The following is a 339,187-nucleotide window of genomic DNA, read 5'->3' as shown; positions in this document are numbered from 1 at the left end:
CCGCGTAGTAGCCCGAACGGCTCGCCTCCAGCAGATCGCAGACCCGCTGCACCGAAGCCTTCTCCGTCAGGACCCTGATGCAGCGATGCATCACTTCAGTTCCCGGGCGAAGAAGGCCGAGGCCTTTTTTAGGATGGCCTTGTCCTCCCGCAGCCGACGGTTCTCTTCCTCCAGCTCCCGGATCCGCCGCTGCTCCGGCGTCAGGGGCCGGCCGTCGCCGGCTTCTCCAGCGCGATCCGCTTTGAGCTGCTCGACCCAGCGTCGAACGGCCGTCTCGCCGACCCCGGTGTCCCGCACCACTTGCGGCACACTCTGGCCCTCATCCACCACCATCCGGGCCACCCGAAGCTTGTACTCCGGATCAAAATTCCTGCGTCCCATATCGTCTCCTCGATCAGATCCCAATCATTCCACCGATCGAGGTGTCCACGAAAATTAGACCAGCACATACAGGGGCGGGGCGGCGCCATGTAGGTGGGTAGCGTTTTAGCCGATGGGGGTTATGTCCGGCGCCGCATCGCGCAGGGGGCTGCGCTCCTACAACGAGCCGACACCTCCTGTAGGAGGCCAGCCCCCTGGCCGATTTGGGCCTTTCCGGTAGCAGCGTGCGATCAATCGGCGGGCTCCAGGAGGAGGGCGGTCAGCGGCGGCAGGTGGAGGTAGAGTGTGGCGGGGTGGCCGTTGCGCTCGATGGGTTCGGCGTGGGCGTGGGCGGGGCCGCGGGAGTCGCCGCCGTAGGCCTGGGCGTCGGTGTTGAGGACGACGCGCCACGGGCCGGGGCGCGGGGCGGGCACCGGGTGGGCGCCGCGTTCGATGGGGGTGAGGTTGAGCACGACGACGCATTCCCGGCCGTGGTTGTCGCGGCGCAGGAAGCTGAGGGTGGAGTGCGAGGCGTCGTTGCAGTCCAGCCAGGAGAAGCCGTCGGGCTCGAATTCGCGGCCGTGCAGGGCGGCGTGGTCGCGGTAGACGCGGTTGAGGTCGCGCACGAGCTGCTGCAGGCCCTGGTGCAGCGGGTATTGCAGGACGTACCAGTCCAGTTCGCGGTCCTCGGACCACTCGGGGCCCTGGCCGAATTCCTGGCCCATGAACAGGAGCTTCTTGCCGGGGTAGAGCCACTGCCAGGCATAGAGCAGGCGCAGGTTGGCGTGCTGTTCCCATTCGTTGCCGGGCATGCGGCCGCGCAGGCTGCGTTTGCCGTGCACGACTTCGTCGTGGGAGAAGGGCAGGACGAAGTTCTCGCTGTAGGCGTAGATCTGGCCGAAGGTGAGCTGGTTGTGGTGGTAGTGGCGGTAGATCGGGTCCATGCCGAAGTAGGTCAGGGTGTCGTGCATCCAGCCCATGTTCCATTTCATGGTGAAGCCGAGCCCGCCCATGGACGGCGGGCGGCTGACGCCGGGCCAGGCGGTGGATTCCTCGGCGATCATCACCACGCCCGGGTGTGTGGTCTGCACGGTCTCGTTCAGGTGGCGCAGGAAGTCGATCGCCTCCAGGTTTTCGTTGCCGCCGTGGATGTTGGGCAGCCAGTCGTGCGGCTCGCGGTCGTAGTCGCGGTAGAGCATGGAGGCGACGGCGTCGACGCGCAGGCCGTCGATGTGGAAATCCTCGACCCAGCACAGCGCGCTGGAGAGCAGGAAGTTGCGCACCTCGGGGCGGGAGTAGTTGAAGATCAGCGTGCCCCAGCCGCGGTGTTCGCCGATGCGCGGGTCTTCGTGTTCGTACAGCGCGGTGCCGTCGAAGCGGGCGAGCGCGAACTCGTCGCGCGGGAAGTGGCCGGGTACCCAGTCGAGCAGCACGCCGAGGCCGGCCTGGTGGGCCTGGTCGACGAAGTAGCGAAAGTCGTCCGGGTCGCCAAAGCGCGAGGTGGGGGCGAAAAAGCCGGTGCTCTGATAGCCCCAGGAGCCGTCGAACGGGTGCTCGGTGATCGGCAGCAGCTCGAGATGGGTGAAGCCCATGTCGCGGGCATAGGGCACGAGGCGTTCGGCCAGCTCGCGGTAGTTCGGCCACTGCCCCTCGGGGCTGCGCTGCCAGGAGCCCAGGTGCACCTCGTAGATGCTCATCGGGCGGTGTTTCCAGCCCTCGGGGTCACGGTTGTGCAGCCAGTCCTCGTCGCCCCAGGTGTAGTCGCTTTGCGGCTGGATGCGGGCGGCTGTGTCCGGGCGCAGCTGGTAGGCGCGGGCGTAGGGGTCGGTGCGGACGTGGATGGTGCCGTGGTCGCGGTTGCGGATCTCGAATTTGTAGAGCGTGTCGTGGTCCAACCCGGGAATGAAAAGCTCCCAGATCCCGCTGCCCGGATGCACGGTCATCGGGTGGCAGCGGCCGTCCCAGCGGTTGAAGTCGCCGACGACGGAGGCGCGCTCGGCGTTCGGCGCCCAGACGGCGAAGCGCACACCGTCGATGCCATCGCGGGTCTGCGGGTGGGCGCCGAGTATCCGGTGGGCGTGCCAGTGGCGGCCTTCGGAAAACAGGTGGCGGTCGAACCCGGGGATGTCCGGGGCGAAGCTCCAGGGGTCGATGGTGCGTAACGTGTCCGTGCCGCCCTCGGGGGTCCAGTGGAGCTCCGGGTGTGCGGGGAGGGCATCGCCCTGGCCCTGCCAGGTGAAGAGTCCGGGGATTCTGGTACTCGCGACGAGCGGCAGGTTGGGGCCTTCTGAAAGTGTGATCCAGACCTCACTCGCATGCGGCAGCCAAGCACGGTAGCAGGCAGTCTCTTGATCCAGCGCATGGAGCCCCAGGACGCTGTGCGGATCATGGAGGCGGGCCTCCGGCAAACGCGCCAGGGTATCGGCGACGGGTGTGATGCATTTGCTGGATGCTGTTGTCATACTCGAATCACACTCTGTGTTGGGTTGGGCCCACGGCCCCGATTGGTCTTTAACGCAAGGATGGGTGCATGAATCCGCAACCGCAACGTTTTGTTAGCCGTCTGACTCGCGAGACTCTGGCCCTGATCCTTGCCGGTGGGCGGGGTTCGCGGCTGAAGCAGCTGACGCTCTGGCGGGCCAAGCCGGCCGTGCCGTTTGGCGGCAAATTCCGCATCATCGACTTCCCCTTGTCCAACTGTATCAACTCGGGCATCCGTCAGGTCGCGGTGCTGACGCAGTACAAGGCGCATTCGCTGATCCAGCATATCCAGCGCGGCTGGAGCTTCCTGCGCGGGGAGTTCGGCGAGTTTATCGAGCTGCTGCCGGCGCAGCAGCGCATCGAGACATCCTGGTACCAGGGGACGGCGGACGCGGTCTATCAGAACATCGACATCATCCGGCAGCACGAGCCGCGGTATGTGCTGATCCTGGCCGGCGACCATATCTACAAGATGGACTACGGCCAGATGATCGCCTTCCACGTGGAGAGCGGGGCGGACATGACGGTCGGTTGCCTGGAGGTGGAGCGCGACCGGGCGAAGGCGTTCGGGGTGATGGGGGTGGATGCCGCCGGCCGCATCACCTCGTTTGCGGAGAAGCCGGAGGACCCTCCGAGTATCCCGGGCAAGAGCACGCACTCGCTGGCCTCGATGGGGATCTATGTGGTCAACAGGGATTTCTTGTTCGAGCAGCTGATCAAGGATGCGGACGACACGTTCTCCACGCATGACTTCGGCAAGGACATCATCCCCGACATCATCGAGCGCTATCAGGTGATGGCCTATCCGTTCCGCGACGAACAGGGCGTGCGCCAGGGCTACTGGCGCGATGTGGGGACGATCGACTCCTACTGGCAGGCGAACCTCGAGCTGATCGGCGTGACGCCGGAGCTGAACCTGTACGACTCCGACTGGCCGATCTGGACCTACCAGGAGCAGCTGCCGCCGGCCAAGTTCGTGTTTGACGACGACGACCGGCGCGGCATGGCGATCGACTCCATGGTCTCGGGCGGATGCATCATCTCGGGCAGCACGATCCGCCACTCGCTGTTGTTCTCCAACGTGCAGGTGAATGCCGGATCGACGATGGAGGACTCGGTGATCCTGCCCAGCGTGACGGTGGGTGAGGACTGCGTGATCCAGAAGGCGGTGATCGACAAGGGCTGCAAGATACCGGACGGGACCCAGATCGGCGTGGATGACGAGGCAGACGCCCGTGACTATTACATCTCGCCCGAAGGCGTGCGGGTGATAACGCCCGAGATGCTCGGGCAGGCTACACACCATGTCCGCTAGAACCGCTCTGGTGCCTACCCCACCCAAGCTCGATGTGGTGCTGTGCTGGCACATGCACCAGCCGCAGTATTTCGAGAGCGGCGCGGGTGAATACGCCCTGCCCTGGACGTACCTCCATGCGCTGAAGGACTACACGGACATGGCCGCCCACCTGGAGGCCTGCCCGAAGGCGCGCGCGGTGGTCAACTTTGCACCGATCCTGCTGGAGCAGCTGGCGGACTATGGCGAGCGTCTCGATGCCTGCGTGCGCGAGCACCGGCCGGTGGGCGATCCGGTGCTGGATCTGCTGCACATGGATGTGGTGCCGACGGATCCGGCGCAGCGCCAGGAGATTCTGCGGGTGTGCCTGCGGGCGCATGCCCCGCGCATGATCGAGCCGTTTCCGCTGTTCCAGCGCCTCGCCGATATCGCCCGCAAGGCGCTGGAGGAACCGCTGCTTCTGGGGCATCTGGACGCGCGCTTCTTCCAGGATCTGGCGACCTGCTACCACCTGGCCTGGCTGGGCGAGACGATCCGGCGCGCCTACCCCGAGGTGCAGGGCTGGCTGAAGACCGACACGAACTTTGCGCGTGGCATGCGCCAGCGTCTTCTGACCCTCATCCGCGACGAGGTCAAGGGCATCCTGCCGCGCTATCGTGAGCTGGCGGACAGCGGCCGGGTGGAGCTCGCGTTCAGCCCTTATGCGCACCCGATCATGCCGCTGATGATCGACCTGGCCTCTGCCCGCGAGGCCATGCCGGAGATGGAGCTGCCCGCAGCCCCTGCCTATCCCGACGGCGAGGCCCGCGTGCGTTGGCATATCGAGCGCGGCCTGGAGGTGTTCGAGAAGCATTTCGGCTTTCGCCCGCGCGGGTGCTGGCCGTCCGAAGGGAGCCTGAGCGAGGCCACCATCCGCTTGCTGGATGAGTACAAGCTGTGCTGGACGGCCAGTGGCCAGACCGTGCTCGCCAACAGCCTGGCGGCCGCGGGCGAAACGGCCGAGTCCAATACGGGGTCGGCCGAGGAGGAGGGCTGGCTGCACCGGCCCTATCAGCTCAAAGGAAGCAAGATCGAGCTGTTCTTCCGCGATGACGGTCTCTCCGATGCCATCGGCTTCCAGTATGCGGAGTGGCATGCGGATGACGCGGTAGGCGATTTCATCCATCACCTGGAGAACATCGCCGCCGTATCGCCGAAGGGTGGGGTGGTTTCGGTGGTCCTGGATGGCGAGAACGCCTGGGAGTACTACCCGGAGAACGGCTACTATTTCCTGAGTGCGCTGTACGAGCGTCTCGCGAATCACACCGACCTGAATCTCTGCACCTTCTACGATATCTGCCGGCGCAGTGGAAAGGGGCGCGACCGGGGCGAGTTGCCAGAGCTGGTCGCCGGTAGTTGGGTATACGGCACGTTCTCGACCTGGATCGGCGATCCGGACAAGAACCGGGGGTGGGACAGTCTGATCGAGGCCCGCGAGGCCGTTGACCAGGCGGTGGACGAGGACCCCTCGCTGGACACGCCGGAATTGCGCGAGCAGCTGGCCATCTGCGAAGGCTCGGACTGGTGCTGGTGGTTCGGGGAGTACAATCCCGCCGGTTCGGTCAGTGACTTCGAGCAGCTTTATCGCCGGCACCTGGCGCGGCTTTATCAGCTTGCCAATCTCAACGTTCCCGAGTCCCTTGGAGAGGTGCTGTCCGTCGGCAGTGGCGATCCGGCTGCCGGTGGCACGATGCGCATGGGCCAGACGGGCTGATGGTTGGCGAGAAACACGCCAACCCCCTGATGCAGAGGCGACGAGCGGGGGTGCTGCTGCATCCTACCTCGTTGCCCGGCTCCGAGCCGGTCGGGACCCTGGGGGGCGAAGCCTACGCCTTCCTCGACTGGGCCCGTCGCGCAGGATTTGCTCTTTGGCAGATTCTGCCGCTGCACCCCCCGCATGAGGACGGTTCGCCCTACGCGAGCATCTCCGCCTTTGCCGGCGATACGCGCCTGATCGATCCCCGGTTGCTGGCCGAGCGTGTGGGACTCTCGGCGGACAGCGGCACCGGGGCGGCGATGCTGGCGCGGGCGCATGCCCGGTTGCATGACACGCCCGCGGTTTGGCGGGAGGCCTATCAGCGATTCTGTCAGGAGCAGGGCTCCGTCTGGCTGGATGACTATGCCCGCTTTGTGGTGATCCGGGCACGGGAGGAAGGACGGCCCTGGTGGGAGTGGTCGCCGGATCTGCGTGATCGCGACGCGGACGCACTGGAACGGCTCGATGCCGAGGCGCAGGACGAGCTGGAACGGGTGCGCTTTGCCCAGTTCGTGTTTTTCGACCAGTGGCACGACCTGCGCCGCCAGGCGAAGGATCTGGATATTCTGATCCTGGGTGACATGCCGATCTTCGTGGCGCACGACTCGGCCGATGTCTGGGCGCATCGCGACCTGTTCGACCTGGACGAGACCGGGCATCCGCTAACCGTCGCGGGCGTGCCCCCCGACTACTTCTCCGCGACCGGGCAGCGCTGGGGCAATCCCCAGTATCGCTGGGACCGGCTGGAGGCCACCGGTTACCGCTGGTGGATCGAGCGCATGCGCTGGGCGCTGGAGACGGCGGACGCAGTACGCATCGACCATTTCCGCGGGTTCGAGGCGAGCTGGGGGATCCCAGCCGAGGAGCCCGACGCGACCAACGGCCGCTGGGTGCCGGGCCCGGGCGAGCCGTTCTTCCGGCATCTGCAGGACGAGCTGGGCACGCTACCGCTGCTGGCCGAGGATCTCGGCGTGATCACGCCCGAAGTCACGGCGCTGCGCGACCATTTCGACCTGCCGGGCATGCGCATCCTGCAGTTCGCCTTCGAGGGCGGCGAGGACAACCCGTACCTTCCGGCCAACCATGACGATGCCAGTGCCGTCTACACCGGCACACATGACAACGACACCACCCTTGGCTGGTTTCACTCGCTCACGCCGGAGATGCAGGAGCATGTCGTCAATACGCTGAACGAGGGTGCGGCCGAGGAAATGCCGTGGCCGATGATCCGTGCCGCCTATCGCTCGGTGGCCCAGCTGGCGATCCTGCCCATGCAGGACGCACTGGCCCTGGACACGCGGGCCCGCATGAATCGCCCCGGCACCATGGAAGATGGGAACTGGCTCTGGCGCTTTTCCTGGCGGCAGGTGCCCGATGACCGGGCAGCAGAACTGCGACGGCTCGCCGAGGAGACCCAGCGTTTGTGAAGGACGGAATGGGCTGGCCCATTGTCAGCCTGCCCCGCATCCCGGAGAATGCCGGCCACCGGAGGGGTGGCAGAGTGGTTGAATGCACCGGTCTTGAAAACCGGCAGGGATTCACGTCCCTCGTGGGTTCAAATCCCACCCCCTCCGCCATTTCCCTGTTTCTTCACGCTTGAACGCGCTAGCGCGTCGGTGGATTGTGTGGGACGCGATTTGGCGGCCACCGCGACTCGTAGGGTGCGGCTGAGCCCCGCGAAACGCACCTTTGCCCAAGCCGAGCGAAACCCGATGTGATTCGCTTTGCTCATCACATCCTACGGCGCTGCGTCGGATTTACTCTCGTGGCAACCATTCTCGCTTGACGCCGAACACCGGTAGACGTAATCTTGCCGCCGTTCTGGGCGGTTAGCTCAGCGGTAGAGCACTGCCTTCACACGGCAGGGGTCACTAGTTCGAACCTAGTACCGCCCACCAGCATTATCAAAGGGTTAGGTCCATGCGGGCCTAACCCTTTTTTGTTGGGGGGTGCAACATCGTGGAGGTGATGGGTATCGCTTAGCGGGGAGGCACTGGGCCGCGAACGAACGCGCGCTTCAATCAGTAGCGTCGTAGATACCGTCTTGCCCTATGCGGTGCAAGGGTCCCGGCAGGTTGTGCCTCGCCCTGCAGGCCGCCTTCGCTTCGCTGCGGCGTTCCGGTGTCGCTACGCGCCACCGGTCGAACCATCGTGATGATGTCGTGGGTTCAAATCCTTGGGCACGGAGAGCGTCGTAGGATGTGATGAGCCAAGCGAATCACATCGGGGTTTCGCTCGGCTTGGGCGAAGGTGCGTTTCGCGGGGCTCAACCGCACCCTACTAGTGGCGGTGGCGGCCGATGCGTGAAAACCCTGGGAAATGGCGGAGAGGGAGGGATTACTCGGCACGATGTGCCTCGCCCTGCGGGTCGTCGCCTGAGGCGACGTTCTGGCATCGCTGCAGGCTGCCAGTCGAACCATCATTTTCTATCCCTCGGGTTCGAATCCCGACGCCTCAGGGGCCAGACGTGCGAAAGGGGCCACTTGGGCCCCCTTGCTTGAATCTGGCGGAGAGGGAGGGATTACGGCGACGTTGTCGCCGCCCTTCGGGCCGCCTTCGCTGCGCTGCGGCGTTCCGGTGTCGCGACGCGCCACCGGTCGACCCATCTTTTCTGATTCCTCGGGTTCGAATCCCGGAATGCTGGGGGCTAGAAATGCAAAAGGGGCCATATAGGCCCCCATGCTGAACTTGGCGGAGAGGGAGGGATTACTCGGCGCAGCGCGCCTCGCCCTGCGGGCCGTCACCAGCGGTGACGTTCTGGCATCGCTGCGCGCTGCCAGTCGAACCATCGTGTCTAATTCTTCGGGTTCGAATCCCCGTACCTCAGGGGTTATACATGCAAAAGGGGCCATACGAAGCCCCTTTGCGAAAATCTGGCGGAGAGGGAGGGATTCGAACCCTCGGTACTCGCGAGAGTACAACGGTTTTCGAGACCGCCCCGTTCGACCACTCCGGCACCTCTCCGAATTGCTGCACCGTGCGGGGTCGAGCCGCGACGGCGGAGCGAATCCTAGCAGATTCGGAGGCTTTAGCGGTAGCGGGTCAGGGCATCAGGCGGGTGATTTCCCAGCCATCGCTCCCCCGGTGGTACTGGAAGCGGTCGTGCAGGCGGCCGGCCCGGCCCTGCCAGAATTCGAACAGCTCGGGCTGCAGGCGGTAGCCGATCCAGGCGGGGTCGCGGGGAATCGCGCCTTCGGGGTATTGCTGTTCCAGGGCGTGGACGCGGCCTTCGAGGTCGGTGCGCGTGCCGATGGGCTGGCTCTGGATGGAGGCGGCAGCGGCCAGCTGACTGGCGCGCGGGCGCTGGGCAAAGTATTCGTCGGCCGCCTCGCCGGGGAGAGCGGTCACGCTGCCTTCCACGCGGATCTGGCGCTCGGTTTCGGGCCAGTAAAACAGGAGCGCGGCGCGCGGGTTCTCGGTGAGGTCCTGGCCTTTGCGGCTGCGGGAGTCGGTATACCAGCAGAGATCTTCGCCCTCGACGTGCTTCAGCAGCACGGTGCGTGCGGAGGGCTGGCCGTCGGCGTCGGCCGTGGCGAGGATCATTGCAGTGGGGTCCGGGTTGCCGGCGTCGCGCGCATCCTGCAGCCACTGGTCAAGCAGGGTCAGGGGGTTGTCGAGCAGGTCACGGCGATGGAGTTCGCTGTGCGTGTAGTCGCGGCGGGTGTGGCGGTGGTCGGAGGGGCTCATCGGGTCTCCCGGTGGCGTTTGTGCCCATGATAAAGGCTGCTGTCGCGAACGGCACGGGAAATTTCCGGCGGCACAATTGTCACAGGGGCATTGCACCGACCTCCAGGGAAACACTGATCAATGTACACACTCGCGTTGGTACCCCAAGTTTTCCGAGACCAGGCGCGCCGTGCAGCGGGTGGTGGTTCTACCCGCCAGTTTTTGATGAATTCGGGGCGCAACGCAGGATCGGGGAACCTGGGGTGCCAACCCCACAAGCTATTGAGAGCGGGGGCTCGGCCGCCCGTTGTTATCAAAAACGGGCGCGGGAACGGCGTTGCGGCTCCCTTGTGCAGAATGACTGCACGGCGGTCACCGCGCCTTGTTCGCACGCAAGAGCGACGAAGCAGCGAGCGTGTACATTGATCAGTGTTTCCCTAGTACCCCAAGAGCAAGGAGCGAATCATGGCAGGAGCGAAGATCGCGGCGGTGGAGCCCAAGGGCGTCGAGTTGAAGAAGGGGAAGGAGTATTACTTTTGCCGCTGCGGGCGATCCAAGGACCAGCCGTTTTGTGACGGCTCGCACGCGGGGACGGGGCTGGAGCCGATCGCCTTGACCCCGGAGGAAGATGGCGAGGCATTAATGTGCCAGTGCAAGCAGTCGGGCAATCTCCCGTACTGTGATGGCACCCACCAGCAGTTCGACGAGGACGATATCGGCACCGAGCCGGACGCGGATCAGGGGTCCGGTGAGGATGACGGCGACAACGCCCCGGACCCGCGCAATACCGAGACGGAGCCGCATGTCGAATTGATCCATCGCATGGCCCGTTCGGGGCTTGAGGAGGTTGGCCATTACGGGCCAACCGTGGCGATGGGCGTGCCGCGCAGTCGGCTCCCGACCTGGGACGACCTGCAGCTGCTGGCGGCGCAACTGGCCAGTCGGCCGCTGCCGGATGGGGCCCCGGTCGAGACGGGGCTGGTGATCGGGCCCGAGGCGAAGCGGCCGCTGCGGCTGGATATCCCGATGCTGGTATCGGACATGAGCTTTGGGGCGCTGTCGCGCGAGGCGAAGATCGCGCTGGCGCGCGGGGCCGCGCAGGCCGGGACGGGGATCTGTTCCGGCGAGGGCGGGATGCTGGATGCCGAACAGGCGGAGAACTCGCGCTATTTGTTCGAGCTGGGGCCGGCGCGGTTTGGCTATTCCGACGAGGTGCTGGCGAAGGTGCAGGCCTTGCATTTCAAGGCCGGCCAGGCGGCCAAGACCGGTGTGGGTGGCGTGCTGCCCGGGGCGAAGGTGAGTGACGAGATCGCCCGGGTGCGCGGGATCGACGTGGGGCAGGACGCCCTCTCGCCACCCAGCCTGGACGGGTTCGAGACGCCCGCGGACTACCGCCGTTTTGCCGACGAGGTACGGGAGAAGACCGGGGGCATTCCCGTCGGGTTCAAGCTGTCGGCCAATCACATCGAGGCGGATCTGGCCTTTGCCCTGGAGGCGGGGGCGGACTACGTGATCCTGGATGGTCGCGGTGGCGGTACCGGGGCTTCGCCCGCGCTGCTGCGCGACCACATCAGTGTGCCCACGATCCCGGCGCTGGGCCGAGCGCGGCGCTTCCTGGATGCCAATGGCGCCAGTGGCCGGGTCACGCTGCTGGTTACGGGCGGGCTGCGCACACCCGCGGACTTCGTGAAGGCCTTGGCGCTGGGGGCCGACGGTATTGCGCTGGGCAATGCCGCGATCCAGGCGGTCGGCTGCGTGGGTGCGCGGATCTGCCACACGAACCGCTGCCCGACGGGCGTGGCGACACAGGACCCGAAGCTGCGCGCGCGGCTGGATGCCCGGGAGGGCGGGGAGCGGCTGGGCCGGTTCCTGGGGGCCTCGCGGGAGCTGATGTGTGTACTGGCGCGTGCCTGCGGCCACAACCGTCTGGAGGATTTTGGCCCGAACGACCTGACGACGTTCGACCGCGGGCTGGCGGAACTGGCGGGCATTCAGTACGCCGGCGTGTATCCCAAGTCCTGACGAGAGGGATGCGAGTGCGGCACGGGCTGGGCCAGCCTGGGCGGTTGATCTGTCTCAATGCGCCCGTGCACCGCATTCTGCATCCTTGCAACTCCTTTACGGCAGGGACGACCATGGACTTCTCCGACGTACACCAGAGTTATGGACGATGCCGCCGCGCGGGCGACTTCGTGACGCGCTTTTACGAACACTTCCTGCAGGCCGACCCGAGGGTGAAGGCGGCGTTCGCCTCTACGGACTTCTCGCAGCAAAAGCGGGCCCTCGGGCAGGCGATCTCGACGGCGATCAGCTATGCGGAGGGGGAGAGCTTCGTGGCATCGACGATGGAGCGCATGGGGCAGGTCCATTCCCGCGAAGGACGTGTACCGGTGGAGCCGGATCTGTACCCGATCTGGCTGGACTGCATGGTGCGCACGGCCGCCGAGATCGACCCGCGCTGGGAGCCGCGCCTGGAAGAGCGCTGGCGGGGCGCGATGCAGCCGGCGATCGATCTGTTCGTAAGGCTTTACTGAGGCCGGTCGCGCCGAGCGAACGATCGGCCAGGGGGCTGGCCTCCTACAGGGGGGCGTTCAAGGGCTTTGGGGTTGGTTATCGTGTTCCTTGACCTCGGTCCGCCTGGGGGCATGGCTTGTATGAGGCCAGCCTCTGGCCGATGGGGTTTGTCCGGCATCCCTTTCGGCCCCGCAAGCGCCGGGGCCGTTTGATCTGGCGGCGTTTCCGGCGTGTAATGCGCGGGTTTGAATCCACCGGCCCCGCGCCGGGAGCCCGAGTCCATGTCCGCTGTCCCCGATTTCCCGCCTTCGCTGTTTGCGCGCAAGCCCTACTGGGCCAAGCGCTTCGGCACGGCCCCGTTCCTGCCGACCACCCGCGAGGAGATGGACGACCTCGGCTGGGACAGCTGCGACATCGTGCTGGTCACGGGGGATGCCTATGTCGATCACCCAAGCTTCGGTATGGCGATCATCGGGCGGCTGCTGGAGGCACAGGGCTTTCGCGTCGGCATCATCGCGCAGCCGGACTGGACCTCCGCCGAGCCGTTCCGCGCGCTGGGGCGCCCCAATCTGTTCTTCGGCGTCACCGCCGGCAACATGGACTCGATGGTCAACCACTACACGGCTGACCGGAAGATCCGCTCCAACGACGCCTATACCCCGGGGGATGTCCACGGCCACCGGCCGGACCGCGCGGTGATCGTCTACGCCCAGCGCGCCCGCGAGGCGTACAAGGACGTGCCGGTGGTCGCCGGCGGCATCGAGGCGAGCCTGCGCCGCATCGCCCACTACGACTACTGGCAGGACAAGGTGCGCCGCTCGGTGCTGCTGGATGCGCGTGCCGACATCCTGCTGTTCGGCAATGCCGAGCGCGCCCTGGTCGAGCTGGCCCATCGCGTGGCGGCCGGCGAGCACCCGCGGGAGATCACCGATCTGCGGGGTACGGCGTTCCTGCGCGATGCGGTGCCGGGCGGCTATGTGGAGCTGGACTCCAGCGAAGTGGATACCCCGGGGCCGGTAGACGCCAACCCGGACCCCTACGCGATGGTGTCGCCGTCGACCTGTGCCGACGCCGAAACGCAGCAGGAACCGAAAAGTGCCACCGAGGAGGGCGGCGCCCAGGTCGTTCGCTTCCACCGCGACATTCCGCGCGGGACCCCGCGAGACCAGACGGTCATCCGCATCCCGGCCTTTGAACAGGTCAAGGGCGACTCCGTGCTGTACGCCCATGCCTCCCGCGTGCTGCATCTGGAGACCAACCCGGGCAATGCCCGCGCCATCGTGCAGCGCCATGGCGACAAGGAGGTCTGGCTGAACCCGCCGCCGATCCCCCTGACCACTGCGGAGATGGATGCGGTGTTCGACCTCCCGTATGCCCGCGCGCCGCATCCCTCCTATGGCGATGCGCGCATCCCGGCCTGGGAGATGATCCGCTTCTCGGTGAACATCATGCGGGGCTGCTTCGGCGGCTGCACGTTCTGCTCGATCACCGAGCACGAGGGCCGCATCATCCAGAGCCGTTCCGAGGAGAGCGTGCTCAAGGAGATCGAGGAGATCCGCGACAAGGTCGACGGCTTTACCGGCGTGGTCTCCGATCTCGGGGGCCCCACGGCCAACATGTACCGTCTGGCCTGCAAGGACCCGGAGATCGAGCGCAACTGCCGCCGGCTGTCCTGTGTCTATCCCGGCATCTGCAAGAACCTCGATACCGACCACACGCCGCTGGTGAACCTCTACCGCAAGGCACGGGCGCTGCCCGGGATCAAGAAGATCCTGATCGCCTCGGGCCTGCGCTACGACCTGGCTGTGGAATCACCGGAGTATGTGAAGGAGCTGGTCACCCACCATGTGGGAGGCTACCTGAAGATTGCGCCGGAACATACGGAATCTGGACCGCTTTCCCGCATGATGAAGCCGGGCATGGGTGCCTACGACCGCTTCAAGGCGATGTTCGAGAAATACTCGAAACAGGCGGGCAAGGAGCAGTACCTGATCCCGTATTTCATTGCCGCGCACCCGGGGACGTCGGACGAGGACATGCTGAACCTCGCGCTGTGGCTCAAGCGGCACAACTTCCGCGCCGACCAGGTGCAGGCCTTTCTGCCGAGCCCGATGGCGCTGGCGACCGCGATGTGGCACTCCGGGCGTGATCCGCTGCGGGGCATCAAGCGCAAGGCGGGGGATCGGGTGCCGGTCGCGCGCGGTGCACGGGCGCGGCGTCTGCACAAGGCGTTCCTGCGCTATCACGATCCGAACAACTGGCCGCTGTTGCGCGATGCGCTCAAGCGCATGGGCCGCGCGGATCTGATCGGCAATGGCAAGCATCACCTGATCCCCACCTGGCAGCCCGCCGGCACCGGCCAGGGCACGGGCGGGGCGAGGGCCGCCACCGGCGGCCGCGTGACCCGCGGCGGCAAGGCCCTGAAACAGCGCGGCCAGACCTTCCAGACCCAGCACAAGGGCGTGGAGACCGCCGCCCGCCCGGCCGGGCCCGGCCAGAAGAAGGGCCCGCCCCGGGCCAAATCCCGCCCGGGTAAGCACCGGCCGCAGCGTCCGTAGACTCCACCTCCGCTTCCTGAATTTTGTAGGAGGCCAGCCCTCTGGCCGATGGGGCATGTCCGACACCCGATCGGCCAGGGGGCTGGCCTCCTACGGGGGGCGGAGGGCTGGTTCGGGGACTCCGGCTGTTGTGGGGTAACCTCGCCAGCCCGCTGCGATGACCGTCGGCCCCGGTCATCGCGTCGCTCTGCCTCTCCGGCATCGCGGATAGACGCTGCGGGATTATTGCTGCGTCGGAAGGGGTAATGTCTTGTAGGAGGCCAGCCCTCTGGCCGATTGGATACCAGACAAACCCCATCGGCCAGGGGGCTGGCCTCCTACAGGGGGCGGTGGTTAGCCCTCTTGGGGCTGGCGGTGCGGGCGGGGTGCCGGTTCGGGCACATGGCCCTCCAGCGACAGGTGCAGACCGGTGTGTTCCGGGTCGGTGGTGTCGAGGAGGTAGAGGTACGGGCCGACGACGTCTTCCGGGCGTGGCAGCTTCTCGGCGTTCTCGGCCGGGTAGTGGCCGGCGCGGAAGCGCGAGCGTACGGGGCCGGTGTCGATGCCGTTCACATGGATGAAGTGCTTCTCGTTGCGGTGCTCGCGCGCGAGGATGTCGATCATGGCGTCCTGCGCGGCCTTGGCCATGCCGAACGCACCCCAGAAGGCCTTGCGGCAGTCCTGGGTGGAGACGACCAGGCTGCCGTGCGGGCTGGCCTCCAGCAGCGGGAGCACGGCCTGGGCGAGGAAGAACGGGCCGTGCAGGTTGCTGTTGATGACCTTGAACCACAGCTCGGGGTCGTAGCCCTTCATCGGCGTCAGCGTCCCGGCCCAGCCGGCGTGCAGCACCAGCCCGTCCAGCCTCCCGAGGGAATCGCGGATGTTCTCGGCCAGGTCGCCGTAGTCCTTGACCGTCGCACCCTCCAGATTGAGCGGATAGATGGCCGGCTGCGGGTGGCCCTCCTGCTCGATCAGGTCGTAGGTCTTCTCCAGCCCCTTGATGTCCTTGTCCAGCAGCACGACGATCGCACCCGCCGCCGCGCAGGCCTGCGCGATCGCGCGCCCGATGCCCGCAGCCGCGCCGGTTACCAGGATCACGCGGTCGTTGAAGGCACCCGGCTCCGGGCGATAGTCCAGCAGGGCGGGGATGTCGATATCGGTCAAGGCAGGCTCTCCAGTAGCTTGTGGGCTGATTCTAATCCAGACCGCACGGCGGCTTCGAGGGTGGAAGGCAGGCCCGGCGTCACATAGTCGCCAGCCAGGAACAGTCCGGGCCAGGCGGTGCCGGCCACTGGGCGCAGTGCGTCCAGATCGACCCGGGCATCGATGGTGGCGCGTCTCTCGCACACCACATGACCGGTTTGGGGTATTCCCAGTTCGGGGAAGGTCCTTTCCAGTTCTGCCGCGACGCGACGCCAGCGCTCCTCCGCCGTCATCGCCGGCAGGTCGTCCGCTGTGGAGATCACGACGGCCAGCCAGTCCGGCTCGCCGGCCACCCGGCGGGGAATCAGCCATTGTCCGTGCTGGTCGATCAGCCCCTGTAGCAGCGGGCGTGCCGGGACGGGGTCGGGGTAGCGCAGGTAGACCGTACAGATGCTGCGCTCGCCCATGGCCATCAGCGCCCGATGGTGGGGCTGCAGCTCGGGGGCTGCGGGCAGGAGTCGAGCGGCTGCGCTGGGCGCGGTGGCGAGGATCACCGCGTTGGCATAGGTGACGCGATGGTTACGGTCGCGCAGCTGGTAGCGGGCCTCGGGACCCCCGGGTTCGATGGCCACAATGCGCCGACCGGTCTCGATCGTGGCACCGCGCTCGCGCAGTTCGCGCAGGGCGGGTTCCGGATACAGCGATCCCAGTGGCCGGGTCGGGATCAGGAGCCGGGCGTCGTCCGGCCCGTGGTTCAGGGCCAGACGCAGCACGTTCTGGAAGATCTGCGCCGAGGCGCTGCGGATCGGCGTGTTCATGACCGCGAGGCACAGCGGTTCCCAGAGCTGGCGGATCAGCGTGTCCGGCTGATGGCGCGTCTGCAGCCATTCGAGTACGTCGAGATCCTCGTCCAGTGGCCGATGCAGGATCGAGGCCGCCCCGAGCAGAGCCGGGAGGCGTCTGTGCAGCGGGGTGCCGGCGAGGCTTTTCCACAGGCCGCCGGCGAGGGCCGGCAGGCGCGGCGAGCGCGGTTCCAGGGCCAGGGCGGGGTGAGGGCGGCCCGGTGCATGCATTCGCAGACCGAACGGCAGGGCCGCGAAGGCGCGGTCCGGGTCGGTGCCAACCGAGCGCAGTTGTTCCAGGGTGGCGTGACAGGCGCCGACCAGCACGTGCTGGCCGTTGTCCAGTTCGGCGCCATCGCGGTTCAGGCTGCGGGCGCGCCCGCCCGCGGTGGCGGCGGCCTCGATCAGGTGGACCGCGATGCCGGCCCGGGCCAGGGTCAGCGCGGCGGTCAGGCCGGCCCAGCCGGCGCCGAGCACGACGACCGGATGCGAGGCAGGAACGGCGGCCATGGGGCGGGCGGGGTCAGCCCGCGCGGCGGTATTCGCGCTTCAGGCGGCGCGCGGTACGCCAGGCGATCCACAGCTTGCGGATCGGGGTCAGCCGCACGCGGTGCTCCAGCACGCGATAGCCGTCGTCCTCGATCTCGTCGAGCAGGGTGCGGTAGATCGCGGCCATGATCAGGCCCGGGCGCTGGGCGTAGCGGTCCTCGGCGGGCAGGTGCTCCTCCGCGCGCTGGTAGTAGCGGCGAGCTCGCTCCGCCTGCTCGGCGAACAGAGCACGATGGCGGTCGTCCGTGACATTGACCTGAAATTCCTCGGGCTTTACGCCGTGCTTTTTCAGCTCGTCCATCGGGATGTAGACCCGGCCGCGCATCGCGTCCTCGTGGACATCACGCAGGATGTTGGTCAGCTGCAGGGCCATCCCCAGGTCATGCGCGTATTTCAGCGTGCGCCGATCCGAGAAGCCGAAGATATGGGCGGACAGGATCCCGACCACGCTGGCCGCGCGGTAGCAGTACAGCGACAGCGTGGTGAAATCCGGGTAGCTGTCGTAGTCGAGGTCCATCTGCATGCCGTCGATGATCTCGTCGAAATACTCGCGGCTGAGATCGAACGGCGCCAGATGCGGCTGCAGGGCCTGGGTGATCGGGTGGCGCGGCTGATGATCGAACAGGCGCTCGATCTCCTCGCGCCACCACTGGAGCTTGGTGCGAGCCACGCTTTCCTCGCTGACCTCGTCGACGATGTCGTCCACCTCGCGGCAGAACGCGTACAGCGCGGTGATCGCTCGGCGCCGGTCGGGCTCCAGGAACCGGAATGCGTAGTAGAAGCTGGAGCCGCTCTTGGCGGCCTTCTCCTCGCAATATTCGTCGGGGGACATACGCGCTCGGGATCGGGGTGCCGTCTTGGGATGGCAAGGCTAGCACAGCGGGACCGGGATGCGGATGGCGGCGGTGATCGAAGCCACGTTTGACATACATCAACCGTACCCGGCCGGAGGGCGCGTAGGGTGAGGGTGTCAGGGTGGCGCAAGGGGCCCGCCCTCCCGATGCGGAGAGCCGTATGGAACAGCGTCTGGTATTCGATCCCGAGGTGTTGCGTCGCTATGACGTGAGCGGCCCTCGCTACACGTCCTACCCCACGGCGCCGCAGTTCCACGAGGGGTTCGACGCGCAGGCCTATGCGCGGGTGGCGCGGGCGACGAATGCCGAAGGGGCGGCGCGTCCGCTGTCGCTCTATGTTCACGTGCCCTTCTGCGACACGGTGTGTTTCTACTGTGCCTGCAACAAGGTGATTACCGGCAATTATCGGCGCGCGACGAGCTATCTCGACTCGCTGGAACAGGAGATCGCCCTGCAGGGTGAGCTGTTCGATCGGGAGCGACCGGTTCGCCAGCTGCACTTTGGTGGAGGGACGCCGACCTACCTGTCCGACGATGACCTGACCCGGGTCATGAAGGCCCTGGGCCGGCATTTCACGCTGGAGACCGGTCCGGAGCGCGAATTCTCCATCGAGATCGACCCGCGTGCCGTGCGGCCCGGCACCCTGCCGCTTCTGGCGTCGCTGGGCTTCAACCGCGTCAGTGTCGGGGTGCAGGATGTCGATCCCGCCGTGCAGAAGGCCGTCAACCGCATCCAGCCGTTCGAGGTCACCGCGCAGGTGGTACGCCAGGCGCGCGAGCATGGCTTTACGTCGACCAACCTGGATCTGATCTACGGGCTGCCCCTGCAGACGGTGGACACGTTCTCCGCGACACTGGACCGCGTGCTGGACCTGCGTCCGGAGCGGCTGGCCGTGTACAACTACGCGCACCTGCCGGAGCTGTTCAAGACGCAGCGCCAGATCCGCGATGGCGACCTTCCGCCGGCCACGGAGCGGCTCGCGATCCTCGAGATGACTATCCAGCGTCTGACCGACGCGGGGTATGTGTACATCGGCATGGATCACTTTGCGCTGCCCGATGACGAACTCGCGATCGCCCAGCGCGCGGGCACGCTGCAGCGAAACTTCCAGGGCTACTCGACGCGCGCGGAATACGATCTCGTCGCGCTGGGGCCGACCGCCATCGGCAAGATCGGAGACAGCTACAGCCAGAACCTGCGCGAGGTCGATGCCTATCAGGAACGGCTGGCGTCGGGTCAGCTGCCCGTGTTCCGCGGCCTCGAGCTGAATGAGGACGATCGCCTGCGGCGCGCCGTGATCAGCGAGTTGATGTGCCACTCGAGGGTCGACTTCGGCGGCATCGAGGCCGCATTCGGCATCGACTTCCGGGAGACCTTTGGCGATGCCCTGGACCGCCTGGCCGAGATGGAGGCCGACGGCCTGGTGACCATCGGCCGCGACTGCCTGGAGGTCCAGCCACGCGGCCGACTCCTGCTGCGCAACATCGCCATGGCCTTCGACGCCTATTTGCACCGTGAAGGACGGCGCTACTCGAAGGTGGTTTGACCGGTGGTTGACGTTTCGACAACGTTGGCGAAAGCTTGAGGTTCATGAACCGGCAACAGGGACGTTCCGGTGAAGACAACACGTTACTTCGAGACCGTACGTTTGCGGCCCGATCGCCGCATCATCAAGGACACATGGATCGAGGCCGCGATCGATCACCCCATCCGGGAACAAGTGCAAGGCGATGGTCGTATCCGCCGATGGGCCCGGATCGATGAAGCGGATGGCCGCTATCTTCGGGTAGTCCTGCTTCCTGACGGAGTGACGGTCCACAACGCCTTTTTTGATCTAGGGAAACACTGATTAATGTACACACTCGCGTTGGTACCCCAGGTTTTCCGAGACCAGGCGCGGTGCGCAGCCGGTAGTGGTTCTACCGGCAAGGACCGCAACGCAGGATCGGGGAACCTGGGGTGCCAACCCCGAAGGGGCTCGGCCGCTTTTGCGCGCGCACGGCGTTGCGGTTCCCTTGTGCAGAATGACTGCACGGCGGTCACCGCGCCTTGTTCGCACGCAAAAGCGACTCGAGCGCGAGCGTGTACATTGATCAGTGTTTCCCTAGGGTTCAAGCCATGAAGCTCCAGTACTTCGCGGATACCGACACGCTGTATATCGAGTTCCGGGGCGAGAACGTGGCCGAGACCCGTTCCCTGGACGAGAATACGACACTGGATGTGGACGCCCAGGGCGGGGTCTGCGCGATCACCTTCGAACATGCCAGTGAGCGTACCGACCTGCAGCACTTGACCGTTGAGGGTATAGCGGCCTGAACGGGGCGTTCAGGCCGCTTTCAGCGCTTGCGGCGGCGGGGGCGCAGGCTGTGGGCGAGGATGATCCAGGCGTCGCGGGCGCGCAGGCGCGGGCGGGCGAAGACGTCGTCCTGCTGGCGCAGGCGCCAGAGTACGCGGGCGCCGCCGTTGATGATCGCGCGGATCTCCAGGCCCATGCGTCCGCGCAGCATGCCGCCGAGCGGTGCCCCGGCGCGCAGCAGGCGATCGGCGCGGGCGTACTGGAACTGCATCAGGTTGCGTAGCGCGAAGGTCGTCTGGCCCGCCGCGATCATCTCCTCGCTGACGCCGTACTGCGCCATCTCGTCCTGCGGCAGGTAGATCCGGTTGTTCTCGGTGATGTCCTGGTGCAGGTCCTGATAGAAGTTGATCAGCTGCAGCGCGGAGCAGACCGCGTCGGAGTAGCCGATCATCTCCTCGGTCGGATTCCCGTCGAGGTACAGCATCAGCCGCCCGACCGGGTTGGCGGAGCGGCGGCAGTACTCCATGACCTCGCCAAACGTGGCGTAGCGGGTCTGTTCCAGGTCCTGGATGAAGGCGTCGACCAGATCGACAAACGGGGCGGCAGGCAGGCTGAAGCGCTGCCGCGCATCGGCCAGCGCGATCCACTCTGGCTCGGATTCCGCGGCCGGGTCTTCGAGGATCTGCACGCGTTCCTGCATGGCGATCAGGTCGGCACGCCGCTCGTCGATGGTGCGCTGGTCCTCGTCGGCGAGGTCGTCGGCATCGCGGGCGAAGCAGTAGACCGCGGCGACCGGCCCGCGCAGGCGCGCGGGCAGCAGCCAGGAGGCGACCGGGAAGTTCTCGTAGTGCGCGGCCGCGCGGCGCCGGCAGTGGCGGTACGCGGCGCGGATGTCGGGGCGGTCCGCCATGCGGCTCAGTCCCGCGAGCCCGTGTCCGGAGCGGTGTCGCCGTCCGGGTCGTCGTCCGGGAGGTTCGCGTCGACGGGCTGACGGGCGCGATTGTTCAGGGTATCCGGCGCCTCCGGGTTCTTGCGCGCGCGGATACCCAGCTCCTGGAACCGTCGGGCGCTCGGCATGACCTGGCGCTCCAGGCTGCCTACGGTCTTGTTGAAGGCGTCGGTACTCTGGTCCAGCGCCTTGCCGAGGCGCGCCAGGTGCTCGGTCAAGGTGCCCAGACGGTGGGAGAGCTCCGCGCCGAGGTCGCGAATCTCCAGCGCGTGCTCGGTGAGCTGCGCCTGTTGCCAGCCGTACTCGACGGTGCGCAGCAGGGCGATCAGCGTGCTCGGGGTGGCCAGCAGCACCTGGCGCTCCAGTGCGTATTCCAGGAGGCCGGGTTCGTGTTCCAGCGCGGCGGCCAGGAACGGGTCGCCGGGCAGGAACAGCACGGCGAACTCGGGGGACTGCTCGACGCTGGCCCAGTACTGCTTGCTGGAGAGCTCGGTGACGCGCGAGCGCAGGTGCTGGGCGTGACGCTTGAAGGCCGCCGCGCGCGGCTCGGGGTCGGCTGCGGCGACCGCGTCGAGGTAGGCATCCAGGGGTGTCTTGGCATCCACGACCAGGGCCCGGTTGCCGGGCATGTGCACGAGCAGGTCCGGGCGCTGGCGGGCGCCGTCGCCGTCCAGCGCCGGTTGTTCGGTGAAGTCGCAGTGCGCCGAGAGGCCCGCGAGCTCCACCGCGCGCTTGAGGGTGAGCTCGCCCCAGCGCCCGCGCACGCCGGGGCGCGACAGGGCCTGCACCAGGTTGTGCGCCTCGCGCTGGAGCGTGGCGTTGTCGGAGCTCAGGCGCTGGATCTGTTCATTCAGCGCGGCGAAGGCCTGCGCACGCGAGCGCTCCATCGCGTTGATCTCGGCCTCGGTCTTGCCCAGCGTCTCGCGGATGGGCTTGAGCATCGCCTCGACCTTGTTCTCGGAGCGCTCGATCTCGTTCTGGCCCTCGCTAAGCTTCTGCGACAGGATCGACTGGGCGAGGCGCAGGAACTGGTTGGAGTTGGCCTCCAGCGCCTCGCTGGCGAGCGCCGAGAAGGAGCGGTCGAGTTCCTGGCGCGCGGTCTCGAAGCTCTGGCGCAGGTCCTCGCGGCGCTGTTCGGCGGCTTCGAGTTCGGCCTCCAGGCGGGCATTGCGCGTCTGCAGATCGCCCACGCGGCGATTGAGGCGCAGACCGGCCAGGGCATAGCCGAGCACAAGGCCGACCAGGAGGGTCGCCCCGAGCGCAGTCCAGGCGGTGAGGGGAAGTGCGGTCAGCTCGCCAGCCATTGCGGGCCTGCCTTGGCCTGGTGCCAGCCCCAGAAGTCGTCCGGTCGATCGAGGGCACCATCGGCGCCCCAGCTGTCGGGATTCTGGCTGGCGTCGATGTAGCCCCAGCGTGCGACCAGTGTCGCCATGCCGGCGGCGCGACCGGCCGCGATATCGCGTTCGGCATCGCCCCAGTAGCAGTGCTGTTCGGGCGGGAGCCCCGTCTGGCGTGCGGCCAGCCACATGGGCTCGGGGGCCGGCTTGCGTTGCGGGAGGGTGTCGCCGCTGACGATCGCGGCCAGCCGAGGCGTCAGGCCCAGGGCATCCAGGAGCGGCTCGGTTAGCCAGGCGGGCTTGTTGGTCACCACACCAAGCGGCCAGCCGCGCTGCTCGCAGGCGTCCAGCACCTGGTCCAGCCCGGGGAAGAGGCTGGTGTCGATGCACAGGTCGCGGGCGTAGATCTCGAGGTAGCGCTGCTTGAGGGCCTCGCGGCGCGCACCCTCGACATCCGGAAAGCCCAGTTGCACGAGGGCCTGGGAGCCGTGCGAGACGTGATTGCGCACGGCCTCGAAGGGCAGTGGCGGGCGATCGTTTTCGGCCAGCAGCACGGTCAGCGCGGCGTGCATGTCCGGGGCCGTGTCGAGCAGGGTCCCGTCCAGGTCGAACAGGACCGAGCGGAGTTCGCGGCTCATGGGGTCTCGCTGTCGCTTTCCGGGCGGCGCGCGGCCATCAGGTAGTTGACGTCCGTGCGCGGGACCAGCCGATAGCGGCCGGACAGCGGCGAGTAGGTGAGCCCGGTCATGTCGATGACCTCGAGGCGGTGCCTGCGCAGGACCGCGCCCAGTTCGGAGGGGCGGATAAAGCGGCTGTACTCGTGTGTGCCGGTGGGCAGCAGGCGCAGGACGTATTCGGCACCGACGATCGCCTCGGCGAACGCGCGGGGGGTGCGGTTGATGGTCGAGAGGAACAGCCAGCCACCCGGCCGCACCAGCTGCACCAGGGCGTCGATGACCGCCTCGGGATCGGGCACGTGCTCCAGCATCTCCAGACAGGTGACCACGTCGTAGTCACCCGCATGATGCTCGGCATGGGCCTCGGCGGTGGTGTGCAGGTAGTGAATCTCCAGCCCGGAGTCGTGTGCGTGTTCGCGCGCGACCTCCAGATGCTCGGCCCCGGCATCCAGTGCGGTCACCTGTGCGCCGCGCACCGCCATCGCCTCGGACAGGATGCCCGCGCCACAGCCGACATCCAGCACCTTCTTGCCGGCCAGATCGGCGTGCTGGTCGATCCATTCCAGGCGCAGGGGGTTGATCGCATGGAGGGTGCCAAAGGCGCCGTTCGGGTCCCACCACTCGTGTGCCCGATGCGTGAACTTGTGCAGTTCGGCGTGATCGACGTTGTCGCCAGTGCTGCTTTGGGATTCGCGGGTCATGGTCATCTCGATTACGCGGCCAGTTCGCGCTGGATTTCCAGCACGCGCGCGCCCCATTCGCGGGCCTCGGCCTGGAGCTCGTCCAAGTCCAGCGTAAGCAGTTCCCGGTCCCTGAGCAATGGCCGTCCGGCGACATGGACGTCGGTTACCGCCTCGCGGGTGGCGGCGTAGACGATCTGGGCGGCGGGCTCGTGCATGGGTTGCAGCTCGATGGCGCGAAGATCGATGCTGACCACGTCGGCCTGCTTGCCCGGTTCCAGGCTGCCGATGCGGTCGGCCAGGCCCAGCGCTCGGGCGCTGCCCAGCGTGGCCATTTCCAGCGCGGCGGTGGCGGGCAGGGCCGAGGCATTGCCACTGATGCCCTTGGCCAGCAGGGCAGCGGTGCGCATCTCGCCAATCATGTCCAGGTCGTTGTTGGAGGCGGTGCCATCGGTGCCCAGTCCCACGGTCACGCCGGCGTCCAGCAGTTCGGCGACCGGACAGAAGCCCGAGGCGAGCTTGAGATTGGATTCCGGGCAGTGTGCGACCGACACCGGACGCCCTTGCAGCAAATCGCGGTCTTGTGCGCTGACCTGGGTCATATGCACGGCGATGAACGGCTGGTCCAGCAGGCCCAGGCGTGCCAGCCGGGCCAGCGGCCGCTCGCCGTGGTCGCGTTCGGCATCGGCGATCTCGCCGGCGGTCTCGTGCACATGCATGTGGATGGGGACGGCCAGCTCGCGGGCACGCTCCGCCACGCGCTGCAGGCTCTCGTCGCCGACGGTGTAGGGGGCGTGCGGCGCCACGGTGTAGTGGATGCGGTCGTGGTGCTGCCAGTTCTCCACGACCTCGGCGCCGCGCTGGAAGTACTCGTCCGCCGTCTGGGCCCAGGGTGTCGGGAAGTCGAACACGGTCAACCCCAGCGCGGCACGGATGCCGGTTTCGTCGACCACGCGCGCGGCATCGTCGACGAACAGGTACATGTCACTGAAGCAGGTAGTGCCGCCGCGCAGCATCTCGGCGACCGAGAGGCGCGTGCCCGCGCGCACGAACTCGGGCGACAGCAGGCGCCCTTCGGCCGGCCAGATGTAGCGCTTGAGCCAGTCCATCAGTGGGCGGTCGCTGCCCAGCCCGCGCAGCAGGCTCATGCCGGAGTGGGTATGCACGTTGACCAGGCCCGGGATCAGGGCATGGCCCTCGCGGTGCAGATGTTCGGCATCGGGGTACTGCGCGAGGGCTTCTTCGCGCGGCAGCAGGGTCTGGATGATGCCGTCGCGAATCACCAGTGCGTGATCAACGAGCACCGTGTCGCGCGGGATCACCGGCAGAATCTGCGAGGCACTGAGAACCAGGATTCGGGTTGTCGACATGGGAGGCCAGATCGAGGGAATTCGGCCGCGCATGGTACCGCAAAGGGGCGGCGAAGGCCGCCCCGTCAGGGAAATACTGCTCAGTGTCTCCCCGGGTGTCAGATCCGCTATTGGGCCTGGCGTCCCAGGACCTGGGCTCGAGTGACCTCGGCGACGTGCCGCCCCTGGGAGGCCGCCATCGCGAGTTCGTTCTCGCTCGGCTGGCGCGAGCCGTCGCCGTCCGCCAGGGTGGTGGCACCGTAGGGTGTGCCGCCGCTGATCGCGCTCATGTCGAGCAGGCGCTTCTCGCTGTAGGGCAGTCCCACGATGGTCATGCCGTAGTGCATCAGGTTGACGATGGTCGAGACCAGTGTGGTCTCCTGGCCGCCGTGCTGCGAGGCGGTAGATCCGAATACGGAGCCGATCTTGCCGACCAGCTTGTCCCCAAACCACAGCGCGCCGGTCTGGTCGAGGAAGTTGGCCATCTGCGCGCACATGCGGCCATAGCGGGTCGGAGTGCCGATGATGATCGCATCATAGTCCGCCAGTTCCTCTGGCCTGGCGATGGGAGCGGCCTGGTCCAGCTTGGCGCCGGCCTGTTTTGCCACGTCCTCGGGCATCAGTTCCGGGACGCGCTTGATCGTGACCTCGGTGCCGGTGACCTCGCGGGCGCCGCGGGCGACGGCCTCGGCCATCTGCTCGATGTGGCCCCAGGTGGAGTAGTAGAGGATCAGGACTTTGGTGCTCATGGGAAGGACCTCGCGGGTTCGAAGATACCCCCAGAGTAAGTCCCATCAAAGCGAACGAAAATGGCTTTATTGTCGCTTTATAGTTCGATTAATTCGAATTGTTGTGGGTCTGGTGGATGGTCTTCTGGTGTTCGGCAGACGCGGCGAGCACAGCCTGTTCGAGCCCCTTGAGGTCGCCGGGGTAGCCGTACAGATACCCCTGGAAGTGGCGACAGCCCAGGCCGAACAGGAAGGCCCGCTGCTCGGCGGTTTCGACCCCTTCGGCAATCACGTCGAGGTCCAGGGTATGGGCGAGATTGACCACCATTTGCGCAATTGCGGCGTCGTTCGGGTCATCCAGTACGTCGCGCACGAAGGACTGGTCGATCTTCAGCTGGGACAGCGGCAGCTGCTTGAGGTAGGCGAGGGAGGAATAGCCAGTACCAAAATCATCCAGCGCGAACTCGACACCCAGCGTCCGCAGCTCGTCGATGTGGGTGATTACCGTGTCCACGTCCTCGAGCAGCATGCTTTCGGTCAGCTCGAGCTTCAGCCGGTTGGGCGGAGCGCCGGTTTCGCGCAGCATCTCGCGCAAGTGGTGGACGAACTGCGTGTGGCGGAACTGTCGAGCGCTGACGTTGACCGAGAGGGTCAGCTCGCAAAATGGCGCAGTATCTCGCCAGGCGGCCAGTTGGCGACAGGCGGTGCGCAGGACCTTGCGCCCGATGGGTACGATCAGCCCGGTTTGTTCCGCGACGGGGATGAACTCGGCAGGGGCGATCTCGCCGCGTTGCGGATGGGGCCACCGCAGCAGCAGCTCGGCACCGATTACATGGCCATCGGCCTCGACCTGAGGCTGGTAGGCGATGGTGAACCGATCCTGGTCGAGCGCCTCGCGCAACTCGCTTTCGAGCTCGAAACGAGCCTCCACGGCGCGATGCAGTTCGGGGTCGTAGAAACGCACGGTATTGCGGCCGGCATTCTTCGCTCGATACATCGCCAGATCGGCCTGCTTCAGGACCTCCTCGACGCCGAGGCTGTGGCCACTGAACAGGGTGGCCCCGATGCTGGGTGTGATGTGCCGGTTCTGGCCGGCAAGCTCGAAGGGGTCGCGCAACAGGGTGATCAGCTTGCGTCCAACGGCCTCCGCTTCGGTAGCGGCCTGTGACGGATCCGGGTGGAGATCATTGAGAATGATCACGAACTCGTCGCCGCCCAGGCGCGCCAGCGTGTCGGCCTCGCGCACGGAATTGGACATGCGCTGGGCGACCTGGCGCAGCAGATCGTCCCCGACCGCGTGCCCCAGGGTATCGTTGATGTCCTTGAAGTTGTCCAGGTCAATGAACAGGACGGCGCCGTGGTGGCGGGTGCGTGCCGTATTGGCGAGTGCCTGGCCCAGCCGGTCATGCAGCAGCGTGCGATTGGGCAGCCCGGTCAGCTCGTCGAAGAAGGCGAGGCGACGAATCTCTTCTTCGGCCTTCTTGCGATCGGAGATGTCCATCATGGTGCCGAACGTCGCCATGACCTGGCCGTCGTCATCGAAACGCGCACTGGCATAGATGCTGACCCAGCGATATCCACCGTCGTGCGTGCGCAGGCGGATCTCCTCGGACTGGGCATGGGTGCCGCCTTCAAGCAGTGTGGAACAGAAGGACTCCGCATCGTCGCGGTCCAGAGGATCGACATAGGCACACATCGGCTGTCCCAGCGTCTGCTCTACCGGGAAGCCGGTCAGGGCCTCCCAGGCCGGGTTCAGCAGCGTCCAGCGGCCTTCGGCGTCGGTACGGAAGATGACCTCGGAGATGTGGTTGACCACGTCCTGGTAGCGGTTCTCGCTCTCCCGGAGGGCCGCCGTGGCGCGCCGGTGGGCGGTCACGTCCAGAGTCAGGCCGCGCAGGCTCCGCCGATTGTCCGAATCTTCGGCCCAGGAGAGGATGTCGCGCAGCCAGATCCACTGTCCGTCGCGATGGGCGAAGCGATAATCCACGACCTTCGGCTCCACGCCTGGTTCGCGTGTGGCTTCGCGGACGCGGGGCAGATCGTCCGGGTGGATGTGCCGGGCCCGGAGTTCGCCACGCCCCAGGTTGCGCGAGGGAAACCCCAGCAGTTTGCGCGTGTCGCCGGCGACAAACTCCCATTCGTGGGTGTCCGGATTCGCCTCCCACAGGATCGCGTTGGCCCCGCCCAGCATGGATTCCAGTCGGGCCACGGAGCGGTTCAACTGCTGGTTTTGCTGCTGCAGGGTCGATTGCGTTGTGCCCAGATGGGCCGCCATATCATTGAAGGTCCGGGCGAGATCGCCGAACTCGTCGCGGGAAGCGATCGGTACCCGGTGGTCCAGGCGCCCGGCTTCCAGCGCCTTGCCGCCCTGCAGGAGCAGGCGCAGCCGCCGGGTCGTCATCAGGGCGAACACGATGGCCGCGAGGATGGAAAGGCCCAGGACCCCCAGCGCCAGCAGGACATTGCGCTCCAGCAGGCTTGCCGACAGCTGGTCGATGGCTTCGGTCGAATAACCCACGACCACGGTCCCGAGGTGGTGGTCGTCCAGCTCGATGCTGCGCGCGATCTCGACCTGGCCGGCCTCGCTGCGCACGCGGGCCTCGGGCGTGGGGAGTTCATCCGGGGCGACGCCGACCGAGGCCACCGGACGACCATCGGCATCAAGGACGATGGAGTAGAGGACGCTGGAGTCGTCGCCTAGCCGGTCCAGGAGGCCCTGCAGCATGTCGGAGTCGCCATCGGCCAGGCCGTGCGTCAGGGCCGATTCCAGTAGCCGGCTCTGTTGCTCGGCCGTGCGTTCCAGGACCTCCTGCTGATTCTGCTGGACCTGAGTGATTCCACTCAAGAGCAGCACGGCGACCATCGCGACCTGAATCGCGACGGTCCCGATAATGATCTGCCACGCGACGTTCAGGCGCACGCAGGCCTCGCCAGCCCGCCGGAGCGGGCGCGAACCGGCATGACGCCGTGCAGCTTGAATACAGGCAGGAGTCGCACCATGGACCGTCCGGAGGTACCCGTATAGACCGGGTTTCAGCGCCTACAAGGTTGGCCATCCTACCTGAAGGGAGACTGATTTTCCTCAGACCTCGGGGGCGTGTCCGCGGGTGTCCCCCCAGCGTGCTCGGCCTACCTGACGACAACCTCGTGAGACTCCACACCTAGTAACGGTTGATGGCGAGACGGCCCGGACCGGTCAGGACAAGGGCGATAGCAGCGAACAGGAACATGGCCTGTAGTTCGATGGCCCATCCGCCGTGCTGCGTCAGCTGGACGACTTCGTCGGCATGGGCAAGCCCGATGGCGAACACCATATGCACCGCGATCAGTCCGGCGCCAATGCGGGCATACAGGCCAATGATCAACAGGACGGGCGCCAGCACCTCGCCGATGTAGGCGCCATAGGCCAGGATCCCGGGCAGCCCGGCGTCGGCCAGCATCCCCTCGATGTGGCCGACGCCTCCGGAGATCTTGTCGATCCCGTACAGCAGGATCATGCCGCCCAGAGCGAGTCGCAGGATCAGCTTTCCACTGTCGTCCAGCAGGTTGCCCATTGGTGTCTCCCCTTTTGGTGGCTCGCAGAGCGTGGCGGCTCGTGCGCGGTGGCATTGGGCGGGAGTCTAGATCATCCGGGGCGAGGCGTTCAGGGACCCGTCAGCGCTTGGGTGGCCCCGCTTGTCCGCCGGGCAAGGCGTTGTGCGTCAAGTAATTGGCGCATTGGCGGGTCTCAAGGGCGCTGCAGCTGACGGAATCTCGATATGGGCCGTCCGATCAGCCGGATTTCTTCACCGGCGAGCACGATGGCGTTGATTTTGCATGCGGGTGTTCCTGCATGCAGATCACCGCGCCGACGGGCGCGGCCGGAGGAATCGAGATGACCATTTTCGACCGGGTAGCCGAGGCGCTGCTCGCTACCCTGCAGGGGCTGACCCCGCTCACCGTTATCGGGGCCTTTTCACTGTTGCTGTTCGCGCTGTTCCTGGCGGCGCTGATGGCGCTGACGCTGCGGCGGGCGAACGCGTTTCAGGGCGCCGCGCCGGGGTTGCTGACCACGCTGGGCGTGCTGGGGACGTTCCTCGGGGTGGCGATCGGGCTGATCGACTTCGACGCGGCGCGGGTGGAGGCGAGTATCCCGGCCCTGCTGGAGGGCCTCAAGCTCGCATTCGTGACCAGCATCGTCGGGATCCTGCTGGCATCGGTATTGCGCGTGCTGCAGGTGATGATGCCGGCCCCGGTCGAGGCACCGGACGACGGGGCTGACCCCCAGGCCAGCGGTGACCCCGAGCGCGTGCTGGCCGAGCAGCGTGATGCGACGCGCGCCCTGCTGCAGGCGGTGCAGCAGATGGACCGCCGCCTGGACGAGCGTCTGCAGAGTCAGCACCACGAGCTGAAGCAGAGCCTGGAGGGGCTGGCGGATCGTATGAGCGAGCTCAGCAGCGGGCATCTGGTGGCCGCGCTGGAGCAGGTCATTCGCGACTTCAATGATCGCCTGGGCGAGCAGTTCGGCGAGAACTTTCGCCGGCTGGATGACTCGGTGGCGCGGCTCGTGGACTGGCAGGATCGCTACCGCGAGCAGATGGATACCCTGCACCGGGCGTTCGATCAGGCACGCGAGGGCGTCGAACAGAGCGGGGGTGCGCTGGAGCGTCTGACCGGGCAGGCATTGAAGATCACCCGGCATGTCGAGGAGCAGGATGCGACGCTGGCCAGTCTGCGCCGGGAGACGGTGGAGCTGGAGGCCCTGTTGAGTGCCATCGCGGCGCTGCGTGACCGGGCCACCGAGGCCTTCCCGGCGATGGATGCGCGGCTCGAGGCGATGCTGGAGAGCATCGAGAACGCCGTGCAGTCCGGGCGCGCGGCCGAGTCGCGCTGGCGCGGCGACGCGTTCGCGGTGGGTGTGGCGAACCCGACGGAGTCCGTGGGGGCGCGGTCGTGATCCTGCGCTGGTTGCTGCAGCGCCGTGCACGCGCCGGCGGCGCAACGCACGAGGCGGATCAGGGCTCGCACTGGCTGGCGGTGGCGGACCTGATGGCCGCGTTGATGATGATCTTCCTGTTCCTGGCGCTGTTGCACATGGTGCAGGTCGAGCGCTCCAGCGCGGCCCATGTCGAGGTGCGCAACGAGGCCGCCGCGTTGCGCGCAGCGATCTACTCGGTGCTGGAGGAGGAGTTTCGCGATGATCTGCCGCGCTGGAATGCGGAACTCGACCGCGACACCCTGACGCTGCGCTTTCGCGAGCCCGAGGTGCTGTTCGAGCGCAGTTCCGCGAGTATCCGCCCGCGTTTCGAGGCGATCCTCGACGATTTCATGCCGCGCTACGCCGCGCAGTTGCGCCCGTTTGCGGACGTGATCCGCGAGGTGCGCATCGAGGGCCATACCTCCAGCGAATGGGCGGGGAGCGACGATGCGCTCGATGCCTATTTCGGCAACATGGATCTGAGCCAGCGCCGTACCCGGGCGGTGCTCGAGCATGCCTACCGGCTCGAACCCCTGCAGGAGGATGACTGGTTCCGCTCGCGCGTCGCGGCGGTGGGCCTGTCCTCCTCGCGGCGGGTGCTGGACGAGGACGGACGGGAAGATCGCGAGGCCTCGCGGCGGGTGGAGTTCAGCGTGCTGACGGACTTCGAGGCGCGTCTGCTGGGCAACGCCGAGGCCCGCCCGTCGCCGGTGCCGCTGGAGGCGCGTTCGCCCTGACCGTTGTGCTGCGGACTCGTGACGCGGGTGTCCGTCAGATACGTTCCAGCAGGGCCGCGCGCAGGGACTCCTGCTGGTCCTCGGAGAGGGCCCCGCCGTTGTTGCATTCCAGCAGGAAGCTGTCCTCCACCTGCTCTCCGGCCGTGGCGATGCGGGCCGTGCGTACATCGATCGCGTGCTCGGCCAGGACGTGGCCGATGGTCGACAGCAGTCCGGGTCGGTCGAGCGCGCGCAGGCGCATGCGCGTGGCCTGCCCGCCAGAGGCGGGTTCGAATTCGATCCGCGTATCGACGTCGAAATGCTTCAGGCGGCGCGGCAGCTGGCGGCTCACTGGGGTCTTTTCAACATCGGTGCGGGCGAGTTCGTTCGCGAGGTACTGACGAATCTCGTCGCTGCGGTAGCCGGCATCCACCGTCTGGCCGCCGCCGCTCTCCAGCACCAGGAAGGTGTCCAGCGTGCGGCCCCCGGCCGTGGTGATGATGCGGGCGTCGACGATGTCGAGGCCCAGCTGGGTCAGTGCGCTGGTGATGCGGGCGAACAGGTAGGGGTGGTCCTCGGCGTAGACGAAGATCTCGGTGCTGCCGCGCGAGGTCTTGGGGCGCACCAGGATCAGCGGCAGTTCGTCGGCCTGTAGCGGCAGCAGCGCCTGTCCGTGCCAGGCGACTTCGTCCGCCGAGTGGCGCAGGAAGTACTCGTCGTCCAGTTCGTCCCACAGGGCCTCGGCCTCGCCCGTGCCGAAGCCGCGATCCTCGAGCAGTTGCAGGGCCTCGCCGCGGGTCTCGCGGATCTGCGCGTCCATGTTCGGGGCCGCGTCGAGCCCGCGTTCGAGCACGTTGCGCGTGGCGTGGTAGAGGGTCTGCAGCAGCGAGTCCTTCCAGCTGTTCCACAGCTCCGGGTTGGTGCCGCGGATGTCGGCGATGGTCAGCAGGTACAGGAAGTCGAGGCGGTCGCGGGTGCGCACCTCGCGGGCGAAGGCCAGCACGACATCGGGATCGGAGATGTCCTTGCGCTGGGCGGTGAGCGACATCAGCAGGTGGGAACGCACCAGCCAGGCCACCAGCCCCGCGTCTTCGTCCGACAGGCCGTGCTGCTGGCAGAAGTGCAGGGCATCGTGGGCCCCCAGCTCCGAGTGGTCGCCGCCGCGACCCTTGGCGATGTCATGGAACAGGGCCCCCAGCACCAGCCGTTCCGGGCGTTCCAGCTCGGTGTAGATGCGGTAGGCGAGCGGCTGTTCGTGGGCGAATTCGGGCAGGGCCAGTCGGCGCGCGTTGCGCACGACGTTGAGGGTGTGCTCGTCGACCGTGTAGGCATGGAACAGGTCGTACTGCATCCGCCCGATGATGCGTCCGAAGGCCGGCAGGTAGTTGCCCAGCACGCCGTAGCGGTTCATGCGGCGCAGCTGGCTGGTAATGCCGCGGGGGGCGCGCAGGATGTCCATGAACAGGGCGCGGCAGATCGGGTTGCGGCGGAAATGACCGTCGATCAGGTGTCGGTGGGCCCGCATCAGGCGGATGGTCGAGGCGCGGATGCCCTGGATCTCCGGGTGCTCCTGCAGCAGGCGAAAGACCTCCAGCAGGGCCGGCGGGTAGATCATGAAGACCTGGTCGTGTGCCGCCTCCAGATAGCCGCCGCGGACCTGGAAGCGTTGATGGATGCGGACCGGGTCCTGCAGGTCCCTGGGATCGTCGAGGATGGCTTCGTTGAAGTGCTGCAGCAGCAGTTCGTTGAGCCGCTCCAGATCACTGATGGTGCGGAAATAGCGCTGCATGAACTGCTCGACCGCACGGTTGTGGTTCTGGTCCACGAAGCCGAAGGTGTTGGCCAGCTGGCGCTGCAGGTCGAACAGCAACCGGTCCTCGCGGCGCCCGGCCAGCATGTGCAGCGCGAAGCGTACGCGCCAGAGGAAGCTCTGGCCCTCCAGCATCTCGTGGAGTTCGCCCTCGCGCAGGAAGCCCAGCGACACCAGTTCCTCGATACGTTCGGCACCGTAGTGGCGCTTGGTCACCCAGCCGATCATCTGGATGTCGCGCAGCCCGCCCGGGCCCTCCTTCACGTTGGGTTCCAGACGGTAGCCGGTCTCGCCGAAGCGGCGGTGCCGGGCCTGTTGTTCCGCGAGCTTGGCGGCGTAGAAGCTGCGCGAGTCCCAGATGCGATCGGAGTCGATAGCGGCACGAAAATCGTTGAACAGGCCGAGATCGCCGCTCAAGTAACGCGATTCGATCAGGTTGGTCGCGACCGTGATGTCGTCGCGGGCCTCGCGGGTGCAGTCCTCGATGGTGCGCACGCTGTGGCCGACCTCGATGCCGATATCCCAGAGGAAGGTGACGAAGGCGCTGATCCGGTCGAATACCGCGCGGTCCGTGGTGCCGTCGATCACGATCTGCAGGTCGATGTCGGAGGCGGGGTGCAGCTCGCCGCGGCCGTAACCGCCGACCGCGACCAGGCACAGGCGGTCGTCGTCGGCCAGGCCCTGCTGGGCCCAGATCAGCTTGAGCATCTCGTCGATGCGCCGGGCGTGGCCGAGGATCAGGTCCTCGATCGGCATGCCGTCGCGAAAACCCTGGTACTGCTGTTCGAGGATCGCCCGCCGACGATCGCGGAACAGGCCGATGTTCCCGGGGTTGCGGCTCAGGCGCTGGTAGTCCTCGCCCCAGTCGGGCGAGAACGCCGGGGTGTCGGCCTCGTTGGGGGTGCCGCCGGCGGGCAGGGTGCTCATGGGCTCAGGCCGCGAGTTCCTGGGGTGGTGTCTCGTCCTTGCGCAGGGTCAGGATTTCGTAGCCGTCTGCGGTCACCAGCAGGGTGTGCTCCCACTGCGCGGACGGGCTGTGGTCCTTCGTGACGGCGGTCCAGCCGTCGGCGAGGATCCGGGTATGCCGGCGCCCGGCATTGATCATCGGCTCGATGGTGAAGCACATGCCTTCTTCGAGCTTCAGCCCGGTACCCGGCTTGCCGTAGTGCAGTACCTGCGGATCCTCGTGGAAGCCGCGCCCGATACCGTGGCCGCAGAACTCGCGCACCACCGAGCAGCGCTGGCTTTCCGCGTAGGTCTGGATGGCGTGCCCGATATCGCCCAGCGTGGCGCCAGGACGCACCTGCTGGATGCCCAGATACATGCTGGTGCGGGCGACGTCGATCACGCGCTGCCCCTGGATGCTGGGCTTGCCGATTACGAACATGCGGCTGGTGTCGCCATGAAAGCCGTTCTTGATCACCGTGATGTCGATATTGAGGATGTCGCCGTTTTTCAGCTTGCGGTCACCCGGGATGCCGTGACACACCTGATGGTTGACCGAAGTGCAGATCGACTTGGGAAAGCCCCGGTAATTGAGCGGCGCCGGGATCGCGCCCTGGGTGTTGACGATGTAGTCGTGGCAGATGCGGTCCAGCTCGCCGGTGGTGACCCCGGCCTGCACATGCGGCTCGATCATCTCCAGCACCTCGGCGGCCAGGCGGCCTGCGACGCGCATGTGTTCAATCTCTTCGGGGGTCTTGATGGTTACGGACATGGGGGCTCCGGTCGAGACCTGTGAGGGGTGTCGCGCGGTGGCTTTCGGAGCCCGCGACACGGCGCCATACAGGGCCCGGATAGTTGGTTCGAGTCAGCGTCCTATGCTATAAAGCGCGCGCCTCGCTGGCAATTCGGCGGGGCCGGGAAGCGGTCGGCAGTCGGCGGCTTCGCGAACCTTTAATCCACACACGCATCGACACGGTCTGTCGGGTGCCCGCCAGGAGGCTTTGGTCTCGTGCTCGGGTTTCAGATCGGGATGCGTGGAGGCTCAACCCGTTACAGGAGAAACCTTATGTCCCTCGTGACCATGCGACAGATGCTGGAAGCCGGTGTGCACTTCGGCCACCAGACCCGCTACTGGCATCCCAAGATGGCCCCGTACATTTTCGGGGAACGCAACAAGATTCATATCATCAACCTCGAGAAGACCCTGCCGATGTTCAACGATGCGTTGAACTTCCTCGGCAAGATCGCCGCGGACGGTGGCAAGATCATGTTCGTCGGGACCAAGCGTTCGGCGCGTGAAGTGGTTGGTGAAGAGGCGCGCCGTTGCGGCATGCCGTACGTCTCCCACCGCTGGCTGGGCGGCATGCTGACCAACTTCAGCACGGTCAAGCAGTCGATCAAGCGCCTGAAGGACCTGGAGACCATGGACGCGGATGGCAGCTTCGAGGTGCTGAACAAGCGCGAAGCGCTGACCCGCCGCCGCGAGAAGGACAAGCTCGAACGCAGCCTGGGCGGCATCAAGGACATGAACCGCATGCCCGACGCGATGTTCGTGATCGACGTCGGCTACGAGAAGATCGCGGTGGCCGAGGCCAAGAAGCGCGGTATTCCGGTCGTTGCGGTGGTCGATTCCAATCACTCGCCGGAAGGCGTGGACTACGTGATTCCCGGCAACGATGACGCGATGCGCGCGATCCAGCTGTATGTGGCGGCCATCGCCGATACGATCATCGAGGCCAAGGGCGCGGTATCCACCGGAGGCGTGTCCGAGGACGAGTTCGCGGGTGCAGACACCGCGACCGATGGCGGTTCCGAATCGAGTGAAGCGGCCCCGGCCAACCCGGCCTGAGCCCGCTGCGGGCCCGGGGTGCGTGATCGCGACCGGGCCGTCTGAACCAGGGGCCGGCTGCGGATGGCTGCGCAGCCGGCCTGATTGACGAATTTTTCAGGAGTACATCCCGATGCAGATTACTGCTGCTCAAGTGAAAGAACTGCGCGAGCGCACCGGCGCCGGCATGATGGAATGCAAGAAGGCACTGACCGAGACCGGCGGTGACCTTGAGGCCGCCGTGGAGGCCATGCGCAAGTCCGGTATGGCGAAGGCGGACAAGAAGGCCGGCCGTGTCGCCGCCGAAGGTCGCGTCGAGATCGTCACCGAGGGCAACAAGGCCGTGCTGGTGGAGATCAACTGCGAGACCGACTTCGTCGGCAACGACGACAACTTCCGTGCCTTTGCTGCACAGTGCGCGCAGGTTGCGCTGAGCTCTGGCGCGGCCGATGTGGAAGGCCTGATGGCGGAATCCGTCGATGGTCAGACCCTCGAGGAACACCGGACCCAGCTGATCGCGAAGGTTGGCGAGAACGTCCAGGTGCGCCGTTTCGATCGTCTGGAGGCCGCGGATGCCCTGGGCTTTTACCAGCACGGCGCCCGGATTGGCGTGGTGGTCAGCCTGAAGGGGGGCGACGAGGCCCTGGCAAAGGACGTGGCCATGCATATCGCCGCCTCCAAGCCGGTGTGCGTGGATGAATCCGGCGTGCCGCAGGATCTGCTCGACAAGGAGCGGGCGATCTTCAAGGCGCAGGCCGAGGAGTCCGGCAAGCCGGAAAACATCATCGAGAAGATGATCGAAGGCCGCATTCGCAAGTATCTCGGCGAGATCACCCTGGTCGGCCAGCCGTTTGTGAAGGATCCCGACCAGACCGTTGGCCAGCTTCTGGAATCGAAGGGCGCCTCGGTGACCGGTTTCCTGCGCTACGAGGTGGGCGAAGGCATCGAGAAGAAAAAAGAGAACTTTGCCGAAGAAGTGATGGCGCAGGCCCGCGGGGCCTGATTCGCCGGATCGCTTTGGCGTAGACTCCCGGTGCGGGCGCGGGCCGCGCTCGTACCGGACCCCGGCCGGCATCCGGCTATACACATGGCAGGCGCAGGACCCGAGCCCGATAAAGGAGCCCAATGAGTCAGGACAGGCAACCCGCGTACAGGCGCATCCTTCTGAAGTTGAGCGGGGAGGCCCTGATGGGGCAGCAATCCTACGGGGTGGACCCGGATGTCCTGGCGCAGGTCGCCGAAGAGGTGTCGGAACTCTCGAGCATGGGTGTCGAGGTCGGCATCGTGATCGGAGGAGGCAATATCTTCCGTGGCGCCGGACTTGCCCAGGGGGGCATGGATCGGGTCACGGGCGACCACATGGGCATGCTGGCGACGGTGATCAATGCCCTGGCGATTCAGGATGCGATCGAGCGCGCGGGGCGGTTCTCCCGCGTGATGTCGGCCATCCGCATCAACCAGGTCTGCGAAGACTATATTCGGCGTCGGGCCGTGCGCCATCTGGAGAAGGGCCGGATCGTGGTGTTCGCCGCGGGGACCGGTAACCCGTTCTTCACTACGGATTCCGCCGCGGCGCTGCGCGCCATCGAGATCAACGCCGAGTTGATGATCAAGGCCACCAAGGTGGACGGGGTCTATGATTCGGACCCCATGACGCGCAAGGATGCACGGCGCTTTGAACGCCTGACGTTCGACGATGCGCTGGAGCGCCGGCTGGGCGTGATGGACACGACCGCGCTGGTCATGTGCCGCGATAATGGCCTGCCGATCCGCGTGATGAACATGTTTGCAAAAGGGGACCTCCGGCGGCTGGTGATGGGCGAGCCGGTGGGTACCCTGGTCGAGGGATCCCGAGATGACTGATGCGACCATCAAGGATGCACGCCAGCGGATGGACAAGAGTGTCGAGGCGCTGCGCAACGAGTTGGCCAAGATTCGGACGGGGCGTGCGCACCCCAGTCTGCTCGAGCATGTGCATGTCGAATACTACGGGATGGAAGTCCCGATCAATCAGGTCGCGAATATCAATGCCGAGGACTCGCGCACACTGGCGGTAGTGCCCTACGAGAAGGACATGGTGGCCAAGGTGGAAAAGGCGATCATGACCTCGGACCTGGGTCTGAATCCGGCCAGCATGGGTACGGTGATTCGGGTGCCGTTGCCGGCACTGACGGAAGAGCGGCGCCGTGACCTGGTGAAGGTGGTCCGGGCCGAGGCCGAGAATGCGCGTGTCGCGATACGCAATATTCGGCGCGACGCCAACAACACGTTCAAGCAGGCGGTGAAGGACAAGGAGATCTCGGAAGACGACGAGCACAAGGCACAGGAACAGGTGCAAAAGCTCACCGATGATCACATTGCGAAGATCGATGCACTGCTTGAGGACAAGGAAGCCGAGTTGATGGAAGTCTGACCGGCCACCTCCCCATGCCGGTTACCCCCACCACCGACCCCGTGCTCCCCGGTCACGTTGCGATCATCATGGATGGCAACGGGCGCTGGGCCCAGGCGCGTGGGCTGGATCGTTCCGCAGGGCATCGCGAAGGGCTGGAGGCCACGCGCCGGGCCGTGCGCTTCTATGCCGAGCACGGGATTCGCACGCTGACGCTGTTCGCATTCAGCAGCGAGAACTGGGGACGCCCTCGGACCGAAGTCGAGGCACTCTTCGAACTCTTCGTTTCGGCGATCGAGGCGGAGCTTCCCGAGCTGGTGGAACGTGGCATTCAGCTGCGTTTCATCGGTGATCGCGCGACTTTCCCCCCAACCTTGCAGGGTCGGATGACGGAGGCCGAGGAGGCCACGGCCGGCAACGATGGCATGTGTCTGGTGGTGGCCCTGGGGTATGGGGGTCGCTGGGACATCCTTCAGGCCGCCGAGCGATGGATGGCGAAAGGCGGGCCGGAGGCCGATGGCGATCCCGAGGTCGCCTTTGCGTCCGAGTTGAGCACCGCCGGGCTGACCGATGTGGACCTGTTGATTCGTACCGGAGGGGAACAGCGCATCAGCAACTTCCTGCTGTGGCAGGCGGCCTACGCGGAAGTCCTGTTTATCGAAACCTACTGGCCGGATGTGGGCGAGAGCGACTTCGACCGCAGTCTGGCCTGGTATGGCCGACGGCAGCGACGTTTTGGCCGTGTGCCCGCTGAGGACCGTGCGCCAAGCGAGGCCCCCGGTGCTTAAGACCCGAGTGGCGACAGCCGCGGCAGTCGGCCTGCCCGCACTGGCGCTGATCGCATTCGGCCCGAACTGGGCGGTGCTGGCCCTGATCGCTGCAGTCACAGGCCTGGCCGCCTGGGAATGGGGCGAGCTGACTGGTCTGCATGCGGCCTGGGAACGCGCGGTACTGACGCTGCTGGTTGTGGTGCCGCTGGCAGCACTGGGGGTGACGCTGGCGCAGCCGCTGCATCTTCTGGTCCTTGGGTTTGCGGTGTTGTGGTGGCTGCTGATTGTGTTGGCCTTGCCGTTTTACCGCCCGGGGAACGACGGGCGCGGTGCCCGGCCCAAACTGTTGACGGTCGCCGCGGTGCTGGCGCTGGTACCGGCCGGGATGTCCCTGGTCTGGCTGCACGCGCTGGCGCCCTGGCTGGTGGTCTACCTGATCGTACTGGTGGGCTTCGCTGATACCGGGGCCTACTTCGCCGGGAAGGCCTTTGGGCGCAGCCCCCTGGCACCCGAGATCAGCCCGGGAAAGACCCGCGAGGGCCTGCTCGGGGGGCTGGTCGCCGTCCTGGCCCTGTCCGTGGTGGTGGCCGGGATCTGGGGACTGGTGCCCATGGATGCGTTGGTATTCGTGCTGCTGTCGGTGCTGATTGCGCTGGTGTCAGTGGTGGGAGACCTGTTCGAGAGTATCCTCAAGCGCCAGGCGGGCGCCAAGGACAGCGGTTCCTTGCTACCCGGCCACGGGGGTATTCTGGATCGGGTCGACAGCCTGATTGCGGCGGCCCCGATCTTTCTCGCCGGACTACTGTGGCTGGCCTTGTTGCCCGTTCCTGGGCCCGCGGCATGAAAACTCGCAGGTGTAGCACGTTATGACCCCCATGCGGATCACCATCCTCGGTTCCACCGGCAGCATCGGCGTCAGTACGCTGGATGTGGTGTCACGCCAGCCCGACCGCTTCCAGGTCCATGCGCTGACCGCGCATCACAATGTCGAGCGCCTGAAGGCACAGTGCCTGGAGGTGCAGCCCCGGATCGCCGTGGTGGCGGAGGCGTCGGCCGCGGCCCAGCTCCAGCGCGAGCTGGAAGAGGCCGGTTGCACGACCGAGGTGCGGGCAGGGCCGGAGGCCCTGGCCGAGGTGGCGGCGGCGCCGGAGGTGGACGCGGTAATGGCGGCCATAGTCGGGGCGGCCGGACTCCTGCCGACCCTCGCCGCGGCCGAGGCAGGCAAGCGCGTACTCCTCGCCAACAAGGAGGCGCTGGTGATGTCCGGTGCGTTGCTGATCGAGGCTGTGCGTCGTTCCGGTGCCTGTCTGCTGCCAATCGACAGCGAACACAATGCCATTTTCCAGTGCCTGCCCACCGGTTACGTCTGTGCCGATGCGGTGACGCCGCATGGCGTCGAGCGGATCTGGCTGACCGCCTCCGGCGGCCCGTTCCGGGACCGTCCGCTCGACACCTTTGGCGGCATTACGCCGGATGAGGCCTGTGCCCATCCGAACTGGGAAATGGGACGCAAGATCTCGGTCGACTCCGCCACCATGATGAACAAGGGCCTGGAGGTGATCGAGGCGTGCTGGCTGTTTGCGGTGGAGCCATCAGCGATACAGGTGGTGCTGCACCCGCAAAGCATCGTGCATTCGATGGTGGCCTACAACGATGGTTCGGTCCTTGCGCAGATGGGCAACCCCGACATGCGCACACCGATCGCGCATGCGCTGGCCTGGCCCGATCGGGTGGGCTCCGGGGTCTCGGCACTGGATTTGCTGAGCGTAGGCCCGCTGGAGTTCCGCGAGCCGGAAAGCGAGCGGTTCCCCGCACTGGGGCTGGCCTACCGTGCCATGGAGCGGGGCGGTACGGCCACAGCGGTACTGAATGCGGCAAACGAGGTGGCGGTCGATGCCTTCCTCTCGGGTCGGCTGGCCTTCAGTGACATCGCGGTGGTGATCGAGCGCACGCTGGAGGGCCAGCCGACGCAGGCAGCCGATTCCCTCGAGCGCGTGCTGGCCGCTGATGCCGAGGCGCGCGCCCATGCCGGCCACGAGATCGGGCGTCTGCAGCGCCAGGCAGTGTCATGACGCTGTTGACCAGCCTGCTGGCGTTCGCTGTGGCCATCGGCGTGCTGGTCACCGTACACGAGTACGGGCATTACCTGGCGGCGCGCGCGATGGGGGTCAAGGTGCTGCGCTTCTCCGTCGGCTTCGGACGCCCCTTGCTCAGCCGCCGGTTCGGGCGGGATCGCACCGAGTTTGTCGTGGCGGCGCTGCCCCTTGGGGGGTATGTGAAGATGCTCGACGAGCGCGAGGGTGAAGTGGCGCCCGAGGAGCGCGACCGGGCCTTCAACAACAAGGGGCTCAAGGCGCGCACCTTCATTGTGTCCGCGGGGCCGCTGGCGAACTTCCTGTTTGCCATGGTCGCCTACGCTGCCATGTTCATGATTGGCGTGGGCGGTGTACGTGCGGTGGTTGGCGAGGTTACCCCGGAGAGCCCGGCGGCCGTGGCCGGGCTGGAGCGCGGCGAGGAGATTGTCGCGATCGATGGGCGCTCCGTGCAGGATTGGGAGCAGACCAATCTGCGCCTGCTTGACCATGCCGTTCGGGGTGATACGGTGCCGGTTCTCGTGCGCGACCGCGACGGCCGCGAGGTGGAGCGTGCGCTGGATCTGAGCGACCGTCAGGCAATCCTGGGACGGGGCCAGTTCCTGGAGCAGGTAGGGCTGGCGCCTTATCGCCCGGCATTGGAGCCGCGGATTGGCCAGGTGGAGTCCGGGAGCCCGGCAGCGGCAGCGGGGTTCGAGGCCGGTGACCGGATTGTCGCGGTGGACGGCGATGCGATCGACGACTGGAATGACTGGGTGCGTCGTATCCAGGCCAGCCCGGAGCGTGAACAAGTCGTTCGTGTGGAGCGCGATGGCCAGGCGGTCGAGTTGCGGGTGACCCCGGAGGCGGTCGCCATCAATGACGAGACCATTGGACGCATTGGCGCCGGGGTCGATCCGGATCAGCCGGCGATGCGCGAGATGGCGGTGCTGGTGCGCCAGGGTCCCGTGGAGGCACTGGGTTCGGGAGTGGTCCGTACCTGGGATGTCTCGATCCTGACGGTGGGTATCCTGTGGCGCATGGTGACCGGCGAGGCGTCGGTCAAAAACATCAGCGGACCGGTTACCATAGCCGAGTTTGCGGGCACCACGGCAGTGATCGGGATTTCGGCCTTTCTCGGATTCCTGGCGCTGGTAAGTGTGTCGCTGGGGATCATCAACCTGCTGCCGATCCCGCTGCTGGATGGTGGCCACCTGCTGTATTACGCAGTGGAGGCGGTAAAAGGGAGTCCGGTGTCCGAGCGCGCCCAGATCATCGGGCAGCAGTTCGGTATCCTCGCGATCGCCGCATTGATGTTGCTGGCCCTCTACAACGATTTGACACGTCTGTTCGGGTGAGCCCGAAACAGCCCTTTTGATTGGCGGAAAGCATGTCGCGAAACAGCTTGAGAGCAGTGGCCCTGGTTGGCCTCATGGGTCTGGCGGGTACGGCCTGGGGACAGACCTACCAGATCGAGGACATCGAGATCGAGGGGCTGGAGCGGATTACCGCGGGCACCGCACTGAGCTATCTGCCAGTCGAAGTAGGCGACACCTTCGATGAAAGCCAGAGCCCGGAGCTCATCCGCGAGATGTTCCAGACGGGGTTCTTCGATGACGTGGAGATCGCCCGGCGCGGTGATGTGCTGGTGGTGATTGTGTCCGAGCGCCCGGCGATCAACCAGATCAACTTTTCCGGGAACCGCGACATCCCGGACGACGGCCTGCGCGAGGCGCTGGAGTCGGCCGGGCTGCGCAGCGGCCGCGTATTCAACCGGACAATGCTGGACCGGATCGAGAGCGAACTGCGTCAGCAGTATTTCGCGCGCGGGCGCTACAACGTCGAGGTGGATGTCGAGATCATCGACCTGCCGCGCAATCGCGTGGATATCGAGATCGACATCGCCGAGGGCCCGGTGGCCCGCATCCAGCAGGTCAACGTGGTCGGCAACGAAAGCTTTACCGATCGCGACCTGACCCGCGGCTTCGAGTCGGGCGTGCCCCGCTGGTGGGCCTTCTTCAGCCGCCGGGATCATTATTCCCGCGAGAAGCTGTCGGGTGATCTCGAGCAGCTGCGTTCGCACTATCTGGACGAGGGTTTCCTCGAATTCGACATCGATTCGACCCAGGTCACGCTTACGCCCGACCGCCGGGACCTGTTCATCACCATTAACGTGGACGAGGGGGAGCGCTACACGGTCACCGGCTTCGACCTGGCTGGCGACTTCGTGGTGTCGCAGGAGGAGCTCGAGGAACTGGTCGATGTGGATGTCGGCGAGCCCTTCTCGCGCAGTCAGGTGACGGAGTCCGCCGAGCGCATCACGAACCGTCTGATGCAGGACGGCTACGCCTTTGCCAACGTGAACCCGGTACCGGATGTCGACGAGGACAGTCGCGAGGTCGAAATCACGTTCTTCATCGACCCGGGCCCGCGCGTCTATGTACGCCGCATTCAGATCACCGGGAACGAGAACACCGAGGAGCGCGTCTATCGCCGCGAACTGCGGCAGATGGAGAGCTCCTGGTACAACGGGGCCCTGATCGAGCGCTCCCGTGTGCGGCTGCAGCGCCTGCCGTTCGTGCAGAGCGTGAACGTGGAGACGCAGCGGGTGCCGGGAACCGATGACGAGGTCGACCTCAATATCACGGTCACCGAGCAGCAGTCGGGCGCTCTCACGCTTGGGGCGGGCTTCTCGCAGAACCAGGGACTGTTGCTGACCGCGGGGCTGCAGCAGGACAACTTCCTGGGGACCGGCAATCGCTTCAATGCGGAGGTCAGTACCAGCCGGGTGAACCAGATCTTCCGCATGAGCGTGACCAACCCGCACTACACCCCGGCGGGTGCGAGCCGTGGCTTTTCCGTGTTCTACCGGAAGATCGACGCCGAGGAGGCGAACATCTCCCGTTACTCCTCGAATCGCTACGGGTTTGATGTCAGCTACGGGATCCCGCTGTCGGAGTTCGACCGCATCCGGATCGTGCCCGGCTTCGAACATATCGATATCGACACGGTCGACCGTGATGGACGGCGGGGGAGCCCGGACGAGATCTTCGCCGAGGTCGACGAATTCGGCAGCTCCGCGAATTTCTACAAGATCGAGACCAGCTACATCCACGACACCCGGGACAGCACCACGTTCGCGACCCAGGGACGTCGCCATCGCGTTGGCCTGGAACTCGCGATCCCCGGCAGTGATCGAGAGTTCTACAAGCTGACCTATTCGGGCGAGGAGATCTTCCGGCTGTCGGATCGCTATTCGTTCAGTCTTTCGGGCGGGATCGCCTATGCGGATGGCTACGGCGGGTCCGAGCTGCCGTTCTATGAACGGTTGTTCGCCGGCGGAATCCGGTCGGTGCGTGGCTACGAGGACAATCGCCTCGGCGACCAGCGCGAGCTGCGCGAGTTCGATGGCGAGCTGAGAAACGCGACACGTGATTCCAACGACGACCCGTATGGCGGGCGCTTCCGCACCACGATATCCGGGGAACTGTTCTACCCGATGCCGTTCGCGGCCGACAACGATGCGGTGCGCATGAGTACCTTCGTCGATGCGGGTAATGTATTCAACGATCCCGGCGACTGGGATGCCGGTGAGCTGCGGGCCTCCGCAGGGTTTGCCATTACCTGGTTCTCGCCGGTGGGGCCGCTGAGCTTCAGCGTGGCGGAGCCGCTGAACGACCAGCCGGAAGACGATATTCAGCGCTTCCAGTTCCTGCTGGGGGCATCCTTCTGAGTGTGAGGAGCAAGGGCATGAGTCAGCGCAGTGGGACCATGAAGGGCGGCGTCTCCCTCGCGCTGTCCGCCGTGCTGTTGCTGGCTGGCTGGCTGGCGCTCCCGGCACAGGCGGGGGCCCAGAACGTCGCGTTCGTGACGATGAACCGTATCCTGGAGGATTCGCCGCAGGCCGAGCAGGCCATGCGCGAACTGGAACGGGAGTTCTCGCCGCGTGACGCGGAACTGGTGGCCGAGCGCGAAGAGCTGCAGCGCATGCGCGATCAGCTGGAGCGCGACGGGGACATGATGGACCCCTCCGACCGGGCCGATCTGGAGCGCGAGTTTTCCCAGCGTTCGCGGGAGTTCCGTCGCGCACAGGAGAGCTTCAGCGAGGATCTGAACGTGCGCCGCAACGAAGAGCTTTCCCGGCTGCAGCGGCGAATCAACGATGCCATCGTGGAACTGGCGCGCGAACGCGAAATCGACGTCATCCTGACCGAACGCAACGTGCTCTACGCCAGTGACCGGGTCGACATCACGGACGATATCCTTGCCGCAATGCAGCGCGACGACTGAGCGGGCGATCACCGCCGGGGAGCTGGCCGAGTATCTGGCCGGCGAGCTCGACGGTTCGGCCGATATCCCGCTGCGGGGTCTGGCGACACTCGCCCAAGCCGGGCCGGCGGATGTGGCCTTTGTCGCGGATCCACAACGCTACCGCGATGCGCTGGAAGCGACCGCAGCGGGCTGCGTCCTGGTGCCCAGGTCGGGCACCGGGGCCTTGAGGACGCCCGTGCGTGCGTGGATTGCCGTCGATGATCCTTATCGCGCCTACGGGCAGGCGTCACGCTGGTTTGGTGCCGGGCGCCGCGAGGTGTCCCCCGGTGTCGATCCGAGTGCGCGTGTGCATCCGGATGCCCGTATTGCCGCCGATGCGGAGGTGGGGCCCGGTGTGGTGATTGGCGCCCGTTGTCGGATCGGTGCGGGCGTGGTGATTGGCGCAAACAGTGTGCTGGGCGCGCGCGTCGAGCTGGGGGAAGGGAGCTATCTGCATCCCCGAGTCAGCCTGCTGGATGACGTGAAAGTGGGCAGGCGCGCAATCATCCACAGTGGGGCCGTGCTGGGTGCGGATGGCTTCGGGTTCGCGTCGACGCCCGATGCGACCTGGGAAAAGATCGAGCAGCTGGGCGATGTGCGTGTGGGCGACGATGTGGAGATCGGGGCGAATTCCACCATCGACCGAGGGGCGCTGGAGTCCACGCGGATCGGCAACGGGGTCAAGATCGACAACCTGGTTCATGTTGCCCATAACGTTCAGATTGGCGACCATACCGCCATTGCCGGATGCGTGGGCATTGCGGGCAGCGCTCGGATCGGTGCGCATTGTGCCATTGGCGGCGGGGTGGGGATTCTCGGCCATCTGGCCATTGCGGACCGGGTCACGCTGCACGCGATGACACTCGTCACGCGCTCGATAGATCGGCCTGGTGAATATGCATCCGGCGTCCCTCACCAGGAGGCCCGGTTGTGGAATCGGATGCTGGCGCGACTGCGTCGGCTCGCCCGAACACGGGGTGCATGATCCTGCCGGCGTTGTAGTCTCGGCTAATCAGAACCAACAACAAAGGAATGCCGCGTGGATGATTTCAACGTCCAGGAGATCATGCGTTATCTGCCGCATCGATATCCGTTTCTCATGGTCGACCGGGTGCTGGAATGGGAAGCCGGTTCGTACCTGGCCGGTATCAAGAACGTCAGCATCAACGAGCCCTATTTCCAGGGGCATTTTCCGGTCAAGCCGGTGATGCCGGGAGTACTGATCCTCGAGGCACTGGCTCAGGCCACGGGGCTGCTGGCGTTCAAGACCGAAGAGGCGCGCAACGAGAACCAGGACAAGCAGCAGCTTTATCTGTTTGTGGGGATCGACGAGGCACGTTTCCGGCGTCAGGTAGTGCCCGGCGACCAGCTGCACCTGCGCGTGGATCTCAAGCGCACGGTGCGCGGCATCTGGCGCTTCGATGCGGTTGCCCGGGTGGGCGACGACGTCTGTGCCAACGCCCAGCTGATGTGCTCGGGGCAGGAAATTCCCTCGTGATCGACCCGCGGGCCGAAGTACACCCGAGTGCGGAGCTCGACTCCTCGGTCGAGGTGGGGCCATTCAGCGTCATTGGCCCGAATGTCCGGATCGGGGGCGGTACCCGAGTCGGGCCGCATGTGGTGATCCGCGGTCCGACCGAGATTGGACGCGACAACCGCATCTTTCAGTTCTCCTCGATCGGGGAGGAGCCGCAGGATACTAGCTACAAGGGCGAGCCCACGCGGCTGGTGATCGGGGATCGCAACGTGATCCGCGAATCGGTCACGCTGCACCGGGGCACGGAGAAGGGACTGGGCGAGACCGTGATCGGGCATGACAATCTGATCATGGCCTATGTGCATATCGCGCACGACTGCACCATCGGCAACAAGATTATTTTCTCCAACGCGACCTCGCTGGCCGGTCATGTCGAGATCCAGGACAACGTGACGCTGGGTGGCTTTACCCTGGTGCATCAGTTCTGCCGTGTGGGAACCTTTGCCTTCACCAGTATGGGGGCGGCGCTGAACCGGGACCTCCCGCCCTACTGCCTGGCCAGCGGCAACTACGCACGGCTGATCGGGATCAACAAGATCGGGTTGCGCCGCAATGGCTTCTCCAACGAGGCGATTCAGGCGCTGCATCGCGTGTTCATCCTGGGCATGCGCGGTCGTGCCGGGCGTGAACGGCACCTGGAGACGATGTTCGACGAGACGGACGTCCCGGAGGTGCGCAACCTGATCGGCTTCGTGCGCGACAGCCAGCGCGGGATCCTGCGCGGAGGGCGGCCGCACTGACACCCGTTTTGTCAGTGTTCGACCAGGCGCCCCTGGTTGAGGAGCTCCCGCGCCATCTCGGCGATGCGGCGGTCGGCCCCGCCTTCTCCCAGACGTTCGCGGACCCTGGACAGCGATTCGCGCATTGCGCCCAGACGCTCCGGGTGCCGAAGCAGGGCTAACGCATCTGTCGCGAGACGCTCGGGGCTGGCCGCGCGCTGAAGGTACTCCGGGACCAGCCGCTCGCCCGCCACGATATTGACCAGGGCGATGTTCTCCAGCCGGACCAGCCGCGAAAAGACCGCGTGGCTGAGGCTGCCCATGCGGTAGAACACCATCATCGGCGCCTGGAGCAGGCCGGCCTCCAGCGTGGCCGTGCCCGATGCGATCAACAGGAGATCGGCATCCGCCATGAGTGCATGCGTGCCGTCCTCCCCGGAGACAAAGGCGACGGGCAGGTCTTCATGCCGGGCGAGTGTCTCGAGGCGTGGGGCGTCTACGCCCGGTGCCAGAGCCACCACGAAGCGCAGCGAGGGTTCTTCCCGGTGTATGCGCCGTGCGGTTTCGACGAGCAGGGGCCAGTGGCGCTTGAGCTCGCCGCCGCGGCTCCCCGGCAGGAGCCCGATCACGCGCTCACCGTCGGCTATGTTCAGGCGTTCACCGAGCCGCAGCGTGGGCGCGTGCACCCGGTCCACCAGCGGGTTGCCGACGTAGCGTACCGGGATGCCGGCGCGCTCGTAGATGTCGGTTTCGAAGGGGAACAGCACCGCCATCGCGTCCACGCACTGCTGAATACGGCGGATACGCCCGGATCGCCAGGCCCAGAGCTGGGGGCTGACATAGAACAGGACCGGGATACCCAGGCGCCGTGCGTGGGCGGCCAGGCGCAGGTTGAACTCGACGTAGTCCACCAGGACGAGCAGGTCCGGGCGGTTTTTCTCCAGGTGGGCACACATGCGCCGGAACAGGCGGCGCAGGCGCGGGTAGTTCACCAGTACGTCGACGAGGCCGACGACCGCGAGTTCCTCGACGTCGATGAGCGTCTCGACACCTGCGGCGCGCATCTGTGCGCCCCCCATGCCGGAGTAGTGCAGCCCGGGCTCGATGGCCGCCAGTTCGCGAACCAGTCCGGCACCCAGGGCATCGCCGGAGCTCTCTCCGGCGCAGATGACCACGTGGCGTTGCATGGGGCCGGGCCTTTCCCCCGACTAGGCGAGGGCGCGCCGGATCGTGGCGCAGATCGTCTCGATCTGTTCGTCTTCGAGCTCGGGGAAGACCGGCAGGGAGAGGCAGCGCGCCGCGACCGATTCCGTGACCGGGAGACTGGCCGGCAGGTTTGGCAGATCCACGAAGGCCTTTTGCTGGTGCAGCGGGACCGGGTAGTAGATTGCGTGCGCGATCTCGGCCGCCTTCAGGGCCTGCATGATCGCGTCGCGATGATCGGTCAGCAGCGTGTACTGGTGGTAGACATGCGTACCGATCCCGTCTTCGTGCGGGGTCTGGACCGGCAGGCCCTCCAGCCCCTTGCGGTAACTGGCGGCGACGCGTCGGCGCTGGGCGTTGTACTCGTCGATGTGCGGCAGTTTCACGCGCAGGATCGCCGCCTGCATCTCGTCCAGACGGCTGTTGTAGCCCACCTCGTCGTGGTAGTAGCGCTCGCTGGAGCCATGGTTGCGCAGCCGCTTCAGGGCTTCGGCCGAGGTCGGGCAGCTGGTGGTGACCAGGCCGCCGTCGCCGAAGGCCCCGAGGTTTTTCGAGGGGAAGAACGAGAAACAGCCAAAGGCATTGGCGGACCCGGTCTGCGCACCATCGATGGCGGCGCCGAAGGACTGGGCGCAATCCTCGATGATCAGCAGCTTGTGGCGTTCCGCGATGGTCTGCAGCCGCGGCAGGTCGGCCGGCTGTCCAAACAGATGCACCGGGATAATCGCCCTGGTCCGTTCTGTGACCGCGGCCTCGACCTGTTCCGGGTCGATGTTGAAGGTGTCGGGATCAATGTCCACGAACACCGGGTCGGCCCCGACATAGCGAATGGCCTCGGCGGTGGCAATGAAGGTGAACGGCGTCGTGATGACCTCGTCGCCCGGGCCAATGCCCGCGGCGGCCAGGGCCAGATGCAGCGCGTCGGTCCCCGAGGCGCAGGTGATCGCATGGTCCACCCCGAGATAGCGTGCCAGTTCGTCTTCCAGCGCCTGGACATTGGGACCCAGGATATAGCGGGCCCCGGCCAGGACCTCCTGCAGCGCGGCATCGATTTCGGGGCGCAGGCTCTGGTACTGGCGCTGCAGGTCGACCATCGGGATCACGGTTTGACTCCTGTGGGGGTGGTTTCGAGGTGGCTGTGGGGGCCGTCGGCCTGGCCCATTACGTTGAGGTTCTGGTAGACGAGCCTGGTGATCTGCTCGGCAGTGGCCAGGGCCCGCTGGCCGTCGCGACCGCTGACCACGACGGGCCCTTCGCCGCGCACCGCGGCCACGAAGGCGCGGATCTCGGCGAGCAGGGCATCGGCCTCGTCGAACACGCTCTCGTCCCGGTGGATCTCCGGGGCACCGGTCTCCGGATCGGGCGCGCCGATGTGGTTGAGCGACAGGATGCGGTTCTGAAAGTCCACCGAGGCATAGGCGTGCGACTGGAAGATGCGCATGCGCCGCTCGGACTTGTTGCTGACACGCGAAGAGGTCACGTTGGCCACGCAGCCGTTGGCGAACTCCAGCCGCGCGTTGGCGATATCGATGTCCTGGGTGAGTACGCGGGCGCCGGAGGCGCGGACCTCGGTCAGCGGCGAATCCGTCAGGGACAGGATGATGTCGATGTCGTGAATCATCAGATCCAGCACCACGGAGACGTCCGTGGCGCGGGGCTTGTAGGGCGCCAGGCGGTGCGATTCGATGAAGCGCGGATGCAGTGGATCGTCGGTCAGACGGCGCAGGGCCGCATTGAAGCGCTCCAGATGCCCGACCTGCAGTACGACCCCTTTGGCTTCGGCGAGCTGGTTCAGGGCCTCGGCCTGCTCCAGCGTCGCGGTGATCGGCTTTTCGACCAGCACATGGCATCCGGTGTCGAGGAAGTCCCGCGCGATGTCGTAGTGCAGGGTGGTCGGCGCAGCGATGGAGACCGCATCGACGCGGCCGAGCAGTTCGCGGTGATCGGTGACCGCGGCGCAGCCATGTTCGGCGGCGACACGCTCGGCAGTGGCGGCGTCGGCATCGGCCACGGCGACCAGCTCGGTCTCGGGCAGGGCGGCGTACTTGGCGGCATGCCATTTGCCAAGGTGACCGACGCCGATCGCGGCGCAGCGCAGGGGATTCTGGGACATGGGCGGGCTCGAGGTTCGTAGGGCGTGTGCTAGGATTTCCGGCGCTATTGTAACGGATCGCCCGGACGGCGCATGTCCGCGATCCATTCCCGCTATTGTCCAGGGAAACACGGGTTTCGGTGTTTCCCTAAACCCGGCCGGGGGTTCGATGTCCGCAAACAGGGTGGCAAACGCTTGGGTCGCGGGGGTCGACGAGGTGGGACGTGGCCCGCTGGCGGGGCCGGTGGTGGCCGCCGCAGTGATCCTGCCGGAGGGCTTCGCTGCCCCGGGGCTGACCGATTCCAAGAAGCTTTCGGCGCGGCGCCGCCAGGCGCTGGATCTCGAGATTCGCGAACGGGCCGTGGCTTGGGCACTGGGCCGGGCCGAGGCGGCCGAGATTGACGCATTGAACATCCATCGCGCGACCCTGCTGGCGATGCAGCGCGCGGTGGCCGCATTGTCGCAGGCGCCCGATCACCTGCTGGTTGACGGCCGCTTCACGCCCGAGGGCCCCTGGAGCGCCGAGGCCATTGTCGGCGGGGATGGCTCCGTGGCGGCGATCAGCGCGGCCTCGGTCATTGCCAAGGTGGCGCGCGACGCGGAGATGACGGCCCTGCACGAACGCTATCCCGACTACGGCTTTGATCGCCACGCAGGCTACCCGACCGCCTACCATCGCGACGCGCTGGTGCGCCTTGGGCCATGTGCAGAGCATCGTCGCAGCTTTGGGCCGGTGGCGCGGGCGCTGGCCGCTGTTGCGGGGGAAGAGGCATGAGCAGTGGATTGCACGACCCCGGCTTTGTGCACCTGCGGGTGCACTCCGAGTACTCGCTGATCGACGGGCTGGTGCGCCTGAAACCGCTGGTCGCGGCGGTCGCGGAGAAGGGCATGCCCGCCGTCGCGGTGACCGATCACTGCAACCTGTTCGGACTGGTGAAGTTCTATCGGGCGGCTATCGCCCAGGGCGTGCAGCCGATCATCGGGGCCGATCTGCTGGTGCGGGACGCCCGCGCGGACGGGAGCGTGGCACGCATGACCCTGCTCGCGCAGAACGATCCCGGCTACCGCAACCTCACTCGACTGATCTCGCGCGCCTGGCAGGAAGGCCAGGAAAGGGGCATCCCAAGGATCGACGCCGAATGGCTGGACAGCGCGGCCGAGGGGCTGATCGCGCTGTCCGGCGGCATCGATGGCCTGTTCGTGAGCGGCTCCGGGGTCGCGCGCGCATTGACCCCTGATGACCTCGAGCCCTGGCAGCGGCGCTTTCCCGGGCGCTTCTACCTGGAGCTGACGCGCACCGAGCGCCCGGGCGAGGAGGCCTGGATCGAGCAGGCCCTGACGGCGGCGGAGCAGTTTGACCTGCCTGTGGTGGCAACCAACGACGTGCGCTTTCTCAAGGCCGAGGACTTCGAGGCCCACGAGGCGCGCGTCTGCATCCATGACGGGACCACGCTGGATGACCCCTCGCGCCCGCGGCGCTACTCCGAGCACCAGTACCTCGCCAGCCCGGAGGAGATGGCGGAACGCTTCTCGGACATCCCCGAGGCCCTGGCGAACTCGGTGGCGATCGCGCGTCGCTGCAGCGTGAGTCTGACCCTCGGGGAGTCGGTGCTGCCGGATTTCCCGGTGCCGGAGGGATACACGGTCGAGGATCACCTGCGGGAGACCTCCGCGAAGGGGCTCGAGGCCCGGCTGGAGCGTTTCCAGTTTGCCGAGCGCTCCGATTACGACGCTCGCCTGAAGCGCGAGCTGGACGTGATCTGCCAGATGGGGTTCCCCGGCTACTTCCTGATCGTGGCCGACTTTATCCAGTGGGCCAAGGACAATGGCATCCCGGTGGGCCCGGGGCGTGGCTCGGGCGCGGGTTCACTGGTCGCCTATGTGCTGGGGATTACTGACCTGGATCCATTGCGTTACGAGCTTCTCTTCGAGCGTTTCCTTAATCCCGAGCGCGTCTCCATGCCCGACTTCGATGTCGATTTCTGCATGGAGAAGCGCGACGACGTGATCGACTACGTGGCCGAGCGCTACGGCCGCGACAAGGTCTCGCAGATCATCACCCACGGCACCATGGCCGCGAAGGCGGTCGTGCGCGACTGTGGCCGTGTACTGGGCTACGGCTATGGATTTGTCGACCGTATCGCCAAGCTGATCCCGTTCGAGCTGGGCATGACCCTGGACAAGGCCCTGGCCGAGAGCGAGGACCTGAAGGCGCAGTACGATCAGGACGAGGAGGTGCGCGGGATCATCGATCTTGCGCTCAAGCTCGAGGGGCTTACCCGCAATGCGGGCAAGCACGCCGGCGGCGTGGTGATCGCTCCCTCGGCGCTGACCGACTTCTCGCCGCTGTACTGCGAAGACGACGGCGGCTCGCTGGTGACCCATTTCGACAAGGACGACGTCGAGGCCGTGGGTCTGGTGAAGTTCGACTTCCTCGGGCTGCGCACGCTGACGATTATCGACTGGGCGGTCGAGAACGTGCGCAAGATGGACCCGCAGGCCCGTATCGACCTGGATGCGGTCCCGCTGGATGACCCCGACACCTTCAAGCTGCTGAAGGCCTACCAGACCACCGCGGTGTTCCAGCTGGAATCGGGCGGGATGAAGGACCTGATCCGGCGCCTGCAGCCGGACAGCTTCGAGGACATCATCGCGCTGGTGGCCCTGTACCGGCCGGGCCCGCTGCAGTCGGGGATGGTGGACGACTTCATCGACCGCAAGCACGGCCGCGCGCAGGTGGAATACCCGCATCCGGACCTGGAGCCGATCCTGCAGCCGACCTACGGGGTCATCCTGTACCAGGAGCAGGTGATGCAGATCGCCCAGGTGCTGGCCAATTACACCCTGGGCGGCGCCGACCTGCTGCGCCGCGCGATGGGCAAGAAAAAGCCCGAGGAGATGGCCAAGCAGCGCCAGATCTTCATGGAGGGTGCGCTGGGGCGCGGGGTCGAGGAGGGTACCGCGACCTACATCTTCGACCTGATGGAGAAGTTCGCCGGGTACGGCTTCAACAAGTCGCACTCGGCCGCCTACGCCCTGGTCGCCTATCAGACGGCCTGGCTGAAGGCGCATTACCCGGCGCCGTTCATGGCGGCGGTGCTGTCCGCGGATATGGACAACACCGACAAGGTCGTGGGCCTGATCGAGGAATGCCGGAATATGGAGCTGGAGGTCCTGCCGCCGGACGTCAACCAGTCGGACTACCGCTTTACCTGTCGCGATGCCGGGACGGTGGTCTATGGCCTTGGCGCGATCAAGGGCGTGGGCGAGTCCGCGATCGACACGCTGCTGAAGGCGCGTGCGGCGGACGGGCCCTTCCACGGGCTGATCGACCTGTGCCAACGCGTGGACCTGTCCAAGCTGAACAAGCGCGTGCTGGAGACGCTGGTACGTGCGGGTGCGCTGGATGCGATCGGCGCGAACCGTGCGACGCTGCTGAACGACATCCCCACCGCGGTGGCCGCGGCGGAACAGACCGAGCGCAACGCAAGCCTGGGCGTGGTGGATCTGTTTGGCGATCCGGCGGCGGCCGTGGTCCCCGAGAGCGAGACCCTCCCGGAGATGGAGGATGACGACCGCCTGCGAGGGGAGAAGGAGACGCTGGGTTTGTACCTGACCGGGCACCCGGTCGAACGTTATCGCGCCGAGCTCAAGCGGCTGACGGGCAGTACGTTCGCGGATCTGGAGGCGAAGCTGGAGCAGCGGCCCGATGACAGCGGCCAGCAGGGGCGGCGTGGGCGCCAGGAGACCGTGCGTATCGCGGGTCTGGTCGTGGGCGTGCGGGTACGCAACACGCAGAATGGCCGCATGGGTATCGCGACCCTGGACGACCGCAGTGGTCGTGCGGAGATCGTGCTGTTCAACGACGACTTCAATACCTACCGCGATCGGCTGGAGCCGGACACCCTCCTGGTGGCGGAAGGGACGGTGGCGCTGGATGACTATGCCGGCGGCATCCGCATGCGGGCCCGGGCGGTGTACACGCTGGACGAGGCGCGGGCGCAGTGGGCGCGGGCGCTGCACCTGTGCCTGGAGGGGGTGCGCGCCGAGCAGGTGCAGAACCTGCGCGGCCTGATGGAAGAGCATCGCAATGGCCAGTGCCGAGTCCACCTGTGCTACCGCCGGGATGGCCTGGAGGCCGAGCTGAGTCTGCCCGAGGGCTGGGCCATTCGTCCGGACGAGCGGCTGTTGCGCAACCTGCAGCAGACCCTGGGCCCTGGTTGCGAGGCCCAGGTCCTGTACGGCCGCTGAAGGCCCCCGATCGGGCGAAACCGGGTGCCCGAGACCGCTGCATCAGGCCACAGGTCTCGTCGGTCCGTGTCTCGGTCGGTCTCGAACCGGCAGCGAAGTGCGGGGCAATTGGTTACAATTCCGCGCTTACTCTATTGCCGACGCGAGACCCTGCATGAATCCGGATTTTCTCGACTTCGAACAGCCCATTGCCGAACTGGAAGCCAAGATTCGGGATCTGCGCTATGTGGGTGACGACGCCGAGGTCAACATCCAGGAAGAGATCCAACGCTTGGAGGAGAAATGCCGGTCACTGACCGAGAGCATCTTCGCCAAGCTCACCCCCTGGCAGGTGGCGCAGATGTCCCGTCATCCCAAGCGGCCCTATACCCTGGACTACATCCCGCAGCTGTTCGACGAGTTCGAGGAGCTGCACGGCGACCGGACCTATGCGGATGATCCGGCGATCGTCGGTGGCGTGGCCCGTCTCGACGGGCGCCCGGTGATGATCATCGGGCACCAGAAGGGGCGCCAGACCCGCGAGAAGGTCTATCGCAATTTCGGTATGCCGCGGCCGGAAGGCTACCGCAAGGCCCTGCGTCTGATGGAGACCGCCGAGCGCTTCCGGCTGCCGGTCCTGACGTTCATCGACACCCCGGGCGCCTATCCGGGCGTGGGCGCCGAAGAGCGCGGCCAGAGCGAGGCGATCGCCCGCAATCTGATGGTGATGGCGCGGCTGGATACCCCGATCATCGCGACCGTGATCGGCGAGGGCGGCTCCGGCGGCGCACTGGCGATCGGGGTCGGGGATGCCACGCTGATGCTGCAGTACTCGACCTACTCGGTCATCTCGCCGGAGGGCTGTGCCTCTATCCTCTGGAAGAGCGCGGACCGCGCGTCCGAGGCGGCGGAGGCGCTGGGTATCACCTCGCAGCGGCTGCACGATCTGGGTCTGGTCGATCGGATCATTCCCGAGCCGCTGGGCGGCGCCCATCGCGATCCGGAGACGATGTCGGCGCACCTGCGCTCGGCGCTGCTGGAAACCCTCGATGGCCTCGAGGCGCTGGACCCGGCCAAGCGGCTGGATCGGCGTTACCGCCGCCTGATGGACTACGGTGCCTTCCAGGAAGCCGCCTCCTGAGACACCGGGCCGGGTGCCGGGTCGCGCCCACCCGGTGACGGCCGCCGTTCGGGCCTTCCTGCAGGATCACTCCGGCTCTGGTGCCTTGCGCGTCGCCTTCAGCGGTGGCCGCGACTCCTCCGTATTGCTGCACGCGCTCGCGCAATTGCGCCCTCCAGGGCTTGAGGCCTGGCATGTGAATCACGGTCTGCGACCGGATGCCGATGCGCAGGCGGCGTTCTGTGTGCGCGTTGCCGCAACGCTGGATGTCCCGCTAACCGTACGCGAGGTGACCGTTGTCGATGACGCCGCCGAGGGACCGGAAGCCGCTGCCCGCCGTGCGCGCTATGCGGCGCTGCGCGAGGGCCTGGCAGAGCGGGACCTGATCCTGACCGCCCAGCATGCCGACGACCAGGCCGAGACCTTCCTGCTGGCCGCGTTGCGCGGGAGCGGTCCGGACGGCCTGCAGGGCATGCGGACCATGCGTCGTGAAGGGGATACCTGGCTCGGGCGGCCGCTGCTGGAGGTCCCGGGCGAGGCCATCGCGGACTACGCGCGGGTGGCAGGTCTCGACTGGTACGACGACCCGAGCAATAAAGACGCCCGTTTCGATCGTAACTTCCTGCGCCGCGAGATCCTCCCGCGTCTGGCGGAACGGTTCCCTGTCCATGCCTCCCTCGCGCGCTGTGCCCGCTGGCAGCAGGAGGCTGTCGACCGGCTGGCGGGCCTGGAGGAGCAGCTTCCCGATGATTCCCCGTTGCCCGTTGCTGCGCTGGCGGGTCTGGATGCGGCAGGGCGCCGGGCGCGGATGCGGGCGTGGTTGCGCGCACAGGGGCTGAGACCACCGGGGCATGCACGCCTGGAGGAATTCGGCCGGCAACTGGAAACCCATGGGCCGGACCGCAGTCCGGAGCTGCGCTGGGCGGATGGCTGGATGGGTGTCTACCGGGGAATGATTTACGCCGAATCCCCGGATGTGACACGCCCCGCGCCAGTCGACGTGATCCACTGGCCATCAGGACAGGCGCATCTGACGCTCCCGAACGGGCGCGTGCTGGAACGCAAGTCGCTGGAGGCGCTGGATGTAGGGCCGGAAGAGGAGCTGGAGGTCGGTTTTCGCCAGGGGGGCGAAACGGTGGTGACGCCAGCGGGCCGACGGCCCTTGAAAAAGCTGCTGCAGGAGCGGGGCGTGCCACCATGGGTGCGTGAACACCTGCCCCTGGTCAGACGGCGGCGGGATGGATACGTCGTGGCCATTCTCTGGCCCGATGGAGGCCTGGGCCTCTGACCGGTGCGCGTCTGTGAACCCGGCGCTCCCCGGAACCTGTGTTCACCTTGCAGTTGACGGGGCGATCGTAAAGGCCAATGCTTGAACTTTGTCACGCTTTTCAGGGGCCCCGAGTGTGAGATTTATCAGTCGGCGGGTCGTAGGCTGTGTCCAGGGTCTGGCGGTCGCGGTGCTGGCCGCGGCATCGGCGCAGGCCGGTACCCTCAACCTGACCACCGAAAGTTATCCGCCATTCAATTTCGAGACGCCGGATGGCGAGCTCGACGGGATCTCCGTGCGCGTGATGCATCAGCTGCTCGAGGAAACCGGGATCGAAGCGGAGATCCGGCTGCTGCCCTGGAGCCGCGCCTACGCCGAGGCGCGGTCGAATCCCGATACCTGCGTGTTTTCCACGACGCGCACCCCGGAACGCGAAGACCTGTTCGAGTGGGTAGGGCCCCTGGTCGACAATCAGTGGCATGCGTTTGCCCTGGGAAGTTCGGATGTCCAGGTGCAGTCGCTGGATGATCTGCATGACTACCGGGTGGGCGGTTACCGCGATGATGCCGTCGCGTTATATGTCGAGTCGCACGGGATCGAGGTGGATACCGCCCCCAACGACCGGCTGAACGCGCGCAAGCTCGCGGCCGACCGCATCGATGTCTGGGTCAGTGGCGAGCACCTCGCGCCCTGGTATGCCCGTCTGGAGGGTATCGGCGAGCTGCGCTCGTTGTTTGCCTTCAACGACACGGTGATGTCGCTGGCCTGCCACCCGGATACCGATCGCGACCGGCTTGACCGGCTCCAGGCCACACTGGACGCCATGCGCGAGGATGGCCGCTACGCGGCGATCGTCAGCGACGTACTCGACCAAAACGGAGACGCGGATGACTGAGTTGGCCACACAGCGCGAAACCGGCGGGAACGGGCTGATTGCCGAGGAGGTACTGGGCTTTCAGCGCAACATGACCCGGCGCGGCATCATCTTCTCGTTCACCGGGTATATCTCCGAAGGCATCCTGAAGGCGCTGGGTGACGCCCTGCGCCAGAAGATCCGGCTGGAGTCGACCGACAACAAGACCGTGAACCGGGTGTTTTCGGTGTTCGTCGAACAGGTGCAGAACATCATCCGCTACTCCGCCGAACGCATCGAGCACGATGCGGAACCGCCGGTGGAACTTAGCTCCGGCATGATCACGGTCGGGTCCGAGAAAGGCCGGTTTTTCGTGATCTGCGGCAATATCATTGCCCGCGAGGACGCCGATACTCTGGGTGGGCGGCTCAGCGAGCTGCAGGGCATGGACTCGGAGGCCCTGCGGCGCTTCTACAAGGAAAAGCTGCGCGAGCCGCCGGACGAGGGCAGCAAGGGGGGCAGCATCGGGCTGATCGAGATCGCGCGCCGTGCCAGCGAGCCGATCCAGTTCGATTTCGAGCACCTCTCCGACGAGTATTCCTATTTTGTACTGAAGGCCTACATCTGATGGCAGCCATGGAACCCATTCGACACGAGGCAACGGACCGCACGCCGGAGGTCCTGTTCGATTTCGCGGCGGGGCAGTACCGCATTGCCGGCGAGTCCTACCCGGAAGACGCCGCGAGCTTCTATGGTCCCCTGACCCAGGGGCTGCGACAGGCCGTCGAGGAGCGCGCTAGCGACTCGCTGGAGCTCAGCGTCGAGATGATCTACTTCAACAGCTCGACCGCGAAGGCCCTGATGAACCTCTTTCAGATCCTAGAAGAGGCCGCCGAGGCCGGCATGGGCGTGCGCATCAACTGGTGCTACCACGAGGACGACGAGACGATGGAAGAGTTCGGCGAGGACTTTTCCGAAGACTTTGCCCACGCCGACTACCGCATGTGTCCGACGTCATGAACGCCTCCCGCGATCCAGAACAACGCACGCCGGAACCACCCGCGAGCCAGGAAGGCGACGAGACGGAAGCTCTCGCCGATTTCTCGCTGTTCGAGCAGGAGAAGCAGATCATGCAGCGCTCCGAGCAGATGCTGGAGGCGCTGGATGATGTGGCCGAGGGCGTGCGCATGCTGGCCAAGGCCTATTCCGAGAGCTATCGCGTGCAGCGGCGCATGATGCGCATGAGCGACCGCATGCAGGCGGACCTGCAGGCCGCGAACCGTCAGTTGCGCGAGCAGGCCACGCACCTGGAACAGCTCAACTGCGCACTGTCCGACGAGGTGCGCGAGCGCGAACGCCTGACCGCGGAGCTCGAGCGCCTGGCGCTCGAGGATGCCCTGACCGGGCTGTTCTCGCGGCGCCGGGTGATGGACTGTGTCGAGGGGCTGGCCGCAACGGTGGGCGAGCGGTCGCGCTCCCTCGCGGTGATGATGCTGGATCTCGATGACTTCAAGGCCCTGAACGATACCCATGGTCACGCGGCCGGGGATTACGCCCTGCAGAGCTTCGCCGACATCCTGCGTGAGGAGCTGGGTGCCGATCAGTACGCCGGGCGCATGGGCGGGGAGGAATTTTTGGTGGTTGCCGCGGACCTGGATCTCGATGAAGCCATGAGTCTGGCGGAGCGCATCCGTACCAGTGTCGAGGCGACGATCCCGCGCTGGAAAGACCAGCCGCTGCACCTCGAGGTCTCGATTGGTCTGGTGGTCACGACCGAGCGCTGGCCGGATGCCGGTGCGCTGGTCGCCGCGGCGGATGATCTGCTCTACCGCGCGAAGAAGGAAGGTCGTAACCGAGTCGAGGTCCAGTTTCACGGCGAGCCTGCATGACGGAGGCCGGCCCGGTACGCAGCCGCAGTCTGGTCGCGAAGCTGGCGCTCGCGACCCTGCTGGCTGCGCTGGCACTGAGCCTGCTGGCAAGTGCCTACGTGATCGCAGCCGATTCGCGGGCCTTTCACGCCGACACCCTGGAACAGATCGACCGGCTGCAGCGGCTGGTGGCCCCACCGGCGGCCGAGGCGGCCTATCAGCTGAATGCCGATCAGGCGGAGTCGCTGGTGGCTGGCCTGCAGGCCTTTGACGAGATCCACCGTGCCGAGATCCTCGACGATTTCGGCCGTACCCTGGCCGAGGTGGAGCGCGAGGGTGGCGGTGCCTCCTGGCTGGGCGAGCGCCTGTTCGGGGATGATCGCCGGCACGAACGCGAGCTGATCCACCCGGATCTGCGCGAGGCCAATGGTGCCGTGGGAACGCTGCGCGTGGAGCTGGCCCCCGATGTGCTGGGCGCCGCCCTGGTCGAGCGTCTCCGGAACAGCGTGGTCACCAGCGTGGTGCAGGCGGTGATTGTCTCGCTGGTCGTCGTGTTGTTGTTCTACGGCCTGATGCTGCGGCCGATGCTGCGCATCTCCCGGGCCGTGGCGGGCACGGATCCTGACCGGCCAGCCCACTGGCCGCGCCCGGACATGGGGCATCACGCCAACGATGAGCTGGGGGCGCTGGACCGTTCCCTGGATCGGCTCCTGAACGCCTTCCAGCAGGGTCTGGATGCCCGGGATGGGGCGCGCAGCGAGCTGAAGGCGCTGAACGAGGACCTGGAGCGTCGCGTGGTCGAACGGACCCGCGAGCTGGAAGCCGAGAAGCAGGAAACGGAGCGGGCCCTGGCGCGGGTCGACGAGGCCAATCGCGAACTCGAACGCAGCAATCGTCTGGTGGTGGAGAGCATCCGTTATGCACGGCGCATTCAGACGGCCATGCTCCCGGACAAGCACGCCCTGGACGGCGATCTGGACGAGGTGCAGGTCTACTGGGAGCCGCTGCATCTGGTGGGCGGTGACTATTTCTGGCTGGAGGCCATCGACGGTCGCAGTGTGCTGGTGGTGGCGGACTGTACGGGACATGGAGTCCCCGGGGCCTTTATTACCCTGGTGCTGGCGTCCGCGCTGGACCGTATCCTGCACGAGCACCGGCTCCTGGAACCGGCCGCAATCCTGCGCGAGATGGACCGCCTGGTACGCTCGCGGCTGCGTCAGGATGGCCAGGACTCGGATTCCGACGATGGACTGGAGGCGGCGGTATGTGTCTACGACCCGGATGCCCGCACGCTGACCTTCGCCGGGGTGGGGCTGCCGCTGATCATCGATCGTGCGGGGCAGGTGGAAGAGATTCGCGGTGTGCGCGGGGGGCTGGGCTATCGCAGCCTCGCGCCCGCACAGCCGGTGGATCACGTAGTGTCGGTGGAGCCCGGTATGGAGTTCTTCCTGATTACCGACGGGGCCCACGACCATGTCGGGGGCGAGCCGCCGCGGCTGTTCGGGCGCCGGCGCCTGCGCCATGTGCTGGCGGATAAATCCGCGCGCGACCTGACCACCAAGATCGACTCCGTGGTCCGGGTGCTGGAGGACTACCGCGGTGGCGAACCGCGCCGTGATGACATGACCCTGGTCGCCTTTCGTCCGCTTGATCCCAATGCGGAAACTGCGGTTCGCAATGCCGCGGCCGATTGAGCCTGCAGGGGGTCTCTGGTAGCATTTCGGGCGATTTCAGCCGCCCGTTAGCCCTTTTGTGGCGGGGTCAGTGTTTCCCTAGCCAGGTTTCCCGCATGACGCGTTATGTATTCATTACCGGAGGCGTGGTTTCGTCTCTGGGCAAAGGCATTGCATCCGCCTCGCTGGGGGCCATCCTGGAGGCGCGCGGCCTCAAGGTGACGCTGCTCAAGCTCGACCCCTATATCAACGTCGATCCGGGTACCATGAGCCCGTTCCAGCACGGCGAGGTCTTCGTGACCGACGATGGCGCGGAGACGGACCTTGATCTGGGGCACTACGAGCGTTTCGTGCGCGTGCGGACATCGCGGCGCAACAACTTCACCACCGGCCAGATCTACGAGAACGTGATCCGCAAGGAGCGCCGTGGCGACTACCTGGGCGGCACGGTGCAGGTGATCCCGCATATCACCGACGAGATCAAGCGCTCCATTCGCGAGGGCGCGGGCGATGCCGACATCGCGCTGATCGAGATCGGCGGTACGGTGGGCGATATCGAGTCCCTGCCGTTTCTCGAGGCCATTCGCCAGATGGGCGTGGAGCTGGGGCACGACAACGCCCTGTTCATGCACCTGACCCTGGTGCCCTTTATTGCCGCGGCCGGCGAGATCAAGACCAAGCCCACCCAGCACTCGGTCAAGGAACTGCGCTCGATCGGGATCCAGCCGGACATCCTGATGTGTCGGGCTACCAATCCGATCCCGGAGGGGGAACGGCGCAAGATCGCGCTGTTTACCAACGTCGAGGAGAAGGCGGTCATCTCCGCGGTGGATGTGGACAACATCTACAAGATCCCGCTGTGGCTGCATTCGCAGAAGCTGGACGACATCGTCCTGCGCAAGCTGCATATCGAGGCCCCGCAGGCCGACCTGTCGGACTGGAAGCACGTGGTCAACGCCATGGAGTTCCCGGAATCCGAAGTCACCGTGGGCATGATTGGCAAGTACGTCGATCTGACCGAATCCTACAAGTCCGTGAACGAGGCCCTGACCCATGCCGGCGTGCAGGTCGGGACCCGAGTGCGCATTCGCTATCTCGATTCGGAGAAGCTGGAAGGGGCCGATGCCGAGATCCAGGGCGAGATGGAAGGCCTGGATGCGATCCTGGTGCCCGGCGGCTTCGGCGAGCGTGGCGTGGAGGGCAAGATTGCGGCCGTGCGCTATGCGCGCGAGCACGGCGTGCCCTACCTGGGTATCTGTCTCGGTATGCAGGTGGCGGTGATCGAATTCGCGCGTGCCCGGGCCGGTCTCGAAGGTGCGCACAGTACGGAGTTTGCCCCGGACACCCCGCACCCGGTGATCGCCCTCATTACCGAGTGGCAGGACCGAGAGGGCCGCATCGAGCGGCGCGATGCCGAGAGCGATCTCGGAGGCACGATGCGCCTGGGGGCACAGTCCGCGCGACTGGCCCAGGGTTCGCGGATTGCGGAGGCCTATGGCCGCGAAGAGGTCAGCGAGCGCCATCGCCACCGCTTCGAGTTCAACAATGCCTATCGCGAACGGCTGGAGGCGGCGGGGCTGCGCATCTCCGGCGTGTCCGAGTCCGGCGAGCTGGTCGAGGCGGTGGAACTGCCGGACCACCCGTGGTTTATCGGCTGCCAGTTCCACCCGGAGTTCACCTCGACCCCGCGCGACGGGCATCCGCTGTTTACCGGGTTTATCCGTGCCGCGCGCACCTATCAGGACGAGCGCGAGCCGGAGACCACGACGGCGCTGACGGAGTAGAGAGACGCGGAAAAGCGTCTCTCGGGCACGTCGTCACTATGACGCTTCGCGGCCGACCCCCGGGAGGGTACCGGCTGCCCTACAGGACAGAGCATGCAGCTTTGCGGTTTTGAAGTCGGCCTTGACCGGCCCTTTTTTCTGATTGCCGGCCCCTGCGTGATCGAATCCGAGGCGATGGCCCTGGACACCGCGGGCACGCTCAAGGCGATCACCGACGAGCTGGGTATCCCGTTTGTCTACAAGTCCTCGTTCGACAAGGCCAATCGCTCGTCGACAAAGAGTTTCCGGGGCCCGGGGATCGAAGAGGGCCTGCGCATCCTGGAGCAGGTGAAGCGGCAGTTGGGGGTTCCGGTGCTGACCGACGTCCACGAGGACACCCCGCTGGACGAGGTCGCGGCCGTGGTGGACGTGCTGCAAACGCCCGCGTTCCTGTGCCGGCAGACGAACTTCATCCAGAACGTCGCGCGTCAGGGGCGCCCGGTGAACATCAAGAAGGGCCAGTTCCTCGCGCCCTGGGATATGGGCAACGTCGTGGACAAGGCGCGCGAGGCGGGGAACGACCAGATCATGGTCTGCGAACGCGGCGTCTCCTTCGGCTACAACACGCTGATCTCGGACATGCGGGGTCTGGCCCAGATGCGCCAGACCGGTTGCCCGGTGGTGTTCGACGCCACGCATTCGGTCCAGCAGCCGGGCGGGCAGGGCGCGAGCTCCGGCGGGCAGCGCGAATACGTCCCTGTGCTGGCGCGGGCGGCCGTTGCCTCCGGGGTGTCGGGTCTGTTCATGGAGACCCATCCGGACCCGGAGCGCGCGCTCTCGGACGGGCCCAATGCATGGCCGCTGCCGCGCATGGCGGAGCTGCTGAGCACGCTCAAGGCGCTGGATGCCGCCACCAAGGCACAGCCGTTTGCCGAGGCCGAGTACGGGTTGGGCTGAGGCACGGTTACAGATCTAATAATTTCGTTTAACTTCCGCTTCCAACTGTCGAGGCGGATGGGTTTATTTTCAAGGAGAGAGCATGTCCCAGATTGCGGAGATTCACGCCCGCGAGATCATCGACTCGCGGGGCAACCCGACGGTCGAGGCCGACGTTGTCCTGGATTCCGGCGCCATGGGGCGCGCGGCGGTGCCATCGGGGGCCTCCACCGGGGCCCGCGAGGCACTCGAGCTGCGTGACGACGAGCCACGCTATGGCGGCAAGGGCGTGCAGAAGGCCGTGGGCCATGTGAATGGCGAAATCCGCGACGCCCTGCGCGGCATGGAGCTGGACCAGACGGCGGTCGACCGCCGCATGCTCGAGCTGGACGGCACCGAGAACAAGTCGCGCCTGGGCGCGAACGCGCTGCTGGCCGTGTCGATGGCGGCCGCGCACGCGCAGGCGGCGGATCGCGAACAGCCGCTGTTCGAGGCCATGGGTGGCGAGCAGGCGAATCTGCTGCCGGTGCCGATGATGAACATCATCAACGGCGGCGCCCATGCCGACAACAGCGTCGACATGCAGGAGTTCATGATCCTGCCGGTGGGTGCGGATTCCGTGCGCGAGGCCGTGCGCTACGGCGCCGAGGTGTTCCATGCCCTGAAGAAGGTGCTGGGTCAGCGCAACCTGGCGACGGGCGTGGGGGACGAGGGCGGCTTCGCCCCCGATCTGCCGTCCAATTCGGCCGCGATCGAGGTGATCCTCGAGGCCATCCACAAGGCGGGCTTCAAGGCCGGGCAGGACATCTGGCTGGGCCTCGACTGCGCCAGCTCCGAGTTCTATCGCGACGGCCGCTACCACCTCGACTCCGAGGGCAAGGCCTTCTCCGCCGACGAGTTCTGCGAGTACCTTGCCCACTGGGTCGACCAGTACCCGATTCTGACCATCGAGGACGGCATGGGCGAGGACGACTGGGATGGCTGGAAGGTCCTCACCGAGCGTCTCGGTGACCGCGTGCAGCTGGTCGGCGACGACCTGTTCGTGACCAATACGCAGATCCTGCAGGAAGGGATCGACAAGGGGGTGGCCAACTCGATCCTGATCAAGCTGAACCAGATCGGCACCGTAACCGAGACCCTGGAGGCCATCGAGCTGGCGCGCCAGGCGAAGTTCACGGCGGTGATCTCGCATCGCTCCGGCGAGACCGAGGACGTGACCATCGCCGATCTGGCGGTAGCCACCGGGGTTGGCCAGATCAAGACCGGTTCGCTCTCGCGCTCGGATCGCGTGGCCAAGTACAACCAGCTGATCCGGATCGAGGAACATCTGGGGTCCCGGGCGCGTTATCCCGGCATGGATGCCTTCAACATCCGGCGATAGGGCCGCGGTTGCCTCGTTTGCCACGGCCAAGGTGCGCAGCCTGCGGGGCGGTTCCTGTGCCCGGCCGCCAAGGGGACTTAGAATGCCGGGCATGGAAGCTCGACTCTCTCCCTGGCGGCTGGCCGTGGCGACCGGCCGCAGGAATCGCTGATGCGCTGGTTGCTGATCGGTCTGGCCGTGCTGCTACTGCTGTTGCAGTGGCCGCTGTGGCTGGGAGAGGGTAGTTGGCGCGATGTACGCGACCTGCGGGAGCAGGTAGAGGAGCAGCGTGCGGCCAATGCCGAGCTGGAACAGCGCAATCAGGCGCTGGAGGCCGAGGTACAGGACCTGCGTACCGGCACCGATGCAGTGGAAGAGCGCGCCCGCCGCGACCTGGGCATGATCCGCGAAGACGAAATCTTCTTCTTTGTGGTCGGCGAGGACGACGACCGGCGTCCAGTGCCGGAGCCGTTGCCAGACCCGGCGCGGGATGTGTCCCCGGGGCCCGCCGAGATCCCGGACCGCGAACGCGAGCCGGCAACCGATACGCTGCCACCCGAGGATCCGTTTGATGGCTGATCCCGACACCAACAACCCCTCCGCGGAACCCGCCTACTGGGCCCTGATCCCGGCGGCCGGCGTGGGCCGGCGCATGGGCTCCGATCGACCCAAGCAGTTCCTGACGCTGGGGCCGCGCACCATCCTGTCGCATACCCTGTCGATCTTCCTGGAGCACCCGCGCATTCGCGGCGTGGTGCTGGTGCTGGGGCCGGATGTGGACCCGGACGCGCTGGATCTCCCGTTGGCGGGGGGCCGCCTTTTTCGTGTCGCCGGCGGCGCCGAGCGGGCCGACTCGGTCCAGAACGGACTCGATTTTCTGCAGGAACGGGCCTCCCCCGACGACTGGGTACTGGTGCACGATGCGGCACGCCCCTGCCTGCCACGCGCGGACCTGGACCATTTGCTGCAATCGCTGCGGGATGACCCGGTCGGCGGTCTGCTGGCCACACCCAGCACCGACACGGTCAAGTGGAGCGACGAGTATGGGCGGGTCGAGCGCACGCTGGAACGCGAGCGCGTCTGGCGTGCGCTGACACCGCAGATGTTCCGTCTCGGCATGCTGCGGGAGGCCAACCGGGCCGCGCGCCAGGCCGGACACCCGGTTACCGATGAGGCCAGCGCGATCGAATGGCATGGCGCCCGTCCGCGTCTGATCGAGGGCTCGATGATGAACATCAAGATCACCCGGGCCGAGGATCTGGAGCTGGCCCAGCTGTACCTGATGCAGCAGGGGCGTCTGGACGGGGGGTTCCGGCCATGAGCCGCATGCGCGTGGGGCAGGGCTTCGACGTGCACGCCTTCGGGCCGGGCGATCATCTGATCCTGGGCGGTGTGCGTATCCCGTTCGATCACGGCTTTGTCGCGCATTCCGATGGCGACGTCCTGTTGCACGCGATCTGCGATGCCCTGTTCGGGGCCGCGGGCCTGGGGGATATCGGCCGCCACTTTCCCGATACCGACGAGCGCTTTCGCGGGGCGAACAGCCGCGACCTGCTGCGCGAGACCCTGCGCCGCGTCCAGGAGGCCGGGTGGCGTCCGGTGAACGTGGATGCGACCGTGATCGCACAGGCGCCGAAGATGGCCCCGCATGTCGCGGCGATGGAGGACCATATCGCCTCGGACCTGGGGCTTGCGGCCGATTGCGTGAACGTCAAGGCGACGACCACCGAGCACCTGGGCTTCACCGGGCGCGGAGAAGGCGTGGCGGCCCAGGCAGTGGTGCTGCTGGAGCCTTCCTCGGGGTTGATGCAGGTATGACGGCGGCTCGATCCCCCAGTGTGCTGGGCCTGGATCACGTCAGTGTCGTGATCGGCGATCTGGAGGCGTCCGCGCGGTTCTATGGCGAGCTCCTGGGGCTGCGCCCCGTGGAGCGTCCGGATCTCGGCTTTCCGGGGCTCTGGTATGACCTGGGTGGCGGGCAGACCCTGCACCTGCTGGGTGTGCCCAATCCGGACGCTACCGAACGCGACGTGCGCGGCGGTCGCGATCGCCACCTGGCCTTGCGCGTGCGTGGTCTGGACACCTTGCTGCAACGCCTGGAGAACGCCGGGCACCCGGCCGATCGCAGCCAGTCCGGGCGACCGGCCGCGTTCGTCCGCGACCCGGACGGCAACACCGTCGAACTGATCGAGGCGGGCTGACACCGCGCGGGTGCGCCGCGCCGAAACCCCCGCTGCACGAGGAGGGAACATGGACGGCGAGTACATCCTGGCCCTGGATCAGGGCACGACCAGCTGCCGGGCGATCCTGTTCGATCATGAGGCGTCGATCATCGGTGTCGCCCAGCGCGAGTTCACCCAGCATTACCCCCAGCCCGGCTGGGTCGAGCACGACGCGATGGAGATCTGGGGCACCCAGATCGGGGCGGCGCGCGAGGTGCTCGAGACCCGTGGCATCAAACCGTCCCAGCTGGCGGCCATCGGCATCACCAACCAGCGCGAGACCACCGTGGTCTGGGACCGCGAGACGGGCAAGCCGATCCACCCGGCGATCGTCTGGCAGGACCGGCGCACTGCGGGTTTCTGCGACGAGCTGAAGGCGCGCGGGCTGGAGGAGACCATCCGGGAACGCAGCGGGCTGGTGGTGGATGCCTACTTCTCCGGAACCAAGCTGCGCTGGCTGCTGGATCACGTGGACGGTGCGCGCGAGCGCGCGGAGCGCGGCGAGCTGCTGTTCGGCACCATGGATACCTGGCTGATCTGGAATCTCACCCGAGGCGAGCGGCATGTAACCGATGTCTCCAACGCCTCGCGCACGCAGCTGTTCAACATCCACGAGCTGGACTGGGATGACACGCTGCTGGACGAACTGGAGATCCCGCGGGCCATGCTCCCCGAGGTCCGGGGCTCCAGCGAGGTGCTCGGCCATACGGGCACCGAGATGTTTGGGGCCCACGAGATCCCCATCGCCGGCGTGGCCGGCGACCAGCATGCGGCGCTCTTCGGGCAGACCTGCTTCGATCGCGGCATGGCCAAGAACACCTATGGCACCGGCTGCTTTCTCCTGATGAACACCGGCACCGAGCCGGTCACTTCGCACTCGGGTCTGCTCACGACCGTCGCCTGGAGCGTCGATGGCCAGGTCGAGTATGCGCTGGAGGGCTCCATCTTCATTGCCGGTGCCGCGATCCAGTGGCTGCGGGACGAGCTCAAGCTGATCGATTCGGCCGAGGACTCGGAATACTACGCGAGCAAGGTGGAGGACTCCGACGGCGTCTATGTCGTCCCGGCATTCGCGGGGCTCGGGGCTCCGTACTGGGACATGTATGCCCGCGGGGCGATCTTCGGGCTGACGCGCGGCACGCGCAAGGAACACATCACCCGCGCCACGCTGGACTCGCTGGCCTACCAGACCAAGGACGTGATCGACGCGATGGAGCAGGACTCCGGCATCGCGCTGAAGGGCCTGCGCGTCGACGGCGGTGCGGTCGCCAACAACGTGATGATGCAGTTCCAGGCCGACATGCTCGGGGTGAATGTCGAGCGCCCGGTGGTCACGGAATCGACTGCCCTGGGGGCCGCCTATCTGGCCGGGCTGGCCGTGGGCTTCTGGACGCGCGACGAACTGGCGCAGAAGAGCCAGCTGGACCGGGTATTCGAGCCGCAGATGGATGCGGCCACCCGCGATCGCTATTACCGGGGCTGGAAGAAGGCCGTGAAACGCACGATGGGGTGGGCGCGCGAGGACGACCACGAGGCGACCGACTAGCGGGCGGGTGGTCGGGGGAGCTGGCTGGCGTGGGCAGGGGCTTCGCCGCCAAGGCGGCTCCCACAGGGGGCAGTGGGTAGAGCGATGACTTTTACCCGGCGCTACCCTGAAGTCTGTGGGAGCGGGCTTGCCCGCGAAAGCCCCTGCCAGAGCCAGACCCTGCCGGGTCAGCCGATGCTGGCCGGCTCGGCCGCGAGCCGGCCGGACTGGTAGTCGCTGATCGCCTGCTCGATCTCGTCCGAGGTGTTCATCACGAACGGGCCGTAGTGGGCGATCGGTTCGCCCAGCGGGCGGCCCTTGAAGAGCAGCACCCGCGCATCCTGCTGTGCGATCAGGTGGATCTGCGTCTGCCCGCTCCAGGTGCCCAGCTGGCCGGTCTTCAGCCCGGTGAGCTCGCCGTCGTAGACATAGGCAAGCACCCGGTCGTCCAGCTGGACGGCCAGCGACAGGCGGTAGCCGGCGGGCAGGCTCAGATCCGCCATGGCCGCGCCTTCGCCGATCTGTTCCAGCGGGCCTTCGGTATCCCCGGCGCTGGTCTGCCAGGAGCCGGCAATCGCCTTGAAGTGCAGCGGGCCGTCGTCTTCCGGCAGGTGGCGCATCGCGTCGGCGCGCACGTCGCGGTACCGCGGCGGGTCCATCTTGCGCCGCGCCGGCAGGTTCACCCAGAGCTGGAAGCCGTGCAGCCCGTCCGAATCCAGCAGGGGCATCTCGGAGTGGATGACCCCGCGCCCGGCACTCATCCACTGGGCCTCACCGGCCTCCACACGCCCCTGGTTGCCCATCGAATCCTCGTGGGTCAGGCCGCCGTGGACGAGGTAGGTCAGCGTCTCGAAGCCGCGATGCGGGTGGGAGGGGAAACCACCGATGTAGTCCTCCTTCGAACTGGCCTTAAGCTCGTCGAGCATCAGGAAGGGGTCCAGGCCGCCGCCAAAGTCATGGATGCGGCGAATCTTCACACCCGCGCCGTCCTGGGTCGGGTGGGCTGTGCGTACGCTGTCCGGCGGTGTGGGGGTCATGACTTCTCCTTGATGAACCCTGCAACCATACCGACCATAAAGGCAAAAGAAAATTGCATTCAGGGCCCGTCATGGGGCGGCTGCAGCGATGTCAGCTCCAGCCAGCTATCGGCAAAGAATTCAAGGCTCTCGACGAAATCCGGGTCGTGTTCCTGGCGGTTGATGGTCAGGTGCAGCATGACCGCCTCCGGGGTCGGCGGATGCCCGGTCGTCAGGGTCCAGGCGAGTGCGTTCGGGCAGCCCGGCAGGCTGAAGCGCACCCCGCCATTGATGCACTCGCGCCGGACACGAAACTCGCCCCACAGGCAGTAGACGACTCCGGCATCCGGCCCGGCATCCTCAACAAGCGTGTCGATAGCGGGGCAAAGCCGAGGCAGGGCCGGCACGGTCAGCTCGGCCTGCAGGGAATCGGTGCCAGCCCGCAGGGGCAGGGTGCGAAAGAATTCCACGGGGCGTCCTCGTTACGGGATGGTCGGCATGAAGACCGGCTGGCCGTCGATCTCGCCGGTGCTCAGCGGCTGGTTGTACAGCCGTTCCAGCGCGGACGGTACCAGCATCGTCCGTGTCGGACCCCAGCAGGCCTTGCCGTCGGGGAACATCAGCAGCAGGTGATCGCAGTAGCGTACCGCCAGGTTCACGTCGTGTAGCACCAGGATCGCGGTGCGGTCGTCCCGGGCAATGCCGCGTATATGGTCCAGCACCGCCACCTGGTGGTGCAGGTCGAGCTGGCTGGTGGGCTCGTCGAGCAGCAGGAGCCGCGGATTCTGGGTGAGTACGGTGGCGATGGCCAGGCGCTGGCGCTCGCCGCCGGACAGGGTGTCCACCAGGCGGTGCTCCAGCTCGGCCAGGTCCATCCGGACCAGGGCCGCACGGGCCTGGGCGTAGTCCTCGGCGGTCTCGATGTCCCAGGGCCGCAGGTAGGGGTGGCGGCCGATCAGGGCCGTCTCCAGTACCGTTGCCGGGAAGCCGTCGTGGTGCTTCTGGAACACCAGGCCCAGCTCGCGCGCAAGATGTGCACGCGAGTATTCGGGGAGCGGGCGGCCTTGCACATGGATCTCTCCGGCGCGGGCCGCGCGCAGCCCGCCCAGGGTGTGCAGCAGGGTGCTCTTGCCCGCGCCGTTCGGGCCGAGGATGCCCCAGCACTGTCCCGGGTTGATGGTCAGGTCCAGGGGCGCGCCGCTGGCGCGTTCCGGTATATCGATGACCAGATCGTGGGTCGCTAGAAGGGTGTCCGGCCCCGGCGCCTCGTGCACGCTCTCGGTGCCGGACGTGCGGGGATCGCCATGACGTTGGGGGTCGGCAGTGCGCGGCGACATCAGCGGCTCCGGTACAGCAGGAACAGGAATACGGGGACGCCCAGCATCGCGGTGATCACGCCGACGGGCAACTGCTCCGGGGCGATCATCGTCCGGGCGAGGGTGTCGGCCAGCGTCAGCAGGATGCCGCCGCCGAGTGCCGAGGCCGGCAGGATCACGCGCTGGTCGTTGCCGAAGATCAGCCGGAGCATGTGCGGCACGATCAGCCCGACAAAGCCGACCGCGCCGACCTGCATGACCGCCGTGGCGGTGATCAGTGCCGCCACGACATAGATCGTCCACTCCACCGGCCGTACGGCCACACCCAGTGCGGCCGCCTGCATCGGGCCCCGCGCCAGGACGTTCAGCGTCCGCCCCAGCGGCAGGGCCAGCAGTACGACCAGCACCAGCACGCCCCAGGCGGGGTAGGGGTTGCGGGCGTGGGAGACATCGCCCATCAGCCAGTACAGCATCCCGGGGAGCTCCGCGGTCGGGCTCACGGCGAGCAGGAAGCTGATCACCGCCCCCCAGCCGGCCGCCACGACCACACCGGTCAGCAGCAGGCGGGTCGGCGTCCAGCTGCCGGTGCCGTGCGCGAGGCCGAACACGATCACCGTGGACAGCAAGGCACCCGTGAAGGCGGCGACCGAGACCGAAAACATCGACAGGCCCGCGAGCATGGCCAGCAGGGCACCGACGGAGGCACCCCCGGAGAGGCCCAGCACATAGGGATCGGCCAGCGGATTGCGCAGCAACACCTGCATCAGGGCACCGGCGACGCCCAGCAGCCCGCCGGCGGCGAATGCGGCCAGGGCGCGTGGCAGGCGCAGTTCCAGTACCAGCGTATTGTGCAGGCGGCTCCCTTCGCCCTGTATCACGGCGAGCAAGTCCCCGGCGGGGATTGCCACGCTGCCATAGGCCAGCGCGACCAGGATCGCGAGCAGCGACACCGGGAGCAGGACCCCCGTGGCGAGGAGGAAGGAGCGCGTCACGGCTGGTCAGTCGTCCCGGCGTGAACGGGCCCGTTCCAGCTCTTCGCACATCAGCCGGGTCCCTTCGGCAATCCGCGGGGTGTGACGCTGGAGCAGCGACGGCGGGATGAAGAACAGGTTGTCGCGCTGCACCGCGGTCATGTCCTCCCATTGTTCCCAGGCAATCACCCAGTCCGGCCGGTCTTCGCCCATGCCGCCGCCGATGATCACCTCCGGGTCGGCCTCGATCACGGCCTCGCGGTCCATGCGCGGAACCAGACGGTCCAGGTGGCCGAACACATTCTTGCCCCCGCACAGGCGGATGGCCTCGCCGATCAGGTGATCGTCGTTGACCGTCATCAGGGGCTGTTCCCACACCTGGTAAAACAGCGGGACCGGGTCGCGGTCGGCATAGTCGAGCCGCAGCGTCTCGATTTCGTCGAGAAAGGCCTGGATCGCCGCTTCGCCGCGTTCGTCGGTACCCGCGAGCTGGGCCATGCGACGCATGCTGGAGGCGACGCCCTCGAAGCTGCGTGGTTCCGAGACATAGACGTTCAGCCCCAGGTCGCGCAGGCGCTCGATCTGCGAGCTGGAATTGCCGCTGCGCCAGGCGACCACCAGGTCCGGGTCCATTTCGACCACGCGTTCCAGGTCGATGCGGCTGTAGCCACCGACCCGCGGGATCTCCTCCGCGTCCGGCGGGAAGTCGCTGTGCTGTGTGACACCCACCAGCTTGTCTCCGGCACCGACGGCGAACAGGACTTCCGTGATGTGCGGGGCCAGGCTGACGATGCGTTCAGCGGGCCGGTCGAGCGTGACCTCGCGATCGTCATCGTCGGTCACTGTGATCGTTTCGGCCAGTGCCGGCGCCGCGGACAGGAGCATCGCGACAAGAACTATCAGCTGGCTTTTAGAGACCATTAAAAGCATTGAGTATCCGATGGTTGTCGATTGTTCGTAATGTAAAAAGTACGGTGATTCCGGTTCGGGACGCGGCCAGCGAAAGCGTCTCATCATAGCAGCAAGGCCAAGATGGTTTGGTGCCCAAATTGGTCGGGGGCGCCCTGAGCGCGTATCATGCTCCGCTTTCGTCAGGTGCCTGCAGTTGGCAGGTGAAACGGGAAGCCGGTGCAAGTCCGGCGCTGCCCCCGCAACGGTAAGCGAGCGGTAAATCGCTCGGCAGACTGGCCACTGGGTCCTGGGCCCGGGAAGGCGTCCGCCGATCGGCATTGTCCGACGCTCGCGAGCCCGGAGACCGGCCTGGCGGTGATTCATCCTGCGACCGTGCGGCGGGCAGCGGTCGAGGGCGCAGGCGTGCTTGCTTGATGCCTGTTCCTTCGTGTCTTCGCCGTGCCGTCGCCTCGACGGAAGCTCATGACGGCCCCAGACCCCAACCAGTCAGAAGAGAATCCCAACGCGTTCGCCTCGGCGGAGCGCGCGGCGGTCTATCGCGTGATCGGCGAGCGCCGGGACATGCGGCATTTCCGCCCGGACCCGGTGGACGCCGATACCCTGCGGCGCCTGCTGGAGGCCGCGCACCAGGCGCCCAGCGTGGGCTACATGCAGCCCTGGCGCTTTCTGCGGGTAACAGACGCGCGGCTGCGCGAATCGCTGCATGGCCATGTAGCGGCGGAACAGGCGCGCACGGCCGAGGCCTGCGGCGAGCGCGCGGCCGAGGTGCACCGGCTGAAACTGGAAGGCATCCGCGATGCCGGGGAGCTGCTGGTAGTCGCGCTGACCGACGGGCGCGAGCGCTACGTGCTGGGCCGGCGCACGATCCCGGAGATGGACCTGTGCTCGGCCGCCTGTGCGATCCAGAACCTGTGGCTGGCGGCGCGGGCCGAGGGCCTGGGCATGGGCTGGGTATCCCTGTTCGACCCGGACTGGCTGGCCGGGGAGCTGGGGATGCCGGAAGGGGCCTGGCCGATCGCGATTCTGTGCCTGGGTCATGTGGATGCGTTCTACGAGCGGCCGATGCTGGAAACCGAGGGCTGGGATCAGCGACGGCCGCTGGATGAACTGGTGTTCGAGAATCGCTGGGAACAACGGGATTCGAGTGCGGATGTGCCGCGCGCGGCTCGACGCCGCGCATGACCACCTTTGCACTGCTGGTCGCCGCGCTGGTGCTGGATCGGCTGCTGGGGGATCCGCGGCGTGGCCATCCGCTGGCCGGCTTCGGGACGCTGGCGGCCCAGGCGGAGTGGTTCGGCCATGCGGACTCGGTCTGGCGTGGCGGCTTCTGGGTGCTGGCGCTGGTCGTGCCCTTCGGACTCGCGGCCTGGTGGCTTAGCCGTCTTCCGGCTGGCTGGCTGGTCGAGCTGGCCGTGCTGTGGCTGGCGCTCGGCGGGCGCGGGCTGGAGGAGCACGCCCGTCGCGTGGCCGATGCCCTGCAGGCCGGGGACTTGCCCGGCGCCCGGGAGGCCGTTGGCATGCTGGTCAGCCGTGACACTTCGGAGCTGGACGCGTCGGGTGTTCGTGCGGCCACGGCGGAGTCGGTACTGGAGAATGGCAACGACGCGGTGTTCGCGACGGTATTCTGGTTCCTGGTCGCGGGTGCGGCGGGTGTCGTGGTCTACCGGCTGGTGAACACGCTGGATGCGATGTGGGGCTACCGCACGCCGCGCCATGCGCGCTTCGGGCGGGTCGCGGCGCGGCTGGACGATATCCTGAACTGGGTCCCGGCGCGCCTGACCAGCCTGGCCTATGCGCTGGCCGGGCAGACACGCACGGCGCTGCGCTGCTGGCGCGACCAGGGCAGACGCTGGAAGAGCCCGAACGCGGGGCCGGTGATGGCCGCCGGGGCCGGGGCGCTGGGGGTGACACTGGGCGGCCCGGCACGCTATGCCGGGGGTATCGAGGACCGGCCGGTTCTCGGTGCTGGCGCCGCCCCGGGTCCGGGCACCATCGACGCCGCGCTGCGGCTGGTGGATCGCGCGCTGGCGATTTGGCTAGTGGCCATCGCAACAGGAGTACTGATGCTTGTATTCGTCTAACGCCACAACCGAATCCGCGAGCGGGCCGCTGGAGCAGGTCCACGGGGGCGGTGTGCGTGCGGCGGCGGCGCATTACGGGATCCCCGCGGCGCATTGGCTGGACCTGTCCACGGGGATCAACCCGCACGGTTATCCCGTTGGATCGGTGCCCGCCGAGGTCTGGCAGCGCCTGCCGGAGGACGATGACGGGCTGGAGGCCGCGGCCCGGGCGTACTACGGCGCCGAATCGCTGCTGCCGGTCGCCGGTTCCCAGGCGGCGATCCAGGCGCTACCGCGGCTGCGCGGGAAGCGTGCGCGTGTCGGGGTGCTGGAGCCGAGCTACAACGAGCACGCCCGTGCCTGGCGGGCGGCCGGACACGAAGTGGTCGCGCTGAGCGAAGACGAGCTCGCCGGGGCAGCGGCCACGCTGGACGTACTGGTGCTGGTCAATCCGAACAACCCCACCGCCGCGTATCTCGACCCCGAGACGCTGCTCGACTGGCACCACACGCTCGCTGCGCGCGGCGGCTGGCTGGTGGTCGACGAGGCCTTTATGGACACCACGCCCGAGCAGAGCCTGGCCGGCTATACGCCGCGCGAGGGGCTGTTCGTGCTGCGCTCGCTGGGCAAGTTCTTTGGCCTGGCCGGGGCGCGGGTCGGCTTCGTGCTGGCCCGGGACGGCTGGCTGCGGCGTATCGCCGAGCTGCTGGGGCCGTGGAGCGTGCCGGGTCCCGCGCGGTGGGTGGCGCAGCAGGCGCTGGATGACCGGGCGTGGCAGACACAGACGCGCTGGCGGCTGCAGGAGGCCGGGCGCCGGCTCGAGACACTGCTGCGGGACGCCGGCTTGCCGCCGGCGGGGGGGACGGCGCTCTTCCAGTGGTGCAGGACCGAACGCGCGCAGGTGATCCAGGATGCGCTGGCGCGTCAGGGCATCCTCGTGCGTCGTTTCGACCGTCCCGCCAGCCTGCGCTTCGGCCTGCCGGGGAGCGACGCCGAGTGGCAGCGGCTGGAAGCGGGGCTACAACGGGCATGACCGGTACAACGCTCATGGTGCAGGGCACCACCTCGGATGCCGGCAAGAGCGTGCTGGTGGCCGGGCTGGCGCGGGTGTTGCACCGCCGCGGGCTGTCGGTGGTGCCGTTCAAGCCGCAGAACATGGCGCTGAACAGCGCGGTCACGTTGGACGGCGGCGAGATCGGGCGCGCCCAGGCCCTGCAGGCCGCCGCCTGCGGCCTGGAGCCGCATACCGACATGAATCCGGTGCTGCTCAAGCCCAGCTCCGATCAGGGGGCGCAGGTGATCATCCACGGCCGCCCGGCGGCCGAGCTGGATGCCCGTGCCTACCACGACTACAAGCCCGTCGCCCGCGAGGCCGTGCTGGCCTCGCATCGACGGCTGACTGCGCAGTATGCGCATGTACTGGTGGAAGGCGCGGGCTCGCCGGCGGAGATCAACCTGCGGGCAGGCGACATCGCCAACATGGGCTTTGCCGAGGCGGTGGACTGCCCGGTGATCCTGGTCGCGGATATCGACCGCGGCGGCGTGTTTGCGCATCTTGTGGGCACGCTGGCGCTGCTGAGCGAGACCGAACGCGCGCGGGTGCAGGGCTTCGTGATCAACCGCTTTCGCGGCGATATTTCGCTCCTGCAGCCGGGGCTGGACTGGCTGGAGCAGGAGACCGGCAAGCCGGTGCTGGGCGTGATCCCGTACCTGCACGGGCTGTACCTGGATGCCGAGGATGCCCTGCCGCGCGAGGCGGTGCCGGAGAAGCGTGCGGATGCCCTTAAGGTCGTCGTGCCGGCCCTGCCGCGCATCTCCAACCATACCGATTTCGATCCGCTGCGCCTGCACCCGGGTGTGGATCTTCGCTTCGCCGGCCCGGGCGAGTCGCTGCAGCCGGCGGACCTGGTCATCCTGCCGGGCTCCAAGTCCGTGCGCGACGACCTCGCCTGGCTGCGCGAGCAGGGCTGGGAAGGCGAGCTGCAGCGCCATGTGCGTTATGGCGGCAAGGTCCTCGGGGTCTGCGGCGGCTTCCAGATGCTGGGCCGCGCCGTACACGACCCCGACGGCGTCGAGGGGCGGGCCGGCTCCACGCCGGGGCTCGGCTGGCTGGACATCGAGACGCGCCTCGCACCCGAAAAGCACCTGGAGCGGGTTCACGGGGCTCGTATGCTGGGGCAGGAGGCCCGGGTGGAGGGCTACGAGATCCATGCGGGTGTGACGACCGGCCCCGGACTGGAGCGGCCGCTGCTGGAGCTACAGCATGGCCCGGACGGTGCGCGCAGCGAGGACGACGCAGTCGCGGGGAGCTATGTTCACGGGGTGTTCGACTCAAGTGCCGCGGCCGAGCTGCTGCTGCGCTGGGCCGGTATGAGCACGGGGACGGAGCACGGCGAAGACCTGACGACCGCACGCGAGCGTGGCCTGGAACGTCTGGCCGATACCCTGGAGGCGCATCTGGACCTGGAGCGCATCCTCGCGCTGCTGCGGGCAGGGAACACGGAGCCTGTGACATGAAGACGCTGGTGCTCGGCGGCGTGCGTTCCGGCAAGAGTCGGCTGGCGGAGCAGCTGGCCGATGCCAGCGGCCTGCACGTGACCTATGTCGCTACCGCGCGTGCCGACGACGCCGAGATGGCACGCCGCATCGAACGCCACCGCGCCGACCGGCCCGGTGACTGGGACCTGATCGAGGCCGATACCGGCCTGGCCGCTGCGCTGGAAGAGGCCGCAAGGCCAGATGAATGCCTGCTGGTGGATTGCCTGACGCTGTGGCTGACCCAGCTCCTGTGCACCGAGGACGAGGCCCTGATCGAACGCGAGCGGGAGGCCCTGATCGCCACCGTGCCGCGCCTGCCGGGCACCCTGGTGTTCGTCTCCAACGAGACGGGCATGGGCATTACCCCGATGGACGCGCTGTCCCGCCGCTTCGCCGACGAGGCGGGCTGGCTGCACCAGCGCCTGGCCCCGGCGATGGACCGCGTCGTCCTGACCGTTGCCGGCCTCCCGCATGTGCTTAAGGGTGACTCTCTGTGACCCGGGCGTGCCTTGCCGCGGCCAGGATGACGGGGATTCGCGGGCAAGCCCGCTCCCACAGGGCTGCCGCACATGCCCTTCTGGGGGAGGATTTGCTTGTGGGAGCGGGCTTGCCCGCGAAGCCTGATCGAAATAAGGAGAGCTCGTGACCGAAGACTGTGACTGGCTGCAGGTGCCGCCGGCCCCCCTGAGCGCCGAGGCGCGCCAGGCTGCGGCCGAGCGGCAGGCCCAGCTGACCAAGCCGCCGGGCTCGCTCGGGCGGCTGGAGGCGATCGCCGAGCGTCTGGCCGCCATGCAGGGCGTGGGTCAGCCCACGCTGGAGCGCGTCCATGTCGCGGTGTTCGCGGGCGATCACGGTGTGGTGGCCGAGGGCATTTCGCGTTTCCCGCAGGCCGTGACCGCGCAGATGGTCGCGAACTTCGCGAACGGCGGCGCCGCGATCTCGGTGCTGGCGCGGCACCTGGGCGCGTCCATCGAGGTGATCAACCTCGGTACCGTGGCCCAGCCTCCGGCCGTCAGCGGCGTGCAGCAACTGAACCTGGGCCCCGGCACCGCAAACCTGGCCCGCGAACCCGCGATGACGCCGGCGCAGCTGGAACGCGCGCTGAACGCCGGCCGCCAGTGTGCCGAGCGCGCGCGGCGGAGTGGCACACAACTGTTCATCGGCGGCGAGATGGGCATCGGCAACACGACGGCGGCCGCCGCACTCGCCTGTTCGATGCTGGGTCTGCCGCCGGTGGACCTGGCCGGGCCGGGCACGGGTCTGGATGCGAATGGCGTGCGCCACAAGGCCGAGGTGATCGAGCAGGCCCTGCGCACCCACGCCGCGGTGCGCGGCGAGGCACTTGGCAGCCTGCGTTGTCTTGGGGGGTTCGAGATCGCGGGGCTGGCCGGCGCCTATATCGCCGCGGCGCAGATCGGGCTGCCGGTGCTGGTGGATGGTTTCATCAGCACCTCGGCGGCGCTGGTGGCCGAGCGACTTTGTCCGGGTACGGCGGACTGGTTCTTCTATGCCCACAGCTCGGCGGAGCCGGGCCACCAGCGACTGCTGGGAGCACTGGCGGCCGAGCCGTTGCTCGATCTCGGCATGCGCCTGGGCGAGGGCAGCGGGGCGGCCACGGCCGTGCCCCTGCTGCGCCTGGCCTGCGAGCTGCACGCCGGCATGGCGACCTTCGCCGAGGCCGGCGTCTCGGGTGATACCCCATGACCGCTGCAGCCCGGATCGGCCTGTTGCGCCACGGCGAGACGATTGGCACCGGCTTTCGCGGGCGCGGCTGCGATGATCCGCTGACCCCGGAAGGCGAGCAGGCGATGGGTGCGGCCTTCGAGTCCTCCGGCGAGTGGGATCGTGTCGTGTGCTCGCCACTGCAGCGCTGCCGACTTCCGGCCGAAGGCTTCGCCCGCGCGGCCGGGCTCCCCGTGCAGTGCGATCCCCGCCTGCAGGAGCTACATTTTGGTGAGTGGGAGGGGCAAACGGCCGAGGCGCTCATGCGGACGGATGCCGATGCGCTGGGGCGATTCTGGGAAGACCCGTTCGGCCACCCGCCGCCCAACGGCGAGGACCTCGGCAGCTTCCGTGACCGCGTCCTGGCCGCCTGGGAACAGAGCGTGGTCGCGGCGGGCGATCGTGTACTCGTGGTGACGCACGGCGGCGTCATCCGCCTGCTGCGCGCCCACCTGGAGGGCTGGCCGTTGGAGAAACTATTGTCGATCGAGGTGCCCTTGGCGTCGCTGCACATTGTCACGCCGGGCCGGCGTGAAGGGGTCCCCTCGTGATCGCTCAGGAGACCTGTAGGAGGCCAGCCCTCTGGCCGATTGGAAATATGCCAACGCCCCATCGGCCAGGGGGCTGGCCTCCTACAGCAAGAATGGACGGAGGGGTGCAATGAACTCGGTATTAGCCCCCTTCTGGCTGGCACTGCAGTTCCTGACGCGGCTGCCGACGCCGGCACAGGAGCCGCAGCCCGAGGATCTCGGCCGTTCGGTCCTGGCCTATCCGCTGGTGGGATTGATCCTGGGTCTGGTTCTGGTGCTGGCGGGGATCGGGCTTGCCGCGATCCCCGGGGCGCCGGTGTTGCTGGTCGCGGCGCTGGTGCTGACGTTCTGGGTCGCGCTGACCGGCGCGCTGCACCTGGACGGGCTGGCGGACACGGTGGATGCCTGGGTCGGCGGTCAGCGACATCCGGAGCGGGCCCAGGCCATCATGAAGGACCCGGCCTGCGGGCCGATGGCGGTCGCGGCACTGGTCCTGATCCTGTTGCTGAAAGGTACGGCGCTGGTGGCGGTGGTCGAGACCGGTGCCTGGACCGCGCTGCTGCTCGCGGTGCTTCTGGGACGCGTGGTGCCGCCGGTGCTGTTTCTGACCATCCCCTACGTGAACCCCGTCGGATTGGGCGCGGACATGGCCAGGCACCTCCCGCGCCGCGCCGCCATCGGCGTTGTCGGCGGCTCGGCCGCGGTGGTGCTGGTGCTGGGCCTGCTCTCTGGCCTTTGGGGGGTGATACCGGCCCTGGTCGCCGCCGGGCTGACGCTGTGGGTTGCAACGCGCGTACTGAGACACTGGCTGGGAGGCTTCACCGGCGATACGGCCGGGGCCACGCTGGAGCTGGTGGAGACCCTGACCCTCGTGATTCTGGTGCTGACCCTTAGCCACTAATGTGGCGAGGGTCCTCCCATCGCCTTGTCCAGCAGCGCCAGCCCTTCCTGTTCCCGGCCTTGTCCGCGCAGGGCCCGAGCCCGGAAACGGGTTTCCGCGTCGTGTTCGGCAATCATCAGTGTGGCCATCTCGTCCACAAGGCGGTTCACGCTAGTGCCGCGTTCGCGTGCCAGCGCCTTCAGTCGCTCGTACTTTTCGTCAGGCAAACGTACGGTTAAAGCTGTCATTTGTGGATTACCTCCAGCAGTTCGGCGGGTTCGAGGATACGAATCTCCGGAAACTGCAGCTCCATCTGGACAAAATCGCGTTGGTTGCGCGTCACAATCATGTGGCAACCGGCTGCTACCGCGAGTTCAATCAGGTGGTTGTCGCCTTCGTCACGGAGGTTAGGTCGCCATCCAAAGTAGATTCGTGACCATAGGCACCGGGCCGCGAAAATATCCAGCAACCGTTCCCGCTCCGCGATATCCAGCAGGCTCCCTTCAAAAAGCTCCGAACGACCCAACACATCCTCGTATTCCCGGAACAAGGCGGTGCCCATAACGGGCGTCACGTGCCCTTCGATACATGCACGTATGGTTTGGTTCGCAGGGCCGATGCCCATGCAGGCGCCGACGAAGACGTTGGTATCGAACACCACCTTCATGAGCATATGGTAGCAAAACTGACACCATCAGGCAGGTGCCCGTTTGTCACGGAACGGTCATGTTTTTGCCACATACTCCAGGCATGACCCTGAGTGTTCGATTGAAGCCAATGCGCTTGACACTGCGCACTCTCATGAACCCGCGGTGCGCCGTGCGCGATGCGCAGGCGATCGAGCCACCGCCCTGGTGGCAGACCTTTCTGCGCCTGGCGTTCCCGGTGCTGGTGGTCAGCGTGATCGTCAGCCAGTGGCTGTACCAGATCATCCCGACCGGGCTGCCACCGGAGGCGATGCCGGGCGCATGGGGCTTCGGCGTCTACAGCGTGCTGGCGATGAGCATCGGCGTGCTGGGCCTGGCCTGGTCGGCGCACTATCTGACCGAACTGTTCCAGGGCTACTCCCATCCGGACCGGGCGATGCTGGCGGTGACCATCGGGCTGCTGCCCGCCTGGGTGGGCAAGGTCGCCGCCGCCTTTCCCTGGCCCTGGGGCAACACCATCGGGCTTTTGCTGATCCTCTACAGCCTGTGGCTGCTGTACTGGTCGCTGCGCGGCGTCCTCGGACTGCGCCGCGGCAACCGCATTGGCCTGTTCGTGGCTACCGTCTTCTGCGGCGCCTTCATCGCCCTCATCTTCGGCTGGCTGCTGATGGACCTGATCCCCGGCGCCACGCCCGACACCCGCATCGGCACCACCTGGCTGATCTAGAGGGGAAACCTCGCGAGGTGGCGTCGGGCAGGCAGGCGTTCTGACATGGTCCTGCGCGTTCAGGCGACCGTGCAGGCGATACGGGCTGTCGCCATAGACCCGATGGACTTGCAGATCACTACGTGTTTTTCTGCCCGCCGACTGCCCGAGGGGGTTCGCGCGGGCGCTGGTGGGGCCGGTGGGTTGGCAGTGAGTCCCGCGACGCGCGCACTCAAGTGACCCCTGTGCCGGGCGATAACCGATGCAAAGATGCGCAAGAGGAGCAGGATGGCCATGAAAGTTGGCAAGAAAGCCAGGAAAGCCACAAAAGGCGGTAAAGGCAGGAACGGCAAAGGTCAGCAGCCCCCTGCGGCGGGGTTACTGAAAAAGGCGACGAAGGCACTGGACGACGGCGACCATGACGAGGTCGAAGCACTTTGCGGCGAGGCGCTCAAACTAGAGTCGAACAGCCCCGAGGCGCTCCGTCTGCTGGTGCGGAGTACCGTCGATCAGGCCCGCTACAGCACGGCCACGCTGTATGCCTCCAAGCTGGTCCAGATGTACCCGGAGGATCCCGCCAGTTACAACCGGCTGGCCGGCATCCTGCTCATGCGCGGCCGGGTCCAGGCGGCCGGGGCAGCCTTGCGCGAGGCGCTGCGTCTCGACCCCAACATGCGTCTGGCCCTCGATAACTATGCGCGAGTATTGCAGGCCGATGGGCGATGGGATGAGGCGGCCGAGATTCTGGAGTCGCTGGTTGGCTCGGACCCCTCCAGACCCAACATCTGGTACTCGTATGCGCACTCCCGGCACTTCCCGGCTGGCTCGCCCGCGCGAGCAAAGCTTGAAAAGGTCATCAGGAACGGAAAGTTCGACTTGCGCGACCAGGGACAACTGCATTTCGCCCTCGCGAAGTTCCATCAGGATGCCGGGGATATCGATCAGGCGTTCGCGGCCTTCGAAAAAGGCAATGAATTGCGGGCCAGGGTGATCCACAAGCAGGTCGAGGGGGTACGCAATGGGGGACTTCTTCGCCTGGTTGCCGCCAGCGAGAAGATATTTTCCGCCGAATGGAAGAACGGCCTCGATGGCCCGGAGGTATCACCCCGTCCGCTGACGCTCGTCCTGGGGCCGCCCCGTTCCGGGAAATCGCTACTGGAAGGGGCGCTCTCGGAGCATTCTCGGATCTGCAATTACGGCGAACTGGGCGCATTGCAGGAGCTATTGGCCGAGCTCCCCAAGGATGTGCGCCAGCGATATCCGCTGTGGCTGCGGCGTATTGGCGGCGACGAACTGGGCAGACTCAGGGCCCGCATGGATGCGATCTGGGGCGACCCGAGAGACGACAGCATCCGAGCCTACCTCCTGACCAATCCCAGCAATGTCCTGCACGTGGGGACGTTGATGGCCCTGAACCCCGATACCCGTGTCATTTTCTGCGAACGGGACGCGGTGGACACCGCCATGGCGATTTACATGCGCTGTTTTGCCCGCGCGCTACCGTATGCATGGGCCCTGGATACGATTGCCGAATACATCCTGGTCTATCACCGGTTAGTGGACCATTGGGAGAATCTCTTCCCTGACCGTGTGCAACGCGTGCGGTATGGAGATTTTCTGGAGGCGCCGGATACCCATACGCGCAGGGTCCTTTCTGACCACGGTCTCGCCTGGGAAGACCCGTGTGCAGATGCATACGGCGAGACCGTGGATCCCGGACAGGTTGGCGTGGCCGGCAGTGGCAGGCGTCGTTCGCGCGTCAATCCGGCTTTTGCCCGGATCGGGGAGGAATACGCGGACTACCGGCCCGCGTTCGAGCGGGCCCTGGAGCAGGCCCGGTCGCGGGTGTTCGCGGGGGATCCGTAACCCCCTGGAAAAGACCCTGGATGTCCGACGGTTGCTGAACCCGTTGCTCGGGGGCGCGAGAGTCCGGACGGCGCGGCCAGGGATCGATTCGTGCTGGCAGGAACGGCCAGGGCAGGCGGTGTTCCCGCGGTGCGAGGGCCGCCGGCGGGTCGGGTCACGACCCGGTTGCGTCCTATGCGCGCCCGCCGTGTCCGCAAGGTGACAAAACTTTTTTGCTTTTTGGGGTTAAAGGTTGCCGGGGGCTGGTCGTTAGCGGGGGCGAGAGGCGATCTCGAACACAGCATTACCGCTCGAGCGGCAATGACTGCCAGCAAGCAGAGGAAGGAGAACGACATGTCCCAGGTGATCAATACGAACGTGATGTCGCTGAATGCGCAGCGCAATCTGAACGACTCGCAGGGTGCGCTTTCGCAGTCGCTGGAGCGCCTGTCGTCGGGCCTTCGCATCAACAGCGCGAAGGACGATGCGGCGGGTCTGGCGATTTCGGAGCGATTCACGACTCAAATCAATGGCCTCGACCAGGCCGTGCGCAACTCGAACGACGGTATCTCGCTGGCACAGACCGCCGAGGGGGCGCTGGATACGGTCAGCGACTCCCTGCAGCGGGCGCGCGAGCTGGCGGTACAGGCCGCCAACGATTCCAACTCGGCCTCCGACCGTCAGGCGCTGAACGACGAGGTCCAGCAGCTGATGGACGAGGTCGGGCGGATCGCCAACAACACCGAGTTCAACGGGCAGAACATCCTGGACGGGTCGGCCGAGGACCTGTTCTTCCAGGTGGGCGCGAATCAGGGCCAGATGACGTCGGTCGAGAACGTCGATGCCCGTACCACTCAACTGGGTTCGCAGGAAGTGGTGGGTGCGGGCATGTTCTCCGCCGAGGACCTGGAAGATTTTGATTTCGATGGCATGAGCGACATCGCAATAACGGTTCAGGATGACGAAGGCGCAGCACTGGCCGAAGTGACCGTCCAGTTCGGGTCAGACTCCGGGCAATATGACGTCAATTCCCTTGAGGATGTCGTCCGCGCGATCAATACCGAGATCGCGTCGGGCCCTGATGATAGTGAAGGGGGCACTGCGCCCGAGGCAGAAGAGATTGCAGCGCTCCAGGACGCGGGCCTGCAGGCTTCTGTCCGTGTGGACGATGAAGGCAATCAGGGGATCGCCATTACCGGTGACTTCAATAGCTCCTTCAGTGTGGATCAGGATGGATCTGTGGAAGGCGACGACCCGACCGCGTTCTTTGACGACAACGGCGGCAATGGGCAGTCCTCGGGTCCGATCGATCTCACCGATATCAGCGTGACCAGCCGGGATAACGCGACGCAGGCGATCGGTGCGCTGGATGGTGCGCTGAATCAGGTCAGCTCGCTGCGTTCCGAGCTGGGGGCGGTGCAGACCCGTTTCGAGAGCACCATCTCCAACCTGGAGATCGGCTCGGAGAACCTGTCGGATGCGCGTTCGCGCATCATGGATGCGGACTTTGCCTCGGAGACCGCGGACCTGACCCGGGCGCAGGTGCTGCAGCAGGCGGGCACCTCGGTGCTCTCGCAGGCCAATGCGGTGCCGCAGAACGTGCTGGGGCTGCTGCAGTAACGGGCGCGCACCTGCGGTCGTGACAGGGTGGCAGTAGCCTGCCGCCCCGTTGCCAGGCCCGCCCCGGAGTGTCCGGGGCGGGCCTTTTTGTGTGCGGGCGATGGCGGCGCGGGCTGGCGAATTCCAAGGCATTTGTCGAGGAGCGAAAAAATTTGCGCGCCGGGCTCAAGTCTGATGGGGCCCGGCCGTTACCGAGGGCAGGAGCGGAACACTATCCGCGCGGTTGGCCCCCGTTACGGGGCTGCATGGAACGAGGAGAAAGAACCATGTCTCAGGTCATCAATACCAACGTGATGTCGCTGAATGCCCAGCGCAATCTGAACAACTCCCAGAGCGCGCTGGCCCAGAGTCTGGAGCGCCTGTCGTCGGGGCTGCGCATCAACAGCGCGAAGGACGATGCGGCGGGGCTTGCGATCTCGGAGCGCTTTACCACTCAGATCAACGGTCTGAATCAGGCGGTGCGCAACTCGAATGATGGCATCTCGCTGGCGCAGACCGCGGAGGGTGCGCTCAACACCGTCAGCGACTCGCTGCAGCGGGCGCGCGAGCTGGCGGTGCAGGCCGCCAACGATTCCAACTCGGCCTCCGACCGTCAGGCGCTGAACGACGAGGTCCAGCAGCTGATGGACGAGGTCGGCCGGATCGCCAACAACACGGAGTTCAATGGCCAGAACATCCTGGACGGCTCGGCCGCGGACCTGTTCTTCCAGGTGGGGGCCAACCAGGGGCAGATGGTCTCGGTGAGCAATGTCGACGCGCGGACCACGCAGCTGGGGGCGCAAGAAGTTGCCGGGGATAATGCCGTGAAGGCCTCGGATGTCGAAGGGTTTGCTGGGCACATCCAGATCGAGATCGACAGCGTGGCGATCTCGACGTTTGCGTCGGATATCGACGGCATCGACGCGGCCGGAATCGACATCAGCGGGGCGGAGACCTTCGACGATGTGGTCCGGACCATCAATGCCGCCATCAGTCAGGTTGCGCGCCTCGACGACGACAATGCCGACAAGTTCCGCGATGCGGGTCTGGACGCCTCGATCCGCGTGAACGACCAGGGCGAAACGACGGTGTCGATTACTGCCGCGTTCGATACCGACGGGTTTGAGGTCTCCGGCGGTACGGTTACCGACGGTGACGGAAACCCAACCATGTTCGATTCCGCGGTTAAGGAGCACATCAGCCTCACCGACATCAGTGTGACCAGTCGCGAAAACGCGACCAAGGCGATCGGTGCGCTGGATGGCGCGCTGGCTCAGGTCAGCTCGCTGCGCTCCGAGCTGGGGGCGGTGCAGACCCGCTTCGAGAGCACCATCTCCAACCTGGAGATCGGGGCGGAGAACCTGTCGGATGCGCGCTCGCGCATCATGGACGCGGACTTTGCCGCGGAGACGGCGGATCTGACCCGGGCGCAGGTGCTGCAGCAGGCCGGCATCTCGGTGCTTTCCCAGGCGAACGCGGTCCCGCAGAACGTGCTGGGGCTGCTGCAGTAGACTGTTCTTGACGGCATGAGGCGCGCCCCGGGGCCTGTATTGGCACCGGGGTGGCCAGGGAGGCCCTTCCATGACTGACATGATCAACAACCATCTGTCCGGGTCGGCGAGTGTGCCGAAGCCGTCGCGATCCGGGGGATCCGCGGGAGAAGGCGCTGCATCCGGCATGGTGGATACGCGCGGCCGCGGCATGCCCGTGGAACGGCAAGAGAATGCCGCGCCCGTCGGCACCCCTTCCGGATCGGGACAGGACGCTTCCGGGTCAACCGGTCGCGAGGGTACCGCTCCGGTGGCGGCGGAGGACCTGGAGCCGGTGGTCGAGTCGATCAACGCCTATCTGCAGAACAGCCAGCGCTCGCTGGAGTTCAGTGTGGATGATTCCACGGGCCGCACCGTCATTACGGTGATGGACGCCGACCGTGAAGAGGTCATCCGCCAGATCCCGCCGGAGCAGATGCTGGCGCTTGCGGAGCATTTCGAGGACGAGCGGGATCTTGGCGGTACGGGATTTGTCGACAAGGCCTGAGGGTGTAGATTAAGCGGCACTGATCTTGCTTGCGTTCGAGGGGGCAAGGGTGCCGGATAGCGAAGCCGGCGCGATCGCGTGGTGCGGTCGCTCAAGTCAGCGGGCATCCGGCCGTTACTGGATTAGCAACAGCGTAAGTCCCGCAACGCGGGCAAGAAGGCGGCAGCTATGGCGATCAGTTCTCTTGGCGTAGGCTCGGGTCTGGATCTCAACCAGATCGTGGGTGATCTCGTGAATGCGCAACGCGCGCCGCGGGAAGAGCGCCTGAACCAGCGCGAGGAGCGTATCGAGGCCGAGATCTCGGCTTACGGTTCCCTGAGCAGCAGCATCGACGGTATCGGGTCGGCGCTGTCCGACCTGGCGTCCTTCGAGCCTGAGCAGTCGGCTTCCCTGAGCAACGAGGACGTCGCCTCGGTGGTCATTACCGGGGATGCGCCGAATGGCGAATTCAACCTGGATGTCCAGCAGCTGGCCCGCGCGCAGACGGTGGCGTCGGATTCGGGGCTGTTCGAGGCCACTGACGAGCCGGTCGGTGCCGGTACCTTCAGCTTCTCGGTGGGGGATGGCGAGACGGTGACGCTGGATGTGGAAGAGGGCGACACCCTGAACGACCTGCGTAACGCTATCAACGATGCGGACGCCGGGGTACGCGCCTCCATCGTGAACGACGGGAACGGTCCGCGGCTCACCATGACTTCGGAGCGGACCGGCGAGGCCAACACCATCAACGTCGAGGTGGACGGTGAGGCGGAGGGCCTGGGCCGACTGGCCAACCTTGGCGAGCCTGAAACCGAGACGGTGGCCGGCCGGGATGCGGAAGTGGTGATCGACGGTATGACCATCACCAGCGCCTCCAATACGCTGGAAGACACCATCGAGGGTATTGCGATCGATCTGGAAGGGGTCGGGCAGACCTCGGTCTCGATCAGCGAGGATCGCGACGACCTGCGGAGTGGGCTGGAGGCGTTTGTCGAGGCCTACAACACCATGGTGTCCGAGACCAATGAGCTGACCGCCTACAACGCCGACGAGGACAAGGCTTCGGTCCTGACCGGCGACAGTACGGTGCGTTCGGCCCGTAGCCGCATCACCAATGCGCTGATGGACCGTTCCCAGGTCGAGGGCATCAACAATCAGACCTTCGCGGATCTGGGCATTCTCACCAATCGCGATGGCACGCTGGATTTCAATACCCAGCGCTTTAACGAGGTGATGGAGCGTGAAGGCTTCGAGGACGTGTCGGCAGCGGTGCGGGATATCGCAGGCGGCATGGAAGAGACGCTGGGTGGGATCACGGGGCCGGGAGGCCTGATCCAGACCCGTCAGGATGGGCTTCAGAACGAACAGGATCGCGTCGATCGGGAGCGCGAACGGCTGGATGATCGGATCGAACGCCTGGAAAGCCGGCTGGTCCGCCAGTTTTCCAGCATGGACACCTCGGTCGCGCAGATGCAGCAGACCGGTGATTTCCTGCAGCAAAGGCTTAGCAGCATGAGCTGATGATTCTCCGAGGGGAGAGCAACGGAGGCGAGCGTGTACGGCATGAACATGAGAAAGAATGTGGACTCCTATCGCCAGGCAGGCATGCTGTCGGAGGTACAGGTGGCAGACCCGCACCGCCTGGTGCAGATGCTGTTCGAAGGGGCGCTCGAGCGCATTGCGGTCGCCAAGGGTGCGATGAAGAACGGGAACATCGCCTACAAGGGCGAGCGGATTGGCAAGGCGATCGACATCATCGACTCCTTGCGCTCCATGCTGGACGAGAAGCACAACCCGGAACTGGCCGAGCGCCTGGCCGCACTGTATTCCTACATGATGCGACGGCTGACCGAGGCGAATCTGCATAACGATCCGGAGCGCCTGGACGAGGTGGCCAAGCTCCTGCGCGAGATCAAGGCCGGCTGGGACGAGATTCCGAGGGAATACCGCAATCCCGCTCAGAACCGCGCCAGTTAGGCTGCGCGGGATGGACGGTTCACCCGCTGCTGCGCCCGCGCTGGAAGAGGAGCTGGAGGGGATTCTTCAGCAGCTTCGCACCGCGGTGAACGAGGAGGCATGGGAGGAGCTCCCCGAGCTGGATCGGCGTGCGCGGCGTCTGATCGAGCAGGCCTTTGGGTCCGATCCGCGCCTGGCGGATGCGTCCGGGGCCCGCTTGCGCGCGGTGCTGGAGGCGCTGTCTGCGTTCTACAGCGAGGCCGTGCCGGACCTGGAGCAGCGGCGCCGGGCCACGCTGGAGGAGATCAAGGCTCTCCAGGCCGGGCGCAAGGGCGTGAGTGCCTATCAGGCGGCAAGGCGCAGCGGTTAGGGACGGGAGGCCTTTAACCCTTTCCGCTACCTGCGTGGGGCGCCTGATCCCGGACCGTGTTCTGGAGGCGGCGCACCCCGTACACGTTATCCAGCGAATGAAGTCGATCGAACAGGGTGCTCAGCTCGCCCAGATCTGTGACTTCCGCCTCCAGCTCCATGCGCACGCTGCGATCCTCCGGATCGGTCCGGGTGTTGACCCGTAGCAGGTTGATCCCGCACTGCGCGAATACGCCCCCCACCTCGGCGAACAGGCCCGAGCGGTCCTGTGCTTCCAGCTCCAGGGAGACGATCTCGACTTCGGGTTCGTCGCCCCACTGCACCGGGATCAGGCGTGCCCGCTTCTCCTCCGGCATGCGCAGGATGTTGACGCAGTCGCTGCGGTGGACGGAGACGCCCGCCCCGCGGGTGATGAACCCAACGATCGGGTCGCCCGGTTGCGGGTTGCAGCAGCGCGCGCGGGAGGTCAGCAGGCCGCCGACGCCGCGGATGCGGATCTCGTCGTCCTGGATGCGTTCTTCCCGGCGCGGTTCGGTGGGTCGGGATGGAGCCGCCTCTTCGGCCCGGGCCTTTTCCGCCCGACGCTTTTCGCGCAACTGCTGGGAGATACGCCCCGCGATCTGGGCCGTGGTGATGTCACCGGCGCCCAGCGCGATCAGCAGCTCGTCGAAGGTCTGGAACTTCATGGCCTCGGCGAGGGCGGTGCGGTCCAGATTGGGGCCGCAGCCGAGGCGCTGGCATTCGCGGTCGAGCAGGTGCTTGCCGGTGGCCAGGTGTTCGTCCTGGTGCTGCTGGCGGAACCAGGTGCGCACCTTGGAGCGGGCGCGAGCGGTGTTCAGATAGCCGAGATTGGGGTTGAGCCAGTCGCGGCTGGGGGCGCCCTCGCGGGTGGTCAGCACCTCGACGCGTTCGCCGGACTTCAGCTTGTAGGTGAGCGGGACGATGTGCCCGTCCACCTTGGCACCCCGGCAGCGGTGGCCCACCTCGGTGTGCACGGCGTAGGCGAAGTCCAGCGGAGTGGCGCCCTGGTTCAGGTCGATCACCTCGCCCTGGGGCGTGAGCACGAACACGCGCTGGTGCAGCGGCTCGCTCTGGATCTCGTCGAGCAGGTTCTGGTCGTTGTTGTCCGCGGCCTCCAGCAGTTGCCGCAGGCTGCTGATCGCACGGTTGAGCGCCTGGTCCTCGCGTCCGCCTTCCTTGTAGCGCCAGTGTGCGGCGACCCCCAGTTCGGCGAAGTCGTCCATCTCGCGGGTGCGGATCTGCACCTCCACGACCTTGCCTTCCGGCCCGACCACGGCGGTGTGCAGGGACTGGTAGCCGTTGTCCTTGGGGTTGGCGATGTAGTCGTCGAACTCGCTGGGCAGGTGGCGCCAGTCGTTGTGCACGATGCCCAGCACGGTATAGCAGGTGGCGAGTTCGTCGACGATCACGCGGGTGGCGCGCAGGTCGTAGAGCTCGTCCAGCGAGGTCTGCTTGCGCTGCAGCTTTTTCCAGATGCTGTAGATGTGCTTGGGCCGACCGAACACGCGCGCATCGATGCCGTCGGCGGCGAGGCGCTCGCGGAGGCTCCGAGCGAAGTGTTCGACGTAGGCCTCGCGCTCGGTCCGGTTCTCCTCCAGGCCCTTGGCAATCTCCCGGTACGTCTGGGGTTCGAGGATGCGCAGGGACAGGTCCTCCATCTCCCACTTCAGTTGTCCCACACCCAGTCGGTTCGCCAGTGGCGCGATGACGTCGAGCGTCTCTTGCGCGAGCACGCGGGCGCTGTCGTCCGGTTCCTTGGCGGCCAGGCGCAGGTGCTGCACGCGGTAGCCGAGCTTGATCAGCACCGCGCGCACGTCATCGACCATCGCCATCAGCATGCGCCGCAGGCGCTCGGCCTGTTCCGGGCGCCCCACAGGGGCCTCGAAGCGACGGCTGACCAGTTCGGCGACGTTGGCGGTCAAGCGCGCGATGGAACTACCGAAGCGTTCCTGGAGCTCGCGTGCGTTGATCTGCCGAGCCAGAAAGGCGCTGACCAGGAGGGCGGCGGTGATGGTCTGCCGGTCCACATTGAGGTGGCGCAGGGTCTCGGCGACATCCAGGGGGTGCGCCTCGAGACCGGACTCATCCACCGAGGCGATGGCCAGGTCCAGCGCATCGGTCAGTTTGCGGGTCGATGCCGCATCGCCGTTGGGCTCGGCGAAATGCGCGACCAGCTGGTCGCGGTCCAGCCCCTGCAGGTCGGTGGTGGTGAGCAGTGAGTGACGCATGATGGCTGCGTATTGTACGCCAGGCTTTGGCGGGGCAAAGCGCAGGCGCGAGGGCAAGTTGTGTGACCGGTGTCCGGTTTGGCTTGCCAATGCCCGCGTGCCCGGTCACGATCGGGGCATGATGAACCTCTTGAAGTTGGTGCTGATCCTGCTGGTCGGATATGCCCTGGTGGTGGGTCTGATCTACTTGACGCAGGATCGGTTGATTTACATGCCGAGCAGCAATGTGGTCGGCAATCCGGCGAATGTTGGTCTGGACTACGAGGATGTAGCGCTGGACACCGAGGATGGCGTCCGGCTGCATGGATGGTACCTCCCGGGCCCCGAAGACGATGCACCGGTGTTGCTCTTCTTGCATGGCAACGCGGGGAATATCGGCCACCGCCTGGAGTCGCTGGAGCAGTTCCATCACCTGGGGCTGGCGGTACTGATCATCGACTACCGGGGCTACGGCAAGAGCCAGGGGCGCCCCGACGAGGAGGGGACTCATCAGGACGCCCGCGCGGCCTGGCACTGGCTGCGCGATCACCTGGAATACGAGCCGGACGAGATCGTGCTGTTCGGGCGATCGCTGGGGGCAGCCGTGGCGGCGCGCCTGGCGGAAGCGAAGAATCCCGCGGCGGTGATCCTGGAGGCGGCCTTTACCTCGGCGGCCGATCTCGGCGCGGAGGTGTACCCGTGGCTGCCCGTGCGGGCGCTGATCCGGCATGAATACGATGTGCTGGGCCGGGTCGGGGCGATCGAGGCGCCGCTGCTGTTCAGCCATGCGCGCGAGGACGAGATCGTGCCGTTTGCGCATGCCGAGCGTCTGCTGGAAGCGAGTGGCGAGGGGGCGCGGTTGATGGCGCTGGAAGGCGGCCATAACGACGCCTACCGCGCGACCGGCGAGCGGTACATGGAAGGTCTGCGCGAATTCCTGGAGGACGCCGGGCTGGAGCTGCGCCCGTCGGAGCGCCCGGAAGGGGACGAGGAGTAGGCGTGGTGCTAGAATCCTCGGCTTTTGTGCCCGTCTCCAACGGCATGGACGCGTGAATGCCTCAGCTTGAACTGGGCCCGCCAGGGCTCGCCATCAGTCGGCAGGAAGGCCCGGGTGCCTCGCCGGTGCTCGCGCTGCGCTTCGGTGGTGTCACCGGTGCCACCTTGCGCCCCGACGGGATCGATATCGCTCTGGGGCTCGAGCCGATGGAGATCCCGGAGGGGGCCGAGGTGGCCCCCGAGCTGTGGTATGCGGCGGGCGCGGTACGCACCGAGCAGGTGGACGAGCTGATGCTGGCGCAGGCCGGCGATCGGCTGGTCGGCTGCTGGTATCGTCCGCATGGCGCCGACGAGGACCCCGAGGCCATTACCGAGGAGGCTTATCGCGCCATTCTCGAGGCCTGCCGGGACCGGGGGTTCGGGCATCTTGTGCGCGCCTGGAACTACTTCCCCGCGATCAACCAGTCAGTTGACGGGCAAGAGCGCTATCGAAGTTTCTGCGCCGGGCGCGCTCGGGTGTTCGAGGCCCTGCCGGACTTCGAACGCGACCTGCCGGCGGCGACAGCCATCGGCACGCACGTCGACGGCATGCTGATCTACTTCATCGCGACGCGCGAGACCACGCTGCGCATCGAGAACCCGCGCCAGGTCAGCGCGTTTCGCTATCCGCGACAATACGGCCCGCGCAGTCCGTCGTTTGCGAGGGCGCGGATGAGCCAGGACGAGGGCGGGGCCGCGGAGCTGTTCATCTCCGGGACCGCCAGCATCGTGGGCCACGAGAGTCGGCATCCCGGCGACCTCGAGGCACAGATCGACGAGAGTCTGCGCAACATCGGGGTGTTGCTGGAGGCCGCCTCCGAGGAGGGTTCCGTGGCCCTGCGTGACCCGGGCGATCTCTCCATGCTGAAGGTCTATCTGCGCCATCGCGCCGACGGCGCGCGCGCGTGGGGCCACTTGCGGCAATGCCTGGGCGAGGACGTCGATATTCTGATGCTGCACGGCGATATCTGCCGAAGTGAGTTGCTGGTGGAGATCGAGGGGCTGTACCGCCAGGGGTAATTCGCAGGACCCGCCTCGCGCGGGCAGGGAAGAACAACAGGCGCGCGGCGCGCGCATTTGGGGGGTATATCGATGAGTGAGCCGGGCTACGAGCCGCATCCGGTACTGAAGGACTATTACGGCGACGAGTCGGAGAAACGGGCGTTTGTTGATGACCTGTTCGATCGTACCGCGCCGCATTACGATCGCATCCTGCGCTGGGGGTTTCTCGGTACCGGGCAGGCCTATCGCCGCTACGCACTGAAGCAATCAGGTCTGCAACCGGGCATGGATATCCTCGACGTGGCCACGGGGACGGGTCCGGTGGCGCGCGAGGTGCGCAAGGTGGTCGGGGACGAGAACATCACCTGCGTTGACCCGAGCCGCGGCATGATTGATGTGGCCCGACGGTCGATCAAGGCGCGCTTCATCGAGGGCCTGGGCGAGCAGCTGCCGCTGCCGGACAAGCAGTTCGACCGCGTGTACATGGGCTACGGCCTGCGCCACGTGCGCGACCTGCACGAGCTGTTCGGCGAGTACTTTCGAGTGCTCAAGCCGGGTGGGCGCTGCATGATTCTGGAGGTTTCGCGGCCGAGCACGGAGCGCCAGTTCAAGATGGCTCGATTCTACTTTCGGGACTTCATCCCCTTTCTCAGTCGCATGCTGACGCGTGATCCGGACGGGCATCTTCTGATGCGCTATTTCTGGGATACCATCAATGAGTGTGTCCCGCCGGAAAGGATTATGGGCGTGCTGGAGGACGTGGGCTTTATGGATGTCCAGCGCGAGGTGCAGCTGGGTGTGTTCAGCGCCTACCTGGCGACGCGCCCGGAGGATTAAGGCGGGTGGCGCGTCTGCGGGTCAAGGTTGCCCCGGGCAGCAAGCGCAACTCGATCGGCCCGTGGATGGGCGACACCCTCAAGCTGCAGGTCCAGGCCCCGCCCGAGAAGGGGCGAGCCAACCAGGCCGTTTGCGCCTTGCTGGCGAAGCAGCTGGGCTGTACCGCCCGGGACGTACGCGTGGTGGCGGGCGCCGCCGCGCGCGACAAGACCGTGGCGATCGAGGGTTACAGCGAGGCGGAACTGCGCCGCGCGTTACCATCCCATTCACCGTAACAAGCGCCCTCGCCGGTGGTTGGCAGCGGCGCCTCGAGACGAGTCCGACCCGATGAATCGACTGACGATTACCCGACCCGACGACTGGCACCTGCACCTGCGCGACGGCGATGTGCTCGCCAGTGTGCTGCCGGATACTGCCCGGCGGTTCCGCCGCGCGATCATCATGCCGAACCTCAAGCCGCCGGTGACGACGGTGGAGGCGGCTGCCGAGTATCGCGAGCGCATCCTCGCGGCCTTGCCCGAAGGGGCGGATTTCGAGCCGCTGATGACGCTTTATCTGACCGAGGCGACCACGCCCGGAATGATTGAGGCCGCCAAGGCCAGCGGGTTTATCCACGGTGTGAAGCTGTATCCGGCCGGGGCGACGACCAATGCGGCCAGTGGCGTGACCGACATCCAGCGTTGCTACCCGGTGTTCGAGGCGATGCAGCGGGTGGATCTGCCGCTGCTGGTGCATGGCGAGGTGACCGACCCGGAGGTGGACATCTTCGACCGCGAGGCCGCGTTCATCGACCGCCATCTGCAGCCGCTCACCCGCGAATTTCCGGAGCTGCGAGTGGTCCTGGAACACACCACGACCGAGGCCGGTGTGGCATTCGTGGAGTCGGGGCCGGCTAACATCGCGGCGACCATCACGCCACAGCACATGCTGTACAACCGCAATGCCCTGTTCGCCGGAGGGATCCGCCCGCACTACTACTGCCTGCCAATCCTGAAGCGCGAGCGCCATCGTCAGGCGCTGTTGCGCGCGGCTACCAGCGGGAATCCTCGTTTTTTCCTGGGTACGGATAGCGCCCCGCACCCTCGGCATGCGAAGGAATCGGCCTGCGGCTGCGCCGGTATCTACTCGGCGCATGCCGCGATCGAGTTCTATGCCGAGGCGTTCGCCTCGGTGGATGCGCTCGACCGGCTGGAGGGGTTTGCCAGTTTCCACGGACCGGATTTCTACGGGCTGCCCCGCAACACCGACACGATCACGCTGGAGCGGGTGGACTGGACCGTTCCGGAGGCTGTGCTGTTCGGCCATGACCCTGGCGTGCCGCTGCGTGCGGGCGAGTCGGTCGCCTGGCAGCTGGCACGGCACTGATTGCGCCACAGGGGTTCACCGGTGCGCATGGGTGCCGGGGCGAACCTCCAGGACTTGCTGTGGTCCCCCGTAGTACAGAAACCGATTGATGCCTGCCTCGCGCGGCGACTCCCAAGGAGGGTACATGACCGAGCCGGATGTACAACGCGGAACCCTGTGGTTCTGGCTGCTGATCAGTGTGGGTGTGGCCCTGCTGATCATTGCACTGGGTGTGAACCTGGAACCGCATGGTGCCGCGATCCTGCGCGCGCCGCTGGCGTCGCCGGCCGCAGGCGCACTGGGGTTTGGCATGGTGATGGTCTGGGCCGCCTACGGCTACGCACTGACCGCAGGGCGTGCCGCCGGGTCGCAGGAGCTGGGCGTGGTCTTCCTGAACCTGGCGTTGCCGGTGGCGCTGATCGTGCTGTGGAGCACCGAGGTCTTTGCGCTGGCGTTTTTCGTCGCGTTCGGCTGGGCCCTGACGCTTGTGGGGATGGCGTTCCGCCTGTTCCGGCGCGAGGCGCTTGCGGGGGTCATGATGCTTCCGATCATTGGTCTGAGCATGACGGCCATCCTGCTGTCGCTGACGCTCTGGATGGTGCCGGCATAGGGCAGCCATGATCTCGGTCGTACAGGGCGACATCACCACCCTGGAGGTGGATGCGATCGTCAACGCCGCCAACGAGAGCCTGCTGGGCGGTGGCGGGGTCGACGGGGCCATTCATCGCGCGGCCGGCCCCGAGCTGCTGGAGGCCACCCGGGCCATTGGCGGGTGCCCCACCGGCGAGGCGCGCATCACCCCCGGGTTCCGCCTTCCGGCGGAATACGTGATCCACACCGTCGGTCCGGTCTGGCAGGGCGGCCAGGCGGGCGAGGACCGCCTGCTCGCCTCCTGTTACCGCTCCAGCCTGGAACTGGCGATCGAATATGGTCTGCGCGAGGTGGCCTTTCCCCTGATCAGCACGGGCGTCTACCGGTTTCCCAAGGACCGCGCGGCCGATATCGCGCTGGAACAGCTGCGGGAGCGGGAGGGCCAGTTTCGTCGCCTGCTAGTCTGCGCGTTCAGTGCGGCCGATGCGGATGTCTACCGCGATCGGCTAGAGCGTTGACGGATGCTGCTCTCCGAGGCGCAAGTCGAGGCGAAGCTCGCCGAGGCGGCACGGCGGGGCGAGTTCGATGACCTGCCCGGGGCGGGGCGGCCACTGGAACTCGACGATGACCGCGATGTGCCGGAGGAGCTGCGCATGGCGTTCCGGGTGATGAAGAACGCGGGGTATGTGCCGGAGGCCGTGCGCCTGCGCGGCGAGATCGCCTCGGCCGAGGCCCTGCTGCAAGCGGCCGACGATGCCGCCGCGCGTGACCGGGCCGCCCGGCGGCTGCGCGTACTGCTGGATCGGCTGAACCAGTCGGGCGAGGGGCGCGGCCTGATCTCCGAGTCTGGCTACTTTCGCCAGCTCTGCGAGCGGCTTCGATGAATGAGCGCGATGGAGCGGTTCGTGGCCGCGGCGCGACGATCCAGCCCCTTGCGCGCTTCGAGACCACGCACCGTGAACCGTTCGACGATGGCTGGGTGGGCGATGACGAAGAGCCTCGGCCGCTGCGCACCGAGGTGACGCCGGAACACCCGCGCAAGGTGCTGTCCTGGAACCAGTCGCCGGATGTTCCGTTCGAGCTGTCCCTGAATCCCTACCGAGGCTGTGAGCACGGTTGCGCGTACTGTTTCGCGCGGCCGGCACATGCCTATGTCGGCCTGTCGCCGGGGTTCGACTTCGAGAGCCGGCTGTTTGCCAAGGTGGGCGCGGCCGACTGCCTGCGCCGCGAACTGGCACGGCCCGCACATCGCGTGACGCCCCTGGCGCTGGGCATCAACACGGATGCCTACCAGCCGGTGGAGCGCGAGTGGCGCATCACGCGGGAGGTCCTCGAGGTGCTGGCCGAGGCGCGACATCCGGTCTCCATCGTGACCAAGTCCGCGCTGGTGGAGCGCGACCTGGACCTGCTCGGACCCATGGCCGAGCGGGGCCTGGTGCAGGTGGCGATCTCCGTGACCACGCTGGATCGGGCGCTTTCGCGCCACCTGGAGCCACGCGCGGCCGCCCCCCAGCGACGCCTGGAGACCATGCGCAGACTGAGCGAGGCCGGGGTGCCGGTGGCGGTGCTGGTGGCACCCCTGATCCCGGTGCTGACCGACGGCGAGCTGGAGTCGTTGCTGGATGCGGCACGCGAGGCCGGGGCAACCAGCGCCGGCTACGTGCTGCTGCGCCTGCCGCGGGAGGTGGCGCCGCTGTTCGAGGACTGGCTGCGCACCCATCACCCGCTGAAGGCGGATCATGTGCTGCAGCGCCTGCGCGAAGCGCACGGCGGCAAGTTGTACGATTCGAGCTTTGGTCACCGGATGGTCGGGGCGGGCCCCTATGCAACGCTGTTGCGCCAACGCTTTCGCCTGGCCCGGCGCCGGGCCGGTCTCGCCGGCCGCCTGGCGGAACTGGATACCACGCACTTTCGCCCGCCAGCGGCACCGGAGGCCGACCGTGGTCCGCAGATGGATCTGTTTTAGGAGTGCGCTACAGTGGTCGCGGAGAACATCGGTAGCGGACACAGGACACCACCAGGGATGACCGACAAGGACCAGACAGGGAAGCGGCCGACCTGGTGGGGACGCTGGTCGTTGCCACAGGGGCGGATCGGGCGCTGGTCCGTCGGGCCGCTGGATATCTGGCTCGAGCATACCCCGGCGGAATGGCGGCTGGGGCTGGACCGGCCGCGCGACGCCGCCGATTCCACCCTGGACATTCAGGTGCCGACCGATGCCGAGTGGCCCGAGTCATTGTCCGAGCGGCTGCGCTTTGCCGGGGCCACCGGCGACACACAGCCGGAATTGCGGATCGCGCTGGCCGACCGCCCGATGGTCAGCCGGCCGGAAAACCCGTTCTACGTGCCGGCCCAGGGCCGGGTTACGCTGTTCCTCAGTTCGCCTGCCTGGGTCCAGTTCTACCTGGGCGATGCGCGGGCGCACGAATTCCCGGTCTATGTGCCTTCGGATACCTGGTTCGGCCCCAATACGGTCGAAGGGGAGTTGTGCTATGCCACGCGCACCCAGGCGCGGCTCGCACTGGAGGATGTCCCGGAGCGCCCGCACCGCGTGGTCACGCCGCTGACGATCCACAACAAGGCGCTGGATGCGCTGTTCCTGGAGCGGGTGAACCTGCCGGTGCCGCGTCTCCCGGTCTATGCCGATCGGCACAACCGCCTGTGGACCCCGGCGGTACGCATGGAGCGCGAGGAAGACCAGGACATGGCGGCGATGAAGATCGACGCCGGGCCGCCCGCCGAGGCCGAGGGGGCGGAGCGGATCGCCGAGCCGCGCGAGGTGGGCGGGCGGCATGTGATGGTGCGGGCGTTCAGCGCCCTGTTCCAGTAGGAGAGCAGGATGGACGGCTGGATGCAAGGCACCATGGACTTCCTGACCAGCGATGGCTTTCTCGCTGCGCTGCGGGCCTCGCTGTACATCATTGTTGGTTTGATCCTGGCGCGACTGGTCTCGCGCAGCCTGACGCGGGCCTTCGGCCGGCACATGGATGCCCAGCAGATCATGCTGATGCGCCGCATCAGCTTCTACGTGATCCTGGTCCTGGCGGTGGTCTCCGGGCTGCGCGAGCTGGGATTCGATCTCACCGTGCTGCTGGGGGCGGCCGGCATCCTGACGGTGGCCCTGGGCTTTGCCTCGCAGACCTCGGCGTCCAACCTGATCTCGGGGTTGTTCCTGATCGGGGAGCGGCCCTTCTCGGTCGGCGACTTCATCAAGGTGGGGGACGCAACGGGGGAGGTGCTGTCCATCGACCTGCTGTCGGTGAAGCTGCGTACCTTCGACAACCTGCTGGTGCGCGTACCCAACGAGAGCCTGGTGAAGTCGCAGATCACCAACCTGACGCGCTTCCCGATTCGTCGTCTGGACATGCAGATCGGGGTGGCCTACCGCACCGACCTCAAGGTACTGCGCGACATTCTGATGGATGTGGCGGACCGCAACCCGGTCTGCCTGGAGGAGCCCAAGCCGCTGTTCATCTTCCTCGAGTACGGGGATTCCGCGCTGAAGATTCAGCTGTCCGTATGGGCGCGGCGGGAGAATTTCCTGGATCTGCGCAACAGCATGCACATGCAGGTGAAGGCCGCACTGGACGAGGCAGGCATCGAGATCCCGTTCCCGCAGCGCACGCTGAGCCATATCGATGGCGGGCCGATCCCCGTGCGGGTGATCCGGGACAACCTGAGCGACGAGGAGACCGAGGCCGCCGAGAAGATGGACGAGAAGGCCGGCGAGGCGGAGACCGACGCGGGAGCGTCAGAGGCCGGGCGGCACTCGACGCGCGACTAGTCGACGCGCAGGTTCAGCCAGACCGGGTCGTGGTCCGAGGCGCGCCATGGCCCCTCCGCGGGCTGGCTCCCGTCGAAGCCGAGAAAGGCCGGTTCGTCGGCGTTGATCGCCCAGGAGCCGGCTTCACCGACGCGTTCGGCGATCCCCTTCGGGCCGAGGAGGTAGTCCAGTTGCCCGGACTGCCCGCGAAAGACATAGCTGTAGGCCCGGTCGGGCTCGGCATGTACCAGATCCCGTTTCCCCGCCTCGCGTAGTACACGGATCGGGTCTTCCTTGGCGTAGGCGTTCAGGTCGCCGGCGACGATCACGGGCAGCTCGTCGCGACGTTCCTGTTCGATCCACTGCGCCAGGCGTTGGGCCTGGGCCGTTCGCCGCTCGTTCCAGCAGCCCTGTCCACGATCCACGTCGCCGCTGGAAGGACATCCGGACTTGGCCTTGAAGTGCACCGCCACGACCCCGAACAGGGCTTCGCCTTCCGGTGTGCCGAACCACGCGAGCAGTGGCGGACGATGATGCACGCGGTCTTCATCGGCGACGGCATCCAGCAGTTCCAGTCGATCGGGACGGTAGGTAATGCCGACCTTGATCGCGTCCGTTCCCGGCGCGGGATGGCGGACGGCCTGGTAGGTGATATCGCCATGCTGGCTCAGGCGTTCGATCAGGCGTTCGCGCGCGGCGGGCCGGTTTTCCAGCTCGATGGCCGTGATCAGGTCGGCCTTCAGCGGGAGCAGGGCGGCATTCAGCTTGGCCTCCTGCCGCTGGCGCTCGGCGCGACTGGCCGCGCCGCGTTCGCCCAGCGTGACGAAGTCGTTCTCCATGTTGGCGGTGACGATGCGCAGTGCGCCGTCTGTCGCCGGATCGGGCGCTTCGGGACGGCTACCACCCTCCCACTGTGGCGTTTCGGTCGGGTGCAGGCGGTGGGCATCGAAGGCATGCGTCAGGATGCCGGTCAGGCCGGGGACCTGGCTGCCGACGCGGCGTGTGCCCCGGTCGTCGAGGTAGGGGACCGGCTCCGGGCGGGCGCGGTAGCTGCCATCGTCCAGCACGATGCGACGTTCGGCATGGTCGTGGTCGTCGAATGCGCCCGTCTGCCCCGGGTGCCACAGGCGTCCGCCGGCGGCGAGTTTCAGGCTGCCGTAGCGCTCAAGCTCATGGTGTCCCGTGACGGTCAGGGTCTGATCGAAACGCACGCGTACGTCTTCGAAGTCCTGCAGGCGCTGGGCGTCGCGCGGGAGTTCGAGCGCCACCGGCTCGGGCAGCCGCCCGCTGCCGCAGGTCTCGATGTCGTCGATGCGGGCGAGCTGGGGGCGGCCGTGGTGATGGCCAAAGCGGCCCTCGACACGCAGTCGATCGCCGGGTTTTACCGGCTCCTGGCGGGGGGCGTAGACGAACACCCCGGTCGGCGTGTCGGCCACGTCGTTCTGCAGGTAGAAGCCGCCCAGTTCATCGGCGCCCATGAAGACGCCAGTGACGATGCCCTCCAGCACGACGGATGTAGCGTCCGCCGGTGGTTCGGCCAGCAACTCGTTCGTCGTGAGGCTGGTGCGGTCGGGGGGACACGCGGGCGCCAGCGCATGCGCGGATGGCACGGCCAGTGCGAAAGCTACGACCAATACCCGCGGGACCACGCTGGCGAGTGTGCGGCGAATGGAGGTCACGTGCCGGTCCATGGCGGCGTCCTCAATATTGCGGGTCAGGCGCTAAAGCGTAGCAGGGACCGCAGGTGGTCGGGTGACTGGGTAACGTCCCGAATGCTGTATTGGTCGAGCACGGCGAGAAAGGCGTCCCGGGCGTCGTCCAGCACCCCGCGCAGCTGGCAGCCGGGCAGGATCGGGCACATCGGGTTCTCGCAGTCGACCACATTGAGGTTGGGTTCCATGTCGCGGACGACGGCCCCGATATTGATCGATTCGGGGTCGCGCGCAAGCGAGATGCCGCCTCCCTTGCCGCGGCGGGTAACCAGGTAGCCCTTCTGGCCGAGCTGATGGACGATCTTGACCAGGTGGTTGCGCGGGATGCCGAAGCGTTCGGAGATCTCGGTGACGGTGACGCGCTGGTCGCTGGGCTGGACCGTCAGGTACATCAGGACGCGCAGGGAAAAGTCGGTGAAGCGGGTTAGTTGCATGGGTGACTCGTTGGCGGTTTGCAGGCCTTGTCGGCGCTCGCCAGGTCCCGTGGGTTCTCGTGTGCAACACGGGTTCGGTTGGTCGGCTGCCAGATATACGGTTATGTGAACGGATAAAGGGACAATAAGGCCGGCGTAGTGCAAAAACAAGCAAGGCCCCGGTATGCAGTGGAGTGGCGCACCGCGAACCCGGTAACAACGTTTGGCAGGCCTTTTCCGTATACTGCGCCCGCCTTGGGGATGAAAGCGGAATTGGAATGACAGTCTGGGTCGCCGCCCTGCTCGGGGTCGTGCAGGGAATATTCATGTTCTTGCCGGTCAGTTCGACCGCGCACCTGGTGCTTACCCAGCACTGGCTGATCCTCAGTGGCGAGCCGCTGCCACCGCCGGAAAGCCCGGAGATGATCCTGTTCGATCTGGTCGTGCATGTCGGCACGCTGGTGTCGATCATCTATGTATTCCGCCAGAGTCTTTGGCGCCTGAGCGGCGGGATCGCCCGCGAGAGCTGGCAATGGGCCTCGGCGGGCGGCAGCGCGGGCCGCGAGATGCTGTTCCTGCGCCTGGCACTGCTTTGTGGCTTGTCGGTGTTCGCCACCGCCGTGATCGGCTTTACGCTGAAGGCGAGCTTCGAGCACGTGTTCGCCAATCCGACGCTGATCGCCGGTACCCTTACCTTGACCGGCATCCTGCTGTGGTGGACCGATCGGTTGAGCCGCCGCCCGCTGGGGCTGCGCAAGCTGGGGCCGAAGATCGCCACGATCATTGGTGTGGCCCAGGGCTTCGCGCTGGTACCGGGCCTCAGCCGCAGCGGCATGACCATCACCTTTGCGCTGTTCTCGGGCCTCAAGCGGCGCTGGGCTGCGGAATACAGCTTTTTCCTTGCCATCCCGACGATCCTGGCCGCGACTGCCGTTCAGTCGCTGGATGTGTGGAACAGCGGTAATGGACTGGGGGATCTGAGCTGGACCCCGCTGATCGTGGGTTTCGTGGTCTCCGCGGTGGTCGGCGTTATCTCCCTGAAGATGGTGCTGTTCTTCCTCTATCGCGCACGGCTGAAGGTGTTTTCCTTCTATGTCTGGGCGCTGGCGGCCCTGGTGCTGTTCGGCTTCCTCGATGTGGACATCATGTACGGCCACTGATGGATTGTGCGGGTCGGCGGGCGCATCACTCGGGGCCGCGCAGGACCCCGAGTGGCGCCTGGCGCAGTACGCTGCGTGTGCCCAGCCAGCCGGCCAGCGCGATGCCCAGGGTCCCCCCGACGATCCCGAAGACGAACGTCATGGGGTTGATGCGGTAGTCGAACTCGAACACCTGCCAGGCCAGCAGGGCCCCGACGGCGGTGGCGATGATGGCGGCCAGCAACCCGGCCAGAAAGCCCAGGCTGCCGAACTCGGCCAGCAACGCCCGGCGGATGTGGTGGCGTCGGGCCCCCAGTGCGCGTAACAGGGCGGTCTCGCGACGGCGGACGTCGCGGGTGGCCTGCACGGCCGCGAGCAGTACGGTCAGCCCCGCGAGCAGCGTGAACAGGAAGACATACTCGACCGCGCGTGTAGCCTGATCCATCACATCACGGACCTGCTCGATGATCGCGCTGACGTCGATCGCCGAGACGGCCGGGAATTCGCGCAGCCAGCGGTTCTGCTCCGCCCCCATGCCCTCCGGCACATGCAGCGCGGTGATGTAGGTGCGCGGCTGGTCGCCCAGCAGGGCGGGTGGCCCGATCACAAAGAAATTGACCCGGAAGCTGTCCCAGTCGACCTCGCGGACATTGGCGATGACCCCGCGCACGGGCTGCCCGCCCACCCGGAAGGTGAGGCTGTCGCCGATCTCCAGGCCAAAGCGCTCCATCAGTCCGGCCTCGACCGACCACACATCGTCGGCCGCCTCGCCGGTCGGGCCGTGATGGAACCAGTGGCCTTCGATCACGCGGTTGTGCGCCGGCGGCTCCTCCGCGTAGGAGAGGTTGAACTCGCGATCGACCAGGCGCCGGGTCTGGTCGTCGTCAAAGTCATCGGGCTGGACCGGCTGGTCGTTGATCGCGATCAGGCGCCCGCGAATCATCGGGTCCATTTGTGGACGTTCGAGCCCGGAGGCCTCGATCCGGTCGGCGAAAGCCTCTTCCTGTCCGGGCTGGATATTGACGAAGAACTGGTTCGGGGCGTCCTCGGGGATGCTCGCATCCCAGGCGGAGAGCAGATCCACGCGCACGATTGCCAGCAGCAGCAGCGCGAGGATGCCGATGCTGAAGGCCACGAGTTGCACGGCGCTCAGTCCGCCCCGCCGGGAGAGGTTGGCAAGCCCGAAACGCAGTGCCATGCCCCCGTGGTCGCGCAGCGGGCGCAGGGCCAGCACCATCAGCAGCCCCAGCGCCCCGAGTACGAGCAAGGCACCTGCGGTCCCGAGCAGGACCCAGGCGGCCAGCTGCGGGTCGGCCGCTTGCCAGTACAGCAGCGCGCCGAAGGTCAGCAGGGCGAGGAGTCCGGACAGCCAGACGGAAGCGGGCGGGAGCCCCAGGTCGCGGCGCAGTACCCGCAGGGGCGGCACGCGGCCAATGCGCAGCAGCGCGGGCAGGGCGAAGCCGATGGCGGTGATCAGACCGACACCGAAGCCAGCCGCGACCGGCCGCGCCCCCGGGGGTGGCAGGTCCCCCGCAAGCCATTCCCCAAGCAGTGCGGACAGGACAAATTGCGCCCCGAACCCGATGATCAGCCCTACGCTGCTCGCGACCAGGGCAATGAGCAGGACATGGCCGAAGTAGAGTCGGAGGATCCTTCGTCCGCTGGCCCCCAGCGCGCGCATGACAGCGGCGGGGTCGGCCCGGCGTTGGGCAAAATGGTGGGCCGCGACCGCGATCGCGGCCCCTGCCAGGAGGACGGCCATCAACGAGGCCAGGCCGAGGAAGCGTTCCGCCCGTTCGATCGCGACCTGCAACTCCGGGCTGGCGTCATCAAGGCCGCGCAGGCGCTGGCCCGGCTCCAGGCGTTCCTCGATCCAGTCACGGTAGCGCTCAAGCTGGGTTGCCGGCCCGGTCACAAAGAGTTCGTAGCGCACCCGGCTACCGGGCGCGATCAGCCCGCTGATCTCGAGATCGTCAAAGGCGAGCATCAGCCGAGGGGCAATATCCAGCAGGTAACTCCCGCGATCCGGCTCACGCACGATCTCGCCGGCTATCTCCAGTTCCAGTTCGCCAACCTCGACGGTATCGCCGACCTCAAGCTCCAGCGCCTGCAGGAGGGCACCTTCGAGCCATGCGGTGCCGGGTTCCGGCCCCCGCGTGTACGGCTCGGGATCCCGGTCTGCGGTGCTGCGTACGAGGGCCTCGCCCAGCAGGGGCCAGTCCCGATCCACCGCGCGCAGGGCGGACAGGCGGGAGTCATCATCGGGCGTGAACAGGACGCTGGGAAGCGCAGCGGTACGGGCGGTCTGAAGGCCTTGACGCTCGGCCTCGGCCAGCCATTCCTCGGGTATCGGGTCATTGCCGACCACGGCCATGTCACCCCCCAGCAGCAGGGTGGCCTGCTGCGCCATGCCCCGGTCCACGCGGTCGGTAAAGAAGCCGACCGCTGCCACGGCGGCCACGGCGACGACCAGGGCTGTCGCGAGCACACGCAGCTCGGCACTGCGCCATTCGCGCCAGACGCCACGAACCCATGTGCGCATTCCGCCTCGCCCGAACAGACCTGTCATGCGAGCATGCCGTCCTGGATGTGGAGGATACGATCGCATTGCTGCGCGAGATCGGCGTCATGCGTCACCAGGATCAGCGCCGTGCGCCGGTCCTCGTGGTCGGGGTCCCGCGCGAGGCTGAACAAGAGGTCGATAATGCGTCCACCGGTCTGGCCGTCGAGGTTGCCTGTGGGCTCGTCGGCAAACAGCACGGCGGGTCGGTCGACGATGGCGCGGGCGATGGCGACGCGCTGCTGTTCGCCTCCCGAGAGCTGGTGCGGGTAATGGGCTTCTCGCTCGCTCAGTCCCACGCGTTTCAGCGCATCCCGGGCCCACGCCGAGATCTCGACTTGCGAGCGCCCTTCGTGCTCGGGGTTCAACTCCAGCGGCAGGAGCACATTCTCGAAGGCGGTCAGCGCCGGGAGCAGCTGGAAGGACTGGAATACAAAGCCGACACGGCCGGCGCGCAAGGCCGCGCGGCCATCCTCGTCCAGTTCGCTGATCGTTTGCCCCAGCAGGCGAACTTCTCCGGCGCTTGGAGCGTCCAGACCTGCAAGAAGTCCGAGCAGCGTGGATTTGCCGGACCCGGATGCACCCAGGATCGCGACGGTCTCGCCGGCCTGAACCGACAGCGAGATCCCGCGCAGGATATCGAGTACACCGCTGGGCCCGGCGATCCGCTGTTGCAGGTCACGGGCTTCCAGAACTGAAGATGAGGATGCATCCATGTGGCGTTATTCCCTGGTCATTATTGCGTGGCTCGCGTTGCTATGGAGTCCGCTTGGCCTTGCGAATTCCATCAGTGCGGAAAATTCGGGGGAAGAACCCGCGAAGGTGCTGGTGTTCGGCGATTCCCTGAGCGCGGCCTACGGCATGAGTGACACCGAAAGCTGGGTGGGGCTCCTGGAGGAGCGTCTGAGCGAGCGCAACCATCCCTGGCGCGTCGCGAATGCCTCGATCAGTGGCGAGACGACGGCCGGGGGACGCGAACGCCTGCCGGAGGTCCTGGATCGGGAGAATCCCGATCTCGTGATTCTGGCGCTGGGGGGCAACGACGGCCTGCGCGGGCTCTCGCCACGGGCCATGCGCGACAACCTGGAGGCGATGCTGGAGGCGATCGACGCGGCGGGCGCCCAGACCCTGCTGCTCGGGATCCGCATCCCGCCCAATTACGGCCCGCAGTACACCCAGCGCTTCGAGGCCGTCTTCACCGATCTGGCTCGGGAACGCGGGCTGGTGTTCGAGCCGTTCTTCCTGCACGAAATCGCCTTGCGCGACGGGATGATTATGGATGACGGGATCCACCCGACGCCCGAGGCGCAGCCCTACATGCTGGAGGCCGTATGGCCCCATCTGGAGCCCATGATGCGCGGGATAGAGGCCTGTCTGGACGACGCGGTTTCAGTCTCCGAGCGCCCGGCGCAGATCCGTCAGGACGTCCTCGGGGAGGAGCTGACGCAGTACCGGATGAACATCGCGCTCGACCTCGGATAGCAGCGGCAGGGTGCGAACAAGCGAGTGCCGTGACAGCGGGTCGCCGTACTGGTTGGTCTGAATCGGGCGGTCCAGGCCGGTCTCCATCAGCGCAACACCGGGCTCGCCGCGGGGGCCTTCGTCGAGGACCTCGACCAGTTCCACCATGCGGCCGTCCACTTCCCCCTGCACCCCGATCAGCGGAGCCAGGAGATGGACCAGCTGCTCGGTCTGTTCCATGGTCAGTGTCGCCATTGGACTACCTTACGGCGGATTCCCTGCCGACACCAGCCCGCTCGGCCTGGCCACAGAGAGGCGTAGAGAGAAGGGTGGTGTCCCCGGCAGGATTCGAACCTGCGACCTGCCCCTTAGGAGGGGGCTGCTCTATCCAGCTGAGCTACGGAGACAGCCGCGCCGCGAGTATAAGCGCGCGGCGGGGTTCTCGCCAAAGGGCCGCGGCTGCCGCCAGGTCACCGGGAAGCTCACCCTCGAGCATCCAGGCGGTGGTGCGCCCAGGCGACAAAGTCCGTGACTGGGCAGTGGCCTTCCTCGGGCACGCCAGCACCGCTGATTACGCGATAGGTGATCAGGTCGCCGTCTCGCGCCAGGACCTTGCGGACGCTCCAGGCATGGTCCTGGGCGCCGTTGCTGTAGCACTGTCCGGGGCGAACGTCCGCGGGATCGATCGTGTCCGGATGCTCATGGTGTCGACGTGCCAGCAGGTACAGGCGGGCCAGATCGTCCTCGCTCATGTCGAGGTACAGATTGAGATCGCGCATCGCGTGCTCCAGGTCGGTCTGGGTCAGTCCCGAGCGTTCCAGTGCACCGGATGGGCCAGCGGGCGAGGGCTCGTCCAGGCGGGCCAGGGCGGCCGGGTAGCGGCGCCATGGAAACGGGTAGTTGATCACGAACGCGACCATCAGCATGACGGCCACACTGGAGAGCACCGGGTGCAGGATGAACAGCAGGCCGAGGTCCTCGACCGAGGCGCCGCCGACGACCGCGTACAACGCTGTGGCTCCCCCGGGGGGATGCAGGCAGCGCAGGTAGTACATCGCATAGACGGTGAGCCCGACCGCGAGCGCGGCCGCCACCAGCGGGTGGTCCACCGCGTGCCGAACGGCGACCCCGACAATGGCTGCAATCGCATGGCCGCCGAGGACGTTCCATGGCTGGGACAGGGCGGCCCGAGGGGCGGCGAAGAGCAGGACGGCGGTCGCCCCCAGAGAGGCGAGGATGAGCCCGTTGATGCCGCTTTCGGTGACCGAGGCCGCGACCTCCAGTGACAGATAAAGCCCGATCACGGCCCCGATCAGGGCGATCAGCTTGTCCTTGTGATTGGTGGTGTCGAGAAAGTCGCCGAGTAAGAGTCTGCGGCCAATGCGCATGTCTGCTCGTTCGCTCATAAGCTGGAGAAGCGGTGCATCTTTGGGGCCGCAGGCACGGCAGTCAAGTCGGGGTGGCAGTCCGCTGGCCTCCCGGGGCCGTAAAAGGAGCCCTTACGGATCCGCGGGCGTCGAGGACTCGAGGATCAGCGCGACACGGCGGTTTTCGGCGCGTCCGCGCTCGGTGTCGTTGCTGGCCACGGGCTGGGTGTCGGCGCGGCCCACAGCGCGCAGTCGCCCGGCGTCGAGCCCCTGGTCCAGCAGGTAGCGGACTACGCCGCTGGCGCGAGCGGAGGAGAGCTCCCAGTTGGATGGAAAGTGCTCCGTCGCGATCGGGATGTTGTCGGTGTGTCCCTCGACGGTGATCAGCCCTTCGTGCTCGTCCAGCAGGGGTTCCAGCTGCGTCAGCAGCGCCCGACCTTCCGGCTGCAGATCGGCCTGCCCGCTGGCGAACAGGATCTCGTCCTGGATGCGTAGCTCGGTACGGCCGGGGTGCTCCACGACCTCGACGCCCTGCGGCGCCTGTTCGCGCATCCTGGACGCGGTCGCGGCTGTGCCCTCCGGGTCGGGAGCGTCCGCCTCCGGCTGCGGTCCATACAGCCGCTCCTCGAGATCACCCAGGTCCCCCATCAGCGGCGCGATCAACGGGTCCTGGATGGCCTGACGGTCGGGGTGGGCGAGCTGGATGGGCTGCGCTGCGCTGGCCAGGGGGCGGTCGTCGCGCGGGTCCATGAAGGTCAGCATTATCACGAAGATGACGATGACCAGGGTGAGCACATCGAGGTAGGTGAGGATCCAGGCGTGTTCGTCATCGCGCTGGCGTTCGCCGGGGTATGAGCCCAGAAACGCCTGCTCCGGACGCGTGGCCGCCTGGGCATCCATCTCGGCCTGCATGGCCGCACGGTCGGAGGTGGAGTAACCAGGGCTGGGCATACTCAGGTGCGTTCCTGGCTTTCGGCTTCATCCGCCTCGGCTACGCCGTTCGGCTCGGTCTGGCGGATCTCGTCGCGGTGGTTCTCCATGAACGAGCGCAGGGTCTCGCGGATATACCCCGGGGTGCGGCCCTTGCGCATCAGCATGATGCCTTCGAGCACCATGGTCATCAGCACGACGCGGCCCTCGGTACGCCGTTCCAGCTTGATCGCGATCGGGCGGAACACGAGATTCGCCAACAGGATGCCGTAGAACGTGGTGATCAGGGCGATCCCCAGATTGACCGCGATGATGGTGAAGTCGTCGGTCTCGGTGGTCAGCAACAGGTTGATCAGGCCGATCAGCGTGCCCAGCATGCCGAAGGCTGGGGCATAGGTGGCCATGGTGCGAAACATCTGGGCATCGGCCTGTTCGCGGGCACGCAGGCGGGCCATGCGCCAGTTGAGCAGGTCCTGGATGTCGTCCATCGGGGTGTCGTCGATCACCAGCTGGATGCCGGTGCGCAGGAACGGATTCTGGATCTGCTCCAGGCGCTGCTGCACGCCGCGCAGGTTCTGCGAATACCAGTAGCGCGAGACCTGGACGATCTCTTCCAGGTCGCGGGCGATGTCGTAGCGTTCCTCGCGGATGGCATGCGCCCCCGCACGAAAGACCCGCAGGACCTCGTGAAAGGGGTAGCTCATCAGGGTCGCGGCGATTGTGCCGCCGAGCACGATCCCCAGCCCTGGCAGGTTCAGGAAGGCGTGCAGGTCCTGCGAGGAAAAGGCGATCACGCTGCCGAAGACCAGCAGGCTGCCGATGATGCCGAGAAGGGTCGAGAGGTTCATTCAGGAATCCGTTCCGTAACGCGTCTGGTTAATGGGGGTCAGGGTATAGCACGTCCGCGCCGGGTTCACGCAGGCCCCGGCGTTCGCCGGCGGCGTCGTTCCTGCGTACACTCGGGGCTTTGTTTGCTGAGGGAGAGGCCGGCATGGAATGGGTGCTGATCGCGATTGTGGTGCTGCTCGTGGTCTGGGGGGTCTGGACCTACAACCGCCTGGTGACGGCGCGCAACCGTTACAAGAACGCGTTTGCCCAGATCGACGTCCAGCTGACCCGGCGCTACGACCTGATCCCCAACCTGGTGAAGGTCGCGGAACGCTACATGAGCCATGAGCGCGATACGCTGGAGGCGGTGATCCAGGCGCGCAACCAGGCGATGGACCGGCTGAAGCAGGTCGGTGGGGACCCCACCAACACCGAGGCCGTGCGCCAGCTGTCCGGCGCCGAGCAGGGGCTGTCCGGCGCGCTGGGGCGGCTGTTCGCGCTGTCCGAGAACTATCCGGACCTGAAGGCCAACGAGAACATGATGCAGCTCTCCGAGGAGCTGACCAGCACGGAGAACCGGGTGGCCTTCGCCCGTCAGGGCTACAACGACGCGGTGATGCAGTACAACATCCTGCGCGAGATGTTCCCGAACACCCTGATCGCGAACAACTTTGGCTTCCGCCCGGCGCAGTTGCTGGAGATCGAGGATCCGCAGAAGCGCGAGCCGGTCGAGGTCAACTTTTCCTAGGAATCGCCGTGAACTTCTTCGAACATCAGGACCGTGCCCAGCGCCGCACGCGGATGCTGCTGGGCCTGTTCATGCTGGCCGTGCTGGCCATTGTGGTGGTGATGAACCTGATCGCGCTGGTGCTGTTCGGCCAGACGCAGGCAACCGCACCGGGGGAACCCTGGCTGACACGGGAGTTTCTGCGCGACAACCTGGACGTGGTCGGCTGGACCAGCGCGTTCACCGTGGGCCTGATCGGTCTGGGCAGTCTCTATCGCATGCTGAGCCTGCGCGATGGCGGTGGCGCGGTCGCGCGCGAGCTCGGGGGCACGCGAATCGAGGGCGATACCCGGGACCCGTTGCGTCGACGCCTGATGAACGTGGTGGAAGAGGTCGCGATCGCCTCGGGTGTGCCGGTGCCCGAGGTCTATGTGCTGGAGCAGGAGCCCGGGATCAATGCCTTTGCGGCCGGCTATTCGCCGTCCGATGCCGCGGTCGCGGTGACGCGCGGCGCGCTGGAACACCTGAATCGGGACGAGCTGCAGGGCGTGGTCGCCCACGAGTTCGGGCATATCCTCAATGGCGACATGCGCATGAACATCCGCCTGGTCGGGATGCTGTTCGGGATCCTGGTGATGGCCCTGATCGGGCAGCGCGTGCTGTTTGCGATGCGCTATTCCCGCAACAACCGTAACGCCGGCGGGGTCGTGGTCGCGGGCCTGGTGCTGATGATCGTCGGCTATATCGGCCTGTTCTTTGGCCGCTGGATCCGGGCCTCGGTGTCGCGCCAGCGCGAGTACCTGGCGGATGCCTCGGCGGTGCAGTTCACACGCCAGCCCGAGGGCATTGCCGGGGCACTGAAGAAGATCGGGGCAAGCTACTCCGGACTCAACGCGGACAGCGAAGAGGTTGGCCACATGCTGTTCGTCAACGGCGGCCTGGGCCGGATGTTTGCGACCCATCCGCCGCTGGAAGATCGTATCCGCAAGATCGAGCCGAGTTTTGATCCCTCGGAGCTGGAGACCGTACAACAACGCATGCAGGACGATGCGCGGCGCCGGCGCGAGGAGCAGGAGGCCGAGGCCGCCCGCGAACAGGCCGAGCCGAAGGCCGGGGGTGGGCTGGGGCTGCACCCCGAGGCCCTGATCGACGCGATCGGCGATCCCGGCCTTGCGCATATCCTCGGGGCCGGGTTCCTGGTCGCTGCGGTGCCGAATGCACTGGAACGTTCAGTGCACTCCGATCGCTGGGCCGCCGAGGCCGTGCTGTACCTGCTGATTTCACCAGATTCGGAGGTGCGGGATGCCCAGCTGATGCGCATCCTCGAGACGCGCGGCGAAGACAGCGAGAAGCGCGTACGCGAACTGCTGCAGGAAGTGCCCGAACTCAGCCGGGATCTGCGCATCCCGTTGCTGGAGATGGCCTTCCCCGTGCTGCGCCGGCACCCGCCACAGGAGCGTGAAGTCCTGTCGGGGCTGGTGGACGCACTGATTCAGGCCGATGGGCGGGTGTCCGCCTTCGAATATGCGCTCGGGCGGCTTGTGCGGCGTCAGCTGCGGGATATCGAAAGACCCTCTCAGGCGCGTTCGGGGGGCCGGCGTCGGCTGGCCGACAACAGCGGCCAGGCGCGCTACGTGCTGGCGGTCCTGGCCCACCATGGACACCCGGACGACCCGGAAGCGGCGGTTACCGCCTTCAATGCCGGCGTGGCGGCGCTCACGGGCATCATGCCGCTGGAGTCGGAGGCCCCGCCGGAGCTCGAGCAGGCTACCGCCGGTACTGCCTGGGCGTCCGTGCTGGACAAGGCCCTGGAGCGGCTCGACGAGTTGCGGGTCAAGGACAAGCGGACTCTGGTCGAGGCCATGCTGGCAACCGTTCAGCGCGGCGGTGGCGTTCAGGTGGCCGAGATCGAGCTGCTGCGCGCGATGGCCGCTGCACTGCACATCCCGCTCCCCATCGCCGAGATGGCGGTTGTCTCACAGGGGGACGGGCCGTCCGACTGAGACTCCACACCCGGCCGGCGTAGCCGGTATGATGCGAGACCCCGGGGGCGTGGCGGAACGGGTAGACGCAAGGCACTTAAAATGCCTCGGCCGCAAGGCTGTGCCGGTTCGAGTCCGGCCGCCCCCACCATATCCTTTCCCGACGTATGACGTTTCCGGCCTCAGCGCATGAGGTTTCTGGCGTGATCCCCCGGTTCCGCGGGATTTTTCTGTGCCTGGCGTGAGCAGTGATCTCATCGTTCCCAGCAGCAGCGATTAGGCGCATAGTGGGAGTCCGGCAGGTAGTGACAGGCCTGGGCATGGATGACAGCACACTCCCGCGTAGTCCCGAACCGAAACAGTCCCGCCTGCACGAGGAGCGGAACTGGCGGTCCAGGATGGGGCCATTGCTCGCCGCGTTGGTGGCAGCCGTCCTGTTCGTCGGGTTGTTTCTGCTGATCGATCGTGCCTGGAAGGTCCAGCTGACCGAACGCAAGAGTGCGGCCGTCACCAGCGAACTGGCCAGTCTGGGCGCTCAAGTAGAAAGCCAGATCAATGGACTGGTGCATTCGACCATTGGTCTTGCCGCCTATGCCTACGTGCACCCCGATCTCGGGGACACCGAGTTCGAGCGCGTTGCCGAGCGCTTACATCGTGGGCACGAAGGCCTGATGATCTCCCTGACGCTGGCACGGGGGTCGGTGATCGAGCTCGTCTATCCCCTTGAGGGCAACGAGGCCGTGGTAGGGCTCGACATCGGCGCGCACCCGGAACAGGCGGACTCGTATCACCGGGTCCTGCAGGAACGCGAACCCGTAGTGGCGGGCCCCTGGCCATTGGTGCAGGGCGGGCAGGGGATTTTGATTCGCGCGCCGGTATATACCGGACCGGACCTGGATAACCGCCCGGAGCAGACGGCCAGCGGTGCAGGCGAACATTTTACAATCACTAGCATCGCGCTGGATCTTGATGCGTTTTTGGAGCGTGTCGGGCTCCATGATCGCTCGGAGCATCTGCATCTTGCGCTGCGCGGCCAGGATGGTGCGGGCGAGGTCGGACCGTTCTTCCACAACCCCGACGCGCTTGATGCGACCGCCCCATACACCCATCGGATTCGCTTTCCCGGCGGCGAATGGCAACTCCTGGCCGATGTAGGTCCGACGCAACCGGGCACGGATCGGCCGGTGGCCTGGTGGGCCCTGGGAATCGTGGGCGCGCTCGCGGTCGGTGGGTATACCTATCGTGTAGGTACGGGTTTGCGGCAACGGCGCCGCGAACTCGATCGCTATCGCGGGCTGGTCAATCGGCTCGCGGACCCGACACTTGTGGTGTCAGGCCGGCGCATCCTTTGGGCCAATCCGGCGTTTACCCGAATGCTGGGTTATCAACGGTCGATCGATATGGATCTGGAGCACCTGAATATGGTGCACCCGGATGATCTGTATCAGCTTCCCCCGAATCTGGATTTTACGGAGATGAATCCGGATACGCTTGGCCGCGAGGTCCGTATTCGCCAGGCCGACGGGGACTATCGGTACTTTCTGTTGCGCTGGGTTCCGGTGGAGTGGGAGCAGGGCCACGCCTTGCTGGTCACATTCCTCGATGTACACGAGAACCGTCTGCTCTTCGAGGCCCTTGCCGCCGCCCGGGATCTTCAGGATGCCATGTTCGAGGCGGTCCCGGGCGACGCCCTGGTGATCGATTCGGAGGGCACGATTCGACGGGTATTTGGCGATACCTGCCGTCGCTTCGCGTCCTGCGAGCCCCTGATCGGGAAAAGGCTGGACCAGCTAATGCCGTCGAGCCTGGCGGCCGGTTTTCTCGCAGTGGTGCACCGCGCGATCGAGGAGGAAACGCTGCAGACGCATGACTACTACCTCGAGACTGACGTGCTGAAAAACTTTGGCGTCCCCGTTCACGATGGGCGCGCGCGGTGGTACGAAGGGCGGATTCGCCCGCTGGCGTGTTCGGTCAGTGGGCGCCCCGCAGTGGTCTGGCACGCCCTGGATGTTACCGAACGGCGCGAGCTGGAGCTGCGGCTCAAGACCATGGCCTGGGAGGACCCGCTGACCGGGATGGCGAACCGTGCGGCGCTGGACCGGGCGTTTCCGCGGCTGGCAGCCCGCGCCGACCGCCAGCGGGGGCGCCTCGCGCTTCTGTTCATCGACCTGGATCGTTTCAAGCCCGTGAACGATCGCTTTGGGCATGCGGTGGGCGATCAGCTCTTGCGGCAGATTGCAGGGCGGTTGAAGTCGCACCTGCGCCCCGATGATGTCCTGGTGCGTCTGGGTGGAGACGAGTTCATCGTCTTGACGGCGCCGCTGGACGAGCGCGACGAGGGTCAGCACCTCGCGGAGCGGTTGCGGCAGGACCTCGACAAGCCCTTCCACGTTCAGATCGGGGATACCGAGGTTGCGGAGTTGCAAATCAGCTCCAGCATTGGCGTCGCGTTTTACCCGGATGCGGGCCAGCAACTGCCGGAGGTCATGGTCGCCGCCGATCGCGCGATGTATCAAGTGAAGACCCGGGGGCGCAATGGCGTGGCTCTGGCGGACGAGGTGCCCCCTGCCGGCGCGAGGCCTGCAAACCACGGGTAAAAATCGGCTGGCACGGAGGGGCGGCGCGCCTCCCGCGTGCCGGTCCCCGGATCCCGGCGGACCCCCCCCGTGAGACGGGCTAGGCCAGGGGGCGTTGCGGGTCGAGGCGGGCTGCGGTGCTGTCCAGCAGCGGCTCCGGCAAGTCCAGCAGACGATCGGCGAGAAGTTCCGCCGCCACGGGTGCGTACAGCAGCCCGCGCGAGCCGTGGGCCACATTCAGCCAGACGCGGTTCCCGCCGTCCCGGCGACTGGGGCCGAGGAGCGGCAAGCGATCACGCACCACGGCCCGTATGCCGGTCCAGCGTTCCAGGATCTCGATCCGGCTCGGGTCATGCAGCCCCGGGACCCATGCAAGGTGTTCGAGGTTGAGCTGGTCGTCTTGCGTATGTGGCGTCGTGTCGGGGGGAGGGTTCGAGGATGGCGCCGGTTGTGTGTGCCGATATGTGGCCCCAATCCATGCCTCGCCAGGGCCCAGAGGGATGCAGTAACCCCGACCTGTGGCGACCTCTCCGCCCCAGTCCGGTAGCGGGGCGCGAATCCGGGTCATCTGGCCCACCACGGTGGAGACCTGTTCCAGTTCGGGGCACAGGGGGCGCCCACCAGGTGCCGCCGTTGCGAGGATCACGTGATCCCATACCCCGGGCGGCTCGGTTGGGCCCGCCTCCAGGTGCAGGCCCGCGTCGGTGGCACTCAGGCCGGTGACTCTGCTTGTCGCTATTGCAGGGAGCAGCTGAGCGATGCCCGAGCAAAACCGGGCCAGATTGAGGCCGCAGCCCTGGGGGTAGTAGAGGCGTGGTTCCGGACCCGAGTCAGGCCCTCCCCTGCGCTCGAACAAGAATCCGGTGTGTTCCGGGCCCGCGTGCTGAAGCCGCTGGACTCGCTTGCGGGCATGTGCGCTGACCCCATGAAAGGAGACCCCTTCCGCGAGCACAGGGTCGATCCGTGTTTGGCGGGTGACCTCGGCGAGCAGTGCACGAGTCGAGCGCGTGCCGGCCAGCGCCAGGTGGTTCAGTTCGGTATCGGTGGGGTGGGGGTTCGGCAACAGGACGGCCGCGGGGTTTCCCGATGCGCCGCCCCCGGCCCCGGCGGGGTCGAATACCCGCACATTGCAGCCTCGACGTTGCAGTGCGAATGCGGTGGCGAGGCCCGCGACACCTGCACCGACCACCGCAATGCGGGGGGCGTTGTCCGTGCGGGGCGATGTCCCGGCCAAATGCCCGATCAGGCGTTCCCGCTTGTGGCCATGCCCTGGGGCGCGCTCGACCTCGAAGCCAACAGCCTCCAGGTCGCGGCGCACCTGACCCGCGGCGGTGTAGGTGCCAAAGGTAGCGCCCGGGCGTGACAGCCGGGCGATTTGACGAAAGACCGCGGTGTTCCACAGCCCCGGGTTCGAGCGCGGGGCAAATCCGTCGAGGAACCAGGCATCGATGCCGCCGCGGATCTGCGCCAGCAGCGGGGCCGCGTCTCCGAGACCCAGCGTGAGGACTGCTTGTGCGCCGGGAAATATGATCCGGTGCAGACCGCTGACCGGCGGCGGGTACTGTGCCCGCAGGGCCCGGCTGTCGGCATCGTCCAGCCCCAGCCGTTGATGGACCTCGTGCAGGGCGTCTGGAGACAGGGGATGGGCTTCCAGGCTGAGTATTGAGAGAAAGGCGCCCTCGGGGGCATGCCGCCGCCACTGCTGCAGCGTCAGCAGTACATTCAAGCCCGTTCCGAAGCCCGTTTCCCCAATCGCGATCCGCCCCCCGGCCGCAAACCGCTGCGGGAGTCTGTTGGCGTCGATGAAGACCTCACGGGCTTCGGACCGGGGGTCATCCGAGCCGAAGTAGGCATCCTGGTATTGCGGTGCGTAGGGACGGCCGTCGCGCCAGACGAGTTCCGCCTGTGCAAGGGGCTCGCAGGGGATGGTGGGCGAATGGGCGGGATGGACCATCGAACTACGCCCCGTGGGACACGGGGCGCTGTTTTCCAGCTGGCGAACTACTGGCTCACCAGGTCATCGTAGGGGGTGAACGCGACCTGGGTGTTACGTTCGCTCTCGTCGAGTTGTGCCAGCAGGGTCTGGCTCACGCCCTTGAATTTCTCCAGTTCCTCGCCGGAGAGCGATTCGCTTTCCGGGAGTTCCACACGCATCGGATCGCGCGGCTGGTTGTTCACGTGGATCTCGTAGTGCAGGTGCGGCCCGGTCGAGCGTCCGGTGTTGCCGGACAGGGCAATGCGATCGCCGCGTTCCACCGTGTCGCCCACACTGACCAGCTGGCGGTGCAGGTGCAGGTAACGGGTGGAATAGCCCTGGCCGTGCTCGATTACGATGAAGCGGCCGGCATAGGGATGATTCTCGACCCGGGTAACGCGGCCATCGGCGGGCGCCTTCACCGGTGTGCCAATCGGCATTGCGAAGTCCGTTCCGGAGTGGGGTGCGACCCGGCCGGTAACCGGGTGACGGCGACGCGGATCGAAGCCGGAGCTGATGCGGTAATTGCCCGAGAACGGCCGGCGATCGAAGGGCGGCAGCAGGCTCTCGCCGTCCGGGGTGTAGAAGCGCCCGTTGGAGTTGCGGGCCGCGCGTACCGAGATGCGCTGGCCTTCGTAGTCAAAGGCGAGCAGGCGCAGGTTGTGCGGGGTGTCGTCACCGACGAGGGTTTCCATTTCGAGCAGCAGGGTGAACTCGTCGCCACTGCGTGCATGCGTGCGGACCGGAAGATAGCGATCCAGCAGCACCGCCAGGGCGTTGGCGGCGCGTGGCGACAGGTCGGTACGCTGTGCGAGCGCGGCGGAGATATTGCCGTCGATCTCGGCGCTGATCACCATATGACTGACTTCGCGCCCATTTTCGACCTCGGCCCGCTCGAAGTCCCAGCCCTCCTCCTCGCGGACCCATTCGTATCCGCTGGCGCGATCGGTCCACAGGCGCAGGTGGGTCAGATACCCTTCGTCGTCAACCTGCCATTCGATTTCCTGTCCTGGACGGATGCGGTTGAGGATCGATGCGTTATCGTCATCGTCCAGCAGGCGATAGAGGGTCGCCAGCGGCAGGTCCCAGTCGCGGTGCCACAGGCTGGTGAGGCGTTCACCCTGCTCCAGTGTATGGGTGTTCCAGTCGGAACGGTCCTCGTCGACTACCTGGTCCTCCCCTTCATCGAGGTCGAAGGTCTCGTACGAGGTCGGGTAGTCGGTCTCGTCGTCGAAACCGGAGTCATTGATCAGGTCGGTTGCGTAGGCGACCCGGGTGGCCTCGGCGTCGAAGTGCGAATCCGCGGCTTCGCCGGTGGCCGATCCGCCCGGTTGGGGGAGGCGCTCGGCCTGACCATTGTGTTCACCGGGGGAAAGGGTGGGTACCTGCGGCGTCATTTTGCCGTTGGCCCCGGCCTGCAGCGCCGCAATGTCGAGCGGCTGCGAGGTTTCTGCGGGTTGAGAAGCGAGAAGGAGACTGGCGCTGATTGCTACAGCGAGCCCGGCTGCGCCGAGAAGAAAGACGGGTGGAATCTTTCGTTTGACGCCCATATGGCCTCTACCCTGAAAAGTTTCCGCTTTATACCACGTTTTTTCGGGTAATAAACCCCCTCTTGCCCACTTTGCAGGTGCTTGCGGGCAGGAAAGCGTCATTACGATGCATCAGGACCGGATCCCGATACCCCGTTTCAACAATACCAGTGCTGCGGTGTACAGGACTGCGATGAAGAGCCCGATTACGGCAAAGGAAACGGCAATCGGGAAGTCGCTCGCACCAAGGCTTCCGTAGCGGAACCCGTCCACCATGTAGAGGATCGGGTTGAGCATCGACACGCCCTGCCAGAACTCCGGGAGCAGGCTGACCGAATAGAACACCCCCCCAAGATAGGTCAGGGGGGTCAGCACGAAGGTGGGCACGATCGCGATGTCGTCGAAGGTGCGCGCGAAGACGCCGTTGATCAGCCCGGCCAGTGCGAACAGGATCGAGGTGAGCAGGACGACGACCAGCATCACGCCCGCGTTGTGGATGCTCAGAGGGCTGAAGAACAGCGAAACCAGCAGGACCGCCACCCCGACGCTGAGCCCGCGGGCCACACCCCCGAACACAAAGCCCAGGATGATCACGCTGTTGGGGATCGGCGAGACCAGCATCTCCTCGATATGGCGCTGGAACTTGGAGCCAAAAAAGGACGAGACCACGTTCGAATAACTGTTGGTAATCACCGCGAGCATGATCAGCCCGGGGACGATGAAGTCCATGTAGCGAAAGCCGTCCATCTCCCCGATGCGCTCGCCGATCAGTCCCCCGAAGATGATGAAGTACAGGGCGGTGGTGATCACCGGCGGCAGGATGGTCTGGACCCAGATGCGCGCGAAGCGCAGGACCTCCTTGGTCACGATGGTGCGAAAGGCGACCCAGTAGTCGTGCAGGTGGCGCGCGCTCATTGCGGATTTTCCGGCTGCTCGGCTGCGCCTTCGGCGCCGGGGGTGAGATGACTCGGCTCCGGCTCGTTGCGTGTCATCCGCAGGAACAGCTCTTCCAGCCGATTGGCCTTGTTGCGCATGCTCTGAACCTTCAACCCCGCCTGGTCCAGGGTGCGGAAGAGGTCGTTCAGGTGCTGCCCCCGCTGGATGTCCGCCTCGAGGGTGAGTTCGTCGATCTGCCGGATCGGGATCTCGGTGTCCTGGGGCAGCTGCAATACCGGCTCGCTGAGATCCAGCACCATGGTCTCGGTCTCGAGCTTCGCGAGCAGCTGTTTCATCGTGGTGTTTTCGACGATCTGGCCATCATCGATGATCGCGATGTTGCGACAGAGGGACTCGGCCTCCTCCAGGTAGTGCGTGGTCAGGATGATGCTGCGGCCATCGGTATTGATGCGCCGCAGGAACTCCCACATCGAGCGGCGCAGCTCGATGTCCACCCCGGCGGTAGGCTCGTCCAGGATCAGCAGACGCGGCTCGTGCACCAGGGCGCGGGCGATCATCAGGCGCCGTTTCATCCCGCCGGACAGGGTGCGGGCCATGTCCTTGCGCTTCTCCCACAGGCCCAGCTCGCGCAGGTAGTGCTCGGCGCGGCGCCAGGCCTCGTGGCGCGTGATGCCGTAGTAGCCCGCCTGGTTCACCACGATCTCGCCGATAGGCTCGAAGTTATTGAAATTGAACTCCTGAGGCACCAGGCCGATCGAGCGCTTGACCGCCTGTTGATCGCGGTCGAGGTCGTGCCCGAAGACGCGCACCTCACCGGCCGTCTTGTTGATCAGCGAGGTGATGATGCCGATGGTCGTCGACTTGCCGGCCCCGTTGGGTCCGAGCAGGGCGAAGAAACTCCCGGGCGCCACCTCCAGGTCGATGCCCTTCAGGGCCTCGAATCCGTTCTTGTAGGTCTTGCGCAGGCCGCGAATTTCCAGCGCTGGTGTCATGCTCACATCCTGTGACGGTGGGTGTGCCGGCCGGGGCGGCCAACGGGCGTTATTATGGCCATTTTGACCGAACCGGGAGGAAAGCCGCGTGGATTCTGCCTTTGTTGAAGCCGCCGACGATGCCATCGATCTGGTGCCCGTCACCGCCGATACCCTGGAGGCCCGTCTCGAGGCCGCCCCGCCGACCTGGCGCGCCTGGGCCGAGGCGGGGCGTTTCGAGGGCAAGGACGGGCAGGTCCTGCGCGTGCCGGGCGATCATGGGCAGCTGGCGGCGGTCCTGGTGGGGTTCGATGCCGATACCCCCCTGTGGATGCTGGCGGCGGCCGCCGAGACCCTGGCCACGGGGCACTATCGCCTGGCCACGGATGGACTGGACCCGGCGACACAGGAGCAGGCCGCGATCGGCTGGGGCCTGGGCTGCTACCGCTTCGATCGCTACCGAGCGGTGGAGGATCGGCCGGCACCGCGGCTGGTCTGGCCCGAGGCGGTCGACCGCAAACGCGTGGCCGCCTACATCGAGTCGATCGCCATGACCCGGGACCTGATCAACACCCCGGCCGCCGACATGATGCCCGCGAATCTCGCCCTGACCGCACGCGAGCTGGCCGAGACCTTTGGCTGCAGCCTGCACGTGGTGAGCGACAGCGATGCGCTGGAGAAGTCGTACCCCTGCGTGTATGCGGTGGGCGAGGCGAGTGCGCATGGCGCGCGGGTGATCGAGCTCACCTGGGGCCCCGCGGATGCCCCATCCGTGGTGCTGGTAGGCAAGGGCGTCTGTTTCGATTCCGGTGGCCTGAACCTGAAGCCGGGCAACTCCATGCGCCAGATGAAAAAGGACATGGGCGGGGCGGCGATCGTGCTGGGGCTCGCCCGCCTGATCATGGCGACGGAACTGCCGGTTCGGCTGACGGTGCTGATCGGGGCGGTGGAGAACGCGGTGGGTTCGCGTGCATTCCGCCCCGGCGACGTGCTGACCGCGCGCAACGGCAAGACGATCGAGATCGACAACACGGATGCGGAAGGGCGGCTGGTACTGGCCGATCTGCTGGACCGGGCCGGCAGCTTCCACCCGGACCTGCTGGTGGACTTCGCCACCCTGACCGGCGCCGCCCGCGTCGCGGTGGGGACGGAGATCAGCGCCGTCTTTGCCAGCGATGCTGACTGGGCGAAGGCACTGGAAACCCCGGCCAGGGCCTGGGACGACCCGGTCTGCGCATTGCCGCTGCATGCCCCGTATCGCTACATGCTGGACAGCGATGTCGCCGACATCGTCAACAGCTCGACCGGTGGCTACGCCGGCGCGATCACGGCGGGACTGTTCCTGAAGGAGTTTGTGCCGGAAGACGTGCCCTGGCTGCACTTCGACATCATGGCGTTCAACGTGCGCGCGCGGCCGGGCCGGCCCAAGGGAGGCGAGGCGATGGGGCTGCGCGCGCTGTACGGGGCGCTGGAAGGGCGCTACGCCAGCCAGAGCGGGTAAGCGGGTCCCTCAGCGGGCCAGGCGGTCGATCGGGAAGGCGGCGGTGTCGGTGATCGCGCGCGCGAGGCCTTCGGCGTAGTGGTCGATCAGGGCCCGTCCCAGCTCGGGCGTGGCGCGGTCCGCGGCCCCCACGACGCCGTCTGGGTGGAGATCATCCGCCAGCCAGGCGAACGCGGTCTCGCCGGTGGGGCCCAGGCACTGGCTCGTAGCCTCGAGATCCTCGCCCAGCGAACGGGCGTCCTGTGCGCGATCCATCCGGACGAGCGTGGGTGCCAGCACGCGCATCATCGCCGTCTCGATCAGGCCGCCGTGCAGGCCGTGCCGACGCTCGCGCTCGGGGATCTCGATGGTGTTCGGCAGGGGTTGCAGGAAGTAGTGGTGCTTGGTGGCCAGCAGTCCATGCGCCCGGCGCAGATCCAGCGCGGCGAGCTCCATGATCGCAGTGTTGCCCCCGTGGCTGTTGGCCAGCACCAGGCGGCGAAAGCCGGCGCCGGCGACGGCTCCCCCGATCTCGCGCAGCACGGCCAGCGCCGTCTCCGGCGTCAGGCTCAGCGTCCCGGCGAAACGGGTATGTTCGGCGCTGGTGGCGATCGCCATCGGCGGCAGTACCAGCGGCTCGAGGTCACTCGGGAGGAGTGGCGCCGCCGCGTCCAGCAGGCCCAGGCCGATACGCAGGTCCGTATCCAGCGGCAGGTGGGGGCCATGCTGCTCGATCGCGGCCAGGGGCAACACCACCACCGCGTCGCGACGCGCATAGTCGGCGACGGCCTCGGTGGTCAGGTCCTGCCAGCGGGTCAGGGTACGGGTGTCCATTCAGGGAGCGTTGTCCGCGAGCGCGGCGCGGGTCAAGTCCCGCGCAGCCGGGCGTAGATGTCGCCGGAACCCACTCGCGCCACATGCTGGTCCAGCCAGGCGCGGACGGCCTCCGCTGTCTGCCAGGTGTGGAACTGGAATCGGCGCTGTTCACCCACGATCAGGTTGTACTCGTAGTTGCCCAGGGCGGCCAGTTGTGAAAGGCATTCCTCGGTGACCTCTTCGGCGCCGGCCACGAACTCGAACGACAGCGCGGGGACGGGCTGGCTGAGCCCGCGCAGGACCTCGGCCTCCAGACCCTCGACGTCGATCTTGCAGAAGGCCGGCAGGCCGTGTTCGGCAATCAGCTGGTCCAGGGTGACCATCGGGACCGCGACCTGATCGTCCCAGGTCACCTTGCGGAAGCTGCGATTGCGTTTCGCGATCTCGCGTGTGAAGCGTCGCGAGACCGAGGACACGGTCGGGGTGCTGCGACTGACCTCCAGTTGCGCGGTACCATTCTCCGGTCCCACGGCCTCGCGGCGAATACGCACGCCAGGGAGCCTGGAGGTCGCCTTGCGCAGCAGCCGCAGGATCTGGGGCTGCGGCTCGAGCGCGACGACGCGCGCCCCGAGCGCGGCGAAGGCGCGGGTGCGGTCCCCGATATGGGCACCGATGTCGAACACGAGATCACCGGGCCGCACGAATTCGGCGTAGAGGCGGCGCAGGCCGGCCTGGCGTCCGGGTCGCCAGTAGATCGCCATCGAGCGCAGGGCGCCCAGCCATCCCTGCAAACGCTGCGGGAATCGGTTGCGCGCGGCGGTGTCCCGGGGGGTGTCCATCCCGGCAGGCTACCGGACGCGGAACGTGGCGACCATCATGGGGTCCGAGAGTAGGTCTATCACCGGGGATGGAGCCCCAGACAGGAGAGTGGCATGCAGAGCAGAGGAATCCGGCGGCGTGGCATTGGCGTAATGCTGGCCGCCATGCTGGCCGCGCCGGTGTTGCCCGGTGTGGCCAGTGCAGCCTGTCCGGCCCCGGGGCAGTGGGCCACGCCGGCCGGTGATGAGCTGGACCGGGCGGAGCTGTTCGCCGAGCTGGCGCAGGCGGATGCCGTGCTGCTGGGCGAGCGCCACGATCGCATGGATCACCACCGCTGGCAGCTGGGGACGCTGGCGGCCCTGCACGGACAGCGCCCGGATATGGTGATCGGGCTCGAGATGCTGCCGCGCTCGGTGCAGCCGGTGCTGGACGAGTGGGTGGCCGGCGAGCTGGACGCGGATGCGTTCCTGCGCGACAGCGACTGGTATAGCCACTGGGGGTTCGATCCGGCGCTGTACTGGCCGATTCTGCATTTCGCCCGTGTACATGATGTCCCGCTGGTGGCGCTGAACGCCGAACGCACGCTGGTGCAGCGGCTCGGACAGGAAGGCTGGGAGGCGGTGCCGGAAGACGAGCGTTATGGCGTCAGCCAGCCGGCAGATCCGCCCGAGGGCTATCGCGAGTATCTGGTGGAGGTGATGGAACGCCATCCGGCGGGCATGGAACGCGACCCCGATCAGTTCATCGGGTCACAGCTGGTCTGGGACCGGATGATGGCCGCCGGCATCGCCGACGTCCTGGGGTCTTCGGACGAGCCGCCGCTGGTGGTCGGGATCATCGGTTCCGGTCACCTGCAGTACGGGCACGGCGTGCCGCATCAGCTGGCGGATCTGGGCTTTGACGATGCCCCGGTCCTGCTGCCCCGCGAGCACCGGGACGACTGCTCCGCGGCCGAACCGGACCTGGCCCGAGCGGTGTTCGGGATTACCGATGGTGACCGGTTTGACCTTGCAACGCCGCTACTCGGGGTACAGCTGAGGGGTGACGAGGGCCGCGGCGTGATTATCCAGGGTGTGCAGTCGGGCTCCGTGGGCGAAGCGGCGGGCCTGGAGGGGGGCGACCGTGTCCTCCGCGCTGGCGATCAGGCAGTGGAGCGCCCGTCGGATCTGCAACGGATCGTCCAGCGCGTGACACCGGGCACCTGGCTGCCACTGGAGATCGAACGCGACGGCGAGGCCGAAGAGCGCGTGGCCCGATTCCCGTACGGCGAGTAATCGAGGGAGCGATATGCGTACGGTGTGGTGGACCTCGATCGGCCTTCTGGCATCGCTGGGCGTCTCGGCCGCTTCGGCGGCGGGCAACGATTACGCCGAGCCCGACGCCGACTTCCCGCTCGGCTTGAGTGTGCAACTGCACCCGGGGGAATCGACCTTCGACGGGCGTCTGGCGCTGGATCTGGAGGCCCTGGACCGGGATCCGCCGGGCCGGTTGCGCCTCGATCCCGCCATGGGCGTCGATGCGGTCACGCTGGATGGCGACTCCATCGAATACGAGCTGACCGATTCGGGGTGGCTGGAGCTGGGCGATGCCCCGGCGGAGCGGGGTTCCGGTCTCCTGATCGTCGAGTATGGCGCGAGGTTGTCACGGCCTGACCAGGCGCGTCCGGGCTCGGGTTTCCTGGGCGAGGAGGCCGGGTTTCTGCCGGCCGGGGCGGGCTGGTATCCCGCGCTGGAGGACGAGCCCGTGCCCATGCGGATTCACCTGAAGGTGAAAGATGGCCAGAAGGCCGTCGTGTCGGGCTCGCTGGTGGACGAAGGCGATGAAGGGGATCGCTACTGGGCCCGTTACGAACACCCGGCCGCGCGCAGTCTGGCGCTTGCCTCCGGCATCTGGGAGTCGGGCGTGATCGAGGGTGACGGCTGGAAGGTGCGCACCCTGTTCCCGCGGTCGCTGCACGAGGCCTTCGGCGAGACCTACCGCGAGAAGACCGCCGAGTACATCGAGCGCTTCGAATCCGAGATCGGGCCCTATCCGTACAGCAGTCTCACCGTGGCGGCCTCGCCGCAGCCGGTCGGGCTGGCGTTCTCCGGTTTTACGCTGTTGGGCGAACAGGTGATCCCGCTTCCCTTTATCCCGCATACCTCGCTGGGCCACGAGGTCCTGCACATGTGGTGGGGAACGGGCGTCTATGTCGATCGATCCGGCGGTAACTGGTCGGAGGGGCTGACCACCTACATGGCGGACTACCAGTTCAAGCGCGAGGCGGGCGAGGGGCGCGAGGAGCGGGGCCAGTGGCTGCGCGACTACGCCGCGCTCCCGGCAGAAGAGGATCGCGCCCATGGCGAGTACCGGGGCGGCAACCAGGGCGCGCTGCGCATCGCCGGGTACCACCGGGGCGCGATGATCTGGCGGATGCTGGAGGACTGGATCGGGCGCGAGGCGTTTCTGGAGGGTGCCCGCACGCTCTACGACGAGTGGAAGGGACGCGAGGCCGACTGGGAAGCGCTGATTGTGGCCTTCGATTCCGCCACCGACGAGGATCTGGAGCCGTTCTTCCGCCAGTGGATCGAGCGCCGCGGGGCCCCGGCGCTCGAGCTGGCCGATCTCGCGGTCGAGCAGGAGGCGGATGGGTGGACGCTGTCGGGCACGTTGCGTCAGTCCGGCGATGACGAACCCTGGGATCTGCGTGTACCGCTTGTGGTCGAGACTGAACAGGGGGCGGAGACGTTCTGGCTAACGCTGTCCGAGAGCGACAAGTCGTTTGAAGTGGAGCTGGATGCCAAGCCGCTGCGCGCTGCCGCAGATCCGGACTGGCGGCTGTTTCGCCATCTGGCCGAAGACGAATCGCCGGCGATCCTGCGCCGCGCCGCACTGGACCCGGATACACAGGTGATCGCGCTGGGTTCGGCGCGGCCGGTCGAGGTGGCGCCCTGGCTGGGGCGCGCACCCGAGCAGACCCAGAACGTGGAGGGTACCCGCATCGTGCTGGGCGATCCGGACTCGGTGCGCAACTGGCTGCGCGCCCGCGACTGGCCGGAATCGCCGGTGGCGATCGACAGCGATCTGCCCGAGTCCCCGGACGCTGCCGCCTGGGCCCTGCCCGGCGAGGATGTGATCGTGATTGCGGGCCCGGACGCGCAGCAACGCCGCGCGCTGGCGGGCGAGCTGCGCCACCGGGCGCATTACAGCTATGTATTGCTGGAAGGGGACGAGCGCAGCACCGGGCACTGGGCCACGCCGGGCATCTGGCAGGAACTGCAATGAACGAAGCGTTCGAACTGGACGGGCGGCTGCGCGCGGATACCTGGTTCGTCGCGGACTGGCCCCTGTCGACGCTGCTGCTGATGGATCATGCGGCGATCCCGTGGTTCATCCTGGTGCCGCGTCGAGTCGGTCTGCGCGAGCTGCATGATCTTGGTGCCGACGATGCGGCGATGCTCGCCCGGGAGTCCACGGCCCTGGCGCGGGCGATGCAGGCGGCATTCGAGCCGCAGACGCTGAATGTGGCCAAGCTCGGCAATATCGTCGGGCAGCTGCACCTGCACCATGTCGCCCGCCAGCCGGGCGATCCGGCCTGGCCCGGCCCGGTCTGGGGCGTGCCCGCCGAGCGGGGCCTGGAAAAGCACGAGGCCGAGGTCCGCATACAGCGGGTCCTCGGCCTCGTGGAAGGGCTCGGTTAGGTCGGTTTAGAAGCGGTAGCCGACGTTCATCCCGAAGCTCCAGGGGTCGATCTCGACGGTGCCGATGCGGTCGCCGTCCAGACGCGCGGTGCTCTCGATGTCGATCCAGCGCACCTCGGTGTTCAGGAACCAGTTGTCGTCCAGTGCGATGTCGATCCCGGCCTGTACTGCAACACCCCAGGAATCGTCGAGTCGCAGACGGTGGTCGGAAAGGCCCCCGCGCGTGGTGGTGTCAAAGAAGTGGGTGTAGTTGACGCCGGCCCCCAGGTACGGGCGGAACGCCGATCCGGTGTTGAAGTGATACTGCAGGCTCAGGGTCGGCGGCAGGAGACGGGTGTATCCCACGCGGTCGCCCTCGAGCGAGATGTCGTGCTTGAACGGGATCCCGACCAGCAGCTCCATGCCAAGGTTGTCGGTAAACATGTAGGTTACGGAGCCGGTCGGGCGGGTGCTGGAACCGACATCCACGCTCAGATCGGCCGGGGTCAGTTCGCCATTGTCGGACTTCGGCGAGATGTAGGTCAGGCCGCCGCGCAGCAGCCAGTCGCCGGCGGAGACATCCGCGCTGGCAGCGGTCGCATGGGCCGGGATCAGGGCAGCCGGGGCCAGCAGGCCGGCCAGGGCAAGGGCACGAAAGGTCAGGGTACGGCGCATGTTCGGTTCCTCCGACAATGTGATGGTTCGGAGGTACTATTGCCCGCCTCGCATTAGCACTTGTTGATGCAGATCATGCGTGGCAACGGTTTTCAGAACGGCAGCCGCTGGCCCTCGAAGTCGTAGAAACTCCCGGAATCCGACGCGTCCAGACGATCCAGCACCTTCAGGAGTTCGCCGGTGGCGTACTCGGGCTCCAGCACTTCGGAGGCACGGGCCCGATAGGGCTCCGACAGACGGGTTGCACAGGTCCCGGGCTGCAGGGCGATCACTGCGGCCTGGCGATGGCTGAAGCGCAGCTCCAGCGCCATCGTGCGGACGATCTGGTTCAGCGCGGCCTTGGAGGCGCGGTAGCTCACCCAGCCGCCCAGCTGATTGTCCTCGATGGAGCCGACGCGGGCCGACAGCGTGGCGAGGATGCCCTTGCGCTGACGCGGCAACAAAGGCGCGAGGTGTTTGAACAGCAGGGCCGGGCCGATGGCGTTGATGGCAAATGAGCGCGCCATAATCGCCGGGTCCAGGTCGCGCAAGCGCTTCTCCGGCCCGTGGCCGTCGAGGGTCAGGATGCCGGTGGCGTCCAGGACCAGGTCCCACTCCTGGGCCTGCTCGCGGAGCCAGGCAGCTGCGCGTTCGATGCTGGCTTCGTCGAGGAGATCGACGGGTGGTTCGCTGTGGCGGCTCAGTCCCACTACGCGTTCGCAGTTCGGGTCGTTCTCCAGGTGTTCGACGAACGCGGCGCCGAGCCCGCCCGTGGCACCGACGACCACGGCGCGATAGGGTATCTGCAGGGATTCCATACTGCCTGCGACCGCGGCGCGGGGAATTGATTCCGGGGCCATGCCTCGGCAAGGGAGCGCATGAACTTTCTCCACACGCTGGGCCATGCGGCGCGCAATCTTGCGCCCATCGTGATCGTGGTCGCGGTGTTCCAGGCGCTGGTGCTGCGCACGGTGCCGGATGGCCTGCTGTCCATGGTGGTCGGGCTGACCATCGTGGTCTTTGGTGTTGCGCTGTTCCTTCAGGGCCTGGAGATGGGGATTTTCCCCATCGGCAAGAACCTGTCGAACGCGCTCGCTCGACGTGGCTCGCTGCTGTTGCTGATGGCGTTCGGCTTTACCCTCGGGTTTGCCACCGTGATCGCGGAACCGGCGCTGATCGCGGTGGCGGAACAGGCGGAGCTGATCAGCGAGGGACGCATCGAGGGTTTGGTCCTGCGGCTGATCGTCGCGCTGTCGGTGGGTGCCGTGGTCGCGCTGGGCATCCTGCGCACGATCATGGGCCATCCGCTGCACTGGTACATCCTGACGGGCTACGTGCTGGTGGTGCTGGTGACCTTCTTTGCCCCCGAGGAGATCGTCGGCCTGGCCTACGACTCGGGCGGGGTGACCACGAATATCGTGACCGTGCCGCTCGTGGCGGCGCTGGGCCTGGGCCTGGCGGCCTCGATCAGCGGGCGCAACCCGCTGCGCGACGGCTTTGGCCTGGTGGCGCTGGCCGTGATGGTCCCGATGATTACGGTGCAGCTGTACGGGATCATCGTGTTTGCCGGCGCCGAGGTCGATGCCCCGGGCAACGGCGAGACCGCGGCGATGGACGCGGACACGGACCTGCCGGGCGCGGGCGAGCGCCACTGGCTCTCCGCAATGGGGATGGATCTGTTGCTGATGCTGCGCGATGTCGCACCGATCATCGCGGTGATTGTGGTGTTCCAGTACTTCGTGCTGCGCAAGCGCATCCCGTACCTGCCGCGCGTGATCTTCGGCTTCGTGCTGGTGGTACTGGGCCTGTACGCCTTTGTGGTCGGACTCAAGATGGGGCTGTTCCCGATCGGCGAGAGCATGGCCGAGCAGCTGATCGCCAACGAGCTGTTCCTGTGGGTCTACCTGTTCGCCTTCTCCATCGGCTTCGCGACCACGATGGCCGAACCCGCCCTGATCGCGATCGGCCAGAAGGCCGAGGAGGCGGCGCGCGGTTCATTACGTGGCAATGTGATCCGCATCTTGGTCGCGCTGGGCGTGGCGATCGGCATCACCATCGGGGTGCACCGCATCCTGGCGGGAGACTCCATCCACCAGTACATCATGGCCGGTTACCTGCTGGTGATCGTGCTGACGATCCTCGCGCCCAAGCAGATCGTGGCACTGGCCTTTGACCTGGGCGGGGTGACGACCTCGGAGGTGACCGTGCCCCTGGTCACGGCCCTTGGCATCGGCCTGGCCACCCATCTGGAAGACCGCAATGTCCTGATCGACGGCTTTGGCCTGATCGCCTTTGCCTCGATCTTCCCCATCGTCACCGTGATGGTCTACGCCATCGTGGTGGATATCTACGAGCGTTGGACCGGCAGGGATCGCGCACAACAGGAGGACTCGACATGAGATTTTCGGCACTGATCGCCGTGCTCCCGGACGACATGGAACCGCGGGCCATCGAGACGGCCAAGGCGGCGGGCGCCGGGGGTGTCACCATCATGGATGCCCGTGGTATTGGCGCGGAGGCGCGCAAGACGTTTCTGGGCATGACCTACGAGGGCAGCCAGTCCGTGCTGATGTGGGTGCTGGAGAAGAAAGTGGCGCTTAACGTGCTCAAGGCCGTCAGCCAGGAGCTGGAACTCGAAGGAGATCCGCGCGGGGTGGCGTTTACGGTGGATATCGCGCATCTGGCCGGGATCGGGCGCAAGCAGATCGAGCAGTTCCAGGAACACGTGAAGGAAGAAATCTGAGGAGCACAAGACCATGCTGGTGAGCGAGATCCTGAAGTCCGACGTGATTACCGTGTCGCCGCTCGCGCCCTTGCGCGAGGCGATGCAGCTGATGCGGCAGCACAAGGTGAAGTCCCTGGTGGTGGACAAGCAGCACGAGCACGATGCCTACGGGATCATCACCTACACGACCATTCTCAAGACGATTGTGGCCGAAGAGGGCGATATCGACCTCTCCAATGTCTACGACGTCTGCGCCAAGCCGGTGATTACGGTGCCGGCGGAGATGGACGTCAAGTATGTGGCCCGGCTGATGGTGACCCAGGGCATCCGGCGGCTGGTGGTGCTGCGCGGCAATACCCTGGAGGGAATCGTCACCACCAGCGATATCGTGGGTTCGATCCTCGAGATGGCGGATATGGAATGAACCTCGGCACTGCCCGGTGTCGGGACGGGCAGGCGGTCGTCTCCCAATAAGTCAATCATTTACAAGAAACTCCGTGGCCACTTACGGAGACACAAAAAAGGCCGGCATTCGCCGGCCTTTTCCATGCGTGCGCTGAGGCGTCGGTAACGGCTTACCCGCGACGGCGCAGCACCCAGATTTCCAGCAGGGCCCATTCCTCGCCGGGATAGTTTTCCTGCTCCAGCGGCGACAGGCGACGGTGACGGGTCGCGGTACTGCCGACAAAGTCCAGACGACTCAGCAACAGGCGCTTGGTGGCGTCCGCTTTTTCCAGTGCGAAGGGGTTGAGAAAATTCACCAGCATGTAGCCTTCGCCCTTGCCCCGTGCGAAGGCATCCACCAGGCTCTCGATGGCCGGCGGGTCCAGATAGACCAGCGAAGCGGTGGAGATGACGATGTCCGCCTCTTCCATCGACTGCTCGATCGCGTTGCGGGTGTCGGCATCCGCCTGGTTCAGGTCGGCCTCGAAGGTCTGGTCGAACAGACCCGCGCTCTTGCCGTAGGCCAGGGCGTTGCCGGAGATGTCGATCCCGGTCGTCTTCATCGGCAGGCGGCGCGGGGCGGCGACCGTCTTGCAGGCCTGCTCGTCGGCCCAGTTGGCGCGGATCGCCTGGACATCCATGCCGTGCACGGCCGCCATGGTGGTGTTGCCAAAGCAGCAGCACAGGTCGACGTAGTTCAGGGTCTTGCCCGCATCGGCCTGTTGCTGCGCCCAGGGGAGGATCAGCCGGTCGAAGGTTTGCCGGTTGAAGTCGTCGGAGATGTAATCGAGCGCGTCGATGATGCGCTCCTTGAACGGCACCGGGGTCTCGGCGACGTAGATATCGTCGAAATGCTGTTTCTTCTCCTCGGTCTTCACTTGCGGCTCACTCATCGACTTCTCCTCGTTGGATAAACCCACCATGGTCGGGGTCATGAGGCGCTAGCGTCAAGTATGAACATTTTCATTGCTGTAACCGGCGTCGCGCCATGTCGCGGGTCTGCTATGTATCATGAAGAGAAAGGAGTGCGAGCTGCCGGCGGGCCGGCAGTCGGAGGGGGCCGGAAGGGAACTGCATGAAGATCGAGTGCTTCAAGGCGTATGACATTCGCGGCCGCGTGCCGGATCAACTCAACCCCGCGGTGGTGCACGCCATCGGACGCGCCTTTGCCGAAGAGGTCCGCCCCGGCCGAACGGTGGTGGGGCACGACATCCGCCTGTCCAGCCCGGAACTGGCCCAGGCCCTGATGGAAGGATTGACGGCCGGGGGCAGCGATGTCGCCGACATCGGCCTGTGCGGCACCGAAGAGGTCTATTTTGCAACCGCGCACTACGGGGCCGGCGGCGGGGTGATGGTCACCGCCAGCCACAATCCGCTGGACTACAACGGCTTGAAGCTCGTCCGTGGCGAGGCGCGCCCGATCAGCGGCGACTCCGGGTTGCAAGCGATCCGGGCATGCGCCGAGCGGGGCGACTTTCGCCCCATGCCCCAGGGCCAGATTCATCCGTTGGACCACCGGCGGGACTATATCGCCCGGGTGCTGGCTTCGGTCGACCGCGAGGCCTTGCCGAAGCTGCGCGTCGTCGTGAACCCGGGCAATGGCGGGGCGGGCCCCGTCCTCGAGGCGCTGGAGCCGCATCTGCCGTTTGAGCTGATCCGGGTGAACTTCGAACCGGACGGGCATTTCCCCAATGGCATCCCCAACCCGTTGCTGCCGCAGAACCGCGCGGCGACGGCCGATGCCGTGCGGCTGCATGGCGCGGATCTGGGCGTGGCCTGGGATGGCGACTTCGATCGTTGCTTCTTCTTCGATGCGGCGGGAGATTTCATCGAGGGCTACTACATCGTGGGGCTGTTGGCACAGGCCTGTCTGGAAGGGCATCCGGACGAACGGATCGTCCATGACCCGCGCCTGACCTGGAACACCATCGAGATGGTGCGGGCCGCCGGGGGCGAGCCCATCCAGTCAAAGACCGGACACGCGTTCATGAAGGAGCGCCTGCGCCACGAAGATGCCATCTACGGCGGCGAGATGAGCGCCCACCACTACTTCCGCGACTTTTACTACTGCGATAGCGGGATGCTGCCCTGGCTACGGGTCGCCGAGTTGATGGGGCGCCGTGGTCAGGCATTGGGCGAAATGGTCGCCGAGCGCGTCGCGCGTTACCCCTGTAGTGGCGAGCTCAACTTCGAGGTCGAGGATGTCGCAGCCGCTACCGATCGCGTGCTGAAGTACTTGGAGGGGCAGGGGGCTGTGGAAGATCGCACCGACGGGGTCAGCCTCGAGTTTCCGGACTGGCGCTTCAACCTGCGCAGCTCCAATACCGAGCCGCTGTTGCGGCTGAACGTCGAGACCCGCGCCGATCCGGCCTTGCTGGAGCGTCGCGTGGAAGAGCTTTCCCGCCTGATACGGGGATAACAACGATGGCGCTTGCCGATATCCAGAACCAGCTGCAACCGGTGATCCTGGCCGGCGGGACCGGCACGCGGCTGTGGCCGGTGTCGCGCAGCCACTATCCCAAGCAGTTCCTGCCCCTGACCGGCGACCAGACGCTGCTGCAGCAAACCGTCGCGCGCCTGGAGGGTCTGCATGCCAGCCCACCGCTGGTGCTGGCCAACGTGGACCACCGCTTTCTGGCCGCCGAGCAGCTGCGCGCGATCGGCATCGAGCAGGCGCGCATCCTGCTGGAGCCGCAGGGGCGCAACACGGCCCCGGCGATTGCCCTGGCGGCGCTGCAGGCCCGGGCCGAGGGGCGCGATCCGCTGCTGCTGGTCCTGGCCGCGGATCACCACATCGGGGATGCCGATGCCTTCAAGGCCGCGGTCGGCCGCGCGGTGGCGCTGGCGGAGGCCGGCTATCTGGTCACGTTCGGCATCGTGCCCGTGACGCCCGAAACCGGCTACGGCTACATCCAGCAGGGCGAGTCGCTGGGCGAGGCCGGTGCGCGGGTCGCCCGTTTTGTCGAAAAGCCCGATGCCGCCACCGCCCGCGAGTACCTGAGACACGGGGAGTATCTCTGGAACAGCGGCATGTTCGTGTTCCGTGCCTCGCAGTATCTGCAGGAGCTGGAGCGCTTCGAGCCCGAGATCGTCACGGCCTGTCAGGCGGCACTGGAGGGGGCGCGCGAGGACCTCGATTTCCTGCGCGTGGACCCGGAGGCCTTCGCCCGGGTGCCGAATATCTCGGTGGACTACGCCGTGATGGAACGCACCGACCGCGCGGCGGTCACGCCCCTGGCTGCCGGCTGGAGCGATATCGGCTCCTGGGCCGCGCTGGCCGGGGTGCGCGGCACCGACGAGCATGGCAACACCCTGCGCGGCGATTGTCTGCTGGAGGACAGCGAGGGCTGCGTGGTCGATGCCGATGGCCTGCTGGTCGCGGGGATCGGGTTGCGCAACCTGGCGGTAGTCGCCACCCGCGATGCGGTGCTGGTGGCGGACCGCGACCGCGTGCAGGACGTCAAGCGCATCGTCGAACGGCTGAAGTCGGACAACCGAAGCGAGCATGTGGACCACCCGGCGGTGTACCGCCCCTGGGGCTGCTACGAGTGCGTCGACGTCGGGCGGCGCTACCAGGTCAAGCGCATTACCGTAAAACCCGGGGCGAAGCTCTCGCTGCAGATGCATCACCATCGCGCGGAGCACTGGGTGGTCGTCAGCGGCACCGCGCGGGTGCGCAACGGCGAAGAGACCTATCTGGTGACGGAGAACCAGTCGACCTATGTGCCGATCGGGCAGATCCATTCGCTGGAGAACCCGGGTTCGATCCCGCTGGAGCTGATCGAGATCCAGTCCGGCAGCTATCTGGGCGAGGACGACATCGTGCGGCTGGAGGACCTCTACGGCCGCGTCTGAATGCCGCCCGAGGCGCAATCCCTATCCGAAGTCGCGGGAGCGGGTGGTCAGCTCGCCCAGCCAGGCGCTGCGGTCGATCAGGCGCTGCACGATCAGGTGCCCGACCCCCTCGCTGTACTGCCATTCCCCGTGGGCCTCCAGCAGGCGGCCGTGCAGGACCTCGGCGCGAAAGCGCTCCACCCGGTCCGGCCAGACGATCAGGTTCAGCGTGCCGCTCTCGTCCTCCAGGGTCAGGAACACCGTGCCGTTGGCCGACCCCGGCCGCTGGCGGGTGATCACGAGGCCGGCATAGCGGGCACCGGGATGCCTGGGGCACTCCAACAGCCGGGCGGCGGTGCGTAGCCGCTTGCGTTCCAGGAACGGGCGCATCAGCGCCAGCGGGTGCGGGCCCAGGCTCAGGCCCTGGGTGGCGTAGTCCTGCACCAGGTCATCCACCGCATCCGGGCGCGGCAGCAGCGGGGTCACGTCGGCCTCGCGCACCGTCTCGGCCGGGGCGTCGGCGAACAGGGGCAGGGGTTCCTCCACCGCCTCGGTCGCCCAGCGCGCCTGGTGGCGGTTGCCGGCCAGGCCCTTCAGGGCATCGGCGCGGGCCAGGCGGTTGGCCTGAGCGCGGGTCAGGGCGGCGCGGGCGACCAGATCCGGCACGTCCGCGAACGGGCGCTCGGCGCGCGCGGCGACGACGCGCTCGGCCACGGCCTGCGCGAGCCCGCTGACCCGGTTAAGGCCCAGGCGCAGGGCCAGTGCGTCGCTTCCGGCTACGGGCTCCACCGTGCAGTCCCAGTCACTGCAGCGCACATCCACCGGGCGCACCTCCACACCGTGGCGGCGCGCGTCGGCGACGATCTGTGCCGGGGCGTAGAAGCCCATCGGCTGGCTGTTCAGCAGGGCGCAGGCAAAGATCGCCGGTTCGTGGCACTTGAGCCAGGACGAGACATAGGTGATCAGCGCAAAGCTGGCCGAGTGCGACTCGGGGAAGCCGTACTCGCCAAAGCCGAGGATCTGCTTGTACAGCTGCTCGGCGAACTTCTCCGGATAGCCGCGCTGCCGCATGCCGTCCATCAGGCGCTCGCGGTAGCGCGCGAGCTGGCCGGTGCGGCGCCAGGCCCCGATCGCGCGGCGCAGCCCGTCCGCCTCGCCGGCAGAGAAGCCGGCCGCGACCATCGCCAGCTCGATCACCTGCTCCTGGAAGATCGGCACCCCCAGGGTGCGCCCCAGCACACGCTGGATCTCGGCATTCGGGTAGCGCACCCGCTCCGGGTGGGCGCGGCGCTTCAGATACGGGTGCACCATCTCGCCCTGGATCGGGCCGGGGCGCACGATGGCGATCTCGATCACCAGGTCGTAGAAGTTCGCCGGCTTCAGGCGCGGCAGCATGCTCATCTGCGCGCGCGACTCGATCTGGAACACGCCCAGGGTGTCGGCCTTCTGCAGCATGTGGTAGACCGCCGGATCCTCGGCGGGGATGTCGGCCAGCCCCCAGTCGCGGCCTCGGTGGCGGGCCATCAGCTCCAGCGCGCGGCGCACGCAGGAGAGCATGCCCAGCGCCAGCACGTCGATCTTCAACAGCCCCACCGCGTCGAGGTCGTCCTTGTCCCACTGAATCACCGAGCGCTCCGGCATCGCCGCGTTCTCGATCGGCACCAGCTCGTCCAGCCGGCCCTCGGCGATCACGAAGCCGCCGGTGTGCTGCGACAGGTGGCGGGGGAAGCCCAGCAGCTCGGCGGTCAGGGCCTGCCACTGCCGGGCCAGGGCGCCATCCGGGTCCAGCCCGACCTCGCGCAGGCGCTCGGCGGGGATGCCGTCGTCCCACCAGGCGAGGTTGGCGGTCAGCGCATCCAGCCGCGCGCGCGAGATGCCCAGGGCACGGCCGACGTCGCGCAGGGCGCTGCGCCGACGGTAGCGGATCACCGTGCAGGCCAGCGCCGCGCGCTCGCGCCCATAGCGCTGGTAGATGTACTGAATCACCTCCTCGCGGCGCTCGTGCTCGAAGTCGACATCGATATCCGGCGGCTCGCCACGCTCGGCGGAGATGAAGCGCTCGAACAGCATGCTGGAGCGCGAGGGATCCACTGCCGTGATGCCGAGGGCATAACAAACGGCGGAGTTCGCCGCCGAGCCGCGCCCCTGGCACAGGATCCCGCGGCCGCGGGCAAAGCGCACGATGTCGTAGACCGTCAGGAAGTAGGGCTCGTAGCCAAGCTGCGCGATGATCTCGAGCTCGCGCTCGATCTGTTTGGACACCTTCGCCGGGATCCCGTCGGGCCAGCGCCCACGCGCGCCCTTCAGGGTCTCCTCGCGCAGATAGGCGGCCGGGCTCGTGTCCTGCGGCAGGGGATCGGTCGGGTAGCGGTAGGTGACCGCGTCCAGCGAGAAGTCGCAGTCCCGCGCGATCCGCACACTGGCCGCGAGCCAGGCGGCGGGATACAGCGCGGCCAGGTCGTCGCGCGGGCGCAGGCAGCGCTCGCCGTTGGGGAAGCGCGACGGGGCCGCCTCGGCAACCGTGGTGCGCAGGCGCAGCGCGGTCAGCACGTCCTGCAGGGCACGCCGGCCGCGAGCATGCATGTGCACATCGCCGCAAGCGACGATCGGGAGTCCCACCGTGTCGGCGAGCTGCTGTGTGCGGGTTGCCAGCGCGGCATCCTCCGGCGTGCGCAGCTGGCTGACCGCCAGATGGGCCTGGCCCGGCGCGGCCCATCCCGCCAGCCAGCGGGCCGCCTCGGCGAGCGTCGGCTCCGGAGTCTCGGGCTCGATACGCAGCAGGACGTGCCAGCCGGCACGCGCCTCGGCGGGCAGGGCGTCGAGGTCCGCCTGTGTCAGGTGGTAGTGCCCCTTGTCCGCCGCCCCGCGCGCATGGGTGATCAGACGGCACAGCGCGGCATAGCCCGCCGCATTGCGTACCAGCAGGGTCAGGACGGGGCCGTGCGCCAGCTGGAAGGTCGCCCCCAGGATCAGGTGCAGGCCGCAGTCCTTCGCCGCTGCGTGGGCGCGGACCACGCCGGCCAGCGAGGCGATATCGGTCAGCGCCAGCGCGCGATAGCCCAGTGCCCGGGCCCGCTCCACTAGCTCCTCCGGGTGCGAGGCCCCGCGCAGGAACGAGAAGTTGCTGACGGTCGTCAGCTCGGCGTAGTCCGGCGGTTCGGGGGCGTTGGCATCCATATACTGTTTATATAAACAGTATATGGGGCTGGCAAGAAACCCCGGCTTCGAGCAGGTGCGCCGGCTCCGGTATGGTAGGCCCGCTACCGGCCGATCCCAACGACGAATCCCCTATGCGCAGCGCCATCTACAACTTCCTGATCCCACGCCTTACCTCGCAGTGGTATGCCGAGGTAATGCGGCGGCTGCCGGACCGGGCGGCCTTGCTGGACGTGGGCATTGGCACCGCCGGCGCGCTGCTTGCCAATGCCGCCACGGCGCGCGAGAAGGGGCTCGTCATCACGGGGGTCGATATCGACGCCGACTACATCCAGCACGCCCGGCAAGCCCTGCGCGAGTCGTCCCTGGCCGATCGTGCCGAGGTTTGTCTCGAATCCATCTACGACCACACGGGTGGCCCGTACGACGCGATCTATTTCTCCGCCAGCTTCATGCTCCTGCCAGACCCCGAGGCCGCTCTGCGCCACTGCCGCAGCCTGCTGAAGCCGGACGGGAAGGTCTTCTTCACCCAGACCTTCCAGACCCGCCCCTCCCGCTGGATGGAACGTCTCAAGCCCCTGCTCAAGCGCATCACCACCATCGATTTTGGCCGCGTGACCTACGAAGAAGCGTTTCGGGAACAGTTGGCCGGGGCGGGGTTCGTGATCGACGAGTTCACCACGCTCGGACGCCACGGCCCGCGCGCATCCGTCCTTGCCATCGCCCGACCCGCCAGCTCCGCCTGAAAGCACGCCGGTTCGCCGCCGAGGCTGGGGCCTACCCACCGTAGGAGGCGAGCCCTCTCCCCGATCGGGTGTGTCCAGCGCCCATCGCCCAGAGGGCTGGGCTCCTACCGGAGAAGGGGGCTTGTGCGGCATGCCTCATGCCGGTTCGCCGGCGAGGCTGGGGCTGCCACTGTAGGAGGCGAGCCCTCTCGCCGATCGGGTGTGTCCAGCGTCCCATCGCCCAGAGGGCTGGGCTCCTACAAGAGAAGGGGCTGTCGCGGTGCCTGGACACGAGGGGTGACCTCTTCCGATACCGCGCCGGCCGCATTTCGGGGCATCAAGAGCAAGAGCAACGTCGGACCCCGGAGTTCTTGCAAGGCCTACCCTCGAGGCCGCACTTGGTCATCCCGGAAACCGCGCAGCGGTTATCCGGGATCTCGGGCGTCGGGGTGGCCATGGCGGTGGAGATCCCGGCTCTCCGCTTCGCTCCGGCCGGGATGACGGTGTGGCGCCTGGAAGAAGATGGGTGTCCTCTTTCTCGCCGCGCTTGCTGGCACATTGACACGCGTCACGTGATGCGTGACATTGGTGCCATGATCAAGACGTTCGCGGATCGGCGTACGCAGGAGCTGTACGCGACAGGGAAGTCGAAGCGGATCCCGCCCGATGTTGCCAGAAGGGCCGTCCGCAAGTTGGACTATCTATCGGTAGCCGAGCAGCTTGATGACTTGCGGGTTCCACCCGGCAATCGGCTCCACGCGCTGGAAGGAGATCGCAAGGGGCAGTACGCAATCTCGGTCAATGACCAGTGGCGGCTCTGCTTTCGGTTTGAAGACGGCGACGCCTTCGATGTCGAAATCACGGATTATCACTAGGAGGCAGTAGTGATGAGCATCCCCAACACCACCGGCCTGAAGCGGCGGCCGACCCATCCGGGTGAAATGCTGCGCGAGGACTTTCTGCCGGATTTTGGCCTGAGCACCGCGGAGCTGGCGAAGGCGGCAGGCGTATCGCGCCAGTCCATCAACGAACTGCTGCGCGAGCGTCGAGCTCTCAGCCCGGAGATGGCACTGCGGCTCGCACGGCTGTTCGGCACTACCCCGGAGTACTGGATGAATGCCCAACGCGCCGTGGACCTCTGGGACGCCGCCCAGGCCATTCAGGACGACGTAAACCGGATCCACCCGCTCGACGCCGCCTGACCCCGACGCCACGCATTGTCTTCCCGGAAACCGGGCAGCGGTTATCCGGGATCTCGGGCGGTGGGGCAGGAGCGAACGTCGGAGATCCTGGCTCTCAGCCTCGCTCCGGCCGGGATGATGGCGTGGCGCAGGGAAGAAGGTGGTGTCCTGTTGTCTTCACTCGCGCATCCGTCCTTGCCATCGCCCGACCCGCCAGCTCCGACTGAAAGCACGCCGGTTCGTCGCCGAGGCTGGGGCCTACCCACTGTAGGAGGCGAGCCCTCTCGCCGATTTGGTGTGTCCAGCGCCCCATCGCCCAGAGGGCTGGGCTCCTACAGGAGAGGGGGCTGTGGCGGTATGTGAACAAGAGGGGTGACCTCTTCCGATAACGCGCCGGGCTGCTAGATCCGAGGGTAGGGCCCGGGCCCTCCTGCGACTGAAGGCACCGCCGCAGCGTGCGCTAGAACTCGATGTCGTAGCGCAGCTCCTCGTCCGGCTGGCGCAGGAAGTTGCCCTGCACCAGGTCGACCTGGGACTGCCACAGCAGGGCCAGGCCGTCCACGTCCTCGACATAAGCCGCCATGGTGCGTGCGCCGCTGGCACGGGCGATGTTCAGCAGCGGCTCCAGGCGTGTGAGCTTGTCGGCGGCATCGTGCAACCCGTGGGTCAGGGGGCGGGCCACCTTCACGTAGTCCGGTCGCAGGCTGCGCAGGAGTTGGGTCGGTTGCTCGCTGGAAAGCCCGAAGTGCTCGACGGCAATCCCGACCTGTATATCACGCAGGGCCTCGGTAATTCGTTCGGCCTGTTCCGGCTCCGCCACGATGTCCTCCTCCGCCAGTTGCAGTACCAGTGCCCGAGCCGGGAGGCCGGCATGCGCAAGGGTGCGACCAAGCCAGCCGGGCAGTTCCTGGTCGCGCAGCGACCCGCGCGAGAGTTTGACGAAGAACACCGAGTCCGGATGGGTGCGCAGTCGGGCGCCCAGGATGTCCACCGCGTTCGTCAGCACCCAGCGATCCAGCGCCCGGTCGAGGTCCAGGTGTCCGGCCATATTCACGAACGGGCCGGGCAGCTGGGTGTGGCCTTCCGGGTCGCGAATCCGAAGCAGGACTTCGTAGCGCTCGGCATTGTCGGAGCCGGCGATATTGGCGATGGGCTGATACACAAGGAACAGGCGTTGTTCGTGAATCGCCCGGGTAATCACCTGGCGCCAGTGCTGCTGCTGTGCAATACCGCGCTCCGGCGTGACCAGCGTCGGGTCCAGCTGGATGCGATTACCGCCTTCGTGGCGTGCCTGTGCGCAAAGCGCCAGTGACTGTTCCACCGCGTCCGGTGCCGGTGTCTCCGCAAGTGCGGTGATGCCGATGCTGAGACCAGGGGAGGGTGCGTGACTCGCGGCACCATGGGGGGCCGGAATTCGTGTGTACAGAGCGTCGCCCCAGTCCGACAGCGCGTCCGTATCGGGTCGATGCAGCAGGACCAGGATGGCGTTCTCGCTGAACCGGGTGGTGCGCTCTCCAGGAGCGAGACTCGCCGAGATCCGCCCCAGCAGGCGACGTTGAAGCACGGTGAAACCGGCCACCCCGTGGTCGCGAATCAGGCTGGAGGCCTCGTCCCATTCGATACAGGCCAGGGCGACGATACCGGGCTGGGTAGCCAGCTCCGCGCGCCAGTGATCCAGCAGAGGCGTCAGATCACGGGATCGCAGGGTGGCGGGGGCGCGGGCGGCGCGGCGCCGACGGCGACATAGACGAGCCTCGGCACTCACCTGTTCCGGTGCCGTTTCGGGTGCCACGTGAGAAGACCCCGGGGGCGGCTCGAGCGCGGCATCTTCGTGAGCTGCGAGCAGAACACGCGGGATGTCGAACAGCGTGGGATCCTGGGCAAGGGCCCGGGAGAGGGTTGCGGCCTCGTCGGCCGCAATGTCCGCATCGATCACAATGGCCTCGGGCAGGCTCTCCAGCGCGTGGCCAGGCACGTCGTCTTCCGGCGCGACGCGGTGGATGTCCAGGGCCGGAGACTCCTGCAGCGCGCGGGCGGGGGAGATCGACTGTCCCGTGGTGACCAGCATGACCCGCCACGGGTCCCATGGGCTGGAGTCCACCAGACCCTCCAGTGTTGCCGCCAACTCGGAAGGGATTGTGGGCATCGTCAGGACCGCGTCCCAGTCGTCGGCCGTTGTCAGATGTTCGCCATCCCGCGTGTCTTGCAGGACCAGGATATTGGGCCGCTTGATGGCGTCGTCGGGTATTGGCGGGCCTGGTGGATCCGCCAGGACTACGCGTGAGTGCGGTGTCACTGTGGGGTTGGAATGCGCGGCCTCCTGCAGGTTGGCGAAGGTGTCCACGTGGAAGCCGGAGGCGGCGAGCTGCAGCGCCAGCTCGTCGCGGGCGACCCCGGCGGGACCGAGCAGCTGGACGCGCAGGCGGTCGGGAACTGGAGTACGTGCACCACCCGCCTCAGGTGCGGGTATAACCCCGTCCGATGCGGCGAGGTCCTCCGGGAGACTCGCTTGCAGACGAAGGATCAGGGCACCGATGGTTTCCTGTTCATTGGACGTTGGAGGCAACGGACTCTGAAGGTGCTGGGCTACGCGTTCGTCAATGCGCCGCGCGATGTTCAGGGACTCCTTCAGCGGAGTTCCAGCCAGGCCACTGGCAATTACCCGGGTCAGGGGACGCATCTCCCCCAGGTCCACATGGCGGCAGCCCCGCTGCCGGATCATGTACCAGCGGTCGGCGAGCTGGGCCACCAGACGCGGCAGCCCATTCATGAAATCCTGACTGGAGGCACTGTCCGGGTGGTCCTGGACGGGCCCCGATTGCGGGATGCTGCCGGATAGGTCGGCCATGAGCTTCGAAGTCCTTTTTGACTATGCCGCGTCTACTATAGACAACCATTCAACTTATGTGTGAATCCTTCGGCTCTCGAAGCATGTGGGACGAGGTCAGCTGGTGGAGAGGCAGTCGGGCAGCGATTCCACCAGTGAATGCGGTGTGATGCCGAGGTCGTGGAACGTGCCGAGGGTGGCGCTGGCGACGTTGTCTCGTTGCATGAGGTAGAGCTGATCGCGGGTCAGGGGCGGGTTGGGTAGTAGCGAACCCAGGGTGGCCAGGGCGTGCCAGACCGTGAATGGCACAGGCAGCATTGGGCGTTTGCGGCCCAGGTGTGACAGGACCAGGGTCAGGATCTGGCGATAGGTGAGGATGTCCGGGCCGCCGAGTTCGAAGGTGTGTTGCGTGGGCGGCTCGTCTGCGCACAGTCTTGCGATGGCACGGGCGATGTCGGTGACGTGTACGGGTTGCAGGCGGGTGCTGCCGAAGCCGAACAGGGGAATCACCGGCAGGGGCGCGAGGCCGGCGAGGTTGCGCACAAAGGCGTCGCCTGGGCCGAAGAGGACGCTGGGGCGCACGATAACGGCGTTGGGGTATTCGCGAAGTACAGCGGCTTCGCCTTCGGCTCGGGCACGGATGTACGGCGAGGGCGAGCGGCTGTCGGCGCCGATGCCGGAGATCTGGATGACGCGCTCCAGCCCTGCCTTGTGGGCGGCGCGGGCCAGGCGCGCGGCGCCTTCGACGTGGATGGTGGTGAAGCGCAGGTCGCGTTGCTCCACGTACAGGCTGACGGCGTTGACGACGCCGCTGGCGCCTTCCACGGCGCGGGCGACGTCGGCATCGTCCCGGATGTCGGCGCGGCAGTGCTCCAGCCGGGCGTGGTGTTGCAGGGAGGCGGGCAGCCCCGGCCGGCGCGAGGCAATACGCACCGGGTGTCCGGCGTTGAGCAGTTCGTGCACGGTTGCGCGGCCGAGGAAGCCGGTGCCGCCGAATACCGTAATCAGGTTCGGGCGCATGATGAGCCCCCTCCGGGCAAATCCGATCGTTACCGCATGTGGATGGTTGTCGATCCGTCTGGCCGATGGCCTATAGGTAAGACTGGCGTGAAGGGAGAATGATCCCCGTGGGGTATGGAAGAAGAGGGGTGTCCTCTTTCCTTTCAAAGGTCTGACCCCGGAGCTCTCGCGATGCCCAATAGGTGAAAGATCATGTGCGGACGAATGACGCGGTACAGCGCGACCAGCGAGCTCGCCATGCGGTATTTCCAGGTGCCGGTCGACGAGACGTTTGACGCACCCAGATACAACGTCGCGCCTGGAACGGACCTCGAAGCGTTTCGTGCGGGACATGAAACACCTGCCGCCTTCCAGCCGATGTTCTGGGGCTTTCGGCCGAAGCGGGTGGAGGACGGTCCTCGGCCGATCAACGCCCGCGCCGAAAAGGTCGCCACGAGTCCGTACTTCCGCTCTGCATTCGCCCGCCGGCGCTGCATCGTGCTGGCTGATGGCTGGTACGAGTGGCGCAAGACCAATGACGGCAAGCAGCCGTACTACATCACCCTGGCCGAGGGCGCGTCGCAGGACATCCTGATGATGGCGGGTATCTGGGAGCCTACGGCCGATGGTGGCGCCTGCTGCGCGATCATCACCGAACCCGCATCAGAGCGGCTGGCGCACATTCACGACCGCAAGCCGCTGGTGCTGGATGCGGAGTGTCGCTGGGACTGGCTCGATCCCGATCGGACGGAGCGTGAGGCCATCCGAGCCGGGACCGTCCGTCTGAACCCTGATGCCTTGATTTATCACCCCGTGTCCACCCGCGTAAACCGTCCGTCTGAGGACGATCCCGGACTGATCGAGGCGATCACCTGAGGTGCCCCTGGCGGCCGAGTCGTTTCACCTTCAGGATCGCGCGCCCGAACCCGGAAACATGGAACCTAAAGCGGGATTCGGCTGGAGGAACCGCCGAAGAAGTTGGGTGTCCTCGTTCCTTAAGCAAGATGTGACCCCGGGCCCCGCGACCACCAAGCCCCGTAGGAGGCTGCTTGCAGGCGAAGCCCCTGCAAAAGCCGGACGCGGGCAGGGCTTCGCCTGCAAGCAGCCTCCTACAGGCCGTTCGCTGTTCCGAATAGGCGGTCATTCCAGAAACGCGCAGCGATCATCCGGGATCGCGATCGGCGGGGCAGGAGCAGACGTCAGGGATCCCGGCTCTTCACTTCGCTTCGGCCGGGATGACGGCGTGGCGCCTGGAAGAAGATGGGTGTCCTCTTTCTCTGTCCGACGCTTACGATTCTGAAGCAGGCGGCAAACCCCCTGGCCGGCGCAACGTCGTGCAAGACGGGGCGGGGCCGTAAGGGCGGATGGGCGGAGATCGTGACCGATTTGGCACCGTTGGCGCCTGCAGGGCAGTTTCCGCTCTTGTCTTCCCCGAACAAGGCGTTTGCTCGGCCTATACTTGTCCGTGGCCGTGCGCGAAAACGGCCATTCGGCCCGATTCCACACCGGAACCACGGAGTTACATCATGACAAGGCGATGGATTTTCCTGTTGCTGGCATCGGTATGGCTGCTGCCCTTCGCATTGCTCCCCGTGTCCGCCACGGCGGGGCAGACGCATCTCGGCAGCACCGCGAGCCCCGTGCCGATGGAGATTGTCGACGACGCGGTCCCGACACCGCAGGTGCTTCAGTCCGAACACCTGTTCGATCAGCAGGAGCTCGACGAACTGGCGGCTCTCGAAGCCGAGAATGCCGAACTACAGGAGCAGACGGCGGGCTTTTTCGGCCCCAGGGTCGGCACCGTCATCATCATTGCCGTTCTGCTGATCGTGCTGCTGTAGCGGCTGCGCCTGCCGTGTTGAGCGTGTTTCGCCGCGCTACCGGCCGGCAACGGCGTGGCGCGTGGCCACGGAGCCAGCAACAACCGTCGGGCAGAGACGCCCCGCTCGGTGTCGGGCTGCTGGTGCTCTGCGCGCTTGCGCTCTCGGCGTGCGGGACGACGGGCGGAATGGAACGCTACGCCCTGCAGGTCGAGGAAGGTGTCGCGCTTGAGGTCCCTTATGTGCGCCAGACCTCCCGGACCGACTGTGGCAGCGCCGCGCTCGCCAGTGTCATGGAGTACTACCGCGGCTCCGCCTATTCGCCACACGCGTTGTCTGATCAGTATCCACACGCCTCGCCGCGGGGCTACTCCCTGGGCGAGCTGCGCGAAATCGCCCGCGAGCATGGATTCGCGGCGTTCGTGGTGCCGGGTGACGAGTCGTTCCTGCGCAGCCACCTGGAGCGTGGCCGGCCCCTGATCGTGCCCTTGCAGGTCCGGCAGGGAGATGCCGACCTGCGCGGCACGCCCGGTGTGTTCGCTCGCCTGATCGAGCGGCGAGGCGACCAGGAGCAGGATTCCGGGTACGACCACTACGTTGTCGTGGTCGGTATGGACGACTCGCGCGGCAAGGTCCTGGCCATGGACCCCGCGCGCGGCCCGGTGGAAATCGACTTCGGGGACTTCGCCACCGCCTGGGAGCGAATGCACCACGCGGTGCTACTGTTGGGTCTCGACGATCAGGGTCGCCGGGCAGCACCACATTGAACCCGGGCCTGAGTCGGGGCGTCGAATGGCCCGGTCACCCATGGGGGTCAGACCTTGCCTTTTGCCTCTCCCTTGATGCGGGGGCAAAAGGCAAGGTCTGACCCCGGAAGCTCGGCGTGAAGGCCGCATTTCAGGGGTGAAATGCCTTGTTTAAGGGTCAGAAACGGGCCTTCCAGGCATGAAAGTGCCATTCCAACAGAGGGTTACCGTGGTCCGACCCCGTCATGCCTCGCAGATGGGTCGGAAGACGCAATTGAACCAAACCTGAAGGATGTCTATAGTTGTACGGCACTTCCGTACGTTTGAGGTCCTGCATGGAAACAGTCAGCGTGAACCGGTTTCGCGAGAACCTGAAGGCCTTCGTGGAAGAGGCCGTCACTACACACACGCCGCTCAAGGTCACGCGCCGAGCGGGTGAGGCCTTTGTGGTGATGAGTGCGGATGACTGGGAGCGGGAGCAGGAAACGCTCTACGTCCTGCAGAACTCCAGCCTGATGCAGCAGATCGCCGATTCGGCCGCTACCCATCGGAAGGGAGAAGGCTACCGTCCCACGGAAGGGGAGATGGATGAGATCACTGGTATTCGAGGGTAATACCTGGGCGGCGTACGAAACGCTCCGTGAGCGTGACCCAAGGCTGCATCGGGCTCTGCGACGGATCCTCAAGGAAATGCTCCGTAACGACCCGGCCACGGGAACGGGGAAACCGGAACCCCTTCGGCATTCGCTCTCGGGCTTCTGGTCCCGGCGTCTCTCCGCCCGGGATCGCCTGATCTACCGCTTCGACGATCAAGCCATCTACATCTTCGCGATCGGCGGCCATTACGACACGCTGTGACCCGGGCGGGCCTTTCCCTCCGCTCGGGGCTCATCGGCAACAGGCAAGGTATCGCCCCGGGGCCACTGGGAGTGCCCAGGGTGCCGCGAAGGCCCCATTTCGGGGGTGAAATGCCTTGTCTAAGGCTCAGAAACGGGCCTTCAAGGAATGAAAGTCTCATGCCAACAGAGAGTTACTGTGGTCCGACCCCGCCATTCCGCGTATTCACGCCCGCCATTCACCGTCTGCCCCCGAAGCCGCTTGGAAATGCGGAGATTGACTCGCATAATCTACGCATAGATTGCGGAGAATCTCGTGCAATACATCTGGGAACTGACCGGCTGGCCCCACTGGCAGTGGGACGCGGAACATATCGCGCCGATGCTGGCTGCGGCCGCGCGCGAGCAGGGTCGGCTGCTCGGAAGGATGCAGGGATTGGGATTCGCACTGCGCGAGGAAGCGTCGTTTCGCGTGCTGTCGGAGGATATCGTGGATTCCGGCGCGATCGAAGGCGAGCGACTGCCTCTGGATCAGGTGCGCTCCTCGCTTGCACGTCGCCTCGGTCTGGAGGCCGGTGGACTGACCGCTTCAGGGCGGGACGTCGACGGCATGGTCGAGCTGATGCTGGATGCCACGAAGGCCTTTGACCGTGAACTGACAGTCGATCGGCTGTTCGACTGGCATGCGGCCCTGTTTCCGACGGGACGTAGCGGGATGACGCGGATTCCGGTCGCGCGTTGGCGGGATGACGATGAAGGGCCGATGGAGGTGGTGTCGGGTCCCGTTGGTCGGGAGACGGTGCACTTCTCCGCGCCACCGGCCGAGCGAATCCCGGGGGAGGTCGACGCCTTCGTCGCGTGGTTCAAGGCGCCCGGCCCTCTGGATCCGCTAGTGGTGGCGGGGCTGGCCCATCTCTGGTTCGTGACCATTCACCCGTTCGCGGATGGAAATGGGCGTATCGCTCGGGCAATCGCCGATATCGCGCTGGCACGAGCGGATGGTTCGTCGGAACGTTTCTACAGCATGTCCGGGCAGATCCTTCAGGAACGCAGTGACTATTACGCCATCCTGGAGCGGACTCAGAAACAGGGGGACCTGGACATCACCCTGTGGCTGGAATGGTTCCTGGGCTGCCTGCAGCGTTCGCTGAGCAACGCCCAGGATGCACTCGAGCACGTGCTGTTCAAGTCCCAATTCTGGGAGCGCTTCGCCACGGAGCCGCTCAATGCCCGACAGATCAAGGTTCTCAATCGCCTGCTGGACGGATTCGAAGGTGGGATGACCTCTTCACGTTGGGCCCGGATGGCCAAGTGCTCGCAGGATACGGCGCAGCGCGACATTGCGGACTTGGTGGCTCGAGGCGCATTAAAGAAGAACCCGGGCGGTGGACGCAGCACGAGTTACGCCTTGTCGGACACGCTCGGATGACCCGTCTCGTCGCACCAGGTCGACAAGGAATGCGGTAGGGGGCAAGCACCGTGCATGCGCCGTGCGCTCAGGCATCCGCAGGAACCCGGCTGTTACCTTTATTCAGGGCACCTGAACCAAGTGCGCCACAACCTCGCGGGCTACGAACTGAGGAGTCATGGGGTCAGACCTTGCCTTTTGCCTCTCCCTTGATGCGGGGGCCAAAGGCAAGGTCTGACCCGAAGTCCGCGAGGTCTCCTGGACACCCATGCCTTGAGCCAAAAGGCAAGGCCTGACCGCAAACACGCTCGCCGGGTCCCTGCGGGAGACCATCTCAATCTTGAGCGAATGGCGCGTGTGCGCGCCCGAGGCGCCCAAAGACCCCATTTCGCCGGCAAAAAATCCTCGTTTAAGGCTCAGAAACCGGCCTTGAGAGGCTGGAAGTCGCCTTCCTACAGTGGGTTACCTTGGTCCGACCCCGTCTTTCTTGGCCCAGGAGCGGACGTCAGAGATCCCGGCTCTTCACTTCGCTCCGGCCGGGATGACGGTGTGGCGCCTGGAAGAAGATGGGTGTCCTCTTTCTCTGTCCGACGCGGCGTTCGCGCCGGGAGGAGGGGAAGGCCCGACCCTGGTAGCGCCTGCGCCTTCCGTTGAGCCTGCAGAACGGAACTCAGGGCGCCAACCTTGCTTCGGCATCCCCCCACAGGAAACCGTCTTCCCGAAACAGTGCCAGACAGGCATCCACGATATCGGGACCGAACTGAATCCCGCGTCCCTTCTCGATGACTTCCAGGGCTGCCTCGATGCCGAAGGCCGGTCGGTAGGGGCGGTGTGAACACACGGCCTCCACCACATCCGCCACGGCAAGGATCTGGCCCTCGAGAAGGATCTCGTCACCGCTCAGGCCGTCGGGGTAGCCGGAGCCATCCAATCGCTCGTGGTGTTGAAGGACGGCGTCCGCCACCGGCCACGGGAAGGCGATATCCCGGATGATGTCGTAGCCGGCCCGGGCATGGTCCTTGATGAGCTCGAACTCCTTGGGTGACAGCGTACCCGGGCGGCTCAGAATCTCGGCCGGGATGCTGATCTTGCCCAGGTCGTGGATCAGGCCGGCCAGGTAGAGGCCCTTGACCCGGTCCTCGGGCAATCCGAGCTTGCGGCCGATCGCCTGGCTCAGTTCGGCCACGCGCTTCTGGTGGCCGGCCGTGTAGGGGTCGCGCTTGTCCACGAGACGCGCGATCGCTTCGACCGTATCGACCAGGGCCTCCTGCAGAGCTGTCTGGCTCTCGTCGCGCTCCTTTTGTGTACGCAGGGCCTCGAGGCCGCGAGCGAGGTCCTTTGCCAGTCCTGCCAGCAGAGACTGCTCTTCATCGTCAAAGGCCTCGGGCTCGGTGGCATACACATTGAGGGCCCCAATGGCCTCGCCATCGATCTGCAGAGGCAGGGCGATGGAAGACGCGAATCCGCGTTCCCTGGCCGGCTCCCGCCAGGGGGTAAAGCTGGGGTCGGTGGCGATGTTGCGGGTCATTTGGGGCTTGCCCTCCCGGATGGCCCGGCCGGTGGGGCCCTGACCCGTTTGCTCGCGACTGCCCCAGGTCACCACGATGGTTTCCAGATAATCCGTGCGGGAGCCTGCGGACCCCACTACTTCCACCGGGTGGCCGGCCTCTTTCCGAGCCATCCCTACCCAGACCAGGGGGTACTCCCGGGCATCGGCCAGGGCCTGGCAGACATCCTGGAATAACTGGCCCTCTTCTGTGGCAGTCACTAGCGCGGAATGAGCCTGGATCAGGGCTCGCAGGTACTCGGTCGTTCGCGTAAGCCGGCGTTCGCGGGTCTTGCGTAGGGTAATATCCCGCAGGATCCCGAGGGCGTGCCAGCCGCCCTCGAACTGAACCGCCGAAACCGACAGTTCCACCAGGAAGACTGTTCCGTCCTTGTGCCGGGCCTCCAGTTCCAGGGTCTCCCCGACCACGGGTCCGTCCCCGGTTTCCGCAAAGCGGCCCAGGCCTGCCTCGTATTTCCCCTGGTAGTGCGGTGCGACAATGAGCGGATGCAGGGGCCTGCCCAGCACCTCCTCGGAGGAATATCCAAAAACCTGCACAGCTGCCCGGTTCCAGTACGCCACCTTGCCTTCCGGATCCATGACCACGACGGCGTCGCGGGCGGTCTCCGCCAGGGTGGTAAAGAACGCCTCCTGCTCCTGCCGTTGTTGTCGATGCCGCACCTCGTCGGTGATATCGCGGAAGAGGTTGAAACCGAAGCGCTGGTCGCCTTCAGGATCCCGGACGGCGTAGGCAAAGAGCTGGTAGGACTCCCCCGAGCCCAGGTGGAGTTCCCGGCTGCGGTAATCCGCCCCGTCGGCGATCGCCTGGCACTCCGGCAGGGGACCCGCCTGCTGCGGAAAGAAGTGCCAGTACGGTGCGCCAATCAACGCGTCATAAGAAGCGCCCGCCTTTTCGGCATAGGCCTGATTGACGCGCAGGATCCGCCCGTCGCTGTCGTGCAGCAGGATGGGATCCGGAATGGCGTCCAGCGCCTGGAGCCACTGCTGGTGGGCCTGTTCGATCCTGGGGCATTCGAAAAGCAGCCGAGTGAAATCCACGGTCCTTTCGAAATACGTGTTCGGCATGCTCGCGATCCTTGCCACAAATCCGGCTCTTCTTGAGCCGGCATCGTCAAGAAAAAGCCATCCTAGCAGTCTGTCGCGCCTGGAGCTGATCTGCTGTAACGACCAGCGTGCAACAACAAGAGGGCCAGACCTTGCCTTTTGGCCCCGGCCAGCAAGGTAGGCAACAAGCAATGTCCAACCCCTGCGCCCAGCCCCACACCGCAAGGCCCGACCCCGCCGCCACGCCTCGTCATCCCGGAAACCGCGCTTCGGTTATCCGGCATCTCGGGCGCCGGGGCAGGAGGGGACGCCAGAGATCCCGGCACTGCGCTTCGCTCTGGCCGGAATGACCGTGTGGTCCCAGGAAGAAGATGGGTGTCCTCTTTCTCGCCACTGGGAGGGGAATCGCCCCTTCAGATTCACAAAAAGCAATAAAGACAAACAGGTACGGAGGTCCGCCCCGGCCTGGTTACCGTGGTCCGAAACCATGCCTCCTAGGATTGACGTTCCAGCCGGGTGATCATCCGACGGAATCGTTGTTCGCTCACGACGCGCACCCCCAGGTCGCGCGCTTTTCGCGACTTGGTCGATCCGGTCTCACCAAATGGGACGACCAGATAATCTGTTTTCCTCGAAACGGATCCTGTGACACGTAAGCCGGCTGCTTGGGCGCGTGCCTTCCAGGCTGACCGTGGCATAGACATATCCCCGGTAAAGACGACGGCGTTGCTTTCCTGGAGCATGCAATCTTCGTTCGTCAGGTCGAGCTCGAGGGGGTGATCGCGAGCGTACTCGATGTCCTCAAGGTTGAGGTTGAGGAGTTCGCCCACGAGCTCGAGGTCGAACTTCTCATGGTTCGATAAAACACCGTCAGCCCACATGCTGCCCGCTAGGCCGCGAATGAAAGTCATGTGCACATTGCGGACCTGCTCGTCGCTGAGATTGAGGTCGGTTCGGAGATCAGCTAAGGCCTGCCTCTGCTCGGGAGAGATTTCGCGGTCTTCAAGAACCCGTTCGACAGCGGACAAATACTGCGATTCGACAGCGTCAGCATCTACGGAGAAGGTTTCGATCGCGGAAAGTGCGTCCTCGCTCTCTGTGGACTGTGTTTCTTCACCCATACTTTCTGGCGGGATGGGTCTAGCCATGGCACGTCCGCGAACGGGCGGAATGCGTCGTGTCACTGCAGTTTCGGTAACAACAGGCACGTTCGGCCAAGGTTCAAGACCGCGCGTGCAGTTCGTGATTTCACGCCGCATCGTCTCGCTGGAGAAGTCCACCAGTCGCTGGGCGAGTCGGGCTGTGGCGCGAGCGTCGGCGAGGGCGTGGTGCATGCCGTCGAGGTCGATGTCCAGCGCGTCACAGCAATCCTTGAGTCCATAGGGGCGAAATCCAAGCTGCCGAGCGAGGGTTGAGGTGCAGATCTGTGGCACCTCGGGGACATCTTGCTGGAGTCGCTTAAACTCGGCGGCAAGCATTCCGAGGTCAAAGCGGACGTTGTGGCCGACGAGTGCCCGTCCGGATAGCATTCGTGAGAGGTGGCCGGCCAAATCGGCAAACGTCGGGGCCTCGGCAACGTCTCGGGGGTAGATTTGATGAACCTGGACTGCCAGCCCGTTTCCGGTGCCCGCCTGTTCTGGGTTGATCAACGAGCACCATTCCCACTCGATGGCGCCCGTGTCATCCAGTCCGATCGCCGCAAACTCGATAATTCGGTCATGACGCGGACTAAGGCCGGTAGTCTCCGTGTCTATTACGACATACATGATGGCGCTCCGTTGCTGGTGACCTTGCGGGGCTGGCTTAACGTCTCCCCTCGGACACAATAAGACCCGGTGGTGGCCCAGTATTCAAGGCATTCGGATTGGGAGCACTGTGTGCCCCATGCCTAATCGTGCCAGATGGTCCGCATGCCAGAGGCCAGAGGGCCAGACCTTGCTTCCTGCCTCCATAGCTGACCAAGGGCAAATAGCGAGGTCTGCCCCGGAGCTCCTGACAAGCCGCAGCGCCTGACTCCGACGCCACACATGGTCATCCCGGACTCCACGCAGCGGTTATCCGCGATCTCGGCCGTTGGAGCAGGAGCGGACTTCAGAGATCCCGGCTCTCCACTTGCGCTCCGGCCGGGATGACGGCGTGGCGCCTGGAAGAAGGTGGGTGTCCTCTTTCTCGCTCTTTCTCGCTCTCAGTTAGGCTCGAAGCGGATTCGGACCCCATCGCGAACGGCATCCGCATCCGGCGGGCGTGGTAACGAGGACAAGCGGTCCATGGTTTTCCAGACCGATTCGCAGAAGGCTGAGCCGCCCGAACAGCTCTCGATCTCGAAATTGGTGATTTGCCCGGACTCATTCGCAAGTACGCGCACAACCGAACGGCTCGACGGGTCAAGCCCCGAAGGCTGTCGCCAGCGACGTAGAATGACGGCTTGTACCTGGGCAGCCCATGCGTTCATTTCCCGGTCTTGTTGCGCTTGGCGCTCGGCGGCATCGCGACGGGCTTGCGCCTTTTCCAAGCGTTCACGCTCGCGTGCCAGCGCCTCGCTCCGACGTTGCGTTTCCAGTCTGCGCTCCTGCTGAAGTTGTTCCCCTGCCTTGCGTTCCGCTCGTTCATGAGCGGGGGGCCGGTAATGTGGGTGAGGAGCCTCCCGCTCCAGTTCTGCATATAGCTCTAGCGCCGAGCGGTAGAATGGGTGCTGCGGTCCTGCTTCAGCAATTAACTCGCCCAAGGGGACGAAGGCCGAACCGGGATCGCCGGAATGTCGAGCCTTGGCAACGATTTCCTGCGCCCTCAGCTTGATTCCAGGCTCCCCATCCGCTCGGCGGTACAGTTCCAGGACGTGCATTACCTCTGCGTAATCACCGGCGTCCATGGCCTGGTCCGCCCGGAGCTCCAAGAGGTCAAGCCATGCCCCCTGCGGTAGCGCGGCCATAGCCGGTGCGCCAGCGGTTATCAGCAGCATAGTGAGAACGAAAAAGATCGACGACAAACGCTCGACACCCATGGAAATCCCCTTTCCTCTCCGCATGCCTTCACCTGGCAGGTCCTTCAGTCTATGTGCAGCCAGCCTATGCGTGCACTCTAGCCCCTGCAACGCACTGATCTGTGGGGGCAGGGGGCAGATCTGGACCCTTGCTCTGCGAGGACGCAAAGCCTGCCGGCTTCCGGGCCTCAAACAGCCATCGACGCCAGTTGGCACGGTCGCGCTAGAAGTTGAGCAGAAACTGCTGGCGGTGGCAGCGATATGCCAGACCAGGCCTGGCAGCACGTAGGGGTTAGCCCTTGTTCGCTTTTGTTCAGTGCTTTATGGGCCAAAGGCAAGGTCTGCCCCGGGTCCGCGAAGCTCGGCGTGACTAACCGGTGTGGAGGATGAACAAGGCAAGCAGCAAAATGATGTTCGTGGTGATCGAAACCCAAAGAATTATCGTCTTCCAATCCGGAGTGTCCGGGGTAGGGCTGGACGTCGTTGGGCGCGGTGTCTGAGACGCCCTGGCGTTGGAATCAAAGCCATGCTTAGGGCTGGTTCGATTGCTTCCGCCCTTCTTCTTCGGTGGCGTTCTTTTCTCGTACATGTAGTCGCGATCGTAAAGTCCCATCTCCGGCTCCTTGTCTTGTCCCTTGCAGTCCTACATGACCGCCTTCCCTCGAGCTACGCGGGCCAGAACAGGCGTGTCAGTGGTACCAGCGCGCGGGTCTCTGAATCGGCGTGGTCGTAGTGTTCCATCAGGGCGGTGACCAGGCCGTTGAGGTCCATCAACATTAGCGGGATCTTCGCCCGATCCGCCTCGTATCGGGCTTCTTTGGTGAAGCCGCCGGTACTCACGTAAAGGCCTTTGTCGTCGCCGTGTCGTCCGCCCAGGAAGCTGCGCACCTCCTGCGCGCCCATGGTCGTATGCGGACGGTGTTTCACCTCCACCACGATGCGCGGCGACTCGAACCCGAACCCATCGGGGGAGGCGATCACGTCCACGCCCCGATCCGGCCCCGGTGAAGACTCTCGCGTCTTGTAGCCCATCGCACGTAGCAGGCCGGCCACCAGGCTCTGCATTTCCCAGGCATCCAGGCGGCTCACTCGATCCTTGATGATCTCCACCGCCTCTTCGCGGTAGCGTTTCAGCAGGGCTTCCTCGTCCTCTCCGTCATCCTGTTCCTCCACGGCGACCGGCGCGGCCGCTTGCCCGCTCACCAGGGCTTCGATCTCCTCCCTGACCGCGTCCGAGATCCGGAAAAGCGTGAGGGTAGACCCGAGCGAATTCCGCGCAGCGAGCGACAGACGGTCCCGATCCAGCTCCGCCTGCCACTCTACGGGGCGCACGTTCTCGCACGGCGGCAGCACTGCCGTGTCGTGCCGGTACTCCCCCGTAATCGTGCCCACGTGATAGATCCGGCGACTGGAGTCGTAGGTGAGTACCCGGTCTCCCGCGGCCATCTCGTCCCGAAAACGGATCAGCTGGCTCGCCGCGCTCAGGCGTCGGCCGTCAGGCCAGTCCGGAAAGCGTGAGCGGTATTCTTGTACCAGCGATGCCTTGTCCGCGAAGGCGGAAAGATCGCCTATCTCTTCCCAACCAATCCCGACATGCGCCTTTTCTCGAAACTCATCGGCCTGCCGCCCTCCCTGGCCCGCACGCACCATCCACATATTCACTTCAGCCATCATGCCCCCTGTTCAACATCTTGATCCGGTTCACTATGGCAGCCTCTCCGTCGTCGCCTTACACGATCTCCGCCAGGCGCCCCCGGCGGCCGATTCCAGCGTCGAAATGGGCGCTTTAGGGCGTTGAACAAGCCTTCAGGGGACGTCAATCGTCTGCAATACAGCTGGTTACCGTGGTCCGACCCCGTTATCTCCTTGTTATGCTTTTTCGCGATTCTTCTTGAGCCGGCGAGCAGCCGCGCAAACATCATTCACAAGCTTTTTAGCGCTCATGCTAAGCAAGTATGCGGCCTTATCGACTTCTGCCATCGTTTTGGTACCATCGGCCATTGCGTGAGTAAGATCATTGCGGTCCTCTTTCCACTTGTGGATCCGATCCATGAGCGGATCATCAAAGTACGCGGCCAGCAGAGAGTCGTTTCGGTTACGCTGACGAAGCTCCTGCATCTTCTTGCCGAGCATCCGAATAGGACGATGGTTCGCGTACGTTGGTCCGCCGGACTGCTTCAATGCAGAAAGTAGACGATCTTCAAGAACGGTATATGCAAACCAGCAAGCTTCAAGATAGAACTGCTGGTCGTGAGCACTATTCATGCGACTCATGAGCTCTTTGTAATGATTATTCTTTACGTCCAAAGTTAACTACTCCTTTGATCATAACGTTGCCAACAGCTGCCGATCGAAGCGAGGTCCAGCGCCCGAAAGGCGGCGATGCTGCTTGGCTTTGTTATCCATACCTATCAACACCAAACTGATTTCTTTCTATAATACTGACGATGTTGTTCACCACCGTCAAAGCTTCTTCCTCTACAAAACTTTCGAAATCTGACATCGAAACAGAGCTACTAAGGCCGCAAAGAGTCATAATTGAAAACAATGAATCTCCCTTATCGCGCCCCAGCAGTCGAGAGGGCAGCCCATGATGTGTTGGAATTCGAATATCTCTGTAGATAGTTTTAGCCTGCTGCGAATCTTTGGCTAAAAACAGACCCACCCCAACCAAGTGGTCTAACAGTTTTCCGAAGCTTAGCTTCCGCATTGATTCCAGCTCTTGTTCTGCCTCCACTTTTCGGGACCATTTCTTCTGCGCTTCTTCTGAATATCTAACCACCAACCCTCTCACATAAACTTCAATTAAAGCCGAAGCTATAATCATGCTTCCTGCTAACGCCCCAGACCTTAAGCACATTGCCAGATCTAAAGCGTAATAACGTGAAGGACCTGTGGGATATTGTAGAGACTCTAATTTAGTCGACAGCTTATCTATTAGATCAGCGGCCTCGGGTTCAAATTGGTCTCGATATCCACGCATTATCTCTCGCCTTCTACTGCATAACGCTCAGCTTAACCGGCCGGCTTTGGAGCGGTAGCGGAAAAGCCGGTCCGCGTTGAAGCTGTGGTTAGGTTAACTGTTGTCGTCATAACGCCTAGGTTCCAGCTTAAATTCAGTCGGTGACAGAGCTACTTCGTAAACTGAGATACCCTTTTGCCGCGCAATGTCCAGAAGGGTGGCCTTGTCTTCTTTCTGAATTCGGGATCCCAGATATAGTGCACTTGGTTTAGGCATGGGGTAGTTCTGGTCCTGAAATGACTCTCCCATAGGGAGAACAAATCTCCACTCCTTTTCATATGCCCAGTCCGGCGACTTGTGTATGGCTGCCATTGCCCCATAAAGATTGTTAAAGTCACGTGATCTCATGGATTGCAATATATGTTTGGTCGCATCAAGAATATGGTCAGAGTAAATAACCGGATACAGCATCCTGCGCCTAACCTCTCCAGGCGGCCAAGATTCAATGTCATACTCCAAACAAAACCCTTGGTGATTGTTTGCGTAATGCCCCCACATTACAACCGAATCAACCCGCTCACTGAATGAGCATATTTTCATTCCCTGCTGTGCCCGCTGGTTAAAATGTTGATAATTTTCACTACTTACTTTGAACTGGGCGTCAATTAAGGCCTCAACTATCTGCTTGTGTTTCTCTTGTGGAACACTTCCATCCTTTTCTAGAAGAGCATGAGACAAGGACCGAACAGGATCGTCAGCATTTCTTATTTTCGAAATTTCATCTTGAGATAGCTGATACTTCAGGTTGTTTTGAGATAGCAGCTCATCAAAATGATGATTTTGAATCGCTCGATGCAAAACTTCGAAATTTAGCGTAGTACAACATTCATATGGATCGTTGTATTTGTCGGCTGAGCATAGCCATACTGTGTCGCTAGAAAGGTTGGTTATCGCGTACTCATTGACACTGCGAAATTTGTAAAGTTTTGGAGGAAGGTGCTCATCTTTCAGCGTCATTGCACGCTCGATATCCTCTAGAGATATCGTTGCTCCGGAGATTATCGAGACAAACTCGTCTTTCCACATGCTCTAAACCTAACAGTGATTGGATGGCGCGCACGGATATTGGATGAACGTGCGGGCGTGTCTAATTGGATATTGAACCGGGCGCGTGGCGTAAGAAAGCATCGTTAAATCAGTCGGATGGGTCGCCGGGGTGGTTTTTAGGACCGTGTTATCTCGCGCGGCTGTCGATGCGGTTTGGGACCATGGCCGACCGGTGAGCCAGTGATAGTTCGGATCGTTGGTCATGTCAGGCGCCAATGGTCGCTATGTGGCTCGTAGGCGGCCTGGCCTAGGATTTGTAGGGCGGCGAGGACCTGGGTGATCGACTTCGTTGGTTTGCGCTTGAAGTGGGTGGCCAGGGCTTCCGGGGTTTGGGGGCCGATGGCGAGGAGGCGGCGGACGGCTTCGACCTGGTCGGGCATTGATTTGGGCCAGGTGGGTTTTTTGGCCGGTTCGGTCGGGGTCTCGGCGGCGGCTTCGGGTTTAGTGTCCAGTGTGGCGGTGGTCTGGGTGGCTTCGGGGGCCTGGTAGTCGGGGCGCAGCCAGCGGATGCGGCCCTGGGCTTCTTCGGCGGCGCGTTCGGCGTTGAGCGCGACGAGGCGGCTGAGGAGTTCTTCTTCGGCCTCGGCCTGGTCGGCGGGTTTGTCCGGCAGCGGGGTGGTGGCGCCGGGGCGGCCGACGATGCGGTCGGCGAGGTCGTTCCAGCCGTAGGCGTCGAAGACGGCGCGGTCGAGGTCGTCGTGCAGTTCGCGCAGCAGGGAGACGAGGCCCTGTTCGTGGATGGTGCGTTCCTTGGCGGTCAGCGGTTCTTCGGCGCGCAGTTTTTCCAGCACGTTGTACATGCCGGTGAGAGTCAGGTCCGGGTGTTCGGCCTGGCGGGCCTTGCGGTGGGCGTCGATGCGTCCGGCGAGGTCGCCGATGGTGGCGGCCTGCCGGTCGTCGAGTTCCGGGAAGGGAAAGTTCAGGAAACAAGGACCATTCTGCCAGCGCGGCCGGTCTTCCAACGTACCCCCCTGGGCAAGTGCCCACCGGACGTGGAGCCGGCTGCTGAGCATGCCGAAGAAATGTGGCTCCTCAAGGGCGATGACTGCCAGCGAGCCGTCGGCAAGCGTAGTGGCACGGTCAAGGAGGACGAAATATCGGTGCTTGGAGACTTCGCTGGTGGCGATGTACCTGGACAACCCGCGCAGCGCGGCTCTCATTTCGCCGCGGCCACGCCCAAAGAGCCACCAGTTCTCTCTGAAAAATCGGTCCTTGTTGTGTTCGCGGTGTGGTCTTACTTCGTCGACGACTTTCTGGAAACCCGGCGGAAAGGCATCTTTTGCGTCGCCTTCGTCCAAGCCGAAAAAGTCGATGCAATAGCGTGGTTCACGTCGTTTGGTAAGGTCCGATCCGGCGATCAGTTGAGGTAACAAGGGGGCCCAGTCGGGGTTCTCGGCGACCCAGTGATGGCGCTGCTCCGGATTGACGAGGAAGCCGTTGCCAACCAGCTTGACCCCCTGAAATACCAGCCCGTCGTTCGAGGCAAGGGGCTGCGCATCCACCAGAGGCGCACCGGCCGTGAGGTCGGCAAACAAAATGCCCCGTCGCTCCTGAAACTCGATGGTCCGCGCTTCGTCGCCGGATTCCTCTTCGGTACGCACGCGCTGAAGGACGCCGGGGGCGGGCGCTTGTCCGCCTACCGTCATCGCGATACGTACGGCGGCGCCGTCGACGGAATCCACCCAGGGGTGGTCGGGGATGGCGAACAGCAGGGCGAGCGATTTGCGCAGATGGGGATCGACGACACCCCGGTTGCGGCTCTGCACGAGGCTGTTGGTGGTAATGAAGCCGAAGCGGCGAACCGCGCCTTTCGATACGAGTTCGGCCGCCTTGTGCCACCAGTACATGACGAAGTCGCAGGCGGGCAGTTCTTTATAGGTGGCGCGGACGGCTTCGGTGTAACCGTCGCCCAGCGCGTCTCGCATCCGTTTTTCGCCGATAAACGGCGGGTTGCCGACGATGTAGTCGGCTTCGGGCCATTCGGTGCGGCGCGGGTTGCTGTAGTGGTAGACGGGAGTGCGCGCGGTCTCGTCGGGGATGAGTTCGCCGGTGACGGGGCTTTTCTTGTAGCTGATGCCGTCCCAGATGGTCACGGGCTGGCCGTGGTCGTCGGTCATGGGTTCGCGGCTGTCATATTCGATCAGCGCGTCGCGGCATTCGATGTTGTGGAAGTCGCGCAGGATGGGTTCGGGCAGGCTGAGGCGGCCGTGCAGGCGGTAGTGCCATTGCAGGTAGCCGATCCACAGCACGATTTCGGCGATGGCGGCGGCGCGCGGGTTGATCTCCAGCCCGAGGAACTGGTGCGGGTCGACGGTGAGGCCTTCGGTGTCGAAGGTGGCCTGGCCGGCGCTCAGGTCGCGGATGAGGTTGAGCACTTCGCCTTCGAGGCGCTTGAGGTGTTCCAGCGCCACGTAGAGGAAGTTGCCGGAGCCGCAGGCGGGGTCGAGCACGCGGACTTCGCGCAGGCGCTGGTGGAAGCGGTGCAGTTCGTCCAGGGCCTTGTCGGGTTTGTTCTGCTGCAGCCAGGCCTCGGCGGCGACCTGCACGGTGTTCCATTCGGCGCGCAGGGGCTCGATGAGCGTGGGCATGACCAGGCGTTCCACGTAGGCGCGCGGGGTGTAGTGGGCGCCGAGCTTGTGGCGTTCGCGCGGGTCCAGCGCGCGTTCCAGCAGGGTGCCGAAGATGGCGGGTTCGACGAAGCGCCAGTCGGCCTTGCCGGCCTGGATGAGCAGGCCGATCTGGTCGGCGTTGAGGGGGATGGGGTCGATGTTCTGGAACAGGCCGCCGTTGAAGCGCTGCACCTTGTGCATCAGCTGGCCTTCGTAGCCGCCGGTGTTCATCGTCTCCCACAGCGAGCGCATGGCGTCGCGGAAGTGTTCGGGGTTCTGCTGCAGGCGTTCCAGCAGGGTGGTGAAGCTGCCCCTGGGCAGGAGTTCGACGTCCTCGCTGAACATGGTGAACAGGCAGCGCTTGAGGAAGTGGGCCACGCGCTCGACATCAAAGCCCTGCTGTTCCAGGGATTTGGCGAGTTCGGCCAGGCGCGCGCTGACCTCGCGGGTGACGCGGGCGGCGTGCTTGCTTGCGTCGAGCTGGTCGGGCGCCAGCCACAGGTGGCGCAGGCGTTGCTGGATCTCGGGGTCGCGCAGGTCTTCCAGGCGGATGCGGTGGCGGCTCGGGTCCGGGTACGGGACGTAAGTACCGCCGGAGCGGGAGAACTCGGCGTAGAGCTCGAGGCTGCGGCCGACATCGGTGACCACGATGAACGGCGGGCGGCCTTCGTCTTCCGGCAGGGCGCGCACGTACTGGTCGGCCTGGTTCTGCGCGGCGAGCATTGCCTTGTCCCAGCCCTGGGTGTGCAGGCCCTTGCCGGTCTGCTTGGCCTCCAGCACGAAGCAGCCGCGGCGGTAGAGGTCGATGTAGCCGCGGTTCTCGCTGCCGTCCGGGTTGCGGATGGTGACGCGACGTTCGAATACGTAGGCGTTGTCGGCGGTGTCGTCGCTGGCCGGGTCGGGCTGGGGCAGGTCCAGCAGCGCGCACAGTTCGGTGAGAAAGAGCTGGTAGTTGGCGCGCTCGCTGCCGCCGGTCTCAAGCCAGCGGTCGAGAAAGGCCTCGACCTGCTCCGGCGCGGCGATGGGGGCGGGGCCGGATTCTTCGGCGTGGGCCGGGCGGGCCGCGAGTCCATCCATGTGACGTACGTCCGTTTTCGTTCTGTGGAGACCTTACCGATTCCGGGCGCGGTTGTCCTGTCTGGGTTGGTTGTGGGGGTGGGTTGCGTTGGGGGATCCCGGCTCTCCGCTTCGCTGCGGCCGGGATGACGTGGAAGGGGGCTAAGGCCGGGATGACGAGGAGGGGGGTGTTGCTGCGGCCGGGATGATGTGGAGGGGGTTGCGGCCGGGACGACGAGGAGGGGGGTGCGGCCGGGATGACGAGGAGGGGCTGCGGCGGGAATGGCGAGGGGGCACGGGTGGTCAGGAAGGGGAGTTGCGTCAGGGATGACGAGGCCGTTGCCGTGAGGTGGTGACACGGGCCAGCAGTGTCATTTGCGACGAGTGGAGCGGGTGAGAGCGGTCTGGGGGCGTCGCGGTGCGATAGGCTTTGACAGGGGGCGGGGAGCGCGTAGAATACGCGGCTCGAAGACGACAGGCGCGTAGCTCAGTTGGTTAGAGCACCACCTTGACATGGTGGGGGTCGTTGGTTCGAGTCCAATCGCGCCTACCAGCATTTTGAGAAAGCGAGCCGGGTCTCCCGGCTCGCTTTTTTGTTTTGGGGATACGGACCATGGAAAGGTTCGCACGGGCGGTACATGCTGCCGGTATGGGTGCTTCGTTGGGGGCGGGTGTCGGACATCTGCGAATGAACGCGCGTACGTTGCTTCAGCCGCTGCTTGCGGCGTTGCTGCTGGCGTTTCTGGTGGCCTGTACCCCGATGCAGCCGGCACCGGACCGGGTGGACCGTGGCCCGCAGGCGCCGACGGCCGAAGGCGAACTGGCGACCTGGCTGGGCAGCCTTCCAGCGGTCGAGGACGACGGGCAGACGGGGTTCCGACTGCTGGATACCGGGGCGGAGGCCTTCCAGTGGCGGGTGCAGAGTGCGCGCAAGGCGCAGGAGCGCATCCATATCCAGTACTACATCTGGCGCGATGACGTGGCCGGTCGCACGCTGCTCGGGGAGCTGCTGGACGCGGCGGACCGGGGCGTGGCGGTGTCGCTGTTGCTGGACGACATGGATGTGCGCGGCAGTGATGACCTGCTGGCCGCGGTCAATCAGCATCCCAATATCGAGGTTCGTGTGTTCAACCCGTTTCGTACGCGCCGGGGGGCGGTGCGCGCGGGGGTGGAGTTTGTCTTTCGCGGCAGTGACCTGAACCACCGGATGCACAACAAGACGTGGGTGGTGGACGGGCATCTGGCGATTATCGGCGGGCGCAACATCGGGGACGAGTACTTCGAGGTCAGCCCGTATTACAACTTTACGGATCTGGATCTGGTCATGGTCGGCCCGCTGGCGACGGAGGTGGGTCATTCGTTCGTGGAGTACTGGAACAGCCGGGCGGCAATCGAACTGGAGCGCATGCGCCGGGTGGAACAGGACCCGGAGAAGCTCGCACGCCACCGGGACAAGCTCGATGCCTGGCGGGCCGAGCACCAGGAACATCCGTTGCTGACGCTGGAACCGCTGAATGGCGTGCCCCTCGCCCAGCCGATTGATGATGCCGGGGCCTACACCTGGACGGATCAGGCGAAGCTGGTCGTGGATGACGTGGGCAAGGCGAAGGGGCACGAGCACATTCGGGACGGGGTGGCCGAGGCGGTGGCGCGGCGACTGGACGAAGTGGAGCACGAGTTGTTGATGATCTCGCCGTACTTCGTGCCGCGGCGGGACGGCACGGCGCAGCTGGTCGCGATGCGCGAGCGGGGCGTGCGGGTGAGCGTGCTGACGAACTCCCTGGCGGCGAATGATGTGGCCTTTACCCACAGCGGCTACTCGCGCCGCCGGCCCGCGTTATTGCGGGCCGGGGTGGAGCTGCATGAGCTGCGCCCAACCGCATTGCCGCCGCGCGCGGCGGAGGATCGCGATATGGGGATCGGTTCGTCGCATGCGAGCCTGCATACCAAGGCGCTGATCATCGACCGCGAGGAAGGGTTTGTCGGCTCGTTCAACCTGGATCCGCGCTCGCGATACACCAACACCGAGCTGGGCGTGTTCCTGCGCGAGCCGGAGATCGTGCAGGAACTGCTGGAGCTGTACGAGCACAGCACGCGGCCGGAGCTGGCGTATCAGGTGCGGCTGGATGACGAGGGCTGGCCGGTCTGGACGGACGACGAGGGCACGCTCTACCGCACCGATCCGAAGGCCGGTATCTGGCGCCGCTTCCTGTCCGGAATCACGCGACTGGCACCGGTGGAGCCGCTCCTGTAAACAGGGGGCTCCCGGTGACCATTAATCTGGAGACCTCATGTCCGGAAAGCTGCTCTCGCTTCTCGCACTCCCGTTGGCTGCCCTGATCTCGAGTGCGGGGGCCGATGAAGGTGAAATCCAGCGCATCCTGGAGGCCAAGGAGGCGGCCTGGGAGGCCGGTGATGGCGAGGCCTGGGCGCGTGACTATCAGGAGGACGCGGGGCTCGTGAACCTGTTCGGGACGCGCTTTGGTGATCGCGCGACGAATGCCAGGCGACATACCGAGGTCCTGCAGGGCCCGTTTGCGGGTAGCTCGTTGAGCATGGATGTCCAGGATATTTCGATGCTGGGCGAAGACAGGGCGTTTGCCGAGGCTGTGCTGCGGGTATCGGATATCGCGTCCATGCCGGCCGGGCTGCCGGATCGCGGGGATGGCGTGCTGTACACGCGCATGAGCTTTCTGCTGGAGCGGGACGATCACCACGGCTGGCAGATCCGGTTCGGGCATAACACGGTCGTGCATCCGTAGAGCTGGCAGTGTCAGGGAAGAAAAGGGGTTTACATGGAATGTAAGGCATGTGGGCGGGAGAACCCGCCCGAGGCGCGCTACTGCAACGGTTGTGGAGCGAATCTGATCGAGACGGCCGCATCGCCGCAGGCGCACGCCGGGCCGCCGGAGGATCGCGCGGCCTTTGGCGGGTTCTGGCGGCGCGTGCTGGCCACCCTGGTCGACATGGTGGTGATCGGGGTGCCGCAGATCGTGGCGCAGATGGTGATCAGCCCGGAGACGATGGCGCCCAAGGGGCCGGAGCCCGAGCTGATGACGGCCGATATCGTCTGGATGCTGATCAATATCCTGGTGGCCTGGCTGTACTGGGCCGGGATGCACAGCTCCCGCTATCAGGCGACGGTGGGCAAGATGGCGGTGGGGCTGCGTGTGGTCGACTATCACGGCGAGCGCATTACCTTCATGCGCGCCACGGGCCGTTATCTTGCGGAGATCCTCTCCGGGCTGCTGTTCGGCATCGGCTATCTGATGGTGGCCTTTACCCGCCGCCGCCAGGCCCTGCACGACCTGATCGCGGAGACCTTCGTTGTACGCAAGGAGTGGCTGAACTGAAGAGTGGCCGAGATGGGCACCTCGCGTTTGTGAACTGCTCCCGGGCGTTGGGAGTCCGTATGGAAGAACCCCTGGCGGGGAACTAGTCTCCAACGGAAATCCATACGGGTATACCAGCCCCAAGGAGCAGAGATGAAAATCGACACACTGATCGAGACGGCCGAGGCGATGGTCGCCCCCGGGAAGGGCATTATTGCGATCGACGAATCCACCGGCACGATCGGCAAGCGATTTAATGCGGTGGGGGTTGAGAACACCGAGGAGAATCGCCGGACCTATCGCGAACTCCTGCTCACCACGCCCAAGCTGAACGAATACATCTCCGGCGCCATCCTCTATGACGAGACCCTTCGCCAGTCCACGCGGGACGGCAAGCCGTTCGTGGATGTGATGAATGAATCGGGCGTCCTGCCCGGCATCAAGGTGGATACGGGCGCGAAGGACCTGGCGGGATTCCCGGGCGAGAAGGTGACCGAAGGCCTGGACGGGCTGCGCGAGCGTCTCGAGGAATACGCCAGGAAGGGCGCGCGGTTCGCCAAGTGGCGCGCGGTCATCACCATTGGCGAAACCATGCCGACCGATACCTGTATCGAGGCCAATGCCCATGCGCTGGCGCGCTATGCGGCGCTTTGTCAGGAGCAGGGACTGGTGCCGATCGTGGAGCCGGAGGTCCTGATGGATGGCGATCACGACATCGAGACCTGCTACGGCGTCACCGAGGCGACCCAACGCGCCGTGTTCCGCGCCCTGTACGACCACCACGTGCTGCTGGAGGGCACGATCCTCAAGGCCAGCATGGTGATCCCCGGCAAGGACTGCCCGGAGCAGGTGAGTGCGGACGATGTGGCCCACGCGACCCTGCGCTGCCTTGCCTCCGCGGTGCCCGCGATCCTGCCCGGCATCGTGTTTCTCTCGGGTGGCCAGAGTGACGAGGATGCGACCGCGCACCTGGATGCGATGAACCGCATTGGTGGTACGCCCTGGCCGCTGTCGTTCTCCTACGGGCGTGGCATGCAGCAGGCCGCGCTGAAGCTCTGGGGTGAAGACATGCAGGCGAATTTCGAGAGCGCGCAGAAGACTGTGTACGAGCGTGCCCGCGACAATGGCCTGGCTGCGGAGGGCAAGTACGCGGCCTAAGTCGCCTGGATCGCGAGCAGCGGGCGCGATATAGAACCCGTGGCATAGTTGATCTGAATCAATCTCTGCCCGCTTTGAGCTTCATAGACTGAGACTGCCGGGTACGAGCCGATCGGCGGGGGCACAAGGATCAGCGCTGTCGGCGCTGTGCCCCCCCGCATCTGTTCTCCGGCGGTGTATGTCGCGTCTTGGCCTGTTACCCCCAGGGTGACAGGCCTTTTTTGTGACCTGTGTGGTGGCTCTGGCAGGCTCCCGGAGCATTTTTTTGTCCGCGCAGATCGGAATGAAACAGGGCCGATTCTCATTCTATCCCGCGCGTATGCGCAGCAATTCCGGTAGTCTGCGCACCCGTTTGCGGCCAGACCGATGGAACAAAATCGGCCGATGCACGTCCGGAATAACCGGGAAGAGGGCCGGAACAGGCCTAGCTGGTATTTGCGCTCAATCCAATTCAAACCACCAATAGGAGCCAGTCAATGAATCTGACTCGGAGAGAATTCCTCGAAGCCATGGTCGCGGCGAGTGCCGCCGGCTTCTCGATGAATGCCTGGGCCGGCGAGAAGGGGTCCTGGAAACCCCTGAGCAGCGAGATCTACGACATTCCGAAGTTCGGCAACGTCTCGTTCCTGCACTACACCGACTGCCACGCGCAGTTGAAGCCGATCTACTTCCGCGAGCCGAACGTGAACATTGGCGTGGGCGACATGCAGGGCAAGCCGCCGGTGCTGGTGGGCAAGGAGCTGCTCGAGTGGTTCGACATCAAGCCCGGTTCGCCGATGGCGCACGCCATCACCCATCTCGACTACGTCGACGCGGCGGAGAAATACGGCCGCATGGGGGGCTTTTCCCATCTGTCCACGCTGGTCAAGAAGCTGCGCGCCGACCGGCCGAATTCGCTGATGCTGGACGGCGGCGACACCTGGCACGGCACCGCGGTCTCGCTGTGGGAAGACGCCCAGGACATGGTCGATGCGCAGAAGCTGCTGGGCGTGGACATCATGGTGGGTCACTGGGAATTCACCTTCGGTGACGACCGCGTGATGGAGATCGTCGAGAACGACTTCAAGCCGAATGGCATCGACTTCCTCGCGCAGAACATCGAGGACCGCGACTGGGGCGACCCGGTGTTCGAGCCCTATACCATCCGCGAGATGAACGGCGTGCCGGTGGCGGTGATCGGCCAGGCCTTCCCGTACACCTCCGTGGCCAACCCGGGCTACATGTTCCCGGACTGGAGCTTCGGCATCCGCGACGAGAACATGCAGCGGATGATCAACGAATGCCGCGAGAAGGGTGCGAAGGTCGTCGCGATCCTGTCGCACAACGGCATGGTCACCGACATGGAGATGGCCCGTAATCTGGAAGGCGTGGACGTGATCATGGGTGGTCATACCCACGACGCCATTCCGGGCGCGATGGAGATCGAAAATGCCGGCGGCGAGATCACCCTGGTGACCAACGCCGGTTCCAACGGCAAGTTCCTGGGTCTGCTGGACCTGGACGTGGGCGACAACGGCGTGCGCGACTACAAGTTCCACATGCTGCCGGTGTTCTCCAACCTGCTGGATCCCGATCCGGAGATGGAAGAACACATTAAGAAGGTCCACGAACCGTACGAGGACAAGCTGAACGAAGAGCTCGCGGTGACCGAGGGTGTTCTGTACCGCCGTGGCAACTTCAACGGCACCTTCGACGAAGTGATCCTGGACGCGCTGCGCGACAAGCTCGACGCGGAGATCGCGCTTTCGCCGGGCTTCCGCTGGGGCGTGAGCGTGCTGCCGGGTCAGCCGATCACCTACGAAGAGCTGATGACCCAGACGGTGACCACCTACTCCGAGACCACGCGCAACGAGATGACCGGCGCGCAGCTGAAGAACACGCTGGAGGATGTGGCCAACTCGATCTTCAACCAGAACCCGTACCATCATCGCGGTGGCGACATGGTCCGCACCGGTGGCATCAAGTACACCATCAACCCGCACGAGTCGATGGGTTCGCGGATCAGCGATATGGAGATCAACGGCGAGCCGATCGACATGGACAAGAAGTACGTGGTCGCCGGCTGGGCGAGCGTGGCCGAACCCCTCGATTCCACGCCGGTCTGGGAGGTGGTCGAGGACTACCTGCGCGACAAGGGCACGGTCGAGGTCAGCAAGCCCTACGTGCCGAAGCTGAAGAACGTCGAAGGGGATCCGGGCCTGGATCTGTAATTCGACCGTTCCGTGGTGGCCCGGATGTCATGGTCCGGGTACCCTCGAAGCCGCCTCACCCGCTCGGGTGGGGCGGCTTTTTTCATGGAGGGGACATGGAGTCGATCGAGGCGACGGCGTCCGAACTGCTGTTCTACTGCCGCCCGGGATTCGAGCCGGACCTGATTGCCGAGCTGACGGAGCGGGCCGCGAACGCGGGGATGGCCGGCTACCCGCGTGCGAAGCCGGATACCAGTTACGTACGCTTTGTCCCGGCGGATGGTGATCTGGCCGGGCTGGCCGCAGCCCTGCCACTGGATGGGTTGATCTTTGCCCGCCAGCGCCTGCTGGCGCTGCACCCACTGGAACGGTTGAGCCGGGAGGATCGGGTGACCCCGATCCTGGACCAGCTCCAGTTGACGGGGCTTTGTTTTGATTCGGTCTGGCATGAGTGCCCGGATACCAACGAGGGGCAGTCGCTCGTGCGGCTGGCTCGGGCACTCGACCGCCCCTTGCAGGCCGTGCTGCGCAAGCGCGGGCTGCTGGTGCCGGACGCGGCCGGGTTGCGCGCGCACCTGTTCTGGTCCGCCGGCGATCGCGTCCAGATCGCGTTCTCCAGGCCCGGCGAGCGCAGCGAGTGGCCGGAAGGCAAGCTGCGCCTGCGGACTGCGCCCGACGCGCCCAGCCGCTCCGCACTGAAGCTGGAGGAGGCCTGGCATACCTTCATCCCGCGCGCGGAGTGGGACACGCGGCTGGCCGAGGGGATGCAGGCAGTGGACCTGGGGGCGGCCCCCGGCGGCTGGACCTGGCAGCTGGTGCGCCGCGGGATGTACGTGCATGCGGTGGACAACGGGCCGATGGACGCGGCGCTGATGGCCACCACCCAGGTCGAGCACCACCGGCAGGACGCCTTCACCTGGACACCGCCCAATCCGGTGTACTGGCTGGTTTGCGACATCGTCGACAAGCCGGCGCGGGTGGCCGCGCGCATGGCCGACTGGCTGGAGGCTGGCTGGTGCCGCGAGGCGGTATTCAACCTGAAGCTGCCGATGAAGCAGCGCTGGCAGGCGGCGCGGGACTGCCTGCAGCAGGTGCGCGGGCGGCTGGACGCCGCGGGGATCCCGCATGCGCTGCAGGCGCGCCAGCTCTACCACGACCGCGAGGAGATCACGGTGCACGTGCGTCGGCTCGACGCCTGAGTTCGCCCCGGGCCCGCGGACCCGCGCGGGACAGGCCCCGGTGTGGCGATGCCCGTTGCCGCGTCACTCGCCCTGGACGGTAATGGTAAGCATGCGTGTGTGCGCGGCGTAGCGGTGTTCCCAGAGGAACAGGCCCTGCCAGGTGCCGAGCACCAGGCGGCCGCGCCCCACTGGCACGGTCAGGTCGTTGTCGGTGAGCATGGCGCGGGCGTGTGCGGCCATGTCGTCGTCGCCTTCCATGTCGTGGCGGTAGGCGGGGTCTCCGTCCGGGGCCATGCGCGCGATCAGGGTCTCCAGGTCGCGGCGCACGTCGGGGTCGGCGTTCTCGGTCACCAGCAGCGAGGCGCTGGTGTGGTGCTGGAAGACGTGACAGGTCCCGGTGGTGATGCCGGAGGCGCGCACGACGTCCTCGACCTGGCGGGTGATCAGGGTGGTTCCGCGCCCGTCGGTGCGGATCTGGATGCTGTCCTGGTATACGGCCACGCGGTACTCCGTTGCGGCTGGGGGTTGGGGCGCAACAGATTGCGCGGGCACGGCACGGCATGCAAACCCGGAGGGCCAGGGCCGGCGTGGCGTGGGGGTGCGGCCTCAGCTATCGCTGCCGCGCGCGCAGGGGGCTGCGGCCTCGATGCGTTCGCGGCGCTCGCGGCGTTCGCGCTGGCGCCGGCGTTCCTCGGGGTCGACTGGTTGCGCCCAGGGCTTGACCAGCGGCATCGCGAAGTCCATACCGGGTCCGACGACGCGGATGTGGCCGCGGTAGGCGATGTGGATCGGCGGCGCCGGGAGCACCGCGCTGTGCACGCGTAGGGTCTCGTGGTCGGCCTCGACATCGAGGATGTGGCGGCGGTAGTACAGGCGCGCGCGCAGCCGGCGCACGCCGTCCGGGAGCACCGGGTCCAGGTGCAGTATGTCCTCGCGCGTCTCGATGCCGAGGAAGCAGCGCTGCACGATGTCGATGGACCCGGCCATGGCGCCGGTATGGATCCCCTCGGGGGTGGTCCCGCCCTGGAGGTCGTGGATGTCGCTGTCCAGCACCGTGCAGAACAGCCGCCATGCGTGTTCGCGATCGGAACGCGCCAGCACCCAGGCATGGCTGACGAAGCTCAGGGTGGAGCCGTGCGAGGTGCGCCGCAGGTAATAGTCGACGTTGCGCGGGATCAGGTCGGGGTCGAAGCGGTAGCCGAGCTTCTCGAAGATCAGCTGCAGCTCCTCGGCCGTGAACAGGTAGAACAGCATCAGCACGTCGGCCTGCTTGGAGGCCCGGTATCGGTTGGGGCTGTCGCCCGCGGCCTCGAGGATGCGGTCGAGGCGCATGTTGAGCCCGTATTTGCGCCCGTAGTGCTCCCAGTCCAGTTCCTCGAGCTCTCCGTAGCCCTCGAACTGGCTGATGACCGGCTGGCCATCGGGGTCCTCGTGAAACGGGATGCGCAGGCGGCGGCTGAGGGTCTCCCAGTGATCGCGGTCTTCCGGCCCGATGCCGAGGCGGTCGCACAGGGCCTCGCGCTCGCCGGCCGGCATCAGCTCCCAGACATCCACCGCGCGCGACATCAGCCAGGCGACCATCACGTTGGTGTAGGCGTTGTTGTCGAGGCCGCCTTCCTGCTCGGGATCCACGCCGGGGTAGGCGTCGTGGTATTCGTCGGGCCCCATCACCCCGCGGATGTCGTAACGGTCATCCTCCGGGTCGTGGGTGGCGACGGAGGCCCAGAAACGGGCGATCTCCAGCATCATCTCCGCACCCTCGGCGTGCAGGAAGCCGTGGTCCTGGGTCACCTCCCAGTAGTGCCAGATGTTGTAGGCGACGGCGGCGTTGATGTGCCACTGGCGGTGGGTGTTGTCCGGCAGCCAGCGGCCGGACTCCGGGTTCAGGTGCAGCCGCTGGCTTTCCTCGCGGCCGCTGGCACCCGACTGCCAGGGGAACAGTGCGCCGCTATGCCCGGCCTCGCGCGCGGCGCGGCGCGCCTCGGGCAGGCGGCGGTAGCGGTACAGCAGCAGCGCATGGGTCAGGGCCGGGCGGCGCAGGTTGAGAAACGGGAAGATGAACAGCTCGTCCCAGAAGATGTGCCCGCGATAGGCCTCGCCGTGCCAGCCGCGGGCGGGCACGCCGACGTCCATTTCGGTGGTGTGTTCGGAGACGGTCTGCAGCAGGTGGAAGGTGTGCAGGCGCAGCTTCATCTCCGCCTCGCTGTTGCCTTCGGGGGCGCCGCAGGTGTCGGTCTCGGCCTCCAGGCTGATGTCGAAGTCGTCCCACAACTGCTGCCAGGCGCGGCGGTGGACCTGCAGCAGGCTGTCGAACGGCGGGGCGTCTTCCAGCAGGCGGATGCCGGCTTCCAGCGGCTCGCTGATGGCGTAGTCGCGCGAGGAGTGCAGCGCGACCCGTTTTTCCACCGTGATCGGGGCCGCTTCCCGGGCCTCCACCTCGAGCAGCAGCACGGCCTCGACCTCGCTGTCGTCGCGGCTGACGGCGGCGGGGAGCGGTGCGCCGTCGGCAGCGTGGACGCGGGTGGAGGTCACCACTGCGACCTCCAGCCGGGACTGCAGGGTGCGCGCGCGCAGCGCGGCCAGGCAGGCGCCATCCCGGCTCTCCGGGGCCGGCAGGTGGGCAATCTCCAGCACCTCCAGGTGGCGGCCGGTCAGGTCGCGGTAGCGCTCGACGCCGTCGTTGATCACGCCGCCATCGATCGCCGAGCGGATTCGCAGCGGGCCGCTCCAGTCCACCGGGGTCAGGGTGACCTGCAGCGCGCCCAGGTGCGGGTGGTCCATGCTGACGAATCGGCGCTCCTCCCACAGCATGCTGTGCCCGGCCTCGTCGGTGAAGCGGAAGCGCCGCGACAGCACGCCCTCGCGCAGGTCCAGCTCCTGACGGTAGTCGCGCACCGTGACCGCGTCGATGCGGAACCACGGGCCGTCGGCGATGGCGATGGTGAGCGGCAGCCAGTCGGGGAGGTTCACCAGGTCCTCGTTCTCCACCTCGCGCCCGGCCACGGTGGCGGAGGTGCGGTTGTAGCCGCCGGCCAGATAGGTGCCGGGATAGTGCACCCCCGGGCGGGCGCAGCGGCCCTCGCGGGTGCCGCTGTCGGTGACCGCGCCGCGGGTGCAGAAATAGCCATTGCCCGTGGTGCACAGGGCCTCGCGCAGGCCCTGTTTGTCGGGTTCGTAGCCATCAAAGGAGAGGTGCCAGCGGGACATGGGGTCTCCGGTTGCTCAGTGGTTCCCTCGGGCGTTCAGCAGGCGTGCGAGGACTTCGAGGAAGCGGCGCACGCCTTCGGTGTCGTCCAGTGCCAGGTCGGCGGCGGTGGGGCGGTCTTCCTCGCCGCGTACCGCAATGCCGAGCCCGGTGCCGGCGAGGGCCTCGAAGGCGTCCTCGTCGGTGATGTCGTCGCCCAGGTAGATCGGCAGGACATCGTCCCGGTCCAGGTCCAGGCGCCGGAGCAGCCAGTGCACCGCACGCCCCTTGTGCCAGTTGGTTCGCGGCTGCGCCTGGAATACCTTCTTGCCGTGGCTCAGGGCGAGACCCGGGTGCCGGTCGAGGATCTCGCGCACCAGTTCCTCGGTGCGTTCGGCATCCTCGGCCGCGGCCCGGCGTACATGCACGGCGAGGGAGAAGGTCTTGCGCTCGAGCTGCACACCGGGCATGCCGGCATCCTCCAGCGCCTGCTGCAGGGCGGCCTCGGTATCGTCGAGTTCGTCGAGGTAGTGCTCGCCCTGACCCAGACGCTCGTGAAAGCCGTCCGGGCCGGCGACCTCGAAGCCGTGGCTGCCGGAGTAGTAGGCGTCCTCCAGGTCGACCCGGCGCCGCACGTCGTCCAGGTCGCGCCCGGAGATCACCGCCAGCGGGCAGCATCCGGCGAGCCGGGCGAGGACCTCGCGCATGGGCGCGGACAGCACCGCCGCGTCCGGGTCTTCCACGATCGGGCTCAGGGTGCCGTCGTAGTCGAGGAACAGGGCGGGCCGGCGCTCTTCCAGGTGTTCGCGCAGCAGGGCCTCGGCATCCTCGAGGGTGGGCAGGGCGTCGAGTGTTGCCACCGCGAGCCCGGTGTCGCCCAGCCGCAGCGCGGCGCAGTCGGAGATGACCACCTGCGCGCCGGCCTCGCGGTAGCGCTCGCCGTGGTCGCGGCTGCGGTCGATGCCGACGAGCAGGGCAAAGCCGCCGCGCTGCCCGGCCTCGATGCCCACCGGGGCGTCCTCCACCAGCGCGGCCTCGTCCGGCGCGACGCCCAGGGCCTCGGCGCAGGCCACCGGCAGATCGGGTGCCGGCTTGCCGGGCAGGTCGTCGTCGGCGGCATCCTCGCCGTCGATGATGGCGTCGAACAGGTCGGTGATCCCGGCACTCTCCAGCACCCGGCGGCCGTTGCGGCTGGAGGTGAACACGCCGCAGCGCACGCCGGCGGCGCGCAGTTCGCCCAGCAGGCGGCGGCTGCCGGGAAACACCGCCACCGGGTGCTCGTCCAGCCACTCGCGGAAGTAGCGGTTCTTCAGGTTGCCCAGGGCGTGCAGGGTCGAGGTGCCGGGGGCATCGCCGGGCTCGCCACGTGGCAGTTCGATGCCGCGCGCGGCGAGGAAGTCGGCCAGGCCCTCCAGCCGCGGCTTGCCGTCCACGTGTAGCCGGTATTCGCCGACCGCGTCAAACGGTTCCTGGTCGGGCGCGATGCGCGGCAGGGCCTCGTCGAACATGCGCTTCCACGCCGCCGCGTGGGCCTCGGCGGTGTCGGTGATCACCCCGTCCATGTCGAATACCACGCCCTTCACGCGCATCGGGGCAGGCACGGATTCCGTCCGGCTCATGCGGCGCCCTCCGGTGGCCGGCGCCGGGGTGCCCGGGTGCTGCCGGGTTCGGAGTCGTGTCGATGCGGGTCCTGGATATGCGCAGGCAACATGGCGTTCGGCTCAGACAAGGTCGATCCGGTCGGCGGCACGGTGGTGGAGGCCGACCATCAGGGTGAGGTAGTCGCGCAGCTGACGGGTCAGCAGGAAGTTCTCGCGTACCAGTTCGCGTGCGTTGTCGCCCATGTGCTGGATCTTTTCCGGGGCCTGCAGCAGATAGCGGATGCGCAGTGCGGCACCCTCGGGCGTGTTGACGAGGAACCCGGTGTGATAGTTGCTGACCTGCAGGCGGATGCCGCCGGTGTCGCCGCCGATCACCGGCTTGCCCTTCCACATGGCTTCGGTGACGGTGAGTCCGAAGCCCTCGCGGGTCGATTTCTGCAGAACGATGTGCGCCGCGCGCTGCAGGGCGTTGATGCCGCGGTGGGCGTCCGGGGGCAGGGTGAGGATGCGGATGTGCGGGTCGTTGTCGGAGGCCTCGCGCACTTCGGCCAGCACCGCGTCGCCCTCCGGGTCGTCGGTGGCGGTGCCGCCGGCAAGCACCAGCTGCAGGCGGGGCACGAAGCGCCGCGCCATCCGGAACGCCTCGACCACTCCGACCGGGTCCTTGAAGCGGTCGTAGCGGGAGATCTGGGCAATGATCGGGCTCTCCGGGTCCAGCTCGAAGCGGTGGTAGATGGCGTCGATCTCCTCCTGCGGCAGGTCGATGTTCTTGTCGCTCAGGGGATCGATGCTGGGCGCGATGATGTATTCCGGGTGCGGCAGGGCGCGGGTGAACTGCGGCAGCGAGAAGATGCTGGCGTCAAACGCGCGAACGTGGCGCTCCAGGAACCGCCAGACATGCCGCTGTGGCCGGCTGGCGTCGATGTGGCAGCGCCAGACCCATTGGCCACCGCGGTTCGGGCAGTGGCGCAGCAGGGCGGCTGGCTGCGGATCGTGGATCACCACGAAGTCGGCGTCCTCCAGCAGCGGGCGCAGTCTCGCCGCGTTTTGCGCGTTGACCTCCTCGTAATGCTGCAGCAGACGATCCGGGATCTGGATGCGGCTGCCCTGCAGGGCGTTGTGCATCTGCTTGGTGCATTCGTAGAAGTCGGCGTCCCCGCTGATCACTTCCCAGTGGGTGTCGATCCCCAGCTCGCGGCTGAGTGGTACCAGCTTGTGCAGGATCTCGGCCACGCCGCCCCCAAGGCGCGTCGAGTTGACGTGGACCACGCTGCGCCCCTGCAGCGGTGCGGACAGCTGGCGCAGGTGGCGGATGATGTCCTCGCCGGCGACCGCCGCATAGGCCTCCAGCAGCGAGCTCACGCCACGCCCTCGCCGAAGTGGCGCCGAAACAGCGCCCCCAGCTGGTCGCGCAGTTCCGACAGGGTGTTGAAGTAGGGATCGATGTCGGCGAGGGCATCGACCAGCTCCTGGTGCTCGCGGTCGAACCCCGCGAGCCAGGCGCTGAAGTCGTCGGTGCGATCCGGCGTGCGCCGGCGGGCATCGACGAAATGGTAGAACACGCTGCTCAGCGGCATGCGCGGGATGTGTCCTGCGAGGTCGCGATAGTCACCAGCCTCGAAGCCGGCGTCGAACACGACGATCTGCGCATGGATGAATTCGAACACCTGGGTGGCCGGGATCCACTCGAGGAACGGCGTGTCCTCCAGCCGCTGGTCGATGTATTCCAGGATCACCAGGCGCAGCTCCTCGACGTCGTCGTATTCGTCGGGATCGACCATCGCCAGCTGCTCCGCGAGCACGTCGTCACGCACGGCGTGGTGGACCCAGGCGGCGAAGTCGTTGTGGTATTCGCGCTCCTCGAAGCGTGGCTGCAGCAGCGCGCCCCAGAAGTGGTAATAGAGCGTGTCGCGCCCGGACTGCACCAGGTGGTCGCGGAGCTCCTTCAGGGAGCTGGCCCGGCGGCCGGAGGCGATCGGGATCAGTGCGCAGTCGCGGAAGCGGAAGGGTGCCGCCGGCGGTGCGTGCTCGAATCCGGGTCCGTTCATGGTGGCACGCCTTTCCTCTGCCCGTGTTCGCTACTTGCGCCGCGTGCGTTCGTGACGCTGCTCGCGGCCGATCAGGCGTACCAGGTCTTCCAGCTGTTCGGAGATCAACTCCAGCACGTCATCCACGCTGAGGATGCCGATCAGGGTCCCGCGGTTGTCCACCACCGGGACGCGGCGTACCCCCTTGTCGCGCATCACTTCGATGACCTCCATCAGTCCGGTCTTCTCCGGCACGGTGACCAGCTCGTAGCTCATCACGTCGCCGATGGTGACTTCGTCCAGATCGACGCCCTCCGCGAGGATCTCCAGCACCACGTCGCGATCGGTCAGGATGCCGCGCGGGATCGGATGCCGCCCTGCGTCGCGCGCCACGACCACCACCGTGCCCACATGATGCTCGCGCATCATGTTCACCGCCGTGCGCACGGATTCCTGTTCCTCCACCACGATCACGTCGCGGTTTGCGTATTCGCCTGCGGACATGGACGTACTCCCGCCATCAGCATGATTTGTTCAACCGGGACCGATCCGGCCTCGTGCGGTCCGGATCCTGCGGCTTCCGGAAAACGGCCCTGTGAGGCCTCGGGCAGTCCCGGAAAATCGCCGTTGTCGCTTTCATGGAAAATAGTCCATCAATCCGCAGCGCGCAGTCTCGGGCTCGCGGATTCGGCACTACGGGATACGGGCGAGGACCTCCCCGAAGGCATCAGGGACGCAGCGATGCGGGGTCCGTTATCGCCAGCAGTGGGAGGGCAGGTGGTCATCGACCAGGAGGCCACCGCGGAGGGGAGCCGCGAGCCCGGGTCGTCGCTGTACGGTTTCGGGATATGTCCATGGTGGACAGTTGAGTGGACAGAACCCGCGATCATGGCGGGTTCGGGCCCGACGCGTGGTCCGCGACAGCTGTACCGGACACAAAAAAGCCACCCGAAGGTGGCTGATTCAATGGTAAGAACTGGTGGAGGCGGCGGGAATCGAACCCGCGTCCGCAGGCCCTCCGCCCTCGGCTCTACATGCTTATCCCGTCTTTCAGTTTAACCAGCCGCTACCCGACAGGCAGGGAAAACAACTGGCGATCCCGGTTGAGTTTTAATGGATCCACGCCGGGCGCGCTTCACCACGAGCTTATGAGAGTCGACGCCCGATACTGGACGCATAAGCACGGCTCCAGTCGGACGGCATCTACCGGTTTTTAAGCGGCGAGTGCGTAGTTGTCGTCGTTGGCAACTATTTTTTTGCGGTGATTTTTACGAGGCTCACCACATCCTCGGCATGCACCTAAGGTTTCGCGACCCGCGTCGAATCCAAGTCGCCCCCTTGCAGTTACATTGACAGTGTAACCCATCGGAGGTTCCCGGACCATCGCAAACTCCCCGGCCGGACGGGCTGGGGAGAACCCACGCGGCAGCGGTAGCCCCTTCCACCGCCCTTGCCGCCGCATGGTCTCTGGCAGGGCCGGGGCGGCTTGGTTCGGCATTTGCGTCACGGAGGATCCGATCCGGGACCGGGTCCGGTACAATGCGCGGCTTTTGGCACGTCTGGTTTCGAGGAAGCGCAATGCGGTTTGTGGAAGGGGGTATCGCCGTCTCGTCGTTTCGGCTGCGGGCACTGGAGGCCGGCCTGCGGGCGAGCGTCCCCGACGCGGGCCCGCTCGCGGCACGGTTTGTCTACTTTATCGAGCCTCGGCGGCGTCTGACGACGGAGGAGGATGCGGTCCTGGATCACCTGCTGCGCGAGGGCGAGGCCTGGCAGGAGCCCGAGTTTGATGTTCAGCGTGAGCTGGTGGTGATCCCGCGCTTCGGCACGATCAGCCCGTGGTCGTCCAAGGCCACCGAAATCGCGCACCACGCCGGCCTGGAAGAGGCCATTGTGCGGATCGAGCGCGGCATTCACTGGCAGATCGGTGGGCAGGGAGCCAGGGGGGCGGCCCTGGAAGCCCTTGGGGACCTCCTGCACGACCGGATGACCGAGACGGTCATCGAGGATCCGGCGGAGGCGGCGCGGCTGTTCCAGTCCGAGACGCCGCGCTCGCTGGGTCGTGTGGAGCTGGGCGACGACCCGCGGCGGGCGCTGGAAGCTGCCAATGTCGATCTGGGGCTCGCGCTGTCGCCGGACGAGATCGAGTATCTGGCGGAGGGATACGCCGCGCTCGGGCGTGCGCCCACCGATGCCGAGCTGATGATGTTCGCCCAGGCGAACTCCGAACACTGCCGCCACAAGATCTTCAACGCCGCCTGGATCCTGGATGGCGAGGCGGACGAGCGCACGCTGTTCGGGATGATCCGCAGCACCCACCAGCAACACCCGGAGCGCGTGCTGTCCGCCTACAGCGACAACGCCTCGGTGATCGCCGGGCACGCAGGGCTCCGCCTGATGCCGGATGCGGTCACCGGCGAGTATCAGCGCGAATCGCTGGATCTGCCGATCCTGATGAAGGTGGAAACCCACAACCATCCGACTGCGATCTCACCGTTCCCGGGTGCCGCCACGGGCTCGGGCGGCGAAATCCGCGACGAGGGGGCCACCGGACAGGGTTCCAAACCCAAGGCGGGGTTGACGGGGTTTACCGTCTCCAATCTACAGATCCCCGATCTGCCGCAGCCGTGGGAGCGCGACTTCGGCCGGCCGCAGCGCATCGAGAGTGCGCGCCAGATCATGCTGGACGGCCCGATCGGCGCCGCCGCATTCAATAACGAGTTCGGTCGCCCCGCGCTGGCTGGATACTTCCGCACCTTCGAGATGGCGCTGCCGCGCCCGGACGGGAGCGAGGTCCTGTACGGCTACCACAAGCCCATCATGCTGGCCGGCGGGCTGGGGTCGATCCGCGGCGAGCACGTGCACAAGCAGGATGTGCCCCCGGGCACGCCGATCGTGGTCCTGGGCGGGCCGGCGATGCTGATCGGCCTGGGCGGCGGGGCGGCCTCGTCGATGGCCAGTGGCGCCAGTGCGGAACAGCTCGACTTCGCCTCGGTGCAGCGGGGCAATCCGGAGATGGAGCGGCGTTGCCAGGAGGTGATCGATCGCTGCACCGCGCTGGGGGCGCAGAACCCGATTCGTTCGATCCATGATGTGGGTGCGGGCGGCCTTTCCAATGCGATCCCCGAGATCCTCGACGATGCCGGTCGGGGCGGTGTGATCGAAATGCGGGAGGTCCCGACCGCCGAGCCGGGGCTGTCGCCGATGGAGCTGTGGTGCAACGAGGCGCAGGAACGCTATGTGCTGGCGGTGGACGCCGCCCGTCTGGAAACGTTCCGCATGCTGGCCGAGCGCGAGCGGGCGCCGTTCGCGGTGGTCGGACGCGCCACCGAGGAGGGTCACCTGAAGGTCGAGGACCGGCTGTTCCACGAGCCGCCCGTCGACATGCCCATGGGGATGCTGCTCGGCAAGACGCCGCGCATGACGCGCGAGGATCGCCGCACGGCACCGCCGGCCACCGACTTTGACGCGGGCGCCTGCCCGCTGGATGAGGCGGTACGGCGCGTGCTGCAGATGCCGGCGGTGGCGGCCAAGCACTTCCTGATCACGATCGGCGATCGCAGTGTGGGCGGCCTGGTTGCGCGCGACCAGATGGTCGGCCCGTGGCAGGTACCGGTGGCCGACTGCGCGGTGACGCTGACCGACTTCGAGGGCTATACCGGCGAGGCGATGGCCATGGGCGAGCGTACGCCCCTGGCGATCCTCTCCGGCCCGGCCTCCGGGCGCATGGCGATCGGCGAGGTCGTGACCAATATGGCTGCCGCCGATATCGACAGTACCGACAGGATCCGACTGTCCGCTAACTGGATGGCCGCCGCGGGCGTCCCCGGAGAGGACGCGAACCTGTTCGATACGGTACGCGCGGTGGCCGAGGACGTGTGCCCGGGGTTGGGGATCTCGATCCCGGTCGGCAAGGACTCGCTGTCGATGCGAACGGTCTGGGAGACCGGGAGTGGCGAGGCGCGCGACATGCATGCGCCGGTATCGCTGATCGTCTCGGGATTCGCACCGGTGGTCGATGTCCGCCGCAGCGTGACGCCCGAACTGAATCCGGATGCGGACCCGGCCCTGTGGCTCATCGACCTGGGCGAGGGGCATACGCGCATGGGCGGTTCGGCGCTGGCCCAGGCCTGGGGGCATATCGGGCGCGAGGCACCGGATCTGGTCGATGTGGCACGACTGCGGGGCTTCTTTGACGTGATCACGGGGCTGCGCCGCAAGGGGCTGCTGACCGCGTATCACGACCGCTCCGATGGTGGCCTGTTCACCACGCTCGTGGAAATGGCCTTTGCCGGTCGCTGTGGCCTGGATGTGACGGTCCCCGACGACCATCGGGCTCAGGAATGGCTGTTCAACGAGGAACTGGGTGCGGTGGTACAGCTGGCGCCGGGGGCGGAGGCCGCGCTTCGTGACGGGCTGAACGCCGTCGGGCTGGGCGCGCACCTGCATCGCGTTGCGACCCTGCGCGTGGACGACCATATCCTGGTGCGCCAGGGGCCGAAGGACCTGCTGGAGTCCACCCGCGCGCAGCTCCAGGGCGAGTGGCAGGCGACCTCGTCCGCGATGCAGCGCCTGCGTGACGATCCCGAGTGTGCCGACGAGGAGCTCTCGCGGGTCGAGGCGGACGGGGGACTGGTTGCGCGTGTCGGTTTCGATCCTTCGGAGGACCTTGCCGCTCCCCTGATCGCGACCGGTGTCCGTCCGCGCGTCGCGATTCTGCGCGAGCAGGGGGTGAATGGGCAGCTGGAGATGGCTGCGGCATTCGAGCGTGCCGGGTTTCAGCCGGTGGATGTACACATGACGGACCTGCTCTCCGGGCGGCGGGCGCTGGACGAGATGCAGGGTCTTGCCGTCTGCGGCGGGTTTTCCTACGGGGACGTGCTCGGCGCCGGGGGTGGCTGGGCCCAGACTATCCTGAACCATGCCGCGCTGCGCGATCAGTTTCAGGCCTTCTTCGACCGTACCGACAGCTTTACGCTCGGGGTCTGCAATGGCTGCCAGATGCTGTCCCATCTGGCCCCGCTGATCCCCGGGGCGGACCACTGGCCGCGCTTTGTGCGCAACCGTTCCGAGCAGTTCGAGGCGCGGCTGTCGCTGGTGCGGGTGGAGCCGGGCCCCTCGGTGCTGCTGGACGGCATGGGCGGGTCCCTTCTTCCGGTGGTGGTCTCGCACGGGGAGGGCCGCGTCGCGTATCGGGAAGAGGCCCCGGTGCACGACCAGGCGGCGCTGCGCTACGTCGAGGCGGACGACACGCCAGCTGCGCGCTATCCGGCCAACCCCAACGGCTCGCCCGGGGGGGCGACGGGTTTCACTTCGCAGGATGGGCGCGCGACGATCATGATGCCGCACCCGGAACGCGTATTCCGTACGGTACAGCACAGCTGGCACCCGCGGGACTGGGGCGAGGACGGTCCCTGGATGCGGCTGTTCCGCAACGCGCGCGTGTTTGTGGGCTGATCGTCTATAAGCGTCTGTACAAGCCGCGCAAGCGCGGCGGGAACCTGACCCGTCGGTAACCAGGAGGTCCGATGACGGCGAGCGAATGGAGCGAATACCTGGGGGATGATCTGCGAGTGACCAGCTCGCTCGCGATCGGCCCGTCCCAGCGAGCCTTTACCGACCCGGGGCTCGCGCAGCGTCTGATCGAGAGCCTGGACCTGTTCGACGACACGCATCCGCGTTCGGTCCCGCACGAAGACGAAGCGGCACCCGAGATCCAGCGCCTGGAGCACAAGCTTGATCTGTTGCTGCATCTGGTGGCCGAGTCGCTGCACCCGGAACGCCCGGCCCCCGTGGAGGCGACTTTGTCGCGCCACGGGCTTGTGTTGCCGGCAGGCACCGTTCCGGAGGATTGTGACAGGGTGGAGATCTACCTCAGCCGTCTCCTGCCGCAGCCTTGTGTGCTGGGTGTCGAGAGTCCGACTACTGCCGGAAACGTCCAGCTGATGCGCTGGACCGGCATGGAGGACAGCCTGCGCGAAGCGCTCGGGCGCTGGATCTTCCGGCTTCACCGACGCGAGATTGCCGACAAACGACAGAAAGTTGACGGCGGTCACAACTAGCCCGATACTGAGATGCTCATCACACATTTGTATGGGTTTGCCGAAGACCCTGCATGAGTTAACTCAGTCTGCTAGCGGTGGCCGGAATGACGGATCTGAACGGGCGCGACCAGGAACTACGGATAGCTCTCACCGGTGAACCCGGCGCAGCCCGCGATACGCAGGCGATCCTGACGTGTCTTGGCTGCGAAACCGAATCCCACCAAAGCCCCGAGGCGCTGCTCGACCGCGGTTCCGATGCCGCTGCGGTGTGGTGGTGCGGCCCGGGGGCGGAACTCGACTCGCGCTTGCTAGAGGGTCTCAACGACCAGACCACCGTGGTCGTTCAGCCAACCGATGGCGAAACGGTCAACGCGCCGGGCTCGGGTTGCGTGGTCGAACATCCGTTGTCGATCGCCCAGGTCAGTCAGGTCCTGCAGTGGCTGCGCTACGGGCGCGAGCCAGGACACGACGACATGCCCGGTCTGGTGGGGGTGCACCCCACCATGCTGGCGGTCAAGCGTCTCGTCGCGCAGGTGGCGCGTACCGATGCGACCGCGCTTATCCTCGGGGAGACGGGATCCGGCAAAGAGGTCATCGCACGCGCGATTCATGCGGCCTCCGATCGTGCCGACAAGCCCTTTGTCGCAGTCAACTGTGGGGCGATCCCGGCCGATCTGCTGGAAAGCGAGTTGTTCGGCCACGAAAAAGGGGCATTCACGGGTGCGTTTACCGCCCGCACGGGTCGCTTCGAACTGGCCGGCGACGGGACGCTGTTCCTGGACGAGATTGGCGACATGCCGCTGCCGATGCAGGTAAAGCTGCTGCGCGTGCTGCAGGAGCGGGTGTTCGAACGGGTTGGTTCGAACAAGTCGGTCTCCACCAACGCCCGGATCATCGCGGCCACCCATCGCAACCTGGATGACGCGGTGGCCGAAGGCAGCTTCCGCCAGGATCTGTTCTTCCGGCTGAATGTATTTCCCATCGAACTGCCCCCGCTGCGCGAGCGCGCCAGCGACATCCCGTCGCTGGTGGCTGCGCTGGAGGACCGGCTGCGGGAGCAGGGCATGACGCCGGCGCATCTGACGCCGGCCGTGATGGCGCACCTGAGCCAGCTGCCGTGGCAGGGCAACATACGCGAACTGGCGAATCTGCTGGAACAGCTGGCCATCATGTATCCCGACCTCCCGGTGGATCTCGGTCAGCTGCCCCCGCGTGTCCGTCCCGAGGGAATCGATGACCTGACCGTGCCGCCGCAGGCCGATGCCAACGGCCAGGTTGCCAATGTCCCGAATGGGGCGCTGGGAGTGGCGCGCGAGGGTCTCCCGCCCGAAGGTGTCGACCTGCGCGGCTATCTGAATGACCTGGAGCGCGAGATGATCGTCGCCGCGCTGAACGAAACGGGCCAGGTCGTGGCCCGGGCCGCCCGGCGCCTCGGCATGCGGCGTACGACGCTGGTCGAGCGCATGCGCAAGTTCGGACTGGGCAAGGGCTGACGGAACATTCGCCGGACTCTACATCGTCGGGAAGCCGTCATCTAATGATGGTCCTGCAGTCCTAAGACCCGACGATGAATTGACGGCGAGCATCCGGAATATACCCTAAGTCTCTGTAATACAACCTTAATTGCTGTTCTGGCTCGGTTCTTGCTGGTTGCCTCCCGAACTTCCGAGGAACCGGTTTATGTCCAGAGCGACCATTCTCCTAGTCGATGCGGAACCCGCGCTGCGCGAGGCAGTGGTGCGCGTGCTGGCGACGATCCCCAGGGTACGGCTGGAGTCCTGTCCGGGTGACGAACTTTCCGATGCGCTGGAGAGGCATCGCCCGCGCGCGGTACTGGTGGCGCATCGTGGCGTTCGGCGTGACTGGAGCGCCCTGAACGGGCAGGTGCCGGTCGCCGCCGTTGGACACGACGCGGCACACGACGACGAGATCCGGGCCCTGCGCGAGGGCCTGACTGCCCATTTCGCGCTCCCCGACATGGCCGAGCCCATGGCCGAGTGGCTGCGTTCGGTCGTCAAGCCGTCTCCCGGGATCGTGGTCCCCCGCATGGTGGCGCAGAGCGCCTCGATGCAACTGCTGGATGCCTTTGTATCGCGGATTGCCGCGAGCCCGGCCACGGTATTCGTGACCGGCGAATCGGGCGTGGGCAAGGAGGTGCTGGCGCGGCAGGTGCACGCGCGTTCGCCGCGTGCCAACGGGCCGTTCGAGGCCGTCAACTGCGCGGCGTTGCCGGAGACGATGCTGGAGGCCCTGTTGTTCGGGCATGCCAAGGGTGCGTTCACCGGGGCGCTGGAGGCGCGGCCGGGAAAGTTCGTCCAGGCGCATGGCGGGACGTTGTTGCTCGACGAGGTCACCGAGATCCCGGTCAACCTGCAGGCGAAGCTGCTGCGCGTGCTTCAGGAACGCGAAGTGGAGCCGCTCGGCGGGCGGCAAAGCCGACGTATCGACGTGCGAGTGATCGCCACCTCGAACCGCGACCTGCGCGAAGCCCTGGCCGAAGGCGTGCTGCGCGATGACCTGTACTACCGTCTGAATGTCTTCCCCGTCTGGATCCCGCCGCTGCGCGAGCGCCCGGAGGATATCGTTCCGCTGGCGCGCACCCTGCTGCGTCGGTTGAGCGGCAATGCATTGACTGATCTCGACACCTCGGCCCAGAGGCGCCTGGTCGAGCATGACTGGCCGGGCAATGTTCGCGAGCTGGCGAATGTGATGGAACGTGCAGTCACGCTGCACGACCCGGCACGCGGATCGACCATTGGTGTGGAGGCGATCTGGCTGGACCTGGATATGCTGATGCCCTGGGGCACACACGAGTGTCAGGCATCGGACACGGGTGAGTTCGATGACTGCCGGCCCGCCGACGAGAACTCGACGCCGATGCTGGAACAGACCCTGCAGACCCAGGAGAGCCGGGTCATCCTGAATGTATTGCGCGAGTCGGGCGGGCGTCGCAAGGAGGCGGCGGAGCGACTGGGAATCAGCCCCAGAACATTGCGTTACAAGATCGCCCGGCTGCGCGAGTCGGGATTCGCGGTGCCTTCTTCAGGGAACTAGGGCGATCACTGGCACGGGCCTTGCTTTCTGCTATGGCGAAGCTGCCGGGGCCCACAGGGCGATTGCCGGACGAGGCGGTCACGCGTAGGGCCAAACGTCTTTCGTGCCGCGCGTGGTGGTGAAAAGGGGAGTTGAATCATGAGCGAGATGCAGATTCAGAACGTACTGGCCCAGATGCGCCAGCTGACCCAGAACTCGGGCGTGGAGCAAACCAATCCCACGCAGCAGCCGGGTCAGGTTGGCGGTGCGGACTTCCAGAACGTGCTGCGTGACTCGCTACGCGGGGTGAATGAAGTGCAGCAGGATGCAAGCGATCTTCAGACCCGTTTCGAACTCGGCGACGAGAATGTCAGCCTGCCGCAGGTCATGGTCGCGATGAACAAGTCCAGCCTCGCATTCGAGGCGACGAACCAGGTACGCAATCGGCTTCTGAACGCGTATCAGGAAATCATGCGGATGCAGGTCTGACGCCGGGACCTTACGGAGAATAAGCACCCATGGCCGAGAACGCACAAACCCTGCCCGCCGTGATCACCGGCGGTTTTCGCGAGTTCAATGGCATGCCGGCCGGTCGCCAGCTTGCGCTGCTGGGCATGCTGGCCGGCGCGATCGTGGTGATCGTGGCCGTGCTGTACTGGGCCTTCCGGCCGACCTATGTGCCACTGTTCCCGCGCATGGAAAGCGAGGAGGCCGCGGAAGTCGTGCAGGCGCTCTCGCAGGCCGGTATCTCCTATGAGGTGGATTCCACCACCGGACAGGTGAAGGTGCCGCAGGGGGATGTGGCCGAGGCCCGCCTGCAGCTGGCATCGGAGGGCCTGCCGCGCTCCGGCGATGTGGGCTTCGAACTGTTGCAGGAAGATACGGGGCTGGGTACCAGCCGCATGATTGAGGGGGCCCGCTTCCATCGCGCGATGGAGGGAGAGCTTGCGCGCACCGTTGCCTCCCTGGACGCGGTCGAGCGTGCACGGGTGCATATTGCGCAGGCGGAAGAGTCAGTATTTGTACGCGATCGCCGCCCAGCGAGTGCCTCGGTGGTCGTTCACCTGCGGGGGAGTCGTTCCCTGTCGGATTCCCAAGTGTCGTCGATCGTGCACCTGGTGGCCTCGAGTACCTCGGAGTTGGAGCCGGAGAGTGTGACCGTGGTCGACCAGCGCGGACGGCTGCTGACGCAGGACGGAGGCGATCGCGGTGGCATGGGGAATAGTGACCGGCTCTCGTACTCGCGCGAGGTCGAGCAGCGCTATGCGGAACGCATCCATGACCTGCTCGCACCGATCGTGGGCTCGGACAAGGTGCGCGTTCAGGTCAACGCCGATATCGATTTCTCGCAGGTGGAACGCACCGAGGAACTCTACGATCCGGAGACCATTGCCCTGCGGTCGGAGCAGACGCGCGAGGACGAGCGCACCGGAATGGATGGCGGCCCGACCGGGGTCCCCGGGGCGCTGACGAATCAGCCGCCGGAAGGTGGCGCGGTGGAAGATCCAGAGGGCGAGGTGGCGCCGGCACCGTTGCCGAGCAATCGCAGCGCGAATGTCACCCGCAACTACGAGGTGGATCGGCGCATCAATCATATCCGCGAGGCACCGGGCGGTATTCGCCGAGTGTCCACCGCGGTGGTTGTGGACTTTCGCGAGCAGGTGGGCGAAGACGGCGCGACCGAGAGTGTGGCCCGCGACGCGGAGGAGCTCGAGCGTATCGAGGCCCTGGTACGCGAGGCGGTTGGATTCTCGGAGGCGCGTGGCGATACGCTGAACGTGGTGACCGCACCGTTCGAGGCACCGGTGGAGGAGATGGTCGAGGACGAGGTGCCGTTCTGGTCGCAGGCATGGTTCCTCGAGATGGTCAAGATCGGCGCAGGCCTGCTGCTGGCGCTGATCCTGCTGCTGACGGTGGTGCGCCCGGCACTGAAGCAGTTGACGGCTCGGCCGCCGCGCGATACGCGGGATGATCAGCAACGGGCGCTGACCGATCAGTCCGAGGACGATGGAGCCAGCGCGCCGGCCGGGTCGCCGTCGGCCGTGGCCGCCCTGACCGGGCCCAAGGGGCCGGATCAGCAGGAGATGGACCTCGAGGCGGTACGCGAGATGGTGCGCGAGGACCCGAAGCGCGTGGCACAGGTAATGAAGACCTGGTTGGGTGACGATGGCCGCTGACAAGCAAGCCAAGAAGATGGATGGCGCGGAACGCGCCGCGGTGTTCATGATGAGCCTCGGCGAGGATGCCGCCGCCGAGGTCATGCGCCACATGGGGCCGAAGGAGGTCCAGAAGATCGGGACCGCGATGGCCTCGATGGAGCGCATATCGCGCGCCGATGTGGACGCCGCGCTGCACGATTTTTCCACGCATGTTCAGGAACAGACGGCGCTCGGCGTGGGTGCTGACGAGTACGTGCGCAGCGTTCTGGAGAACGCGCTGGGCGAGAAGGCCTCGGGTGTGATCGACCGGATCCTGCTGGGGCGCAATTCCAAAGGGATCGATGCCCTGAAGTGGCTGGATCCGCGCGCGATTGCCGACATGCTGCGTAACGAACATCCGCAGATCGTCGCGATCGTCCTGTCGCACCTGGACTCCGACCAGGCATCGGACACACTGCAATATCTGCCTTCCCGGGTGCAGAGCGACATCGTAATGCGTATTGCCACCCTGGATGGCATCCAGCCGCAGGCGCTGCAGGAACTGGACGAGATCCTCGATCGCCAGCTCTCGGGAAATGCCGCCAGCAAGACCTCGATGCTGGGCGGGGTGCGCACAGCGGCCAACATCATGAACCTGATGGAGGGCTCTCGCGAGGCCGAGATCATGGAGACGATCAAGGAGTCCGATTCGGATCTGGGCGGCCGCATCGAAGAAGAGATGTTCGTGTTCGAGAACCTGGTCGACATCGACGATCGCGGTATTCAGACGCTGCTGCGCGAGATCTCCACGGACTCGCTGGTGCTGGCCATGAAAGGCGCCGAAGAGGAGCTCAAGGACAAGATCTTCCGCAATATGTCCAAGCGCGCGGCCGAGATGCTGCGTGAGGACCTGGAGGCCAAGGGCCCGGTCCGCGTCAGCGAGGTCGAAGGGGCGCAGAAGGAGATCCTGGCGGTGGCCCGTCGTCTGGCCGAGAACGGGGAGATCGTGCTCGGCGGACAGGGTAGCGAGGCGATGTTGTGACCTCGCGTCCGGTTGCCCAGGCGCAGCTCGAAGAGCCCGATGCATCGCTTTGGGAGCCGCCGGAGATTGGCGAGGAAGGGCTGCGTCCGCCACGCCGGCTGCCTACCGCTGCCGAGATCGAGGAGATCGAGGAGCAGGCGCGCCAGAACGGATTCGAAGTCGGTTACGCCGAGGGGCACGAGATCGGAAAGCAGGAGGCCGAGAAGGCCGCCCGCGCGAAGTCCGACAAGAAGCTGCGCGAGACAGTCGCTACCCTGGAGTCCCTTGCCGGTGGCCTGACCGACCCCCTCGCCGAGGCGACTGACCAGCTGGAGCCGGAACTGCTGGCCCTGACGGTCGCACTGGCCCGCAAGGTCCTGAATGCCGAACTCACCACCCGCCCCGAGCTGATCGAACGGGTACTGCACAAGGCCCTGGAGCAGCTCCCGGGGCGGCACCAGGAGGTGCGGGTGCATGTTCACCCGGAGGACCGCGCCCTGCTGGACGACTATGCGCAGTCGCTGGATGCGCGGGTGCACTGGATCGCCGACTCCAACTTGGCGCGGGGTGGCTGCCGCGTCGAAGCCGGCGCCGCGTCTGTGGATGCCTCGCTTGAACGTCGTCTGCAACAGGCGGTTGAGGCGGTCTGGGGCGAACTGGTAGATCCTGCCGATTCGATGCCGTCCGAGAATGGGTCGGGATCGGAGGAGGAGTCGTGAGTTCGCGTCTCGACTCCCTGCGCAAGCGCGGACAGGAGCAACTGACTACGGGGCTGCTGGATCGCCTGCAGCAGTCGCGTGGGCGGCTGGAACGCGTGCATCCGCCACAGTCCGAGGGTCGGCTGTCGCGGCTGACGGGCCTGACTTTCGAGGCCGAGGGCCTGCGTCTGCCGATGGGGGGGCGCGCACTGATCCACGGCGAGACCGGGATGGCCGTTCCGGCCGAGGTCGTCGGGTTCCAGAATGACCGGACGTTCCTGATGCCGGAAGAGCTGGCCTCGGGCCTGACGCCCGGTGCGCGCATCGAGCCGCTCGACGCCCAGCGCGAGATCCCGGTCGGGGACGCGCTGCTGGGGCGCGTGATCGATGCCAACGGCCAGCCGCTGGACGGCAAGGGGCCATTGCGCGCGCGTGATCACAGCCCACTTTCGGGGCGCCCGATCAACCCTCTGCAGCGGGCGCCGGTACGGGAGCCGCTGGATGTCGGCATTCGCTCGATCAACGGGCTGCTGTCGGTCGGACGGGGCCAGCGTCTGGGCCTGTTCGCCGGTTCCGGCGTCGGGAAGAGTGTCCTGCTCGGGATGATGACCCGCAATACCAATGCCGATGTGATCGTGGTCGGGCTGATCGGGGAGCGTGGGCGAGAGGTCAACGAGTTCATCCACGAGATCCTGGACGAGGAGTCTCGACAGCGCACCGTGGTGGTGGCGGTACCGGCGGACCAATCGCCGCTGCTGCGCCAGCATGGTGCCTGGGTGGCCACGACCGTGGCCGAGTCGTTTCGTGATCGAGGACTCAATGTACTGCTGTTGATGGATTCGTTGACGCGCTTTGCCCAGGGGGCGCGCGAGATCGCGATGGCGATCGGCGAGCCGCCGGCCTCGAAAGGCTATGCCGCGTCGGTCTTCGCGCGCCTGCCCCAGCTCGTGGAGCGGGCCGGCAACGGGGATGTGGGCGGTGGCTCGATCACGGCGTTCTACACGGTGCTGGCCGAGGGGGATGACCAGAACGATCCGATCGTGGACGCGGCACGTGCGATCCTCGACGGGCACGTGGTCCTGTCGCGCGAGATCGCGGAGACCGGGCGTTATCCCGCGATCGACGTGTCGGCGTCGGTCTCGCGAGTGATGAGCGCGCTGATCACGCCGGAGCACGAACGGGCAGCCCGACGCTTCCGCGACCTCGCGTCGACCTACATGCGCAACCGCGACCTGATCGCCGTGGGGGCCTACCGCAAGGGTGCGGATCCGCACCTGGACGAAGCGGTGGCCATGCATGACCGGATCGAGGCCTACCTTGGTCAGGGTCGCGACGAGGCCATCGGGTTTGATCAGGCGCGCGACGAACTGCTGGCGCTGACCGGAGGCGCCTGATATGGACTCTCGGCGGCTGGAGCGTCTGTTGCGTCTGCGACGCATCGAGGAAAGCGAGGCGACCCGCCAGCTGGGGACGCGACTGCAACAACTGGACGCGGTGGAGGCTCAACGGACTCAGCTCGAGGGCTATCAGCTGGAGTATCTGCGCGCGCCGCTACCCGACGATACGAATCGACTCAAGTGGCTTTCCGGGATGCGGGATCAACTGCGCCACGCGCTGGAACAGCAGGACCTGCGTGCCCAGGCCGCGGGGGCGCAAGCGGAGCAGGCGCGCCAGGAGTGGCTGCTCCGTCACCGGGCCGTGATGTCTCTGGAGAAGCTGCTCGAGCGGCGCGTTGCCGAACAACAACGGGAGGCCGACCGGAGGCGTCAGCACGAACAGGACCTTTGGGCGACACGGCAGGTGCATGCCCGCACGCAGGATCCGAGTGGCGACTGGCAAGGTTCTTGAATAGTAGAGACGGGTAATACCCAGCCCGGCCGTGTGAGCCGGGCAATGAATCAGAGGATCCATTGATGATCGCGACAAGCAATTCCGGTCAGGGGATGATGCCGCTACTGCAGTTGCTGGGGGGCGGCGGTGACCTCAAAGACCTGCAGGCCCTGGAGGGCCTGGAAGGTCTGAAGGAGCTGAAGACCGCTGACGGGCAGAGTTTCCTGGACATCCTTCAGCCACAGCTCGAGGCGTTGCTGGCCGATCTGGGCGTCGGCGAGGAGGAACTCGACGGGCTCGACCTGGAGGCGATGCTGGTCCGTCTCCAGACGTTGATGGACGAGGATGGGATTGCCGCCGAGATGGACACCGGCGGCAAGGAATTGCCGCTGGCCGCGCTGATGCCGGCAGTGGATGATCGCCCTGCTGCGCCGGTCGCGCGGACAAGCCAGAGCGAAGACGGTGGCGGCGCACGCGAGGTCAAGCCACTGCCCGCGGCGGTCATGCGGCTGTTCCTTGAATCCAGCCAGAACGCGACCGCACAGGGCAACGCAAACGGGCCAGGAGCGGCCGCGGATCTGCTTGGCCCGAACAGCCGGTTGTCGCGCGAGAACGTCCTCGAGCTGCTGGCGCAGTGGATGGCCCAGGGGAGTGATGCGCAGCGGGGGCAGGCCCGCGCCGAACCCCTCGCCGGGATCCTGCCGGCGCACGTACAGGCCGCGGAAGGCAGCGAGGCTTCGCGCAGCCCGGTTCGTCTGGACCTGACCCGCCTGCTGCAGCCCGGGGGGGAGCGCGAACTGAGCGACCAGATCCGCATGCTGGCGCGTGCCCAGGGCGGGCGCACCGAGATCAAGCTGCACCCCCCGCAGCTGGGGACGCTGGATGTGCGCCTGAATGTGGACGGTGATCGGGCGACCGTCCAGTTCATCAGCACCAATCCGGTCACCCGGGAGGTACTGGAGGCCGCGATGCCCCGCCTGCGCGAGAGCCTTGCCCAGAGCGGGCTCACTCTCGAGGATGCCACGGTGTCGGATCAGGCCGCCGAGGAGCGTGAGGGCCAGCAGGCCCGGGCCGACGGAGCCGTGGCAGCGGAAGACGCGGACGAGTCAGAGATCGACGACGAGCAGGGCGCGGACAGCACCCTGTCCATCCTGAACCGTCGCCTCGATCTGTTCGCCTGAGCGCTGCTTTTCTTCAGGGGCCGGGACCGGCCGCCCGCCGGTCCTGTAACGGTCCGCCCGCTCCATCATCCCGCCAAGATCCCGTCTTCTACCGGGGCTGGCGCGGCTGAATCTTGACGATTCCCTTCCCCGGTAACGCGCTGGATTCCCGTCAGTCCGTATCGACCGTCTTGTAAGTCACTGAACTCAAGCACAAAAATGATATTGGCACCGGCTTTGCAATGACATCACGCAATAGTCAGGGTGAGCCTGTGCCATCAGCATGGGCGGATGCGAGAACTTCGAGGGCGGGAAATGGCGGAAAAGGAAGTCGAACTGGAGGAAGAGGGCGCCGGCAAGAAGGGCAAGAAGGGGTTGATCCTGCTTGTCATCCTGCTGGTGCTGGTGTTCGCCGGCGCGGGGGGCGCCGCGGCGTGGTTCTTCCTGGCGAGTGGTGCGGACGAGGACGAGGCCAGTGAGGAAGGCCCGGCCGAGCGCCACTACCACGGGCTGGAGCCGATGACGGTGAATATCGACGGGCCCGGCCGCATCCGCTATCTGCGGGTCGAGCTGAGCGTCGTTACGACCGACCCCGAGGTGATCGAAGGGCTGGAGCGGCATATGCCGGCCGTGCGCAACGACGTGCTGGGGCTTCTTGGTGAGATGCACTACGACGACCTGAATACCCGCGAGGGCAAGGAGTCCCTGGCGGAGGATCTGCGCGATGCCATTGCACAGATTCTCGAGGAGCGGGACGCGCCACACGATGTGGAAGCGGTGCGTTTCAACGAATTGGTCATGCAGTAGGTCCCGCCATGGCGCAGACGGACATTCTCAGTCAGGACGAGATCGACGCCCTCCTGCATGGCGTCGATGACGGCGATATCGAGACGGAAGATCCGTTTCCGAATGACGGGCAGGCTCGGGAGTTCAACTTCGCCACGCAGGATCGCATCGTTCGTGGGCGGATGCCCACGCTGGAGATGATCAACGAGCGGTTTGCACGACATCTGCGGGTCCGTCTGTTCAACATGCTGCGTCGGTCGGCCGAGATCTCGGTGGTCGGGACTCGGGTCTCCAAATTCTCGGAGTACATGCACTCCCTGTTTGTCCCCACCAGCCTGAACCTTGTCCGGGCCCATCCGTTGCACGGGACGGGGCTTTTCGTGTTCGACCCGAAGCTCGTGTTCATCCTGGTCGACAACTTCTTCGGCGGCGACGGGCGCTTTTATACCCGCATCGAGGGGCGTGATTTCACCCCGATGGAGATGCGGGTGGTCCACGGCATCCTTGAGGGTGCCTTCGAGGACATGACCAAGGCCTGGAAGCCGGTGATGGATCTGCGTTTCGAGTTCCTGAACTCGGAGGTGAACCCTCAGTTCGCGAACATCGTGTCGCCCACCGAGATCGTGGTGATCAGCGAGTTCCATATCGAGCTTGATGGTGGTGGCGGCAATCTGCATTTCACGTTGCCGTACTCGATGATCGAGCCCATCCGTGAACAGCTCGATACCGGCCTGCAATCCGACCGATCGGACGTGGATCAGCGCTGGATGAAGGCACTGGAGGAAGAGATCCAGGATGCCGAGGTCGAGATCAGCTCGATCCTGACCGAGACCGAAGTGACCGTGCAGGAACTGCTCGACATTCAGCCGGGCGACATCATCCCGATCGATCTCCCCGAGATCGTGACCTTGAAAGTCGAAGACATCCCGCTGTTTCGCGGGAAGTTCGGCGTATCCGACGGCATGAATGCGATCCAGGTGACGGATCGCATCATCAAGCGATAGAGGGCTGCACCCATGGCAGACACCGACGACGACCAGAAGAAAGAAGATGAAACTCGGGCCTCCGAAGAGGAGGGCGATGTGACGACGGAAACAGCCGAAGGCGCCGAGGGCGATGCGCCCGAGGAAGACCAGGACGCCCTCGCGGACGAGTGGGCCGCAGCGTTGGCCGAGCAGAAGGAGACCGACGGCGAAGAGACGGCTGATCCCGACGAACTGCTGAACGAGGCGCAGGCGAACGCTGCTGGGGGCGAATCAATGGATGCGCTGACCGGGGCGGAAAAGCGGGAGCGCAAGCACAAGCCCGACCCGGACGCCGAGCCCCTGAAGCCGGAGGAGCTGGCGGCCTCGGCGGGTATGTCGGCCGAAGACATCAATCTGCAGATGGTGCTGGATGTACCGGTCACCATCTCGATGGAGATCGGGCGCAGCCGAATCCCGATCCGCAACCTTCTGCAGCTGAACCAGGGCTCGGTGGTGGAGCTCGACCGGCTCGCAGGGGAGCCGCTGGACGTGCTGGTCAACGGGACTCTCATCGCGCACGGCGAGGTGGTGGTGGTCAACGAAAAGTTCGGCATACGGCTGACCGACGTGATCAGCCCGAGTGAACGAATCCGCAAGCTCAAGTAACGGATGAAACTACGCTTTCTACGCTCGCTGGCAGTCCTCGGACTGGCCGGCACAGGGGGGCTCTGGCCCGCGATCGCCCTCGCCGAGGAGGCGAGTGGCGGGATCTCGGCCGCCGCTCATCTGACGCAGATGATCGGCGGTCTGGTGATCGTGATCGTGGCGATCGTGCTTCTGGGCTGGATTCTGCGGCGCACGCAGGGTGGCCTGAGCCGGGGATCGCAGGCCATCGAACTGGTCGCGGTGCGCTCGGTGGGTACCCGTGAACGCCTGATGCTGGTCCAGGTGGGAGGGGAGCAGGTCCTGATCGGGGTCGCGCCCTCCGGTATGCGAACCCTCCATACGCTGCGCGAGCCGGTGAATGTCGAGGAAACCGCGACACCTGATTTCTCGAGCGCCCTGCGCCGGGCGGTCTCCGGCCGTCGCGAGGCGGGAGGCGAACGGACGTGATGGTCGGGCGGCTCAGATACCTGCCGCGCACCTTTGTGGCGCTGGCGCTGTTGCTGCTTCCGGGGCTGGCCTGGGGCCAGTTCGGCGGCGAGGGCATCGAGGCACTGACGGTAACCACCGACGGGGACGGTGGCGAGACCTATTCCGTCACGCTGCAGATTCTTCTGCTGATGACAGTGCTGACGCTGCTGCCCGCAGCGCTGATCATGATGACGGCCTTCACGCGCATCCTGGTGGTCCTGGCGATCCTGCGCCAGGGGCTGGGGACGACGCAGACCCCCTCGAACCAGATCCTCATCGGCCTGGCGTTCTTCCTCACGCTGTTCGTGATGGCGCCGGTGTTCGAGGAGATCTACGAAACCGCGGTCGTGCCGTACATGAACGAGGAGATGGGGACCGAGGAGGTCCTGCAGGCGGGGGTGCAGCCACTTCGTGATTTCATGCTCGCGCATACCCGCGAGAGCGATATCCGCATGTTCGCCGAGATCAACGGCATCGACGGATTCGAGGATGCCGATGACATCCCGCTGAGCCTGCTAGTCCCGGCCTTCGTGACCAGCGAGCTGAAGACGGCCTTTCAGATCGGGTTCCTGATCCTGATCCCGTTTCTGATTATCGACCTGGTGGTGGCCTCGGTCCTGATGTCGATGGGGATGGTCATGCTGTCGCCGCTGATTATTTCGCTGCCTTTCAAGGTGATGCTGTTCGTCCTCGTCGATGGCTGGGCGCTGATGATGAACACGCTCGCCACCAGCTTCTTTGTTTAGGGGGATTCCGCGATGACGCCGGAGATGGTGGTTGATGTCGGGCGCGAGACGCTCACGGTCGTGGTCCTGCTGGCCGCGCCGCCGCTGCTGACGGCCCTGGCCGTGGGCCTGGCGATCGGGATGCTGCAGGCGGCGACGCAGATCCAGGAGATGACGCTTTCGTTCATCCCCAAGCTGCTGGCGATGTTTGCCGCCTTGCTGATCTCCGGGCACTGGATGCTGGCGCTGATCATCGATTTTACGGAGCGGCTCTATGACGCCGCGCCGGGTATGGTGGGGTAGCCGTCCGTGAACCTCGCCATGGATCAGATCCTTGTGTGGGTGGGGGCGGTCATGTGGCCGTTCGCCCGCATTGGGGCGATGCTCCTGGTGATGCCCGTGTTCGGGGGCGACCAGCTCACCGCGACGGTGCGCATCCTGTTTGCCCTGGTGCTCGCGGTCTTCGTGGCCATGCAGGGGCCGGCGCTGCCGGCGGTAGACCCGATCAGTATCGAGGGCGTGGTGGTGACCGTGCACCAGATCCTGATCGGCCTGGTGATGGGCTTCATCCTGCAGATGGTGTTCTCCGCGCTGACCCAGGCGGGCGAGGTGATTGCGCTGTCGATGGGGCTTGGTTTTGCCTCGATCGTCGATCCGGCGCAGGGCGTGCAGGTGCCGGTGGTCTCCACGATCTTCGTGATCATGGCCACGCTGATCTTCCTGGCGATGAACGGGCATCTGATCGCGCTGGAGCTGCTGCTGACCAGTTTCGAAACACTTCCGGTCGCCCCTTCGGGGCTGAATGCCGAGGCGCTGATGTCGCTGATCGCATTCGGCAGCGTGATGTTTCAGGGAGCGGTGCTGGTCGCCATTCCGGCGGTCGCCTCGCTGTTGCTGGTCAATCTCTCGATGGGCGTGATCACGCGCGCCTCGCCGCAGCTGAACATCTTTGCGGTGGGCTTCCCGATGATGATCCTGATGGGTTTCATCCTGCTGCTGCTGACGATGCCCGGCCTGCCGGAGCGTCTCGGCGATCTGTTGTTCGACGGCTTTGGCCTGATGCAAGCGATGCTGGGGTTCTAGGATGGCCGAGAACGAGAGCGGACAAGAGAAAACCGAACAGCCGACTCCGAAACGCCTGCGCGAGGCGAAGGAGAAGGGTCAGGTCCCGCGTTCCCGGGAGCTTTCGACGTTCCTGGTGCTGATGGCGGCCGGCGGTTTCATGACGTTCTTCGGCCCGACGATGGGCGGCCAGCTGGCCGAGCAGACGGCCGCTCGCTTCGACTTCGAACGCGAGCTGGCCTACGACAGCTCGTTGCTGCTGCCCTATCTCACGGAACAGATCTTCGCCACGTTGCGCACGCTGCTCCCGCTGTTTGGGGTACTGATGGTGGCGGCGGTTCTCGCGCCCATCGTGATTGGGGGGGCGAACTTCTCCTGGCAGGCGGCGAAACCCAAGGCCTCCAAGCTCAATCCGCTCAAGGGGCTCAAGCGCATCTTCTCCTGGCAGGGGCTGATGGAGTTCGGCAAGACCTTTGCCAAGTTTGTACTGATCGCAGGGGTCGCGGTATCGGTGCTGTGGATGTTCTCGGACCGGTTGCTGATGCTTGGCTACGAGCCCCTGGAACAGGCCATCGTGCATGCCGCACAGCTGGCACTCGGCACCTTCGTCGCGGTGTCGGCCGCGCTGATTCTGGTCGCCGCGATCGATGCGCCGTTCCAGATGTGGAATCACCAGAAGCAGCTGCGCATGACCCGTCAGGAGCTGAAGGACGAATACAAGGAGACGGACGGCAAGCCGGAGGTGAAGCAGAAGGTCCGCCAGCTGCAGCAGGAGATGGCACAGCGCCGGATGATGGAGGAGGTGCCCAAGGCCGATGTGGTCATCACCAACCCGACCCACTACGCCGTCGCGATCACCTACGAGGCCTCGCGCATGGCGGCCCCGAAGCTGGTGGCCAAGGGTGCGGACGAGGTCGCGGCCTCGATCCGCGCAGTGGCGGACGAACACAAGATCATTCGCGTCGAGGCGCCACGGGTGGCCCGCGCAATCTACTTCACCACGGACCTGAACCAGGAGATCCCGAACGGGCTGTTCGTCGCCGTCGCGCGCATCCTCGCCTATGTCTATCAGCTGAAGCGCTCGGATGCGGACGTCGCGATGCCGGATGACCTGCCGGTGCCGGACGACTATCTCGATCCGGAGCAGCAGCGCGGCCGCAGGAGGAACCGCTGATGGCCTTCTTCGACCGCCTGGGGACTGTCGGAAAGTGGGGGCTGGGGGCGCCGATCCTGCTGATCGCGATGCTCTCGATGATGGTGCTGCCGCTGCCGCCCATCGCCCTGGACGTCCTGTTTACCTTCAATATCGCGCTGTCGCTGGTCGTGATCATGGTCGCGGTGTATACGCCGCGCCCGCTGGAGTTCGCGGTCTTCCCGACGGTACTGCTGGTCGCCACGCTGCTGCGCCTGGCGCTGAACGTGGCCTCCACGCGCGTGATCCTGCTGGAGGGGCACACCGGCACCGACGCGGCGGGCCAGGTGATCCAGGCCTTCGGCGATTTCGTCGTGGGCGGGAACTACACCGTCGGGCTGGTGGTGTTCGCCATCCTGATCATCATCAACTTCGTGGTGGTAACCAAGGGCGCGGGGCGCGTCTCGGAGGTCAGCGCCCGATTTACCCTGGACTCCATGCCCGGCAAGCAGATGGCGATCGACGCCGACCTGAATGCGGGGCTGCTGACCCAGGAAGAGGCGCGCAAGCGCCGCGAGGAGATCGCCAGCGAGGCCGACTTCTACGGCTCGATGGATGGTGCCTCGAAATTCGTGCGCGGCGACGCGATCGCCGGGATCCTGATCCTGTTCGTGAACATCATCGGCGGGCTGACCATCGGGACGCTGCAGCACGGCATGTCGATGGGCGACGCCGCGACCAACTACGTGCTGCTGACCATTGGCGACGGACTGGTCGCGCAGATCCCGTCGCTGGTGCTGTCCTCGGCCACCGCCATCATCGTCACGCGGGTCAACAGCACGCAGGACATGGGCCAGCAGGTGTTCGGGCAGATGTTCTCCAACCCGCGCGTGCTGTACGTGGCCGGTGGCGTGATCGCGGTGCTGGGTATGGTTCCGGGGATGCCGAATGCCGTGTTCCTGGGGCTGGCCTCGCTGGCCATGGGCTCGGCCTACCTGATGCAGCGACGTGAGCGGGAGCAGGCCGTGGAGGTGGAGCGTGTTCCCGACGAGCCCGCGGACAGCAGCCCCGAGAGCCGCGACCTGACCTGGGACGATGTGCCGCCGGTGGATCTGGTCTCCCTGGAGGTCGGTTACCGTCTGATCCCGCTGGTGGATCGCACCCAGGATGGCCAGCTAATGGGGAGGATCAAGGGGGTGCGCCGCAAGCTCTCCCAGGAACTCGGCTTCCTGCTGCAGCCGGTGCATATCCGCGACAACCTGGAACTGGGTCCGAATGCCTATCGCATCTCGCTGTTGGGCGTCACCGTGGCGGAGGCCGAGGTCTTTCCCGATCGCGAGCTGGCGATCAACCCGGGCGAGGTGTTCGGCACCGTGCCGGGGACGCCGACCAAGGACCCGACCTTCAACCTCGACGCCCTGTGGATCGATCCGGCTGATCGCGATCAGGCGCAGGGGGCCGGCTACACCGTGGTCGACTGCTCCACCGTGATCGCCACGCATCTGTCGCAGGTGTTCCGCGAGAACGCGCATCGCCTGATTGGTCACGAAGAGGCGCAGCATCTGCTGGACCAGCTGGCACGGCACTCGCCGAAGCTGGTCGAGAACCTGGTGCCGAAGACGCTCTCGCTGTCGGTGATCCTGAAGGTGCTGCAGAACCTGCTCGCCGAGCAGGTCTCGATCCGCGATCTGCGCACGATCGCCGAAACCCTGGCAGAGGAGGGTGTGAAGAGTCAGGATCCCGGCGTTTTGACCGCGGCAGTCCGGGTGGCGCTGTCGCGCTCGATCGTGCAGGACCTTGTGGGGCCGGACGAGGAGCTGCCTTTGATCGCGCTGGACCCATCGTTGGAACAGCTCTTGCATAAGTCCCTGCAGGGCAGCAATGGCGAGACCGTGGGATTGGAGCCGGGCCTGGCTGAACGCCTGCAGCGTTCGGTGTCGGAGGCGGCGCAGCGTCAGGAGGCCAGCGGCCAGCCGGCCATCCTGGTGGTGGCCCCGGAGATCCGCTCCTGGATTGCCGGATGGCTGCGCGGGGCGGTGCGCAACCTGGCGGTGCTGGCCTTTACCGAGATCCCCGACAATCGGCGGATCCGTGTGGTAGCCACGGTGGGTCAGGAAGACTCGGCCCGCCAGGCAGCCCCCACGAGTGCCTGAGACGAACAGTAGCGATCGGATCCGCCAGGGCGGAACGGGAGAACAGCGATGAATGTGAGACGGTATCGGGCCCGCGACATGCGCGACGCGATGCGCCAGGTGCGCGAGCAGCAGGGCGAAGATGCGGTAATCCTGTCCAGCCGTCGGGTCGACGGCTGGCTGGAGGTGGTTGCCGCTCTCGAGGATGGCGATGCCGGGGTCTCCGAACGCGAACAGCAGGCCGCCGTGAACGCGGTCCAGGCACCACGCGAGGAGCCGGTGGCCGCGTCGCGCCCGAGCAGCGCCTCGGCCTGGCCCGCGGATCCGGAGCTGGCCGCGATGCGGCAGGAGCTGCGGGATCTGCGCAGCCTGCTTACCCGTCAGCACAGCGACAACGAGGCGGCGCAATGGGCGGCGCGTCATCCGCTGGCGGCGGAGTGCAAGGCGCGCTTGATGGACCGGGGTTTCAGCGAGGCACTGGCGCGCAGCCTGGCGGGCAGCATCCTCGATGACAGTACCGTAGAGCAGGCCTGGGAGCGCCTGCGTGCACGCCTGTCGGGCGCAATTGCCACGCGCCATCCCGATATCCTCGACGAAGGGGGCGTGCTGGCACTGGTGGGGCCTACGGGCGTGGGCAAGACCACCACGCTTGCGCGGATTGCGTTGCGCCAGATCCGCCGCATGGGGCCGGATTCGGTTACGCTGGTCACCCTGGATGCGCAGCGCATTGGTGCGACACGCCAGCTGCAGGCCTTCGCGCAGATGGCAGGGGTGTCACTGCGGGTGCTGCAGGGCGCGCGCGAGTTGCGGGAGATGACCGGGCGAGCCGAGGATGGGCACCTGATTCTGGTCGACACGGCGGGGCAGGCACCTGCGGCGGTGGGCGACGAGTCGCTGTTCGCCGGCTGGCCGGACCGTATCCGGTGCGAGAGCTGGCTGGTCGTCTCCGCGACCACCCAGGCGGCGGCACTGCAAAGGGTGCTGGAGGCGTTCCGGAAGACGGAGCCATCGGCCCTGGTGCTGACCAAACTCGACGAGGCCGAACAATTGGGGGAGACGTTGTCGGTACTGCTCGACCAGCACCTTGGGCTCACGTTTGTCAGCGATGGTCAACGCATCGCGGAAGATTTCCACCGGGTGGAGACGGGGGATCTGACGCGGCGTGCGCTCGGTGAAGAAGAGCGTCCTGCGCGTGGTGCCTCGCGCGATGAACGATGGACTGATCAGACGCTCGCGGAGCTCGCCGGCACGCGCAGCCACGTGGCGTCGGCGCGCGGGACGCCGGATGGCGGGGCCCTGGAAATGATTCATCCAGTGGGGAAGGGACGCTATGCCACGCACTAATCCACCGTTGAAGGTCATCGCCGTTGCTTCCGGAAAGGGCGGTGTCGGCAAGACCAATGTCTCGGTCAACTTGTCCGTCGCACTTGCCCGGCTGGGTCGCGAGGTGATGCTGTTCGATGCCGATCTTGGGCTGGCGAACGCCGATGTGCTGCTCGGGCTGAGACCGGAGCGCACGCTGCATGACCTGGTAACCGGACAGGCGGAAGGGCTGGAGGAGATCCTGGTGGAGGGTCCCGAAGGGATCAAGGTCGTCCCTTCGGCGTCGGGGATCGCCGCGATGGCCAACCTCTCGCAGGTGGAGCACAACGGGCTGATTCATGCATTCAGCGCGTATTCGAAACCGCTGGACGTACTCGTCGTGGACACCGCAGCGGGTTTGCAGGAGTCGGTGACGACCTTCTGCCGGGCCGTCCAGGAGACCCTGGTGGTGGTCTGTGACGAACCGGCGTCGATTACCGATGCGTATGCCCTGATCAAGGTCCTGCACCGGGACCATGGTTTGCGGCGTTTCCGCCTGGTGACGAACATGGTGCAGGACCGAGCCGGAGCCGAGCGCCTGCTGCAAAAGCTCGCGACGGTTTGTGGCAACTATCTGCCGGAGGTCATCCTGGACCTGGCGGGATACATCCCGATGGACCAGAATCTGCGCACGGCCGTCCAGAAGCGGGCGCCGGTGGTGCAGCAGTATCCGGGCAGCCCGGCGGCCAAGGCCTTTACCGAGCTTGCCCGCACGGTCGATCGCTGGCCGGTGGGTCGCGGCGCCGATGGTGGCGTCGGATTCTTTGTCGAACGGATGCTGCAGAGCGCATGATGTCGCCGCGTAATCGACTACCAGGCTACGAAAGCGTCGCCGCGGCCGGCCACGAGCAGCGTGTTGCGGAGCATATCGAGCTGGTGCACCGCATCGCGCACCATCTTATGGCTCGTCTGCCTGCCTCGGTCCAGGTCGATGACCTGATCCAGGCGGGCATGATCGGTCTGCTGGAGGCCGCGCGGCAGTTCGAGGGCGGGCAGGGCGCGACCTTCGCCACCTATGCGGGGATCCGTATCCGCGGCGCGATGATCGATGAGCTGCGGCGCAGCGACTGGACGCCGCGCTCGGTGCATCGCAACAGCCGCAAGATCGCCGAGGCGATCCAGACGGTCGAGGCCCGGGAAGGGCGCGCGGCACGCGGGGTCGAGGTGGCCGAGGAGCTCGGAGTCCCGATCGACGAGTACTACACGATGCTGCAGGACCATGCCGGCGCCCATCTGTTCGCGCTGGACGATCTGGGCGGCACCGACGGCGATGCCGACCGGGTGATCGAGGGGGCGGAGGCCTCGCCCTCGCGGACGATCGAGGCCGGGGAGTTTCGCGAAGAGCTGGCCGCCGCGCTGGGTGATCTGCCCGAGCGTGAACGCCTGGTACTCTCGCTTTATTACATCGAGGAACTCAATCTGCGCGAGATCGGCGCGGTGCTGGGCGTGACCGAGTCGCGCGTCAGCCAGATCCGCAGTCAGGCCGTGATCCGGCTGCGCGCACGTCTGGGTTCCTGGCTCGAAGATGGCGAGGCTTTGCAGTTATTCTGACGGCCACGCTCTAGTACCCACATGCATAATTAATCCCGGAGTGACCTGTGGACAAGGGAATGAAAATTCTCATCGTGGACGACTTCTCCACGATGCGGCGGATCATCAAGAACCTGCTGCGTGATCTCGGCTTCAACAACACGCATGAGGCCGATGACGGCAGCACGGCCCTGCCGATGCTCCAGAACGGCGACTTCGACTTCCTGATCACTGACTGGAATATGCCCAATATGCCGGGCATCGACCTGCTGCGGGCGGTGCGCGCCGACGAGAAGCTGAAGACGATGCCGGTACTGATGGTGACGGCGGAGGCGAAGCGTGATCAGATTGTCGAGGCGGCCGAGGCGGGCGTAAACGGGTACGTGGTAAAGCCTTTTACCGCTGAAACGCTCAAGGAAAAGATCGATAAAATCTTCGAACGCATTGAATCTCAGGGGTAATCGGGGTATGGCAGGCGGGATCCTCGGGCACGAGCAAAGCCTCGGCCAGGGGGGGCAGTCCCGGTCGGTACGTCCGGGATGAGGAGCGAGCAAGGGGCTTTGGATGACAGACCAGGAACAACCGGTGGGGGATCAGCAGCTCGCACGCGCGCGCGAGCTTGTTCAGGTGCTTGAAGCAGGGGATGACGTCACGGCGCGAGCGCTGATTCAGGACCTTGCGCGTCCGTATGATCGCGAACTGTTCGACGAGCTCGGCAAGCTGACGCGTGACCTTCATGAGGCCCTGCAGAGTTTCCGTGGTGATTCGCGACTGGTCGAACTGACCCAGGCGGAGATCCCGGATGCTCGCGAGCGCCTCAATTACGTGGTCACCATGACCGAGAAAGCGGCGCATGAAACCCTGACCGCCATCGAAACGAGCCTCCCGATCGCCGAGTCCTTCAGCCAGCAGGCCGGCGAACTGACCGCCAAATGGACCCGTTTTCGCAACCGCCAGCTGTCGGTGGATGAGTTCCGCGAATTCGCGCGCGATCTGGACGAGTTCTTTGCGCAAGCCAGCCACGACACCGATGAGCTCCGGCGCCTGCTGTCGGAAGTGCTGATGGCGCAGAGCTATCAGGATATAACCGGGCAGGTGATCCGGCGGGTGATACAGCTCGTAACGGATCTCGAGGAGAACCTGGTCTCGCTGATCCGGCTGTCCAGTGGGCGCATGGAAGCGATCGAGGCCGCGGAGAAAACACTGGACGACAACGCCGATCGGCGCGAGGGCGATCGACGCGGTCACGGTCCTGCGGTGCCGAAGACTCAAGATTCCGGCCAGGATGTCGTTGAAGGACAGGACGAGGTGGACGATCTGTTGTCCAGTCTGGGCTTCTAGACAACCGCCGATTCCTGAATCGGCGTCTCCCCTGGACCCACCCTACAACGGCAAGCCTCACCGGAACGGAGAGACCGAATGGCCATCGACCCCAATGACGAAATCCTTCAGGACTTCCTGATCGAGGCCGGGGAACTGCTCGAAGGGCTGAACGAGCAGCTGATCGACCTGGAGCAGAATCCCGATGACCGGGATCTGCTCAACGCGGTATTTCGCAGCTTTCACACCATCAAGGGCGGCGCGGGCTTCCTCAGCCTCGATGCGCTGGTGACGGTCTGCCATCACGCGGAAGACGTGTTCAACCTCCTGCGCAATGGGGAACGCCGCGTTGATGGCCACCTGATGGACACGATGCTCCGGGTGCTGGATACGCTGAACGTGATGTTCGGCGACCTGCGCTCCGGGGTCGATCCGACACCCGCGGAGGCGGACCTGGTCGAAGATCTGCGGAAGATGGCCAACAACGAGGACGTGGCCGACGATTCCGAATCAGAGGCTGCCCCGGCAGCGGACGAATCCCCCGAGCCGGAACCGGCACCCCCCGCCGAGGTGGAAGCCACGGCCATGGCAACGGGTGAAGACGGAGGCGAAGAGTCGGGTCTGGTAGGTGCAGATGACGAGATCACCGATGACGAGTTCGAGGCCCTGCTCGACACGCTGCACGGAGAGGGGGCCCCGCAGGCGGTAGAGGGTGCCGGTGCGGCGGATGTTCCTGGTGGCGAGTCAGGCGCTGACGCGGCGGAGGCCGCGGCCGGGGATGATGGCGACGATCTGATCACCGACGACGAGTTCGAGAACCTGCTGGACGAACTGCAGGCGCGGGGCGGCGGGCCTCCTGCGGTCGAGTCGGTGGCATCATCGGCCGAGACCAGCGAGCCGGCCACGCCCGAGGAGCCGAATGCGGGGCCCGAGCCGGAGCCGGTCGAGGAGGCCAAGCCGGCCGCGACCCCGGAGGCCGCGAAACAACAGTCAAAGCCGGCGCCGGCCGGGGGTGGCTCGCGTCAGGCGCCCCAGAGCGAGACATCGGTACGCGTGAACACCGAGCGCCTGGACGAGATCATGAATCTGGTCGGGGAACTGGTGCTGGTGCGCAATCGCCTCAGCATGTTGCGCAGCCAGCATGTGGATGACGAGCTGGGCAAGGCGATCAGTTCGCTGGCGCTGGTGACCTCCGATCTGCAGACGTCGGTGATGAAGACCCGCATGCAGCCGGTCAACAAGGTCTTTAACCGCTTCCCGCGCGTCATTCGGGACCTGTCGCGCAGCCTCGGCAAGGAGATCGATCTGGAGATCTTCGGCGAGGATACGGACCTCGACAAGAACCTGGTGGAGGCGCTGTCCGATCCGCTGGTGCACCTGGTGCGCAATGCCGTGGACCACGGCATCGAGACCCCCGACGTGCGCGAGAAGGCCGGCAAGCCCCGCAAGGGTACGGTCGTGCTGGGCGCCGCACAGGAGGGCGATCACATCGCGCTGATCATCAAGGACGATGGTGGCGGTATGGATCCCCAGGCCCTGCGGCGCAAGGCCGTCGAGAAGGGCCTGATGGAACCGGCCATGGCGGAAAGGATGACCGACCGCGAGGCCTTCAACGTCATCTTCATGGCGGGCTTCTCCACCAAGACCGAGATCTCGGACGTGTCGGGCCGCGGAGTGGGGATGGACGTCGTCAAGACGAAGATCTCGCAGCTCAATGGCACCATCGAGATTGATTCCGAGGTGGGTGTCGGGACGACACTGCGGGTCAAGCTGCCGCTGACACTGGCGATCCTCCCGGCGCTGATGGTGATCCTCGACGGTCGCCGCTTTGCGATCCCGCTCGCGTCGGTTTCGGAGATCCTCGATCTTGACCTGACACAGACCCACTATGTCGACGATCAGGAGGTCATTGTCGTCAGAAATCAAGCGCTTCCCATACATTACCTCAAGCGGTGGTTGAAGCCGGGGTTCATCCCCGAGGCGAAACCCGACTCGCATGTGGTCGTGGTGCACACCGCCGACCGGAAGGTCGGGCTCGTGGTCGACGATCTCGTGGGCCAGGAAGAGGTGGTGATCAAGCCGCTGGGGCAGAATCTGCAAGGCGTGAAGGGGCTGGCAGGGGCCACCATCACAGGCGATGGCGGGATCGCCCTGATCCTGGATGTCGGGGATCTGGTCGGTCTGCTGACCCACAAGATCCCGTCGGCGGGTCGTACCCGGCGACCCGCGCAAACGGTTGAGGGCTAGGGATGCCGGTAAAGGTACTGGTGGTGGACGACTCCGGGTTTTTCCGCCGCCGCATCAGCGAGATTCTGGATGCCGACGCAGGGATCGAGGTCGTCGGTAGCGCGGAAAACGGCGAGGAGGCGATTCGCAAGGTCAAGGAACTGGACCCGGATGTCGTGACCATGGACATCGAGATGCCCGTGATGGATGGCATCACGGCCGTTCGGCGGATTATGGCGGAGAGCCCGCGGCCGGTACTGATGTTCTCGAGCCTGACCACCGAGGGGGCTCAGGCGACGCTGGATGCACTGGAAGCCGGGGCGGTGGACTTTCTGCCGAAACGCTTCAGCGATATCGCGTCCGACGAGGACAGCGCGCGCATGCTGCTGCGTCGGCGGGTGCGCAGCCTTTCGCGCAGCCGTGCCCGCTCGGTGAGCCAGCCCGGGAGTGCGCGACCGGCGGTCGAGGCACGCCCGTCCGCGCGTCGCGAAGAGTCCGATCGCAAGGCGGCCGAGGTACAGCGACAGGCACCGCCGGTCAGTCGGCCGGCGGTGCCGCTGCGCCAGGTTCGAGCGGTCTTGATTGGGACGTCCACCGGGGGACCAGTGGCCTTGCAGGAGGTACTCAAGGCCCTGCCCGCCAACTTCCCGCAGCCCATCTTGCTGGTTCAGCACATGCCCGCGAGCTTTACGCCGGCCTTCGCGGAGCGTCTGGACGCGATGTGCCAGATCCGCGTCAAGCAGGCGCAGGATGGGGATGTGATGCGCCCGGGAGTGGCCCTGCTGGCTCCCGGTGGCATGCAGACGACCCTGGAGCGCGGCAGCCAGACGACCGTACGGGTTGCCGAGAGTCCGCTGGGCACGATCTACAAGCCCAGTGTGGATGCGGCGTTCAGTTCGGCGGTGGAGGCCCTGCGCGGGCAGGTACTGGCCGTGGTGCTGACCGGGATGGGTGCGGATGGGCGTGAAGGTGCGCGCGCACTGAAAGGCGCCGGTGCTCAGGTCTGGGCACAGGATGCCGCCACGTCGGTGGTCTACGGGATGCCGGCCGCGGTAGCGGAAGCCGGGCTGGTCGACCAGGTCTATCCATTGCCGGATGTGGGTCCGGCTCTGGTTAAGGGGTTTTGCTAGATGGATATCCTGAGCCTCATCGGGGTCACCCTGGGGCTCGTCGCGGTGCTCGGGGGAAGCATCGCGAAAGGCAGCGGTCTTGGGGCGCTGTGGAACGCGGCTGCGTTCGTGATCGTGGTCCTCGGAACGCTGGGGGCGACTCTGGTGCAGGCACGCATGGCGGTCTTTCTGCACGGCATGCGCATCCTGCCCTGGGCCTTCAAGCCACCCCGGATCGACAACGAGGCGATGCTCGGGCGCATCGTGGAGTGGTCCAATGTGGCACGCAAGGAAGGGCTCCTGGGGCTGGAGACACTGGCCGACGAGGAGAACGACGAGTTCGCGCGCAAGGGGTTGCAGCTCCTGGTCGATGGCTCCGAGCCGCAGACCATTCGCCAGATCCTCGAGGCCGACCTGGACAACCGCGAGCATTTCGATACCCAGGGTGCCAAGGTGTTCGAGAGCATGGGGGTCTACGCCCCGACGCTCGGCATCGTCGGCGCCGTGATGGGGCTGATGGCGGTCATGCAGAATCTCGCGGACCCCAGCAAGCTCGGGGCGGGGATTGCTGCGGCCTTTGTCGCCACGATCTACGGGATCGCGTCGGCGAACCTGCTGTTCCTGCCGGTCGCGAACAAACTGAAGTCGATTATCCAGAAGCGCTCGCAGCACCAGCTGATGCTGATGGAGGGCCTGATCGCCATCGCCGAGGGCGAAAACCCGCGCAACATCGAAAGCAAGCTTAGCGGCTTCATCCACGAGTGAGGTCGCGATGGCTCGGCGCAGACGCCAGGAAGAAGCGGAGAATCACGAGGCCTGGGCCATCCCGTATGGCGACCTGGTTACGCTGCTGCTGGCGTTCTTCGTGGTGATGTATGCGATCTCCTCGGTTGATGACGGCAAGTATCGCGTGCTGTCGGAGTCACTGGTCGATGCCTTCCGCGCGCCGGCCCAGACCGACCCCATTCAGGTCGGAGAGCCGACGTTGTCGCGCGAGCATTCCCTCGACGAGATGCGTGCGCTGGTGCCGATCGATGTGCAGCCGGGCCTGGTCGACGAGGGGGTGGCACCCATCGACATGGCCTTCTCGGGGCTGCTCGACGAAACCGAAACGGACGACGAACTGCAGGAATTCCTGGAGGCGCTGGCCGAAGTCGCGGACGAGCTGGAGATGGCGATGGCGCCGCTGATCGAGGATGGCGATCTTCGCGTAAGCCGCGAGGCCTACTGGCTGGAGATCGAGATCACCAGTCGTCTGCTGTTCGCGAGCGGTTCGGCCACGCTGAACCCCGAGGCGCGGACCCTGCTCGATGAAGTCGGGGAGATCCTGGCGCCGCGCGTGTCCAGGGTGCATGTCGAGGGGCATACCGACAATGTCCCGATACAGACCGCGGTCTATCCTTCCAACTGGGAGCTTTCTTCGGGGCGAGCGGCGGCGGTGGTCAGCGTGTTCGAGGAAGCGGGTATCGAACCCGAAAACCTGGTGGCCCTCGGGTACGGGGAGCATCGACCGGTGGCCAGCAACGAGACGGAACAAGGTCGGGCCGAGAACCGGCGGGTGGCGATTGTGGTCCTGCCGGGCGCACGTCCGCGCGAAGACGGGGCGCAGGAGCCCGAGCAGTTGCGTGAAGACCTGCCGCTGTCGCTGGAGGCGCCGAGGACGGACGGGAACGAGGGGGATGGCGAGTGAAGATCTGGGCAGTGGCCAACCAGAAGGGCGGGGTGGGCAAGACCACGACAACAGTAACCCTGAGTGGCCTGTTGTCCGGGCCGGAGCAGCGCGTCTTGATGGTGGATGTGGATCCACACGGTTCCCTGACCGCCTATTTTGGCCATGACCCGGAGACGGCCACACGCGGCGTGTACGAGCTCTTCAGCCAGTGCGCGGAGGGCAAGCGCCCGGACCCGCGAGGCCTGATCCGCGAGACACGCTTCCCCGGGCTGGATCTGCTGACGGCCAGCACGGCGCTGGCGACGCTGGATCGACAGCTCGGTACGCGCAGCGGGATGGGGCTGGTGCTGCGCCAGGCGCTGGAGCAGGTCGCCGACCAGTACGACTATGTGCTGATGGACTGCCCCCCCATGCTGGGCGTGTTGATGGTTAATGCGCTGGCTGCCTGTGACGAGCTGCTGGTCCCGGTCCAGACCGAATTCCTCGCGCTCAAGGGGCTCGAGCGCATGATCAACACCCTGAAAATGGTGCAGAAGTCGCGCAAGGCCGAGTTGCACTACCGGATCATCCCGACCCTGTTCGATCGGCGTACCCGCGCCGCGCACGAGGCACTTGCCGAGCTGCGCCGTCTCTATGGCGAAGAGGTATGGCCGGGTGTGATTCCGGTCGATACGAAGTTTCGCGATGCATCGAGCGCCGGCCAGCCACTGTGTTTCATGATTCCGGATGCACGAGGCGTACTCGCGTATTCGGACTTGCTGGAGGCGATTGGCGGACAGCTGTCTCAGCCGCATGCCCGGAGGCAGAAGGGATGAACGGTTCTCGCGATGACAACCTGGCACTGAAGGCCGAGCCCGAGGCCCTGCACGACTATTTTGGCAGTCTGCTGGACGAGCCCGAGCCGGCCGCGCCGGCCCACCTGCTGCGCGCGGATATCCTGGAGCCCCGGCCGGCGCCCCCCGAGTCGGAGCCGGTGGTCGAAAGGGAGCACCCCGCGGTGGCCGAAACCGTGGCACCTCCGGCCCCAGCGCGCACGGTCATCGAGAGTGACGAGTATCCACGCCCGACCGAACGGTTCTCCGCCCTGGTGCTGGAAGCCGGGAATCTGACCCTGCTGGCACCGCTTGCGTCCCTGGGGGGCGTTGCCCCGCTGGACGATCTGGAGGTGCGCCCAACGCCCAATCACTCGGTCTGGTATCTCGGCCTGGCCGATACCAAACAGGGGCGCGTACAGCTGATTGATCTCGCGGCCGTGGTGACCCCCGAGGATCGCGAATACGAACCGGAAACGGCGCGCCATGTGGTGTTTCTGGCCGGTTCCCGCTTCGCACTGGCCTGTCGCGCGATTCAGGGGACCCGCGTGATCGAACCGCAGGACCTGCGCTGGCGCAGCCACCGCAAGCGGCTGCCCTGGCTGGCCGGGGTCGAACGGGACCAGATGGCGACGTTGCTCGATCTGGATGCCCTCGATCGCACCCTGGACCAGGGCGACTGGGAGGTGGGCGGCGCTCCGGACTCAAGCCAGGGCGAGCGCGGCCGATAACGTATTCAGGAACCGAACACCGGGCCCGCGACGCGGGCCCGCGAGCGACGAGGAAGACATGAGCAGCGCACAAGACGTAGAAGCGATGGCCAAGGCCGACACCGCCCCGTATGTGACGTTCAGTCTCGCGGAGGAAACCTACGCGATTGACGTCCTGCAGGTGCAGGAGGTGCTGAAGGTCACCGAGATCGCGCCCGTGCCCGGTGTGCCGGACTATATCCTCGGGATTATCAACCTGCGGGGCAACGTCGTGACCGTAATCGACGCGCGCCGCCGCATGGGGTTGGAGGATCGCGAGCCGGACGAGGCCTCGCGCATCGTGATCATCGATGTGGACAACCAGAATGTCGGCATCCTGGTGGATTCCGTATCCGAGGTGGTGCGGATCTCGCTCGATTCGGTGGAGCCCGCACCGGAGGTCGGCAACGACGACAGTTCGCGGTTCATCCAGGGTGTGACCAGTACGGATCAGGGGCTGACGATCCTGGTGGATCTGAACAAGCTCCTTTCCGACGAGGAATGGGCCCAGTTGCGGGAGCTGTAGGAACCGGCGGCGATTCGGTAAACGGGAACCGGCTCGCATCGGTGAGGATCAAAAGAGCGGGTTCCCGAAAACGCGTCAGGTGGCGGGAGGTGGGATCATGGTGGATGAACTTCAGCCGGACCGCTCGGTTCGGCCCGTTAACCCCTCGACCACGAGCAATACCACTGTGCGTCCGGTCCACACCACGGTGCCCGGTCGCACGCTCAGCGATGACCATGATCGCGACCCTTTGCTGCGTCCGGCCGTGAAGCCCACGCAGCAGCGCGCCCCGCGTGATCGTGGCAAGCGACCCCGCAAGGGCTTGATCGACGATTACGCCTGACCACCCGTTCCACGGGGCCGCTGGATCGGGGCGGCTGGTGTATCCGGGCAATTCACGCGACAATCGCGGCTGGACCGTTTGGAGTATTGGGTCGATGGGGGAAGGCATTCTGGTTTGGATTGTCGCGGCAATCGCCCTGGTGGCGACCGTCGTGGCAGTGCTCGCCGTCTCCCTGGTGCTGACCCTGCGGCGCCAGCTCGCGACCCTGCGCCAGGACTATCAGCGTCAGGCCACCTCGGTGATGGCGCTGCAGGGCGCGATGAAGGTCATCTCCCAGGGCGTTGTCAACCACAGCCAGGCGCAATCTGCCGTGCAGCGCGCGCTGGAGCGCCTGAACGACCAGCAAAGCGAGTTGCGCGCCCGCGACGCCGATGACGGCGCCTATCAGCAGGCGATCGAACTCATCCGGGAGGGCCGCGAGCGGGAAGAGGTGCGCCGGATGTGCGGACTGACCACCACGGAACTCGATCTCCTGTACAGCCTGCACGCCCCCGGTTCCGCCAGCCGTCGCTGATTCCCGCTGCCGGTCTTCAGTTGCCGGCGCCGGAGTCGTTGCGGCGGTATCCCTGTTCGCGGTCGTCGGGCGTAATGCCGGCCAGCACGAACACAAACGCCAGCACCTCGGCCACCGCAACGTAGAGGCTTTCCGGGATTTCCTCGCCCAGGGGCACCTGCGCCAGTGCCTCGCTCAGACCAGGGTCCTGATGCAGCGGGATCCCGTGTTCTTCGGCGATGCGCAGGATCTCTTCCGCGGTTACGCCACTGCCACTGGCGGTGATGCGTGGTGCGCGCTGGCGATCCCATTCCAGTGCGACCGCACGCTGCTGCGCAGGGTCGCGTGGCGCAACTTGCGGTTCATCGGGGTCGTAGGGGCGTCGGCGCTGGCTCATCGCATCAGGCCCGCTCGTCCAGCAGCCCGTCGCGCAGGTTGACGCTCGCAGGATCCTGCGGCTCCACCCGGCCTTCGCGCACGGAGACGGAGCCAATGCTCAGATCACGGCCGATCAACCGCTGGCGCAGTTCCGGGGTGCCCGATTGCAGGCTTGCGGCGGTTTCCGGCCGCTCGGCGGTGAAATGCACCGATACCCGGTCATCGCGCAGCGCGATGGCGACACGGGTTGGCCCGAGGGCCTGCAGATCAAGGTCCAGCACCAGCGTCCAGCCTTCCGGCCTGTCCGGAGGGCGGCCTGCCTCGTGCTGTAGTTGGCCGGCCAGGGCGTGGATCCCTTGCGGGCTGCGAAAGGGGAGTTCGAAGAACCAGCGAGGTTGGCCCTCGTCGTCACCCTGAACGCTGGATGGCAGCGACTGCAGTTGCAGGGTGGTGATGCGCTTCAGCATCCCCTCGACGAGACCTGTCAGTGGCCCAAGGGGTGGCAGTGCCGCCGCACTGGCGGGGGCGGGTGGTGTCGAGGGGGTGGTTGTTGCGGGGGGCGGGGCACGGTTTTCTCCGGCCTGGCGAAGATGCTCGGCCACCCGCAGCAGTTGTGCCTTGAGGTCTTGTGCCGGTGCGGTGGATCCGTTTGCGCGTGCGCCCTGCGCCAGCATGGCCTCCAGCCACAGGCCGGACTGCTGCATGTGCCGATGGACACCCTCCGGCGTTACCAGGCGAACAGCGGGCGGCGCAAGATCGAGCAGGCGGTTCATGGCCGGCAGTAGCGGGCCTTCGTTCGCCCCGGGCTGCGGGGCCGCCGCCGTCGCCGAAGCCAGCGTGGCTTGCAGGGTTTGCATGCCGTTGGCCAGGCTCCGCGCACCGGGGATCTGGTGGCGCAGTTCGCGCAGCAACCATTGCGCGGGATCCTGCTGACCAGTCGCAGGCAGGCTGGTGCTCGCCTGGCCCGGGTTCGCCCCCGTGGCAGGGACGGAGGTCGAGGTGCCACCCGTGGGTCCGGATCCCGGCAGCGGCAGCAGTCGGACCTCAAGGCGCGGTTCGGTGCGAACGACCTCGGCGAGGGCCATGCGTGGCCCGGCCTGATTGCCCGGAAGCAGCGCGCTGGGAAGCGGCGTGGCCAGTTGTGCGTTGAAGCTGGGGGCGCGGGCCTCCGGGCTCTGGGCACCGGAGGGTGTTACCGGGCGCAACTGCACCCCGCGCTCGGCCAGTTGCCCGATGATCTGGACTTGAAGCCGGGTACCGGTTTCCAGTGTCGGCATCCCGCCCGGGCGCGAGCCCGTGCGATCAATGCCGATCGCGGGCAATCCGGTAGGGCGGGGGCCGGTAAAGTCAGGCATCGGGTCTCCGGGGCGCTGCTCGAAAACGTGCATGTGGCCAAACAGACACCATGCCAGCATCGCATACCCCGCCGGTGGCGCCTACAGGCGGGTGCCGGGGCCTCGCTTTGCTATGCTGTGCACTCACTTCGCGAACATGATGAAGGCATGCAAAAGATTCGAGTACTGATGGTTTGCCTGGGCAATATCTGCCGTTCGCCCATGGCTCACGGCGTCTTCGAGACGCGCGTACGGGCCCGGGGCCTGGAGTCCTGCATCGAGGTGGATTCGGCGGGGACGGCCGGCTATCACATCGGGGCGCGTCCGGATCCGCGGGCGCGGGAGGAGGCTCGGCGTCGCGGGTACGACCTCGACCACCTGCGCGCCAGGCAGCTCGAGGCAGAAGATTTCGAGCACTTTGACTATATCCTGACCATGGACGAGGCGAACTATCGCAATGCCCTGGAGATCCGGCCTGGAGGCGCGCGCGCACGGCTGCATCGGTTTCTCGAATTTGCCCAGGAACACCCCGAACGCGAGGTGCCCGATCCGTACTACGGGGGAGCGGATGGCTTCGTCCACGTCATGGACCTGGTCGAAGCTGCCAGTGACGGTCTTCTGGACCATATCTGCCGGGAGCACGCGCTGGAACGCGTGTCCTGAGGGGCCTTGCCCAATCAGAATGACCCCGGATGTGCCCGGGGGCCGATAACGGTCTGACGGTTATCGGCCCCGCGGAGCGATCAATCGCGGGTCTTGTCGTCCGAGCTGCCGGTGGGTTCGGATACCGACTCGGGTTTGCGGGCCGGTTGCTCGGCCTGCGGCTCCTGATTTGACCTGCCCTGGGAGCCCTCGTCGGTCTGGGCGGGCGCGGGCGTGTCCGTGCGCTTGTCGCCCTCGTCCTGGTCATTGATCTTCTTGCGTCGGGGCGCCTTGGGCGGGGTGGACGCATCGCCCGCGCTGGATTCACCCGCTGGACGCTTCTCTTCGGAGGAGGCGGAATCGCCCTTATTCCCGGAAGCGGCCGATTTCGACGGCTTTGCGCTACCCTTCGAGCGGCGCGGGGCTGCGGGCTCCTTTTGCGTGTCCTCGGAGGCGGCCGTGGGGGTTTCGGCCTCCTTTTGCGCGCTCTCGGGTGCGCGGGGCTGCTGCGTCCGGGAAGGGGCCTTCTCGGCCCCGGTGCCGGACTCGGAACCCGTGTCCGTGGCTGTTGTTCCGGAGGGTCCGGCATCGGTATCGGCACCACCGGATTTTGCCTTGGAGCCCGAATCGGCTTCGGTGCTGGCTGTTTGGCCACTGCCCTTACCGGAACCCTTTCTGGCGGGTTTGCCGGCTTTCTGCGGTTCCGGGCTTGAAGGGGCGGCGGACTGGTCGGACTCGTTGCTCGAGTCGTCGCCCTGGGTCCCGCCACTTGCGTTGCCCGTGCTGTCGTCGCTGCTGCCGTTGCGACCACGGCCTCCCCGGCGGCGACCGCCTCGGCGCGAACGGCGCGAACGGGTGCGGCCCTTGGAACCATCGTCGTCGCCGGTGGACGATCCGTCCCCTGAAGGGGCGGGTGTTTCCTTGTCCTTCGCGGCAGGCTCTTCCGGCTCCGCCTTCGGTTTTGTGGCCCTGCTTTCGGTGTCGCGGGTCTTGGTGGCCGCGTCGCTGCCGCCAGCGCCTCCGCCGCGCCGACGCGAGCGACCCTTGCCGCCCTCATCGCCACTGCTGCTGGCGTCCTGCCGGGAATCGCCCTTGCCGTTTGCGGAACCCTTGGCCGTCTCGCGGCTGTCGCCGGCTTCGCTACGCGCGCCGCGACGACGACCGGGCCCGCCTGCACGATTGTTGCCGCCACCACGACCGGTGCGTTGTGCGCCCTTACCGGCCTTGCCGCCCTTGCGTCCCTCTTCCTGTTGCTCGCCCTCGGCCTCCTGACTGCGGGCTGCGTTGGGGAACAACGACGACCAGATGCGGGTGAAGAAGCCGGGTTGCTGAACCGGTTCACTCGGTGCTTGCGGGGCAGGGGACTCGGCCATCGGGGCTGGTGCCTTGACCTTCACCCCCTGAACCAGCGGTTTCTCCACCTTGCCCCGGCGTTCGCCGTGGGGGTCGGTGTCTTCTTCGACCGTCTCCATCAGCTCGTGCGAGCCGCGACCGCTGACGACCTCTTCGCGCTCGTCGCCACGTACGCGCTGGACCTCGAATTTCGGGGTCAGGTACTGCGGGTTCGGGACGATGCTGATGTCCACCCGGTGACGGGCCTCGATGTCGTTGATCGATGCCCGTTTTTCGTTCAGCAGGAAGGTACCGACATCGACCGGTACCTGGGCCAGGACGAGGCCGGTCCGGTCCTTCATGGCCTCTTCCTCGATCAGGCGCAGGATCGACAGGGCCAGGGACTCGACGCTGCGCACCTGGCCATGCCCCTGGCAGCGGGGGCAGGTGATCTGGCTGGACTCGCCGAGCGACGAGCGCAGACGCTGGCGCGACATCTCGAGCAGCCCGAAGCGGCTGATGCGGCCGACCTGCACGCGCGCCCGGTCGAGTTCCAGCGCCTCGCGCAGGCGATTCTCCACCTCGCGCTGGTGCTTGTTGGCGTTCATGTCGATGAAATCGATCACGATCAGACCACCGAGGTCCCGCACGCGCAGCTGGCGCGCCACTTCTTCGGCCGCCTCCAGATTGGTGTGGAAGGCGGTCTCCTCGATGTCGCCGCCCTTGGTGGAGCGCGCGGAGTTCACGTCGATGGAGATCAGGGCCTCGGTGTGGTCGATGACCAGGGCGCCACCGGAGGGGAGCTGCACCTCGCGGTCGAAGGCGCTCTCGATTTGGCTCTCGATCTGGTAGCGATTGAACAGCGGAACCGGGTCGTCGTACTTCTTCAGCTTGCGCTGGCTGTTCGGCATCACCAGCCGGACAAAGTCCTCTGCCTGCTGGTAGACGGTTTCATCGTCGATGATGACCTCGCCCACGTCGTTGCGCATGTGATCGCGCAGGGCGCGGATGATCACGTTGCTTTCCTGGTGGATCAGCGCCGGGGCATTAGCCTTTTCCGCGGCCTCGGTGACCGCCGACCACAGGGCCGTCATGTAGTCGAGGTCCCACTGCAGCTCTTCGGTGCTGCGGCCCACGCCGGCGGTGCGGGCGATCACGCCCATGCCCTCGGGCATGTTGAGGCCGGACAGGGCCTCGCGCAGTTCCGCGCGGTCTTCGCCTTCGATGCGCCGCGATACGCCACCGGCCTTGGGATTGTTCGGCATCAGGACCAGGTAGCGCCCGGCCAGGCTGATATAGGTGGTCAGCGCCGCGCCCTTGTTGCCGCGCTCTTCCTTTTCCACCTGGACGAGAAGCTGAGTCCCTTCCTTTAGCAGCTCGCGGATGGGCTTGTCGCTGTCGGCCGGTGCGCCAACTGCGGAGGGGGCGATCTCCTTGAACGGGAGAAAGCCGTGGCGCTCGGCGCCGAAATTAACAAACGCGGCTTCGAGGCTTGGCTCGACGCGGGTGATCTTGGCCTTGTAGATGTTGGCCTTCTTGCGCTCGCGCGAAGGCAGTTCGATGTCGAGGTCGTACAGCCGCTGGCCGTCGACCATGGCCACGCGCAGCTCTTCGGGCTGCGTGGCATTGATCAGGATGCGTTTCATGCAATGGACTCGGTCGATCGTCCTGTACGTCGGTCACAAGCCCGGGGCCACGTGGTGCGGAACGAAGGCGGCACGTCGACGTTTCGAGACGCATGCCCGCCATGGCGGCGCGAAGAGGGATCCAACGCGCCAGCCAGGTGTTCACCAATAGCCACGGGACCAGCCGTCCGCGGGATGCGGGGCCGGAAAGACAGGACTGGGTTAGAAGAAATAGTGTCACAGGTTCGCTTTTCGGCGATGGCCGTCCGGTCGCGTGTAGTCGCACAGCGCAGGACCGGATCGGCGGGTAATTCGAGGCGCCCGGGCGCAATTCCTGCCAGCGGGTACCGTGCGCCAATGTAGGGCATAACCCCCCGTTTGGGCAAGTTTTTTCGTCGCGCCCATGCCAGGGTACATGGTTAGGATGGCGCGCCTGAGGTAGGATCCCGCCCGATGAAAGCACGCCCCCGTCAGCCGCAATCTCCCTCTGGGCCTCATACGCTCTCGGTCACCGAGCGCGGGGATGGCCAGCGCCTGGATAACTTCCTCCTGCGCGAACTCAAGGGAGTTCCCAAAAGTCTGATCTACCGCCTGGTGCGCAAGGGGGCGATCCGGGTCGACGGGCGCCGCGCCAAGGTGACCCAGCGGCTGAGCGTCGGCTCGGAGGTGCGTGTACCGGACCTGGATCGGCCCGAGGCCGTCGAGCGCGACATCCCGCCGGGGGTCCTGGATCGCCTGCGGCGCTCGATCCTGTTTGAAGACGACCAGGTCCTGGTCCTCGACAAGCCCTCCGGTCTCGCGGTGCATGGCGGCAGCGGTCTTGCCTTCGGGATCATCGAGGCGATGCGCCAGCTGCGTCCCGGTTCCGAGCTGGAGCTGGGGCATCGGCTGGATCGCGAGACCAGCGGCTGCTTGCTGCTGGCCAAGACCCGTTCGGGGTTGCAGGACTTTCACGCGGCGTTGCGCGAAGGAAGGGTGGAGAAGCGCTATCTGGCGCTGCTGGTGGGGGCGTTTCCCAACGATCAGGCCATTGTGTGTGACGAGCCGATTGCCTCGAGTCGGGGCCAGGACGGGAAACGCCGCATGCGCTCGGGGGAGGACGCCGACCTCGAGAGTGCGCGCTCGGCGATCAGCCAGTTCGTCCCGCTGGAACGATACGGGTCCTTCCAACTGGCTGAGGTTCGGATCGGTACCGGACGGACCCACCAGATCCGCGTGCATGGCCAGGCGATCGGCCATCCCGTTGGCGGCGATCACGACTACGGGTTGCCCGATGCGAACCGGGTACTGCGCCGGGCAGGCCTGAAGCGCCTGTTCCTGCACGCCCAGGCCCTGCAGTATGAGGATTCGACCGGCGAGTCGCATGTGTACTCCGCGCCGCTGCCGGACGAGCTGCAGTCGGTCCTCGATGCGCTCGCAAGCCCCGAAGCGTCCGGATGAACACACTGCTGCCACCGGAGGGGGATGCCCTGCGCCTGGTCGTATTCGACTGGGACGGGACGCTGATGGATTCGCCACGCCGGATTGTTCACTGTCTGCAGCGGGCCTGTGCGGCACTGGGGCGCGAGGCGCCCGCGGAAAGCGAGCTGCGCGATATTATTGGCCTGGGCGTGGAGGCTGCGGTGGAGAGACTGTTTCCGGGCGCCGACGCTGCGTTCGTGCGGGCGTTCGCCACCACCTATCGCCAGTGCTATCTGGGCGCCACCGATGCGCCGGAGACGCCCCTGTTCGCGCATGTCGAGCCCTTGCTCGACTGGCTTGACGAACGCGGCGTGCTGCTGGGCGTGGCGACCGGCAAGTCGCGGGCGGGCCTGGACCAGGCCCTGGAAGCCGCCGGCCTCATGGGGCGTTTTGTCGCGACGGCCTGCGGGGACGAGCATCCGTCGAAACCCAGCCCTGTGATGCTGGAGCATGTGATGGCGCGCTGCGGCGTGGAACGTTCCCGGGCGCGGATGGTCGGTGATAGCGTTTATGATCTGCAGATGGCTCGCGCCGCCGGCGTCCCGTCGCTGGCCGTGACACATGGGGTCCACGATCACCGCCGGTTGAGCGACGAGCGCCCGCTGGCCGTGGCCCGCGACCTGAAGGAACTGCTGGATCTCCTGCGGCAGTCGGAGCCGCTTCCCGAGGACTGAGGACAAGCGATGGGTTGGTCGAACGAGAACAAGCCGGGCTGGGAGCGCGAGACGCTGGAGCGCCTGGTCCAGGCCCAGGTGGTGGAACAGCGGCGTGCCCGGCGCTGGGGCATCTTCTTCAAGCTGCTGCTGTTCATCTATCTGTTCGCCCTGCTGGTCCTGGTGCGGGGCGGCGATATGGGCTTGACCGCCTGGTTCGAGGACGACCGCGAGCCGGAGGAGCACGTGGCAGTCGTCGAGATCGACGGGCTGATTGCGTCGAGTGCCAGGGCCAACGCCGAAGAGCTCAACAAGACACTCAAACGGGCGTTCGAGGCGGATGGCACTCGGGCCGTGATGCTGCGCATCAACAGCGGGGGCGGGAGTCCGGTGCAGGCCGCCGCGATTCATGACGAGATCCTGCGGCTGAAGGACGAGCACGAGGACATCCCGGTCTATGCGGTCGTCACCGATATCGGGGCCTCGGCCGCCTACTACATCGCCGTTGCGGCCGACGAGATCTACGCCAGCCAGGCCAGCATGGTCGGCTCGATCGGGGTGCGCCTGGACAGCTTTGGCGTGGTGGATTTGCTGGACAACATTGGGGTCGAACGGCGGCTGTTCACCTCCGGGGAGAACAAGGCCCTGCTGGATCCGTTTCTGCCGCTCGACGAGGGTCATGTGAGCCATATCCATGACCTGATGGACGGGCTGCACCAGCAGTTCGTCGATGTGGTCCGCCAGGGGCGGGGGGATCGTCTGGCCGAAAACGAGGAGCTGTTCGACGGCCTGATCTGGACCGGGCAACGCGCGGTGGATCTGGGCCTGATCGATGGTCTGGGGACGGATCAGTCGGTCGCACGCGATGTGATCGGGATCGAGAAGATGGTCACGTTCAAGCCGCGCCGAGGCGCGCTGCAGCTGCTGTTCGAGGACCTGGGCATGTCGGCCCTGCAAAGCTGGCTGGCGATGGAGACCAAGCCCAACTGGCGCTGAATGGGAAAGCCGGCGGGGTATTCTGCCCGTTCCCGTCCGCGCTAGCTGTCCAGCCGCGTCACGCGGGCGATGATCCCGACCACCGGGTGGTCGAGGTAGAACAGCTGGCTGCCGGAGTTCATGCGCTGGTGGCCGCGCACGGTCACCCCGAGCGGCTCGGAGCCGTCGCGGTCGATGTGATAGACGAGGTCGGTCTCCAGGTGAAGGAAACGCCCGACCCATACCCGTAGCCGGCCCTCCAGTTCGTAGCGGTCCTCGTCCGCCACAATCGGCTGGGCCGCGGTGGCCGAGTCGCCGAACACGGCCTGACGCGCCCCGAGGCGGCGGCCCTGCTGCACCTTCAGCCAGGGCGTGGCGGTATGGTCGCGCCCCAGCTGATCCCAGGCCAGACGTGCGATCACCCGCCCGGCGCCGGAGTCCTCGACCCGGCTTGCGGCCCGCTGCAGCTCGAACCCGCGCCGGGAATCCTGGTAGATGCGGCCCCCCAGCTCCGATCCCGCCAGGTTGGGTTCGCGTACGGACGCGATCTCCTGCTGCAGGCGGCGGCTTTCCGCGGTCGTGTGCTCGAAGATGACCAGCTCGATGCGGTAGCGGCGGCCGACCTGGGCGGTGGCCGTCGTTCCCAGTCCAAAAAGCGGCAGGAGGGCGAGGCCGCTGACAAGCCTGCGGCGGTTCGGGTCGGGGCGATCGGCTTTGGCGTGCATTCAGGCGGCCTGCTGTTTCGGGCTGATGGTGTGAATCAGACGCTGGACGGCCTGCGAGCGGGCCTCCAGGGTCTCCATATCGGCATAAAAGCGGAAAGCCTTCTGGCCGTCCAGTTTGTAGGCATTCGGATCGGATTGCACCAGTTCGATCAGGGCGGCGATATCGATTTCGGGATTCGGTCCAAATACGAAGCGGCCGCCGGCCGGGCCCAGCTCCAGCTTGCGGATCCCCAGCGGCGTCAGTTTGAGCCGCAGACGGGCGGCCTCGAACAGGGCCTTCGCCGGATCGGGCAGCAGGCCGAAGCGATCCACCAGTTCCACCTCCAGCTCGCGCAGTGCATCGCTGTTCTCGGCGCTGCTGACGCGCTTGTAGAGGATCAGGCGTGTGTGCACATCCGGCACGTAGGCATCCGGGAGCAGGGCGGGCAGCCCCAGCTCGACTTCCGTTCCGGGGCTCTCCGGGGTCTCCAGTTCGGGCATCTTGCCGGAGCGCAGGGCGTTGACCGCGCGGTTGAGCAGGTCGTTGTACATCGAGAAGCCGACTTCCTGGATCTGGCCGCTTTGCTCGTCACCCAGCAACTCGCCAGCGCCCCGGATCTCGAGGTCGTGGCTGGCGAGCGTGAAGCCCACGCCGAGATCCTCCAGCGAGGCGATTGCCTCCAGACGCTTGCGTGCGTCGGCCGACATGGCCTTCTCCGGCGGCGTGATCAGGTAGGCGTAGGCCCGGTGGTGGGAGCGCCCGACGCGGCCGCGCAGCTGGTGCATCTGGGCGAGGCCCAGCTTGTCCGCGCGATTCATCACGATCGTATTCGCGGTGGGTACATCGATGCCGGTCTCGATGATGGTGGAGCAGACCAGGATGTTGTAGCGCCGGTGGTAGAAGTCGAGCATCACCTGTTCGAGTTCGCGTTCGCGCATCTGCCCGTGGGCGATACCGATGCGGGCGCCCGGCAGCAGCGCACGGATCTGTTCCGCCATGCGTTCAATGGTGTTGACCTCGTTGTGCACGAAGTACACCTGGCCACCGCGGCGAATCTCGCGCAGGCAGGCCTCCTGGATGATCGCGTCGTTCCACTCGTTGACGAAGGTCTTGATCGCCAGGCGTTCGCGCGGTGGGGTCGTGATCACCGAGAGGTCGCGCAGCCCGGACAGGGCCATGTTCAGCGTGCGCGGGATCGGCGTCGCGGTCATGGTCAGCATGTCGACCTCGGCGCGCAGTCTCTTCAGCGCCTCCTTGTGACGCACGCCAAAGCGCTGTTCCTCGTCCACGATCACGAGCCCGAGGTTGGAGAAGTCCAGGTTCGACTGCAGGAGCTTGTGCGTGCCGATCACGATATCGACCTTGCCTTCCTTCAGCCCCTCGAGCACGGCGGCCTGCTGCTTGGTGCTGCGAAAACGCGACAGGGACTCGATACGCACCGGCCAGTCGGCGAAGCGGTCGCTGAAGTTCTGGTGGTGCTGTTGGGCCAGCAGGGTGGTCGGGACCAGCACGGCCACCTGGCGATTGTTCTGCACGGCGACGAATGCGGCGCGCATGGCGACCTCGGTCTTGCCGAAGCCGACATCGCCGCAGATGACACGGTCCATCGGCCGGGTGTCGGCCATGTCGGTCAGTACCGCGTCGATCGCCTGGAGCTGATCGGCGGTTTCCTCGAACGGGAAGGCGGCCGCAAAGGCGTGATACTCGGGGGTCTCGGTCGCAAACGCCGTCCCCTGTTTGGCGGCGCGCCGGGCATGGACCTCCAGCAGCTCGGCGGCGACGTCGCGCGCCTTTTCGGCGGCCTTGCGGCGGGCGCGGTTCCACTGCTCGCTGCCCAGGCGGTGGAGCGGGGCGTGTTCCGCGTCGGCGCCGGTATAGCGGCTGATCAGGTGCAGCGAGGAGACCGGGACATAGAGCTTGGCGCCATCGGCATACTCCAGCGTCAGGAACTCCGACGGCTGGCCGTTGAAATCCAGCGTCTGCAGGCCCAGGTAGCGACCCACGCCCTGTTCTTCGTGGACGACCGGTGCCCCGATCGTCAGGTCGCTGAGGTTCTGGATGACGGCATCGGCATCGCGAGTGGGACGGTTGCGCCGGCGTGATTGCCGCGCGCGTTCGCCGAGGATCGCGGACTCCGGCACGAGCACGATCCCGTCGGGCAGCCGGAATCCCTCGCTCAGCGCACCGACGGTCACGCTCAGGCCGGGCTCGCCTCTCAGGAAGTCCTCCCAGTCTTCGACCGCGTGGTGCGGAATATCCTGCTCGCGCAGCAGTGTGAGCAGGGCCTCGCGCCGGCCGGCGGACTCGGCGGTGAGCAGGACCCGTTCCTGTTCCCCGACAAAGCGCTTCAGGCGTTCGGCGGGGGCATCCTTGCCGTGTTCCATTCCCAGCTCGGGGAGGGGATCGCAGCTGAAGGGCACGGCCTTGCCGCGATCTGCCGGCAGCGGCTGCGGCGGCTCGCCGCCCAGGGCAATGCCGGCGCGGGCCCGCAGGGCCTCGTTCAGGGCCGACTCGTCGAGATAGAGGCGCTCCGGCGGCAGCAGGGGGCGTTCCACCTGGTGGCCCAGCTGCTCGAAGCGGTCGGCGATCTCGCGCGCATACTCCTGCGCGGCGCCGGCGATATTGCCGACCTGTACCACCCGCGCCCGGGGGGCGTAGTCGAACACGCTGTCCATGCCCTCGAAGAACAGGGGCAAGTAGGCCTCGATGCCCGGGGGCACCAGGCCCTCGCTGATGTCCCGGTAGATCGGGTGGCGGCTGGGGTCGCCGCTGAACTGCTCGCGGTAGCGGGTGCGGAACGCGCGGATGGAGTCCTCGTTCAGCGGGAACTCGTGGCTGGGGAGGATCTCGACGCTTTCGACCTTTTCCGTGGAGCGCTGGGTCTCCGGATCGAAATGGCGCAGCGAATCGATCTCGTCGTCGAGAAACTCGATGCGCACCGGCTCCTCGGCGCCCATCGGGAACAGATCCAGGATCTCCCCGCGTGCCGCAAACTCGCCGTGGCTGATGACCTGGTTGACCGCGCTGTAGCCGGCCTCCGTCAGCCGTTCCCGCAACTGCATGCGGTCCAGGCGCTGGGCATTGCGCAGGGAGAGGCCCTGGGTGGTCAGCCAGTCGCGCGGGGGCAGGCGCTGCATCAGCGTGGAGACCGGGATCAGGATGATCCCGCGCTCCAGCGAGGGGAGGTGATACAGCGTGCGCAGCCGCTCGGAGATGATGTCCTCGTGCGGCGAGAAGACATCGAACGGCAGGGTCTCCCAGTCGGGCAGACGCATGACCGGCAGGTCGAGCCCGGCACCAAAGAAGTCCCACTCCTCCTGCCAGCGGTCAGCGGCCTCGTTCGACTCGACGACGACCAGCAGCGGCCATTCGGCCGATGCGGCGGCGCGGGCGAGTGCCAGGGGAGCGGCCGAGGCATTGAGCCCCGACCAGATCTCGAAGCCGTCGCCGGGAAAGCGACCGGGTTGTAGCGGGTTGCGCGGCTGTTCGGACATGCAGTGTCGACGATCCGGGAAACGGGCCGGCATTATACGGATTCGATCCCGGTCGCGGCGGGAACCCCGTCGGGAAGATGCTGAATTGGTCAGTCCGCGCGGTCGATGTAGCGCTTGAGAATCGGGCTGTAGGCGTCGATGCGACGGTCGCGCAGGAAGGGCCACATGCGGCGAACCGCCTCGGTGCGGCCTAGGTCCAGGGTGGCGCGGAGGATCTCGGGCTGATCCTCGCCCGCCTGCGCCAGGAACTCGCCCTGCGGGCCCGCAATGAAGCTGGTGCCCCAGAACTGCGCCCCGGGGCTGCTTTCAGACGGATCAGCTTCGTGCCCGGTCCGGTTGCAGGCAAGGACCGGCAGGTTGTTCGCGACCGCATGGCCACGCTGGACGGTGATCCAGGCCTCGCGCTGGCGCGTCTGCTCTCCCGCCTCGTCGCGCGGGTCCCAGCCTATGGCGGTCGGGTAGATCAGGCACTGGGCCCCGGACAGGGCCATGATGCGCGCGGCCTCCGGATACCACTGGTCCCAGCAGACCAGCACGCCCAGCCGCCCTACCGAGGTGTCGATCGGGACGAAGCCGGTGTCACCGGGGGTGAAGTAGTACTTCTCGTAATAGCCGGGGTCGTCCGGGATATGCATCTTGCGGTACAGACCCGCCGGGCGGCCATCGGCCTCGAAGACGATTGCGGTGTTGTGGTAGACGCCGGCCGCCCGGCGCTCGAACAGCGAGGTCACGAGCACCACGGCGTTGTCACGGGCGATCTGTCCCAGGCGTTTGGTGGATGGGCCGGGGATGGCCTCGGCCCGGTCGAACACGCTCGGGTCCTCGGTCTGGCAGAAGTAGGGGCCGGTGTGCAGCTCGGCCAGCACGACCAGGCGGGCACCCCCTGCCGCGGCTTCGGCCACGGCCTGGGCGGTCGCGCCCAGGTTGGCCTCGGCGCTGCCGGCATCGCGGTGCTGGATCAGGGCCACGGGCAGGGTATCGGTCGTCATAGCGGATCAGTCTTCCGGCATGCCAAGGGCACCCCTGGGATATTGCATGGTCAGGCAATGGAGGCTGCCACCTTGCCGGATGAAGGCCCGGCAGTCGATTTCCACGATCTCGCGTCCCGGAAAGGCCTCGGTGAGACGATCGAGCGCGATGGCGTCGGCGGGATCGTCATAGGCCGGCATCAGGACCGCATCGTTGATGATCAGGAAGTTGGCGTAGGTTGCTGGCAGGCGCTGGCCGTCGGGACCGTAGTGCGGGCGAGGCCAGGGCAGAGGGATGAGCCGGTAGGGCTCGCCGGAGGCCTGGCGCAACGAACGCAGCTCCTCCTCCATGGCCGCCAGTTCGCCGTGATGCGGATCGTCGGGGTCGTCGCACTGGACATAGGCGATGGTGTCCGGGCTGCAGAAGCGGGCGAGGGTGTCGATATGGCTGTCGGTGTCGTCCCCCTCGAGGTGGCCATGCTCCAGCCACAGGATCCGTTGTGCTCCCAGGTGGTCATGCAGGCGGCGTTCGATCGCGGCCTTGTCCAGATCCGGGTTGCGTGTGGGCTGCAGCAGGCATTGAGTGGTCGTCAGCAGGGTGCCGTCGCCGTCGGACTCGATGCTGCCACCCTCCAGGACCATTGCGATAGGCTCCGGGACGTTTGGGCCGTAGACGCCCTGCTGGGCCAGTGTGGCGGTGATCGCGTTGTCGCGTGCGGCCGGAAACTTGTTGCCCCAGCCGTTGAACGCAAAGTCCAGCAGGCGAGGCCGAGGGCCTTCCACTACGGTGATCGGGCCATGGTCCCGGGCCCAGGTGTCGTCGGAGTCGGCCAGCGCGAACCACAGGCGGTCGTTACGGATGGCGGCCTCCACCAGGAAGCCGGAGATCTCTTCGATGTGCTCCGGGTCGCGCGCGACGATGACCACCGGCTCGAAGCGGCTGATCGCGGCCGCGAGCGTGGCAAAGACAGGATGGACCTGATCCAGTATCGGGGCCCAGTCGGTACCGTCATGCGGCCAGGTGAGCTGAACACCGGCCTGGGGTTCCCACTCTGCTGGTAGACGCCGGGTATTGGAGGGGGATGCGCCGTCCGTCACGGCCGACGCGGGGTCTGTTCGCCGTGCACGATGCTGTGCAGTACGTATTCGCCCTCGAACACCACGGAAAAGTCGTCGTAGTCCCAGCGCGTGATCGGGGGATCACCGACCGTCGGGTGGCGCTGGGCGGGTTCGCCGTGCTGCCCGCGGACGCTGGACTGGCTTTGTCCGCGCTCGGGAAGCCCCTCGCGGGTCTGCACCTGGAAGTCTCCGTCTGTGCCCCGCAAGATCTCGGCATGCGCCTCGCTTGGGACGAAGGTGGCGAGTGCCGTGGTCGCGAGCAGCATGGCCACGGCGGATGCGGCGGTCAGGCTGCGCGGACAGGTGAGCATTGGCTTTGCATGATTCCCTTGCATGAGACGAATCTCCGGTGGCTCGCGGTCGTTAACGTACATGGTAGCGACATCCTCGCGCACGTGCCTCCCGTGAGCGATCGCCGGGGCATTGGGGATAGGCGCGCACGCGTAACTCTGGCATGATTTCCCGATGTTCCGCCCGCTCCCGCTCGCCATCGGTCTGCGCTATACGCGCGCCAAGCGGCGTAATCACTTCATCTCCTTTATCTCGGTCGTCTCGATCCTGGGGCTGGTGCTGGGCGTGATGGCGCTGATCACCGTGCTCTCGGTGATGAATGGCTTCGAACGCGAACTGCGCGATCGCATCCTGGGAATGGCCTCGCACGCGACCATCCAGGATGTGAACGGCGGTCTGCGCAATTGGGAATCACTGAAGGACCAGGTCGAGACGATCGACGACCGGGTACTGGCGGCCGCGCCGTACGTCCAGGGTGAGGCCATGCTCAGTGCGACCGGGAACATCTCCGGCGCGCTGATTCGCGGGGTGGAGCCGGAATCCGAGGAGCGCGTGGCGCGGATCGGCGAACACATGACCCAGGGCCGTCTCGGGCAACTGGAGGCGGGGGCCTATCGGATCGTGCTGGGCCGTGAACTGGCGACGGAGCTGCGCGTGCGCGTGGGCGACTCTCTGATCCTGATGGCGCCACAGGCCTCGGTTTCTCCGGCCGGGGTGATGCCGCGGATGCGCCGCTTCGAGGTGGCCGGCATCTTCGAGGTGGGGATGTACGAATACGACCGCGGGACGGCGTTCATTCACCTCGAGGATGCCCAGGCCGTATTCCAGACCGGCGAGAACGTCACCGGATTGCGCCTGCGTCTGACGGACATGATGCGGGCCGGCGTGATCTCGCGCGAGGTGGCCAGCGAGCTGGACGGGCTGTTCCGGGTGTCCGACTGGACACGCCAGCATGCGAATCTGTTCCGCGCGATCCAGATCGAGAAGATGGTGATGTTCATCATCCTGTCCCTGATCGTCGCCGTGGCCGCCTTCAACATCGTTTCCACCCTGATCATGCTGGTGACCGACAAGCAGGGGGATATCGCGATTCTGCGAACCCTTGGATTGTCCCCCTCGGGGGTGATGGCGGTGTTCGTGGTCCAGGGGGTGGTGATCGGCGCGATCGGCATCCTGCTCGGCTCGATCGCCGGCGTCGCGCTGGCGCTCAATATCGACGTCGTGGTGCCGTTCATCGAGCGCGCGATGGGCATCGAATTTCTGGCAGCGGATGTCTATTATATCAGTGACTTGCCTTCTGAACTGAAAGCTTCGGATGTCTTCCGGGTCGGGGGGCTGGCCTTCCTGCTGACCGTCGTGGCCACGCTGTTCCCGGCCTGGCGCGCCGCCCGTACGCAACCGGCGGAGGCCCTGCGCCATGACTGAAGCCACCATGCCAGTACTGGAGGCCGAGGGGGTCGAGCGGCGCTTTCGTGACGGCAAGCTCGACGTGGCCGTGCTGCAGGGGGTCGATTTCCGGCTGGAGCCGGGCGACCAGACGGCGATTATCGGCGCCTCCGGCTCCGGCAAGAGTACGCTGCTGCATCTTCTTGGAGGGCTCGATCAGCCCACGGCGGGCAAGGTCCGTCTACTGGGCCAGGAGTGGTCCCGCATGAGCGAGGCGCGTCGGGGGCGCATGCGCAACCAGCATCTGGGATTCGTCTACCAGTTCCATCACCTGCTGCCCGAACTGACGGCCGTCGAGAACGTGGCACTGCCGCTGCTGATCCGAGGAGCCTCCAGCCGCCGGGCACGGCAGGAGGCGGAGCACTGGCTCGGCCAGGTGGACCTTGGGCACCGCGGTGCGCACAAGCCGGCGGAACTGTCGGGTGGCGAGCGCCAGCGCGTGGCGATCGCGCGTGCGCTGGTCACACGGCCGTCCGCCATCCTGGCTGACGAGCCGACCGGAAACCTGGATCAGGAGCGTGCCCAGCATGTGTTTGCGCTGCTGCGCGAGATGAACCGTTCTACCGGCACGGCCCTGGCGCTGGTGACGCATGACATCACCCTGGCGCGCGAGCTCGATCGGTCGGTACAGCTGGTCAAGGGGCATCTGGAACACGAGCACTTCCACGGCCAGCTCGCCGGCGAGTGACCCGCCCGCTCGGGAACACCGAGCAGCGGCATCCCAACCTTCCAGTCGGCGTTTGTGGCGCGCCGGCTACCAGCCCGAATCGTCGTTTTCCGCCTTGTCCTTCTGGCGCTCCTGTCGCAATCGTCGCAATGCGCGCCGGGTGCGCAGGCGCTGCACGACGTTGACCCGCCACAGCACGCGCACCAGCAGATACCCGGACAGACTGGCCAGGGTCGCGAACAGCAGGCTGCCGAGCAGCAGCGGCTGCCAGATGGTCAGCAGCTCGGTACTGAACCATTCCCAGCTCCAGTCGAGATGGACATCGCGGGGCGGTTCCCCCAGCAGCTTGCGGCCGACCGTATAGGCCATATACAACATGGGGGGCATGGTGATCGGGTTGGAGATCCAGACCAGGATCACCGAGATGGGCAGGTTGACGCGCACGATCAGCGCGACGATCGCGGCGACCAGCATCTGCATAGGGATGGGCAGAAAGGTCACGAACAGCCCGACGGCAAACGCACCAGCCACGGAGCGGCGGTTCAGATGCCACAGATCCGGAGACCGCAGGCGCGGCCCCAGCGGCGAGAGCGCGCGATGGCCGCGCACGCCCTCCATGCCGGGGAACAGCCTTCTGATGATGTGCTTCGCCATGTCTATGGGTGCCTGTGGGACTCTCGCGGGCCCAAGCCTGGGCGTGCATCCTACCTGCTAGGACTGACCCCTGGGGAGAGGATTCCTGCGCTTCGCGGATGGTACCGCGTGCCATGATGGCCGCGGTGCTGGGTTTGATGGCGGGGATATGGGGACTCCATCAGGTCCCTGTGCTGCCCGCCGTTCTCGCGGGCCCATTCACAGTACTCGTTCCCGTCGTTGCGGCGATGGCCGCCCTGGCCTGGTTCTGGACGGCGCGATGGGCGCCCTCGTTCGCCTGGCTGCCGGCGGCCTCGCTGGGTCTGCTGGCAGGGGCGTGGCTGGCGGCCCCGCATGCCACGGCCTGGTCGGACAAGGTCCTCGGCCCCGAATGGTCGGGCGAAGAAGTCTCGGTGCGGGCGCAGGTGATCGGTTTGCCGGAGCACGACGAGCGACGCAGTCGGTTCCGTGTGCGGGTGTCGGAAACCGTGCAGGGCGCCCCCGGACTGGATCTGGACGGACGCAGACTCCGGGTGAGTGCCTTCCCGGCACGACCGGCGATCCGGGTGGGGGATCACCTGCGGCTGGACTTGCGGTTGCGTGGTGTGGAAGGGCCCCGCAACCCGGGGGCATTCGATGCGGCCGCCTGGTTCTATCGCGAGGGGTTGCACGGAAGCGCCGTCGCCCGCTTGGTGACGCCAATGAAAGCCGCAGAAGGCCGAGCGAGTGCCCGCGTGGTCATGCACAGTCTTCGGGCTCGGATGCAGGATCGACTGGAACACGCTGCCCCGGATCTACGCCACCCGGGCCTCGTGCAGGCCCTTATCATCGGCAATCGCCAAGCCATGACCGAAAGCGAGTGGCAGGCGTTCCTCCGCACTGGCACCAATCACTTGATGGCAATCTCGGGGTTGCACGTGGCCCTGGTGGCCGGGTTTGCCGGAGGCATTGCCGGATGGCTGTGGTCCGTCGTCGCGCCGCTGCGACGGATTCGGCGCTGGCTGTTCGTGTGTGTGGTCGGGCTCGTGGCCGCCACGGGTTACGCTGTGCTCGCCGGTTTCAGCATCCCGACGCAGAGGGCCTTGCTGATGCTGGTCGCATTCACGCTCGCACTGCTGTCCCGTCGGGAGGGCGTGGCCTGGCGCGCACTGGCCCTGGCCGCCGCCTTGGTGCTGATCGTGCATCCGCCAAGCGTGCTGGCGCCGGGATTCTGGTTCTCGTTCGGCGCGGTCGCCGTGATCCTGTTGTTGTTGCAGGGGCGGATTGGGGCGACCGGATGGCGCGAGGGCATGCGTATCCAGGTCGTCCTGGCGCTGGCCATGCTGCCGCTCAGCCTGGCCTGGTTCCAGCTGGGGTCCTGGGTCGCACCCGTGGCGAACCTGGTCGCGGTGCCCACGGTGACGCTGCTGATCCTCCCGTTACTGCTGATTGGGGCCTTGCTCGCCTGGTGGTGGCCGGCCGCCGGCGGGCTGCCGCTTGGGGTGGCGGATGGCTTGCTGGCACTGCTGGTGATGACGCTCGAGGCCCTGGCCGGGATCCCCGTTCTGGTGGATCAGCGCCATGTGCCAGTGGCCGCGGCCTTGCTGGGGGCGGTGTCCGTGCTCCTGGTGCTGCAACCGCTGGCACGGCGAATGACGCCCTGGATCGCGATGGCCGCGATTGCGCTGGCGGCACCCTTGCGACCGGATCTGGCAGCCGGGCAGTGGCGCGTCCAGGCCCTGGACGTGGGAGCGGGGCAGGCCACCATCGTGCAGACCCGGCGCCACACCTTGTTGATCGATGCAGGTCCGGGACGGGAAGGCGGGTTCAGCGCCGGCGACCGGATCGTGGTGCCGGCTCTGCGCACGAGTGGAATCCAGTCGCTGGATGCCCTGATGGTGACACACGAGCACGGTGGCCACGCGGGGGGCGTGGCGGCAGTGCGCGAACAAATGCCCGTGGGGCGTGTGCTGCGCCTCAACCCTGCGAACCCCCGATCCGACGGGGTGTGCGAACAAGGGCAGCAGTGGACCTGGGACGGCGTGCGTTTCGAAGTGCTTCATCCGCCGCCCGGCTGGAATAGCGAGGCTTCCGCGTCCTGCGTGCTCAAGGTGGAGGGCAAGGATGCCACCCTGTTGATGATGGGCGGGCTGGATAGCCTGGGCGAGGCGGTGATGCGCCGAGAGAACCCGGGGTTTTCAGTCGACTTGCTGGTGGCGCCGAGGACCTCCAGTCCGCGCGCCTTGCACGACGATTGGCTGACACGTTTCCCGCCCAGTCAGGTCTGGGCTGCGACCACCGCAGACGGGGCGGGACTGCCCGACGAGGCACGGGAACGGCTCGAGAAGCGGGGCATACCGCTCTACGAGACCGGGCAGAGCGGGGCACTGGTCACGTCCAGCGCGCAACTCGATCAAATTCCGGCCACGGGGCGATCGCGTACTCGGTTCTGGCATTTATCGGCGTCCGATAACCGGGATGGCCTCGGTCCTCCATCGGTGCCCTGATAGAATGGGTCCATGACACAGTACAGCTCGGACACGATCCGCCCGATTCGGTTTGAAGACGGCAACCTCTATCTGCTGGACCAGCGCCTGCTCCCGGACGAGACCGTGCGCCAGTGCTATACCGATGCTGGTGAGGTCGCCGCGGCAATCCGCGACATGGTCGTGCGCGGCGCACCCGCGATCGGGATCACGGCCGCGTTCGGGGTCGTGCTGGCGTGTCGGAAGGCTCGCGGGCAGGCCGACTGGCGCGAACGGGTGGCCGCGGACATGGAGCGCCTGCGCGCCGCGCGGCCTACGGCGGTGAATCTCTTCTGGGCCCTGGACCGCATGGCGCGGGAGGTCGATGCCGCGACGGATCTGGAGGCCGCGATTGAGGCAACCACGGCCGCGGCCCGTCAGATGCTGGACGAGGACATCGCGGGCAATCGTCGCATGGGCTGCCATGGAGCCGGTCTGATCGAGCCGGGACGGGCCGTGCTGACCCACTGCAATACGGGTTCGCTGGCCACCGGGGGCTATGGTACCGCGCTGGGCGTGATCCGCGCGGCCTGGGACGACGGGCGGATTACCGAGGTCTTTGCCGACGAGACCCGCCCGTGGCTCCAGGGCAGTCGCCTGACCGCCTGGGAACTCGTGCATGACGGTATCCCGGTACAGCTGCTGTGCGAAGGGGCGGCCGCCAGCCTGCTGCGTTCCGGTCGCGTGGGCTGGGTGATTGTGGGATCCGACCGCATTGCGGCCAATGGCGATGTGGCGAACAAGGTCGGGACCTATGGACTGGCCCTGCTGGCGCGTGCCCACGGGGTCCGATTCATGGTCGCGGCGCCATTGTCGACCATCGACTTCGACATGCCCGACGGCGACGGCATCCCGATCGAACAGCGGGCCGAAGACGAGGTGCTGGCACTCGCCGGGACCCGCGTGGCTGCTGCCGGTGCACGCGCCTACAACCCGGCGTTCGACGTGACGCCGGCGCACCTGATCGATGCGATCGTGACGGAGCATGGCGTAGTCGAGGCGCCCGACCATGACAAATTGGCAGAGCTGCGGCAGCGAGCGGCGGCGGCTCAGGACGCCGTTCTCGAAGACTGACAAGGCAACATTAGCCCGTTTCACGCGCAGCTCTCGGCTGAGAGCCACAGAGGAGCGATTTCAGGGCCATTCGCTAGGCCCCAGTGGTTACCCCTGTGGTATGATCGCGAGCTTGTTCAGACGGACGGCGTAACCCTCGATGGCTGAATTTGCCAAGGAAATCTTCCCGGTCAATCTCGAAGACGAGATGCAGCAGTCCTACCTCGATTACGCGATGAGCGTAATCGTGGGCCGGGCCCTCCCCGATGTCCGTGACGGCCTCAAGCCGGTCCATCGCCGCGTGCTCTACGCGATGCGCGAGCTGGGCAACGATTACAACAAGCCGTACAAGAAGTCGGCGCGCGTGGTCGGTGACGTGATCGGTAAATACCACCCGCATGGCGATTCCGCCGTCTACGACGCCATCGTGCGCATGGCGCAGCCGTTCTCGATGCGCTACATGCTGGCCGACGGCCAGGGCAACTTCGGCTCCATTGACGGCGACTCCCCGGCGGCCATGCGTTACACCGAGGTGCGCATGGCGCGCATCGCGGCCGAACTGCTGGCCGACATCGACAAGGAAACGGTCGATTTCATCGACAACTACGACGGCTCCGAACAGGAGCCGGCGGTCCTCCCGAGCAAGTTTCCCAACCTGCTGGTCAACGGCTCCGCCGGGATCGCGGTGGGGATGGCGACCAACATCCCGCCGCACAACCTGCGCGAGGTGATCAACGCCTGTGTGGCGCTGATCGATGACCCGGACATCTCGATCGATGGGCTGATGGAACATGTGCCGGGCCCCGACTTCCCGACGGCGGGGATCATCAACGGCGTGGAAGGCGTGCGCGAGGCCTATCGCACGGGCCGCGGCCGGGTGCTGATCCGGGCGCGCTCGCATGTCGAGCCGCTGGAGGGCGGCCAGCGTGAGGCGATCGTCGTCACCGAACTCCCGTACCAGGTGAACAAGGCCCGCCTGACCGAGAAGATCGCCGAACTGGTCAAGGAAAAGCGCATCGACGGCATCTCGGAGCTGCGTGACGAGTCGGACAAGGACGGCATGCGTCTGGTCATCGAGCTCAAGCGCGGCGAGATGGCCGAGGTGGTGCTGAACCACCTGTACATGCATACGCAGATGCAGAACGTCTTCGGCATCAACATCGTCGCGCTGGTCGATGGCCAGCCGAAGGTGCTGGATCTGCGCCAGGTGCTGGAGGCCTTCCTGCGGCATCGCCGCGAGGTGGTCACCCGCCGCACCATCTTTGACCTGCGCAAGGCGCGCGAGCGGGCCCATATCCTGGAAGGCCTGGCGATCGCGCTGGCGAACATTGACCCGGTCATCGAGCTGATCCGGGCCGCCTCCAATCCGGCCGAGGCCAAGGCGGGGTTGCTGGCGCGCAGCTGGCCGCTGGGTGTGGTCAGCGACATGCTGGACCGGGGCGGCGCCAGCGCGTCGCGGCCGGAAGACCTGGCGCCGGAATACGGCGTGGGCGACGACGGCTATCGCCTGTCCGAGGCTCAGGCCCAGGCGATCCTGGACCTGCGTCTGCACCGCCTGACCGGGCTGGAGCAGGACAAGATCCTCGACGAATACCGCGAGCTGCTGGACCTGATCGACGACCTGCTCGATATCCTCGGCTCTGGCGAGCGGCTGCAGCAGGAGATTCGCAACGAGCTGCTGGCCGTGGCCGAACAGTTCGGAGACGAACGCCGCAGCGAGATCCGTGAACGCCAGGCGAACCTGACGCTGGAAGACCTGATCGGCGAGGAGGACGTCGTAGTGACGCTCTCCCATGCCGGCTACGTGAAGTACCAGCCGGTGGCCGATTACCGCGCGCAGCGCCGTGGTGGGCGGGGCAAGGCGGCCGCGAGCTTCAAGGAAGAGGATTTCGTCGACCGGCTGCTGGTCGCGAACACCCATGACACGGTGCTGTGCTTCTCCAGCCGCGGCCGCGTGTACTGGCTGAAGGTCTACGAGCTGCCACAGGGCTCGCGCGCCTCGCGCGGCAAGCCGATCGTCAACCTGCTGCCGCTGGAACCGGACGAACGCATCAATGCGATCCTGCCGGTGCGCGAGTACGACCCGGATCATTACGTGTTCATGGTCACGGCGCGCGGCACGGTCAAGAAGACGCCGCTGACGGACTTCTCGCGCCGGCGCTCCACCGGGATTATCGCGGTGGACCTGCGTGACGACGACTACCTGGTGGACGTCTCGCTGACCGACGGCCAGATGGACGTGATGCTGATCACCACGGCGGGCAAGGCGGTCCGCTTCTCGGAGGACGACGTGCGGCCGATGGGGCGTACCGCCTGCGGTGTACGCGGCGTGCGCATGGAGTCGGATCATCGCGTGATAGCGCTGCTGAACGTCGCCGAGGGGGCGGCCTTGCTGGCCACCGAGAACGGCTACGGCAAACGTACCCGCTTTGACGAATTCCCGGTCCACCGTCGCGGCGGACAGGGCGTGATCGCGATCCAGACCGAAGGGCGCAACGGGCCGCTGGTCGGCGCCGCGCGGGTGCTGGAAGACGACGAGGCGATGCTGATTACCACGGGAGGAACACTGGTCCGCACGCCGGTGGACCAGATCCCGCTGATCGGGCGCAACACCCAGGGCGTGCGGCTGATCCGTCTGGACGAGGGCGAGCGTCTGGTGGAACTGGCCCGGGTCGAGAAGCTGCAGGGCGAGGACGAGGACGACACGGGGGAAGAAGACACCCCGGAATCTACTCAGAACACGACGGACAACGGAGATCCGGAATGAGCCGAGTGCATAACTTCAGCGCGGGGCCGGCCGCCCTGCCGCAGGCCGTCCTGGAACGGGCGCGCGACGAGCTGATCGATTTCCATGGTGCGGGCATGTCCGTGATGGAGATGAGCCATCGCGGCAAGCCGTTCATGGAGGTCGCCGAGAAGGCCGAGCAGGATCTGCGCAAGCTGATGAACATCCCGGACAACTACAGCGTGCTGTTCCTGCAGGGCGGGGCGACCGGCCAGTTCGCGGCGATCCCGATGAACCTGCAGCCGGGCGGCAAGCCGATGGACTACATCGACACCGGGGCCTGGTCGGGCAAGGCGATCAAGGAGGCCCAGAAGTTCGGTCCGGTGAACATCGTTGCCAGCTCCCAGGCCAATGGCTACGCCTCCATCCCGCCGCGCGACAGCTGGAATCTCGACCCGAATGCGGCCTACGTGCATTACACCCCGAATGAAACGATCGGCGGCGTGGAGTTCCACGAGGTTCCGGATGTCGGTGGCGTGCCGCTGGTGGCGGACATGTCCTCCACCATCCTCTCGCGCCCGATCGACGTATCAAAGTTCGGCGTTATCTATGCCGGCGCGCAGAAGAATATCGGCCCCGCCGGGCTGACCGTTGTGATCGTTCGCAACGATCTGCTGGAGAAGGAATCGAATGCGAACCTGCCGGCGGTGGTCGACTGGGCGCTGCAGGCGAAAAACGACTCCATGTACAACACGCCGCCGACCTTCGGCTGGTACCTGGCGGGGCTGGTGTTCGAGTGGCTGCTGGAGCAGGGCGGGCTGGAGAAAATGGCCGAAATCAACCAGCGCAAGGCCGAGAAGCTCTATCATTTCGTGGACAACTCGGCGTTTTATCGCAACCCGGTCGAGCCGGATGCGCGCTCGTGGATGAACGTGCCTTTCATCCTCGCGGACGATTCCCTGGATGGAACGTTCCTGAACGAGGCCGATGCCGCCGGGCTGTCGTCGCTGAAGGGGCATCGCTCGGTGGGCGGCATGCGTGCCAGCATCTACAACGCCGTACCGGAAAGTGCAGTGGACGATCTGATCGAGTTCATGGCGGATTTCGAAAACCGCCACGCCTGATTGCGATACTCCCCCGAACCGATCACGGAGGGCACCGATGTACCGGATTCAGACCTACAACAACATCGCCATACGAGGACTCGATCGCTTTCCTCGTGACCGTTACGAGGTCGCCTCGGACATCAACCAGCCCGACGCATTGATGCTGCGCTCGTTCAACCTCCACGATATCGACATCCCGGACTCCGTGCTGGCCGTGGGGCGTGCCGGCAGCGGAGTGAATAACATCCCGGTCGCGGAGCTGTCCGATCGCGGGGTCGCGGTGTTCAATGCCCCCGGAGCGAATGCCAATGCGGTGAAGGAGCTGGTGATCGCCGGCCTGCTGCTGGGCGCTCGCAACCTGCTGCCGGCGGCCGGCTATGTGCAGGAGCTGGATCCGAGCAAGGACGACTTCATGGCCGCGGTCGAGCACGGCAAGAAGCGGTTCACCGGCTTCGAGCTGCCCGGACGCAAGCTCGCCGTACTGGGACTGGGTGCCATCGGGGTCGGAGTGGCCAATGCCGCCAAGGCCCTGGGTATGGAGGTGGTCGGTTTCGATCCCAAGGTCACGGTCGAGAACGCCTGGCGCCTCGATTCGGACATCGAGCGGGCGCGCTCGGTGGAGGCGGCACTGGAAGGTGCGGACGCGGTGACGGTCCATGTTCCTCTGACCGAGAACACTCGCCATATCGTCAATGCCAAGGGCCTGGAGGGTATGAACCCAGGCGCGATGGTCCTGAACCTGGCGCGCGAGGGCATCGTCGACGACGAGGCCGTGCGGGAAGGGCTCGATGCCGAGCGCCTGCACGCCTACATCACGGATTTCCCGGTACCGACTATGCTGGGCCACCCGCGGGTCATCACGCTGCCGCACCTGGGCGCCTCGACGACCGAGTCGGAAGAGAACTGTGCGGTGATGATTGCCGACCAGCTCCGGGACTATCTCGAAAACGGCAATGTGGTGAATTCCGTCAACCTGCCGACCCTGGTGCTGGACCGCAAGGGGGATACCCGGATCGCAGTGGTCAATCGCAACCTCCCGGATCGGGTGGCAAGGGTCTCGCATGTACTGGGCGAATCCAACCTGAACATCCTGCACCTGATGAATGATTCCCGTGGAGACCTGGCGTATACCCTGCTGGATGTGGACGGGACGCCCGACCCCTCCACGCTGGACGCATTGCGGCAGATTGATGGCGTACTGCGTGCGCGGGTGCTGTAGATCGTGACAGAGAAGGGGTCATCGCCGAGAGCCACCATGGGGGCGGAAGACCTCGGGTCTTTGCGCAATCGAATCGATGCGCTGGACGGGCAGTTGCTGGAGTTGCTCAGTGAGCGGGCCCGCTGTGCCGAGGCCGTGGCGCGAGTCAAACGCGATGTCGAGCCGAACCCGGTCTTCTACCGCCCGGAGCGCGAGGCCGAGATCCTGCGGCGCGTGCGCGACGAAAACCCCGGGCCGTTGTCCGGCGAGGCGGTCGTCCGGCTGTTCCGGGAGATCATGTCCGAGTGTCTGGCGCTCGAGCATCCGCTGACGGTCGCCTACCTGGGCCCCGAGGGGACGTTTACCCATCTCGCGGCGCGCAAACACTTTGGTCACGCGGTGGAGGCGACCCCGCTGACCTCGATCGATCAGGTATTTGGCGCAGTCGAAGCTGGGCGCGCCCATTTTGGTGTGGTGCCGATCGAGAACAGCTCCGAGGGGGTGGTCACCCACACCGTGGACTGCTTCATGGACTCCACGCTGCAGATCTGTGGCGAGGTGGTGACACCGATCCATCATCACCTGCTCGCGCAGGCGGAAGACCTGAGCCAGATTCGCCGCGTCCGCGCGCATGCCCAGGCGCTGGCCCAGTGCCGGCAGTGGCTGGATACGCACCTGCCGCATGCGGAGCGCGAGGCGGTGTCCTCCAACGCACGGGCGGCGGAGGTGGCGGCCAAAGACCCGGAAAGCGCGGCAATCGCCAGCCGCGTGGCCGCCGAGCACTATGGCGTTCCCCTGCGGGTGCAGCATGTCGAGGATCGCGCGGACAACACCACGCGTTTTCTGATTATCGGCACCGCGGCGACCGAGCCGAGTGGCGCGGATCGGACCTCGATCATGCTGAGTACGGCCAACCGCCCGGGCTCGCTGTATGCACTGCTCAAGCCGATCGCCGAGGCCGGCATCAGCCTGACTCGGATCGAGTCGCGCCCCTCGCGCTGCACTCAGTGGACCTATGTGTTCTTCCTCGATCTGGTGGGGCACCAGAAGGATCCGGCGATCCGCGATTGTCTGGAGCAGCTGCGCGAGACCGCCGATACCGTCAAGGTGCTGGGGAGCTATCCTCAGGCCGCTACCTGAGGGGAACACTGATTCATGCACACGTTCGCGTTGATACCCCAGGTTTTCCGAGACAAGGCGCGGTGCGCAGCCGGTAGTGGTTCTACCGGCAAGGACCGCAACGCAGGATCGGGGAACCTGGGGCACCAACCCCAAGGGGCTCGGCCGCCCGTTGTTATCAAAAACGGGCGTGGGAACTGCGTTGCGGCTCCCTTGTGCAGAATGACTGCACGGCGGTCACCGCGCCTTGTTCGCACGCAAAAGCGACTCGAGCGCGAGCGCGTGCATGAATCAGTGTTCCCCTAATCGAGGTACTCCATGGTTTCACGCAACCCCGTGTCCGATACGAACCCGGGTGGCTTTGATGCCGCCGCGCTCGCCGTGGATGGCGTTCGGGGCCTGACGCCCTATCAGCCGGGCAAGCCGGTCGCGGCGCTGGAGCGGGAGCTGGGCATCCGGCAGGCGATCAAGATGGCCTCCAACGAGAATCCGCTGGGGCCCTCGCCCCAGGCGGTGGAGGCCGCGCGCGCGGCGATGAGCGAGGCCCACATCTATCCCGATGGGGCAGGGTTCGAACTGAAGGCCGCGCTGGCCACCCGGCATGGTGTCGAACCGGACGCCATTACCCTTGGAAACGGGTCCAACGAGATCCTGGAGCTGATTGCGCGTGCGTGGCTGGCGCCCGGTCGGGTCTCGGTCTTTTCGGCTCATGCCTTTGCCGTCTACCCGCTGGTCACGCAGGCGGTGGGGGCGGAGGCGCGCGTGGTCGATGCCCTGCCGGCGACCGACCTGGAGCAGCCCTACGGGCATGATCTGGCGGGGATGCAGAAGGCCGTGGATGACACCGTGCGGGTGGTGTTCGTCGCCAATCCGAATAACCCGACCGGGACCTGGGTCGGGCGTTCGGCGCTGGAGGCGTTTGTGGCGGCGATGCCGGCCACCACGCTGGTGGTGATCGACGAGGCCTACGCGGAATACGTCGAGCAACACGACTATCCCGACACCACCCAATGGGTTTCGCGCTACCCCAATCTCATCGTGACCCGCACGTTCTCCAAGATTCAGGGCCTTGCCGGCCTGCGCCTGGGGTATTCCATCAGCTCGCCCGCGGTTGCGGAACTGCTCAATCGCGTGCGCCAGCCGTTCAATGTGAATGCGCTTGCCCAGGCTGCGGGATTGGCGGCGCTGGGGGACTCATCGCACATCGAGCGTTCGGTGCGCGTGAATCGCGAGGGCCTGGTGCAACTGGGCGAAGGCTTGCGCGAGCGGGGACTTCGTGTAATCCCTTCGGTGGGCAACTTCATCACCTTTGACACCGGACGTGATGCGGGGGCGGTGTTCGAGGCGCTGCAGCGCGAAGGCGTGATCACTCGACCGGTGGAGAACTACGGGCTGCCCGGACATCTGCGGGTGACGGTCTCCACGGCCGAGGACAACGAACGTTTCCTGCAGGCACTGGATCGGGCCCTGGCATGATCGAGCGGCTGGTCATCTTCGGGGTCGGCCTGATCGGTGGCTCGCTCGCGCTCGCCTTGCGCGAGGCGGGTGCTGTACGCGAGATCGTGGGCTGTTCGCGCAATGCAGACAACCTGCGCGAGGCGCAGCGCCTGGGCGTGATCGATCGCTGGACGACCTCTGTGGCAGAGGCCGCGGAAGGGGCGGACATCGGTGTACTGGCGGTGCCTCTGGGGGCGATGGGGCCGCTGGCGCGCGACCTGGCCGGCTGGTGGCCGGAGGACAGCCCGTTGACCGATGTCGGCTCGAGCAAGCAGGCCGTGATCGATGCCGTGACCGAGGGCTTCGGCACCACGCCACGCCAGTTCGTGCCCGGACACCCGATCGCCGGGACCGAGAAAAGCGGGGTAGCGGCCGCTTTTCCCCGCCTGTTTCGGGACCGGCTGGTGATCCTGACCCCGGCGGATGCGACGAATCCGCTGGCCAGTGATCGCATTGCACAGATGTGGCAGGCGACCGGGGCGCGGGTGGAGTTCATGACGCCCGCCCACCATGATCGGGTCCTCGCGGCCACGAGCCACCTGCCGCACGTGCTGGCCTACACGCTGGTGGCGTCGCTGTCGGACATGAGCGAACGCGACGAGATCTTTCATTATGCCGCGGGCGGGTTTCGCGACTTCACCCGCATTGCCTCGTCGGACCCGGTGGTCTGGCGCGATATCTGTCTGGCCAACCGCGCGGCGATCCTCGAGGTGATCGAGCGCTATCAGGGTGACCTGGAACAACTGCGTGGGATGATCGAGTCCGCCGACGGGCCCGCGATCGAAGCCCGCTTTCGGCATGCAAAGGAAACCCGGGACCGCTTTTGCGACCCGGCGGACGCACAACTGGATACCTGAGACATGAACACCTTTACCGTACAGCCGGGGGGCACGCTCTCCGGTGCGGCCCGCGTGCCGGGCGACAAGTCCATTTCCCATCGCTCGATCATGCTGGGTGCGCTGGCCGAGGGCGAAACCCGCGTCAGCGGCTTTCTCGAAGGGGCCGATTGCCTGGCGACGCTGGAGGCGTTTCGGGCGATGGGCGTGCCGATCGAGCGCAAGGGTCCCGGCGAGGTCGTGATCCAGGGGCGGGGCCTGCAGGGCCTTCGGGCGCCGGATCGTCCGCTGGACATGGGCAACTCCGGAACGGCCATGCGGCTGCTGTGCGGGGTGCTCGCCGGGCAGTCGTTCGATAGCGAACTGATTGGCGATGAATCCCTGACCCGTCGTCCGATGCGCCGTGTCACGGAGCCCCTGGCCCGCATGGGTGCGCAGATCGAGACCAGCGAGGCGGGTACGCCGCCCCTGCGTATCCGTGGCGGTGCGCCCCTGCGGGGTACCGATCATGTGCTGGAGGTCGCCAGCGCACAGGTCAAGTCCGCGATCCTGCTGGCGGGTCTCTGGGCAGAAGGACCGACCTGCGTCACGGAACCCGCGCCCACTCGGGATCACACTGAGCGCATGCTGAATGGCTTCGGCTGCGTCGTGACGCGGGATGGCCCGAAGGCCTGCGTCACCGGGGGCGGGCGCCTGCAGGCAAGTTCCGTGGATGTCCCGGCGGACATCTCCTCGGCCGCGTTTTTTCTGGTGGGAGCCAGCATCGCGACGGGCTCGCAGATGCGCCTGGAGCATGTGGGCATCAACCCGACCCGGACCGGCGTGATCGACATCCTGCGCCTGATGGGTGCGGACATCCGGGTGGAAAACGAGCGCGAAGCCGGCGGAGAACCGGTGGCTGACATCGAGGTGCACGCCACCCGCCTCAAGGGGATCCACATCCCGACCGAGCTGGTGCCGCTGGCGATCGACGAATTCCCGGCCATCTTCGTCGCGGCGGCCTGCGCCGAGGGCGAGACAGTGCTGACCGGCGCGGAAGAACTGCGGGTCAAGGAGAGTGACCGCATCCAGGTGATGGCCGACGGCCTTCAGGCCCTGGGTGTGCAGTGTACGGTGCAGCCTGACGGGATTCGCATCCAGGGTGGCGAGGGCTTTTCCGGCGGAGAGGTCGACAGCCATGGCGACCACCGGATCGCGATGTCGTTCGCGATGGCGGGGCTGCGGGCCAGTGCCCCGATACGTATCCGCGACTGCGCGAATGTAGCCACGTCCTTCCCGGGGTTCGTGGATCTGGCCCGCGCCGCCGGCCTGTCGCTGGAGGCGGCATGACGGCGGAAATCCCGGTGCTGACCATCGACGGCCCGGGTGGGGCCGGCAAGGGGACCGTATGCATGCGTGTCGCCGCGGCGATGGGCTGGCACCTGCTCGACAGCGGGGCCCTGTACCGACTGCTGGGCCTGGCCGCCCGCCAGCATGGGGTCGAGTTGACCGATATTGCCGGTCTGGAACACCTGGCCGCATCCCTGGATGTCAGCTTCGAAATCGACCGCGACGCCACGCGGGTGACGACCCTGCTCGAAGGTCAGCCGGTGGACGTTCTGCTGCGCACCGAACAGGCCGGTTCTGATGCCTCGCAAGTCGCCGCGCTACCTGCGGTACGCGAGGCGTTGCTGGATCGCCAGCGGGGTTTTGCACAGGCCCCGGGGCTGGTCGCGGACGGGCGTGACATGGGCACCGTGGTGTTCCCGGATGCGGACCTCAAGATCTTCCTCACGGCCTCCGCGGAGGAAAGGGCGCGTCGGCGTTACATGCAGTTGAAGGAACAAGGACTTAGTGCTAATCTTTCTGCCCTTCGGGACGAGATGGAGGCGCGCGACCGCCGTGACCGCGAGCGTAGCGTGGCCCCCCTCAAGCCCGCCGAAGATGCCTGGGTGCTGGATACCACGGAACTCGACATCGTCAGCGTGGTGGACATGATCCTGGAGCGCCTCCGGGACGTACTCCCGGAAAAAAGCCCCCGAATCGAGGGATAGCCTCGAAGCGGGTTCATTAACGTTCAAACCCTCTTGTAGGAAGTTTCTGCAGGAGTTTGTTTAATCACAGGTTTTTAAATCCATGAGTGAAAGTTTCGCGCAACTGCTCGAAGAGAGCATGGCCTACACCCAGATGCAGCCGGGTGCCATCCTCAGTGCCACCGTCATTGAGGTAACCCCGGATGTGGTCGTGGTGAACGCCGGCCTGAAGTCCGAGGGGGTCATCCCCACCGAGCAGTTCATGAACGACGAGGGTGAGCTCGAGGTCCAGGTCGGCGATGTCGTCGAAGTGGCCCTCGAGACCCCGGAAGACGGTTTCGGCGAGACGCGCATGTCGCGCGAGAAGGCCAAGCGGGCCAAGGCCTGGGACCGTCTTGAAGGTGCGATGGAAGAAGAGCAGTACGTCACCGGCAAGATCTCCGGCAAGGTCAAGGGCGGTTACACCGTCGAGCTGGGCGATATCCGGGCGTTCCTGCCGGGTTCACTCGTGGATGTCCGTCCGGTACGCGACACCGCGTATCTGGAAGGCAAGGAGCTGGAGTTCAAGCTGATCAAGCTGGACCGGCGCCGCAACAACGTGGTCGTCTCCCGCCGTGCGGTGGTCGAGCAGGAATACAGCGCCGAGCGCGAGGAACTGCTGAAGAACCTGCAGGAAGGCGCGGTCGTCAAGGGCATCGTGAAGAACCTCACCGACTACGGCGCGTTCCTCGACCTGGGCGGCATCGACGGCCTGCTGCACATCACCGACATGGCCTGGAAGCGCGTGAAGCATCCGTCCGATGTCGTTGAAATCGGTCAGGAAGTCGAGGTCAAGGTGCTCAAGTTCGACCGCGAGCGCATGCGTGTCTCGCTGGGCCTCAAGCAGCTGGGCGAGGACCCGTGGGAGAACATCACCCGCCGCTACCCGACCGGCACCCGCATCTTCGGCAAGGTCACCAACATCACCGACTACGGTTGCTTCGTCGAAATCGAAGACGGCGTGGAAGGCCTGGTGCACGTGTCCGAGATGGACTGGACCAACAAGAACGTCAATCCGGGGAAGGTCGTGGCCATCGGCGACGAGGTCGAGGTGATGATCCTGGACCTGGACGAAGAGCGCCGCCGCATCTCGCTGGGCATGAAGCAGTGCCAGTCCAACCCGTGGGACGACTTCGCCGCCAACCACAACCGTGGCGAGAAGGTCCGTGGCCAGATCAAGTCGATCACCGACTTCGGCGTGTTTGTTGGCCTGGACGGCGGTATCGACGGCCTGATCCACCTGTCCGACCTGTCCTGGCACGAGCCGGGTGAAGAGGCGATCCGCAACTTCAAGAAGGGCGACGAGGTCGAGGCCGTGGTCCTGTCCGTGGATCCGGAGCGCGAACGCATCTCGCTGGGCCTGAAGCAGCTGGACCGCGACCCGTTCGCCAACTTCGTGGCCGAGCACAGCAAGGGCAGCATCGTGAAGGGCACGGTCAAGGAAGTGGACGCCAAGGCCGCCGTGATCGAACTGGCCGACGGCATCGATGGCATCCTGCGTGCAGCCGACATCTCCCAGGATCGCGTGGAGGATGCGCGTACCGTCCTGAACGTAGGCGACGAAGTCGAGGCCAAGTTCATGGGTGTGGACAAGAAGACCCGCGCGATCAGCCTTTCCATCAAGGCGAAGGACCGCGCCGAAGAGGCGGAGATGATGTCGGACTATTCTGCCACCGGGAGCGCGACGACCTCCCTGGGCGATCTGCTGAAGGAACAGATGGGCAAGAACGACTAAGTCCGTCACAATAAAGTCCACGGTGTCCATGGGGATGCCGTGGACTGTTTTTTATCCGCGTACTGCGGAACCTTTTCTCCTGTCTGCGACGAGCGTCAGATGACCAAATCGGAATTGATCGAAAGCCTCGCCCAGAAATCGCCTCACTTGCCCGCACGGGATGTCGAGATGTGCGTGAAGGCGTTGCTGGAACGCATGAGTCAGGCCCTGGCGAATGGTCAGCGAGTGGAGATTCGCGGCTTTGGGAGCTTCTCGCTGCATTTCCGGCCGCCACGGCTAGGCCGCAACCCCAAGACGGGTGACGCGGTAGCGCTACCTGGCAAGCATGTCCCGCACTTCAAGCCCGGCAAGGAACTGCGTGAACGGGTAAATACACCCGCGGTTGCCGACGAGTAGCCGGGATGTCCGATCGACGGCGCCAGCAGGTACGCAACGTACTCGCGTTCGTCTTGCTGATCGTGATTTCCTCGGCGATCGGCATTCTTGTCGTGTTCAACGAAGGCCATGTCACCCTGAGCCTTCCGTGGACGGATGTACAGGCACCCCTGGTGTTCTTGCTCGGTATCTCGGCGCTGGTCGGTGTCGTGATTACGGCTTCCATCTTCTGGGTACGGATTCGCCGGCTGAATCAGAAGGTCGCGGACCTGCGAGCGGAGAACCGGGCCTTGAAGACCGAGGTCGAGCAGATGCGTACCGCCCCCATGCGGGATTTCTACTAGGGAAACCCTGATCAAATGCACAGGCCTGCACCCGAGTCGATTCTGTCCGCAGACGATGTGCGGTGAACGTCGTATAGTCGTGCGATACAAACCCCGCAAGCACGCTGCACAACGCAGATCGACCGTGCCACAGTATCCCCGCTCATGAACGAGCTCCTCACTCGACGCCGCGCCGGCCATGCACCTGCACAGGCAGCAATCGCCGTGCCCGGGGCAATCTCGTGATCAACGACTGGTTCTGGTTGTTGTTGCCGCTGGCTGCCGCCAGCGGATGGTGGGTTGCACGCCGTGTCCATACGGAAGACCAGCCGGATCAGGAACCCTCTCTTAATCGCTACCTGGAGGGGGTCCGGTACTTGCTGGACGACCGTACAGATGATGCGCTTCAGGCCTTCATCGAGATGGTGGAGGTGGATCACGAAACTTTCGAGACGCACGTGATCCTCGGTCGTCTGTTCCGGCGGCGGGGCGAGGTGGACCGCGCGATCCGGATTCACCAGAACCTGGTGGCCCGTCCTTCGCTGAAGGATGAACAGCGGGCACAAGCGCTGTGCGAGTTGGGCCAGGACTTCCTGCTGGCCGGGGTGCTCGACCGGGCCGAGGCGGTTTTTCGGGAACTCGCGGACTCGCCGCATCAGGCGGTCAGAGCCTTGAAGGGGCTCCAGCACGTATACGAGACGCAACGCGAGTGGGAGCGGGCGATCGAGGTTGGCACACGCCTGAAGTCGCATGGCGTGCCGAATGAGAATCTGCGGATCGCACATTATCACTGTGAGCTGGCTACCATCGCCCTGGATGCGGGTGATCGCGCTACAGCGGCCGAGCGTGCGACACAGGCCGAGGGCGAGGTGCCCGGGCTGTCACGCGCGTTGTTGATCCAGGCCGAGATTGCGGAACGCGAAGACCGGATCCCGGATGCCATTGCCCACGGTCGCGAAGCGGTGGCACGTACGCCGCAACTCGCGCCGCTGGTCGTGCCGCGGCTGGAACGACTCCATCAGGCGCTGCCCGGGGAGAATCGTCTGGGGCAGCTGGAGCAAACCCTGGAGGATCTCGCCAGCAGCCGAGGGATCACGGTCGCCCGCATCGCGCTGATGCGCCTCTACCGGCGTACGGGGCGGCTGGATGCGGCGCTCTCGGAGCTGGGGATGATCTTGTCGCAGAGGCCGGTGCCAACGTCGGGCTTGCTGGAGGCCGTTCGCTGGATGAAGATTCTACCGGCTGTCCAGGAATACAACACCGAATTTGCCGCATTCGAGAAAGCGCTGTCGGACCAGCTGGGTAGCCAGCATCTTTACCAGTGCGTGAATTGCGGCTACCAGGGACGAGCGCACGTCTGGCAATGCCCGAGCTGCAGACGCTGGGACACGTTGCGAGGCCTGGACTTCGAACTCGACGCGACCACCGAGGAAGCGGAGGATGCCCTCGTTCGTGAACGGACGCACTGAACAACACTAAACCGGGGAGAACCATGCGAACTGCCGTCGATTCACCAGCCCCCAGGCTGATAGTGGCGCTGGATTTTGCCGAGGCCGAGAGTGCCGTCGCACTTGCTCGCAGCCTGGACCCGTCCCATTGCGCGCTGAAAGTCGGGTTTGAGCTGTTTGTGGTGGCCGGGCCGGATCTGCTGGGAAGGCTTCATGACCTCGGATTTCGTGTCTTTCTGGATCTCAAGTTTCATGACATCCCGAATACGGTCGCTGCGGCTTGTCGTGCGGCGGCTCGCACCGGGGTATGGCTCGTGAATGTCCACGCCAGCGGCGGGCTGCAGATGATGCAGGCCGCGCACGAGGCAGTACGCGAGGTGAATGATCATACGGCCGTGCTGGGCGTGACTGTGCTGACTTCCAGCGACGCACAGACACTGCGCGAAACCGGAGTGCAGCGAGATCCCGAGGCACAGGTACGGCTGCTGGCCAACCTGGCCATCGCCCAGGCCGGTCTCGAGGGTCTTGTGTGTTCCGCGCAGGAGGCGCACCTGTTGCGCGAGGAGCTCGGTTCGGGCCCGATGCTGGTAACGCCCGGAATCCGCCTTCCGGATGCGGAAGGGGATGATCAGCGCAGGGTCATGACGCCGGAAAGCGCGATCCAGGCTGGCGCCAGTGCGATTGTCGTCGGACGTCCGATCACCCGTGCAGCGGATCCTGCCGCGGCTGCGAACGATTTTGCACTTCGTCTGGAGAGGGTTTTCCAGAACCACTGATCCCGTTAGGATGAGCATGGCGCAAGGGTTGCGCCAGTCATCATTCAACAAGGAGCAGTTACATGAAAAACGCCATCTACTGTGTGAAATGCTGGTTCTTCGCCGCCTTGTGCGTGTTGCCGCTGGCGCTGGTCACGGCGTCGGGCGGGCAGTCGCCGGTGAACGTCAACTCGGCAACAGCGGAAGAACTCGCGACGCTGGACAACATCGGACAGGTCAAGGCCGAGGCAATCGTCGAGCATCGCGACGCCCATGGTCCGTTTGCCTCGGTGCAGGCGCTGACGGACGTCTCCGGCATTGGCGAGCGCACGGTGGAGATGAACCTCGACCGCATCGAGGTCGAGTAGCCCGATCGAGGACGACGGGGCCGATCCCCGTCGTCCTTTCTCACCTGGAGCCAGGATGAACCCGAACACGCCACCGATTCGTACCGCCGTCTTTCCTGTCGCGGGCATGGGCACCCGCTTTCTGCCGGCCACCAAGGCCAACCCCAAAGAGATGCTTCCCATCGTGGACAAGCCGCTGATTCAGTACGCGGCCGAGGAGGCCGTGCGGGCGGGCATCGAGACCTTGGTGTTCGTGACTGGTCGCAACAAGCGTTCCATCCCCGATCACTTCGACAAGGCCTACGAGCTTGAAACGGAGCTTGAAGAACGCGGCAAGACCGAGATGCTGGAAAAAGTGCGCAACATCGTGCCGCCCAACGTGACCTGCGTGTACGTGCGTCAGGCCGAGGCGCTGGGTCTGGGGCATGCGGTGGCCTGTGCGCGCCCGGTGGTACGCAACGAGCCCTTCGCGGTGATCCTGGCGGACGATCTGATCGAGGAAGAGCAGGGTGGCGCCACCAGGCAGATGGTCGATGCCTATGCCGAACACGGTTGCAGCGTGCTGGGCGTGGAAGAGGTCCCGGCGGATCGTACCCATCAGTACGGCATCATCGACCCGGTGCAAACGGGCCCGCGGACCTGGGATGTGCGCGGGATTGTGGAAAAGCCGCAGCCAGCCGATGCACCCTCCAATGTCGCCGTGGTGGGCCGCTATATCCTGACCCCGCGCATCTTCGAGCTGCTGGCCGAACAGGAGCCAGGGACCGGGGGCGAGATCCAGCTGACGGACGCTATCGCGAAACTGCTTGAGGAAGAACGCGTAACGGCACTGAATTTCGAAGGTCGCCGTTTCGACTGCGGGAGCAAGCTGGGCTATCTGGAGGCAACCGTGGAATTCGCGCTGATGCACCCGGAGCTGAAGGAGGACTTTGGCGCCTACCTGAAATCCCGCGTCAGCACCTCCTGAGGCCTCACCACCAGAACCTTCTGTGGCGCGGGCGGACAGGGAGCTTCCCGCGCCAGTACTGGATGGCCAGGAATCCGAATGCCATGCCCCCCAGGTGCGCGAAATGCGCTATGCCCGCAAGGGTCCCGGAGATGCCCAGATAGAGCTCCAGCGCCCCGTACGCGATCACGAAATACTTCGCCTTGATGGGGATCGGAAGGAAGAGCAGGTACAGCCGCTGGTTGGGAAACATCATCCCGAACGCCAGCAATACCCCAAAGACTCCCCCGGACGCGCCCACTGTCGGGTAGACCATGCCGTTCTGGCCATAGGCCGTCACCACGAGTTGAACCAGCCCGGCGCCAATCACGCAGATCAGGAAATAAACCGCAAAGGTCCTGGATCCCCAGGCGTTTTCGATCTGTACTCCCAGCATCCATACGGCGAACATGTTCACCGACAGATGGATCAGCCCCCCGTGCAGGAAGCCGTAGGTCAGAAGCTGCCAGAGCTGGAAATCGGGGACGCGAAGCCATTGGCCATCCTGATGGATCATGGACGGCGTGCCGATAGGCCAGAGGGCGAAATGGGTCATCAGCCATTCGCCCAGCCAGGGCAGGGCGAGGAAAAGCGCCACATTGGAGATCAGCAAGAAGCCGATCACCGGCGGCATCATGCTGAAGTCGGGGTGGCGAGGGTCCGGGTGCGTCATGCGGACCGGGATCAGCCGAAATCGTCCGTGACCGCGCCGCGACTGGCGGATCCGACCTGGCGACTGTATTTGCCGAGGATACCCCGGTCGTATCGCGGGGCGGGTGCCTGCCAGGCACTGCGGCGACGAGCGAGTTCGTCCTCGGGAACTTCAAGCGCGAGTCGATTGCGGCTGGCATCGACTTCAATGACGTCGCCCTCGCGTACTAGCGCAATCGGGCCGCCCTGTGCCGCCTCGGGGGCCACATGTCCAACCACGAGCCCGTAGGTCCCGCCCGAGAATCGTCCATCGGTAATCAGCGCGACGGAGTCGCCCAGGCCCGCACCAATAATCGCGGCCGTGGGTGCAAGCATCTCGCGCATCCCCGGACCCCCGCGGGGCCCTTCGTGGCGCACCACGATGACGTCGCCGGCCCGGATCTCGCCGGCCAGAATCGCGTCCAGACACGCCTCTTCGGATTCGAACACGCGTGCCGGTCCCCGAATCGAGGTGGACTTGAGCCCGGTGATCTTGGCCACGCCTCCCTCCGGAGCCAGATTGCCCTTGAGAATGGCCAGGTGTCCTTGCGGGTACAGGGGCGCGTCCAGGGTACGGATGATGGTCTGATTCGGCGGTGGCGCATCGGGCGTGTCCGCAAGGACCTCGCTCAGGGTCTGGCCGGTAATGGTCAGACAGTCACCGTGGAGAAGCCCGCCATTCAAGAGAAGCTTCATGACCTGGGGTGTCCCGCCCACGGCGTGAAATTCCGTGGTCACGTAGCGCCCGGAGGGCTTGAGATCGCACAGAACCGGGGTCTGGCGACGGATGCGCTCGACGTCATCCAGGCTCAAGGGCACGTGCGCGCAATGAGCGATGGCGAGCAGATGGAGCACCGCGTTGGTCGAGCCGCCTACGGCCATCACCACCGCCAGGGCATTCTCGAAGGCCTCGCGCGTCAGGATGTCGCGTGGCTTCCGGTCGGCGTGGATCGCCTCCAGGAGGACCTCGGCGGAACGGGCAGCGGACTCGGCCTTTTCCGGATCCTCCGCCGCCTGCGTCGACGACCCGGGAAGGCTCATGCCCATAGCCTCGAAGGCGCTGGACATGGTGTTGGCCGTAAACATGCCGCCACAGGACCCAGCCCCGGGGCAGGCATTGCGCTCCACCCCGGCCAGGTCTTCATCGGACAGCTTCCCGGCTCCGTGCTGGCCGACCGCCTCGAATGCACTGACGATCGTCAGATCCTGTCCCTTGTAGTGTCCCGGCTTGATGGTGCCCCCGTAGACAAAGATCGCCGGAACGTTAAGCCGGGCGATCGCCATCATGGCCCCCGGCATGTTCTTGTCGCAGCCGCCGGTGGCCAGCAAGCCGTCAAGACTTTGTCCGTTGACCACGGTCTCGATCGCATCCGCAATGACCTCGCGCGACACCAACGAGTACTTCATGCCGGGCGTGCCCATTGAGATGCCGTCAGAGATCGTGATGGTGCCGAACGTCTGAGGCATTCCTCCAGCCTGGCGCACGGCCCGCTCGGCCCGTTCGGCCAGCGTGCCGATCCCGATGTTGCAGGGGGTAATGGTGCTGTGGGCATTTGCGATGCCGACGATGGGGCGCTGGAAGTCCTCGTCCCCGAAGCCCACCGCTCGCAGCATGGCGCGATTGGGGGTGCGCCTTGGGCCTTCGGTGACGACGCGGCTGCGTCGGTTGTCCTGGGTCATCGACTCGTCCTGTCCGTTGGTGACCCCCAAGAAGGGCCAGATTAGTGGGTGCGCGAATTGCTTCCCCGGCAGTAACGCCCGTTAAGGAAGTGATCGAAGAACTGACCCAGCGCCGGATGGTCAATCTGCTGGCCGGAGGTGTCCGGCTCCAGATGACGCTCGGCCACATAGGTGCTGTGGGAGTAGCCATCCACCAGCACGTGGTACCAGGGCTGGTCTTTGGGCGGGCGGCTCCTGGCCACCGTTTCATACCATTCGTCCGAGCCGGAGTAGACTGGATCGACGTCGACGATCACACCGCGGTAGCCGAACTTGGTATGGTGGACCAGTTCACCCACGGTGAAGCGTGTTCCCTGTGTCATCGCTGCCCCCTGGCGGCAGTTGGTGCATTATTCAGTGTCTCTCAGAAAAGACCATCACCCGGGTCTCGCGTTCCGGTGTGTGGTCATGGACCCGCAAAGCGACCGTATACCATGTCTCGTGACGCCAGCATCCGCCGCCCCGAATTCCACCGGGCCGTGCCCGACAATGATGACCGCGAACGCAAGATCTGCAGTCACTGTGGCTTCGTGGACTACGAGAACCCGCGGATTGTGGTGGGCGTCGTTGCTATATGGGACGAGCGGGTCCTGTTGTGCCGCCGGGCCATCGAACCGCGCAAGGGCCACTGGACACTGCCCGCAGGATACATGGAGCTTGGCGAGTCGACCGAGCAGGGCGCCGAGCGAGAGGCCTGGGAGGAGGCCCGCGCGAGGCTGCGGATCGATCGCCTGCTTGCGGTTTACAGCCTGCCGCATATCGGACAGGTGCAGATGATCTATCGTGCCGAGCTGCTGGGCGACGACGTCGCCCCCGGGCCGGAGTCCCAGGAGGTCGCGCTGTTCGAGTTCAATAACCTGCCCGGGGAGCTTGCATTTCCGTCGGTTTCCTGGGCTCTGGGGCACTATCAGCAAACCCGCCACCTGACCGAATTTGCCCCCCTGGGTGCCCCGGAGTCCGCGAGCCCGCTGGGCGGGTTGTAGCTCAGCTGTCTTGCGCGGGCCGGGACGGCCCGTAATCCCGGAATTTCTCCAGCACGCGCTCCATCTCCTCGTCGTTCAGCAGCTGCGGACCCCCGATCTGCAGGCTCAGCACGTACTGCTGCGCAAGCAGCTCGACTTCCTCGGTCAGCCACAGGGCCCGCGCGAGATCCGGCCCTGTCGCAAGCATGCCGTGGTTGGCCAGCAGACATGCGAGGCGATCCCGAAGCGCGTCCACCGCGTAGCGTGACAGTTGCTCCGTGCCAAACGTGGCATAGGGGGCACAACGGATCGAATTCCCCCCGGCAGCCGCCACCATGTAGTGCAGGGCGGGGATATCACGCCCCTGAATCGCCACGACGCTGGCGTAGGTCGAGTGGACATGCACCACGGCGTTCAGCTCCGGTCGCGCCTGGAGGATCGCTCGATGAAAATGCCACTCGCTGGAAGGCTTCTGGTGATCAGACCAGTGCCCCTGTGCATCGACCACGACCAGATCTTCGGGGCGCAGGGCTTCATAGGGCACACCGGACGGGGTAATCAGCATGCCATCCCCCAGGCGCGCGCTGACGTTCCCCGAGGTGCCCTGGTTCAGGCCCCGTCGGTTGGTCTCGAGCGCGGTGTCGATAATCGCCTGGCGTAGCGCGGATTCATCGGCGGCGGGGAAGTCCGTGTCAGTCATCGCAGTCCGGGGGCGGGACAAAGGGCGGATTGTATCGCGGATCACCTTCCGCATGACGCGGGGAAAATCCGCCATTTCGCAGGGTCAATTACCTGGGTCCAGCGTGAGCAAGGCGTTATGGAAGGTATGGCATGAACGCTCGCCGACGATCTATATTCAAGGCTGTATCTGACGGACCGCGCACGGCGCGCGGCGATCGCTTCGTTCCTTGAACAGGGAGGACACCCAATGAAAAGAACATTTCGTTTTTTGACCGCGGCTTCTGTGGCCGGCGCACTGGCACTGGGTCTGGGTGCTGTACATTCGGTGCACGCCTTTGACGAGCACGAGGCCACCATTGATTACCGCCAGGGCGTCATGCGGGCGATTGGCGGTAATGTCGGGGCCTTTGCCGCCGTCGTCGTCGACGGTGCGGATTTCCGCGACAACCTGAAAATACATACCAGCCAGCTGATGGAACTGACCGAGGATATCCCGGCGCTGTTCCCGGAGGGCAGTGACTTCCCCGATACCGATGCCAAGGAAGAAATCTGGGAGGACTGGGACCGTTTCGTCGAACTGGCCAACGATACGCGCGAGGCCGTGGAAGCCCTGCATGCCACGGTTGAGGCGGGCGACGAGGACGAATACCCGATTCGGTTCCGCAACCTGGGACAGTCCTGCCAGGCCTGCCACGACGACTTCCGCCGCGACTGACCGGTGGTAAGGGGTTGGGTTGAAAGAGGGCCGTCAGCCTGGCTGTCGGTCCTCTGTCTTGCGGGTGTGGCCGGGGCCCTGCCAGCCCAGGCCGAGATCTCGATCGGAGGGCTGGACCCCGAGGCGGGCGAGGAGGCGCGTATCGCCTACGGCGAATACGTGCTGCGGGCAGGGGGGTGTGTCACCTGTCATACCGCGGAGGACGGCGAGTTCCTGGCCGGAGGCCGTCCGATCGAGAGCCCCTTTGGCGTGTTCTATGGCCCGAACATCACACCGGACGATGAACACGGCATCGGGGGATGGTCGCAGGACGATTTCAAGCGGGCCCTTCGGGAAGGCCGGGCTCCGAACGGGCAGCATTACTATCCGGCGTTTCCGTTTACCTCGTATACCCAGATGAAGTCCGAGGATGTCGAGGCCCTGTGGGCCTTCCTGCAGTCCGAGGTCGAGCCGGTAGCAAAGGAAAACACGCCGCACGAGCTGGTCTGGTTCGCCCGCTTCCGCCCGTCGCTTATGGGCTGGAAGTGGCTGCATTTCGAGCCGGGCACGTTCGAGCCAGCCCCCGATGAATCCGACCAGTGGAACCGCGGGGCCTACCTGGTCCTGGCGCTTGGGCACTGTATGGAATGCCACACTCCGCGCACCCGCACGGGCGGCCTGGAGATGGAGCGTCTCGGTGCCGGGGCGCGTCTGCCGGATGGGGATGTGGCCGGGAATATCACCCCGGACCGCGAGACCGGGGTCGGACGCTGGGGCGAACGCCATATCGCCCGCTACCTGGAAATGGGCCTGACGCGCGACGGTGACTTCGCCGGCGGCGGCATGGCCGATGTCATCGATCACGGGACCTCCTACCTGAGCGAAGAAGATCGTCGCGCGATTGCCGTCTATCTGCGTTCGCTGGAGCCCATCGAGCACGAACCGGATTGAGCGAGACGACGGATGTACGAAAGAGGGCCAGGCTGCATCGCAGACCTGCCCTGCATCTTTGTCTGGCTCCCCGGGACGGGCTCGATCGAACCGCCGACCTCGGGGAGCACTCATAAATCTGCACGCTCGGGTCGCTTTCGCGCGCGAACAAGGCGCCGCACCGTGTGTGCGCTCGTTTTTGATCAACAACGGGCAGCCGAACAATGTTTTCCATGAGTTGCAGGGCCATCAGCCCAGGCCCCACGACTCTGCGTTGCGCCGCTGACGGGCTTTGGGGACGTGTAGTCCAGGCGGGGCTCGATCCGGGACGGACGGGAGCGCTGCTACACTCGAACTATCGTTCCGCGGTTTCGAGCCTCCGCCGGGAGGGCTTCCCGTATGCCTTCAACTGCCCGTTTTCCCTTGCGTTTCCTGCTGCTGGTGGCCGCGCTGGTGGTGGTGCTGGCCGGAATCGCTTCGTTGCTGCTCTGGCCCGCAGAGCGGCTCGAGGAGCGGGTGGCTGACGTAATCGAGGCGCAGCTGGGGGTGCCGGCAAGCATCGAGGGGGATGCCTCGCTGCGTCTGTTGCCGCGCCCGGCGGTGCAGGTGCGCGATGTGCGGCTCGGGCCGGAGACCGAGGGGGAGGCGGGGGAGCTCGAGGCAGCGTGGCTGTCGCTGCGCTGGCTGTCGCTGCTGCGCGGTCGCCTGGAGCCGGGGATGCTCGTGCTGGATGCGCCGGTACTGCGTCTGGAGCGGGATGCGCAGGGTGTGCTGAACCTTGGTCCGTGGACGGCGGAAGACAACGGACGCGGGTCGCCGGCCCTGGACCTGCGCATCCGCGACGGCGAGCTGCATTGGCGTGATCATGGAACACAGCGCACGGCGACGGTTCACGGCCTCGAGGTGGACGCACCGGCAACCCGATGGCAGGCGGCGGCGGACGATGCGCATCCCCTGGCAGGGCTGGCGCTGGCGGCCGAGGTGTCGATCGCGCGCGTGGAGGACGGGGCGCTGACCCTGACCGACGTCTCGTTCGGACTGACCGCACGCGATGGCGTCTTTCGCACCACGGACTGGGAGATGAATCTGTACGAGGGCCACGGCACTGGCGAGGGCGAGGCGGATTTCACCGAGCAGCCGCCGCACTGGGAGCTGGATGTCGCGTTTGATGACCTGGAGCTGGAGTCCTTCCCGGAGGAGTGGCTGCCCCCCGGGGCCGCCTCCGGGCGCGCGGCGCTGACCGCGACCCTGACCAGCCGAGGCGAGGATGTGCAGACCCTGCTGCACCACCTGGATGGCGAGGTGGTGCTGAGCGGGAATGATCTGGTCATCCGGGGCGTGGATCTGGACGAGGAACTGGCGGCCTACGAGCGCACCCAGCGCTTCACTTTGGTGGATGCGGCGGCGGTGGTGTTGGGCGGTCCGGTGTGGCTGGCTGCCACCCGCGGCACCGAGTTCGCGCGGTATGCGGGGCGCGACAACGGCGAAACCGAGATTGTGCAGCTGCTGTCGGCCTGGGAGATCGAGCAGGGCGTGGCGCACGCGCGCGACGTGGCGCTGGCGACCCCGCGCAACCGCCTGGCCGCACAGGCCTCGCTGGATCTGCCCGAGCGCCGGATCCGCGAGGCCGAGGTGGCGGTAGTCGATGCCGAGGGATGCGCGGTGATGCGCCAGGAGGTGCATGGGACCTTCGATGATCCGCAGATCGAGGAACCGCATCTGGTGGAGGCGCTGCTCGGCGCGCCGCTGGATCTGCTGCGCCGCGGGCTGGCCGCGCTGTCCCTCGATCCGGAGGACTGCGAGGTCTTCTACGACGGCGCCGTCGCCGCCCAGTAAGCGTCGCTCGCGGGCGGCAATACCTGGATGAACGGCGAGCATCTGCCGCAACAGATATAGGCGAGTACCGTCCTCGGAGGCCGCAAGAAAGCGGCATCTGGGAGCGCACGGTTGAATCGGTCGACGATCCTTCCAGTAAGAGCACATACGCCGCCAGGTGCTACAAATGCGCGTACACAAACGAAAAAGGCCAACCCGAAGGCTGGCCTGAGTCGTTTCTTATCTGGCTCCCCGGGACGGGCTCGAACCGCCGACCTAGTGATTAACAGTCACCCGCTCTACCGACTGAGCTACCGGGGAATTGGCCGCAGATCGTAATGGGGGGCGGCCACCCCGTCAAGCTTCCATTTTGATCAGCGGTGGGCCGCCGCGAACTGTCGCAGCCGCTCCAGTGCCTTGTCGAGCATGTCGACGCTGGTGGCGAACGAGACGCGTACATGGCCCGGGGCGCCGAATGCGCTGCCGGGCACCAGTGCGACTCCGACCTCGTCCAGCAATTGCTTGCTGAGGGCGACGTCGGTGTCGATGTCGGCCGCCTGCATCAGCCCGGTGACTCGCGGAAAGCAGTAGAACGTGCCGTCGGGCATCAGGCAGTCGATACCATCAATCGCATTCAGGCCGTCCACCACGTGCCGCGCCCGTTCGGCGAACGCGGAACACATGGCGATCACGCAGCCCTGGTCGCCATCCAGCGCGGCCTGCGCACCGGCCTGCGCAATGGAGGTGGGGTTGGAGGTGCTTTGCGACTGGATCTTTTTCATCGCCGCGATCAGGTTCTTCGGTCCGCCGGCATAGCCGATACGCCAGCCGGTCATCGCGTAGGCCTTGGACACGCCATTGAGCACGACGGTGCGTTCGAGCAGATCGGGTGCGACATTCACGATGTTCACAAACGGCGTGGAGCCGAACCGGATGTGTTCGTACATGTCGTCGGTCGCGATCACCACTCGGGGGTGTTCGCGCAGCACCTCGGCCAGCGCCTTCAGTTCGTCGGCTGAATAGGCGGCACCAGTCGGATTGGATGGGCTGTTGAGAAACACCAGGCGGGTATTCGGGGTGATCGCGGCGGCGAGTTGCTCGCCCGTGATACGGAATCCGGCTTCCTGCGTGGCGCTGACCACTACGGGCCGCGCACCGGCCAGCAGCGCGATGTCGGGGTAGGAGACCCAGTAGGGCGCCGGGATGACCACCTCGTCCCCCGGGTTCAACAGGGCCTGGCAGAGGTTGAAGATGCTCTGCTTGCCACCGGAGGACACCAGAATCTGGTCTCGCTCGAACGAAAGCCCGTTGTCACGTTCAAACTTGCGGATAATGGCGTCTTTCAGGCCCTGCGTACCATCCACCGGAGTGTACTTGGTTTCCCCGCGGGCAAGCGCGTCGATGGCCGCCTGCTTGATATGCTCCGGGGTATCGAAATCCGGCTCGCCGGCCCCCAGCCCGACGATATCGCGGCCCTCGGCCCGCAGCTGCGCGGCCAGCGCGCTGACGGCCAGGGTGGGGGAGGGCTGGATGCGCTGAACGCGATCGGAGAGCTCGATATCCAAGGCGGGCCTCATGCGGGTTGGGCGGTTTGGACGGCCGGGCGCGAATGCATAACCGGCCGCAAGGTGGCGAAATAATACTGAAATCAGGCGCGGAGGATAAGGCGTGCAGCCAGATGAGGCCGAACAATTCAAGGTGGTATCGCAGTATCAGCCCGCCGGCGATCAGCCAACCGCGATCCGCGCGCTGACCGATGGCATCGAGGCAGGGCTGGCCCACCAGGTCCTGCTGGGTGTGACGGGTTCGGGCAAGACGTTCACGATCGCCAACGTCATCGAGAACCTGCAACGCCCGACCATTATCCTGGCGCCGAACAAGACCCTGGCCGCGCAGCTGTACGGCGAGTTCAAGGAATTCTTCCCGAACAACGCGGTGGAGTACTTCGTCTCGTACTACGACTACTACCAGCCGGAGGCCTACGTCCCGTCCTCGGACACCTACATCGAGAAGGACGCCTCGATCAACGACCACATCGAGCAGATGCGCCTGTCCGCGACCCGCGCGCTGCTGGAGCGCCGTGACGCGATCATCGTGGCCTCGGTGTCCGCCATCTACGGCCTCGGGGACCCGCGCAAGTACCTGTCCATGGTCCTGCACCTCCAGCGCGGGGATCGCATCGACCAGCGTGACCTGCTGCGCCGTCTGGCGGAGCTGCAGTACACCCGCAATGACACCGAGTTGCGACGCGCCACCTACCGGGTACGAGGGGAGGTGATCGACATCCATCCCGCGGAATCCGAGATCGAGGCCGTGCGCATCGAGTTGTTCGATGACGAGATCGAGCGCCTGTCGTACTTCGACCCGCTGACTGGCGAGCAGCTGCGCACCGTCCCGCGCCTGACCATCTACCCGAAGACGCACTACGTGACCCCGCGCGAGACGCTGCTGGAGGCGGTGGACCAGATCCGTGACGAACTCAAGGAACGTCTGGATTTCCTGCGCAAGGAGGACCGGCTGGTCGAGGCGCAACGGCTGGAGCAGCGCACGCTGTTCGACCTCGAAATGATCCTGGAGATCGGCTACTGCAACGGCATCGAGAACTACTCGCGCTATCTCTCCGGCCGGGCCCCGGGCGAGCCGCCTCCGACCTTCTTCGACTACCTGCCGAAGGACGCGCTGCTGGTGATCGACGAATCCCATGTGTCGGTGCCGCAGGTGGGCGGGATGTACAAGGGCGACCGTTCGCGCAAGGAGACGCTGGTGGAATACGGCTTTCGCCTGCCGTCAGCGCTGGACAACCGCCCGCTGCGTTTCGAAGAATTCGAGGCCCTGCAGCCTCAGACCGTCTACGTGTCCGCCACGCCGGGGCCCTACGAACGCGAGCACGCCGGCGCCATTGTCGATCAGGTGGTCCGACCGACCGGCCTGCTGGACCCGATCCTCGAGGTGCGCCCGGCCGGCAGCCAGGTCGACGACTGCCTGTCCGAGGTACGCGAGCGGGTGGAACGCGACGAACGCGTACTGATTACGACGCTGACCAAGCGCATGGCCGAGGACCTGACCGACTACCTCTCGGAACACGGCGTGCGGGTGCGCTATCTGCATTCGGATATCGACACCGTTGAGCGTATGGAGATCATCCGCGACCTGCGCCTGGGCGAGTTCGACGTGCTGGTGGGGATCAACCTGCTGCGCGAGGGCCTCGACATGCCCGAGGTCTCGCTGGTCGCGATCCTCGACGCCGACAAGGAGGGCTTCCTGCGCTCCGACCGTTCGCTGATCCAGACCATCGGGCGTGCCGCGCGCAACGTGAACGGCAAGGCGATCCTGTACGCCGACAAGGTGACCGGATCGATGCAGCGGGCGATCGACGAGACCGAACGCCGGCGGGCGAAGCAGATCGCCCACAACGAGGCGCACGGCATTACGCCCCAGGGCATTCGCAAGAACGTCGCGGACATCCTCGAGGCGCGCAATGCGACTCCGGGCTCCGGGCGGCGTCGTGGCCAGAAGAAGGTCGCCGAAGACGCGCCGGACTACATCGACGCCCCGGAAAACGCGGCCAGGGAGATCGAGAAGCTGGAACAGGAGATGTTCCAGAAGGCGCGCGACCTGGAGTTCGAGGAGGCCGCGCGTATCCGCGACCGCATCGAGAAGCTCAAGGCACTCGCATTCCGCCCGGAAGCCTCGCTATCCTAAAAAGATTGCTCGGGTCACGAGCGCCAGTTGAGTACAGGTTCAATGGCTTCTCCCGTATCCCTGCCCCTGGGGCCGGTCATGCTCGATGTGACCGGCCTGGAACTCACCCCGGAAGATCGTGAACGCCTGCGCCACCCGGCGACGGGCGGCGTCATCCTCTTCGCCCGCAACGCCGGTACGCCGGAGCAGGTGAGGGCGCTCACCGATGCCATACGTGCGGAGCGACCCGGCATCCTGATTGCCGTCGATCAGGAGGGCGGGCGCGTGCAGCGCCTGCGGGACGGCTTCACCACGCTTCCACCCATGCGCGAGCTGGGGTACGTCGATGACTACGATCGCAACAAGGCCTGCGAACTGGCCCATGCGACCGGGGAATTGCTGGCGCTGGAGCTACGCGAGGCGGGCATCGATTTCAGTTTCACTCCGGTGCTGGATCGTGACGTCGACATCAGCGAGGTCATCGGGGACCGCGCGTTCCACCACGACCCCGATGTCATCGCGCGCCTGGCGGGCGAGCTCATCCGGGGGCTCGCGGCGGGCGGGATGGCGAGCGTGGGCAAGCACTTTCCAGGGCACGGCGCCGTCAAGGCGGACTCGCATGTCGCACTGCCCGTGGATGACCGTCCGCTGGCCGAGATCGAGGCCAACGATATTGAAGCCTTTCGTCCCGTCCTGGGCGACCTGGACGCCGTGATGCCGGCGCATGTCCTGTATCCCCAGGTGGATGATCAGCCGGCCGGTTTTTCGCGGATCTGGCTTCAGGACATCCTGCGCCGGGAGCTCCGGTTCCGCGGAGCGATTCTGAGCGATGACCTGGCCATGGCTGGAGCCGAAGCCATTGGCAGCCCCACCGAGCGCGCCGCGGCAGCACGGGCGGCCGGCTGCGACATGGTGCTGATCTGCAACCAGCCCGAGCAGGCAGACGCCATCCTCGAGGCGCAGCAGGGACAGCCCCTGGAAGCCCAGGCATCGAGGCGGGTCGAGGCCCTGCGCGCAAGGCCCATCCAGCAGGACTCCAGGCGCATCCAGGCACTGCGGGCGCAGCTGCACCACTGGCTCGCGGCCCGGCAGGCCGCCACCGCCTGAGGCAACGCCTGGCCCTGATCGGAACAGGTTATGGCGGCGCATTGGCGCACAGGCGCTGGCCCGCCTATAATGCGCCACCGGTTTGCGCTTGAGCAGCTGTTAATATTCACACTCACCACTGAAGTTGGAGATCAAAAATGGCCGACAAGCTCCTGATCGTCATGGTTAACACCGATCCGAGCAGCCCCTCCGAACTGGGCGCCCCGTTTTTCCAGGCTACCGTCGCCGCCGCGATGGAATATGACGTCGAGGTCGTCATGACCGGCCGTGCCGGCGAACTGGCCAAGAAGGGCGTTGCCGAAAACCTGTTTGTCCAGGAAGGCTCCAGCAAGAGCGTCTACGACTTCATCAAGGACGCCCACGAAGCCGGCGTGGTGATGAAGGTCTGCACCCCGACCCTGGATCTGTGGGGCAATGACCTGATTCCGGAAATCGAAGAAACCGTGGGCGGCGCCTACGTGATTTCCGAAGCCATGGACGACGACACCGTGACCTTTACCTACTAAGGGTCTAGCACGTCCGTAGCTTTGCCAACCGGCCGGCCCTTGCGCCGGCCGGTTGCGTTTCAGGGCCTCGCAAGGCCCGCGTATACCGAACCCAGGCCTTGCCGTCTGCCCGGCACTCGGCCAACATCCTTCCTCCAACGTTCACCTCAGGATCCTTGATGAGCCCGGAACAGGCCCGCGCAACGCTCCGTGATGCCGATTGCCTCTACAGCCGCGATGCCGTCGAGACCGCGATCGACCGCCTGGCGGAACGCTCGGCGCAGGTGCTCAAGGACCGCAACCCGCTGGTTCTGGGTGTGATGAATGGCGGGGTCGTGCTGATGGGCGGGCTGCTGACCCGCTGGTCGTTTCCGATGCAGGTCGATTATCTGCATGCCACGCGGTATCGCGGGGGTACGCGGGGAGGGGAGCAGCTGCACTGGCTGGCCCGCCCCCAGACGCCGATTCAGGGGCGGACGGTCGTGATCGTGGACGACATCCTTGACGGTGGCATCACCCTGGAGGGCATCCAGGCCTTCTGCGAAGAGCAGGGCGCCGAGAAGGTCTACTCCGTGGTGCTGGTCGAAAAGGCCAACCCGGAACGCGACCCCGCCATTACCGTGGATTTCGCCGCCCTGGAGGTGCCGGATCGCTATGTGTTCGGGTACGGCATGGATTACGAGGACTACCTCCGCAACGCACCCGGCATCTTTGCCGTCGCGAACCAATAGTAGGGATACCAGCGTTATGTCGACACCCCGTCTTGCCGTGATTGGCGGCACTGGCCTGACCCAGCTTAAATCGCTGGAGATCACCCGCAGGCAGGTCATGCATACCCCGTATGGCGAACCCTCGGGTCCGCTGGTCTTCGGGCGACTGAATGACACGGAGATCGTGTTTCTGCCGCGCCATGGCGCCCGTCACACCATTCCGCCGCATCAGGTGAACTACCGAGCCAACATCTGGGCCCTGAAACATGCCGGTGTAGACAACGTGATTGCCGTGGCGGCGGTGGGCGGGATCACCGAAGCCATGAAGCCGGGCATGATTGCCATCCCCGATCAGATCATCGATTACACCTGGTCGCGCGCAAACACCTTTTTCGAGGGCGGGGACCTGGAAGAGGTCACCCACATCGACATGACCTGGCCCTACAACCAGGGTGTGCGGGAAACCCTCCTGAACGCGATTGATGACCTGTGCATCGAGGCCGCGGACCGGGGCACGTACGGGGCGACACAGGGTCCCAGGCTCGAGACGGCCGCAGAGATCGACCGCATGGCCCGAGACGGCTGCGACCTGGTCGGGATGACCGGGATGCCCGAGACGGCCCTGGCTCGAGAACTGGGTCTGAACTACGCCTGCTGCGCCGTGATCGCCAACTGGGCGGCCGGGCGAACCGAGGGGGAAATCACCATGGACGAGATCGGCCGCAACCTCGATCAAGGGATGGCGCGGGTGAAGGATGTCCTGACGCACGTAATCGAGACGTTGTCCTGAGCCGGATCAGCGCGAACGACCGTCGGTTCATGCGAGGGTAGCGGGCTGGCTGGAACAAACGGTCCGCCCTCACTGATCCATGACTTAACATAATATGTATTATGCGCCATTCATGGCCATGCAGCTGAGCGTACTGACCCGGACTTCAGCGGATCCGGAGATTCATCGTGTTATTCAGGCCGTGGCTGCGCGAACGTGTCACATGACCGTTCTTGGTCAGCACCAGATCCAGGTATCCCGGCCCACTGAGCTGCACCACACGGCAGTCCACCCCGATCCCTTCGAATTCGACCTCCAGTGGTACCACGCCCTCGAATTCCACTTCCTCGACCTCGTGTGGCCTGGTAACCGTGCACGTGATGGAGTACGCGGTGCCCTCGGGCCCGGAGGCTTGTAGCGTAATTCGGGATTCGTTGAGCGACGTCGGCATCGCGTGCAGACCTCCGGCCAAGGGCGATCCCAGCGGGATTACCTTCAACGCTCCTCGCCACCTTGGCACCATGGGAGTTGCGCGATCGACAAGCTGTGTTCCAGTTTCGGACGGCGCCGATGTCGCCTGCCAGCCGCAAGGGCCTGTTGCGACCAGGGCGTATACCCAGGCCATTCCGGCCCGCCCAGCCATACTGCAGTATCGTGGCCGGGCGAGCAGCGGACATCGGAATAACGGGTGATTTTTCGGGAGAGGTTTGTCGGTCGTTGCTGCCCGCCAAGTATGAGGGGGCTGATGATCGACGCCGGTCAGCGCTGTACGGGTCGAAATCCCTTTCGACCGGCGTTAATTGACGAACAGACAGCAGGTATTAACGAGAACCGCCACGTTAGAGCATGGACACCGGATACCGCCTCAGGCCCGCTCACGTCCCTTCCAGGGCAGCCCGGCGACAACACACAAGGCTCTGACTACCCCAACAGCAAGCCGGGCGAGCGCCCGGCCTTTTCGGCCCCCTGCCCTAGATCGCGCGTGCTTCGGCGCGCCGCCGCCTCCACATCACCTGAGGGGGCGGCGCGCCCAGATGGTCTTTGGCCCAGTTGATGGCCTGCGTGCGGTTCTTGACCTCGATCTTGCGGAAGATGTTGTACAGGTGGGACTTGACCGTATGTTCACTTATGAACAGCTGTTTCGCGATATTCATGTTGGTTTCGCCCGATCCCAGCATCGCCAGGATCTCGAGCTCTCGCTGTGTCAACCCACACGCCGGCCGGTAGGTGTTCGTGCGCTGCTGCCGGTACAGCCGGACCAGCCGTGTCATCAGGTGTCGGGACATCCAGAAATCGCCGTTCAGCAGACACAGAATGCCCTTGCACAATAGATCCAGCTGATCCGTCTTATAAAAGATTCCTTGCAGGTAGAGCAGGTAGAGCAGGTCCAGCAGGCGCAGGGCTTCGTCTTCGCTCGGTATATTGAACCCGGAGAAGACGGTCTTTGCGCCATCCGCCACCGCCTGCTGTACATGTCCGATATCGCGCTCGTCTAGTGCGCTGGCATCAAAAAGTGCGAGATTGTAATCCCTGAGCGTCTGGGCAATTCGCGGCGACCCTGGCTCCAATCCCGTTACAGAACATCCGGTTTTTTCTGAAACGTACTCAATGAACAGGGCCGATTGCGGCGAGCCCGGCGTTACAATTAATACGTTCCCCAAGTCCTCATTAAAATCGTTCATGGCGACTCTCCCCTGAATGGATGGAAACACGATGGCTATGGAATACCAAGGCGCGCCTCGATCCAAGGGTTAGATTCGCCAGACTTGACCGTCCCGCGTTTCCGATAGGCCTGATGCGGCCCTTGGAGTGCGCAGCCCTAGTAAAGGGTATAGCCACCAATCCGTCGATCCGTCAAGCGGAGATGGAATAAAGTCATGCGACTGGTGCCGATAATTCGAACTGCCGCGGGTTTTGCGTAAACGGGTCATCCGCAATTGGTGGCCCGATCAATCCCCTCCTCCATAACCTGGACGAGGAAATCAATCTGTTCTGGCGTGATTATGTAAGGAGGCATCAGATAGGAGACATTGCCCAGGGGACGCAAAAGGGCACCCCGGGAAAGGCCATGACGATAGATCTCCAGCCCGCGGCGCTCCTGCCAGGGATACGGGGTCCGGGACGCCTTGTCCTGAATCAGCTCGACGGCGGCAATCATGCCATGCTGGCGCACATCGGCCACGTGAGGGTGATCGGATAATGGTGCAATGCGCTGGGTGATATGGGCAGCGAGCTCCCGATTTCGGTCAAGGACGGGGCTCGAGGCAAAAATATCAAGCGTGGCCAGTGCCGCACGACATGCTAAAGGATTACCCGTATACGAATGTGAGTGGAGAAACATATTGAGTTTCTCATAATCATCGTAAAAGGCGTTGTAGACCTCCTCGGATGTCAGTACGGCCGCCATAGGCAGGTATCCGCCGGTCAGCCCTTTGGAAAGGCACAAGAAATCCGGGACGACAGGCCCCTGTTCGCAGGCGAACATGGTTCCGGTGCGTCCAAAGCCGACGGCAATCTCGTCCGCGATCAGGTGTACGCCGTGCCGATCGCAGGCAGCGCGAAGCAGGCGCAGGTATTCCGGGTCGTACATGCGCATGTGCCCTGCGCACTGCACCAGCGGCTCGACGATGACGGCGCAGACCTCCTCTGCGTGGTTCGCGAGGGCCGCCTCCATATGGACAAACTGTCGCCGGGCGACATCGGCGCAGCTCTCGCCCGGCTCGCGCTCGTAGCAGTCCGGCGCGGGAACGGTGATGACATCCAGCATGAGGGGCTTGTAGGTGGCGCTGTAGAGCGGGACATCGCTTACTGAAAGGGCACCCAGAGTCTCGCCGTGGTAGCTGTTGGACAGGCGGATGAAACGGGTCTTTTCGCCGCGGCCACAGTTGAGCCAGTAGTGAAAGCTCATCTTGAGCGCCACCTCGACACCGGCGCTGCCATTATCGGCCAGGAACACCCGATCGAGACCCTCGGGTGTGAGGTCGATCAGGCGTTCGCACAGCTCCACGACAGGCTCGTGCGTGCAGCCCGCAAGGATGACGTGTTCGAGCTGGTCCAGCTGGTCGCGGACCGCGGCATTGATGCGAGGGTTCGCATGGCCAAAAAGGTTGACCCACCATGAGCTGATCGCATCCAGATACCGGTTGCCGTCGAAATCGTACAGCCATACGCCCTCCCCGCGCTGGATCGGCAGCAGGGGCAAGGTCCCCTCCTCTCCGTAATCCTTCATCTGGGTGCAGGGGTGCCAGAGGGCGCGCAGGTCCCGGCGTTTGAGCTGTTCGTTGTCCATGCGGTGGGCTCTCGGGGCAGTGGGTTAGCCCCCCGCAAGCGGCTTGCCGGGGGCCGTAATTCAGTGCGCGGAAAGTAGCAGCCCCCCCGGGGGCGAACAAGGCTCCTTCCCCGTCGGGATTCGGGATTTAGCGCGGGCGCGCTTATGAGGTACCCTTTCCTGCCGGCCAGGAGGATCCCATGCACCCCGAATTTCCGCAGCAGGACATCATCCATCTCAACCACGCGGCGGTGGGTGCCTGGCCCAGACGTACCGAAGAGGCGGTTTGCGAGTTCGCCCGCGAGAACGTGCGTCAGGGCTCGAAGGACTATGGCCAGTGGCTCAAGCGGGTGGATGCGACGCGCGAGCTGGCCCGCGCCCTGATCGGGGCCAGCGACGCGGCGGATATCGCCTTCGTCAAGAACACCTCGGAAGCGCTGTCGATGGTGGCGTTCGGCCTGCCCTGGTCGGAGGGGGACAACATTGTTCTCCCGACCGGAGAGTTCCCGTCCAATCGGGTCGTCTGGCACGCAGCGGGCGAACGATTCGGCATCGAGGTGCGCGAGGTCGAGGTGGGCGATGAACCCGAACGCGACCTGCTGGCCGCCTGCGACCGCCAGACGCGGCTGGTGGCGACCAGCGCGGTTCGCTACGACTCGGGCATCCGCGTGGATATCCAGGCACTCGGGGCAGAGCTGCGGGCCCGGGGGATCCTGTTCTGTGTCGACGCGATTCAGCATCTGGGGGCGCTGCCCTTCGATGCCCCGGGTTGCCACGCAGATTTTGTAATGGCGGACGGCCACAAGTGGATGCTGGCGCCAGAGGGGATCGGGATCTTCTACGTCAACCCGGAGATTCGCGAGCAACTCCGGCTACAGGAGTACGGGTGGAACATGCTGGCGCATGCCGGTGATTTCTCGAACCCGGGGCTGACCCCTGCCCCGTCGGCCCGCCGGTTCGAGCCGGGAAGCCACAACATGCTGGGGATCCATGCGCTGCACGCCAGCCTGTCGCTACTGCTGGAGGTGGGCATCGAGAACGTCGATCACGACATCTGCTTTCACTGGCATCACCTGGCTGAGGAGCTGGAAGCGATGGGTTGCGAGGTGCTCACGCCGCGCGGCCGACGGGCAGGGATCCTGACCTTCCGCCCCCCCTCGGCGGATCTCGACGCCGTCTACGCGCGCCTTCAGGCCGGCGGAGTCCTGTGCGCGGTGCGTGGCGGGGGGATCCGCTTCTCGCCCCACTACTACCTGACGGATCAGCAGATTGAGCGTGCCCTGGATCAGGTGCAGAAGGCACTTGGGATCGCGGCCTGACGACCGGTCCCGGGTTCAGATGCTCAGAATGTGTGGGTCTTGCGGTCCGAGTTGAGCATACCACCGAGGTGTTCCTCGATTCGACGATGCGTCACACCCTTGTCGGACTTGTTGAACTGCACGCCGATACCACGAAGGCGGTTGCCCTGCGCCCGGGCGGGCGTGATCCATACAACGGTGCATGGTGTCGGCAGGCGGTCGGAATCGTCCAGCAGGGACAACAGCAGGAACACCTGGTCCCCGAGCTTGTAGGACTTGTCCGTAGGGATGAACAGCCCGCCGTTGGTCACGAAGGGCATGTACGCGGCGTACAGTGCGGGTTTTTCCTTGATTGCCAAGGTCAGCATGCCCTGCCCGGCCATGTTCCCTCCCACCACGTTGTCTGGACCCGCGAGTATCCCCCATCCCGGCTGGCGTGCGCCACCCCCCGGGGCGACGCTGCCTGAAACCGGGGCGCGTTGACTGCCCTGTTTCACGCAGCGTTGCGGGTCCGTTTTGCAGCATGCCCGCACGGCAACAGCACCGCGAGCGCGAATGCGCAATCCGATCAGCGCCTGCCCAGCGCCAGTGCGATGGCCTCGCTGCGCAGCGCAGGATTCAGGTTGGCACCATTCTGGCGCTGCCATTCGAGTGACTGCTGCACCAGCCACGCGAGGCGACGTGCACCTCGCGTCCGTGCAAAGTTGAGTAACTGATCGCGCGGGAACTGCTCGCCAAAGGCATCCAGTTGCCCCACCAGCAAAAGGCGCTGCGCCGACAGCAGCAGGGCCTGGAGGCGCGGGATCAGGCGCTCGGGCACGCTGCGCTGCAGCACGGCGGCGGTGGAATGCAGATCGGTCGCATTCAGCACCGCGGTCAGGATCTGACGATCGGCTTCCCAGGCTTCCAGGGCCGCGGCATCCGTCAGGATCTCCCGCGCCAGAAGCGGACGCCCGAGGCTGGCGGCATAGGCCTCCGCGACCCGTTCAGGCTGATCGCTTTCCGAGGCGAGCCACTCGTGCACTTCGCCCAGGGTGGGGCTGGCAATATCCGTTTGCTGGCAGCGGCTGCGAATGGTAGCCGGCAGACTGGCCGGACGCGCGGACTCGAGGAACACCACGGCCCCGGCGGGTGGTTCCTCCAGGGTCTTGAGCAGCGCATTGGCCGCGTTCACGTTGAGCGCATCGGCCGGACGGATGATCAGCGCCCGCAGCGCCCCGCCCGAGCCACTGAGGGTCAGAAACTCCGTGGCGTCACGCACGGCATCGACCAGGATGTCCTTGCCGGGCTCGGCCGGCTCCAGCAGACGTACCTCCGGGTGCACACCGCCCTCCAGGCTGCGACAGGCATTGCACTCGCCACAGGCGGGCTCGTCGCCGTCCACACGCTGGCACAGCAGGCTCTGGACGACGCTCGTCGTCAGCAGGGCCTTGCCCACCCCGGGGCTTCCATTGACCAGAATCCCGCTGGGCAGCCTGCCGTCCCGCCCGCGCCGCACGAGGCGCTGCCGTATGGGGTCCAGCCAGGGTGGTTGCGTCGACATCAGCTTCCCCGAGCCATGGTATGGGTCTGCCATTCATCCAGTGCCCGACGGACCGAGTCGGCCACCTGCTCGGGAGTGGCATGTCCATCAATGACACGGTAGCGATCCGGGTGCGCGCGGGCACGCTCCAGGTAGGCCTCGCGCACCCGTGCAAAGAATTCCAGGGCCTCCCGCTCGATGCGGTCTCGGCGACCCCGCTGCACCGCCCGTTCCAGCCCGGTGGCCGGATCGATATCCAGCAATAGGACCAGGTCGGGGCGCAGATCGCCCTGCACCCAGTCTTCCAGTCGGGCCACGCGCTCCGTGCCCAGCCCTCGCCCCGCACCCTGATAGGCAAAGCTCGCATCGGTGAAGCGGTCACTGACGACCCAGCGGCCCGCCGCGAGTGCCGGCCGTATCACCGAGGCGAGGTGCTGTGCACGGGCGGCGAACATCAACAGCAGCTCCGCCTCGGGGCACATACCGGGAAGGTCGGGATCGAGCAATAGACCCCGTAGTCGCTCGCCCAGTGCCGTGCCACCCGGTTCGCGGGTGCATTCGGGCTCGACCCCCCTTGCCCGCAGGGTCTCCACCACAGTAGCGAGCTGTGTGGACTTTCCCGAGCCCTCGATGCCTTCCAGGACTACGAAGCGGGCGCCACTGGACACGTGTTCGGTGGATGCGTCGGCGGTCATCGGCGGTTCCGGATGCCGTAGCGGGACCCATCACCGCCGAGCTGATAGCGAATCACGGCCTGGCGATGCTCGCGATAGGTCTCCGAGAAGTGATGTGTGCCGTCGCCGCGGGAAACGAAGAACAGATCGTCTGTCTCGGCCGGCCGCGCAGCCGCCTCGATCGCTGCTCGTCCCGGCAGTGCGATCGGCGTGGGTGGCAGCCCGGTACGGGTATAGGTGTTATAGGGATGGTCGCGCTGCAGCTCCGCACGGGTCAGCCGCTGCACGCCAGGCTCCTGCACATAGAGCAGCGTGGGATCGGTCTGCAGCAGCATCCCTCGGCGCAGCCGATTGACGAACACGCCCGCGACCCGGTCACGCTCCTCGCCGCGCCCGGTCTCGCGCTCGATGATCGAGGCCAGGATCAGGAGTTCGTACGGTGACTCCACCGGGTGGTCCTCGGTGCGTGACTCCCAGGCGGAGTGCAGCGTGGCATCCATTGCGCGGTATGCGCGCCGCAGCACCTCCAGGGCATCGGTCCCGGACCCGAAGAAGTAGGTGTCCGGCAAGAACCAGCCCTCGGGATGCTCCAGTTCTTCGAGCCCCAGCGCCTCCAGCAGGTTCTCCACCCCGACGGATTCCGACGGCCCCTCGATCTCGGGGTGCTGGCGCAAGGCGCGCAGGGCCTGCGCGATGGTCCAGCCCTCCGGAACCGTCAGCCGGTGCTGCACGACCTCTCCGCGTGCCATGGCGTGCAGCAGGCTGCGCGGGGTCGCACCGGCATCCACCGCGTACTCGCCTGCCTGCAGTCGCGGTGCCAGGCCCTGGCGGCGCCCGTACAGTTCGACCATCCAGGCTTGCTCGACCCAGCCGCGGCGTTCGAATTCCTTGCTCACCTGACGCAGCCCCTGGCCCCGCTCGAGCTGGAACCGTTCCGTCTGATCCAGCGCCAGCGGCTGGTTGAGATCCTGGTGATAGCGATCCCCGAACCACCAGCCTCCCGCCAGCAGGCCGATCAGCAAGACCCCGGTTATCAGACCACTAATCCGCTTCATGCAGCGCCATACTCAGAACCCGAACCGGGTCATCCTGCCATGCCGTATCAGGCATGTCCGTTTCGATCAGGCGGCCTGGGTGTAATCCCAGGCGCGCATTGCTGACATAAAGGCCGTCGACCCGCTGCAAGGCCTCGGGGGTCGCGCGCTGCTCCTGGACGGTGAAACCGTGGGCCGTTGCATGGTCGAATATCCACGCCCTGCGCGTACCCGCGATCCCCGCCTCGTCCACTGGAGGCGTGAACAGGTCCGTCCCCTGGCGCCACCAGAGGTTGCCTTGCGTCGCGCTGACCAGACGCCCCTGGGTATCGCAGACAATGGCTTCGTCCCATCCGGCTTCCCAGCTTTGCCGGATCACGACCTGTTCGAGGCGACTCGTATGTTTCAGGCCCGCGAGCGCTGGCTGAATCGCCATCGACACCGGCGACCAGCCCATACGCAACGGCTTCGGTTCCACCCCCATGGACTGAGCCAGCGCGGGGCCACCGGCGACAATCCGGGTCATGGTGACGTGGTCGGGCGGCAAGTAACCACGGGGCCCCTGCCCTCGCGTCAGCGTAACGCGAGCCATGCAACGCCCCTCTGGCGCGACTCGCTGTAGTTCCTCACGCAGGCGCGAATCATCCACGGGCGGGAATCCGAGTCGTTCCAGCCCCCGTTCCAGCCGAGCGACATGATAAGGCCACAGCCGGGGGCGGCCGGAATCCATCATCACCGTCTCGAACAAGCCATCACCCAGCAAAACGCCGCGGTCGTCGCCCGGGACGTGGGCCTCGATGCCGTTGACCAGGATCACGCCCGGCCCCCAAGCGCATCCAGCAGCCCATGCGCCTTGTGGCGGGTCTCGGCCAGCTCGCGATCGGGATCCGAGTCCGCCACGATGCCCGCCCCCGCCCGAAAGCGCAGTTCGTTGCCGCGCACCACCAGGGTGCGGATGAGGATGTTCGTGTCCATGCGCCCATGCCGGCTCACGTAGCCGCAGGACCCAGTGTACGCCCCGCGGGGTGCGCCGGCCTCCAGCTCCTGGATGATCTGCATGCTGCGTATCTTCGGACACCCGGTGATCGTCCCGCCAGGGAACACGGCTCGCAGCACATCGCCCGCACGCGTCTCCGGCTTCAATCGCCCCACGATACTCGACACAATGTGATGGACGCGTCGGTAGCTCTCGACGGTCATCAGTTCGGCAACCCGCACGCTCCCGGCAGAGGCCACCCGGCCGACGTCGTTGCGCTCAAGGTCCACCAACATTACATGCTCGGAACGCTCCTTAAGGTTTCCCCGTAACTCGCTAAAAAGACTTGAATCTTTTTCCGCGTTATCATCGCGCCGGCGGGTACCCGCGATCGGCCGGGTCTCAACCTCACCCCCTTCCACCGACACCAGGCGCTCGGGCGACGAACTGATCACCTGCCCCTCGGGAAACTGCAGCCAGGCGGCAAAGGGCGCCGCATTCGCGTTCCTAAGGCGCGCATACAGCGCACCCCCGTCGAGTGCCTCCCGGCTGGACGCCCTCCATTCGCGCGACAGATTCACCTGAAAGGTATCGCCCGCGCGAATGTACTCCAGCCCTTGCCGCACCGCCGCGCGATAACGTTCCGGCTCTTCCTCGTCGATCGCGAGCGCCGGCAAGGCCCCTGCTCCCAGACTCTCCTCCCGGCACGCCTCGACGTCAGCGCGCATGGAGGCGATTGGGTCTGCGCCCTCCTCACTCACCAGGAAGGTCTGGTCGTCGTGATGATCCACAATGATCGCGGCGGGAAACCGGGTGACCCGGGCGGGGGGCAGCCAGGGGTCCGAGCGGCAGGCGCCCAGCGCGGGTTCCAGCTGCCAGGCCCATTCATAGCCCAGATAGAGAAACCAGCCCCCGAGAAACGGGAGGTGGTCATAACCGGGCTCGACTTCCGAGTCGGCCCTTGCATCGCTCAGGTCCTGGTCGAGCACGGACCACAGAGCGTCATCGCCTCGGGCATCCAGCGTGATGCCCGGAAAGGCAAACAGGATGGAATAACGAGCCGGCGCCTGACCGATCAGGGCCGACTCGAGCAGGTGTGGATAGCGCTCCGGAAAGCGCCGGGCCAGGGGCGCCAGATCGATCCCGCGCCCCAGCCGCTCGACTGCCATATGCTGGCGGACTAGAGGCTGCGGAACACCAGAGTCCCGTTGGTGCCCCCAAACCCGAAGGAGTTCGACAGACCCACCTTCGTATTCATCTCGCGCGCCTCGTTGGGCACGTAATCCAGATCACAACCCTCACCCGGCTGGTCGAGGTTGATCGTCGGGGGGGAAACCTGATCGCGTAGCGCCAGCGCCGTGAACACGCCCTCGATGCCACCGGCTGCACCCAGCAGATGTCCAGTCATGGACTTCGTGGAGTTCACCAGCAGCTTGTAGGCGTGATCGCCAAAGGCTTTCTTGAGCCCCTGTGTCTCGGCCACGTCGCCGGCCGGCGTCGAGGTGCCGTGGGCGTTGATGTATCCGACTTCCTCCGGATTAACGCCCGCGTCGTTCAGGGCACGAAGCATGCATCGAGCGGCTCCCGCCCCATCCTGCGAGGGCTGGGTCATGTGATGCGCATCGGCGTTCCAGGCAAAGCCGGCTACCTCGCAGTAGATGTTGGCGCCTCGGGCCTTCGCATGCTCGTACTCCTCGAGCATCATCACGCCGGCCCCGTCACTCAGCACAAAGCCGTCGCGATCCTGATCCCAGGGACGCGAGGCGCGTTCCGGGTCATCGTTACGGGTCGACAGTGCACGCGCGGCCGCAAACCCGCCGATGCCGAGCGGCGTCGTCGCCATCTCGGCCCCACCGGCCACCATCGCGTCGGCATCGCCGTAGGCAATCATGCGGGCGGCATCGCCGATGTTGTGCGTAGCCGTCGCACAGGCCGACACAATCGAGATATTCGGACCGCGCAGGTTGCGCATGATGGAGAGATTTCCCGCGACCATATTGATGATCGCGCTGGGGACAAAAAACGGCGAGATCTTGCGCGCGCCACCCTTGAGGTACGCGGCGTAAGAGCGTTCGATATACGGCAGGCCACCGATCCCGGAACCGATCGCGACACCAATACGGTCCGCATTCTCCTCGGTCACCTCGAGACCGGAATCGTCCAGGGCCTGAATCCCGGCCGCGAGCCCGTAGAGGACAAACGTGTCCATCTTTTTCTGGTCTTTGGGCGGGACATACTCATTGGCTTCGAAGTCCCGCACGGCCCCGGAAATCTTGACCGGCATCTCCGATGCATCGAACACGTCGATCGGTGAAATGCCGCTCTTGCCGGCCTTGATGTTGGACCAGGCCTTGTCGATGGTAGAGCCGACCGGGGACACAATGCCCAGCCCGGTAATCACGACACGTCGCTTAGCCAATGATGTTCTCCTTGGAAAGACTGAAATAAGCGCTCAACGAAACGACGAAGGGCCACTCTGCTCGCAGAGAGGCCCGTCCGTGTCCTGTTCGAGCGCCCAGGGGCGCCCAATCAGTCCTTCATGTGCTCGTTGATATAGTCGATCGCCTGCTGCACGGTGGTGATCTTTTCCGCCTGCTCGTCCGGGATTTCCGTCTCGAATTCCTCTTCGAGCGCCATCACCAGCTCCACGGTGTCGAGCGAGTCGGCACCCAGGTCGTCGACAAAGGCGGCACTGTTGGTGACGTCTTCTTCCTTGACACCCAGCTGCTCGACAACGATCTTCTTGACGCGTTCTTCAATGCTACTCATGGTTCAGAAATCCCCTTCCAATTGAGGCGGCTTCGTTTGAAGGTTCGCCATTCTAGAGAAAAGCCCGGCCGCGATCCAGGGAGACGCGAGCCTCTTGGGCTGCGCTGGACCCCAGGCCCCGCGGGTTGATCAGTGCATGAACATCCCGCCGTTCACATGCAGCGTTTCGCCGGTGATGTAGCCGGCCTCCTCGGATGCGAGGAAGCCCACCGCCGCCGCGATCTCCTCCGGGTCGCCCAGGCGCCCCAGCGGGATCTGGCCCAGCAGGTGTTCCTTGGTCTCGTCCCCGAGTTCGCGGGTCATGTCGGTATCAATGAAGCCCGGGGCGACGGTATTGACCGTGATGTTGCGGCTGCCCACCTCGCGCGCCAGCGAGCGCGCGAACCCCGCTAACCCCGCCTTGGCGGCCGCGTAGTTGGTCTGACCGGCATTGCCGGTGGACCCCACCACCGAGCCCACCAGTATGATGCGGCCGCGGCGCAGCTTCATCATGCCCTTCAGCAGGCGCTGTGTCAGGCGAGCGGCGGCGGACAGGTTCGTGTTGATGATGGCATCCCACTCCTCGTCCTTCATCCGCATGAACAGGTTGTCGCGCGTGATGCCGGCGTTGTTCACCAGCACCTCCACCGCCCCTTCCTGCTCCTGGACGCTGGCGAGGCCGGCCGCAACCGAATCCGCGTCGGTTACATCCATGGCGATACCCCGCCCGTTCCATTCGGACAGCGCCTCGCTGATGCGCTGGGCACCGGATTCGCTGGTCGCGGTCCCGACGACCTGCAGGCCCTGTTCCGCCAGACGGCGGGCAATGGCCGCGCCAATGCCGCGGCTGGCCCCGGTCACCAGGGCCACTCGTTTGTTATCGGACATCATTCGCCTTTTGTTTTTGGACGTGCTCGGAATCGAGTGTAGAGCGTCAACCAGCCTTCAGTCGGCCGACGGTGGCATCCAGGCTTTCACGGTCGGCCACGTCGAACAGCTCCAGGCCCCTGTCAATCCGTTTGGCCAGCCCCGTGAGCACGCGCCCGGGGCCACATTCCACCTGTACCTCGACACCCTGCGCGCGAAGCCCCTGGATGGTCTCCACCCAGCGTACCGGCCGATAGAGCTGCGCGGCCAGATTCGCCTTGATTGCCTCGGCCGTCTCGGCCGGCGCCGCAGTCACGTTCTGCCAAACGGGGATTTCCGGAGTCGCAAAGGTGGCTGCATCGAGTGCCGACTGCAGGCGCTCGGCAGCCGGACGCATCAGCGCACAGTGCGACGGAACGGACACGGGCAGCTTGAGCGCGCGCTTTGCCCCGGCGTCCTTGGCGGCACCAACCGCTCGATCGACCGCCGCGGCCGCACCCGCGATCACCACCTGCCCGGGTGCATTCAGGTTAACGGCCTCAAGGACCTGCCCCTCGGCGTTGTCCGCACAAAGCTGCTCGACTGCGGCGTCGTCGAGACCAAGGATCGCGGCCATTGCGCCCTCGCCCTCGGGTACTGCGGCCTGCATGGCACGGGCGCGCTCGGCCACCAGACGTACGGCATCCGGGAATCGCAGCGCCCCGGCCGCCACCAGCGCGCTGTACTCGCCAAGGCTGTGACCCGCGACCCCAGCGGGGCGTACATCGGTCTGCTGTGCCAACAAGCGCCACGTGGCCACCCCGGCAGCCAGCATGACCGGCTGTGTCCATTCGGTCTGGTTCAGTTGTTCGACTGGACCGTGCTGACACAGGCTCCACAGATCCGCACCCAGGCAATCCGACGCCTCCTGAAAGGTATCGCGTACGACCGCGTGGTCGTCGCCCAGATCGGTGAGCATGCCGGTGGACTGGGAACCCTGCCCCGGAAAGACTGCGGCCCATTTAGTGGTCATTCGCCAATCGTCTCGCGCGTAGAAAAGCGGGCGTAGTGTAGGCCCTAGACGCAACGTCGGCAAACAGCCTCTAATCCTCGGCGAACGTGGATCACTCGGCGATCCGCAACCGCCAACATCGCGCCGAAAACCCCGTGTTGACTTGTGTTCGCGCGTAGCATCCGGATAATGTCGCCACCGAATTCAATACGCGAGGACCTGCATGGCGAAGGAAGACGAAATCGAGCTGGAAGGAACGGTGGTGGAGACCCTGCCGAATACCACGTTCCGGGTAGAGCTCGAAAACGGGCACACCATCACCGCCCACATCTCCGGCAAGATGCGCAAGCACTACATCCGCATCCTGCGTGGCGACAAGGTGATCGTGCAGATGACCCCTTACGACCTGACCAAGGGCCGTATCGTCTACCGTAACAAGTAGTCCCGCCCCAGGGGTTGCGGGCCCACTCGAAAGAGCATGGCCTACCCCTAAATGACGAAGCCCCGGCCGGACCGGGGCTTCGTGGTTTCTGCAGGCCAGGATTCGGCCCAGTGGCTCCCTCAGGAGACGGCCGGCTCGCGTATATCGAGCTCCAGCCCGGACTCGGCCACCCGGACCACGACCTCTCCGCCCTGCGCCAGACGCCCGAAGAGCAACTCGTCGGCCAGCGGCTTCTTGATATGCTCCTGCAGCGTGCGTGCCATCGGGCGTGCGCCCATCTTGACGTCGTAGCCATGCTCGGCCAGCCAGGCACGGGCGTCCGGCTCCACCGTCAGGTGCACCTTCTTCTCGTCCAGCTGGGCCTGCAGCTGCGTCAGGAACTTGTCCACGACATTCAGGATAGTCGCCTCGTCCAGCGGACCGAACTGGATGGTGGCATCCAGGCGGTTGCGGAACTCCGGCGTGAAGGTCCGCTTGATCGCCTCCATCGAATCGCTTGAGTGATCCTGCTGGGTAAAGCCCACGGACGGGCGGCTGGCCTGCTCCGCCCCGGCGTTCGTCGTCATCACCAGGATCACGTTGCGGAAGTCCACCTCGCGGCCATTGGCGTCCGTCAGGGTGCCGTGGTCCATCACCTGCAGCAGCACATTGAAGACATCCGGGTGGGCCTTCTCGATCTCGTCCAGCAGCAGCACCGAGTGCGGATGCTTCAGGATCGCATCGGTCAGCAGCCCGCCCTCGTCGTAGCCGACATAGCCGGGCGGCGCGCCGATCAGGCGCGAGACCGTGTGGCGCTCCATGTACTCGGACATGTCGAAGCGCGCCAGATGAATCCCCAGCTGTTGTGCCAGCTGACGCGTAACCTCGGTCTTGCCGACCCCGGTCGGGCCGGCGAACAGGAACGAACCAATCGGCTTGTCCATGTCGCCCAGGCCGGAACGCGCCATCTTGATCGAGGTCGCGAGCGTCCCGATCGCCTCGTCCTGGCCGAAGACGGTCATCTTCAGGTTGCGTTCGAGGTTGCGCAGCGTCTCCTTGTCGGAGCTGGAGACCGATTTCGGCGGGATGCGCGCGATCTTGGCCACGATCGTCTCGATATCCTGCACGCCAATGGTCTTCTTGCGCTGACTCATCGGCAGCAGCTGCCGGCTGGCACCTGCTTCGTCGATCAGGTCAATCGCCTTGTCCGGCAGGAACCGGTCGGTGATGTAGCGATCCGCCAGTTCCGCTGCGGCGCGCAGCGCCGGGCGCGTGAAGCGGACATTGTGGTGTGCCTCGAAGCGCGATTTCAGCCCCCGCAGGATCTGCTCGGTCTCGTCCACGGTCGGCTCCGGCACCTCGATCTTCTGGAAGCGACGGGCCAGGGCGCGGTCCTTCTCGAAGATCCCGCGATATTCCTGATAGGTGGTCGAGCCGATGCACTTGAGCTCGCCCGAGGCGAGCATCGGCTTGATCAGGTTGGAAGCGTCCATTACCCCGCCGGAGGCGGCGCCCGCACCGATGATGGTGTGGATCTCGTCGATGAACAGCACCGCGCCGGGTTCCTTCTTCAGCTGCGCCAGCACACCCTTCAGGCGCTTCTCGAAATCCCCGCGGTACTTGGTGCCGGCCACCAGCGCGCCCAGATCGAGCGCGTAGACGGTCGCGGACTCGATTGCCTCGGGCACCTGCTCGTCGACGATACGCCGCGCCAGACCCTCGGCAATGGCGGTCTTGCCGACACCGGCCTCGCCCACCAGAAGCGGGTTGTTCTTGCGCCGACGACAGAGGATCTGGATGGTGCGTTCGATCTCGTGGTCGCGCCCAATTAGCGGGTCGATCTCGTCCTTGCTCGCCTTCGCGTTGAGATTGGTCGCGTACAGCTGCAGAGCGTTTGTCTTTTCCTCGCGCTCGCCCTCGACCGGCTCCGGCTGTGGTTCGTTCGGGTTCTGCTGCCCCCCCAGTTCATCTTCTCCGACCTTGGAGATGCCATGGGAGATGAAATTCACCACGTCCAGGCGGCTGATGTTCTGCTGGCCGAGTACGTAAAGGGCCTGGCTGTCCTGTTCGCCGAACAGCGCGACCAGCACGTTCGCCCCGGAGACCTCCTTGCGGCCGCTGGACTGCACGTGAAACACCGCCCTTTGCAGGACCCGCTGGAACCCCAGGGTCGGCTGCGTCTCGCGTGAATCGTTCGGAGGGATGCGCGGCGTGTTCTCGTCGATATAGGCCTCGAGCTCGTCGCGGATGCGGTCGAGATCACCGCCACAGGCGCGCAACACCGTCGCGGCGCTGGGGTTCTGCGCGAGCGCCATCAGGAGGTGCTCCACGGTCACGAACTCGTGGCGCTTCTCCCGCGCTTCCTTGAAGACCATGTTCAGGCTGAATTCGAGTTCCTTGTCGAGCATGGGAGTCAGACCTCCTCCATCGAGCAAAGCAGTGGATGCTGGTGGCTACGGGCGTAATCGTTCACCTGTGCCACCTTCGTCTCGGCCACATCCCGGGTATAGATGCCGCATACTCCCTTGCCGCGCGTGTGCACGTGCAGCATCACCTGGGTGGCCTTTTCGCGATCCATACTGAAGAAGGTCTCCAGCACCTCGACCACGAACTCCATGGGCGTGAAGTCGTCGTTGAGCAACACCACCTTGTACTGCCGCGGTGGCTTGAGCTCCGGCCTCGATTCTTCGACGGCGGTATTGCTGTCATGATCGGGGATCTGGGGCTTTTTCTCACTCATCGGTCGAACTCACGCTTTCAGCGGTTGGTCAAGCCAGTTCGGCCATCCAGGGAAACACTGATCCAATGTCTCCCTGTGTCCTTAGGCTATGTTCATGGTCGTTCGGTTCCGGGCCCGGGCCAAGTGCCCGCACCCTGAGTCACTACATGTGCTTGATCAGGGCCTCGCCAAAGGCCGAGCAGCTCACCGGCTCGACGTTGTCCATCAAGCGGGCGAAGTCATAGGTCACCTCGCCGGCACTGATCGCGCCGCCCATGCCCTTCACCACCAGATCGGCGGCCTCGGACCAGCCGAGGTGGCGCAGCATCATCTCGGCCGACAGGATCAGCGAGCCCGGGTTGACCTTGTCCTGACCGGCATATTTCGGGGCGGTCCCGTGGGTCGCCTCGAACATCGCCGTGGTATCCGACAGGTTGGCGCCGGGCGCGATCCCGATGCCCCCGACCTGGGCGGCCAGCGCATCGGAGATGTAGTCGCCGTTGAGATTCAGCGTGGCGATCACCGAGTAGTCCTCCGGGCGCAGCAGGATCTGCTGCAGGAAGGCATCCGCGATCACGTCCTTGATCACGATGTCGCGGCCGGTCTTCGGGTTCTTGAACGTCTGCCACGGGCCGCCGTCCAGGTCCTTCGCACCGAACTCCTCGCGCGCCAGCTCGTAGCCCCAGGCCTTGAAGGAGCCCTCGGTGAATTTCATGATGTTGCCCTTGTGCACCAGCGTCACGGAGGGGCGATCGTTGTCGATCGCGTACTCGATCGCCTTGCGCACCAGGCGCTTGGTGCCCTCGCTGGAGACCGGCTTCACGCCGATGCCGGCGGTATCCGGGAAGCGGATCTGGGTTACGCCCATTTCGTTCTGCAGGAAGTCGATGACCTTCTTCACCTCCGGCGTGCCGGATTCGAACTCGATGCCGGCGTAGATGTCCTCCGAGTTCTCGCGGAAGATCACCATGTCGGTCTTTTCCGGCTCCTTCAGCGGGCTCGGGGTGCCGTCGTAGTAGCGCACCGGGCGCAGGCAGACGAACAGGTCCAGCTTCTGGCGCAGCGCGACATTCAGGGAGCGAAAACCACCCCCCACCGGCGTGGTCAGCGGGCCCTTGATGGACACGCTGTAGTCCTTGACCGCCTGCAGGGTCTCATCCGGCAGCCCGGAGTCGTCGTCGTAGACCTGCGTGGCCTTCTCGCCCGCGTAGACCTCCATCCATTCGATCGCCTTCTGGCCACCGTAGGCCTTTTCCACGGCCGCATCGGTCACCCGGCGCATCACCGGCGTGATGTCCACACCGATCCCGTCTCCCTCGATAAAGGGGATGATCGGGCGTTCTGGCACCACCAGCTTGCCCTGCTCGTCGACGGTGATGCGTTCGCCCTTTTCCGGGACCTGAATGTGCTGGTAGGCCATGCAAACTCCTTGTGCGCAAGAATTGAAATCGTTCTCCCGGATTATACATACCCATCCGCCCCCGCCGAGGGGAACGTGGTCTCGAGAACGCCAGCAAGACGGGCCGCTGCGTTATCATTCGCGGCATGACCGAACGCCTGCCCTGCCATATCACCGTCGCCGCCGTCATCGAGCGGGACGGGCGCTTCCTGTTCGTCGAGGAGACCGATGACGGACGCCATGTACTGAACCAGCCGGCCGGCCATCTCGATGCCGAGGAGGACCTGGTGGAAGCGGTGATCCGCGAGGTCCGCGAGGAGACCTGTCTGGACTTCCAGCCGGAGGCCCTGCTTGGCTGCGACCTGCTCGCGCTCGCCAATGGCGCGGTGACGCTGCGCGTCGCATTCTGCGGCACGGCGAGCGAACCGAGCCACCCGCCGGCCCGCGATCCCGCCATCCATGCGCTCCACTGGCTGACACCGGACGAGGCGCGTCGCGGCTGGCCGCTGCGCAGCCCGCTGGTCCTGCGCACCATCCGCCGTTATCACGATGGCGTACGCCTTCCGCTCGCCGCGGCCGGCTCACTGGTTCATGCGGAGGGGCCGTGAGCGGTCCCGAGCGGGTGATCGTGGGCCTGTCGGGCGGGGTGGATTCGGCCGTGGCGGCCAGCCGCCTGCTGGAGGCCGGCTATCGCGTGGAAGGCCTGTTCATGAAGAACTGGGAGGATGACGACGACGCGGAATACTGCGCGGCCGAGGCCGACTACGAGATGGCCCGCGAGGTCGCGGACTGTCTCGAGATCCCCCTGCACAAGGCGAACTTCGCCGAGGACTATCGCCAGCGGGTGTTCCGCCACTTCCTGCACGAATACGAGGCCGGCCGGACGCCGAATCCGGACATCCTGTGCAACCGCGAGATCAAGTTCCGTTCATTCCTGGATCACGCCCGCCAACTGGGCGCGCAATGGATCGCGACCGGCCACTACGCCCGTGTGCGCCACCGCCCCGACCACAGCGAGCTGTGCATGGCCGCGGATGCCAACAAGGATCAGACCTATTTCCTGCACACCCTGACGCAGGAGCAGCTGCGCCCCGCGCTGTTCCCGCTCGGCGACATCCCCAAGGAAAGGGTGCGCGAGCGCGCCCGCGAGCTGGGGCTGCCCAACCATGCCCGCAAGGACTCCACCGGCATCTGCTTTATCGGTGAACGCCGCTTCCGCGACTTCCTGGCGCAGTACCTGCGCGCGCCGGAGGGCGAGATGTGCACGCCGGAAGGTCGGGTCGTGGGGCACCACCAGGGCCTGATGTTCTACACCCTGGGCCAGCGCCAGGGGCTCGGCATCGGCGGGATCGACGGGTTTCCCGAGGCCCCCTGGTATGTCGTGGACAAGGATCTGGGGGGCAATCGGCTTGTCGTCGCGCAGGACCCGCAGCATCCGCTGCTGATGAGTCCCGCGGTCGAGACGGAGACCGCGCACTGGATTCACCGGCCGCCTGAGCCGGGACAGCCGTTGATGCTGCGCCTGCGTCATCGCCAGCCCTTGCAAACCTGCCGGCTGGAATCCATGGATGGGGGTCGGCTACGTGTTCGCTTCGAGACCCCTCAGCGTGCGGCCACACCCGGCCAGTCGGCGGTTTTTTATGACGGTGACGTCTGTCTGGGCGGGGCCGTGATTGCCAGCCGCCGCACACTGGCCAGTGAGTCAGAAGCCTCGGTTCCGGTATAGTAGGCGCGTTTTACGCAGCCACCCACTCACGCCTGTTCCGGGAGCCCTCCGGCTTGGACCGTAACGACCACAACCGCACGTTGGCGCTGGCCGCCCTCTTCCAATGCGCCAGCCTGGTCAAGGACCTGGCCTGGCGCGGCAGCTGCGACGAATACGAATTCGAGATCCTGATCGGCAGCCTGTTCGCGTTCGACGCGGAGACGCCCGAGGATGTCTACCGCGGCGCCAGCAGCCTGCGCCCGGGCCTGGAGCGGGTGCACAGCCAGCTGCAAAATGGCGGCAAACCACCGGATATGGAGATCACCCGCTACGCGGTGGGCCTGATCTTTCTGGAACGCAAGCTGCAAAAACGCCCGGACATGCTGCAGAAACTGGGCGACGGGCTGCAGGGTGCCCAACGGCAGGTGGACTATTTCACCATCACGCACGAGAGCGTGATCGCGCGCCTGGCCGAGATCTACAAGGAGACCATCTCCGAGCTGGGTCCGCGTATCGTCGTCCAGGGCGAACAGAATCATCTTTCCAATCCCGAGATCGCCGCGCGCGTTCGCGCCCTGCTGCTGGCCGGCATCCGTGCCGCCGTGCTCTGGCGCCAGGCGGGTGGATCTCGCTGGAAACTCCTTCTGGGCCGCAAACGACTGATTCGCCAAGCGGACCACATCCTTCAACGACTGAACACCTGACAGCGGATAGCGCATCATGAGCCACGCAGAACCGAAAAAGACCGAAAACCTCTCTGCCGGCGGCCGCGAGTGCCGGTACGTTCCGATCACCGATGACCCGCGCGCCCGGGACCTGCCCTACGCGCTGAAGATCCTGCTCGAGAACCTGATGCGCTTCGAGGACGAGCGCACGGTCAGGCGCGCCGATATCGAGGCCCTGCTGGACTGGGATCCGAAGGCCGAGCCCACGCAGGAGATCGCCTTCCGCCCGGCCCGCGTACTGCTGCAGGACTTCACTGGCGTGCCCGCGGTCGTCGATCTGGCGGCGATGCGCGACGCGATGGAGGCCCTCGGCGGCGATCCCAAGAAGATCACGCCTCTGCAGCCGGCCGAGCTGGTGATCGACCACTCGGTGCAGGTCGACGAGTACGGCAATGCGAATGCGATGAACCTGAACGCAGAGCTGGAATACTCGCGCAACCGCGAGCGCTACAGCTTCCTGAAGTGGGGCCAGCAGGCGTTCGATACCTTCAAGGTGGTGCCGCCGGATACCGGGATCGTGCACCAGGTCAATCTGGAGCACCTGGCCCGCACCGTGTTTGTCGAGGACCGCGCCGATGGCAGCTGCCTCGCCTACCCCGACACCCTGGTGGGCACCGACTCCCACACCACGATGATCAATGGCCTGGGGGTGCTGGGCTGGGGCGTCGGCGGCATCGAGGCCGAGGCCGCGATGCTCGGCCAGCCGATCTCCATGCTGATCCCGCAGGTCGTGGGCTTCCGCCTGACCGGTCGTCTGGCCGAAGGCGCGACCGCGACCGACCTCGTGCTGGTGATCGTCGAGATGCTGCGCAAGAAGGGTGTGGTCGGGAAGTTCGTCGAGTTCTTTGGCGACGGCCTGGCGGATCTGCCGCTGGCCGACCGCGCGACCATCGCCAACATGGCGCCGGAATATGGCGCGACCTGCGGCATCTTCCCGATCGACGACGAGACCCTGGAGTACCTGCGCCTGACCGGCCGCGAGGCGGGCCATATCGAGTTCATCGAGGCCTACGCCAGGGCCCAGGGCCTGTGGCGCAACGACAATGCCCCGGTGGCGCGCTACACCGACATGCTGGAGCTCGACCTGTCCACCGTCGAACCCAGCCTGGCCGGGCCCAAGCGCCCGCAGGACCGCATCGCCCTGAGCCAGGCCGGAGCCGAGATCACCCGCCACCTGGACACCATGCTCAAGGAGCGCGACAGCGGCGCGGACGAACCCGAGGAGGCCGAGCGCTTCGCCGCGGAGGGTGGTCATACCGCGGTCGGTGTGGAGCACCAGGCGGAAGAGCCGCATCACACGGCCATCGAGATGAACGGCGAGAGCTTCACCCTCGACCACGGCGACATCGTGATCGCAGCCATCACCTCCTGCACCAACACCTCGAACCCGTCGGTCATGCTGGGGGCCGGCCTGGTCGCCCGCAAGGCCCGCGAACGCGGCCTGCAGGTCAAGCCCTGGGTGAAGACATCACTGGCCCCCGGCTCCAGAGTGGTGACCGACTATCTGCAAAAGGCCGGGCTGCTCGAGGATCTCGAGGCGCTCGGCTTCCACGTGGTCGGTTATGGCTGCACGACCTGCATCGGCAACTCCGGGCCCCTGCCCGAGCCGATCAGCGAGGCCATCATCAAGGATGACCTGATCGTCAGTTCCGTGCTCTCCGGCAACCGCAACTTCGAGGGGCGGATCCATTCCGAGGTGCAGATGAACTTCCTCGCCTCGCCACCGCTGGTGGTGGCCTATGCGCTGGCCGGGCGCAGCACGCTGGATCTGTACAACGACCCCATCGGCGAGGACGCCCAGGGCAGCCCCGTGTTCCTGAAGGACGTCTGGCCGACCACCGAAGAGGTCAACCAGGCCGTCCAGGCGCATGTCGATGCCCAGAGCTTTACCACCGCCTACGGCGACCTGTACACCGGCGAGGATCGCTGGCGCAATCTCGAGGCCCCCACTGGGGACCGCTTCGAGTGGCAGGACGACTCCACCTACGTGCGCAACCCGCCCTACTTCGTGGGGATGGGCATGACGCCCAAGCCGGTAACCGATATCGATGGTGCCCGGGTACTGGCGCTGCTGGGCGACTCGGTGACCACCGACCACATCTCGCCGGCCGGCTCCATCGCCAAGGACAGCCCGGCCGGACGCTACCTCGAGGAACAGGGCGTGAAGCCCGCGGACTTCAACTCCTATGGCTCGCGGAGGGGCAACCACGAGGTGATGATGCGCGGGACCTTTGCCAATGTGCGCCTGCGCAACCTGCTGGCCCCCGGCACCCAGGGCGGCGTCACGGTCCACCTGCCGGATGGCGAGCCGATGTCCATCTATGACGCGGCCATGCAGTACAAGGAGGAAAACACGCCCCTGATCGTGATCGCCGGACAGGAGTACGGCACCGGCTCTTCGCGCGACTGGGCGGCCAAGGGCACGCTGCTGCTGGGCGTGAAGGCCGTGATCGTGGAGAGCTTCGAGCGAATCCACCGCTCCAACCTGGTGGGCATGGGTGTGCTGCCGCTGCAGTTCCTGCCGGGCGACAACGCGGCCAGCCTGGGTCTGACCGGTCGCGAGACGTTCTCGATCACCGGCGTGAACAACGGCGAGGCCCGCGAGGCCACCGTCACCGCCGTGGCCGATGACGGCGAGCGCACGACCTTCAACGTCCGTGTGCGGCTGGACACCCCGCAGGAGATCGACTACTACCGCCACGGGGGCATCCTGCCCTATGTGTTGCGCCAACTAGCACAATGAGACTAAGGTCACAGCATGACGCGGCGGGTACCCATAGAGGACGTGAGGTCCGGCCATACGCTGGCGGCTGCGGTCCATGACCGCTCCGGCCGGCTTCTGATCCCCGCTGGCATGGTTCTCCAGGACAAGCAGATTCGAGTACTGCTGTCTTGGGGGATCACGGCCGTCGAGGTGCTCGAGGAGGGTGCCGACGACGCACCGATGTCGGCCCTGCAGGACAACGAAGACCCTCCTGCCGCCGAACCCACCCCCGAGATAGAGGCCCGCGCCGACGAGATCCTTGCCGAGCGCTTTCAGCACTGCACGGTGGACGAGCACCCCATGTCCGGCATCTACCGCCTGGCGCGGCAGGCCCTGCTGGACGAGCTGTGCCGCTACACACCGAGAAGGCGGAGCGAACAGGCATGACGGTCGACGATTTTCTCGCCGCGGACGATGCCCTGTGCAGCTTCTCCGGAAGCTACAACACCATCTTTACGCGCCTCAGCGACCCGACAGCCAATGTCGCGGCCATCACCGAGGCCGTGGAGCTGGACCCCACGATCGCCGCCAAGACACTCAAGGTGGCCAACTCCTCGCTCTATGGCTTCCCGGAGCCGATCGACACCCTGCACCGGGCGGTCTCCATCATCGGCCTGCAACAGATGCGGCAGATCGTGATGTCGACGGTCGTGATCGAACACTTTCGCGGTGTTCCGGTGATCGGCGTGGACATGGAGTCCTTCTGGCGTCACAGCCTCGCCGTCGGCGTGCTGAGCCGTTCAATCGCGCGGTTCCGGCGCGAGGCCAACATCGAACGGCTTTATCTCTACGGGATCATGCACGACCTCGGGCGCCTGCTGATGTTCCTGCATCTGTCCAGTCGCACCGAGGAGCTGATCAACATCCGCGAGCGGGAGCGCATCCTGCTGTTCGAGGCGGAGACGGAGTTTCTCGGCTTCGACCATGCGGCCATTGGCGCGGAGCTGATGGAGCAATGGGGCATGTCACCGGCACAGGTGGAGGCCACCCGTTTCCACCATGCGCCGACCGAAGCACAGGCCTTCCCGGTCGAGACCGCGATCGTCCATGTAGCCGACAGCATCGCCAACGCCTTTCGACTGGGGTCGTCAGGCGAACGCTTCGTCCCGCCCGTGGAGGCGGAGACCTTTGACCGCATCGGCCTTGAGATCGAGACCTACGAAGCCGTGATCGGCGATGCCCGGAAGCAGCTCGGACAGATGCAGGCGATCCTGCTGGACTGACGAGGGACGGATGAGCGCACGGACGCAGGTAAAGGACGACCCGGCATGAGCCCTTCCTACAAGACGCCTGACGAGGTCAATGCGCTGCACGAGCGCATCCGCTTCCTCGAGGAAGCGCTGGAGGCAAACGCCTACGCGATGGACGTGCTTGCCTCGACCACCGCGATTTTTGGCGACACCGACCGCAATCGCAGCCCGGACCTGATCATCCAGAGCAGTCTGGAATCCATCCGACGTCTGCTGCCGGCCCGCGACATGGCGGTCTACATCCTCGACGGCGAGTCTTCGTTTGATCTCGCCTATCAGCAGCACCCTCGGGAGGATGCATACGATCTCGCGGATGCGGTCGAGGACCTGATTCGGGAAGGAACCTTCTCCTGGGCGTTGCACCAGAATCATCCTGTCTGCCTGCCTTCAGACTTCGAGGGCGAGAGCGTGCTGCTCCATGTCATCTCGACCCGAACCCGTATTCGCGGCATGTTCGCCGCCCGTTTTCGCCAGAACGACCTCCAGCGCCACGAGATGACCCTCTCGACGCTGACCATGGTGCTGTTCAACACGGCCTATGCGCTGGAGAGCGCGGACCTGTTCCAGATGATGGAACGGCGGCAAAAGGCCTTGCAGCGGATTACCGAACACCAGTCGCGCGAACTGCTCCATCACCAGTCGCACGACTCCCTGACCAACCTGCCCAACCGGATGCTGTTCAGCGACCGGCTCTCACAGGCGATTGATCGCCATCGGGGCACCGATCATCACATTGCGTTGATCCTGCTGGACCTGGACAACTTCAAGCGCCTGAACGACTCGCTGGGGCATCGCGCCGGGGACGAGCTGATCCGCAAGGTCGCACAGGACCTGGGCAGACTGCTGGAACGTGGCCGTGACCGCGCGGGGCGCGCGTTGCGCGCAACCCTGTCGCGCCTGGGGGGCGACGAGTTCGGCATCCTGGTCGAGGATCTGCAGGGCCTGGAGGGCTGTGTCCGGCTGGTGACCGACATCGTGCGCACGACCGCGGTAGAACGCACGATCTTCGATCACCCTGTGGTGACCAGCGCGTCGTGCGGAATCGCCGTGTTTCCCTACGACGGGGAAGACTCCGATGTCCTGCTCAGCAACGCCGATGCCGCCATGTACGAGGCCAAGCAACGCGGCCGCAACGGCTTTCGCTTCTACACCCAGGACCTGAATTCCCGCACCTTCCGCCATTTCGAACTGGAAAAGGAACTGGGGACCGCCATCGAGCAAGACCAGCTGGTCCTGCACTACCAGCCGAAAGTCGACCTGCATACAGGTGACATCCTGGGCGCGGAGGCCCTGATCCGCTGGCAGCATCCGAAACTCGGTCTGTTGCCCCCCAGCCACTTCATCGAGTTGGCAGAGGACATGACGCTGATCGAGGCGATTGGGGAATGGGTGCTCCGCCAGGTCTGTCGGGATCTGAAGCGCCTGCCCTCTCCGGCCCGGAATCAGGCCTTCCGCATCGCGGTCAACGTCTCCGCGCGACAGCTGCGCCAGCCCGACCTCGCCGGCGACTTTCACGCCATCCTGCAGACCGCGAACGTTGCCCCCGAGTGCATCGAGCTGGAACTGACCGAAACCACCATCATGGATGACCCGAAGGGTGCCGCCCGCATGTTCGAGCGCCTGCGGGAGATCGGCATGCGGCTGGCCGTGGACGACTTCGGCACCGGCCATGCTTCGCTGATTCAGCTCAAGAAACTCCCGGCGGACACCCTCAAGATCGACCGTTCCTTCGTCCAGGATCTCGAGCGCAGCGACGGCGATGCGAAGATCGTCCAGGCCATCGTGCAGATGGCGCATACGCTGGGCCTGAACATCATCGCGGAAGGCGTTGAAACTGAACGCCAGGCCGAGATCCTGCGCGAGTTCGGCTGCAACGAGGCCCAGGGCTACTTCTTTGCCCACCCCATGGCATTCAACGAGTTCCACGCCCTGTTGCAGGACCGGGCGCGTCTCCCGCGGGCCGGATAAACCTATCCGCCGGCACCGCCCGGGCCCGTCAGCTTCGCCGGATCCAGCAGTGCTTGCAGCCGCTCGCGCGGGATATCCGTGTGCTCCGCCGCGACGTCCAGTATCGGTCGTCCGGTGGCATAGGCCTCCTTGGCGATGCGGGCGCCCGACTCGTAGCCGATCTCCGCGTTCAGGGCCGTCACCAGGATCGGATTGCGATCCAGCGCAGCACGCAGATTGTCCTCGTTCACCGTAAAGCCCGCGATCGCCCGGTCCGCCAGATGGTTGGAGGCACGCGCCAGCAGGCCGATCTGGGTCAGCAGGTTGTCGGCAATCAGCGGGAGGCCGACATTCAGCTGGAAATTACCCCCGGCGCCAGCGGCCGCGATCGCTGCATCCAGACCGATCACCTGTTGCGAGGCCATAATCACCGCCTCCGGGATCACCGGGTTGACCTTGCCCGGCATAATCGAACTGCCGGGTTGCAGGGCCGGAAGGGCAATCTCGCCCAACCCCGCCAGGGGGCCCGAGTTCATCCAGCGCAGATCGTTCGCGATCTTGGTGAGCCCGACGGCAACCGTGCGCAGCTGTCCGGAAACCTCCACCGCGCTGTCCTGACTGGCCAGCGCCGCGAAGCCATTGCCCTCATGCCCAAATGACAGGCCGGTTCGCTCGGCCAGACGCCCTGCCACACGCCCGCCGAAGCCGGCGGGTGCATTGATGCCGGTGCCCACGGCAGTGGCGCCAATGGCCAGACGCTGAATGCGCGCGCGGGTATGCTCCAGGCGATCCAGGTCCAGTTCCAGCTGCCTGCGCCAGCCGGAGAGTTCCTGCCCCAGCGTCACGGGCATCGCATCCATCAGGTGCGTGCGCCCGGTCTTGACCAGCGCCCCGACCTCGCCCTCGCGCCGGGCAATCGTGGCAATCAGGTGGCGCAGCGCAGGCACCAGTTCCTGCTCCAGCGCCAGCGCCGCAGACACATGTAACGCGGTAGGGATCACGTCGTTGGAGCTCTGCGAGCGGTTCACATGATCGTTCGGATGAACCGGCTCGCCGCCACCTGAAGCGATTCGCGCGAGCACCTCGTTCATGTTCATGTTGGTGCTGGTGCCCGAGCCGGTCTGATAGACGTCGACCGGGAAGGCGTCCGCATGCTCGCCCGCGGCGACCGCCTCTGCAGCGGCCACAATCGCGTTCGCCACGGCATCGGGGAGCTGGTCCAGTTCCTGGTTGGCCTCCGCGCAGGCGGCCTTGGTCAGCGCGAGGGCCCGAATGAACGCATGGGGCATGGGCCGGCCGGCGATCTGGAAGTTGTCGATGGCGCGCTGGGTCTGGGCACCCCAGAGGGCATCCCGGGGGACTTCCACCGGTCCGAGGCTGTCCTGCTCCTGGCGGGTCGGGGACTTCGACATGCACTCCTCCAAATGATCGGGCGTAGCTTTGTATTATACTGCGCCGCGTCAATCGACCGTCCGATGGGCGCATCCCCACGCACCTGACGGACCCATTTATTCCGACTCGAGTACACCATGTCCCTGAGCCCACTGTCCGCGATCAGTCCCGTCGATGGCCGCTATGCCCGGCACACCCGCGACCTGGCCCCCTATTTCTCCGAACAGGGCCTGATGCAGGCTCGGGTACGGGTGGAGATTGCCTGGCTCAAGGCCCTGGCCGCCGAGCCCGCTATCCCCGAGGTGCCGCCGCTAACCGCAGAGGCGGAGGCGTTCCTGGACGAGATCGCCCTGGAATTCGACGAGATCGCCGGTGCCCGGGTGAAGGAGATCGAGGCCACGACCAATCACGACGTCAAGGCCATCGAGTACTACATCAAGGAGCAGATGCGCGGCCGGTCCGATCTGCAGAGCCAGATCGAGTTCGTGCACTTTGCCTGCACCTCCGAGGACATCAACAACCTCGCCTACGGGGTGATGGTCCGCGAGGCTCGCAATCACGTGATGCTGCCGGCGCTCGATGCCGTGCTGGAGCCGCTGCGCGAGCTCGCCCGGCGCTTCGCCGATCAGCCCCTGCTGGCCCGGACCCACGGTCAGCCGGCCTCGCCCACGACCATGGGCAAGGAACTGGCCAACGTGGTCCATCGTCTGGAACGGCAGCGCGCCGCAATCGCCGCCAACGAGTGCCTGGGCAAGATCAACGGTGCGGTGGGCAACTTCAATGCCCACTACGCGGCCTACCCGGAGGTGGACTGGCCGTCGCTCTCGCGGCGCATGGTGGAGAGCCTGGGGCTGGTCCCCAATACCCACACCACGCAGATCGAGCCGCACGACTTCCTGGCCGAGCTGTTTCACGCCTTCATGCGCCTGAACACGATCCTGCTGGATGCCTCGCGCGACATCTGGGGCTACATCTCGCTGGGCTACTTCAAGCAGAAGGTCGTGGCCGGCGAGGTCGGATCGTCGACCATGCCCCACAAGGTCAATCCGATCGACTTCGAGAACGCCGAGGGCAACCTCGGGCTCGCCAATGCCGTATTCGATCACCTGGCGAGCAAGCTGCCCGTCTCGCGCTTCCAGCGTGACCTGACGGACTCCACCGTGCTGCGCAACATCGGCATGGGCTTCGCCTGGTCGCTGATTGCCTACAAGGCCTTCCAGCGCGGTCTGGGCAAGCTGGAGATCGAGCCCGGCCGGCTGGACGAGGATCTCGACCAGAACTGGGAGGTGCTGGGCGAGGCGGTGCAGACGGTGATGCGCCGCTACGGGATCGAATCTCCGTACGAAAAGCTGAAGGCCCTGACCCGTGGCCAGCGCATCACGCCACAGGCGCTGGCCGAGTTCATCGACGGCCTGGAGATTCCGGACGAGGTCAAACAGCGCCTGCGCGAGTTGACCCCCGGACGGTACACCGGGATCGCCAGCCAGCTGGCTCGCGACGAGTAAGGCGTGCCCGCCCACGACCCGAATCAGGGCCTGGAGCTGCTGGGCGGGCTCTCACCGGCGGAGTTTCTGCGCGACTACTGGCAACAAAAGCCGCTGCTCGTACGCGGCGCGGTATCGGGCTTCGCCAACCCCATCGAGCCCGACGATCTGGCCGGGCTCGCCTGTGACCCGGATGCCAGCGCCCGGCTCGTGCTCGGCGGGACCGACCAAGCCGACTGGGCGGTCGAATACGGCCCGTTCGAAGAAGATCGCTTCGCTTCCCTGCCCGATCGCGCCTGGACGCTGCTGGTCAGCGACGTCGAGCGGTTCTGGCCCGAAGGCCGGGACTTCCTCGCGCAGTTCGACTTTGTCCCGCGCTGGCGCCGCGACGACCTGATGATCTCCTACGCGGCACCCGGAGGCTCGGTCGGGCCCCATGTCGATGCCTACGATGTCTTTCTGTTCCAGGCGGCCGGGCGCCGGCGCTGGCAGATCCAGTCGCCACCCGGGCCGCTGGACTGCCACGACGACCTGCCTCTGGCGATCCTGCGCGAGTTCGATCCAAGCGAGAGCTGGGAGCTCGAACCGGGCGACCTGCTCTACCTGCCCCCCAACCTGCCTCACTACGGCCTGTCATTGGATGACCGGTGCATGACCTGGTCGGTCGGCTTTCGTGCCCCCACCTATCTCGACCTGCTGACCGGATTTCTGGAGGAGCGGGCCAACCGGGTCGGCGAAGAGCCCCGATACAGCGATCCCCAGCGCCCGGCGTCCGCATACGCAAGCGAACTCCCGGTACACGACCGTACCCGCCTGCGCGGTATCCTGCGCGATATGCTCGCCGCCGACGATACGGAACTGGATGCCTTCCTCGGGCGCTTCCTGAGCCGGCCGGCGGCGAACGTCGAACTGCAACCCGGTGATCCGGTCGCCGCAGCGAGGGCGTGCCGTATTCACCCGGGCGTTCGACGCCACTGGCTGGGGACACCGGCAGGGCCGGTCCTCTGCGTCGCCGGCCACAGCTATTCGGCGCACGAGCTTTCGCCGGAGGAACTGGAGCGGCTGTGCGCGACGGAGACCCTCGATCCGGAGCAGTGGGAGCGCCATTGGCCGGCGATTCACGAGATGCTTCGCGACGGACTGGAGGAAGGCTGGCTGGAGCCCGCTGAAGACCCAACCCAGACCTTAGTTCCCGACACTTAGGCCCCTGTAATCAGGCACAGGCGCGCAGGCAGGGCTCCGCCGCGCGCTCTATTAGCTCCGGGCCAGCATCCGACCGGTGTGCACCCTCAGTCAGGATGCGCCGCCACTGGCGCGCCCCCGGCTCGCCGTGAAACAGCCCCAGCACATGCCGGGTCAGCCGCGCCAGCGGGATCCGCTCGGCGTGCATGTCGCGCGCCATGTCGATCAGACCCTGCAGCACGGCCTCGCGCGTCACCTGGCCGGGCACGTCGAAGTACAGCCGGTCGACCTCGGACAGCACCCACGGCTGATGGTAGGCCAGCCGCCCGAACATCACCCCGTCCACCCGATCGAGATAGCTGCGCGCGGCGCGGACATCGTCCAGACCGCCATTCAGCACGATAGTCAGTTCCGGAAACTCCGCTTTCAGTCGGAACACGCGCTCGTAGTCCAGAGGCGGAACATCGCGGTTGTCCCTGGGGCTCAGGCCTTGCAGCCACGCCTTGCGCGCATGCACGATGAAATGCCGGCAGCCGCCCCGCGCAACGGTCTCGACAAACGCGCGCAGATCGGCCTCCGAATCCTGGTCATCGATCCCGATCCGATGCTTGACAGTCACCGGAACCGCGACGGCATCCTGCATCGCGCGCACCATCTCGGCCACCCGTTGCGGCTGCGCCATCAGGCAGGCGCCGAACGTGCCCGACTGCACGCGGTCGGAGGGACAGCCCACGTTCAGGTTGATCTCGTCAAAGCCGCGTTCTTCCGCGATGCGTGCAGCCTGAGCAAGAGTGGCGGGATCGGATCCGCCCAGCTGCAGCGCCAGCGGGTGTTCCGCCGGGACATGGCCCAGCAGCCGGTCGCGATCGCCATGGATCACCGCGTTGGCGTGTACCATTTCGGTGTATAACAGCGCGCGCCGAGTCAGAAGCCGATGGAAACGCCGACACCAGGAGTCGGTCCAGTCCATCATCGGCGCCACCGAAAAACGTGGATCGGGAATACGCAACGATTCAGTCACGGCGCCACCCGCCCGGCGGGTGGCGCCCGGAATGCCAAGGAATAAATGCCCATGTCGGAAAACGAAACGCCGGAAACCTTTCTGGACAGTGTCTCACACATGGTCGATCGCGCCATGCACTTCCTCGAACTGCCCGAAGGTGCGATGGAGGCGATCAAGGCCTGTGACTCGGTGATCCAGGTAAGTTTTCCGATCCGCTTTCGCGACCGCATCGAGGTGTTTACCGGCTGGCGTGCCGTGCACTCCGCCCACCGCCTGCCGGTCAAGGGCGGGCTGCGGTTCTCCCCCACCATGGACCAGGAACACGCCGAGGCCCTGGCCGCCCTGATGACCTACAAGTGCGCGATCGTGGACATCCCGTTCGGGGGTTCCAAGGGCGGGCTGCGCATCGACCCGCGCAAATATGACGAGTGGGAGATGGAGCGGATCACCCGCCGTTTCGCCCACGAACTGATCCAGCGCGACTACATCAGTCCCTCGCAGAACGTGCCAGCCCCGGACGTCGGAACCTCGCAGCGCGAGATGGCCTGGATCATGGAGACCTATCGCGACCGTCACCCGGAAGACGTCAACCATGGCGCAGCCGTGACCGGCAAGCCAATCGACCTGGGCGGCATGCGCGGTCGTCTGGAGGCCACCGGGCGCGGCGTGCAGTACGCCCTGCAGGCCTTCTTCCGCGAGGGCAACGCCGCGCGCGAGGCGGGGCTGGAAGGCGGCCTCGGCGACCAGCGCATCATCGTGCAGGGCTTCGGCAATGTCGGCTATCACGCCGCACACTTCCTGCAGAACGACGACCACGCGAAGATCGTCGGCGTGATCAAGAGTGATGGCGGGGTCTACAGCGAGGATGGCATCGATGTCGATGCCCTGAACGACTATGTACGCCGCTCCGGGACCATGGAGGGCTTCGCCGGAGCGGAATTCGAGCGCAACGGCAACCGGATCATGGAGCGCGAATGCGACATCCTGATCCCGGCCGCGCTCGAGGGCGCGATCCATCGCGAGAACGCCTCCAACATCCAGGCCCGCCTGATCGCGGAGGCCGCGAACGGCCCGGTGACCTTCGAGGCCGACCGGATCCTCCAGGAACGCGGCATTACCATCCTGCCCGATGTCTTCGTCAACGCCGGCGGGGTCGTGGTCTCGTACTTCGAATGGGTGCGCAATCTCGCACACATGCGCTTCGGCCGTCTCGAACGGCGCTACGACCAGTCCCAGGGACAGCATCTGGTCACCGCGATCGAGATGTCCACGGACCACCAGCTCCCTGACTGGATCCGCGAGTCCATCGTGCGTGGCGCGGAGGAGATCGACCTGGTGCGCTCCGGCCTCGACGACACCATGCGCGAGGCCTTCAGCGAGATGCACGAGACCCGCGAGGTGGAAAGCAATGGGGCGGTACTGGATTACCGCACGGCAGCCTATCTGATTGCCCTGCGCAAGATCGTGCGGGCGCGCAGCGACCTGAACCTGATCTGACGTATAGCGCTGGCTCCCCTCGCAGGCAGGAGCCCGAGTCAGCCCCGCTCCGCTTCCGAGGCCAGCAGTTCCTGCAGCCAGTGGCCGCCGCGATCCGCCTTGGTGCTGAGATAGCGCAGGTTGTGCGGATTGAGCGTCCCGTGTACGGGCTCGCGAGCGGCTACCTGAATACCCCCGGCGCGTAGCGCCTCGATCTTCGCGGGGTTGTTGGTGAGCACACGCACTGTATCGATGCCGAGGAACTCCAGCATCTCCACGGCCGCGTCGTAGCGCCGCCCATCGGCCTCGAAGCCCAGCTGGCAATCGGAGTCGATGGTATCCAGCCCGGCTGTTTGCATGGTGTAGGCGCGCAGCTTGTTGGCCAGGCCAATACCGCGCCCTTCCTGCGCCAGGTAAAGCAGTACTCCCCCGCCGCTTTCGTTGATGGCCTTCACGCCAAGCCGCAGCTGATCACCGCAATCGCAGCGCAGGCTGCCGAACAAGTCGCCTGTCAGGCAGGCCGAATGCAACCGTACTGGAACCGCTTCCGGCCACTCGCTGGGCTCGCCAATGACGACCGCCACATGCTCGAGAATCCCGTTCCCCTCCCGAAAGAGCATGAAGCGGGTTACCGGAGCATCGGCCAGGGGGACCGGGGCCTCGCTCACGTAGGCCAGTTCCAGCCGCGGGTGATGGGCGACCGCGCGTGCCTCGTGTTCGTCCACATCCAGGAACATCCCGTCTGCCAGTGCCGAACGGATGGCCTCGGGCGTCGGCTCGGGGACCCGGGCAGACACGACGGCCGGCAACAGGCGCCCGGCACGGGCCAGCTCCAGCGCCGCCACTTCCGACGGCTCAGCCGGAAGCACGTCTGCCTGATCCAGGGCATGGGTCGGGTGTTCCCCCTCGTTTGAGGCCTCCGGGGCACTGGCCAGGGTAAACAGGGCCTCCGGGTCGGTCCCGGGCGCAAATTCCAGCGCGACGCCTTCCCAACCCTCGGCCAGCGGTTGCGGCCAACCCATTGCGGACGCACGATGGGGCGTTAGAATCAGACGCGGGCGGCCGCCGGTCATGTGCGTCAGACGATCCAGCAACACCGGGGTCAGACCTTCAACGGCGGCTACCAGTACACTGGACTGTTCACCGCTCAGCAATACCGGATGGCCCCGGCGAAGGTCGAAAATCCCACGATCGGCGTTGTGCATCAGGTCCTTCCCAATGGAGTTTGTCTTATGACCAGCCCGCAGGACGCGAATTCCACCTTGTCCGGCCGCGACCAGTCGCCCCAGCTTCCCCCAAGCCTATCGCATGTGCGCCCTCAGGGTCGCGAAACCCGGAAATTCCCGGCGTGACGGCCTATCCAGTCACCGAGGAGCAGGCCTGGCGCTGGCTGCTGGCGCAGCGCGCCGATCCGGGCTGCTGCCCCCTGCCCGGCCCCCTCGCCCCGGCCGCACACGACCTGCTGGAACTGTACGGCCCGATTATCGAGTCGGAAAGTATCACCGTGGCGCAACTCGGCCAGAGCCTCGACGGCCGCATCGCCACCTACACCGGGCATTCCCAGTTCGTGACCGGCCCCGAGGACATCGAGCATCTCCATCGATTGCGCGCGCTGGTGGACGCCGTCGTGGTAGGTGCCGGCACCGTGGTCGCCGATGATCCCCGTCTGACCGTCCGCAAGGCCGAGGGCGCCCATCCGGTGCGTGTGATTCTCGACCCCGAAGGACGCATTGATCCGACTGCGCATGTATTCCGTCACGACGAGGTGAAAACGCTCGTTGTTCACGCAGAGGGGTTTGGTCCGTGTGACATGCCCGCCCATGTCGAATGCATGGAGATTCCAGCCGATGAGGACGGGCGCTTTGCCCCGCCGCAGATCCGCGACCGCCTGGCGGCGGAACACGGCCTGCATCGTTTGCTCGTCGAGGGCGGAGGCCGAACGGTCTCGCGTTTCCTCGCCAGTGACGCCCTGGACCGCCTGCATTTGACGATCGCACCGATGCTGATCGGGTCCGGGCGGCACGGTATCACCCTGCCCGAGATCGAGACGCTCGATCAAGCCCTGCGTCCCCCGTGTCGCATCTTCCGTCTGGGTGGTGACACCCTGTACGACCTGGATCTGCGCAGCAAGCCCTGACGCCCCCCTGTACATGCGACGGGGCGCGCCAGTGGCCCTGATTCAGCCCCTCAGGCGAGGTTGTCGCGAATCGCGCGGGAGACCGCTTCCAGTTCCGCCGGCACCTTGGTCGGCTGCACCACACTCTGCGCGATCGCGGTGTCCGGGTCTTTCAGGCCATTACCGGTCAGGGTGCACACCACGGTGGACCCTTCCGGAATCCTGCCCTCGCGGATGTCGCGCAGGGCGCCGGCCAGCGATGCCGCAGACGCCGGCTCGCAGAACACGCCCTCCTTCTCGGCCAGGAGCTTTTGCGCGGCCAGGATCTCGTCGTCCTGGCACTCGTCGAACCAGCCGCTGGACTCCTCGCGCACCTTCCAGGCCATGTCCCAGGACTGCGGATGCCCGATGCGGATCGCAGTAGCCACGGTGTCCGGGTTGTCGACCATCGCCCCGCGCATGAACGGCGCGGACCCGGCCGCCTGATAGCCGACCATGTGCGGCCGGTTCCCTACCATGCCGCCGCCGGCGTACTTGCAGTGGCCCTTGCAGTAGGAACAGGCCTCCGTCACGTCGTCGCTGCTCTTGGCCGCCATCTCGCTGTAGCCGATCCAGTGCGCGGTGATATTGCCTGCATTGCCCACCGGCAGACAGTGGTAGTCCGGCGCACGGCCGAGCTCCTCGACGATCTCGAACGCGGCGGTCTTCTGGCCCTGCAGCCGGTACGGATTGACCGAGTTCACCAGTGTCACCGGCGTGTTGGAGGCGACCTCCTTCACCAGGCGCATGCCATCGTCGAAGTTGCCTTCGATCTGGATGACCGTCGCCCCGTGCATCATCGCCTGGGCCAGCTTGCCCATCGCGATCTTGCCATCCGGGATCACGACGAATGCGGTGATCCCGGCCCGTGCCGCATAGGCGGCGGCCGCGGCCGAAGTGTTGCCGGTAGAGGCGCAGACAATCGCACGCGAACCCTCTTCCACAGCCTTGGTGACGGCCATGGTCATGCCGCGGTCCTTGAACGAACCGGTGGGGTTCAGGCCCTCGAACTTCACGTAGATCTCGACCTCGCGCGCCAGATCGCGCGGGATGTTGTTCAGTCGGATCAACGGCGTGTTGCCCTCGCCCAGCGAGATGATGCGGGTGTCGTCGTGGACCGGCAGGCGGTCACGGTAGCGCTCGATCAGTCCGGTATAGCGGTGTCCAAAGGCCATGGTGTTCTCTTTAGTCTTTGCGAAAGCAAGAGCGCAGGCTCAGCGGCCCAGCCCTTCCATGCGGATGCGAGTAATCGGGGTCAGCAGGTGGTCCAGTGCTTCGAGTGCGGCGATCGCCTCGTTCATCGCACCCTCGCGGACCCTGTGCGTCAGCATGATGATCGTGGCCTCGCCGCGCTCCGGGTCCGGCTCGCGCTGGAGAATCGCCTCGATGCTGATGCCGTGCTCGCCCAGGATACGGGTGATATCGGCCAGCACGCCCGGACGGTCCTGGGTGCGCAGGCGCAGGTAGAAGGACGTCTCCACCTCGGACAGGTCCAGCACCGGCTTGTCCGACAGGGCATCCGGCTGGAAGGCGAGATGCGGGACCCGGTTCTCGGGGTCCGTGGTCAGGGCGCGCACGACGTCGACCAGATCGGCCACCACCGCGGAGGCGGTCGCCTCGGCACCGGCACCCGCGCCGTAGTACAACGTGGGGCCGACCGCGTCGGCATTGACCAGCACCGCGTTCATCACGCCATCGACATTGGCAATCAATCGGCGCTCCGGGATCAGCGTCGGGTGAACGCGAAGCTCGTAGCCCTTGTCGGTGCGCCGCGCGATTCCCAGATGCTTGATGCGATAGCCCAGCTCGGCAGCAAATCCGACATCCTCGCGCGTGATATTGCTGATGCCTTCGACCGCCACACGGTCGAACTGCAGCGGGATGCCGAACGCGATGGACGCCAGGATTGCCAGCTTGTGTGCGGCATCGATACCCTCCACATCGAAGGTCGGGTCGGCCTCGGCATAGCCCAGTGCCTGCGCCTCGCCCAGGACGTCGTCGAAATCCCGACCCTTGTCGCGCATCTCCGTCAGGATGAAGTTGCCGGTGCCGTTGATGATCCCGGCCAGCCACTCGATCTGATTGCCGGCCAGGCCCTCGCGGATGGCCTTGATGATCGGGATGCCCCCGGCCACCGCGGCCTCGAACGCCACCATCACGCCCTTCTCCTGGGCACGCTGGAAAATCGTATTGCCATGCAATGCGATCAAGGCCTTGTTGGCGGTGACGACGTGCTTGCCGGCATCGATCGCGGCCAGGACCAGGTTCAGCGCCGGGTCGGTGCCGCCCATCAGTTCGACAACGACCTCGACTTCCGGGTCGTTGACGACCGCCGCCGGGTCCGTGGTCAGGCGGATCTGCGAGCAGTCGCATTCGCGCTCACGCTGGACATCGCGCGCGGCGGCGGCCACTACCTGGATGCCACGGCCTGCCCGTCGCGCGATCTCGATTCCGTTGCGGTCCAGCACATTGACTGTGCCGCAGCCAACCGTGCCCAGTCCCAGGATTCCAATCTTTACCGGCGTCATAAAAGCCTTGTCTTGTCTGCTCTGCGTGCGGGCGGTGCGCCCGGATGAATTCCTGATTGCTATTCGCCTCGAGCCGGCGCCGGCGGCTCGGTGGCCGCATCCGCCAGGATCGAGTCGGCACGGAACATGGCCTTGATGCCCCGTAGCGCCTGGCGCGTGCGCTGCTCGTTCTCGATCAGGCTGAAGCGCACGAAATCGTCCCCGTAGTTGCCGAAGCCGATCCCCGGCGAGACGGCCACCTTGGCGTCACGCAGCAGCTTCTTGGCGAATTCGAGCGATCCCATCTCGCGGTAGGCCTCCGGGATCGGTGCCCAGACAAACATGGTCGCCTTCGGCTTCTCCACGTGCCAGCCCAGCTTGTCGAGCCCTTCGCACAGCACGTCGCGCCGAGAACGATAAAGCTCGCGAATCTCCTCCACGCAGTCCTGCGGGCCTTCCAGCGCCGCGATCGCAGCGACCTGGATCGGTGTGAAGGTTCCGTAATCCAGATAGGACTTGATACGCGCAAGCGCGGCCACGAGCGTCGGATTGCCACACATGAAACCAACACGCCAGCCCGGCATGTTGTAGGTCTTCGACAGGGTGTAGAACTCGACCGCGATGTCCTTCGCCCCCGGCACTTCCAGAATCGACGGCGCCTTGTAGCCGTCGAAGCTGATCTCCGCATAGGCCAGGTCATGCACGATCCAGATCCCATGTTCCTTGCAGATCGCAACGACCTGCTCGAAAAACTCCCGATCGACGCACTGCGTGGTCGGATTGGCCGGGAAATTCAGGATCAGCATCTTCGGCTTCGGCCAGGAGTCCTGAATGGCCCGTTCCAGCTCGGCGAAGAAGTCGACCTCCGGCGTAAGGGGCACATGGCGCACATCCGCCCCGGCAATCACGCAGCCATAAGGATGGATCGGATAGGCGGGGTTCGGGACGAGCACGGCATCCCCCGGCCCCAGCGTCGCCAGCGCGAGGTGCGCCAGGCCTTCCTTGGAGCCGATGGTCACGATCGCTTCGGTCTCAGGGTCCAGCTCGACATCGAATTGAGTCTTGTACCACCGGGTGATCGCCCGGCGCAGGCGCGGGATGCCCTTCGACACAGAGTAGCGGTGAGTGTCGCCCCGTTGGGCGGCCTCGCACAGCTTGTCGACGATGTGACGCGGCGTCGGCTGGTCCGGGTTGCCCATGCCGAAGTCGATAATGTCCTCTCCGCGGGCACGCGCCTCGGCCTTCAACTGATTCACGATGTTGAAGACGTAGGGCGGTAGGCGTTCGATACGAGGAAAGGCGTCGGTCACGGGTCAGGTCCTGGTTGGGCCAAGCGAGCCGGCAGCAGATCGGGGGAACGCCGCGGAATCCCCTTGCACCGGAAAGCGCGCCAAAGTATAACCCGGGCCCGCCTCTGTCAACGAATCCGGCACTGGATCGGCCACGTTGCAAATGGCTGTTCTTGAGCCTGCCACGCGCCCGGAGTAGCGTGTAGCCCATGCTGTTCTCCGAAGTCACCAGCGAGGAAACCTACATCGTGACCGGCTACGAGTCCGGCGCGGTAGGGATCAATCAGGTCGGGTATACCCGAAGCCTGATCGTGCGCCCGAACTCACTGGAGCAGGAGTGGCCGGTTGATACCATCGATGCGCTGGCAGTCGAACACCTGAGTTCCGTGATCCACCACCCCCCCGAAGTGCTGCTAATCGGTACCGGCGAGGTACAGCAATTCCCGGACCGGAAGGTCTGGCGCTACTTGCGCAACGAGGGATTCGGGGTGGAGATCATGGATACCGCCGCCGCTTGTCGGACGTACAATCTCATCATGGCGGAGGGTCGCGAGGTCGCGGCCGCGCTAATCATCGACGGCGGCGAGTAAGGGCAGGCTCCCGACCCGGCCACGGGCCTACCCTAGACCCTAGGATTTCGGCAGGACTTCGTCGCCCTTCATGCCGCGCGATTCGAGCAGGCGGCGAAGACGCTTGAGCGCGTCCATCTGGATTTGCCGCACGCGCTCCCGCGTCACGCCGATCTCGGCCCCCACCTGCTCCAGGGTCGAGCGTTCAAACCCGTGAAGCCCGAACCGCCGCACCAGGACCTCGCGCTGCTTGTAGTCGAGTTCCCCCAACCACTCCTCCACCAGGTGCTGGATATCCTGGTCTTCCAGCAGAGACGACGGCTCCTGAGCGTTGACGTCGGCGAGGATATCCGTCAGGGATCGCTCGCCATCCGGTCCTGGCGGCAGATCCATGGAGGTCGAGGGCTCCGACATCGCCCTCAGTTTCTGGACCTCGGCCACCGGCTTGCCCAGACGTTGCGCCAGTTCCTCTTCCGTAGGGTCGCGCCCCAACTCCTGGGTCAGGTTGCGCGCGATACGTGCATGCATGCGAAGTTCCTTGCTGACATGCACGGGTATGCGAATGGTCCGGCCCTGGTTCATCAGGGCCCGCTCGATCGTCTGCCGGATCCACCACGTCGCGTAAGTCGAGAAACGAAAGCCCCGCTCGGGGTCGAACTTCTCGACCGCATGCATCAACCCGAGATTGCCCTCCTCGATCAGATCCAGTAGCGGGAGACCACGATTCAGATAGCGCCGTGCGATCTTCACCACCAGGCGGAGGTTGCATTCGATCATGCGCCGCCGACCCGCTTCATCGCCGTCCCGTGCCAGACGCGCGTACTTGCGCTCCTCCTCGGGGGTCAGCAGCGGCCGATACTCGATATCGCGCAGATAGATCTGGATCGCGTCGAGCTCGGCTGGACGCGCATCGCGCAGCGTGCGGGGGCGCACTGGCAAATCCTGTTCCGGGGAAAGCTCCTTCTCGTCATCCGGCGCAGGCAATACGCCGTCTTCCGGATTACCCTGATCCGTCGCCAGGGGATCACCGTTCGCACGTAGTAGATGGTCCGGATCTCCTCCACTCGACAGACCACTTTCCTCGCCCATCAAGTGGTCTGCGTCCGTCTCCGAGTCGACCGGTTTCCGGGATTTCGCCATGGATGAACTGTACTCCCTGTTAAGCCGGGCTAGTGAGCCACATGCTGGCGCATACGTTTACCCATGCCTCCCGCTGCGAACCCACCGCTGCAGCCAGCCGCGGCGCTCGACCGGCACAACCGATGTCCACGCACCTGGAGGCCCGACAACGCGGATCCAACCACCAAAGGCCCCCTCAAGCCGCTGACCGAGGGAGCGCGCCCCGCGGGCCTGAGACAAACGACCGCGATGTTAAGTACCCATCCATTGATCAGTGTTTCCCTAGCGGTCCGGCAGATACCGCGTCGGATCCACGGGCGTCCCGTCCACCCGTATCTCGAAATGCAGCATGGGCCTTTCCGCTCCGGATGACCCCAGGCGCGCGATGGTGTCACCGGCCTCGACCTGATCCCCTTCAGCCACCAGCAGCTCGTCATTGTGGCCATAGGCGCTCAGGAAGCGCGCATCATGTTTCAGGATTATTAGTCGACCATACCCCACGAGGCCGCCACCTGCATAGACCACCTCACCGCTCCGCGTTGCACGTACGTCGTCACCGCGTTCTCCGCCAATGGCCAGACCGCGCCGGGCCCCGCTGCTCGAGAAGTTGCGCAGCACGTCGCCGTCGGCTGGCCATTGCCAACCGCCCGGGTCATCCGGCGGTGGCTCAGAGCGCGTGGATTCCCCGGCGCTGCCATCGTCGGCGTCGCTCCGGGTCGCGGTCCGCGTTTCTTCCTGCTCCCGGCGGGGGGCTTCGGGGGGGGACGAGCGCGCGCCACCGCGCAGGCGCAATTCCTGGCCGGGATAGATAATGTACGGAGCGCTGATCGCATTGCGCTGGGCCAGTTCACGCCACTCCAGACCGTAGCGTTGCGCAATGCGGTACAGAGTCTCTTCGCGCTGAACAGTATGTGTCTCGGGGACCCGCTCGCCCGTGCGCGGCGAATCGGGTGCCGGGCTGGGCGCCCGCGCGGCACAGCCGCTGAACAGCGCGATCACCAGCCCGGCGATCGCCACCAGTGCAACTGCTTGTCCCAATGCCCGTGTCAAGGGACTATTCCATGAACCAGACGATCGCGATCGCACCCAGCAGCACCACCACGCCCGCCCAGCCAATTCGCTCCATATAGGGTCGCAGATGCCGTTCGGCGCGCGGACCCGCCCACGCCATGACCAGCGCCACCAGGAAGAACCGCAACCCCCGCCCGATCAGCGAAGCGATCACGAATGGAATCAGGGCCATGGACAAGGCCCCGGCCGTCACCGTAAACAGCTTGTAGGGTATCGGCGAGAACCCGGCGATCAGCACGACCCAGACCCCCCATACCGCAAACCATGCCTCCGCCTGCGCGAGCTCCGCGCCATATCCCCAGCGCTCCAGCCATGGCCCGATCCATTCGAACGCCGCCCACCCGATCAGAAAGCCCAGCAGCCCCCCCAGCACGGAGAAGATCGTGGTCAGAGCGGCCAGATACCATGCTGACCGCGGACGGGCAGCCGCCATGGGCGCCAGCATGACATCCGGCGGCACCGGAAAAAAGGAAGACTCGGCGAAGGAGAGCGTTGCCAGATAACGTGGCGCATGCCGGTGCCGGGACCACTGCATGACGCGGTCATAGAGCGGCTCAAACAGCTTCATGCGATATCCCGTCGGCTGGATCGGTCATGCTCGGCCATACCGGCACCTTACTGCTCCGCACCGGGCAACATCGGTACGAACATCACCGCGTCGAGGATATCGCGCACGTAGGCCTCTTCGGTGCGCGTGTAGCGCACCAACTGCTGACGCCCGTCCGGTCCCTCGACGGGGGCAACGAGACGACCATTGAGTGCGAGCTGGGTCAGCAGGGTTTCCGGGACGTTGTGTGGAGCGGCAGTCAGGAGGATCCCGTCGAAGGGCGCCCGCTCGGGCCACCCTTCCGCCCCGTCACCATGGCGCAGATTGACATTGTTGATCCCCAGTCGACTCAGCAACTCCCTCGCGTTCCGACTGAGCGCCTGGATACGCTCGACGGAGTACACCCGGTCCACCAACTGCGCCAGCACTGCCGCCTGATACCCCGAACCCGTACCGATCTCCAGCACCGTGCTCACCGGGCCGCCCTCAAGCAGCGCCTCGGTCATGCGCGCCACGATAAACGGCTGCGAGATCGTCTGCCGGTGGCCAATGGGCAGCGCGATGTTCTCGTAGGCACGGTGGCTCAGCGCCTCTTCCACGAACAAATGCCGGGGCACGGCACGGATGGCTTCCAGCACCCGGCGATCCTGAATGCCCTGTCCCTCCAGCAAACGAATCAGCCGCTCCCTCGCCCGACCCGACGTCAACCCGGCCCCACGCGCATCAGGAACCATGGTGGCTCCCGGGCGTTGCATCCTCCAGCCAGCGACCCACCGTATCGATGGCGTCGTAACGCGTTAGGTCCACCTGAATGGGAGTCACCGACACATATCCCTCTCGCACCGCATGAAAATCCGTACCTGGGCCTGCGTCCTGCTCCGAACCTGCCGGGCCCACCCAGTAGATCGGGCGCCCGCGTGGATCGGCGTCCGCGATCATCGGCTCGGCACGGTGCCGATTACCCAGGCGCGTCGCCTGCACTCCGCGAATCTCCTCGCGAGGCAGATCAGGGACATTGACGTTCAGGATCGTCGCTGCCGGCAGTGGTACACGATGAATCCGGTCCAGCAGGTTGAGGACGACCTGTCCGGCTGCCGCGTAATGTTTCAGGTCTGTACCGACCAGCGAGACCGCAATGGCCGGCAACCCCAGAAAACGGCCTTCCATCGCCGCCGCAACCGTACCCGAATAAAGCACGTCATCCCCCATGTTGGCGCCGGAGTTAATCCCCGAGATCACGACGTCCGGCTCCCAGTCCCCGAGCAGACCGGTCAGCGCGAGATGCACACAGTCAGTCGGCGTTCCGTCCACCTGGATCCCTTCCCCTGCCACCTCGCGGGCACGAACGGGCCGCACGAGCGTCAGACTGTTGGAGGCGCCGCTGCGATCTCGATCCGGCGCGACGACGCGCACCTCCGCGACTTCACGCAGACAACCCGCCAGGCACTGTATGCCGGGCGCATGGATACCATCATCGTTACTTACCAGAATGCGCATGCGGATTGGGGTCGCTGGGAAGATGCCTAATATACTGGAATCGGAACAGGGCGCGTGATCATGAACCTCGCACTCCCGAGGCCCGTCTCCGTCCACGCCACTGAAAACGCGAGTATCCTGCCATGAACTCCGGCGACGATCCCAACCAGATGTCCAACGACGCGGACGAATTCCTGCGCGCGATTGGCGATGTGCGACGCCTGCAGCATGACCAGGCCGATACGGGCAAACCCCGCCCGCCCGCACGGGCACGCCAGCGGGACCGTGACGAGGCCGCTGCCCATGCCGACTGGCTCAGCGACCCGATCGGTGCATCCGATCTGCAGCCGGGTGACGAGCTCCGCTACGCCCGCAACGGCATTAGCCAGCGTGTGTTCCGCAAGCTGCGAAACGGGCACTACCGCGTGGAAGACGAGCTCGACATGCACGGGATGTTCGCCGAAGAGGCCAGACAGGCCATCGCCCTGTTTCTCGATCAGGCGCGCGAACGCGGGAGGCTCTGCGTGCGCGTGGTCCACGGAAAGGGTATGCGCTCCCGCCAGAAAGGACCGGTACTGAAGGGCCTGACCGATCACTGGCTTCGCCAGCGCCAGGATGTGCTGGCGTTCTGCTCTGCGCCACCCACCGATGGTGGCACCGGGGCTGTGTATGTCCTCCTGAAACGGCACGCAGCAAAACCCCGTTAACGCAGCGTTAAGGCGCCCTCCAGCTATACTTCAGTCACATATTCCCATTTACTGATCGTTGACCTTAGACTGGTTCCAGGCTGGGAAGGCAAGGCGGGCCTGGTTCACATTTTTCCCGTCCCGATCCTTGCAAATCCCCAGAACTCGTACCATTATCCGTACAAGTATTGTATAGCCCCGTGGGGCGCAACGGACCGTGCATTGGGAGGCCCTATTCATGAACATCTGGAAACTAGCCCCGATCGCCCTTGGCCTGGCCGCATTCGTGGGCACAAGTGGCCACGCCCTTGCCGACGAGCAGAGCAAGGCGATGACCGACGAACAGCTGCAGGAGCGCATCGCCGAAACGCGCGCCGCCATCGAGCAGTTCGCCAGCACCCTTCAGGGTGAACTCGTCGCCGCAATGGAAGAAGGCGGCCCCACCCAGGCCATCGAGGTGTGTAACGAGCGGGCCCCCGAAATCGCGGATGACATCGCCGCCGACACGGGCTGGGAAGTGGGCCGCACCAGCCTGAAGATCCGCAACCCCGACAACAGTCCGGACGAGTGGGAACGAATCCAGCTGGAACACTTTGAGTCCCAGCATGCCGACGGCATCCCGGCCAATGAACTCGCCCCGCGCCACGAAGTGGTCGAGGACGAGGACGGCGCCCGCTTCCGCTTCATGTCGGCGATTCCAACCGGTGGTGCCTGCCTCGCCTGCCATGGCACGGACATCGACCGGGACGTGAAACACGCCCTGGAACGCCTGTACCCCGATGACCAGGCCACAGGCTACAGCGAAGGCGAGGTTCGCGGTGCCTTCACCATCACGCAAGAGATGTAAAGTACCCGACAGCAACACCCTTGAAAGGCCGCCTCCGGGCGGCCTTTCTCCTGTCCGACGCTAGAACCACCCCCGCATCGGGGAACATTCGTGATAACTTCGAAGCACCGGGTTAGCCAGGGCGGTCGCCCCTCAAGGACGCTCCCGCCGGGTCGCCCAGAAAACGAATGTGACCGAACCATGACACGAACGATTGATGCCGAGCTCCTGGCCCTCGCGGTCGACGCCTCCAACGACGGCGTCGTGATCGCCGAACGCGAAGGCGACGACCACATCCTGATCTACGTCAATCGCGCTTTCGAAGAACTGACCGGTTATCGCTCGGAGGAGATCCTCTACCGCGATTGCCGCTTCCTTCAGGGTGACGACACCGATCAGGAAGCGCGCGCCGAGATCCGCGCCTCGATACGGGAGAACCGGCCCTGCCGCGTCACGTTGCGCAACTACCGCAAGGATGGCTCGTTGTTCTGGAACGAGCTGTCGCTCACACCCGTGTTCAACGACGAAGATCACCTGACCTACTACATCGGCATCCAGAAAGACATTACGGCCCGGATCGAGGCCGAGCAGCGCGCCGAAAAAGCGGAACAAGAGCTCAGGCAAACCGGGGCCCGTTCCGTCTGACCGGCAGGCCACTACAGCGCGAGGGCTTCAGGTGCCTCGCTGATCAGTGCGTCAAGAATACTGGTCGCGTATTCGCCGGGGCCGAGCTCAAGCTCCAGCCTCAAGTCATCTCCCTGCCACTCCCAGCCGAGTGAACCGGGAAGCATCCTGAGGGCACGGCGTGCCGGCTTCACGCCCTGGACCTCAAGACCCGACGCCAGGGTCTCGAAACGTCGGGCGCACTCCGCCTCCCGAATGCGCACATCGCCTGTCGTTAATGCCTCTCCGCGACCCCATAGCGGGCCCGTCGGGTGAATCGCCCCTTCCACCAGGCGCTGCTCGATATCCGCGGTCACCTCGGGAACCGCGAACACACTGCCGGACCCCTGGAACGTCGCCACGTCGCCCGGCAGAAACCGTGCCCAGGTATCGTCAGCCACACGCTCGGCCAGCACAGCATTGAAGATCGCGGAACGCGCCGCTGACAGCAGCAGGCTGCGCTGGTTGCGCCCCCGGGGCGCCCTTCCGCCGCCCAGCCACTGCTCGGCCTGTTCCAGGTTGCGGCGGCCGAAGCGCTGCTGACCGAAATAGTTCGGCACCCCCTGCTCCCGGATACGCCGAAGGATCTGTTCCGCCATGTCGCGATCGCCCGCAACCTCGCGCAGCCAGACGACAAAGCGGTTCCCCGCGAGGTGTCCGGTGCGCAGCTTGCGCGAATGCCGTTCGGCACGCATCACCCGAACCTCGCCGTCCGCGTGTTCGCCCAACCGCTCCATCAAGCTCGCCGGAGATTGCCAGTCCGGTTCGGCCGCGGCCCTGCACTGCACGCTGAACCACTGCCGCGTGACGGCCTGCCGGTCCTTGCGCCCGGCATAGCTCACCTGGCCCCGCGGCACCCCGCACGCCCGCCCCAGCGCGACGGCAACATCCTCGGTGTTGAGCAAGCGCTTTTCGATCTCCAGCCACAGATGCTCGCCACTGCCCTCTGGCTCGGTCGCGGGGCGTTCGAACACGCAGAAATCTTCCGGAGCCGTTTTCATCCGCCCGGTAATCGGCGGCGACCACGGGTACAGCGGCCTTGTCGTCACGTTCCCGCCCCTCGCGGCCTCGACGGCTCGGCGACGTTGTCGCGCAGATAAACGGGCTGGGCCTGTTCGGGCGGGATGGCTTCGCCCCGTTCCCAGGCATCCACGGCCAGCACAGCGACCTCGCGCGCTCGCGGCAGCGCATCCGGACAGAGCCGTTCCTCGCTCAGGCCGCTGCGTTCGACCAGTTCGGGATAGGCGGCGAACCCGGCGCCAATGCCCCGATCCGGAGTGCCGCGCCAGGCGGGCAACACCTGACTGGGTGCCGTGACCTGCTCCGGCGCAGCCTGCGCACGCCCGTCGACCATCGCATGCAGGCTCCAGTACACCTCGCCCATGCGGGCGTCGAGGGCCGCAAGCACCTCGCCCGGCGGGGCATCGGGCCGTTCACTCACGATCTGCTGTGCGAGCGCCTGCAGGGTCGATATCGGGATGACCGGACAATCCAGGGCGAAGGCCATCCCCTGCGCAACGCCCAAGCCGAGGCGGACACCGGTGAACGCCCCGGGGCCACGCCCCACGGCGACGGCATCCAGGGACGTGCGAGCGATATCCGACCGAGCCAGCAGCTCCTCCACCTGCCGGAGAATCAGCTCGCCATGCTGGCGCGGGGCGCGGACCTCGACGCTTTCCAGGACGCCGTCCACCCACAAGGCGGCGGAGCACATCTCGGTACAGGTCTCGATGGCGATCAGTCGCATCCCACACGCTCCCGGGCGGTCGCGAGAAACTGCAGCGCCGCAATCGGATCCCGCGTCCGATAAAACGGTGGAAGGCTGGCCAGGAACCGGCGCCCATAGGACTTTCCAGTCAGGCGGGGATCACAGATCGCGAGGATGCCGGAGTCATTGGCATCGCGAATCAGGCGCCCGGCCCCCTGCTTCAGGGCCAGCACCGCCTGCGGCAGGCTGAACTCCATGAACGGCGAGCGACCTTCGGCCTCCAGCGCCTGCGCGCGGGCCTGCAACACCGGATCGTTCGGCGCCGCAAACGGCAGCCGGTCGATGATCACCACCGACAGGGCCTCGCCCCGGATGTCGACGCCCTCCCAGAAGCTGTGGGCCCCCAGCAACCAGGCGTTCCCGCTCTCGCGAAAGCGCGCGAGCAGGTCGTTCCGGGGCTGCTCGCCCTGCACCAGCAGTTCGCGGTCGGGCAGCTCGGCCCGCAGCAGTGTCGCCGCTTCCTGCAGGGCACGATGGCTGGTAAACAGAAAGAACCCGCCACCCGGGTTATCGCGCAGCAGCGGCCAGGCCCAGGCGACACAGGCCCGCGTAAAGTCGGGGCTGTTCGGGTTGGGCAGCGGCGGCTGCGGATGCACCAGACAAGCCTGGCGGCCGAAGTCGAACGGGCTTTCCAGGCGCTCCTGGGCGACATCCACAGGAAGGCCCAGCCGGCGCGCGGCGTGGCTGAAATCTTCCCCAACGGCCAGCGTCGCCGAGGTGAATACCCAGGCGGCGGGGCGTGCGGCCCGCCGTTGCGCCAGCGGTCGCGCGGCATCCAGCGGCGTCCTGTGCAGGATCAGGCTCTGGGCGAAGCGCTCCACCCAGGCCACGGTATCCGGCGTATCTTCGCGCCAGGCCTGCAGGCGTTCCCGCATCAGCAGTACACGCCCCTGCACCTGCTCGAGGCCGGGCCCCCGTTCGACGGCCGGCGCCAGGGCATCAACCAACGTGCAGAGGGCCTTGTCCAGTTCTTCGATCGACGGGTCCATCCGGCCCCTCTCGTTCACCGCATCCCAGGCGGCGCGGGCGTCCATGCCCTGTGTCGCATCGAGCAGCGTCTTCACCACGGTCTCGAGATCTACCGCGGCCTCGCGAATCGCCACCATCTCCGGGGCGGCCTGCTCTTGCTCCCGACGCACGTCCCGCGCCAGGTCGCGCAGCGCCCGGCTTCCCACAGCCACGCCAAAGAATGCCCCGGCGATCTCCGGCAGCTGATGCGCCTCGTCCACGATCACGGCATCCACTTCCGGCAGAAGTTCGCCAAAGCCCTCTTCCTTCAGCGCCATGTCGGCCAGCAGGAGGTGGTGATTCACGACCACGACATCGGCGTCCTGTGCGCGCTTGCGCGCCTGCACCACAAAGCAGTCGTTGTACTGCGGACACTCGCCGCCCAGGCAGTTGTCGACCGTGGAGGTCACCTGTGGCCACAGGGGCGAGTCTTCGGCCAGTATGCCGGCCTGTCCAAGATCGCCGGTGGGATGGGTGCGCGCGAACTGACGCAGCGCTTCGATCACGGGCATGCGCTCGCGCCGGGCGCCACGCTGCGTCTGCCCCCGGGCCTCGGCGGCAGCGAGTTCCAGGCGGTAATGGCACAGGTAGTTGGCGCGGCCCTTCAACAGTGCGGTGCGCGGACGGTAGCCCAGCGCCTCGCATACCGTTGGCAGGTCACGATCAAAGAGCTGGTCCTGCAGCGTCTTGGTGCCCGTCGACACCAGCGCCTTGCGCCGTGCCTGCAGGACCGGCACCAGATAGGCATAGGTCTTGCCAACCCCGGTGGCAGCCTCGACCAGCAATGCGGTCGGGGCCTGCCCCAGAGCCGACTCGACGGCCGCCGCCATGCGCTGCTGCGGCTCGCGCGGGCGAAACCCGTGCAGTGCCTCGGCCAAATCGCCCCCGGGACTCAGAGCGCGCACCGCTGCCGACCCGGATTCGACCGTCGCGGGTGATTCAGCGAACTCAGACAACGCCGGTTTCCAGCCTCTGAATGGCCTCCTGGGCCTCCCGAGCGCCTTCTTCGTCACCCATCGCCTCGCGCGCGGCCCAGATCACCCGCCAGTTTTCCAGAGCAAGGGAGCGATCCCGTTCGCCGCCCAGCTGCAGCGAGCGCCCGGCCAGACGGTCCGCCTGGGGGTAATTGCCCTGCTCCAGCCGGATGCGGGCCATCTGGTGCCACAACGCGGCATCGCGCGGGGCAATCCGCAGGGCACGTTCCAGCTGCTGGGTAGCGCGCTCGAGGTTGCCCTCGCTGCGCGAGCCTTCCGCCTGCTCGGCCAGGGCCAGCGCGGCCGACGGCGTGGCCTCCGGCTCCGCAGCAGGCTCGGGCTCCCGCGCATCCTCGTGCGGGATCGGCTCCGGCTCGGGTGCCTCGGCTGCCGGGGGCTGCTCCGGCGCCGGTGCCCGTGTTTCCGGCACCGCACAGGCAGCCAGAAACATCGCAGCCAGCAATGCAGCGAACGGCTGGGGCCGAAGCCACGGGCTCAGGCGCATGGTGGGCATAAAGGTCATCAACGGAACAGTCTCTCGAAAAAGCCTCGTTCGTCCGGGGCATAGCCCGTGTCGCAGTCGGCACGGCCCTCGGGAATGGAATTCTGCCAGAACGGGAGTGCTTTCACCGCCTCGCAGGCATGATCCTCCTCTTCCACACGGAGACCGGACTTCAGGTCAACCTCCTGGTAGGCAACCTCGGGATGATGATCGAGCCGTAGCGACTGGACACCCAGACCGGCCATCACGTCGGCCCAGATGGGTGCTGCAGCCGCCCCGCCAGTCAGGCCCGTCGCTTCATTGTCGTCCATGCCCAGCCAGACCACCGTGACGTAACGATCATCGAAGCCGGCAAACCAGCTGTCGCGGAAGTTGTTCGTGGTACCGGTCTTGCCGGCGACCACTTGTCCCGGGAGACGCTGGGCGATCTGCCGCCCGGTACCCTCCGTGGTCACATCATGGAGGGCGTGGGTCAGCAGGCTGACCGCGCCATCGGGTACGGCCCCTCGCAGTTCCAGACCATAGTGAGACAGGACCTCGTCCTCGAGATCGAGGACATCGCGGATCGCACGGGTGCCGGTCGCATAGCCCCCGTTGGCCAGCGCCTGATACAGCCCGGCCACCTGCAGCGGCGACAACTCGATCGCGCCGAGGGCCAGCGAGGGCAGCGGTGCCGGCGTGCGCTGCAGGCCAAGCGTCTGCAGCACATCAATCAGCTGCGAAATGCCGATCTCTTCGGCCAGCCGGACCGTGGCGACGTTGTAGGACTGTACCAGCGCCTCCCATGCCGTTACTTCGCCCCGGTGTTCGCGATCGAAATTGCGTGGCGTCCAGGGCTCGCCATGCGGCAGCTGGACGGTCATCGGGCTGTCATCGAGCACGGTCGCAAGCGTATAGCGCCCGGGCTGCGTGAGCGCCGCCAGATAGACGAATGGCTTGAGTACCGACCCCACCTGGCGCTGCGCCTCCACCGCCCGGTTGTAGCCCGGATACTGCGGATTCCGGTCCCCCACAACGGCCAGCACCTCACCCGCCTGCGGATCAGTCACGACCCCGGCGGCCTGCAGTCCATCCAGCCTGGAGCCGCGCTGTTCGATCACACGATCCACGCCCGCTTCCAGGCGTTCTTCCAGGGTCAGCTGCACGACCGGGTCCATCGTGGTGAAGATCCGGAGCCCCTCGCTGCGCAGATCCTCGTCCGCGTAGTCGGCGCGAAGCTCGCGACGCACCATGTCGAGAAACGCCGGGAAACGGCTCCGCCCCCGAGGCACAACGGGGGATACATCCAGTTCCGTATCCAGCGCGGCCTCGACCTGTTCGGCATCGGCCAGGCCGGTCTCCAGCATCGCCCGCAGCACCTGATCGCGGCGCGCCTTGGCACGCTGGGGGTGGCGGCGCGGATCGTAGTAACTCGCACCACGGGCGAGCCCCACCAGCAGCGCCAGCTGATCCAGGCGCAGCTCGTTCAGGGGGCGCTGGTAGTAGAACTGCGAGGCCTGACCGAAGCCGTGGATGGCGCGCTCGCCAGCCTGTCCCAGATACACCTCATTGAGATAGGCCTCGAGGATCTCCCGCTTGGAATAGCGGCGCTCCAGCAACAGGGCCATAACCGCCTCGTTGGCCTTGCGCGCCAGCGTCTGGTCCCTTGTGAGGTAGAAGTTCTTGACCAGCTGCTGTGTCAGCGTGCTGCCACCCTGGACCGTCCGGCCCGCCCGCAGGTTCGCCATGGCGGCCCGGGCAATCCCCGCCGGGTCCACCCCACGGTGCGACATGAAGCGCCGGTCCTCGATCGCAAGCAGCGCACCAATCAGTTCGCGCGGCACCTCGTCGATCGAGACCAGGATGCGATCCTGGCCATGGGTCGGATAGATGCTCCCAATCAGCAAGGGCTCGACGCGCATCAGGTCCACCCGCTCGTCGTTCCCTTGCTCGCGGATGGACTGGACCCGTCCATCGCCGAAGTCCACTCGGACCGAATGGGCGGGCTCCGGCCCGTCACCGAAGGTGAAGGGTCGGGTAGTGAACGAGACCCGGTTTCCGTCTACGCGGTATTCGCCAGGCCCACTGCCCTCGGCGCTACTACGGTAGTTCAACGCCTCGAGTTCGGTTTCCAGCGCCTGCGGCGTGAGCACCCGTCCGTCGTAGAGCTCCAGCGGGCGCGCATAGACTCGGGCTGGCAACGCCCAGCGTTGCCCCTCGAAACGCTCGCGGATCTCCTGGTCCAGCGAGACCACGTACACCGCCCCGACCCCGATACCGGCCAACAAGAGCCCGGCAAGCAGCCACGCCCCGGCACCGAAGAAACGGCGCAGGCCTCCAGATGGGGAACCTCGGCGGGAACGGGCAGTACGTTTTCGGGGCATCGGGTATGTGCTAACAGCGGCCAGGAACAGGAATGGCCCCAATGTTAACCTGACCCGGAACCGCGGACATGCCGCGAAGGCCGTGTTTCCGGGAACGAATCGGCACAAAAGCCGTCCACCCGATCGCGAGTTGCCAATCCCACGGAGGCGTGATGAGCGCGCTGGACGAACAACAACAACGACTGCAGGCCCTGATTGACACAGTCGGGTTTCCGGATTCGCCCCCTCAAGGCGATCAGATCCTGCGGATCGACACCCACATTTCGACGGTCATCCTCGCGGGCGACCGGGCCTACAAGTTCAAGAAGCCGCTGGCCCTGGGGTTTCTGGATTTCTCCACCCTGGAAGCGCGCGAGTACTACTGCCAGACCGAGCTGGAGGTGAATCGCCGCCTCGCGCCCCAGATCTATCTCGACGTCGTGACCCTGAACGGCGACCCCGCGGCTCCTCGCATCAACGGCGAAGGCCCGATACTGGATTACGCGGTATGCATGCGTCGTTTTGATCGCCGCAAGCAACTAGACAACCTGCTGGACAAGGATCAGCTTCCCACCTCGGCCATGGATGACCTCGGCCAGTACATCGCCGCCTTTCATGAGCGTACCGAGCGGGCAGGCGCCGACTCGCCGCATGGCACCCCCGAAGCGGCGACCCAGCCCATGCTGGACAACTTCCCGGCCCTTGGCGAAGCGATCCGTGGCGAGGCTGACCGGGCCCGGCTGAAGGCGCTGGAGAACTGGACCCGGCGCGAGATTGAACGACTCGGGCCTCTTCTCGAATCGCGTCACCGCGAGGGCTTTATCCGTCACGGACATGGCGACCTGCACCTGGGCAACATCGTCTACATCGACGACGAAAAAGGCGAAACCCTGGCGGCGTTCGATGCCATCGAGTTCGATCCCGAGTTGCGCTGGATCGACGTAATCTCCGAGATCGCGTTCACGACGATGGATCTCTTGTCACGTAAGACCCGGGCCCATGCCTGGCGCCTGCTGAATGCCTATCTGGACGGCCGCGACGACATCGCCGGCCTTACCCTGCTGCCCCTCTACCAGGTCTACCGGGCACTCATTCGCGCCAAGGTGCAGGGCATCCACGCCCAGGAGTCCCATCTCCCATCGGACGAACAGGCCGCTCACCGCGCCGAGATGGGACGCTACCTGGCACTGGCCGAACGCCTGACCGAGCCCGGCACCCCCCGGCTGGTACTGATGCACGGCGTGTCGGGCAGCGGCAAGACCGTGATCAGCACGCAGGTCATCGAGGCACTCGGGGCGTTGCGTCTGCGCTCCGACATCGAGCGCAAGCGCCTGGGGGACGACGTCTCCTACAGCGAGGAGGCCCGCGGCCAGATCTACGACCGTCTGCGCCAGCGCGCGGACGACCTGCTTTCACTCGGGCACACGGTCATCGTCGACGCCACCTTCCTCACGCGCGCCCAGCGGGCACCGTTCCAGAAGCTGGCCGCCCGCCACCAGGCGGGCTTCGCCGTTGTCGCCTGCCATGCCAGCGAAAGGGTCTTGCAGGAGCGCCTGGAGCAGCGCGCGGCCGCCGGTCAGGACGCATCCGACGCGGACTACCAGGTGATGCAACAGCAACGTCCGCAGCAGGAATGGCCGACCAGTGCCGAGGGCGTCGTGGAAGTCGCCCCGGAGCAGCCGCTGGACACCGACGCCCTGGCACACCAGCTCCTGCAGCCGGTTCCCGCCTGACCACCGGCTTCCATGCCACAATAGCGCCTGGCTCAACACCTGCGAATGCCCATGTCCCGTACGCTCGCCCTATTCCCGGCCGCCTGGCTCCTCTTGCTGGCAGCGGCCCTGCCTGCCCAGGCCGACGCCGTCCTGCATTACATCGACGATGAAGGCCTCGAGAGCCAGATCCTCGTACGCGATCACATGATCCGCATGGAGCTGAACGAGGCGATCAGCGGGACCACCGGGTACATGCTGTTCGACGCACGCAATGACCAGTTGACCGTGGTGGACGACGACGAGCAGACCTATCTGCCGCTCACGCGCGAGGTAATGGATCAGCAGATCCAGGCGATGACGGACATGGTCAGCGACCTTCGCCGCCAGATGGAGCAGCTCCCCCCCGACGTTCGCGAGCAGCTCAAGCAGCAACTGGGCATCGGCCCAGAGGGTTTCGAGGCCGAAATCCGCACGCGCGAGACCGGCGAAGAGCGCGAGATCGGAGAGTTTGTCTGCCGCGAGATCGACGTGCTGATCGACGACCAGCCCCAGAGCACCGTCTGCGTCGCCGACGCGCAGTCTCTGGGCCTTGAGGACTCCGACTTCCAGACCCTCGGGGCCCTGATGGACCGGCTCTACGAGCTGTCGCTCCGCGCGCTTGAGGCCGGGGGCCCCATGGCCTCCCAGATGGGGGCGTCGCTGCTCCCGCGCGTGGAGGGGGTTCCTCTTGAAGTCCGCGAGCACGACGGCGTCACGACCCGGCTCGCGGGCCTGTCGACCGATTCCCTGAGCGAGGCACTGTTCCAGGTACCGGAAAGCTATGAAGAAACCGAGATGTTCTAGCCCGGTAGCGGCCCGGATCGACTACGGGTTCGCCTGTATCGGGATGGTGCTCGCCCTCGTCGGCTGCGCGGCCGGCCCGGAGCCGCGCGGCCCGGCACCGGAACCCCTCAAGACCGAGCCGGAACCCCGGGTTGCCGAGGGCCCCATGAGCCTGGCGCCGGAAGCGGAGCTGAAGCGTTCGGAAGTCGTGCTGGCGGCACTTGGGCACCTCGATACGCCCTATCGCTACGGCGGCACCGACGCCAACGGTCTCGACTGTTCCGCACTGGTACAGCGCGCCTACCGCGAAGCCGGCAGCGACGTCCCCCGCACCACCTCCGAGCAGGCTCAGTCCGCCACACAGCGCAAGGGTGACCCGAGTCCGGGGGATGTCGTGTTCTTCGCAATCAACGGGAATCAAATCGACCACGTCGGGGTCTATGTCGGTGAAGGCCGATTCGTCCATGCGCCCAGCTCGCGCGGACAGGTTCGCATCGAGGACCTCGACAATCCGTACTGGGCCCCACGGATCCAATTCGCGGGCCATTTCTTCGACCCAGCAGACTAAACGGGGCCTGGCCCCCTGGAACCCATGACGAGGAAGGAACCATGAAGGCATTCTCCCAATTGACCCAACTGCTGCGCCGTTCGGCCATCGCACTCACCCTGAGCGCCGGACTGGCACTGGGCGCCACGGCCAGCGCCTATGAGACCGTGATGGAGACCGACGAGCGCGTCATATTCAAGATAGAGGGCGACTTCGATCACTACTTCGAAATGATTGAAGAGGCCATCAGCGCCGAGGGAATGGTCGTCAACAATGTCGGCCACATCGCCAGCATGCTCGATCGCACGGCGAATCAGGAACGGGGCGAAGGCATCTATCTGGAAGGCCGATCAGTGGAGTTCTGCAGTGCGACCTATTCGCGAGCCACCATGGAGGCGGACCCCCACAATATGGTGTTCTGCCCCTACGTGATCACCATCTACGAACTGACAGACGAGCCCGGCACCATCTACATGGGTTATTCGCCGGTCCCCGAAGTCGGTGAAAAGGACTCCAAAAAGAGCCTGCGCGACGTGAACGAACTGGTCGAGCGCATTATCAAGGAAGCGCTCGCGTTCTGATTGTCAGCGTGAGCCAAAAAAGCCCGGCAGCCAAAGGCTTGCCGGGCTTTTTTGTACCCGCCTTTTATGCGTTCGCCGCCTAGGGAAACACTGATCCATGTACAAACTCGCGTTGGCACCCCAGGTTCCGCGATCCTGCGTTGCACCGCTTGCGGGTAGAACCACTACCCGCTGCACGGCGCGCCTTGTCTCGGAAAACCTGGGGTGCCAACCCCACAAGCCATTGAAGCAGGGGCTCGGCTGCCCGTTGTTATCAAAAACAGGCGTGGGAACTGCGTTTCGGTTCCCTTGTGCAGAATGACTGCACGGCGGTCACCGCGCCTTGTTCGCACGCAAAAGCGACGAAGCAGCGAGCGTGTACATGGATCATGTATTCCCTAAGGCGTCTGATCTTCCTCCGCACCTTCCTTCTTCACCGGCAGGAGCACCTGGCGGTCAACGCCCAGCAACAAAGCCGCGGTGGCTGCAATGAAAATCGACGAGTAGGTCCCCACGATCACGCCGATGATCAGCGCGATCGAGAAGTTCTGCAATGCAGCCCCTCCAAGGAACACCAGAGAAAACAGCACCAGCAAGGTCGTCGTACTGGTGACGATCGTACGCGCCAGTGTCTTGTTCACTGCGATGTTCATGACCTCTTCGGTACCCTTCTTGCGCAATATGCGGAAGTTCTCCCGTATTCGGTCGTAGACCACGATAGTGTCATTCAATGAGTAACCAATGACCGCGAGCACGGCTGCAAGCACCCCGAGATCAAATTCGAGCTGCAGCAGGGAGAAGATCCCGAGCGTAATGACCACGTCATGCACCAGCGCGAGGACCGAGCCAATCGAGAACCGCCACTCAAACCGAACCGCCACGTAAATCAGGATCCCCGCCAGGGCATAGATCATCGCAAGCCCGCCCTGCTCGCGCAGCTCCTCGCCCACGGCAGGCCCCACGAACTCGACACGTCTCAGATCCGGATCGTCTGGCCCCCCGTCCTGCAAGGCGTTGAGCACCCGGTTGGAGAGCGTGGCCGGATCGTCGTCATCCTCGCTCGGGGGCAGACGGATCAGCACATCGCGCGAAGTGCCGAAGGTCTGCACCTGAGCACCGGCAAAGCCGCCTTCGGCGAGCGTGTCGCGGATCGGGTCCAGCTCGACCGCCTCGGGATACCCGACCTCCACCAGCGTGCCGCCGGTAAAGTCGATCCCGAAATTCAGCCCCCTTGTGGCCAGCAGAGCCACGGAGATGAGGATGAGGATCAGCGAGAACGTGATCGCGTATTTGCGTTTGCCGAGAAAATCGAGATTCGATTCGGCGAAATTCAGATGCGGAAGCATGCAGGTCTCCCGGCGCTCAGATGGCCAGGCGGTTCAGCCGACGCTGCCGCCCGTAGGTCAGGTTGACAATGGCGCGGGTCACGATGATCGCGGTGAACATCGAGGCGATGATCCCGATCGACAACGTGATCGCAAAACCCTTGATCGGTCCGGTCCCGAACAGGAACAGCACCAAAGCCGCAATCAGCGTAGTGACGTTGGCATCCGCGATCGTCGTGAACGCGCGGTCATACCCCGAGGCGATAGCGGCCTGCGGTGACAGCCCATTCCGAAGCTCTTCGCGTATCCGCTCGAAGATCAGAACGTTGGCATCCACCGCCATACCCACGGTCAGTACGATCCCCGCAATGCCCGGCAAGGTCAGGGTCGCCTGCAGCATGGACAGCACGGACACGATGAAGACCAGGTTCAGTGCCAGTGCCACGTTCGCGATGAGACCGAACACCCGGTAGTACAGCACCATGAAGAGCATCACTGCGATGAAGCCGATGACAACCGACTGCATGCCGCGGTCGATGTTCTCCTGCCCCAGGCTCGGGCCGACGGTGCGTTCCTCAACGATCGACATCGGGGCTGCCAGCGCACCCGCACGCAGCAGCAGCGCCAGGTTGCGGGCCTCGCGGCTGCTGTCCAGCCCGGAGATCTGGAAGCGCGCACCGAGCGGCTCGTTGATCCGCGCGACGTTGATCACTTCCTCGCTGCGCGAGGTGCGCATGACCTGCTCACCATCTTCCTCCACCGTCTCGGTAGTGGTTTCGATGAACACGGTCGCCATCAGGCGCCCGACATTGTCGCCGGTTACCCGCGAGAAGATGCGCGCGCCCTGGCCGTCCAGGTTGATGAACACTGCCGGGCCGCCCGTGTCCTGGGCAAACCCGGAAGAGGCATCGGTAATGTACTCACCGGTCAGCATCACCTGCCGCTGCAGAAGCACCGGTGTTCCATCCCGCTCGTGATACAGCCGCGTGCCCGAAGGTGCCCGGCCGGTCTCGTCCGCCTCCCGCGGATCGCCGCTCTCCGACACCAGACGGAATTCCAGTGTCGCGGTCGCCCCGAGGACCTCCTTCGCCCTCGCGGTATCCTGCACGCCCGGGAGCTGAACGACGATCCTGTTCTCGCCCTGTTGCGCGATGATCGGTTCCGCCACACCAAGCTCGTCGACCCGCGAACGCAGGGTCGAGATGTTCTGCTGCAACGCCTGGCGACGCAGCTCGGTCAGGTGGTCGTCATCCAGGGTGGCCACCAGCCGGCTCGTGTCACCCGAGCCACGCGACTCCCAGACCAGCTCGTCGCGATACTGACGCTGCAGCCAGCTCTCGGCTTCGTCGCGCTCGGCCTCGCTCTCGAACATTACCGTCAGATCGCGAGTATCGCGTTCCACGGTGTCGAACGACATGCGCTCCTCTCGCAGGCGCCCACGCAGTTCGTTCGAATAACGTTCCATCGCCGTGCCGATCACCGCATCCAGGTCCACCTCAAACAGGAAGTGCACGCCCCCGCGGAGATCGAGTCCCAATGCCATCGGCTGGCCATGGATGGCGCGCAGCCAGTTGGGCGTCGCCGGGGCCATGTTCAACGCGACGGTATGATTGTCATCCAGCGCATTGCGCAGGATCTCGGCCGCGGTCGACTGTTCGTCGGTGGTTGCGAACCGCAACAGAATCTGGCCGTCGTCCTGTTCCTCGAGCGTATGCGGTGTGACGCCCTGGGCACCGAGGATCGTCCCCATCAGCTCACGGATGTTCTGATCGATCTCGCCAGTGGTCGGATTCCCGACCTGGACGGACGGGTCCTCCGGGAACAGGTTGGGCGCGGCATAGAGCCCCGCGCCCACCACCACGACAACGATCAGGGCGTACAGCCACGCCGGAAAGGAATTGCGCATATTCGAAGACCCTTAAGGAAACACTGATCCATGTACACGCTCGCGCTCGAGTCGCTTTTGCGTGCGAACAAGGCGCGGCGACTGCCGTGCAGTCATTCTGCACAAGGGAGCCGCAACGCCGTGCGCGCGCAAAAGCGGCCGAGCCCCTGCATTGAGTGGCTTGTGGGGTTGGTACCCCAAGTTCCCCGATCCAGCGTTGCGCCGCTTGCGGGTAGAACCACTACCCGCTGCACGGCGCGCCTTGTCTCGAAGAACCTGGGGTACCAACGCGAGTGTGTACATGGATCAGTGTTTCCTATTGGGCTTTAGAGGTCCTTGAGGGTGCCCTTGGGCATGACCTGTTGAACCGACTGTTTCTGTACGGCCACATTCACGCCATTGGCGATATCCACCTTGATGAAGTTCTCGCCCACCTCGGTAATCGTGCCGGCGACGCCACCGTTGGTGACAACTTCGTCACCCCTGGACAGCGACTCCACCATCGACCGATGCTCTTTCGCGCGCTTGCTCTGCGGGCGAATGATCAGGAAGTACATGATCGCGAAGAAGATCAGGATCATGATCAGGAACTCGATCATGCCACCACCGGCGGCACCGCCTTCCTGGGCATGCGCTGCAGAAATCAGAAAATCCATCGAAACACTCCCGTGTATAACCAGTCAGTCAGGGGCCCGAGCCAAGCGCTCGTCCCCCGCGAGACCCGTGACCGGGCTCGCGAAAATTGCCGCGCGGATTATGGCACAGGCGGCACTTGCATGCCGCGTCGACCATAGAAATCGGAGACAAACTCCTGAAGGACCCCGGCTGCAATCGCTTCACGCAGCCCGCGCATCAGGTCCTGGTAGTAATGCAGGTTGTGGGTCGTCGCCAACCGCGAGCCCAGGATCTCGTTGCATTTGTCGAGATGCTTCAGGTAGGCCCTTGAATAATTTCGGCACGTATAACACCGGCACTCGGGATCGATCGGGCCCGTGTCGTCGCGAAAACGGGCATTGCGGATCCGCAAGACCCCCTCGCGCGTATACAGAAAGCCGTTACGTGCATTGCGGGTGGGCATCACACAGTCGAACATGTCGACACCGCGGCGCACGGCCTCGACGATGTCCTCGGGTCGCCCCACTCCCATCAGGTAGCGCGGCCGGTCCTCGGGCAACAATGGCAAGGTCACGTCCAGGGTTGCGAGGCGTTCGTCCTCCGGCTCCCCTACCGACAGCCCGCCAATCGCATAGCCGTCAAAGCCAATCGCGCATAGCTCCGCAGCGGATTCGCGGCGCAGGGCGGGATACATCCCGCCCTGCACAATCCCGAACAATGCAGCTGGATTGTCGCTATGCGCCTCACGGGATCGGACTGCCCAGCGCAGTGATAGTTCCATCGACGCACGTGCCTCACTCTCGGTTGCAGGATACGGCGTGCACTCGTCGAAAATCATCACGATGTCGGAGCCTAGTTCTCGCTGGATCTGCATCGAGGACTCTGGTGTCATCAACACGCGCGATCCATCCACCGGCGACTGGAAGCGCACGCCCTCCTCGCTGATCCTGCGCATCTCGGCCAGCGAGAAGACCTGAAACCCGCCTGAATCGGTCAGGATCGGCCCGTCCCAGTGCATGAAATCATGCAGGTCACCGTGTGCCCGAATCACCTCGGTACCCGGCCGGAGCATCAGGTGGAACGTATTGCCCAGGATGATTTGCGCCCCCAGCGCGCGCAGTTCCTCCGGCGTCATCGCCTTCACCGTCCCGTAGGTCCCCACGGGCATGAAGGCTGGCGTCTCGACCTCCCCGCGCGGGAAGCGCAATCGCCCTCTACGGGCCGCGCCATCCTGGCCCAGGTGTTCAAACTCCATTGCGTTCCTCCCGAACACTCGGCGGCAGATCCCCTGGATCGCCCGGTGCCAGCCACATGGCGTCGCCGTAGCTGAAAAAGCGATAGCGATTCGCCACCGCGTGGGCATAGGCATCCAGGATGCGCCGGTACCCCGCAAAGGCCGCCACCAGCATCAGGAGGGTGCTCTGCGGCAGGTGAAAGTTCGTCACCATCCGGTCCACCACGCGAAAGCGATATCCGGGCTGGATAAACAGCCGGGTTTCGCCCTGAAACGGTTGCAACTCACCCCCGACCGCGGCCGTCTCGAGCGATCGCACGCAGGTCGTTCCCACAGCCACCACACGCCCGCCGCGCGCCTTGCAGGCCGCCACGGCCGCGCAGGCCTCCGGGCCCACCTCCAGCCACTCGGCGTGCATCTCGTGACGGGCCGTATCGTCCACCTTGACCGGCTGAAACGTTCCCGCCCCGACGTGCAGCGTCACCGTGGCGGTCTCGACCCCGTGGGCACGCAGACGCTGTAACAGTGCGTCATCGAAATGGAGACCGGCCGTCGGTGCCGCCACCGCACCCTCCCTGCGCGCGAATACCGTCTGGTAACGCTCGGCATCGCTGCCTTCGTCCGCCCGCTCGATGTAGGGCGGCAGCGGGATGTGCCCGTGCTGTTTAAGCAACGCAAGCAGGTCGCACTCGCCCAGCAGCCGCAGCCGAAAAAACGGCCCTTGGCGATCCACCACCTCGACGGAAAAAGCGTCCGCCAGATGGAGACGCGTGCCGGGTTTGGGCGCCCGACTGGCACGGACCAGAGCCAACGCCTGTGACGCGGACTCGATACGCTCCACCAGCACCTCGACCTGACCACCGCTTTCCTTCTGCCCGAACACACGCGCCGGGATCACACGGGTGTCATTCAGCACCAGGAGGTCACCGGGTCGCAGCAGTGATTCGATCGCGCCAAACGCGGCATCTTCCGGCTGCTCCTCCTCCAGCACGAGCAGACGAGAACCGGCCCGCTCGGGCAGCGGATACTGGGCAATCAACTCCTGTGGGAGCTCGTAGTCGAAATCGGAAACACGCATGGCGCGCGATCCTACCACGCGCCGCCCCCGCGACTACGGATCGGCCGAAACGCGATCGCCCTTGCCACACCCCGCTCGTGCGCTACACTAGCGCCTCGAAAGCCGGGATGGTGGAATTGGTATACACGGCGCACTCAAAATGCGCTGGCTTCGGCCTTGTGGGTTCGAGTCCCACTCCCGGCACCACCTCTTTTTTCGGGCCTGGCGATGGGCCCGAAACCGCGCACCTGGCCGGTGTAGCTCAGCTGGTAGAGCATCTGATTTGTAATCAGAGGGTCGCAGGTTCGACTCCTGTCGCCGGCTCCATATTGTGTACACAGCAAAAGGGCCAGCCGACGTGGCTGGCCCTTTTCTTGTCTGCATTCCCGTGGAGCGATTAACGGAAGATGCTGTCGTGCCGTGCTTCAGTCATCTCCGGGGCATCTGCGGGGCACACCGCTTCCGGGTCGATCCGAGCGGCGTCATCCACTAGCCCGAGGTCCGCAGCCGTCGGCATGTCGCCACGCGAGATCTCGAGATACTCAAGCAGTCGACCCAGCCCATTCAGCGCCCGCGCCTTGGCGATCTCCATGTCGTGCTGGGCATTCACATAGGCCCGGCTCGCCTCGAAGTGCTCGTTTTCCGTGTCGAGCAGGTCCAGGAGGCTGCGCTGGCCAATCCCGAACTGCTGGCGATACGCGGTGCGCACCCGGTCGGACGAGTCGCGATGCTGGCGCAGGAAACGCAGCTGGCTATCCAGCGACCGAATGTCGTTGTAGGCCACCGAGACCGTCTGGCGCACGTTGCGGCAGACCGCTTCCTGCTCGTCGCGCGCCTGGTTGAACTCCTCGGTAAACTGGCGCACCCGCGCCTGGTCGGTGCCGCCGCGGAACAGATTCCAGGTCATTACCACCATCGCCGAGGTGTCATGGATCCGGATATCCTCGCGTTCCAGGACGTCGTTCTCGTAGGCATGACGCAGCTGCAGATCCACCCGGGGGTGGAAGGCCGAGCGCGCGACGTTACGCTGCTCCTGCGCCGCCTCCATGTTCCGCAGCGAGGCGAACATCGCCGGATTCTTGGTGATGGCTTCGGTCAAGGCCTCCTGAGCCGTCCCGGGAATCGGTTCGTCGGAGAACGTACCCACAAGGTCCACGCGATCGTCGCCGGGCATTTGCCCCACGACCCGGTAGTACCGCGCATTCACGTCGTGAAGATTCTGCCGCTCGGTCAGGAGATTGGACTCGGCCAGCGCCAGACGGCCGGAGGCCTGCTCAAGATCGACACCGCGGCCGACCCCGCGCTCGGTCTGGTCCACGATCTGGTCGTAGACCTCTTTGTGCGCATCGTAGTTTTCCTGCGCCAGGTCCACCAAAGCGCGCTGACGCTGCACGTCGGCGAAAGCCCGCACCGCTTCGAGTGCGATCTCCTCGGTGGCCTCGCGCAATTCGAAGTAGCGAACCCGCTCGATCTCGCCCAGGCGTTTTACCTCGCTCGCCGTCTCGAAACCGTCGTACAGCATCTGCGTCAGCGTAACGTCGACACCGCGCGGGTTACGCGAAAACGAATTGAAATCATCATCGCTGGAGCGCTGGCGCTGATAGCCGGCGCGAGCGTTCAGATCCACCTCGGGCAGGAAGCGCCCGCGCGCGCCCGACTGTTCCTCACCGGATGCGCGAAAGGCGTGCCAACGCGACTGGACCTCCGGGTTGGAGAGTACCGCTTCCATCGCTGCATCACGCAGCGGTTCCGGGGCCTCGGCCTGTGCCGATCCCCCCACCACCATCGCCACAGCCGCCGTCAGGGCGAGCAGAGCACTTCTCCCGCCCGCGGGCCTCATTCCGTTCATCATTGTTGTCCTCCCAAGAAACCTGGACGCTTGCGCCGCTACTCGTCGAATCCGCTTGTCGCCCGGACGAACCGCTTATGCGCGCCTCACACCTGAGAACGATAGGCCTAAGCCTATGCCTGCGCAATCAATATCAATTGTGTCACATAACGGACAGCAAACGCCTTGTAAAGCGAGAATCCGTACACAGGTCTACGCTAGCAATAAATGTATCTGGCATTCCAGACAGGCGTAGCCCATCATTCGGTGAGTAGCACATTTTTCAGCCACCGGAGGGCACGCCTTAGTGCTTGGCATCTGGCCCCGCAATCCCGCCCGATTTATTCGGCACGCGAGCCTTGTGCTCTTGCTGTGTGCCGGGGCGTGGATGCTGGGCTCCGGCCATGCCGGTCTCGACGACCTTGTCCAGCTCGAGCAGGTGGCCGCCGAACGCTACGGACCGGATACGGCGGAGCGCGTCCGGCGCTGGCGAGAACTCCTGGAGGACCTCGCCGATGAAGACGAACAGACCCAGATCACGCGGGTGAACGAGTTTTTTAATCGCAAGCTGCTCTACCAGGATGACCAGGTCACCTGGGGTAAGGAAGACTTCTGGGCCACGCCCCTGGAGGCCCTCGACAAGGGTGCGGGGGACTGCGAGGACTACTCCATCGCGAAGTACGTCAGCCTGCGCAAACTGGGCATCCCCGACGAACGCCTGCGGCTCTTCTACGTGCGCGCCCGTCTGGGCGGACCGGACAGCAACCTGAGCCAGGCCCATATGGTCCTGGGATATTTCACCGACCCGCGTGACGAACCGCAGGTGCTGGACAACCTGGTTACCCGAATCGAAACCGCCTCCCAGCGCGACGACCTGACGCCGATCTTCTCGTTCAACAGCGAGGGACTCTGGCCCGACGGACAGGAACAGTCGGCCGCCGACCCCACCGCCCGCCTGTCACGCTGGCGCCGCGTCCTGGAACAGCTGGACGAATACGGCCTTGATCTCGCCCGACCCATTAACTGACCCCGGAATGAGGGCCCAGCCATGACGCTGAGAAAACAACTCTGGATCGCCGTCGCCATCATCATGCTGCTGGCGCTGCTGGTCAGCATCGTGGTGAGCACCCTGTCGGCCCGCAACTACCTGGCGCAGCAGCTGCTGACCAAGAATATCGACAACGCCGCATCCCTGGCCCTGTCGCTCTCCCAGCTGCCCAAGGATGAGACCACGGTGGAGCTGCAGATCGCTTCGCAGTTCGACACGGGGCACTACCGGCACATTCGGCTGGTGGACCCCACCGGCGAGCTCATGATCGAACGGCGAAATCCCGAACCACCCCAGGGCGTACCCGACTGGTTTGTGAAGCGCCTCGCCTTCAACGTGCGCCCCGGCGTGGCGCACGTGTCCGATGGCTGGTCTTCATTCGGCACGCTGATCGTGGAGAGTCAGACGAACTACGCCTACGAGGCCCTGTGGGACGGCACACTCCGGCTCACCGCCATATTCGCCGGCGGCTTGCTGATCATCGGGCTGATTGGATCGTTCCTGCTCGGGCGGCTGATACGGCCGCTGAACCAGGTGGTGGAGCAAGCCGAGGCGGTCGGGGCACGCCGCTTCGTCACCACCCCTGAACCCCGCACCTGGGAGTTCCGGGCACTGGTCCGGGCCATGAATCGGCTCACCGAGCATGTCCGGATGATGCTGCAGGAAGAGTCAAGCCGACTGGAACGCCTCAAAAACCGGCTGCAACATGATGATGTAACGGGACTTCTTACCCGGGAGGCGTTCCTGAATCGCTTCCAGGCGACACTCGACAATCGTCATAGTGGATCCGCGGGAAGCTTTGTTCTCTTGCGTATCACTGACCTGCCCGAGCTCAATCAAGCACTCGGACATGCCAGCCTCGACGAACTACTGGCGCGTATTGCCGGGGTCATCGAGCAACAGGCCACGCTCACGGACTACGGAGCCGCCGGCCGGCTGAAGGGTTCGGATATCGCAGTCTTTGGTGACGGGATCACCGACAGCCGACGCTTTGCCGAGTCTCTGCTGACGGCCATTCGCGCAGAACTGGGCAGCCAGGCACCGCGAGCCATGGCCCTCCACCTGGCAGGGACGCCCTACCGCTCCGACGACACCACGGGAGAGGTGCTGAGCCGCGTGGACCAGGCCCTTGCGCGTGCGGAACTGGAGCCGGGGGACTCCATTGCCGAAGAACCTCACGCGGTCCTGCCCCACGCCAACCAGAACGAATGGCGCTCCGCAATCACTCTCGCCCTGGCCACCCACGGCGTGGAACTAGCGCGGTTCCCGGTGATGGATGCCGATCAAGAATTAATGCATCACGAAGCACCGATGCGTCTGATTCTCGATGGCGAATCGCGCCCGGCCGGCTACTTCATGCCCTGGGCCGTACGCCTGGACCTGATTCGCCAACTGGACGATGCCGTACTCGACAAAGCCCTGGAGCAGCTGCAGAGCCCCGGTGAGCGTCTTGCCATCAACCTCTCCGTCGACAGTCTGCGCGACACCGACTTTCGGCAACGGCTCGAATCACGTCTGGCTGGAAACCCCGAGGTGGCCGGCCGCCTGTGGCTGGAATTTCCGGCCCGAAGCGCACTGGCCCACCCGGCCGAGCTGCGTGACCTGTGTCGCGTCGCCCGTGTAACGGGTTTTGTGGTCGGCCTGGAACACGCAGGCCCCGAGGCCTTCCGCTCGCACGACCTCACCGCGTACGGACTCCATTACGTGAAGTTGCAGGCCTCGCTCATCCAGGGTGTCCACCGTTCCGCCGAGACTCAGGCGCTGATCCGTGGGCTGTGCACCCTCGCGCATTCCATCGGCATCCTGGTCATCGCGGAAGGCTGCGACAACTCCGACGACATCAAGTCCCTGATGGAACTCGGGATCGACGGCGTCACGGGCCGCGCCGTACAGTCCCTGAACGCCTGAGCACTCCCCACAAAAAAGGCCCCGCCTGCCAAGGCGGGGTCTCAAACAGCCAGCCTGGCCGGCGTTATTGATCGATGGTCAGATGGCCGTTTTCGATCAGGGTCTGGATGAAGTCCCAGGACGAGTCAAAGCCGTTCATGCTCACTCCCTCCAGCGTAATCGCATGGTCGGCTCCACCGTTGTCACTGCCCATCGTCCCCGACGAGCTCACATGCAGCACGGTGTGCTCACCCTGCGGCTCGGCCGACAGGAACTGATCCAGCGTCTCCTGGCTCGCTGCCGAAAGCAGATCCCCCAGGGTGATCCTGGCGCCGGAGGCATCCGTGTCCAGGCTGAACCCCTGAATCACAAAGCGGGCGGGATCATCCGCGGTGCCCTGGCCCCCTTCGGAGATCACGAAGATGTCCTGATCCGTATCCACCGTCAGGAAGTTGGCCCCGTAGTCATCCGCCTCGGCCATTTCCCCGATACCCGCAGTAGCGAGACCTTCCTCGCCACCCGTGGCGGGGTAGAACTCGGCATCTTCGCCTTCGCCCACCTGCACGGACAGTCCAACCGGTTTGACACTGAATTCACTGTCTACGCGGTCCTGCCCTGTCCCAACTCGGCCACCGAGAAAGGCCACATACGAAAAGGGCTCCCCCGTGATCTCCAGAAATCCTTCTGCATTGACATCATCCGCCAGAGAGCGGCTTTCACCCAACGGAGCACCATCTTCCCCATAGAGGATATAGGTGCCACCGCCCAGCGTTCCCTCGATCTGGAACGACGCAGAAGATGTGGACTCGGCAAAACCGAAAAGCAGTGCCTCGCGCGGATCGATCGCGTCCGGCTCGTTATTGCCCTGATGGTCAACCGCGAAAAAACCATCCCGATACGACACTGCAGCACTGTTGGAATCGGTTTCCTTCAGGTTATTGGCATTAGCCATCGTGCCTTGCTCTGAGCCAATCCCGACTGTGTGCGCCCACGCATACAAGTCCGGCTCCGGCGGCGGCTCGACAATCAGCTCCGGAACCGGTGCGAATGCACCGTCCGAAGCCACCAGGTCGTCCAGGCCCGTCAGCACAACCGTCCCTTCCACCGTGACGCTGAGCTGGTTGCCGTCGACCGTCCCGTTGCGGACAGCCTCCGCCCCCTGTTCCGTCAGCACCACCACCCAGTTGCCGGAACCGTCCTGTCCCAGCGCCAGGTAGCTGGTATCACCGCCCACGATGCTGTAGGTAATGGCACTCGCCAACGCCGGGTCCAGACCATCCAGCTCCAGCGCGTGCGACACGTCGAAAACCACGTCGCCAGCCGCAGCCTCGCTCGCCTCCTCATAGCCGTAATCCGCAGCGACCACCACCGTCACCGTCAGAGTCGGGTCCGCATCCGGCGGCGGCTCGACAATAAGCTCCGGAACAGGTGCGAATGCACCGTCCGTGGCCACCAGATCCTCCATGCCCGTCAGCACAACCGTCCCTTCCACCGTGACACTGAGCTGGTTGCCGTCGACCGTCCCGTTGCGGATAGCCTCCGCCCCCTGTTCCGTCAGCACCACCACCCAGTTGCCGGAACCGTCCTGTCCCAGCGCCAGGTAGCTGGTATCACCGCCCACGATGCTGTAGGTAATGGCGCTCGCCAACCCCGGGTCCAGACCATCCAGATCCAGTACGTGCGACACGTCGAAAACCACGTCGCCGGCCTGCGCTTCGCTGGCATCTTCATAGCCATACCCCGCTGCCAGGGACACCGAAACCGTTAGCGTCGGGTTCGCCGTCACCGGAGGGGTTGGCTCGGCGGTTTCGCCTCCTGGCACCGCCACGGTCTCGCCCATCGCATCTGGGCGATCAAAGACGTTTACCGGGAAGGTGTAGTTGATCGGTTCGACGGGCTCGCTGATTCGTGCCACGCGTACGAACCCGCCACCCTCGCTGTCGCCGCCTTCCAGACCCGCAGCCGGCGGGGCAATCAGCGCATCCAGCGACTCTCCTCGCTCCAGCGCCTCGATCACCTCTTCTGCGGTCGGGATGTCGGGGTTGTCGGCACGGCCGCTCTCGGCCAGCGCCTCGCCAACCAGGGCCTGCTGACCTTCCCCAAGCGACAGCGATCCACCATCCATGCCCTCAAGCTGCACAGTCGCGCCCTTTAACGGGATTACTTCCTCCCCTGCATATACCGGATCGCCTACCGCTAACACGCGCGAGTTACCTTCGGCATCGCGCGCAATCACCGTCCCGGTCAATGCCTGCACAGTCGCCACGACTACATTCACCGCCATCTAACTACCCTCCAGGAGCCGGCTCTACTCGCCCGGCCAAAATAGGCAATCGTTTGCCTACACGAATCACTCGTGCCGCTTACGGCCCTCACCGTGAAACCGCACGACCTCCCTCCTACTTCGCCATGATCGCATGCGACCCGTCAAAGTAGGCCCTCGTCATCCTCAACCAGATTAAGGCGCGTAGCCGATGCTCGGAGATCCTTGCGCCCCAACAACTTCTTCTGCGCCGCATCTGGCAGGTCCGTAAACCGAATGACGCCCTTGTCGGTGAGCACCTCGACCAGATCCTCCAGCACACGGATCAGCTCCAGATCGGACGCCTGCAGCGCCGCAGGGACTGGCTCTTCCTCATCCGCTCCGAGAAAAACCAGCAACTCTGGAGCATCGGCCGCGACAAACTCCGTGCACTCGGCACTCGCGTCGCGACTCACAAGGTCGATCCGGCCTTCTGCATCCCGTCTCACGTACATACGCGGCCCCCGGCCATCCAGTAATCCAGCTTCCAGCCTACACCCTCAGACACGAGAAAGCCCCGCCGATTCCGACCGGCGGGGCCCCTCATCCGACCACTTAATGATCAATCTTCAGTTGATCATTGCTCAGCAAGTGATCGATGACTTCTTGCGAATTGGAAGCATCCCCAAAGTCGCTGAACGACTTCCCTTCAAGGCGGACAGTCTGGTCTGCATTGCTACCATCACTTTCCAGGCCTCCCGAAGAGCTGATGTACAGCAGAGTATCGTCACCATCTTCTTTCGCAACGATGAAATCGGCAACGTTGCCCTCATCCGCGTCATCCAGCAGGTCGGCGACATCCAAGACATTCTCACCAATGCCAAAGTCGGTGACCACGTCCTCTGTAGGTGAGCCAGCGTCACCTTGATATCCGTCGACCCAGATAAACGTATCGTTGCCAGCGCCCCCGGTGAGGGTGTTGTTGCCGCCACCCCCAATCAACATGTCGTCTCCGGCGCCACCATCAAGCAGGTCGTCTCCAAAACCACCGATGAGGATATCATTGCCGTCAGTACCGACTAGATCGTTTTCCTCAGAATCCCCACTAGAAATCGTCTCGCCGTTTGAGTCTGCAACAACAATTTCCCCGCTGTTTTCAACCGACATAAACCACGCGGTCAGTGCACTTTCGACCGAATCACCATCCCCATCGGTACCCACGATCGGCAACTGAACACCGTTACCAACAGACTGATCCTGGCTACTGAAATCGATTTCTTTAAGCCTGAAGTTATCAGTCCCTGAACCACCTTGGACTGAAAAGGCCTGCATTGCCTCGCTGCTAGTTATCGAATAGCTCCAACCATCCTGCAATCCGTCAATGAAAGCCAAATCGCCGTCCACAGAAATGGAAACACCACTATCACCCCCAATCGTGACGGCCTGACCTTCTTCGTCGAAAACCTTAATATCGTCCGCACTCAGATCAACCGCCACACCTTCATCAAGTAGGCCACCGCTACCATCATCCTCTGTCACCTGAACGTCTTTGAAGGCTCGAATCTCAAGATTCACTTCGCTTCCATTTGTGCCGACCTTTTGGGAGAACGAATTTACCGATAGGCTATTACTCCAGTTCGCACCCGCATTTACGTCCAAGTTATCCACAAAATCGAATCGAGCGATCTCGCCCTCGCTAATGGACTGTCCTTGACTAATTCCGATTCCATTGGTGCTGGTGTTGACCGTATCGCCCTGGGATGTCGAAACTAAGATAGCCTCCGATGCCCCCTCGTCTATCGAGGACAGCGCGTACAAGGGTTCATTCCCCCCCGAAACACCGTCCAGGCCAACCCGATTTTCAACTAAAGTATAAACATCATTTACGTTCGATATCTCATATTCGTCAGTCTCTGGCATGAGCTTAAATTCAAACCCAACATAACCACTTTCGGTACGTGCCTCCAGAGATCGACCATCCTGCGTATCTGTATACAGCCGGAGCTCTTCACCTTCTACATACAGCTTATTGCCTTCCCTATCTCTGGCCAGATCACCGTCTTCAATAACACTCGAAAAAACGACGTCGCCAACACCATCTGCGCCAGCGGAACCCGCGAAATTGAGACTTCCGCCAAACCCATCTTCCAGTGACGCCATATCGGGGGTGAATTCAAGGGGGACATCATCCACGATCGTGACATTAATCTCGTCACTGTCCGACCGGTCAGCATTGTCCGTCACCTCAACCAGGATCGGATCCTTCTCCAGCGCGTCACGACCATCAAGATGCTCGCCCGTCGCATCACTATGATCAGCCGGCGAGGTCAGCTCGTAGGTATAATCCACCTCGTAGGTGCCGTTTTCATGGTCCGTGAAGTCCGTGATCGACAGCACGCCCTTGCTGGTGTCGACCGTCAGCGGGTCCGCTTCCGTTGCCCCATTAAGCGCATTCAGATCCTCCGAGTCCTCGAGATCCCAAGACACCCCGGCAATGGCAAGCGTCTTCATCCCCGCCGCCGCCGTAACCGTAAACGTACCCGACTTCGACACCGCCTCCGCATCGGGGCTCGTCCCTTCAGGCAGATTCGCCTCATCCACCGTAAAGGCACCCTCATCACCTTCTAGGCCCTCGATCGAGGGTCCAGGCAATTCAATCTCAATGCTGTCATCACCGGGACCACCCAGGTTGCCCGCGGCATCGGCGTAGCTCTCATTCGGCACCGCAACACTGCCCTGCTCCGCTTCATCCTCCGGCGTGAAGGTGGCCGTCCAGAC

The 339,187-nt window shown here is 65.7% G+C and carries 301 protein-coding genes, 9 tRNA genes, 3 other RNA genes, 2 pseudogenes and 1 riboswitch; of the genes and pseudogenes, 192 read left to right on the top strand and 123 right to left on the bottom strand.

Features of this window, described 5'->3' with window-relative positions; translation table 11 throughout:
- Window positions 1-90 precede the first annotated feature (90 nt).
- The gene (locus tag C995_RS0108510) at window positions 91-381 is read right to left on the bottom strand and encodes an IS3 family transposase (RefSeq protein ID WP_018864533.1); all 291 of its coding nucleotides are present in this window, start codon (window positions 379-381) and stop codon (window positions 91-93) included.
- Window positions 382-611: 230 nt separating this feature from the next.
- Window positions 612-2,822: a 1,4-alpha-glucan branching protein GlgB gene (glgB, locus tag C995_RS0108505; RefSeq protein ID WP_026279040.1), complete on the bottom strand. Its 2,211-nt coding sequence runs from the start codon at window positions 2,820-2,822 to the stop codon at window positions 612-614.
- A 68-nt stretch (window positions 2,823-2,890) separates the two neighbouring features.
- On the opposite strand from glgB, the gene glgC reads away from it, so the two are divergent.
- The 5 genes from glgC (at window position 2,891) to C995_RS0108480 (ending at window position 7,828) form a co-directional block, all read left to right on the top strand.
- Window positions 2,891-4,156 (top strand): glucose-1-phosphate adenylyltransferase, encoded by a 1,266-nt coding sequence (gene glgC, locus C995_RS0108500; RefSeq protein ID WP_018864531.1) that lies wholly within the window; start codon window positions 2,891-2,893, stop codon window positions 4,154-4,156.
- Window positions 4,157-4,208: 52 nt separating this feature from the next.
- Window positions 4,209-5,888 carry a glycoside hydrolase family 57 protein gene (locus C995_RS0108495; protein ID WP_156015502.1) on the top strand — a complete coding sequence of 560 codons (1,680 nt, stop codon included), beginning with the start codon at window positions 4,209-4,211 and terminating at the stop codon, window positions 5,886-5,888.
- Window positions 5,888-7,357, top strand: a complete 1,470-nt coding sequence (malQ, locus tag C995_RS0108490) for a 4-alpha-glucanotransferase (RefSeq protein WP_026279038.1) — start codon at window positions 5,888-5,890, stop codon at window positions 7,355-7,357. The genes C995_RS0108495 and malQ overlap by 1 nt, the downstream gene beginning before the upstream one ends.
- Window positions 7,358-7,417: 60 nt before the next feature.
- A tRNA-Ser gene (locus C995_RS0108485) sits at window positions 7,418-7,507 on the top strand.
- 246 nt (window positions 7,508-7,753) lie between these two features.
- A tRNA-Val gene (locus C995_RS0108480) sits at window positions 7,754-7,828 on the top strand.
- 422 nt (window positions 7,829-8,250) lie between these two features.
- On the opposite strand, the gene C995_RS13995 is transcribed toward C995_RS0108480, so the two are convergent.
- From C995_RS13995 to pdxH, 4 genes are all read right to left on the bottom strand, one after another.
- Window positions 8,251-8,381: non-coding RNA, RtT sRNA (locus tag C995_RS13995), on the bottom strand.
- Between the two features lie 238 nt (window positions 8,382-8,619).
- Window positions 8,620-8,750: non-coding RNA, RtT sRNA (locus C995_RS13990), on the bottom strand.
- A 54-nt stretch (window positions 8,751-8,804) separates the two neighbouring features.
- A tRNA-Ser gene (locus C995_RS0108475) sits at window positions 8,805-8,894 on the bottom strand.
- Window positions 8,895-8,972: 78 nt separating this feature from the next.
- On the bottom strand, window positions 8,973-9,617 hold the full coding sequence (gene pdxH, locus C995_RS0108470; protein WP_018864528.1) for a pyridoxamine 5'-phosphate oxidase: 645 nt from the start codon (window positions 9,615-9,617) through the stop codon (window positions 8,973-8,975).
- 444 nt (window positions 9,618-10,061) lie between these two features.
- On the opposite strand from pdxH, the gene C995_RS0108465 reads away from it, so the two are divergent.
- From C995_RS0108465 to C995_RS0108455, 3 genes are all read left to right on the top strand, one after another.
- Window positions 10,062-11,618, top strand: coding sequence for a glutamate synthase-related protein (locus C995_RS0108465; RefSeq protein ID WP_018864527.1), 1,557 nt, complete (start codon window positions 10,062-10,064; stop codon window positions 11,616-11,618).
- Window positions 11,619-11,731: 113 nt separating this feature from the next.
- Window positions 11,732-12,130, top strand: a complete 399-nt coding sequence (locus tag C995_RS0108460; protein WP_018864526.1) for a globin — start codon at window positions 11,732-11,734, stop codon at window positions 12,128-12,130.
- A gap of 261 nt (window positions 12,131-12,391) precedes the next feature.
- The gene (locus C995_RS0108455; RefSeq protein WP_018864525.1) at window positions 12,392-14,668 is read left to right on the top strand and encodes a YgiQ family radical SAM protein; all 2,277 of its coding nucleotides are present in this window, start codon (window positions 12,392-12,394) and stop codon (window positions 14,666-14,668) included.
- 333 nt (window positions 14,669-15,001) lie between these two features.
- On the opposite strand, the gene C995_RS0108450 is transcribed toward C995_RS0108455, so the two are convergent.
- Genes C995_RS0108450 through hpnD form a run of 3 tightly spaced genes read right to left on the bottom strand, consistent with a single transcriptional unit; the run spans window position 15,002 to window position 18,013 of the window.
- The gene (locus tag C995_RS0108450; RefSeq protein WP_018864524.1) at window positions 15,002-15,811 is read right to left on the bottom strand and encodes an SDR family NAD(P)-dependent oxidoreductase; all 810 of its coding nucleotides are present in this window, start codon (window positions 15,809-15,811) and stop codon (window positions 15,002-15,004) included.
- The gene (gene hpnE, locus C995_RS0108445) at window positions 15,808-17,142 is read right to left on the bottom strand and encodes a hydroxysqualene dehydroxylase HpnE (RefSeq protein WP_018864523.1); all 1,335 of its coding nucleotides are present in this window, start codon (window positions 17,140-17,142) and stop codon (window positions 15,808-15,810) included. The genes C995_RS0108450 and hpnE overlap by 4 nt, the downstream gene beginning before the upstream one ends.
- Before the next feature lie 13 nt (window positions 17,143-17,155).
- Entirely contained in the window at window positions 17,156-18,013 is an 858-nt protein-coding gene (gene hpnD / locus C995_RS0108440; protein ID WP_018864522.1) for a presqualene diphosphate synthase HpnD, read from the bottom strand.
- A gap of 182 nt (window positions 18,014-18,195) precedes the next feature.
- On the opposite strand from hpnD, the gene hemN reads away from it, so the two are divergent.
- The 3 genes from hemN (at window position 18,196) to C995_RS0108430 (ending at window position 20,351) form a co-directional block, all read left to right on the top strand.
- A complete protein-coding gene (gene hemN / locus C995_RS0108435; protein ID WP_018864521.1) occupies window positions 18,196-19,581 on the top strand; it encodes an oxygen-independent coproporphyrinogen III oxidase in 1,386 nt (461 codons plus the stop codon).
- A gap of 69 nt (window positions 19,582-19,650) precedes the next feature.
- Entirely contained in the window at window positions 19,651-19,884 is a 234-nt protein-coding gene (locus C995_RS13985) for a hypothetical protein (protein WP_081618883.1), read from the top strand.
- Window positions 19,885-20,153: 269 nt separating this feature from the next.
- Complete coding sequence (locus C995_RS0108430) at window positions 20,154-20,351, top strand: DUF2283 domain-containing protein (RefSeq protein ID WP_018864520.1); 198 nt, start codon at window positions 20,154-20,156, stop codon at window positions 20,349-20,351.
- Window positions 20,352-20,371: 20 nt separating this feature from the next.
- Here C995_RS0108430 and hpnC read toward each other — a convergent pair whose 3' ends face one another.
- From hpnC to C995_RS0108390, 8 genes are all read right to left on the bottom strand, one after another.
- The gene (gene hpnC / locus C995_RS0108425) at window positions 20,372-21,241 is read right to left on the bottom strand and encodes a squalene synthase HpnC (protein WP_018864519.1); all 870 of its coding nucleotides are present in this window, start codon (window positions 21,239-21,241) and stop codon (window positions 20,372-20,374) included.
- 5 nt (window positions 21,242-21,246) lie between these two features.
- On the bottom strand, window positions 21,247-22,584 hold the full coding sequence (gene rmuC, locus C995_RS0108420) for a DNA recombination protein RmuC (RefSeq protein ID WP_018864518.1): 1,338 nt from the start codon (window positions 22,582-22,584) through the stop codon (window positions 21,247-21,249).
- Window positions 22,569-23,255: a phosphoglycolate phosphatase gene (gene gph / locus C995_RS0108415; protein ID WP_018864517.1), complete on the bottom strand. Its 687-nt coding sequence runs from the start codon at window positions 23,253-23,255 to the stop codon at window positions 22,569-22,571. Before gph ends, rmuC begins: the two co-directional genes overlap by 16 nt.
- Entirely contained in the window at window positions 23,252-23,995 is a 744-nt protein-coding gene (ubiG, locus tag C995_RS0108410) for a bifunctional 2-polyprenyl-6-hydroxyphenol methylase/3-demethylubiquinol 3-O-methyltransferase UbiG (RefSeq protein WP_369771651.1), read from the bottom strand. Before ubiG ends, gph begins: the two co-directional genes overlap by 4 nt.
- A gap of 11 nt (window positions 23,996-24,006) precedes the next feature.
- Complete coding sequence (locus C995_RS0108405) at window positions 24,007-25,344, bottom strand: TRZ/ATZ family hydrolase (RefSeq protein WP_018864515.1); 1,338 nt, start codon at window positions 25,342-25,344, stop codon at window positions 24,007-24,009.
- A gap of 107 nt (window positions 25,345-25,451) precedes the next feature.
- A complete protein-coding gene (wrbA, locus tag C995_RS0108400) occupies window positions 25,452-26,072 on the bottom strand; it encodes an NAD(P)H:quinone oxidoreductase (protein ID WP_018864514.1) in 621 nt (206 codons plus the stop codon).
- A gap of 88 nt (window positions 26,073-26,160) precedes the next feature.
- A complete protein-coding gene (locus tag C995_RS0108395; RefSeq protein WP_018864513.1) occupies window positions 26,161-28,971 on the bottom strand; it encodes an EAL domain-containing protein in 2,811 nt (936 codons plus the stop codon).
- 241 nt (window positions 28,972-29,212) lie between these two features.
- Window positions 29,213-29,605 (bottom strand): DoxX family protein, encoded by a 393-nt coding sequence (locus tag C995_RS0108390; RefSeq protein WP_018864512.1) that lies wholly within the window; start codon window positions 29,603-29,605, stop codon window positions 29,213-29,215.
- A gap of 278 nt (window positions 29,606-29,883) precedes the next feature.
- Here C995_RS0108390 and C995_RS0108385 point away from each other — a divergent pair, with 278 nt between their 5' ends.
- Together C995_RS0108385 and C995_RS0108380 are read left to right on the top strand one after the other, a co-directional pair.
- Entirely contained in the window at window positions 29,884-30,987 is a 1,104-nt protein-coding gene (locus C995_RS0108385) for a hypothetical protein (RefSeq protein ID WP_018864511.1), read from the top strand.
- Window positions 30,984-31,745, top strand: a complete 762-nt coding sequence (locus C995_RS0108380; protein ID WP_018864510.1) for an OmpA family protein — start codon at window positions 30,984-30,986, stop codon at window positions 31,743-31,745. The genes C995_RS0108385 and C995_RS0108380 overlap by 4 nt, the downstream gene beginning before the upstream one ends.
- 34 nt (window positions 31,746-31,779) lie before the next feature.
- Here C995_RS0108380 and glnD read toward each other — a convergent pair whose 3' ends face one another.
- A complete protein-coding gene (gene glnD / locus C995_RS0108375; RefSeq protein WP_018864509.1) occupies window positions 31,780-34,461 on the bottom strand; it encodes a [protein-PII] uridylyltransferase in 2,682 nt (893 codons plus the stop codon).
- A 4-nt stretch (window positions 34,462-34,465) separates the two neighbouring features.
- On the bottom strand, window positions 34,466-35,251 hold the full coding sequence (gene map, locus C995_RS0108370; protein WP_018864508.1) for a type I methionyl aminopeptidase: 786 nt from the start codon (window positions 35,249-35,251) through the stop codon (window positions 34,466-34,468).
- A gap of 294 nt (window positions 35,252-35,545) precedes the next feature.
- On the opposite strand from map, the gene rpsB reads away from it, so the two are divergent.
- The 13 genes from rpsB (at window position 35,546) to lpxA (ending at window position 48,129) form a co-directional block, all read left to right on the top strand.
- Complete coding sequence (gene rpsB, locus C995_RS0108365) at window positions 35,546-36,328, top strand: 30S ribosomal protein S2 (protein ID WP_018864507.1); 783 nt, start codon at window positions 35,546-35,548, stop codon at window positions 36,326-36,328.
- 112 nt (window positions 36,329-36,440) lie between these two features.
- Window positions 36,441-37,310 (top strand): translation elongation factor Ts, encoded by an 870-nt coding sequence (tsf, locus tag C995_RS0108360; RefSeq protein ID WP_026279036.1) that lies wholly within the window; start codon window positions 36,441-36,443, stop codon window positions 37,308-37,310.
- 122 nt (window positions 37,311-37,432) lie between these two features.
- Window positions 37,433-38,170, top strand: a complete 738-nt coding sequence (gene pyrH, locus C995_RS0108355) for a UMP kinase (protein WP_019624389.1) — start codon at window positions 37,433-37,435, stop codon at window positions 38,168-38,170.
- Window positions 38,163-38,720 carry a ribosome recycling factor gene (gene frr, locus C995_RS0108350; RefSeq protein WP_018864504.1) on the top strand — a complete coding sequence of 186 codons (558 nt, stop codon included), beginning with the start codon at window positions 38,163-38,165 and terminating at the stop codon, window positions 38,718-38,720. The genes pyrH and frr overlap by 8 nt, the downstream gene beginning before the upstream one ends.
- A 14-nt stretch (window positions 38,721-38,734) precedes the next feature.
- The gene (gene uppS, locus C995_RS0108345) at window positions 38,735-39,487 is read left to right on the top strand and encodes a polyprenyl diphosphate synthase (RefSeq protein ID WP_018864503.1); all 753 of its coding nucleotides are present in this window, start codon (window positions 38,735-38,737) and stop codon (window positions 39,485-39,487) included.
- The gene (locus C995_RS0108340) at window positions 39,480-40,313 is read left to right on the top strand and encodes a phosphatidate cytidylyltransferase (protein WP_026279035.1); all 834 of its coding nucleotides are present in this window, start codon (window positions 39,480-39,482) and stop codon (window positions 40,311-40,313) included. Before uppS ends, C995_RS0108340 begins: the two co-directional genes overlap by 8 nt.
- Before the next feature lie 22 nt (window positions 40,314-40,335).
- Window positions 40,336-41,541 carry a 1-deoxy-D-xylulose-5-phosphate reductoisomerase gene (gene ispC / locus C995_RS0108335; RefSeq protein WP_019624385.1) on the top strand — a complete coding sequence of 402 codons (1,206 nt, stop codon included), beginning with the start codon at window positions 40,336-40,338 and terminating at the stop codon, window positions 41,539-41,541.
- Window positions 41,538-42,899: an RIP metalloprotease RseP gene (gene rseP / locus C995_RS0108330; protein WP_018864500.1), complete on the top strand. Its 1,362-nt coding sequence runs from the start codon at window positions 41,538-41,540 to the stop codon at window positions 42,897-42,899. The genes ispC and rseP overlap by 4 nt, the downstream gene beginning before the upstream one ends.
- Before the next feature lie 32 nt (window positions 42,900-42,931).
- Window positions 42,932-45,274, top strand: a complete 2,343-nt coding sequence (gene bamA, locus C995_RS0108325) for an outer membrane protein assembly factor BamA (protein WP_038080891.1) — start codon at window positions 42,932-42,934, stop codon at window positions 45,272-45,274.
- Window positions 45,275-45,291: 17 nt separating this feature from the next.
- Window positions 45,292-45,831: an OmpH family outer membrane protein gene (locus C995_RS0108320; protein WP_018864498.1), complete on the top strand. Its 540-nt coding sequence runs from the start codon at window positions 45,292-45,294 to the stop codon at window positions 45,829-45,831.
- Window positions 45,806-46,837, top strand: a complete 1,032-nt coding sequence (gene lpxD / locus C995_RS0108315; RefSeq protein WP_018864497.1) for a UDP-3-O-(3-hydroxymyristoyl)glucosamine N-acyltransferase — start codon at window positions 45,806-45,808, stop codon at window positions 46,835-46,837. The genes C995_RS0108320 and lpxD overlap by 26 nt, the downstream gene beginning before the upstream one ends.
- Before the next feature lie 54 nt (window positions 46,838-46,891).
- A complete protein-coding gene (gene fabZ / locus C995_RS0108310) occupies window positions 46,892-47,350 on the top strand; it encodes a 3-hydroxyacyl-ACP dehydratase FabZ (protein ID WP_018864496.1) in 459 nt (152 codons plus the stop codon).
- The gene (lpxA, locus tag C995_RS0108305) at window positions 47,347-48,129 is read left to right on the top strand and encodes an acyl-ACP--UDP-N-acetylglucosamine O-acyltransferase (protein WP_018864495.1); all 783 of its coding nucleotides are present in this window, start codon (window positions 47,347-47,349) and stop codon (window positions 48,127-48,129) included. The genes fabZ and lpxA overlap by 4 nt, the downstream gene beginning before the upstream one ends.
- An 11-nt stretch (window positions 48,130-48,140) precedes the next feature.
- Here the strand turns inward: lpxA and lpxB are convergent, their stop codons facing one another.
- From lpxB to C995_RS0108290, 3 genes are read right to left on the bottom strand one after another with little or no spacing between them, the layout of a single operon-like run.
- On the bottom strand, window positions 48,141-49,295 hold the full coding sequence (lpxB, locus tag C995_RS0108300; protein ID WP_018864494.1) for a lipid-A-disaccharide synthase: 1,155 nt from the start codon (window positions 49,293-49,295) through the stop codon (window positions 48,141-48,143).
- A gap of 21 nt (window positions 49,296-49,316) precedes the next feature.
- Window positions 49,317-50,414 (bottom strand): DegT/DnrJ/EryC1/StrS aminotransferase family protein, encoded by a 1,098-nt coding sequence (locus tag C995_RS0108295; RefSeq protein WP_018864493.1) that lies wholly within the window; start codon window positions 50,412-50,414, stop codon window positions 49,317-49,319.
- A complete protein-coding gene (locus C995_RS0108290) occupies window positions 50,411-51,424 on the bottom strand; it encodes a Gfo/Idh/MocA family protein (RefSeq protein WP_018864492.1) in 1,014 nt (337 codons plus the stop codon). Before C995_RS0108290 ends, C995_RS0108295 begins: the two co-directional genes overlap by 4 nt.
- Before the next feature lie 148 nt (window positions 51,425-51,572).
- On the opposite strand from C995_RS0108290, the gene rnhB reads away from it, so the two are divergent.
- The 17 genes from rnhB (at window position 51,573) to glpK (ending at window position 70,241) form a co-directional block, all read left to right on the top strand.
- A complete protein-coding gene (gene rnhB, locus C995_RS0108285) occupies window positions 51,573-52,178 on the top strand; it encodes a ribonuclease HII (RefSeq protein ID WP_018864491.1) in 606 nt (201 codons plus the stop codon).
- Window positions 52,175-55,654 (top strand): DNA polymerase III subunit alpha, encoded by a 3,480-nt coding sequence (gene dnaE, locus C995_RS0108280; RefSeq protein WP_018864490.1) that lies wholly within the window; start codon window positions 52,175-52,177, stop codon window positions 55,652-55,654. Before rnhB ends, dnaE begins: the two co-directional genes overlap by 4 nt.
- Window positions 55,655-55,808: 154 nt before the next feature.
- Window positions 55,809-56,774 (top strand): acetyl-CoA carboxylase carboxyltransferase subunit alpha, encoded by a 966-nt coding sequence (locus tag C995_RS0108275; RefSeq protein WP_018864489.1) that lies wholly within the window; start codon window positions 55,809-55,811, stop codon window positions 56,772-56,774.
- A 13-nt stretch (window positions 56,775-56,787) separates the two neighbouring features.
- On the top strand, window positions 56,788-58,041 hold the full coding sequence (gene tilS, locus C995_RS0108270; protein ID WP_018864488.1) for a tRNA lysidine(34) synthetase TilS: 1,254 nt from the start codon (window positions 56,788-56,790) through the stop codon (window positions 58,039-58,041).
- 169 nt (window positions 58,042-58,210) lie between these two features.
- A complete protein-coding gene (locus C995_RS0108265) occupies window positions 58,211-58,915 on the top strand; it encodes an ABC transporter substrate-binding protein (protein WP_018864487.1) in 705 nt (234 codons plus the stop codon).
- The gene (locus C995_RS0108260) at window positions 58,908-59,501 is read left to right on the top strand and encodes a SiaB family protein kinase (protein WP_018864486.1); all 594 of its coding nucleotides are present in this window, start codon (window positions 58,908-58,910) and stop codon (window positions 59,499-59,501) included. The genes C995_RS0108265 and C995_RS0108260 overlap by 8 nt, the downstream gene beginning before the upstream one ends.
- Entirely contained in the window at window positions 59,501-59,893 is a 393-nt protein-coding gene (locus C995_RS0108255) for a DUF1987 domain-containing protein (protein ID WP_018864485.1), read from the top strand. Before C995_RS0108260 ends, C995_RS0108255 begins: the two co-directional genes overlap by 1 nt.
- Window positions 59,890-60,762, top strand: coding sequence for a GGDEF domain-containing protein (locus C995_RS0108250; RefSeq protein WP_026279034.1), 873 nt, complete (start codon window positions 59,890-59,892; stop codon window positions 60,760-60,762). The genes C995_RS0108255 and C995_RS0108250 overlap by 4 nt, the downstream gene beginning before the upstream one ends.
- Window positions 60,759-62,435, top strand: coding sequence for a PP2C family protein-serine/threonine phosphatase (locus C995_RS0108245; protein ID WP_018864483.1), 1,677 nt, complete (start codon window positions 60,759-60,761; stop codon window positions 62,433-62,435). Before C995_RS0108250 ends, C995_RS0108245 begins: the two co-directional genes overlap by 4 nt.
- A gap of 95 nt (window positions 62,436-62,530) precedes the next feature.
- Complete coding sequence (locus C995_RS0108240) at window positions 62,531-64,198, top strand: CTP synthase (protein WP_018864482.1); 1,668 nt, start codon at window positions 62,531-62,533, stop codon at window positions 64,196-64,198.
- Between the two features lie 93 nt (window positions 64,199-64,291).
- Window positions 64,292-65,134, top strand: a complete 843-nt coding sequence (kdsA, locus tag C995_RS0108235; RefSeq protein WP_018864481.1) for a 3-deoxy-8-phosphooctulonate synthase — start codon at window positions 64,292-64,294, stop codon at window positions 65,132-65,134.
- Window positions 65,135-65,216: 82 nt separating this feature from the next.
- On the top strand, window positions 65,217-66,494 hold the full coding sequence (gene eno, locus C995_RS0108230) for a phosphopyruvate hydratase (protein ID WP_018864480.1): 1,278 nt from the start codon (window positions 65,217-65,219) through the stop codon (window positions 66,492-66,494).
- 150 nt (window positions 66,495-66,644) lie between these two features.
- Entirely contained in the window at window positions 66,645-67,052 is a 408-nt protein-coding gene (gene ftsB, locus C995_RS0108225) for a cell division protein FtsB (protein ID WP_018864479.1), read from the top strand.
- Entirely contained in the window at window positions 67,045-67,794 is a 750-nt protein-coding gene (ispD, locus tag C995_RS0108220) for a 2-C-methyl-D-erythritol 4-phosphate cytidylyltransferase (protein WP_018864478.1), read from the top strand. Before ftsB ends, ispD begins: the two co-directional genes overlap by 8 nt.
- Window positions 67,791-68,291 (top strand): 2-C-methyl-D-erythritol 2,4-cyclodiphosphate synthase, encoded by a 501-nt coding sequence (ispF, locus tag C995_RS0108215; RefSeq protein WP_026279033.1) that lies wholly within the window; start codon window positions 67,791-67,793, stop codon window positions 68,289-68,291. Before ispD ends, ispF begins: the two co-directional genes overlap by 4 nt.
- Entirely contained in the window at window positions 68,288-68,674 is a 387-nt protein-coding gene (locus tag C995_RS0108210; protein ID WP_026279032.1) for a VOC family protein, read from the top strand. Before ispF ends, C995_RS0108210 begins: the two co-directional genes overlap by 4 nt.
- A 49-nt stretch (window positions 68,675-68,723) precedes the next feature.
- Window positions 68,724-70,241, top strand: coding sequence for a glycerol kinase GlpK (gene glpK, locus C995_RS0108205; RefSeq protein ID WP_018864475.1), 1,518 nt, complete (start codon window positions 68,724-68,726; stop codon window positions 70,239-70,241).
- A 167-nt stretch (window positions 70,242-70,408) separates the two neighbouring features.
- Here the strand turns inward: glpK and C995_RS0108200 are convergent, their stop codons facing one another.
- Genes C995_RS0108200 through C995_RS0108180 form a run of 5 tightly spaced genes read right to left on the bottom strand, consistent with a single transcriptional unit; the run spans window position 70,409 to window position 74,444 of the window.
- Complete coding sequence (locus C995_RS0108200; protein ID WP_018864474.1) at window positions 70,409-71,257, bottom strand: pirin family protein; 849 nt, start codon at window positions 71,255-71,257, stop codon at window positions 70,409-70,411.
- Between the two features lie 59 nt (window positions 71,258-71,316).
- A complete protein-coding gene (locus C995_RS0108195) occupies window positions 71,317-71,706 on the bottom strand; it encodes a hypothetical protein (protein WP_018864473.1) in 390 nt (129 codons plus the stop codon).
- 12 nt (window positions 71,707-71,718) lie between these two features.
- Entirely contained in the window at window positions 71,719-72,573 is an 855-nt protein-coding gene (locus tag C995_RS0108190; protein WP_018864472.1) for an ABC transporter ATP-binding protein, read from the bottom strand.
- A complete protein-coding gene (locus C995_RS0108185; RefSeq protein WP_018864471.1) occupies window positions 72,573-73,544 on the bottom strand; it encodes an iron ABC transporter permease in 972 nt (323 codons plus the stop codon). The genes C995_RS0108190 and C995_RS0108185 overlap by 1 nt, the downstream gene beginning before the upstream one ends.
- Before the next feature lie 6 nt (window positions 73,545-73,550).
- Complete coding sequence (locus C995_RS0108180; RefSeq protein WP_369771650.1) at window positions 73,551-74,444, bottom strand: cobalamin-binding protein; 894 nt, start codon at window positions 74,442-74,444, stop codon at window positions 73,551-73,553.
- A 155-nt stretch (window positions 74,445-74,599) separates the two neighbouring features.
- Window positions 74,600-74,802: riboswitch (cobalamin riboswitch) on the top strand.
- Window positions 74,803-74,897: 95 nt separating this feature from the next.
- Between C995_RS0108180 and bluB the strand changes: the two genes are divergently transcribed.
- From bluB to cobS, 8 genes are all read left to right on the top strand, one after another.
- Entirely contained in the window at window positions 74,898-75,617 is a 720-nt protein-coding gene (gene bluB / locus C995_RS0108175) for a 5,6-dimethylbenzimidazole synthase (RefSeq protein ID WP_018864469.1), read from the top strand.
- A complete protein-coding gene (gene cbiB, locus C995_RS0108170) occupies window positions 75,614-76,516 on the top strand; it encodes an adenosylcobinamide-phosphate synthase CbiB (protein ID WP_018864468.1) in 903 nt (300 codons plus the stop codon). The genes bluB and cbiB overlap by 4 nt, the downstream gene beginning before the upstream one ends.
- A 52-nt stretch (window positions 76,517-76,568) precedes the next feature.
- The gene (gene cobD / locus C995_RS0108165) at window positions 76,569-77,528 is read left to right on the top strand and encodes a threonine-phosphate decarboxylase CobD (RefSeq protein WP_018864467.1); all 960 of its coding nucleotides are present in this window, start codon (window positions 76,569-76,571) and stop codon (window positions 77,526-77,528) included.
- A complete protein-coding gene (locus C995_RS0108160; RefSeq protein WP_026279029.1) occupies window positions 77,525-79,012 on the top strand; it encodes a cobyric acid synthase in 1,488 nt (495 codons plus the stop codon). Before cobD ends, C995_RS0108160 begins: the two co-directional genes overlap by 4 nt.
- Window positions 79,009-79,530 carry a bifunctional adenosylcobinamide kinase/adenosylcobinamide-phosphate guanylyltransferase gene (cobU, locus tag C995_RS0108155; RefSeq protein ID WP_018864465.1) on the top strand — a complete coding sequence of 174 codons (522 nt, stop codon included), beginning with the start codon at window positions 79,009-79,011 and terminating at the stop codon, window positions 79,528-79,530. The genes C995_RS0108160 and cobU overlap by 4 nt, the downstream gene beginning before the upstream one ends.
- A gap of 145 nt (window positions 79,531-79,675) precedes the next feature.
- Window positions 79,676-80,737 (top strand): nicotinate-nucleotide--dimethylbenzimidazole phosphoribosyltransferase, encoded by a 1,062-nt coding sequence (cobT, locus tag C995_RS0108150; protein WP_018864464.1) that lies wholly within the window; start codon window positions 79,676-79,678, stop codon window positions 80,735-80,737.
- Entirely contained in the window at window positions 80,734-81,306 is a 573-nt protein-coding gene (locus tag C995_RS0108145) for a histidine phosphatase family protein (RefSeq protein WP_018864463.1), read from the top strand. Before cobT ends, C995_RS0108145 begins: the two co-directional genes overlap by 4 nt.
- A gap of 109 nt (window positions 81,307-81,415) precedes the next feature.
- Complete coding sequence (gene cobS, locus C995_RS0108140) at window positions 81,416-82,186, top strand: adenosylcobinamide-GDP ribazoletransferase (protein WP_018864462.1); 771 nt, start codon at window positions 81,416-81,418, stop codon at window positions 82,184-82,186.
- Here cobS and C995_RS0108135 read toward each other — a convergent pair.
- Complete coding sequence (locus C995_RS0108135; protein WP_018864461.1) at window positions 82,183-82,392, bottom strand: hypothetical protein; 210 nt, start codon at window positions 82,390-82,392, stop codon at window positions 82,183-82,185. The two genes, cobS and C995_RS0108135, sit on opposite strands and share 4 nt — an antisense overlap.
- 17 nt (window positions 82,393-82,409) lie before the next feature.
- Window positions 82,410-82,832 (bottom strand): putative toxin-antitoxin system toxin component, PIN family, encoded by a 423-nt coding sequence (locus tag C995_RS0108130; RefSeq protein ID WP_026279028.1) that lies wholly within the window; start codon window positions 82,830-82,832, stop codon window positions 82,410-82,412.
- An 83-nt stretch (window positions 82,833-82,915) separates the two neighbouring features.
- On the opposite strand from C995_RS0108130, the gene C995_RS0108125 reads away from it, so the two are divergent.
- The 8 genes from C995_RS0108125 (at window position 82,916) to C995_RS0108085 (ending at window position 91,304) form a co-directional block, all read left to right on the top strand.
- Window positions 82,916-83,539 carry a YIP1 family protein gene (locus C995_RS0108125; RefSeq protein WP_026279027.1) on the top strand — a complete coding sequence of 208 codons (624 nt, stop codon included), beginning with the start codon at window positions 82,916-82,918 and terminating at the stop codon, window positions 83,537-83,539.
- A 273-nt stretch (window positions 83,540-83,812) separates the two neighbouring features.
- Window positions 83,813-85,384, top strand: a complete 1,572-nt coding sequence (locus C995_RS0108115; RefSeq protein ID WP_156015498.1) for a sulfotransferase — start codon at window positions 83,813-83,815, stop codon at window positions 85,382-85,384.
- 333 nt (window positions 85,385-85,717) lie between these two features.
- Window positions 85,718-86,983 carry a flagellin gene (locus tag C995_RS0108110; RefSeq protein ID WP_018864456.1) on the top strand — a complete coding sequence of 422 codons (1,266 nt, stop codon included), beginning with the start codon at window positions 85,718-85,720 and terminating at the stop codon, window positions 86,981-86,983.
- 266 nt (window positions 86,984-87,249) lie between these two features.
- The gene (locus C995_RS0108105) at window positions 87,250-88,473 is read left to right on the top strand and encodes a flagellin (RefSeq protein ID WP_018864455.1); all 1,224 of its coding nucleotides are present in this window, start codon (window positions 87,250-87,252) and stop codon (window positions 88,471-88,473) included.
- Window positions 88,474-88,543: 70 nt separating this feature from the next.
- Window positions 88,544-88,999, top strand: a complete 456-nt coding sequence (locus C995_RS0108100) for a flagellar protein FlaG (protein ID WP_231362422.1) — start codon at window positions 88,544-88,546, stop codon at window positions 88,997-88,999.
- A gap of 168 nt (window positions 89,000-89,167) precedes the next feature.
- Window positions 89,168-90,499, top strand: a complete 1,332-nt coding sequence (gene fliD, locus C995_RS0108095; RefSeq protein ID WP_018864453.1) for a flagellar filament capping protein FliD — start codon at window positions 89,168-89,170, stop codon at window positions 90,497-90,499.
- Window positions 90,500-90,532: 33 nt separating this feature from the next.
- Window positions 90,533-90,955, top strand: coding sequence for a flagellar export chaperone FliS (gene fliS, locus C995_RS0108090; protein ID WP_018864452.1), 423 nt, complete (start codon window positions 90,533-90,535; stop codon window positions 90,953-90,955).
- A 10-nt stretch (window positions 90,956-90,965) separates the two neighbouring features.
- Window positions 90,966-91,304 (top strand): flagellar protein FliT, encoded by a 339-nt coding sequence (locus tag C995_RS0108085; RefSeq protein ID WP_018864451.1) that lies wholly within the window; start codon window positions 90,966-90,968, stop codon window positions 91,302-91,304.
- Between the two features lie 13 nt (window positions 91,305-91,317).
- On the opposite strand, the gene C995_RS0108080 is transcribed toward C995_RS0108085, so the two are convergent.
- The gene (locus C995_RS0108080) at window positions 91,318-93,552 is read right to left on the bottom strand and encodes a bifunctional (p)ppGpp synthetase/guanosine-3',5'-bis(diphosphate) 3'-pyrophosphohydrolase (RefSeq protein ID WP_018864450.1); all 2,235 of its coding nucleotides are present in this window, start codon (window positions 93,550-93,552) and stop codon (window positions 91,318-91,320) included.
- 118 nt (window positions 93,553-93,670) lie between these two features.
- On the opposite strand from C995_RS0108080, the gene C995_RS0108075 reads away from it, so the two are divergent.
- From C995_RS0108075 to C995_RS0108025, 11 genes are all read left to right on the top strand, one after another.
- A complete protein-coding gene (locus tag C995_RS0108075) occupies window positions 93,671-94,528 on the top strand; it encodes an alpha/beta hydrolase (protein ID WP_018864449.1) in 858 nt (285 codons plus the stop codon).
- Window positions 94,529-94,692: 164 nt separating this feature from the next.
- A complete protein-coding gene (locus C995_RS0108070; protein ID WP_026279024.1) occupies window positions 94,693-95,586 on the top strand; it encodes a hypothetical protein in 894 nt (297 codons plus the stop codon).
- A 72-nt stretch (window positions 95,587-95,658) separates the two neighbouring features.
- Complete coding sequence (locus C995_RS0108065) at window positions 95,659-96,405, top strand: class I SAM-dependent methyltransferase (protein WP_018864447.1); 747 nt, start codon at window positions 95,659-95,661, stop codon at window positions 96,403-96,405.
- Window positions 96,406-96,410: 5 nt separating this feature from the next.
- Window positions 96,411-96,680 (top strand): DUF167 domain-containing protein, encoded by a 270-nt coding sequence (locus C995_RS0108060; protein WP_018864446.1) that lies wholly within the window; start codon window positions 96,411-96,413, stop codon window positions 96,678-96,680.
- Between the two features lie 52 nt (window positions 96,681-96,732).
- Window positions 96,733-97,770 carry a dihydroorotase gene (gene pyrC, locus C995_RS0108055; protein ID WP_018864445.1) on the top strand — a complete coding sequence of 346 codons (1,038 nt, stop codon included), beginning with the start codon at window positions 96,733-96,735 and terminating at the stop codon, window positions 97,768-97,770.
- 124 nt (window positions 97,771-97,894) lie between these two features.
- Window positions 97,895-98,359: a hypothetical protein gene (locus tag C995_RS0108050; protein WP_018864444.1), complete on the top strand. Its 465-nt coding sequence runs from the start codon at window positions 97,895-97,897 to the stop codon at window positions 98,357-98,359.
- A gap of 7 nt (window positions 98,360-98,366) precedes the next feature.
- Window positions 98,367-98,858: an O-acetyl-ADP-ribose deacetylase gene (locus tag C995_RS0108045; protein WP_018864443.1), complete on the top strand. Its 492-nt coding sequence runs from the start codon at window positions 98,367-98,369 to the stop codon at window positions 98,856-98,858.
- Between the two features lie 3 nt (window positions 98,859-98,861).
- Entirely contained in the window at window positions 98,862-99,224 is a 363-nt protein-coding gene (locus tag C995_RS0108040; RefSeq protein WP_018864442.1) for a DUF1992 domain-containing protein, read from the top strand.
- Window positions 99,221-100,306 carry a PA0069 family radical SAM protein gene (locus tag C995_RS0108035; protein WP_018864441.1) on the top strand — a complete coding sequence of 362 codons (1,086 nt, stop codon included), beginning with the start codon at window positions 99,221-99,223 and terminating at the stop codon, window positions 100,304-100,306. Before C995_RS0108040 ends, C995_RS0108035 begins: the two co-directional genes overlap by 4 nt.
- 57 nt (window positions 100,307-100,363) lie before the next feature.
- Window positions 100,364-101,170 (top strand): hypothetical protein, encoded by an 807-nt coding sequence (locus C995_RS0108030; protein WP_018864440.1) that lies wholly within the window; start codon window positions 100,364-100,366, stop codon window positions 101,168-101,170.
- A gap of 9 nt (window positions 101,171-101,179) precedes the next feature.
- Window positions 101,180-102,124 carry a mechanosensitive ion channel family protein gene (locus C995_RS0108025; protein WP_018864439.1) on the top strand — a complete coding sequence of 315 codons (945 nt, stop codon included), beginning with the start codon at window positions 101,180-101,182 and terminating at the stop codon, window positions 102,122-102,124.
- Here C995_RS0108025 and C995_RS0108020 read toward each other — a convergent pair.
- Together C995_RS0108020 and C995_RS0108015 are read right to left on the bottom strand one after the other, a co-directional pair.
- The gene (locus tag C995_RS0108020; protein ID WP_018864438.1) at window positions 102,121-103,794 is read right to left on the bottom strand and encodes an ExeM/NucH family extracellular endonuclease; all 1,674 of its coding nucleotides are present in this window, start codon (window positions 103,792-103,794) and stop codon (window positions 102,121-102,123) included. The genes C995_RS0108025 and C995_RS0108020 overlap by 4 nt on opposite strands.
- A 23-nt stretch (window positions 103,795-103,817) precedes the next feature.
- Window positions 103,818-104,249 (bottom strand): Rrf2 family transcriptional regulator, encoded by a 432-nt coding sequence (locus C995_RS0108015; protein ID WP_018864437.1) that lies wholly within the window; start codon window positions 104,247-104,249, stop codon window positions 103,818-103,820.
- Between the two features lie 257 nt (window positions 104,250-104,506).
- Here C995_RS0108015 and C995_RS0108010 point away from each other — a divergent pair, with 257 nt between their 5' ends.
- Window positions 104,507-105,388 carry an undecaprenyl-diphosphate phosphatase gene (locus C995_RS0108010; RefSeq protein ID WP_018864436.1) on the top strand — a complete coding sequence of 294 codons (882 nt, stop codon included), beginning with the start codon at window positions 104,507-104,509 and terminating at the stop codon, window positions 105,386-105,388.
- Between the two features lie 25 nt (window positions 105,389-105,413).
- On the opposite strand, the gene C995_RS0108005 is transcribed toward C995_RS0108010, so the two are convergent.
- Complete coding sequence (locus tag C995_RS0108005; protein WP_026279023.1) at window positions 105,414-107,936, bottom strand: ABC transporter permease; 2,523 nt, start codon at window positions 107,934-107,936, stop codon at window positions 105,414-105,416.
- A complete protein-coding gene (locus C995_RS0108000; protein WP_018864434.1) occupies window positions 107,933-108,643 on the bottom strand; it encodes an ABC transporter ATP-binding protein in 711 nt (236 codons plus the stop codon). The genes C995_RS0108005 and C995_RS0108000 overlap by 4 nt, the downstream gene beginning before the upstream one ends.
- On the opposite strand from C995_RS0108000, the gene C995_RS0107995 reads away from it, so the two are divergent.
- Complete coding sequence (locus C995_RS0107995; protein WP_018864433.1) at window positions 108,642-109,409, top strand: arylesterase; 768 nt, start codon at window positions 108,642-108,644, stop codon at window positions 109,407-109,409. The two genes, C995_RS0108000 and C995_RS0107995, sit on opposite strands and share 2 nt — an antisense overlap.
- Here C995_RS0107995 and C995_RS0107990 read toward each other — a convergent pair.
- The 5 genes from C995_RS0107990 to C995_RS0107970 all read right to left on the bottom strand — a co-directional run bounded on the left by C995_RS0107990 (window position 109,317) and on the right by C995_RS0107970 (window position 112,533).
- Window positions 109,317-109,643 (bottom strand): hypothetical protein, encoded by a 327-nt coding sequence (locus C995_RS0107990; protein WP_020008872.1) that lies wholly within the window; start codon window positions 109,641-109,643, stop codon window positions 109,317-109,319. The genes C995_RS0107995 and C995_RS0107990 overlap by 93 nt on opposite strands.
- 75 nt (window positions 109,644-109,718) lie before the next feature.
- Window positions 109,719-109,795, bottom strand: a tRNA-Arg gene (locus C995_RS0107985).
- Between the two features lie 75 nt (window positions 109,796-109,870).
- Window positions 109,871-110,776, bottom strand: coding sequence for an HPP family protein (locus C995_RS0107980; protein WP_018864432.1), 906 nt, complete (start codon window positions 110,774-110,776; stop codon window positions 109,871-109,873).
- A 111-nt stretch (window positions 110,777-110,887) separates the two neighbouring features.
- Entirely contained in the window at window positions 110,888-111,706 is an 819-nt protein-coding gene (locus C995_RS0107975; protein WP_018864431.1) for an OmpA family protein, read from the bottom strand.
- Between the two features lie 2 nt (window positions 111,707-111,708).
- Window positions 111,709-112,533 carry a motility protein A gene (locus tag C995_RS0107970; RefSeq protein ID WP_018864430.1) on the bottom strand — a complete coding sequence of 275 codons (825 nt, stop codon included), beginning with the start codon at window positions 112,531-112,533 and terminating at the stop codon, window positions 111,709-111,711.
- Between the two features lie 143 nt (window positions 112,534-112,676).
- Here C995_RS0107970 and C995_RS0107965 point away from each other — a divergent pair, with 143 nt between their 5' ends.
- From C995_RS0107965 to C995_RS0107950, 4 genes are all read left to right on the top strand, one after another.
- The gene (locus tag C995_RS0107965; protein WP_018864429.1) at window positions 112,677-113,261 is read left to right on the top strand and encodes a LemA family protein; all 585 of its coding nucleotides are present in this window, start codon (window positions 112,677-112,679) and stop codon (window positions 113,259-113,261) included.
- An 8-nt stretch (window positions 113,262-113,269) separates the two neighbouring features.
- Window positions 113,270-115,243: a M48 family metallopeptidase gene (locus C995_RS0107960; RefSeq protein WP_018864428.1), complete on the top strand. Its 1,974-nt coding sequence runs from the start codon at window positions 113,270-113,272 to the stop codon at window positions 115,241-115,243.
- A 43-nt stretch (window positions 115,244-115,286) separates the two neighbouring features.
- Window positions 115,287-115,373: transfer RNA gene (locus tag C995_RS0107955), tRNA-Leu, on the top strand.
- Between the two features lie 169 nt (window positions 115,374-115,542).
- A complete protein-coding gene (locus C995_RS0107950; protein WP_026279022.1) occupies window positions 115,543-117,819 on the top strand; it encodes a diguanylate cyclase in 2,277 nt (758 codons plus the stop codon).
- Window positions 117,820-117,898: 79 nt separating this feature from the next.
- On the opposite strand, the gene mnmD is transcribed toward C995_RS0107950, so the two are convergent.
- The 4 genes from mnmD to C995_RS0107930 all read right to left on the bottom strand — a co-directional run bounded on the left by mnmD (window position 117,899) and on the right by C995_RS0107930 (window position 123,191).
- On the bottom strand, window positions 117,899-119,752 hold the full coding sequence (mnmD, locus tag C995_RS0107945) for a tRNA (5-methylaminomethyl-2-thiouridine)(34)-methyltransferase MnmD (protein WP_018864426.1): 1,854 nt from the start codon (window positions 119,750-119,752) through the stop codon (window positions 117,899-117,901).
- A gap of 47 nt (window positions 119,753-119,799) precedes the next feature.
- Window positions 119,800-121,323: a peptidoglycan DD-metalloendopeptidase family protein gene (locus tag C995_RS0107940; protein ID WP_369771649.1), complete on the bottom strand. Its 1,524-nt coding sequence runs from the start codon at window positions 121,321-121,323 to the stop codon at window positions 119,800-119,802.
- 111 nt (window positions 121,324-121,434) lie between these two features.
- Window positions 121,435-122,217 carry an ABC transporter permease gene (locus tag C995_RS0107935; protein ID WP_018864424.1) on the bottom strand — a complete coding sequence of 261 codons (783 nt, stop codon included), beginning with the start codon at window positions 122,215-122,217 and terminating at the stop codon, window positions 121,435-121,437.
- A complete protein-coding gene (locus C995_RS0107930) occupies window positions 122,214-123,191 on the bottom strand; it encodes an ABC transporter ATP-binding protein (RefSeq protein WP_018864423.1) in 978 nt (325 codons plus the stop codon). Before C995_RS0107930 ends, C995_RS0107935 begins: the two co-directional genes overlap by 4 nt.
- Window positions 123,192-123,279: 88 nt before the next feature.
- Between C995_RS0107930 and C995_RS0107925 the strand changes: the two genes are divergently transcribed.
- On the top strand, window positions 123,280-124,671 hold the full coding sequence (locus C995_RS0107925) for a M17 family metallopeptidase (protein WP_018864422.1): 1,392 nt from the start codon (window positions 123,280-123,282) through the stop codon (window positions 124,669-124,671).
- Between the two features lie 9 nt (window positions 124,672-124,680).
- On the opposite strand, the gene C995_RS0107920 is transcribed toward C995_RS0107925, so the two are convergent.
- Window positions 124,681-125,484: a creatininase family protein gene (locus C995_RS0107920; protein ID WP_018864421.1), complete on the bottom strand. Its 804-nt coding sequence runs from the start codon at window positions 125,482-125,484 to the stop codon at window positions 124,681-124,683.
- 32 nt (window positions 125,485-125,516) lie between these two features.
- Window positions 125,517-126,305: an FkbM family methyltransferase gene (locus C995_RS0107915; protein ID WP_018864420.1), complete on the bottom strand. Its 789-nt coding sequence runs from the start codon at window positions 126,303-126,305 to the stop codon at window positions 125,517-125,519.
- Window positions 126,306-126,437: 132 nt separating this feature from the next.
- Between C995_RS0107915 and C995_RS0107910 the strand changes: the two genes are divergently transcribed.
- From C995_RS0107910 to C995_RS0107900, 3 genes are read left to right on the top strand one after another with little or no spacing between them, the layout of a single operon-like run.
- The gene (locus C995_RS0107910) at window positions 126,438-127,559 is read left to right on the top strand and encodes a ChaN family lipoprotein (RefSeq protein WP_018864419.1); all 1,122 of its coding nucleotides are present in this window, start codon (window positions 126,438-126,440) and stop codon (window positions 127,557-127,559) included.
- A gap of 13 nt (window positions 127,560-127,572) precedes the next feature.
- Window positions 127,573-129,549 (top strand): M1 family metallopeptidase, encoded by a 1,977-nt coding sequence (locus C995_RS0107905; RefSeq protein ID WP_018864418.1) that lies wholly within the window; start codon window positions 127,573-127,575, stop codon window positions 129,547-129,549.
- Window positions 129,546-129,965, top strand: coding sequence for an HIT domain-containing protein (locus C995_RS0107900; RefSeq protein ID WP_018864417.1), 420 nt, complete (start codon window positions 129,546-129,548; stop codon window positions 129,963-129,965). Before C995_RS0107905 ends, C995_RS0107900 begins: the two co-directional genes overlap by 4 nt.
- A 6-nt stretch (window positions 129,966-129,971) precedes the next feature.
- On the opposite strand, the gene C995_RS0107895 is transcribed toward C995_RS0107900, so the two are convergent.
- Together C995_RS0107895 and C995_RS0107890 are read right to left on the bottom strand one after the other, a co-directional pair.
- The gene (locus C995_RS0107895) at window positions 129,972-130,619 is read right to left on the bottom strand and encodes an OmpW family protein (RefSeq protein WP_018864416.1); all 648 of its coding nucleotides are present in this window, start codon (window positions 130,617-130,619) and stop codon (window positions 129,972-129,974) included.
- Window positions 130,620-130,711: 92 nt separating this feature from the next.
- A complete protein-coding gene (locus C995_RS0107890; protein ID WP_018864415.1) occupies window positions 130,712-131,416 on the bottom strand; it encodes an SDR family NAD(P)-dependent oxidoreductase in 705 nt (234 codons plus the stop codon).
- 60 nt (window positions 131,417-131,476) lie between these two features.
- Between C995_RS0107890 and C995_RS0107885 the strand changes: the two genes are divergently transcribed.
- The 3 genes from C995_RS0107885 to C995_RS0107875 are packed head-to-tail and all read left to right on the top strand — an operon-like array spanning window position 131,477 to window position 133,747.
- A complete protein-coding gene (locus tag C995_RS0107885) occupies window positions 131,477-132,997 on the top strand; it encodes a DUF1538 domain-containing protein (RefSeq protein ID WP_018864414.1) in 1,521 nt (506 codons plus the stop codon).
- Complete coding sequence (locus C995_RS0107880) at window positions 132,994-133,341, top strand: hypothetical protein (protein ID WP_018864413.1); 348 nt, start codon at window positions 132,994-132,996, stop codon at window positions 133,339-133,341. The genes C995_RS0107885 and C995_RS0107880 overlap by 4 nt, the downstream gene beginning before the upstream one ends.
- 13 nt (window positions 133,342-133,354) lie before the next feature.
- A complete protein-coding gene (locus C995_RS0107875; protein WP_018864412.1) occupies window positions 133,355-133,747 on the top strand; it encodes a CBS domain-containing protein in 393 nt (130 codons plus the stop codon).
- A 151-nt stretch (window positions 133,748-133,898) separates the two neighbouring features.
- Here C995_RS0107875 and C995_RS0107870 read toward each other — a convergent pair whose 3' ends face one another.
- Window positions 133,899-134,660 (bottom strand): class I SAM-dependent methyltransferase, encoded by a 762-nt coding sequence (locus tag C995_RS0107870; RefSeq protein WP_026279020.1) that lies wholly within the window; start codon window positions 134,658-134,660, stop codon window positions 133,899-133,901.
- A 182-nt stretch (window positions 134,661-134,842) separates the two neighbouring features.
- Here C995_RS0107870 and C995_RS0107865 point away from each other — a divergent pair, with 182 nt between their 5' ends.
- The gene (locus C995_RS0107865) at window positions 134,843-136,186 is read left to right on the top strand and encodes a phosphomannomutase/phosphoglucomutase (RefSeq protein ID WP_018864410.1); all 1,344 of its coding nucleotides are present in this window, start codon (window positions 134,843-134,845) and stop codon (window positions 136,184-136,186) included.
- A gap of 5 nt (window positions 136,187-136,191) precedes the next feature.
- Entirely contained in the window at window positions 136,192-137,622 is a 1,431-nt protein-coding gene (locus C995_RS0107860) for a mannose-1-phosphate guanylyltransferase/mannose-6-phosphate isomerase (protein ID WP_018864409.1), read from the top strand.
- A 21-nt stretch (window positions 137,623-137,643) separates the two neighbouring features.
- Here C995_RS0107860 and C995_RS0107855 read toward each other — a convergent pair whose 3' ends face one another.
- Window positions 137,644-140,778 carry an error-prone DNA polymerase gene (locus tag C995_RS0107855; protein ID WP_018864408.1) on the bottom strand — a complete coding sequence of 1,045 codons (3,135 nt, stop codon included), beginning with the start codon at window positions 140,776-140,778 and terminating at the stop codon, window positions 137,644-137,646.
- Between the two features lie 113 nt (window positions 140,779-140,891).
- Between C995_RS0107855 and C995_RS0107850 the strand changes: the two genes are divergently transcribed.
- The 3 genes from C995_RS0107850 to C995_RS0107840 all read left to right on the top strand — a co-directional run bounded on the left by C995_RS0107850 (window position 140,892) and on the right by C995_RS0107840 (window position 142,684).
- On the top strand, window positions 140,892-141,503 hold the full coding sequence (locus tag C995_RS0107850) for a bifunctional 2-polyprenyl-6-hydroxyphenol methylase/3-demethylubiquinol 3-O-methyltransferase UbiG (RefSeq protein ID WP_018864407.1): 612 nt from the start codon (window positions 140,892-140,894) through the stop codon (window positions 141,501-141,503).
- Between the two features lie 572 nt (window positions 141,504-142,075).
- Window positions 142,076-142,357, top strand: a complete 282-nt coding sequence (locus C995_RS0107845; protein WP_018861293.1) for a type II toxin-antitoxin system RelE/ParE family toxin — start codon at window positions 142,076-142,078, stop codon at window positions 142,355-142,357.
- 12 nt (window positions 142,358-142,369) lie between these two features.
- Window positions 142,370-142,684, top strand: coding sequence for a HigA family addiction module antitoxin (locus C995_RS0107840; protein ID WP_018864405.1), 315 nt, complete (start codon window positions 142,370-142,372; stop codon window positions 142,682-142,684).
- Window positions 142,685-143,123: 439 nt separating this feature from the next.
- On the opposite strand, the gene C995_RS0107835 is transcribed toward C995_RS0107840, so the two are convergent.
- Together C995_RS0107835 and C995_RS0107830 are read right to left on the bottom strand one after the other, a co-directional pair.
- Window positions 143,124-145,415, bottom strand: coding sequence for an EAL domain-containing protein (locus tag C995_RS0107835; protein ID WP_026279019.1), 2,292 nt, complete (start codon window positions 145,413-145,415; stop codon window positions 143,124-143,126).
- A gap of 192 nt (window positions 145,416-145,607) precedes the next feature.
- On the bottom strand, window positions 145,608-146,510 hold the full coding sequence (locus C995_RS0107830; RefSeq protein ID WP_018864403.1) for a complex I NDUFA9 subunit family protein: 903 nt from the start codon (window positions 146,508-146,510) through the stop codon (window positions 145,608-145,610).
- Between the two features lie 204 nt (window positions 146,511-146,714).
- Here C995_RS0107830 and C995_RS0107825 point away from each other — a divergent pair, with 204 nt between their 5' ends.
- The 6 genes from C995_RS0107825 to C995_RS0107800 all read left to right on the top strand — a co-directional run bounded on the left by C995_RS0107825 (window position 146,715) and on the right by C995_RS0107800 (window position 151,320).
- Window positions 146,715-147,365: an SOS response-associated peptidase gene (locus tag C995_RS0107825; protein ID WP_026279018.1), complete on the top strand. Its 651-nt coding sequence runs from the start codon at window positions 146,715-146,717 to the stop codon at window positions 147,363-147,365.
- 650 nt (window positions 147,366-148,015) lie between these two features.
- On the top strand, window positions 148,016-148,330 hold the full coding sequence (locus C995_RS0107820) for a hypothetical protein (RefSeq protein ID WP_018864400.1): 315 nt from the start codon (window positions 148,016-148,018) through the stop codon (window positions 148,328-148,330).
- Window positions 148,331-148,497: 167 nt separating this feature from the next.
- Window positions 148,498-149,076 carry a cysteine peptidase family C39 domain-containing protein gene (locus tag C995_RS0107815; protein ID WP_018864399.1) on the top strand — a complete coding sequence of 193 codons (579 nt, stop codon included), beginning with the start codon at window positions 148,498-148,500 and terminating at the stop codon, window positions 149,074-149,076.
- A gap of 314 nt (window positions 149,077-149,390) precedes the next feature.
- Complete coding sequence (locus C995_RS0107810) at window positions 149,391-149,669, top strand: type II toxin-antitoxin system Phd/YefM family antitoxin (RefSeq protein WP_018864398.1); 279 nt, start codon at window positions 149,391-149,393, stop codon at window positions 149,667-149,669.
- Entirely contained in the window at window positions 149,644-149,913 is a 270-nt protein-coding gene (locus tag C995_RS13975) for a Txe/YoeB family addiction module toxin (RefSeq protein WP_081618882.1), read from the top strand. The genes C995_RS0107810 and C995_RS13975 overlap by 26 nt, the downstream gene beginning before the upstream one ends.
- Before the next feature lie 294 nt (window positions 149,914-150,207).
- Window positions 150,208-151,320, top strand: coding sequence for a Fic family protein (locus C995_RS0107800; RefSeq protein ID WP_018864397.1), 1,113 nt, complete (start codon window positions 150,208-150,210; stop codon window positions 151,318-151,320).
- Window positions 151,321-151,969: 649 nt separating this feature from the next.
- Here C995_RS0107800 and C995_RS0107790 read toward each other — a convergent pair.
- The 9 genes from C995_RS0107790 to C995_RS0107755 form a co-directional block, all read right to left on the bottom strand.
- On the bottom strand, window positions 151,970-153,931 hold the full coding sequence (locus tag C995_RS0107790; RefSeq protein WP_018864395.1) for an HD domain-containing phosphohydrolase: 1,962 nt from the start codon (window positions 153,929-153,931) through the stop codon (window positions 151,970-151,972).
- Window positions 153,932-154,404: 473 nt separating this feature from the next.
- Entirely contained in the window at window positions 154,405-155,676 is a 1,272-nt protein-coding gene (locus C995_RS0107785) for a 3'-5' exonuclease (protein WP_018864394.1), read from the bottom strand.
- A gap of 419 nt (window positions 155,677-156,095) precedes the next feature.
- Entirely contained in the window at window positions 156,096-156,911 is an 816-nt protein-coding gene (locus C995_RS13590) for a TonB C-terminal domain-containing protein (protein WP_018864393.1), read from the bottom strand.
- Between the two features lie 349 nt (window positions 156,912-157,260).
- Entirely contained in the window at window positions 157,261-157,503 is a 243-nt protein-coding gene (locus C995_RS13970) for a hypothetical protein (RefSeq protein ID WP_026279016.1), read from the bottom strand.
- A 53-nt stretch (window positions 157,504-157,556) separates the two neighbouring features.
- A complete protein-coding gene (locus C995_RS0107765) occupies window positions 157,557-158,564 on the bottom strand; it encodes a restriction endonuclease (RefSeq protein ID WP_026279015.1) in 1,008 nt (335 codons plus the stop codon).
- 195 nt (window positions 158,565-158,759) lie between these two features.
- Complete coding sequence (locus tag C995_RS14235; RefSeq protein ID WP_156015496.1) at window positions 158,760-159,197, bottom strand: hypothetical protein; 438 nt, start codon at window positions 159,195-159,197, stop codon at window positions 158,760-158,762.
- A 91-nt stretch (window positions 159,198-159,288) separates the two neighbouring features.
- Complete coding sequence (locus tag C995_RS14230) at window positions 159,289-159,717, bottom strand: hypothetical protein (RefSeq protein ID WP_156015494.1); 429 nt, start codon at window positions 159,715-159,717, stop codon at window positions 159,289-159,291.
- A gap of 249 nt (window positions 159,718-159,966) precedes the next feature.
- Window positions 159,967-160,938, bottom strand: a complete 972-nt coding sequence (locus tag C995_RS13965) for a DUF2971 domain-containing protein (RefSeq protein ID WP_081618881.1) — start codon at window positions 160,936-160,938, stop codon at window positions 159,967-159,969.
- A 221-nt stretch (window positions 160,939-161,159) separates the two neighbouring features.
- Window positions 161,160-164,645 (bottom strand): DNA methyltransferase, encoded by a 3,486-nt coding sequence (locus C995_RS0107755; RefSeq protein ID WP_018864389.1) that lies wholly within the window; start codon window positions 164,643-164,645, stop codon window positions 161,160-161,162.
- A 455-nt stretch (window positions 164,646-165,100) separates the two neighbouring features.
- Between C995_RS0107755 and C995_RS0107750 the strand changes: the two genes are divergently transcribed.
- The 7 genes from C995_RS0107750 to rlmM all read left to right on the top strand — a co-directional run bounded on the left by C995_RS0107750 (window position 165,101) and on the right by rlmM (window position 172,502).
- Window positions 165,101-165,177: transfer RNA gene (locus tag C995_RS0107750), tRNA-Val, on the top strand.
- A 135-nt stretch (window positions 165,178-165,312) separates the two neighbouring features.
- Complete coding sequence (locus C995_RS0107745; protein ID WP_018864388.1) at window positions 165,313-166,878, top strand: phospholipase D family protein; 1,566 nt, start codon at window positions 165,313-165,315, stop codon at window positions 166,876-166,878.
- Window positions 166,879-166,915: 37 nt separating this feature from the next.
- A complete protein-coding gene (locus C995_RS0107740; RefSeq protein WP_018864387.1) occupies window positions 166,916-167,386 on the top strand; it encodes an SgcJ/EcaC family oxidoreductase in 471 nt (156 codons plus the stop codon).
- Between the two features lie 33 nt (window positions 167,387-167,419).
- Complete coding sequence (locus C995_RS0107735; RefSeq protein ID WP_018864386.1) at window positions 167,420-167,977, top strand: RDD family protein; 558 nt, start codon at window positions 167,420-167,422, stop codon at window positions 167,975-167,977.
- 132 nt (window positions 167,978-168,109) lie between these two features.
- On the top strand, window positions 168,110-169,114 hold the full coding sequence (locus C995_RS0107730; RefSeq protein WP_018864385.1) for a class I fructose-bisphosphate aldolase: 1,005 nt from the start codon (window positions 168,110-168,112) through the stop codon (window positions 169,112-169,114).
- 476 nt (window positions 169,115-169,590) lie between these two features.
- Window positions 169,591-171,324 (top strand): thiosulfohydrolase SoxB, encoded by a 1,734-nt coding sequence (gene soxB, locus C995_RS0107725; protein ID WP_026279014.1) that lies wholly within the window; start codon window positions 169,591-169,593, stop codon window positions 171,322-171,324.
- A 95-nt stretch (window positions 171,325-171,419) separates the two neighbouring features.
- Window positions 171,420-172,502, top strand: a complete 1,083-nt coding sequence (gene rlmM / locus C995_RS0107720; protein ID WP_018864383.1) for a 23S rRNA (cytidine(2498)-2'-O)-methyltransferase RlmM — start codon at window positions 171,420-171,422, stop codon at window positions 172,500-172,502.
- Window positions 172,503-172,565: 63 nt separating this feature from the next.
- Here rlmM and C995_RS0107715 read toward each other — a convergent pair whose 3' ends face one another.
- From C995_RS0107715 to ssrA, 7 genes are all read right to left on the bottom strand, one after another.
- Window positions 172,566-172,985: a secondary thiamine-phosphate synthase enzyme YjbQ gene (locus C995_RS0107715; RefSeq protein WP_018864382.1), complete on the bottom strand. Its 420-nt coding sequence runs from the start codon at window positions 172,983-172,985 to the stop codon at window positions 172,566-172,568.
- A gap of 105 nt (window positions 172,986-173,090) precedes the next feature.
- Window positions 173,091-175,691, bottom strand: a complete 2,601-nt coding sequence (locus C995_RS0107710; protein ID WP_018864381.1) for a glycoside hydrolase family 65 protein — start codon at window positions 175,689-175,691, stop codon at window positions 173,091-173,093.
- A 15-nt stretch (window positions 175,692-175,706) separates the two neighbouring features.
- The gene (otsB, locus tag C995_RS0107705; RefSeq protein ID WP_231362420.1) at window positions 175,707-177,287 is read right to left on the bottom strand and encodes a trehalose-phosphatase; all 1,581 of its coding nucleotides are present in this window, start codon (window positions 177,285-177,287) and stop codon (window positions 175,707-175,709) included.
- A 102-nt stretch (window positions 177,288-177,389) separates the two neighbouring features.
- Window positions 177,390-178,631 carry a glycosyltransferase gene (locus tag C995_RS0107700; RefSeq protein ID WP_018864379.1) on the bottom strand — a complete coding sequence of 414 codons (1,242 nt, stop codon included), beginning with the start codon at window positions 178,629-178,631 and terminating at the stop codon, window positions 177,390-177,392.
- Window positions 178,628-179,317, bottom strand: coding sequence for a DUF5752 family protein (locus C995_RS0107695; RefSeq protein ID WP_018864378.1), 690 nt, complete (start codon window positions 179,315-179,317; stop codon window positions 178,628-178,630). Before C995_RS0107695 ends, C995_RS0107700 begins: the two co-directional genes overlap by 4 nt.
- 30 nt (window positions 179,318-179,347) lie before the next feature.
- Window positions 179,348-179,800 (bottom strand): CBS domain-containing protein, encoded by a 453-nt coding sequence (locus C995_RS0107690; RefSeq protein WP_018864377.1) that lies wholly within the window; start codon window positions 179,798-179,800, stop codon window positions 179,348-179,350.
- A 473-nt stretch (window positions 179,801-180,273) separates the two neighbouring features.
- Window positions 180,274-180,634, bottom strand: a transfer-messenger RNA (tmRNA) gene (gene ssrA, locus C995_RS13960).
- A gap of 240 nt (window positions 180,635-180,874) precedes the next feature.
- Here ssrA and purL point away from each other — a divergent pair.
- From purL to C995_RS0107520, 34 genes and pseudogenes are all read left to right on the top strand, one after another.
- On the top strand, window positions 180,875-184,750 hold the full coding sequence (gene purL / locus C995_RS0107685; RefSeq protein ID WP_018864376.1) for a phosphoribosylformylglycinamidine synthase: 3,876 nt from the start codon (window positions 180,875-180,877) through the stop codon (window positions 184,748-184,750).
- Between the two features lie 71 nt (window positions 184,751-184,821).
- Entirely contained in the window at window positions 184,822-185,355 is a 534-nt protein-coding gene (locus C995_RS0107680) for a PilZ domain-containing protein (RefSeq protein ID WP_018864375.1), read from the top strand.
- Window positions 185,356-185,441: 86 nt separating this feature from the next.
- Window positions 185,442-186,830 (top strand): sigma-54-dependent Fis family transcriptional regulator, encoded by a 1,389-nt coding sequence (locus tag C995_RS0107675; protein WP_018864374.1) that lies wholly within the window; start codon window positions 185,442-185,444, stop codon window positions 186,828-186,830.
- Window positions 186,831-187,017: 187 nt separating this feature from the next.
- Window positions 187,018-188,391 (top strand): sigma-54 dependent transcriptional regulator, encoded by a 1,374-nt coding sequence (locus tag C995_RS0107670; RefSeq protein WP_018864373.1) that lies wholly within the window; start codon window positions 187,018-187,020, stop codon window positions 188,389-188,391.
- Window positions 188,392-188,529: 138 nt separating this feature from the next.
- Window positions 188,530-188,859, top strand: a complete 330-nt coding sequence (gene fliE, locus C995_RS0107665) for a flagellar hook-basal body complex protein FliE (protein WP_018864372.1) — start codon at window positions 188,530-188,532, stop codon at window positions 188,857-188,859.
- A 29-nt stretch (window positions 188,860-188,888) separates the two neighbouring features.
- Window positions 188,889-190,547 carry a flagellar basal-body MS-ring/collar protein FliF gene (fliF, locus tag C995_RS0107660; protein WP_018864371.1) on the top strand — a complete coding sequence of 553 codons (1,659 nt, stop codon included), beginning with the start codon at window positions 188,889-188,891 and terminating at the stop codon, window positions 190,545-190,547.
- A complete protein-coding gene (gene fliG, locus C995_RS0107655) occupies window positions 190,537-191,550 on the top strand; it encodes a flagellar motor switch protein FliG (protein ID WP_018864370.1) in 1,014 nt (337 codons plus the stop codon). Before fliF ends, fliG begins: the two co-directional genes overlap by 11 nt.
- Window positions 191,547-192,248, top strand: a complete 702-nt coding sequence (locus tag C995_RS0107650; protein WP_018864369.1) for a FliH/SctL family protein — start codon at window positions 191,547-191,549, stop codon at window positions 192,246-192,248. The genes fliG and C995_RS0107650 overlap by 4 nt, the downstream gene beginning before the upstream one ends.
- Window positions 192,245-193,621: a FliI/YscN family ATPase gene (locus tag C995_RS0107645; protein ID WP_018864368.1), complete on the top strand. Its 1,377-nt coding sequence runs from the start codon at window positions 192,245-192,247 to the stop codon at window positions 193,619-193,621. Before C995_RS0107650 ends, C995_RS0107645 begins: the two co-directional genes overlap by 4 nt.
- Before the next feature lies 1 nt (window position 193,622).
- The gene (locus C995_RS0107640) at window positions 193,623-194,075 is read left to right on the top strand and encodes a flagellar export protein FliJ (RefSeq protein ID WP_018864367.1); all 453 of its coding nucleotides are present in this window, start codon (window positions 193,623-193,625) and stop codon (window positions 194,073-194,075) included.
- A 65-nt stretch (window positions 194,076-194,140) separates the two neighbouring features.
- The gene (locus tag C995_RS0107635) at window positions 194,141-195,238 is read left to right on the top strand and encodes a flagellar hook-length control protein FliK (RefSeq protein WP_018864366.1); all 1,098 of its coding nucleotides are present in this window, start codon (window positions 194,141-194,143) and stop codon (window positions 195,236-195,238) included.
- 294 nt (window positions 195,239-195,532) lie between these two features.
- Window positions 195,533-196,024, top strand: a complete 492-nt coding sequence (fliL, locus tag C995_RS0107630; protein ID WP_018864365.1) for a flagellar basal body-associated protein FliL — start codon at window positions 195,533-195,535, stop codon at window positions 196,022-196,024.
- A gap of 8 nt (window positions 196,025-196,032) precedes the next feature.
- Window positions 196,033-197,007 carry a flagellar motor switch protein FliM gene (gene fliM, locus C995_RS0107625; protein ID WP_018864364.1) on the top strand — a complete coding sequence of 325 codons (975 nt, stop codon included), beginning with the start codon at window positions 196,033-196,035 and terminating at the stop codon, window positions 197,005-197,007.
- A gap of 12 nt (window positions 197,008-197,019) precedes the next feature.
- Window positions 197,020-197,634: a flagellar motor switch protein FliN gene (gene fliN, locus C995_RS0107620; protein WP_018864363.1), complete on the top strand. Its 615-nt coding sequence runs from the start codon at window positions 197,020-197,022 to the stop codon at window positions 197,632-197,634.
- Between the two features lie 3 nt (window positions 197,635-197,637).
- Window positions 197,638-198,081 (top strand): flagellar biosynthetic protein FliO, encoded by a 444-nt coding sequence (fliO, locus tag C995_RS0107615; RefSeq protein ID WP_018864362.1) that lies wholly within the window; start codon window positions 197,638-197,640, stop codon window positions 198,079-198,081.
- Complete coding sequence (fliP, locus tag C995_RS0107610; protein ID WP_018864361.1) at window positions 198,081-198,848, top strand: flagellar type III secretion system pore protein FliP; 768 nt, start codon at window positions 198,081-198,083, stop codon at window positions 198,846-198,848. Before fliO ends, fliP begins: the two co-directional genes overlap by 1 nt.
- 12 nt (window positions 198,849-198,860) lie before the next feature.
- Window positions 198,861-199,130, top strand: a complete 270-nt coding sequence (fliQ, locus tag C995_RS0107605) for a flagellar biosynthesis protein FliQ (RefSeq protein ID WP_018864360.1) — start codon at window positions 198,861-198,863, stop codon at window positions 199,128-199,130.
- Between the two features lie 18 nt (window positions 199,131-199,148).
- Entirely contained in the window at window positions 199,149-199,910 is a 762-nt protein-coding gene (fliR, locus tag C995_RS0107600; protein WP_018864359.1) for a flagellar biosynthetic protein FliR, read from the top strand.
- Window position 199,911: 1 nt separating this feature from the next.
- Complete coding sequence (gene flhB / locus C995_RS0107595; RefSeq protein ID WP_018864358.1) at window positions 199,912-201,063, top strand: flagellar biosynthesis protein FlhB; 1,152 nt, start codon at window positions 199,912-199,914, stop codon at window positions 201,061-201,063.
- Entirely contained in the window at window positions 201,063-203,174 is a 2,112-nt protein-coding gene (gene flhA, locus C995_RS0107590; protein ID WP_018864357.1) for a flagellar biosynthesis protein FlhA, read from the top strand. Before flhB ends, flhA begins: the two co-directional genes overlap by 1 nt.
- A gap of 78 nt (window positions 203,175-203,252) precedes the next feature.
- A pseudogene (gene flhF, locus C995_RS0107585) lies at window positions 203,253-204,324 on the top strand (flagellar biosynthesis protein FlhF); the annotation flags it as partial.
- Between the two features lie 159 nt (window positions 204,325-204,483).
- Window positions 204,484-205,308 (top strand): MinD/ParA family protein, encoded by an 825-nt coding sequence (locus C995_RS0107580; RefSeq protein WP_038070577.1) that lies wholly within the window; start codon window positions 204,484-204,486, stop codon window positions 205,306-205,308.
- On the top strand, window positions 205,305-206,066 hold the full coding sequence (locus tag C995_RS0107575) for an RNA polymerase sigma factor FliA (RefSeq protein WP_018864354.1): 762 nt from the start codon (window positions 205,305-205,307) through the stop codon (window positions 206,064-206,066). Before C995_RS0107580 ends, C995_RS0107575 begins: the two co-directional genes overlap by 4 nt.
- A 59-nt stretch (window positions 206,067-206,125) precedes the next feature.
- Window positions 206,126-206,506 (top strand): chemotaxis response regulator CheY, encoded by a 381-nt coding sequence (cheY, locus tag C995_RS0107570; RefSeq protein ID WP_019624264.1) that lies wholly within the window; start codon window positions 206,126-206,128, stop codon window positions 206,504-206,506.
- A gap of 103 nt (window positions 206,507-206,609) precedes the next feature.
- Window positions 206,610-207,386 carry a protein phosphatase CheZ gene (locus tag C995_RS0107565; RefSeq protein ID WP_018864352.1) on the top strand — a complete coding sequence of 259 codons (777 nt, stop codon included), beginning with the start codon at window positions 206,610-206,612 and terminating at the stop codon, window positions 207,384-207,386.
- 78 nt (window positions 207,387-207,464) lie between these two features.
- Window positions 207,465-209,612, top strand: coding sequence for a chemotaxis protein CheA (locus tag C995_RS0107560; RefSeq protein ID WP_018864351.1), 2,148 nt, complete (start codon window positions 207,465-207,467; stop codon window positions 209,610-209,612).
- Between the two features lie 2 nt (window positions 209,613-209,614).
- Window positions 209,615-210,721: a chemotaxis response regulator protein-glutamate methylesterase gene (locus C995_RS0107555; protein WP_018864350.1), complete on the top strand. Its 1,107-nt coding sequence runs from the start codon at window positions 209,615-209,617 to the stop codon at window positions 210,719-210,721.
- On the top strand, window positions 210,722-211,465 hold the full coding sequence (locus C995_RS0107550; protein ID WP_018864349.1) for a flagellar motor protein: 744 nt from the start codon (window positions 210,722-210,724) through the stop codon (window positions 211,463-211,465).
- A gap of 7 nt (window positions 211,466-211,472) precedes the next feature.
- On the top strand, window positions 211,473-212,390 hold the full coding sequence (gene motD, locus C995_RS0107545; protein ID WP_018864348.1) for a flagellar motor protein MotD: 918 nt from the start codon (window positions 211,473-211,475) through the stop codon (window positions 212,388-212,390).
- Window positions 212,387-213,187: a ParA family protein gene (locus C995_RS0107540; RefSeq protein ID WP_018864347.1), complete on the top strand. Its 801-nt coding sequence runs from the start codon at window positions 212,387-212,389 to the stop codon at window positions 213,185-213,187. The genes motD and C995_RS0107540 overlap by 4 nt, the downstream gene beginning before the upstream one ends.
- On the top strand, window positions 213,184-213,915 hold the full coding sequence (locus C995_RS0107535) for a chemotaxis protein CheW (RefSeq protein WP_018864346.1): 732 nt from the start codon (window positions 213,184-213,186) through the stop codon (window positions 213,913-213,915). Before C995_RS0107540 ends, C995_RS0107535 begins: the two co-directional genes overlap by 4 nt.
- An 85-nt stretch (window positions 213,916-214,000) precedes the next feature.
- Entirely contained in the window at window positions 214,001-214,459 is a 459-nt protein-coding gene (locus C995_RS0107530; protein ID WP_018864345.1) for a chemotaxis protein CheW, read from the top strand.
- 97 nt (window positions 214,460-214,556) lie between these two features.
- Window positions 214,557-214,781 (top strand): hypothetical protein, encoded by a 225-nt coding sequence (locus C995_RS0107525; protein WP_018864344.1) that lies wholly within the window; start codon window positions 214,557-214,559, stop codon window positions 214,779-214,781.
- Window positions 214,782-214,875: 94 nt separating this feature from the next.
- Window positions 214,876-215,295, top strand: a complete 420-nt coding sequence (locus tag C995_RS0107520; protein ID WP_018864343.1) for a DUF2802 domain-containing protein — start codon at window positions 214,876-214,878, stop codon at window positions 215,293-215,295.
- Window positions 215,296-215,311: 16 nt separating this feature from the next.
- Here the strand turns inward: C995_RS0107520 and C995_RS0107515 are convergent, their stop codons facing one another.
- Both C995_RS0107515 and C995_RS0107510 read right to left on the bottom strand, forming a co-directional pair.
- Window positions 215,312-215,671, bottom strand: coding sequence for an EscU/YscU/HrcU family type III secretion system export apparatus switch protein (locus tag C995_RS0107515; protein WP_018864342.1), 360 nt, complete (start codon window positions 215,669-215,671; stop codon window positions 215,312-215,314).
- A 4-nt stretch (window positions 215,672-215,675) separates the two neighbouring features.
- Window positions 215,676-216,929 carry a flagellar hook-length control protein FliK gene (locus C995_RS0107510; protein ID WP_026279011.1) on the bottom strand — a complete coding sequence of 418 codons (1,254 nt, stop codon included), beginning with the start codon at window positions 216,927-216,929 and terminating at the stop codon, window positions 215,676-215,678.
- Window positions 216,930-217,154: 225 nt separating this feature from the next.
- Here C995_RS0107510 and C995_RS0107505 point away from each other — a divergent pair, with 225 nt between their 5' ends.
- Window positions 217,155-217,649: a low molecular weight protein-tyrosine-phosphatase gene (locus C995_RS0107505; protein ID WP_018864340.1), complete on the top strand. Its 495-nt coding sequence runs from the start codon at window positions 217,155-217,157 to the stop codon at window positions 217,647-217,649.
- Window positions 217,650-217,729: 80 nt separating this feature from the next.
- On the opposite strand, the gene C995_RS0107500 is transcribed toward C995_RS0107505, so the two are convergent.
- On the bottom strand, window positions 217,730-220,606 hold the full coding sequence (locus C995_RS0107500) for an Rne/Rng family ribonuclease (protein WP_018864339.1): 2,877 nt from the start codon (window positions 220,604-220,606) through the stop codon (window positions 217,730-217,732).
- A 432-nt stretch (window positions 220,607-221,038) separates the two neighbouring features.
- Here C995_RS0107500 and C995_RS0107495 point away from each other — a divergent pair, with 432 nt between their 5' ends.
- From C995_RS0107495 to C995_RS0107485, 3 genes are read left to right on the top strand one after another with little or no spacing between them, the layout of a single operon-like run.
- Complete coding sequence (locus C995_RS0107495; RefSeq protein WP_018864338.1) at window positions 221,039-222,025, top strand: RluA family pseudouridine synthase; 987 nt, start codon at window positions 221,039-221,041, stop codon at window positions 222,023-222,025.
- On the top strand, window positions 222,022-222,720 hold the full coding sequence (locus C995_RS0107490) for an HAD family hydrolase (RefSeq protein WP_018864337.1): 699 nt from the start codon (window positions 222,022-222,024) through the stop codon (window positions 222,718-222,720). The genes C995_RS0107495 and C995_RS0107490 overlap by 4 nt, the downstream gene beginning before the upstream one ends.
- Window positions 222,721-222,729: 9 nt before the next feature.
- Window positions 222,730-223,695 (top strand): S49 family peptidase, encoded by a 966-nt coding sequence (locus C995_RS0107485; RefSeq protein ID WP_018864336.1) that lies wholly within the window; start codon window positions 222,730-222,732, stop codon window positions 223,693-223,695.
- 41 nt (window positions 223,696-223,736) lie between these two features.
- Here the strand turns inward: C995_RS0107485 and C995_RS0107480 are convergent, their stop codons facing one another.
- From C995_RS0107480 to C995_RS0107460, 5 genes are all read right to left on the bottom strand, one after another.
- Window positions 223,737-224,399: a CsiV family protein gene (locus tag C995_RS0107480; protein WP_018864335.1), complete on the bottom strand. Its 663-nt coding sequence runs from the start codon at window positions 224,397-224,399 to the stop codon at window positions 223,737-223,739.
- Window positions 224,400-227,873, bottom strand: a complete 3,474-nt coding sequence (mfd, locus tag C995_RS0107475) for a transcription-repair coupling factor (protein ID WP_018864334.1) — start codon at window positions 227,871-227,873, stop codon at window positions 224,400-224,402.
- A gap of 89 nt (window positions 227,874-227,962) precedes the next feature.
- Complete coding sequence (locus C995_RS0107470; RefSeq protein WP_018864333.1) at window positions 227,963-228,862, bottom strand: carbon-nitrogen hydrolase; 900 nt, start codon at window positions 228,860-228,862, stop codon at window positions 227,963-227,965.
- A 6-nt stretch (window positions 228,863-228,868) separates the two neighbouring features.
- Window positions 228,869-229,939: an agmatine/peptidylarginine deiminase gene (locus C995_RS0107465; RefSeq protein WP_018864332.1), complete on the bottom strand. Its 1,071-nt coding sequence runs from the start codon at window positions 229,937-229,939 to the stop codon at window positions 228,869-228,871.
- Window positions 229,936-230,271: a hypothetical protein gene (locus C995_RS0107460; RefSeq protein WP_018864331.1), complete on the bottom strand. Its 336-nt coding sequence runs from the start codon at window positions 230,269-230,271 to the stop codon at window positions 229,936-229,938. Before C995_RS0107460 ends, C995_RS0107465 begins: the two co-directional genes overlap by 4 nt.
- Window positions 230,272-230,425: 154 nt before the next feature.
- Between C995_RS0107460 and C995_RS0107455 the strand changes: the two genes are divergently transcribed.
- Both C995_RS0107455 and C995_RS0107450 read left to right on the top strand, forming a co-directional pair.
- Entirely contained in the window at window positions 230,426-231,676 is a 1,251-nt protein-coding gene (locus tag C995_RS0107455; protein WP_018864330.1) for a lipoprotein-releasing ABC transporter permease subunit, read from the top strand.
- Window positions 231,669-232,385: an ABC transporter ATP-binding protein gene (locus tag C995_RS0107450; RefSeq protein ID WP_026279009.1), complete on the top strand. Its 717-nt coding sequence runs from the start codon at window positions 231,669-231,671 to the stop codon at window positions 232,383-232,385. The genes C995_RS0107455 and C995_RS0107450 overlap by 8 nt, the downstream gene beginning before the upstream one ends.
- Before the next feature lie 66 nt (window positions 232,386-232,451).
- On the opposite strand, the gene C995_RS0107445 is transcribed toward C995_RS0107450, so the two are convergent.
- Window positions 232,452-233,018, bottom strand: a complete 567-nt coding sequence (locus C995_RS0107445) for a DUF2062 domain-containing protein (RefSeq protein ID WP_018864328.1) — start codon at window positions 233,016-233,018, stop codon at window positions 232,452-232,454.
- A gap of 113 nt (window positions 233,019-233,131) precedes the next feature.
- On the opposite strand from C995_RS0107445, the gene C995_RS0107440 reads away from it, so the two are divergent.
- The 17 genes from C995_RS0107440 (at window position 233,132) to galU (ending at window position 253,036) form a co-directional block, all read left to right on the top strand.
- Window positions 233,132-235,483 carry a DNA internalization-related competence protein ComEC/Rec2 gene (locus C995_RS0107440; RefSeq protein ID WP_081618885.1) on the top strand — a complete coding sequence of 784 codons (2,352 nt, stop codon included), beginning with the start codon at window positions 233,132-233,134 and terminating at the stop codon, window positions 235,481-235,483.
- 12 nt (window positions 235,484-235,495) lie between these two features.
- The gene (gene mtnA, locus C995_RS0107435; RefSeq protein WP_018864326.1) at window positions 235,496-236,575 is read left to right on the top strand and encodes an S-methyl-5-thioribose-1-phosphate isomerase; all 1,080 of its coding nucleotides are present in this window, start codon (window positions 235,496-235,498) and stop codon (window positions 236,573-236,575) included.
- A gap of 139 nt (window positions 236,576-236,714) precedes the next feature.
- Window positions 236,715-239,321 (top strand): DNA gyrase subunit A, encoded by a 2,607-nt coding sequence (gene gyrA / locus C995_RS0107430; RefSeq protein ID WP_018864325.1) that lies wholly within the window; start codon window positions 236,715-236,717, stop codon window positions 239,319-239,321.
- Window positions 239,318-240,403: a 3-phosphoserine/phosphohydroxythreonine transaminase gene (gene serC / locus C995_RS0107425; RefSeq protein ID WP_018864324.1), complete on the top strand. Its 1,086-nt coding sequence runs from the start codon at window positions 239,318-239,320 to the stop codon at window positions 240,401-240,403. The genes gyrA and serC overlap by 4 nt, the downstream gene beginning before the upstream one ends.
- Window positions 240,404-240,440: 37 nt before the next feature.
- Entirely contained in the window at window positions 240,441-241,604 is a 1,164-nt protein-coding gene (locus C995_RS0107420; RefSeq protein WP_018864323.1) for a 3-phosphoglycerate dehydrogenase family protein, read from the top strand.
- A gap of 36 nt (window positions 241,605-241,640) precedes the next feature.
- Entirely contained in the window at window positions 241,641-242,723 is a 1,083-nt protein-coding gene (gene pheA, locus C995_RS0107415; protein WP_018864322.1) for a prephenate dehydratase, read from the top strand.
- A gap of 297 nt (window positions 242,724-243,020) precedes the next feature.
- A complete protein-coding gene (gene hisC / locus C995_RS0107410; RefSeq protein ID WP_018864321.1) occupies window positions 243,021-244,178 on the top strand; it encodes a histidinol-phosphate transaminase in 1,158 nt (385 codons plus the stop codon).
- The gene (locus C995_RS0107405; protein ID WP_018864320.1) at window positions 244,175-245,056 is read left to right on the top strand and encodes a prephenate dehydrogenase/arogenate dehydrogenase family protein; all 882 of its coding nucleotides are present in this window, start codon (window positions 244,175-244,177) and stop codon (window positions 245,054-245,056) included. Before hisC ends, C995_RS0107405 begins: the two co-directional genes overlap by 4 nt.
- A gap of 3 nt (window positions 245,057-245,059) precedes the next feature.
- A complete protein-coding gene (gene aroA / locus C995_RS0107400) occupies window positions 245,060-246,364 on the top strand; it encodes a 3-phosphoshikimate 1-carboxyvinyltransferase (RefSeq protein WP_018864319.1) in 1,305 nt (434 codons plus the stop codon).
- The gene (gene cmk / locus C995_RS0107395) at window positions 246,361-247,068 is read left to right on the top strand and encodes a (d)CMP kinase (protein WP_018864318.1); all 708 of its coding nucleotides are present in this window, start codon (window positions 246,361-246,363) and stop codon (window positions 247,066-247,068) included. The genes aroA and cmk overlap by 4 nt, the downstream gene beginning before the upstream one ends.
- Before the next feature lie 82 nt (window positions 247,069-247,150).
- The gene (gene rpsA, locus C995_RS0107390) at window positions 247,151-248,821 is read left to right on the top strand and encodes a 30S ribosomal protein S1 (protein WP_018864317.1); all 1,671 of its coding nucleotides are present in this window, start codon (window positions 247,151-247,153) and stop codon (window positions 248,819-248,821) included.
- 99 nt (window positions 248,822-248,920) lie between these two features.
- Entirely contained in the window at window positions 248,921-249,217 is a 297-nt protein-coding gene (locus C995_RS0107385; protein WP_018864316.1) for an integration host factor subunit beta, read from the top strand.
- Window positions 249,218-249,222: 5 nt separating this feature from the next.
- Window positions 249,223-249,540 (top strand): lipopolysaccharide assembly LapA domain-containing protein, encoded by a 318-nt coding sequence (locus C995_RS0107380; protein WP_018864315.1) that lies wholly within the window; start codon window positions 249,223-249,225, stop codon window positions 249,538-249,540.
- 221 nt (window positions 249,541-249,761) lie between these two features.
- Window positions 249,762-250,988 carry a tetratricopeptide repeat protein gene (locus C995_RS0107375; RefSeq protein ID WP_018864314.1) on the top strand — a complete coding sequence of 409 codons (1,227 nt, stop codon included), beginning with the start codon at window positions 249,762-249,764 and terminating at the stop codon, window positions 250,986-250,988.
- Window positions 250,989-251,011: 23 nt separating this feature from the next.
- The gene (gene pyrF / locus C995_RS0107370) at window positions 251,012-251,743 is read left to right on the top strand and encodes an orotidine-5'-phosphate decarboxylase (protein ID WP_026279008.1); all 732 of its coding nucleotides are present in this window, start codon (window positions 251,012-251,014) and stop codon (window positions 251,741-251,743) included.
- 62 nt (window positions 251,744-251,805) lie between these two features.
- Window positions 251,806-252,090, top strand: coding sequence for a ComEA family DNA-binding protein (locus tag C995_RS0107365; protein WP_018864312.1), 285 nt, complete (start codon window positions 251,806-251,808; stop codon window positions 252,088-252,090).
- Between the two features lie 55 nt (window positions 252,091-252,145).
- On the top strand, window positions 252,146-253,036 hold the full coding sequence (gene galU / locus C995_RS0107360) for a UTP--glucose-1-phosphate uridylyltransferase GalU (protein ID WP_018864311.1): 891 nt from the start codon (window positions 252,146-252,148) through the stop codon (window positions 253,034-253,036).
- Between the two features lie 4 nt (window positions 253,037-253,040).
- On the opposite strand, the gene C995_RS0107355 is transcribed toward galU, so the two are convergent.
- The 3 genes from C995_RS0107355 to hspQ are packed head-to-tail and all read right to left on the bottom strand — an operon-like array spanning window position 253,041 to window position 255,786.
- Window positions 253,041-253,727: a rhomboid family intramembrane serine protease gene (locus C995_RS0107355; protein ID WP_018864310.1), complete on the bottom strand. Its 687-nt coding sequence runs from the start codon at window positions 253,725-253,727 to the stop codon at window positions 253,041-253,043.
- Between the two features lie 11 nt (window positions 253,728-253,738).
- Window positions 253,739-255,424, bottom strand: a complete 1,686-nt coding sequence (gene ilvD / locus C995_RS0107350) for a dihydroxy-acid dehydratase (protein ID WP_018864309.1) — start codon at window positions 255,422-255,424, stop codon at window positions 253,739-253,741.
- A gap of 41 nt (window positions 255,425-255,465) precedes the next feature.
- Window positions 255,466-255,786, bottom strand: coding sequence for a heat shock protein HspQ (gene hspQ / locus C995_RS0107345; protein ID WP_018864308.1), 321 nt, complete (start codon window positions 255,784-255,786; stop codon window positions 255,466-255,468).
- Window positions 255,787-255,897: 111 nt separating this feature from the next.
- On the opposite strand from hspQ, the gene C995_RS0107340 reads away from it, so the two are divergent.
- Entirely contained in the window at window positions 255,898-256,446 is a 549-nt protein-coding gene (locus tag C995_RS0107340) for an NUDIX domain-containing protein (RefSeq protein ID WP_018864307.1), read from the top strand.
- 1 nt (window position 256,447) lies between these two features.
- Here the strand turns inward: C995_RS0107340 and C995_RS0107335 are convergent, their stop codons facing one another.
- On the bottom strand, window positions 256,448-257,125 hold the full coding sequence (locus tag C995_RS0107335; RefSeq protein WP_018864306.1) for an L-fuculose-phosphate aldolase: 678 nt from the start codon (window positions 257,123-257,125) through the stop codon (window positions 256,448-256,450).
- 228 nt (window positions 257,126-257,353) lie between these two features.
- Between C995_RS0107335 and C995_RS0107330 the strand changes: the two genes are divergently transcribed.
- From C995_RS0107330 to C995_RS0107320, 3 genes are all read left to right on the top strand, one after another.
- A complete protein-coding gene (locus C995_RS0107330; RefSeq protein WP_026279007.1) occupies window positions 257,354-257,821 on the top strand; it encodes a cytochrome c in 468 nt (155 codons plus the stop codon).
- 3 nt (window positions 257,822-257,824) lie between these two features.
- Window positions 257,825-258,751, top strand: a complete 927-nt coding sequence (locus C995_RS0107325; protein WP_026279006.1) for a cytochrome c — start codon at window positions 257,825-257,827, stop codon at window positions 258,749-258,751.
- Window positions 258,752-259,129: 378 nt separating this feature from the next.
- Window positions 259,130-260,566 carry an AsmA family protein gene (locus C995_RS0107320; protein WP_231362419.1) on the top strand — a complete coding sequence of 479 codons (1,437 nt, stop codon included), beginning with the start codon at window positions 259,130-259,132 and terminating at the stop codon, window positions 260,564-260,566.
- A gap of 224 nt (window positions 260,567-260,790) precedes the next feature.
- Here C995_RS0107320 and C995_RS0107315 read toward each other — a convergent pair.
- Both C995_RS0107315 and C995_RS0107310 read right to left on the bottom strand, forming a co-directional pair.
- Window positions 260,791-260,866 (bottom strand) — tRNA-Asn (locus C995_RS0107315).
- A gap of 53 nt (window positions 260,867-260,919) precedes the next feature.
- The gene (locus tag C995_RS0107310; protein WP_018864302.1) at window positions 260,920-262,110 is read right to left on the bottom strand and encodes a pyridoxal phosphate-dependent aminotransferase; all 1,191 of its coding nucleotides are present in this window, start codon (window positions 262,108-262,110) and stop codon (window positions 260,920-260,922) included.
- A 103-nt stretch (window positions 262,111-262,213) separates the two neighbouring features.
- Between C995_RS0107310 and uvrB the strand changes: the two genes are divergently transcribed.
- From uvrB to C995_RS0107285, 5 genes are all read left to right on the top strand, one after another.
- Window positions 262,214-264,247 carry an excinuclease ABC subunit UvrB gene (uvrB, locus tag C995_RS0107305; protein WP_018864301.1) on the top strand — a complete coding sequence of 678 codons (2,034 nt, stop codon included), beginning with the start codon at window positions 262,214-262,216 and terminating at the stop codon, window positions 264,245-264,247.
- Between the two features lie 78 nt (window positions 264,248-264,325).
- Window positions 264,326-265,333, top strand: coding sequence for a beta-N-acetylhexosaminidase (gene nagZ, locus C995_RS0107300; protein WP_018864300.1), 1,008 nt, complete (start codon window positions 264,326-264,328; stop codon window positions 265,331-265,333).
- A gap of 137 nt (window positions 265,334-265,470) precedes the next feature.
- Window positions 265,471-265,839, top strand: a complete 369-nt coding sequence (locus C995_RS0107295) for a DsrE family protein (protein ID WP_018864299.1) — start codon at window positions 265,471-265,473, stop codon at window positions 265,837-265,839.
- Window positions 265,840-265,997: 158 nt separating this feature from the next.
- Entirely contained in the window at window positions 265,998-266,549 is a 552-nt protein-coding gene (locus tag C995_RS0107290; protein WP_018864298.1) for a hypoxanthine-guanine phosphoribosyltransferase, read from the top strand.
- A 16-nt stretch (window positions 266,550-266,565) separates the two neighbouring features.
- Window positions 266,566-267,318 (top strand): S-methyl-5'-thioinosine phosphorylase, encoded by a 753-nt coding sequence (locus C995_RS0107285; protein ID WP_018864297.1) that lies wholly within the window; start codon window positions 266,566-266,568, stop codon window positions 267,316-267,318.
- A 145-nt stretch (window positions 267,319-267,463) separates the two neighbouring features.
- On the opposite strand, the gene C995_RS0107280 is transcribed toward C995_RS0107285, so the two are convergent.
- The 3 genes from C995_RS0107280 to C995_RS0107270 all read right to left on the bottom strand — a co-directional run bounded on the left by C995_RS0107280 (window position 267,464) and on the right by C995_RS0107270 (window position 270,586).
- The gene (locus tag C995_RS0107280; RefSeq protein WP_026279005.1) at window positions 267,464-267,748 is read right to left on the bottom strand and encodes a hypothetical protein; all 285 of its coding nucleotides are present in this window, start codon (window positions 267,746-267,748) and stop codon (window positions 267,464-267,466) included.
- 520 nt (window positions 267,749-268,268) lie between these two features.
- Window positions 268,269-268,979: a LuxR C-terminal-related transcriptional regulator gene (locus C995_RS14420; RefSeq protein WP_038080859.1), complete on the bottom strand. Its 711-nt coding sequence runs from the start codon at window positions 268,977-268,979 to the stop codon at window positions 268,269-268,271.
- Between the two features lie 245 nt (window positions 268,980-269,224).
- Entirely contained in the window at window positions 269,225-270,586 is a 1,362-nt protein-coding gene (locus C995_RS0107270; protein WP_018864294.1) for an adenosylmethionine--8-amino-7-oxononanoate transaminase, read from the bottom strand.
- Window positions 270,587-270,765: 179 nt separating this feature from the next.
- Here C995_RS0107270 and C995_RS0107265 point away from each other — a divergent pair, with 179 nt between their 5' ends.
- Window positions 270,766-271,884 carry an aminotransferase class V-fold PLP-dependent enzyme gene (locus C995_RS0107265; protein WP_018864293.1) on the top strand — a complete coding sequence of 373 codons (1,119 nt, stop codon included), beginning with the start codon at window positions 270,766-270,768 and terminating at the stop codon, window positions 271,882-271,884.
- A 23-nt stretch (window positions 271,885-271,907) separates the two neighbouring features.
- Here C995_RS0107265 and C995_RS0107260 read toward each other — a convergent pair whose 3' ends face one another.
- The 10 genes from C995_RS0107260 to fabD form a co-directional block, all read right to left on the bottom strand.
- Complete coding sequence (locus C995_RS0107260; protein WP_018864292.1) at window positions 271,908-272,246, bottom strand: PilZ domain-containing protein; 339 nt, start codon at window positions 272,244-272,246, stop codon at window positions 271,908-271,910.
- Window positions 272,247-272,431: 185 nt separating this feature from the next.
- Window positions 272,432-273,406, bottom strand: a complete 975-nt coding sequence (locus tag C995_RS0107255) for a hypothetical protein (RefSeq protein WP_018864291.1) — start codon at window positions 273,404-273,406, stop codon at window positions 272,432-272,434.
- Window positions 273,406-274,080, bottom strand: a complete 675-nt coding sequence (gene tmk, locus C995_RS0107250) for a dTMP kinase (RefSeq protein ID WP_018864290.1) — start codon at window positions 274,078-274,080, stop codon at window positions 273,406-273,408. Before tmk ends, C995_RS0107255 begins: the two co-directional genes overlap by 1 nt.
- Window positions 274,077-275,114 carry an endolytic transglycosylase MltG gene (gene mltG, locus C995_RS0107245; protein ID WP_026279002.1) on the bottom strand — a complete coding sequence of 346 codons (1,038 nt, stop codon included), beginning with the start codon at window positions 275,112-275,114 and terminating at the stop codon, window positions 274,077-274,079. The genes tmk and mltG overlap by 4 nt, the downstream gene beginning before the upstream one ends.
- Window positions 275,101-275,910: an aminodeoxychorismate lyase gene (gene pabC, locus C995_RS0107240; protein ID WP_018864288.1), complete on the bottom strand. Its 810-nt coding sequence runs from the start codon at window positions 275,908-275,910 to the stop codon at window positions 275,101-275,103. The genes mltG and pabC overlap by 14 nt, the downstream gene beginning before the upstream one ends.
- Entirely contained in the window at window positions 275,907-277,238 is a 1,332-nt protein-coding gene (locus tag C995_RS0107235) for an aminodeoxychorismate synthase component I (RefSeq protein WP_018864287.1), read from the bottom strand. Before C995_RS0107235 ends, pabC begins: the two co-directional genes overlap by 4 nt.
- Before the next feature lie 11 nt (window positions 277,239-277,249).
- A complete protein-coding gene (gene fabF / locus C995_RS0107230; RefSeq protein ID WP_018864286.1) occupies window positions 277,250-278,470 on the bottom strand; it encodes a beta-ketoacyl-ACP synthase II in 1,221 nt (406 codons plus the stop codon).
- A 128-nt stretch (window positions 278,471-278,598) separates the two neighbouring features.
- Window positions 278,599-278,838, bottom strand: coding sequence for an acyl carrier protein (gene acpP / locus C995_RS0107225; RefSeq protein ID WP_012982657.1), 240 nt, complete (start codon window positions 278,836-278,838; stop codon window positions 278,599-278,601).
- 129 nt (window positions 278,839-278,967) lie between these two features.
- Window positions 278,968-279,705 carry a 3-oxoacyl-ACP reductase FabG gene (gene fabG, locus C995_RS0107220; RefSeq protein WP_026279001.1) on the bottom strand — a complete coding sequence of 246 codons (738 nt, stop codon included), beginning with the start codon at window positions 279,703-279,705 and terminating at the stop codon, window positions 278,968-278,970.
- A gap of 46 nt (window positions 279,706-279,751) precedes the next feature.
- Window positions 279,752-280,696: an ACP S-malonyltransferase gene (gene fabD / locus C995_RS0107215; protein ID WP_081618880.1), complete on the bottom strand. Its 945-nt coding sequence runs from the start codon at window positions 280,694-280,696 to the stop codon at window positions 279,752-279,754.
- A 202-nt stretch (window positions 280,697-280,898) separates the two neighbouring features.
- Here fabD and infA point away from each other — a divergent pair, with 202 nt between their 5' ends.
- Entirely contained in the window at window positions 280,899-281,117 is a 219-nt protein-coding gene (infA, locus tag C995_RS0107210; RefSeq protein ID WP_012982660.1) for a translation initiation factor IF-1, read from the top strand.
- Between the two features lie 119 nt (window positions 281,118-281,236).
- On the opposite strand, the gene clpA is transcribed toward infA, so the two are convergent.
- The 3 genes from clpA to icd form a co-directional block, all read right to left on the bottom strand.
- Complete coding sequence (clpA, locus tag C995_RS0107205) at window positions 281,237-283,504, bottom strand: ATP-dependent Clp protease ATP-binding subunit ClpA (protein WP_018864283.1); 2,268 nt, start codon at window positions 283,502-283,504, stop codon at window positions 281,237-281,239.
- Window positions 283,505-283,509: 5 nt separating this feature from the next.
- Window positions 283,510-283,836 carry an ATP-dependent Clp protease adapter ClpS gene (gene clpS / locus C995_RS0107200; protein ID WP_018139417.1) on the bottom strand — a complete coding sequence of 109 codons (327 nt, stop codon included), beginning with the start codon at window positions 283,834-283,836 and terminating at the stop codon, window positions 283,510-283,512.
- Between the two features lie 142 nt (window positions 283,837-283,978).
- On the bottom strand, window positions 283,979-285,235 hold the full coding sequence (icd, locus tag C995_RS0107195) for an NADP-dependent isocitrate dehydrogenase (protein ID WP_018864282.1): 1,257 nt from the start codon (window positions 285,233-285,235) through the stop codon (window positions 283,979-283,981).
- A gap of 125 nt (window positions 285,236-285,360) precedes the next feature.
- Here icd and C995_RS0107190 point away from each other — a divergent pair, with 125 nt between their 5' ends.
- Genes C995_RS0107190 through C995_RS0107160 form a run of 7 tightly spaced genes read left to right on the top strand, consistent with a single transcriptional unit; the run spans window position 285,361 to window position 293,626 of the window.
- Window positions 285,361-285,822: an NUDIX hydrolase gene (locus C995_RS0107190; protein ID WP_018864281.1), complete on the top strand. Its 462-nt coding sequence runs from the start codon at window positions 285,361-285,363 to the stop codon at window positions 285,820-285,822.
- Window positions 285,819-286,940 carry a tRNA 2-thiouridine(34) synthase MnmA gene (mnmA, locus tag C995_RS0107185; RefSeq protein WP_018864280.1) on the top strand — a complete coding sequence of 374 codons (1,122 nt, stop codon included), beginning with the start codon at window positions 285,819-285,821 and terminating at the stop codon, window positions 286,938-286,940. Before C995_RS0107190 ends, mnmA begins: the two co-directional genes overlap by 4 nt.
- Window positions 286,941-286,993: 53 nt before the next feature.
- On the top strand, window positions 286,994-287,623 hold the full coding sequence (hflD, locus tag C995_RS0107180) for a high frequency lysogenization protein HflD (RefSeq protein WP_018864279.1): 630 nt from the start codon (window positions 286,994-286,996) through the stop codon (window positions 287,621-287,623).
- Window positions 287,624-287,639: 16 nt separating this feature from the next.
- Entirely contained in the window at window positions 287,640-290,387 is a 2,748-nt protein-coding gene (gene acnA, locus C995_RS0107175; protein ID WP_018864278.1) for an aconitate hydratase AcnA, read from the top strand.
- Window positions 290,388-290,402: 15 nt separating this feature from the next.
- The gene (locus C995_RS0107170) at window positions 290,403-290,795 is read left to right on the top strand and encodes a hypothetical protein (RefSeq protein ID WP_018864277.1); all 393 of its coding nucleotides are present in this window, start codon (window positions 290,403-290,405) and stop codon (window positions 290,793-290,795) included.
- Window positions 290,792-291,631 (top strand): HDOD domain-containing protein, encoded by an 840-nt coding sequence (locus tag C995_RS0107165; RefSeq protein WP_018864276.1) that lies wholly within the window; start codon window positions 290,792-290,794, stop codon window positions 291,629-291,631. The genes C995_RS0107170 and C995_RS0107165 overlap by 4 nt, the downstream gene beginning before the upstream one ends.
- 45 nt (window positions 291,632-291,676) lie before the next feature.
- Window positions 291,677-293,626 (top strand): bifunctional diguanylate cyclase/phosphodiesterase, encoded by a 1,950-nt coding sequence (locus tag C995_RS0107160; RefSeq protein ID WP_018864275.1) that lies wholly within the window; start codon window positions 291,677-291,679, stop codon window positions 293,624-293,626.
- Window positions 293,627-293,628: 2 nt separating this feature from the next.
- Here C995_RS0107160 and C995_RS0107155 read toward each other — a convergent pair whose 3' ends face one another.
- Window positions 293,629-295,017 carry a lyase family protein gene (locus C995_RS0107155; protein WP_018864274.1) on the bottom strand — a complete coding sequence of 463 codons (1,389 nt, stop codon included), beginning with the start codon at window positions 295,015-295,017 and terminating at the stop codon, window positions 293,629-293,631.
- A 117-nt stretch (window positions 295,018-295,134) separates the two neighbouring features.
- Here C995_RS0107155 and purB point away from each other — a divergent pair, with 117 nt between their 5' ends.
- Together purB and C995_RS0107145 are read left to right on the top strand one after the other, a co-directional pair.
- A complete protein-coding gene (purB, locus tag C995_RS0107150) occupies window positions 295,135-296,502 on the top strand; it encodes an adenylosuccinate lyase (protein WP_018864273.1) in 1,368 nt (455 codons plus the stop codon).
- Window positions 296,503-296,505: 3 nt separating this feature from the next.
- The gene (locus C995_RS0107145) at window positions 296,506-297,684 is read left to right on the top strand and encodes a cupin domain-containing protein (RefSeq protein ID WP_018864272.1); all 1,179 of its coding nucleotides are present in this window, start codon (window positions 296,506-296,508) and stop codon (window positions 297,682-297,684) included.
- Between the two features lie 10 nt (window positions 297,685-297,694).
- Here the strand turns inward: C995_RS0107145 and dusA are convergent, their stop codons facing one another.
- Complete coding sequence (gene dusA, locus C995_RS0107140) at window positions 297,695-298,636, bottom strand: tRNA dihydrouridine(20/20a) synthase DusA (RefSeq protein ID WP_019624205.1); 942 nt, start codon at window positions 298,634-298,636, stop codon at window positions 297,695-297,697.
- Window positions 298,637-298,735: 99 nt separating this feature from the next.
- Between dusA and C995_RS0107135 the strand changes: the two genes are divergently transcribed.
- The gene (locus C995_RS0107135) at window positions 298,736-300,163 is read left to right on the top strand and encodes a Glu/Leu/Phe/Val dehydrogenase (RefSeq protein ID WP_018864270.1); all 1,428 of its coding nucleotides are present in this window, start codon (window positions 298,736-298,738) and stop codon (window positions 300,161-300,163) included.
- A gap of 38 nt (window positions 300,164-300,201) precedes the next feature.
- Here C995_RS0107135 and ribA read toward each other — a convergent pair whose 3' ends face one another.
- Window positions 300,202-301,347, bottom strand: coding sequence for a GTP cyclohydrolase II RibA (gene ribA / locus C995_RS0107130; RefSeq protein ID WP_018864269.1), 1,146 nt, complete (start codon window positions 301,345-301,347; stop codon window positions 300,202-300,204).
- Between the two features lie 143 nt (window positions 301,348-301,490).
- On the opposite strand from ribA, the gene C995_RS0107125 reads away from it, so the two are divergent.
- The gene (locus C995_RS0107125) at window positions 301,491-302,279 is read left to right on the top strand and encodes a RibD family protein (RefSeq protein ID WP_018864268.1); all 789 of its coding nucleotides are present in this window, start codon (window positions 301,491-301,493) and stop codon (window positions 302,277-302,279) included.
- Window positions 302,280-302,329: 50 nt separating this feature from the next.
- Here the strand turns inward: C995_RS0107125 and thrC are convergent, their stop codons facing one another.
- Genes thrC through alaC form a run of 3 tightly spaced genes read right to left on the bottom strand, consistent with a single transcriptional unit; the run spans window position 302,330 to window position 306,114 of the window.
- On the bottom strand, window positions 302,330-303,472 hold the full coding sequence (gene thrC / locus C995_RS0107120) for a threonine synthase (protein ID WP_018864267.1): 1,143 nt from the start codon (window positions 303,470-303,472) through the stop codon (window positions 302,330-302,332).
- Window positions 303,473-303,511: 39 nt separating this feature from the next.
- Window positions 303,512-304,825 (bottom strand): homoserine dehydrogenase, encoded by a 1,314-nt coding sequence (locus tag C995_RS0107115; RefSeq protein ID WP_018864266.1) that lies wholly within the window; start codon window positions 304,823-304,825, stop codon window positions 303,512-303,514.
- Window positions 304,826-304,884: 59 nt separating this feature from the next.
- Complete coding sequence (gene alaC / locus C995_RS0107110) at window positions 304,885-306,114, bottom strand: alanine transaminase (RefSeq protein ID WP_018864265.1); 1,230 nt, start codon at window positions 306,112-306,114, stop codon at window positions 304,885-304,887.
- A gap of 188 nt (window positions 306,115-306,302) precedes the next feature.
- On the opposite strand from alaC, the gene C995_RS0107105 reads away from it, so the two are divergent.
- The gene (locus C995_RS0107105; RefSeq protein ID WP_018864264.1) at window positions 306,303-306,683 is read left to right on the top strand and encodes an Mth938-like domain-containing protein; all 381 of its coding nucleotides are present in this window, start codon (window positions 306,303-306,305) and stop codon (window positions 306,681-306,683) included.
- Between the two features lie 39 nt (window positions 306,684-306,722).
- Here the strand turns inward: C995_RS0107105 and rpoS are convergent, their stop codons facing one another.
- From rpoS to surE, 5 genes are all read right to left on the bottom strand, one after another.
- Window positions 306,723-307,802: an RNA polymerase sigma factor RpoS gene (rpoS, locus tag C995_RS0107100; RefSeq protein ID WP_026278999.1), complete on the bottom strand. Its 1,080-nt coding sequence runs from the start codon at window positions 307,800-307,802 to the stop codon at window positions 306,723-306,725.
- Between the two features lie 261 nt (window positions 307,803-308,063).
- Window positions 308,064-308,798, bottom strand: coding sequence for a peptidoglycan DD-metalloendopeptidase family protein (locus C995_RS0107095; protein WP_018864262.1), 735 nt, complete (start codon window positions 308,796-308,798; stop codon window positions 308,064-308,066).
- Between the two features lie 37 nt (window positions 308,799-308,835).
- The gene (locus C995_RS0107090; RefSeq protein WP_018864261.1) at window positions 308,836-309,420 is read right to left on the bottom strand and encodes a YqaA family protein; all 585 of its coding nucleotides are present in this window, start codon (window positions 309,418-309,420) and stop codon (window positions 308,836-308,838) included.
- 47 nt (window positions 309,421-309,467) lie between these two features.
- Window positions 309,468-310,133 carry a protein-L-isoaspartate(D-aspartate) O-methyltransferase gene (locus tag C995_RS0107085; protein ID WP_026278998.1) on the bottom strand — a complete coding sequence of 222 codons (666 nt, stop codon included), beginning with the start codon at window positions 310,131-310,133 and terminating at the stop codon, window positions 309,468-309,470.
- Complete coding sequence (gene surE / locus C995_RS0107080; protein WP_018864259.1) at window positions 310,123-310,896, bottom strand: 5'/3'-nucleotidase SurE; 774 nt, start codon at window positions 310,894-310,896, stop codon at window positions 310,123-310,125. The genes C995_RS0107085 and surE overlap by 11 nt, the downstream gene beginning before the upstream one ends.
- A 122-nt stretch (window positions 310,897-311,018) precedes the next feature.
- On the opposite strand from surE, the gene C995_RS0107075 reads away from it, so the two are divergent.
- The 3 genes from C995_RS0107075 (at window position 311,019) to C995_RS0107065 (ending at window position 313,032) form a co-directional block, all read left to right on the top strand.
- Window positions 311,019-311,582, top strand: coding sequence for a Smr/MutS family protein (locus tag C995_RS0107075; protein ID WP_018864258.1), 564 nt, complete (start codon window positions 311,019-311,021; stop codon window positions 311,580-311,582).
- A gap of 217 nt (window positions 311,583-311,799) precedes the next feature.
- Complete coding sequence (locus C995_RS0107070; RefSeq protein ID WP_018864257.1) at window positions 311,800-312,408, top strand: DUF3365 domain-containing protein; 609 nt, start codon at window positions 311,800-311,802, stop codon at window positions 312,406-312,408.
- Between the two features lie 180 nt (window positions 312,409-312,588).
- Window positions 312,589-313,032, top strand: a complete 444-nt coding sequence (locus tag C995_RS0107065; protein ID WP_018864256.1) for a PAS sensor domain-containing protein — start codon at window positions 312,589-312,591, stop codon at window positions 313,030-313,032.
- Between the two features lie 11 nt (window positions 313,033-313,043).
- On the opposite strand, the gene truD is transcribed toward C995_RS0107065, so the two are convergent.
- From truD to mrcB, 5 genes are read right to left on the bottom strand one after another with little or no spacing between them, the layout of a single operon-like run.
- Window positions 313,044-314,084, bottom strand: a complete 1,041-nt coding sequence (gene truD / locus C995_RS0107060; protein WP_081618884.1) for a tRNA pseudouridine(13) synthase TruD — start codon at window positions 314,082-314,084, stop codon at window positions 313,044-313,046.
- An 11-nt stretch (window positions 314,085-314,095) separates the two neighbouring features.
- Entirely contained in the window at window positions 314,096-314,797 is a 702-nt protein-coding gene (tsaB, locus tag C995_RS0107055; RefSeq protein ID WP_018864254.1) for a tRNA (adenosine(37)-N6)-threonylcarbamoyltransferase complex dimerization subunit type 1 TsaB, read from the bottom strand.
- Complete coding sequence (locus C995_RS0107050) at window positions 314,788-316,731, bottom strand: ATP-dependent DNA helicase (RefSeq protein ID WP_026278997.1); 1,944 nt, start codon at window positions 316,729-316,731, stop codon at window positions 314,788-314,790. Before C995_RS0107050 ends, tsaB begins: the two co-directional genes overlap by 10 nt.
- A 43-nt stretch (window positions 316,732-316,774) precedes the next feature.
- A complete protein-coding gene (locus C995_RS0107045; protein WP_018864252.1) occupies window positions 316,775-317,323 on the bottom strand; it encodes a tetratricopeptide repeat protein in 549 nt (182 codons plus the stop codon).
- Entirely contained in the window at window positions 317,323-319,665 is a 2,343-nt protein-coding gene (gene mrcB, locus C995_RS0107040) for a penicillin-binding protein 1B (protein ID WP_038070561.1), read from the bottom strand. The genes C995_RS0107045 and mrcB overlap by 1 nt, the downstream gene beginning before the upstream one ends.
- A gap of 152 nt (window positions 319,666-319,817) precedes the next feature.
- On the opposite strand from mrcB, the gene C995_RS0107035 reads away from it, so the two are divergent.
- From C995_RS0107035 to C995_RS0107020, 4 genes are read left to right on the top strand one after another with little or no spacing between them, the layout of a single operon-like run.
- A complete protein-coding gene (locus C995_RS0107035; RefSeq protein WP_018864250.1) occupies window positions 319,818-321,377 on the top strand; it encodes a bifunctional aminoglycoside phosphotransferase/ATP-binding protein in 1,560 nt (519 codons plus the stop codon).
- A gap of 51 nt (window positions 321,378-321,428) precedes the next feature.
- Window positions 321,429-322,202, top strand: a complete 774-nt coding sequence (locus C995_RS0107030) for a hypothetical protein (protein ID WP_018864249.1) — start codon at window positions 321,429-321,431, stop codon at window positions 322,200-322,202.
- Window positions 322,203-322,245: 43 nt separating this feature from the next.
- Window positions 322,246-322,749 (top strand): C40 family peptidase, encoded by a 504-nt coding sequence (locus tag C995_RS0107025; RefSeq protein ID WP_018864248.1) that lies wholly within the window; start codon window positions 322,246-322,248, stop codon window positions 322,747-322,749.
- Window positions 322,750-322,790: 41 nt separating this feature from the next.
- Entirely contained in the window at window positions 322,791-323,309 is a 519-nt protein-coding gene (locus C995_RS0107020; RefSeq protein WP_018864247.1) for a DUF302 domain-containing protein, read from the top strand.
- 377 nt (window positions 323,310-323,686) lie between these two features.
- On the opposite strand, the gene secF is transcribed toward C995_RS0107020, so the two are convergent.
- The 5 genes from secF to queA form a co-directional block, all read right to left on the bottom strand.
- Window positions 323,687-324,634: a protein translocase subunit SecF gene (gene secF / locus C995_RS0107015; protein ID WP_018864246.1), complete on the bottom strand. Its 948-nt coding sequence runs from the start codon at window positions 324,632-324,634 to the stop codon at window positions 323,687-323,689.
- A 16-nt stretch (window positions 324,635-324,650) separates the two neighbouring features.
- Window positions 324,651-326,519 carry a protein translocase subunit SecD gene (secD, locus tag C995_RS0107010; RefSeq protein WP_018864245.1) on the bottom strand — a complete coding sequence of 623 codons (1,869 nt, stop codon included), beginning with the start codon at window positions 326,517-326,519 and terminating at the stop codon, window positions 324,651-324,653.
- A 305-nt stretch (window positions 326,520-326,824) separates the two neighbouring features.
- Window positions 326,825-327,154, bottom strand: a complete 330-nt coding sequence (gene yajC, locus C995_RS0107005; protein WP_018864244.1) for a preprotein translocase subunit YajC — start codon at window positions 327,152-327,154, stop codon at window positions 326,825-326,827.
- Window positions 327,155-327,252: 98 nt separating this feature from the next.
- Window positions 327,253-328,368, bottom strand: coding sequence for a tRNA guanosine(34) transglycosylase Tgt (gene tgt / locus C995_RS0107000; RefSeq protein ID WP_018864243.1), 1,116 nt, complete (start codon window positions 328,366-328,368; stop codon window positions 327,253-327,255).
- Complete coding sequence (gene queA / locus C995_RS0106995; RefSeq protein ID WP_018864242.1) at window positions 328,358-329,425, bottom strand: tRNA preQ1(34) S-adenosylmethionine ribosyltransferase-isomerase QueA; 1,068 nt, start codon at window positions 329,423-329,425, stop codon at window positions 328,358-328,360. Before queA ends, tgt begins: the two co-directional genes overlap by 11 nt.
- Before the next feature lie 101 nt (window positions 329,426-329,526).
- Between queA and C995_RS0106990 the strand changes: the two genes are divergently transcribed.
- Window positions 329,527-329,611, top strand: a tRNA-Leu gene (locus C995_RS0106990).
- A gap of 44 nt (window positions 329,612-329,655) precedes the next feature.
- A tRNA-Thr gene (locus C995_RS0106985) sits at window positions 329,656-329,731 on the top strand.
- 70 nt (window positions 329,732-329,801) lie between these two features.
- Here C995_RS0106985 and C995_RS0106980 read toward each other — a convergent pair.
- Complete coding sequence (locus tag C995_RS0106980) at window positions 329,802-331,190, bottom strand: TolC family outer membrane protein (protein ID WP_018864241.1); 1,389 nt, start codon at window positions 331,188-331,190, stop codon at window positions 329,802-329,804.
- 403 nt (window positions 331,191-331,593) lie between these two features.
- On the opposite strand from C995_RS0106980, the gene C995_RS0106975 reads away from it, so the two are divergent.
- Together C995_RS0106975 and C995_RS0106970 are read left to right on the top strand one after the other, a co-directional pair.
- Entirely contained in the window at window positions 331,594-332,259 is a 666-nt protein-coding gene (locus tag C995_RS0106975) for a transglutaminase-like cysteine peptidase (protein WP_026278995.1), read from the top strand.
- A 21-nt stretch (window positions 332,260-332,280) separates the two neighbouring features.
- A complete protein-coding gene (locus tag C995_RS0106970; RefSeq protein ID WP_018864239.1) occupies window positions 332,281-334,188 on the top strand; it encodes a LapD/MoxY N-terminal periplasmic domain-containing protein in 1,908 nt (635 codons plus the stop codon).
- A 64-nt stretch (window positions 334,189-334,252) separates the two neighbouring features.
- On the opposite strand, the gene C995_RS13580 is transcribed toward C995_RS0106970, so the two are convergent.
- The 3 genes and pseudogenes from C995_RS13580 to C995_RS14340 form a co-directional block, all read right to left on the bottom strand.
- A complete protein-coding gene (locus C995_RS13580; protein WP_156015492.1) occupies window positions 334,253-336,451 on the bottom strand; it encodes a retention module-containing protein in 2,199 nt (732 codons plus the stop codon).
- A gap of 143 nt (window positions 336,452-336,594) precedes the next feature.
- Window positions 336,595-336,924, bottom strand: a complete 330-nt coding sequence (locus C995_RS0106960) for a hypothetical protein (protein WP_018864237.1) — start codon at window positions 336,922-336,924, stop codon at window positions 336,595-336,597.
- Between the two features lie 100 nt (window positions 336,925-337,024).
- Window positions 337,025-339,187: pseudogene (locus C995_RS14340) on the bottom strand (hypothetical protein); the annotation flags it as partial.

The organism is Thioalkalivibrio sp. ARh3 (assembly GCF_000377265.1).
GTDB classification, from domain to species: Bacteria; Pseudomonadota; Gammaproteobacteria; order Ectothiorhodospirales; family Ectothiorhodospiraceae; genus Thioalkalivibrio; species Thioalkalivibrio thiocyanoxidans.
The sequence above is the reverse complement of the archived record's forward strand: the minus strand, read 5'-3'. Positions and strand labels throughout refer to the sequence as shown.

Coding starts and splice junctions, on each gene's coding strand:
- C995_RS0107880 (WP_018864413.1), top strand. CDS start 132,994: ATGAGATTTTCGGCACTGATCGCCGTGCTCCCGGACGACATGGAACCG.
- C995_RS0107710 (WP_018864381.1), bottom strand. CDS start 175,691: ATGTCCCGCTGGCACCTCTCCTTTGATGGCTACGAACCCGACAAACAG.
- fliN (WP_018864363.1), top strand. CDS start 197,020: ATGGCAGACACCGACGACGACCAGAAGAAAGAAGATGAAACTCGGGCC.
- C995_RS0107840 (WP_018864405.1), top strand. CDS start 142,370: ATGAGCATCCCCAACACCACCGGCCTGAAGCGGCGGCCGACCCATCCG.
- dusA (WP_019624205.1), bottom strand. CDS start 298,636: ATGATGGACTGGACCGACTCCTGGTGTCGGCGTTTCCATCGGCTTCTG.
- C995_RS0107870 (WP_026279020.1), bottom strand. CDS start 134,660: ATGAGTGAGCCGCAAGTGAAGACCGAGGAGAAGAAACAGCATTTCGAC.
- flhA (WP_018864357.1), top strand. CDS start 201,063: ATGGCCTTCTTCGACCGCCTGGGGACTGTCGGAAAGTGGGGGCTGGGG.
- C995_RS0107635 (WP_018864366.1), top strand. CDS start 194,141: ATGATCGCGACAAGCAATTCCGGTCAGGGGATGATGCCGCTACTGCAG.
- C995_RS0107915 (WP_018864420.1), bottom strand. CDS start 126,305: ATGGACACCCCCCGGGACACCGCCGCGCGCAACCGATTCCCGCAGCGT.
- C995_RS0108025 (WP_018864439.1), top strand. CDS start 101,180: ATGGACGGCTGGATGCAAGGCACCATGGACTTCCTGACCAGCGATGGC.
- fliQ (WP_018864360.1), top strand. CDS start 198,861: ATGACGCCGGAGATGGTGGTTGATGTCGGGCGCGAGACGCTCACGGTC.
- hspQ (WP_018864308.1), bottom strand. CDS start 255,786: ATGACACAGGGAACACGCTTCACCGTGGGTGAACTGGTCCACCATACC.
- C995_RS0108125 (WP_026279027.1), top strand. CDS start 82,916: ATGACCCTGAGTGTTCGATTGAAGCCAATGCGCTTGACACTGCGCACT.
- icd (WP_018864282.1), bottom strand. CDS start 285,235: ATGGCCTACCAGCACATTCAGGTCCCGGAAAAGGGCGAACGCATCACC.
- C995_RS0107520 (WP_018864343.1), top strand. CDS start 214,876: ATGGGGGAAGGCATTCTGGTTTGGATTGTCGCGGCAATCGCCCTGGTG.
- C995_RS0107530 (WP_018864345.1), top strand. CDS start 214,001: ATGGCCAAGGCCGACACCGCCCCGTATGTGACGTTCAGTCTCGCGGAG.
- C995_RS0108455 (WP_018864525.1), top strand. CDS start 12,392: ATGTCCGCTGTCCCCGATTTCCCGCCTTCGCTGTTTGCGCGCAAGCCC.
- C995_RS0107970 (WP_018864430.1), bottom strand. CDS start 112,533: ATGAACCTCTCGACCCTTCTCGGCATCATCGGCAGCCTGCTGGTCTTC.
- C995_RS0108465 (WP_018864527.1), top strand. CDS start 10,062: ATGGCAGGAGCGAAGATCGCGGCGGTGGAGCCCAAGGGCGTCGAGTTG.
- C995_RS0107890 (WP_018864415.1), bottom strand. CDS start 131,416: ATGGAATCCCTGCAGATACCCTATCGCGCCGTGGTCGTCGGTGCCACG.
- C995_RS0108115 (WP_156015498.1), top strand. CDS start 83,813: ATGAAAGTTGGCAAGAAAGCCAGGAAAGCCACAAAAGGCGGTAAAGGC.
- cheY (WP_019624264.1), top strand. CDS start 206,126: ATGAAAATTCTCATCGTGGACGACTTCTCCACGATGCGGCGGATCATC.
- fliE (WP_018864372.1), top strand. CDS start 188,530: ATGAGCGAGATGCAGATTCAGAACGTACTGGCCCAGATGCGCCAGCTG.
- secF (WP_018864246.1), bottom strand. CDS start 324,634: ATGCTTCCGCATCTGAATTTCGCCGAATCGAATCTCGATTTTCTCGGC.
- C995_RS0108050 (WP_018864444.1), top strand. CDS start 97,895: ATGACCGAGCCGGATGTACAACGCGGAACCCTGTGGTTCTGGCTGCTG.
- rpsA (WP_018864317.1), top strand. CDS start 247,151: ATGAGTGAAAGTTTCGCGCAACTGCTCGAAGAGAGCATGGCCTACACC.
- C995_RS0107320 (WP_231362419.1), top strand. CDS start 259,130: ATGCCTTCAACTGCCCGTTTTCCCTTGCGTTTCCTGCTGCTGGTGGCC.
- C995_RS0107105 (WP_018864264.1), top strand. CDS start 306,303: ATGCTGTTCTCCGAAGTCACCAGCGAGGAAACCTACATCGTGACCGGC.
- rpoS (WP_026278999.1), bottom strand. CDS start 307,802: ATGGCGAAATCCCGGAAACCGGTCGACTCGGAGACGGACGCAGACCAC.
- C995_RS0108000 (WP_018864434.1), bottom strand. CDS start 108,643: ATGGATGCATCCTCATCTTCAGTTCTGGAAGCCCGTGACCTGCAACAG.
- C995_RS0107450 (WP_026279009.1), top strand. CDS start 231,669: ATGACTGAAGCCACCATGCCAGTACTGGAGGCCGAGGGGGTCGAGCGG.
- C995_RS0107995 (WP_018864433.1), top strand. CDS start 108,642: ATGTGGCGTTATTCCCTGGTCATTATTGCGTGGCTCGCGTTGCTATGG.
- C995_RS13970 (WP_026279016.1), bottom strand. CDS start 157,503: ATGGGACTTTACGATCGCGACTACATGTACGAGAAAAGAACGCCACCG.
- C995_RS0108460 (WP_018864526.1), top strand. CDS start 11,732: ATGGACTTCTCCGACGTACACCAGAGTTATGGACGATGCCGCCGCGCG.
- hpnD (WP_018864522.1), bottom strand. CDS start 18,013: ATGTCCCCCGACGAATATTGCGAGGAGAAGGCCGCCAAGAGCGGCTCC.
- fliO (WP_018864362.1), top strand. CDS start 197,638: ATGAAACTACGCTTTCTACGCTCGCTGGCAGTCCTCGGACTGGCCGGC.
- C995_RS0107515 (WP_018864342.1), bottom strand. CDS start 215,671: ATGAGCCAGCGCCGACGCCCCTACGACCCCGATGAACCGCAAGTTGCG.
- C995_RS0107165 (WP_018864276.1), top strand. CDS start 290,792: ATGACGGTCGACGATTTTCTCGCCGCGGACGATGCCCTGTGCAGCTTC.
- motD (WP_018864348.1), top strand. CDS start 211,473: ATGGCTCGGCGCAGACGCCAGGAAGAAGCGGAGAATCACGAGGCCTGG.
- map (WP_018864508.1), bottom strand. CDS start 35,251: ATGTCCGTAACCATCAAGACCCCCGAAGAGATTGAACACATGCGCGTC.
- acpP (WP_012982657.1), bottom strand. CDS start 278,838: ATGAGTAGCATTGAAGAACGCGTCAAGAAGATCGTTGTCGAGCAGCTG.
- C995_RS0107510 (WP_026279011.1), bottom strand. CDS start 216,929: ATGCCGACACTGGAAACCGGTACCCGGCTTCAAGTCCAGATCATCGGG.
- fabG (WP_026279001.1), bottom strand. CDS start 279,705: ATGTCCGATAACAAACGAGTGGCCCTGGTGACCGGGGCCAGCCGCGGC.
- C995_RS0107255 (WP_018864291.1), bottom strand. CDS start 273,406: ATGTCGACGCAACCACCCTGGCTGGACCCCATACGGCAGCGCCTCGTG.
- C995_RS0107265 (WP_018864293.1), top strand. CDS start 270,766: ATGCACCCCGAATTTCCGCAGCAGGACATCATCCATCTCAACCACGCG.
- C995_RS0107640 (WP_018864367.1), top strand. CDS start 193,623: ATGGACTCTCGGCGGCTGGAGCGTCTGTTGCGTCTGCGACGCATCGAG.
- C995_RS0107365 (WP_018864312.1), top strand. CDS start 251,806: ATGAAAAACGCCATCTACTGTGTGAAATGCTGGTTCTTCGCCGCCTTG.
- C995_RS0107815 (WP_018864399.1), top strand. CDS start 148,498: ATGGAACGCTACGCCCTGCAGGTCGAGGAAGGTGTCGCGCTTGAGGTC.
- fliL (WP_018864365.1), top strand. CDS start 195,533: ATGGCGGAAAAGGAAGTCGAACTGGAGGAAGAGGGCGCCGGCAAGAAG.
- C995_RS0107930 (WP_018864423.1), bottom strand. CDS start 123,191: ATGACACCAGCGCTGGAAATTCGCGGCCTGCGCAAGACCTACAAGAAC.
- C995_RS0107980 (WP_018864432.1), bottom strand. CDS start 110,776: ATGCGCATTGGCCGCAGACTCTTACTCGGCGACTTTCTCGACACCACC.
- C995_RS0108160 (WP_026279029.1), top strand. CDS start 77,525: ATGACCGGTACAACGCTCATGGTGCAGGGCACCACCTCGGATGCCGGC.
- C995_RS0108110 (WP_018864456.1), top strand. CDS start 85,718: ATGTCCCAGGTGATCAATACGAACGTGATGTCGCTGAATGCGCAGCGC.
- C995_RS0108260 (WP_018864486.1), top strand. CDS start 58,908: ATGACTGAGTTGGCCACACAGCGCGAAACCGGCGGGAACGGGCTGATT.
- nagZ (WP_018864300.1), top strand. CDS start 264,326: ATGCTCGATGTGACCGGCCTGGAACTCACCCCGGAAGATCGTGAACGC.
- hisC (WP_018864321.1), top strand. CDS start 243,021: ATGGTTTCACGCAACCCCGTGTCCGATACGAACCCGGGTGGCTTTGAT.
- gyrA (WP_018864325.1), top strand. CDS start 236,715: ATGGCTGAATTTGCCAAGGAAATCTTCCCGGTCAATCTCGAAGACGAG.
- C995_RS0107865 (WP_018864410.1), top strand. CDS start 134,843: ATGAAGATCGAGTGCTTCAAGGCGTATGACATTCGCGGCCGCGTGCCG.
- C995_RS0107525 (WP_018864344.1), top strand. CDS start 214,557: ATGGTGGATGAACTTCAGCCGGACCGCTCGGTTCGGCCCGTTAACCCC.
- cobU (WP_018864465.1), top strand. CDS start 79,009: ATGAAGACGCTGGTGCTCGGCGGCGTGCGTTCCGGCAAGAGTCGGCTG.
- C995_RS0108145 (WP_018864463.1), top strand. CDS start 80,734: ATGACCGCTGCAGCCCGGATCGGCCTGTTGCGCCACGGCGAGACGATT.
- C995_RS0108040 (WP_018864442.1), top strand. CDS start 98,862: ATGCTGCTCTCCGAGGCGCAAGTCGAGGCGAAGCTCGCCGAGGCGGCA.
- secD (WP_018864245.1), bottom strand. CDS start 326,519: ATGCGCAATTCCTTTCCGGCGTGGCTGTACGCCCTGATCGTTGTCGTG.
- surE (WP_018864259.1), bottom strand. CDS start 310,896: ATGCGCATTCTGGTAAGTAACGATGATGGTATCCATGCGCCCGGCATA.
- C995_RS0108510 (WP_018864533.1), bottom strand. CDS start 381: ATGGGACGCAGGAATTTTGATCCGGAGTACAAGCTTCGGGTGGCCCGG.
- C995_RS0107190 (WP_018864281.1), top strand. CDS start 285,361: ATGACCGAACGCCTGCCCTGCCATATCACCGTCGCCGCCGTCATCGAG.
- clpA (WP_018864283.1), bottom strand. CDS start 283,504: ATGCTCGACAAGGAACTCGAATTCAGCCTGAACATGGTCTTCAAGGAA.
- C995_RS0108075 (WP_018864449.1), top strand. CDS start 93,671: ATGATGAACCTCTTGAAGTTGGTGCTGATCCTGCTGGTCGGATATGCC.
- fliM (WP_018864364.1), top strand. CDS start 196,033: ATGGCGCAGACGGACATTCTCAGTCAGGACGAGATCGACGCCCTCCTG.
- cbiB (WP_018864468.1), top strand. CDS start 75,614: ATGACCACCTTTGCACTGCTGGTCGCCGCGCTGGTGCTGGATCGGCTG.
- C995_RS0108010 (WP_018864436.1), top strand. CDS start 104,507: ATGACAGTCTGGGTCGCCGCCCTGCTCGGGGTCGTGCAGGGAATATTC.
- dnaE (WP_018864490.1), top strand. CDS start 52,175: ATGAGCAGTGGATTGCACGACCCCGGCTTTGTGCACCTGCGGGTGCAC.
- C995_RS0107085 (WP_026278998.1), bottom strand. CDS start 310,133: ATGGTTCCTGATGCGCGTGGGGCCGGGTTGACGTCGGGTCGGGCGAGG.
- C995_RS0107885 (WP_018864414.1), top strand. CDS start 131,477: ATGAACTTTCTCCACACGCTGGGCCATGCGGCGCGCAATCTTGCGCCC.
- C995_RS0107270 (WP_018864294.1), bottom strand. CDS start 270,586: ATGGACAACGAACAGCTCAAACGCCGGGACCTGCGCGCCCTCTGGCAC.
- C995_RS0107695 (WP_018864378.1), bottom strand. CDS start 179,317: ATGAACGGACCCGGATTCGAGCACGCACCGCCGGCGGCACCCTTCCGC.
- C995_RS0107860 (WP_018864409.1), top strand. CDS start 136,192: ATGGCGCTTGCCGATATCCAGAACCAGCTGCAACCGGTGATCCTGGCC.
- C995_RS0107470 (WP_018864333.1), bottom strand. CDS start 228,862: ATGACGACCGATACCCTGCCCGTGGCCCTGATCCAGCACCGCGATGCC.
- C995_RS0107335 (WP_018864306.1), bottom strand. CDS start 257,125: ATGACTGACACGGACTTCCCCGCCGCCGATGAATCCGCGCTACGCCAG.
- aroA (WP_018864319.1), top strand. CDS start 245,060: ATGAACACCTTTACCGTACAGCCGGGGGGCACGCTCTCCGGTGCGGCC.
- C995_RS0107285 (WP_018864297.1), top strand. CDS start 266,566: ATGTCGACACCCCGTCTTGCCGTGATTGGCGGCACTGGCCTGACCCAG.
- C995_RS14420 (WP_038080859.1), bottom strand. CDS start 268,979: ATGAACGATTTTAATGAGGACTTGGGGAACGTATTAATTGTAACGCCG.
- C995_RS0108245 (WP_018864483.1), top strand. CDS start 60,759: ATGACGGAGGCCGGCCCGGTACGCAGCCGCAGTCTGGTCGCGAAGCTG.
- mfd (WP_018864334.1), bottom strand. CDS start 227,873: ATGTCCGAACAGCCGCGCAACCCGCTACAACCCGGTCGCTTTCCCGGC.
- C995_RS0107975 (WP_018864431.1), bottom strand. CDS start 111,706: ATGCCCAGCCCTGGTTACTCCACCTCCGACCGTGCGGCCATGCAGGCC.
- C995_RS0108080 (WP_018864450.1), bottom strand. CDS start 93,552: ATGCGTCACTCACTGCTCACCACCACCGACCTGCAGGGGCTGGACCGC.
- C995_RS0108210 (WP_026279032.1), top strand. CDS start 68,288: ATGACGGCGGCTCGATCCCCCAGTGTGCTGGGCCTGGATCACGTCAGT.
- C995_RS0107495 (WP_018864338.1), top strand. CDS start 221,039: ATGAAAGCACGCCCCCGTCAGCCGCAATCTCCCTCTGGGCCTCATACG.
- C995_RS0107690 (WP_018864377.1), bottom strand. CDS start 179,800: ATGTCCGCAGGCGAATACGCAAACCGCGACGTGATCGTGGTGGAGGAA.
- C995_RS0107135 (WP_018864270.1), top strand. CDS start 298,736: ATGTCGGAAAACGAAACGCCGGAAACCTTTCTGGACAGTGTCTCACAC.
- C995_RS0107810 (WP_018864398.1), top strand. CDS start 149,391: ATGGAAACAGTCAGCGTGAACCGGTTTCGCGAGAACCTGAAGGCCTTC.
- C995_RS0108250 (WP_026279034.1), top strand. CDS start 59,890: ATGAACGCCTCCCGCGATCCAGAACAACGCACGCCGGAACCACCCGCG.
- C995_RS0106960 (WP_018864237.1), bottom strand. CDS start 336,924: ATGTACGTGAGACGGGATGCAGAAGGCCGGATCGACCTTGTGAGTCGC.
- tmk (WP_018864290.1), bottom strand. CDS start 274,080: ATGACCGCCGACGCATCCACCGAACACGTGTCCAGTGGCGCCCGCTTC.
- C995_RS0107850 (WP_018864407.1), top strand. CDS start 140,892: ATGCGCAGCGCCATCTACAACTTCCTGATCCCACGCCTTACCTCGCAG.
- C995_RS0107940 (WP_369771649.1), bottom strand. CDS start 121,323: ATGGGCGTCAAACGAAAGATTCCACCCGTCTTTCTTCTCGGCGCAGCC.
- C995_RS0108495 (WP_156015502.1), top strand. CDS start 4,209: ATGCACCAGCCGCAGTATTTCGAGAGCGGCGCGGGTGAATACGCCCTG.
- C995_RS0106970 (WP_018864239.1), top strand. CDS start 332,281: ATGACGCTGAGAAAACAACTCTGGATCGCCGTCGCCATCATCATGCTG.
- C995_RS0107830 (WP_018864403.1), bottom strand. CDS start 146,510: ATGCGCCCGAACCTGATTACGGTATTCGGCGGCACCGGCTTCCTCGGC.
- ispC (WP_019624385.1), top strand. CDS start 40,336: ATGACCCCCATGCGGATCACCATCCTCGGTTCCACCGGCAGCATCGGC.
- purB (WP_018864273.1), top strand. CDS start 295,135: ATGTCCCTGAGCCCACTGTCCGCGATCAGTCCCGTCGATGGCCGCTAT.
- fliF (WP_018864371.1), top strand. CDS start 188,889: ATGGCCGAGAACGCACAAACCCTGCCCGCCGTGATCACCGGCGGTTTT.
- pyrF (WP_026279008.1), top strand. CDS start 251,012: ATGCGAACTGCCGTCGATTCACCAGCCCCCAGGCTGATAGTGGCGCTG.
- C995_RS0108275 (WP_018864489.1), top strand. CDS start 55,809: ATGAATCCGGATTTTCTCGACTTCGAACAGCCCATTGCCGAACTGGAA.
- pyrC (WP_018864445.1), top strand. CDS start 96,733: ATGAATCGACTGACGATTACCCGACCCGACGACTGGCACCTGCACCTG.
- serC (WP_018864324.1), top strand. CDS start 239,318: ATGAGCCGAGTGCATAACTTCAGCGCGGGGCCGGCCGCCCTGCCGCAG.
- queA (WP_018864242.1), bottom strand. CDS start 329,425: ATGCGTGTTTCCGATTTCGACTACGAGCTCCCACAGGAGTTGATTGCC.
- hemN (WP_018864521.1), top strand. CDS start 18,196: ATGGAACAGCGTCTGGTATTCGATCCCGAGGTGTTGCGTCGCTATGAC.
- C995_RS0107420 (WP_018864323.1), top strand. CDS start 240,441: ATGTACCGGATTCAGACCTACAACAACATCGCCATACGAGGACTCGAT.
- C995_RS13590 (WP_018864393.1), bottom strand. CDS start 156,911: ATGGGTGTCGAGCGTTTGTCGTCGATCTTTTTCGTTCTCACTATGCTG.
- ispF (WP_026279033.1), top strand. CDS start 67,791: ATGAGCCGCATGCGCGTGGGGCAGGGCTTCGACGTGCACGCCTTCGGG.
- kdsA (WP_018864481.1), top strand. CDS start 64,292: ATGCAGCTTTGCGGTTTTGAAGTCGGCCTTGACCGGCCCTTTTTTCTG.
- C995_RS0107900 (WP_018864417.1), top strand. CDS start 129,546: ATGAACGAAGCGTTCGAACTGGACGGGCGGCTGCGCGCGGATACCTGG.
- rlmM (WP_018864383.1), top strand. CDS start 171,420: ATGGAGTCGATCGAGGCGACGGCGTCCGAACTGCTGTTCTACTGCCGC.
- uppS (WP_018864503.1), top strand. CDS start 38,735: ATGCCGGTTACCCCCACCACCGACCCCGTGCTCCCCGGTCACGTTGCG.
- C995_RS0107820 (WP_018864400.1), top strand. CDS start 148,016: ATGACAAGGCGATGGATTTTCCTGTTGCTGGCATCGGTATGGCTGCTG.
- C995_RS0107235 (WP_018864287.1), bottom strand. CDS start 277,238: ATGGCAGTCGAGCGGCTGGGGCGCGGGATCGATCTGGCGCCCCTGGCC.
- C995_RS0107445 (WP_018864328.1), bottom strand. CDS start 233,018: ATGGCGAAGCACATCATCAGAAGGCTGTTCCCCGGCATGGAGGGCGTG.
- C995_RS0108430 (WP_018864520.1), top strand. CDS start 20,154: ATGAAGCTCCAGTACTTCGCGGATACCGACACGCTGTATATCGAGTTC.
- glpK (WP_018864475.1), top strand. CDS start 68,724: ATGGACGGCGAGTACATCCTGGCCCTGGATCAGGGCACGACCAGCTGC.
- yajC (WP_018864244.1), bottom strand. CDS start 327,154: ATGGATTTTCTGATTTCTGCAGCGCATGCCCAGGAAGGCGGTGCCGCC.
- fabD (WP_081618880.1), bottom strand. CDS start 280,696: ATGACCACTAAATGGGCCGCAGTCTTTCCGGGGCAGGGTTCCCAGTCC.
- fliG (WP_018864370.1), top strand. CDS start 190,537: ATGGCCGCTGACAAGCAAGCCAAGAAGATGGATGGCGCGGAACGCGCC.
- C995_RS0107845 (WP_018861293.1), top strand. CDS start 142,076: ATGATCAAGACGTTCGCGGATCGGCGTACGCAGGAGCTGTACGCGACA.
- C995_RS0107990 (WP_020008872.1), bottom strand. CDS start 109,643: ATGGCGACACTGACCATGGAACAGACCGAGCAGCTGGTCCATCTCCTG.
- C995_RS0107260 (WP_018864292.1), bottom strand. CDS start 272,246: ATGGCCGGGCAGGGCATGCTGACCTTGGCAATCAAGGAAAAACCCGCA.
- ilvD (WP_018864309.1), bottom strand. CDS start 255,424: ATGACCCAGGACAACCGACGCAGCCGCGTCGTCACCGAAGGCCCAAGG.
- malQ (WP_026279038.1), top strand. CDS start 5,888: ATGGTTGGCGAGAAACACGCCAACCCCCTGATGCAGAGGCGACGAGCG.
- C995_RS13975 (WP_081618882.1), top strand. CDS start 149,644: ATGAGATCACTGGTATTCGAGGGTAATACCTGGGCGGCGTACGAAACG.
- C995_RS0107675 (WP_018864374.1), top strand. CDS start 185,442: ATGACGGATCTGAACGGGCGCGACCAGGAACTACGGATAGCTCTCACC.
- rmuC (WP_018864518.1), bottom strand. CDS start 22,584: ATGGCTGGCGAGCTGACCGCACTTCCCCTCACCGCCTGGACTGCGCTC.
- C995_RS0108020 (WP_018864438.1), bottom strand. CDS start 103,794: ATGGACCGGCACGTGACCTCCATTCGCCGCACACTCGCCAGCGTGGTC.
- C995_RS0107340 (WP_018864307.1), top strand. CDS start 255,898: ATGTCTCGTGACGCCAGCATCCGCCGCCCCGAATTCCACCGGGCCGTG.
- C995_RS0107385 (WP_018864316.1), top strand. CDS start 248,921: ATGACCAAATCGGAATTGATCGAAAGCCTCGCCCAGAAATCGCCTCAC.
- soxB (WP_026279014.1), top strand. CDS start 169,591: ATGAATCTGACTCGGAGAGAATTCCTCGAAGCCATGGTCGCGGCGAGT.
- acnA (WP_018864278.1), top strand. CDS start 287,640: ATGAGCCACGCAGAACCGAAAAAGACCGAAAACCTCTCTGCCGGCGGC.
- gph (WP_018864517.1), bottom strand. CDS start 23,255: ATGAGCCGCGAACTCCGCTCGGTCCTGTTCGACCTGGACGGGACCCTG.
- galU (WP_018864311.1), top strand. CDS start 252,146: ATGAACCCGAACACGCCACCGATTCGTACCGCCGTCTTTCCTGTCGCG.
- C995_RS0108005 (WP_026279023.1), bottom strand. CDS start 107,936: ATGACAGGTCTGTTCGGGCGAGGCGGAATGCGCACATGGGTTCGTGGC.
- bamA (WP_038080891.1), top strand. CDS start 42,932: ATGTCGCGAAACAGCTTGAGAGCAGTGGCCCTGGTTGGCCTCATGGGT.
- C995_RS0107020 (WP_018864247.1), top strand. CDS start 322,791: ATGAAGGCATTCTCCCAATTGACCCAACTGCTGCGCCGTTCGGCCATC.
- C995_RS0107895 (WP_018864416.1), bottom strand. CDS start 130,619: ATGCGCCGTACCCTGACCTTTCGTGCCCTTGCCCTGGCCGGCCTGCTG.
- C995_RS0107920 (WP_018864421.1), bottom strand. CDS start 125,484: ATGGACACCCGTACCCTGACCCGCTGGCAGGACCTGACCACCGAGGCC.
- C995_RS0107065 (WP_018864256.1), top strand. CDS start 312,589: ATGACACGAACGATTGATGCCGAGCTCCTGGCCCTCGCGGTCGACGCC.
- flhB (WP_018864358.1), top strand. CDS start 199,912: ATGGCCGAGAACGAGAGCGGACAAGAGAAAACCGAACAGCCGACTCCG.
- bluB (WP_018864469.1), top strand. CDS start 74,898: ATGACGGCCCCAGACCCCAACCAGTCAGAAGAGAATCCCAACGCGTTC.
- ftsB (WP_018864479.1), top strand. CDS start 66,645: ATGCGCTGGTTGCTGATCGGTCTGGCCGTGCTGCTACTGCTGTTGCAG.
- C995_RS0107730 (WP_018864385.1), top strand. CDS start 168,110: ATGAAAATCGACACACTGATCGAGACGGCCGAGGCGATGGTCGCCCCC.
- C995_RS0107170 (WP_018864277.1), top strand. CDS start 290,403: ATGACGCGGCGGGTACCCATAGAGGACGTGAGGTCCGGCCATACGCTG.
- C995_RS13965 (WP_081618881.1), bottom strand. CDS start 160,938: ATGTGGAAAGACGAGTTTGTCTCGATAATCTCCGGAGCAACGATATCT.
- C995_RS13580 (WP_156015492.1), bottom strand. CDS start 336,451: ATGGCGGTGAATGTAGTCGTGGCGACTGTGCAGGCATTGACCGGGACG.
- C995_RS0107455 (WP_018864330.1), top strand. CDS start 230,426: ATGTTCCGCCCGCTCCCGCTCGCCATCGGTCTGCGCTATACGCGCGCC.
- glnD (WP_018864509.1), bottom strand. CDS start 34,461: ATGAGCACCCTGCCCGCCGGCGGCACCCCCAACGAGGCCGACACCCCG.
- infA (WP_012982660.1), top strand. CDS start 280,899: ATGGCGAAGGAAGACGAAATCGAGCTGGAAGGAACGGTGGTGGAGACC.
- C995_RS0107755 (WP_018864389.1), bottom strand. CDS start 164,645: ATGGATGGACTCGCGGCCCGCCCGGCCCACGCCGAAGAATCCGGCCCC.
- rnhB (WP_018864491.1), top strand. CDS start 51,573: ATGTCCGCAAACAGGGTGGCAAACGCTTGGGTCGCGGGGGTCGACGAG.
- rpsB (WP_018864507.1), top strand. CDS start 35,546: ATGTCCCTCGTGACCATGCGACAGATGCTGGAAGCCGGTGTGCACTTC.
- C995_RS0107075 (WP_018864258.1), top strand. CDS start 311,019: ATGAACTCCGGCGACGATCCCAACCAGATGTCCAACGACGCGGACGAA.
- C995_RS0107565 (WP_018864352.1), top strand. CDS start 206,610: ATGACAGACCAGGAACAACCGGTGGGGGATCAGCAGCTCGCACGCGCG.
- C995_RS0107405 (WP_018864320.1), top strand. CDS start 244,175: ATGATCGAGCGGCTGGTCATCTTCGGGGTCGGCCTGATCGGTGGCTCG.
- C995_RS0107575 (WP_018864354.1), top strand. CDS start 205,305: ATGATGTCGCCGCGTAATCGACTACCAGGCTACGAAAGCGTCGCCGCG.
- wrbA (WP_018864514.1), bottom strand. CDS start 26,072: ATGAGCACCAAAGTCCTGATCCTCTACTACTCCACCTGGGGCCACATC.
- C995_RS0107825 (WP_026279018.1), top strand. CDS start 146,715: ATGACGCGGTACAGCGCGACCAGCGAGCTCGCCATGCGGTATTTCCAG.
- tsf (WP_026279036.1), top strand. CDS start 36,441: ATGCAGATTACTGCTGCTCAAGTGAAAGAACTGCGCGAGCGCACCGGC.
- C995_RS14230 (WP_156015494.1), bottom strand. CDS start 159,717: ATGATTATAGCTTCGGCTTTAATTGAAGTTTATGTGAGAGGGTTGGTG.
- C995_RS0107555 (WP_018864350.1), top strand. CDS start 209,615: ATGCCGGTAAAGGTACTGGTGGTGGACGACTCCGGGTTTTTCCGCCGC.
- C995_RS0107045 (WP_018864252.1), bottom strand. CDS start 317,323: ATGACCTTTATGCCCACCATGCGCCTGAGCCCGTGGCTTCGGCCCCAG.
- C995_RS0108035 (WP_018864441.1), top strand. CDS start 99,221: ATGAATGAGCGCGATGGAGCGGTTCGTGGCCGCGGCGCGACGATCCAG.
- C995_RS0107330 (WP_026279007.1), top strand. CDS start 257,354: ATGAAAAGAACATTTCGTTTTTTGACCGCGGCTTCTGTGGCCGGCGCA.
- C995_RS0107115 (WP_018864266.1), bottom strand. CDS start 304,825: ATGACGCCGGTAAAGATTGGAATCCTGGGACTGGGCACGGTTGGCTGC.
- C995_RS0107355 (WP_018864310.1), bottom strand. CDS start 253,727: ATGACGCACCCGGACCCTCGCCACCCCGACTTCAGCATGATGCCGCCG.
- ubiG (WP_369771651.1), bottom strand. CDS start 23,995: ATGACCCGCGAATCCCAAAGCAGCACTGGCGACAACGTCGATCACGCC.
- C995_RS0107500 (WP_018864339.1), bottom strand. CDS start 220,606: ATGAAACGCATCCTGATCAATGCCACGCAGCCCGAAGAGCTGCGCGTG.
- purL (WP_018864376.1), top strand. CDS start 180,875: ATGCGGTTTGTGGAAGGGGGTATCGCCGTCTCGTCGTTTCGGCTGCGG.
- mltG (WP_026279002.1), bottom strand. CDS start 275,114: ATGAAGCGGATTAGTGGTCTGATAACCGGGGTCTTGCTGATCGGCCTG.
- frr (WP_018864504.1), top strand. CDS start 38,163: ATGACTGATGCGACCATCAAGGATGCACGCCAGCGGATGGACAAGAGT.
- C995_RS0107735 (WP_018864386.1), top strand. CDS start 167,420: ATGGAATGTAAGGCATGTGGGCGGGAGAACCCGCCCGAGGCGCGCTAC.
- C995_RS0108385 (WP_018864511.1), top strand. CDS start 29,884: ATGCAGATCACCGCGCCGACGGGCGCGGCCGGAGGAATCGAGATGACC.
- pheA (WP_018864322.1), top strand. CDS start 241,641: ATGGGGGCGGAAGACCTCGGGTCTTTGCGCAATCGAATCGATGCGCTG.
- C995_RS0107670 (WP_018864373.1), top strand. CDS start 187,018: ATGTCCAGAGCGACCATTCTCCTAGTCGATGCGGAACCCGCGCTGCGC.
- glgC (WP_018864531.1), top strand. CDS start 2,891: ATGAATCCGCAACCGCAACGTTTTGTTAGCCGTCTGACTCGCGAGACT.
- C995_RS0108320 (WP_018864498.1), top strand. CDS start 45,292: ATGAGTCAGCGCAGTGGGACCATGAAGGGCGGCGTCTCCCTCGCGCTG.
- C995_RS0108200 (WP_018864474.1), bottom strand. CDS start 71,257: ATGACCCCCACACCGCCGGACAGCGTACGCACAGCCCACCCGACCCAG.
- C995_RS0107440 (WP_081618885.1), top strand. CDS start 233,132: ATGATGGCCGCGGTGCTGGGTTTGATGGCGGGGATATGGGGACTCCAT.
- C995_RS0108240 (WP_018864482.1), top strand. CDS start 62,531: ATGACGCGTTATGTATTCATTACCGGAGGCGTGGTTTCGTCTCTGGGC.
- C995_RS0107090 (WP_018864261.1), bottom strand. CDS start 309,420: ATGAAGCTGTTTGAGCCGCTCTATGACCGCGTCATGCAGTGGTCCCGG.
- otsB (WP_231362420.1), bottom strand. CDS start 177,287: ATGAGCCGGACGGAATCCGTGCCTGCCCCGATGCGCGTGAAGGGCGTG.
- C995_RS0107580 (WP_038070577.1), top strand. CDS start 204,484: ATGCCACGCACTAATCCACCGTTGAAGGTCATCGCCGTTGCTTCCGGA.
- C995_RS0108045 (WP_018864443.1), top strand. CDS start 98,367: ATGATCTCGGTCGTACAGGGCGACATCACCACCCTGGAGGTGGATGCG.
- C995_RS0107490 (WP_018864337.1), top strand. CDS start 222,022: ATGAACACACTGCTGCCACCGGAGGGGGATGCCCTGCGCCTGGTCGTA.
- C995_RS0107560 (WP_018864351.1), top strand. CDS start 207,465: ATGGCCATCGACCCCAATGACGAAATCCTTCAGGACTTCCTGATCGAG.
- eno (WP_018864480.1), top strand. CDS start 65,217: ATGTCCCAGATTGCGGAGATTCACGCCCGCGAGATCATCGACTCGCGG.
- C995_RS0108290 (WP_018864492.1), bottom strand. CDS start 51,424: ATGTCCCAGAATCCCCTGCGCTGCGCCGCGATCGGCGTCGGTCACCTT.
- cmk (WP_018864318.1), top strand. CDS start 246,361: ATGACGGCGGAAATCCCGGTGCTGACCATCGACGGCCCGGGTGGGGCC.
- C995_RS0107160 (WP_018864275.1), top strand. CDS start 291,677: ATGAGCCCTTCCTACAAGACGCCTGACGAGGTCAATGCGCTGCACGAG.
- C995_RS0108405 (WP_018864515.1), bottom strand. CDS start 25,344: ATGTCGACAACCCGAATCCTGGTTCTCAGTGCCTCGCAGATTCTGCCG.
- C995_RS0108015 (WP_018864437.1), bottom strand. CDS start 104,249: ATGCAACTAACCCGCTTCACCGACTTTTCCCTGCGCGTCCTGATGTAC.
- C995_RS0108130 (WP_026279028.1), bottom strand. CDS start 82,832: ATGAAGGTGGTGTTCGATACCAACGTCTTCGTCGGCGCCTGCATGGGC.
- rseP (WP_018864500.1), top strand. CDS start 41,538: ATGACGCTGTTGACCAGCCTGCTGGCGTTCGCTGTGGCCATCGGCGTG.
- C995_RS0107950 (WP_026279022.1), top strand. CDS start 115,543: ATGGATGACAGCACACTCCCGCGTAGTCCCGAACCGAAACAGTCCCGC.
- ispD (WP_018864478.1), top strand. CDS start 67,045: ATGGCTGATCCCGACACCAACAACCCCTCCGCGGAACCCGCCTACTGG.
- mrcB (WP_038070561.1), bottom strand. CDS start 319,665: ATGCCCCGAAAACGTACTGCCCGTTCCCGCCGAGGTTCCCCATCTGGA.
- pyrH (WP_019624389.1), top strand. CDS start 37,433: ATGAGTCAGGACAGGCAACCCGCGTACAGGCGCATCCTTCTGAAGTTG.
- C995_RS0107875 (WP_018864412.1), top strand. CDS start 133,355: ATGCTGGTGAGCGAGATCCTGAAGTCCGACGTGATTACCGTGTCGCCG.
- hpnC (WP_018864519.1), bottom strand. CDS start 21,241: ATGGCGGACCGCCCCGACATCCGCGCCGCGTACCGCCACTGCCGGCGC.
- C995_RS0107035 (WP_018864250.1), top strand. CDS start 319,818: ATGAGCGCGCTGGACGAACAACAACAACGACTGCAGGCCCTGATTGAC.
- C995_RS0108390 (WP_018864512.1), bottom strand. CDS start 29,605: ATGGGCAACCTGCTGGACGACAGTGGAAAGCTGATCCTGCGACTCGCT.
- C995_RS0108030 (WP_018864440.1), top strand. CDS start 100,364: ATGACCGACAAGGACCAGACAGGGAAGCGGCCGACCTGGTGGGGACGC.
- C995_RS0108105 (WP_018864455.1), top strand. CDS start 87,250: ATGTCTCAGGTCATCAATACCAACGTGATGTCGCTGAATGCCCAGCGC.
- C995_RS0108085 (WP_018864451.1), top strand. CDS start 90,966: ATGGACGGTTCACCCGCTGCTGCGCCCGCGCTGGAAGAGGAGCTGGAG.
- C995_RS0108065 (WP_018864447.1), top strand. CDS start 95,659: ATGAGTGAGCCGGGCTACGAGCCGCATCCGGTACTGAAGGACTATTAC.
- C995_RS0107550 (WP_018864349.1), top strand. CDS start 210,722: ATGGATATCCTGAGCCTCATCGGGGTCACCCTGGGGCTCGTCGCGGTG.
- C995_RS0107785 (WP_018864394.1), bottom strand. CDS start 155,676: ATGTATGTCGTAATAGACACGGAGACTACCGGCCTTAGTCCGCGTCAT.
- lpxB (WP_018864494.1), bottom strand. CDS start 49,295: ATGCAACGCCACGTGGTCATCTGCGCCGGAGAGAGCTCCGGCGATGCC.
- fliD (WP_018864453.1), top strand. CDS start 89,168: ATGGCGATCAGTTCTCTTGGCGTAGGCTCGGGTCTGGATCTCAACCAG.
- C995_RS0107460 (WP_018864331.1), bottom strand. CDS start 230,271: ATGCTCACCTGTCCGCGCAGCCTGACCGCCGCATCCGCCGTGGCCATG.
- mtnA (WP_018864326.1), top strand. CDS start 235,496: ATGACACAGTACAGCTCGGACACGATCCGCCCGATTCGGTTTGAAGAC.
- C995_RS0107790 (WP_018864395.1), bottom strand. CDS start 153,931: ATGCCGAACACGTATTTCGAAAGGACCGTGGATTTCACTCGGCTGCTT.
- C995_RS0107295 (WP_018864299.1), top strand. CDS start 265,471: ATGGCCGACAAGCTCCTGATCGTCATGGTTAACACCGATCCGAGCAGC.
- pdxH (WP_018864528.1), bottom strand. CDS start 9,617: ATGAGCCCCTCCGACCACCGCCACACCCGCCGCGACTACACGCACAGC.
- C995_RS0107745 (WP_018864388.1), top strand. CDS start 165,313: ATGAACGCGCGTACGTTGCTTCAGCCGCTGCTTGCGGCGTTGCTGCTG.
- C995_RS0107935 (WP_018864424.1), bottom strand. CDS start 122,217: ATGAGCGCGCGCCACCTGCACGACTACTGGGTCGCCTTTCGCACCATC.
- C995_RS0108190 (WP_018864472.1), bottom strand. CDS start 72,573: ATGTCGCCGCGCACTGCCGACCCCCAACGTCATGGCGATCCCCGCACG.
- cobS (WP_018864462.1), top strand. CDS start 81,416: ATGAACTCGGTATTAGCCCCCTTCTGGCTGGCACTGCAGTTCCTGACG.
- C995_RS0108180 (WP_369771650.1), bottom strand. CDS start 74,444: ATGGTCTCTAAAAGCCAGCTGATAGTTCTTGTCGCGATGCTCCTGTCC.
- C995_RS0107380 (WP_018864315.1), top strand. CDS start 249,223: ATGTCCGATCGACGGCGCCAGCAGGTACGCAACGTACTCGCGTTCGTC.
- hpnE (WP_018864523.1), bottom strand. CDS start 17,142: ATGGCCGCCGTTCCTGCCTCGCATCCGGTCGTCGTGCTCGGCGCCGGC.
- tgt (WP_018864243.1), bottom strand. CDS start 328,368: ATGGAGTTTGAACACCTGGGCCAGGATGGCGCGGCCCGTAGAGGGCGA.
- mnmD (WP_018864426.1), bottom strand. CDS start 119,752: ATGGTCCATCCCGCCCATTCGCCCACCATCCCCTGCGAGCCCCTTGCA.
- C995_RS0107740 (WP_018864387.1), top strand. CDS start 166,916: ATGTCCGGAAAGCTGCTCTCGCTTCTCGCACTCCCGTTGGCTGCCCTG.
- thrC (WP_018864267.1), bottom strand. CDS start 303,472: ATGGCCTTTGGACACCGCTATACCGGACTGATCGAGCGCTACCGTGAC.
- C995_RS0107480 (WP_018864335.1), bottom strand. CDS start 224,399: ATGCACGCCAAAGCCGATCGCCCCGACCCGAACCGCCGCAGGCTTGTC.
- C995_RS0107965 (WP_018864429.1), top strand. CDS start 112,677: ATGGAATGGGTGCTGATCGCGATTGTGGTGCTGCTCGTGGTCTGGGGG.
- C995_RS0108255 (WP_018864485.1), top strand. CDS start 59,501: ATGGCAGCCATGGAACCCATTCGACACGAGGCAACGGACCGCACGCCG.
- C995_RS0107025 (WP_018864248.1), top strand. CDS start 322,246: ATGGTGCTCGCCCTCGTCGGCTGCGCGGCCGGCCCGGAGCCGCGCGGC.
- C995_RS0107855 (WP_018864408.1), bottom strand. CDS start 140,778: ATGGATGCCAACGCCCCCGAACCGCCGGACTACGCCGAGCTGACGACC.
- clpS (WP_018139417.1), bottom strand. CDS start 283,836: ATGAGTGAGAAAAAGCCCCAGATCCCCGATCATGACAGCAATACCGCC.
- C995_RS0107155 (WP_018864274.1), bottom strand. CDS start 295,017: ATGTCGAAGTCCCCGACCCGCCAGGAGCAGGACAGCCTCGGACCGGTG.
- C995_RS0108100 (WP_231362422.1), top strand. CDS start 88,544: ATGACTGACATGATCAACAACCATCTGTCCGGGTCGGCGAGTGTGCCG.
- C995_RS0107290 (WP_018864298.1), top strand. CDS start 265,998: ATGAGCCCGGAACAGGCCCGCGCAACGCTCCGTGATGCCGATTGCCTC.
- C995_RS0107765 (WP_026279015.1), bottom strand. CDS start 158,564: ATGATGGCTGAAGTGAATATGTGGATGGTGCGTGCGGGCCAGGGAGGG.
- C995_RS0107485 (WP_018864336.1), top strand. CDS start 222,730: ATGGGTTGGTCGAACGAGAACAAGCCGGGCTGGGAGCGCGAGACGCTG.
- C995_RS0107680 (WP_018864375.1), top strand. CDS start 184,822: ATGACGGCGAGCGAATGGAGCGAATACCTGGGGGATGATCTGCGAGTG.
- C995_RS0107505 (WP_018864340.1), top strand. CDS start 217,155: ATGCAAAAGATTCGAGTACTGATGGTTTGCCTGGGCAATATCTGCCGT.
- C995_RS0107910 (WP_018864419.1), top strand. CDS start 126,438: ATGCTGGCCGCCATGCTGGCCGCGCCGGTGTTGCCCGGTGTGGCCAGT.
- C995_RS0107535 (WP_018864346.1), top strand. CDS start 213,184: ATGAACGGTTCTCGCGATGACAACCTGGCACTGAAGGCCGAGCCCGAG.
- ribA (WP_018864269.1), bottom strand. CDS start 301,347: ATGCACAACGCCGATCGTGGGATTTTCGACCTTCGCCGGGGCCATCCG.
- C995_RS0107280 (WP_026279005.1), bottom strand. CDS start 267,748: ATGCCGACGTCGCTCAACGAATCCCGAATTACGCTACAAGCCTCCGGG.
- C995_RS0107070 (WP_018864257.1), top strand. CDS start 311,800: ATGAACATCTGGAAACTAGCCCCGATCGCCCTTGGCCTGGCCGCATTC.
- tsaB (WP_018864254.1), bottom strand. CDS start 314,797: ATGCGACTGATCGCCATCGAGACCTGTACCGAGATGTGCTCCGCCGCC.
- fliR (WP_018864359.1), top strand. CDS start 199,149: ATGGATCAGATCCTTGTGTGGGTGGGGGCGGTCATGTGGCCGTTCGCC.
- C995_RS0107030 (WP_018864249.1), top strand. CDS start 321,429: ATGTCCCGTACGCTCGCCCTATTCCCGGCCGCCTGGCTCCTCTTGCTG.
- C995_RS0107905 (WP_018864418.1), top strand. CDS start 127,573: ATGCGTACGGTGTGGTGGACCTCGATCGGCCTTCTGGCATCGCTGGGC.
- C995_RS0106980 (WP_018864241.1), bottom strand. CDS start 331,190: ATGGTGGTGGGGGGATCGGCACAGGCCGAGGCCCCGGAACCGCTGCGT.
- fliP (WP_018864361.1), top strand. CDS start 198,081: ATGGTCGGGCGGCTCAGATACCTGCCGCGCACCTTTGTGGCGCTGGCG.
- glgB (WP_026279040.1), bottom strand. CDS start 2,822: ATGACAACAGCATCCAGCAAATGCATCACACCCGTCGCCGATACCCTG.